Source organism: Plantibacter sp. PA-3-X8 (assembly GCF_003856975.1).
GTDB classification, from domain to species: domain Bacteria; phylum Actinomycetota; class Actinomycetes; order Actinomycetales; family Microbacteriaceae; genus Plantibacter; species Plantibacter auratus.
The window spans coordinates 389,807-845,143 of the sequence record NZ_CP033107.1 but is presented as its reverse complement, the minus strand read 5'-3'; the positions used below and the strand labels follow the sequence as shown (position 1 = coordinate 845,143).

General features: G+C 68.9%; 421 protein-coding genes, 3 tRNA genes, 3 rRNA genes and 2 pseudogenes (2 of these 429 only partly in view). 213 read left to right on the top strand and 216 right to left on the bottom strand.

Annotated features, from left to right (window positions below; translation table 11 throughout):
• A protein-coding gene (locus EAO79_RS04030; RefSeq protein WP_124767875.1) for an FAD-dependent oxidoreductase crosses the window boundary here: on the bottom strand, positions 1–1,736 show its 5' portion. It extends 613 nt beyond the left edge of the window; only the first 1,736 of its 2,349 coding nucleotides appear in the window; the start codon lies at positions 1,734–1,736; its stop codon lies off the left edge, out of view.
• Positions 1,737–1,898: 162 nt separating this feature from the next.
• On the opposite strand from EAO79_RS04030, the gene EAO79_RS04025 reads away from it, so the two are divergent.
• The gene (locus EAO79_RS04025; protein ID WP_124767874.1) at positions 1,899–3,248 is read left to right on the top strand and encodes an MFS transporter; all 1,350 of its coding nucleotides are present in this window, start codon (positions 1,899–1,901) and stop codon (positions 3,246–3,248) included.
• 66 nt (positions 3,249–3,314) lie between these two features.
• Here the strand turns inward: EAO79_RS04025 and EAO79_RS19300 are convergent, their stop codons facing one another.
• The 4 genes from EAO79_RS19300 to EAO79_RS04005 all read right to left on the bottom strand — a co-directional run bounded on the left by EAO79_RS19300 (position 3,315) and on the right by EAO79_RS04005 (position 5,729).
• A complete protein-coding gene (locus EAO79_RS19300) occupies positions 3,315–3,689 on the bottom strand; it encodes a hypothetical protein (protein ID WP_241160979.1) in 375 nt (124 codons plus the stop codon).
• A gap of 86 nt (positions 3,690–3,775) precedes the next feature.
• Positions 3,776–4,195, bottom strand: coding sequence for a hypothetical protein (locus EAO79_RS04015; RefSeq protein ID WP_124767873.1), 420 nt, complete (start codon positions 4,193–4,195; stop codon positions 3,776–3,778).
• Position 4,196: 1 nt separating this feature from the next.
• On the bottom strand, positions 4,197–4,718 hold the full coding sequence (locus EAO79_RS04010; protein WP_124767872.1) for a GNAT family N-acetyltransferase: 522 nt from the start codon (positions 4,716–4,718) through the stop codon (positions 4,197–4,199).
• 12 nt (positions 4,719–4,730) lie between these two features.
• Positions 4,731–5,729: an acetylxylan esterase gene (locus tag EAO79_RS04005; protein ID WP_124767871.1), complete on the bottom strand. Its 999-nt coding sequence runs from the start codon at positions 5,727–5,729 to the stop codon at positions 4,731–4,733.
• A 95-nt stretch (positions 5,730–5,824) separates the two neighbouring features.
• Here EAO79_RS04005 and EAO79_RS04000 point away from each other — a divergent pair, with 95 nt between their 5' ends.
• The gene (locus EAO79_RS04000; RefSeq protein ID WP_124767870.1) at positions 5,825–6,646 is read left to right on the top strand and encodes a DeoR/GlpR family DNA-binding transcription regulator; all 822 of its coding nucleotides are present in this window, start codon (positions 5,825–5,827) and stop codon (positions 6,644–6,646) included.
• 61 nt (positions 6,647–6,707) lie between these two features.
• On the opposite strand, the gene EAO79_RS03995 is transcribed toward EAO79_RS04000, so the two are convergent.
• From EAO79_RS03995 to EAO79_RS03975, 5 genes are all read right to left on the bottom strand, one after another.
• On the bottom strand, positions 6,708–7,601 hold the full coding sequence (locus EAO79_RS03995; protein WP_124767869.1) for a LacI family DNA-binding transcriptional regulator: 894 nt from the start codon (positions 7,599–7,601) through the stop codon (positions 6,708–6,710).
• A 73-nt stretch (positions 7,602–7,674) separates the two neighbouring features.
• Positions 7,675–9,579, bottom strand: a complete 1,905-nt coding sequence (locus EAO79_RS03990) for a BNR-4 repeat-containing protein (protein WP_124767868.1) — start codon at positions 9,577–9,579, stop codon at positions 7,675–7,677.
• Between the two features lie 46 nt (positions 9,580–9,625).
• Positions 9,626–10,960 (bottom strand): ABC transporter substrate-binding protein, encoded by a 1,335-nt coding sequence (locus EAO79_RS03985; protein ID WP_124767867.1) that lies wholly within the window; start codon positions 10,958–10,960, stop codon positions 9,626–9,628.
• 95 nt (positions 10,961–11,055) lie between these two features.
• A complete protein-coding gene (locus EAO79_RS03980) occupies positions 11,056–11,994 on the bottom strand; it encodes a carbohydrate ABC transporter permease (protein ID WP_241160978.1) in 939 nt (312 codons plus the stop codon).
• Positions 11,991–12,839 carry a carbohydrate ABC transporter permease gene (locus EAO79_RS03975; protein WP_124767866.1) on the bottom strand — a complete coding sequence of 283 codons (849 nt, stop codon included), beginning with the start codon at positions 12,837–12,839 and terminating at the stop codon, positions 11,991–11,993. The genes EAO79_RS03980 and EAO79_RS03975 overlap by 4 nt, the downstream gene beginning before the upstream one ends.
• Before the next feature lie 272 nt (positions 12,840–13,111).
• On the opposite strand from EAO79_RS03975, the gene EAO79_RS03970 reads away from it, so the two are divergent.
• Positions 13,112–13,651, top strand: coding sequence for a hypothetical protein (locus tag EAO79_RS03970; protein WP_079704357.1), 540 nt, complete (start codon positions 13,112–13,114; stop codon positions 13,649–13,651).
• A gap of 180 nt (positions 13,652–13,831) precedes the next feature.
• On the top strand, positions 13,832–14,233 hold the full coding sequence (locus EAO79_RS03965; protein WP_124767865.1) for a peptidoglycan-binding protein: 402 nt from the start codon (positions 13,832–13,834) through the stop codon (positions 14,231–14,233).
• A gap of 85 nt (positions 14,234–14,318) precedes the next feature.
• Here EAO79_RS03965 and EAO79_RS03960 read toward each other — a convergent pair whose 3' ends face one another.
• The 5 genes from EAO79_RS03960 to EAO79_RS03940 form a co-directional block, all read right to left on the bottom strand.
• A complete protein-coding gene (locus EAO79_RS03960) occupies positions 14,319–16,421 on the bottom strand; it encodes an alpha-galactosidase (RefSeq protein WP_371413669.1) in 2,103 nt (700 codons plus the stop codon).
• 7 nt (positions 16,422–16,428) lie between these two features.
• A complete protein-coding gene (locus tag EAO79_RS03955; protein WP_124767864.1) occupies positions 16,429–17,751 on the bottom strand; it encodes an ABC transporter substrate-binding protein in 1,323 nt (440 codons plus the stop codon).
• Positions 17,752–17,829: 78 nt separating this feature from the next.
• A complete protein-coding gene (locus EAO79_RS03950; RefSeq protein ID WP_079704354.1) occupies positions 17,830–18,699 on the bottom strand; it encodes a carbohydrate ABC transporter permease in 870 nt (289 codons plus the stop codon).
• Positions 18,696–19,640: a carbohydrate ABC transporter permease gene (locus EAO79_RS03945; RefSeq protein WP_079704353.1), complete on the bottom strand. Its 945-nt coding sequence runs from the start codon at positions 19,638–19,640 to the stop codon at positions 18,696–18,698. Before EAO79_RS03945 ends, EAO79_RS03950 begins: the two co-directional genes overlap by 4 nt.
• On the bottom strand, positions 19,637–21,646 hold the full coding sequence (locus tag EAO79_RS03940) for a beta-galactosidase (RefSeq protein ID WP_124767863.1): 2,010 nt from the start codon (positions 21,644–21,646) through the stop codon (positions 19,637–19,639). The genes EAO79_RS03945 and EAO79_RS03940 overlap by 4 nt, the downstream gene beginning before the upstream one ends.
• Positions 21,647–21,797: 151 nt before the next feature.
• Here EAO79_RS03940 and EAO79_RS03935 point away from each other — a divergent pair, with 151 nt between their 5' ends.
• Positions 21,798–22,820 carry a LacI family DNA-binding transcriptional regulator gene (locus EAO79_RS03935; RefSeq protein WP_124767862.1) on the top strand — a complete coding sequence of 341 codons (1,023 nt, stop codon included), beginning with the start codon at positions 21,798–21,800 and terminating at the stop codon, positions 22,818–22,820.
• 78 nt (positions 22,821–22,898) lie between these two features.
• Here EAO79_RS03935 and EAO79_RS03930 read toward each other — a convergent pair whose 3' ends face one another.
• The 8 genes from EAO79_RS03930 to EAO79_RS03895 all read right to left on the bottom strand — a co-directional run bounded on the left by EAO79_RS03930 (position 22,899) and on the right by EAO79_RS03895 (position 31,271).
• On the bottom strand, positions 22,899–23,198 hold the full coding sequence (locus EAO79_RS03930) for a hypothetical protein (RefSeq protein WP_124767861.1): 300 nt from the start codon (positions 23,196–23,198) through the stop codon (positions 22,899–22,901).
• 86 nt (positions 23,199–23,284) lie between these two features.
• Positions 23,285–24,190: an EamA family transporter RarD gene (gene rarD, locus EAO79_RS03925; protein WP_124767860.1), complete on the bottom strand. Its 906-nt coding sequence runs from the start codon at positions 24,188–24,190 to the stop codon at positions 23,285–23,287.
• Positions 24,191–24,220: 30 nt separating this feature from the next.
• Positions 24,221–24,733: a hypothetical protein gene (locus tag EAO79_RS03920; RefSeq protein WP_124767859.1), complete on the bottom strand. Its 513-nt coding sequence runs from the start codon at positions 24,731–24,733 to the stop codon at positions 24,221–24,223.
• Positions 24,734–24,773: 40 nt separating this feature from the next.
• On the bottom strand, positions 24,774–25,862 hold the full coding sequence (locus EAO79_RS03915) for a hypothetical protein (RefSeq protein ID WP_124767858.1): 1,089 nt from the start codon (positions 25,860–25,862) through the stop codon (positions 24,774–24,776).
• Between the two features lie 163 nt (positions 25,863–26,025).
• Positions 26,026–27,267 carry a D-mannonate dehydratase ManD gene (gene manD, locus EAO79_RS03910; protein ID WP_124767857.1) on the bottom strand — a complete coding sequence of 414 codons (1,242 nt, stop codon included), beginning with the start codon at positions 27,265–27,267 and terminating at the stop codon, positions 26,026–26,028.
• Positions 27,268–27,297: 30 nt separating this feature from the next.
• Complete coding sequence (locus EAO79_RS03905; RefSeq protein ID WP_086472499.1) at positions 27,298–28,689, bottom strand: MFS transporter; 1,392 nt, start codon at positions 28,687–28,689, stop codon at positions 27,298–27,300.
• A gap of 63 nt (positions 28,690–28,752) precedes the next feature.
• Complete coding sequence (locus EAO79_RS03900) at positions 28,753–29,757, bottom strand: L-idonate 5-dehydrogenase (protein WP_124767856.1); 1,005 nt, start codon at positions 29,755–29,757, stop codon at positions 28,753–28,755.
• Complete coding sequence (locus EAO79_RS03895; protein ID WP_124767855.1) at positions 29,754–31,271, bottom strand: mannitol dehydrogenase family protein; 1,518 nt, start codon at positions 31,269–31,271, stop codon at positions 29,754–29,756. The genes EAO79_RS03900 and EAO79_RS03895 overlap by 4 nt, the downstream gene beginning before the upstream one ends.
• Before the next feature lie 154 nt (positions 31,272–31,425).
• On the opposite strand from EAO79_RS03895, the gene EAO79_RS03890 reads away from it, so the two are divergent.
• Entirely contained in the window at positions 31,426–32,391 is a 966-nt protein-coding gene (locus EAO79_RS03890; RefSeq protein WP_124767854.1) for a LacI family DNA-binding transcriptional regulator, read from the top strand.
• A 24-nt stretch (positions 32,392–32,415) separates the two neighbouring features.
• Here EAO79_RS03890 and EAO79_RS03885 read toward each other — a convergent pair whose 3' ends face one another.
• From EAO79_RS03885 to EAO79_RS03865, 5 genes are read right to left on the bottom strand one after another with little or no spacing between them, the layout of a single operon-like run.
• Positions 32,416–33,189 carry an ABC transporter permease gene (locus EAO79_RS03885; RefSeq protein ID WP_124767853.1) on the bottom strand — a complete coding sequence of 258 codons (774 nt, stop codon included), beginning with the start codon at positions 33,187–33,189 and terminating at the stop codon, positions 32,416–32,418.
• A complete protein-coding gene (locus EAO79_RS03880; protein WP_124767852.1) occupies positions 33,186–34,145 on the bottom strand; it encodes an ABC transporter ATP-binding protein in 960 nt (319 codons plus the stop codon). The genes EAO79_RS03885 and EAO79_RS03880 overlap by 4 nt, the downstream gene beginning before the upstream one ends.
• A complete protein-coding gene (locus tag EAO79_RS03875; RefSeq protein WP_079704339.1) occupies positions 34,142–34,366 on the bottom strand; it encodes a helix-turn-helix transcriptional regulator in 225 nt (74 codons plus the stop codon). The genes EAO79_RS03880 and EAO79_RS03875 overlap by 4 nt, the downstream gene beginning before the upstream one ends.
• Positions 34,363–34,725, bottom strand: a complete 363-nt coding sequence (locus tag EAO79_RS03870) for a hypothetical protein (protein ID WP_124767851.1) — start codon at positions 34,723–34,725, stop codon at positions 34,363–34,365. The genes EAO79_RS03875 and EAO79_RS03870 overlap by 4 nt, the downstream gene beginning before the upstream one ends.
• 56 nt (positions 34,726–34,781) lie before the next feature.
• The gene (locus tag EAO79_RS03865) at positions 34,782–35,855 is read right to left on the bottom strand and encodes an ABC transporter permease (RefSeq protein ID WP_124767850.1); all 1,074 of its coding nucleotides are present in this window, start codon (positions 35,853–35,855) and stop codon (positions 34,782–34,784) included.
• Between the two features lie 122 nt (positions 35,856–35,977).
• Here EAO79_RS03865 and EAO79_RS03860 point away from each other — a divergent pair, with 122 nt between their 5' ends.
• Positions 35,978–37,147 (top strand): low temperature requirement protein A, encoded by a 1,170-nt coding sequence (locus EAO79_RS03860; RefSeq protein ID WP_241160977.1) that lies wholly within the window; start codon positions 35,978–35,980, stop codon positions 37,145–37,147.
• A 520-nt stretch (positions 37,148–37,667) separates the two neighbouring features.
• On the opposite strand, the gene EAO79_RS03855 is transcribed toward EAO79_RS03860, so the two are convergent.
• The 4 genes from EAO79_RS03855 to lanKC all read right to left on the bottom strand — a co-directional run bounded on the left by EAO79_RS03855 (position 37,668) and on the right by lanKC (position 44,794).
• Positions 37,668–39,335: an ABC transporter ATP-binding protein gene (locus EAO79_RS03855; protein WP_164486889.1), complete on the bottom strand. Its 1,668-nt coding sequence runs from the start codon at positions 39,333–39,335 to the stop codon at positions 37,668–37,670.
• A gap of 59 nt (positions 39,336–39,394) precedes the next feature.
• Positions 39,395–41,209 (bottom strand): ABC transporter permease, encoded by a 1,815-nt coding sequence (locus EAO79_RS03850; RefSeq protein WP_164486888.1) that lies wholly within the window; start codon positions 41,207–41,209, stop codon positions 39,395–39,397.
• A gap of 110 nt (positions 41,210–41,319) precedes the next feature.
• Positions 41,320–42,042, bottom strand: coding sequence for an ABC transporter ATP-binding protein (locus EAO79_RS03845; RefSeq protein WP_124767847.1), 723 nt, complete (start codon positions 42,040–42,042; stop codon positions 41,320–41,322).
• Between the two features lie 145 nt (positions 42,043–42,187).
• Complete coding sequence (gene lanKC / locus EAO79_RS03840; RefSeq protein ID WP_164486887.1) at positions 42,188–44,794, bottom strand: class III lanthionine synthetase LanKC; 2,607 nt, start codon at positions 44,792–44,794, stop codon at positions 42,188–42,190.
• A gap of 292 nt (positions 44,795–45,086) precedes the next feature.
• On the opposite strand from lanKC, the gene EAO79_RS03835 reads away from it, so the two are divergent.
• Together EAO79_RS03835 and EAO79_RS03830 are read left to right on the top strand one after the other, a co-directional pair.
• On the top strand, positions 45,087–46,373 hold the full coding sequence (locus EAO79_RS03835) for a sensor histidine kinase (protein WP_124767845.1): 1,287 nt from the start codon (positions 45,087–45,089) through the stop codon (positions 46,371–46,373).
• Positions 46,354–47,010 (top strand): response regulator transcription factor, encoded by a 657-nt coding sequence (locus EAO79_RS03830; protein ID WP_124767844.1) that lies wholly within the window; start codon positions 46,354–46,356, stop codon positions 47,008–47,010. The genes EAO79_RS03835 and EAO79_RS03830 overlap by 20 nt, the downstream gene beginning before the upstream one ends.
• 433 nt (positions 47,011–47,443) lie before the next feature.
• On the opposite strand, the gene EAO79_RS03825 is transcribed toward EAO79_RS03830, so the two are convergent.
• Positions 47,444–47,530 (bottom strand) — tRNA-Leu (locus EAO79_RS03825).
• A gap of 238 nt (positions 47,531–47,768) precedes the next feature.
• On the opposite strand from EAO79_RS03825, the gene EAO79_RS03820 reads away from it, so the two are divergent.
• The 7 genes from EAO79_RS03820 to pknB all read left to right on the top strand — a co-directional run bounded on the left by EAO79_RS03820 (position 47,769) and on the right by pknB (position 56,696).
• Entirely contained in the window at positions 47,769–48,515 is a 747-nt protein-coding gene (locus EAO79_RS03820) for a DUF3662 and FHA domain-containing protein (RefSeq protein ID WP_124767843.1), read from the top strand.
• Positions 48,512–49,048, top strand: coding sequence for an FHA domain-containing protein (locus tag EAO79_RS03815; protein WP_079706131.1), 537 nt, complete (start codon positions 48,512–48,514; stop codon positions 49,046–49,048). The genes EAO79_RS03820 and EAO79_RS03815 overlap by 4 nt, the downstream gene beginning before the upstream one ends.
• Positions 49,049–49,052: 4 nt before the next feature.
• Positions 49,053–50,297 carry a Stp1/IreP family PP2C-type Ser/Thr phosphatase gene (locus tag EAO79_RS03810; protein WP_079704334.1) on the top strand — a complete coding sequence of 415 codons (1,245 nt, stop codon included), beginning with the start codon at positions 49,053–49,055 and terminating at the stop codon, positions 50,295–50,297.
• Entirely contained in the window at positions 50,287–51,684 is a 1,398-nt protein-coding gene (locus tag EAO79_RS03805) for an FtsW/RodA/SpoVE family cell cycle protein (protein WP_079704333.1), read from the top strand. Before EAO79_RS03810 ends, EAO79_RS03805 begins: the two co-directional genes overlap by 11 nt.
• Entirely contained in the window at positions 51,681–53,156 is a 1,476-nt protein-coding gene (locus EAO79_RS03800; RefSeq protein ID WP_124767842.1) for a penicillin-binding protein 2, read from the top strand. Before EAO79_RS03805 ends, EAO79_RS03800 begins: the two co-directional genes overlap by 4 nt.
• A complete protein-coding gene (locus EAO79_RS03795; RefSeq protein ID WP_124767841.1) occupies positions 53,153–54,904 on the top strand; it encodes a protein kinase in 1,752 nt (583 codons plus the stop codon). The genes EAO79_RS03800 and EAO79_RS03795 overlap by 4 nt, the downstream gene beginning before the upstream one ends.
• 100 nt (positions 54,905–55,004) lie before the next feature.
• Complete coding sequence (pknB, locus tag EAO79_RS03790) at positions 55,005–56,696, top strand: Stk1 family PASTA domain-containing Ser/Thr kinase (RefSeq protein WP_079704330.1); 1,692 nt, start codon at positions 55,005–55,007, stop codon at positions 56,694–56,696.
• A 94-nt stretch (positions 56,697–56,790) separates the two neighbouring features.
• On the opposite strand, the gene EAO79_RS03785 is transcribed toward pknB, so the two are convergent.
• Genes EAO79_RS03785 through EAO79_RS03780 form a run of 3 tightly spaced genes read right to left on the bottom strand, consistent with a single transcriptional unit; the run spans position 56,791 to position 58,393 of the window.
• Positions 56,791–57,426, bottom strand: a complete 636-nt coding sequence (locus tag EAO79_RS03785; RefSeq protein ID WP_124767840.1) for an aminodeoxychorismate/anthranilate synthase component II — start codon at positions 57,424–57,426, stop codon at positions 56,791–56,793.
• On the bottom strand, positions 57,423–57,584 hold the full coding sequence (locus tag EAO79_RS19010; RefSeq protein ID WP_164486886.1) for a hypothetical protein: 162 nt from the start codon (positions 57,582–57,584) through the stop codon (positions 57,423–57,425). Before EAO79_RS19010 ends, EAO79_RS03785 begins: the two co-directional genes overlap by 4 nt.
• Positions 57,585–57,586: 2 nt before the next feature.
• Positions 57,587–58,393 (bottom strand): class E sortase, encoded by an 807-nt coding sequence (locus EAO79_RS03780; RefSeq protein ID WP_139382341.1) that lies wholly within the window; start codon positions 58,391–58,393, stop codon positions 57,587–57,589.
• Between the two features lie 78 nt (positions 58,394–58,471).
• Between EAO79_RS03780 and EAO79_RS03775 the strand changes: the two genes are divergently transcribed.
• Complete coding sequence (locus EAO79_RS03775) at positions 58,472–58,717, top strand: cell division protein CrgA (protein WP_064294026.1); 246 nt, start codon at positions 58,472–58,474, stop codon at positions 58,715–58,717.
• Positions 58,718–59,133: 416 nt separating this feature from the next.
• On the opposite strand, the gene EAO79_RS03770 is transcribed toward EAO79_RS03775, so the two are convergent.
• Together EAO79_RS03770 and EAO79_RS03765 are read right to left on the bottom strand one after the other, a co-directional pair.
• Positions 59,134–59,826, bottom strand: coding sequence for a rhomboid family intramembrane serine protease (locus EAO79_RS03770; RefSeq protein WP_241160976.1), 693 nt, complete (start codon positions 59,824–59,826; stop codon positions 59,134–59,136).
• Positions 59,827–59,991: 165 nt separating this feature from the next.
• Positions 59,992–60,549, bottom strand: coding sequence for a peptidylprolyl isomerase (locus EAO79_RS03765; protein ID WP_064294028.1), 558 nt, complete (start codon positions 60,547–60,549; stop codon positions 59,992–59,994).
• A gap of 104 nt (positions 60,550–60,653) precedes the next feature.
• Between EAO79_RS03765 and EAO79_RS03760 the strand changes: the two genes are divergently transcribed.
• A complete protein-coding gene (locus EAO79_RS03760) occupies positions 60,654–61,178 on the top strand; it encodes a DNA helicase (protein ID WP_124767838.1) in 525 nt (174 codons plus the stop codon).
• A 70-nt stretch (positions 61,179–61,248) separates the two neighbouring features.
• On the opposite strand, the gene EAO79_RS03755 is transcribed toward EAO79_RS03760, so the two are convergent.
• The 11 genes from EAO79_RS03755 to dnaA all read right to left on the bottom strand — a co-directional run bounded on the left by EAO79_RS03755 (position 61,249) and on the right by dnaA (position 73,245).
• On the bottom strand, positions 61,249–61,671 hold the full coding sequence (locus EAO79_RS03755) for an NUDIX hydrolase (RefSeq protein ID WP_079704326.1): 423 nt from the start codon (positions 61,669–61,671) through the stop codon (positions 61,249–61,251).
• A 74-nt stretch (positions 61,672–61,745) separates the two neighbouring features.
• Positions 61,746–61,818, bottom strand: a tRNA-Ala gene (locus EAO79_RS03750).
• 55 nt (positions 61,819–61,873) lie between these two features.
• Positions 61,874–61,947 (bottom strand) — tRNA-Ile (locus EAO79_RS03745).
• A gap of 87 nt (positions 61,948–62,034) precedes the next feature.
• A complete protein-coding gene (locus EAO79_RS03740) occupies positions 62,035–62,442 on the bottom strand; it encodes a DUF3566 domain-containing protein (RefSeq protein WP_056010202.1) in 408 nt (135 codons plus the stop codon).
• Complete coding sequence (gene gyrA / locus EAO79_RS03735) at positions 62,432–65,056, bottom strand: DNA gyrase subunit A (RefSeq protein ID WP_124767837.1); 2,625 nt, start codon at positions 65,054–65,056, stop codon at positions 62,432–62,434. Before gyrA ends, EAO79_RS03740 begins: the two co-directional genes overlap by 11 nt.
• Positions 65,057–65,163: 107 nt before the next feature.
• Positions 65,164–67,173 (bottom strand): DNA topoisomerase (ATP-hydrolyzing) subunit B, encoded by a 2,010-nt coding sequence (gyrB, locus tag EAO79_RS03730; RefSeq protein WP_124767836.1) that lies wholly within the window; start codon positions 67,171–67,173, stop codon positions 65,164–65,166.
• 123 nt (positions 67,174–67,296) lie between these two features.
• Positions 67,297–67,821, bottom strand: coding sequence for a DUF721 domain-containing protein (locus tag EAO79_RS03725; protein ID WP_079704322.1), 525 nt, complete (start codon positions 67,819–67,821; stop codon positions 67,297–67,299).
• On the bottom strand, positions 67,814–69,043 hold the full coding sequence (recF, locus tag EAO79_RS03720; RefSeq protein WP_124767835.1) for a DNA replication/repair protein RecF: 1,230 nt from the start codon (positions 69,041–69,043) through the stop codon (positions 67,814–67,816). The genes EAO79_RS03725 and recF overlap by 8 nt, the downstream gene beginning before the upstream one ends.
• A gap of 160 nt (positions 69,044–69,203) precedes the next feature.
• Positions 69,204–70,094, bottom strand: coding sequence for a phosphogluconate dehydrogenase (NAD(+)-dependent, decarboxylating) (gene gnd / locus EAO79_RS03715; RefSeq protein WP_064294036.1), 891 nt, complete (start codon positions 70,092–70,094; stop codon positions 69,204–69,206).
• A gap of 17 nt (positions 70,095–70,111) precedes the next feature.
• The gene (gene dnaN / locus EAO79_RS03710) at positions 70,112–71,263 is read right to left on the bottom strand and encodes a DNA polymerase III subunit beta (RefSeq protein WP_064294037.1); all 1,152 of its coding nucleotides are present in this window, start codon (positions 71,261–71,263) and stop codon (positions 70,112–70,114) included.
• Positions 71,264–71,823: 560 nt separating this feature from the next.
• A complete protein-coding gene (dnaA, locus tag EAO79_RS03705; protein ID WP_064294038.1) occupies positions 71,824–73,245 on the bottom strand; it encodes a chromosomal replication initiator protein DnaA in 1,422 nt (473 codons plus the stop codon).
• Positions 73,246–73,572: 327 nt separating this feature from the next.
• Between dnaA and rpmH the strand changes: the two genes are divergently transcribed.
• From rpmH to EAO79_RS03665, 8 genes are all read left to right on the top strand, one after another.
• Positions 73,573–73,710: a 50S ribosomal protein L34 gene (gene rpmH / locus EAO79_RS03700; RefSeq protein ID WP_056010217.1), complete on the top strand. Its 138-nt coding sequence runs from the start codon at positions 73,573–73,575 to the stop codon at positions 73,708–73,710.
• A gap of 7 nt (positions 73,711–73,717) precedes the next feature.
• Complete coding sequence (gene rnpA, locus EAO79_RS03695) at positions 73,718–74,080, top strand: ribonuclease P protein component (RefSeq protein ID WP_124767834.1); 363 nt, start codon at positions 73,718–73,720, stop codon at positions 74,078–74,080.
• Positions 74,077–74,388 (top strand): membrane protein insertion efficiency factor YidD, encoded by a 312-nt coding sequence (gene yidD, locus EAO79_RS03690; RefSeq protein WP_124767833.1) that lies wholly within the window; start codon positions 74,077–74,079, stop codon positions 74,386–74,388. Before rnpA ends, yidD begins: the two co-directional genes overlap by 4 nt.
• A 9-nt stretch (positions 74,389–74,397) precedes the next feature.
• Complete coding sequence (yidC, locus tag EAO79_RS03685) at positions 74,398–75,381, top strand: membrane protein insertase YidC (protein ID WP_124767832.1); 984 nt, start codon at positions 74,398–74,400, stop codon at positions 75,379–75,381.
• 8 nt (positions 75,382–75,389) lie between these two features.
• Positions 75,390–75,893 (top strand): R3H domain-containing nucleic acid-binding protein, encoded by a 504-nt coding sequence (locus tag EAO79_RS03680; RefSeq protein ID WP_064294041.1) that lies wholly within the window; start codon positions 75,390–75,392, stop codon positions 75,891–75,893.
• Positions 75,894–75,923: 30 nt separating this feature from the next.
• A complete protein-coding gene (rsmG, locus tag EAO79_RS03675; RefSeq protein ID WP_124767831.1) occupies positions 75,924–76,565 on the top strand; it encodes a 16S rRNA (guanine(527)-N(7))-methyltransferase RsmG in 642 nt (213 codons plus the stop codon).
• Positions 76,566–78,764: 2,199 nt separating this feature from the next.
• Positions 78,765–79,667, top strand: coding sequence for a ParA family protein (locus EAO79_RS03670; RefSeq protein ID WP_274500041.1), 903 nt, complete (start codon positions 78,765–78,767; stop codon positions 79,665–79,667).
• Positions 79,667–80,725 (top strand): ParB/RepB/Spo0J family partition protein, encoded by a 1,059-nt coding sequence (locus EAO79_RS03665; protein WP_124767830.1) that lies wholly within the window; start codon positions 79,667–79,669, stop codon positions 80,723–80,725. The genes EAO79_RS03670 and EAO79_RS03665 overlap by 1 nt, the downstream gene beginning before the upstream one ends.
• A gap of 268 nt (positions 80,726–80,993) precedes the next feature.
• Here the strand turns inward: EAO79_RS03665 and trxA are convergent, their stop codons facing one another.
• The 7 genes from trxA to EAO79_RS03630 form a co-directional block, all read right to left on the bottom strand.
• Positions 80,994–81,314 carry a thioredoxin gene (trxA, locus tag EAO79_RS03660; protein WP_064294045.1) on the bottom strand — a complete coding sequence of 107 codons (321 nt, stop codon included), beginning with the start codon at positions 81,312–81,314 and terminating at the stop codon, positions 80,994–80,996.
• Positions 81,315–81,359: 45 nt separating this feature from the next.
• Positions 81,360–82,370 (bottom strand): thioredoxin-disulfide reductase, encoded by a 1,011-nt coding sequence (gene trxB / locus EAO79_RS03655; protein ID WP_086472471.1) that lies wholly within the window; start codon positions 82,368–82,370, stop codon positions 81,360–81,362.
• 151 nt (positions 82,371–82,521) lie between these two features.
• Entirely contained in the window at positions 82,522–84,138 is a 1,617-nt protein-coding gene (murJ, locus tag EAO79_RS03650) for a murein biosynthesis integral membrane protein MurJ (protein WP_124767829.1), read from the bottom strand.
• Positions 84,131–86,470 carry a DUF6049 family protein gene (locus tag EAO79_RS03645; protein ID WP_124767828.1) on the bottom strand — a complete coding sequence of 780 codons (2,340 nt, stop codon included), beginning with the start codon at positions 86,468–86,470 and terminating at the stop codon, positions 84,131–84,133. Before EAO79_RS03645 ends, murJ begins: the two co-directional genes overlap by 8 nt.
• Positions 86,471–86,604: 134 nt before the next feature.
• Positions 86,605–88,284, bottom strand: coding sequence for a DHA2 family efflux MFS transporter permease subunit (locus EAO79_RS03640; protein ID WP_124767827.1), 1,680 nt, complete (start codon positions 88,282–88,284; stop codon positions 86,605–86,607).
• 76 nt (positions 88,285–88,360) lie between these two features.
• Positions 88,361–89,086, bottom strand: a complete 726-nt coding sequence (locus EAO79_RS03635) for an IclR family transcriptional regulator (RefSeq protein WP_124767826.1) — start codon at positions 89,084–89,086, stop codon at positions 88,361–88,363.
• On the bottom strand, positions 89,083–90,573 hold the full coding sequence (locus tag EAO79_RS03630) for an APC family permease (RefSeq protein WP_124767825.1): 1,491 nt from the start codon (positions 90,571–90,573) through the stop codon (positions 89,083–89,085). The genes EAO79_RS03635 and EAO79_RS03630 overlap by 4 nt, the downstream gene beginning before the upstream one ends.
• Positions 90,574–90,785: 212 nt before the next feature.
• Between EAO79_RS03630 and EAO79_RS03625 the strand changes: the two genes are divergently transcribed.
• The 3 genes from EAO79_RS03625 to EAO79_RS03615 all read left to right on the top strand — a co-directional run bounded on the left by EAO79_RS03625 (position 90,786) and on the right by EAO79_RS03615 (position 94,950).
• On the top strand, positions 90,786–92,264 hold the full coding sequence (locus EAO79_RS03625; protein WP_124767824.1) for an APC family permease: 1,479 nt from the start codon (positions 90,786–90,788) through the stop codon (positions 92,262–92,264).
• Positions 92,265–92,325: 61 nt separating this feature from the next.
• The gene (locus EAO79_RS03620; protein ID WP_124767823.1) at positions 92,326–94,368 is read left to right on the top strand and encodes a primary-amine oxidase; all 2,043 of its coding nucleotides are present in this window, start codon (positions 92,326–92,328) and stop codon (positions 94,366–94,368) included.
• Positions 94,369–94,377: 9 nt separating this feature from the next.
• Positions 94,378–94,950, top strand: coding sequence for a hypothetical protein (locus EAO79_RS03615; RefSeq protein WP_124767822.1), 573 nt, complete (start codon positions 94,378–94,380; stop codon positions 94,948–94,950).
• Between the two features lie 19 nt (positions 94,951–94,969).
• Here EAO79_RS03615 and EAO79_RS03610 read toward each other — a convergent pair whose 3' ends face one another.
• Positions 94,970–95,350: a hypothetical protein gene (locus EAO79_RS03610; protein ID WP_064294055.1), complete on the bottom strand. Its 381-nt coding sequence runs from the start codon at positions 95,348–95,350 to the stop codon at positions 94,970–94,972.
• Between the two features lie 256 nt (positions 95,351–95,606).
• On the opposite strand from EAO79_RS03610, the gene EAO79_RS19295 reads away from it, so the two are divergent.
• Positions 95,607–99,203 (top strand): efflux RND transporter permease subunit, encoded by a 3,597-nt coding sequence (locus EAO79_RS19295; RefSeq protein WP_241160975.1) that lies wholly within the window; start codon positions 95,607–95,609, stop codon positions 99,201–99,203.
• Complete coding sequence (locus EAO79_RS03600; RefSeq protein ID WP_124767821.1) at positions 99,166–100,791, top strand: methyltransferase; 1,626 nt, start codon at positions 99,166–99,168, stop codon at positions 100,789–100,791. The genes EAO79_RS19295 and EAO79_RS03600 overlap by 38 nt, the downstream gene beginning before the upstream one ends.
• A gap of 20 nt (positions 100,792–100,811) precedes the next feature.
• Here EAO79_RS03600 and EAO79_RS03595 read toward each other — a convergent pair whose 3' ends face one another.
• Both EAO79_RS03595 and EAO79_RS03590 read right to left on the bottom strand, forming a co-directional pair.
• Entirely contained in the window at positions 100,812–101,069 is a 258-nt protein-coding gene (locus EAO79_RS03595; RefSeq protein ID WP_064294057.1) for a Txe/YoeB family addiction module toxin, read from the bottom strand.
• Between the two features lie 5 nt (positions 101,070–101,074).
• The gene (locus tag EAO79_RS03590; protein WP_064294058.1) at positions 101,075–101,326 is read right to left on the bottom strand and encodes a type II toxin-antitoxin system Phd/YefM family antitoxin; all 252 of its coding nucleotides are present in this window, start codon (positions 101,324–101,326) and stop codon (positions 101,075–101,077) included.
• Between the two features lie 150 nt (positions 101,327–101,476).
• Here EAO79_RS03590 and EAO79_RS03585 point away from each other — a divergent pair, with 150 nt between their 5' ends.
• The 3 genes from EAO79_RS03585 (at position 101,477) to EAO79_RS03575 (ending at position 104,118) form a co-directional block, all read left to right on the top strand.
• Positions 101,477–102,421, top strand: a complete 945-nt coding sequence (locus EAO79_RS03585) for a DnaJ domain-containing protein (RefSeq protein ID WP_124767820.1) — start codon at positions 101,477–101,479, stop codon at positions 102,419–102,421.
• A gap of 88 nt (positions 102,422–102,509) precedes the next feature.
• Positions 102,510–103,457, top strand: a complete 948-nt coding sequence (locus tag EAO79_RS03580) for a G5 domain-containing protein (protein WP_124767819.1) — start codon at positions 102,510–102,512, stop codon at positions 103,455–103,457.
• A 109-nt stretch (positions 103,458–103,566) separates the two neighbouring features.
• Complete coding sequence (locus EAO79_RS03575) at positions 103,567–104,118, top strand: type 1 glutamine amidotransferase domain-containing protein (RefSeq protein WP_124767818.1); 552 nt, start codon at positions 103,567–103,569, stop codon at positions 104,116–104,118.
• Positions 104,119–104,414: 296 nt separating this feature from the next.
• Here EAO79_RS03575 and EAO79_RS03570 read toward each other — a convergent pair whose 3' ends face one another.
• Complete coding sequence (locus EAO79_RS03570) at positions 104,415–104,678, bottom strand: GlsB/YeaQ/YmgE family stress response membrane protein (protein WP_064294061.1); 264 nt, start codon at positions 104,676–104,678, stop codon at positions 104,415–104,417.
• 96 nt (positions 104,679–104,774) lie between these two features.
• Positions 104,775–104,948 carry a CsbD family protein gene (locus tag EAO79_RS03565; RefSeq protein ID WP_064294062.1) on the bottom strand — a complete coding sequence of 58 codons (174 nt, stop codon included), beginning with the start codon at positions 104,946–104,948 and terminating at the stop codon, positions 104,775–104,777.
• 194 nt (positions 104,949–105,142) lie between these two features.
• Here EAO79_RS03565 and EAO79_RS03560 point away from each other — a divergent pair, with 194 nt between their 5' ends.
• Entirely contained in the window at positions 105,143–106,225 is a 1,083-nt protein-coding gene (locus EAO79_RS03560; protein WP_161578587.1) for an alpha/beta hydrolase, read from the top strand.
• Positions 106,226–106,235: 10 nt separating this feature from the next.
• Here EAO79_RS03560 and EAO79_RS03555 read toward each other — a convergent pair whose 3' ends face one another.
• A complete protein-coding gene (locus EAO79_RS03555; RefSeq protein WP_124767816.1) occupies positions 106,236–107,156 on the bottom strand; it encodes a hypothetical protein in 921 nt (306 codons plus the stop codon).
• 111 nt (positions 107,157–107,267) lie between these two features.
• A complete protein-coding gene (locus EAO79_RS03550; protein WP_124767815.1) occupies positions 107,268–108,041 on the bottom strand; it encodes a 1-acyl-sn-glycerol-3-phosphate acyltransferase in 774 nt (257 codons plus the stop codon).
• Between the two features lie 119 nt (positions 108,042–108,160).
• Here EAO79_RS03550 and EAO79_RS03545 point away from each other — a divergent pair, with 119 nt between their 5' ends.
• The 3 genes from EAO79_RS03545 (at position 108,161) to EAO79_RS03535 (ending at position 110,948) form a co-directional block, all read left to right on the top strand.
• Entirely contained in the window at positions 108,161–108,772 is a 612-nt protein-coding gene (locus tag EAO79_RS03545) for a TetR/AcrR family transcriptional regulator (protein ID WP_124767814.1), read from the top strand.
• Positions 108,773–108,928: 156 nt separating this feature from the next.
• Complete coding sequence (locus tag EAO79_RS03540) at positions 108,929–109,375, top strand: Fur family transcriptional regulator (RefSeq protein ID WP_124767813.1); 447 nt, start codon at positions 108,929–108,931, stop codon at positions 109,373–109,375.
• Between the two features lie 115 nt (positions 109,376–109,490).
• Positions 109,491–110,948, top strand: a complete 1,458-nt coding sequence (locus tag EAO79_RS03535; RefSeq protein ID WP_079704299.1) for a catalase — start codon at positions 109,491–109,493, stop codon at positions 110,946–110,948.
• 72 nt (positions 110,949–111,020) lie between these two features.
• Here EAO79_RS03535 and EAO79_RS03530 read toward each other — a convergent pair whose 3' ends face one another.
• Together EAO79_RS03530 and EAO79_RS03525 are read right to left on the bottom strand one after the other, a co-directional pair.
• Positions 111,021–111,233 carry a hypothetical protein gene (locus EAO79_RS03530; RefSeq protein WP_079704298.1) on the bottom strand — a complete coding sequence of 71 codons (213 nt, stop codon included), beginning with the start codon at positions 111,231–111,233 and terminating at the stop codon, positions 111,021–111,023.
• Between the two features lie 98 nt (positions 111,234–111,331).
• Positions 111,332–111,967, bottom strand: coding sequence for a uracil-DNA glycosylase (locus EAO79_RS03525; protein ID WP_158596626.1), 636 nt, complete (start codon positions 111,965–111,967; stop codon positions 111,332–111,334).
• A 136-nt stretch (positions 111,968–112,103) separates the two neighbouring features.
• Between EAO79_RS03525 and EAO79_RS03520 the strand changes: the two genes are divergently transcribed.
• The 3 genes from EAO79_RS03520 to EAO79_RS03510 all read left to right on the top strand — a co-directional run bounded on the left by EAO79_RS03520 (position 112,104) and on the right by EAO79_RS03510 (position 115,464).
• Positions 112,104–113,582 (top strand): MFS transporter, encoded by a 1,479-nt coding sequence (locus EAO79_RS03520; RefSeq protein ID WP_124767811.1) that lies wholly within the window; start codon positions 112,104–112,106, stop codon positions 113,580–113,582.
• A 63-nt stretch (positions 113,583–113,645) separates the two neighbouring features.
• Positions 113,646–114,479, top strand: coding sequence for a siderophore-interacting protein (locus tag EAO79_RS03515; protein ID WP_124767810.1), 834 nt, complete (start codon positions 113,646–113,648; stop codon positions 114,477–114,479).
• 109 nt (positions 114,480–114,588) lie between these two features.
• Positions 114,589–115,464: a hypothetical protein gene (locus EAO79_RS03510; RefSeq protein ID WP_124767809.1), complete on the top strand. Its 876-nt coding sequence runs from the start codon at positions 114,589–114,591 to the stop codon at positions 115,462–115,464.
• An 18-nt stretch (positions 115,465–115,482) separates the two neighbouring features.
• Here the strand turns inward: EAO79_RS03510 and EAO79_RS03505 are convergent, their stop codons facing one another.
• Positions 115,483–115,875, bottom strand: coding sequence for a (deoxy)nucleoside triphosphate pyrophosphohydrolase (locus tag EAO79_RS03505; protein ID WP_124767808.1), 393 nt, complete (start codon positions 115,873–115,875; stop codon positions 115,483–115,485).
• 214 nt (positions 115,876–116,089) lie between these two features.
• Here EAO79_RS03505 and EAO79_RS03500 point away from each other — a divergent pair, with 214 nt between their 5' ends.
• Entirely contained in the window at positions 116,090–119,623 is a 3,534-nt protein-coding gene (locus EAO79_RS03500) for a bifunctional RecB family nuclease/DEAD/DEAH box helicase (protein WP_124767807.1), read from the top strand.
• Here EAO79_RS03500 and EAO79_RS03495 read toward each other — a convergent pair.
• The gene (locus tag EAO79_RS03495; protein WP_124767806.1) at positions 119,598–120,221 is read right to left on the bottom strand and encodes an NAD(P)H-dependent oxidoreductase; all 624 of its coding nucleotides are present in this window, start codon (positions 120,219–120,221) and stop codon (positions 119,598–119,600) included. The genes EAO79_RS03500 and EAO79_RS03495 overlap by 26 nt on opposite strands.
• Before the next feature lie 93 nt (positions 120,222–120,314).
• On the opposite strand from EAO79_RS03495, the gene EAO79_RS03490 reads away from it, so the two are divergent.
• The 3 genes from EAO79_RS03490 to EAO79_RS03480 all read left to right on the top strand — a co-directional run bounded on the left by EAO79_RS03490 (position 120,315) and on the right by EAO79_RS03480 (position 123,933).
• Positions 120,315–120,896, top strand: coding sequence for a TetR/AcrR family transcriptional regulator (locus EAO79_RS03490; RefSeq protein WP_229939165.1), 582 nt, complete (start codon positions 120,315–120,317; stop codon positions 120,894–120,896).
• 143 nt (positions 120,897–121,039) lie between these two features.
• Positions 121,040–122,590 (top strand): S1C family serine protease, encoded by a 1,551-nt coding sequence (locus EAO79_RS19290; protein ID WP_241160973.1) that lies wholly within the window; start codon positions 121,040–121,042, stop codon positions 122,588–122,590.
• 125 nt (positions 122,591–122,715) lie between these two features.
• Complete coding sequence (locus tag EAO79_RS03480) at positions 122,716–123,933, top strand: DUF429 domain-containing protein (RefSeq protein ID WP_124767803.1); 1,218 nt, start codon at positions 122,716–122,718, stop codon at positions 123,931–123,933.
• A gap of 8 nt (positions 123,934–123,941) precedes the next feature.
• Here EAO79_RS03480 and EAO79_RS03475 read toward each other — a convergent pair whose 3' ends face one another.
• Together EAO79_RS03475 and EAO79_RS03470 are read right to left on the bottom strand one after the other, a co-directional pair.
• Positions 123,942–124,439, bottom strand: coding sequence for a DUF2809 domain-containing protein (locus EAO79_RS03475; RefSeq protein WP_124767802.1), 498 nt, complete (start codon positions 124,437–124,439; stop codon positions 123,942–123,944).
• Positions 124,436–125,800: an LssY C-terminal domain-containing protein gene (locus EAO79_RS03470; protein WP_240043998.1), complete on the bottom strand. Its 1,365-nt coding sequence runs from the start codon at positions 125,798–125,800 to the stop codon at positions 124,436–124,438. Before EAO79_RS03470 ends, EAO79_RS03475 begins: the two co-directional genes overlap by 4 nt.
• A 63-nt stretch (positions 125,801–125,863) precedes the next feature.
• Between EAO79_RS03470 and EAO79_RS03465 the strand changes: the two genes are divergently transcribed.
• Positions 125,864–127,147 (top strand): M18 family aminopeptidase, encoded by a 1,284-nt coding sequence (locus EAO79_RS03465; protein WP_124767801.1) that lies wholly within the window; start codon positions 125,864–125,866, stop codon positions 127,145–127,147.
• 91 nt (positions 127,148–127,238) lie between these two features.
• On the opposite strand, the gene EAO79_RS03460 is transcribed toward EAO79_RS03465, so the two are convergent.
• Positions 127,239–128,324 (bottom strand): NYN domain-containing protein, encoded by a 1,086-nt coding sequence (locus tag EAO79_RS03460; RefSeq protein ID WP_124767800.1) that lies wholly within the window; start codon positions 128,322–128,324, stop codon positions 127,239–127,241.
• A gap of 129 nt (positions 128,325–128,453) precedes the next feature.
• On the opposite strand from EAO79_RS03460, the gene EAO79_RS03455 reads away from it, so the two are divergent.
• Together EAO79_RS03455 and EAO79_RS03450 are read left to right on the top strand one after the other, a co-directional pair.
• Positions 128,454–128,783 (top strand): CopG family ribbon-helix-helix protein, encoded by a 330-nt coding sequence (locus EAO79_RS03455; protein ID WP_206428278.1) that lies wholly within the window; start codon positions 128,454–128,456, stop codon positions 128,781–128,783.
• The gene (locus EAO79_RS03450) at positions 128,780–129,124 is read left to right on the top strand and encodes a type II toxin-antitoxin system PemK/MazF family toxin (RefSeq protein WP_305790872.1); all 345 of its coding nucleotides are present in this window, start codon (positions 128,780–128,782) and stop codon (positions 129,122–129,124) included. The genes EAO79_RS03455 and EAO79_RS03450 overlap by 4 nt, the downstream gene beginning before the upstream one ends.
• 21 nt (positions 129,125–129,145) lie before the next feature.
• Here EAO79_RS03450 and EAO79_RS03445 read toward each other — a convergent pair whose 3' ends face one another.
• Both EAO79_RS03445 and EAO79_RS03440 read right to left on the bottom strand, forming a co-directional pair.
• Entirely contained in the window at positions 129,146–130,624 is a 1,479-nt protein-coding gene (locus EAO79_RS03445; protein WP_124770051.1) for a SulP family inorganic anion transporter, read from the bottom strand.
• 130 nt (positions 130,625–130,754) lie between these two features.
• Positions 130,755–132,167 (bottom strand): aminopeptidase P family protein, encoded by a 1,413-nt coding sequence (locus EAO79_RS03440; RefSeq protein WP_124767798.1) that lies wholly within the window; start codon positions 132,165–132,167, stop codon positions 130,755–130,757.
• 181 nt (positions 132,168–132,348) lie between these two features.
• Between EAO79_RS03440 and EAO79_RS03435 the strand changes: the two genes are divergently transcribed.
• The gene (locus EAO79_RS03435) at positions 132,349–132,732 is read left to right on the top strand and encodes a hypothetical protein (protein WP_198425018.1); all 384 of its coding nucleotides are present in this window, start codon (positions 132,349–132,351) and stop codon (positions 132,730–132,732) included.
• A 23-nt stretch (positions 132,733–132,755) separates the two neighbouring features.
• Here the strand turns inward: EAO79_RS03435 and EAO79_RS03430 are convergent, their stop codons facing one another.
• On the bottom strand, positions 132,756–133,316 hold the full coding sequence (locus EAO79_RS03430; protein ID WP_079003723.1) for an Lrp/AsnC family transcriptional regulator: 561 nt from the start codon (positions 133,314–133,316) through the stop codon (positions 132,756–132,758).
• A 174-nt stretch (positions 133,317–133,490) separates the two neighbouring features.
• Here EAO79_RS03430 and EAO79_RS03425 point away from each other — a divergent pair, with 174 nt between their 5' ends.
• From EAO79_RS03425 to EAO79_RS03405, 5 genes are read left to right on the top strand one after another with little or no spacing between them, the layout of a single operon-like run.
• A complete protein-coding gene (locus EAO79_RS03425) occupies positions 133,491–135,074 on the top strand; it encodes an ABC transporter substrate-binding protein (RefSeq protein WP_197977346.1) in 1,584 nt (527 codons plus the stop codon).
• Positions 135,058–136,131, top strand: a complete 1,074-nt coding sequence (locus EAO79_RS03420) for an ABC transporter permease (protein WP_228501403.1) — start codon at positions 135,058–135,060, stop codon at positions 136,129–136,131. The genes EAO79_RS03425 and EAO79_RS03420 overlap by 17 nt, the downstream gene beginning before the upstream one ends.
• Entirely contained in the window at positions 136,128–137,009 is an 882-nt protein-coding gene (locus tag EAO79_RS03415; RefSeq protein WP_124767797.1) for an ABC transporter permease, read from the top strand. The genes EAO79_RS03420 and EAO79_RS03415 overlap by 4 nt, the downstream gene beginning before the upstream one ends.
• 38 nt (positions 137,010–137,047) lie before the next feature.
• Positions 137,048–137,869 (top strand): ABC transporter ATP-binding protein, encoded by an 822-nt coding sequence (locus tag EAO79_RS03410; protein WP_124767796.1) that lies wholly within the window; start codon positions 137,048–137,050, stop codon positions 137,867–137,869.
• Entirely contained in the window at positions 137,866–138,645 is a 780-nt protein-coding gene (locus tag EAO79_RS03405; protein WP_086472435.1) for an ABC transporter ATP-binding protein, read from the top strand. The genes EAO79_RS03410 and EAO79_RS03405 overlap by 4 nt, the downstream gene beginning before the upstream one ends.
• A gap of 94 nt (positions 138,646–138,739) precedes the next feature.
• Here EAO79_RS03405 and EAO79_RS03400 read toward each other — a convergent pair whose 3' ends face one another.
• The gene (locus EAO79_RS03400) at positions 138,740–139,507 is read right to left on the bottom strand and encodes a DUF1353 domain-containing protein (RefSeq protein ID WP_124767795.1); all 768 of its coding nucleotides are present in this window, start codon (positions 139,505–139,507) and stop codon (positions 138,740–138,742) included.
• A 179-nt stretch (positions 139,508–139,686) separates the two neighbouring features.
• Here EAO79_RS03400 and EAO79_RS03395 point away from each other — a divergent pair, with 179 nt between their 5' ends.
• Together EAO79_RS03395 and EAO79_RS03390 are read left to right on the top strand one after the other, a co-directional pair.
• Positions 139,687–140,625, top strand: coding sequence for a phosphodiesterase (locus tag EAO79_RS03395; RefSeq protein WP_234994036.1), 939 nt, complete (start codon positions 139,687–139,689; stop codon positions 140,623–140,625).
• Positions 140,626–140,761: 136 nt separating this feature from the next.
• Positions 140,762–141,841, top strand: a complete 1,080-nt coding sequence (locus EAO79_RS03390; protein ID WP_124767794.1) for an SDR family oxidoreductase — start codon at positions 140,762–140,764, stop codon at positions 141,839–141,841.
• A 90-nt stretch (positions 141,842–141,931) separates the two neighbouring features.
• On the opposite strand, the gene EAO79_RS03385 is transcribed toward EAO79_RS03390, so the two are convergent.
• Complete coding sequence (locus EAO79_RS03385) at positions 141,932–143,677, bottom strand: stealth family protein (RefSeq protein ID WP_124767793.1); 1,746 nt, start codon at positions 143,675–143,677, stop codon at positions 141,932–141,934.
• 83 nt (positions 143,678–143,760) lie between these two features.
• Between EAO79_RS03385 and EAO79_RS03380 the strand changes: the two genes are divergently transcribed.
• The 7 genes from EAO79_RS03380 (at position 143,761) to EAO79_RS03350 (ending at position 153,630) form a co-directional block, all read left to right on the top strand.
• Positions 143,761–145,212, top strand: a complete 1,452-nt coding sequence (locus tag EAO79_RS03380) for a CCA tRNA nucleotidyltransferase (protein ID WP_124767792.1) — start codon at positions 143,761–143,763, stop codon at positions 145,210–145,212.
• Between the two features lie 129 nt (positions 145,213–145,341).
• Entirely contained in the window at positions 145,342–146,658 is a 1,317-nt protein-coding gene (locus EAO79_RS03375; protein ID WP_124767791.1) for a sugar ABC transporter substrate-binding protein, read from the top strand.
• 38 nt (positions 146,659–146,696) lie between these two features.
• On the top strand, positions 146,697–147,716 hold the full coding sequence (locus EAO79_RS03370) for a D-2-hydroxyacid dehydrogenase (RefSeq protein ID WP_124767790.1): 1,020 nt from the start codon (positions 146,697–146,699) through the stop codon (positions 147,714–147,716).
• Between the two features lie 242 nt (positions 147,717–147,958).
• Positions 147,959–149,587: an ABC transporter substrate-binding protein gene (locus tag EAO79_RS03365; RefSeq protein ID WP_124767789.1), complete on the top strand. Its 1,629-nt coding sequence runs from the start codon at positions 147,959–147,961 to the stop codon at positions 149,585–149,587.
• Between the two features lie 124 nt (positions 149,588–149,711).
• Positions 149,712–150,785 carry an ABC transporter permease gene (locus EAO79_RS03360; RefSeq protein ID WP_124767788.1) on the top strand — a complete coding sequence of 358 codons (1,074 nt, stop codon included), beginning with the start codon at positions 149,712–149,714 and terminating at the stop codon, positions 150,783–150,785.
• Positions 150,786–150,787: 2 nt separating this feature from the next.
• Positions 150,788–151,912 carry an ABC transporter permease gene (locus EAO79_RS03355; protein ID WP_124767787.1) on the top strand — a complete coding sequence of 375 codons (1,125 nt, stop codon included), beginning with the start codon at positions 150,788–150,790 and terminating at the stop codon, positions 151,910–151,912.
• Positions 151,909–153,630 (top strand): ABC transporter ATP-binding protein, encoded by a 1,722-nt coding sequence (locus tag EAO79_RS03350; protein WP_079704269.1) that lies wholly within the window; start codon positions 151,909–151,911, stop codon positions 153,628–153,630. The genes EAO79_RS03355 and EAO79_RS03350 overlap by 4 nt, the downstream gene beginning before the upstream one ends.
• A gap of 92 nt (positions 153,631–153,722) precedes the next feature.
• Here EAO79_RS03350 and EAO79_RS03345 read toward each other — a convergent pair whose 3' ends face one another.
• Positions 153,723–154,037: a YbjQ family protein gene (locus EAO79_RS03345; protein WP_064294105.1), complete on the bottom strand. Its 315-nt coding sequence runs from the start codon at positions 154,035–154,037 to the stop codon at positions 153,723–153,725.
• A 298-nt stretch (positions 154,038–154,335) separates the two neighbouring features.
• Between EAO79_RS03345 and EAO79_RS03340 the strand changes: the two genes are divergently transcribed.
• A complete protein-coding gene (locus tag EAO79_RS03340; protein WP_124767786.1) occupies positions 154,336–156,054 on the top strand; it encodes a bifunctional 3'-5' exonuclease/DNA polymerase in 1,719 nt (572 codons plus the stop codon).
• A 70-nt stretch (positions 156,055–156,124) separates the two neighbouring features.
• On the opposite strand, the gene EAO79_RS03335 is transcribed toward EAO79_RS03340, so the two are convergent.
• The 10 genes from EAO79_RS03335 to EAO79_RS03290 all read right to left on the bottom strand — a co-directional run bounded on the left by EAO79_RS03335 (position 156,125) and on the right by EAO79_RS03290 (position 170,961).
• Positions 156,125–157,267 (bottom strand): M20/M25/M40 family metallo-hydrolase, encoded by a 1,143-nt coding sequence (locus EAO79_RS03335; protein WP_206428277.1) that lies wholly within the window; start codon positions 157,265–157,267, stop codon positions 156,125–156,127.
• A gap of 2 nt (positions 157,268–157,269) precedes the next feature.
• On the bottom strand, positions 157,270–158,403 hold the full coding sequence (locus tag EAO79_RS03330) for a dipeptidase (protein ID WP_124767785.1): 1,134 nt from the start codon (positions 158,401–158,403) through the stop codon (positions 157,270–157,272).
• Complete coding sequence (gene menC / locus EAO79_RS03325) at positions 158,400–159,530, bottom strand: o-succinylbenzoate synthase (RefSeq protein WP_124767784.1); 1,131 nt, start codon at positions 159,528–159,530, stop codon at positions 158,400–158,402. The genes EAO79_RS03330 and menC overlap by 4 nt, the downstream gene beginning before the upstream one ends.
• On the bottom strand, positions 159,517–160,398 hold the full coding sequence (locus EAO79_RS03320) for a GNAT family N-acetyltransferase (RefSeq protein ID WP_124767783.1): 882 nt from the start codon (positions 160,396–160,398) through the stop codon (positions 159,517–159,519). Before EAO79_RS03320 ends, menC begins: the two co-directional genes overlap by 14 nt.
• Positions 160,395–163,877, bottom strand: a complete 3,483-nt coding sequence (locus EAO79_RS03315; protein WP_124767782.1) for a serine hydrolase — start codon at positions 163,875–163,877, stop codon at positions 160,395–160,397. Before EAO79_RS03315 ends, EAO79_RS03320 begins: the two co-directional genes overlap by 4 nt.
• Positions 163,874–164,701, bottom strand: coding sequence for an ABC transporter ATP-binding protein (locus EAO79_RS03310; protein ID WP_124767781.1), 828 nt, complete (start codon positions 164,699–164,701; stop codon positions 163,874–163,876). The genes EAO79_RS03315 and EAO79_RS03310 overlap by 4 nt, the downstream gene beginning before the upstream one ends.
• A complete protein-coding gene (locus EAO79_RS03305) occupies positions 164,698–166,539 on the bottom strand; it encodes a dipeptide/oligopeptide/nickel ABC transporter permease/ATP-binding protein (protein ID WP_124767780.1) in 1,842 nt (613 codons plus the stop codon). The genes EAO79_RS03310 and EAO79_RS03305 overlap by 4 nt, the downstream gene beginning before the upstream one ends.
• 1 nt (position 166,540) lies before the next feature.
• Positions 166,541–167,566 (bottom strand): ABC transporter permease, encoded by a 1,026-nt coding sequence (locus tag EAO79_RS03300; protein WP_124767779.1) that lies wholly within the window; start codon positions 167,564–167,566, stop codon positions 166,541–166,543.
• A gap of 14 nt (positions 167,567–167,580) precedes the next feature.
• Positions 167,581–169,185: an ABC transporter substrate-binding protein gene (locus EAO79_RS03295; RefSeq protein WP_124767778.1), complete on the bottom strand. Its 1,605-nt coding sequence runs from the start codon at positions 169,183–169,185 to the stop codon at positions 167,581–167,583.
• Between the two features lie 147 nt (positions 169,186–169,332).
• The gene (locus EAO79_RS03290; RefSeq protein ID WP_124767777.1) at positions 169,333–170,961 is read right to left on the bottom strand and encodes a CdaR family transcriptional regulator; all 1,629 of its coding nucleotides are present in this window, start codon (positions 170,959–170,961) and stop codon (positions 169,333–169,335) included.
• A gap of 93 nt (positions 170,962–171,054) precedes the next feature.
• Here EAO79_RS03290 and EAO79_RS03285 point away from each other — a divergent pair, with 93 nt between their 5' ends.
• Positions 171,055–171,996 (top strand): serine hydrolase, encoded by a 942-nt coding sequence (locus EAO79_RS03285; RefSeq protein ID WP_124767776.1) that lies wholly within the window; start codon positions 171,055–171,057, stop codon positions 171,994–171,996.
• On the top strand, positions 171,993–172,847 hold the full coding sequence (locus EAO79_RS03280; RefSeq protein ID WP_206428276.1) for a M55 family metallopeptidase: 855 nt from the start codon (positions 171,993–171,995) through the stop codon (positions 172,845–172,847). The genes EAO79_RS03285 and EAO79_RS03280 overlap by 4 nt, the downstream gene beginning before the upstream one ends.
• A 77-nt stretch (positions 172,848–172,924) precedes the next feature.
• On the opposite strand, the gene EAO79_RS03275 is transcribed toward EAO79_RS03280, so the two are convergent.
• Both EAO79_RS03275 and EAO79_RS03270 read right to left on the bottom strand, forming a co-directional pair.
• Positions 172,925–174,028, bottom strand: a complete 1,104-nt coding sequence (locus tag EAO79_RS03275; RefSeq protein WP_124767775.1) for a hypothetical protein — start codon at positions 174,026–174,028, stop codon at positions 172,925–172,927.
• Complete coding sequence (locus EAO79_RS03270; protein WP_164486885.1) at positions 174,025–175,332, bottom strand: heparan-alpha-glucosaminide N-acetyltransferase domain-containing protein; 1,308 nt, start codon at positions 175,330–175,332, stop codon at positions 174,025–174,027. Before EAO79_RS03270 ends, EAO79_RS03275 begins: the two co-directional genes overlap by 4 nt.
• A gap of 204 nt (positions 175,333–175,536) precedes the next feature.
• Between EAO79_RS03270 and rpsF the strand changes: the two genes are divergently transcribed.
• From rpsF to dnaB, 5 genes are all read left to right on the top strand, one after another.
• The gene (gene rpsF / locus EAO79_RS03265; RefSeq protein ID WP_194718777.1) at positions 175,537–175,944 is read left to right on the top strand and encodes a 30S ribosomal protein S6; all 408 of its coding nucleotides are present in this window, start codon (positions 175,537–175,539) and stop codon (positions 175,942–175,944) included.
• A 5-nt stretch (positions 175,945–175,949) separates the two neighbouring features.
• Entirely contained in the window at positions 175,950–176,471 is a 522-nt protein-coding gene (locus tag EAO79_RS03260; RefSeq protein WP_064295656.1) for a single-stranded DNA-binding protein, read from the top strand.
• Between the two features lie 65 nt (positions 176,472–176,536).
• The gene (gene rpsR, locus EAO79_RS03255; protein WP_056010351.1) at positions 176,537–176,800 is read left to right on the top strand and encodes a 30S ribosomal protein S18; all 264 of its coding nucleotides are present in this window, start codon (positions 176,537–176,539) and stop codon (positions 176,798–176,800) included.
• Positions 176,801–176,812: 12 nt separating this feature from the next.
• Positions 176,813–177,265 carry a 50S ribosomal protein L9 gene (gene rplI / locus EAO79_RS03250; protein ID WP_056010352.1) on the top strand — a complete coding sequence of 151 codons (453 nt, stop codon included), beginning with the start codon at positions 176,813–176,815 and terminating at the stop codon, positions 177,263–177,265.
• Positions 177,266–177,840: 575 nt separating this feature from the next.
• On the top strand, positions 177,841–179,214 hold the full coding sequence (dnaB, locus tag EAO79_RS03245; protein WP_369808454.1) for a replicative DNA helicase: 1,374 nt from the start codon (positions 177,841–177,843) through the stop codon (positions 179,212–179,214).
• A 155-nt stretch (positions 179,215–179,369) separates the two neighbouring features.
• On the opposite strand, the gene EAO79_RS03240 is transcribed toward dnaB, so the two are convergent.
• The gene (locus EAO79_RS03240) at positions 179,370–182,018 is read right to left on the bottom strand and encodes an alpha-L-rhamnosidase (protein WP_124767773.1); all 2,649 of its coding nucleotides are present in this window, start codon (positions 182,016–182,018) and stop codon (positions 179,370–179,372) included.
• 21 nt (positions 182,019–182,039) lie between these two features.
• Positions 182,040–183,398, bottom strand: coding sequence for an MFS transporter (locus EAO79_RS03235; protein WP_256386823.1), 1,359 nt, complete (start codon positions 183,396–183,398; stop codon positions 182,040–182,042).
• Between the two features lie 108 nt (positions 183,399–183,506).
• Here EAO79_RS03235 and EAO79_RS03230 point away from each other — a divergent pair, with 108 nt between their 5' ends.
• The gene (locus tag EAO79_RS03230; protein ID WP_124767772.1) at positions 183,507–184,091 is read left to right on the top strand and encodes a MarR family winged helix-turn-helix transcriptional regulator; all 585 of its coding nucleotides are present in this window, start codon (positions 183,507–183,509) and stop codon (positions 184,089–184,091) included.
• A gap of 877 nt (positions 184,092–184,968) precedes the next feature.
• Here EAO79_RS03230 and EAO79_RS03225 read toward each other — a convergent pair.
• A complete protein-coding gene (locus EAO79_RS03225) occupies positions 184,969–185,562 on the bottom strand; it encodes a TetR/AcrR family transcriptional regulator (protein ID WP_079704262.1) in 594 nt (197 codons plus the stop codon).
• 98 nt (positions 185,563–185,660) lie between these two features.
• On the opposite strand from EAO79_RS03225, the gene EAO79_RS03220 reads away from it, so the two are divergent.
• Positions 185,661–187,832 carry a glycoside hydrolase family 3 C-terminal domain-containing protein gene (locus EAO79_RS03220; protein WP_079704261.1) on the top strand — a complete coding sequence of 724 codons (2,172 nt, stop codon included), beginning with the start codon at positions 185,661–185,663 and terminating at the stop codon, positions 187,830–187,832.
• 154 nt (positions 187,833–187,986) lie between these two features.
• Here the strand turns inward: EAO79_RS03220 and EAO79_RS03215 are convergent, their stop codons facing one another.
• Positions 187,987–188,937 carry a LacI family DNA-binding transcriptional regulator gene (locus EAO79_RS03215; RefSeq protein ID WP_124767771.1) on the bottom strand — a complete coding sequence of 317 codons (951 nt, stop codon included), beginning with the start codon at positions 188,935–188,937 and terminating at the stop codon, positions 187,987–187,989.
• A gap of 116 nt (positions 188,938–189,053) precedes the next feature.
• On the opposite strand from EAO79_RS03215, the gene EAO79_RS03210 reads away from it, so the two are divergent.
• Positions 189,054–190,376, top strand: a complete 1,323-nt coding sequence (locus tag EAO79_RS03210; protein WP_164486884.1) for an MFS transporter — start codon at positions 189,054–189,056, stop codon at positions 190,374–190,376.
• A gap of 52 nt (positions 190,377–190,428) precedes the next feature.
• Positions 190,429–192,852: a glycoside hydrolase family 2 TIM barrel-domain containing protein gene (locus EAO79_RS03205; RefSeq protein ID WP_124767769.1), complete on the top strand. Its 2,424-nt coding sequence runs from the start codon at positions 190,429–190,431 to the stop codon at positions 192,850–192,852.
• Positions 192,853–193,267: 415 nt separating this feature from the next.
• Here EAO79_RS03205 and EAO79_RS03200 read toward each other — a convergent pair whose 3' ends face one another.
• Together EAO79_RS03200 and EAO79_RS03195 are read right to left on the bottom strand one after the other, a co-directional pair.
• Positions 193,268–194,938 (bottom strand): CTP synthase, encoded by a 1,671-nt coding sequence (locus EAO79_RS03200; RefSeq protein ID WP_124767768.1) that lies wholly within the window; start codon positions 194,936–194,938, stop codon positions 193,268–193,270.
• 145 nt (positions 194,939–195,083) lie between these two features.
• Positions 195,084–195,467, bottom strand: a complete 384-nt coding sequence (locus EAO79_RS03195) for a MerR family transcriptional regulator (RefSeq protein ID WP_056781292.1) — start codon at positions 195,465–195,467, stop codon at positions 195,084–195,086.
• 114 nt (positions 195,468–195,581) lie between these two features.
• Here EAO79_RS03195 and EAO79_RS03190 point away from each other — a divergent pair, with 114 nt between their 5' ends.
• Positions 195,582–196,523: an aromatic alcohol reductase gene (locus tag EAO79_RS03190; protein WP_124767767.1), complete on the top strand. Its 942-nt coding sequence runs from the start codon at positions 195,582–195,584 to the stop codon at positions 196,521–196,523.
• Positions 196,524–196,740: 217 nt separating this feature from the next.
• A complete protein-coding gene (locus EAO79_RS03185) occupies positions 196,741–196,953 on the top strand; it encodes a hypothetical protein (RefSeq protein WP_079706120.1) in 213 nt (70 codons plus the stop codon).
• A gap of 574 nt (positions 196,954–197,527) precedes the next feature.
• On the opposite strand, the gene EAO79_RS03180 is transcribed toward EAO79_RS03185, so the two are convergent.
• Positions 197,528–198,538: a LacI family DNA-binding transcriptional regulator gene (locus EAO79_RS03180; RefSeq protein WP_124767766.1), complete on the bottom strand. Its 1,011-nt coding sequence runs from the start codon at positions 198,536–198,538 to the stop codon at positions 197,528–197,530.
• A 102-nt stretch (positions 198,539–198,640) separates the two neighbouring features.
• On the opposite strand from EAO79_RS03180, the gene EAO79_RS03175 reads away from it, so the two are divergent.
• The 5 genes from EAO79_RS03175 to EAO79_RS03155 all read left to right on the top strand — a co-directional run bounded on the left by EAO79_RS03175 (position 198,641) and on the right by EAO79_RS03155 (position 206,208).
• A complete protein-coding gene (locus tag EAO79_RS03175) occupies positions 198,641–199,993 on the top strand; it encodes an MFS transporter (protein WP_124767765.1) in 1,353 nt (450 codons plus the stop codon).
• 27 nt (positions 199,994–200,020) lie between these two features.
• A complete protein-coding gene (locus EAO79_RS03170) occupies positions 200,021–202,516 on the top strand; it encodes an alpha-L-rhamnosidase (RefSeq protein WP_124767764.1) in 2,496 nt (831 codons plus the stop codon).
• Positions 202,513–204,765, top strand: a complete 2,253-nt coding sequence (locus EAO79_RS03165) for a glycoside hydrolase family 3 C-terminal domain-containing protein (RefSeq protein ID WP_124767763.1) — start codon at positions 202,513–202,515, stop codon at positions 204,763–204,765. Before EAO79_RS03170 ends, EAO79_RS03165 begins: the two co-directional genes overlap by 4 nt.
• A gap of 86 nt (positions 204,766–204,851) precedes the next feature.
• A complete protein-coding gene (locus EAO79_RS03160) occupies positions 204,852–205,637 on the top strand; it encodes an SDR family NAD(P)-dependent oxidoreductase (protein WP_124767762.1) in 786 nt (261 codons plus the stop codon).
• A 61-nt stretch (positions 205,638–205,698) separates the two neighbouring features.
• Positions 205,699–206,208 (top strand): RES family NAD+ phosphorylase, encoded by a 510-nt coding sequence (locus EAO79_RS03155; RefSeq protein WP_241160971.1) that lies wholly within the window; start codon positions 205,699–205,701, stop codon positions 206,206–206,208.
• A gap of 46 nt (positions 206,209–206,254) precedes the next feature.
• Here EAO79_RS03155 and EAO79_RS03150 read toward each other — a convergent pair whose 3' ends face one another.
• Positions 206,255–206,752, bottom strand: coding sequence for a CGNR zinc finger domain-containing protein (locus tag EAO79_RS03150; protein WP_124767761.1), 498 nt, complete (start codon positions 206,750–206,752; stop codon positions 206,255–206,257).
• Positions 206,753–206,837: 85 nt separating this feature from the next.
• Between EAO79_RS03150 and EAO79_RS03145 the strand changes: the two genes are divergently transcribed.
• The gene (locus tag EAO79_RS03145; protein WP_124767760.1) at positions 206,838–207,710 is read left to right on the top strand and encodes an alpha/beta fold hydrolase; all 873 of its coding nucleotides are present in this window, start codon (positions 206,838–206,840) and stop codon (positions 207,708–207,710) included.
• Positions 207,711–207,772: 62 nt separating this feature from the next.
• Here EAO79_RS03145 and EAO79_RS03140 read toward each other — a convergent pair whose 3' ends face one another.
• From EAO79_RS03140 to EAO79_RS03130, 3 genes are all read right to left on the bottom strand, one after another.
• Complete coding sequence (locus tag EAO79_RS03140) at positions 207,773–208,570, bottom strand: hypothetical protein (protein WP_124767759.1); 798 nt, start codon at positions 208,568–208,570, stop codon at positions 207,773–207,775.
• Between the two features lie 171 nt (positions 208,571–208,741).
• Entirely contained in the window at positions 208,742–209,671 is a 930-nt protein-coding gene (locus EAO79_RS03135; RefSeq protein ID WP_124767758.1) for a hypothetical protein, read from the bottom strand.
• 221 nt (positions 209,672–209,892) lie between these two features.
• The gene (locus EAO79_RS03130) at positions 209,893–210,834 is read right to left on the bottom strand and encodes an SDR family NAD(P)-dependent oxidoreductase (protein WP_124767757.1); all 942 of its coding nucleotides are present in this window, start codon (positions 210,832–210,834) and stop codon (positions 209,893–209,895) included.
• 49 nt (positions 210,835–210,883) lie between these two features.
• Between EAO79_RS03130 and EAO79_RS03125 the strand changes: the two genes are divergently transcribed.
• The 3 genes from EAO79_RS03125 to EAO79_RS19005 all read left to right on the top strand — a co-directional run bounded on the left by EAO79_RS03125 (position 210,884) and on the right by EAO79_RS19005 (position 212,518).
• Positions 210,884–211,312 (top strand): MarR family winged helix-turn-helix transcriptional regulator, encoded by a 429-nt coding sequence (locus EAO79_RS03125; protein WP_124767756.1) that lies wholly within the window; start codon positions 210,884–210,886, stop codon positions 211,310–211,312.
• Between the two features lie 95 nt (positions 211,313–211,407).
• Positions 211,408–212,307 (top strand): MerR family transcriptional regulator, encoded by a 900-nt coding sequence (locus EAO79_RS03120; protein WP_124767755.1) that lies wholly within the window; start codon positions 211,408–211,410, stop codon positions 212,305–212,307.
• Positions 212,308–212,368: 61 nt separating this feature from the next.
• Positions 212,369–212,518, top strand: a complete 150-nt coding sequence (locus tag EAO79_RS19005) for a hypothetical protein (RefSeq protein ID WP_164486883.1) — start codon at positions 212,369–212,371, stop codon at positions 212,516–212,518.
• 67 nt (positions 212,519–212,585) lie between these two features.
• Here EAO79_RS19005 and EAO79_RS03115 read toward each other — a convergent pair whose 3' ends face one another.
• Positions 212,586–213,269 (bottom strand): response regulator transcription factor, encoded by a 684-nt coding sequence (locus EAO79_RS03115; protein ID WP_206428274.1) that lies wholly within the window; start codon positions 213,267–213,269, stop codon positions 212,586–212,588.
• Positions 213,270–213,385: 116 nt separating this feature from the next.
• Here EAO79_RS03115 and EAO79_RS03110 point away from each other — a divergent pair, with 116 nt between their 5' ends.
• From EAO79_RS03110 to EAO79_RS03090, 5 genes are read left to right on the top strand one after another with little or no spacing between them, the layout of a single operon-like run.
• Positions 213,386–214,000, top strand: a complete 615-nt coding sequence (locus EAO79_RS03110; protein WP_124767754.1) for a hypothetical protein — start codon at positions 213,386–213,388, stop codon at positions 213,998–214,000.
• Positions 213,997–215,040, top strand: coding sequence for a hypothetical protein (locus EAO79_RS03105; protein ID WP_124767753.1), 1,044 nt, complete (start codon positions 213,997–213,999; stop codon positions 215,038–215,040). The genes EAO79_RS03110 and EAO79_RS03105 overlap by 4 nt, the downstream gene beginning before the upstream one ends.
• Complete coding sequence (locus EAO79_RS03100) at positions 215,037–215,738, top strand: ABC transporter ATP-binding protein (RefSeq protein WP_124767752.1); 702 nt, start codon at positions 215,037–215,039, stop codon at positions 215,736–215,738. Before EAO79_RS03105 ends, EAO79_RS03100 begins: the two co-directional genes overlap by 4 nt.
• Positions 215,731–216,918, top strand: a complete 1,188-nt coding sequence (locus EAO79_RS03095) for an ABC transporter permease (RefSeq protein WP_124767751.1) — start codon at positions 215,731–215,733, stop codon at positions 216,916–216,918. Before EAO79_RS03100 ends, EAO79_RS03095 begins: the two co-directional genes overlap by 8 nt.
• 58 nt (positions 216,919–216,976) lie before the next feature.
• Positions 216,977–218,782 carry a cell wall metabolism sensor histidine kinase WalK gene (locus tag EAO79_RS03090; RefSeq protein WP_164486882.1) on the top strand — a complete coding sequence of 602 codons (1,806 nt, stop codon included), beginning with the start codon at positions 216,977–216,979 and terminating at the stop codon, positions 218,780–218,782.
• Positions 218,783–218,824: 42 nt separating this feature from the next.
• On the opposite strand, the gene EAO79_RS03085 is transcribed toward EAO79_RS03090, so the two are convergent.
• Positions 218,825–219,169: a cupin domain-containing protein gene (locus tag EAO79_RS03085; RefSeq protein ID WP_124767749.1), complete on the bottom strand. Its 345-nt coding sequence runs from the start codon at positions 219,167–219,169 to the stop codon at positions 218,825–218,827.
• A gap of 51 nt (positions 219,170–219,220) precedes the next feature.
• Positions 219,221–220,057 carry a hypothetical protein gene (locus EAO79_RS03080; RefSeq protein ID WP_124767748.1) on the bottom strand — a complete coding sequence of 279 codons (837 nt, stop codon included), beginning with the start codon at positions 220,055–220,057 and terminating at the stop codon, positions 219,221–219,223.
• 133 nt (positions 220,058–220,190) lie between these two features.
• On the opposite strand from EAO79_RS03080, the gene EAO79_RS03075 reads away from it, so the two are divergent.
• Both EAO79_RS03075 and EAO79_RS03070 read left to right on the top strand, forming a co-directional pair.
• Entirely contained in the window at positions 220,191–220,946 is a 756-nt protein-coding gene (locus EAO79_RS03075; protein ID WP_124767747.1) for a hypothetical protein, read from the top strand.
• Positions 220,947–221,096: 150 nt separating this feature from the next.
• Positions 221,097–221,918, top strand: coding sequence for an ornithine carbamoyltransferase (locus EAO79_RS03070; protein ID WP_124767746.1), 822 nt, complete (start codon positions 221,097–221,099; stop codon positions 221,916–221,918).
• A 24-nt stretch (positions 221,919–221,942) separates the two neighbouring features.
• Here the strand turns inward: EAO79_RS03070 and EAO79_RS03065 are convergent, their stop codons facing one another.
• Both EAO79_RS03065 and EAO79_RS03060 read right to left on the bottom strand, forming a co-directional pair.
• Positions 221,943–222,689, bottom strand: coding sequence for a hypothetical protein (locus tag EAO79_RS03065; RefSeq protein ID WP_124767745.1), 747 nt, complete (start codon positions 222,687–222,689; stop codon positions 221,943–221,945).
• Entirely contained in the window at positions 222,686–223,045 is a 360-nt protein-coding gene (locus EAO79_RS03060; protein ID WP_124767744.1) for a PadR family transcriptional regulator, read from the bottom strand. Before EAO79_RS03060 ends, EAO79_RS03065 begins: the two co-directional genes overlap by 4 nt.
• A gap of 40 nt (positions 223,046–223,085) precedes the next feature.
• Here EAO79_RS03060 and EAO79_RS03055 point away from each other — a divergent pair, with 40 nt between their 5' ends.
• The gene (locus EAO79_RS03055; RefSeq protein ID WP_206428272.1) at positions 223,086–223,901 is read left to right on the top strand and encodes a hypothetical protein; all 816 of its coding nucleotides are present in this window, start codon (positions 223,086–223,088) and stop codon (positions 223,899–223,901) included.
• Positions 223,902–223,951: 50 nt separating this feature from the next.
• On the top strand, positions 223,952–224,503 hold the full coding sequence (locus EAO79_RS03050; protein WP_124767742.1) for a hypothetical protein: 552 nt from the start codon (positions 223,952–223,954) through the stop codon (positions 224,501–224,503).
• A gap of 249 nt (positions 224,504–224,752) precedes the next feature.
• On the opposite strand, the gene EAO79_RS03045 is transcribed toward EAO79_RS03050, so the two are convergent.
• The 6 genes from EAO79_RS03045 to EAO79_RS03020 all read right to left on the bottom strand — a co-directional run bounded on the left by EAO79_RS03045 (position 224,753) and on the right by EAO79_RS03020 (position 233,293).
• Positions 224,753–225,946 (bottom strand): Fic family protein, encoded by a 1,194-nt coding sequence (locus EAO79_RS03045; RefSeq protein WP_124767741.1) that lies wholly within the window; start codon positions 225,944–225,946, stop codon positions 224,753–224,755.
• Between the two features lie 104 nt (positions 225,947–226,050).
• Complete coding sequence (locus EAO79_RS03040) at positions 226,051–228,870, bottom strand: FAD-binding and (Fe-S)-binding domain-containing protein (protein ID WP_124767740.1); 2,820 nt, start codon at positions 228,868–228,870, stop codon at positions 226,051–226,053.
• Positions 228,871–229,018: 148 nt separating this feature from the next.
• Positions 229,019–229,804 (bottom strand): glucosamine-6-phosphate deaminase, encoded by a 786-nt coding sequence (gene nagB, locus EAO79_RS03035; RefSeq protein ID WP_124767739.1) that lies wholly within the window; start codon positions 229,802–229,804, stop codon positions 229,019–229,021.
• 19 nt (positions 229,805–229,823) lie between these two features.
• Entirely contained in the window at positions 229,824–230,720 is an 897-nt protein-coding gene (gene murQ / locus EAO79_RS03030; protein WP_164486880.1) for an N-acetylmuramic acid 6-phosphate etherase, read from the bottom strand.
• A gap of 87 nt (positions 230,721–230,807) precedes the next feature.
• A complete protein-coding gene (locus tag EAO79_RS03025; protein ID WP_241160970.1) occupies positions 230,808–231,971 on the bottom strand; it encodes an anhydro-N-acetylmuramic acid kinase in 1,164 nt (387 codons plus the stop codon).
• Positions 231,968–233,293 carry an MFS transporter gene (locus tag EAO79_RS03020; RefSeq protein WP_206428271.1) on the bottom strand — a complete coding sequence of 442 codons (1,326 nt, stop codon included), beginning with the start codon at positions 233,291–233,293 and terminating at the stop codon, positions 231,968–231,970. The genes EAO79_RS03025 and EAO79_RS03020 overlap by 4 nt, the downstream gene beginning before the upstream one ends.
• 202 nt (positions 233,294–233,495) lie before the next feature.
• Here EAO79_RS03020 and EAO79_RS03015 point away from each other — a divergent pair, with 202 nt between their 5' ends.
• Positions 233,496–234,386 carry a MurR/RpiR family transcriptional regulator gene (locus EAO79_RS03015; protein WP_124767735.1) on the top strand — a complete coding sequence of 297 codons (891 nt, stop codon included), beginning with the start codon at positions 233,496–233,498 and terminating at the stop codon, positions 234,384–234,386.
• 229 nt (positions 234,387–234,615) lie between these two features.
• On the top strand, positions 234,616–235,932 hold the full coding sequence (locus EAO79_RS03010; protein ID WP_124767734.1) for a hypothetical protein: 1,317 nt from the start codon (positions 234,616–234,618) through the stop codon (positions 235,930–235,932).
• Between the two features lie 58 nt (positions 235,933–235,990).
• Here the strand turns inward: EAO79_RS03010 and EAO79_RS03005 are convergent, their stop codons facing one another.
• Entirely contained in the window at positions 235,991–236,782 is a 792-nt protein-coding gene (locus EAO79_RS03005; protein WP_124767733.1) for an SDR family NAD(P)-dependent oxidoreductase, read from the bottom strand.
• A gap of 96 nt (positions 236,783–236,878) precedes the next feature.
• On the opposite strand from EAO79_RS03005, the gene EAO79_RS03000 reads away from it, so the two are divergent.
• Both EAO79_RS03000 and EAO79_RS02995 read left to right on the top strand, forming a co-directional pair.
• Complete coding sequence (locus tag EAO79_RS03000) at positions 236,879–237,367, top strand: MarR family winged helix-turn-helix transcriptional regulator (RefSeq protein WP_124767732.1); 489 nt, start codon at positions 236,879–236,881, stop codon at positions 237,365–237,367.
• A 53-nt stretch (positions 237,368–237,420) separates the two neighbouring features.
• Complete coding sequence (locus EAO79_RS02995; RefSeq protein ID WP_124767731.1) at positions 237,421–237,825, top strand: VOC family protein; 405 nt, start codon at positions 237,421–237,423, stop codon at positions 237,823–237,825.
• Here EAO79_RS02995 and EAO79_RS02990 read toward each other — a convergent pair.
• The 4 genes from EAO79_RS02990 to EAO79_RS02975 all read right to left on the bottom strand — a co-directional run bounded on the left by EAO79_RS02990 (position 237,780) and on the right by EAO79_RS02975 (position 240,426).
• The gene (locus EAO79_RS02990) at positions 237,780–238,289 is read right to left on the bottom strand and encodes a hypothetical protein (RefSeq protein WP_124767730.1); all 510 of its coding nucleotides are present in this window, start codon (positions 238,287–238,289) and stop codon (positions 237,780–237,782) included. The genes EAO79_RS02995 and EAO79_RS02990 overlap by 46 nt on opposite strands.
• Before the next feature lie 142 nt (positions 238,290–238,431).
• A complete protein-coding gene (locus EAO79_RS02985; protein ID WP_124767729.1) occupies positions 238,432–238,905 on the bottom strand; it encodes a GNAT family N-acetyltransferase in 474 nt (157 codons plus the stop codon).
• Between the two features lie 101 nt (positions 238,906–239,006).
• A complete protein-coding gene (locus tag EAO79_RS02980; protein ID WP_164486879.1) occupies positions 239,007–239,789 on the bottom strand; it encodes a phosphotransferase in 783 nt (260 codons plus the stop codon).
• 43 nt (positions 239,790–239,832) lie between these two features.
• Positions 239,833–240,426: a phosphatase PAP2 family protein gene (locus EAO79_RS02975; protein ID WP_164486877.1), complete on the bottom strand. Its 594-nt coding sequence runs from the start codon at positions 240,424–240,426 to the stop codon at positions 239,833–239,835.
• A gap of 250 nt (positions 240,427–240,676) precedes the next feature.
• On the opposite strand from EAO79_RS02975, the gene EAO79_RS02970 reads away from it, so the two are divergent.
• The 3 genes from EAO79_RS02970 (at position 240,677) to EAO79_RS02960 (ending at position 242,215) form a co-directional block, all read left to right on the top strand.
• Positions 240,677–241,060 (top strand): cupin domain-containing protein, encoded by a 384-nt coding sequence (locus tag EAO79_RS02970; RefSeq protein ID WP_079704208.1) that lies wholly within the window; start codon positions 240,677–240,679, stop codon positions 241,058–241,060.
• Between the two features lie 104 nt (positions 241,061–241,164).
• Entirely contained in the window at positions 241,165–241,677 is a 513-nt protein-coding gene (locus EAO79_RS02965; RefSeq protein WP_241160969.1) for an NUDIX hydrolase, read from the top strand.
• A 79-nt stretch (positions 241,678–241,756) separates the two neighbouring features.
• Positions 241,757–242,215 carry an NUDIX hydrolase gene (locus EAO79_RS02960; RefSeq protein WP_124767725.1) on the top strand — a complete coding sequence of 153 codons (459 nt, stop codon included), beginning with the start codon at positions 241,757–241,759 and terminating at the stop codon, positions 242,213–242,215.
• Between the two features lie 9 nt (positions 242,216–242,224).
• Here EAO79_RS02960 and EAO79_RS02955 read toward each other — a convergent pair whose 3' ends face one another.
• Positions 242,225–242,668 (bottom strand): GyrI-like domain-containing protein, encoded by a 444-nt coding sequence (locus EAO79_RS02955; RefSeq protein WP_124767724.1) that lies wholly within the window; start codon positions 242,666–242,668, stop codon positions 242,225–242,227.
• A 41-nt stretch (positions 242,669–242,709) separates the two neighbouring features.
• On the opposite strand from EAO79_RS02955, the gene EAO79_RS02950 reads away from it, so the two are divergent.
• The gene (locus tag EAO79_RS02950; RefSeq protein WP_124767723.1) at positions 242,710–243,177 is read left to right on the top strand and encodes a lipoprotein; all 468 of its coding nucleotides are present in this window, start codon (positions 242,710–242,712) and stop codon (positions 243,175–243,177) included.
• A 141-nt stretch (positions 243,178–243,318) separates the two neighbouring features.
• On the opposite strand, the gene EAO79_RS02945 is transcribed toward EAO79_RS02950, so the two are convergent.
• Positions 243,319–244,155 (bottom strand): alpha/beta fold hydrolase, encoded by an 837-nt coding sequence (locus EAO79_RS02945; RefSeq protein WP_079704203.1) that lies wholly within the window; start codon positions 244,153–244,155, stop codon positions 243,319–243,321.
• Positions 244,156–244,404: 249 nt separating this feature from the next.
• On the bottom strand, positions 244,405–245,475 hold the full coding sequence (locus tag EAO79_RS02940; protein WP_124767722.1) for a S41 family peptidase: 1,071 nt from the start codon (positions 245,473–245,475) through the stop codon (positions 244,405–244,407).
• Between the two features lie 123 nt (positions 245,476–245,598).
• Between EAO79_RS02940 and EAO79_RS02935 the strand changes: the two genes are divergently transcribed.
• Together EAO79_RS02935 and bla are read left to right on the top strand one after the other, a co-directional pair.
• Complete coding sequence (locus EAO79_RS02935) at positions 245,599–246,006, top strand: SRPBCC family protein (protein ID WP_206428270.1); 408 nt, start codon at positions 245,599–245,601, stop codon at positions 246,004–246,006.
• Positions 246,003–246,941 carry a class A beta-lactamase gene (gene bla / locus EAO79_RS02930; protein ID WP_124767721.1) on the top strand — a complete coding sequence of 313 codons (939 nt, stop codon included), beginning with the start codon at positions 246,003–246,005 and terminating at the stop codon, positions 246,939–246,941. Before EAO79_RS02935 ends, bla begins: the two co-directional genes overlap by 4 nt.
• Before the next feature lie 14 nt (positions 246,942–246,955).
• Here bla and EAO79_RS02925 read toward each other — a convergent pair whose 3' ends face one another.
• Positions 246,956–248,005: an SDR family oxidoreductase gene (locus EAO79_RS02925; RefSeq protein WP_124767720.1), complete on the bottom strand. Its 1,050-nt coding sequence runs from the start codon at positions 248,003–248,005 to the stop codon at positions 246,956–246,958.
• An 85-nt stretch (positions 248,006–248,090) separates the two neighbouring features.
• On the opposite strand from EAO79_RS02925, the gene EAO79_RS02920 reads away from it, so the two are divergent.
• The 5 genes from EAO79_RS02920 to EAO79_RS02900 all read left to right on the top strand — a co-directional run bounded on the left by EAO79_RS02920 (position 248,091) and on the right by EAO79_RS02900 (position 250,833).
• Positions 248,091–248,405 carry a helix-turn-helix transcriptional regulator gene (locus EAO79_RS02920; RefSeq protein ID WP_124767719.1) on the top strand — a complete coding sequence of 105 codons (315 nt, stop codon included), beginning with the start codon at positions 248,091–248,093 and terminating at the stop codon, positions 248,403–248,405.
• Between the two features lie 92 nt (positions 248,406–248,497).
• Positions 248,498–248,941, top strand: coding sequence for a hypothetical protein (locus tag EAO79_RS02915; protein WP_124767718.1), 444 nt, complete (start codon positions 248,498–248,500; stop codon positions 248,939–248,941).
• Positions 248,934–249,260: a transcriptional regulator gene (locus tag EAO79_RS02910; RefSeq protein WP_124767717.1), complete on the top strand. Its 327-nt coding sequence runs from the start codon at positions 248,934–248,936 to the stop codon at positions 249,258–249,260. Before EAO79_RS02915 ends, EAO79_RS02910 begins: the two co-directional genes overlap by 8 nt.
• Positions 249,261–249,385: 125 nt before the next feature.
• A complete protein-coding gene (locus EAO79_RS02905; RefSeq protein ID WP_124767716.1) occupies positions 249,386–249,739 on the top strand; it encodes a UBP-type zinc finger domain-containing protein in 354 nt (117 codons plus the stop codon).
• The gene (locus EAO79_RS02900; protein WP_206428269.1) at positions 249,736–250,833 is read left to right on the top strand and encodes an FAD-dependent oxidoreductase; all 1,098 of its coding nucleotides are present in this window, start codon (positions 249,736–249,738) and stop codon (positions 250,831–250,833) included. Before EAO79_RS02905 ends, EAO79_RS02900 begins: the two co-directional genes overlap by 4 nt.
• Before the next feature lie 203 nt (positions 250,834–251,036).
• On the opposite strand, the gene EAO79_RS02895 is transcribed toward EAO79_RS02900, so the two are convergent.
• Both EAO79_RS02895 and EAO79_RS02890 read right to left on the bottom strand, forming a co-directional pair.
• Complete coding sequence (locus tag EAO79_RS02895; RefSeq protein WP_124767715.1) at positions 251,037–252,257, bottom strand: MFS transporter; 1,221 nt, start codon at positions 252,255–252,257, stop codon at positions 251,037–251,039.
• A gap of 31 nt (positions 252,258–252,288) precedes the next feature.
• Positions 252,289–253,080, bottom strand: a complete 792-nt coding sequence (locus EAO79_RS02890) for an SDR family NAD(P)-dependent oxidoreductase (protein WP_124767714.1) — start codon at positions 253,078–253,080, stop codon at positions 252,289–252,291.
• A 198-nt stretch (positions 253,081–253,278) separates the two neighbouring features.
• On the opposite strand from EAO79_RS02890, the gene EAO79_RS02885 reads away from it, so the two are divergent.
• Positions 253,279–254,358 carry a GlxA family transcriptional regulator gene (locus EAO79_RS02885; protein ID WP_124767713.1) on the top strand — a complete coding sequence of 360 codons (1,080 nt, stop codon included), beginning with the start codon at positions 253,279–253,281 and terminating at the stop codon, positions 254,356–254,358.
• Here EAO79_RS02885 and EAO79_RS02880 read toward each other — a convergent pair.
• The 5 genes from EAO79_RS02880 to EAO79_RS02860 form a co-directional block, all read right to left on the bottom strand.
• The gene (locus EAO79_RS02880) at positions 254,355–255,158 is read right to left on the bottom strand and encodes a family 1 encapsulin nanocompartment shell protein (protein WP_124767712.1); all 804 of its coding nucleotides are present in this window, start codon (positions 255,156–255,158) and stop codon (positions 254,355–254,357) included. The two genes, EAO79_RS02885 and EAO79_RS02880, sit on opposite strands and share 4 nt — an antisense overlap.
• A 2-nt stretch (positions 255,159–255,160) precedes the next feature.
• Positions 255,161–256,228 (bottom strand): Dyp-type peroxidase, encoded by a 1,068-nt coding sequence (locus tag EAO79_RS02875; RefSeq protein WP_124767711.1) that lies wholly within the window; start codon positions 256,226–256,228, stop codon positions 255,161–255,163.
• Between the two features lie 8 nt (positions 256,229–256,236).
• On the bottom strand, positions 256,237–257,130 hold the full coding sequence (locus EAO79_RS02870; protein ID WP_124767710.1) for a helix-turn-helix domain-containing protein: 894 nt from the start codon (positions 257,128–257,130) through the stop codon (positions 256,237–256,239).
• Positions 257,131–257,225: 95 nt separating this feature from the next.
• Positions 257,226–258,443, bottom strand: a complete 1,218-nt coding sequence (locus tag EAO79_RS02865) for a cupin domain-containing protein (protein ID WP_124767709.1) — start codon at positions 258,441–258,443, stop codon at positions 257,226–257,228.
• Positions 258,444–258,569: 126 nt separating this feature from the next.
• Positions 258,570–259,115, bottom strand: a complete 546-nt coding sequence (locus EAO79_RS02860) for a hypothetical protein (RefSeq protein WP_124767708.1) — start codon at positions 259,113–259,115, stop codon at positions 258,570–258,572.
• 184 nt (positions 259,116–259,299) lie between these two features.
• On the opposite strand from EAO79_RS02860, the pseudogene EAO79_RS02855 reads away from it, so the two are divergent.
• Positions 259,300–260,121 (top strand): annotated as a pseudogene (locus EAO79_RS02855) (helix-turn-helix transcriptional regulator); the annotation flags it as partial.
• A 38-nt stretch (positions 260,122–260,159) separates the two neighbouring features.
• On the opposite strand, the gene EAO79_RS19285 reads toward EAO79_RS02855, so the two are convergent.
• The 7 genes from EAO79_RS19285 to EAO79_RS02825 all read right to left on the bottom strand — a co-directional run bounded on the left by EAO79_RS19285 (position 260,160) and on the right by EAO79_RS02825 (position 267,584).
• Positions 260,160–260,729, bottom strand: coding sequence for a hypothetical protein (locus EAO79_RS19285; RefSeq protein WP_159876324.1), 570 nt, complete (start codon positions 260,727–260,729; stop codon positions 260,160–260,162).
• 97 nt (positions 260,730–260,826) lie between these two features.
• Entirely contained in the window at positions 260,827–261,687 is an 861-nt protein-coding gene (locus EAO79_RS02850; protein ID WP_124767706.1) for a helix-turn-helix transcriptional regulator, read from the bottom strand.
• Between the two features lie 7 nt (positions 261,688–261,694).
• Entirely contained in the window at positions 261,695–263,335 is a 1,641-nt protein-coding gene (locus EAO79_RS02845; RefSeq protein WP_124767705.1) for a chromosome partitioning protein ParA, read from the bottom strand.
• Between the two features lie 124 nt (positions 263,336–263,459).
• A complete protein-coding gene (locus EAO79_RS02840) occupies positions 263,460–264,404 on the bottom strand; it encodes a hypothetical protein (protein ID WP_124767704.1) in 945 nt (314 codons plus the stop codon).
• Between the two features lie 90 nt (positions 264,405–264,494).
• Positions 264,495–265,235, bottom strand: coding sequence for a FadR/GntR family transcriptional regulator (locus EAO79_RS02835; RefSeq protein ID WP_124767703.1), 741 nt, complete (start codon positions 265,233–265,235; stop codon positions 264,495–264,497).
• Positions 265,236–265,276: 41 nt separating this feature from the next.
• Entirely contained in the window at positions 265,277–266,743 is a 1,467-nt protein-coding gene (locus tag EAO79_RS02830) for an APC family permease (RefSeq protein WP_124767702.1), read from the bottom strand.
• 61 nt (positions 266,744–266,804) lie between these two features.
• Positions 266,805–267,584, bottom strand: a complete 780-nt coding sequence (locus EAO79_RS02825; protein ID WP_206428268.1) for a carbon-nitrogen hydrolase family protein — start codon at positions 267,582–267,584, stop codon at positions 266,805–266,807.
• A 124-nt stretch (positions 267,585–267,708) separates the two neighbouring features.
• On the opposite strand from EAO79_RS02825, the gene EAO79_RS02820 reads away from it, so the two are divergent.
• The 3 genes from EAO79_RS02820 (at position 267,709) to EAO79_RS02810 (ending at position 269,757) form a co-directional block, all read left to right on the top strand.
• The gene (locus tag EAO79_RS02820; protein ID WP_124767701.1) at positions 267,709–268,764 is read left to right on the top strand and encodes a nitronate monooxygenase family protein; all 1,056 of its coding nucleotides are present in this window, start codon (positions 267,709–267,711) and stop codon (positions 268,762–268,764) included.
• Positions 268,765–268,834: 70 nt separating this feature from the next.
• The gene (locus EAO79_RS02815) at positions 268,835–269,494 is read left to right on the top strand and encodes a hypothetical protein (RefSeq protein ID WP_192003894.1); all 660 of its coding nucleotides are present in this window, start codon (positions 268,835–268,837) and stop codon (positions 269,492–269,494) included.
• Positions 269,491–269,757: a hypothetical protein gene (locus EAO79_RS02810; protein WP_124767700.1), complete on the top strand. Its 267-nt coding sequence runs from the start codon at positions 269,491–269,493 to the stop codon at positions 269,755–269,757. Before EAO79_RS02815 ends, EAO79_RS02810 begins: the two co-directional genes overlap by 4 nt.
• 252 nt (positions 269,758–270,009) lie before the next feature.
• Here EAO79_RS02810 and purB read toward each other — a convergent pair whose 3' ends face one another.
• Both purB and EAO79_RS02800 read right to left on the bottom strand, forming a co-directional pair.
• Positions 270,010–271,392, bottom strand: a complete 1,383-nt coding sequence (purB, locus tag EAO79_RS02805; RefSeq protein ID WP_064296029.1) for an adenylosuccinate lyase — start codon at positions 271,390–271,392, stop codon at positions 270,010–270,012.
• Positions 271,389–271,916 (bottom strand): low molecular weight protein-tyrosine-phosphatase, encoded by a 528-nt coding sequence (locus EAO79_RS02800; RefSeq protein ID WP_079704175.1) that lies wholly within the window; start codon positions 271,914–271,916, stop codon positions 271,389–271,391. The genes purB and EAO79_RS02800 overlap by 4 nt, the downstream gene beginning before the upstream one ends.
• 176 nt (positions 271,917–272,092) lie before the next feature.
• On the opposite strand from EAO79_RS02800, the gene EAO79_RS02795 reads away from it, so the two are divergent.
• Positions 272,093–272,398 carry a hypothetical protein gene (locus EAO79_RS02795; RefSeq protein ID WP_124767699.1) on the top strand — a complete coding sequence of 102 codons (306 nt, stop codon included), beginning with the start codon at positions 272,093–272,095 and terminating at the stop codon, positions 272,396–272,398.
• Positions 272,395–273,837, top strand: coding sequence for a hypothetical protein (locus EAO79_RS02790; protein WP_124767698.1), 1,443 nt, complete (start codon positions 272,395–272,397; stop codon positions 273,835–273,837). Before EAO79_RS02795 ends, EAO79_RS02790 begins: the two co-directional genes overlap by 4 nt.
• A gap of 20 nt (positions 273,838–273,857) precedes the next feature.
• On the opposite strand, the gene EAO79_RS02785 is transcribed toward EAO79_RS02790, so the two are convergent.
• Positions 273,858–274,250 carry a phage holin family protein gene (locus tag EAO79_RS02785; protein ID WP_124767697.1) on the bottom strand — a complete coding sequence of 131 codons (393 nt, stop codon included), beginning with the start codon at positions 274,248–274,250 and terminating at the stop codon, positions 273,858–273,860.
• 100 nt (positions 274,251–274,350) lie between these two features.
• Here EAO79_RS02785 and EAO79_RS02780 point away from each other — a divergent pair, with 100 nt between their 5' ends.
• From EAO79_RS02780 to EAO79_RS02675, 22 genes are all read left to right on the top strand, one after another.
• A complete protein-coding gene (locus EAO79_RS02780) occupies positions 274,351–275,502 on the top strand; it encodes a histidinol-phosphate transaminase (RefSeq protein WP_241160968.1) in 1,152 nt (383 codons plus the stop codon).
• Positions 275,499–276,638 (top strand): thiamine pyrophosphate-dependent enzyme, encoded by a 1,140-nt coding sequence (locus EAO79_RS02775; protein ID WP_124767696.1) that lies wholly within the window; start codon positions 275,499–275,501, stop codon positions 276,636–276,638. Before EAO79_RS02780 ends, EAO79_RS02775 begins: the two co-directional genes overlap by 4 nt.
• A complete protein-coding gene (locus tag EAO79_RS02770; RefSeq protein ID WP_079704170.1) occupies positions 276,635–277,615 on the top strand; it encodes an alpha-ketoacid dehydrogenase subunit beta in 981 nt (326 codons plus the stop codon). Before EAO79_RS02775 ends, EAO79_RS02770 begins: the two co-directional genes overlap by 4 nt.
• Positions 277,616–277,641: 26 nt before the next feature.
• Positions 277,642–279,015, top strand: coding sequence for a dihydrolipoamide acetyltransferase family protein (locus tag EAO79_RS02765; protein ID WP_124767695.1), 1,374 nt, complete (start codon positions 277,642–277,644; stop codon positions 279,013–279,015).
• A gap of 97 nt (positions 279,016–279,112) precedes the next feature.
• Positions 279,113–280,087, top strand: coding sequence for a metal ABC transporter solute-binding protein, Zn/Mn family (locus EAO79_RS02760; RefSeq protein WP_079704168.1), 975 nt, complete (start codon positions 279,113–279,115; stop codon positions 280,085–280,087).
• Positions 280,084–280,938 (top strand): metal ABC transporter ATP-binding protein, encoded by an 855-nt coding sequence (locus EAO79_RS02755; protein ID WP_124767694.1) that lies wholly within the window; start codon positions 280,084–280,086, stop codon positions 280,936–280,938. Before EAO79_RS02760 ends, EAO79_RS02755 begins: the two co-directional genes overlap by 4 nt.
• Positions 280,935–281,834 (top strand): metal ABC transporter permease, encoded by a 900-nt coding sequence (locus EAO79_RS02750; protein ID WP_124767693.1) that lies wholly within the window; start codon positions 280,935–280,937, stop codon positions 281,832–281,834. Before EAO79_RS02755 ends, EAO79_RS02750 begins: the two co-directional genes overlap by 4 nt.
• A 92-nt stretch (positions 281,835–281,926) precedes the next feature.
• Positions 281,927–282,328, top strand: coding sequence for a Fur family transcriptional regulator (locus tag EAO79_RS02745; protein ID WP_079704165.1), 402 nt, complete (start codon positions 281,927–281,929; stop codon positions 282,326–282,328).
• Between the two features lie 7 nt (positions 282,329–282,335).
• Positions 282,336–283,421, top strand: coding sequence for a permease (locus EAO79_RS02740; RefSeq protein WP_371413667.1), 1,086 nt, complete (start codon positions 282,336–282,338; stop codon positions 283,419–283,421).
• Complete coding sequence (locus EAO79_RS02735; RefSeq protein ID WP_241160967.1) at positions 283,414–284,226, top strand: TIGR03943 family protein; 813 nt, start codon at positions 283,414–283,416, stop codon at positions 284,224–284,226. The genes EAO79_RS02740 and EAO79_RS02735 overlap by 8 nt, the downstream gene beginning before the upstream one ends.
• Positions 284,216–285,682 carry a hypothetical protein gene (locus tag EAO79_RS02730; protein ID WP_124767692.1) on the top strand — a complete coding sequence of 489 codons (1,467 nt, stop codon included), beginning with the start codon at positions 284,216–284,218 and terminating at the stop codon, positions 285,680–285,682. The genes EAO79_RS02735 and EAO79_RS02730 overlap by 11 nt, the downstream gene beginning before the upstream one ends.
• Before the next feature lie 602 nt (positions 285,683–286,284).
• Positions 286,285–287,805, top strand: a 16S ribosomal RNA gene (locus tag EAO79_RS02725).
• A 452-nt stretch (positions 287,806–288,257) separates the two neighbouring features.
• Positions 288,258–291,374: ribosomal RNA gene (locus tag EAO79_RS02720) — 23S ribosomal RNA — on the top strand.
• Positions 291,375–291,510: 136 nt separating this feature from the next.
• Positions 291,511–291,627, top strand: a 5S ribosomal RNA gene (gene rrf / locus EAO79_RS02715).
• The 16S, 23S and 5S rRNA genes sit together here, the layout of an rRNA operon.
• A gap of 265 nt (positions 291,628–291,892) precedes the next feature.
• On the top strand, positions 291,893–292,129 hold the full coding sequence (gene rpmB / locus EAO79_RS02710) for a 50S ribosomal protein L28 (protein ID WP_056010522.1): 237 nt from the start codon (positions 291,893–291,895) through the stop codon (positions 292,127–292,129).
• Entirely contained in the window at positions 292,129–292,296 is a 168-nt protein-coding gene (rpmG, locus tag EAO79_RS02705) for a 50S ribosomal protein L33 (RefSeq protein ID WP_056010525.1), read from the top strand. Before rpmB ends, rpmG begins: the two co-directional genes overlap by 1 nt.
• Before the next feature lie 2 nt (positions 292,297–292,298).
• Positions 292,299–292,604, top strand: a complete 306-nt coding sequence (gene rpsN, locus EAO79_RS02700) for a 30S ribosomal protein S14 (RefSeq protein ID WP_064294760.1) — start codon at positions 292,299–292,301, stop codon at positions 292,602–292,604.
• A 114-nt stretch (positions 292,605–292,718) separates the two neighbouring features.
• Positions 292,719–294,137 (top strand): DHA2 family efflux MFS transporter permease subunit, encoded by a 1,419-nt coding sequence (locus EAO79_RS02695; RefSeq protein ID WP_371413690.1) that lies wholly within the window; start codon positions 292,719–292,721, stop codon positions 294,135–294,137.
• A gap of 203 nt (positions 294,138–294,340) precedes the next feature.
• On the top strand, positions 294,341–294,622 hold the full coding sequence (locus EAO79_RS02690) for an HU family DNA-binding protein (protein ID WP_064294762.1): 282 nt from the start codon (positions 294,341–294,343) through the stop codon (positions 294,620–294,622).
• 160 nt (positions 294,623–294,782) lie between these two features.
• The gene (locus EAO79_RS02685; RefSeq protein WP_124767690.1) at positions 294,783–295,952 is read left to right on the top strand and encodes an exonuclease SbcCD subunit D; all 1,170 of its coding nucleotides are present in this window, start codon (positions 294,783–294,785) and stop codon (positions 295,950–295,952) included.
• Complete coding sequence (locus EAO79_RS02680) at positions 295,952–299,161, top strand: AAA family ATPase (protein WP_124767689.1); 3,210 nt, start codon at positions 295,952–295,954, stop codon at positions 299,159–299,161. The genes EAO79_RS02685 and EAO79_RS02680 overlap by 1 nt, the downstream gene beginning before the upstream one ends.
• Before the next feature lie 87 nt (positions 299,162–299,248).
• Positions 299,249–301,243, top strand: a complete 1,995-nt coding sequence (locus tag EAO79_RS02675) for a cytochrome c oxidase assembly protein (protein WP_124767688.1) — start codon at positions 299,249–299,251, stop codon at positions 301,241–301,243.
• Between the two features lie 68 nt (positions 301,244–301,311).
• Here EAO79_RS02675 and EAO79_RS02670 read toward each other — a convergent pair whose 3' ends face one another.
• Positions 301,312–302,379 (bottom strand): hypothetical protein, encoded by a 1,068-nt coding sequence (locus EAO79_RS02670; RefSeq protein WP_124767687.1) that lies wholly within the window; start codon positions 302,377–302,379, stop codon positions 301,312–301,314.
• A gap of 66 nt (positions 302,380–302,445) precedes the next feature.
• On the opposite strand from EAO79_RS02670, the gene EAO79_RS02665 reads away from it, so the two are divergent.
• Together EAO79_RS02665 and EAO79_RS02660 are read left to right on the top strand one after the other, a co-directional pair.
• Positions 302,446–303,705, top strand: a complete 1,260-nt coding sequence (locus tag EAO79_RS02665; protein ID WP_079003639.1) for an ATP-dependent RecD-like DNA helicase — start codon at positions 302,446–302,448, stop codon at positions 303,703–303,705.
• 89 nt (positions 303,706–303,794) lie between these two features.
• A complete protein-coding gene (locus EAO79_RS02660) occupies positions 303,795–304,232 on the top strand; it encodes a hypothetical protein (protein ID WP_124767686.1) in 438 nt (145 codons plus the stop codon).
• Between the two features lie 51 nt (positions 304,233–304,283).
• Here the strand turns inward: EAO79_RS02660 and EAO79_RS02655 are convergent, their stop codons facing one another.
• The 5 genes and pseudogenes from EAO79_RS02655 to EAO79_RS19280 all read right to left on the bottom strand — a co-directional run.
• Entirely contained in the window at positions 304,284–304,988 is a 705-nt protein-coding gene (locus EAO79_RS02655) for an alpha/beta fold hydrolase (RefSeq protein ID WP_124767685.1), read from the bottom strand.
• A gap of 87 nt (positions 304,989–305,075) precedes the next feature.
• Positions 305,076–305,735, bottom strand: a complete 660-nt coding sequence (locus EAO79_RS02650) for a heme oxygenase (biliverdin-producing) (protein ID WP_124767684.1) — start codon at positions 305,733–305,735, stop codon at positions 305,076–305,078.
• 94 nt (positions 305,736–305,829) lie between these two features.
• Entirely contained in the window at positions 305,830–306,444 is a 615-nt protein-coding gene (locus tag EAO79_RS02645; RefSeq protein ID WP_124767683.1) for a hypothetical protein, read from the bottom strand.
• A gap of 1 nt (position 306,445) precedes the next feature.
• Complete coding sequence (locus EAO79_RS02640) at positions 306,446–306,856, bottom strand: DUF4383 domain-containing protein (protein ID WP_124767682.1); 411 nt, start codon at positions 306,854–306,856, stop codon at positions 306,446–306,448.
• Positions 306,857–307,094: 238 nt separating this feature from the next.
• A pseudogene (locus tag EAO79_RS19280) lies at positions 307,095–307,241 on the bottom strand (DUF2470 domain-containing protein); the annotation flags it as partial.
• Positions 307,242–307,438: 197 nt separating this feature from the next.
• Here EAO79_RS19280 and EAO79_RS02630 point away from each other — a divergent pair.
• Together EAO79_RS02630 and EAO79_RS02625 are read left to right on the top strand one after the other, a co-directional pair.
• A complete protein-coding gene (locus EAO79_RS02630; protein ID WP_164486876.1) occupies positions 307,439–308,737 on the top strand; it encodes a serine hydrolase in 1,299 nt (432 codons plus the stop codon).
• A 106-nt stretch (positions 308,738–308,843) separates the two neighbouring features.
• Positions 308,844–309,395, top strand: coding sequence for a DinB family protein (locus EAO79_RS02625; RefSeq protein WP_124767680.1), 552 nt, complete (start codon positions 308,844–308,846; stop codon positions 309,393–309,395).
• 26 nt (positions 309,396–309,421) lie between these two features.
• On the opposite strand, the gene EAO79_RS02620 is transcribed toward EAO79_RS02625, so the two are convergent.
• Entirely contained in the window at positions 309,422–309,985 is a 564-nt protein-coding gene (locus tag EAO79_RS02620) for an ABATE domain-containing protein (RefSeq protein ID WP_124767679.1), read from the bottom strand.
• A 90-nt stretch (positions 309,986–310,075) separates the two neighbouring features.
• Between EAO79_RS02620 and EAO79_RS02615 the strand changes: the two genes are divergently transcribed.
• Positions 310,076–311,011 (top strand): DMT family transporter, encoded by a 936-nt coding sequence (locus EAO79_RS02615; RefSeq protein ID WP_079707429.1) that lies wholly within the window; start codon positions 310,076–310,078, stop codon positions 311,009–311,011.
• A gap of 5 nt (positions 311,012–311,016) precedes the next feature.
• Here EAO79_RS02615 and EAO79_RS02610 read toward each other — a convergent pair whose 3' ends face one another.
• Together EAO79_RS02610 and EAO79_RS02605 are read right to left on the bottom strand one after the other, a co-directional pair.
• Positions 311,017–312,180, bottom strand: coding sequence for an FAD-dependent oxidoreductase (locus tag EAO79_RS02610; RefSeq protein WP_124767678.1), 1,164 nt, complete (start codon positions 312,178–312,180; stop codon positions 311,017–311,019).
• Between the two features lie 63 nt (positions 312,181–312,243).
• Positions 312,244–312,816, bottom strand: coding sequence for a hypothetical protein (locus tag EAO79_RS02605; protein ID WP_124767677.1), 573 nt, complete (start codon positions 312,814–312,816; stop codon positions 312,244–312,246).
• Between the two features lie 41 nt (positions 312,817–312,857).
• On the opposite strand from EAO79_RS02605, the gene EAO79_RS02600 reads away from it, so the two are divergent.
• Entirely contained in the window at positions 312,858–313,523 is a 666-nt protein-coding gene (locus EAO79_RS02600) for an SIMPL domain-containing protein (protein WP_124767676.1), read from the top strand.
• Between the two features lie 8 nt (positions 313,524–313,531).
• On the opposite strand, the gene EAO79_RS02595 is transcribed toward EAO79_RS02600, so the two are convergent.
• Complete coding sequence (locus tag EAO79_RS02595) at positions 313,532–314,440, bottom strand: DMT family transporter (RefSeq protein ID WP_241160966.1); 909 nt, start codon at positions 314,438–314,440, stop codon at positions 313,532–313,534.
• An 82-nt stretch (positions 314,441–314,522) separates the two neighbouring features.
• Here EAO79_RS02595 and EAO79_RS02590 point away from each other — a divergent pair, with 82 nt between their 5' ends.
• Positions 314,523–315,404, top strand: coding sequence for a LysR family transcriptional regulator (locus EAO79_RS02590; protein WP_079707425.1), 882 nt, complete (start codon positions 314,523–314,525; stop codon positions 315,402–315,404).
• 66 nt (positions 315,405–315,470) lie between these two features.
• On the opposite strand, the gene EAO79_RS02585 is transcribed toward EAO79_RS02590, so the two are convergent.
• Positions 315,471–316,556: a GTP-binding protein gene (locus EAO79_RS02585; protein WP_124767675.1), complete on the bottom strand. Its 1,086-nt coding sequence runs from the start codon at positions 316,554–316,556 to the stop codon at positions 315,471–315,473.
• Positions 316,557–316,649: 93 nt separating this feature from the next.
• On the opposite strand from EAO79_RS02585, the gene ykgO reads away from it, so the two are divergent.
• On the top strand, positions 316,650–316,772 hold the full coding sequence (gene ykgO / locus EAO79_RS02580) for a type B 50S ribosomal protein L36 (protein ID WP_079707423.1): 123 nt from the start codon (positions 316,650–316,652) through the stop codon (positions 316,770–316,772).
• Between the two features lie 3 nt (positions 316,773–316,775).
• Here the strand turns inward: ykgO and EAO79_RS02575 are convergent, their stop codons facing one another.
• A complete protein-coding gene (locus EAO79_RS02575) occupies positions 316,776–317,195 on the bottom strand; it encodes a hypothetical protein (protein ID WP_064294781.1) in 420 nt (139 codons plus the stop codon).
• A gap of 242 nt (positions 317,196–317,437) precedes the next feature.
• Here EAO79_RS02575 and EAO79_RS02570 point away from each other — a divergent pair, with 242 nt between their 5' ends.
• Positions 317,438–318,505, top strand: coding sequence for a LacI family DNA-binding transcriptional regulator (locus tag EAO79_RS02570; protein ID WP_124767674.1), 1,068 nt, complete (start codon positions 317,438–317,440; stop codon positions 318,503–318,505).
• A gap of 855 nt (positions 318,506–319,360) precedes the next feature.
• Here the strand turns inward: EAO79_RS02570 and EAO79_RS19495 are convergent.
• On the bottom strand, positions 319,361–320,851 hold the full coding sequence (locus tag EAO79_RS19495; protein WP_124767673.1) for an HNH endonuclease signature motif containing protein: 1,491 nt from the start codon (positions 320,849–320,851) through the stop codon (positions 319,361–319,363).
• Between the two features lie 288 nt (positions 320,852–321,139).
• On the opposite strand from EAO79_RS19495, the gene EAO79_RS02560 reads away from it, so the two are divergent.
• From EAO79_RS02560 to EAO79_RS02550, 3 genes are all read left to right on the top strand, one after another.
• Positions 321,140–321,475, top strand: coding sequence for a nuclear transport factor 2 family protein (locus EAO79_RS02560; RefSeq protein WP_124767672.1), 336 nt, complete (start codon positions 321,140–321,142; stop codon positions 321,473–321,475).
• A gap of 134 nt (positions 321,476–321,609) precedes the next feature.
• Complete coding sequence (locus tag EAO79_RS02555; protein WP_124767671.1) at positions 321,610–322,212, top strand: hypothetical protein; 603 nt, start codon at positions 321,610–321,612, stop codon at positions 322,210–322,212.
• 142 nt (positions 322,213–322,354) lie between these two features.
• The gene (locus tag EAO79_RS02550; protein WP_124767670.1) at positions 322,355–323,005 is read left to right on the top strand and encodes a GntR family transcriptional regulator; all 651 of its coding nucleotides are present in this window, start codon (positions 322,355–322,357) and stop codon (positions 323,003–323,005) included.
• A 59-nt stretch (positions 323,006–323,064) separates the two neighbouring features.
• On the opposite strand, the gene EAO79_RS02545 is transcribed toward EAO79_RS02550, so the two are convergent.
• The 5 genes from EAO79_RS02545 to EAO79_RS02525 all read right to left on the bottom strand — a co-directional run bounded on the left by EAO79_RS02545 (position 323,065) and on the right by EAO79_RS02525 (position 329,800).
• Positions 323,065–324,315: an APC family permease gene (locus EAO79_RS02545; RefSeq protein WP_124767669.1), complete on the bottom strand. Its 1,251-nt coding sequence runs from the start codon at positions 324,313–324,315 to the stop codon at positions 323,065–323,067.
• A 43-nt stretch (positions 324,316–324,358) separates the two neighbouring features.
• Positions 324,359–326,359 carry an AarF/ABC1/UbiB kinase family protein gene (locus EAO79_RS02540; protein WP_124767668.1) on the bottom strand — a complete coding sequence of 667 codons (2,001 nt, stop codon included), beginning with the start codon at positions 326,357–326,359 and terminating at the stop codon, positions 324,359–324,361.
• A 160-nt stretch (positions 326,360–326,519) separates the two neighbouring features.
• The gene (locus EAO79_RS02535) at positions 326,520–327,506 is read right to left on the bottom strand and encodes a hypothetical protein (RefSeq protein WP_124767667.1); all 987 of its coding nucleotides are present in this window, start codon (positions 327,504–327,506) and stop codon (positions 326,520–326,522) included.
• Positions 327,507–327,551: 45 nt separating this feature from the next.
• Positions 327,552–328,694 (bottom strand): MFS transporter, encoded by a 1,143-nt coding sequence (locus EAO79_RS02530; protein ID WP_124767666.1) that lies wholly within the window; start codon positions 328,692–328,694, stop codon positions 327,552–327,554.
• An 80-nt stretch (positions 328,695–328,774) separates the two neighbouring features.
• Positions 328,775–329,800, bottom strand: a complete 1,026-nt coding sequence (locus tag EAO79_RS02525) for a zinc-dependent alcohol dehydrogenase family protein (protein ID WP_206428267.1) — start codon at positions 329,798–329,800, stop codon at positions 328,775–328,777.
• Between the two features lie 128 nt (positions 329,801–329,928).
• Here EAO79_RS02525 and EAO79_RS02520 point away from each other — a divergent pair, with 128 nt between their 5' ends.
• Together EAO79_RS02520 and EAO79_RS02515 are read left to right on the top strand one after the other, a co-directional pair.
• Positions 329,929–330,861, top strand: a complete 933-nt coding sequence (locus EAO79_RS02520) for a helix-turn-helix domain-containing protein (protein WP_124767665.1) — start codon at positions 329,929–329,931, stop codon at positions 330,859–330,861.
• Positions 330,861–331,583 carry an SDR family NAD(P)-dependent oxidoreductase gene (locus tag EAO79_RS02515; protein WP_124767664.1) on the top strand — a complete coding sequence of 241 codons (723 nt, stop codon included), beginning with the start codon at positions 330,861–330,863 and terminating at the stop codon, positions 331,581–331,583. Before EAO79_RS02520 ends, EAO79_RS02515 begins: the two co-directional genes overlap by 1 nt.
• A 9-nt stretch (positions 331,584–331,592) precedes the next feature.
• Here the strand turns inward: EAO79_RS02515 and EAO79_RS02510 are convergent, their stop codons facing one another.
• From EAO79_RS02510 to EAO79_RS02470, 9 genes are all read right to left on the bottom strand, one after another.
• Positions 331,593–332,462, bottom strand: a complete 870-nt coding sequence (locus EAO79_RS02510) for a MurR/RpiR family transcriptional regulator (RefSeq protein WP_085514317.1) — start codon at positions 332,460–332,462, stop codon at positions 331,593–331,595.
• Positions 332,452–333,489, bottom strand: coding sequence for an N-acetylmuramic acid 6-phosphate etherase (gene murQ / locus EAO79_RS02505; RefSeq protein WP_124767663.1), 1,038 nt, complete (start codon positions 333,487–333,489; stop codon positions 332,452–332,454). Before murQ (EAO79_RS02505) ends, EAO79_RS02510 begins: the two co-directional genes overlap by 11 nt.
• On the bottom strand, positions 333,473–334,414 hold the full coding sequence (locus tag EAO79_RS02500; protein ID WP_124767662.1) for an N-acetylglucosamine kinase: 942 nt from the start codon (positions 334,412–334,414) through the stop codon (positions 333,473–333,475). Before EAO79_RS02500 ends, murQ (EAO79_RS02505) begins: the two co-directional genes overlap by 17 nt.
• Positions 334,411–335,982 (bottom strand): glycoside hydrolase family 3 protein, encoded by a 1,572-nt coding sequence (locus EAO79_RS19155; protein WP_206428266.1) that lies wholly within the window; start codon positions 335,980–335,982, stop codon positions 334,411–334,413. Before EAO79_RS19155 ends, EAO79_RS02500 begins: the two co-directional genes overlap by 4 nt.
• On the bottom strand, positions 335,979–336,821 hold the full coding sequence (locus tag EAO79_RS02490; protein ID WP_079706980.1) for a carbohydrate ABC transporter permease: 843 nt from the start codon (positions 336,819–336,821) through the stop codon (positions 335,979–335,981). The genes EAO79_RS19155 and EAO79_RS02490 overlap by 4 nt, the downstream gene beginning before the upstream one ends.
• Positions 336,822–336,904: 83 nt before the next feature.
• Positions 336,905–337,876, bottom strand: a complete 972-nt coding sequence (locus EAO79_RS02485; RefSeq protein ID WP_370282131.1) for a carbohydrate ABC transporter permease — start codon at positions 337,874–337,876, stop codon at positions 336,905–336,907.
• Between the two features lie 6 nt (positions 337,877–337,882).
• Positions 337,883–339,169 carry a sugar ABC transporter substrate-binding protein gene (locus EAO79_RS02480; RefSeq protein WP_064294926.1) on the bottom strand — a complete coding sequence of 429 codons (1,287 nt, stop codon included), beginning with the start codon at positions 339,167–339,169 and terminating at the stop codon, positions 337,883–337,885.
• 240 nt (positions 339,170–339,409) lie between these two features.
• Complete coding sequence (locus EAO79_RS02475; RefSeq protein ID WP_124767661.1) at positions 339,410–340,087, bottom strand: FadR/GntR family transcriptional regulator; 678 nt, start codon at positions 340,085–340,087, stop codon at positions 339,410–339,412.
• A complete protein-coding gene (locus EAO79_RS02470) occupies positions 340,084–340,812 on the bottom strand; it encodes an SDR family oxidoreductase (RefSeq protein WP_124767660.1) in 729 nt (242 codons plus the stop codon). Before EAO79_RS02470 ends, EAO79_RS02475 begins: the two co-directional genes overlap by 4 nt.
• A gap of 116 nt (positions 340,813–340,928) precedes the next feature.
• On the opposite strand from EAO79_RS02470, the gene EAO79_RS02465 reads away from it, so the two are divergent.
• Entirely contained in the window at positions 340,929–341,699 is a 771-nt protein-coding gene (locus tag EAO79_RS02465) for an SDR family NAD(P)-dependent oxidoreductase (protein WP_124767659.1), read from the top strand.
• 269 nt (positions 341,700–341,968) lie between these two features.
• The gene (locus EAO79_RS02460; RefSeq protein WP_064294922.1) at positions 341,969–342,874 is read left to right on the top strand and encodes a serine hydrolase; all 906 of its coding nucleotides are present in this window, start codon (positions 341,969–341,971) and stop codon (positions 342,872–342,874) included.
• A 131-nt stretch (positions 342,875–343,005) separates the two neighbouring features.
• Here EAO79_RS02460 and EAO79_RS02455 read toward each other — a convergent pair whose 3' ends face one another.
• Both EAO79_RS02455 and EAO79_RS02450 read right to left on the bottom strand, forming a co-directional pair.
• Complete coding sequence (locus EAO79_RS02455; protein ID WP_241160965.1) at positions 343,006–343,437, bottom strand: NUDIX domain-containing protein; 432 nt, start codon at positions 343,435–343,437, stop codon at positions 343,006–343,008.
• On the bottom strand, positions 343,434–344,252 hold the full coding sequence (locus EAO79_RS02450) for a triacylglycerol lipase (protein WP_124767658.1): 819 nt from the start codon (positions 344,250–344,252) through the stop codon (positions 343,434–343,436). Before EAO79_RS02450 ends, EAO79_RS02455 begins: the two co-directional genes overlap by 4 nt.
• 136 nt (positions 344,253–344,388) lie before the next feature.
• Here EAO79_RS02450 and EAO79_RS02445 point away from each other — a divergent pair, with 136 nt between their 5' ends.
• Positions 344,389–344,988, top strand: a complete 600-nt coding sequence (locus EAO79_RS02445) for a DUF4190 domain-containing protein (protein WP_124767657.1) — start codon at positions 344,389–344,391, stop codon at positions 344,986–344,988.
• A gap of 400 nt (positions 344,989–345,388) precedes the next feature.
• Here EAO79_RS02445 and EAO79_RS02440 read toward each other — a convergent pair whose 3' ends face one another.
• Complete coding sequence (locus tag EAO79_RS02440) at positions 345,389–346,849, bottom strand: glutamyl-tRNA reductase (protein WP_124767656.1); 1,461 nt, start codon at positions 346,847–346,849, stop codon at positions 345,389–345,391.
• Between the two features lie 114 nt (positions 346,850–346,963).
• Between EAO79_RS02440 and hemE the strand changes: the two genes are divergently transcribed.
• The 5 genes from hemE (at position 346,964) to EAO79_RS02415 (ending at position 350,856) form a co-directional block, all read left to right on the top strand.
• Positions 346,964–348,055: a uroporphyrinogen decarboxylase gene (gene hemE, locus EAO79_RS02435; RefSeq protein ID WP_241160964.1), complete on the top strand. Its 1,092-nt coding sequence runs from the start codon at positions 346,964–346,966 to the stop codon at positions 348,053–348,055.
• Complete coding sequence (locus tag EAO79_RS02430; RefSeq protein WP_124767654.1) at positions 348,052–349,596, top strand: NAD(P)/FAD-dependent oxidoreductase; 1,545 nt, start codon at positions 348,052–348,054, stop codon at positions 349,594–349,596. Before hemE ends, EAO79_RS02430 begins: the two co-directional genes overlap by 4 nt.
• A gap of 93 nt (positions 349,597–349,689) precedes the next feature.
• Complete coding sequence (locus EAO79_RS02425) at positions 349,690–350,175, top strand: hypothetical protein (RefSeq protein ID WP_241160963.1); 486 nt, start codon at positions 349,690–349,692, stop codon at positions 350,173–350,175.
• Positions 350,176–350,192: 17 nt separating this feature from the next.
• A complete protein-coding gene (locus EAO79_RS02420) occupies positions 350,193–350,615 on the top strand; it encodes a phage holin family protein (protein ID WP_064294953.1) in 423 nt (140 codons plus the stop codon).
• Positions 350,605–350,856: a DUF3618 domain-containing protein gene (locus EAO79_RS02415; RefSeq protein ID WP_079003603.1), complete on the top strand. Its 252-nt coding sequence runs from the start codon at positions 350,605–350,607 to the stop codon at positions 350,854–350,856. Before EAO79_RS02420 ends, EAO79_RS02415 begins: the two co-directional genes overlap by 11 nt.
• A gap of 16 nt (positions 350,857–350,872) precedes the next feature.
• Here the strand turns inward: EAO79_RS02415 and EAO79_RS02410 are convergent, their stop codons facing one another.
• Entirely contained in the window at positions 350,873–351,334 is a 462-nt protein-coding gene (locus tag EAO79_RS02410; protein ID WP_124767653.1) for a GNAT family N-acetyltransferase, read from the bottom strand.
• Positions 351,335–351,425: 91 nt separating this feature from the next.
• Between EAO79_RS02410 and hemQ the strand changes: the two genes are divergently transcribed.
• The 9 genes from hemQ to EAO79_RS02365 all read left to right on the top strand — a co-directional run bounded on the left by hemQ (position 351,426) and on the right by EAO79_RS02365 (position 359,106).
• Positions 351,426–352,148 carry a hydrogen peroxide-dependent heme synthase gene (hemQ, locus tag EAO79_RS02405; protein WP_124767652.1) on the top strand — a complete coding sequence of 241 codons (723 nt, stop codon included), beginning with the start codon at positions 351,426–351,428 and terminating at the stop codon, positions 352,146–352,148.
• Positions 352,148–353,398 carry a ferrochelatase gene (locus EAO79_RS02400; RefSeq protein WP_124767651.1) on the top strand — a complete coding sequence of 417 codons (1,251 nt, stop codon included), beginning with the start codon at positions 352,148–352,150 and terminating at the stop codon, positions 353,396–353,398. Before hemQ ends, EAO79_RS02400 begins: the two co-directional genes overlap by 1 nt.
• A complete protein-coding gene (hemC, locus tag EAO79_RS02395; RefSeq protein ID WP_124767650.1) occupies positions 353,395–354,342 on the top strand; it encodes a hydroxymethylbilane synthase in 948 nt (315 codons plus the stop codon). The genes EAO79_RS02400 and hemC overlap by 4 nt, the downstream gene beginning before the upstream one ends.
• Positions 354,339–355,163, top strand: coding sequence for a uroporphyrinogen-III synthase (locus EAO79_RS02390; protein ID WP_124767649.1), 825 nt, complete (start codon positions 354,339–354,341; stop codon positions 355,161–355,163). The genes hemC and EAO79_RS02390 overlap by 4 nt, the downstream gene beginning before the upstream one ends.
• A 61-nt stretch (positions 355,164–355,224) precedes the next feature.
• Positions 355,225–356,232 (top strand): porphobilinogen synthase, encoded by a 1,008-nt coding sequence (gene hemB, locus EAO79_RS02385; RefSeq protein ID WP_124767648.1) that lies wholly within the window; start codon positions 355,225–355,227, stop codon positions 356,230–356,232.
• Entirely contained in the window at positions 356,229–357,644 is a 1,416-nt protein-coding gene (locus EAO79_RS02380) for a glutamate-1-semialdehyde 2,1-aminomutase (protein ID WP_124767647.1), read from the top strand. Before hemB ends, EAO79_RS02380 begins: the two co-directional genes overlap by 4 nt.
• 108 nt (positions 357,645–357,752) lie before the next feature.
• Positions 357,753–358,100: a hypothetical protein gene (locus EAO79_RS02375; protein WP_064294907.1), complete on the top strand. Its 348-nt coding sequence runs from the start codon at positions 357,753–357,755 to the stop codon at positions 358,098–358,100.
• Between the two features lie 193 nt (positions 358,101–358,293).
• A complete protein-coding gene (locus EAO79_RS02370) occupies positions 358,294–358,704 on the top strand; it encodes a DUF4190 domain-containing protein (protein WP_124767646.1) in 411 nt (136 codons plus the stop codon).
• Positions 358,705–358,815: 111 nt separating this feature from the next.
• Positions 358,816–359,106 carry a hypothetical protein gene (locus tag EAO79_RS02365; RefSeq protein ID WP_064294905.1) on the top strand — a complete coding sequence of 97 codons (291 nt, stop codon included), beginning with the start codon at positions 358,816–358,818 and terminating at the stop codon, positions 359,104–359,106.
• 264 nt (positions 359,107–359,370) lie between these two features.
• Here EAO79_RS02365 and EAO79_RS02360 read toward each other — a convergent pair whose 3' ends face one another.
• The 6 genes from EAO79_RS02360 to EAO79_RS02335 form a co-directional block, all read right to left on the bottom strand.
• Entirely contained in the window at positions 359,371–360,387 is a 1,017-nt protein-coding gene (locus EAO79_RS02360; RefSeq protein WP_124767645.1) for an MDR family oxidoreductase, read from the bottom strand.
• Positions 360,388–360,489: 102 nt separating this feature from the next.
• A complete protein-coding gene (locus tag EAO79_RS02355) occupies positions 360,490–361,314 on the bottom strand; it encodes an ABC transporter permease subunit (RefSeq protein WP_124767644.1) in 825 nt (274 codons plus the stop codon).
• A complete protein-coding gene (locus EAO79_RS02350; protein ID WP_086475196.1) occupies positions 361,311–362,216 on the bottom strand; it encodes an ATP-binding cassette domain-containing protein in 906 nt (301 codons plus the stop codon). The genes EAO79_RS02355 and EAO79_RS02350 overlap by 4 nt, the downstream gene beginning before the upstream one ends.
• A gap of 213 nt (positions 362,217–362,429) precedes the next feature.
• Positions 362,430–363,383 carry an L-lactate dehydrogenase gene (locus tag EAO79_RS02345; RefSeq protein WP_079706368.1) on the bottom strand — a complete coding sequence of 318 codons (954 nt, stop codon included), beginning with the start codon at positions 363,381–363,383 and terminating at the stop codon, positions 362,430–362,432.
• A gap of 183 nt (positions 363,384–363,566) precedes the next feature.
• The gene (locus EAO79_RS02340; protein WP_079706369.1) at positions 363,567–364,040 is read right to left on the bottom strand and encodes an SRPBCC family protein; all 474 of its coding nucleotides are present in this window, start codon (positions 364,038–364,040) and stop codon (positions 363,567–363,569) included.
• 12 nt (positions 364,041–364,052) lie between these two features.
• On the bottom strand, positions 364,053–365,036 hold the full coding sequence (locus EAO79_RS02335; RefSeq protein WP_124767643.1) for a rhodanese-related sulfurtransferase: 984 nt from the start codon (positions 365,034–365,036) through the stop codon (positions 364,053–364,055).
• A 150-nt stretch (positions 365,037–365,186) separates the two neighbouring features.
• Here EAO79_RS02335 and EAO79_RS02330 point away from each other — a divergent pair, with 150 nt between their 5' ends.
• The 5 genes from EAO79_RS02330 (at position 365,187) to EAO79_RS02310 (ending at position 369,336) form a co-directional block, all read left to right on the top strand.
• The gene (locus EAO79_RS02330; RefSeq protein WP_124767642.1) at positions 365,187–366,368 is read left to right on the top strand and encodes a thiolase family protein; all 1,182 of its coding nucleotides are present in this window, start codon (positions 365,187–365,189) and stop codon (positions 366,366–366,368) included.
• Between the two features lie 33 nt (positions 366,369–366,401).
• Entirely contained in the window at positions 366,402–367,181 is a 780-nt protein-coding gene (locus EAO79_RS02325) for an SDR family NAD(P)-dependent oxidoreductase (RefSeq protein WP_124767641.1), read from the top strand.
• A gap of 49 nt (positions 367,182–367,230) precedes the next feature.
• Positions 367,231–368,064 carry an enoyl-CoA hydratase/isomerase family protein gene (locus tag EAO79_RS02320; protein ID WP_124767640.1) on the top strand — a complete coding sequence of 278 codons (834 nt, stop codon included), beginning with the start codon at positions 367,231–367,233 and terminating at the stop codon, positions 368,062–368,064.
• The gene (locus EAO79_RS02315) at positions 368,061–368,885 is read left to right on the top strand and encodes an NAD(P)-dependent oxidoreductase (protein ID WP_064294896.1); all 825 of its coding nucleotides are present in this window, start codon (positions 368,061–368,063) and stop codon (positions 368,883–368,885) included. Before EAO79_RS02320 ends, EAO79_RS02315 begins: the two co-directional genes overlap by 4 nt.
• Before the next feature lie 118 nt (positions 368,886–369,003).
• Entirely contained in the window at positions 369,004–369,336 is a 333-nt protein-coding gene (locus EAO79_RS02310; protein ID WP_079706375.1) for a helix-turn-helix domain-containing protein, read from the top strand.
• A gap of 149 nt (positions 369,337–369,485) precedes the next feature.
• Here the strand turns inward: EAO79_RS02310 and EAO79_RS02305 are convergent, their stop codons facing one another.
• Positions 369,486–369,947: a hypothetical protein gene (locus tag EAO79_RS02305; RefSeq protein ID WP_124767639.1), complete on the bottom strand. Its 462-nt coding sequence runs from the start codon at positions 369,945–369,947 to the stop codon at positions 369,486–369,488.
• Positions 369,948–370,217: 270 nt separating this feature from the next.
• Here EAO79_RS02305 and EAO79_RS02300 point away from each other — a divergent pair, with 270 nt between their 5' ends.
• From EAO79_RS02300 to EAO79_RS02265, 8 genes are all read left to right on the top strand, one after another.
• A complete protein-coding gene (locus EAO79_RS02300) occupies positions 370,218–371,756 on the top strand; it encodes an MmgE/PrpD family protein (protein ID WP_241160962.1) in 1,539 nt (512 codons plus the stop codon).
• Between the two features lie 31 nt (positions 371,757–371,787).
• Positions 371,788–372,687 (top strand): methylisocitrate lyase, encoded by a 900-nt coding sequence (prpB, locus tag EAO79_RS02295; RefSeq protein WP_124767637.1) that lies wholly within the window; start codon positions 371,788–371,790, stop codon positions 372,685–372,687.
• 124 nt (positions 372,688–372,811) lie between these two features.
• Positions 372,812–373,936, top strand: coding sequence for a bifunctional 2-methylcitrate synthase/citrate synthase (locus EAO79_RS02290; RefSeq protein ID WP_124767636.1), 1,125 nt, complete (start codon positions 372,812–372,814; stop codon positions 373,934–373,936).
• Positions 373,937–374,004: 68 nt separating this feature from the next.
• Entirely contained in the window at positions 374,005–375,831 is a 1,827-nt protein-coding gene (locus EAO79_RS02285; protein WP_124767635.1) for a hypothetical protein, read from the top strand.
• Positions 375,832–375,916: 85 nt separating this feature from the next.
• On the top strand, positions 375,917–376,351 hold the full coding sequence (locus EAO79_RS02280) for a hypothetical protein (protein WP_124767634.1): 435 nt from the start codon (positions 375,917–375,919) through the stop codon (positions 376,349–376,351).
• Positions 376,352–376,475: 124 nt separating this feature from the next.
• Positions 376,476–377,027 carry a thioesterase family protein gene (locus EAO79_RS02275; RefSeq protein ID WP_241160961.1) on the top strand — a complete coding sequence of 184 codons (552 nt, stop codon included), beginning with the start codon at positions 376,476–376,478 and terminating at the stop codon, positions 377,025–377,027.
• A gap of 148 nt (positions 377,028–377,175) precedes the next feature.
• A complete protein-coding gene (locus EAO79_RS02270; protein ID WP_124767632.1) occupies positions 377,176–379,125 on the top strand; it encodes a hypothetical protein in 1,950 nt (649 codons plus the stop codon).
• 88 nt (positions 379,126–379,213) lie between these two features.
• Positions 379,214–380,209 (top strand): DNA-3-methyladenine glycosylase 2 family protein, encoded by a 996-nt coding sequence (locus EAO79_RS02265; RefSeq protein WP_240044105.1) that lies wholly within the window; start codon positions 379,214–379,216, stop codon positions 380,207–380,209.
• A gap of 29 nt (positions 380,210–380,238) precedes the next feature.
• Here the strand turns inward: EAO79_RS02265 and EAO79_RS02260 are convergent, their stop codons facing one another.
• Entirely contained in the window at positions 380,239–382,026 is a 1,788-nt protein-coding gene (locus EAO79_RS02260; protein WP_124767631.1) for an NAD(P)/FAD-dependent oxidoreductase, read from the bottom strand.
• Positions 382,027–382,267: 241 nt separating this feature from the next.
• Between EAO79_RS02260 and EAO79_RS02255 the strand changes: the two genes are divergently transcribed.
• Positions 382,268–386,029: a bifunctional proline dehydrogenase/L-glutamate gamma-semialdehyde dehydrogenase gene (locus EAO79_RS02255; protein WP_124767630.1), complete on the top strand. Its 3,762-nt coding sequence runs from the start codon at positions 382,268–382,270 to the stop codon at positions 386,027–386,029.
• Between the two features lie 10 nt (positions 386,030–386,039).
• On the opposite strand, the gene EAO79_RS02250 is transcribed toward EAO79_RS02255, so the two are convergent.
• Together EAO79_RS02250 and EAO79_RS02245 are read right to left on the bottom strand one after the other, a co-directional pair.
• Positions 386,040–386,390, bottom strand: a complete 351-nt coding sequence (locus EAO79_RS02250) for a GntR family transcriptional regulator (RefSeq protein ID WP_079003587.1) — start codon at positions 386,388–386,390, stop codon at positions 386,040–386,042.
• Positions 386,391–386,478: 88 nt separating this feature from the next.
• Complete coding sequence (locus EAO79_RS02245) at positions 386,479–386,916, bottom strand: Lrp/AsnC family transcriptional regulator (protein WP_079706386.1); 438 nt, start codon at positions 386,914–386,916, stop codon at positions 386,479–386,481.
• Between the two features lie 162 nt (positions 386,917–387,078).
• Here EAO79_RS02245 and ddaH point away from each other — a divergent pair, with 162 nt between their 5' ends.
• The 3 genes from ddaH to EAO79_RS02230 all read left to right on the top strand — a co-directional run bounded on the left by ddaH (position 387,079) and on the right by EAO79_RS02230 (position 389,230).
• Positions 387,079–387,960 carry a dimethylargininase gene (ddaH, locus tag EAO79_RS02240; protein ID WP_371413666.1) on the top strand — a complete coding sequence of 294 codons (882 nt, stop codon included), beginning with the start codon at positions 387,079–387,081 and terminating at the stop codon, positions 387,958–387,960.
• A 163-nt stretch (positions 387,961–388,123) separates the two neighbouring features.
• Positions 388,124–388,357, top strand: a complete 234-nt coding sequence (locus tag EAO79_RS02235; protein WP_079706387.1) for a hypothetical protein — start codon at positions 388,124–388,126, stop codon at positions 388,355–388,357.
• 114 nt (positions 388,358–388,471) lie between these two features.
• Positions 388,472–389,230, top strand: a complete 759-nt coding sequence (locus EAO79_RS02230) for a polyprenol monophosphomannose synthase (protein WP_079706388.1) — start codon at positions 388,472–388,474, stop codon at positions 389,228–389,230.
• A gap of 31 nt (positions 389,231–389,261) precedes the next feature.
• Here the strand turns inward: EAO79_RS02230 and EAO79_RS02225 are convergent, their stop codons facing one another.
• The 8 genes from EAO79_RS02225 to EAO79_RS02190 form a co-directional block, all read right to left on the bottom strand.
• A complete protein-coding gene (locus EAO79_RS02225) occupies positions 389,262–389,954 on the bottom strand; it encodes an NAD(P)-dependent oxidoreductase (RefSeq protein ID WP_124767629.1) in 693 nt (230 codons plus the stop codon).
• A 117-nt stretch (positions 389,955–390,071) separates the two neighbouring features.
• Positions 390,072–391,412 (bottom strand): alpha-hydroxy acid oxidase, encoded by a 1,341-nt coding sequence (locus tag EAO79_RS02220; RefSeq protein WP_124767628.1) that lies wholly within the window; start codon positions 391,410–391,412, stop codon positions 390,072–390,074.
• Positions 391,405–392,241 carry a FadR/GntR family transcriptional regulator gene (locus EAO79_RS02215; protein WP_124767627.1) on the bottom strand — a complete coding sequence of 279 codons (837 nt, stop codon included), beginning with the start codon at positions 392,239–392,241 and terminating at the stop codon, positions 391,405–391,407. The genes EAO79_RS02220 and EAO79_RS02215 overlap by 8 nt, the downstream gene beginning before the upstream one ends.
• 121 nt (positions 392,242–392,362) lie before the next feature.
• Entirely contained in the window at positions 392,363–393,295 is a 933-nt protein-coding gene (locus EAO79_RS02210; protein WP_124767626.1) for a 2-hydroxyacid dehydrogenase, read from the bottom strand.
• A 9-nt stretch (positions 393,296–393,304) separates the two neighbouring features.
• Complete coding sequence (locus EAO79_RS02205) at positions 393,305–394,768, bottom strand: rhamnulokinase family protein (RefSeq protein WP_124767625.1); 1,464 nt, start codon at positions 394,766–394,768, stop codon at positions 393,305–393,307.
• Entirely contained in the window at positions 394,765–396,804 is a 2,040-nt protein-coding gene (locus EAO79_RS02200) for a bifunctional aldolase/short-chain dehydrogenase (protein WP_124767624.1), read from the bottom strand. Before EAO79_RS02200 ends, EAO79_RS02205 begins: the two co-directional genes overlap by 4 nt.
• 178 nt (positions 396,805–396,982) lie before the next feature.
• Positions 396,983–397,741: a DeoR/GlpR family DNA-binding transcription regulator gene (locus tag EAO79_RS02195; RefSeq protein WP_124767623.1), complete on the bottom strand. Its 759-nt coding sequence runs from the start codon at positions 397,739–397,741 to the stop codon at positions 396,983–396,985.
• A 198-nt stretch (positions 397,742–397,939) separates the two neighbouring features.
• Positions 397,940–398,530 carry a TetR/AcrR family transcriptional regulator gene (locus EAO79_RS02190; RefSeq protein ID WP_124770034.1) on the bottom strand — a complete coding sequence of 197 codons (591 nt, stop codon included), beginning with the start codon at positions 398,528–398,530 and terminating at the stop codon, positions 397,940–397,942.
• A 148-nt stretch (positions 398,531–398,678) separates the two neighbouring features.
• Between EAO79_RS02190 and EAO79_RS02185 the strand changes: the two genes are divergently transcribed.
• Positions 398,679–399,512 (top strand): alpha/beta fold hydrolase, encoded by an 834-nt coding sequence (locus EAO79_RS02185; RefSeq protein WP_124767622.1) that lies wholly within the window; start codon positions 398,679–398,681, stop codon positions 399,510–399,512.
• A gap of 153 nt (positions 399,513–399,665) precedes the next feature.
• On the opposite strand, the gene rhaI is transcribed toward EAO79_RS02185, so the two are convergent.
• Positions 399,666–400,832: an L-rhamnose isomerase gene (rhaI, locus tag EAO79_RS02180; RefSeq protein WP_201299329.1), complete on the bottom strand. Its 1,167-nt coding sequence runs from the start codon at positions 400,830–400,832 to the stop codon at positions 399,666–399,668.
• A gap of 82 nt (positions 400,833–400,914) precedes the next feature.
• The gene (locus tag EAO79_RS02175) at positions 400,915–401,274 is read right to left on the bottom strand and encodes an L-rhamnose mutarotase (RefSeq protein WP_164486874.1); all 360 of its coding nucleotides are present in this window, start codon (positions 401,272–401,274) and stop codon (positions 400,915–400,917) included.
• 217 nt (positions 401,275–401,491) lie between these two features.
• Between EAO79_RS02175 and EAO79_RS02170 the strand changes: the two genes are divergently transcribed.
• Positions 401,492–402,784 (top strand): MFS transporter, encoded by a 1,293-nt coding sequence (locus tag EAO79_RS02170; RefSeq protein WP_124767620.1) that lies wholly within the window; start codon positions 401,492–401,494, stop codon positions 402,782–402,784.
• An 18-nt stretch (positions 402,785–402,802) separates the two neighbouring features.
• Here the strand turns inward: EAO79_RS02170 and EAO79_RS02165 are convergent, their stop codons facing one another.
• Positions 402,803–403,672 carry an NAD-dependent epimerase/dehydratase family protein gene (locus EAO79_RS02165; RefSeq protein WP_124767619.1) on the bottom strand — a complete coding sequence of 290 codons (870 nt, stop codon included), beginning with the start codon at positions 403,670–403,672 and terminating at the stop codon, positions 402,803–402,805.
• Positions 403,673–403,711: 39 nt separating this feature from the next.
• Between EAO79_RS02165 and EAO79_RS02160 the strand changes: the two genes are divergently transcribed.
• A complete protein-coding gene (locus EAO79_RS02160) occupies positions 403,712–404,320 on the top strand; it encodes a DNA alkylation repair protein (protein WP_124767618.1) in 609 nt (202 codons plus the stop codon).
• Positions 404,321–404,405: 85 nt separating this feature from the next.
• Here the strand turns inward: EAO79_RS02160 and EAO79_RS02155 are convergent, their stop codons facing one another.
• From EAO79_RS02155 to EAO79_RS02145, 3 genes are all read right to left on the bottom strand, one after another.
• Entirely contained in the window at positions 404,406–405,848 is a 1,443-nt protein-coding gene (locus EAO79_RS02155) for an L-fucose/L-arabinose isomerase family protein (protein ID WP_124767617.1), read from the bottom strand.
• 100 nt (positions 405,849–405,948) lie between these two features.
• On the bottom strand, positions 405,949–406,983 hold the full coding sequence (locus tag EAO79_RS02150) for a LacI family DNA-binding transcriptional regulator (RefSeq protein ID WP_124767616.1): 1,035 nt from the start codon (positions 406,981–406,983) through the stop codon (positions 405,949–405,951).
• Between the two features lie 130 nt (positions 406,984–407,113).
• Positions 407,114–408,043: an aldo/keto reductase family oxidoreductase gene (locus EAO79_RS02145; RefSeq protein ID WP_124767615.1), complete on the bottom strand. Its 930-nt coding sequence runs from the start codon at positions 408,041–408,043 to the stop codon at positions 407,114–407,116.
• 48 nt (positions 408,044–408,091) lie between these two features.
• On the opposite strand from EAO79_RS02145, the gene EAO79_RS02140 reads away from it, so the two are divergent.
• A complete protein-coding gene (locus EAO79_RS02140; RefSeq protein ID WP_124767614.1) occupies positions 408,092–408,520 on the top strand; it encodes a PLD nuclease N-terminal domain-containing protein in 429 nt (142 codons plus the stop codon).
• A gap of 90 nt (positions 408,521–408,610) precedes the next feature.
• Here EAO79_RS02140 and rhaS read toward each other — a convergent pair whose 3' ends face one another.
• The 4 genes from rhaS to EAO79_RS02120 all read right to left on the bottom strand — a co-directional run bounded on the left by rhaS (position 408,611) and on the right by EAO79_RS02120 (position 413,441).
• Positions 408,611–409,672, bottom strand: coding sequence for a rhamnose ABC transporter substrate-binding protein (gene rhaS, locus EAO79_RS02135; protein ID WP_085514253.1), 1,062 nt, complete (start codon positions 409,670–409,672; stop codon positions 408,611–408,613).
• 70 nt (positions 409,673–409,742) lie between these two features.
• On the bottom strand, positions 409,743–410,843 hold the full coding sequence (locus tag EAO79_RS02130; protein ID WP_124767613.1) for an ABC transporter permease: 1,101 nt from the start codon (positions 410,841–410,843) through the stop codon (positions 409,743–409,745).
• Positions 410,836–411,891, bottom strand: a complete 1,056-nt coding sequence (locus EAO79_RS02125; RefSeq protein WP_124767612.1) for an ABC transporter permease — start codon at positions 411,889–411,891, stop codon at positions 410,836–410,838. Before EAO79_RS02125 ends, EAO79_RS02130 begins: the two co-directional genes overlap by 8 nt.
• Positions 411,888–413,441, bottom strand: a complete 1,554-nt coding sequence (locus EAO79_RS02120) for a sugar ABC transporter ATP-binding protein (RefSeq protein WP_079706410.1) — start codon at positions 413,439–413,441, stop codon at positions 411,888–411,890. The genes EAO79_RS02125 and EAO79_RS02120 overlap by 4 nt, the downstream gene beginning before the upstream one ends.
• A gap of 197 nt (positions 413,442–413,638) precedes the next feature.
• Here EAO79_RS02120 and EAO79_RS02115 point away from each other — a divergent pair, with 197 nt between their 5' ends.
• The 3 genes from EAO79_RS02115 (at position 413,639) to EAO79_RS02105 (ending at position 417,090) form a co-directional block, all read left to right on the top strand.
• Positions 413,639–414,343 (top strand): response regulator transcription factor, encoded by a 705-nt coding sequence (locus EAO79_RS02115; RefSeq protein ID WP_079706411.1) that lies wholly within the window; start codon positions 413,639–413,641, stop codon positions 414,341–414,343.
• A 4-nt stretch (positions 414,344–414,347) separates the two neighbouring features.
• Positions 414,348–415,781 carry a HAMP domain-containing sensor histidine kinase gene (locus EAO79_RS02110; protein WP_124767611.1) on the top strand — a complete coding sequence of 478 codons (1,434 nt, stop codon included), beginning with the start codon at positions 414,348–414,350 and terminating at the stop codon, positions 415,779–415,781.
• 277 nt (positions 415,782–416,058) lie between these two features.
• The gene (locus tag EAO79_RS02105; RefSeq protein ID WP_124767610.1) at positions 416,059–417,090 is read left to right on the top strand and encodes a LacI family DNA-binding transcriptional regulator; all 1,032 of its coding nucleotides are present in this window, start codon (positions 416,059–416,061) and stop codon (positions 417,088–417,090) included.
• An 18-nt stretch (positions 417,091–417,108) separates the two neighbouring features.
• Here EAO79_RS02105 and EAO79_RS02100 read toward each other — a convergent pair whose 3' ends face one another.
• Positions 417,109–417,540 (bottom strand): type II toxin-antitoxin system VapC family toxin, encoded by a 432-nt coding sequence (locus tag EAO79_RS02100; RefSeq protein WP_124767609.1) that lies wholly within the window; start codon positions 417,538–417,540, stop codon positions 417,109–417,111.
• Entirely contained in the window at positions 417,537–417,863 is a 327-nt protein-coding gene (locus tag EAO79_RS02095; protein WP_201299325.1) for a hypothetical protein, read from the bottom strand. The genes EAO79_RS02100 and EAO79_RS02095 overlap by 4 nt, the downstream gene beginning before the upstream one ends.
• Positions 417,864–418,182: 319 nt before the next feature.
• On the opposite strand from EAO79_RS02095, the gene EAO79_RS02090 reads away from it, so the two are divergent.
• Together EAO79_RS02090 and EAO79_RS02085 are read left to right on the top strand one after the other, a co-directional pair.
• A complete protein-coding gene (locus tag EAO79_RS02090) occupies positions 418,183–419,046 on the top strand; it encodes a C40 family peptidase (RefSeq protein ID WP_164486873.1) in 864 nt (287 codons plus the stop codon).
• Between the two features lie 134 nt (positions 419,047–419,180).
• A complete protein-coding gene (locus EAO79_RS02085) occupies positions 419,181–420,593 on the top strand; it encodes a carboxylesterase family protein (RefSeq protein WP_124767607.1) in 1,413 nt (470 codons plus the stop codon).
• Here EAO79_RS02085 and EAO79_RS02080 read toward each other — a convergent pair.
• Positions 420,577–421,173: a TetR/AcrR family transcriptional regulator gene (locus EAO79_RS02080; RefSeq protein ID WP_124767606.1), complete on the bottom strand. Its 597-nt coding sequence runs from the start codon at positions 421,171–421,173 to the stop codon at positions 420,577–420,579. The genes EAO79_RS02085 and EAO79_RS02080 overlap by 17 nt on opposite strands.
• Positions 421,174–421,217: 44 nt before the next feature.
• Here EAO79_RS02080 and EAO79_RS02075 point away from each other — a divergent pair, with 44 nt between their 5' ends.
• Positions 421,218–421,583 (top strand): DUF952 domain-containing protein, encoded by a 366-nt coding sequence (locus EAO79_RS02075; RefSeq protein ID WP_124767605.1) that lies wholly within the window; start codon positions 421,218–421,220, stop codon positions 421,581–421,583.
• A 110-nt stretch (positions 421,584–421,693) separates the two neighbouring features.
• On the opposite strand, the gene EAO79_RS02070 is transcribed toward EAO79_RS02075, so the two are convergent.
• Both EAO79_RS02070 and EAO79_RS02065 read right to left on the bottom strand, forming a co-directional pair.
• Entirely contained in the window at positions 421,694–422,707 is a 1,014-nt protein-coding gene (locus tag EAO79_RS02070) for an LLM class flavin-dependent oxidoreductase (RefSeq protein ID WP_159876141.1), read from the bottom strand.
• A 52-nt stretch (positions 422,708–422,759) separates the two neighbouring features.
• Positions 422,760–423,458, bottom strand: coding sequence for a YafY family protein (locus EAO79_RS02065; protein ID WP_124767603.1), 699 nt, complete (start codon positions 423,456–423,458; stop codon positions 422,760–422,762).
• Between the two features lie 73 nt (positions 423,459–423,531).
• On the opposite strand from EAO79_RS02065, the gene EAO79_RS02060 reads away from it, so the two are divergent.
• Positions 423,532–424,317, top strand: coding sequence for an alpha/beta fold hydrolase (locus tag EAO79_RS02060; RefSeq protein ID WP_124767602.1), 786 nt, complete (start codon positions 423,532–423,534; stop codon positions 424,315–424,317).
• Here EAO79_RS02060 and EAO79_RS02055 read toward each other — a convergent pair.
• A complete protein-coding gene (locus tag EAO79_RS02055) occupies positions 424,314–425,021 on the bottom strand; it encodes an NADPH-dependent F420 reductase (RefSeq protein ID WP_124767601.1) in 708 nt (235 codons plus the stop codon). The genes EAO79_RS02060 and EAO79_RS02055 overlap by 4 nt on opposite strands.
• A gap of 136 nt (positions 425,022–425,157) precedes the next feature.
• Between EAO79_RS02055 and EAO79_RS02050 the strand changes: the two genes are divergently transcribed.
• Together EAO79_RS02050 and EAO79_RS02045 are read left to right on the top strand one after the other, a co-directional pair.
• On the top strand, positions 425,158–425,463 hold the full coding sequence (locus EAO79_RS02050; protein WP_079706423.1) for a DUF3072 domain-containing protein: 306 nt from the start codon (positions 425,158–425,160) through the stop codon (positions 425,461–425,463).
• A 14-nt stretch (positions 425,464–425,477) separates the two neighbouring features.
• The gene (locus EAO79_RS02045) at positions 425,478–426,734 is read left to right on the top strand and encodes an NAD(P)/FAD-dependent oxidoreductase (RefSeq protein ID WP_124767600.1); all 1,257 of its coding nucleotides are present in this window, start codon (positions 425,478–425,480) and stop codon (positions 426,732–426,734) included.
• Between the two features lie 44 nt (positions 426,735–426,778).
• On the opposite strand, the gene EAO79_RS02040 is transcribed toward EAO79_RS02045, so the two are convergent.
• From EAO79_RS02040 to EAO79_RS02030, 3 genes are all read right to left on the bottom strand, one after another.
• Entirely contained in the window at positions 426,779–427,702 is a 924-nt protein-coding gene (locus EAO79_RS02040; protein ID WP_241160960.1) for an SMP-30/gluconolactonase/LRE family protein, read from the bottom strand.
• A gap of 29 nt (positions 427,703–427,731) precedes the next feature.
• Positions 427,732–428,163, bottom strand: coding sequence for a hypothetical protein (locus EAO79_RS02035; RefSeq protein WP_124767599.1), 432 nt, complete (start codon positions 428,161–428,163; stop codon positions 427,732–427,734).
• A gap of 91 nt (positions 428,164–428,254) precedes the next feature.
• On the bottom strand, positions 428,255–428,695 hold the full coding sequence (locus EAO79_RS02030) for a GNAT family N-acetyltransferase (protein ID WP_124767598.1): 441 nt from the start codon (positions 428,693–428,695) through the stop codon (positions 428,255–428,257).
• 155 nt (positions 428,696–428,850) lie between these two features.
• Between EAO79_RS02030 and EAO79_RS02025 the strand changes: the two genes are divergently transcribed.
• The 5 genes from EAO79_RS02025 to EAO79_RS02005 all read left to right on the top strand — a co-directional run bounded on the left by EAO79_RS02025 (position 428,851) and on the right by EAO79_RS02005 (position 434,582).
• A complete protein-coding gene (locus tag EAO79_RS02025) occupies positions 428,851–429,792 on the top strand; it encodes an aldo/keto reductase (RefSeq protein ID WP_124767597.1) in 942 nt (313 codons plus the stop codon).
• Between the two features lie 282 nt (positions 429,793–430,074).
• Positions 430,075–431,784 (top strand): circularly permuted type 2 ATP-grasp protein, encoded by a 1,710-nt coding sequence (locus EAO79_RS02020; protein ID WP_124767596.1) that lies wholly within the window; start codon positions 430,075–430,077, stop codon positions 431,782–431,784.
• Complete coding sequence (locus EAO79_RS02015; protein WP_064295753.1) at positions 431,778–432,707, top strand: alpha-E domain-containing protein; 930 nt, start codon at positions 431,778–431,780, stop codon at positions 432,705–432,707. Before EAO79_RS02020 ends, EAO79_RS02015 begins: the two co-directional genes overlap by 7 nt.
• A complete protein-coding gene (locus tag EAO79_RS02010; RefSeq protein WP_079706431.1) occupies positions 432,704–433,549 on the top strand; it encodes a transglutaminase family protein in 846 nt (281 codons plus the stop codon). The genes EAO79_RS02015 and EAO79_RS02010 overlap by 4 nt, the downstream gene beginning before the upstream one ends.
• Positions 433,550–433,769: 220 nt before the next feature.
• Positions 433,770–434,582 carry a CPBP family intramembrane glutamic endopeptidase gene (locus tag EAO79_RS02005; protein WP_164486872.1) on the top strand — a complete coding sequence of 271 codons (813 nt, stop codon included), beginning with the start codon at positions 433,770–433,772 and terminating at the stop codon, positions 434,580–434,582.
• Between the two features lie 199 nt (positions 434,583–434,781).
• On the opposite strand, the gene EAO79_RS02000 is transcribed toward EAO79_RS02005, so the two are convergent.
• On the bottom strand, positions 434,782–435,075 hold the full coding sequence (locus EAO79_RS02000) for a DUF4287 domain-containing protein (protein WP_124767595.1): 294 nt from the start codon (positions 435,073–435,075) through the stop codon (positions 434,782–434,784).
• 127 nt (positions 435,076–435,202) lie between these two features.
• Here EAO79_RS02000 and EAO79_RS01995 point away from each other — a divergent pair, with 127 nt between their 5' ends.
• Positions 435,203–435,583 carry a DUF3054 domain-containing protein gene (locus EAO79_RS01995; RefSeq protein WP_124767594.1) on the top strand — a complete coding sequence of 127 codons (381 nt, stop codon included), beginning with the start codon at positions 435,203–435,205 and terminating at the stop codon, positions 435,581–435,583.
• Between the two features lie 28 nt (positions 435,584–435,611).
• Positions 435,612–436,541, top strand: a complete 930-nt coding sequence (locus EAO79_RS01990) for an isoprenylcysteine carboxylmethyltransferase family protein (RefSeq protein WP_124767593.1) — start codon at positions 435,612–435,614, stop codon at positions 436,539–436,541.
• Between the two features lie 115 nt (positions 436,542–436,656).
• Here EAO79_RS01990 and EAO79_RS01985 read toward each other — a convergent pair whose 3' ends face one another.
• The 3 genes from EAO79_RS01985 to EAO79_RS01975 form a co-directional block, all read right to left on the bottom strand.
• Entirely contained in the window at positions 436,657–438,072 is a 1,416-nt protein-coding gene (locus EAO79_RS01985; protein WP_124767592.1) for an MFS transporter, read from the bottom strand.
• Positions 438,073–438,077: 5 nt separating this feature from the next.
• Positions 438,078–438,530 (bottom strand): MarR family winged helix-turn-helix transcriptional regulator, encoded by a 453-nt coding sequence (locus EAO79_RS01980; protein ID WP_229939713.1) that lies wholly within the window; start codon positions 438,528–438,530, stop codon positions 438,078–438,080.
• 114 nt (positions 438,531–438,644) lie between these two features.
• Positions 438,645–439,703: a magnesium and cobalt transport protein CorA gene (locus EAO79_RS01975; RefSeq protein WP_124770030.1), complete on the bottom strand. Its 1,059-nt coding sequence runs from the start codon at positions 439,701–439,703 to the stop codon at positions 438,645–438,647.
• Positions 439,704–440,012: 309 nt separating this feature from the next.
• Here EAO79_RS01975 and EAO79_RS01970 point away from each other — a divergent pair, with 309 nt between their 5' ends.
• The 4 genes from EAO79_RS01970 to EAO79_RS01955 all read left to right on the top strand — a co-directional run bounded on the left by EAO79_RS01970 (position 440,013) and on the right by EAO79_RS01955 (position 444,211).
• A complete protein-coding gene (locus tag EAO79_RS01970) occupies positions 440,013–440,897 on the top strand; it encodes an alpha/beta hydrolase (protein ID WP_124767591.1) in 885 nt (294 codons plus the stop codon).
• A 152-nt stretch (positions 440,898–441,049) separates the two neighbouring features.
• Positions 441,050–442,468, top strand: a complete 1,419-nt coding sequence (locus EAO79_RS01965) for an FAD-binding oxidoreductase (RefSeq protein ID WP_241160959.1) — start codon at positions 441,050–441,052, stop codon at positions 442,466–442,468.
• 56 nt (positions 442,469–442,524) lie between these two features.
• Positions 442,525–443,574: a biotin/lipoate A/B protein ligase family protein gene (locus EAO79_RS01960; RefSeq protein WP_079706437.1), complete on the top strand. Its 1,050-nt coding sequence runs from the start codon at positions 442,525–442,527 to the stop codon at positions 443,572–443,574.
• A 91-nt stretch (positions 443,575–443,665) separates the two neighbouring features.
• Positions 443,666–444,211 carry a HEAT repeat domain-containing protein gene (locus EAO79_RS01955; RefSeq protein ID WP_124767590.1) on the top strand — a complete coding sequence of 182 codons (546 nt, stop codon included), beginning with the start codon at positions 443,666–443,668 and terminating at the stop codon, positions 444,209–444,211.
• A 72-nt stretch (positions 444,212–444,283) separates the two neighbouring features.
• Here the strand turns inward: EAO79_RS01955 and EAO79_RS01950 are convergent, their stop codons facing one another.
• The 3 genes from EAO79_RS01950 to EAO79_RS01940 are packed head-to-tail and all read right to left on the bottom strand — an operon-like array spanning position 444,284 to position 446,100.
• Positions 444,284–444,784, bottom strand: coding sequence for a hypothetical protein (locus tag EAO79_RS01950; protein ID WP_079706439.1), 501 nt, complete (start codon positions 444,782–444,784; stop codon positions 444,284–444,286).
• A gap of 41 nt (positions 444,785–444,825) precedes the next feature.
• Positions 444,826–445,746, bottom strand: a complete 921-nt coding sequence (gene ppk2, locus EAO79_RS01945) for a polyphosphate kinase 2 (RefSeq protein ID WP_124767589.1) — start codon at positions 445,744–445,746, stop codon at positions 444,826–444,828.
• Positions 445,747–445,806: 60 nt separating this feature from the next.
• Positions 445,807–446,100, bottom strand: coding sequence for a GNAT family N-acetyltransferase (locus EAO79_RS01940; RefSeq protein ID WP_071260637.1), 294 nt, complete (start codon positions 446,098–446,100; stop codon positions 445,807–445,809).
• 70 nt (positions 446,101–446,170) lie between these two features.
• Between EAO79_RS01940 and EAO79_RS01935 the strand changes: the two genes are divergently transcribed.
• Complete coding sequence (locus EAO79_RS01935; RefSeq protein WP_079706442.1) at positions 446,171–447,037, top strand: site-specific DNA-methyltransferase; 867 nt, start codon at positions 446,171–446,173, stop codon at positions 447,035–447,037.
• Positions 447,038–447,115: 78 nt separating this feature from the next.
• On the opposite strand, the gene EAO79_RS01930 is transcribed toward EAO79_RS01935, so the two are convergent.
• From EAO79_RS01930 to EAO79_RS01915, 4 genes are all read right to left on the bottom strand, one after another.
• Positions 447,116–448,129, bottom strand: coding sequence for a LacI family DNA-binding transcriptional regulator (locus tag EAO79_RS01930; protein ID WP_124767588.1), 1,014 nt, complete (start codon positions 448,127–448,129; stop codon positions 447,116–447,118).
• A 135-nt stretch (positions 448,130–448,264) separates the two neighbouring features.
• Complete coding sequence (locus tag EAO79_RS01925) at positions 448,265–449,713, bottom strand: GH1 family beta-glucosidase (RefSeq protein ID WP_124767587.1); 1,449 nt, start codon at positions 449,711–449,713, stop codon at positions 448,265–448,267.
• A gap of 303 nt (positions 449,714–450,016) precedes the next feature.
• On the bottom strand, positions 450,017–451,813 hold the full coding sequence (locus tag EAO79_RS01920; RefSeq protein ID WP_124767586.1) for an MDR family MFS transporter: 1,797 nt from the start codon (positions 451,811–451,813) through the stop codon (positions 450,017–450,019).
• Positions 451,814–451,922: 109 nt separating this feature from the next.
• On the bottom strand, positions 451,923–453,017 hold the full coding sequence (locus tag EAO79_RS01915) for an alpha/beta hydrolase (RefSeq protein ID WP_124767585.1): 1,095 nt from the start codon (positions 453,015–453,017) through the stop codon (positions 451,923–451,925).
• An 81-nt stretch (positions 453,018–453,098) separates the two neighbouring features.
• Between EAO79_RS01915 and EAO79_RS01910 the strand changes: the two genes are divergently transcribed.
• On the top strand, positions 453,099–453,950 hold the full coding sequence (locus EAO79_RS01910; RefSeq protein WP_229939707.1) for a M15 family metallopeptidase: 852 nt from the start codon (positions 453,099–453,101) through the stop codon (positions 453,948–453,950).
• 156 nt (positions 453,951–454,106) lie between these two features.
• On the opposite strand, the gene pgm is transcribed toward EAO79_RS01910, so the two are convergent.
• Positions 454,107–455,337, bottom strand: partial view of a phosphoglucomutase (alpha-D-glucose-1,6-bisphosphate-dependent) gene (gene pgm / locus EAO79_RS01905; RefSeq protein WP_079706448.1) — the 3' portion only. 389 nt of this gene lie beyond the right edge of the window; 1,231 of the gene's 1,620 nt are visible here — the last part of the coding sequence; its start codon lies beyond the right edge, outside the window — the gene reads right to left on this strand; the stop codon is at positions 454,107–454,109.

Here is a 455,337-nt window from a genome sequence, read left to right as displayed (position 1 = left end):
TTGGCCGTCAGGATGAGGAGCCCGTAAGGGTGGCCCTCGGTGAGGAGCAGGCTGACGTCCGGGTTGGCGCGGACGACGAGCACGGCGTTCTGCTCGATCTCGGGCGTCCATCCGAAGCGGACGGTGGCGGGCACGCCCACCCCGGCGGTGACGTCGGCCGTGCCGTCGAGGAGGTGCTCGACGGGGACGGCGTTCTGCCGCTTGCCCGCGCTCCACAGTTCGACCCGGAGGGTGGTGTCGCTCGCGGCGTCGACGAGCAGGGTTATCCGGTCGAGTGTCGGGGCGACGGGCACGAGGATCGCGACGTCGCGGTCGAGGGCGAACCGCTCGCCGGAGCCGAGGTGCTCCAGCGTGGAGATGGTGTCGAGCGCGCTCGAAGCGGAGACCGTCGCCCGCCCGGCCAGATCGTCGGGGTCGTCCGTGGTGATGCCGATGACCGGGGCGTCCTCGCGCAGGAGCGTGCGCTGCAGGAGCGGGAGCGCCTGCCCGGCGAGCTCCCGCGGCGTCAGTCCATGGCGGGCGATGAGCGCCGCGGCCGTCCCCACCGCCTGACCCTGCGTCGCGCAGGTCGCCATGACGCGGGTGGACCCGAACGCGACGTGGGAGGCGGAGATGTTGCGTCCGGCGAACAGCAGGTTGTCGACGTCGTGCGAGTACAGGCTGCGGAAGGGGATCCCGTAGGTGCCGTTGCTGAACCGCTGCTGCGCGCCGGCGGTCTCGGCGTAGACGCCCTCAACCGGGTGCAGGTCGATCGACCAGCCACCGAAGGCGACCGTGTCCTCGAAGTCGACCTGGTCGAGCAGGTCGTTCTGCGTGAGGGTGTGGTCACCCAGCAGCCGCCGGTACTCGCGCTTCCCCGGGATCGATCCGACCCACTCGAGCGTCAGGGTGTCGGCGTCGAACTCGCCGGAGTTCTTGATGTAGTCCCAGATCCCGAAGACGACGCTCCACAGCTCGTCGCGGATCTGCTCGTTCTCGGCGACGGTGTCGAGCTCGCCGCCCCACTCGATCCACCAGTAGTTGCAGCCGTTGTCGCCGGTCCGGATGATCCGGTTGGTGAGGATCGGGGTGTCGCGGATGTCGCGCGCGATGTCGGGGGCGACGAACCGCTCGGGGCGTCCCGTGTCCTTCGTGTAGAAGAAGATCGAACTGCCGAGGAGCTCGTCGTCCGCGACCTCGGGCGCCCACGGCTCGCCGAGCTCAGCGCGGCCCTCGCGCCCGATGCGGGAAGTCGCGCCCGCGAGATGCCCCACCAGCCCGTCTCCGGTGCAGTCGATGAAGACGGGTGCGACGAACTCCGTCTCGATCTCGCTGCCCATCGTCCATCCGGTGACGGACGCGATCCTCGGTGTCGGCGACACCACGCCCTCAGCGCCCTCCGCCATCGTGACGATGCGGACGTCGGTGTTGAGGTGCAGCTGCAGGTTCGGCTCGGCCCGTACGAGGTCGAGGACCGTCTGGTCCCAGTAGAACGGGTTGCCCTCCGGGTTGCGGTACTGGTTCTCGAGGAAGAGCTCCCCCATGATGCCGGTCTCCCGCGCGAACCGCTGGTGCCCGTGCGCGGTCGCTCCGACGACCCACACCCGCACCTCGCTCGACGAGTTGCCACCGAGCACCGGCCGGTTCGTGACGAGCGAGACCCGGGAGCCGAGACGGGCGGCCGCGACGGCGGCCGAGACCCCCGCGAGACCACCGCCGATGACGACGACGTCGGCGGACTGGGTGCGGTGCTGCATGGGAGACACTCCTTCGTGATGCGTGATCCTGGAAGCCTTCGGACACGTGTCGACCACCGGACGGTTGCCACGCTACCATTCAGCGGTACGACTTTCCCATTCAGTGGGTAAGATTCTTCGGCAGGTGAACCTCGAAGCACCCCGACAACGATGTGAGGACCGATGGACGAGAGCAGGACCCAGGCCACAGCCCTGGCCGAAGCCGCCGCGCACAGTGCGCAGACCCCCTACGACGACGCTGAGCGATCACGCCGGATGCGGAAGGTCATCTGGGCCGCGGGGGCCGGACACTTCGTCGAATGGTTCGACTTCGGTCTGTACGGCACGCTCGCGACGGTCATCAGCCTCAACTTCTTCCAGCAGGGCAACACGCAGGCGGCCCTCCTGTCCGCGTTCGCGGTGTTCGGCGCCGGCTTCGTGATGCGCCCCCTCGGTGGCCTCTTCTGGGGCTCGCTCGGCGACCGCATCGGGCGCAAGACGGTCCTCGCGACGGTGATCCTCGTGACCTCCGGGGCGACGGTCGTGATGGGTCTGCTACCGACGTTCGACCTCATCGGCCTCTGGGCGCCGATCCTGCTCGTCATCGTGCGGCTCGTGCAGGGCTTCGCCGCCGGCGGCGAGAGCTCCGGCGCCACGACGCTCCTCGCCGAGTACGCCCCGTCCAACCGACGCGGCTTCGTGACGAGCTTCATCGACGTGTTCGGCTTCGCGGCCTTCGTGGTCGGGGCAGGTCTCGTCCTCCTCTTCACCTCCACACTCGGCACGGACGCCCTCAACGAGTGGGGTTGGCGCGCCCTCTTCTTCCTCGCCCTGCCACTCGGCCTCGCCGGCCTCTACCTGCGGAACAAGCTCGAGGACACCCCGGAGTTCCAGGCGATCCAAGCGAAGGGGGCCGTCTCGAAGTCACCGCTGCGCACGTCGTTGCGGACCTCGTGGAAGGCGCTGCTCTTCTGCGTCGGCTTCGTCGTGATCAAGGCGGTCGGCCACTGGATCCTGCAGACCTTCATGCCGTCGTACCTGCAGACCGACCTCGGCTACTCGCAGCCGCTCAGCTACGGGGTCACGGTGCTCGGGCTGCTCGCGATCGCGATCCTCGTACCCTTCATGGGCCTGCTGAGCGACCGCATCGGACGGAAGCCCGTGATGATCGCCGGTTGCGTCGGGTTCCTGGTGTTGACGTATCCGACGCTCATGCTCATGAGTGCGGGCAACTTCGCCGCCGCTGCTGTCGCGATGGTGATCCTCGGCGTCTTCATGGCGGCGTACGACGGTGCGTCGAGTGCTGCGATGGCCGAGCTGTTCCCGACCAGTATCCGTTACGGCTCGATGGCGATCGCGTACAACCTGTCGGTCGCCGTGTTCGGTGGGATCACACCCTACTTCGCGACGTTCCTGATCGCCTCGACGGGCAACCGGTTCGCGCCCGCGTTCTACGTGATGGCGGCGGCGCTCATCACGTTGATCGTCGTGCTGCGGGCCCGCGAGACGGCCAAGCTGCCGCTCCCGCGCTGAGCGGACCCGAACGAACGCCGGCGTCGACCCGAGGGGTCGACGCCGGCGTCGTCGTTCAGGGACGACTCAGCGGGTGAAGTCGCGCAGGTCGAGGTCAGGGTCTTCGAGCACGTCCGTGGTCTCGATGGAGTCGCGCGGCTCGTAGGCCGTCGTTGACGGGCGGATGTCGTCGAGGTAGCCCTGCAGGCGGTCTCGTCCCTCACTGAAGTCGGGGACCTCGTCGGTCCAGCTGTGGGGCACCGAGAGGACGTCGTTGCCGAGGCCGATGACGAGCTGCGCGGACGCCGGCCCGTCCTCATCGCCGTCGGACTCGACCACGATCGGGATGGTGACGGCCTCGGCACGGCCGCGCTTGGCCAGTTCCGCCGTCAGTTCGACCAGGAGCTGCGCGACCTCGTCGGTCGTCACGACGTTCTCGCCGGCATAGGTAATGCATCGCATGGATCAACCCTGCCGGACGGATGCTGCGAACCAGGGCCCCTTGACAGGCACCCGGGCGAGATGACTAGGCGTCCTAGCGATCGCGCTCAGCGCGTCGTGTTCCGGCGGCGCCGCGACCGCCACGCGCGCCAGGCACCGGTGGACCACAGGGCCCAGAGGACGAGGACGGGCTGGAAGACCAGGCGGACGGCACGGGCGATGTCGCTGTCCAACCCGAAGGCGTCGGTTCCGCGGACGAACTGCTCGAGGTTGCCGGGGAAGACGGCGACGAAGAAGGCGGCGACGATCCAGCCGACGGCGACGCGGTACCGGGCGAGCAGGATCAGCGAGAGGCCGAGCAGGATCTCGACGACTCCCGACGCAACGACGACCACGTCGACCGGCAGGGGCAACCACTGCGGCGCCTGGGCGACGAACGACTGCCGCGCGAAGGTGAGGTGGCCGACGCCGGCGAAGGTGAGGACGGCTCCGAGGAGCCAGCGGGCGAGTGTGCGGACGAACTCCATGTCAGCTCACGGCCGTCACGGCGTACTTGAAGCCGCGGTGCGAGCCGACGAAGCCGAGGCGTTCGTAGAAGCGGTGGGCGTCGACCCGGGCCTCGTCGGAGGTCAACTGCACGATCGACGAACCGGTCGTCGGAGCGGCGATGTCCGTCACCCAGCGCATCATGGCCGTTCCGACGCCGCCGGATCGCAGGCTCGAGGACACACGCACCGCTTCGACCAGCAGCCGTGTCGAGCCGCGACGGGCCATCCCGGGGATGCGGGTCAGCTGCATCGTCGCGATGACGGCGTCCGCCGCGTCGACGACCAGCAGGATCTCGTTCGCCGGATCGTCGATGAGGTCCGCGAGCGCACGCTCGTAGGCGGGGAGGTCGCTCTCCTGGGCCTGGTCACCACGGGACGCGCTGATCGGGTCGTCTGCGAGGAGCGCCATCAGCGCATCGAGGTCGGCGAGGGTGGCCCGGCGCAGCAGTAGCTCCTGTCCTGGCGTGGTGAGGGTGGCGGGGAGCGTGAGCGCAGCGATCATCCGTCCACCCTCTCACCTCTCGATCGTCGATCCGTCCACCGCCCGCGCGACCGACCGGAGTGCGTGCGCCCTCGTCGCCGCGTACGACTCCTCCAGCACGGCTTCGAGCCCCGGGTACTCGGTGTGCCCGGCGGGGAGGACACTCAGCTCGAGGTCCTCGAGCGCGTTGGCTACGGCGAACTGCCCGGGTGGTGGCACGTGTCCGTCCCAGAGCGCGGCCTCCACCCGCACCGGCACGTGGACGAACCCCGCGGCCGTCGACGCGTCGAAGAACCGCAGAACCTCGCGCGCCTCGGGGTGCTCGGCGACGTGGTGTCGCACCCGCTCCCCGCTCCCCTCGCACGGCAGGCGCAGGCGCACGTCGTACTGACCGAAGCTCGGCACCACGAGCGTCGCTCCGACGAAGCGGTCGTCCCACGGCAGGGCGAGCGCGCCGATCCCACCGCCGAAGCTCTCACCGACGAAGTAGAGCGGGAGCGGTCCGACGACGTCGAGCAGCGCCGACGCCGCGTGCCAGAGGTCGACGGCACAGCGGCCGAGCGCGTACCGCTCGACGCTGTCGATGCCGAACAGGACGTGTCCGTCCTCCGGCGTCGGTGCCCCGAGTCCGGTGTTGAAGACGCCCTGACCGCGGGCGATCGGGAAGATGACGGCGGCGTCGTCCGGGACGCGGGACCAATCTGGTGCGTCCCGTCCGCCGTAGCCGTGCCCGTGCACCATCCCGAAGCGCGCCTGCCCGTCCGCCGGCGTCGCGAGCCATCCACGCAGGCGGAGGCCGTCGGCGACCGTGTGCTCGACGACGAAGACCTCGTGCGCACCCTGCCGGCCGATCGGGGTCAGGACCGGATCCGGGGACACCTCGCGTGCCGCCGCGTACCACCCGCGCCACAGCTCCTCGAATCCAGCCGGCGGCACGACCGGTTCGACCGCCAGGAGCCCCTCGAGGTCGTAGCCGTAGGTGCCGTCGCGCACCTCGTCGCCGAACCAGTCCCGATGTCGTCCCTCACGCATGCGTTGTCCGCCTCCGTCTCGTCGTCGTGGATCGCCGGTGCCGAGGTTCGCCGTGCGCGCGTGCCAGACTGGCAACCGGGTCGAAGGAGGACGCTGTGCTCGGTGCGGAACGCAGATCGCAGATCATGTCGGAGGTGCGCCGCAACGGTGCGGCGAGCGTCGTCGACCTCGCGACCGCACTCGGCGTCAGCGAGATGACCGTGCGACGTGACATCGAGCAACTCGCGACGGAGGGCCTCGTCGACCGCGTCCGTGGTGGCGCCACCACGCCCAGACTGCCCGACCGTGCCGAGCTGGGCTTTCCCAACCAGGCACGCCGACTGCTCGCCGAGAAGCGCGCCATCGCCCGACGCGCGGCCATCCTCGTCGAGCCCGGCATGTCGGTCGGCCTGTCCGGCGGGACCACCACCTGGGCCCTCGCGCAGGAGCTGCGAGCCATCCCGGAGCTCACCATCGTCACGAACTCCCTCCCGGTGGCCGACGTGTTCGCGCGGCCCGACCGCGCCGACGAGCCGTACACCCAGACGGTCGTGCTGACCGGCGGCGTCCGTACCCCCTCGGACGCCCTGGTCGGCCCGGTCGCCGTGCGCGCGATCGAGTCCCTGCACTGCGACGTCGTCTTCCTCGGCGTCCGCGGGATCGACCTGCAGGCGGGGCTGACGACCTCGAACCTCCTCGAGGCCGAGACCAACCGGGCGTTCGTCGGCGCCGGGCGTCGCTCCGTGGTCCTCGCCGACCACTCGAAGTGGGGCGCCGTCGGACTGACGACGATCGTCGACCTCCGCGAGGTGGACCACCTCGTGATGGACGACGACGTGGCCGAGGACGTCGAGACCACGCTCCGCGCGCAGTTCGGCGAGGTCTGGCTCGCGCCGGTCGCTTCCGCTTCCGCCGACGACGACCGCATGGACGCCTGACCGCGACACCTCCAGCACCCCGCGCCAGCGGAACGCCGGCCTGTCCTCCCGTTCACGGACCTCAGCGCGCCGTGCTGTCCCGCACGACGATCCGTGCGTCGACGACCACGTGCCGGACCGGCGTGTCGGCTCCGGGCGGGGCGGCGATCTGGCGTTCGAGCTCGGTGAAGGCCGCGCGCACGATCGCGTCGTAGTCGGGAGCGACCGTCGTGAGCGACGGGGTCGAGAACTGGGCGGCGTGGACGTCGTCGATGCCGATCACCGCGACCTCCTCGGGCACCCGTCGGCCGGCTTCGTGGAGGGCCGCGAGCACGCCGAAGGCGATCGAGTCGTTGGAGCAGACGACGCCGTCGAGCTCGACGCCCTCGGCGGTCATCCGACGCATCACGCGACGTCCCTCTTCGGGGGTGAACGCGTCGACGTGCCCGATCAGCGACGGCTCCTGCGCGAGCTCGAGCCGCGCGACCACATCCCGATACCCGGCGTACCGCTGATCCGCCGCGTCGGACGGACGTTCGTCCCTGGGCCCGATGAACGCGATACGGGAGCAGCCGGCCTCGGCGAGGTGCGTCGTCGCGGCGTCGGCGGCCGCCCGGTTGTCGATCGAGATGTGCGTGAACGGGCTGACCTGGATGTGCTCGCCGAGGAGCACCAGGGGCCCCGGGGAGGTCCGCCGCGTGAGGTCGCCGACCGTCAGCGAGCGGGGGATGTGGATGAGTCCGTCCGTGAGCGGCAGGCCCACCCCGTTGGCGATGTCGACCTCGCGGTCGTGGTCGCCCTCCGTGTGCTGGATGAGGATCGACAGTCCACGCTCGTCGGCGCCGCGGACGAGGAGCGTCGTGAGCTCCGCGAAGTACGGTTCGTCGAGGTTCGGGACGGCGAGCGCCACCATGCCCGTGCGCGAACGGCGCGGTACCGGTGCCGACCGCTGAGAGCCGAAGGCGGCGTCCGACATGGTGCTGCTCCTCACTGCTGACCGGGTGGATCCCGGCCGCTCAGGACCGTTGCGGTCCCGACTGAGCACAACGCTATCCCGGGACATCGTCGTTCCTCGCGGATTCGGTGGCCGGTGCCGCGATCGCCTCGATCTCGAAGACCCGCGCGACGTCGGTCGCCGAGGCGGACGGGTCGGTGATGAGGAGGCGCACCGCGTCGGCCACGAGTCCGTCCACGGACGCGGTGACGGTGCCTGCGGTGTTGTCGTCGAACCGTCCGACCTCGACCCAGGCACCGCCCGTCCGGACCTCGATCGTGAAGTCACGGAGCACCGAATCGGTCGAGGCTCCCCCGGCGTAGCCGCTCTTGACCCTGACCTCGGCGAGCGCCGTCGGGGTCTGCCAGGTGGCCGTGATCGTGGGTGCAGTGTCGCCGACCGCGGAGATCCAGCGACTCGCGTCCGTGCACACGCCGTCGACGGCGAGCGCCCCGCCGGTGTCGGCGCGGAGCGCGGAGGAGGCCGTCACGGTGGCTCCGAGCGCCACGTTCGTCCCGCCGAGCTCGCCTCTGAGCCCGGACACGATGTCCGCGAGCGTCGTGCCACCGGTCTCCGCGGACGTGCCGCGGGGGATCGAGGCCCAGCGCAGGGTTCCGCGGGTGGTCTCGCTGACCGGTGCCGTCAGATACAGGACGTCCGTCCCGCTCGCGGTCTCCGCTCGCAGCCGCTGCGGGCCAGCCGCCGGATCACCCACCGCACGAGCCGCCCAGCCCGAGCCGGCTCCCCCGCGCTCGAGTCGGACCACCTGGCTGCGGTTCTCGCCGCACACCTGCACGGCGAGGACCGCGTACACGCGGTCGACACCACCGGCGCTCGTCGCATCGATGCCGGCGACCGTCGAGACGCCCGAACCGAGCGCGGAGACGTCGATGAGTGACTCGTCGCTCCAGGCGCCGCCGTCCCACGAGGTGTATCGCACGTCGTACGCGGTCTGATCGGCTTCGACGAACCGGTAGACGATCCCCGCGAGCTCCGTGCCGTCGAGGGCGAGCTTCGCGGTCTGCAGCGCCGGCGTGTAGCTGCCGATGGCCTCACCGGCACCGAAGGGGCGCCAGACGACGGATCCCGGGGTGGTCGGGGTGATCGGTCCGGTGAGCGCGGTCCCCGCGACGTCGGCGAAGGAACCGTCGGACGGGTCGTACGTCGCGTACGAGCCGAGGTGCCGCGCCGGGTCCGCCGGGAATGGGCCCCATTCCCACAGCACGTGGACGCGGCCGTCGGCGTCGACCTCGAGGTCGTCGGGGTAGAAGGAGTAGCCGGTCGCCGCGGCGACCACCGCCTCACGTTCCCAGACACCGCTGTCGAGGTCGTACCGGTAGAGCCGACCCTCCCGCCGCCCCTGCGTGTCCGTCCCGACGCGCACGAGCACCCAGGCGTCGCCGTCCGGCCCGCGCGCCGTCACCGGATAGGTGATCGCCGCGTCGAGGTCCGGCATGGACGACGTCGCCTCGACGAGCGAGGTGACGTCGCCGGGTGCACTGGATCGGAACACGTTCCACTGCTCGTTGTGCATCGACACGAAGGCGTGGATGATGCCGTCGCCGTCGACCACGATCGACGGCTGGTTGTGGCCGTTGTCGTCGGTGAAGGTCACGCAGGCACCGCCGGCCGTCGAGCGCAGGCACCCTTCGGTCCACGTCCCGTCCGCGCCCCGCGAGGCCAGGTGGACCTCGTGCTTGGACGCGGTGGACGCCGGCGCGTTGAAGGCGAAGTAGGAGACACCGTCGACGACGTCGAGCGGTCGCCACCAGCCGGCCTGGTTCGACGTGTCGACGGTGACGGGCACGGTCTCGACCGTGTCGGTCACCGCACTCCCGCCCTCGTCGCTCCGCACCGGTCCTCCGGGGGCGGCGACCGCCGGCGCCGTCACCCCCAGCGCGAGGACCGTGAGCGCGGCCGCGGCGAGCGCGCGGACGGTGTTCGATGGGCTGCGTCGCATGGTTCCCCCGGTGCCGGTCACAGTCGTCCGATCGTCGATCCGCGGCTCAGCCGACGAGCTTCTGCGCGGCCGCCCCGGCGGCCTTCATGGCTTCGGCCGGTTGCTCCTGGCCGACGAGGACCGCCTGCACCTTCTCCGCGATCTTCGTCTCGATCTGCGAGTACTGGACGAACTTCCAGAACGGGTTGGTCGAGCTCGTCTTGGTGATGCGGTCGCTGAAGTTCGTGGCGAACGAGTCGTTCTTCACGGCGTCGGAGTTGAGCGCGTCCTCGGTCGCCGGCGGCAGACCACGGGCGGCGAAGTCCTCGAGCACGGTCTCCGGGTCGGACGTCACCCACTGGGCGAAGTCCGCTGCGGTGCCGGCGGCCGGACCGTCGACGACGGCGAGCGCCCCGCCCCACACGAGCGCACGCGGCGTGTCACCCTGCTTGAGGACCGGCCGGGAGACCGGCTGCAGCTTGCTCGCGAAGTCGGGGTCGGGCGATTCGCCGGTCACGGCGCTCCGTCCGACGATCGCGTCGTCGTAGATCGCGGTGCGTCCCTGCGCGAACAGCGAGCGGGCGTCGAAGCGGTCGACGTCTGCTGCGATGAGGCCCTGGTCGTACAGGCTCTTGTACCAGGTGACCGCCTCGATGCTCGCGTCGTCGCCGATCGTGACGGTGTCCCCGTCGACCAGCGGGCTGCCGAAGGTCTGCATCCAGATGAGGATGTCCTTCAGCTGCGCGGCCTTCGTCGACGCCGCGTAGGGGATCATGCCGTTGCCGAGGCCCTTGAGCTGCTTGAGCGAGCCCTCGAACTCGTCGATCGTCGTGGGGAACTCGCCGATGCCGGCCTGGTCGAGGATCGCCTGGTTGGTGACGAGGCCGATCGCGCCGATCGTCCACGGGAGTCCGTACTGCACGCCGTCGAACGACGCGGCCGTGAGTCCCGCCTTCGTGTAGCCACGTCCTTCGGTCAACCCGGACACGTCCTGCAGCTTGCCGAGGCTCGCGAGCGAACCGAGCCAGGCGACGTCGACGTGGGCGACGCCGGAGAACTGCCCGCCGCGCACCTGCAGCATGAGCTGGTTGATGTACTCGTTGTAGGGGAAGGACACCTCGCCGACGTCGATCTTGGCCTTGCCCTCGTACTTCTGCAGGAGGCTCTGGATGGCCGGTGCCGAGGCCTTCTCGGTGAGCGACCAGCTCGCGAAGTCGAAGTCGGTCGCGGTTCCGCCGGCGGTCGCCTTCGGGATGGAGCCGGCTCCTGGGGCGCCTCCGGTCGGGGCGCACCCTGCGAGGGTGGCCGCGGCGACGCCGATGCCGAGGAACTGCAGGGCGCGGCGGCGGGTGATGACGGTCTGCTGTGCGGCGGTGGCGAAGGACGGGGTGATGTGGGACATGGCTCCTCCTCGAGCGTGATCCTGGTGGGACGTGTCTGGGTTGGTGGAACGGATTGTGGGGAGGCCCGGCGGCGGGCCGGTTCGGGGTGCTGCGCTCAGCCCTTCACGGCACCGGCGGTCAGTCCGCCGACGAGGTGACGCTGCAGGGCCATGAACGCGATCGCCACGGGTAGGGAGACGACGAGCGATGCGGCCATGAGCTCGGGCCAGGCCGTGGCGGCCTCGCCGACGAAGGTGTTCACGAGGCCGGGCGGGAGCGTCTGCTTGTCGGGACCCGCCAGGGTGAGCGCGAAGATGAAGTCGTTCCACCCGCGGACGAAGGCGAACAGGCCCGCGGCGACCAGGCCGGGTGCGGACAGCGGCAGCACGATGGAGTGGATGATCCGCAGTCGAGACGCCCCGTCGACGCGAGCCGCCTCGATGAGTTCGTCCGGGATCGTGTCGAAGAAGCCCTTCAGCATCCAGACGCACAGCGGCAGGGTGAACGTCGTGAACGAGAGCACCAGCGCCGCATAGGTGTTCAGGAGTCCGTAGGCGCTGAACACCGAGTACAGGGTGATCAGCAGCAACGCCTGCGGGAACATCTGCGAGGCGAGCACGAAGTACATGAGGGATCGACGGCCGCGGTAGCGGAACTTCGAGAACGAGTACCCCATGTAGGCCGAGACGATCACGGACAGCAGGGCGGTGATGACGGACACGATGATGCTGTTCCGCAGGTAGCCGAACAGGTCCGGGTTCGATGCGAGGGCGGTGTAGGCCTCGAAGCTGATCTCCGTGGGGAAGAGCTTCGGTGGGTACGAGAAGACCTGGGCCCGTGGGGTCAGCGAGGTCGCCAGCAACCAGTAGACCGGCAGCAGCCCGAAGCCGCCGCAGACGATCACCGCGACCCAGGCGCTGATCCGCACCGCCCGGCTCTCGGATCGGAAGAGCGACGGACGACGCCGGAGCGTGCCGAGCTCAGTGGCGGCGAACGGGGGCTGCGGGTCCGGCGTGGTGTCCTGCGGCGCAGGGGGTGCGGTGGAGACGCTCATTTCTGCTCGCCTTTCTCCGAGAATCGGACGTAGACGACGACGAGCGCCATCAGGAGGATGAGCCAGAGCAGCCCGAGGGCGCCCGCGTGGCCGAGGTCGAACCCGCGGAAGGCGGTCTCGTACACGGCGGTGGCGAAGGTCTGGGTGCTCCCAGCCGGACCGCCGCCCGTCAGAACGTAGATGATGTCGAAGTGCTGGAAGTTCCAGATGAACTCGAGCAGCAGGACGAGGCCGATGATGCCCTTCAGCTGCGGGACCGTGATCGAGAAGAAGCGTCGGATGGTCCCTGCGCCGTCCATCTCGGCCGCCTCATGGAGTTCCTGTGGCACGGTCTGCAGGCCGGCGAGGAGCATCACCATGATCCACGGGAAGGACTGCCAGGTCTTGGCGACGATCACGGCGAACATCGCCGTCTGCGGTTGGGCGAGCCAGGCCTGCGCGTCGACCCCGAACAGGCCGAGGACGGCGTTCGCCACCCCGTAGTTCGCGTTGAAGATCCACATCCAGAGGAACGACACCACGACGCCCGGCACGAGCCACGGGATCAGCATGAGTCCGCGCAGCATCTTGGCACCGCGGATGCGCGTGTTGAGTGCGAGGGCGAGCGCGAAGCCGATGATGAAGGGGGCGATGGTCGTCCCGAGGGTGAAGACCATGGTCTGCCCGAGCAGCTTGAGGAAGTCACCCTGGAGCACGTCGATGATGTTCTGGAGTCCGACGAACTCGCGTCCGGGGACGACCAGGCTCTGCTTGAAGAACGCCGTGACGAGCGCGGTCAGCAGCGGATAGGCGACGACCGCCACCAGGAGCGCGAGCCCCGGGAGGACGAGGACGAACGCGAACATCCCGTCCGGCATCCGTCTTGGTTTGTCCGAAACTGTATCTAACTGTGAAGTCGTCATACTCACATCCTTGTGAGGAGCATTCCGCTGCACGCGGGGCTTCCTGGGGCGGCGGCGCTCTTATCAGCGGCCAAGTGTTGTTCAGCATGCCCGGTGTCCGCGTGACAGGTCAACGCGCGGTGGTCACGGTTCCGTAACGGACTGTTCATACTTGATTGAAACTGTCTCTTCACAGCGTCCGTCCGCTGCCGGAGTGGACATGGGAGAGTTGATGGGTGAACTACGACCTCAGCGCTCCTGCCCGTCGCGACATCAAAGGCCTCACGGCTGCCATCGAGTCGGCCGAGGATGCTGCTTCACTGCAAGCGCGTCTGAGCGTGCCCCGCTACGGCGTGTTCGACCTCGCAGGCCGGGCCCGCCGCTCGCCGATCATCGGCGGACTCCTCCTGGCCGGCACGGCACTCGATCAGAACGGCAAGCCGACGAAGCCGCTGCAGGTGCTCGAGTCGATCCCTGAGCTCGACCCCGTCGACCCTGATCCCGGCGCCGTCGTCGCGCAGCTCGCCGAGCTCTCACACGGCGACCTCGTCACGGTGCGGTTCTCCGATGGCGCTTACGGCGACTTCGGAGTGACCGGCATCGCCGTCTGGTCAGTCCCCGGCACCACCTTCCTCGTGGGCGGCTGGCTCATCGGTTCCGCGGGGGCGCCCGCGCCCAGGGTCACCGAGCTCGTCCGTCTCGCACCCGTCGGCGACCACCCCTGGCCCGTCCCGGCCCAGATCACCGTCGTCGGCGAGGACATCGGCATCGACTGACCGCGCTTCGTTCGCCCATCTTTGGGCGAACGAACAAACATTCGCCCGAAGATGGGCGAACGAACAGCACGCCGATCTCCTCGCGGACTGAACCTCGGCATGGGCACCACTCCCCATTCACCGCTCGAGACGCTCGACCTACGCTCGTGATGTCCGAGCAGTCGAACGAGAGGAAGTCTCATGACCAGACGAACGATGCGCAGCAGGATCGCCCTCGCGGGGGCCGCCCTCGGCCTTGCCATCGCCGGCTCCGTCGGCGGCGTGGCGACCGCCGCACCGGCCCAAGCCGCCGGCCAGTGCGTCGACTACCAGTACTCCGCCGGTGGCGACGGGAGTTGCGTCGCCAACATCCAGACGCTCCTCAACGCCTTCAAGGTCGGCGGCCCGCAGCTGGAGGTCGACGGTCAGTTCGGCGAGCAGACCCGGGCGGCCGTCGTCGCCTTCCAGACGTACTGGGGCATGCAGGTCGACGGCGTCGTGGGCGCCGAGACCTGGAACATCCTCTGCGGGCCGCAGATGGGCCCCGGCCCGATCTCGTGGTACCCGTACGACGCGGCTCGCGCCTCCGGCTGCAACATCTGACCGGACCCGCACGACGACACTCCCTCGCCCGTGTTCGGGCGAGGGAGTTCTCGTTCGCTCGGGAACGGGCGGACGAACGCGGCGGTCACTCCATGTCGAGGGTGAAGAGCTGCGCCTGCTCGGGAGCGAGGAGCGGCATCGCGATCCCGACCTCGGCCAGCGCGCGGCCGGTGAGCACGACCGAGCCCTCGGTCAGCCACACCGGCGGCACGTCCTGGATCGACCGGGCGGGCGCGCCGAGGTCGAGCGGGCGGACCCGATAGCGACGCTCGGGATCGAGGCCGGGCACGCGAAGTGGCGCGGGGATCGCCGTCAGCGGTGCGGCGAGCGCCACCTGCGCGACGATCGCGGACGAGCGGTCCTGGGCGATCACCCCGTGCGCATGCAGTGCCAGGTCGGCGCTGTCCATGCGGACGACCTCGCCCGCGTGCAGCAGCGAGCGGAGGCGTTTGTAGTGCGCGATCCATGCCGCGATCAGCTCGAGTTCCGACTCGCTCGCCTCGTTGAGGTTCCACTCGATGCCAGCGCTCCCGAAGAGGGCTGTGGCCAGGCGGAACGCGAGGTCCGAGGTGCGCCAGGTGGTGTGCGAGCGCGCCGCACCGAGGTGACCGCCGAGATACTCCGGTGGGATCACGAGCCCCGTATAGCGCTGGATCGACTGCCGCTCGAGCGGGTCGTTCGTGTCGCTCGTCCACACCCGCTCGACCCGTTCGAGGATGCCGAGGTCGATCCTCGCGCCACCTGACGCGCACGACTCGATGTCGACACCGGGATGCAGGGCACGCACCTCGTCGAGCAGTCGGTAGAGCGCCGTCGTCTGCCGGTGCGCCGAGCCGCCGAGGAGGTCGCGGTTGTGGTCCCACTTGAGGAACGCGATGTCGTACTCGGTCAGCAACGCGTCGAGTCGGCCGAGGAGGTAGGCGAAGGCGTCCGGGTTGTCCAGGTCGAGCACCCGTTGGAAGCGCCAGCTCGGAGCGTCCGGATGCCCGAGGACCCAATCGGGATGCGTGCGCGCGAGCTCCGAGTCGGGGTTGACCATCTCCGGCTCGACCCACAGTCCGAAGTCCATGCCGGCACCGGTCACCGCGTCGATGAGTGGCGACAGCCCGCCCGCCCAGCGTTCCGGGTCGACGAACCAGTCGCCCAGCGCACGGCGGTCGTCCGTGCGACCGGTGAACCAGCCGTCGTCGAGGACGAACCGTTCGACACCGACGCGCTTCGCCTGCTCGACGAGGGTGAGCAGTGTCGGCAGGTCGTGGTCGAAGTACACGGCCTCCCAGGTGTTCAGCACCACCGGGCGGGGCTTCGTGATCGTGCTCCACGAGCGGATCCAGGGGTGCAGTCGCGCGGAGACGCCGTCGAGACCCGCGTCGGAGTAGACGGCGACCGTCCACGGCGACTCGTAGGTCTCCCCCGGCGCTAGCGTGACTTCGCCGGGCGCGAGGAGTTCACCGGAGCCGGTGACCACGGGGCCGAGTGGCGAGCGCTCGCTCCAGATCACCTTGTCGCCGCTCCACGCGAGGTGCGTCGCCCACACCTCGCCGCTGCGGAAGTCGAAGCCTGGTGCGCCCGTGACGGACAGGAACGCGTCGTCGTGACCGGGTCGTCCGTGACGGTGCTCGCGCGTCCAGGCACCCTGCCCGAGGCGGTGGCGCTGCGGCGTGCGCTCGTGCGTCCAGAGACCGGTGAAGTCGAGGAGTTCGGTGGCGCGGTCGGGAACCGGGAGCACAACGGCGAGGGCGTCGACGGCGAGTGGTCGGTCGACCTCGGCGTCGTTCCGCACGGTGTGCCGGACGCGAAGCACGCCCTGGGGGGTCAACTCGATCGTCGAGACGATCGTCACCGCGGCACGCTCGTCGGACGTCGTCAGGACCAGCGAGGTGTCGGTGGCCTGCTGGTCGATCAGCCGCAGCGCGAGCAGGTTCGACGCATCGGTTCCGCCCGGCCGGTGCACGCCGACACCCGGGCGGCCGCTCCAACCGTCGAACACGGTGGGCAGGAGGCTGAGGCGCGGCGGGGCGTCGATGGAGGAGGGCGGGATCGCCGGCGTCAGCCCGTCGGCGAGGGCGATGAGGGAGTCGGCGGCGAGTTCGCCGACATCGGCTCCCCAGTGGAGGATGGTGGGCACCTTCGTGCCGCGGGCGTCGACGATCAGGCTGACGCCCGCGGCACGAAGGTGGTGGATCACTGTTCTGTTACTCCTTGACGGGGATGGACTGCGCCTTCAGGGCGTCGATCGTCGCGGACTGGCCCTTGGTGAGGGCGTCGAGCAGGGTTCCGTCACCGGAGACCGCAGCCTTGAAACCGTCGGACACTTCGTTGTACGTCTGCGTCATCGTCGGACCCCAGGCGAAGTCCTCAGACACCTCGGAGGAAGCCTCCGCGAAGACATCGTAGATCGGCTGGCCGCCGTAGAAGTCGACGCCCTCCTTGAGGACGGGCAGGTTCAGGCCCTCCTTCGTCGCCGGGTAGATGTTGGCGCTCTTGTTGAGCATGGTGAGCGCCTCATCGGAGGTGTTCAGCCACAGCGCGAACTTCGACGCCTCATAGGGGTGCTTGGAACCGGTGAAGACGGCGGTCGAGGAACCGCCCCAGTTGCCGGCCGCGGAGTCGCCGGCCTCCCACTGCGGAGCCTTCGCGACGGCCCACTTGCCGGCGGTGTCGGGAGCACCCGACGCGATGGAGTTCGCGCCCCAGACGGCGGAGTTCCAGGTCCAGGCGGCGCTGGAGTTGTAGGCGTTGTCCCACTCGGTCGTCCAGGTGGGGACGGTCGAGACGAGGTCCTCGTCGATCAGGTCCTGCCAGTAGTCGGCGACCTTCTTGGAGGCGGGGTCGGTCAGGTCGACGGTCCAGTCGGAGCCGTCGTTGTTGAACCAGCTGCCGCCGGCCTGCCAGACGAAGCCGGCGAACTGGTTGATGTCGCCCTGCGAGAAGTTCGTGATGTACGCACCGGTGGCGCGGACCTTCTTGGCGGCCTCCTTGTACTCGGCCCACGTCGTCGGGATGGCGATCCCGTTCTGCTCGAACAGGTCGGCGCGGTAGAACATGGCCATCGGGCCGGAGTCCTGCGGGACGGCGTAGACCGAGTCGGACTCACCGAGCGAGACCTGACCCCAGGTCCAGTCGACGAAGTCGTCCTTGGCGGCCATGACGTCGTCGCACACACCGAGGTCCATGAGGCCGTTCTGCACGCGGAAGTTCGGCAGGGCGTCGTACTCGATCTGGCCGAGGTCGGGGGCGTTGCCGGCCTTCAGCTGGTTGAAGAAGTTCTGGTAGGTACCGCTGTTGCCGTTCGGGCCGGTCTGGACCTTGACCTGGATGTCGGGGTTCTCCTTGTTCCAGACGTCGACGACCTCTTCGATGCCGGGGATCCAGGAGGTGAAGCTGAGGTCGACCTTGCCCTCGGCCGGGGCGCAGGAGGCAGCAGCACTGCCGCCCTCCGACCCGGTGGAGGAGCAGCCGCTCAGGACGACGGCCGACAGCACCGCTGCGGCGACCGCTGTTCTCTTGAGGTTCATAGCGAATCCGTTCTTCTGTGAATGGTGCGGGATGGGTGTTGGTGCGGGATGGAGAGGAGTGTCAGCTCGTCGGTCCGACTACTTCACGGCGCCGGCACCGAGGCCGGAGCGCCAGAACCGCTGGAGCAGGAGGAAGGTGATGACGAGCGGGATGATCGACAGGAATGCGCCGACGAGGACGTAGAGGCGCAGTTCGGGGATCTGGTTGACCTGCGAGTTCCAGGAGTAGAGCCCGAGGGTGACCGGGAACAGGGCTTCGTCGCGCAGCATGATGAGCGGCAGGAAGAAGTTGTTCCAGATGGCGACGAACTGGAAGAGGAACACGGTGACGAGCGCCGGGAACATGAGTCGCACGGAGATGGTGAAGAAGGTCCGGATCTCACCGGCGCCGTCGAGACGCGAGGCCTCGAGGAGTTCCTCGGGCACGCTCGACGCCGCGAAGATCCGCGTCAGGTAGACACCGAAGGGGCTCACCAACGAGGGCAGGAAGACCGCCCAGAACGTGTTCGTGAGGCCCACCTGGCTGAAGATGAGGAACAGCGGGAGCGCGAGCGCGGTCGCGGGGACGAGCACACCGCCGAGGACGACGTTGAAGATCAGGTCGCGTCCCGGGAACCGGTACTTCGCGAGGGCGTAGCCGCACATGGCCGCGAAGAGCGTGCCGAGCAGTGCGCCGAGGCCGGCGTACAGGACCGAGTTCAGCATCCACTTGAGGTAGACGCCGTCGCGGTAGGCGACGAGCTGGCCGATGTTCTCGAACAGGTTGAAGTCCGCGAACCAGAGCGGAGCCGAGTTGCCGAACTGCGCTGACGACTTCGTCGAGGCGATGAACAGCCACCAGATGGGGATGAGGAAGTAGAGCGTGAAGACGAGCATCACGATGAGCGCGCCGGCGCGCGACAGGCGGCTCTCCTGCGGGCCGCGGCCGGTGGACAGGATGGCGGTCATTTGCCTTCCTTTCGCTGCGTGAACTTCAGGAACCCGAAGGAGAGGACGAAGGTCGCCAACGCGAGCACGACCGAGAAGGCGGCTGCGAGGTTCACGTTCGGGATGGACGAGGTGGTGTAGACGGTGAGGTTCGGGGTGAAGGTGCTGCTGACGGCCGAGCTGAAGGTGCGGAACACCTGCGGCTCGGCGAGGAGCTGCAGCGTGCCGATGATCGAGAAGATCGCCGTGAGTACGATCGCCGGCATCACGAGCGGGATCTTGATCGACCAGGCGATGCGCGCCTGACCGGCGCCGTCGAGCCGGGCGGCCTCGTAGATCTCGGTGGGGATGGAGAGCAACGAGGAGTAGATGATGAGCATGTTGTAGCCGACGAACACCCAGGTGACGACGTTCGCGATGGCCCAGAGCACGAGATCGGCCGAGAGGAAGTCCACGCTCTGCGTGACCGCGGTGAACGGCGACAGGTTCGGCGAGTAGAGGAAGCCCCACATGATGGCGGCGATCACGCCGGGCACCGCGTACGGGACGAAGAACGCGAGGCGGAAGAACCGTTTGCCCCGCAGGAGCGGCGAGTCGAGCAGCAGTGCGAAGAGGAGCGCGAGCCCGAGCATCACCGGCACCTGGACGACGCCGAACAGGAGCACCCGTCCGACGGACTGCCAGAACGGGCCGTTCTGGAAGACCTGCACGTACTGCGCCAGTCCGCCGAACACCTCCCGGGCCTGACCGAAGGTGCCGTCACGCTCGATCACGAGCAGCGACTGGTAGACCGCGTACCCGATCGGCACGAGGTAGAACAGCGCGAACAGCACGGCGAACGGGACGATGAAGATGGCGATCGCCCGCTTGTGCTGCACCACCGCCTTCGGCAGCTTGGCCGCCCTCGGCGGGCGGACGGGCCGTGGCGACGTCGCCTCGGCCGTCTCGATGTTGACGCTCATCGCGTGCGGTCCTCTCTGATGACGCGCACGGCGCCGGCTGGCACGCGTGCGATGGAGTCGACGGGTTCGCCGGTGACGAGCTCGCGCCCGCGGGCCGGCAGCTCGACGTCGTTCGTCGAGTGGTTGATGAGGAAGAGGTAGCTCCGTCCCTCATCGGCGCGGCGGACGACCTCGAGGCCCGGCTGGTCCGGATCACCCTGTGGCAGCGCCCCGGCCCCCGCGGCTGCGTCGCGGAGCACCTCGTCGAGTGCGCCGGCGTCCAGGTTCGTCGCGAGGTACCAGGCGTCGCCGCCGCCCGCGATGCGGTTGCGCGTGATGGCCGGGCGACCGGTCGACGGGCCGTCGGCGAAGGAGTCGACGACCTCGGCTCCTCGGGCGCGAGTCCGCTCGGACCATGCTGTCGCGCTCCGGCCCGACGCGAGCGTCAGCACCTGGCCGGGGAGGACGGGGGCGAACTCCTCGACGTTGACGCCGAGCAGCTCGCGGAACGCACCGGGGTAGCCGCCGGGGCGGACCCGGTCCTCCTCGTCGGCGATCCCGCTGAAGAAGGTGACGACGGCGTGCCCACCGGCTGCGACGAAGTCCGAGACGACCGCGGCCTCGCTGTCGCGCACCAGGTACAGGTTCGGGACGACGACGAGCCGGTAGGCGGAGAGGTCGGCGCCCGGACGCACGACGTCGACGGTGTGACCCAGACGACGCAGCGACGCGTGGACCGCGTGGACCTGCGAGAGGTGGTCGATCGCGTGGGTCGGGCGGCTCTCGCCGTCGGCGGCCCACCAGTTCTCCCAGGAGAAGAGGAGGGCGACATCGGCCTGGACGCGCGTGCCGGTGATCTCGTCGAGTCGGTCGAGCGTGCCACCCAGCTCGACGACCTCGCGCCACACGTCGGAGTCGGTGCCCGCGTGCGGCAGCAGGGCCGAGTGGAACTTCTCCGAGCCCTGCAGCGACGCACGCCACTGGAAGAAGCAGATCGCCTCCGCGCCCTTCGCGACGTGCGTGAGGGAGTTCCGGGTCATCTCGCCCGGTGCTTTCGCGAGGTTCTGCGGCTGCCAGTTGACCGCACCGGTGGACTGCTCCATGAGCAACCACGCACCGCCACTCGCGAGACCGCGCGTGAGGTCGCTTGCGAACGCGAGTTCGGCCGTGGGGTCCGCGAGGCGGTTGTCGAGGTAGTGGTCGTTGGCGACGACGTCCATCTCGGGCGCCCACTGCCAGTAGTCGAGGTTCCGGATGTGCGCGGTGACCATGAAGTTGGTCGTGACGGGTACGGAGCTGTGGCGGCGCAGGACCTCGAGCTCGGCCCGGTAGTAGCCGAGGAGCTCGTCGGAGGAGAAGCGGTGGAAGTCGATGACCTGGCTCGGGTTCCGGCTCGACAGGGTCAGGCGCGGCGGCAGGATCTCGGCGAAGTCGCTGTACTGCTGACTCCAGAACGACGTGCCCCACGCGGTGTTCAGACGCTCGATCGTCTCGTAGCGGGCGCGGAGCCAGCCCCGGAAGGCCTCGGCACTCTCGTCGTCGTAGCAGAGCGCGTTGTGGCAGCCGAGTTCGTTCGACACGTGCCAGAGCTCGACGGCGGGGTGCGCGCCGTAACGGACGGCGACGCGCTCGACGAGTTCGAGGGCGTAGCGACGGAAGACCGCGGACGACGGACACCAGGCCTGGCGACCGCCGGGGAAGCGCGTCGTCCCGTCCTCGGTCTCGGGGAGGATCTCCGGGTGCCGGAACGTCAGCCACGGTGGGGCCGATGCGGTGCCGGTCCCGAGGTTGACCCGGATACCGGCCTCGTGGAGCAGGTCGAGGATCTCGTCGAGCCCGGCGAAGTCGAACTCCCCCGGCCGTGGCTCGAGGTGCGACCAGCCGAAGATGTTGAGGGCGACGAGGTCGACGCCCGCCTCCTGCATGAGCGCGACATCTTCGCGCCAGACGGACCGATCCCACTGCTCGGGGTTGTAGTCGCAGCCGTAGGCGATGCCGTCGTGGCTGAACGTGGGGGTCGTGCTCATGGTGCCTTCCGCGATCTGTGAACGTGCACAGATCGAAGAGCGACAACTCCACGTTGAGAGTCTGTGAACGTACACAGAGTAGGCGTGCGTTTCTGAATCTGTCAACACGGAGCCCGCCGAAGGCCGCCCGGACCGGCGCTAGGGTGGAGCCGTGACCCCTCCGCCGACCCGACGCAAACGAGCGACGGTGCACGATGTCGCCGTCGAGGCCGGCGTCTCCCGGGGCACGGTCAGCCGGGTCGTCAACGGCGAGCGCTACGTGTCCGCTGAAGCGCGCGAGGCGATCGAGGCCGCCATCGAGAAGGTCGGCTACGTGCCGAACACGGCCGCCCGGAACCTCGTCATGCAGCGCACCCAGGCCGTCGGGTTCGTCGTCCACGAGCCGCACAGCCTGTTCGTCGACGACCCCAACATCGGCAACATCCTGCTCGGGGCGAACGAGGCCCTGTCACAGGCCGACCACCAGCTCGTCTGCCTGGTCGTCGACTCCGAGCGCGACACCGACCGCATCACCCGGTACCTCTCGGGCGGCTTCGTCGACGGGGTGATCATGGTCTCCGCTCGCCAGAACGACCCGATCACGCGCGTCATCGAGCGCCTCGGTCTCCCCGCGACCTTCGTCGGCCACCCGCCCGACCTCCGTGAGCTCCCCTTCGTCGGGATCGACAACCGGTCGGCGTCGGTCGACATCACCGGTGAGTTGATCGGCGCCGGCCGACGGCACATCGGCATGATCGCGGCAGCCCTCGACCGGGACTCCGGCTCAGACCGACTCGCCGGATTCCGCGATGCGCTCGGCGACCGCTTCGACGAACGACTCGTCGTGGAGGTCCCGCTGTACTCGCACCAGGACGGCTTCGCCGGCATGTCGGAGCTGCTCCGCCGGGAGCCGGCCGTCGACGGCGTGTTCGCGGCTTCGGACGCCGTCGCGGCCGGAGCACTCGAAGCCCTCCGTGCGGCGGGGCGGAATGTGCCGGAGGACGTGTCGGTCGTCGGCTTCGACGACTCGGCGTGGGCGCTCCGTTGCCACCCGCCCCTCACCACCGTCCACCAGCCGGCGGCGGCCGTCGGTCAGCGCGCGGCGGAGGTGCTCCTCGCGCAGCTCCGGGGTGAGACGATCTCGCCTGTCGGCTCGTTCGTCCCCACGTCGATCGTGCGTCGCGGGAGCGTCTGACCCTCTTCGTTCGCCCATTCTTGGGCGAACCAGCACTCCGTCGCCCAAGAATGGGCGAATGAATGCCGGTGGAGCGACTCAGAGCTGCGGCGACGGCCGTCGGATCGCGGCGCGCTTGGCCTCGTCGAAGGTGTCCACATGCAGCCATTCAGGCGGGCTGGGCGCCACGATGAGGACGTCGTAACCGGCGCCCTGTGCCTCGACGTATGCGAGACAACATTCGGGTGAGGAGGGATCGGCGTCGTTCGAGATCCGCCATTGCCGGGCACCGATCGGGACGACGTGGTGCCGTTCGGACGAGTCTCGCGCTGGAGACACATCGTGCTGCGAGGGAAAGGACGGCTCGAGCGACACTGCTGGAGCATGCTTCGTGACCATGACCTCAGGCTACGTCGGCGCACGGACCGGTCCACGAGGCTTGACTTCACAGGTTCACGGCGACGCGCCGTGCGGTGGGAGGACGGTCAGCGCGGTGACCGGCGCGAGGTCTCGAGCCCCAGCAGGATGAGCGCGACGACGATCGGGCCGTAGACGAACCCGTCGGCGAGCGTCAGTGATTCGCCGAGGAGGAGGACCGCCACGAGGACCAGTAGCACCGGTTCCAGGTAGCTGAGCAGTCCGAAGACGCCGAACGACAGCAGGCGACTCGCGACGAGGTACAGCACGAGGGCGACGCCACCGATCACCCCGAGGAGCACGATCCCCCAGCCCAGCTGCGGGTGCGCGGCCAGGACGGCGAGTGAGGCCGGTTGCAGCGCCAGCACGATCGCGACGGGGACGAGGACCGCCAGCTCGAAGCAGAACGCACCGATGGAGTCGAGCCCGGCTCGGCGCCGGATCGCGAAGTACACCGGGTAGCCGACCGCGACCGCGATGGTCGCCCAGGACAGCCCACCGGCCACGACGATCGCGGCGGTGACGCCGATGGCGGCTGCAGCGACCGCAGCGATCCGGAGCGGTGCGAGTCGCTCCCGATGCAGGACGACGCCGACCACGACCATCGCCAGTGGCATCAGCAGGTAGCCGAGCGCGAGTTCCAGCCCGTGCCCCGTCTGCGGTGCCCAACCGAAGAGCCACAGCTGCAGGGACAACAGGAGCCCGTCGAGGACGACCACGAGGACGAGGAGCGGACGACGCACGAGACGGACCGCGATGTCGCGGACGTCCCGCCACCACCCGAACACGACGATGAGCGTCGCCAGCACCGGCACCGTCGCGATCACGCGCCAGGCGAAGATCTCGTTCGCCCCGAACGGCTCCAGCAGCGGTGGCAGGAAGAACAGCGCCGCGAACAGGAACGAGGCGACGACGGAGACGAGGACCCCGCGGGGCGTCGTCTCGCGATGCTCAGGGGGAAGGGCGGCCGTCACGGGTCCTCACCCTATCGTCGCGCGGGCAGCTCAGCTCGCGGCCGACTGGGCGGCCAGGACGAGGGCCTCGGCTTCGCGACGTTCGTCCTCCGTCAGCTCCGAGTAGCCCGATTCCATGAACTGATCGGTCTTCGGCTTCAGCATGGAGTATCGGAACTCGATCGACGGGTGTCCGGTCGTCAGGTCCTCCGCGAACGCGGCGTAGCCGTTGCGGCAGTGGCCCCTGATGCTCGGACCATCCCTCAGAGCGATGCGGAAGCTCTGAGGTCTCCAGTTCGGTCCGATCGAGCTGACGTCGTCGATACGGACGACGCGAGAGCGGAAGGCCGTGTACACCACCAGGTGCTCATCGAGCACGACGATCCGGTGTGCCGTCACGACGAGTGTGGTCCATGCCGCCGCTGCAAGCACGACGAAGGCCACGGCCAGGACCGGTCCGGCGGACGCGAGTTTGTCCTTCGGAGTCACCAGGAAGAGGAAGAGCGGCGCCACACAGAGCATGAACACCTGCGCCTTCAGGCCGAACGCTGGAACGTACTTCACGCGTCCCCACCCCTCATCTGGTGCATGACATCGCCCACGCTCACCAGGTGTACGGGTCGAAGGTCCACGTGCCGTCGGTCGACAACACGACGGCACCGTCCACCCACACCTCGCAGTCCTCCGCGGTCACGATGCCGTATTCGCCCGACGCCGAGGCGAACGCGGCGAGGAAGTCGGCACTACCCCGACGGGTGGTGGTCACGAGGAACCCCGCCGTCGCGGAGTACTCCGAGAACTCGAACTCGGGACCACGGGTCAACAGCCAGGTGACGCCCGACATCTCGTCGCCCTCCGAATTGTCGATCGCGATGGAGCAGCCCTCGGGTTCATAGGACGTCGATGCGATGCAGGCGTCCACGTACGCGTGGACCGCAGCGGTCGCCCCCTCCTGCCCGAGCGCCGTCAGCGTCGGGTACAGATACGCCGTCGGCCTGCCGTCCCACTCGGCCTCCACGCTGGGCACCTCGAAGTCGAAGAAGCCGGTGGTCGAGTCGGCCGCGATGTCGTACTTCCCCGGTCCGACGACGTAGACCGTCGTCTCATCCACCGTGCCCACGTGCTCGCCTCCGACGGAGAGGTCCAGCGCACCGAACCTGACCGTGGGCACCGTGATGGTCGGCAGGCTCGCCGGTTCGATGCGCCACGCGCTGAACCACAGGAAGCCGGACGGCTGTGAGCGCAGCGTGAACGCCGTGGTCTGTCGTTCACCGCCGCGCTCGAACGCGACGTCGACCGTGGCGACCCCGTTCTCGGTCCGGGTCGCTCCGACGCGATAAGCCGTCGGGCGGTCGGTCGCGAGCGCGTACCGCTCATCGGTCAGGAGGTCGGCGCTGTAGCCGAGTTCGGCGGCGGCGGCAGCGGTGCCGTCCATCGCGACCGCCCGTTCGAGGTGCCCGTCCTCCAGTGCGTCGAGGTACGGCTGCAGCATCACCGACGGTGCCGTGGCCGCCGTCAGCGACACCGACGCGCCGACCACCCAGGCCGCGGCGACGACGACCGTGGCGGCGATGACACCGCCGAACGCGACCGGACGCAGTCGGTGCGACGGCGAAGCGACGGGGGCGACGCTGCCGCCTCGGGTGACTGGTTCAGCGGTGTCGGCCGCGCCGACGGTCGGGTCCTCGTGCACCGGGCATCCTTCGATTCCGGGTCGCAGGGAGGAGCTGCCGTCCCGGAACCCGCAGCGCCTCGCGCATCGGGACGGACGTGGCGGAGGACCGCACGCGTTCGAGGCAGCACCGCATCATCTCACCTCACAGCCGCGGAGCACCAGATGCCACCGCCGCCGCCGCTCACCAGTCGTGGACGGTGCCGTCCGTCAGCCGGTTCACCGGCAGGTACGCCTTCGTGTACTCGAACGCGGCGGCCGCGTCCTCGTCGAGTTCGACGCCGAGGCCGGGCTGCTCGCCGGGGTGCAGGAAGCCGTCGTCGAAGGTGAAGGAGGTCTGGAACACCTCGAGGGTCTGCTCGTTGTGCGGCATGTACTCCTGGATCCCGAAGTTGTGGATCGCGAGGTCGAGGTGCAGCGCTGCGGCCATCCCGATGGGCGAGATGTCGGTGGGGCCGTGGATGCCGGAACGGATCCCGTAGATCGCCGCGAAGTCGAGCAGTTTCTTCATCGCCGTGATGCCACCGGTGTGCGTCACCGCCGAGCGGACGTAGTCGATGAGGCGCTCGGTGATGAGGGTCTGGTAGTCGTACACCGAGTTGAAGACCTCGCCGATGGCCAGCGGCGTGGTCGAGTGCTGGCGGACGAGTCGCAGGGCGGTCTGGTCCTCCCCCGGTGTGCAGTCCTCGAGCCAGAAGAGCTTGTACGGCTCGATGTCCTTCGCGAACCGGGCAGCCTCGATCGGCGACATGCGGTGGTGTCCGTCATGCAGGATCCGGAGGCCCGTCCCGAAGTCCTCGCGGATCCGTTCGAAGACGCCCGGCATGTGCGCGAGGTAGCCGGCAGTGTCCCAGGACTCCTCGGTCGGTGCCGTGGCTGCCGAGCCGTCCGCCGCGCGCTTCGCCGGCTCGTAGTCGTAGCGGACGCCGGGCCCCGAGGCGGACACCCCGTAGACCTGCCCGAGCCCCGGCACACCGGTCTGGACGCGCACCGCGGTGAACCCGAGCTCCTGGTACCCGGTGATCGCGTTGGCGAGCGCCTGGTAGTCCGTCCCCGAGGCGTGGGCGTACGCCCGGATCCCCGATCGACTCGCGCCGCCGAGCAGCTGGTACAACGGCACCCCGGCCTTCTTGGCCTTGATGTCCCAGAGCGCCATGTCCACCGCGGCGATGGCCGCCATCGTGACGGGGCCGCGCCGCCAGTACGGTCCGCGGTACAGGTACTGCCAGGTGTCCTCGATGCGGTCCTCGTCGCGACCGATCAGTATCGACGCGACGTGGTCGCCGAGGTACGAAGCGACGGCGAGTTCGCGCCCGTTGAGGGTCGCGTCGCCCCAGCCCACGACGCCGTCGCTGGTGGTGATCTTCAGGGTGACGAAGTTCCGGCCGGGACTCGTCACGATGACGTCCGCGCGTTCGATGCTCATGAGGTTCCTTTCGAGGAGGTCGGATGCCGGTCAGATGGCGTCGCGCGGGTCGGTGAGGTCCCGACCGGCGACCTCGGGCATCCAGATGGACGCGACCAGGGCGCAGAGGGTGAAGACGCCGAGCATGATGATGATCGGGATGAACGAACCGGTGGCGGCGGACACCCAGGCGGCGGCGATGACGGGGCCAGCGCCGGTCGCGACGATCGCAGCGATCTCCCGGGCCATCGCGGTGTAGGTGTAGCGGTTCCGCGCGCCGAACAGCTCCGGCAGGGTCAGGTTCTCGAGCGACGCGAAGCTCATCACGGCCAGGTTGTGCAGGACGACGTAGCCGACGAACACCTGGACGGTGTCCTTGCTGTGGATCATGAGCATGGTCGGGACGATGATGATGAGCGCGATGATCGCCCACACCATGTACATGCGCTTCCGTCCGTACCGGTCACCGAGCCAACCGGAGAGCGGCACGGTGATGAAGGCGACGAGCGAGGAGACGATGACGGCGTTCACACCGATCGACCGGTCCAGCAGCAGGACGACGGTGATGTAGCTGATGAGGTACGTCTGGACGAGTCCCGAGTTGCCGGCCTGACCGAACCGCAGCAGGAGCGCGATGCTGAACGCCTTGATCGGCTTGCGGTTCATGGCCTCGAGCGTGCGGAGGTTGCCGGTCTCGGTCGCGAGGGCGATCGTCTCCTGCTTGGTGAGCGCCTTGCCGTCGACGACGTCGTCGCGCTCCTCGAAGACCGGGCTCTCCTTGAGGTTGAAGCGGACCCAGACCGCGAAGAGCATGATCACGACGCTGCCGATGAACGGGATGCGCCAGGCCCAGGCGATGACCTCGTCCTCGCTGAACGCCAGGAGCAGACCGGCCCACAGCGCGGAGGCGAGCAGGGTGCCGCAGTTGGTCCCGAGCGCCACGAGCGACGCGATGATGCCGCGTCGCTTGGCCGGGGCGTACTCAGCGAGCATGACGCCGGCGCCCGAGATCTCGGCACCGGCTCCGAAGCCCTGCGCGATCCGCAGGAGGACCAGCAGGATCGGCGCGAGGATGCCGACCTGCGAGTAGGTCGGCAGGAATCCGATGAGCGTCGTCGACAGGCCCATGAGCAGGATCGTGTAGAAGAGGACCTTGGTCCGGCCGGTCTTGTCGCCGAGCCGGGCGAAGAAGAACGCGCCGACCGGACGGGCGACGTAGCCGACCCCGTACGTCGCCATCGCGGCGACGACGGCCATGGCCGGGTCCTCGTTGGAGAAGAAGAGGTCGGCGAACACGAGCGCGGCGGCCAGCGAGTAGAGCTGGTAGTCCATGAACTCGAGCGCGGTGCCGAGCCACCCGGAGATGGCGGCCCGGACGAGGTCGCGGACGGATCGGTTCGCGGTGGGGTCGCCGGTGGCGACGGACGACTTGGGTTCTGACATGAGGTACTCCTTCGGACCTACGGGATGCAGCGGAAGTGGGGGTGGGAGTGTGCGGTGGGTGGCTCAGAAGGCGAGGAGCACCTTCGCCGAGCGGGATGAGTCCCGAGCGACGGCGAAGGCGTCGACCGCCTGCTCGGCTGGGATGACCTGGGTCACGACGGCGTCGAGGAGATCGCCCTCGGCGAGGAACGCGATCGCGTCGTCGATCTCGGTGGAGAAGCGGAACGCACCGCGGATGGTGAGCTCCTTGGCGAGCATGGGGGCGAGGTTGATCGGGCTGTCGGCGTCGGGGAGCATGCCGACCTGGACGATCGACCCGCCTCGTTTCGCGGCACGAACCGCCTGGGTCAGGGCGACCGGTGCGCCGGAGCATTCGAAGACGACGTCGTAGGACTCGTCGGCGACAGCGTCGCGACCCACGAGGAGGAGCTCACCGGCTCCGACGGTCGCGGCGCGTTCCAGTGCCTGTTCGCGCATGTCGCTCGCCGCGATCCTCGCTGCACCGGCCCGGGCGGCCGCGGCGATCACGAGCAGACCGATGGGCCCTGCACCGATGACGAGGACCCGCGCACCGCGCACGTCGCCGGCCAGCCCGACCGCGTGCATGGCGACCGCGAGGGGTTCGGCGAGCGCCGCCCGCTCGAGCGGGAGCCCGTCGGGCAGGACGCGCACCATCGAGTGTTCGACGATCAGGTACTCCGAGGCCCCACCCTGTCGGTGCGGGTCCGCCGCCGCGCTCCCGAGGTAGTCGCCGCCGGGTCGCAGGTGTGGGCGGTCCTCGAGCCCCTGCAGGCTCGGGCCGTATCGCGCCGGGTGCACGGTGACCCGGGTGCCGGGGGCGAGCCGCCCGGAGGGGTCCACGTCGACGACGGCCGAGAGCTCGTGGCCGGGGGTGAGCGATTCGCGGATGACGTACTCGCCGTTCGCCCCGTTGAAGTAGTAGTGCAGGTCGGAGCCGCAGATACCGACGTACCGCACCCGGAGGCGGACCTCGCCGTCGCGTGGTTCCGGGGTGGGGGCATCCTCCCAGCGGATGTCCTCCGCGCCGTGGATCGCGAGCGTCTTCATCGGTTGGCTCCTGTCCTGGTCATGGGTGCCTGCGAGGCGGCGATGCTGTCGCGGATGGCCGCGTCGACGCCGTGTCGACGGATGGTGTCGATCAGTTCACCGACCCGCGAGATGAAGGTCGGCTGCTCGGCGAGGTCCTGCCCGAAGAGGTGCAGCTCCGCGATCACCCGATGCGCGAGGTGCCGACCGTCCGTCGACGTGTCCGCCAGCCGGGCGAGCTCCTCGCGGGCCGGATCGACCATGGCGCGCGCGTGCGGACCGGGGTCGAACCCCGGCATCGGGGCGATGCAGGACAGGTAGGCCGCGACCGTGAGGGCGATGAGGTGTGGAACGGACCCGGCCTCGAGCAGACGGAGGGCGGGCTCCGGGATGCGCTGGCGGAGCTTCACCGATCCGTCGGTGCCCACCTGCGCCGTGCGGTGCCCGAGGGCGTGGTTGGCCCAGCGTTCGAAGAGCTGCCGCTCATACGTGCGGACGTCGACGCCGGACGGGAACCGCACCGACGGTTCGTACTCGTCGCGGAGGATCGCCAGTGCGGCGGATTCGACGGCGGTGTCGGCGATCGACTCCGAGATCGTGGCCACCCCGCGGAGCGCACCGAGGTAGGCGATGAGCGAGTGCGTCCCGTTGAGGAGCCGCACCTTCATCTGCTCGTACGCCCCCACCTCGTCGGTGAACACGGCGCCTCCGGCCTCCCAGGCGGGACGCGCAGCGGCGAAGCGGTCCTCGATCGCCCACATCGTGAACGGTTCGGCGGAGACCGGCGCGTCGTCCCGGACGCCGAGCCGGGCTGCCACGAGCTCGCGCAGTCGCGGGGTCGTCGCCGGGACGATGCGGTCGACCATGCTGGACGGGAAGGCGACCGCGCTGTCGAGGTAGGCGAGCGCTTCCACGCCCTCGGTGCCGCGCAGTTCGGAGAGGAAGGCTCGGACGAGCGCCTCCGTGCGAGCGCCGTTCTCGCTCAGGTTGTCGCAGCTCAGGATCGTGATCGGGGCGCCGCTGCCGGAGGCCCGCCGCTGGAGGCCGCGGGCGAGTTGGCCGATGGTCGTCTGTGGGGCACCTCCCCGGAGGTCGGCTGCGATCAGCGGGTCGTTCAGATCGAGGAGGCCGGTCGACGGCGAGGCGCTGTAGCCGTGCTCCGTCACGGTCAGCGTGACGACCCGGATGCGGTCGTCCGCGAGGGTACCGACCACACGCTCCGGATCCTCCGCCGCGACGAACACGTCGGTGTGCACGGCAGGCACGGAGAACGAGGCCCCGGTGGGTGAGATCTCGGCGACCGTGTAGCGGAGATCCTGCGCCCGCATCGCGTCGACGACCGCTCGGGACCGGGATGCGACACCGACGATGCCCCATTCATCGCCGCCCGCGCTGAGCGCAGCCGCCGTGTAGACGGCCTGGTGTGCTCGGTGGAAGTTGCCGAGACCGAGGTGCAGGATGCCGGCGGCGGACGGTGCCGGGTGCTCCGGACGCGGGCCCGAGCCGGCGCCCAGTCGCGGCGGCAGGGCCGTCATCGCCGAGCCTCGGGGCACCGCGTCGTCGGCTGGAGGAGATCCACGTCGATCATCATGAAAGCGATTCTGAATGGTTTGTACAAAGTTTGTCAAGTAGTTTCATGGCAGCACGATGCCGCATCATGAGTACACCCGACCCCGCGAAGGATCAACCGTGACCGCCACCCTCACCGATGTCGCCCGTCACGCGGGCGTCTCCATCGCCACCGCGTCGCGGGCGTTCGGCGAGCCGGATCGCCTTGCGAACGCGACGCTCGAGCGGGTCCTCACGGCCGCGGCGGACCTCGGGTACTCGAACCCGAACGGTTCGACGGCGGAGAAGACGTTCGGCGTCATCGTCCCCGACATCGCCAGCCCGGTCTACGCGACCCTCCTGAAGGGCGTCCACGCCCAGGCCTGGCAGGGACGCCACCGCCCGGTGTTGTTCGACACCGATGAGGACCTGCATCGCGAGCACGAGCAGCTCGAACTGGCGCGGAAGCTCAACGGGATGCTCCTCTGCTCGCCACGCCTCCCCGACGACGAGATCCGCGCGCTCGTGGGCGACACCCCGGTCGTGGTGGTCAACCGCATCATCGACGGCCTCCCCTACGTCGTGATGGACACCGAGAGCGGGCCACGGCAGGCGGTCGAACACCTCGCCGCACTGGGTCACCGACACATCGCCTATGCGGCCGGTCCGAAGCACTCCTGGGCGGACCTCCGCCGTGGCGACGCGGTCGCGGCTGCATGCGAGCAGCTCGACATCGAGTTCACCCGCCTGGGCCACCAGGCGGCCTCGATCCAGGGCGGCCTCGCCGCAGCGGCCACGATCGTGGCGAGCGGTGCGACGGCGGTCATCGCCTACAACGACCTGGTCGCCCTCGGCATCGACGCCGGGATCACGTCGATGGGCAAGCGCTGCCCCGACGACCTCAGCATCATCGGCACCGACGACATCGAGATGGCGTCCATCCGCCAGCCCGGTCTCACCACCGTGCGGCTCGCGATCAACCGGTGCGGGTCGTTGGCGGTCGAGGTGCTGCTCCAGGCCATGGCCGGAGGGTCACCCCGTTCGGTCGCGAGTCTCGACTCGCAGCTCATCGTGCGCGATTCGACCGCAGCCCCGCGTCGGGACTGACGCGGCGGACGGCAGCTCCGCCGATCAGCCGACGTCCCATCGGTGGAGCCGGGCGGCCGCGAGACCCGACACGAGCGCGCACGCCGCCATCAGGCTCCAGACCACTGCGAGCGGCACGGGCTGAGGGCCTCGGGAGATGGTCGCCTCGAGCGCGCCGACGATCCAGGTCGTGGGCAGGACCCGGAAGAGACCGGCGACCCACTCCGGAAGGATCGCGAGCGGGAAGAGGGCCCCGGACGTGGCGAGAGCGAGCATCGGCAGCAGGTACGCGAGTTGCATGGCGATGTCCGGGTTCGACAACCGCGCCGCGAGGAGGTAGCCGAAGCCGAGCAGCATCGCGCCACCGAGCAGGATCGTGCCGGCGATCGCGACGAGGTCGGAGAGTGGACGGGTGGGCACCGTCCAGGCGGCCAGGGCGATGATCACCGCGGCCTCGACGACGACCAACCCCACGCGGATCGGCAGGTGTCCGAGCAGATACGCGTCGCGACGGGCCGGCGAGGTCGACAGCGCCCGCAGCAGGCCGGTGCTGCGATGCCGGACCAGCGGCACCGTGGTGAGCATGAAGGCGATCGCCATCGTCCCCGTGCTCGAAACGAGCGGGAGGGCGCGCTCCAGCACACCGGCAGGCGTGTCGGACGCCGTCGCCACGAGGGCGTCCACACCCCCGAGCAGTCCGATCAAGGCGAGGAAACTCGCCACGAGTGCGATGATCGAGCGCGGGTCCCGGACGAGGTCGCGCGCGTGGGCCGCGGCGAAGCTCCGGACCTGAGCTGGGAACGCAGGCGTCGTGCTCATGGGCTGTGGGCCCGGTCGCCGTCGGCTGCGGACGTCGGCCGATTCGCGAGATCGATGAAGAGATCCTCGAGCGACCCGTGCGCCACTCGGAACCCCCGCGGTCTGAGACCGGTGGAGAAGGTGAGTCGGCGCAGCACGGCGTCAGGGTCGTCGGTCACGATCCCGACCAGGCTGACGGCGCCCTTCGCCGTCACGGTGATCTCGCCGGGGATGTCGTGCGAACGCAACTCGTCCGCGGTGGTCCGGCCGGGGACCTCGAAGGTCACCGTGGCCGTCGCGGCGTGTTCCCGGACCAGGGTCTCCGGCTCCCCCGAGGCGGCGATCGAGCCGTCCACGAGGACGGCGATCCGGTCGCAGACCTGGGTGGCCTCGTCCATGTGATGCGTCGAGAGCAGGATCGTGGTCCCGCGTTCCTGCTGGCGCCGGATGATGCCCCAGAGGTTCCGTCGGGCCTGCGGGTCGAGTCCGGCCGACGGCTCGTCGAGGACGACGATCTCCGGATTGCCGATCAACGCGATGGCGATCAGCAGGCGACGCTCCTGGCCGCCTGAGAGGTGCTTCACGCGCACGCGCCGTGCCTCCCCCAGATCGAGCTCGTCCAAGACCTCCTCGGGACGCCGCACATCCCGGTAGAACGACGCGAAGAGGTCGAGCGTCTCCGTGACCGTGAGCGTCGGGAACAGGGTGGCGGCCTGCGGCTGCACCGCCATCCGCTCGGTCACGTATCGGCGGTCGATCGACGGGTCTCGTCCAAGCACCCGGACGGTTCCGTCGGTGGGACGGCGGAGTCCGACGATGGTCTCGAGCGTGGTGGTCTTCCCGGCGCCGTTCGGTCCCAGCAGCCCGAACACCTCCCCCGCGTGGACTCGGAGGGAGACGTCGCGCAGGACGCTCCGGTCGCCGTAGCGCTTGCTGAGCCGGTCGACGGTGACGACCACTCGGTCCGATTCGTTCATCGTCGTCCTCCCGACGGCGGGGCATCGTGTTCACCCGGGAAGAAGATCTCCTCGATCGGGCGGGAGAGCAGTGCGGAGACCCGGAACGCCAACGGCAGGGACGGGTCGTAGCGCCCGGTCTCGAGCGCGTTCACCGTCTGCCTGGAGACGCCGAGTGCTTCAGCGAACTGGACCTGGGTCCACCCGCGTTCGGTGCGCAGGGCGCGGACGTCGTTCTTCATCGGGTGGCCCGGAAGGAGACGACACCGATGGTCACGCCCCACACCGCCATCCCGCCGATGAACACCCACCATTCCGGCTGGGCGACGACGACACCGGCGGTCGACAGGAACACGACCGCGAGGCTGATCAGCATCGCCGCACCGAACCCGATGGCGAGACTCAGCACGATCACTCCGCGCTGCAGTTCGTCGACGCGGCGCACGTGTCGGACGAGTGCGATCACGATCCACACCACCGGCACGAGCGGGACGAGTGCGACCGCGACGGCTGCGGGCGATCCCGGCTCGGTGGGGAACAGCTCCGGCAGGAAGAGGAACGTCACGAGGAACCCGACGGCACCGGCCGCGATCTCCCACATGTATCTACGGGACGCACGACGCTCCTGCGGTGTCGATCCCCGTGTCGTGTGCTCGTTCATGCAGCCACCTCTCGTTGCGTGTCGGACATCGTGGTCGCCCGCCCATCGCGCTCGGACTGATCCCACTCGAACCACCGCACGGCGAGCACGCCTGCTGCGACGGTGACGAGCGACATGAGCCCCCAGAGCGCGGGGACGGGGAGGAACGGTTCGGCCCCGGTCAGTGAGGCACTCGCGGCGGCGACGAACCAGGTGGTCGGCAGGCAGTTCATGGCGACCTGCACGGCGGCAGGAAGGATGGACTGCGGCAGGAGCCCACCCGACGCGAACACGAGCCCGATCGTCACCATCACCATCGTCTGTTGTGTCGCCTCGGCGTTCCGCGATCGCGCGGCGAACACGAGCGCCAGAGCGAACAGCATCGCCGCTCCGAGGAGGAACGAGACCCCCAGGGCCGGGAGGTCCACACCGTCGACGTACCTGCGCCAGACCGCGATCCCGGTCGTCAGCACCAGGATCCCCGCCGCCACCAGCGCGCGCAAGGGGAGCTGCGCGAGGAGGAAGGTCGACCGGCGGAGCGGCGTCACGCCGAGCAGCCGGAGCAGCCCGCGCTCCCGCATCGCCACGAGTGGGACGGTCGTGCCGATGAACGCCAGGCTCGCGACCCCGACCAGGACCACGATGCCGAGGTTCTCCTGGAGCGGGTCGATCTTCACGTCACCCTCGTCGTCCATCACCGTCACCCCGTGGGCCGGGACGCCTGCGTCGCGCAGCCCTCGCCAGATCGGGTCCCATGCAGCCTGGTCCGCAGCGTCGAGCACCACCAGGGCGCGCCCCTCGTGCACGGTCACCCGCGTGTTCCGATCGGGGTCGTCGGGGGCGACCACCTGCACACCGGCCCGCTCGAGCGCCGACGAGACTCCCGGTTCGTCCGTGTCCAGCGCTGCGACCGGAGCAGGGCCCAGGACGACGAACGCGAGCCACATGGAGACGTAGATCACGAGGATGATGCCGGTCATGAACCACATCGAGATCCCGGTGAGCGGGTTCCTGAGCACGTCGCGAGCGCTCATCGACGCCAGCCGCCGGAACGCGGTGCCGCCGCAGCGGGCCGACCTGTCGTTCGTCATCGTCGGCGCATCTGGACGATCGAGTCCGAAATGACAAGGAAACCTGACATACGTCAAGCATGCTTGTCATCCGGCGACGTGTCAAGCTTCCTTGGCAACGACAGGCACGGCAGGATGGGATCGTGCTGAACCGACTGGGTCTCCTCCGTATGACCGGCCGCGACCCCGGCGAGGGGCACCGGGTGGCGAGCCCGTTGGAGCTGCTCTTCGACCTCGTGTTCGTCGTCGCCGTCTCCCAGGCCTCGCAGAACCTCCACCACGGGATCGTCGAGGGTCACGCGGCGGAGACGACCGTCTCCTACGCGATGATCTTCTTCGCCATCTGGTGGGCGTGGATGAACTTCACCTGGTTCGCGTCCGCGTTCGACACCGATGACTGGCTCTACCGCACGACCACCATCGTGCAGATGGGCGGGGTCCTCGTGCTCGCCGCCGGCGTGCACGACGCTATGGTCGACGGCGAGTGGGCGATCATCACCATCGGCTACGTCATCATGCGACTGGCGATGGTGGCGCAGTGGCTCCGACTCGCGTTGTCCGATCCGGAGCAACGCGCGGTGGCCCTCCGGTTCGCGATCGGGATCAGCCTCGTGCAGGTCCTCTGGGTCGCGCGACTGGCCCTTCCGGTGGAGGGGCAGTTCTGGACCTTCTGGCCCGCGATGCTGCTCGAGGTGCTCGTGCCCGTCTGGGCGGAACGGGTCCACCGCACGCCCTGGCACCCGCATCACGTCGCCGAGCGGTACGGCCTGTTCACGCTGATCCTGCTCGGCGAGAGCCTTCTCGGTTCGGCGAACGCCATCATCGACGCGGCGAACAGCGACGAGCGGATCGACGGGCTCGTCGGCTTGGCCGTGGCAGGCATCGTCCTCGCCGCCGGGATGTGGTGGATCTACTTCAGCCGGGAGCAGGGGGGTCGCCTGGCCTCGTCCCGCCAGGGGTTCGCCTTCGGGTATGCCCACTACGTCGTCTTCGCCGCCGCCGGTGCCGTCTCCGCGGGGATCGAGGTGGAACTCGACCTGCTGACCGAGGCCGGCGAGCATCTCCCAGCTGCCGACGCCTCGTTCTCACTCACAGTGCCGGTCGCCGTGTTCATGGTCGCGGTGTGGTTCGTCCTTCTCCGCGGGCGGATCTCCACCGGTGCCTCCGCGCTATTCCTCGGGGCGGCGGCGGTCGTCCTCGCCTCGGCGGCACTCCCGATCGTGACCGTGCTCGGGACGGCCACGGCGGTCGGTGTCGCGGTCGTCGTCCTCGAGGTGCAGCGCGTCCGTGAACGACGGGAACCGGCTCGCTGAACGACCCCGGAAACGACGAACGCCCCCGGTTCCTCGGGGGCCTTCGTGTCACATTCACTGGTGGGAGGGTTCATGAAAGCCGCGATCCCGGTCGGGAGCGGGGCTCGCAGAAGGGGGTTTTTGGTGTTTTCCACGCTAAGCCCCCCGATTTTTCCGCGATGCCCCGGAAGCCCTTGAGATTCCGCGGATCTGAACTTGCCTGCACGCGCCGCCGAGAGCCCGGGCTCGCCACTGCGACAGAGCAACTTCACTACTGCCGGCACCCATCGAGCTACTTGCTCCGCAGGAATTACCCGGGAATCCCTCATCGACCAGGCTCGCGCGCCTCGAGGTTTGTTCGATATCGCCGCGGCACGCACCCCGCACGGGAGCGAGTACACGCCCACGGACGGGGAGCGGCCGCCGACCGTTATTCCGCTGCTGACGGGTACGCGATCCTAGGCCCATGGGAGCAACGCGGCTTCTCGGTCATGACGCTCATACCCTGGGTCGTGTGTTCATGCTGCCATGAGGGTTGCCTTCACGCAGGAACGTGTTGCTGCGCGCACAGTGTCCGGTAGAGCTCGCATCTGTCGAGGAGATCGTCGTGCGCACCGACGTCCACGATGCGTCCGTGCTCCATCACGATGATCTTGTCGAAGTCGCGTACCTCCGCCAGACGGTGGGAGGCCATAACGATGGTCTTCGCCTGCGCACGCTCCCGCAGCAGCGACGACAGTCCCTCGGCGGAGATGGCGTCAAGGCTCGATGTCGGTTCGTCAAGGAGCAGCATCTCTCGGTCAGAGAGCAACGCTCGGGCAACACCCAGCCGCTGCCGCTCACCCCCTGAGAGGTTGCTACCTGACACTGCGACAGGTCGGTCGAGGACGTCCCCGCCTATGCTGGCGAACAGGCCCACGTCAGCCAACGTCTGCAAGAGCGCACTGTCCGGAAGGCCGCGGTGCTCGATGTCGAGATTGTCTCGAAGGGTTCCTCCCACCGGCGGCGAGTTCTGCGGCACCCACGCCATACGAGCTCGGTAATCGCCGAGCGGACCGTCGTGAGCCGGCACTCCACGCATCCGTATGGTGCCACTGCTGGGTTCGTAGAACCTCTCGAGAAGAGCGAACACGGTGGACTTCCCAGACCCGGACGGGCCCACGAGAGCGACGTGCTCACCGTCACGGATCGTGACATCGAGCGGCCCGATGCGAGTCGCCGACCCGGCCGACGCTTGCGGATACTCGAAAGTGACGCTCTCGAGTTCGACGAGCACCTCACCCGCGCACCCCAAGTCGGCGTGAGTGCCATCCGACAGGAGATCGCTCTCTTGCGGCGCGGAGACAATTTCATCGACGCGGTCTATCGCCGCAAGTCCCGTCTGAATGCTCACGAACGTCGAACCGACCTGAGAGACCGGTCCGACCATCATCATGAGGTACATCATGAACGCGATGAGCCCTCCGAGTGACAGGCTGCCCTCAGCGACTCGGACGCCACCGAGAGCAAGTGTGACGATGAGGAGTGCTTGGGTGGCGAGGGTCATGACTGGTTGCATGTATGCACCCAACCGCGCCACCTTGATTGCGTTCGCCCTGACGTCACTGGCGTCGGCGGCGATGAGGGCAAGCTGCTGTCCGCCCACTCCGTAGGCTCGGATCAGCGGCAGCGCAGTCAGCGTGCGTTCGAAGCTGCCTGCGAGCGTCGCAGTCGCCGCCTGAGTTCTCCCGGACGCTGAGCGCACCAGTCGCCCCATGACGGTGGACAGCACCGTAGCAACAACGGTGATCACCAACGACAGAGCGAACAGAATCGGGTCGATGGTGGCCATGAGGACGGCCGCGACCGCGAAGGTGACGACCGCAGCGAGGAGTTTGAATACACCCGTCGTCAGAACGGATGATGAGGCGGCGGTGTCGGAGATCATTCGAGAGAGGAACTCACCCTGTGGCACCCGTTGCACGCGACTCATTGGCAACGACACGATGCGTGCCGACACGCGTGTCCGCAGTTCGAGGATGAGGTCGTGTGCGGTGCGAGCAAGAGCATACGACTCCACCCCGGCGAGTAGCGCCTGAGCGACAACCACCGTGGTCAGGATCAGCACCGCAGGAAGCGGCGCTGACCCGGAAGTCACGGCATCGAACATCTGTTGCAGCAGCAACGGTTGGGCAAGCCCCAGCCCCGCCCCCACGAGGGACAGCGCCACCAGTCCTCCGAGTCGCCAACGATGGCGTCGGATGAAGTCTCGGAGGGTGTTGCTTCGGATCATCGCTGGGTGTTCCTGGTCGCGACCACTGCGGCGATGAAAACTGTGGCGGTGAAAAGTAGACCCATACCCACAAACGTGAGAGCGATGTCGCCCCATGGAATGGCGCCGACAGCGGTGGCCATCTTCGTCGGGTCTTGCGCGAGATATCGCCATGCAATGAAGGCGAACGCGCCGGCAAGCAGCACACCACTGGACACGATGAGAACGAGGGCTTCTGAGAGCAGTGTGCCTATCGTCCGAGCGCGGGATATCCCGAGAAGGCTCAGGAGTCGGAACTCGCCCCGGCGATTCATGACGGACGCGGTGAGACCTTGGATCATGGCGACGATGGCGAGACCATAGATGGTGCCGAACAAGGCGATGTTTCCGGTGGCGGCGTTGCTCTGGCGAAGCTCGACACGCGTCTGGATGAACTCGTCTTTCGTCATCGTCGGCGCGAGGTCGTCGACCCGCGCGGTGATGTCGGAGACGGCGGCGGAGTCCGCACTCACGAACACACGGATGTCCCACACCTCCGGGTCCAGGGTCTGCAGCATCTGCCAGTCGACGAGGAGTCCGGTGTAGATCCGGGAGGTGATGACGGCGGCGACGGTGAGGGTGGCCGTGGTTCCGCTCGGTGCCTCGACCGTGACGGTGTCTCCGACCTTGTCGCTCTCCCGTGTGGAGACGACGGCCGCGCCACCGGCGCTGTCGAAGTCGCCTGTTGTCACGTCCGTCTCGAAGACGTCCTGGTAAGCGTCGAGGTCTACGAAGTTGAAAACGGTGAGGAAGGTGCCGTCCGCGCGCCCCTGTTCGATGAGCCGGGTAGTTGCTGCGGAACGTACCACCGCGTTCACGCCCTGCATATTCCCGATGTCGCCGGTGACGGTGTCGGCATCCTTGACGGATGACGGCTCGACGATGAGGTCAGCATCCAGCTTGGAGTGATAGTCATCCTGCATGGTCGCCTGATCAGGCCCTGCACCGATGGCGAACCCGCCCATGACGCCCATCAGGATGAGCAGCGGGAGGACGTTGGATGCGAACCGTTGCGAGTCTCGGGAGGCGCGCTGCGCGACGAGGACACCCGAGCCGCCGATCAGGGGCCTGAGGAGCCAGCCCAACGCTCGCGCGACCACCGGAACGAGGACTGGTGCAAGTGCGCCGAGGGGGAAGATGATCAGCAGCGGGACGATGATTGAGGCGACAGGGTTCTCGCTCCCGGTGTCCGGCATGAAAATGAGGAATGCGGCGAGCCCGACGACGGACGCGGCTGCGATGACGATACGAGTCGCGCTCATCTTCTCGCCCTGTGTGCCCGTCGCAGACGCCTCGAGAGCGGCGAGAACATCGTTGGTCTGCTTGGAGCGAAGGCTCAACCACGCGGCGACCATAGAGCAGAGGATCATCCCTCCCGCGACCAGGGCCAGAGTGAGGACCGGGAAACCGAAATCCACCCGCAGAGTCTTCCCGAACACGCCCACGGCCTGGAGCAGGAGATAGAAGGGGTGGGCGAGCAGCCCACCGATGAGGACACTCGGGATCACGACCAACGTGGCGAAGACGAACGCCTCACCGGTAACCATCACGCGAACGCGCAACACACTCGCTCCTGCGAGACGAAGCTGGCCGAGTTCTCTGCGCCGCAAGGCGAGCATGTTCCGGAAGCCCAAGTAGACCAGCACGAGTGCGATCACCACCGTGGTGAAGCACATGACCTGCAGGATGCCCTGCGATGCGCTGACAGCAGCCCGAACGACGCGGGCATCGAACTCCGACATCGAATCGATCCGGACCGCCTGCCCGCTTGCAAGGCCGGTGAACAACACCATCTCCGCAGTCGCGACGACCGTGGCGATACTGAGAAGGATGGCGACCCCGACATACGCCGCTCGATGGCGACGCACGAACCCCAGAGAGACGGGCAGCTGCTGAGCCCCAGTCATCGCGCGGCGCTCTCCAGCCCCGTCATGCGAGAGCTGACGGCCTCCGCAGTCGGGGCGTCCATCGTGTCCACGAGTCGCCCGTCGACAAGGAACAGGACCCGGTCGGCGTATGCAGCGATCTGGGGATCATGAGTGACCATGACAACAGAAGTGCCGACGTCCCGGAACCGACGAAGCTGGTCCATCACCAGGAAACCGCTCTTGCGGTCCAGCGCTCCAGTCGGTTCATCGGCGAAGATCACGCGCCTGGTCTGAGCGAGGGCGCGTGCGATGGCCACGCGTTGCTGCTGCCCACCGGAAAGCTCTGCCGGGTACGACTTGACCTTCTCAGAGAGCCCAACGTTGGCCAGGGCGTTCACGGCCTGCTCACGCGGTATCGCCGCTCCCCCAAAGAGGGAGGGCAGTGTGACGTTCTGCAACGCTGTCAGAGCATCGATGAGGTTGAAGCTCTGAAAAATGAAACCGAATTCGTCACGTCGGAGAAGATCGAGCTGACGTTGCTTCGCGGTGGTCAGTTCCGTGGCGTCGAAGGTGACGGCTCCCGCTGACGCGCGGATGAGACCGGCGAGGCAGTAGAGGAGGGTGGACTTCCCGGAGCCAGACGGGCCCATGATGGCGGTGAAGGAACCAGGCTCGAATGTGCAGCTGACACCGTCAAGCGCGAGCGTCTCCACCCGCCCGTTCGAGAACGTGTGCCCGAGTCCGGTTGCTGTGAGCATGTGCTGCCCTTTCGTAGAAGAAGCGTGGGACGCGCGTCGCCGCGCGCCCCACACGTCCGTGTATCAGTTCGGTCCGCAGGAGATGCTGATACCGCTGTTGTCGCCGTCACACCACATGCTGATGCCGGATCCGAAGACACCGACCTCAGGCCCGGACTCGTTCGACAGGCCCTGCAAAGAAAGCAATGCGCTCATTGTGTTCACCTCCTTCCATGTCATCGTCAAGTGGTCTGGGAAGAGTCACCGGGAACCAGTCGTCCGGGTTCTCTTCGAATAAGGCGAGGAGCGCGCCGACGTAGCCGGCAGCTCCCGTGGAGTAGTCCGCGGAGAGGTGGTATCCGTTGTCTCCGAGCATCACCAGCGCGTCAGGGTCGCTCCCATGGAAGAGGAAGTTCTCGGCGGTGAAAGACATCAACCGGACCCGTTCGCTGCCCCCATAAGAGAGCGGAGCGGACAGGAGTGCGCAGGCGATGCCAGCAGTCCCCCGAAACAGGCCGCCGTTCATGCTGATGATGCCGTCGACCGTCTGAGCGAGTCGTGCGATCTCGTCCCGGTAGTGGGTCGGCGCGCACTGTGCGAGAGTGAACGCGATCCCCGCGGCACCCTCCGACAGGTAGCCGTAGGAGACACGCGAGTAGTCCACACGAAGGGTCCCGTTGTCCGCTTCGGTGAGCTGCTGCAGCTCGCGCTGGAAGCAGAGGTGCATCAGGTGATCCCAGGAGGCGTCCCCGGTGACTTCCGCGAGCCGGCGGCAGACCATTCCGACACCCGACCACCCGTCGAACAACCCGATGGTGTTACCGGTTTCCGAGTGAGGGCTACGGAGGTCCCCTCCGCCTGTGACACGGGCGGCGAGCAACGAGGCGTATCGGTCGCGCATGTCGCGAGCGGAGTCTGTGTCCGCGAAGGCAGCATCGCACAGAGCGAGGATCGTGCCTGCCAAGCCACTCCGCACGGATAGGTCATGTCCGGGGTCGGCGCTTACCTCTCCAGCCGCGAGGATCACTTCGGCACTTGCGGTGTCGCCGAGCTGGGCGAGTGCGGCCGCGATGCCCACGGTTCCGCGGAGGAGACCGTGAAACGGAATGTCGTCCACTTCTCGAAGGCGCGCGCTCAACCACCTGTGGTCCTGCGTGACGTCGCGGCCGGCTCTTGCGAGCATGAGGATCACGCCTGCGGCTCCCGTCTCGATGTTCAGCAAGGCGCTGGCTCCGTCTGCGAACTGTGTCGCGTCCCCGGGGAATCGGCGGGGTCCGTCACGTCGGGTTCCTTCGATGCCGTTGCACACCTGCTCCAAGACTTGTCTACCTGGAGTCAGAGCAAGGCCTGTGGCGTGGCGGTACGGGTGCGACGTTGCCATCGCGTCCGGGGGCACAGCGTCGACCAAGGTGTTGACGACGTTCGCGACGTCTTCCGGGAATTGCTCCGCAACCTTCTGTGCCCGGTAGGTCAGCACGGACGGGTCGAACGCCCCGGCCAGCGACGGCCAGAACAAGTGCAGGACAACGGCAGCGAGCGCGTACCTGTCGCGGTCACGGTTCGAAGTCTGCGCGTGGGGTATGAAGCCCGGGGTGCCGATACTGCCGACCGCGGAGGCATCCATCTCACGGGCGGCTTCGAGGTCGATGAGTCGGACACGGTCGCCGTCGACCAGGATGTTCTTCGGCTGCAGGTCGAGAATGCTCCAGCCTGCATCATGAATCTGATCGACCGCGGTGATCACCTGCCGGGCGAGTGGCAGAGCTCGTGCAGCGTAGTCGGCGAGGACAGTCTCCTCCGTGCTGAACGGATAGTTGCTGGCTGCCCAGGACTGGAGCGTGAGCCCGGGAATGTACTCCTCGACGAGAAACTCATGCTCGCCGATAACCCGGTACTCGATGGCATTGACGACGGCGCCCACGCTGGCGAGCTGCTTCAGAGCCCGGTGTTCACTCCGCAGCCGCGAGGTCGCGTCGGCGGAGTCCGAGCTGTACGCCGACCATCGCCGCGCCTCCTTCAAGACCACCTGACTCGATCCGGCGTCAGCAAGGTACACACCGCCGGCATTGCTGAAATGCAAGCTGGAGCGCACGACGTACGGATGCAGAAGTTCTTGCAACACCCCCGGCGTCGGACTGAGTCGCTCCTCGACAAGTTCACGAATCAGGGCCGGGGGATCAACGAAGCTCGGCAGCGTGAAGACGGCGGCGCGACTGTCGTGGACTTTCTCTCCGTCTGGGCTCTGAATGGCGTAGCCCGCCGAACCGTCCGCATGCTCGAAGCGGTCCAGGAAGAAGGCGCCGTAACGGAAGTAGACGGGACTCTCGCCGAACTTCACATCCGACAGAATGTATGGGCCGTCGAATCCGCGAAGAGCCTCATCGAACAGTGGCAGGAGTTCGCAAAATTCTTCATCGGTGCGGGGGAAGACAGTGATGAACTTGCCTGCCGACCCACGGTTGGCGTACTTCATGCTGGTTCGGCGCAGTTCGGTCTCGTCAGAGAGGTACTTGAAGGGGACACCACGCTCGACGCAGATGTCGCCGACGATGCGGAGCGCGTCTCGCGCCTGCTCCGGGCGAGTGCTGACGTGTACCTTCCACCCCTGGCGCGGGAGAACGCCACCATCGTCCGGGTGAAGCGTCGCCCATGGGCCGAACTTCGAGAGCGACCAGGTGGGGGGCGCGGGGTGTGAGAAGTGGCGACCCGATGCAGCGGTGGTCGACTGTTCGTAGTACGCCTCGCCGGGCGTGCAGTGCTGCAACCGCAGCATGGAGTGATTGCGGTACATCAGGCCTCACGTGGCTGACTGGTCCGGGCGACCCGCACCGGCTTTGTCGCTGCGGCCCCGAGCGTTGACGATGCCTGACATCGGCTGTCTGTCATGGCATCTCCTTCCGCTGCGTTCCTGGCTGACTCCTCCTGGCGGGTGGCGCCTGACGTCCATCGAATCTCAGCCCTGGGCACCCGCACGATGGGTCCTGCCCTACTCTTCGAGGTAGGGCTGGCTATACCTTTCGGTGCCGCTGGCGATGCCCGGCGTGGGGGATCCCTAGGCTGGACCCATGACGACGGCGAGTCACGTGTGGAAGGCGATGAGGTTGCCCCCGTGGCGCTTCGTTCTCAGCCGCTGGCCGTGGCGGGCACTCATCTACCTGATGCTGAGTGTGCTCGTTGGAGCAGCTCTCGTCCCGCTTGTGATCTTCACATTCCTACTGTTGCCGTTCTGGGGTCTCGTCCTCGGATCCATGGAGCGCCGACGCACACGCCTTCTCGGGTTCCCCGTGCAGATGAGCGACCACGCCACGGTCGATGCCAGCGAGCGTCACCACTGGATCAACATCCGCCTCACAGAACGTGCGACGTGGCGCGAGGCACTGGCGCTCATCTGGGACCTTGTCTGCGCTCTCCTCGCACTCATCGTGCTGTTTTTCGAGACCATCACACTTCTGGCGCTCGGCATGGTCGCTGCCGCCGGTATCACCGGACCCACACCGACCCAGTTCTTCGGAGACGCCGAAGGGGTCATGACCCCCACAAACTGGTGGCCAGTCGCGCTCATCACCCTCGTCGTGCTGATCCTGTTCGGCTACATCAACGCGTGTCTCGCAACTGGTCAAGCATGTGTGTTGCGACTCCTGTGCGGGCCGAAAGCACGCGGCGTCGACGCGAACATCCAGCGTCTCATCAACTCGCGCCGTGCTCTCGCCGAGTCGTCAGACGCGGAGCGCCGTCGCATCGAACGGGACCTGCACGACGGCGTACAGCAAGAACTCATCGCACTCGGCGCACGACTGGGAATGATCGGCCTCGAAGTGGACGAGCTCGCCGCGAGAGGCACTGACACCACTCAGCTATTGCGAGCGGTCGACGAAGCCCAGGTTCAGGCGGAGCATGCGATGACGACCCTCCGTGACACGGTCCGCGGGATCCACCCTTCAGTACTCACCGATTACGGACTCCGCGCGGCCCTCGAGGAGCTCGCTGAGCGCAGCGACATTCGAGTGACCGTCGAAGGGAACCCCAGAGTTCACCTCCCCGCCGCACACGAGACCACCGTCTACTATCTGGTCGCAGAGGCCCTCACGAACATCGCCAAGCACGCATCCGCCTCCTCCGCCGTGGTCGCCACCGGCACCGATGGCAAGACGTTCATCGTCACCGTGACCGACAACGGAACAGGCGGTGCCGACAAACGGAACGGAACCGGACTACGAGGACTCACCGAACGTGCAGAGGCTCTCAACGGTCATCTGAAAGTCACAAGCCCCGCCGGCGGACCCACCGTCCTGCGAATGGACCTCCCCCTACCCGAAGAAGGGAACGCCTTGCATGCGAATACTGATCGCTGAGGACTCAGCGCTACTGCGTGAAGCACTCATCGCTCTGCTCGAGCGGCTGGGCCACACGGTGGTGGGCGCCGCCGAGACGGCACCCCAGCTGGAGGAAGCGTACGCGCGACTGGACAGTGCTCCCGACATCATCATCACCGACGTCCGCATGCCACCCGGGAACAAGGACGACGGCCTGCGGGCCGCCCTTCGCATCCGGGAGCAGCACCCGCACCAGCCGATCCTCGTCCTTTCGCAGTACCTCGCGGACATGAACGCCCGCCGTCTCCTCACACTGCCCGAAGGGGCCGTCGGGTATCTGCTCAAGGACCGCATCAACCGGGTGCGTGACTTCGCCGGCGCACTGCAGAACATCGCCAGCGGGGGGACGACTATCGACCCTCATGTGGTCCAGCACCTCCTCAGCAGCGCACACCCCGGCCCGTTGGATACGCTCACGCCACGGGAGACCGAAGTCCTCATTCTCATGGCGGACGGCCAATCAAACGCCGCCATCGCCGAGAAGCTCGTGCTCAGCGACCCCGCGGTCGGCAAGCACGTCGGACGCATCTTCCAGAAGCTCGGCCTGAGCCCCGTAGATGAGAACCGGCGTGTGAAAGCAGTGCTCACGTACCTGCAAGCATCACGTACCCCCTGATCTCCCCGACAGCGCCGCAGAAAGAGGCGCGATGTTCCTGGAAAGACTCACGCCGTCATCTTCAGCGATACTCGTGGGGAACCGCTGAGTGGAAGAAGGCCTACGGTCAGCGCAACCAGGTCGAGTCTGTGAACAAGGGCATCAAGCACAGGAAGAAGTTCTCCGCCACGAACCTGGCTAATGTTCGGCCGGCAACAGTCGGCGCGCTCGCACCTCCCGCGTAGTCCGAACGACTCGCTTGAAATCGAAAAGCAAGACCGAACAGCCCCTCAAGAGGCTATTCGTCGTGGACACAGAACGCGGCGAGCGCGGATCCGCGCTCACGAACCACGCTGAGGCCCGAAAATGAAGCGGCGGTTGCCTCGATTTTCACCGAGGCAACCGCCGAACTCGCATTTCATGAACTGATTCGCGTTTCTACGTGAACCCGCCCTGGTGCGCGAGGCGGGACTTGAACCCGCACGCCCTTTCGAGCACTGGCACCTGAAGCCAGCGCGTCTGCCAATTCCGCCACTCGCGCGAGACACCAGACGTCACCGCTCTCGCGGCAACTTATCGAGGATAGCACGCGGAACCCGCGCGGTAGAACACCGGAGATCCGCGCCAAGGCAGGAGGAAACGGGTCGGACGGCCATGCGCCGATGCTGATCTCCTGCTGCCGAGCGGGTGAACACCTGGCGTCGGCGCCCGCGTCGATTGGCCTCGTGTGCAGGCAAACCGTCTAACATTGCCTGGACACCGACACGAATCGAGAGACCGTGGGCATTCTGGACAACTTCGAGAAGGGACTCGAGCGCGCCGTCAACGGCGCCTTCGCGAAGACCTTCAAGTCCGGACTCCAGCCGGTCGAGATCACGAGCGCGCTCCGACGCGAGCTCGATACCAAGGCCGCCGTCGTCTCCCGCGACCGCATCCTCGTGCCGAACAAGTTCACCGTCCGCATGTCGCCCACCGACTTCGAGCGCATGGACGCCATCGGCCCCTCCCTCATCGACGAGCTCGGTTCGCTCGTCCAGAAGCACGCCAAGAGCCAGGGGTACTCCTTTCCGGGTGCCGTGACCATCAAGCTCTCCGGCGACCGCTCCCTCCCCGACGGCCTCGTGCAGATCGACAGCGTCAACCTCAAGGGCTCCGTCACCTGGGCACCCGTGCTCGATATCGGCGGTAAGCGCTACCCGATCACGCAGGCCCGCACGGTCATCGGCCGCGGTACCGAGGCTGACATCACGATCCCCGACACCGGCACCTCACGGAAGCACGTCGAGATCCTCTGGGACGGCAACGCCGGTCAGGCGCGCGACCTCGGCTCGACGAACGGCTCGAAGCTCAACGGCCAGTCCTTCCGCCAGGCGGCCCTCTCCCCCGACTCCGTCATCGAGATCGGCCGCACCAGGATCGTGTTCCGGGTGGTCGCCAAGGCCGGCGGATCCGATCGCCAGATGAGCGATGCGACCCGACGTCACGATGTGTCGTCTTTCGGCGACTCGTGGGGGGACGGCGCGTGAGCGAACTGACCCTGCTGGTCCTCCGCATCGGCTTCCTGCTCCTGCTCTGGACGTTCGTCTTCGGCATCGTCTACGCCCTCCGCACCGACCTCTTCGGACCACGTGTCCGGAAGCCGCAGCAGCAGTCGTCGAACGGAGCCCCGGCCACACCGCCGCAGCCGATGCGCGCCGCGACCGCCCCGGCCCCCAGTCGGCCCGCCACCGGCGGATCGAGCGGCACCCCTCCGCGCGCCACGGTCGACAACACCTCGCGCCTCGTCATCGTGTCCGGGCCCAAGCAGGGCACCGAGCTCCCCCTCGGCCGCGAGCCGATCACCATCGGCCGCTCAGCGGACTCCGGCCTCATCATCCGCGACGACTACACGTCCACGCATCACGCGCGCCTCATGCTCTGGAACGACGAGTGGATGGTCCAGGACCTCGACTCCACCAACGGCACCTTCCTCGCCGGCAAGCGCGTGAGCGTCCCGACGCAGATCCCACTCGACACCCCCGTCAAGGTCGGCCAGACCAGTTTCGAGTTGCGGCGGTAACCCGGTGACGACCAGCGGCGCCGGCGCAGCGCTCTCCCACGTGGGTAAAGTGCGCTCAAACAACCAGGATTCCGGCTACTCCGGGCACCACCTGTTCGTCGTCGCCGACGGCATGGGCGGCCACGCCGGCGGTGACGTCGCCTCGGCGATGGCACTCAACCGCATCATCGAAGCCGACGAACCGTACCCGTCCTCCGAAGCCGCTGAGGCGACGCTCCAGTCGGCGATCCTCGCGGCGAACTCCATCCTGGGCGACACGGTCTCGAAGCACCGCGAGCTGACCGGCATGGGCACCACGGTCTCCGCGCTCGCGGTCATCGGCAACGAGGTCGCCATCGCCCACATCGGCGACTCCCGGATCTACCTCTTCCGTGAGGGCGAGCTCAGCCAGATCACGGTCGACCACACGTTCGTCCAGCGTCTCGTGGACTCCGGCCGGATCACGGCGGAGGAGGCGATGGTCCATCCCCGCCGATCCGTGCTGATGCGCGTCCTCGGCGACGTCGACGCCTCCCCCGAGATCGACACGATGACGCTCGGAACGCAGCCGGGTGACCGCTGGATCCTCTGCTCGGACGGTCTCTCGGGCGTGGTCGACGAGACGCACATCACGGCGACCCTCACCGAGAAGCTGTCGGCGCAGCGCACTGCCGAGAAGCTCGTCCGGCAGAGCCTGGACCGCGGTGCACCGGACAACGTCACCGTCGTGGTCGTCGACATCGTCGACGAGCCGGTGAGTGACGGCGAGCCCGTCGTCGTCGGTTCGGCCTCGAAGCCCGTGGCCTTCGCACTCACCCCGTCGGTGAAGAAGCCCTCACTCATCCCCAACAGCTGGCTGCACCCCGGTCGGGTCACCTCGCTCGGCAACTCCCACTTCGAGCCCGCCTCCGAGGACTACCTCGACGAGCTCATCGAAGAGGACGAGCGTCGCGCGAGACGTCGGCGCATCACCTGGCTCGTCGGTCTCATCGTGGTCATCGTCGCGATCGTCGGTGGTGTCGTGCTCGGGTACGCGTGGACCCAGACCCGGTACTTCGTCGGCGGCGACGACGACACGGTGGTCATCTACCAGGGCATCCAGCAGGACGTCGGCCCCATCAAACTCTCGAACGTCAAGGAGGACACCGGCATCCCGCTCGGCTCGCTCTCCGACTTCGACCGCCAGGCCGTCGACCAGACCATCAGCGCGTCCTCGTTCACCGAGGCCCTCGACATCGTGAAGCGACTGCGGGTGACCGATGACCAGTGACGTCGCAGCCCCCATCCAAGCCGACACCGGCGTCATCAAGACGATGCGCCGGCTCCGGCTGCCGAAGAAGCTCCGCAACCTCGAGCTCGCGCTCCTCATCTTCGCGTTCGCCATCAACGCGGTCGCGGTCATGCTCGTGCAGCTCGGGGCCCTCGGACACCTCGACTTCGCCCTGATCACCTTCGGCTCGGGCCTGTCACTGCTGGTCCTCGCCTTCCACATCGTGCTGCGCTACACCGCGGCGGAGGCCGACCCCTTCCTGCTGCCGATCGCCACCGTGCTCGGCGGCGTCGGGATCGCCGAGATCTACCGGATCGACATCGCGCTCGGCGACTCCGGTTGGGCGAGCGCCGCGGTCCGACAGATGGTGTGGAGTGCGATCGCGATCGCCGGCGCCATCGCCGTGGTGCTGATCATCCGCAACCACCGCGTCCTCTTCAAGTACACCTACATCGCCGGCCTCTTCGCCTTCGTCCTCCTCCTGCTGCCCCTGCTGCCGGGCATCGGTCGCGAGGTCAACGGCGCCCGCGTCTGGATCGGCATCGGCGACGCGGTCACCTTCCAGCCCGGCGAGATCGCGAAGATCGCTCTGGCGGTCTTCTTCGCCGGTTATCTCGTGCGAACGCGCGACAGCCTCTCGATGGTCGGCAAGAAGTTCCTCGGGATCCAGTTCCCCCGTCTGCGCGACCTCGGCCCGATCCTCGTGGTCTGGGCGATGGCGATGGGCGTGATCGTCTTCCAGCGCGACCTCGGAACCGGTCTGCTCTACTTCGGCATGTTCCTCGTCATGCTGTACGTCGCGACGAGCCGCGCCAGCTGGATCATCATCGGCCTGACGATGTTCTTCGCCGGTGCGTTCATCGCCGGCCAGACCCTCTCCTACGTCGCCGGCCGTTTCCACAACTGGTGGGACGCCTTCAACCCGGAGGTCTTCGACCGCGACGGCGGCAGCTACCAGCTCGTGCAGGGCATCTTCGGCCTCGCCCACGGCGGACTGCTCGGCACCGGGCTCGGCCAGGGCATGCCCGAGATCACGCCCGTCCCGCAGAGCGACTACATCATCGCCAGCCTCGGTGAAGAGCTCGGCCTCGCCGGTCTCTTCGCGATCTTCGCGCTCTACCTGCTGCTCGTCTCGCGGGGCTTCCGAGTCGGCTACGCCGGCACCGACGACTTCGGCAAGCTCCTCTCGATCGGCCTGGCGTTCACCGTCGCGCTGCAGGTCTTCGTCGTCGTCGGCGGCGTGACCCGCATCATCCCGCTCACTGGGCTCACCACACCCTTCCTGGCGGCCGGCGGGTCGTCGCTCGTCGCGAACTGGATCATCATCGCCGTCCTGCTCCGCATCTCCGACACGGTCCGAACCCAACCCAAGGCGGTGGTCTCATGAATCGCGAACTCAAGCGGGTGAGCATCGTCGTCCTGGCGATGTTCCTGGCGCTCTTCGGGTCGACCACCATCATCCAGATGTTCCAGGCCGACACCCTCAACGCCGACGGTCGCAACACACGGACGCTCTACGACAGCTACCGGACGGAGCGAGGTCCCATCCTGCTCACGGACGGGACCGCCATCGCCTCGTCCGTCGCCAGTGACGACGAATACAAGTACCAGCGCGTCTACGCGAACGGCCCGTTGTACGCGCCCGTCACCGGCTACTTCTCGCCCACCCAGGGCTCGTCCGGTCTCGAACTCGCGACGAACGAGTACCTGAGCGGTACGTCGAACTCCCAGTTCCTCGACTCCATCAACCGGCTCATCTCCGGCCAGGCTCCGAAGGGTGCGGCGGTCGAGGTCAGCCTGGACCCCGTCGTGCAGCAGGCCGCCTTCGACGCACTCGGCGACCAGGAGGGCGCGATCGTCGCCATCGAGCCGAAGACGGGCAAGATCCTCGCCTCGGTGTCGAGCCCAGGCTACGACCCGAACGTCCTGGCCAGCCACGACAACGCGGCCGTGCTCGACGCCTACCGGACCCTCGACGACGACGACCGCCAGCCGCTCCTCAACAAGGGTGTCGACGGCGACCTCGATCCGCCCGGCTCCACGTTCAAGCTCGTCACCGCGGCCGCCGCGTTCGCGTCGGGCGACTACACGCCGGAGTCGGAGTTCCCGAACCCGTCCACATACACGCTCCCCGGGACGAGCACCGTCATCCGCAACTCCGAGGGCGGAAGCTGCGGCGGAGGCGCGACGGTGTCCATCGCGACAGCCGTCGAGCTCAGCTGCAACATCCCGCTCGCGGAACTCGGTGTCGAACTCGGCTACGAGAAGATCCGCGACATGGCGCAGAGCTTCGGCTTCAACATGGACGTCAACATCACCGGAACGGGACTCAACCCCATGCCGATGCAGCCGAGCACCTTCCCGAACGCGCTGAGCGACGACCAGACCGCCATGGCTGCCTTCGGGCAGTACACCGTGCGGGCCTCGGCACTCCAGATGGCCATGGTCTCGGCCGGCATCGCGAACGGTGGCATCGTCTGCAACCCGCAGCTGGTGAACCGCGTCGTGAACCCCGATCTGAGTGTCCTCAAGGAGTTCGAACCGGCGCAGCTGTCGCAGCCGATCTCGAGTTCGGTGGCCAAGGAGATCACGGACATCATGGTCCAGGGCGTCCAGAGCGGTGCTGCGACTAATGCAAGAATAGATGGGGTCGATGTGGCTGGAAAGACAGGCACGGCACAGAACGGATCCGACGATCCGTACACGCTGTGGTTCACCGGTTTCGCACCCGCGGACGACCCGAAGGTCGCCGTGGCGGTCGTTGTTGAAGATGGCGGTGGACTCGGACAGGACGGTTACGGCAACCTCGTGGCCGCGCCGATCGCGAAGAAAGTACTAGAGGCGGTGCTGAACAAATGAGACCGACAGCCGGGCTGACCTTCGGAGGTCGCTACGAACTGCAATCTCGCATTGCGATCGGTGGCATGGGCGAGGTGTGGCAGGCCACTGACCTGGTCATCGGCCGGACCATCGCCATCAAGATCCTCAAGGACGAGTACATGGGGGACCCCGGGTTCCTCGAGCGCTTCCGTGCCGAGGCACGGCACGCCGCACTCGTGAACCACGAGGGCATCGCCAACGTCTTCGACTACGGCGAGGAGGACGGCAGCGCGTTCCTCGTCATGGAACTCGTGCCCGGTGAGGCCTTGTCCACCGTGCTCGAGCGCGAACGTGTCCTGCCCACCGACAAGGTGCTGGACATCGTCGCGCAGACCTCGTCTGCGCTCCAGGCCGCGCACGCCGCAGGCCTCGTCCACCGCGACATCAAGCCGGGCAACCTGCTCATCACGCCGGACGGTCGCGTCAAGATCACCGACTTCGGCATCGCCCGGATCGCCGACCAGGTGCCGCTCACGGCCACCGGTCAGGTCATGGGCACCGTGCAGTACCTCTCGCCCGAGCAGGCGAGCGGACACCCCGCCTCGCCGTCGACGGACATCTATTCGCTCGGCATCGTCGCGTACGAGTGCCTCGCCGGACGCCGCCCGTTCACGGGCGAGTCGCAGGTCGCCATCGCCATGGCGCAGATCAACGAGCAGCCACCGGAGCTCCCCGTCACGATCGCCGAGCCGGTCCGCCGGTTCGTCATGTCGATGATCGCGAAGAACCCGGTCGACCGTCCGGCATCGTCCGCCCACGTCGCGCGCGCCGCTCAGGCGCTCCGTCGGGGCGACCTCAACGCCGCCGCCGCAGCCGTGCCGATGATCCTCGGTGGAGCCGGCGACGACGCGACCACCGTGATGGACCAGACCCGCCGGATGCCCGCAGCCGACGACGCGACCACGCAGTTGCTGTCCGCCGCCGAGGCGGACCAGCTCGAGGACGACGTCGAGGGCGAGGGCGAGAAGAAGAAGCGCAGCAAGTGGACCTGGCCGCTCATCGGTCTCGTCGCCCTGCTCGTCATCGTGCTGGTCGGCTCGTTGATCGCGGTCTTCGCCAACCAGGGCAACGATGCCGGGGGTGGTACGCCGTCCGAGACCACCACTTCAGCCACTCCGAAGCCGACGAAGTCCCCGACGCCGACGCCCACGCCCACGCCCACGGTGTTCCCGATCAACCTGAGCGACCTCCAGGGCCGGTCCTTCGACGAGCTCAACACGATCTTCAGCGCTGCACCGTACAACTTCAGCGTCTCCAAGAACGTCGGCAACCCCGCCACGACACCGGAGCAGGTCGACACGGTGTACGACGTCAACCCGACGGGCAACGTCAAGACCGGTTCGGCCATCACGCTGACCGTCTACGACGAGGTGCCGGTCATCAACGCCCCGACGGAAGCTCCGAAGATCGACGGAGATTACAACGACGCGAACCAGATCGAACTGCCGAAGGGCGGCGGAACGGTCGACTTGACCGTGAACTGGCTGGCGGCGAGTTGCCCCTCGGGCACCACGGTGACGGGATACCAGCTGTCTGCTTCAGGGGCGGGCGTCACATTCCCGAACGCGCCCGAGAAAAACGTCTTCCCAGCGAGCGCGACATCGGCATCGATTCGTGTCTCGTCGCCAGGCCAGCTGAGCATCTCATACGCTGTCGTCTGCTCAAGCGGCACGTCGGCTTCTTCTCCTGCAGGGACCGCGGACATCGTCGAGTCGACGAAGCCGTAGTCCGTGTCACGAGTGCTCTCAGGGTCATCCCTGAGAGCACTCGAAGGGTGCCCGAGTAAGCTGTTAGTGTTTGTCCTCCAAGCGAATTCAGGGGTGGTACGTGGCTGACGATCAACGCCTGCTCGCAGGCCGATACGTCGTCGGCGACCTCATCGGTCGCGGGGGCATGTCCAACGTCTTCCGCGGCGTTGACACCAAGCTCGGTCGTACCGTCGCCATCAAGGTCCTGAAGTCGACGCTCGCCACCGACCCCGCGTTCCGCTCCCGCTTCCGTCAGGAGGCCCAGGCCGCGTCACGGATGGCCCACCCCACGATCGTCCGTGTCTACGACGCCGGCGAGGAGCGGGTCAAGGACGGCTCGGGGCACGACCTCATCGAGCCGTTCATCGTCATGGAGTACGTCGAAGGGCGCATGCTCAAGGACCTCATCGCCGAGGGCCCTGTCGATTCCGAGGAGGCGGTGCGCATCGCGCACAGCATCCTCACCGCGCTGGAGTACTCCCACCGCGCCGGCGTCGTGCATCGCGACATCAAGCCGGGCAACGTCATGATCACCACGGCCGGCGACGTCAAGGTGACCGACTTCGGCATCGCGCGCGCCGTCTCCGATTCGTCCACGACGGTCGCCCAGACGACAGCCATCCTCGGTACGGCCGCGTACTTCTCGCCCGAGCAGGCCAAGGGCGAGACGGTCGACGCGCGGACCGACCTCTACTCCACCGGCGTCGTCCTCTTCGAGATGCTGACGGGTAAAGCGCCCTTCCGCGGCGACACCGCCGTCGCCGTCGCGTACCAGCACGTGAGCGAGCGCCCGGTGAAGCCGAGCTCGATCAACCCGAAGGTGTCGCCGGCGCTCGACCAGGTCGTCCTCCGCGCCCTCGCGAAGGATCGCTTCGAGCGCTATCAGAGCGCCGTCGAGTTCCGTGAGGATCTCGACGAAGCCGGGGCCGGCCATGTGCCGGTCCGACGCGACGACCACGACTCACTGTTCGGCCCATCACCGACGGCTGCGTCCAGCACCGAGCAGGCGATCCGTCAGCTCACCTCGGACGACACCGTGACGCGTACCCAGCGCCGCCCGCCGGTCGTGTGGATCTGGGCTGCTATCGCCGGTATCGCCGTCATCCTCTTCTCCCTCGTGTTCTGGGTGGTGCAGCTGCCGCCCGCGACGAGCATCTCCACGGACTCCCGAGAGGTGCCGGATCTCGTCGACGCCACGTGGGAGAGTGCGAACAGCACGATCGAGCAGCTCGAACTGGTCCCCACCAAGTTCGATGAAGCGAGCAGCGACTACGACGCCGGGCACGTGATCCGTACGGACCCACCAGGCGGCACCACCGTCACCAAGAACACGCAGATCAAGGTCTACGTGTCGACCGGCCGTGCGCAGGTCCAGGTCCCCGACGTCGTCAACCAATCCTCCGAGGCCGCGTGGGCTGCGGTCGCCGCCGCCGGCCTCACGCAAGGCTCCGTGACCCGGGAGAACTCGCCGACCGTGCCGGCGGGTGTCGTGCTGCGAATGGATCCCGGAGCGGGTACCTCCGTCGACCAGGGGTCCACGGTGAACCTCGTCGTCTCCAGCGGAAACGTGACGCTGACGGACGTCGTCGGGCAGCCGCTTCTCGACGCGACGAACTACCTGCAGGACGCGACGAGGCAGTTCACCGTTCAGCCGCAGGCCGACGCGACGTGTAAGGCGGTCGCCGGCGACCCGGTCACGGCCATGTCTCCCGCACCAGGCGACATCCCCCAGAAGTCCGTCATCACGCTCACCTACTGCACCGGTCCGTAGGCTGCGCTGGTTCCTGGGCCTGTCGAAGGACGGTTCCTGAACAAGCTCACCGGTCCCTGCGCAATCTCTCCGGTCCCTGAGCCTGTCGAAGGGCCTACCGGGTCATGAGTGGGCTGAGGCCTCGTGCCCGCTGATGCGCTCCGGTGAGCCCGGTCGTCTCGAGCCAGTTCGCCAGGAGCTGGTAGCCGCCCTCGGAGAGCACGGACTCCGGATGGAACTGCACCCCATGGACCGGGGCGTCGCGGTGGCGGAGCCCCATGATCACGCCGCCGGTCGTGCGGCTCGTCACGACGAGCTCCTCGGGCACGGTGCCGTCGACGACCGCGAGCGAGTGATACCGGGTGGCGTTGAACTGCTGCGGGATTCCGCGGTAGAGGGCACTGCCGTCGTGTTCCACGAGCGAACTCTGTCCGTGCATCAGTTCGTCGGCGGTGTGCACGGTCGCTCCGAACGCCTCGGCGATCGCCTGGTGGCCGAGGCACACTCCGAGGAGTGGCGTCCCGGTTCGGTACGCCGCGCGCACGGAGGCCAGCGAGATCCCGGCGTCAGCGGGCCGACCGGGTCCGGGTGAGACGAGTACGCCGTCGAACCCGAGGATCCGCTGCTCGAGGTCGTCGAGCGCGATGCCGTCGTTCTGCACGACGACGGTCTCTGCACCCAGTTGTTCGACGTACCCGTTCAGCGTGTAGACGAAGCTGTCGTAGTTGTCGATGACCAGGACGCGGGTCATTCGTTTCCGACGGTCACATTCTGATCGACGATGAACGAGTCCACGTAGGGGAACACCCAGGTGAAGAGTGCGGCAACGACCGCGACGAACAGGACGACGAGGATGATGATCCTCAGCCACACGGGTCCGGGCAGGACCCTCCAGAGTGCGCCGTACATCGTCAGCCTCCAGCGGCCGCGACGGACGCGGCGATCTCGGCGGGCGGCCCGGCGGACAGCGGCTGCCAGGACTCGTACACCGCGTAAGCGATACTGCGTTCCGCCGTCGAATAGAGCGGGTTGCAGGTGGTCAGGGTGAGGATGCGCTGCGTCGGTGCGACACCGTCGACCTGGGGGACGGGGTTGAGGACGTCCACCTGGGTGGGCAACACGTAGGTGATGTTCCGGAACACGTAGGTGTAGTAGCCGTCGGCCGTCTGGACGTAGACCTTGTCGCCGATCTGCAGGTCGCTGATCAGGGTCATCGCACCGCCGTAGGCCTTGCGGTGACCGGCGACGACGAAGTTGCCGACCTCTCCGGGCATCTGGGTGCTCGGGTAATGACCGACCCCGAGGTCGAAGCTGTTGAGGACGGTCGCGGTGTCGACACCCTCGGCGACGACGCGGCGGTAGTCGGCGCCGTACCGCGGAACGTAGAGCACCGCGAACGGGTCGCCCGGCGCGGGACGGGCGGTGACGGGCGGCTCACCGTAGTTCGGCGCGCCGGTCGCATCCACCGTCGGTTCGGGTGCGGGAGCGGTCTCGGCGTTCTTGATCCACTCCTGCGACTGGCTCGACGCGGCGTTCGCCTGGCTGCCGGCCATGATCATGTCGTTCCACCAGAGCTGCCAGGCGAGGAACAGCAGGACCACCATGCCTGCGGTGATGAGCAGCTCGCCGGCCACCCCGAAGACGCTGATGCGGTGCTTCGACGGCGCTCTGCGCTCAGCGGCGCGTGCGCTCGCTCGCGAAGGTAGGTCGTCGGTCACGCATGGATTCTACCGAGAAGAACTCGGGATCGGCTGATCCCCAAGGCACCGATTGGGGTGAACAGGTAGAATGTCGGCATGGCACGCACGAAGTCACGAAGCAAACCGTCCCGCGAACCCGAGCAGACGAGCGGCGAACCCGCACCGAACGCGGTCTGGTTCAAGCCGGTCATGTTCGGCTTCATGCTCCTCGGCCTCGCCTGGATCGTCGTCTACTACCTGAGCGGCACGCTGCTCCCGATCCAGTCACTCGGGCCGTGGAACATCCTCGTCGGCTTCGGCATCGCCTTCATCGGGTTCCTCATGACCACCAGATGGCGCTAGCCTCACTCACTTCACGTCGTGCACAGCGGGTCGTCCTCTCGGACGGCCCGCTGTTTCGTGTATGGGGCATCCGTTGTAGCGAGTTCTCCACAGGAATGTGGAGAACTTCCGAGTTATCCACATGCCGGTGTGGAGAACCGCCGGGAGTCCCGGAAACACGGGGAACCACACTGGTGTAATTATCCCCAGTGTTCATAACTCTGTGGATAACTCGGTCAACCTTCAACGTCTGCTGCATGGTTGCGGCGCACGACCGACCGCACCAGTGATCGACGCGGGTCACCGGGCGGTACCCGGTCACGGATCCGAGCCCGGTCACCGAGCCGAACTCGGTCACCGAGCCACACCCGGTCACCGAGCCACACCCGGTCACCGAGCCACACCCGGTCACTGAGCCTGTCGAAGTGCGGTCCCGCTCAGAGCAGGGCGGGCAGGAGGCTGGCGCCCACGAGGACGACGCTCAAGGCGCCGATCAGGACTGCCTGGAGCGGCTGCTGGGTGCGCTTGCGGGTGTTGACGAGGATGAGGCCGATGAGGGCGCCGACGACGAGCCCGCCCAGGTGGGCCTGCCAGGCGATGTTCACGCCGGGGATGAAGCCGATGACGAGGTTGATGCCCAGGAGCACCAGCAGCCCGCGGGTGTCGGCACCCATGCGTCGCTGGATGACGAGGAACGCCCCGAGGAGACCGAAGATCGCGCCCGAGGCGCCGACGACGGCCGTCCTCGGGTCGGCGAGGAACAGGACACCGACTGAACCGGCGAACCCGGCGATCAGGTAGAGCACGAGGAACCGCCAGTGCCCGAGCATGGTCTCGAGGATCCGGCCGAAGATCCAGAGCGTGTACATGTTCAGCAGGATGTGGAAGATGAACCCCTGCGAGTGCACGAACACGGCGGTCAGCATCCGCCAGGGCTGGAGGGCGCCGTACGACGGATCGGAGTACACGCCGGCGTAGAGGAGCGCGTTCGTGACGCCGAGCCCGGGGATCCACTGCAGCAGGAACACGAACGCCGTCACGGCGATGATCGCGTACGTGACGATGGGGGAGGAGTTGCTGATCCTCGCGCCGAGACGGTTGCGAGGGGCGCTCTGTCGTTGCGCCTTCATGTCCTCCGGACAGATGAAACCGACTGCCCCGGGCGTCTGGCACTCTCCACAGATCGTCCGACCGCAACGCTGGCAGAGTACGAAGCTCTGTCGGTCGGGGTGGCGATAGCAGAAGTTGGCCGACGGATCCCGGGGCAGGGTCACGGTCTGTCCTCCGAGCGGTGTCTAGGCCTCGGAGATGGTGACGCTCTCGAGGACGACGGGCTCGATCGGCTTGTCGCCGGCACCGGTCGGGACGGCCTGGATGGCGTCGACGACCGCGCGGGACTCGGCGTCGGCGACCTCACCGAAGATGGTGTGCTTGCCCTGGAGCCACTGCGTGGGAACGGTCGTGATGAAGAACTGCGAACCGTTCGTGCCCTCGACGGCGCCCGTGATGGCGTTGCGGCGCTTGCCGGCGTTCGCCATGGCGAGGATGTAGGGCTCGTCGAAGTTGAGCTCCGGGTGGATCTCGTCGTCGAAGTTGTAGCCCGGGCCACCGGTGCCGGTTCCGAGCGGGTCGCCGCCCTGGATCATGAACGCGGGGATGATGCGGTGGAAGATGAGGTCGCTGTACAGCGCGTCGTTCCGGGTCTGGCCCGTCTTCGAATCCGTCCACTCGCGCCCACCGGTCGCCAGGTCGGTGAAGTTCTTGACCGTCTTGGGAGCGTGGTCCCCGAAGAGGTTGACCTTGATCTCACCGTGGTTGGTGTGCAACGTGGCGACTGCGGTGTGCTTTGACATACTCCCAATTCTTGCACAAGGGTTCGGGACTCTCGGATGGTATCCAGGGGTCTAAGTGGCAAGATGGAGGTTACGTTGTTGCCGCGATCATTGGAGATGACCACATGAGCCTGTCACGCAAGCGCCGGAAAGAGCTCAAGAAGCTCAAGGGTTCCGCTGCCGACCTCTGGGACTCCCAGCAGGATGTCCTGAACCACGCCAACGAAGTCGCTCGTGAGGTGAGCCGTCAGCTCGGGAACTTCTCGAAGGAGCAGGTGGTCCCCGTCGTGCGCGACACCTACGAGCACCGCGTCGTCCCGACGGTCGACCGGGGGATCAAGGTCTCCCGCAACGCCGTCGACGGCGTGCGCAAGGGCTTCTCGGACGGCGTCGTCCCCGCTGTCGGTGGCGTCGTCGGTACGGTGCTGAGCATCGGCGACATCGCCAAGGACACCCGCGTGCAGGCGGCTCTCCGTCGCCTCCACGTGCCCGAGCAAGTGCTGCCCGCCAAGAAGGGCGCGAGCGCCGGTACCGTCATCGCGATCGGCCTCGGCGTCCTCGCCGCTGCCGGTGTCGCCTACGCCGTCTGGCAGACGTTCCGCGCAGACGACGAGCTGTGGGTCTCCGACGAGGAGCCTGCCGCTTCCTGATCACGCTTCGCACGACGCAGCCCCTCGCCGGTTCCGACCGGGGAGGGGCTTCGTGTTGTGACGGCTGTGCTCAGATGAGGCCGGCGAAGCGTCGTCCGACGTCGACGAGGCTGACGCGGTCGAGTGAGCCGACCTCCTCGAGCGGGTACCACGCGGCGTAGTCGGTGCTGCCGTCGGCCTCGTAGGTCAGCGTGCCACCGGTGAGGTGCGCCCGGTAGACGATGCGCAACGTGTGGAGCGGCCCGGTGGCCGTGGTGCTGAGGCGACGCTCCGCCGGAACGACCTGCGAGTCGACGCCGATCAAGTCGTCGAGCTCGGCGTGGTAGCCGGTCTCCTCGAACACCTCGCGGACGGCCGCGTCGGCCGGGTCCTCACCGGGGTCGATCCCGCCGCCGGGGAGCGTCCATCCGCTGTGTCCGCTCTCGTTCCAGTGGGAGAGGAGCATGCCCCGTTCGTCGACGATGACGGCATATGCAGCGACGCGGATATCCATGCCGTCAGCCTAACCGCCGGGCCCCGTGACAACGGAGAACGCCCCCGGCGTCTGCCGAGGGCGTTTCTGGACTGTGGAGCCTGGGAGAATCGAACTCCCGACATCCTGCTTGCAAAGCAGGCGCTCTACCAACTGAGCTAAGGCCCCGGATGGAACAGATCCGGAGATCCGATCCAATCGGTGTGTTGCTGGTCGTGCAGGGTGGGGCTACCAGGACTTGAACCTGGGACCTCTTCGTTATCAGCGAAGCGCTCTAACCGCCTGAGCTATAGCCCCGTTTTGAACCTTGTTGAGACTACCCGATTCCCGCCGCAACTCATAATCGAGCGGCGCCGCACGGGGCGGCGCCGACCCGACGGAGCGTCAGTTGTTGGTGAACCCGACGAGGAGGCCACCCGTGATCTTCACGCTGAGGTTGTAGAGCCCCGCGAGGAGCGCTCCCATCAGCGTGATGACGATGAGGTTGAGCAGCGCCACGATGCCGGCGAAGGCCATGACCTGCGGCAGGTTGACGTACTGCAGGATGTTGTTCCCCGGTCCGGCGATGTCGGTGAACAGGCCACCGACCTTCGTGAAGACACCGGTGGTGTTGAGCACCGTGTAGACGAGGAAGAAGAACACCACGATGACCACGGCGACCGCGATCGCCGCCAGGAACGACAGCTTCACCGCCGACCAGAAGTCGATGTACACCAGCTTCAGGCGCACCTGCTTGGTGCTGGTGCGTTTGGTCGACTTCTTGGCCAACTTCTCTGCGACGCTACTGCTCATCTACTTCTTCCTTCATCGCCGGAGTCTCGTCCGGCACGGATGCCTCGGGTTCTGCACCCTCCGGGGCGGCTGCGTCTGCAACCGTCTCCGGAACATCCTGGGTCTCAAGGTTTCGGTCACTGTTCTTGGCCAGCGCGATGATTCGGTCGCTCTCCGCGAAACGTGCGAAGACGACGCCCATCGTGTCGCGCCCCTTCGCTGGAACTTCGGCCACGGCAGACCTTACCACCTTGCCACTGGCAAGAACCACAAGGACCTCGTCGCTCTCGTCGACGATCAGGGCGCCCGCGAGGGTGCCTCGATCGTCGTTCAGCTTGGCCACCTTGATGCCCAGACCACCGCGGTTCTGGCCGCGGTACTGGTCGATGTTGGTGCGCTTCGCGTAGCCGCCCTCCGTCACGACGAAGACGAACGCCTCGCGTTCCTCACCCTCGACGGACGGCAGCACCGACGCCGAGAGCAGCTTGTCGTCGTCGCGGAAATGCATGCCGATGACGCCGCTCGTCGCGCGTCCCATCGGCCGCAGGGTCTCGTCGCTGGCCGTGAAGCGGATCGACATGCCCTTACGGGACACCAGCAGGACGTCGCTGTCGTTCTCCACGAGCAGCGCGGAGGTGAGCTCGTCGCCCTCGCGCAGGTTGATCGCGATGATGCCGCCCGAGCGGTTCGTGTCGTACTCCGAGAGCGCCGTCTTCTTGACGAGGCCGTCGTGCGTCGCGAGGACCAGGTACGTCGCGGCCTCGTAGTCGCGGATGTCGAGGATCTCGGCGATCTCCTCGTCGGGCTGCATGGCGAGCAGGTTGGCCACGTGCTGGCCCTTGGCGTCGCGGCCGGCCTCCTGCAGCTCGTAGGCCTTCGCGCGGTACACGCGACCCTTCGTCGTGAAGAAGAGGAGCCAGTGGTGCGTCGTCGTCACGAAGAAGTGGTCGACCACGTCGTCCGCGCGCAGCTGGGCGCCCTTGACACCCTTGCCACCGCGGTGCTGCTGACGGTAGTTGTCGCTGCGCGTGCGCTTGATGTACCCGCCGCGGGTGACGGTGATGACCATCTCCTCTTCGGGGATCAGGTCTTCCATGTTCATGTCGCCGTCGAAACCGAACATGATCTCGGTGCGGCGGTCGTCGCCGTACTTGTCGACGATCGCGGTCAGTTCCTCGCTGACGATCTCGCGCTGGCGGACCGGCTTCGCGAGGATGTCCTTGAGGTCGGCGATCTGCGCTTCGATCTCGGCTGCCTCGTCGATGATCTTCTGACGCTCGAGGGCGGCCAGACGACGCAGCTGCATGTCGAGGATCGCGCTGGCCTGGAGCTCGTCGATCTCGAGGAGGTCCATGAGACCCGTGCGCGCCTCGTCGGCGGACGGCGAGCGACGGATGAGCGCGATGACCTCGTCCAGTGCGTCGAGCGCCTTCAGGTAGCCGCGGAGGATGTGTGCGCGCTCCTCCTTCTTGCGGAGTCGGAACACGGTGCGGCGGACGATGACCTCGACCTGGTGCGTCACCCAGTTGGTGATGAACCCGTCGAGCGGCAACGTCCGCGGGATGCCGTCGACGATCGCGAGCATGTTCGCGCCGAAGTTGTCCTGCAGCTGCGTGTGCTTGTAGAGGTTGTTGAGGACGACCTTCGCGACCGCATCGCGTTTCAGCACGATGACGAGCCGCTGGCCGGTGCGACCGGAGGTCTCGTCGCGGATGTCGGCGACGCCGCCGAGACGACCCTCCTTGACGAGGTCGGCGATCTTCAGCGCGAGGTTGTCGGGGTTCACCTGGTACGGGAGCTCGGTGACGACGAGGCAGGTCCGGCCCTGGATCTCCTCGACGTTCACGACGGCCCGCATCGTGATGGACCCGCGACCCGTGCGGTAGGCGTCCTGGATGCCCTTGATACCGAGGATCTGCGCGCCGGTCGGGAAGTCCGGCCCCTTGATGCGCTGCATGAGTGCCTCGAGGAGCTCGTCCCGGCTGGCCTCGGGGTTCGCCAGGTGCCAGAGGGCACCGTCGGCGACCTCGCGGAGGTTGTGTGGCGGGATGTTCGTGGCCATGCCGACCGCGATGCCGACGGACCCGTTGACGAGCAGGTTCGGGAAGCGCGCCGGCAGGACGACCGGCTCCTGGGACTCGCCGTCGTAGTTGGGCTGGAAGTCGACGGTCTCCTCGTCGATGTCGCGCACCATCTCCATGGCGAGCGGGGCCATCTTCGTCTCGGTGTACCGAGGGGCGGCCGCGCCGTCGTTGCCCGGTGAGCCGAAGTTGCCCTGGCCGAGCGCCAACGGGTACCGCAGGCTCCACGGCTGCACGAGGCGGACGAGCGCGTCGTAGATGGCCGTGTCGCCGTGGGGGTGGAACTGACCCATGACGTCGCCGACGACGCGCGCGCACTTGGAGAACGAGCGGTCGGGGCGGTAGCCGCCGTCGTACATCGCGTAGATCACGCGGCGGTGGACGGGCTTCAGGCCGTCGCGGACGTCGGGCAGGGCACGACCGACGATGACGCTCATCGCGTAGTCGAGGTAGCTGCGCTGCATCTCGAGTTGCAGGTCGACCTGGTCGATCCGTCCGTGCACGCCGTGGTCCTCGTCCGGGACCGTGATCTCGTCGTTGGTTTCGTCTGCCATGTTCTCTTACTTCTCCTGGTCCCTGAGCTTGTCGAAGGGCCTGTTTGATGCGAGGTGGATCACTTCGACAAGCTCAGTGACCGATGGATGAGGGTGGTTCGTGCCACTCAGATGTCGAGGAAGCGGACGTCTTTCGCGTTCTTCTGGATGAAGGTCCGACGGGACTCCACGTCCTCGCCCATGAGCGTGGAGAAGATCTCATCGGCAGCCGCGGCGTCGTCGAGGGTGACCTGGAGGAGCGTCCGCGTCTGCGGGTCCATCGTGGTCTCCCACAGCTCCTTGTAGTTCATCTCGCCGAGACCCTTGTAGCGCTGGATCCCGTTCTCCTTCGGGATGCGCTTGCCCGAGGCGACACCGTCGGTGACGAGGGCGTCGCGTTCGCGGTCGCTGTACACGTACTGGTGGTCGGCGTTCGACCACTTCAGGCGGTAGAGCGGCGGCTGCGCGAGGTACACGTATCCGAGGTCGACGAGCGGGCGCATGTAGCGGAACAGGAGCGTCAGCAGCAGCGTCGTGATGTGCTGGCCGTCGACGTCGGCATCGGCCATGAGCACGATCTTGTGGTACCGCACCTTGTCGGGGTTGAAGTCCTCACCGATGCCGGCACCGAAGGCCGTGATCATGGCCTGGACCTCGTTGTTCGCGAGCGCGCGGTCGAGGCGTGCCTTCTCGACGTTGAGGATCTTGCCGCGGAGCGGGAGGATCGCCTGGGTCTCCGGGTTGCGACCCTGCACGGCGGAGCCGCCTGCGGAGTCACCCTCGACGATGAAGATCTCGGACAGCGACGGGTCCTTCGACTGGCAGTCCTTGAGCTTGCCGGGCATGCCGCCACCCTCGAGGAGACCCTTGCGACGGGCCGTCTCACGGGCCTTGCGGGCGGCGAGACGAGCGGTCGCGGCCTGCAGCGCCTTCCGGATGATCTCCTTGGCCTGGTTGGGGTTGCGGTCGAACCAGTCGTTGAGCTGCTCGCTGACGACCTTCTGCACGAACGCCTTCGCCTCGGTGTTGCCGAGCTTGGTCTTCGTCTGGCCCTCGAACTGCGGCTCGGAGAGCTTGACGGAGATGACGGCAGTGAGGCCCTCGCGGACGTCGTCGCCCGAGAGGTTGTCGTCCTTCTCCTTGAGGATGCCCTTCTCACGTGCGTACCGGTTCACGAGCGTGGTGAGCGCCGCACGGAACCCTTCCTCGTGGGTGCCGCCCTCGTGCGTGTTGATCGTGTTCGCGTAGGTGTGGACGCTCTCGTTGTACGCCGTCGTCCACTGCATCGCGACCTCGAGCGCGATCTTGCGCTCGGTGTTCTCCGACTCGAAAGAGATGATCTCGTCGTGCACGAGCTCGGCACGCTTGGCCTTGTTCAGGTACTCGACGTAGTCCTCGAGACCGCGCTCGTAGAAGAAGACGTCCTTGCGCTGCGAGTGAGCCGCCGAGTTGTCGTCGACGTCCTCGGCCTCGATGGCGTCGCGCAACGGCCGCTCGTCGGCGAGCTCGATGCGGAGGCCCTTGTTGAGGAACGCCATCTGCTGGAAGCGGGTCCGGAGCGTCTCGTAGTCGAACTCCGTCGTCTCGAACGTCTCGGCGCTCGGCCAGAAGGTGATCGTGGTGCCCGTCTCGGACGACGGCTCGTCCTCGTGGAGCGGGGCGTCGGGGACACCGTGCTGGAAGCTCTGGCGCCAGACCGAACCCTGACGACGGACCTCGACCGAGAGGCGCGTGGACAGTGCGTTGACGACGGACGAACCGACGCCGTGGAGACCACCGGAGACCGCGTACCCGCCGCCACCGAACTTGCCGCCGGCGTGCAGGATGGTCAGGACGACCTCGACGGTCGACTTCTTCTCGACCGGGTGGATGTCGACCGGGATGCCTCGACCGTTGTCGATGACGCGGACGCCGCCGTCCTCCAGGATGGTCACGAGGATCGTGTCGCAGTAGCCGGCGAGGGCCTCGTCCACGGAGTTGTCGACGATCTCGTAGACCAGGTGGTGCAGACCACGTGGACCGGTGGACCCGATGTACATACCGGGCCGCTTCCGGACGGCTTCGAGACCTTCGAGAACCTGGATGGCACTTGCGCCGTAATCAGAGTCTTGGGCGTGCGTGTTGGGTTCTGATGTCATAGGAAAAGAGGGCTCCAAACCGTCGAGATTCGACCGTTCCATCCTACCAAACAGACCCCGTGAAGCCGCGAGAAAACGCCCGTTTGAGGCACTTTTCCATGCCCGGAGGCTGTATTTGCCTCCCTAGCCGTAAGTATCGCGTGGACCACGCCCTGGGATCGACCTGGGGCCTCTTTTCCAGGAGGGTGCTCCGGGGCCCTGGAAACGGATCGTGTCGACACCGGCGTCGGGATAGCGTTCGGCGATGCGGACGAGGATCTCGTGGCGCATGTGTCGCAGCTGTGTCGCCCAGGCCGTCGACTGGCATTGGACGAGCAGGACGCCGTCCGCGATCGACACCGGTTCGGAGTACCTGGCGGTGTCCTCGCCGCACAACTCCGCCCAGTTCCCGAGGACCTCGTGCTGGGCGAGTGGCGAGTTCCACCCGAGTCCGGCGGTCAGCGAATCGATGACCGTCCCGAGGCCCTTGGGGTCGCGACCGACACCGTACGGCACCGAGTCCTGAGGCCCCTCGGCCGAGCGTTCGCGGCGTTTGCGATCACGGGAGATCCGTTCGCCACCGAAGATCTCCTTGAACCGGAGGTACACCGTGGCGGAGAGTTCCCCCGCCGGGTCGGCGTCCCGTCCGAGTCGCCGCGGCTCAGTCATGCGTCGACTCCGTGGGGAACGGCTCGTTCACTGGGCCGGCCGCATCTTCCGGACCGTCGACGATCCGTCCGGCCTCGATGCGCACGACGTGCGCGGTGAACCGTTCGGGGACGTCGTCGAACACGGCCGCGGTGATGATGACCTGGTCGTACTCCGCGACCGCGGCCGCGAGGCGTTCCCGGCGACGCGAATCCAGCTCGGCGAAGACGTCGTCGAGGATGAGCACCGGGTCGCCGAGGGACGAGTCGGCCCGGAGGAGCTCGGCCGAGGCGAGTTTGGCGGCGAGCGCGAACGACCACGATTCACCGTGGCTCGCGTAGCCCTTGACCGGCAGCCCGTTGAGACCGAAGAACACATCGTCGCGGTGTGGTCCGACGAGCGTCAGGCCCCGCTCGAGTTCGGCCGACCGAAGCTGTGCGAGCGCAGCACGGAACCGTTCCGCGATGCGCGCCAGATCGACGGGCGCGCCCGGCTCCACGCCCTCCGTGGGATCGGCGGCTGCCGACTCGTCCTCGGCATCGGTGCCGGCGATACTGAGCACGGGCAGGAGGACCGGTCGGTGATCGTCGCCGGCCACGGCCTCGTACGCGGCACGCAGTGGCCCACCGAGCATGGCCAGGAGCTGCAGACGTTCGGCGATGATCTCCGTGCCGTACTGCACGAGTCGGTCGTCCCAGAGGTCGAGCGTCGCCAGGGGCCCGGACTTCAGCCCACGCGCCCTCGCCGACTTGAGGAGCGAGTTCCGCTGCTTCAGGGAGCGGTCGTAGTCGGCCATCACCCCGGCCAGGCGGGGGATCCGCTGCACGAGGAGCTGGTCGATGAACCGCCGGCGCGCCGACGGGTCGCCTCGGACGATCAAGAGGTCCTCCGGGGCGAACAGCACGGTGGACACGTACCGCGGCAGTTCGCGCGGCTTGATCTGCGACCGGTTCACCTGCGCGCGGTTGGCCGAACCCCGGTTGAGCTGCACCTCGGCGAGCAGCTCACGACCGTCGTGCACGATGCGCGCCCTGATGATCGCCGCGTCGGCACCGTGTCGGATGAGTGCCTGTTCGGAGGAGACCCGATGGGACCCGAGGCTGCTGAGGTATCCGATCGCCTCGACGAGGTTGGTCTTGCCTTGGCCATTGCGACCCACGAACAGATTGGGTCCGGGTTCGAGCGCGACATCGACCACCGCGTAGTTGCGATAGTCGGTGAGATTCAAGTGCCGCACGATCACCACGTCACCCTACCGCCTCGCCCTGACGCCGAACGGGTCGGGGCGCCGTCGGACGTCCGAGCGCGCCAGTCACGACGGCGCAGGGTGAACGAAATCGACCCTCCCGGAGCCTTCCGCTCCGCTGGAGGGTCGATTTCGTTCGTCAGGAGACGTCGTGTCGTCAGTCGTCGGCCTTCTTGACCGCGTGTCCGCCGAACTGGTTGCGGAGTGCGGCGACCGCCTTCATGGCCGGCGAGTCCTCCTGGCGCGACACGAAGCGGGCGAAGATCGATGCCGAGATGGTCGGGACGGGCACCGCGTTCGCGATGGCCTCCTCGATCGTCCAGCGGCCCTCACCCGAGTCCTCGACGTAGCCCTCGATCTGCTCGAAGTCCGGGTCCTCCTCGAGGGCGCGGACGAGGAGCTCCAGCAGCCAGGACCGCACGACGGTGCCGCGCTGCCAGGCCTTGAAGGTGCCGGGCACGTCCTTGATGATGTCCTCGCGCTTGTCGAGGAGCTCGAAGCCCTCGGCGTACGCCTGCATGAGCGCGTACTCGATGCCGTTGTGCACCATCTTCGCGTAGTGGCCGGCGCCGACCTCTCCGACGTGGACGAAGCCCTCATCGCGCGGGCCTTCAGGACGCAGGGCGTCGAAGACGGGCATGACCCGCTCCACCTGCTCCTTGGAACCGCCGACCATGAGGCCGTAGCCGTTGTCGACACCCCAGACACCGCCGGAGACGCCGGCATCGATGTAGTCGATGCCCTTCGCCGACAGCAGTTCAGCGTGCTTGAAGTCGTCCGTGAAGCGGCTGTTGCCGCCGTCGATGATCAGGTCGCCGGCCTCGAGCAGGCCGTTCAGCTCCTCGACGACGGAGTCGGTGATGGCCCCGGCGGGGACCATGACCCAGACCGTGCGAGGTGCCGGGAGCGCAGCGACGAGGTCGCTGATCGTCGCGACGTCGGTGACATCGGGGTTCCGGTCGAAACCGGTGACCTCGATGCCGTTCGCACGCAGACGCGTGCGCATGTTGTTGCCCATCTTGCCGAGACCGACGAGACCGATGTGCATGGTGGATCCTTTGCGTGTCAGCGCAGCAGCAGGTTCGGCTGCAGCAGGTACTTGTAGCTGTCGGCACCCGGCTGATCCTTGGAGGATTGGCTCGTGATGAGCATGGGTCCCGGCTTGTTCGTGTTCTCCGTCTTCGTGAAAGAGAACCGCACGTACTCGCTCCGGACCGCGGTCAGACCGTCGATCAGGAACTGCGGCTTGAGGGAGAGCACGATGTCGTCGCCGGTGAGGAGGGCGTCGATGCCCTCGGATGCCTGCGCCTGCTCGGATCCGACGGCTTCGAGCGTGAGGCCGTCGATGGTGAAGGTGAAGCGGAGAGCCGCTTCGCGCTCGAGGACGAGCGACATGCGCCTGGTCGCCTCGATGAGTTCCGCGGTGTTGATGATCGCGTAGTTGTCGGTCGTCTCGGGGAAGAGCCGCTTGACCGGCGGGAAGTTGCCCTTGATCAGCAGCGAGGTGACCGTCTTGCGGTCGGCCCGGAACGCGATGAGCTCGCGGTCGTCGCGATTCGTGATCGCGACGTTGATGTTGCCGCTGTGGCCGAAGGTCTTGCCGACCTCCTGGAGCGTGCGGGCCGGCACGAGGGCTGTGATCGTCTCGCTGGAACCGTCGCCCTGGCCCGAGTCCCAGTCGATCTCGCGGACCGCGACGCGGTAGCGGTCGGTCGCGACGAGGCTGAGGCTCGTCTTGGATACCTCGAGCTGTACGCCGGTGATGACCGGGGTCACGTCGTCGCGGCTTGCGGCGACAGCGACCTGGCTCACTGCGGTGGCGAACTCGTCGGCGGGCACGAGGCCGAAGTCGGCGTCGACCTGCGGGATCGTCGGGTACTCCTCGACGGGCATCGATCCGAGCGTGAACCGGGCAGAACCACAGGTGACCTCGATGCGGTTCTCGACCTTGCTGAACCGGACGGGCGCGTTCGGAAGGCGGCTGGCGATCTCCGAGAGCAGCCGGCCGTTGACGAGTGCCGTGCCGGCCTCCTCGACCTCGGCCGCGATGCCGGTCTGGCTGGAGACCTCGTAGTCGAAGGAGGACAGGATGAGACCGTCGTCACCGGCTTCGATGAGGATGCCGTTCAGGATCGGCAGCGTCGGGCGCTGCGGGAGCAGCTTCACTGCGAACGAGACGGCTTCGCTGAATACATCCCGGTTGACGCTGAATCGCACGACAAGTCCCCTGTCTCTGGCTCTCGATGACGTCACCAATGCTAGTGGGTCTGCTTCCGGGGTCGAGTGGGACGAGGTGCTGTGGAGAAGCGAGCCTGGGGAAAGGTTGTTTGGCGGAGAGATCATTGAATTAACGGTTAACAGTCTTAACCGGTGTGGAAACTGTGGATAAGTCCGCCGAACCCGCTCGAACACAGGGAACTACATGTGTGTAACTTGGTGGTGGCCTGTGGAGAGAACGACGCTAGGGTGTGGGACGCGCAGGCCGGTGAACGATGTTCACTCACAAGCCTGCCCGGAGCTTCCACATCTCTCCACAGGTTATCCACAGGGCTGCGAGGTCCGAATGTGGACAGATCGGGCTCGGATCATGTCGTCGAATGAGCGCTCGTCGTCGCCTGATGAACGAAATCGGCCCCTCGAGCGCACCGAGTGCGTCGAGGGGCCGGAAACGTTCACCAGGACGCGTCAGGCGCCGTAGCGGTTCCCCGGTCCCCGAGCCTGTCGAGGGCCCTTCGACAAGCTCAGGGACCGAGTGAGGTTCAGTGACCGAACAGGGGTCAGGCGCCGTAGCGGAGGTTCTGCTTGATGCGGCTCGTGAGCTCGGTCACCTGGTTGTAGATCGAGCGCTTCTCCTGCATGAGGTCGGTGATCTTCCGGTTGGCGTACATGACCGTCGTGTGGTCCCGGTTGCCGAACAGCTGACCGATCTTCGGGAGTGAGAGGTTCGTGAGCTCGCGACAGAGGTACATCGCGATCTGACGCGCCGTCGCGACCGCCTGCGATCGGCTCGAGCCGTACAGGTCGTCGACCGAGAGCTTGAAGTAGTCGGCCGTCGTGTTGATGATGTCGATCGGCGAGATGACGTTGTCGTCGTCGAGGCTGATGACGTCCTTCAGCACCGTCTGGGCCAACGTCATGTCGACGGCGGTCCGGTTCAGGCTCGCGAACGCGACGACCCGGATGAGCGTGCCTTCCAGCTCACGGATGTTGCTCGACACCTTGGTGGCGATGAACTCGAGGACCTCGTCCGGGATGTGCAGCTTCTCGTTCTGCGCCTTCTTGCGCAGGATCGCGATGCGCGTCTCGAGGTCGGGAGCCTGGACGTCGGTGATGAGTCCCCACTCGAAGCGCGAACGCATCCGCTCTTCGAAGCCGGTGAGCGCCTTCGGCGGCAGGTCGCTGGTGATGACCACCTGCTTGTTGTGATCGTGCAGGGTGTTGAAGGTGTGGAAGAACGCCTCCTGCGTCTCCGCCTTGCCCTGGAGGAACTGGATGTCGTCGATCAGCAGGATGTCGATGTCGCGGTACCGCGACTGGAAGAACGAGCCGCGGTTGTTGGCGATCGAGTTGATGAAGTCGTTCGTGAACTCCTCGCTGGACACGTACCGGACGCGGATCCCCGCGTAGAGGTTCATCGCGTAGTGGCCGATGGCGTGGAGGAGGTGGGTCTTGCCGAGCCCGGAGTCGCCGTACACGAACAGCGGGTTGTAGGCCTTGGCCGGCGCTTCGGCCACGGCGACCGCGGCCGCGTGCGCGAACCGGTTGGACTGACCGATGACGAAGTTGTCGAAGCTGTACTTCGGGTTGAGTCGGGTGTCGTTCTCGCGAGCCGGCAGCGTGGGGGTCGGGGTCAGCTGCGGTTGCGGTGACTCGAGCGGTGCCGGGTCGATGTGCTGGAAGCCGGTCTGCTCGTACCGTTCCTCGACGATGTCGGGGTTGACGACGATCGCGTAGTTGCCGACGGGACCGCCGTCGACGATGGACGCGAGTGCGGCGAGGATCGGTGCCCGCATGCGCTGGTTGAGCATGCCCATCGTGAACTCGTTGGGCACCTCCAGGTAGAAGGTGCCGCCCATGATGCCCTTGGGGACGATGAGGTTGAGGAACCCGCGGAGCGGCGGGGTGATGCGGTCGTCGACGGAGAGGATCTCGAGCACCGATTGCCAGGTCTCAGCGATCGCATCGTCGGCGTCCGACATAGTTCTCCCCACACATACTCACAGGTTCATCCACAGGCTCTCCCCTGAGTATTCGGGGCTGAGCGCGGTGCTATCCACACGCTGTGCATAACCCGAGGGCTTACGCTAACAACACGTCGCCCCAGTCCCAAATCACTGTACGGCCGCCCTGCGTGTCACTGCTACAATTTCTGTGAATCCTGTGGATAATCATTCGTTTGGGCGCCGCTGGTTTGACCTTCGCGCGAGTAGACCGTAGGTTTAATCAGTTGACTTCTGCCCACGGGCACCCTTCCGTACCCTGCTGCCACCTGTGCAGTGGTGGGTCATGATCCGGAGATCGTAATTATGAGCAAGAGAACCTTCCAGCCGAACAACCGTCGTCGCGCCAAGAAGCACGGCTTCCGTCTGCGCATGCGCACGCGTGCCGGCCGCGGCATCCTGTCGGCTCGTCGCGCCAAGGGCCGCACCGAACTCTCCGCGTAGAGCCGTCGTGCTCGAGCGTGCGAGCCGGATCACGTCCGGCGACGACTACCGAGGGGTGGTTCGTCGCGGGTCCCGGTTCGTCGGCGAGCACACGGTCACGTACGTACGCATGAACCCGAAGGGCGGACAGCCGCGCTTCGGGTTCATCGTTGCGAAAACGGTCGGTAACGCAGTGACCCGCAATCTCGTCAGACGTCGTTTGAAGGCCATCTGCCACGACAGCGTCGTTCAGGCTGCCCACGGCACTGACGTGGTCATCCGGGCGCTGCCGTCTGCAGCGACGGCGCCGTTCGCCTCGCTCCATGCCGAGGTCGATCGCGCCTTCGCCAAACGCGGCGTCATCGTCGAGAGTTCGGACGCGCACCGATGAACGGCGTCCTCGCTGCCACCTGCCTCGCGCCCCGCAATGTTGCGGTGCTGGCGCTTCGCGGGTATCGCGCCGCGATCTCTCCGCTGTACGGCGACGTCTGCCGGTATTACCCCAGCTGTTCCGCGTACGCTCTGGGAGCGGTGCAGCAACACGGTGTCGTCGTCGGTTCGGCGATGGCAGCGGCCCGCATCGCGAGATGCCACCCCTGGGCAGCACCTCGCTTCGACGAGGTGCCACCCAAGAAGAACTTCCGGTACAGCGTCACTTCTCACGGATTTGTCGTGCAACCGAGCCACGGAAAGGGCTGACCCGCACCTATGGACATCATCGGCACAATTCTCTGGCCGCTCAAATGGGCGGTCGAGCTGCTCCTCGTGGGCTGGCACCTGCTGTGGACGGCCATCGGACTCGACCCCGCGGCCGGTATCACCTGGGTCCTCTCGATCGTCGGGCTCGTCCTCGTCGTCCGTGCCGCCCTGATCCCCCTGTTCATCAAGCAGATCAAGAGCCAGCGCAAGATGCTCGAGATCGCGCCGCAGATGAAGAAGGTGCAGGAGAAGTACAAGGGCAAGCGCGACCAGGCCAGCCGTGAGGCGATGTCCCGCGAGACGATGGAGCTGTACAAGAAGCACGGCACCTCCCCCGTCAGCGGATGTCTGCCGCTGCTCGTCCAGATGCCGATCTTCTTCGCCCTGTTCTCCGTGCTCAACGACGCCCAGAAGAGCAAGGCCGGCGTCGGTCCCCTGAACGAGACCCTCGCCGTGCAGTTCGGCGACGCGAACCTCTTCGGGATCGCTCCGCTGCACACGAGCATGCAGGCGGCACTCGCCGGCAACCCGGTCAATTGGGCGGTCGTCATCATCGCCGCCGTCATGGTCATCCTCATGTGCGCGTCGCAGTTCATCACGCAGCTGCAGATCGTGTCGAAGAACATGTCGGCCGAGACGAAGGCCAGCCCGCAGTTCAAGCAGCAGCGGATCCTCCTCTACATCCTGCCCTTCGTGTTCCTCTTCTCCGGCTTCGCCTTCCCGCTCGGCGTCATGTTCTACTGGCTGACGTCCAACGCGTGGACGATGGTGCAGCAGTTCCTCGTCATCCGGAACATGCCGACGCCTGGTTCCGACGCTGCGAAGGCTCGTGAGGAGCGTCTCGCGCGGAAGGGCAAGCTCATGACGCCGAACGGCGACGTCATCTCGATCTCCGAGGCGCCGGTACCCGAGAAGAAGACCCCGACGCAGCGCCAGCAGCCCATGGGCAAGGCGCGTGCGAAGAAGCAGCAGACCGACGGACGAGACAAGTAGGAGTATCGGTGACTGACCAGGAACTGGCCCCGGCCCAGGACGAAGCACCCACCATCACGCAGCTCGAAGAAGAGGGCGACGTCGCAGCGGACTACATCGAGGAGTTCCTCGACATCTGCGACATCGATGGCGACATCGACATCGATGCCCGCAATGGTCGTGCGTACGTGTCGATCGACTCCCCCACCGAGAGCAACCTGCGTCTCCTGTCGCGTCCCGACACGGTGAACGCACTGCAGGAGCTGACCCGCCTGGCTGTTCAGAACCGTACCGGTGGCTTCTCCCGGCTCATCCTCGACATCGGCGGATCCCGCGAAGCACGTCAGCAGGAGCTCGGCGCGCTTGTGGAGCGAGCGGTCGAGCGCATCGAGGCCGGTTCCACCGAGGCGGCACTCCCCCCGATGTCGAGCTACGAGCGCAAGCTCGTCCACGACATCGTGTCGGCTCGGGGCTTCGTGTCCGAGTCGCACGGCGAAGGCCGCGACCGTCACACCGTCATCACCCGCGGCTGACGCGGCCTGATCGTTTCACGTGAAACTGCGATGACTGACGTGCCTGCAGGACTCGAACCTGAACCGGCGGAAGCAGCTGAGTTGTTCGGCGACCGGATCGATGTCGGTCGTGCCTTCGCCGCGAATCTGGCGGAGTTCGGTGAGCCACTCGGACTGATCGGGCCACTGGAGCTTCCGCGTCTCTGGACGCGCCACATCCTCAACAGCGTGATCGTTGCCCCGCTCCTTCGTGCTGGACGAGTCGGGGACGTCGGCACTGGCGCGGGACTGCCTGGACTGGTCCTCGCGATCGCCCGGCCGGACGTCGAGTTCGTGCTCATCGAGCCGATGGAACGTCGAGTCGCTTGGCTCAACGATCAGGTCGGAGTCCTCGGGCTCGAGAACGTCACCGTCGTGCGAGCGCGCGCTGAGGAGGTTCGCCTCGATGAGCCCCTCGACCAGGTGACCGCGCGCGCGGTCAGTGCCCTCCGCAAGTTGCTCCCCCTCACCGCTCCCCTGCTTCGGGACGGCGGAGAGCTGGTCCTCATGAAGGGCGCCGGCGCTCAGGCGGAGGTCGACGCGTCGACCAAGGAGCTTCGCAAGTACCGGGTCTCCGGCGTCGAGGTTCGAACGCTTGGCGAGGGCGTTCTCGCGGAGCCGACCCGAGTCATCGTGGGAACCGTCCGCGGCTGAAGTCGGGCGAGAGCTCTTGGGGCCTCCGCGAGGGGCCTCACAGACGATGTTCGGCGGTTTGCGAGCTCTCGGGAGAATGGCTCCTGACGAACCCCGCTGGAGAGCGAGGCTATTTCAGGGGTCCTGAGTTCGTCAGGAACGATTCTCCGGTCCATTCCTACGCGGATCAGGCCCGCTTAGTGGGCTGGATTCGAGTGTTTTCTGGCCTTTGTCAGCAGTGTTGCTGCTGATATTTCATATATGTTCTTCGATCGGCCTGTAGCGCGAGTCTCGTGACGCGGAGCCGGCCCCGCCATTGACGGGCGGCGATGCTCCGTGCTCCGGTGATCGGCACACCCAGACGTCGATGCTCGACGCGGTGGCCGGCCAGCTAGCTGTCACTTCGGAGATGGCTGACGAGTGTGGGTGGCAACGGTGGAGCTCTCAGGTTGGTGATCCGGTCGGGCTTGTCAGGGATCTGTGGCCTTCCTTCGAAGTCCGGGTAGGTCCGAGTCGGTACTTGGTTTCAGGGTAGGTGCGTCGCCCCGTCCCCGTCCCACACGTTCAACTGACTCGCGGTGGTGCATCACGTGGCGGACCTGTCGTTGGAGACCTGCTGCGAGATGCACATTCCGCCAGTTCCTCAGGTTCCTGTGGGCCGACTGGCGCCCGAGCGTCGGCAGGCTCATGTCCGCCGGCGGGTCGGTGTTGGCGGAGGTGCTGGGTCAGTTTTGCCGGCCGGAGAAGGAGAGGATGGTCTGCCTGCCGCTATCGCGTGCGTCGAAGTCGTCCCGTTCTACGAGGTTCTGGCGCGGTGCGGTGCGTTCACATTGGAGCATCCCGTGCTGCTACTCCGCGCTCTCCCCGGCGGCGAGGTACCGTGCACGGCGCCCATTCTGCGTAACGATGTGTCGAAGTGCGCCGGCACCGCGGATGTCGTACTCGTGACTCCTGTGAGCTTGGAAGGAGCAGGCGTATTCCCGATCGACGATGCATGATTCTGCGCCCAGGTGGCCTCGGCAGAGGGCGCTTGCCACCGGAAGGGTGAGATTGCGCGACGTTTCACGTGGAACGTGGGAGCGATGCCACTCGCTGGAGTCCTTCGTTCTCAGGAGTGGTTCCTGTCGGCCTGGAGTCGTGTGATCCAGTTCACTCAGTGCATGCGCGCCCAGGGAGGCCGTCGTGCTGGGACCGCCGCGGTGTTCGATGTTTCACGTGGAACATGGGTGGCGGTCTGCTCCTGCGTGCCTGTTGCGCGGTGGTGCAGACGAGTTGAGTTCGACGAGCACAGTGCGCGGTAGCAAGCTGGCTTGCGCTCGAGATCACACCCATCCGTTGCGTTGGTCCTCTCCAGAGTGTTTCACGTGAAACAGCGGGCGGGTGCGACGGATCGAGTGCGGGATCGGACCGATTTGTGATGCTTGGTCGCTACCACTCCCCCATCGTCGGATCACACCAATGAGGCGGACAGTGGGCTGTGGCGAGAGGCTGAAGAGGCGCCTATCGATGTGGGCCGCGGGACGGCTCGGCGTCCACGGAGTCCTGGTTTCACATGAAACGCTGGCGCGGACTCGTGCCAGTCGTGCAGTGCTCCACCATATGAGCGCTTGGAGACGGCGCCTGTGGATAACTCTGTGGACAGTTCTCCCACGTAGGCGGAGGAACTGGCGATCCTCCGTGAAGAAGCGGGCCCCAACCGGCGTACCACCGCACTGTGGTCAACCCGCACCGGGGGAAGAGCCTGGACGTACTGGACCCGGAGTGGGGCTATCGGGTGCGAACTTCCGCGGAAAGACGCGGATCTCTGCCTGACTACATAGGAACTTCCCCCATGGTTGTCAACTCACGTCCGCCGGGCTCGTCTCGTGTTGATCCGACCAGCTTCGACGTGCACGCCCGAGGCGCACGTGGTTACGCGGCATCGTGCATCTCGGCGCCCTGTGGATAACCCTGTGTACGAAGGAGGGTGAGGCGTCCGTTCTGGGCACCATTCGGGTCGTTCAACGATATGTGGGTGTCGCAAAACGGCGCTCTGGGGTCGCCACGCGTACGCACTCCCCCGATCACTGTCGGAGATCACTCCCCTGGCGTCAGCCCACGCTGGTACGGTTGAAGGACACGTTTCGAGCAAGAAGGTTTCACGTGAAACAACCCGAACCAACGCATTCCGCGGCTCCCGAGCGCGACTCCGTTGGTAGCGCCTTCGACGCGTCCACGCCGTTGGCTCGCGAGCTCCACCATCTGACTGAGAGGCGTAAAGCCTTGGCTCACGCAACCTTGCCGACGCCCGACCACACTCGGGTCTTCACGGTCTCCAACCAGAAGGGTGGAGTCGGCAAGACGACGACCACCGTCAACATCGGCGCCGCCCTCGCTCGTTCGGGCGCTCGTGTCCTCGTGATCGACCTGGATCCCCAGGGGAACGCGTCAACCGCACTCGGTGTCGAGCATCACTCGGACGTCCCGAGTGTCTACGACGTCCTGATCGACGACTTCCCCCTGGCCGATGTCGTCCAGCAGAGCCCCGAGTTCCCCACGCTGTTCTGCGCTCCCTCGACGATCCATCTCGCCGGCGCGGAGATCGAACTCGTGTCACAGGTCGCGCGTGAGCACCGACTCCGCACGGCGCTCGAACAGTTCATCCAGGACGCCGAAGAGCCGTTCCACTACGTCCTGATCGACTGCCCGCCGTCCCTCGGCCTCCTGACGATCAATGCCTTCGTCGCGGCCAAAGAGGTACTCATCCCGATCCAGTGCGAGTACTACGCGCTCGAGGGCTTGAGTCAGCTCCTCAGTAGCATCCAGCTGATCCAGCGGCACCTGAACCCAGGGCTCGCCGTCAGCACCATTCTCCTAACGATGTACGACGGGCGCACCAACCTCGCGCAGCAGGTGGCCCAGGACGTCCGAGACCACTTCACCGGGCAGGTCCTCGAGTCGGTCATCCCACGAGCGGTGCGCATCTCCGAAGCCCCCAGCTTCGGGCAGAGCGTCATCAGCTACGACCCCACGTCACTCGGCGCGGTGTCCTATCTCGAAGCAGCGGCGGAGATCGCCAACCGATGGGCCGCAGGCTCCTCCGATACACCCGATACGAACCACCCTGAGGGAGTCAGTCACTGATGGCAACGAAACGAACTGGACTCGGTCGCGGGATCGGTGCACTCATTCCGACGACGAGTTCAGACTCGCAGGCGAACCGTCCCGTCGACGTCTTCTTCCCCGACAACCAGGGCACTGCCCGCAAGGCGGCGAAGGACGCGGCTACTGCCGCCGCGGACGCCGCCGCAGCAGAGGCGGCGGCAGCCGACGCGCCCACTGCACCGGACGCCGCTGCGCCCACGACAGATGGGCCGCAGCTCGTGGCCGTCCCCGGTGCCCGGCTGGCGTACCTCTCCCCCGAACTGATCGTGCCGAACGCCAACCAGCCGCGCACGGTCTTCGATGAGGACCACCTCGCCGAACTCGTCACGAGCATCCGTGAGGTGGGCGTGCTGCAGCCGATCGTGGTCCGACCGATCCCTGGCGACGACGAACGATACGAACTCATCATGGGTGAGCGCCGTCTACGCGCCTCCAAGGAGGTGGGTCTCGACCGCATCCCCGCGATCATCAAGGACACCGCCGACGAAGACATGTTGCGCGATGCGCTGCTCGAGAACCTGCACCGCTCGGAGCTGAATCCGCTCGAGGAGGCTTCTGCATACCAGCAGCTCCTGGCCGACTTCGGAATCACCCAGGACGAGCTTGCAAACCGCATCGGTCGTTCCCGCCCTCAGATCAGCAACACCATCCGCCTGCTCAAGCTGCCGGCGGCCGTGCAGCAGCGCGTCGCGGCCGGTGTGCTGAGCGCCGGACATGCTCGCGCCATCCTGTCGCTGACCGATCCTGAGGCACAGCAGCGCTTGGCCGACAAGATCGTGAACGAGGACCTGTCGGTTCGCGCGGCCGAGGCTGCTGCGGCTCAGGGCGTTCAGGCCAAGAAGCCGCGTCCGGTGGCCGGGTCGCGACGCGGACAACTCGATGAGATCGCAGACCGCCTCGGCGACCGCCTGAACACCCGCGTGAAGGTGACGCTCGGTGCGAAGAAGGGACAGATGGTCGTGGAGTTCGCGACCATCGCCGACCTCAACCGCATTCTGAGCGAGCTTGGCGAGTCGGGATTCGGCCAGTCCTCCTGACGCTGTTTCACGTGAAACATGGGCCGTTCGGCCACGGGGTCCCGTATGCGCTTCGCCAAGCTCAGGGACCAAAGCGGTGGAATCCGTGGATTGGCGGACAGCCACCCCATCTCGGCTACGGAGCTCTTCGAAGCGCGGCGCGGTTGCACTGTGATTGATAACCCCTGATCAAAGCGACAATTCGGGGTGTTTCACGTGAAACTCCTCGACAGCGAAAAACCGCCCGGCTCAGATGAGCCGGGCGGTTCCGTGGTTCAGAAAAACCTGATCAGGCGAGGAAAGCCGCGAGATCCTTCTCGAGTGCGGCCTTCGGCTTGGCGCCGATGACGGTCTGCACGACCTCGCCACCCTTGAAGACCTTCATCGCGGGGATGGAGGTGATCTGGTACTTCATGGCCAGGTTCGGGTTCTCGTCGACGTTCAGCTTGAGAACGGTGATCTTGTCGCTGTTCTCGGAGCCGATCGTGTCGAGGATCGGGCCGACCGCGCGACACGGACCGCACCAGGCGGCCCAGAAGTCGACGAGGACGGGCTTGTCGCTGTTGATGACCAGTTCGTCGAACGTGGCCTCGGTGACTGCATCTGACATGAGTGTTCTCCTTCATGGTGGCCAGGCCGACAGCCTGGCCGTCGATCAAACGGTGGTGGTGAGCACGGGGTCGGCCGGCTGCGGACGACCGGCCGTCTGTGCTTCGCCGATGGCCGACGCTTCCCCGGCAGCCTGCTCGAGGTCTGCGAGGTAGTGCTCCGCGTCGAGGGCGGCGATGGTGCCGCTGCCGGCCGCGGTGATGGCCTGTCGGTACGTGGGGTCGATGACGTCGCCCGCGGCGAAGACGCCGGGGAGGTTGGTCTTCGACGAGCGGCCCTTGACGGCGATCGTGCCCTCGGGGGCGAGCTCCAGCTGGCCGTGGATGAGGTGCGTGCGCGGGTCGTTGCCGATCGCGATGAAGAGGCCACCGAGCGGCAGGTGTGTCTCGGTGCCGTCGGTGGTCGAGCGCAGCGTCACGCCGTCGACCGCGTCGGCGCCGGTGATGCCGGCGACTTCGCTGTTCCAGATGAACTCGATCTTCTCGTTCGCGAACGCACGGTCCTGCATGATCTTCGACGCGCGCAGGGTGTCCTTGCGGTGGATGACGTACACCTTCGACGCGAACCGCGTGAGGAAGGTGGCCTCCTCCATGGCGCTGTCGCCGCCGCCGATGACCGCGATCGTCTTCTCCTTGAAGAAGAAGCCGTCGCAGGTGGCGCACCAGGACACACCGTGGCCGGAGAGTCGCTCTTCGTCGTGGAGGCCGAGCTTGCGGTAGGCGGAGCCGGTGGCGAAGATCACGGTGTGTGCCTCGTGCACCTGTCCGTTGCCGAGGGTGACCGTCTTGACGTCGCCGTCGAGCTTCAGCTCGGTGACGTCGTCGTAGAGGACCTCGGTGCCGAACCGCTCCGCCTGCTCCTGGAGCTTCATCATGAGCTCGGGGCCCTGGATGCCCTCGGGGAAGCCGGGGAAGTTCTCGATCTCGGTGGTGTTCATGAGCTCGCCGCCGGCCTCGACCGATGACGCCACGAGCAGCGGCTGCAGCGAGGCGCGGGCAGCGTAGATCGCCGCCGTGTAGCCGGCGGGTCCTGATCCGATGATGATGACCTGACGCACGATGCTCCTCAGTGGTTCGTGGGCTCCCGGACCAGGTGGGTTCCGGGGTTCCGAGTGGTGTAACACATCCTAACCGGCCGCTATTCCGCTCCCCCCGGCGCCTCGGGCAGCTCTCAGCCGGTGTGCGTGAGGTGGCGTCGACCCGTGGGTGTCAGCGCCCGAACCGGGCGAGGACGGGCGCCAAGGCCGCCTTGAGCTCCGGCGTGCGGAGGAGGGCGAGCACCGCGAGGTACACGGCGGCCATCGCCGCCCCGATGACGCCCATGGTGACGATGGCGCCGGGGATCGTGGCGGTCGGGAACCCCTCCTCGCTGACACCGCCGAGCAGCAGCAGCACGACGACGCCGACCACAGCCGCAGGCACGGCGGCGGCGATGAACCGGACCAGGCTCAGGACGATACGTCGGCCGTCGAGACCCCCCAGCCGGCGCCGGAGCAGCAGTGCGGCGACAACGGTCTGTGCAATGCACGCGATCGTGATGGCGAGCGCGACGCCGGCACCCACCAGATGCGGTGGGAGGACCAGGAGCACGATCAGCGCCAGAAGGACGAACAGGAGGGTCTGGAACAGGGTGAAGAAGAAGGGCGTCTTCGTGTCCCCGAGGGCGTAGAAGGCGCGCTGGAGGACGAAGAGGATGCAGAAGGGCACGAGTCCGATCACGAACGCGATGATGATGCCGCCCATCGCCTGCGCCTGTTCGAACGTCTCGGCGAAGACACTGCCGAACGGCACGGCGACCACCATGATGACGGCCGCTGCGAGCACGATGAGGACGCTCACGACGCGGATGGCGCCGGAGATGTCGGCCTGCAGCCGCTGGATGTCCCGTCCGCGATCGCGTGTGCCCTGCGCGTGCTCGCTCATCCGCGTGAAATAGGCCGTCGCGATCGAGACGGTGATGATCGAGTGCGGGAGCATGAAGATCAGCCAGGCGTAGTTGAGGATCGCGACCGAGGGCCCCTGATCGCTCACGGAGGCGACGATCTGGGTCTCGACGATCCCGGCACCGGTCGTCAGGAGCAGCATGCCGAAGGTCCAGCTGGCGATCCGCCCGGTGGCGCGGAGGCCGACGCCTCGCCACTGGAAGTCCGGTCGGAAACGCAGTCCGGCCCGACGCCAGAACAGCATGAGGAAGGCGGCCTGGACGACGACGCCGAGGGTGGCGGAGCCTGCGAGGAGCACCGTTCGACCGTCGGTCCACTCGCTGACCGCGAGGTCGCCGCTGCCGTACAGCGTGATGAAGGCGATCAGCCCGGCGATCGCGATGACGTTGTTGAGCACCGGTGCCCAGGTGAACGGTCCGAACATCTTGCGTGCGTTCAGGACCTCCCCGAGGACGGTGTAGAGCGCGTAGAACAGGATCTGCGGGAGACACCAGTAGGCGAATGCCGTCGCGAGCGCGAATTGATCAGGCGACAGCGTCGCGGCGACGATGAACACGAACACGGGTGCGAGCAGGGTGATGAGCGCGGTGGCCCCGCCGATGAAGACGAGGGTGATGGTGACGAGCTTGTTGATGTACGCGTTGCCACCGTCGGCATGGATCCCCGCACGGACGATCTGTGGCACGAGCACGGCGCTGAGCACGCCGCCACCGATGATGACGTAGATCGTGTTCGGGAGCTGGTTGGCGATCGCGAAGGTGTCGCCGATGACCAGGACGCCGATGGCCTGAGCCACGAGGATCGCCTTGACGAAGCCGAGCAGTCGGGAAACGAGGGTTCCCGAGGCGAGGAGCGCGCTCGCCCTGCCGATGCCGTCAGCCATTCGTCTCCTGTCGTCCGGGTGACGACTCTACCGGGGGCTCACCGCCGGGGGGCTGACCGCTGTCCGGAGCATCTGTGGGGGCGGCGGACGTGGCACCCGAGTCGCGTCGCTTGGCTCGTCGGCTCACCACCATGCGGACCACACCGCTGACGAACAGTAGGGCGACGAGCAGGGCGAGGACGACGGCACCGATGCCCTCCCAGTCGGCGCGGACGTTCACGCCCACGAAGGACTGTTCGCCGATCGCCTGCCCGCTGGTGCTGAAGAGTTGCAGACGGAGGGTGACGTCGCCGTTGCCGATCTGCGACTGCACGGGGACGAGCACGGTGGCGCGCGAGTCCGCGGCGATCTCCTGCGTCACGGAACCGGAGATGCTCAGTCGACCGTTGCTCGGCGAGGCCTCCATGACCACGGTGACGGGATAGGGCAGGTCATTGCGCACGGCGAACGGCAGGGAGACCTCGCCGCCGACCATGTTGATGCGACTGCTGTCGGTGACGCGCACCGACGCGAGGACCGTGTCCGTCCGTTCCTGCTGCGCGGTCACCGCCGATCCCCAGTCGCCCTCCGTACGCAGCCAGCCGGCCGCGAGGCTGGAGAGCAGGGTGGCGCGCTCCCGTCCGGTCAGCAGCTCGGGTTCGTCGAGCACCGAGGAGAAGGCGGTGACGTCCTGTTCCTCGTCGAGGAGGACCTGCACGTCGGACACGCGTTCGCTGTCGGGTGCCATCGCCCCGAGCGTCGCCGCGGCAGGGGGCTCGGCGAGCGTCGCCGCCAGGGAGGTCTGCGTCGTGGCCGGCAGGGAGCGGAGCGCGTTCACGGTGTCGGCGAGGGCGGGCAGGGTCGCGTCCACTCCCCGAGGCAGCACGGCGACGACCGTTCCGCCGGACGAACCCTCGGTGCCGATGGCGGCCGCCCGCGCGTTCACGTCGGCGATGGCGCTCTCGAACGCGGCGTCTGTCGTGGCGGCGGCGGCGTCGCCCAGCGACTCGGCGAGGCCGTGGTCGGCCAGCAGCGTCTGCGCCGTGCCGACCGCCGTCGAGGCGCGCACGGACTGTCCGGTGTCGGTCGTGTTCGCGGAGTCGAGCAACGTGACCGTTCCGCCCGATGCGGCGAAGACGGCGAGATCCGCATCGGTCACCGCGCCTCCCGCCCACACGATGCTGGGGAGCGAGTAACTCCACCTGAGGAGCTCGTCCATCGTCGGAACGGTCGGCACCGCCTGGCCGGGCGTCTCGGAGGGGCTCGGCGTGGGTGCCGGTTCCTCCGACGGAGTGGCTGCCGCCGATGGTTCGGAGGACGTGGCCGGTGAGGAGCCGGCCTGCGGAGTCGGCTGGACGTCGTCGGGCCCGGTGGTCGGCGACGCGGTCGGGGTGGGCGTCTCGGTCGGCTGCACGACGGGGAAGTCGGCGACGTTCAGGGCGAAGGAGAACGAGCTCGGGGTCAGCAGTCGGTCGAGGCCGGCTTCGGCCTGCACGGCGGGTTCGGCGTCGCCGTACTGGAGCGCGAAGGTCTCGTTCGGAGCGGCCTCGAGGCGGGCGAGCCAGGCGACGGCGCTCTCCGGTGCGCGCGTGCCGAGCGCCCGGATGGACGCGATGATCCGTGGGTCGATCCCGAGCGCGATCTGCTCGCCGAAGAGTGCGTCGAGCTGCGTCGTGAGCGCGCCGTCGTCGGCCGTGAGCTCGGTGAGTTCGTCCGCATCGAGGAGTCCGCCGTAACTGAGCGGCACGGTGAGCGGGGCGACGAGCGCGACGGTGGCTGACGTGGGCTGTCCTTGCGCCCGCCAGACGAGCGCCGTCCGACCTCCGGCCGCCGTGTCGCCCGCGACGTAGCCGGCTGAGACGCCGTAGGAGCCCCACGCGTCGGTGTCGTCGAACCCCAGCGCCGGAGGAGTGAAGTCGAGCCCGCTGACGACGTACTGCTGCCCGGCGATGAGCTCGGGGATGTCGATCGTCCGCACCACGGTGGTGCCGGCGGGGGTCGCGGCCGCGTCCGCACCGGTCGTGTCGAGCCAGGCGTCGAGCGCCGCCGTGCCGGTGATCCGCGCCGTGGTGATCGCCACGGACACGGAGCCGGCGGGGAGATCGGCGTCGGTGCCGTTCGTGAGCGTGATGCCGAACGAGGTGAGGGACGAGGGTTCGACCGCTCCCCCGTCGCTCGGACTCACCTCGACGGACACGAGGCCGTCGGGAGTCGATGCCGTGTTCGCGCTCAGCTCGGGCGAGGCGATCGCGCTGGAACCCGTGGACCATCCGCCGGCGGACACCACGGCGAACGACAGCGCGGCTGCTGCGAGGGCGCTGAGGAGGCGTGGGCGGTGGCGGTGGCGTGTCATGGGCGGTGGGGACGGTCCGCTCGGGCGGAGCCGTCCGGTGACGATTGTACGGGGGCCTCCCAGTCGAACCTGGATGCTTGTGCGCTGTACGACGCCGATGCGACGTCGGCGGAGGTGTGAGGCGGCCTCGCGTCCTACGCCCGCGGGGCCGGGTCGGACGTCTCGGAGGAGTCCGTCCCGTCCACTCGTGCTCCGGCTTCGTCCTCTCGGTCCTCCCGGCGCCCGGCGCCGAGCGACAGGGTGGCGAGGAAGCCGACGGCCAGGAATCCTGCGGCCGCGAACGCCGCGGAGCGGGTGCCGTCCGACAGGGCGATCCTGGCGTCCTCGGCGACCGTCGCGGTCGCCGGGTTCGCGTCGAGCCCGGCGATGGCGGCGCCCGAGCTGTCGACGACACTCGTCACGAGGGCGTCGCGCTGCGCGCTCGGTACACCGGCGTCCTCGAGTCGTCCGTCGAGGACCGACGCCGTGCTCACGAAGAGGATGGTCCCGAGGACGGCGATACCGAGTGCCGAGCCGATCTGCCTCGCCGTGCTCTGCGTCCCGGAGCCCTGGCCGCTCTGCTCGACGGGTACATCCTTCAGGACGACGCCCGTCAGCTGTGCGGTGGCGAGACCGACGCCGAAGCCGTAGACGAACAGGAACGGCACGATCGCGAACCATTCGGTCGCCGGCCCGACGACCAGCCCGATACCCGCGACACCGATGATCTCCGCGACGATGCCGACGCGGACGATCAGGACGGGCGCGACCCGGTTGCCGAACGCGCCGGCGAACCCGCTCGCGACGAAGGAACCGATCGCGAGGGCCAGGAGGATCAGACCGGTCTGCAGTGCGCTGTAGCCGAGGACGAACTGGAGCCAGATCGGCAGCGAGAGGATGATGCCGAACTCCCCCAGCGAGACGATGAGGGCGGCGATGTTGCCGTTCCGGAACGACGGCAGTGAGAACAGGGAGAACGCGATGATCGTGCTGCGCCCCTGGCGCATCCGGTGGCGTCCCCAGAGGACGAACGCGACACCTGCGACGACCGTGACCATGAGGGCCACAGGTACCGGGGAGAGGGTGAACGGCCAGGTCCAGTCCCCGATGACGAGCGGGGTGTCCGTGAGCCACCACCCGAGACTCCGGCCCTCGATGAGTCCGTAGACGAGGGACGCGCTCGTCAGGATCGACAGGACGGCGCCGACGGCGTCGATGCGGTCGGTCGCGGGTTCCCGCGACTCCGATACGAACAGGAGCAGTCCGACGATGATGAGGACACCGAGCGGCACGTTGATCCCGAACGCCCAGCGCCAGGAGAAGTCGGTGGTGAGCCAGCCGCCGAGGAGCGGACCGACCGCCACCATGCCCCCGATCGTGGAGCCCCAGACCGCGAAGGCGATCGCACGGTCGCGGCCTCGGAAGGTCGCGTTGATGATGGAGAGGGTCGTCGGCAGGATCATCGCGCCGCCGACGCCCTGGATGACCCGGGACAGGATCAGGAGGTCGCCCGTCGGCGCGATGGCGGCGAAGACGGAGGCTCCGGCGAAGACCACGATGCCGACGAGCAGCATGCGACGACGGCCGAACCGGTCGGCGAGCGTGCCGAACACGATGAGCAGTGCGGCGAAGACGAGCGTGTAGGACTCCTGGACCCACTGCACCTGGGTCGAGGAGATCCCGAGGTCGTCGACGATCGACGGGATCGCCACGTTCACGATCGTCGAGTCGACGATGATGAGGGCGACGGCGATGCTGATGACGACGAGACCGAACCATTTGCGACGGTCCGACGGCGAGCGCTCAGGCTTCGCGGAAGGCGTGGACTCCGTCATGCGCGGAAACGATCAGCTAGCTGCATATTCTGATTATGCGCCTTCTCGAGGCTGATGTCACACGGACATCCGGTGGTCAGACGAGGAGCGGCTGCAGCTGGTGCGAGCCGTCGAGCAAGAGGTCCAGGAGTGCGGCGGGGCGCTCGATCCGCTCACTGGGTGCCGAGAGCGACAGCCCCGCGACGAGACCGCCGCGGTCGTCCCGGATCGGGACCACGAGGCAACCGTGACCGGGCGTCACCTCACCCACCTGTCGTGCATACCCGAGTCGTTCGACGTCGCGGATCAACGGCTCGGCGTCCCGGAACGGCCGCTGGACGAGTCCTGACCAGTCGTATCCGCCATGAGCGAGCTCGTGCAGAAGGAGGCGCCCGATCGCGGAGGTGTCGAGGCGCCTGACGATCCGCTGCTCGTCACTCAACGGGAAGTCGGGATCCGCATCCGCGATCCTGATCCGATCGCCCTCGTACCGTACGAGGTGGACGCCTCCTCGTACGCTCGACCGCAATCGTCCGATCACCTCGCGCGCAGCGAGCGGGGGTGGGGCCGGAGCGACGAGATGGGCGAGCTCGACGACCTTCCGCCCGAGTGCGAATCCGCGCAGGTCGGGCATGCGGACGAGGTATTCGTCCTGGACGAGGAGGTTGAGGAGTCGGTAGGTGGTCGCCCTCGGCATGTCGAGTCCGGCTGAGACCTCCTGCGCCGTCACACCGGCACCGCATCGCGCGACCTCTTCGAGCACGGTGAGCGCGCTGTGCACGGCCTTCGGCTGTCGGGCGCGGAGCTCGCCCGCGCCGCTCACCGGTGCTCCGCGGACGGTCCGCCGAGCACGTCGGCGCTCACCGTCTCGTCGTAGACCCCCACGGTCGAACTCAGCCACGGTCGGCGTCGATGCCGGATCGCCCAGATCGTGATACCGAGCGCCATCGTGACGAGGAACACCCAGACGCCGACGCCCCGTTCGCCGGTGCTCTCGACGACCAGGTAGACGACGAGCGCGACGGACAGCAGCACCCCGGCCACCACCGCGCGCAGGAGCGGCCAGAGCGTCAGTTCTCCGATCCGCCAGAGGAAGACGGGGGCTGCGATGCAGACGAGGACGTAGGCGGTGATGTACCCGGCCGCGGCCACGACGATGAGGACCTGCATGGCCGCCCAGGCTCCTCCGGTCAGCAGGAGCGCGAGCACCGAGACGGGCGTGACGATCGCCAGAGCCGTGATGATCGCCACATGGGGCGTTCGGAACCGGCCGTGCGTGGTCCCGAGGCGCGACGGGAGGACCCCTTCTCGACCCATCGAAAAGACGACCCGCGAGAACGCCGTGATGGAGGCGATCGCACAGGCGAGGAACGAGGCCGCGACGGACAGGTCGAGCAGCAGTCCCATCCATTCGACCCCGGAGGCCAGCGCCAGGTCGTTGATGGGCGTCCGCGTCGCGGTGATGTCCTCCCCCAACGCCGCGAAGCCCGCCAGCTGACTGTACGAGGTGACGAGGAAGAGGAGACCCGCGCCGACGACGGTCCAGACCAGGGACCGTGGGATGCTCGCGAAGGGCCGGCGGGCTTCGACGCCCAGCGTCGAGGAGCTCTCGAATCCGACGAAGGCGGTCACGGCGAGGACCGATCCGACCGCGAGGTGTTCCGGGGAGGCGTCCAGCCCGAGCACCGCCCAGTCGGGCGTCGGTCCCAGCTGCGACAGGAGCACGCCCACGAGGATCAGGATGATCGCGACCGAGGCGCTCTCCACGATCAGGGTCACCCGGGTGGACAGGTGGATCCCGCGGACGAGCACGACGAGGCAGACCATGGCCATGCAGACGAGCAGTGCGGACACGACACCCGTCGAACTCGGCATGCCGGGCCAGAACCGGTGCAGCAGGATCGACAGGTAGTACCCGGCTCCGGCCAGGGCGAACATGGCGATGAAGCCGTACCCGATGAGCAGCGCGACGCCCGTGACGAAGGCCGCACCCGTTCCGAGCCCCTTGGAGACGAAGGTGTACAGCGAGCCGGTCGCGGCGATGCGCTTCGCGAACACGTTCACGGTGGTGGCGACGAGCAACGACAGCAGCATCGCGATGGCGAGCGACCACATGGTCGCCCCGCCCGCGGTCACGGTGACGATCAACGGGATCGTCGTCGCAGCGGCGGACGGCGCCACCGCCGAGACGGACTGGGCGAACACGTCGATGAACCCGACACTGCGCCGCTGGAGGCCGTCGACCGGTGACCGGGACTCGAGACCACGGACGCTCGGAGGATTGCTGATCGCGCGTTCCAGAGCCGTCACGTCCCTCACCTCCTCCTCGTCGTTCAGGCTAGGCGCCTCCCGTTGCACCGGCGTGGCGGGCGTGTTTCGGCTTCATGACCGCCAAATGAGACAGCGGTGTCGACCGGTCTCATTCGGCGCCGAGCAGGTGTTACGGCGACGAGACGAGGCGGCAACAGGAGACCGGGATGCTGGCCTCGTCCCGATACCGCCGCATTGCTCGAGGAGTGTCCATGACCGTCACGAAAGGTCCGGCCACCGATGCCGGACAGCCCACCCGGTCCCTGAAGGGATCGCTCGGCGTCACCGCCATCGTCTTCATGGTCGTCGCCGCGGCGTCGCCGTTGACGGTCGTCGGTGGAGCCGCACCGCTCGGCATCCTGCTCGGCAACGGGGTCGGCTTCCCGAGCATGTACGTCGTGTCCGCGGTGATCCTCCTGCTGTTCGCCGTCGGACTCTCGGCCATGACCCGGCATGTGCCCAAGCCGGGTGCCTTCTTCACCTTCGTCGGATACGGGCTCGGCAAACCGGCCGGTCTCGCGTCGGCGTTCCTCGCCCTCCTGACCTACACGACCATCCAGGTGTCGGTGTACGGCTACATCGGCTACCTGTTGAGCGTGACCTTCGCCGGTCTCGGCGCTCCGGAGATCCCCTGGTACGTCTACTCGCTCGCGTCGATCGCCGTGGTCGGTCTGCTCGGCTACCGCCACATCGACCTCAGCTCGAAGGTCCTCGGCGTCCTGCTCGTGGCGGAGGTCGGGATCGTCCTCGTCCTCGCCGGCGCGGTCATCGTGACCGGCGGTGCCGACGGGCTGTCGGCCGAGCCGTTCGTGCCCGAGCAGGTGTTCTCCGGGTCGCCCGGTGTCGGACTGATGTTCGCGATCGCGGCGTTCATCGGGTTCGAGGCGACCGCGATCTTCCGCGACGAGGCGAAGGACCCGTCCCGCACGATCCCGCGGGCGACCTACATCGCGGTGATCGGGATCGGCCTGTTCTACACCCTCGCCTCCTGGGCGCTCGTCATGGCCTGGGGGCCGGACGACGTCCTCGCCGTGGCCGGTGAGGACCCGGGTGCGATGATCCTCCGCACCACCCTGCTCTACCTCGGCCCGGTCGGAGAGCTCGTCATCAACGTCCTCCTCATCACGAGCATGTTCGCCTGCGTCCTCTCCTTCCACAACGTCATCACCCGGTACCAGCACACGATGTCGAACGCCGGCGTCCTGCCGGGCCGGCTTGGCGGCGTCCACCCCAAGCACCTCTCGCCGCACACCTCGTCGCTCGTCCAGAGCGCCACCGCGGCGATCCTGATCGTCGTCTTCGCCGTGCTCGGTCTCGACCCCGTCCTGCAGGTGTTCACGTGGTTCGCCGGCGTCGCGACCCTCGCGATCGCGATCCTGATGGCGGTCACGAGCCTCGCGGTGATCGTGTACTTCGCTCGCACGAAGCAGGATCGGCGGGTGTGGAACACGGTCGTCGCACCCGGCCTCGGGTTCATCGGACTCGTCGGTTCGGCCGTCGTGATCGTCGTCTACTTCCCGATGCTGGTGGGAGACGTGGATGCGGGCGGCAACCCCGTGTTCGGAACCGTGAGCGCCGTCCTCCTCGCCCTCATCGCGGTCTGCCCCGTCGTCGGCCTCGTGCAGGCCGCGTACCTGCGTCGTCGTCGCCCGGCCGCCTACGCCGACGTCATGGACGCCATCGGCGGTTGACCATCCGACCCTTCCCCTCACCTTCCGAGACCAGCCGCATCACCGAACCAGGAGCCTCACGATGACCATCACCGACCCCACAAACCTGCGCAGCGCCGACGACGACGCCCCCGTCCAGCACCCGCTCGCCAGCCTGTCCGCACCCGAGTTCGACCGCATCCGCGACATCGTCACCGGCTTCGACGACTTCACCGAGACGACCCGGTTCGCCTACGTCGGCCTCGAGGAGCCCCACAAGCGGGCGGTGCTCGCCTGGCAGGCCGGCGACGGTCCACTGCCGGAACGCCTCGCCCGCGTGATGTTGCTCGACATGGCCACGGGTCGATCGACGGACAACGTGGTGTCCATCGACAGCGGGTCCCTGCTCAGCACGGTCGTGCTGGACGGCTCCCGCGGCCAACTGCCGATCCTCATCGAGGAGTTCGACGCCATCGCGGAGATCGTGGCGGAGGACGAGGGGTGGGTCGCCGCCCTCGCCGCCCGTGGCTGCACGGTCGACGAGGTGAAGGTCGTCCCGCTGTCGGCCGGCTTCTACGACTATCCCGAGGAGGTCGGGCGCCGGATCGTCCGGGTCCTCGCCTTCCGTCAGGACTACCCGGCCGACCACCCGTGGGCCCACCCCGTCGACGGACTGAGCGCCTATGTCGACACCGCGGCGCGGCGGATCACCCGGCTGATCGACGCGACTGCGCTGGCCATTCCGGCGGAGCCGGGGAACTTCGACGACCCGGCGGTCCAGGGTGCTCCGCTCTCCTCGCTCAAGCCGATCGTCATCACCCAGCCGGAGGGTCCGAGCTTCCAGGTCGACGGCGAGTTCGTCGAGTGGGGCAATTGGCGGTTCCAGGTCGGGTTCGACGTCCGCGAGGGCCTCGTCCTCCGTCAGCTGTCGTTCGACGACGCCGGCGAGGAACGACCGATCATCTACCGGGCGTCGATCAACGAGATGCTGGTCCCCTACGGCGACCCCTCCCCCGTGCGCTTCTGGCAGAACTACTTCGACACCGGCGAGTACCTGTTCGGCCGGTTCACGAACTCCTTGGCGCTCGGGTGCGACTGCGTGGGCGAGATCAAGTACTTCGACGCGGTCCTCGCCGATGAGCTCGGCAACCCGTTCACGATCGAGAACGGGATCTGCATGCACGAGGAGGACTTCGGCACCCTCTGGAAGCACTCCGACCTGTACACCGGCTCGAACGAGGTCCGGCGGTCGCGTCGGCTGGTCATCTCCTTCTTCACGACCGTCGGCAACTACGACTACGGGTTCTACTGGTACCTGTACCTCGACGGCACCATCGAGTGCGAGTCGAAGCTGACGGGCATCCTCTTCACCTCCGCGTACCCCGGGCTCGACGCGGAGGGCGCCGACTACCCGTACGCCTCGGAGGTCGCGCCCGGGCTCGGTGGGCCCTACCACCAGCACCTCTTCTCGGCCCGTCTGGACATGATGGTCGACGGTCTGTCGAACGCGGTCGAGGAGGTGGACGCGGTCCGGGTGCCGATCGGGCCGGGGAACGAGCACGGCAACGCCTTCACGAAGCGGGTCACGCGGCTCAGCACGGAAGCGGGGTCCGGGCGCGTGGCGGACGGTTCGGCCGCTCGAGCCTGGCACATCGTCAACACGGAGAAGACGAACCGGATGGGACGCCCGACGGGGTACGTGCTGTACCCGCAGGAGTCGCCGACGCTCATGGCCGACGCGTCGTCGTCGATCGCCAAGCGGGCGGAGTTCGCGACGAAGCACCTCTTCGTGACGAAGTACGACCCGGCTGAACGATACGCGGCGGGCGACTTCGTCCACCAGAACCCGGGTGGCGACGGGATCACGCGCTTCATCGAGGGCGACGAGTCGATCGACGGCGAGGACATCGTGCTCTGGCACACCTTCGGACCGACGCACTTCCCCCGTCCGGAGGACTGGCCGGTCATGCCGGTGGACTACGCCCGGTTCACGCTCAAGCCCTACGGCTTCTTCGGCAAGAACCCGACCCTGAACGTCCCGCCGAACGAAGCGGTCGGGCACTGTTCGCACGACACCGGCGCCGCGCACGTGGGACACGGCGGTCACGACCAGGGCGCCGAAGAGCACTGTGGCCACGGGCACTAGGTCGCGGCGATGAGCGAGGTCCTCCATCTCGGGGCGCTCGTCCCGGCGGCCGTCGGTGCCTGTTGCACCGTCGGAGGCCGACGCGGACCCCTCGACCTCGTGGCCGCGATCGTCATGCTCGCGGCGATGCTCGACCTGGCGACCGGTGTCGGGATGCTGCATCCGTTGCTCTGGGCCGTCGTCCTGATCGTCCTCGCCGTCGCCTCGGCGGTCCGGCTTCGGTCCATCGCCGGGCTGCCGGCTCCGGTCGACGACGCTGTGGCGCTCGCCGTCACGCGCCACCGTGCGGCGATGACCGTGCACACCTCAGGCGGTCTCGTCATCATGGCGGCGCTCGTATGCACCATGGCGGGTCATGCCGCCGGGAGTATATATGCCGGATCGGGTATACACCCGGCAGGCCATCAGTTCGGAACCAGTGCCCTCCCCGCCGTGCTCCTGGCGGGCGGCATGGCGGGGTTCGTCGCCCTGTCCACGCGGCTGGCGGTCGAGGCGGCTCGACGGCGTGAGCGGGTCGTGGTCGTCGAGGTGGTGAGCATGACGGTCTCCGTCCTCACCATGGGGCTCGCCGCGGCGCTGTGACCTGGGCGGCGGCGTCGATCTACTCGGCGTCGTCGCCCTCCCACGGCGGCCGGGCTACCTTGCCGGACATCCGCCATACCGCTCGGGTCAACTCGGGGTGCACGCGGGCGATCTCACGGAGTACCTCGTACTCCAAGTGGTCCGCGTTGTCGCGGTGGTCCTGGGCGTCGTCGAGCGACGAGTACCCGGCGAGCCGCGCCATCGCGTGCTGGGCGGCCAGACCCCGGGCGTGCAGCGCGTCGTCCCGGAGGACGGCGACGACGAGCTCGTCGACCGTCGGCATCGAGGGCAGGAAGTCCCAGGGGTCCTCACCGTCGCGGGCGCGGTGCTCGATGATCACCTCGCGCTCAAGCTGTGCGTCGCGGCGCAACCTGGGGAGGTCGACGGCCTGCAGATCCACGTACCCTCCTCGCTCCGGCGCACCCCGCGGCGCGCACTCGGGTATCAAGGGTACGCCCGGTATCGGTGGACCATGCCGTCAAGGCGCAGCTCCCTCGCGGCCGAGGCTGGTACCGCAGGACCACCGATGTCGTCCGATCGGCGGATGCCGGGGTCGCATCAGGTCCATCCTCGTGCGGATGTGACCGGCGGCGGCGCTCCATAGCGTGGAGTGGGGCGGATCGCGCCCACTCCGCGACCGAGAGGCCCGTCCTTCCATGTCATTCCTCACGAGGCTCAGCCTCGCCAATCGACTGATCGTCGGCCTCATCACCGCGGCGATCGTGGTCTTCGGACTCTTCGCGGTCGGCTCCCTGAAGCAGGAACTGCTGCCGTCCGTGCAGCAGCCGGGCGCCGTCGTGGCCGCGACCTACCCCGGTGCCTCGCCGTCGTCGGTGGAGCGCGAGGTCACGAAGCCCGTCGAGCAGGCGGTGCAAGGGGTCAAGGGTGTCACCGGCGTCACTTCGACGTCGGTCAGCGGTTCCACGTCCGTGCAGGTGAGCTGGGACTTCGGCCAGGACGACGAGAAGATCGTCGGTGACATCCGCAGCGCCCTCGCCGGCTTGAAGAGCACGCTTCCGAACGACACGACCACCGAGGTCTACGCCGGCGGGAGCGACGACATCCCCGTGCTGCAGCTCGCGGTCGCGTCCGAAGACGAGTCCGGCGAGTTCGCGGGCAGGGTCGAGACCACCGTGCTCCCCGCGCTCCGTGGGATCGCCGGCGTGCGTCAGGTCGATCTCGCGGGTGAGAACGCCACGCAGCTCGTCATCACGATGCGTCCGGCCGACCTCGCTGCCAAGAAGGTGACCGCGGAGGAGGTCATGGCGGCTGTCCAAGCGAGTGGTGTCGTCACGGCTGCCGGAACGAGTGTCGACGCCGGCAAGGAGCTCTCGATCGAGGTCGGCTCGGCCGTAGGCTCGCTGGCCGAGGTGCAGGCGCTCCCCATCCAGCACGAGGACGGGCCCTTCGCGCTCTCCGCCGTCGCGGACGTGGAGCTCGTGCCCGCCGCCGAAACCTCCATCGCCCGGGCGGACGGTCTCCCGTCGCTGTCGCTCACGATCCTCAAGGACCCGTCGGCCAACGCCGTCCAACTCGCCCACACCATCCGTGACGCCCTCCCCGGGCTGGAGCAGGAGCTCGGCTCGGGTGCGGCCTTCACCGTCGTCTTCGACCAGTCGCCGATGGTCGAGCAGTCCATCCACGACCTCTCCGTCGAGGGCGGGCTCGGGCTGTTGTTCGCGATCATCGTGATCCTGGTCTTCCTGTTGTCGATCCGGTCCACGATCATCACGGCCGTGTCGATCCCGCTCTCGCTCCTCATCGCGATGATCGGGTTGTGGATCGGCGACTACTCGCTCAACATCTTCACGCTCGCGGCACTGACCGTCGCGGTCGGGCGGGTGGTCGACGACTCCATCGTGGTGATCGAGAACATCAAACGGCGGCACACCGGGCGGGCGATGACGACCTCGAGTGTCGTCGAGGCGGTCCGCGAGGTCGCCGGGGCGGTGACCGCGTCGACGATCACGACGGTGGCCGTGTTCCTCCCGGTCGCCTTCGTCGGCGGGACGGTCGGCGAGCTCTTCCGACCGTTCGCCGTCACCGTGTCGGTCGCGCTCATCGCGTCCCTCGTGGTGTCGCTCACGATCGTGCCGGTGCTCGCGTACTGGTTCATGCGAGGCTCCTCCGCCCCGGCTGTGGGCAAGGCCAGCGACGACGCGGCCACCGAAGAGGCGTCCGTCGTCGAGGACGAGTCCGAGGCGTACTCGAAGCTCCAGCGCGCCTACCTGCCGGTCCTGCGCACCGCCTTGAAGCGTCCGGTCGTGACCCTGCTCGTGGCCGCGGTCGTGTTCGCCGGGACGATCGTCTCGGCCGGGTTCCTGAAGACCGACTACCTCGGCGACATCGGGGGCGAGAACACCGTCACGGTCACGCAGGAGCTCCCCGAGGGGACGAGCCTCGACGTGACCAGCGACGCGGCCGCGGCCGTCGAAGCGGTCCTCGCGAAGACCGCCGGCGTCTCCGGATACCTGACAACCGTCGGTGGGAACGGCTCGAGCAACACGGCACAGATCAGCGTGACCGTCGGTGAGGAGAGCTCACGTGAGGGCGTCGCCGACACCATCCGGGACGCCGTGGCGAAGCTCGACGACGTGGGCGAGGTCACCGTCGGTGACGCCGGAGGCGGCTTCACCGGTGGCGGAGGCGGCATGGAGGTCACACTGCAGGGTGAGGACCCCGCGGCGCTCGCCACAGCGGCGGCAGCGGTACAAGACATGCTCAGCGGTACGGACGGCCTCCGCGATGCGACGAGCGACCTCGCCGACGAGCAGGGTCTGCTCAAGGTGAACGTCGACCGCGCCGCCGCCGCCCGGTACGGCTTCACGCAGGAACAGATCGGCCAGGCCATCGCCAGTGCGCTCCGAGGCACGCCGATGGGTTCGGTCATCCTCGAGGGCTCGTCTCGCGACATCATCGTGCGCTCGCAGCGGGTCGGCACGACACCGGCCGAGATCGCCGCGCTCCCCCTTCCGGTCAGTGCCTTGCAGCAGGCCGCGGCTCAGAAGGCCGCGACCGACGCCCTCACGGCCGAGCAGGACGAGGCCACCCAGCGTGCGAAGGACGAGGCGGCATCCCAGGCCGCGACCCAGCGCTCGGAACTCCAGGAGGCCCGCTCGACCGCGGCGTCGCAGCTCGACGCCCTGCGGGCTCAGCTGAGCGCGTTGCAAGCGGCTCCCGTCGAGGTGCCACCGGTCACGCCCACGACACCGGAGGAGGAGGCGGCACGGCAGGCCTATGAGGCCCGCGCCGCCCAACTCGTCGGGCTGAGCGACGCCATCTCCCAGCTCCAGGGTTCGATCACGACCATCGACGAGCAGCTGACCGCGATGCGGGACGCCGAGAGCGAGGCGGCCGAGCAGCAGGCGGAGGCGGACCGCCTCACCCAGGCGCAGAAGGACCTCGCCAACGTCAGCGCCGTCCCGATCCCGGTCAGCGCCGTCGCGCAGGTGGGCGAGGAACGCGCCGCAGCGGCGATCACGCGCATCGACGGCGTCCGGACCGTGACCGTGTCGGCGACGCCGACGGGTGACGACCTCAGCGCGACGACGCTCGCCGTCCGGGAGGGCCTCGACGGCCTGGACCTGCCGAGCGGGGTCACCGCCTCGGTCGGTGGTGTCGCCCAGGACCAGGAGGAGTCGTTCGCGCAGCTCGGCCTCGCGATGCTCATCGCGATCGTGCTCGTCTTCATCGTCATGGTGGCGACGTTCCGGAGCCTCCTGCAGCCGCTCATCCTGCTGGTCTCCGTGCCCTTCGCGGCGACCGGCGCGATCGCGGCCCTGCTCATCACGGGGACCCCGCTCGGCATCCCGTCGATGATCGGCCTCCTCATGCTCATCGGCATCGTCGTCACGAACGCGATCGTCCTCATCGACCTGGTCAACTCGTACCGGGCTCGGGGCGACGGCATCGACGACGCGGTCCTGCACGGAGCCCGACTCCGTCTGCGGCCGATCATCATGACCGCCTGCGCGACGATCTTCGCGCTCGTGCCGATGTCGCTCGGCCTCACCGGCGGTGGGGTGTTCATCTCGCAGTCGCTCGCGATCGTCGTGATCGGCGGCCTGGTGTCGTCGACGCTCCTGACGCTCATCCTCGTGCCCGTGCTGTACCTGCTGCTGGAGCGCCGGACCGAGCGCCGTCTGGCGAAGCGCGAGCGGAAGCGCACGGCGAAGGCCGCGCAGCGCGAGGTCGAAGAGCACGACGAGCAGACCGATGAGGACCTCGGCGCGATCCTCACCACGGATCGCTGACGGCGGCTGCAGGGTGGGCGGCTCGGCCCACCCCGCAGCTGGCACACTGGTGAGCGTGGACCAGCGACTGATCGACCTCCTCCGTTCCGACCTCGATGCGGCCGGGTACACGGTGGAACGGGTGCGTGGTCTCTGGGGTGAGACGGCCGAGGCCGCCCTGCACCGCTCCAACCGGGTCGTGGCGATCCGCTCGCTCGACGAACGCCGCCGGACGGCGGGAGCGGAACCGCTCGCGACACTGGCGACACTCTTCGTGCTCGGTGTCGCCGTGGGGGCCGATGACGCGACGCGTGCTCTGCCGTCGCTCGGTCTCGACGGCGCGGTGGCGCTCGGTCTCGTCGGTTTGAGCGACGACGGATCGGTCGCCCCGGCCATCGACCTGCGTCCGTACGCCTGGGTCGACGCCAACGGGAGCGGTGCCTGGTGGATCGCCTCCGACCTGGGCGAGCTCGCTCTGGGTCATGAGCTCGGCGAGGAGCACGTCCTCGGGGTCGGCGGCGCATCGATGACCCTGAGCGGCATCATCCTCCCCGAGCGGATCGGAACGGCACTGGACCTCGGTACCGGGTGCGGCATCCAGGCGCTCCACCTGTCGCGGATCGCCGATCACGTGGTCGCTACGGACATCTCCGAACGGGCCCTCGAGCTCGCCGCACTCAACGCGCACCTGAACGGCATCGACTCGATCGAATTCCGCCACGGCAGCATGTTCGAACCCGTCGTCGGTGAACGGTTCGACCGCATCGTCTCCAACCCCCCGTTCGTCATCACCCCGCGTGCCGAGGGCGTGCCGAGCTACGAGTACCGCGACGGCGGTCTCGTCGGCGATGCGCTCGTCGAGTCCGTGTTCCTCGAGGCCGCCCGGCACTTGACGCCCGGCGGCGTGGCGCAGTTCCTCGGGAACTGGGAGTACCGCGACGGCGCCGACGGGCTCGAGCGCGTCGCCGAGTGGGTGGATCGCAGTCCGGAACCGGTCGACGCCTGGGTCATCGAGCGCGAGGTGCAGGATCCGGCCGAATACGCGGAGACCTGGATCCGGGACGGTGGCACCCGCCTCGGGACGCCGGAGTTCGAGCGCCTCGCGGGAGCCTGGCTCGACGACTTCGCGGCTCGGGCCGTGACCGGCGTCGGCTTCGGGTATGTCCTGCTCCGTCGATCGGACCCGTCCACTCCGCTGCGCCGTTTCGAGCGGCTGCACGGGCAGGCGGGTTCGAACGCCGCCGGGCCCGGTGCGCACCTCGCCGTGTGTCTCCTCGCACACGACTGGCAGGTCGCGCTCGACGACGAGCAGCTGCTCGGCGAACGCGTCATCCTCGCGGGCGACGTCACCGAGGAGCGCCACTACTGGCCCGGGGACGAGGACCCGACGGCGATGACCCTGCGGCAGGGTGGCGGCTTGGCCCGCTCGGTGGGCATCGACACAGGCCTGGCGGGGCTCGTCGGGGCCTGCGACGGCGAGTTGACCCTGGGAGCCATCATCGACGCGATCGCCCAGCTCGTCGAGGTCGATGCGGCGGAACTCCGCGCCGAACTCCTCCCCCGGGTCCGCGCATTGCTGGACGACGGCATCCTCCTGCCGAGCTCCTGAGGTGTTCCGGCACGCTGGCCCTACTCGTAGTGGAAGCGTGCCTGGGCGATGAGGACGCCGTCGTCCGTGAGGCGGTAGACCAGTCGATGTTCGTCGGTGATCCGTCGTGACCAGAATCCCTGGAAGCCGTGCTTGAGCGCCTCAGGTTTGCCGATGCCCTCGTTGCCGTTCCGGATGATGTCCTTCAGGAGGAGATTGATCCGTTTGACGATGCGCCGATCCTGTTGCTGCCAGTGGCAGTAGTCCTCCCAGGCGGCGTCGGACCAGATGAGCCGCACGCCGACTACTCGACCAGGTCGTGCTCGGTGCCCGCGCCGGCCTCGAGGTCGTCGATGGCCTGGAGGAGCCGACGTGCGTTCGACGGCGTGCGGAGCAGATACGCCGATTCCTTCAAGGACTCGTAGTCGTCGAGCGCGACGATCACGACCGGGTCGCGCCCCGCTCTGGTGATGATCACCTCCTCGCGGTCGTCGAGGACCGAATCGAGGGTGGCCGCGTAGTTCGCGCGGGATTCCGAATAACTGAGGGTACGCATCGACATCCTCCAAGTACAACAAACTGTACGTCGGCTCGCTGGAGTTGTCCACAGCCCCGACAGGGTGCCGGTTCGGGCGGTCTTCCAGGTGATGGCGATAGTCTGCCGTGTCGGACCGACCGACGCCGCCGACGAAAGCGACCACCCTCCATGCCGGAGAGCCCACTCTCAGCCAGCCCGTACGAGGTGCTCGGCGTGAGCACGACGGCGACGCAGGACGAGCTCCGGAGGGCCTACCGACGGCTCATGCGCGAGACCCACCCCGACCTCGGCGGAAGCGCGCGGCAGTTCAACGCCGTCCAGCTCGCCTGGGAGCGCGTCGGAACCGAGCAGGACCGGGCCGCCTACGACCGCGGTCGCAACGTGCCGTCCTCCGACGCGGGCGACGACGACGCTCCGACCTGGTCGGCGTCGACCACTGGTCGGTCGGGTACGCAGCGCGCCGACTCACGACCCCGCGCTCGAGCCTACGGACACCCCGGCGGAGACTCGCGCGAGGCCTACCTCGGGCTCATCCGCGAATGGGTCGGCCGTGGTGTCCCGCTCGACGACCCCTACGACCCGAAGCTCGTGCGCTCGGCTCCGCGCGAGATCCGGCACCAGTTGGCCAACGCGCTCGCCGAGGAGCAGACGGCGCGCACCGTGGCGACGCTCGGCATCGGATACACGGTCTGGCACGACGTCCTGGCGCCGGGCGAGGCGAAGCTCGACCATGTCGTCCTCGGCCCGACCGGCCTCTTCGCGGTCAAGTCGGAGGACTGGGGTGGGTCGGTCCGGGTGCACCGTGGAGAGGTCGTCGGGGAGACGCTCGATCCTCGCGAGGAGCCCGTCCGGTCGATCGTGCGCTCGGCGCGGACCGTCGCGAAGGCGGCCCGCGTGAAGTTCACGGCCTCCGTCATCGTCGTGCCGGACGGCGCCACCCCGGAGTCGGTGGAGTTCATCGGTCGCAAGCATCCGGTGACGGTCCTCGTCGAGCGCTCCCGCCTGGCCGACCTCCTCCGCACCGGTCTCCCGGGCCTCGACCGCATGGGCGGCAACCAGCTGTTCGACATCCGCACGCGCCTGCAGCAGACCATCCGCTTCGTCGGCCTCTGACACGCGCCGCGACACGGCACGGGAGGAATCCCCTCCAGCCCCACTCGGGGACCTTGTGTCGTCGTGCTCCAGGCCCCAGCATCAGGGCATGACGTCTCCCGCGGGCTGGTATCCCGATCCTGAGCAGCCCGGCCAGCAACGATGGTGGACCGGAGTCGGCTGGGGTGGGCAACGCGTGCCGACGGCCGTGCCCGCTCCCCCGGCCACCGTCCCTGCTGCAGCTGCAGCTGCCGGGGCCACGCGTACGCGCCGCCTCGGTCCGCTCCACATCGTCCTGCTCAGCCTCGTCGGAGCGCTGTTGCTCGTCAGCGCCGTCGGTGGCGCGTTCTGGGCGATGGTCGCACTCGTCGCCCTGGTGGCCGTGGTGATCGGCGTGGTCGCGCTCGTCCGTGGTCGCGTCTCCTCCCTCGGGATCCGCAACCGCGGGATCGCGGCCGCGGTGATCGGAGCGGCCCTGTGCGTGTTCGTCGTGGGCGGGAGCGCCAATGCGGCCATCCACCCGGTCGGGAGCCGGCCCGCGGCACTGCTGTCGGCTCCGGAGGGGACGTCCGTCGCCAAGCCGAGTGCCACGCCGTCCCCCACCCCGACCGACGTCGTCACCGAGGTGACGGAGGTCGTGGAGATCCCGTTCGCTGTGACCGAGGTTCAAGACCCGAACGTCGACGTCGGCCAAGTCGTCGTGACGACCACGGGCGTCCCCGGACAGCAGACGAACACCTACCGCGTCACCACGCGAGCCGGGGTCGAGATCACTCGAGAGCTCGTCGCGCAGCTCGTGTCGGTCCAACCGGTCGCGCAGGTGACGTCCGTCGGGACGCGGCAACCCGCTCCGCCGCCTCCCGCTCCCGTCGCCGATCCGGCCGGCGGAGGGTGCGACCCGAACTACGAGGGGCAGTGCGTTCCGGTCGCGAGCGACGTCGACTGCGCCGGCGGAAGCGGCAACGGGCCGGCGTACACGCCCGGCCCGGTGTACGTCGTCGGGAGCGACGTCTACGACCTCGACCGGGACGGCGACGGCATCGCCTGCGACGCCTGAGCAACCCCGTTCGCGTTCGGCGGAAGCTCGGGTCCGAGAGGTGGAGCCGAGCGTATCGTCGCTGGCGAGGCGCCGGACGGTGCCTCGACGCTGACGGATTGGAGCGACGATGAGCGCAGCACTCAACGGCAAGCAGGTGGCCTTCCTGCTCACGGACGGCTACGAGGACAGTGAACTGACGAGCCCCTGGGAGGCGGTCACCGGAGCCGGAGCGACCGCCCGACTGGTGTCGCCCGCCACCCAGGACGTGACCGGGAAGAATGGACACGTCCAGCCCGTCGACGTCGCGGTCGCCGAGGCCTCCTCCGACGACTACCACGCACTCGTGCTGCCAGGCGGCGTCGTCAATGCGGACGACCTCCGCGTGGACGAGACCTCGGTCGCCTTCGCGAAGGCGTTCTTCGAGCAAGGCAAGCCGGTCGGGGTGATCTGCCACGGCGCGTGGATCCTCATCGAGGCGGACGTCGTCCGCGGCCGCGAACTCACGAGCTACCCGAGCCTCAAGACGGATCTGCGCAACGCGGGTGCATCCTGGGTCGACGAGGAGGTCGTCGTCGACCAGGGACTCGTGTCGAGCCGGACGCCCGACGACCTCCCGGCCTTCAATGCGAAGCTCGTCGAGGAGATCGGCGAAGGCGAGCACGAGGGCCAGCACGCCTGACTCCGGTCGCAACGCGACGCACGAACGCCCGGTCCTGGTGGACCGGGCGTTCGTCCGTGCGGGTCAGACCCAGCCGCAGATCGCGCGGAGCAGCTCGAGCAGCTTCCGGTAGAAGTCCATGAGACCCCCTCCTCTCATATCAGATGCTGATATCGGACATCAGTCATCCTGGCAGAGCACAGGAGGTCGCACAGTCCCCGGAACGGCGGACACCGTGCTGTCGGCGTTGTCGTCCAGCACGCACGAACGCCCGGCCCCTTGGAGGGGCCGGGCGTCCGAGTGCTGTGTGGAGGCGCTTACGCCTTCTTGTTGCGGGTCAGTGCGCCGTAGATGAGCAGCACGACGATCGATCCGCCGATGGCGAGGAGCCACGTCTGCAGCGAGAAGAACTCCTGCAGGTTCGCGCCGAAGAGGATGCCGCCGAGCCAGCCGCCGAGCAGTGCTCCGACGACGCCGAGCAGCAGCGTGATCAACCAGCCGCCGCCCTGACGGCCCGGAAGGATTGCCTTGGCGAGGGCGCCGGCGATGAGGCCGAGCAGCAGGAAGCCGAGAAAACTCATGATGTCTCCAAATGTGATTACTGGATCGAACGGGGTGCCGGTCGACCGTGTTACCGCCCCCGCCGGTGGGCGGGGGCAGCCACTGTATCGCGAGGACTAGTGCTTGAACGCGTCCTTGACATTCTCGCCGGCCTTCTTGGCGTCGGCCTTCGTCTGGTCGGCCTTGCCCTCTGCGACCTTGCTGTCGTCGCCGGTGACCTTGCCCAGAGCTTCCTTCGCCTTGCCCGCGAGGTCCTCAGCGGCGTTCTGGATCTTGTCCGATGCACTCATGGCGTTCTCCTTCGTCTGCGTTGGAAACCGGTGATGATGTCCGGTCATCGGGTAAGACGCAGCTCGGCGGGCATTCGTCACGGAATCCGTCGAAAAACTTCCCGGGCGCCGGCGGAGTGCGATCGAATGCGAGACTGGAGGTTCGTGTTCCGCCAGGCAGCGCCGCCGTCCAGACCCGCCAGGAGGTGAATCGCTTGAGGACAGCACCCCCTCGCTCGGGCTTCGCGCGCTTCCTGCGTGTCGTCCGCAACACGATGTTCTGGATCATCGGCGTGATCCTCGCCATCGCGCTGGTGATCTTCGTCTGGTTGCAGCTGACCCCGTGGCCGGGCTCGATGGTCATCCGCATGGCCTTCGACGAGCGGGCGAAGGTCGTGCAATCCGACCTCGTGAAGTACGTCCCAGACGGTGTCGACGTCCGACAGGACATCCCGTACCGCTCCGGCGACGCGGACGCGCTGCTCGACGTCTACACGCCCGACGGGGTGCGCGGCAGCGGTGCCGCCCTCCCGACGATCGTGTGGGTGCACGGTGGAGCGTGGATCTCCGGCAGCAAGGAACTCATCTCCAACTACATGCGCGTGCTGGCCGGCGAGGGGTACACGGCGATCGCGGTCGAGTACACGATCGCGCCAGAGGGCCAGTACCCGTTGCCCATCGAGCAAGTCGCCGACTCGCTCGGCTACCTCGACGCCAACGCTCGCGCGCTCAACGTGGATTCGTCCAAGCTCATCCTCGCCGGTGACTCCGCCGGTGCCCAGATCGCCGCCCAGGTCGCGAACGTGGTCACGAGTTCCGAGTACGCCAGCTCCATCAAGGTCGAATCGCCGATCGAACCGGAGCAGCTCGCCGGGGTGGTCCTCGCCTGCGGGGCCTACGACCTCAGCCTGGTCAACGCCGAGGGCAGCTTCGGGTGGTTCCTCGACACGGTGCTCTGGTCGTACTTCGGAGCGCGCGACTACAAGACCCGACCGGAGGTGGCGTCCGCGTCCGTCGTCGACTATCTGACGGCGAAGTATCCACCGACGTACATCACGGTCGGCAACTGGGATCCGCTCTACCCGCAGTCGGTCGAGTTCAAGGCGAAGCTCCAGGGCCTCGGTGTCGACGTGCAATCGATGATCTTCAACCCGGACTTCCGACCGGGGCTCGAGCACGAGTACCAGTTCCTGCTCAACGACCAGGGCCGGTTCAACCTCCAGCGCATGGACGCCTTCATCGACGGCGTCACCGACACGAGTCTGCCGTTCGGCCAGCAGGGTCCGCCCGTCCGCTGAACGATCGGCGTCAGGGCAGGCGGATGCGTTCGCCGTCCTCGACGAGACGACCGTGGAGCACCGCCTGGGCGAGCGTGAGGTCGAGCCAACGTCGAGCGGTCTCGCCGAGGCGACCGTAGCCGAGCACGGACGCCGCCTGCATCGGCAGCTGCTCGCGGTCGACCTCGTGCTCGGGGCTCGCGGTGATCACGAGCTCCATGGCGTTGCAGATCTCCGCGGGACTGATGTCGGTGACCGCGCGGTGATCGCGATGCACGACCCGGCGGACGCCTCGCCACGTGACGACGTCGAGTCCGGTGGGCCAGGCGAAGCCGTTCTGGACGACGAACGCCTCCGTCACCAGCGCTGACAGCTCGGTGCGGGACTCCTCGGACGGTCGGTCGACGCCGAAGCGCCGGGCGACGATGGTCACGAGTCGCGGGACGGCGATCGGGCCCTCGGTCGTGAGGATCGTCGATGCGACGCGGGTCACGGCGGCCTTCGTGAGCTCGAGGTTGTCGAGGACGGACGCGGGGCCGATGACGGAGTCGTCGGCGAGCTCGAAATCGGTGATGGCGACGCTCAGGGGGACGACCGGGGCCGACGCGGTGACGGGGAGGGCGACCGGGTCGACCAGGCCGGTCGTGGACCGGTCATGGGCTGGTGCTACCTCGCCGACGTCCGGGCCGGCGACGGGCGTCCGGGGTGCGTGCGCGTCGCGGTCGTCCAGCGGCGCCGAGTCGTCGGGCTGCTGAGTAGGGGGTGTCGGCGTCGCCCGGGATGTGGGATCCGGCGTGCGCCGTGGCGAGTGGTCCGCTGCGGACTCGGCGTCGTTCGTGTCCGGCGTGGCCGGCGTCGAGGGGTCCTCCGAGAGCGCACGTTCAGCGCGTTCGCGCCAGGCCTTCGGGAGCCATGTCGACTTCGCGACGAAGCCGTTCCACCCGCGACTCACGGTGCCACGCTCCGCTCGGAGCGCGGGCTGGCAGAGCGACGATGCCCTGCGGGGTGGGTCGACGAGGTCAGAGGTGGCACCTCCACAGGATAGACCGCGGCGGACGTGCGCTCAGCTCGCCGTCTGCCGACGCGCCTCACGTCGGCGCTCGCGTTCGAGGTCGGCGGCTGCAGCCTCGGCAGGCGTGGGAGCCGTTCCGCCCAGGGCGCGAGGTTGCCACCACGCCCCGGTCCCATCGACGGGATAGTCGCGTTGCAGCTCGTCGACCATGCCCTGCAGACGGTCGCGGAGCTGCTCGGTACTCGTGCCGACGTCATCACCGGGCGCGACGATGATCGGCTCGCCGAACGAGAAGTGCACGGGGACCCCGAACCGCTCGCGGAAGCCGACCCGGTGGTTCTTCGTCATGAGGCGATGACCGCCCCAGACCGCGACGGGGATGATCGGCACGCCGGCCTCCTGCGCGAGGCGCACCGCGCCCGACTTGAGCTCGCGGACGGTGAACGAGGCGCTGACACCGGCCTCGGGGAAGACCCCGACCAGCTCGCCGCTGCGGAGCGCTGCGACGGCGTCGGCATAGGCGGCCGCACCGGCACGCATGTCGACGGCGATGTGCCGCATGCTCCGGAGGAGACGGCCCACGATGGGCTGGTCGAAGGCACCCTGCTTGGCCATGAAGCGGATACGGCGGCGGTTGTGGAGCACGGTCGCCCACTCGACGAGTGCGAACTCGAGGTACCCGAAGTGGGTCATCGCGACCACCGCGCCCCCCTCGTCGGGGAGGTGCTCGATGCCGGTGGCGTGACGGCGCAGGCGCCAGAAGCCGAAGAGGGAGCGACCGACACCGACGGCGGTGTCGTACACGGGCTCGATGCGGCGTCTCATGGCGACACCGTACGACAGGGACCTGGGGAAGTACCGGGCTGGACACCTGGGGAAGTACCGGGCTAGGGGCGCCTCGGGAACCCTTCGCGGGCGGACCGCACGCCCGATACGATCGCAGGATGACGGTGACGCAGACGGGCCGCTCCCGCGGCAGTTACGCCAAGACGGCGGCGAGACGCCGGGAGATCCTCGAGGCGGGGATGGACGTCTTCGCCGAGCAGGGGTTCCGCAGTGGATCGCTCCGTGAGGTCGCGGAGCGCGTGGGCATGAGCCAGGCCGGCCTCCTCCACCATTTCTCGACCAAGAACGATCTACTCGCCGCGATCCTCGACTTCCGCGACGACCGGGATCGCGAGGAGTCCGGCATCGAGATCGGGAGCGGCATCGGAGGCATCCGCGGGCTCCTCCGCCTCGTCGAGCACAACATGCGCGTCCCCGGTCTCGTCGAGCTCCACTGCGTCCTGTCCGCCGAGGCGACCTCACCGGACCACCCGGCGCACGAGCACTTCGTCCGGCGGTACAGCTGGTTGATCGACGGGATGACCGTCTCCTTCGAGGTGATGGCGCGCGAGGGCCAGCTGGTGGCCGGCGTCGAGCCCGCGAGCGCGGCGCGCATGCTCATCGCGATGATGGACGGTCTCCAGTTGCAGTGGTTGCTCGATCGCGACTCGGTCGACATGGCCGAGGAGACCCGACGTTCGCTGCGGCCCCTGTTGACCGTCGAGCTGTAGACCGACGCTCCCCCGCCGTGACCGGGAGTTCTCCACATACGGCATCACCCGTCGGCCCATCACTCATATCTGATATTAGAGTTGTGGGGCTGCGGGACAACGCGAAGGGGAAGTCCTTATTTTGACTAATTCAAAACAACTCGGTACGGTGACTGCATGAACGGATCGGAGGTGGAGTCGGCGACGAACGATTTCAACACGAGGATCCGCGCAGCCGGGCTGCGGGTGACCACGGGACGCCTCGCCGTCCTCGAGATCCTCGCCCGGACACCGCACGCCGATGTGGAGCAGGTGGTCGCGTCCTTGAAGCCGCGAGCCCCGCAGACCTCCCCACAGGCCGTGTACAGCGTGCTCAACGCCTTCGTCGCAGCCGGTCTCGTGCGCAGGATCGAACCGGACGGCCATCCCGGCCGGTACGAGCTGCGCGTCGACGACAACCACCATCACCTGGTGTGCAGCTCGTGCGGCGCCGTGGTCGACGTCGACTGCACGCAGGGTGCGGCGCCATGTATGCACCCCGACGACACGGCGGGGTACGTCATCGACACGGCCGAGATCACGTTCTGGGGCGTATGCCCCGCGTGCCAGGCGGATGCTGCCTGACGCCGTTCCACAGACCACTCGACGGCACCTCCATGCCGATCGTCAGCTGTCACCGCCAAGGTGGCAGTGCTGAATCCATCCGACCGTCCGACCAGCCCCACCCTCGAGGAGAGACATGTCCGAGACCAGCTACACCACCACCAACAGCGGAGCACCCGTCGCGAGCGACGAGCATTCGCAGAGCGTCGGCGCCGACGGAGCGATCGCGCTCCACGACCACTACCTGGTCGAGAAGCTCGCGCAGTTCAACCGCGAACGGGTGCCGGAGCGCGTCGTGCACGCCAAGGGCGGCGGTGCGTTCGGACGGTTCGTCACGACCGGCGACGTCTCCCAGTTCACGCGCGCCGCGCTGTTCCAGCCGGGCGTCGAGACCGAGATGCTCGCACGTTTCTCCACCGTCGCCGGTGAGCAGGGCAGCCCCGACACCTGGCGCGACCCCCGTGGCTTCGCGCTGAAGTTCTACACGAGCGAGGGCAACTACGACCTCGTCGGCAACAACACGCCGGTGTTCTTCATCCGCGACGGCATCAAGTTCCCCGACTTCATCCGCTCGCAGAAGCGTCTCCCGGGCTCGCACCTGCGCGACCACGACATGCAGTGGGACTTCTGGACGCTCTCCCCCGAGAGCGCGCACCAGGTCACCTGGCTCATGGGCGACCGCGGTCTGCCGGGCTCCTGGCGCCACATGGACGGCTTCGGGTCGCACACCTACCAGTGGGTCAACGCCGCAGGCGAGCGGTTCTGGGTGAAGTACCACTTCAAGACCGACCAGGGCATCGAGATCCTCACGCAGGACCAGGCCGACCAGATCGCCGGCGAGGACGCCGACTTCCACATTCGCGACCTCTCCGAGGCCATCACGCGAGGGGAGCACCCGAGCTGGACGCTCTCCGTGCAGGTCATGCCCTACGCCGACGCCGCGGGCTACCGCTTCAACCCGTTCGACCTCACCAAGGTCTGGCCGCACAGCGACTACCCGCTCATCGAGGTCGGCAAGATGACCCTCGACCGCAACCCGGAGAACTACTTCGCGCAGATCGAGCAGGCGACCTTCGCGCCGTCGAACTTCGTCCCCGGAATCGCTGCGAGCCCCGACAAGATGCTCCTGGCCCGCATCTTCAGCTACGCGGACGCACACCGCTACCGCGTGGGCACCAACCACGCACAGCTGCCGGTCAACGCGCCGCACGCGCCGGTGCACACGTACTCGAAGGAAGGCGCCATGCGCTACACCTTCAACGACGCGGACGCGCCGGTCTACGCACCCAACTCGGTCGGTGGCGCCCACGCCGACCCTGCGCGTGCCGCTGAATCCAACGGCTGGCAGTCCGACGGCGAGCTCGTGCGGGCAGCCGCGACGCTGCACGCCGAGGACGACGACTTCGGCCAGGCCGGGACCCTCGTGCGCGAGGTGCTCGACGACGCCGCCCGCGACCGTCTCGTCGGCAACATCATCGGCCACGTCTCGAAGGTGACGCGCCCCGAGCTCCGTGCGCGGGTCATCGCCTACTGGACCGCCGTCGACGGCACGCTGGGCGCGCGCGTCGCAGCCGGCCTCCCGCCGCTCGTCTAGAGCTCACCGCCGAACACGCGGAAACGGTCGCCATCCTTTGCGGATGGCGACCGTTTCTGCGATCTCGTGGGTTCAGACGCCCATCGGGCCGCCACCACGGCGCGGAACGCCGCCGGTGCCTTCGGCCAGGCCTCTCGCGCGTTCGCGCTCGACCTCCGCGTCGTTGTCGTGCGAATGGTGTTCGTCGGCCGAGCGCGCGGCGCGGTCTCGCCGTGACACGTACCAGACGGCCGCGATCGCCAGGAGGACGAGCGCGGCGAGGATGACGATGGTGCCGATGTCCATGTGATGCTCCTCTCCTCGTCCATCGACCCTAACGAGGCCTCAGATGCACGCAACCCCCTCGCCCGACGGGCGAGGGGGTTGCGGAACGGGGTGTGTGATCAGCCGGCGACCTGTTTGGCGCGGGCGAAGACCTTCTCGATCTCCTCACGACGACCCGGCTGCTTCAGGGACAACGGCGAGGGGTGCGGAGCGTTGAAGGCGCTGTAGGTGTTGCCGAGCAGGGGCTCGACGTGCTTCCACCAACCGTCCTGGGCGTGGGGTCCGCAGAGGACGACGACGCGCAGGTTCTTGAGGAGGGGCAGGAGGGCACGCAGTTCCATCGCTCCCTGAGCGACCTCGGGCGCGTTCGGCTTCTTCCGCCCGGCGCTCAGGTACCACGGGACGATGTTCCACACCATGACGTCGTCGAAGCCGATGTCGTTCCGCAGATTCCAGAGGCTCTCGGCGATCGGGTCGTCGTTGTCGACCGAGGCGAAGCCGGATCCCGGGGCGTCGAGGCTGTCGGGGGCCAGGGTCCCCGGGGCGTCGAGGAGGATCAGTGTCTTCGCGTTGACGGCCGCATCGGCCGGGTCGACGAGCGGGAGGACGAGGTCCGCCTGCCGCCGTCCTCGGCGGGTCATCATCGCGTCCGACCAGTCGCGCAGCGGCGCGAGTGCCGGCGACTCGGCCAGCATGCGGTGTCGTTCGGCCAGTTCGTCGGGGTCTTGCAGCCCGCGAGGGGCATCCATATGCATCTTCCGAGCGTAGCCCGTGACGGCTGCCCCGTCATCGTCTGAGCCGGTTCTGAGGGTGAAGATGCTGCACAGGACGGCGGATCCGTGCCCGTCAAGCCGGCGTGGCCCGGGTTGACGCGGGCCTAGGCTGGCCAGGATGACTGACGAGCGAACCGCCCCCGACGACCGGACGAAGTGGCGCGCGTTCGCCATCTGCGTGTCGGTCGCCGCCCTCACGATCCTCGACCTCTCGAAGGTCAATGTCGGACTGCCGTCGATCGAGCAGGCGCTCGACGCCGGCCCGACCGCCCTGCAGCTGATCGTCGCCGGGTACGCCCTGGCCTTCGGTCTCATCCTCGTGCCCGCCGGGCGTTACGGCGACCTGCACTCGCGGCGTCGCATGTTCATGATCGGCCTGAGCGTGTTCGGGGCGGCCAGTCTCGCGTGCGCCGTCGCACCGAGCGTCGGCATCCTCATCGGCGGGCGGATCCTCCAGGGCATCGCCGCGGGTCTGCTGATGCCGCAGGTCATCGGGCTCATCCAGCAGTTGTTCGTGGGGAAGGAGCGCGGCCGCGCCTTCGGGCTCTTCGGAGCCATCATCGGCCTCTCGACGGCGTTCGGACCGACGCTCGGCGGTCTGCTCATCGCCATCGGCGGCCCGGAGGACGGCTGGCGCCTGCTCTTCTGGATGAACGTCCCGCTCGCGATCATTCTGTTGCCGATCGCCGCCCGATTGCTGCCCAAGCAGCAGCCGCACGAGGCGGGTGCCGGATCGCTCGACCCGGTGGGCATCGTGTTCCTCGGTCTCGCCGTGCTGTCGCTCATGCTGCCGTTCGTCCTGACGACCGGTTCCCCGGGCGACGACCCGGCGCGTTGGTGGTTGCTGGTCGCGTTCGCCGTCTTCGCCGGCCTCTTCGCCTGGTGGGAGGGTCGCTACCAACGCGCCGGGAAGACACCCGTCGTCGACTTCTCCCTGTTCAAGCTCGGCAGCTACCGCAACGGCGTCCTGATCTCCACGACGTACTTCGCGGCGATGCCGGCCACCTTCCTCACGCTCACGCTGTTCGTGCAGCAGGGGCTCGGGCTCGAGCCGGTCTTCGCGGGCATGATCACGATCCCCTTCGCCCTCGCCTCGGCCGTCAGCTCGTGGTTGAGCGGGCGGGTCGTCGACCGCCTCGGACGCCCCCTGGTCGTCGGTGGGCTCGTACTGGTCGTGGTGGGGTTCAGTCTCAACTCGCTCCTCGCGTTCATCACGCCCCCGGAGATCACGCCGTACGCGATGGGTGCCGCGATGCTCCTGGCCGGCATCGGCGGCGGCGCGGTGATCTCTCCCAACCAGACGCTGATGCTCGCGGACATCCCCGTGGCCTCCGGTGGTGTCGCCGGATCGATCGGTCAGCTCGGCCAGCGCATCGGCACCGCGGTCGGGCTCGCCGCCGCGACGGCCACCTTCTACGCGACCGTGTACTCGGAGAACGGCGGCGATGCGTCGGGCGCCTCGCTCGACGTCTATCACGACGCGTACCGCAACAGCACCCTCGTGACGATCGGCTTCGTCGTCGTGGCGCTCGTCTTCGCGCTGCTCGACACCCGTTCGCGGAAGGTCAACGCCGTCGCACCCGAATCCTCCAAGTAAGGGTGACCTGAGTTAGGGTAGCCTCAGTCGCGGCCGCCGGAGCCGCCGGAGGAAGGGGCTCGAGTGGCTCGCACGAATGCCGAGACGGCGCGCATCAAACCCGAGGCGGCGACACTCCTCACGCTGCGGGTCGTCCGCCGCTCGCGTATCTCGCCGAACATCGCCAGGGTCACCCTCGGTGGCGGTGACATCGCCGACTTCACGTTCCTCGGTTACGACCAGTGGTTCCGGTTCTTCATCCCGGTCTCCGAGGGCGGGCTCGAGCGGCTGCCGACCAAGCTCGACATGCTGGCCTACGCCAAGTACCTCGCGATCTCCAAGTCCGTGCGACCGGTGCTCCGGAACTACACGGTGCGGGATTTCCGGCGCGACGGGCCCGACGGGCCGGAGCTGGACGTCGACTTCGTCATCCACGGGTCGGCCGCCGAGGGGACTGCGGGGCCTGCGGCGAGCTGGGCCCAGTCATGCGAGGTGGGCGATGCGGTGGCACTGCTGGACGAGGGGCGCATGTTCAACCTCCCGGCCGACGTCGACCGGGTGCTGCTGGTCGCGGACGAGACCGGACTCCCCGCCGTCGCAGGCATCCTGACCTCGCTTCCGGCGTCGACCGTCGGGACGGCGATCGTCGAGATCCCCTCCGCCGCCGACGCGCAGGACGTGCGAGTCCCGGACGGGGTCGAGCTGCGATGGGTGGTCCGAGAGGATCCGCACGACATCCCTGGACGAGCGGCGCTGGCGGCCGCGACGGCCCTCGGCGTGCCGCCCAGCCCGTGCTACGGATGGGTCGTCGGAGAGCAGTCCCTGGCCGCGAACGTGCGTCGGCTCTGGGTCCGTGGTGGCATGCCGAAGGACCGTGTCATGTTCTGTGGCTACTGGAAGGCCGGCAAGGCGCACTGATCGGCCGCTGGTGTCGGCGTTCTGGTCGACCTCGCCGCTAATTGGGTCGATCGCCCGAATTCGGGGTGTCCCCGACGCGCTGGGCTGACGGCTCCACTAACCTCACGACATGCCTTCTCCCGCCGGTGCGACCGGAAACACGATCGGCGCGCTGCCGACCGGCGTCGCGACGGGTCTGATCCGGACGGTGACCGGTGGATCCGCCGACCGGGCGTTCGAGGTCGATGTCCCCGAAACAGCCTCGAGCGCTGCGGACACGTCGTCGCACTCGCACGACGCCCTCCGCAGCTGGGACGTCGTCCGCTCCACCTTCCGACCAGGTGAGGCCCTGACCTTCGACGAGCGCTACCGGTACGCCCAGCTCCCCCTGATCGACGCCGACCACCCGCTCGCGCTCGCGGCGAGTCCTGACGGCGTCTACCGTGGCGGGCGGTACGCCGAGGCGCGCCTGGCGGTCGTCGTCCCCGTCCCGATCGAACGACTGTTCGTCGATCCGATCTTCCTGAGCTACGAGGCCGATCTCGCCTCGGCACCCTTCGCCCCCAAACTCGCACGAGGCATCGAGCTCCGACGCGCCCACCGCTTGCACGCGACGCTCTCCTCCATCGATGCGGACTCCGGGTTCCTCGACGGGCTGCGGACGAGCGTCGGCGCGTTCACGCCCTTCCGGGTCAGGCTGGCGGGCCCCGTCATCGGCGGCTTCAACCGCGGACGCTGTTACCTCCCCGCCATCGCGGACGCCTTCGGCCCCATCCAGCGGGCCGTCGGTGGGCGTCCATCACCGCTCGTCGGGGTGGGCCTGCACCACTTCCGCGATGAGCTCGACGCTGCCGAGACCGCGGCGCTCGCCGCATTCCTCGAGCGTTGGCGCGACGTCACCCTGTTCGAGTGGACGGTCACCGAGCTGGCGATCACCTCGACCAACGACGATCTCGTGCTCAGTGGACGCACGCTCGCGCGCATTCCGCTCCACGCGGCCGACTGACACGCCGCGTCTCCGGGGTCAGCTCGCGGTGAGTCGCCTGACCATCGGGAGGTCGGGGGTCGCCCAGTCCAGTCCGAGGAGCTGTTCGCGGGTGACCCAGCGCAGTTCGTCATGGTCCGTGCTGTGGACCGGGGGTGCCCCTCGGAAGACGACCTCGTAGCAGGCGAGGTCGATGACGAGCTCGCCCACGGTGACGGTGGAGCGGTCCAGCAGCGCCCCCACAGCGACGTCGGCGTCGAGCTCCTCGCGCAGCTCACGAGCCAGCGCGTCCTGCGGTTGCTCGCCGGGCTCGACCTTGCCGCCGGGGAACTCCCACAGTCCACCGGACGCCCGCCCGGGTGCCCGCCGACATGCGAGCACGGTGTCGTCCTGTGAGGCGACACCCGCGACGACCTGGATCGTGGTGGTCATCATGCGCTCCTGTCCCGTGGCGTCGTGGTCGCTGTCCAGGCTAGGGGACGCGGGATCGAGGACGCCCGACGCCGCTCCACAGACGGCTCCCCCTCGGCTGACGACAGCCTGCGTCCCGCGGCGGCGCCGTGGTCGGTGGTGCGTGCCAGACTGACAGCGATCGGAGGCGGACCAGCCCCCGCAGTAGTCGTCTCGAAAGGCACCCACCGCACCGATGTTCCTCCTCGACGGTTCCGCCATCACGAGCGCCAGCGACCTCTCCAACGCCTCCTACTGCGAGTTCGCCTTCCTGCGCACGGTCGACGCGAAGCTCGGTCGGATCGAACCGATCGTCGAGCCCGAGGACGAGATGCTGATGCGCACCTCCAAGCTCGGCGACCAGCACGAGCTGCGCGTCCTCGAGTCGTACCGCGCCGAGTTCGGCACCGGCGTCGTCGAGCTCGACCGCCCCGACGTCCGAGACGCGGTGGCGCTCGCCGCAGCCGTCGAGTCGACGATCACGGCGTTCCGCGACGGAGCCCCGGTCGTCTTCCAGGCCGCGTTCTTCGACGGATCGTTCATCGGCTTCGCCGACTTCATCGTGCGCCGGCCCGACGGCCGGTATCGCGTGCAGGACACCAAACTCGCGCGCTCACCGAAGGTGACCGCCCTCCTCCAGCTCGCCGCCTACGTGGAGCAGCTGGAGACGGCCGGGATCCCGGTCGACGACGACGTCGACCTCATCCTGGGAGACGGCACCGTCAGCACCCACGCGGTGGCCGACATCCTGCCGGTGTACCGTCGCCGCCGTGCGCGCCTGCTGCGGATCGTCGCCGAACGGCTCGAAGCCGACGCCCCGGTGGCCTGGGGCGATCAGCGCTACAGCGTCTGCGGACGATGCGCGTGGTGCGACGCCGAGATCACAGCCTCACGCGACGTCCTGCTGGTGGCCGGGCTCCGGTTGACGCAGCGCGACCGCCTGCTGGCGGCCGGCATCGCCACGATCGACGATCTGGCGTCGCTCACGCTCACCGGGTCGACCGAGCGACCAGGGCCGCACGGGCCGTCGGGTGGCGCCGGCGGGACGGTCGACGGCATCGCCGAGAGCACGCTCGCTGCGCTGCGCGAGCAGGCGCACCTGCAGCTCGAGCCGTCACCCGCCGCCGGCGTGCCGGCGTTCCGCGTGCACGACGCCGCGGCGCTCGGGCTCCTGCCGCAACCCGATCCGGGCGACGTCTTCTTCGATTTCGAGGGCGACCCGCTGTACACCGAGGGCGAGCCGGGCGACGCCCGACGGGGCGACCGCACGAGGTGGGGCATCGACTACCTGTTCGGCCTGGTCGACACCGACGGCCGGTTCCGATCCTGGTGGGCGCACGACTTCCATGAGGAGCGCACGGCCCTGATCGACTTCCTCGCCTACCTCACCGCCCGCCGTGCCGAGTTCCCGGGCATGCACGTGTACCACTACGCCGCCTACGAGCGGACGCACCTGCTCTCGCTGGCCGCCCGGCACGGGGTCGGGGAGGACACGATCGACGACCTCCTCCGCGAGGCCGTGCTGTTCGACCTCTACCCGTTCGTCCGCAAGACGGTGCGTGTCGGATCGCGGTCGTACTCGATCAAGAAGCTCGAGCCGCTCTACATGGGTGAGGACCACCGCGACAGCGACGTCACCGACGCCGCGGCATCCATCACCGCCTACGCGGAGGCGCGCGAGCTGAGTCGGAGCGGCGACCCGGAGCTCGTCGCCGAAGGCGAACGGAAGCTCGCCGAGATCGCCGAGTACAACGCGTACGACTGCGAGTCGACCCGTCGGCTGCGGAACTGGTTGCTCGACCTCGGTGCGGAACGGGGCGTGCTGCCGGGCACCTTCGTCACCGACGCACCTGAGCCCCTGGTGGACGAACCGACGCCGCTCCACGACGCGCTGACGGCGTTGGCCGGAGACCCCCTCGACCCCGAACGCTCCGACGACGCCACCGCGTATGCGCTCGCGGCGGCCGCCATCGACTACCACCGGCGTGAGCACAAATCGTTCTGGCAGGAGCACTTCTCCCGACTCATCGCCGCGCGCGACGAATGGGAGGACACCCGGAACGTCTTCACCGTCACCTCGGGAATCGTCGAGCGCGACTGGTTCCGCGAGGGACGGCAGCGCAGCGACCGCCGTCACGTCCGACTCCGCGGCCGATGGGCTCCCGGCAGCAGTGTGAAGGTCGGCGCCGACCCGTTCGCGGTCTACGACCACCCGGGACCGTACACGCTCCCCCGCGCCGAGCCCGGCTCGCGACCGGCGGGGCAGATCACGGTCCTCGAGGTCGACGACGACTCCCTGCTCATCCAGGAGACGCTCAAGACGGATCGTGAGCCCTACACGGAGCTGCCGGTCGCGCTCACGCCGTCTCCTCCCCCGCGACCCGGAACACAGGTCGACGCGATCGCCGAGTGGGGGCAAGCGGTCCTCGACGCCTCTCCAGGGTGGCCGGACGACGGCGTCGTCGACATCCTGCGGCGACGGCCGCCCCGCACGAGCTCGGGTGAGCCGCTCCCCCACCGCGGAGACGGGCGGACGATCGAGGACGTGACCGCCGCGTTGCTCGACCTCGACGACTCGGCGCTCGCCGTCCAGGGGCCGCCCGGAACCGGCAAGACCTACGTCGCCTCGCACGTCATCACGGCCCTCGTGCAGCAGCACGGCTGGCGGATCGGGGTCGTGGCGCAGTCGCACGACGTCGTCGAGAACCTCCTCGAGCGTGTGGTGAAGGCGGGGCTCTCCCCCGCGCTCGTGGCGAAGACCCTACGATCCGGTGCCGACCCGGATGCTGAGCGCGGCTACACGGTCCTCCCGGCCAATGGTCATGGCGCGTTCATGGCCGAGCAGACCGGCGGCTTCGTCATCGGCGGGACGGCCTGGGACTTCAGCAATCCCAACCGGTTCGACCGGAGGTCGCTCGACCTGCTCGTCGTCGACGAAGCCGGTCAGTTCTCGCTCGCCTACACGATCGCGGCGAGCGTCGCCGCGCGGAACCTCCTGCTCCTGGGCGACCCGCAGCAGCTGCCGCAGGTGAGCCAGGGGACGCATCCCGAACCGATCGACACCTCGGCCCTCGGATTCGTGGCCGACGGTCGCGACGTCCTCCCTCCGGAACTCGGCTACTTTCTCCACGAGACCTGGCGGATGGATGCCGCGGTCACCGAGCCGGTCTCGCGGTTGTCGTACGGCGGCGAGCTGCGCTCAGCAGCGGCCACGACGAAGCGGCGTCTGGAGGGTCGTGCGCCGGGACTGCACGTCGTCCCGGTCCACCACGTCGGAAACGCGACGAGTTCGCAGGAGGAGGCCGACCGCGTCGCCGAGCTCGTCCGGTCGAGCATCGGGCTCCGCTGGACCGATCCGGATGCCGGCCGCATCGACGACCCGGTGGGCGAGGCCGACATCATCGTCGTCTGTCCCTACAACGCCCACGTCGCCGTCGTCCGAGCGACGCTCGACGCGGCCGGGTTCGACGGGGTGCGCGTCGGGACCGTCGACAAGTTCCAGGGTCAGGAGGCCGTCATCGCGATCGTGTCGCTGGCCGCGTCCTCCCCTGCCGACGTCCCGCGGGGCATGTCGTTCCTCTTGATGAAGAACCGACTGAACGTCGGGATCTCCCGCGCCCAGTGGGCGGCGTACCTCGTGCACTCCCCCGCGCTCACCGAGTACCTGCCGGTCACGCCGGAGGGCGTGGCCGAGCTCAGTGCCTTCATCCGGTTGGTCGACGGCCACTGACCAGCTCCGCCGGGGCTGCGGAGGGGCGAGGATTCCGTCGCGCCGCGTCGGTGCGACCGTTCTGCGCCGCCTTCGCGAGCCACCGCTGACGCTGCTCCACGGTCGAATCCTTCACCCGACCGAACCGGTTCACGGCGACCGGCTTGATCCCGCAGAACCGGAGGGTGGTGGTACGGAGTTGCTTCACCGTCGTGTCGCCGACGAGCGGCAGGTACCACGAGGGCGAGTCCGACGTGACGATCACCCGACCGGTACGGCCCGCCAGCAGCCCCTCAGGGAGGCCGTTGGACTTCATCCGGTAGGCGCGACGGGGCAGCAGCAGGCGATCGAAGAACCCCTTGAGCAGTGCGGGCACCGATCCCCACCAGACCGGAGCCACGATCACGATGTGGTCCGCGGCGAGGATCTGCTCCCACGCCCGTTCGAGGTCGGGTTCCAGGTCTTGACGGCGGGTGTAACCGAGGCGGAGGTTCGGGTCGAACGCGAGGTCGCGGACGGCGAGGACGGTGGCGTCGCCGTGCGCCTCCGCGTAGCTGGTGGCGAGGGCGGCGCAGAGGGACCCGGGGTTCGGGTGTCCGTCGATGACGAGGGCGGGCATGAGTTCTCCAACAGTTGTAGGTCTGGACAGTGCCAAGAATCTGGACACTGTCCACTTCCGGCTGGAACCGACTCTACGGGTACGATGTTGCTTGTGTCAAGATCGACGACGACGTACCACCACGGCAACCTCGGGCCGGCGCTCGAGGACGCTGCACTCGAACTCATGCGGACGCAGGGCCATGCTTCGTTGAGCCTGCGGGAGGTCGCACGCCGTGCCGGGGTCAGTCACAACGCGCCGTACCACCACTTCGGCGACCGGACCGCGCTCCTGAAGCGGCTGAGTGAACGCGGCATGGCCGAGCTCTTGGACGCCATGCGCGAAGAGCGGGAGGCGACGGCGGGTCGAGACCCACGGGAGGCGGCCGTCCGGATCGGTTCGACGTATGTGCACTACGCGGCGCAGCACCCGGAGCGGTTCCGCCTGATTTACGACCCCGAAGTCTGTGTCCCCGGCTCACCGAGTGAGGCTATGGCGCCACTCATCGGAGGCGTCGAGGCGCTGCTCGCCGAGACGACGGCGTCGCTGGCCCCCGGCGCCGAGCCGCAGGTCATCGCCGCCCTGACCACGGCGGTCTGGGCGGCGGTCCACGGGCTCGCGGAACTCGTCGTCGCCGGACACATCTCCGAGGCAGCGGCCCGCCCTGCGCTGGAGGCGTTGCTCACGCGACCCTGAGGTGGCGTCTCGCATGGAGCCTGTACACGATCGTCATCCGGGAAACGGTCGGGAAGCTCAAAGGTCGTTCATGGTCGAACCAGACGATTCACTCGGATTGCGGGAGTCAGATGATCTCAGCACCCCCGCCGAGAGGAATCCCCGTGAACACCACCCCAGACCCAGAACGCCCTGAGCCGCGTCCAACGGACGGCACTCGAGCGGCGGAGACGCCGCAGTCGTCCCCCGCTCTCGATCCGTACCAGCCGCCCACCGGCTCGTACCAGCCCCAGCCCGGTGTGGACGTCACTCCCCCGGCCGGCTACCCCGGGAACACGGCCGCGGGTGGTCAACGACGCGAGCCCACGACGCCCTTCGGTTACGCGACGGCTCCCCACGCGACGAGCGGTCAAGTGTGGCCCGGTCATCACCAGGGCCCGCAGGGTCAGTACGGACCGTACGCCGCCGGCCAGGGCCAGTACGCGCCCTCCGGCACCTGGCAGCCCCAACCGTACGGACAGCAGACGATCCCTCAGCCGCTGTCGACCACGGGTACTCCCGCGAAGAAGCAGCCCATCGGCTGGATCATCGCCGCCGCGACGGCCGCCACGGTCGTGTCCCTCGTGACCGGTGGCCTCGGCCTCGCTTCGCTGGCGGCCGGCGCGTTCCAGAGCGTCGCCGCCTCCTCACAGGTGACGGAGACGGTGCCGGACGACGGCGGTCAGAGCTTCCGCGCTCCCGGTGGGCAGCCTGGGCCGCAGCAGGCGACGCCGGATGCCGCGACGGCGAACACCCGGAGTGCCACCGCCGCTGAATCCGTGGGAGTCGTCGACATCGACACCGAGCTGGCCTACCAGGGGGCCGCCGCCGCGGGAACCGGGATGATCCTCACCGCCGATGGCCAGATCCTGACCAACAACCACGTCGTCGCGGGAGCGACGAGCATCGTCGTCACCGTCGTGGCGACCGGAGAGAAGTACGACGCACGCGTCGTCGGGACGGATGCCACGAACGACGTCGCGCTCCTGCAGCTCGACGGCGCCTCAGGGCTGGACACCGTCACGATCGACGACGACGGCGGCGCAGCCGTCGGTGACGCCGTCACCGGGGTCGGGAACGCCGGCGGCACGGGTGGGACGCCCAGCGCGGCGGACGGGTCCGTGACCGCCCTCGAGCAGGACATCACGGTCCAGGATGAGGCGACCGGGGCGGGCAAGCAGCTGACCGGATTGATCCAGACGGACGCGGACATCCAATCGGGCGACTCCGGCGGGCCGCTCTACGACTCGGAGGGCGAGGTCGTCGGCGTCGACACCGCTGCCTCCTCCGGTGGGACCGACATCGACGGATTCGCCATCCCGATCGACGACGCGTTGTCCATCGTCGACCAGATCCGCACCGGCGTCGAGACCGACACCGTCACGATCGGCTACCCGGCCTTCATCGGGATCGGTCTGGCAGCGTCCGGCGCAGCCCAGACCGTGCCGGGTGCCGTGGTCGGTTCGGTGATCGAGAACACGCCGGCGGCGTCGATCGGCCTCGCAGCCGGCGATGTCATCACCGGCCTCAACGGTGTCGCCATCGACTCCGCTCAGACCCTGACGGCGACGATGGCGACGCTCGAGCCCGGGCAGACGGTCTCCGTCACCTGGACCACGGCGAGTGGAACCTCTCAGACCGCTGACGTGACGCTGATCGAGGGCCCGGTCGGCTGATCGCGTGGTCGGGACGCTCGACGACTCCTCACCTCCGGCCCGCCGCCGGATCCGAGGAGTCGTCGACGTCTGCCCAGTAGGCTCGGGAGGCGGTGCCTCGCCGCGTCCACCGGAAGGAACCGCTCGTGACCCGCTTCCTCGGAGTCGACCTCGCCTGGGGCGAGGGGACCGGCTCCCGCGCGGCGAACGAGTCGGGACTGGTGTGCATCGACGAGACCGGGACCGTCATCGAGGCCGGGTGGGCCGTGGGGATCGACGCCGTCGTCGCCTGGATCGTCGCCACCGCCTCACCGGGCTCCGTGATCGCGGTCGACGCCCCTCTGCTCGTCCAGAACGAGACCGGCATGCGTCTCTGTGAACGTGAGGTCGGGCAGCGGTACGGGCGCTGGCAGGTCTCGGCCTACCCGTCGAACCTCGGCCTGCCCGCGCTCGGTGGTGTCGCGCTCTTCACGGCGCTGGAGGCGGCGGGGTTCCAATACTTCGACGGACTGAGCACGCCGGCGGCGGATGCCGTCGTGTTCTTCGAGGCCTATCCCCACACCACGTTGGTGGGTGCCGAGGAGTTCGGGTATCCGGATGCGCGGCCCCGCTACAAACGCCTCGACCCCGGTCTCCCCGTCGCCGAGCGACGGCGACGCCGCGCGGAGGTCTGTGACGACCTCATCTCGCGCCTGCAGGCGCTGACCTCGGCGACTCCGCCACTCGACCTCGACACCCACCCGGTGACGGCGCTCCTCGTCGCGGAACCGTCGCCGCTGAAGGAATCGGCGCACAAGCACCGCGAGGACCTCATCGACGCGGCCATCTGCGCGTGGACGGCATCCGCTTGGTCCCGTTGGGGGCTCGAACGGTTCCAGGTCCTCGGTGCCTCGGATGCTCCGGACGTCCGTGGGCGTGTTCCGACGCTCCTCGCGATGGCGCGACCCGAACAGCGCTCCAAACCGGACATTCCAATCGGGGCATATTCCACTTCGGCTCCACAGCAGGCATCTTCGCCGCCGCTGGAGCCAATCTCCCGGCAACCCATGACAGACCACGAGCTCAACGAAGGACATATGAAGAAGAAGGCATACGCTCAGGACGACGCTCCGGCGGAATCGAACACGATCGAGTTCGTCCCCGGCGGAGCGGCGAACGCCGACGCGTCACCCGCAGCCTCGACGCGAGCGCCCTCCCCCGCTCCGACGACCGTCGAACTCCTGCGCAGTGCCACCTGGCACCTCGAGCACGCACGGGTGGTGGGTCACCCCGACGACGTCGAGTTCGAAGCGGCGAGGTCGGCGTTGGCGGAGGCCGTCTTCGACCTCGAGCACGTCCAGTACGGGGAGACGACTCGCGGCTAGGGCACCCGTCAGGCGGGTCCGGAGTCCGATCGGCGCCGCGCCGCCCGGTCCGCCCGTGCGCGTCGTTCGAGGATGTCGTTGCGAACCCAACGGATCACCAGCGACATGGCGAGCGACAGGAACAGGAACGCCGCCGCGCCCAGGGCGTAGGAGATGAAGTCCGTCGGGATGAACGTCGTGCCGAGCACGAGCGCCGAGGGCGGCCACTGGTCCGCGAGTGCGGCCGGCACGCCCGTGGCCTGGAAGCACTCGATCGCCGCCGAGAAGCCGAACGCGCCGAGGGCGATCTGCCACAGCGGACGCCGTGGGGCGGCGAAGGCCAGGAGGAGCGCGACGAGCACCGTGTAGAGCGCGTTGGTCACGGGGTTCGCCCAGGCCGCTGCCACCGACCAGTGCACCGTCAGCCCGGCGACGATCGTGATGATGGCTGCGCCGAGGAGCAGCGCGCGCTTGAGCGAGGTGGCGGGGCGTGGCCCCTCGTCCGTCTGGTCGGGTGCGTCGGTCATGCTTTCGTCCTCCGGGTGCGTCGTTGTCGCCCACGGGCCCAGTCACGGGCCTCGGTTCCGGAGAGGGCGAGGATGATGGAACAGTCGACCGCGAAGCCGATCAGGTTGGTCTGCAGCGTCAATCCGCCGGCGCCGGCGACATAGCTCGCGGCGAGGGTGGCGATGGACGTCGAGCTGAAGGTCATGGCGAGCAGGCGCGCGAGGTTACCTCCCCGATGGACCCGCCAGGCGAGGACGAGGTAGCAGAGCGTCACCACGGCCGACAGGGCCAGCACGGCTCCGACGACCCACGGGATGAGGACGACGTCGTCGGCCGTCGCGGCCGTCGCGCGGGCCTCCGAGATGACCTGCTTCCAATCGGAGACCAGGAGGACACCGGAGAGCACGGTGGACAGTGCCGCGACGACCATGAGGACCACACCGACGGTGGTGTCCAGGGGCCGCGGGTCGCCGGCCCGGATGAGGGAGCGCGTCGGGGGAGCGTCGGCGGCCGGCAGGGTCGCCGCCGGCGGCACGACCACGGCGCTGAGATCGATGATCGGCAGGTCGCCGTCGGTGACGATCGCGTCGCCTCCGCCGTTCCGCGAGTGGTAGCCGGTGGAGAAGTTGTCGATCACGGACGTCGACGCCCCGAGGTCCGCGGCCGCGATCGACGCGACGATGTGATCGCGTTCGTCGTCGACGTCGTCGGCGATCCGATGGGTCACCTGCAGGGTGAAGACGCTGATGCCGACCGATCTGTCGTACGTCCCGGCGGCCAGCCAATCCGCCTGGTAGCCGCCCGGGAGCAGCCAGCCCTCGGGGGTCGGCCAGAACCGGACGTGGTGCCGCTTCCCCGGACTGCCGTCGACCTCCTGCTGGTAGCAGAACGCCTGGGGACGACCGAACAGGTAGAGCGACGAGACGGGTGCCTCGGAGTAGCTGCGCCTGGTCAGCGTCGAGGTCACGATCCGCAGGTTCGCGCGCAGGCCGAGGTCGTCGGCGAGCGTCCAGCCCGCCGAGAGCATCGCCATGTGGATCTGCTCCTCCCGACCTCGGAGGCCGAGGTTCACGGGATCACCGAGGATGCCCTCGCGCGTGCGGGTGCGTCCGATGAAGTAGTCGGGCAGGTAGACGCGCGACAGCACGGTGTGCAGGCGGGGGAGGATCAGGTAGGCGATGACGAGGTAGATGACGAGGATGAACCAGGCTTGGGCCCAACCGCGGGCGAACGCCTCGGTGAGCAGCACGTACGCCAGGAAGACGGCCGCCGCCGTGCCGAAGGCGAAGAACCAACCGTCGACGATGCGTGCGATCCGTCCGCGACGATCCTCGGACAGGCCGCTTGCGGGCCCGATGAGGTCGCTCCGGGTCTTCGTCACCCGTCCAGGGTAGGGCCTGGTGCATCCACGTGCCGGGTGCGTGGGTGGTGGGAGGATGGTGGGATGGACTCCGTCGCCCACATCACCGACCTTGCCGACTTCATCGTCGCCTCACCCACCTCGTATCACGCGGTCGCGGAGAGTGCTCGGCGCCTCACGGCGGCCGGCTTCACCCGGCGGCTCGAGACCGAGTCCTGGGACGGCGGCGCCGGCCGGTTCTTCGTCGAACGCGAGGGCGCGGTGATCGCCTGGGTGCAACCTGAGCAGGCCCACGCCACGACGCCGTTCCGCATTCTCGGCTCGCACACGGACTCGCCGAGCTTCAAGCTCAAGCCGAAGCCGACGACCGGCGCCCACGGGTGGCTGCAGGCCGGGGTGGAGGTCTACGGCGGACCGCTCCTCAACTCCTGGCTCGACCGCGAGCTCGAACTCGCCGGACGCCTGGTGACGCTCGACGGGACCGTGCACCTCGTCCGGACCGGCCCGTTCCTCCGCATCCCGCAGCTCGCCGTGCACCTCGATCGAGGTGTCAACGACGGCCTCGTCCTTGATCGCCAGCGCCACCTGCAGCCGGTGTACGGGGTCGGTGACCTCGCCCACGCCGACGTGCTCGCGCACCTGGCGGCGATCGCAGGCATCGATCCCACCGCGATCGCCGGGTACGACGTGCTCGTGGCCGACACCCAGGAGCCCCGGCTATTCGGTCTCGACGGTCAGCTGTTCGCCGCCGGACGCATGGACAACCTGACCTCGGTCCACGCCGGACTCGCGGCGCTGCTGGCCGCGAGTGACGGGAGAGCGACCGACGACGCCGCACACATCACGGTCTTCGCCGCCTTCGACCACGAGGAGCTCGGTTCGGCCTCGACGTCCGGTGCCAGCGGTCCGTTCCTCGACGACGTCCTCACCCGCATCGGCGCATCGCTGGGCGGGACGACGTCCGAACGGCTCCAGGCCTATGCGGCCTCCTGGTGCCTGTCAGCAGACGCCGGCCACGCGATCCACCCGAACTACCCGGAGCGCCACGACCCGGCCAATCGGCCGATCGCCGGTGGCGGGCCACTGCTCAAGATCAACGCGAACCAACGCTACGCGACCGACGCCCTCGGGGCCGCGCTGTGGGCCCGGAGCTGCGCCGCCGCAGGTGTGCCCTCGCAGGACTTCGTGTCGAACAACACGGTGCCGTGCGGCTCGACCATCGGTCCACTCACCGCGACACGGCTCGGCATCCGGACGGTCGACGTCGGGACGCCGCTGCTGTCGATGCATTCCGCCCGCGAGCTGTGCCACATCGACGATCCGACCGCCCTGAGTGCAGCGGTCCAGGCGTTCTTCCGAGGCGCCTGAGCAGCGCCGCAGCAGGACATCCGCGCGGGAACAGGACGCCCGAAGGCGGACGGTCCTGCTGCGGCGCTGATCTCCGGCTGCGGGGCCGGCCTCAGCCCAGTTCGCGCAGTCGCAGACGACGTCCGTCGGGGCTCGCGTCCGGGTTCACCTCGACGAGGTCGGAGCGGGAGTTGATGAAGTCGCTGAACGAGCGGTAGCCGAGCGGCTTCTCCTTGAACGCCGGATCCATGCGGATCATCTGGTTCTTCACCTCGGCGTTCAGGAGCCAGTCCTCGTCGTCGTTCTTGGCGTGCACGAGGCGGAGCGCACGAACGAGGAGCTCGGTCGCCGCGCGCTGTGCGTCGGGGCCGGAGGGGTCCGCGGTCTCGTCGTCGGTGTCGTCCAGGTCGTCGGCGTCACGGTGGCTGAAGACCGGCTCGGTGAAGAGGCCCCCGATCCGCGGAGGTGTCTGGGCGACCGGCGCTTCGGCCGTCGGCGTGGACCCGGACGAGGCGCGACGACGCCCGCCGGACTTGGGCGCGGACTTCGGCGCCTCCCCCAAGGAGACCTCCGCCGTGCTCTCGACGGCGGCAGGAGTCCGGGGCGTGCGCGTGACGACCGGCCGGACGATCCCGGGGATGTCGTCGTAGTCGGAGAACTCGTCGCACGCCGCCATGAGCGCACGACTCGTCGCACCGGCGACACCGATCCCGATGACGTGGCGACCGAGGCGTCGGCAGCGCTGCGCGAGGGAGATGTAGTCCGAGTCACCGGCGACGATCACGATGTGGGTGAGGTCGGGGAGGCGGAAGAGGTCCTCGACGACGTCGACGGCGAGGCGGATGTCGGCACCGTTCTTCATCGCCTTCGTCGTGGGGAACATCTGCGTCAGGTCGACCGCGCGGTCCACGAGGTCCTTCTGGTACGCGGAGTTGACCGGCTCGGACCAGTCGGCGTAGGAACGGCTGATGACGATGTTGCCGAACGACGAGGTGTAGTCGAGGATGGCGCCCACGTCGACGCGAGCGGCCTGCAGGCGCTCGGAGATCTCGTCGCCTTCGGGTGCGGCGGAGGGCACGTGGGACCGCGCGCGATCCCGGCTGAACGCCGCCTTCCCGTAGAGCTGGTTGTAGCGCGAGATGACGATGTTGTCGAAGTCGATGTAGACCGCGACTCTGGGCGTTCCGGTTTCTGCCATGACTCCATCATCCTCTGGTGGCCTGCGAATCGGCGACTTCAGTCCTCCACAGCCCGGCTTGCGGGGCTCCTCTCCACCGCGGCTGCGCCGGCCAGGCCGTGACCGACCTGGGCTGCGTACCGTGGTCGCATGCCCAGTCACGCCGTCGACATCTTCAGCCCAGGGTCGCAACCCAAGTTATACCCGGTTATACTCTCACCTGTGAAGACCGCCATCTCGTTGCCCGATGAACTGTTCACCCGCGTCGAGGCTCGCGCCGCCGAGCTCGGTGTCAACCGGTCCGAGTTCTTCGCGGCGGCGGCGAGTCGGTATCTCGACGAGACCGATGCCGCCGGTCTCACTGACGCAGTGGACACCGCGCTGCGGCATGCGGGAGTCGCTTCGGCGGAGGAAGCACGGGGCGTCGCCGCGGCCGGACGCGACCGCCTTGCCGAACTCACTGCCGGAGACGATTGGTGATCCGCCGCGGTGACATCCGGTGGGTCGATATCGGCCCTCGCGAACGGGGGGGTGCGCCCGCCGGTCGGCGCCCGGTCGTCGTCGTCCAACATGACGCCTACACGCGGAGCGCACTCCGGACCGTGATCGTCGCGGTCGTCACATCGAACACGGCGCTCGCCGAGCTCCCGGGCAACGTGTTCCTCCCTGCGACGGCTTCCGGCCTGCCGAAGGACTCGGTCGTGAACACCACGCAGCTGCTCACCCTCGATGAGGACGACCTCGGTCCGGCCGCCGGAAGGGTGCCCGTCACCCTGTCACTGGATCTGGACGCGGGGCTCCGGCGAGTGCTGCACCTCTGAGGTGGTGCCGGAGCGATCGGCTCAGAGGTGGCCGGTGAGCTTCCCGTGGAAGGCCGAGCTGCGTTCGTCGAGTCCGGTGAACACGACCTCCTTGCCGTGCGCGGCGTACTTCTCCTGCACAGCATCGAGGACGGCGACGCTCGAGGCGTCCCAGATCTGCGAGGCGGTGAAGTCGACGACGACGTCCGCGGGATCGGCCGCGTAGTCGAACTGTTCGACCAGGTCGTTGCTGCTGCCGAAGAACAGGGGGCCGATGACGCTGTAGCGGACGGAGGCGGCGTCGTCCGCGAGGACCCGGCGGACGCGGATCACGTGGGCCACGCGCCGCGCGAAGAGCACCATCGCGAGGACGGCTCCTGCAGCGACGCCGATCGCGAGATTGTGGGTGATGACGACCACCGCGACGGTCACCACCATCACGACCGTCTCGGGGATCGGCATCCGTCGCAGGGTCGACGGGCGCACGCTGTGCCAGTCGACGGTCTTGATGGCGACGATCATCATCACGGCGGCCAGCGCGACCATCGGGATCTGCGCCATCACCGGGCTGAGCGCGGTCACGAGCAGCAGGAGGAAGACGCCGGCGATGAAGGTGGAGATCCTCGTCCGAGCGCGGCCCAGTTTGACGTTCACGACCGTCTGACCGATCATCGCGCAGCCGGCGATCCCGCCGTACCAACCGGCCAGGATGTTGGCGACGCCGAGTGCCCACGACTCGCGCCCCTTCGACGACGTCGTGTCGGTGATGTCGTCGACGAGTTTCGCCGTGAGGAGGGTCTCCATGAGCCCCACGAACGCGACGCTCAGCGCGGTCGGCCAGATGATGCCGAGCGTCTCGAGGTTCAGCGGCACGAGCAGCGCGGTCAGCCCGGGGAGGCCGCCGGAGACGTCGCCCTGGTCGCCGACGGTCGGCACGGCGGCGTGCGCGATCATCGTGATCGCGGTGACGACGACGATGGCGACGAGCGGCGCCGGCACCGCGGTGGTGAGCTTGGGGAGCAGCAGGACGATCAGCACCGTGATGACGAACAGCGGGTAGACGAGCCACGGGACGCCGAGCAGGTGGGGGACCTGGGCGACGAAGATGAGGATGCCGAGCGCGTTGACGAAGCCGATCATCACCGAGCGGGGGATGAACCGCATGAGTCGGGAGAGACCGGTCACGCCGAACACGATCTGGATGAGGCCCGCGAGGATCACCGCGGGGAGCAGGTACTCCACGCCGTGATCCTTGACGAGCGGCGCGACGACCAGGGCGACGGCTCCCGCGGCGGCCGTGATCATCGCCGGGCGCCCGCCGAGGATCGACATCGAGATCGCGAGGACGACGGAGGCGATAAGGCTGACCTTCGGGTCGACGCCGGCGATGATCGAGAAGGAGATGACCTCGGGGATGAGCGCCAGCGTCGTCACGATCCCGGCGAGGATCTCGACACTGAAAGCCCTGGGGTTCCGCAGGGTCGCGATGACGCCGGGGCTCGGGCGGACGGCGGTGCGCATGGGCGCGTCGGGCTGACTCACCGTGCAAGCCTAGGCGCGTTCACAACGCAGGACGCCCCGGCGAGTCGCTGCTCGCGCCGAACGGAAGGGCCGCGACACGCGGCGACCGTCCTGAGTCGTGAACCGTCGGTCAGCTCCGCAACCAGGCCTCGAGACCGTCCGCGCTGATCGGGAGCGCTGCGGAGAGGACCTCGTGGCCGGTGGCGGTCACGAGCAGGTCGTCCTCGATGCGGACGCCGATGCCGCGCAGCTCCGGCGGCACGGTGAGGTCGTTCGCGTGGAAGTAGAGGCCGGGTTCGACCGTCAGGACGGCGCCCGGTTGCAACGGCCCGTCGAGGTACCGCTCGTCACCGATGCGGGCGCAGTCGTGCACGTCGAGTCCGAGATGGTGGCCGGTGCCGCTCGGCAGGTAGCGGCGGTGCTGCTGGCCGTTCGGCGACATCGCCTCGTCGACCGACACCTGCAGGATGCCGAGGTCGCGGAGGCTCGTGGCGATCTGCTCGTAGGCCGTGTTCCGCATGTCGATGAACGACCGGCCGGGGCCGACCTGTGACATCGCGGCGCGGTGGGCCCGCTCGACGTGGTCGTGGACCTCGCGCTGGGCCGCGGTGTAGGACCCGCTCGCCGGGAAGGTCCTCGTGACGTCGGCTGTGTACAGCGAGCGCGCTTCGACACCGGCGTCCATGAGGATGAGGTGCTCGGGGAGGACCGGACCGTCGCAGCGCGTCCAGTGCAGCGTGGGAGCGTGTGGTCCGCTGCCGATGATGGTCGAGTACCCGACACCGTTGCCGAAGGTGCGGGCGTGGCGCTCGAAGGTCGACTGCAACCAGCGTTCGCCGCCGAACTCGATGGCGGCGGACAGTTCGCGTGCCACGGAGCGGAACCCGCCGACCGTGGCGTCCACGGCGGCGCGGAGCTGCGCGATCTCCCAGTCGTCCTTGACGAGCTTCGCGGCGGACAGGGCGATGAGGAGCGCTCGCGACGCCGCGAATCGACCGTCGACCCGGGGTTCCGGGGCGCCTGCGCGGAGCGCGTCGGCGGGCACGAGCGCGAGGGACTCCTCCAGCACCTCGAGTGAGCGGACCTCGATGCCGAGCGCCTCCGCCCACTGGGGGAGTCCGGCGGACGGGCCGATCCAGAGCTCGCCGCGCATGGCGTCGGCGTAGAACGCCTCCTCACCGGGACCGACGGGCTCGGCGAGGTACAGCGTCGCGTCGTGCCCACCGGCGGTCGGCTGCATGACGAGGACCGAGCCCTCCGCCTGACAGGAGGTGAGCCACACGAAATCGCTGTCGGGCCGGAACGGGAACTCGGTGTCGTTCGCGCGCGTCACGGCGCGTCCCGCGGTGACCACGAGCCACTGGCCGGGGAACTGCGCGCTGACGACGTCGCGGTGACGCCCGGCGGCTGCGCCGGCACCCTCGGCGAGGTCGACGGAGCGGTCCACTGCGCCCCAGCCCGTCGCGAGGTACTCGCGGAACGCGTCGTCCCGGGGGAGTGGCTGGGTGCGGGGGTCGCGGAACTGCAGGCTGTCTGGACACATGGAGATCAGTAAGCCACCCGAGGTGGACGCCGTCAAGCTGCGGGTCCCGGAGCCACCGGAACATCTCGTCCGTACCGTCTGATCCGGCGTTTCGTCCTGTCCGACCGGCTCAGGCGACCGGCGGGATGGACGGATCGTCGGCAGGTTGACACCTGTTCGGACGCCTCCGCAGAATGACGGCATGACAGGAACCGCCGACACCGGCACCAGCGCCACGCTCGATTTCAACCTCGACGCGAAGGTGTTCGACATGGTGTCGTCGTCCGCGAGCGTCGTCGACGCCGACGCGCCCACGCGATTCGTCTACCACGAGACGCACGGCGTGCTCTGGGGCGAATACGTCGGCGACACCGTCTCCGTCGGACGGTTCTGCGGGGTGCGCACCGGCGAACGCATCGACATCTCGTTCGTGCACCGCAATCGTGCCGGCGACCTGACGACGCGCGGCGAAGCGAGCTCGATCATCTCCCGCGCCGAGGACGGCTCGTTCGTCCTCACCGAGGACTTCATCGGCCCGGACGGGCAGGCCCACGTCAGCGTCTGTCGGGAGATCGCCGCCGCCTGAACCGGCCAGCCACCCTCGCTGGGTCAGCGTCCGCGTCGCTCCGGCACCCGCTGGGCGCGCTCGTCGCTCGTGCGGACGAACCGCGTCATGCCGAAGCGCTCGCCGGAGTCCTCGACGCTCGTGCGCTCGGACCTCGTCATGCGGAGCGACACGTTCGACCGCTCCTCGTCCATGAGGAAGACGGTCGTCGTCGCCTTGATGGACGGCCACTGCGCGAGCCGGGTGGCGACCAGTTCGTGGATCGCCGCCACGTCGGGGGCCCGGATCAGCATCATCGCGTCGTGCTCGCCGGTCGTGACGGCGAAGTACTCCAGCTCCGGGACCGAGGACAGCCGCGCGCGGAAGTCCGCCCATTGGCTCTGGCGCAGCGTGATGAAGACCATGGCCGCGACACCGAGCCCGACCGTGGCCGGCTCGATCTCCGCGTGGACCCCCTTCAGGACGCCGGCGCGGAGCATCGCCTCGTAGCGCGAGTAGGCGTTCGAGCGGGAGATCCCGAGTTCCTCCGCGAGTGCGGCGACCGAAGCCCGCCCGTCCTCCCGGAGCAGCTCCAACATGCGGATGTGGGTGTCGTCGAGTTGCATCGATTGCTCCAAACGTCCAGATTCAGCGGTGGTCCTGGCGGTCGATTGAGAGGATATGGCAGATTCGCCGCGAAATCGAGACAATTCTTCTTTGGTAACGGCTTGTGGATTGACGAATGATCGCGTATCGCACTACTTTCAGCTCATCCCTCCAACCAGATAAGGAGCTCCACCTTGTCACGATCCTTCAGCCGCACGAGCCGGCGCGGCATGGCGGCCCTCGGCCTCGCCCTCGCCGCCGGCCTCGCGCTCAGCGCCTGCTCCCCCTCAGGTGGCTCCGATGACAGCGCGGGCAAGTCGCTCGTCGTCGACGCGTCCTTCGACCTCAAGACCGCCGACCCGAACCGCGAGTACGAGACGACCGGCTCGATCGTCGCGAAGGCGCTCTACGAGACCCTCCTCACCTTCAAGGGCGACGACGTCACCGCCCCCGTCGACGGCCTCGCGAGCTACGAGATGAACGCCGACAACACGGTGATGACCCTCACGATGAAGGACGGCAAGAAGTTCTCCGACGGCTCCGACGTGACCGTCGACGACGCGGTGTTCTCGCTGCAGCGCGTCCAGGGCGTGAAGGGCAACCCGTCCTTCCTGCTCGACGGCGTCACGATCGAGAAGACCTCGGACACGACCCTCACGCTCACCTCGGCGACGCCGAACCCCGCCCTCCCGTTCATCCTGCCGAACCCAGCCCTCGGCGTCGTGAACAAGAAGGTCGTCGAAGAGAACGGTGGCAGCGCGACCGCCGACGACGCGGCCGAGTCGTTCCTCAACACCACTTCCGCGGGCTCCGGCCCGTACAAGCTCGAATCCTTCGACGCCGCCTCGCAGGTCGTCTTCACGGCGAACCCCGAGTACACGGGGACCAAGCCCGCGTACGAGCGCGTCGTCCTCCGCAACGTGCAGGGCCCGACCCAGAAGCTCAACGTCGAGGCCGGTGACTCGCAGGTCGCCCTCGACCTGAACCCCGACCAGGTCTCCGAGCTCGACGACTCGAAGGTGAAGATCATCGCGAACCCCTCGCGCTACATGATCTTCCTCATGCTCAACCAGGACCCCGCGATCAGCGACATCACGAGCAACCCGAAGTTCCTCGAGGCCGTCAAGCTCGGCATCGACTACGACAAGATCGTCGACCTCGCCGGCGACGGTTCCGTCCGTCCCGGTGGCTTCATCCCCTCGATCTTCAACGGGGCGCTCGACGCGGCCGACGGCAACCAGTTCGACGCCGATGCGGCGAAGGCGGCCCTCAAGGAGTCCGGCTACGCCGGTGAAGCCGTCACGCTGAACTTCCCGAACGACATCACGGTGCAGGGGCTGTCGCTCCAGAGCATCGCCGAGTCGGTCCAGGCGCAGCTGAAGTCGGTCGGCATCACCATCACGCTGGCCCCGGCTCCGGTCGCCACCGAGCTGGACGCCTACCGCGACGGCAAGGAGACCGTGGGTCTCTGGTACTGGGGCCCGGACTTCCCGGACCCGTCGAACTACCTCGCGTTCACGCCGGGTGAGCTCGTCGGCCTCCGCGCGGGCTGGCCGGCCGGCGCCGACCCGACCGTGACCGACCTCGCGAACGCGGCGCTCGCCGCGACCGACACGGACGCCCGTGCCGCCGCGTACCAGGACCTCCAGAAGGCGCAGAACGCGAGCGGACCGTTCATCCCGCTCCTGCAGCCGGCGCAGAACGTGGTCACCGCGACCACGATCACCGAGGTTCCGCTGAACCCGACGTGGACCGTCGATCTTGCCGGAATCAAGTAGCGTCGCACCGACGACGTCCAGCGCGCGAGCGGGTCTCCACCCGCTCGCGCGCTACCTCGGCATCCGGCTCGGACTCACGGTCCTCCTGATGTTCGGGGTGACGCTCGTCACCTTCACGCTGACCAACCTCGTCCCCGCGGACCCCGTGCAGGCGGCGCTCGGTGAGCAGGCCGCGGCTGATCCGACGATCGTCGCGCAGTTCCGCGAGAGCGCCGGCCTCGACAAGCCACTGCCCGTCCAGTACGTCACGTACGTCGCGAACCTGTTCCAGGGTGACCTCGGGACTTCGCAGCAGACCCGCGGCGCCGTCGCGGACGAACTCGGTCGTGCCTTCCCGGCCACGGCCGAGCTGGCGCTCACCGCCATCGTCATCTCGATCATCATCGGCGTCGGTCTCGGCATGTGGGCCGCGCTGCGCCGCAAGACGATCACCGACCAGGTCATCCGGGTCGTGAGCCTCATCGGCATCTCGGTGCCGTCGTTCTGGCTCGCACTCGTCGTCTACTTCGTGTTCTTCTCCCAGCTGCACTGGTTCCCGGGCTCCGGGCGGCTCTCGCCCGCGGCGATCCCGCCGCCGAAGGTCACCGGGATGTACACGATCGACGCGTTGCTCGCCGGCCAGTGGTCGACCTTCGGCGACGCCATCGCCCACCTGATCCTGCCCGCCTCGGTCCTGGCGCTCTACACGATCGGTCTGCTCACCCGGTTCGCACGGTCGGCGATCCTCGAGGTGCTCGACCTCGATTACGTGCGTGCAGCGCGGGCGAAGGGCCTTCCCGGCCACGTCGTCGTGACCCGGTACGTCCTCCGCGGGGCACTCGTGCCCATCATCACCGTGCTCGGCGTCGCGTTCGGGTCGCTGCTGTCCGGGACGGTCCTCGTCGAGAAGGTGTACTCGTGGCACGGCCTCGGCGAGTACGCGTACTCCGCGGCGACCAAACTCGACCTGCCCGCGATCATGGGCGTCGGGCTCATCGTCGGCTTCGTGTACATCGGCCTGAACTTCCTGGTCGACGTGCTGTACGGCTTCATCGACCCGAGAGTGAGGGTGGCATGACCGACGTCCTCGCCGTCCAGACCAAGCGCAAGGGCCGCCTCCGCATCTCGAAGCAGCTGCGCACCCCGCTCGCCGTCGCGGGTGGTGTCATCGTGCTCTTCTGGTTGCTCGTCGCGGTGCTCGCGCCGTGGATCCGGCCGTTCGACCCGCTCGCCCAGGACTTCGACCGGCTGCAGGCCCCGAGTGCCGCGCACTGGTTCGGCACCGACCAGGTGGGCCGCGACGTCCTGTCCCGGGTCATCAGTGGCGCGCAGGTCTCGATCCCGCTCGCCCTCATGCTCGTGATCTTCGCGATGCTCATCGGTTCGCTCCTCGGGGCGATCGCCGGCTACTTCGGCAAGGCCCTCGACGAGACCATCATGCGGATCGCCGACCTCGTGTTCGCGTTCCCGACGATCATCCTCGCGATGGTCATCGCCGCTGCGCTCGGCCCGAGCCTCACGAACGCCGTCATCGCGATGCTCATCGTGTCGTGGCCGGCGTACGCCCGCGTGACGCGTTCGCTCGTCATCGGGGCACGAGGCGCTGAGTACGTCATCGCCGGTCGTCTGCTCGGCAACGGGCCGTTCACCTCGCTCGGCAAGGACATCCTGCCGAACGTCGTGTCGCCGGTCGTCGTGCTCGCCACACTCGACGTCGGTACGGCCATCCTGCTGCTGTCGGGTCTCTCGTTCCTCGGCCTCGGTGCCGTCCCGCCGACGCCGGACTGGGGCGCGATGGTGTCCGACGGGGTGCAGAACTTCTCCTCCTGGTGGATCGCGGTCTTCCCGGGACTCGCCATCCTCACGGTGGTGCTCGCCTTCAACTTCCTCGGCGACGCCCTCCGCGACGCCCTCGACCCCCGGTCGCAGGAAGCCGTACAGGGGCGCGCGCTGTGAGCGGCGAGCACGGAGTGACCGATCCGAAAGGACGCGACATGACGCAGGCAGCAGGCGGCAGCGGTGGCGGGATCGTCATCGAGGGGCTCACGCTCGGCTTCGGTCGCGGCGCCGCCGCCAAGCAGATCCTCCGCGGCATCGACCTCGAGGTGCCCGCCGGTCGCATCACCGGGCTGGCCGGTGAGTCGGGGTCCGGCAAGACCATGACCGGGCTCGCGATCTGCGGGCTCCTGCCGGCCGGCGCGGACCTCGGCGGCAGCATCCGCTTCGACGGCACCGAACTCGTGGGGCTCAAGCAGCGCTCCATGAACCGGTACCGCGGCACGGAGATCGCGATGATCTTCCAGGACCCGACCGCGAGCCTGCACCCCATGCTCACGGTCGAGGCCCAGCTCGTCGACCACTACCGGCACCACACGGGGGCTTCGAAGGCGGCCGCCCACGCGCGGGCGCTCGAGATGCTCGGCCTCGTCGCCGTCCCGAACCCGGAGGCGGCGCTGCGCAAGTACCCGCACCAGTTCTCGGGCGGACAGCTGCAGCGCATCGCGATCGCCTCGGCGCTCATGTGCGAGCCCTCCGTGCTCATCGCCGACGAACCGACCACCGCCCTCGACGTCACGGTCCAGGCCGGCATCCTCCGCCTGCTGCGGAAGCTGTGCGACGAGCTCGGGATCGCGATCATCCTCGTCACCCACGACCTCGGGGTGATGTCGGCGCTCGCCGACACGATCGCGGTCATGCGGCTCGGCGAGATCGTCGAGCACGGCAGCCGGTACCAGGTCATCACCGATCCGCAGCACGAGTACACCAAGGCGCTCATCGACGCGCTGCCCGACACGGGAACGGAGGCGGCGTCATGACGCTGCTGCACCTCGACGACGTCCACGTGACGTACAAGCTGCCCGGTCGCGGCACGCTGAACGCGGTCGACGGCGTGAGCTTCGACCTCGAACCCCGACAGGTGCTCGGGCTGGTGGGGGAGTCGGGCTGCGGCAAGTCGACCCTGGCGCGAGCGGTCTGCGGCCTGGAACCGACCTCGGGTGGCGCGATCACGTTCAACGGGACGCCCATCGGCAAGCTGGGTCTCCGGAAGCGCGCACCCGAACTGCTGCGGATCCAGATGGTCTTCCAGAACCCGTACGCCTCGCTGAACCCGCGACGCACGATCGGGAGCCAGATCGAGGACGGCCTCCGGGTCAACCCGGTGCGCGACGCCTGGGACGTCGGTCAGCTGCTCGAGCACGTCGAGCTCGACGCCGCCAGCCGCACCCGCTACCCGCACCAGTTCTCGGGCGGCCAGCGGCAGCGCATCGCGATCGCCCGGGCCATCGCAGCGGGCCCCGAGCTGCTCATCGGCGATGAGCCGATCGCGTCGCTCGACGCCTCCCTGCAGGCACGGGTGGCGAAGCTCATGCGGAAGCTGGCGGTCGAGACGGGCGCGGCGCTCCTCTTCATCAGCCACGACCTGTCCGTCGTGCGGGTCATCGCGGACGACGTGGCGGTCATGAGCGCCGGTCGCATCGTCGAGCACGGTCCGGTCGACCGCGTCTGGTCCGACCCGCAGGACGCCTACACGCAGCGGCTCCTCGCGGCGATCCCGGTCGTCGACGGACTCGGCACCCTCCCCGGCGCCTAGCCGGACCCCTGCTCCGTCCCTGTCTCAGGAGCGTCTCGGCGTGTCGGGTCCCCCGCGCTCGACACGCCGAGGCGTTCCTGAGTCAGGGAACGGGTCAGCGGAGGGTCGGCGGGCCGACGGGGCCGGGGGAGTCGTCGATGAACGGGCGGTCGATGGTCTCCCGCACGAGGAGTTCGAGGAGGCGGAACGCGCCGACCGCTGCGAGCTGGACGAGGAGGAGCGGCCCGAGGAGTGCACCGGCGTACGGCAACCAGACGAGGAGTCTCCGTTCCTCCCGCCAGCACACGGCGAGGACGGCGGGTGCCATCGCGAGGCCGAGCCACCCGGGCGTCGGAGCGCCGAGCACGGGCGTGACGAGTCCGATCGTCGCGACCCAGACGGCCAGGACGCCGAGGACCGACTGCCCGATCAGCACGGCGGCGACGCCAGGAGCGTGTCGGACGTACCGCTCGACCGACACGACGGCCCACATGAGCCAGGCCCGGAGGAGCGGCACCCGCTGGTGGCGGAGGCCGACGCGGAACTGTCGGTCGTCCTCGAACCGCTGCTCGAGTGCCTGGTCCGGCGGGAGCCCGAGCGCGAGGAGTGCCCGGTGGTCGTGCACGACGGCCGGCGCGGATTGCCGGCCGTAGCTGCCGATGAAGCTCCACAGGACGCCCGGGACGGACGCGAGGTCGGTCCATCCCTCCGCCCGGTCGCCGTCGTGCCCGTCGTCGGACGCCGGTGCCCACACGACGGGACCGTCAGGAGCGTGCTCCTGGAACCCGATCCGCCGCTCGAGCCGGAACCGGCGTCCGGTCGGGGGGATCTGCGCCAGATCGATCCGCTGCAGCGGCTGCTCATCGTCGTCGAGGTAGGGCATGCGGACATCCTCCCGCAGCCCACCGTCAGGTGTGAGTCCCCTGGATGTCGGCTCCTGACCTTGCTCACGAGTTTCCCGCGTCGTAGCGTGGCGTTCCGTTGCCGTTCAACCGAGTCTGGTCAGATGGTCAAACAGCTGCGATGCGGTTCGGAGAGCATCGCTCGAACGAGAGTTGTCACGTGAGTCTTCGCACGGCCGAGTACCCGAGGCCCGATCACTTCCTGCTCCATGTGAGCGACACGCACCTCCTCGCCGGCGGGGGGAGCCTCTACGACAGTGTCGACAGCGAGACGCACCTGCGTCGCCTGTTCGCCGAGTTCGAGGCGTCCGGCGGTCGGCCCGAAGCGATCGTCTTCACGGGTGACCTCGCCGACAAGGGCGAACCCGACGCGTACGACCGCATCCGCTCGATCGTCGAGCCGGTCGCCGAGCGCCTCGGATCGCAGATCATCTGGGTGATGGGCAACCACGACGACCGCCAGGCGTTCCGGGCCGGGCTGTTCGGTGAAGTGCCGACCACCCGTCCGGTCGACCGCGTCTACGACGTCAACGGCCTCCGCGTCATCACCCTCGACTCGAGCGTCCCCGGGCACCACCACGGTGAGGTGTCGGACGAGCAGCTCGACTGGCTCGCCGAGGAACTCTCGACGAAGGCGCCCCACGGCACGATCCTCGCGATGCACCACCCGCCCGTCCCGAGCGTGCTCGACCTCGCCGTGAGCGTCGAGCTGCGCGATCAGGCGAAGCTCGCCGAAGTGCTCGAGGGATCCGACGTCCGGAGCATCATCGCCGGGCACCTGCACTACTCCTCGACCGCGACCTTCGCGGGCATCCCGGTGTCGGTCGCCTCGGCCACGTGCTACACGCAGGACCTCAACGTGCCCGTCGGCGGGACGCGTGGTCGCGACGGCGCGCGGGCGTTCAACCTCGTCCACGTCTACGGCAAGACGGTCCTGCACTCGGTGGTGCCGCTGGGTGAGACCCCGCCGTTGCACTACATCGACGCCGAGGAGAGTGCGCGCCTGCTCGCTCGCGACGGCATCGAGCTGCCCGTGTCCGACACGGTGCCCGTGCAGCCGGAGCCGCCGCTGACGATGCCGATCGGCGTCCTCGTCTAGGGCGGCACCTCCCCGGTCCCTGAACTTCCCTCCGGTCCCCGAACTTGTCGAAGGGCCGCAGCCGGGCAGGGTACCGCAGCCCGGCGGGTCCGCCGTTCCGGGAGCCTCCCCAGACCGACGCGCCTATCGTGGACGGATGACCTCCCCAGAAGCACCACGCACCGCACTCGTCGTCGGCGCCAGCGGCATCACCGGTTCCGCGATCGTGTCGCAGCTCCTCGAGGACGGTGGCTGGCGGATCCTCGCCCTCGCTCGCCGAGCGCCGGCGGCCCACCCGCAGGTCGAGCACGTCGCGGCCGACCTCCGGGACGCGGACGACCTCGCGCGCGCCCTCGGCGGCACCGGCGTCACCCACGTGTTCTTCACCGCCTGGTCACGTCAGGACACCGAGGCCGAGAACATCCGGGTCAACGGCGGCATGGTCCGCGACCTGCTGGCAGCCCTCTCCGCCGAGCCCGTTCAGCACGTCGCCCTGGTCACCGGCCTGAAGCACTACCTCGGCCCGTTCGAGGCCTATGCGGCGGGCGAGATGCCCGACACCCCGTTCCACGAGGACGAGGACCGACTCGACACGCCCAACTTCTACTACGAGCAGGAGGACGAGCTCTTCGCCGCGGCTGCGCGAGCGGGGTTCACCTGGTCGGTACACCGCTCCCACACCGTGATCGGACATGCGGTCGGCAACGCGATGAACATGGCGTCCACGCTCGCGGTGCAGGCGGCGCTCTGCAAGCGGCTCGACCGACCGTTCGTGTTCCCCGGTTCCGAGACCCAGTGGAACGGCCTCACCGACATGACCGACGCCGGACTCCTCGCCGAGCAGATGCTCTGGGCTGCGACCTCACCGGCCGGTGCGGACGAGGCGTTCAACATCGTCAACGGCGACGTCTTCCGCTGGCGCTGGATGTGGCCGCGACTGGCTGCGCACCTCGGCGTCGAGCCGGAGGGTTTCGACACCGAGCCGCGTCCGCTCGAGCAGCAGATGGCGGGCGTCGAGGGCACCTGGGCCGAGCTGGTGGCCGAACACGGTCTCGTCGAGGCCGATCTCTCCCGCGTGGCGTCGTGGTGGCACACCGACGGCGATCTCGGCCGGGACATCGAGGTGGTCACCGACATGAGCAAGAGCCGACTCGCCGGCTTCACCGGCTACCGGCGGACGCTGGACGCCTTCACCGCGATCTTCGACCGCCTCCGCGCAGAGCGCATCGTCCCCTGACCGGCCCCGGTCCCCGGGCGCCCTTCCGGCCCCTGGGCACCCGTCCGGTCCCTGGGCGCCCGTCCGGTCCCTGAGCCTGTCGAAGGGCGGTCAGCTGAGCTTGGCGGGCTCGACCTCGAGCGCGTTCGGCACGGCGGCCTCGCGCTCCCACGGGGCCGGGAACGGGAAGTACCGCTCGAGGAAGTCGATCACCGCGGTGGTGCGCTGTTCCACCGAGATCTCCGGCCTGCTGCCGTCGTTCAAGCAGAACATGTCCTGGTCGCGTCGCTTGAGGAGTCGCTCCATCTGCCCGAGCGACTGCTTGAGGGTCGTCTCGATGTAGCGGACCTTCGCCTGGGTCTGCTGCACCGCGCGACCCGTCATGAGGCCGTAGTAGTGGTAGAACGAGTTCGTCACCGAGATGTTGTCCGCCGCACGGAACGCGCTGTGGGAGGTCGCGCGGAACTCCTCGGCGAACTCCTGCTCCATCTCCGCCATGATGCTCCGGCGGAGGGGCGCGGCGCAGTGCTCGAGGTGACGGGTGGTGACGCGGCCGAAGCGCTCGTGCAGGAGCCGGCGGTTCACGCGGGCCGCGTTCTCGAAGCCGCTGCGCGAGGGGTCGTTCGCCCCGAGGCCGATGCGGGTGGTCGCCTCCACGAACTTGCTGATGCCGCCCGGTGAGAAGAACAGTTCGGGACTGATCGGTCGGCCGAGGAACATGTCGTCGTTGGAGTAGAGGAAGTGCTCCGACAGCCCCTCGATGCGATGCAGCTGGCTCTCGACGGCCATGGAGTTGTGCGTCGGGAGAGCGTCGAGGTCGCCGAAGAACTCCTCGCTGCGAACGATGGTGACCTTCGGGTGCTCCGCCAGCCATTCGGGCGCGGGGGAGTCGGTCGCGATGAAGATGCGCCGGATCCAGGGGGCGAAGGTGTGCACGCTCCGGAGGGCGTACTTGAGCTCGTTGATCTGGCGGAAGCGGGCGTCGGAGTCGTCGCCGTCGCCGACGACGTAGCTCTGCATCCGCTTGGCGCGGGCGCGCTGGAACTCCTCGGAGGAGCCGTCCACCCACGAGAAGACGAGGTCGATGTCGAAGGTGACGTCGCTCGCGAGCGCGCCGAACATGTGCTCGAGCGTCCGCCAGCTGCGGCCGTATCGTTCCACGGTCGTCTCGACGGCCTCCGTCCGCGGCATGTACGTCCGCATGAGGACGTTCTCCACGGGAGCGGTGATCTCCTCGTCGCCGAAGCGCCAGAGTTCGAGCTGCAGGGCGGTCTCCATGCCGTAGCGGAGGCGGCCGAGCGGTTCGATGCGCGGCCGGTACAGCCGGAACACCTCGGCCTTGCGGGCGCCGGTGAGCAGGCCGTCGGAGAGGAGGTGAGGATCGCCGGCCGGCTTCACCGTCGACATGCGCGCTTTGAGCGGCACGCTGTAGAAGGGCTCGTCGGCGAACGCCTCCGCGAGTGCGGTCTGCAAGCGCTTGCGCAGGGAGCGGTCGACGACGATGACGGGGCGGTCGTGCTCGCCCCGGATGAGGAGGTATTCGATCTCGGCCGCGTCGAGCACGTCGGCGACGGCGAGCAGGTCCTCCACCATCGACTGCTGTGGGGTCAGGTGACCGTTGATGAGGGTGTACACGCCCTTGCGCTGCACGACGTCGGGGCGGTCGAAGCGCTGCGATCGGGAGCCACCGGTCACGAGGACGAGCTCAGGGGCGGTGGTGAACGGGAGTTCCGGCGGAATCGGGTCCTTCACGGTACTGGTGAAGGCCGTCGGTGCCTGAGTGCCGACGGTTGGCCGCTGGTCGTCGAGTTCGTTCGTGATCGTGTCCGCCTCTGGTCTGCTGGGGAGTGGGTTCATCGTTATTGTACGGCCGTCGCCCGGGACCGCTCGCGGCTTGACGGCGACGGGGTCGCAGGCGGCGTCCGGGTACGATTGACCCCATGGTGAGCGTGGCGGAATCCTTGGTGCGCCTGCAGGACCTGGCCTCGTCGCCCGTGGTCGCTCGGGTGGCGTCGGCGTTCGCCGAAGCCGGGTACGAACTGGCCCTCGTCGGCGGACCGGTTCGCGATGCGATGCTCGGTCGCACCGTGAGCGACCTCGACTTCACGTCGAACGCCTCGCCCGACCAGATCCTCGCGGTCCTCAAGCCGATGGCGAGCGCCTGGTGGGACGTCGGCCGCGACTTCGGGACGATCGGCGCGAAGGTCACCGTCACCGACGACGACGGCGTCGAGCACGCCGACACGGTCGAGATCACGACCTATCGGGCCGACGCCTACGACGGCGTGACCCGCAAGCCGGTCGTCGCGTTCGGCGACACCCTCGAAGACGATCTGCGTCGGCGCGACTTCACCGTCAACTCGATGGCGCTCCGCATCCCCGAGATCACCCTCGTCGACCCGTCCGGCGGCGTCGAGGACCTCGTCGCCCACCTGCTGCGGACGCCGAGCTCGCCCGAGGTCTCCTTCGGCGACGACCCGTTGCGTATGCTCCGAGCCGCGCGGTTCGCTTCGCAGCTCGGCTTCCGGCCCACCGACGACGTGATCGAGGCGATGGAGGAGCGTCGCGAGACCATCTCCATCGTGAGTCCGGAACGGATCCAGGCGGAGCTCGGCAAGCTGCTCGCGACCGACCACCCGCGCGCGGGCCTCGAGCTCCTCGTCGACACCGGCATCGCCGATATCGTGCTGCCCGAGCTGCCGGCGCTGCGACTCGAGCCCGACGAGCACCACCACCACAAGGACGTCTACCAGCACTCGCTCACGGTGCTCGAGCAGGCGATCGGCTACGAGCACTCGCGGCACCCCGGCGAGGCGCCCGACCTCGTTCTGCGTTGGGCCGCGCTGCTCCATGACATCGGCAAGCCGGCGACGAAGAAGACCGGCCCCGGCGCAGCCGTCACCTTCTACCACCACGACCTCGTGGGTGCGAAGCTGGCGAAGAAACGCCTCACCGCGCTCCGCTACGACGGCGACACGATCAAGAGCGTCGCGCGGCTCGTCGAGCTGCACATGCGGTTCTTCGGGTACTCCGAGGGCGTGTGGGCCGATTCAGCGGTGCGGCGCTACGTCCGCGACGCCGGTCCGCTGCTCGAGCGGCTGCACATGCTCGTCCGCGCCGATGTCACGACCCGCAACCGGCGCAAGGCCGACCGCCTCGGCTTCGCCTACGACGACCTCGAGCAGCGCATCGTCGAGCTCCAGGAGCAGGAGGAGCTCGAGTCCGTCCGGCCCGACCTCGACGGCAACCGCATCCAGGAGGTGTTGGGCATCGCACCCGGTCGCGAGGTCGGCGAGGCGTACCGCTGGCTGCTGGAGCTGCGCCTCGACGAGGGCCCGCTCGGCGAGGAGGAGGCCACCCGCCGCCTCCTCGACTGGTGGTCCTCCCGGTGACAGCCCCACCTGCCCGCGAACTGTCACAAACGCACAGTCAGACGGCGTCACACTGGCCGTTTCTGACAGCTCGCGGGCGTTCAGACTGAACTGCTAGCCTCCCTGAGGTTCACGGAACGAAGGATTCTCATGCTCAAGCGCCACGCCGCCCTCGCGATCGCGGCCGCCTCCGCCCTGATGCTGAGCGGTTGCGCCGCCGGATCCACGGAGCGCACGACGGTCACGGTGCGCGTCTGGGATGCCGCCGTCGCCGACGCCTATGAGACCTCATTCGCCGCCTTCGAGCGCGAGAACCCCGACATCCGCGTCCGCGTCGACGTCGTCGAGTGGGCCGACTACTGGACGAAGCTCCGCACCGACGTCGCGGCGGACACCGCTCCCGACGTCTTCTGGTTGAACAACTCCTACCTCGCCGGGTACGCGGACAGCGGGAGCGTCCTCGACGTCGGGCAGACGCTCGGCAAGGACGCCTCGAAGGACTGGGCACCGAGCGTGGTCAGCCAGTTCACCCGGAACGACAAGCTCTGGGCCGTCCCGCAGCTGTCCGACGCCGGCATCGCGGTCTACTACAACGCCGACCTCCTCGACGCGGCCGGCGTGAAGCCCGCCGAGCTCGAGGACGCGACCTGGTCGCCCGACGCGACGAAGGACACGTTCCTGCCCCTGGCGAAGAAGCTGACGAAGGACGCGGCCGGGGTCTCGGCCGACCAGCCCGGCTTCAACCCGGCGGCGCCCGCGACCTACGGCACCGGCCTCGGGTACGACCTGCAGGCCGTGCTCCTCCCGTTCATCGGCTCGAACGGCGGGAAGTACCAGGACGGCGACGACTTCGCGTTCAACGACCCGAAGACGAGCGAGTCCGTGAGCTACCTCGTCAACGCGATCAACGGCGCCAAGGTCGCCCCACCGGCCGCCTCCACGAACGCCGACGGTGACTTCTCCCGCGACGCCTTCCTCCAGGGCAAGGTCGCGATGTTCCAGTCGGGGCTCTACAGCCTGAAGGCCGTGCACGACGGTGCCGACTTCCGCTGGGGTGTCGCCGAGCTCCCTGCCGGCCCTGCGGGCAAGGTCAGCGTCACGAACGGGATCGCCGCAGCGGGCAACGCGGCCACGAAGCACCCCGACCAGGTGAAGAAGGTGCTCGCCTGGTTGGGCAGCACCGAGGGCAACGCTCCCGTCGGTTCGTCCGGCTCGGCGGTCCCCGCCGTCACCGCGGCCCAGAAGCAGTACTTCGATTACTGGAAGGGCCAGGACGTCGACGTGCAGCCCTTCTTCGACGTGATCGCCGACGACGCGAAGACCATCGCGCCGCCGACGGGTGCCGGGTACGCGAAGGGACTCGCCGCCTACGACCCGATCTTCAAGGAGATCTTCGCCGGCACGACGCCCGTCGCCGACGGCCTCAAGAAGGCGCAGGAGGCGGCCAACGCCGCCATCAACGACTGACCCCGGGCGCAGGGCATCGCAGGGCATGATGGACCATCATGCGGATCCTCATCGCGAGCCACCTCGAGCCTGAGCACGTCGAGGCGATCAGCGCCTCCCTCCCCGATGTCGAGGTGCTGTACGACCCGACGCTCGTCGCGGTCCCGCAGTACGTCGCCGATCACCGCGGGCCGTCACCCGAGCTGTCCGCAGCGGACCAGCAGCGGTGGGAGGACATGCTCGCCCGGGCGGACGTCGCGTTCGACTTCGACTGGCAGGACCCGGCCGCGCTCCCGCAGCGCGCCCCGAACCTGAGATGGATCCAGGCGACGAGCGCCGGCATCGGTGCGTTCATGCGTCGCACCGGACTCGACCGCAGCGGCATCACCGTCACGACGGCAGGTGGCGTGCATGCCGTCCCACTCGCCGAGTTCGCCCTCACCGGTGCGCTCTTCGTCGTGAAGGGTGTTCCGTTCCTCCAGCGCCGGCAGCGGGAGCGCCGGTTCGAGCGATACACGACCAGACAGTTGGCCGGGATGCGCGTCACCGTCGTCGGCGTCGGCGGCATGGGGTCGAACGTGGTGCGGACCTTCGACACCATCGGCGCACGGGTGACCGCGGTGGGTCGGGTCGGCGGCACCTATGAGCTCCCCGACGGCGTCGAGCTGAGCGATGTGGACCGGCTCGACGAGGTGCTGCCGGGCACCGACGTGCTCGTGCTCTGCACGGCGCTCACGCCCGAGACCGAGAACCTCATCGGCGCCGACCGGATCGCGCTCCTGCGCGACGGCGCCGCCATCGTCAACATCTCCCGTGGGCAGGTCGTCGACGAGGACGCGCTGATCGAGGCGCTCCGCTCGGGCAAGCTGGGTGGCGCGGCGCTCGACGTCTTCCGCGAGGAGCCGCTGCCCTCGGACTCACCGCTCTGGGACCTCGACAACGTGCTCATCTCGCCCCACTCGGCGTCCACGGTCGAGAGCGAGAACGCGACACTCACGGCACTGTTCATCGAGAACCTCGCCCGTTACCGCGCAGGCGAACCACTGCTGAACCGGTTCGACGCCGAGCGCGGGTACTGACCGACCCCGGCTGTGCGTCTGTCGGGCGCGGGATCTCGGTAGCGTCCGAACCGGACGAAACGCGCGGTCATTGCGCTACAGATGTCGCTCGCGCACGTTTCGTGCTCGTAACGAATCTGCACCGGAAGCCTTCTCGGTTTGAGTGATTTGTTCGGAGCGTGCTGTAATCCTCTACAAGCACGTGCGAAGAACCTGCACACAGCCGTGCCGTCTCTCACACACAGAAAATGAGGTCGACATCAATGTCATCCCCACGTAGTGGATTCCGGAAGAGCGCCGTCGCGCTCGCGGGTCTGTCCATCACCGCCCTCGCCCTCGCCGGCTGCGCCGCCGGTGGCAGCGGCTCCAGCAGCGGTGCCAGCGGCACGATCGTCATCGGCACGACCGACAAGGTCACGACGCTCGACCCGGCCGGATCCTACGACAACGGCTCCTTCGCCGTCATGAACCAGGTCTACCCCTTCCTCCTGAACACGCCGTACAACAGCCCGGACGTCGAGCCCGACATCGCCGAGTCGGCCGAGTTCACCTCGCCGACCGAGTACACGGTGAAGCTCAAGAAGGGCCTCAAGTGGGCCAACGGCAACGACCTCACCTCGTCCGACGTGAAGTTCAGCTTCGACCGTCAGCTCGCCATCGCCGACGACAACGGCCCGTCGTCGCTCCTCGGCAACCTCGAGAAGACCGATGCGCCCGACGACCTCACCGTCGTCTTCACGCTGAAGACCGAGAACGACCAGACCTTCCCGCAGGTGCTCTCGAGCCCCGTCGGTCCGATCGTCGACGAGGACGTCTTCTCCGCCACCGAGCTCACGCCTGACAACGACATCGTCAAGGGCAAGGCGTTCGCCGGTCAGTACACGATCGACAGCTACAAGTTCAACGAGCTCATCTCGTACAAGAAGTACGCCGACTACCAGGGCCTCCTCGGCGAGGCGAAGAACGACACCGTCAACGTGAAGTACTACACCGACGAGTCCAACCTGAAGCTCGACGTCAAGCAGGGCAACATCGACGTCGCGTCGCGCAGCCTCTCCGCGACCGACATCGAAGACCTGAAGAAGGACAAGAACGTCAAGGTCGTCGACGGCCCCGGTGGCGAGATCCGCTACTTCGTCTTCAACTTCGACACGATGCCCTACGGAGCGACCACCGCTGACGCCGACGCCGCGAAGGCGCTCGCCGTCCGCCAGGCCGCTGCCGACTTGATCGACCGCGCTGCGATCGCCAAGGACGTCTACAAAGACACCTACACGCCGCTCTACTCCTACGTGCCCGCCGGCCTGACCGGTGCCACCGAGTCCCTCAAGGGCCTCTACGGCGACGGCGACGGCGGCCCGGACGCCGCGAAGGCCAAGGAGACGCTCGAGGCAGCCGGTGTGACCGTTCCGGTCGCGCTCAACCTCCAGTACAACGGTGACCACTACGGTTCCGGCTCCGGCGACGAGTACGCGCTCATCAAGGACCAGCTCGAGGCCGACGGCCTGTTCACCGTCAACCTGCAGCAGACCGAGTGGGTGCAGTACTCGAAGGACCGCACGACGGACGTCTACCCGGCCTACCAGCTGGGTTGGTTCCCGGACTACTCCGACGCCGACAACTACCTGTCGCCGTTCTTCGCCACGGACAACTTCCTCGCGAACCACTACGACAACCCGGCCGTCAACGATCTGATCAACGAGCAGCGCTCGACGACGGACGCCGATGCGCGGACGAAGCTCATCGAGCAGATCCAGGACACGGAGGCGGCCGACCTGTCGACCATCCCGCTGCTCCAGGGCGCTCAGGTGGCGGTCGTCGGCAAGGACATCGAGGGCACCGTCCTCGACGCGTCGTTCAAGTTCCGCTACGCACCCATCACCAAGGGCTGAGTAGCCTGACCAACTGATATCCGACTATGGTGAGTCGGACGTCGCGATCGGGGTGGCTCCACAGAGCCGCCCCGATCGTCTGTCCGGGCTCTACCGAGTCGGTGATCGAGGAGGATCCACTGCAATGACGGCAGCTGTCGCAACCCCACCCCCCAAGGCGGCCAGACGTTCCGGAGGTGGCGGACTCTGGCGGTACCTCGTCATCCGCTTCCTGCTGATCATCCCGACGGTGTTCATCCTCGTCACCATGGTCTTCTTCCTGATGCGCCTGACCGGTGACCCGATCACCGCGGCGCTCGGAGGCCGCCTCCCGGCCGATCAGCTCGCGGAACGCATCAGCGCCGCCGGCTACGACCGGCCGCTCTTCGTCCAGTACTTCGAGTTCCTCGGGCAGATCGCCGTCGGCAACTTCGGCACGACGATCTCCGACAACCGGCCGGTCATCGAGGTCCTCCTCACGTACGGCTCCGCGACCCTCGAACTCGCGATCTACGCCCTCATCGTCGCGTTCATCGTCGGCATCCCGCTCGGCATGCTCGCCGCGGCCCGCCGCGACCGCTGGCAGGACGCGGGCCTCCGCGTCTTCGCCATCCTCAGCTACGCCACCCCGGTGTTCTTCGCCGGCCTGCTGCTCAAGCTCGTCTTCTCCGTCTGGCTCGGGATCCTCCCGGTCGCCGGTCGAGCCAGCACCGGCACCGAGCTGACCCTCCAGACCATCTCCAACCCGTCCGGCATCTACCTGATCGACGCGATCCGCCTCGGCGACCCGACGGCGATCAGCGACGTCCTCGCCCACGCGGTGCTCCCGGCGATCGCCCTCGGCCTGCTGACGGCGGGCGTGTTCCTGCGGCTGGTCCGCACCAACGTCATCGGCACGCTCGGTTCCGGCTACGTCGACGCGGCCCGGTCGCGCGGCGTCAGCGAGTTCCGGCTCGTGACGAAGCACGCCTATCGTCCGGCGCTCATCCCGATCATCACGGTCATCGGCCTGCAGATCGCGCTCCTCCTCGCGGGCGCGGTCCTCACCGAGACGACGTTCGAATGGAAGGGCCTCGGCTTCATGCTGAGCGAGTACCTGAAGGCGCGTGACTTCGTCGCCGTCCAGGGGATCGTCGCGCTGCTGGCCGTCATCGTCGCCCTGACCAACTTCATCGTCGACATCATCGCGGCGATCATCGACCCGAGGGTGAGGTACTGAGCATGAGTGCTCCGACAGCCACCACCGCCGTGCAGACCGCGCCGGCGAAGCGTCCGCTGCGCGACCGCCTGCCCGTCGTCAAGCAGTTCCGCCAGTCGGTCGGGCTGCAGCGGGCGATGCTCGTCATCGGTCTCGTCGTCACGGGCGTGTTTGTGCTCATCGCGATCCTCGCGCCGCTCGTCGCGCCGTACCGCTACAACCAGCTGCGCGGCGACGACGGTTCGTTCGGTACGCAGCAGGCGCCGAACGCGACGAACCTCCTCGGCACGACCGTCGGTGGGTACGACGTCCTGTCCCGGGTGCTCTGGGGCGCCCAGACCGCGCTCTTCGTCATCGTGTCCGCGATCATCCTGTCGATCTTCATCGGCGTCCTGCTCGGGCTCGTCGCCGGGTACTTCGGTGGCTGGCTCGACCGCGTGCTCGTGGTCGTGTGCGACGCGGTCTATGCCTTCCCGTCGCTGCTGCTCGCGATCGTCATGTCGATCGTCATCAGCCGGGGCCAGTCGAGTCTCTGGGGTGGCATCCTCGCCGCCGCGATCTCGATCACCGTGGTCTTCATCCCGCAGTACTTCCGGGTGATCCGCTCCGAGGTCGTGCGCATCAAGAGCGAGGCGTTCGTCGAGTCGGCGAAGGTCATCGGTGCGTCGAGCTCCCGCATCATGTTCCGTCACGTGCTGCGGAACGCGACGCGGACCCTGCCGCTCATCATCACCCTCAACGCCTCCGAGGCCATCCTCACGCTCGCGGGGCTCGGCTTCCTCGGGTTCGGCATCGAGCCGACTGCGGCCGCCGAGTGGGGCTACGACCTCAACCGGTCCGTCTCCGACGTCACGAGCGGGATCTGGTGGACCGCGCTGTTCCCCGGCCTCGCGATCGTCCTCGTCGTGCTCGGCATCACGCTCGTCGGTGAGAGCCTCAACGACCTGTCCGACCCGCGTCTGCGCAGCCGTCGTCGTGTCGGCGCGTCGAGCGGATCGGTCGCTGCGACGTCGAGCATCACGACCACCGGTGGCACGCCCGACAGCCCCGGTGGCGCCGGGATGATGGACGCCGAGTCGCTGGGAGCCGTGAGCGACGCCGCGGCGGACAGCGATCTGGAGAACCGACGAGAGGACGAGCGCTCATGAGCCAGTCGACGCCGACCACCGGTCCACGCGACCTCGGCACCAAGGACATCGTCAGCATCCGCGACCTCGGGGTCTCGTTCTCGACCGACGCCGGCGCCGTGAAGGCGATCAACGACATCTCGCTGTCGGTCGCACCGCGCGAGATCGTCGCGATCGTCGGTGAGTCCGGCTCGGGCAAGACGGTCACGGCCAAGACCATCCTCGGTCTGCTCCCGGAGACGGCCACGGCCTCCGGCGCGGTCGTCCTGCGCTCGCGCGACGGTTCGACCGAGCAGGACGTCGTCACGGCGTCGGCGGAGCAGCTGCGGTCCATCCGCGGCAGCGACGCGGCGATGGTGTTCCAGGAGCCGTCCACGGCCCTCAACCCCGTCTACAAGGTGGGGTGGCAGATCGCCGAAGGTCTCCGCGCGCACGGGTCGTACACGAAGGCCGAGGCACGGGCCAAGGCCATCGACATCCTGCGTCGCGTCGGCATCCCGGAGCCGGAGGAGCGGGTCGACTACTTCCCGCACCAGTTCTCCGGCGGACAGAAGCAGCGCATCGTGATCGCGATGGCGCTCGTGCTCGACCCCGGACTGATCGTGGCCGACGAGCCGACGACCGCGCTCGACGTCACGGTGCAGGCGGAGATCCTCGACCTCCTGCGTCGGTGCCGCGACGAGTTCGGGACGGCCATCGTCCTCATCACGCACAACATGGGCGTCGTCGCCGACCTCGCCGACCGCGTCGTGGTCATGTACCAGGGCGACATCGTCGAGGAGGCTCCCGTCCAGGAGCTGTTCTCCTCACCGAAGGCCGAGTACACCAAGAAGCTCCTGTCGTCGGTGCCGCACGTCGGCCGTGGCAAGAGCTCCGCGCCCGCCGAGGTCGAGCGCGGGAAGCAGCTGCAGCTCGGTGAGCCGGTGGTGGTCGCGAAGGGGCTCGAGATCGAGTACCCCGGCCGCTTCGGTCGTGCCGGGTTCCGGGCGGTCAAGGGCGTCGACTTCACGATCCACGCGGGCGAGGTCCTCGGCCTGGTGGGGGAGTCGGGGTCGGGCAAGACCACGATCGGCCGCGCGATCGCCGGGCTCACCAAGGTGACCGGCGGCTCGCTGTCGGTGCTCGGTGTGGAGATGAACCGGGTGAAGGAGCGGGAGTTCGCTCCGAAGCGCCGCGAGATCGGGTTCGTGTTCCAGGACCCGGCGACGAGCTTCAACCCACTGCTCACGATCGCCGAGTGCGTGGCGGAGCCGCTCATCGTGCACGGCCGCTTCGGCGACGCACGGGCGGCCCGGCGTCGGGTGGACGAGCTGCTCGAAGCGGTCCAGCTGCCGAAGGCGTTCGGCGACCGGTTCCCGCACGAGCTGTCCGGTGGGCAGCGGCAGCGCGCTTCGCTTGCGCGGGCGTTGGCGCTCGAACCGGCACTGCTGGTCGCCGACGAACCGACCTCGGCGCTCGACGTGTCCGTGCAGGCCCGCGTGCTGGAGCTCTTCGCCGAGCTGCAGCGTGAGTTCGGGTTCGCGTCGCTGTTCATCAGCCACGACCTCGCCGTCGTCGACATCCTCGCCGACCGTATCGTCGTGCTGTATCGCGGCGACATCGTGGAGGAGGGGCCCGGCTCAGCGGTGCTCGGTGCGCCGAGCGACGTCTACACGCGTCGTCTCCTCGCGTCTCTCCCCGTGCCAGATCCGGCCGAGCAGGCCGTCCGTCGCGAGGAGCTCAAGCGCCTCCGCGCCTGACAGCAGGAGATCTGGACGAGGGCAGGATCGAACGTCGCGTTCGGGTCCTGCCCTCAGTCGCTTCTCCTGTTGCCAAGCGGTGGTCTGTGACCTCAGCCGAGCTTGACGGCGGTGCCGTAGGCCACGACCTCCTGGTAGTTCTGGCCGACCTCGGCCGCGTCGAACCGCATCGCGAGTACCGCGTCGGCACCGAGCGCGGTGGCCGCCTCGATGAGTCGCTGCTTCGCCTCCTCGCGGCTCTCAGCGAGCTGCTTGGTGAGCCCGGAGAGCTCACCGCCCAGCAGTGCCTTGAAGTTGGCGCCGAGTTGCACGCCCGCGTTGCGTGCACGGACCGTGAGGCCGGTCACTTCGCCCAGCACCTCGGTGACCTGGCGGCCGGGGACATCGTTCATCGTCGAGATCAGCATGCTCGCAGTCTGGCACCGCTGCGCCCACCCCCATAGGGGGGATGTCCCGTCTCCAGGGCCTTACCGCGGTCACCGACCTTTCCCCGGTCACTGAGCTTGTCGAAGTGCAAGCGATGAGACTGATGGCCCTTCGACAGGCTCAGGGACCGATCCCATCGCGGTCGGCGCTCTGCAGACGCTGGCCCGTACCTCGCGGAGTGCACGAGACCCGGATGGAACGCGCGATTCCGTCCGGGTCTCGTGTCTCCAGCGAGTGCGCGCGTCGGGCGAGGTCGGCGGGTGACGGCAGACTGGGGTGGTGCACATCGTCCTCCAGCAGCTCGACGGCGCCCGTGTGCGCGTCGTGCACCTCGAGGACCGTCCCACTTCATCCGGCGAGCCACCTCCGGTCTCCGAGACCACCATCCCGCGGGCCGACCTCGCGGCCTTCGTCCGGCGTCTCGAAGCCGAGCCGAACCCGCCGCGCTGGGTGTGGGACGACACCACACTCTGGTACCCGGCGCTCCTCGCCGCGGGTGTCCGGGTCGCCCGCTGCGTCGACCTCCGGCTCTCCCACAACCTCCTCCGCAACGCCGCCTTCACCGCCGACTCTTCCCTCGCGACGGCTCCGGCCGGCCCGTGGGACGAGGTCCTCGATCCGCGCGTCGCCCAGCGTGCGGAGGCGGTCGGGACCCTCTTCGACCTCGACCTCCCGGGCGGCGAACGCGATCCCGTCGCCGAGTTCACGCTCCAGCGTGACGCCGTCGACGGCGCGACACCGCAGGGACGCTCGCAGCTCGGACTCCTCCTCGCCGCCGAGTCCGCCGGTGCCCTCATCGCCACGGAGATGACCTTCGCCGGTCTCCCGTGGGACGCCGAGGCCCACGACCGCATCCTCGCGGAAGCCCTCGGCCCCAAGGTGCCGCCCGGTGTCCGTCCGGCGAAGCTGGCCGCGGTCCTCGAGGAGGTCAAGGCCGCCCTCGGGGTGCAGGAGCTCAGCCCCGAGTCACCGGGCGAACTCCTCAAGGCGCTCCAGCGTGCCGGCATCAACGCGACCTCCACCCGGCAGTGGGAGCTGCAGGAGATCGAGCACCCCGTCATCGAGCCACTGCTCCGGTACAAGAAGTTGTCGCGTCTCCTCACCGCGAACGGTTGGACGTGGGTCGAGACCTGGGTGAAGGACGGACGCTTCCGTCCCACCTACGTTCCCGGCGGGGTCGTCACCGGGCGCTGGGCGTCCGACGGTGGCGGTGCCCTCCAGCTGCCGCACCAGGTCCGCGGTGCCGTCCTCGCGGACGAGGGCTGGTGCTTCGTCGTCGCCGACGCCGCCCAGCTCGAGCCACGCATCCTCACCGCGATGTCCGGCGACCGCGCGATGGCCGATGCCGGACGCGGCGTCGACCTCTACCAGGGCATGGTCGACGTCGGCGCGGTCGACACCAGGCCGCACGCGAAGATCGCGATGCTCGGCGCGATGTACGGCGCGACGACGGGGGAGAGCGGGCGCCTCCTGCCCCGGCTCACGCGGGCGTTCCCTCGGGCGATCGAGTTCGTCGAGACGGCCGCCAGGGCCGGTGAACGCGGCGAGCGGGTCAGCACCAGGCTCGGTCGTACGTCACCGCTGCCCGGCGAGACCTGGCGTGAGATCCAGTCGGCCGCATCGATGGAGGGCGCGAACGCCGCCGCGACCCAGCGCGCCCGCATGGAGGCGCGCAGCTGGGGTCGCTTCACCCGCAACTTCGTCGTGCAGGGCACTGCCGCCGAATGGGCGCTGTGCTGGATGGCCGGCCTCCGGACGCGGTTGCAGGCGCTCGCCGCAGAGACGGTCGGTCCGGCGGCCGCGCTCACCGAGTCGGCCCACCTCGTCTTCTTCCTCCACGACGAGATCGTCGTCCACTGCCCCGAGCAGCAGACGGAGCGGGTCGTGGCCCTCGTGCGCGAGGCGGCGGCCGAGGCCGGTCGCCTGATCTTCGGCACCGCGCCGGTCGAGTTCCCGGTCACCACCGCTGTCGTCACCTCCTACGCCGACGCCAAGTAGCCCGCGAACTGTCAGTTGATGCGGGTGTGCGCGGCCCGCACTGTGCCGAAGTGACAGTTCGCGAGCCTGCTCAGGGGAGGAGGTCCGCGACGAGATGAACCAGGAGCGCCGTCCGCGGGGCGATCGAGTCCACGAGCGCGTGCTCGTCGGCCGCGTGAGCGCCGCCACCGACCGCGCCGAGACCGTCCAGCGTGGGTACCCCGATCCCCGCGGTGAAGTTGCCGTCGGAACCGCCGCCGACATCGATCCCCGTCAGCGGGCCGAGGTCGTGCTCTCCTGCGAGTCGGAGCGCTCGGGCGAACACCGGTCCGGTGTGCTCGTGGTCCATGGGCGGTCGGTTCGGTGCACCGTCCACCGTGACCAGCGCCCCGGCCAGGACCGGTGTGAGTGCGTGCATCTCGGCATCGACACGCGACTGTTCGTCGAGACTCGTCGCACGCGAGTCCACGAGCAGGTGCGCGGCTGCCGGAACGGTGTTCGACGTGGTGCCGACACCGGCGGCGGTGGGGGTGACGGTGGTCCCGAGGGCCGACCGGCCGAACCCGCTGATCCGGAGGATCTGGTGCGCCAACTCGACACCGGCGTTGACGCCCAGCTCCGGCTCGAGCCCGGCATGGGCGGCCCGCCCGGTGATGTCCAGGCGGTACACCGCGACGCCCTTGCGTCCGATCTTCAGCGCACCGCCGTCACCGGAGGCCTCCAGGACGAGCGCGGCCGAACAGCCGGCTGCGTCCGCCTCGATGAGTTCGCGCGAATCGGGGGAGCCGAGCTCCTCATCGCCGGTCACCAGCAGCTCGATCCCGTCGAGTGCCTCGTCGCCGCCGCGGTCGCGGAGCGTCGCCATGGCGTGGATGGCCTGCACGAGCCCGACCTTCATGTCGAAGCACCCGGGACCCCGGATGACCCCGTCCACGATGGAGAACGGCTGGGCGGCGAGGGAGCCGAGCGGCCACACCGTGTCGTGATGGGCGAGCAGGAGCACCCGAGGCGCGCCGAACCGCAGTCGGACATGGGTGCAGCCGTTCTCCACGAGCATCTCGGGCGTGCGGCCCAGTCGCTGCTCGACCAGCTCCGCGACGACGGCGGCGCTCGCTGCGACCGCTGCGTGATCCCCCGACGGAGACTCGGTCTCGACGAGGCGTTGCAGGTCGGAGAGCATCTCGGGCAGTCGCAGGGTCGTGTCGTCGAGGACCGTCGTCTCGTTCGCTGGCATGGTCAGGGTCCTTCCGGAGATGGTGTGCGCCCGCTCCCGGGTGCCGGTCGGTCGAGGTCGTCGGTGACACCCGGCACTGAGCGCTCCGTGTCGCCGATGACGCGGAGGGCGTTCAGGCCCGCGAGCCGGTCCAGGTCGTCGTCGCTCCACCGTCGCTCGCGGAGCGCATCACGCACGCGGGCGTAGGAGGTCACGTCGTCCATACCGACCGGGAAGTCGTCGAAGCCGTCGTAGTCGCCGCCGAGTCCGATGTGCTCGATGCCGGCGACATCACGAGCATGCTCGATGTGGCGGACGACGTCGTCGATGATCACCGTCGGCTTCGGCCCGTGCCGACCGCCGCGCCACCAGTCGGCGTACTCGTCGCTCAGGAAGGGCGGGACGAACGCCACCATGACGACGCCGCCGTTGCCGGGGAGCCGTTCGAGGACCGCGTCGGGGACGTTGCGCTCGTGCGAGCAGAGCGCTCGGCAGGACGAGTGGCTGAAGATCACGGGGGCGGTCGTCGCGTCGAGCGCATCCTCCATCGTGCTCGTGGCGACATGCGAGAGGTCGACGATCATCCCGATGCGGTTCATCTCGGCGACGATCTCCCTCCCGCGTTCGGTGAGTCCACCGTGCACCGGCTCATCCGTCGCCGAGTCCGCCCAGGGGGTGTTGTCGTTGTGGGTCAGCGTGAGGTACCGGACACCGAGCCGTGCGAGCATACGCAGGGTCGGGAGCGAGTCGCCGATGCTGTGTCCACCCTCCGCGCCGAGGAGTGAGGCGATGCGTCCGGTCGCCCAGGCGTGCCTGACGTCATCGGCGGTGCGGGCGAGGGACAGGCGCTCGGGGTACTGGGCGATCAGCCGGTGTACGAAGTCGATCTGCTCGAGGGTGGCCTGGACCGCATCGCCGGGAGCGAGTTCGACCGGGACGTAGACGGACCAGAACTGCCCTCGGACGCCGCCGCGTTCGAGCCGCGCGAGGTCGGTCTGGAAAGCGGATGCGCCGCCGTCGCCGTCCAAGCCGGCGACGGCGTACCCGGAACCCTCCCTGGCCGCCCAGGGCAGGTCGTTGTGTCCGTCGATCACGGGGAAGCTCCCGGGGGCGACGCCCGTCGGCCGCCCCGGGGAGACCTTCGACGCGTTCGTCACGAGGCGCGCAGGGTGACCGTGTGCACCGTCACGTCGGCGAGGACCTCGGGGATCGGCTCGACCCCGAGACCTGGACCGGTCGGGATCGCGATGTCGCCGCCGTCGAGGACGAACGGCGCCGTGATGTCCTCGCGGTAGAAGCGGTCGGACGCGGAGATGTCGCCGGGTAGCGTGAAGCCCGGCATGCCGGCCAGCGCCGCATTGGCCGCTCTCCCGATGCCGGTCTCGAGCATGCCGCCGCACCAGACCGCGACCCCGTTCGCGCTCGCGATGTCGTGGATGCGTTTCGCCTCCAGGTACCCGCCCACCCGGCCGGGTTTGATGTTGATAATGGCGGCCGCGCCCCACGCGATGGCGTCGGCGGCGCGTGCCGCGGAGACGATTGACTCGTCGAGGCACATGGGGGTGGTCATCAGCGTCGCCAACTGCGCGTGCTGCCGGAGGTCGTCCTCGGCGAGCGGCTGCTCGATCAGGAGGAGGTCGAAGGCGTCGAGGCGCCGGAGCAGCGGCGCGTCGAGCAGCGTGTAGGCGGCGTTCGCGTCGACCTGCAGGGGGATGTCGCCGAACCGCTCGCGCACGGCGCGCACGGGTTCGATGTCCCAGCCGGGCTTGATCTTCAGCTTGATGCGCACGTAGCCCTCGTCGAGGTAGCCTCCGACCGCGTCGAGCAGTTGCGCGGTGGACTCGTGGATACCGACGGACACCCCGGAGGGCACCCGGTCGACTGTTGCGCCGAAGAAGTCCGCGAAGGAGCGGCCCGCTGCGCGCAGCTGTGCGTCCAGCACGGCCATCTCGAGGGCGGATTTCGCCATGCGGTGTCCGACGATGTGCCGGAGGACGTGGCCGACCCGCTCCGCGGTGATGTCCGTCCCGGCCGCCTGCGCCGCGAACAGGATCGGGATCAGATAGCCCTCGAGCATCGACCGCGCGCCGTCGAGGTACTCCTCGGAGTACACCGGGTCGTTCAGGGCGACGCACTCGCCCCACCCGACGGTGCGGACGCCGTCCTCGAGCGCCGTGACCTTGACGAGGAGCGGGGTCCGCTCGGTCTGGGTGCTGAAGGAGGTGGTGAACGGGCTGACCAGGGGGAGCCGGACGGTGATGAGCTCGACGTCAAGGATGTGCATGGGTGGTCCTCTCCGCGCGGTAAAACCCGCGGCGGTCGAAATCGGTGAGCTGCCAGCCGTCGGCGAGCAGTCCTGTCGTGACCGAGCGCAACGCGTCGCGCCAGGCACGAGCGGTCGTCGCGTCCCGCGCCCGGAGGGCTTCGACGTCCTCCGGGAGGTCGATGCGGATGGCGTCGACGCCGTCTGCGGGTGCTGAGCCGATGATCGGCCCCTCGGGACCGCGGAGCAGCAACGCGACCGCCGGTTGCTCGAGCGGAGCGGCTCGCACGACCGGCGACGCCAGGTCCCATTCGAGCAGCATGCGGTCGCTCGGTTGGCCCAGGTTCAGCTCGTCGAGCATCGGCCCGTAGAAGTCGGGCAGGTATGCCACCGCCCGCCCGCCGAGTTTGCGGAGGTTGAAATACGCGTTGCGGGCGACGAGCGGGTCGAACGTCCACGTCATGGTGGTGACCGATCGCTGAAGGCACCAGGCGCGCTGGTGGAACTTCAGCGCCGCGCCGATCCCGTGTCCCGAGTACGCACGCAGCACACCCGTGATGTGGGAGTGCATCGCGTGGGCGAGCGGCGGGTGGAAGAACCCGACCGACGCGGCGACGAGCGCGTCGTCGACGAACGCTCCTGCGACGTAGTTGCCGGAGTGCACCATGGCGACGAGCATGCTGGGATCGAGCCTCGAGTGCTTCGCCTCCATGCCCCAGACGTCGGCCAAGAGGGCGGCAGCCGCCGCCATCTCGGCGGGCGACGCGAGCAGGCGGACGACGACCCCGCTCTGCTCGGCGTATCGACCCGCCGTCGTCTGCGCCTCGTCGAGGACGGACGCGGGTGATGGTGACGACCGCGGTACCTCCGCGGTCGTCCGGCTGCTCATACCTCGACCTCGTCACGGACCTCACGCGGCAGGAATCGCAGGCCGACGTAGGTACCGCCGCGGTGCGGTCGCACCTGCGCCCACCCGGCGCTGCCCGGTGCCCGCATCACCCAGACGCCGGGAAGGGAGGACGGCATCAGCTTGACGACGTTCGCCGGCGTCGGTGTCGGGTCGGCGGTCTGGGTGTCGTCCGTCGAATCGTCGGTCGCATCCACCGCGCTCTGGTCCGCTGGTTCGGTGACGGCGCTCGCCGCCTCGGCCGCCGCGGTGGCGACCTCCGGTTCGCTCTCCGAAGGCACCACCTGGACCCGCTCGGTGACGACCATCTCGAGGTGCTCCTCGGCCTCGCGGATCTCGATGCCGAGGCCGCTGGTCCCGTAGGTGCCGAGCGCCACCTCCGCGGGGACCTCGGCGCGGTCGATCGGACTGGCTCCCGCCGGTGCGTGCAGCCCGGCGATGGTCGACGCGGCGCTCTCGAAGAGGTCATGGTAGAGCCCGTCCGGGCGGCCACCCGTCGTGAGGAGACCGATCGCGAGCTGCTGCTCGGGGAACACCCGGAGGTAGGCACGCTGACCGATCGTGCCACCGTCGTGGCCGTACACGCGTGCACCGGACCATTCCTCGAGGAACCAGCCGAGTCCCCAGCCGGTGAGCGACGGGTAGATGTCGGTCAGGTCGATCTGCTCCTGCTGCATCAGCACGGCGGACTCGCGGGAGAGGATCCGCGTCCCGTCGGCGGTCTCGCCCAGGCGGAGCCCCAACTCGGCGAAGGTGAGCAGGTCGCCGATGCTCGCCACGATGTTGCCGGCCGCCCCCATCGAACGGGTGATCGGCCAGACCGACGCGGGAACGCCGTCTGGGCGGTGTCCGGCGGCCGCAGCGAACCGGGGGACGTCCTCCAGGAGCGTCACGGTGTGCTCGAGACCGAGCGGCTGGATGAGCCGCTCGCGCAGGATCGCGTCGTACTGCCCGTCGCGGAGCACCTCGACGATCCGACCGAGGATGACGAAGCCGGAGTTGCAGTAGGAGAAGCCGTCGTCGAGGGCGTGGACCTGGCGGGCGGTCTGCAGCGTCGCGACGTACAGCTCGATGCAGTCGTCGCCGCGCCCCGTGTTCGTGAACAGGTCGCCGTCGATGCCGCTCCGGTGGGAGAGCAGCGACCTGATGGTGACGTTCGCCGCGGTCTCCTCGTCGTCGAGCGCGAAGTCGGGCAGCACGGATCGGACGGTGTCCTCCAGCGACAGCAGCCCCTCGTCCACGAGCTGCATGATGAGCGTGGTGGTCCAGACCTTGGTGATGGAACCGATCTGGAAGATGGCGTCCACACCGGCCGGTGCGCCCGTCGCGGCGTTCAGGACTCCGGAGGCGACCGTGGTGCGGGAGAGCGGTCGACCCTCCGCGGTCAGTTCGACGATGCCGAACTGCGCGCCGGTGACGCCGTATCGCTCACGCAGCACGTCGAGCTCGGACTGCCAGGCGGCGGTGTCGAGGGCGGCGCGGGCGGGACCGACGGAGCGGGCGGGCACGGGCGGCGTGTAGCGCTCGACCCAGTCGATGACGCGACGGTTGTAATCCATCCGCTGGCTGAGCGATCCCGTGACGACGAACGCGTGGGTGGCGCCGGGGTACGAGACCAGACGCACGGGCACCTCCTGCGATCGCAGGCCCGAGAACCACTGCTCGGCCTGGTTGAGCGGGCAGCGCTGGTCTTCGGCGCCGTGCAGGATGAGCGTCGGCGTCGTCACATTCCCGACCGCGCTGATCGGCGATGCGGCGAGGAACTTCTCGGCGTCGTCGACGACCGTGCCGCCGACGGAGATCTTCGCGAGGTAGCCTCCGGCGTCGGACGCCCCGGCCACCGCCGTGAAGTCGCAGACCAGACCGCCCGCGACGGCCGCCGCGAACCGGTCACTGTGAGCGGTGAGGTACGCGGTGCTGAAACCGCCGTAGCTGTAGCCGGTCACCGCGAGGCGGTCGGCGTCGACGAGACCCTCCGCGATCAGCGCGTCGATCGGTTCGTGGAAGTCGGGGCCGTCGGCACTGCCCCAGCCGCCGATGACGGCGCGCATGAACTCCTCGCCGTAGCCGTCGGAACCGCGCGGGTTCAGCGTGAGGATCCGCCAGCCCGCGGCCGCGAGCACCTGGTGGTACAGGTGGGCGCTGTCCGCGACGCCGGTCCACGAGTTGTGGGGTCCGCCGTGGATGTCGAGCAGGAGTGGAGCGGCGCCGTCGGTCTCGGGAGCGGAGAGCAGCCACCCGTGCACCGTGCCGCCGTCGGAGATCGGGAACTCGCGCTGCTCGGCGGCGAGGACCGTGACGTCGGGCAGGGCGTCCGCGGTGAGCGTCGTGAGGACCGACACCTCGCCGGTGTCCAGATCGACGACGGCCACCTCGCCGAAGCTCGACTGCGTCGTCAGGATCACCGAAGCGCGGCGGGCGTCGCGGGCGACGGACAGGGCGGAGACCACCTCGTCCTCGTTCGCGATCACCGTGCGGATGCCGTTGCCGTCGGTGCCGATGGCGTACAGGTGGGTCCATCCGCGATCGCGGACGCAGAAGACGATCTCCGCGGCTCCGCCGGCGTGATGGCTGAGTCCGGGACGGCCGCCGGGGTAGCCGGGGCCGCCGAGCATCACGTTCCGGTCCAGGTCCGCCGTGAGGGCGACGTCCGGCTCGTCGGCGCCACCGCCGAGCAGGATGAGATCCGCGTTCCCGACACGGAGGTCGGCGCCTCCGACCGCGACCAGTCCGTCGTCGTCGAGGCGCAGCAGCGGCCCGCCGATGAAGGCGGCCGAGCCGACTGGCGCCGGGGCGACGATCGGGTCGTCGACGACGATCCGGTAGGCACGCGAGACGTTGTCGAGATCGCCGTCCGGTTCGAGGTCGGCGGTGAATGCGAGGCCGGTGCCGTCGGTCGACCAGGCGGGCTCTCCCGCGTTCCAGTCACCGTCGGTCAGGCGTCGTGCGGGCGCCTCCCCGGTCGTGTCGACGACGAACAGGTGCATGCGCTTGTCGCCCAACCAGCCGACACCGTCCGCCTTGTAGCCGAGACGGTCGGTGACGATCGGTGCTTCGGGATCGGCGCCCGCCGTGCGGGTGACCGGCGCGGTGAAGGCGATCCGAGTGCCGTCCGGGCTCCAGGCGGCTGCTCCGGCGCCCATCGGAAGCGTCGACGCCGAGGTCAGGCGGACGGGCTCGCCGCCGTCGAGGTCGAGGCGGTGCAGCTGCGGTGCCCCCTCGACGACTCGGAGGAACGCGAGGGATCCGCCGTCGGGGGAGAAGCGCGGGCTGCTGTCGCCGGGGCCCGCCGTCATCCGCCGGGCTGCGCTGCCGGACCGGACGCTCCAGAGCGACGTCGTGGTCTTGCCGGCGACCACCTCGGAGCGGGTGAACACCACGAGTCCACCGTCCGGCGAGATGGCGGTGTCGGTCGGGGTGACGAGTCGTGCGAGGTCGTCGATGGTGAGTGAGCGGGTCATGCGTTGGTTCCTTCCGAGGTGAACAGCGGGACGCCGAGGCGAGGTACGGCGCCGATGAGTTCGCGGGTGTAGTCGTGTGCGGGGCGTTCGAGGACGTCGAGGACGGGGCCGTGTTCGACGATGCGACCGTCGCGCATCACGGCGACCTCGTCGCAGAGCTGGCGTACGACGGCGAGGTTGTGGCTGATGAAGAGGACGGTCAGGGAGAGCCGCTCGCGGATCTCCGACAGGAGGTTGAGCACGGACCCCTGCACCGACACGTCGAGCGCGGAGGTGATCTCGTCCGCGAGGAGCACGTCGGGTTCCGCAGCGAGTGCCCTGGCGATCGCGACGCGCTGGCGTTGGCCACCGGAGAGACCGCCCGGCAGCGACGACGCCCGGTCGGGATCGAGGTGGACCAACTGCAGGAGTTCGGCGGTCCGTTGCCGGCGTCGTGCCGCCGTGCTGCGGCCCGTCGACGATCCCTCGCGGCGCGAACGACGGTCGGTGACCTCGATGGCCTCCTCGATCGAGGCGCCGATCGTCATCCGTGGGTCGAGACAGGAGTACGGGTCTTGGAACACCATCTGGATGCGCTGGCGACGGATGGCGTTCTTGCCGCGGGCATGGGCGACATCGACCCCGTCGAGGAGGATCCGACCATCGCTCGGCTCGTGCAGCCCGACGGCCGCCCGCGCGATGGTCGACTTGCCGGAACCGGACTCGCCGACGAGACCGACCATCGCCCCTGACGCGATGAACAGGTCGACCTCGGACACGGCGTGGACGGCCGACCGGCCTGCTCCGAAACGGACGTCGAGGCCCTGGAACTCGAGACTGCTCATGCGTTCACTCCCCGTGTCTCCGTCGTCCGGGTCCGCGCCGCCTCGGTCTGGAAGTCGGTCCCCTCGGCGATCGTCGCGAACGGTGTGCCCGGCTCGGCGTCGAAGTCCGGCACGGCGTCGAGCAGCGCCCGCGTGTAGGGGTGCTGCGCTTCGCCGGACAGGAGCGCGTCCACGCTCAGGTCCTCGACCATGCGGCCGCGGTACATCACCATCACGCGGGTGCAGAGGCCCGTGACCACGGCGATGTCGTGCGACACGAGCAGCACGGCGGCCCCCGTCTCGCGGTTCACGGCGTGCAGCAGGCTGAGCACCTCGCGCTGCACCGTGACGTCGAGCGCGGTCGTGGGCTCGTCCGCGATGATGAGCGCCGGTTCGCCCATGAGTCCCATGGCGATCATCGCCCGTTGCCGCATGCCGCCGGAGAACTCGTGCGGATACTGCTTCGCGCGTCGCTCCGGGTCGGAGATCCGGACGTCGGCGAGGCGCCCGACGGCCCGTTCGGCTGCTGCACGGCGATCGAGGCCCTCGTGCAGGAGGCCGATCTCCGCGACCTGTGGGCCGATGCGCAGGGCCGGGTTGAGGGAGGTCGAGGGGTCCTGGAACACCATCGCCAGGCGGGTGCCGAGCTGCTTCGCGAGTGCACGGGTGGAGGCTCGACCGGGGACGACGCCGTGGCGGGTGAGTTCGCTGCCGTCGAAGCGCACGCGCCCCGCGGTGACGACGAGCGGATCCTCGAGCAGCGCCGCGACGGCCAGGCACGTGAGCGATTTCCCGGAGCCCGATTCACCGACGAGCCCGACGATCTCCCCGGGGGCGATGTCGAAGTCGACGCCCGTGACGGGATGGGTCCAGCCGGCTCCCGACGGAGCCGCCACATGCAGGTCGCGGACGCTGAGCACGGCGTCGGACGCCGTGTCGAGCGCTGCGGGGTCGGCCTCGACGCGGGCCGAACGCGGGGCGCGCGTGGCCTGGCGTCTGCTGCCCAGGGAATCGATCCCGAACGCACGCGACAGGGTCTCGCCGAGGAGGGTGAAGACGACACCGGCGAAGACGACCGCCGCACCGGGGGCCAGCGCCGTCGCCGGGTTCACATAAATCTTCGCGAGCCCTTCGTTGAGCATGCGGCCCCAGTCCGTCTCCGGCGCCTGTACCCCGAGACCGAGGAAGGACAGTCCGGCGAACGCGATGAGCGACCCGCCGGCGCCGATGCTGGCGTTGACGATGAGCGGTTCCCGGACGTTCGGCAGGATGTGCCGGACCAGGATGCGCCACCGCGGGACGCCGAGGATCCGCGCGGCCGACACGAAGTCGCGACCGGCGATACTCGCGGACATCGTCTGCGCGAGCCGTGCGAAGAACGGGATCATGGCGAACCCGATCGCGAGGACGGCGCCGAGTGACGACGCCCCCACCGAGATCGAGAGCACGATGGCGAGCAGCAGCGACGGGAAGGCGAGGGCGATGCCCGTGCCGCTCACGATGAAGGCGGCTGCCGGTCGCGGGAGGATCGACGGCAGGAACCCGACGACGATACCGAGGGTGACGCCGATCGCGGTGGCGGCGAGTGCCATGACCACCGACAGCCGGGTCGCGGTCATCACTCTCGCGAACACGTCGCGTCCGGCCGCATCGGTGCCGAACGGGTGCGCGGCACTCGGCTTCGCAGACAGCTGGGTGACGTCCGTCACCATCGACTGCGCGCCCCAGATGATGGGGCCGAGGATGGTCGCGGTGATGAGGATGGCGAGCCCGACGATGGTGGCGATGCCGAGCGGGGATCGAAGCACGCGTGAGAGCCGGCTCGGGCCACGTCGGTCGGTGGACTGCACGTTCGCCATGTCAGTTCTCCTTCAGCGCGCTGCGGGGGTCGAGCAGGACGAGGACCACGTCGACGAGTAGCGTGACGAGCAGGACGATGAGTCCGTAGAGGATGATGACGCCCTGGGCGACCGGGTAGTCCTTGTCCCTGATGGAGTTGACGATCGTGAGCCCGAGTCCCGGCCAGGAGAAGATCGTCTCCACGAGGACCGTTCCGGCGATGAGCCCGCCGAGGACGAGTCCGCCGATGGTGAGCGCCGAGGTGAGCAGGTTGGGCAGCGCGTGTCGCAGGTAGACGCGCCAGGCCGGCATGCGTTTCGCCCGAGCCGTCCGGATGTAGTCCTGGTCGAGCACGGTGAGGGCCTCGGCCCGCACGATGCGGGACATGGCCGCGATGCTGCCGATCGAGAGCGCTGCCACCGGGAGCAGGTACGACGCAGGTCCTGTCCGGCCGGCGACCGGCAGCAGGTGGAGCTGGACGGCGAACACGTAGATGAGGCCGACGCCGATGAGGAACTCCGGCACGACGGCGAAGAATCCGCTCACCGAGGTGTAGCCGAGCTCGAGACCTCGTCGGCGCCCGCCGCGGGTGAGTGCGGCGGCGGCGAGACCGATCGGGATCGCGAACACGAGCATCGTCACGAGGGCGAGGAGTGCGAGTTCGAGGGTGGCGGGGAGACGCTGGGCGATGATCTGCGAGACGGGGATCTGGAGCGAGAACGACTCGCCCAGATCGCCCGTGAACAGCCCCTGCCAGAAACGCAGGTACTGCTCCCAGAGCGGCAGGTTCAGCCCGAGGGCCTCCCTGCGGGCCTCCACGACAGCGGGCGTGGCGTTGATGCCGAGCGCGTTCCGGATGGGGTCACCGGGGACCAGGCGGATCATGAAGAAGGACACGGTCACCAGCGCCACGATCGAGATCGCGAGGCGACCGAGCCTCCGGAGGAGGAACGCGCTCCAGGTGCCGCGGGCGCGGCCCTGGCGGGGTCGACGCGTCGCCGTGAGGGCGCCGCTCCCGGTCGTCGATGCGATCTGCTGCTGCGTCATGATGCCGGCGACCGCTACTTCAGGACCCGGATGCCGGCACCGGGGATGAGCCCACCGGAGGGGTCGATCACGGTCGTGGCGCCGTTGAAGTACATGTTGCTCTTCGTGATCGAGATCGGGATGATGTCGGCCGACTCGAACAGCGCGCGCTCCGCCTGCTCCCAGGTCGCGCAGGACTCGTCGCCGGCGAGCGATGCGGCCGTGGTGGCCAGCTCGGTGTACTCCGGGTTGTCGACCGAGGCGAAGTTGATGCCGTCCGGCGGGGTCGCTCCGGACAGGTACGGCGGGAGGATCGACGGGGTGTTGGTCTGGATGGTGAGACCGAGCACGACGCTCCAGGAGCTCGGGTCGGGCGCCGAGAAGGTGTTCGACAGGAGGGCGTTGCGGTCACCACCGACGAGCTTGACGGTGACGCCGAGCTCCTCCCAGAGTCCGGCGAGGTATTCCGCACCGGCGCTCTGCGCATCGATCGAGTTGATGTACACGACGCTGATGGCGAGTGGACTGCCGTCGCGCTCCAGCTTGCCGCCGGCGCCCTTCGTCCAGCCGACGTCGGCGAGCGTCTTGGCGGCCGCCTTCGCGTCGAAGCCCGGGACCGCGCCGTCGACGCTGTCGTAGGTGCACATGAGTGGTTCGGGAGCGAGGAGCGAGGTCGCCCGCACACCCTTCTCCGCGGTGTTGATCGTCGTGTACGTGTCGAGGTCGGCGGCTTGGATGAGCGCCTGGCGTACCGCGACATCGGCTGTCGGCAGCCCCTCGTACTGGTTGAACATGATCTCGCCGGACATCGCGGAGTAGGAGCGGGAGTCGAGCGACGCGCCGATCACGCGTTCCTCATCGGCGCCGGTGACGGGAGCGGCGTTCAGCTCGCCGGCGAGGAGCAGGTTCGCGGCGGTGCTCGGGTCGGTGACGATCTTGACGGTCACCGTCTTCGGCACCCCGGCTGCGGCGGTCGTGAGACCGTCAGGGCCCCAGGTGTAGTCGTCGCGACGTTCGAGCGTGATGTGGTCGTTCGGCACGACCTCGGTGATGGTGAACGGACCGGTGCCGACGCTGGCTGCGCTGGCCGCCTTCGGGTCCTCGAGCGCGGCGGGACATGCGAGGGCGGCGGAGCCGATGATCTTCAGGAGGAAGGGCGACGGGCCGGGCGTCGTGACGGTCAGGACGTCACCCTCGGCGGTCGCGACGGTACCGGCCGGGACGGTCGTGCCCATGAGCGGGGAGCCGTTGGCGGGGTCGGCGACCCAGGAGAAGTTGTCGGCGGCGACCTGGGCGGTGAACGGTGTGCCGTCCGAGCAGGTGATGTCGTCCCGCAGCGTGAAGGAGACGCGGTCCGCGCCGTCCTCCCAGCTCGTGGCGAGATACGGCTTGGGGTCGCCCGTCGACGGCTCGACGAAGAGCAGGGAGTCGTAGGCGTAGGCGTTGACGAACTGGGCGGAGACGAGGTTGGTGACGAGCGGGTTCAGGTCGCCGGGGTCCTGCGAGATCATCGTCGTGAACGTGCCGTCCTCGGCGAAGTCCTCGGAGGACGACCCTCCCGGTGCGGCGGCGCTGCAGGAGACGAGGGCGAGCATGCCGACTGCGGCGAGGGCCGCGGTGGCGAGGGCGCGTACGGTCATTCGATCGGCCTTCTGTTCGATGTGCGGGCGGCGGATGACGGTTACGTCACCGGTTGTTCAACCTTGCGCCCTGCCCTCGAACCGATCATCGTGTGATCGGACGAGTATCGACGTCCCGATCGTCGGATCGAACAGTCCGCGATCGCATCAGCCGAGCAGACGGAGCTGCAGCATCAGACCGAATCGGCTGGCGGCATCGTCGAGGTCGATGCCGGCGATCTCGGACAGTCGACTCAGTCGGTAGCGGAACGTGTTCGTGTGCACATGCATCGCCTGGGATGCCGAACGGACGTCCCCGAAATGGTCCAACCAGGAGCGGAGTGTCGCGACGAACTCGGTCCCGTGCTGCGCGTCGTAGGTGCGGAGGGTCGCGAGCGGGCCGGTCGCGACGATCCCGTCGACCGCCAGCGAATCGGAGATCCGCAGCATCAGCCAATCCACCTGCACCTCGTCGGCGGTCGCCACCTGCTCGCCGACGACCGCACGGCTCCGGAGCACACGGAGGGCTCCGTCGGCCTCGGCCTTCGACTCGGTGAGCTCCGACACACTCGGGACCACGCTCCCCACGCCGGCGAAGAACCGGCTCGGCGCGTCCATCCGCGACACGAACTCGCGCGCGAGCTGCACCATCTCGGACTGCATCCGCTCCTCGGCCGCGCGCAGCGGGACGACCGCATAGATGACTCCGCCGAGGAGCGCGGCGATGGCTCTCGGGTAGATCGGCTGCAGGTACATGTTCAAGGTGCTCGTCACCCGCTGCAGCTCCGCCTCCGATCTCGCTTCGTCGCCTGCTCCGCGCTCGCCGGGTCCGAGGGCGATGACGCACGCGGCGTCGGCGGCGATGTCGAGCTGTGTCGCCGCCTCCCGCGCGCGGATGCCGCCGTCGAGCAGCATGCTGACGAGCCCGAGCCGCAGTCGAGCGGAAGCGTCGAACGCCACGCGCGCTCGCAGCATGGTGAGCGCGACGACACGCGCGGCTTCCACCATGCCCTGGGCCCGCTGGGCCGTGAGCGGCTCCTCGACGACCGCCCAGATCGACCCGAGGACCTCCTCGCCGGCCTTCACCCGCATCGCGACCCGCGGGAGGCTCCCGCTGACGACGGACTTCACGAAGACCGGTGTCGGCGAGGTGTAGATCTGGCGGAACACCCCCTGGGCGCGGTGCATGTCGCCGTAGACGTCGGGCACCTGCAGGCCGAGGATGGTCTGCCGCCGCGGTTCATCCGTGCCGGCCTGGTCGGCGGAGAACGCCAGCACACGTGAGGACAGGTTCTCGATCGTGACGGGTGCCTGCAGGAGAGCGGCGACCGCGTCGGCGAGTTCGAAGAGCTCGGCCGCCGCATCCGTCCCCGAGCCGACGATGCCGCTCTCCGACCCCTCGGGGCTCAGTGTCGAGTTCAGCATGGTCGCCACCTGGATCCAGGACGCACCGCGGATCAGCCCGAGGAGCACCATGTCGCTCTCGGCGATGGCCTCGGCGACCTCGCGACTCGTCGGCACCGGTTCACGCACCACGAGCGCGACCGCCCCGTCCGCCGCGAGAGAGCGGATCTGGGCCGCCATCTGCTCCGGGCCGGTGAGACCGACGCCGAGCACGATCGTGCCACTCGTGATCGTCGGCGGGTCGAGCGGGTCGTAGAGGACGACCGCTGACACCTGCGTGCTCGCATCCAGGTGCCCTGCCTCCAGCGAGAGCAGCGTGGAGCCGAGTCGATCGAACAGCCGCCCCAGCGTCGCTGCAGTGGTGACTCGATCCGGTGAGCGCTGCTCGTTCATCTGACCCGTTTCTGCTCGATCGAACAGCTCGAACCCCCAAGAGTTGGACTCTTGGACGAATCGGCTCCATTGGTGCACGAAGATACTGGGTGGATGACGATCACTCAAGACTCCGATCCGGTCATCGCAGCTCGGATCGAATCGGTCCTCGAGCCGCTCGGTGTCCGCGGATACGTGCACGCCGTCGACATCGACTCGGGCGTCGAGGTCGGGCTGGACGCCGACACCGACGTCGTCACCGCGAGCGTCTTCAAGCTGCCTGTACTCGTCGAGCTCGCTCGGCAGTACGAGGCCGGGGCCCTCGACCCACGACGGCGGATCCGCGTCGGAGCCGACGAACGCCGCACCGACGGGCCGACCGGTCTCTCGATCCTCCTCGACGACGTCGAGCTGTCGCTCCGCGACCTCTCCGTCCTGATGATGTCGGTCAGCGACAACCGGGCCACCGACCTCATCACCGACCTCGTCGGCCTCGACTCGGTGAACGCCACGATGCGGAGCTTCGGGCTCGAGCGGACGGTCGTCCCGGTGGATTGCGACGCACTGTTCCGCATGATGGCCGAGGACCTCGGCGAGTCACTGGGCGAACTGGAGGTTCGCCTCCGGGCCGGGACCCTGACCGCCGCCGATCTCGCTCAGCTGCAGTCCTCACGGGTCTCGAACCCCGAGTCGAATGACCGGACGACGCCCCGCGAGATCACGACGCTGCTGGCGGCCGTCTGGCGCGACGAGGTCATCGGGGCGGCCGCTGCGGCCGAGGTGCGCCGGGTGCTCGGGCTGCAGGCCTGGTCACATCGACTCGTCGCAGGATTCCCCGATTCCCGCGTGAAGGTCAGCGGCAAGACGGGCACGCTCTTCTTCATCCGCAACGAGGCGGGCGTCGTGGAGTACCCGGACGGCGGACGGTACGCGGTGGGGGTGTTCCTCCGGGAGTCGAGCCTCGAACTGCGCCACCCTGATGCCGACCGCGCGATCGGCACGGTGGCCCGCGTCGCCGTCGACGCCCTGCGTTCGAGCCAGGGACTTCCGGTATGAGTGCGGTGAAGGTGTACCTGTCGGTCGACATGGAGGGCATCGCGGGGATCGCGACGTTCGATCAGGTGGTCCGCGGCGGGCATGGATACCCGCGTTCCCAGGAGCTCATGACGCTGGAGACGAACGCGGCGATCTCCGGTGCGTTCGACGGGGGTGCTACGGAGGTCGTCGTCAACGACTCGCACGGCACGATGGACAACTTCCTGCACGAACTGCTCGATCCCAGGGCCCGTCTCGTCTTCGGGAGCCCGAAGCTGCAGTGCATGGCCGAGGGGCTCACGGCCGACTGCGACCTCGCGCTCTTCATCGGCTACCACGCGCCCGCCGGCGGGCCGGGAGTCCTCGCGCACACCTTCTCCAGTCACTTCACGGGCGTCCGGATCAACGGTCAGGCGGTGTCCGAGGCGGAGGTCAACGCCCTGTACGCGGCATCGCTCGGTGTTCCGGTCGGTCTCGTGACGGGCGACGATGTCATCTGCGAGGTCGTGCGGGATCGGATCCCCGGTGCTGCGGTCGCCGAGGTGAAGATCGCTCACGGGTACGCCGCGACGAATTCGCTCGCGCCGTCGGTGGCCAGAGAGGTCGTGCGTTCAGCCGCAGAGCGTGCCGTCCGGGGTCACGCCGAGCTGCCGCGACCGGTGCTGCCGGAGGAACTGGTCCTCGAGGTCGATCTGCCACTCACCGTCGCGGCCGAGATGGCCGTCGGGATCCCGGGTGTCGAGCGCGTCGGGGACCGCACCGTGCGCCGGACCCTGGCCACGACGGATGAGGTCATCGGCATCATCACGGTCTACTACCAGCTCGCCGCAGCAGCCGTCGCCGCGCGCCAAGCACTCATCACTCGCGTTTGAGCCCGCGAACTGTCACTTGATGCGAGTGTGCGCGGCCCGCACTGTGCCGAAGTGACAGTTCGCGAGCTGGGACGGGCTCAGCCGCCGGTGATCGCCCGGACCGCGTCGCCGATGATGAGATACCACCCGTAGACGGCGAGGGCGAGCCCGATCACCCACCACCATCCCGTCCGCCGGGACAGACGTCGGCCCTGCCCGGCCACCCCTCGGGGCGGACGGATCAGCGGGAACGAACCCGGCATCATCGCCGCGTCGACCGGTTCCAGACGGCGATCCCGCCAGCGCTCCCACTGCGCGATGCGCTCGGTCAGGATGTCGACGACCGACATCAGCCACGTCCACACCTCGGGGTCGAGGGTCGAGAGGTCCTTCGGCGAGTAGAGGAACAGATGGTCGTCGACGATCTCGACATCGAGCTCGGCGACGGTGTCGATGAACCTCGCCATGATGTCGGGCGTGAAGAGGTAGAGGGCATCGGTCTCATAGCCGCGCGGGCAGTACAGCTGGAAGTGGCGGTCGAAGTCGCCTTCAAGTGAGAGTCGCTGATCCTTGGCGTAGGTGACGGGCAGGCGGGGGTGCAGGAGCGAGTTGTTGCCGACGGCGTCCAGGACGATGTGGGGGAGCGCCACGGGGAGCCGGAGGGCCACGTAGCCCCAGCGGTGCTCCTTGCGGTTCCGTCCCGAGCCGATGGTCGTGCGCAGGTTCCCGACGGACAGCGGTGACCTGCCGTCGCGCCACAGCAGGTCCCTGACGACGCTCGTCCCACCCATCGTGAAGATGAGCCCGGGCAGCGCCACCGGTATGGCGAACGGCCGGTAGCTCAGGCCGTTCGCCCGCGCGAACCGGTCCAGCCGGTATTGGCGGACGCCGCTGCGTCGTCGGACCGTGCGCACCAGCAGGACGAGCATGCCGACGGGCAGCGCGAGGTAGGGCAGGAGGATCAGGGCCGACCAGTCCCATGGCTCATCCGGCATCGAGCCGTCTTCGAGCACGAACCACCAGGCGGAGAGGAAGAGGATCGGCAGCACCACCAGCACGACGGCGGGCCAGATCGCCGCCATGAGTGGCGGACGGACCTCGCCCGGGAGGCCCGTGCGGTACTCGCGGAGTGCGCGTCGGTCGATCCGTTCCGTGAGTGGTCGCGTGTCCAGCGTCGAGGTTCGTGTCGTCGGACCGGTCATCGTACGTGCGGTGTTCCGTGCGGTTCAGGCACGGGCGTCATCGTCGCGGGCGTCCGACCAGGGCGGTTCGCGGCGACGGTGAGTGCCCGGCCGGCCGCGTGGACCAGTGTCTCGAGCGGTCCGCGACGCTTGGTGAGGGCGATGATCCAGCCGAGGAGGAGCGCACCGGCGACGTGGATGAGCCAGAGCTGCGGGCTCGAGATGAGCCACGCCGTGTCCGCATACGTCCCGGCGATCGCGGCGATCAAGGCACCCACCGACGCCATGAAGACGTGCGCCGAGTAGACGGTGAGCGGAGCGGCCCCGGCGCCGGTCGCCGGCAGGAGTGCGAGCGACCAGCCGCGGTTCAGGACCGTGCCGAGTGCCAGGCACAGGCCGATGACGACCGCCGCGATCCCGATCGTGAAGACGAGGTCGAGCGTGGTGCCCGAGTGCGGGGCGCGGGCGACGAGCCACCAGAAGGACTCCGTGGGGCTCGTGCCGTACATCCCTTCGGCGAGGGCGTCCTCGACGGCGGTGATCGTCGTCGGATCGGGCTCGAGGCCGCCGGTCCAGGCGCGCGCGATGCCCTGGACACCGCCGACGGGACCGAGGAGGAGGGCGGCGAGGCGATCCGCGGTGATGGCGACGACGAGTCCGATCGCCGCGAGCCGGAGTGCGAAGCGCCGCAGTGTCCCGTTCGCCCGCGCATCCATGAGCAGCCGGCCGACGGCCATCCCGACGAGGACGTAGACGATCCAGGTGAGCGCCGGGTACACGCCGGTGAGGAGCAGCCCGCGGGCGAACCCGCCGCCCGAGACGTCGAACCAGGACGCACTGCCGATCTCGGGGGAGTCGACGCCACTGAGCGGCACCCGGAGCGCCTGCGAGCAGATCGGCCAGACCACCGCCCAGACGGCCGCGACGATCAGCAACGTGCGCGGACGCCACGTGACGGCCGGGATCGCGAGCCAGAAGGTCACGCCGTAGTAGGCGATGATCACGTAGATGCCGCCGGGCAGGACGCCGAGGGTGAGGCCGAGGACGAGCAGGGCGAAGCCGCGCCCGAAGAGGTTGAGGCGCGCTGCCGCGGGGGAACCGGCGGCGAGGTCGCGGCGGCTCGTGAGCACGATCCCGATCCCGGCCAGCACGGCGAACAGGGCCGCGGCCTTGCCCGAGAGGACCGCCGTGATCGGCGTGTGTCCACCGGTCGCGATGTCGAAGGCCCAGACGTGCGTGGCCATCATGCCGATGAGCGCGAGGAAGCGCGCGAGGTCGAGACCGATCAGTCGGTCGGCGCGCTGTCGGCTGGCTGGGCTGCTCATCGGGTCCAGCATCCCACGCGCGGCGGCTCCGCGACAGGCCAGCGGTGGCGGTACGGGCTCCCGTCCGGTACGCTGTGAAGGTTGCCCGGGTGCGTCCGCTCTGTTCTCGCCCGATCGCAACGATGCTTACACCCTCCTGCCACAGAAAGTCTGTGGCCGTTCGAGTCCGAAGGAGGTGGGTTAGTGACGCATCAGTACGAACTCATGGTCATCCTCGACCCCGAGATTGACGAGCGCACGGTTGCACCGAGCCTCGACAAGTTCCTCAACGTCATCCGCAACGATGGTGGAACCATCGACAAGGTCGACATCTGGGGCCGTCGTCGTCTCGCTTACGAGATCAACAAGAAGACCGAAGGCATCTACGCCGTCGTGGACTTCACTGCATCGAGCGCTGCCACGCAGGAGCTCGACCGCCAGCTGAAGCTCTCCGAGGCCGTCATGCGCACCAAGGTGCTGCGTGCCGAAGAGGCCATCGCTCAGGTCGCCACCGAGACGAAGCGAAGCGAAGAGAAGGCCGCCCGCAAGGCTGCCGCCAAGCCCGCTGCTGCTGTCGCCGCGGCTCCCAAGGCAGACGCGGCTCCGGCTGCGGCTGAGACCAAGGAAGCCTAGGGCTCATGGCCGGCGAGACCGTCATCACCGTGGTGGGCAACCTGACCAGCGATCCGGAACTGCGTTTCACGCAGAACGGCCTGGCTGTCGCCAACTTCACCATCGCTTCCACGCCGCGCAACTTCGATCGCGCGACGAACGAATGGAAGGACGGCGAAGCGCTGTTCCTGCGCGCGAGCGTCTGGCGTGAATTCGCCGAGCACGTGGCCGGATCGCTCACCAAGGGAAGCCGCGTCATCGCGACCGGGCGTCTCAAGCAGCGTTCCTACGAGACGAAGGAAGGCGAGAAGCGGACTTCGATGGAACTCGAAGTCGACGAGATCGGCCCTTCGCTCCGGTACGCGACCGCGACCATCAGCCGTGCACCCTCGGGTGGCGGCGGCGGTGGTCAGCAGCGCGGCGGCGGAGCTCCGCAGGTGCAGCAGAACGAGCCCTGGGCTCAGAGCGCACCCGCAGCTTCTGGCGGCAACGGCGGTGCAGATGCCTGGAACACTCCGGGCAGCTACAGCGACGAGACCCCCTTCTAAACAGATTCGATCGGTCCGGTTCTGCCGGCTAGCCGATCACTCCATTCACACGCAAAGGAACAACCATGGCTGGAAAGTCGAGCGGCGACCGCCGCAAGCCTGCCCGCGGTGCTAAGGGCGGCAAGAACGTCGCTCCCGCGAAGGCGATCCGCGTTGGCGTCATCGATTACAAGGATGTCGCCACGCTTCGCAAGTTCATCTCCGAGCGGGGAAAGATCCGCGCTCGTCGTATCACCGGTGTCAACGTCCAGGAGCAGCGACTCATCGCACGTGCGGTCAAGAACGCACGCGAGATGGCGCTCCTGCCCTACGCCGGCTCTGGCCGCTAGGAGGCGCCGCACATGTCGAAAGTGATTCTGACGCACGAGGTCTCCGGCCTCGGCTCCGCTGGTGACGTCGTCGACGTCAAGAACGGCTACGCTCGCAACTTCCTCGTTCCCCAGGGTTTCGCGACCCCGTGGACCCGCGGTGGCGAGAAGCAGGTCGAACAGATCAAGTCGGCCCGCGCTGCGCGCGAGCACGCCACGATCGAAGAGGCCCAGGACCTGAAGGCTCGCCTCCAGGCCACCAAGGTCAAGCTCACGGTCAAGACGGGTGGCGAAGGCCGTCTGTTCGGTTCCGTGAAGCCTGCCGACATCGCGAAGGCCGTGGCGGAAGCCGGGCTGGGCGAGGTCGACAAGCGCAAGATCGAGATCCACACCCCGATCAAGTACGTCGGCGAGCACGAGGCGACCATCAGCCTCCGCGACGAGATCGTCGCCACGATCACCCTTCAGGTGGTCGCGGCCAAGTAGTACCCGCCGTGCGGTGTCGGACCTTCGGGTCCGACGCCTCATGCACGTCGTGATGAGCGCGATGGCGGTGGACCGACAGGTCTGCTGCCATCGCGTTTTTCTGTGCCCAGAAGAGGGGCGACGGGCCGCCCCGACACCTGTGTGCTACACCCGTTTCGCCCTCTGCGTCAAGCAAGTTGTACACAGGTGACCTCCGTTCTCCCCAACGTTCGACACAGGATCGAAAGAACTTTCCACACACAGCCTGTGGAATCAGAATCCCCTGGTCGGCGAGGTATTGGATCGTAGAAAAACTTGTCTCTCCACAGGGTTTCCCACAGCTTGTGCACACGACACGCGGCGTTTCCCCCGATCTCTCCACAGAGTTATCCACAGGCAGAGTTGGTTGTGGAGACGAGTGGCCCTATCGTGAGTCATCGGCGTCTCGGAACAGCCGGACGAGCAGGCTGAGCAGCCCTCGTCCGTAGCCCTCGAGCGCCCCGCAGGGCCCGTGCGTGTCGCATGCTCCTGCTACACCTGAGTCGTCACCACCCGCACCACCCGAGTCCACATCGAGAAGGGATGTCCACTTGTCGATCGCTCACCTCAACCGCTCCGAAGGCGGCGGATCGTACGACGAGCCGCGCGGCAACGAGCGGGTCCCTCCGCACGACCTCCTCGCGGAGCAGAGTGCACTCGGCGGCATGCTGCTGTCGAAGGACGCGGTCGCCGACGTGGTCGAGACGCTCCGTGGCGTGGACTTCTACATCCCGAAGCATGAGGTCATCTACGACGCCCTGCTGACGCTGTACTCGCACGGTGAGCCCACCGACGTCATCACCGTCACCGACGAGCTCGTCAAGACGGGCGAGCTGTCCCGCGCCGGTGGAGCTGACTACCTCCACACGCTGACGAGCCTCGTGCCGACCGCGGCGAACGCCGGCTACTACGCCCGCATCGTCGCGGAGCGCGCGCTGCTGCGTCGTCTCGTCGAGGCTGGCACCCGCATCGTGCAGATGGGCTATGCGGCCGAGGGTGAGGCCGTGGAGCTCGTCAACTCCGCCCAGGCCGAGATCTACGCCGTCTCCGGTAACCAGGAGGTCGAGGACTACGTCCCGCTGACCGACGCGGTGAGTGCCGCGATCGACGAGATCGAGGCCGCCAAGCACACCGATGGTTCCATGACCGGCGTGCCGACGGGCTTCCGCGAGCTCGACGAACTGACGAACGGTCTGCACCCGGGTCAGCTCATCATCGTCGCCGCCCGACCCGCTATCGGTAAATCCACGCTCGCGCTCGACTTCGCCCGTGCAGCCTCGGTTCACTACAACCAGCCGTCGATCTTCTTCTCGCTCGAGATGGGGCGTAGCGAGATCGCGATGCGTCTCATGAGCGCTGAGGCGTCCGTGCCGCTGCAGCTCATGCGTAAGGGAACCGTCGACTCGCAGGACTGGACGAAGATCGCGCAGGTGCGCGGCCGCATCAACGACGCACCGCTCTACATCGACGACAGCCCGAACATGACGCTCGTCGAGATCCGCGCGAAGTGCCGTCGGCTCAAGCAGCGCGTGGGGCTGAAGATGGTCGTCATCGACTACCTGCAGCTGCTGACGTCCGGTAAGCGTGTCGAGAGCCGTCAGCAGGAGGTCTCGGAGTTCTCCCGTGCGCTGAAGCTCATGGCGAAGGAGCTCCAGGTCCCCGTCATCGCGCTGTCGCAGCTGAACCGTGGTGCTGAGCAGCGTGCCGACAAGATGCCGGCGCTGTCCGACCTCCGTGAGTCGGGCTCGATCGAGCAGGATGCCGACATGGTGGTGCTCCTGCACCGTGAGTCCGCCTACGAGAAGGACAGCCCGCGAGCCGGCGAGGCCGACCTCATCATCGCCAAGCACCGTAACGGACCGACCCGGACGATCACCGTGGGCTTCCACGGGCACTTCTCGCGCTTCGCCGACATGGCGCCGGGGATGTAGTGTGAACGCTCAACGCAAAGTGTCGCTTCGCAACCTAAAGCGTCGCTTTCTGTTCGGAGCGACACTTTAGGCTGCGAGAACGCTCCGGTGGCGGCTTGGTGGCGGTGAGACCCTCCGAGGTGCAGTGCAGCCATCTGAGCGTTGCTGAAGGGTGGCTACTGGCTGCTGCGGGCCGTCTCCGATGCGTTCGAGGTGAACCGGTGAGTCCCAGATCCTACTTCTGTCGAGATTTCTCCGAACACGATGTCCGCCCGGACGCCGGGGGGTACTTCGACGGTGAGGGAGACCGCTCCGGTGTCGTCACGAGCCCAGGCCGACGACGCACGGCCGAACGGGGTGTCGATCGTGACCGCGGCGGAGGTCAGGCCCCCGCCGATGATGGGGGCGATGCGGAGGCGGGCGTATCCAGGAGCTGCGGGCGCGAGGCCGGCTATGCGCTCCTGCAGGAATGCGGCGACGGCACCGAATGCGTAGTGGTTGTGTGATGCTTCGGGTTCGCCCTCCTTGTAGCCGGTCCAGGTCTCCCAGGTGGTCGTTGCTCCGCGTTCGACGGCCTGCAGCCAGGATGGGGCGCTGGTCTGGAGCAGGATGCTCAGAGCGACGTCGGGGTGGCCGGTGTTGACGAGTGTGTCGAGGAGCATCGGTGTGCTCAGGAATCCGGTGGCCAGGTGGTTCCCTGCCTGCTGGACGAGTCCGACGAGGCGGGTAGCCGCTCGGTCGCGGTGCTGTGGTTCCAGGAGGTCGAACGCGAGGGCGCGGACGTAGTCGTCCTGCCGGTCGTCACCGATGCGCCCTCCGCCGTCGGCCACGAAGGCGGCCCGCCAGGCGGAGCTGGCGTTCTCGGCCAGGGTGGCGTAGCGATGGGAATCCGCGTCTTCGCCCAGGACGTCGGCGATCCGGGACAGGAGTCGTGCGGAGTGGGCGAGGTAGGCCGTTGCGACGCTGGTGCGTCGTCCGAGGAAGTTCCCGGGCATCTCCGACGCGAGAGATTCTCCGGGTCGGAGCCACTCTCCCCAGTGATAGCCGGTGTCGACGACGTACCGCTCGAGTTGTCCGACGCCGCGCCGCAACCTGCGCCTGATGCCTCGTTTGCGCGCGGCGCGCGTCGCCAGCTGGTCCACCCACGCCTTCGAGCTGGCGTACTGGTCGCGAAGTGCCGCGGTGTCGCCGTAGTACTGGTACAGCGTCCACGGGAGCATGACAGCGACATCGCCCCATCCTGCCGAGGTGCGGGTGAAGCCCAAGGGGTTGCGGCTGATCCCTGGTGCTGCCTCCGAGGGGATGAACGGAGGGATCGTTCCGTCTGAGTGCTGCTCTGCCGCGAGGTTGCGGAGGTAGCGGCGAAGATAGGCGCCGGCGTCGACGAGTTGCACGGCGGTGGTCCCGAACACTTGGATGTCTCCCGTCCAGCCGCTGCGTTCTCGGGTCGGGCAGTCGGTCGGGGTGTCGGTGAAGTTCGAGCGCAGTGACCACACGACGTTTTTCCACAGCTGGTTCAGCCGGTCATCCGAACTGTGGAACTCGCTGACCGCAGGGAGTGGCGTCGAGAGGACGATGGCCTCGACGTCGTCCGCGGAGATCGGGTCGGCGGGCCCCTCGATGCTCAGGTAGCGGAAGCCTTTGATCGTGGCGCCGGGGGTGTAGACGACGGGTTCGGCTGCCAGGATCGCCTCATCGCGCTGGAACCAATCCTTCTTGGACGGGCCGCCCCCGAGGTAGCCGGTCGCGATCTCCCCGCTCGAGGCCAGCACCTCGCTGTACAGCAGCCGCACCGTGGCGCCCTCGGGGCCTGACAGGCGGACGCGTGCGACGCCGGAGAGGTTCTGGCCGAAGTCGATCAGCTGCTTGCCCGATGGGGTCCGTGACACTGTCCCGGGGCGTTGGTCGATCTGCTCGACCCGTGCGACGGATTCCGCGATCATCCGGCGCCGCTCAGGGACGACCACCGCTGAGACGGAGCCTTCCGCGGGACCCTGCAGCCACGGCAATTCCGGGAGGCGAAGGTCGACCCGCTCACCGTCCTTCGGGTCCGCGACCCGCACCCGCCCGTGGCTGGCAGTCCAACCTGCGTCACTCGTCGCCTGGACCGTAGTGCCGTCGGCGAGTTCCAGTTCCAGCTGCAGGAGCGCGGCGAGTTGGTCGCCGTAGCGGTTGGGGAGGGAGAAGGCGCCGAGGCGTCCGCGGAATCGTCCTTCGGAGACGATGATGCCGATGGTGTTGGTGCCGGCCCGCAGCGCGTGGACGGTGTCGTACACCTGGTACTCCGTGTACTCGTGGAACGGTGTCCACCGCGGCACCAGGGCGGTACCGGTGATGTCGTGCTCGTTGATGAAGAGCCGGTACCAACCAAGCGCGCTCGCGTACGCACGCGCTCGGACGACGTCCCCTGGAAGCTCGATCGTCGTCGAGAGGTAGATGCTGCGGGGGTCGTTCTTTTTGGTGAGCGGGTGGCTGATCCAGTCGGCCTGCCAGTCGCTCGGACTCAGAAGCCCGGTCTCGAACGACGCGGCAGCCCACTCACTGACGGCGCCTTCGGCTCCGTGCACCCGCACCCGCCAGTGGTACTCGGTGCGGGACCGGAGCGCGACGCCGGCATAGAAGACGCCGTAGGGGGTCGTGCTCCTCACCCGGCCGCTCGTCCAGAGGACGTCGTGAAGGGCGAACGACGAGTCGGTGGAGACGTCGATCTCGTATCCAAGCTGTGAAGGTGCGTCGTTCGGGAGCTTCCAGGCGAATTCCGGGGTGGCTGAGTCGATGCCGAACGGCGCGGGGCGTCGATCGACGGTGAGCGAGTGCGGGGTCATGGTGGAGTCCTCTTGACAGGGTTAGTGGAAGGCGATCGGCGCGGAGCGTTCTGCTGGTTCAGTCGCACCGGCCTCTGACTCGAACTCGTCGTGTCGGTCGCGGGTGCGGAACACGATCCAGGCCCAGCCGACTCCGATGGCGGAGCCGACGGTCAGGATGCCGAACAGGAGTGACGGCCCGCCGATGAGGAGGGTCGGGGTGACGCTCGCGAGGGCGGCTGCCGTGAAGCGCTGGATGGCGATGATGCTGCCCTGCGCCGTCGTGCGCAGGAGCGTGGGGAACTGTTCCTGTGCCCACACTCGTTGGATGCCTTCGAATGCGAAGGCCGAACCGACGCCCATGAGCAGCAGGCTGACGAGGTAGACGGGGACGCTTGCGCCGAAGAGTGCGACGACCAGCGAAGAGAGCACGAATGCGATGCCTCCCGCCTGGAAGTAGCGGAACCGGACGGGCTTGTCGGCGATCTTCATGAACCAGAGGTACCCGATGATGCTCACCGGTAGCAGCGGAAGGGTGACCAGTGATGCCTGGCTGATCGAGACGTCCCCGAAGTTCACGAGGATGTAGGTGCCGTAACTGCCGATCGTGCTCGCGATGAGGTTGGTCAGCGAGGCGAACATGATCAGAGCGAGGAAGACCGTGCCGTAAGGGCCACGGAACAGGATGCGAATGCCGGCGCGCTCCGCGCGGACCGTCTTCACGCCGGCCCGTCGTTCGGCCCGGGCTGCGAGCCACGTTGCCGACTCGGGGATCGTCAGCCGTCCGAGGAGGATCAGGGCGCCGACCACGGCGATGTGCCCGAACAGGATCATCGGTGCCACTGCGCCCAGATCGCCGACGAGGGTGCTGATGACGATGTTCGCGATGATGCCTGCCATCCACAGGAGGTTGGTGAACCCGATGAGGCGGCCCCGGTTGTGCTCGGTCGCCGCCTCGGAGATGGTCGACAGTGAGACCGGTAGGTCGGCACCGCTTGCGAATCCGAGCATGATCGCCCCGATGAGGATGACGGGGAACGAGGATGCGAACACCAGCACGACAGCGCCGATGATGAGCGCGATCATCGTCGCGGTGAACACTGGACGACGACCGAAGCGATCGCCGAGCCGGCCGCCGACGAGCGCGCCGATGGCCATGGAAGCGGTGAGTGCTCCGCCGGCCATGCCGATCTGGATCTCGTTCAGCCCGAGGATCTGCTGGAAGACGACGATCGCGGTGGCGAAGCCGGTGATGGCGGCAGCGTCGACGTACGAGGCCATGCCGGAAACAACGGCGACCCACCACGGGCGGGGGGCTGGTTTTGATGTGAGTGACACGGGACTTCTCCTTTGAAGTGCACGAGCGCGGGAATCGTCGGGGGACGAAATGAAACGAATCAACGCGCCAACAGTGCCACCAAGTATGTTCCTGAGTCAAATAGTTTTACAGGATTCTCTCGCGGAGCGCTCTATGCTGGGGAGCCCGAGTCGTAGAAAGAGTCCCGTCCGATGCCGAGAAGCAAGAACACGCTCCCGCTGGACGCCCTCGCGGCCGAGGACGTTGCTCCACTCGTTGGAGGCGATGCGCCGAGCTTCCAATCGGCGTTCCAGGCCATCGTTGCGTGGGGGACGTCGCGGTCGTACCGCGAGCAAGTCATGCGCGACAGCGGGTTCCCATTTCCGAAGGACCTGCCAGCGTTCCTGGTGATCAACCAGCTCATCTATCGCGGATTGGCGACGCCCACCGCACTTGCCGACGCGGTCGACACGACGCGGTCGAACATGAGCCGGGTCATCGCTCGTCTGGAGAGCGCTGGCCTGGTGTTCCGCGCGCACGACCCGCGAGACGCGCGCGGTGCTGTCATCGGGCTGACTGCCTCGGGCCGAGCGCTCGGCTCCCGCGTGTTGGACGCCATGCAGGATGTCAGTGTGCTGACCGGGTGGAGCGCAGAGGAGATCGAGACGCTCGAGCGGTTGACGATCAAGCTCGCGAGCACGCTTGATGCGTTTCCGAATCATCCGCTCACGGTTACCGCGGGCGTTCCGTTTGCCTCTGTGCAGCGATGGCCGGCTGTGGTTGAACAGGGCCGCTGACATCGCTCCCGTTGGCGAGGGCACAGCCGGAGGCTGATGAATGCCACGAGTGAGGCACGATCCGGACCCAAATGCCCCATGAGCAGATCCGTTCCCGGGATTCACCGTGGAGATCCCTTCGGCTCTCCGATCGCGCCAACACGAGCGCTGTCACGCGTCCGTGCAGGGGCAAGTATTCGGTTTCTACGGCGCCGATAACGCAGCCGGTGTCGTCGAGCTGGTCGGTGCTTGCCGGGAGCACAAGGCAGCGGGAGAGTTCGAGGACGCCCGCCCCTAGTTCGACGAAAGTTTGGGGCTGATGGCATCGAGCCGACGTGCTTTACGGACGAGAGGCAGCGCCACCAGATGACCCCAAGTCGGCCTCAAACCCCGGAATCACGCAGGCGTGTTCGGGGCGACACTTTGTGCTGGAAACGCCGGCGACACTTTACGTTGGAAACCCGCTGATTCAGCGGGGCCACGGCGACACTTTGCGCGCGCGTTCACATGTAGTGTGAACGCACGTCGTAAAGTGTCGCTTTGCAGTCTAAATTGTCGCTTTCTGTTCGGAGCGACGTTTTAGATTGCAAAACCTCCTCGCGGCGATGTCTTGTGGCAGTCGCGGCTGCATCCGAGCGGCTTGAGCGGTCCAGCCGCCGAAGCTAGCAAGTGAGCGCCCCGGCGGCGAGGCCGGTGCCTCGGATTGCCGGAGTGTGTGGGTGGCGTTCAGGCCGCGGTGTCAGTAGGTCTCGTTGGTCCAGAAGACATACTGGCGGCCGCCGGTGAATCTGTAGTCGACACCGATCAAAACTGCAATCGCGACCCGGGAGCCGCCCAGCGCTGCCCGGAATCGCTGACCCGCTGACGGGTCGTCTCGATGGCGAGACCAGAACTGTTTTCACGCCGTCTTGCGAGCCAGCGCGCCTCCGGCGCCCTTCCATAGGGCGACCAGGTCTTCGTCGGGGAAGCGCAGCCATTGGAGCTGCAGCCCGTCGAGGACCGCGAGCACTGCGAGCGCGAAGGCCCGTGGTTGCGGGTGCCATGAACCGGACAGGTCCGCGAGCAGGTCGCGTGCAGTTCGAGTGCGCTCAGCAAAGTAGTCATGTGCCGGGTGCTGCGGATCAAGCGCCTCGGCGCCGAGGATCGTGTAGAGCCGCAGGAGCTCAGGTTGCCCCGCATTTCGTATCACCAGGTTGTCGAGCACTTTCCACGCGCTGTCCTCATCGAAGGTCCGGGGGTCTCGTCCCTCGACGGGTGTGGTGATCGCGAAGGCGTCGAGGTCGTCCCGATGGAGGAGGACGGCGATCAGTAGCTCCTCGCGCGACGAGAAGTGATGCTCGATACCTGCTCGAGTCATCCCGCAGTCCTCGGCCAGCTTGGAAAGAGTGAACGTGTTGTATCCGCCCTCTGCGATCTGACGGGTTGCCGCGTCGATGATCAGCGCTCGTCGCTCACTGGGCGCAAGGCGCGTTCTCCGCTGCTGCTCGGTCATGGACTCAAGCGTCGCATATCCGTCCTTGTGAAATTTGTTGCGGCTCCCTACAATTCCCTTACCTGCATCGGTGCAGGTAAGGGATGAAAGGTTTTGTGATGTCGACGAAGACGACGGAGTTCTCGCGCAGTCTCGAACGCGTCAAGAGCGGTGCCGAGCTTGCTACCGAAGTGGACGCGCTGCTCGCGTTGCTGACGGACGAGGAGAAGCTGTGGCTGCTTGACGGGGATGATGAGTTCTGGCCCGGCATGGGCGAGATGAGCGCTGGTTACAACATGCGGCCGATCATCATGGGACGCGTGGATCGACTCGGGATCCCTGGGTTGCGGTTCAGCGACGGGCCGCGGGGCGTCGTCATGGGCAACTCCACAGCATTCCCGGTCGCGATGGCGCGCGGCGCCACCTGGGATGTCGACCTGGAGGAACGCATCGGAACGGCGATCGGCGCCGAGATGCGGGCACAGGGAGCGAACTTCTTCGGAGGCGTCTGCATCAACCTCCCTCGGCACCCTGCCTGGGGGCGGGCCCAGGAGACGTACGGCGAGGACAGTCTGCTGCTCGGGGAGTTCGGGGTGGCGCTGACCCGCGGTGTCCGTCGGCACGCCATGGCTGTTGCGAAGCACTACGCGCTGAACTCGATGGAGAACGCCCGGTTCACGATCGACGTCACGGCCGATGATGCCACCTTGCACGAGGTGTATCTGCCGCACTTCCGCCGGGTCGTCGAGGCAGGTGTCGACGGCATCATGACCGCATACAACAGCGTTAACGGCGAGTGGGCAGGCGAGAACGAACGACTCATGGAGGGCATTCTCCGCGAAGAGTGGGGATTCGCCGGCGTCACCGTCTCCGACTTCATCTTCGGCCTGCGCGACGCGGCCAAGTCCCTCCGAGCCGGTCTCGACGTTGAAGAGCCGTTCCGACAGCAGCGGGCCGGGCAACTGCCTGCCGACCTCGAAGCGGGTCGAGTGGTGTGGTCCGACGTCGATCGGGCGGCACGTCGGATCCTCGCGACGCAGCTCGCATTCTTCGCTCGGCCGCTCGATGCGGAGCCAGGCCTCGAGGTCGTCTTTTCGCCCGAGCACCGTGCACTGTCGCGGGAGGCCGCCGCGACGGCGATCGTGCTCCTCAAGAACGACGACGTCAACGGTGCACCGCTCCTCCCGCTGAACCGTGAGGGGCTGGATCGGGTTGCGGTCATCGGGCGTCTCGCCGACCTGCCGAACACGGGCGACGGCGGTTCCTCGAATGTCCGCTCACCCGAGGTCATCACGCCGTTGCGCGGTCTGCAGGCCGCGCTGCCGGACGCTACGGTGACGTTCGCCGGCGAAGACGACCCACAAGCAGCCGCTATCGCGGCAGCAGGAGCCGATGTGGCGATCGTTGTCGTTGGATACACCGCGGCCGACGAAGGTGAATACATGGGCGATCTCACATCACAGCCCGAGCTGTTGAACCTGTTTCCACCAGCTCCCGAGGGCGTGGACCTCGCCGCACTCATGGCCGGCGCCGGCGACTCGCAGCACACCATGGGAACAGCGCTCGGCGGTGACCGGCGCTCCCTCCGCGTCCGCCCAGTCGATGCCGAGATCATCCGAGCGACCGCGGCCGCGAATCCGCGGACCGTCGTCGTCATCGTCACCGCCGGTGCGGTGATCACGGAAGAATGGCGCGACGCTGTCCCCGCCGTGCTCGTCGGCTGGTACAGCGGCAGCGAAGGCGGCACGGCACTGGCGGACGTCATCCTCGGCGAACGCGATGCAACCGGACGACTCCCGTATTCGATTCCCACCAGTGAAGACCACCTCCCCCCGTTCGACATCGACGCCGCCGCCATCACCTACGACCGTTGGCACGGTCAGCGACTGCTCGACCGGGACGGCCACCAGGCCGCCTTCCCTCTCGGCTTCGGTATGTCGTACACCTCGTTCGACATCGAGACGATTGAGCTCGGCGACGTCGACGGCGAGGAATTCTCCGCCTTCGTCACCGTCCGGAACACCGGTAAACGTCCCGGACGACACGTGGTGCAGCTCTACGCTGCGGTCGAGGCTCCGGACTTTCCACAGCGGGTCCTCGTCGGATTCGCTCCGCTGACGCTTGAGGCAGGAAAGACCCGGACGGTCCGCCTCGCGGGTTCCACCCGTCCACTTCAGCGATGGACAGACGCCGGGTTCGCGCCTGCCGCAGACAGTGTTCGCATCGAGGCAGCAGCGTACTCGGGCGACCACGACGCCGTATCGGCAGGGCTGCATCTAGCGCGCTCCTGACGAGTATCGCCACCGCGGCGCACGGCTTCCGTCCTGGCTGGCCGGCGCCGCGGCTAGCAGGACGAGTTTCGGTCGCTGCGCCACCCTGGCCGAGAAAGCGAGATCCGACTGGGCAAGCAACCTGGTGACCAATGGGGCATCTCAGTGCCCGCCGTCAGGCGGAGCCGCCGTGTACGACGTTGAGCACAAGTCGATCCGCGAGGGAGTCGACGGGAACAGAACCGGACAGCTGGCTCACGATGTTGTCGACCATTGCGTGCAAAGCGGTCGTCGTGTCGACCGCGATGGTGGTCAGCCGGGGCGACATGAGGGCACCGATCCGAGTCGCGTCCACTCCAAGCAGAGCGACATCCTCCGGAACGCGACGTCCGAGTTCTCGTGCTGCGGCGAGGAGCGCGATAGCCACGTCGTCGTTGTAGCAGGCGATGGCCACTCCGGTAGGAAGGTCGCGCAAGACGGACACTGCGTCCACCAGGTCGACAGACAGCCGAATCGATTTCGGCGCTGCAATCGCGTGCTCGCGGCAGGAATCGGCGAGTCCTCGTTCCCGCATGTCGCCGTACACGTCGATGCGGGCGTCGTGCAGGTGCGCGTAGACGAGCGCCTGGTGCCCCTTCGATACCAGATACTCGCCTTGCATTTGACCGATGCGATAGTTCACATCCTCTCCCGCGGCCAGATCGATCAGGGTAACCCCGCTGCCTTCTATGAACTTCCGCTCCGCAGCCGTGGCAGCGACGAAGGGCGCGATCACTGCGCGCGGTCGAACGGTCGTGACGAAGTGCTCGAGCAGTTCCACGGGAGAACTCGCGAAACGCAGAACGAGCGTCAGGCCGACTTGAGCGAGCTCTGCGGTGAGCACGTCGATGACGTCTTGCAGATTGGTGCCGAACGTGGTGTTGGGCACGAGAGCGACCACGACGTCGCTCGTTCCGGTGGCAAGCGTCCGAGCGGCCGCTGACGGGCGGTAGTTCATGGCCGCAGCCATCTCTTCCACTCGTCGGATGGTCTCCGGAGCGAACCGTCCTCGCCCGTTCAGGATCTGACTGACTGCCGGCCGAGATACCCCCGCAGCGCGTGCAACGTCATCGCTCGTGACTGCCATCCCGCGTTCCCCCTCGTGTCTGTCCGACCAGTGTAGTTGACGCGCGTAATCAGATGATGTTAGATGAGGCGATAACGCGCGTAAGCGTTTCCCTCACAGAGCCGTGGAGATCCTCAATGTCGACCAACAGCGTTCAACCCGAAACCGGCCCTCATCAAGCCGCTGTACCCGGTTCAGCAGTTACACCGGATGCCCTTCTCGAGCCATCGACGGGTCCCCAGCACATGAGCCGATGGCTCTGGGTCATCTATCCGCTGGCGATGATCAGTGTCAACGTCGTCTGGGGTGGCGTGCTTCAGGTGATGCTCGGCAGACAGGTCGCCGAGCTGCTCGGAGAGACGACCGGGGCAGCCGGCATGCTGGGCCTCGTGATCAGTGCTGGTGCGATCTCGAGCTTGGTGGCGCAGCCACTGCTCGGACTCCTCTCAGACAAGACGAGCAGCCGTTTCCTTGGCCGGCGCAACATCTGGATCTTGGGATCCGCGGTCGCCGCGGCCCTCGCCCTGCTCGTCACCGCCAGCAGCCCGAGCCCGCTCGTCCTCGCCATCACGTGGGCGATCGCGATGTGGCCTCTGAGCGGTTTGCAGGCGGCCCTGACCGCCGTTCTCCCCGAACGCGTCCCGATCCGGAACCGGGGGACCATGTCCGGATTGGTCGGAGCGTCGTCGATCCTTGGTGCATTCGGAGGGATCACGATCGCCGGCCTGACGACGAACCTCTTCGTAGGGTACGTGGGCATCGCTGCGGTTGTGCTCGTCCTTGGGACGATCTTCGCGTTGACGACGAAGGACTACGTGCCGGTCCGTGCCGCGGTTCACGCCTCCAAGGCCGAGCGTCGGGCGGCGGCTCGCTTTCCGAGCTTCCGGAGCGCGCCTGACTTCTGGTGGACGTTCGCCGGCCGGTTCCTGATCATCTTCGGCTACAACTTCATGTCCGGCATGCAGCTGTACATCCTCGCTGACTACATCGGTGTCGGTACGGTCACGGAAGCCGCCGCCGTCCTCGTCGCTGTGCAGGGAGTGAGCACGCTCGGACTCCTCGTCTTCTCGATCATCGGCGGATGGCTGTCGGACAGGTTCGGACGAATCCGTGTGTTCGTGGGCCTGTCGAGTCTCCTCTTCGCCCCGGGCGCCCTCGTCTACCTCCTGGTGCCCACGCTCACCGGCGCTTTCATCGCCAGCGGCATCTTCGGCGTCGCCTTCGGCGTCTACCTCGCCGTCGACCAATCGCTGATCACTCGAGTCCTCCCGAATATGGACAACGCCGCACGGGATCTTGGCGTGATGAACGTCGCCAATGCCGGACCGCAGGTGATCGCCCCCGTTCTGGCCGGCGCCGTCGTCGCGGCGACCGGGCTCTACCAGCCGCTCTTCATCGTGACCATCGTCGCCGTCATCCTCGGTGCCATCAGCGTCCGATTCATCAAGGGCGTTCGGTGACCACCCATCCCGCATCCGACCACCTATCGCACATCGCCAGAAAGGCACTCGCATGATCCGTACACCCTTCAACAGCGACTGGACCGTCGGTCACAAGGGTTCACCCTTCGACGCCTTCAGCGGCGGATCAGCCAAGACGGCCGTCACGCTCCCGCACGATGGCCTCCGAGACCTGCCGCGGTCCGCAGACAGCCCCAATGGCAGTCACACCGGTTACTACCCGAGCGCGCACCTCGAGTACACCAAGACCATCGATGTGCCGGCCCAATGGCGTGATCAGAGCGTCGTCCTCGACATCGAGGGTGCCTACCGTGATGCTGTCGTGTACGTCAACGGCGACTTCGCCGCTCAGCGCCCGAACGGGTACGTCGGGTTCTCCGTTGCGCTGGACCCGTTTCTCCGGTTCGGTGAGGCGAACACCATCAGCGTCGAGGTCCGTACCCACGAAGACAGCCGGTGGTACGCCGGCGCCGGTCTCTATCGCAACGTGTGGCTCGTCACCGCCGAGCCGGTGCACATCCCGCTCGATGGTGTGCGCATCACCACCCCCGTCATCGAGCCCGACCTGGCATCCGTGATCACCACCGTCGAGGTCGCCAACGAGACCCGTCACACGCGCACCGTCCGGGTCGAAACAGAGATCCGCGACGATGCCGATGTGGTGCTCAGCCTGCAGACCGCGCCGATCACCCTGCTCCCCGGGACGACTGGACGAGTGCACCTCCGTCACTACCTCTCCGAGCCAGCACTCTGGAATGTCGACGACCCGCGACTGCACACCGCGCACACTCGGGTGCGAGAGGGCGACACCCTGCTCGATGAGGACGAATCCGTCTTCGGTGTACGATCCGTCACCGTCGATCCGGTGCATGGTCTGCGGATCAACGGGCGCTCGGTGAAGCTTCGGGGTGGCTGCATCCACCACGACAACGGCCCGCTCGGCAGTGCAGCCCACCCGCGCGCGGAGGAGCGTCGCGTGCAACTGCTCAAGGCGGCGGGCTACAACGCCGTCCGTAGTTCCCACAACAACATCAGCCGCGCGTTTCTGGAAGCCTGTGACCGCCACGGACTCCTCGTCTGGGACGAAGTGTCCGACGTATGGACGAAGAGCAAGACCGCTTTCGACTACTCGCTCGACTTCCCCGAATGGTGGGAACGAGACGTCGAGTCGATGGTCGCCAAGGACTTCAACCATCCCAGCGTCATCATGTACTCGACCGGCAACGAGATCTTCGAGACCGGCAGCGCTATCGGATCTACTTGGGGTCGGGCGCTTGCAGAGAAAGTGCGCTCGCTCGACGACTCGCGACTCATCACCAATGCCATCAACGGCATGGTCGCCACCATGGACGTCTTCGCCGCACAGATGGCCTCGGGCGACACCCCGATGAACATCAACGCGCTCATGGGGTCGATGGAAGACATGATGAACACGCTCGGCTCCACGGCGTTGGTCTCCGATCGAATCGAAGAATCCCAGTCGCAGCTCGACGTCAGTGGGATCAACTACGCCGAAGCCCGCTACGCGATCGACGCCGAGCATCACCCGAACCGCATCCTCGTAGGATCCGAGACCTTCCCGCGCGCGCTCGACCGGATCTGGCCGCTGGTCGAGCAGCACCCGACGGTGATCGGTGACTTCGCCTGGACCGCTTGGGACTACATCGGGGAAGCGAGCATCGGTCGACCGGTCTACCCGGACGACGCTGATGTGCCGACAGGCACGAGCTCCCCCTATCCCTGGATGCTCGCCCAATCCGGCACGATCGACATCCTCGGGAATCGTCGCCCCGTCTCGTTCTGGCAAGAGACGATCTGGGGACTGCGAGACGAACCATACATCGCTGTCCAGCGCCCCGAACATCATGGACGCGAAGTCTTCGTGGGCGGCTGGTCCTGGGATGACGCCATCAGCAGCTGGAGCTGGGCCGTCCCGCCAGGATCACCGATCAAGGTCGACGTCTACAGCGATGCCGACGAAGTCGAACTCCGCCTCAACGGCACGATCATCGGTCGTGCTCAGGTCGGCGTCCACAAGGCGTGCATCGCGAAATTCGACACCGAATACCAGCCGGGTGAGCTCACGGCGATCGCCATACGAGACGGGATCGAGATCGGCAGCAGCACGCTCCGCACTCGCAGCGACATCATCCAGTTGGCCCTCACGCCAGATCGCACCGAACTGACAGCTGACGGCGGAGATCTCGCGTATCTCAGCGTCGAACTCTCCGACGAGACGGGGACGATCGCGACTGACGTCGCCACCGCCGTCTCGGTGGAGATCGAGGGCCCCGGAATCCTCGCCGGCTTCGGCAGCGCCCAGCCGGACAGCATCGAAGAGTTCGCGGCGGCGACAAGGACCACCTACGACGGACGGGCACTGGCCATCATCCGTCCAACCGGCCCCGGGACGATCACCGTGCGCGCTGCGGCGGCGGGCCTTCCGCCGCAGTACGTGAATCTCACGGCCCGGTGAGCACGACGGGTGGTCAGTGCACCCATGAAGCACTGACCACCCCGGCGCCCGGCTAGCAACGACCGTCGGACTTGATGCGGCCTGCGGTGGCCATCCGTATGGGCTGTCTGGTTGGGATCGAGGGGATCACCGGGCGCTCTTCACCGCGACGCCAGATGCCCTCGAATAGGGTGCTCATTCTGAGCGGCTGTCCCGACTGCTGGCCTGAGCGACGACGGCGAGGTTCGCCGCGGTGAGGTGGGGAATGGGAGCGGTCACTCGAACCTAGAGCGTTCTTCGCGTGGGCGATGTGGGCCTCGCGGGACGAGCGAGCCACGTACGGACTCGGCCATCCGGCTGGTGCGGATCCGAGCGGAGGGAAAGGTGCCGCTCGTGTCGAGCACGACAGTCGGGTGGGTGTCCTTGCAGAGGATCATCACGCTTGGATCTGTTCTGACTCGACTTCTCGAGTGAAGAGTCTGGATGAGTCACGCCTCGTCATGGCCGCGCCGACCAGTCCTGCGAACAAGGGGTGTGGGTTGGTCGGGCGAGAGCGGAGTTCAGGATGTGCCTGGGTGCCGATGTAGAACGGGTGCACGCCGCGGTCGAGCTCGACGTACTCGACGAGGGTGCCGTCAGGTGATGTGCCGGAGAAGGCCAGTCCGGCCGCCGCGATCTGATCGCGGTAGGTGTTGTTGACCTCGTAGCGGTGACGGTGCCGCTCGGATGCTGTCACAGCGCCGTACAGGTCGGCGGCTAGAGAGCCCGTCGTGAACGAAGCCGGATAGAGCCCAAGGCGCATCGTGCCACCCAGCTCGCCCGTCGCGATGATGTCGACCTGCGCGGCCATGGTCGCTATGACCGGGGTCGATGTCTCCGGGTCGAATTCGGTGCTCGAGGCCTCCGGCAGGGCGGCTTCGTGGCGGGCGTATTCAATGACCATGCACTGCATCCCGAGGCACAGGCCAAGCGTCGGGATGCCCTGTTCGCGAGCGAATTTCAGCGCTCCGACTTTGCCCTCGATGCCGCGCACACCGAACCCGCCGGGCACGCAGATGCCGTCCACGTCGCCGAGCTGCTCCGCGGCGCCCTCCGCTGTGATGCAGTCGTCCGAAGCGATCCACTTCAGATTCACCGTGGTGCGGTGTGCGAAGCCGCCCGCCCGGAGGGCTGCGGTGACGGACAGGTACGCATCTGGCAAGTCGATGTACTTGCCGACCAGGGCGATGGTGACATCCCCCTCCGGCTCGTGCACGGCATCAAGAACCGGCTTCCAAGCCGACCAGTCCATGTCATGCGCGTCGAGCTGCAGTGCGTCGATGATGACCTGGTCGAGGCTCTGGTCATGGAGCAGCGTCGGTAGGTCATAGATCGACGGCACGTCTATGGCGTTCACCACGGCGTTTTCGTCGACGTCGCACATCAGGGCGATCTTCGTCTTGTTCGACCCGCTGACTGGACGGTCGCTGCGCAGGACGAGCGCGTCAGGTTGGATTCCAAGGGAGCGGAGCTGTGCCACCGAATGCTGTGTTGGCTTGGTCTTCTGCTCACCAGAAGTGCCCATGTACGGCACGAGGGAGATGTGTACGAAGAAGACGTTGTCACGGCCGAGCTCGTGACGCACCTGTCGGGCCGCCTCGATGAACGGCTGGGACTCGATGTCGCCGATCGTGCCGCCGACCTCGGTGATGATGACGTCGGGCTGGGGGGAATCGGAAGCTTGCAACCGCATGCGGCGCTTGATCTCGTCGGTGATGTGCGGGATGACCTGGACGGTGTCCCCGAGGTACTCGCCGCGGCGCTCCTTCGCGATGACCGTCGAGTAGACCTGGCCGGTCGTGACATTCGCGCCCTGGTTGAGGTTGATGCCAAGGAAGCGTTCGTAGTGCCCGATGTCGAGATCCGTCTCGGCTCCATCGTCGGTCACGAAGACCTCACCGTGCTGGAACGGATTCATCGTTCCCGGGTCGACGTTGAGGTACGGGTCGAGCTTCTGCATCACGACGTTGATACCCCGGGCCGTGAGCAGGTTGCCGAGGCTGGCCGCCGTCAGGCCTTTGCCGAGCGAGGAGACGACCCCGCCCGTGACGAAGATCTGTTTCGTCACTCTGGGAGCTGAGATCGAGGGCGGGGTGCTGGTTCCGTTGCTTCGAGTATTCGCCACGGGACTCCATACTAACTTCACGCCGCGGTTAGTTCAGCGCTCGATCAGTGTCTGCACCGTGCGCCGGGATTCCTCTGGCAGCGACGGTTCAGGGCCGCGCGGGCGACAGCAGATCGGCGTGGTCGGTGTGCTGGAGGTAGTGGATGACCGCGTCACGGCTTTTCTCAAGACACACGATCCTGTCTTCCACGACGCGCAATTCTCGTGCCAGATCCTCCGCCAATGCGCGACTGCACGAGGCAGACTGCTGTCCCGGCTGTGGTGCTTCGATGTCCAAAACGATTTTGATCATGCGTGTGGACAAGCCGGCTTGGACCAGGGCGCGGACATGGCGGGCGTGTTCGACCTGCTCGTCGGAGTACTCGCGGTAGCCGTTCGCCGATCGCGTCGACTGGATCAGTCCTTGTTGTTCGTAGTAGCGCAGCATGCGCGTCGGAGCGCCGACCACAGCAGCCGCTTCACCGATCTTCATCCTTCAGCCATCCCTTCACCGCACCCGGAGTTGACATTGACACTGGTGTCAAACTTTACGCTGGCTGACATGATGGGCGCCCAACCGTTGGGCGACCAAAGGAAGGACACACCTATGTCGGCGACCGCCTCCAGCGCCCCCTCGCGGAACATTCTCGTCATCGGAGCAGGAGAACTCGGCATGCCTGTCCTCCGCAACGTCGTGAGGCGCGCCTCACCAGCTCTGGAAGCGTCCGTCGATGTGCTCCTGCGGTCGAACACGATCGACTCCACCACTCCCGCGAAGCAGCGCAACGTCGCTGAGATCCGCGCTTTGGGAGTCGGCATCGTTCAAGGGGATCTCGTTGGGCAGTCAATCGATGAACTCGCGGCCATCTTCGCGGAATATGACACCGTGATCGGCTGCACCGGGATCACAGCCGGCGTTGAAACTCCGATGAAAGTCGCACAGGCCGCTTTGCAGGCGAAGATTCCGCGGTACTTCCCGTGGCAGTTCGGCGTCGACTTCGATGTGATCGGGCGTGGCAGTCCACAGGACATTTTCGACTCGCAACTCGACGTGCGAGATCTGCTCAGGGCGCAGCACGACACCGAGTGGGTGATCATCTCCACCGGCATGTTCATGAACTACCTCTTCGAGCCAGGCTCAGGAATGGTCGACCTGACGAACCACACCGTCAACGCGCTCGGCAGCCCCGACACCGCGGTCACGGTGACCACGCCGGAAGACATCGGTGCACTCACGGCGGAGATTCTGTTCGAGGAGCCCCGGATCCGCAACGAGATCGTCTACGTAGCAGGCGACACGATCACGTATCGCCAGGTCGCTGAAACCCTGGAAGCAGTCCTTGGTCGTCCGTTCGAACTTGCAGTTTGGACAGAGTCGTCGCTTATGAACGAGCTGGCGAACGACCCAGACAACATGACCCGGAAGTACCGCGCCGTGTTCGCGCAGGGGCGAGGCGTAGCCTGGGACAAGAGCGACACGTTTAACGAGCGCCGGTCGATCCCGACTACAACGCTCCGGGAGTGGGCCCAGCAGAACCTCGTCGCCTGAGTACCGGATCCAAGCGGCGTAGAGCTCGAGAGGAGGCGCCCATGAGCACCCCACGCGGGGCGCACTGCTTGACACTTTGCGTGCGCGTTCACAAGTAGCTGTCTTATGTCTTCCAGGTGAAGATGTCATATTCCACGCCCGGTTGACCTTCACCGAAGGCGACGTGCGATAGAGCACGCTCGCCACGGGGCTGTTCCTGACCGAAGGAGGCGGGGCGATGTCCAATGTCCCATCGCAAATCCTCGTCCCGGTCATGCACGGTGTGACATTCGAGGAGCTCGATCAAGTCACCCCCACCCTTGCGTCGCGCGGTGGATTCAGCACGGCCGAAGAGCCAATGGAGGACATTGCCGTGAAGATAGCCGAGCTCGTCGGAATCGTCACGGAAGAAGAAGCCGACGAACTCAACATGGTGCCTGCCACCAGCTAGCCCCGGGGAAACGAATCGTGCTTCACTCCAGTCGCGGCCCTGCAGGCGCCTGGATGCGACTGCTCTCGGTTCCATCAAATAGCGGTTAGTCGCCTTCGTTGTCCGGCGCAACCGTTAGCGGAACGGAGGAGGAGGAGCGTTCGCGGCCTCCTAGAGGATGACCCGCGAGACGCCCCATGAACAACGAGTTGCAGGACGGTTGCCGGTGAACCACTACGTGGCTCGGCGGGTTGGGGTCAACGGTCTAGGTGTTTCAGGGCCGTCGAGTTCGAGCGAAGATCTGCGATGTCGCGGCACACATCCTGACGGTGAGTGTGGGGCCGCGCTACTGTCGAGCGCGACAACTATGCAGACCGGTCACTCCAGGCCGGGCCTCGGCGGAGGGCGCCACCAAATGCCCCCAGCCCGTCCTCAGATCCGCGGAATCACGCGGGCATGTTCGGAGCGACACTTTGTGTTGGAAACGCCGGGGACACTTTACGTTGGAAACCCGCTGATTCAGCGGGACCGTGGCGACACTTTGCGTGCGCGTTCACATGTAGGTAGGACCGCGTTTCGCGAGGTCGCCCGCCGTTCAGCGAACGAGCTGGTCCGAGGCGGGTATCGCGGCGCAGGAGTCACGGACGATGACCTGTTCCAGGACCGCTTCGGAGAGATCCGGCAGGTCGGTCCCGCTGGCTTGGGCGATCGCGACGGCTGCGAAGTTCGCGCCGTCGGCTTCTTCGTTGCGGCGCACGGTCGTCAGGGAGGGGACGAAGAGGGCTGCGATCGGTGCGTCGTCGTGGCCGATCACGGAGAGATCGTTCGGCACGCTGAGGCCGAGTCGCAGAGCCGCTCCCACGATGAGGGCCGCGACGTCGTCGTTGTAGGCGGCTACGGCGGTGACTCCGGCGGCGCGCCAGTCACGGACCGCTTCGATCGCATCGTCCTGCCCGGCCAGTGTCCGCACGTCGAGTGGAACCCGGTCGTGTCGTTGCTCGTGCTGCTGAGCTGCCTGGACGCGCACGCTGGCGAGATCAGTCAGCCGGGGATCAGCCGTCGAGGCATAAGCGATGCGGCGGTGTCCGAGGCCGTGCAGGAACCTGAGTTGCTCGGCAGGTCCCGTTTCGGGTGAGGCGCTGCCGCCGATGTCGTCGGGGAAGATGTGATTGATGCCCTGAGCGCGCATGCTCACGAGTTGCTCCGGCGTGAACGGGGCGAACCCCATCACGACCTCCGGCTCGAGCAGCTCCCACAGTGGCCGAACGGCGCTTTCGCGGCGAGGCGTATACGTCACCAGGGTGTACCCCGCATCGTCGAGCACGCTGCTGGCTGCCTCGATCAACCGCTGCATGCTCGCGCCGACAGGCCAGTCGGGGAGGACGAGGAGGACGATGCGGCTCGCCCCTCGAGCGAGTGCCTGCGCTCCGGCGTGCGGCCGGTAGCCGATCCGCTCGGCCGCCTCCAACACGCGTGCGCGGGTACTCGACGAGATCGTCTGTCCGGCGGTCTGGTTGAAGACGAACCCGACGGTCGCGCGCGACACTCCGGCTTCGCGTCCGACGTCGGCGGCCGTTGGGCGTTTCTTCACGAGGGGATCGCTCACCGGACCACTCTGCCGTACTTGTGCTTGCGCGTGCTAGTTCGATCGGACTAGAGTGCAGAACTAGCGCGCGCTACCCGGCGCCATTTCGACAACGGAGTCCCCATGACACACGAGCCCCCACGCAACGAGACGCCGCGAGCGTCCGCTGCCCCCGCCCAGCCGTTCCCTGCAGCGCCGGCAGCCGTCGAGGAGGTCATCGACAGCGCACCCAGCCGGGTCGAACCGCAGGCGAGCCCGTCCTACATCTGGTTCCAGGTACTGGGGCAGTTCGGCGTCTTCGTCGCCTTCATCACTCCGCTGGCGATCTCCCTGGCGATCCGGCTCTCGGAACTCGCTCCCGGCCGCGACGAGTACCTCGGCTACATCACCGGGTCGGGGGCCCTCGTCGTGATGCTCACCGCTCCGCTGTTCGGGGTGCTCAGCGACCGCACGCGTACGCGGATCGGGCGTCGTCGTCCGTTCATGATCGCGGGCACGGTGTTGGGTGTGGTCTCCCTCGTGGTGATGGCGCTCGCTCCATCCGTGTTGGTGCTCGGTTTCGGCTGGGTTCTCGCGCAGATCGGCTGGGGTCAGGTGCTGCAGAACCTGCAGACGTCGATGGCGGACAAGCTGTCCGAAACACAGCGTGGCAAGGTCGCCGGACTCGCGGGGTTCGCGACCCAGGTGGCACCGGTGTTCGGTGTCGTGATCGCCGGGTCGTTCTCCGGGAACGCTCTGCTCCTCTTCCTGCTCCCGGGGCTCGTCGGAGTGATCTTCGTCGCCATGTTCGTGCTCTTCACGCGGGAACCGGACACGCGGGGGGCCCGCTTCGATGAGCGGCTCTCGCCGAAGACCTTGTTCAGTAAGTATCTGTACAACCCGCGGCGGTTCCCGGACTTCTCGCTGGTCTGGCTGGGGCGGTTCCTCTTCTACTTCGGTCTCACCCTGAACACGACCTTCACCGCGTTCTTCTTCGCCTCACGGCTCGGCGTCGAGGTGACCGAGGTCGCACCGATCATCGCCACCCTCGGCCTGTTCGGGATCGGAGCGACGACCCTGGGGGCGATCGGGGGCGGGTTCCTCTCGGACAAGGTCCGCCGCCGACGCGTCTTCGTCCTCCTCGGCGCCGTGCTGTTCGCCGTCGGCGCGATCGTGATGGCCCTGGCTTCCGACGTCCCGGTGCTGTACACCGGGTCGCTGATCACGTCGGTCGGCATCGGGATGTTCGCCGCGGTCGATCAGGCGCTGATCCTGGACGTCCTGCCGGAGAAGGCCACCAACGCCGGGCGGTACATGGGGATCATCGGCTTCGCCGTGTCGATCCCGCAAGCTGTCGCGCCGTTCATCGCGCCCGTCTTCCTCGCGATCGGCGTGACCGCCGGCGGCGGTAAGAACTACACACTGCTCTACATCATCGCCGCAGCGTTCACCCTGCTCGGAGGGCTCGTGGTCCTGAGAATCCGATCCGTCCGATAGCCCGTCACCACCGCTCGAGGAGCCACCATGTCGACCTGGACCGCGTCCTTCATCACTTCAGCCACCCCCAGTCCAGCGCCCGAGGGCCCTGCCGCGTACCTTCGCAAGGAATTCACGCTCACGAGACAGCCTGCTGCCGCGACACTGCGAGTCACCGCCGTGGGGTTGATCGAACCTCACCTCAACGGATCAGTGGTCGGTGATGAGGTCCTCACTCCGGGCTGGACGTCCTATCGTCACCGCCTCGTGGTGAGCAGCCACGAGGTGACCGATCGCATCCGCATAGGCGGCAACGTGATCGGTGCCGTCTTGGGCGAGGGGTGGGCGCTGGGGCGACTCGGGTGGGAGGGCAAGCGCCACCACTACTCGGAGCGACCCGCCGGCTGGTTGCAGCTCGAGCTCGAATACGCCGACGGCAGCACCGAGGTGATCGTGAGCGACGACACCTTCCGATCCAGCACCGGTGGGGGGCTGACCGACAGCATCTACGACGGTGAAGAGTTCGACGCGCGCCTGGAGCCATCAGGGTGGGACGCGCCGGGCTTCGACGACAGTGCTTGGGATGGTGTGTCCCTGATGGACTGGCCGCAGGAGTCCCTCGTCGAACCCATCGCCCCGCCGATCCGGCGCATCGAGGAGCTCGCGCCGGTGGACATCCTCACCACACCCACTGGTCTCACCGTGCTGGACTTCGGCCAGATCATCTCCGGATGGGTGCGACTGCAGGTCACGGGCCCCGCCGGCACGACCATCGCGCTCCGCCACGCAGAGGTCATGACCGACGGCGAGCCTGACTACGAGACGATCCGCACAGCGCGGGCGACGGACCGGTACACCTTGAGCGGTGGTCGCCCCGAGGTGTGGGAACCGCGCTTCACGTTCCACGGCTTCCGGTATGTGCAGGTCGACGGGTGGCCCGGGGAACTCACCGCCGATGCGGTCCGAGCGATCGTCGTGCACTCCGACATGCGGCGCACCGGGTGGCTCGAGACGTCCGATCCGCTGCTGAACCAACTCCACGCGAACGCCGTCTGGTCGATGCGCGACAACTTCGTCGGCGTACCCACCGACTGCCCGCAGCGGGACGAACGGCTGGGCTGGACCGGCGACATCAACGCCTTCGCGCCCTCCGCCGCATTCCTCTACGACGTCCGCGGCGTGCTCGGGTCCTGGCTGCGCGACCTCGCCGCCGAGCAAGCGGCGCGGGGCTTCGTGCCCTGGGTCGTCCCCGACGTCCTGTCGACCCCGTCATCGCCGACCGCCCTGTGGAGCGACGTGGCCGTCAGTCTGCCCTGGACGCTGTATCGGGAGTACGGCGACCCGCGGATCCTCGCGGAGGCCTACCCCTCGATGACCGCATTCATCCGCCAGGTCGCCGATCTGCTCGACGAGAACGGGCTGTGGAGCAGTGGATTCCAGTACGGGGACTGGCTCGACCCCGATGCGCCGGCGGACAACCCGGCCGGCGGGAAGACCGATCGGCACCTGGTCGCCGCGGCCTATCTCTGCCGAACCACTCGGGAGATGGCCGACACCGCCGGCGTCCTCGAGCGGCCCGACGATGCAGCGGAGTTCCGAGCGCTGGCCGAGCGCGTGCGGACCGCCTTCCTGAACGAATACGTCAGCGCGAACGGGCGAGTGGTCGACGAGACCGCGACCGCCTACGCGCTGGCGATCGCGTTCGACATCCTCGACGAGTCCCAGTGGGCACACGCGGGGGACCGGCTCGCAGCGATCGTCGCGAAGGCCGGCTACCGCATCTCGACCGGATTCGCCGGCACTCCGTTGGTCACCGACGCCCTGTCCTCGACCGGCCACCTCGATGCGGCCTACCTGCTCCTCCTGGAGACGGGCTGCCCGTCGTTCCTGTACCCCGTGACCATGGGGGCCACGACCGTCTGGGAGCGATGGGACTCGATCCGTCCCGACGGCTCGATCAACCCGTCCGGCATGACCTCCCTGAACCACTACGCGCTCGGCGCCGTCGTCGACTGGATGCACCGCACGATCGGCGGCCTCACCCCGGTCGAGCCCGGCTACTCCAGAATGCGCATCGCGCCCCGGCCTGGCCGCGGTGTCACTTCCGCAGTGCTCAGACACACCACCACGCACGGCGACGTGCTCGTCGACTGGCGGATCGTCGACGGTGAGGGCCGCGTGCTCGTCACGATCCCGGACGGCACGACCGCCGTGGTCGAGCTCCCGCTGCACCCGGATGCGGCGGCGTTCGAGATCGCTGCCGGGTCGCACGAGTGGAACTACCCCGTGGAGGACGCGGGCCAGGGCGGTTCGTACAACTTGGACTCGACCCTGGGCGAGATCGCAGCCGATCCGAACGCCTGGCGCCTGTTCACCGACGCGTTCGGCCGACACGTCCCTGGCGTGCCGCTGGACGGCGACGACCCCGGCGCCGCGGCCCTGTCCATCAGAACCCTCCTGGACTACATCCCGGGCGCATCCGAGGAACTGAAGACCGACATCGAAGCGTCCCTCGACGCCGCAACCACTGGAGCATCAGCATGACGTTCGATCCATCAGCACTGACCCTCGCGCAGAAGGCAGCCCTCCTCTCCGGCGCCGACTTCTGGTCCACGAAGAGCCTGTCCGACGCGGGCATCCCGTCGATCGTCCTCACCGACGGACCCCACGGCGTGCGACGCCAGGCCGGTGACGCCGACCACCTCGGCATCAACGACAGCCTGCCATCGACGTGCTTCCCCCTCGCCGTGGCGGTGGGCAGCAGCTGGGACCCGCAGCTCGCCGCACAGGTGGGTGCCGCCGTCGGCCGGGAAGCACGGGCGTTCGGAGTCTCCGTCGTCCTCGGACCAGGGGTGAACATCAAACGCAGCCCGCTGTGCGGCCGGAACTTCGAGTACTACTCCGAGGACCCTCACCTCTCCGGAGTGCTCGGCGCCGCTCACGTCACCGCGATGCAGGAGACGGGGGTGGGGGCTTCGGTCAAGCACTTCGCCGCGAACAACCAGGAACACGAACGGATGCGCATCAGCGCAAACGTGGACGAGCGCACCCTCCGGGAGATCTACTTCCCGGCCTTCGAACGAGTCGTCCGGGAGGCCAGGCCCGCCACCGTGATGTGTTCGTACAACAAGATCAACGGGGTCTACGCCTCCCACAACCGATGGCTGCTCACGGACATCCTGCGCACCGATTGGGGCTTCGAGGGCGCGGTGGTCTCCGATTGGGGCGCCGTCAGTGACCGCGTCGCAGGTGTGGCAGCCGGGATGGACCTGGAGATGCCCGGCAGTGGAGGAGCCACCGACCAGCAGATCGTCGACGCCGTGCTGGCCGGGCGACTCGACGAAGAGCTCGTGGACGAATCCGTCCGCAGGGTCGTGGCGCTCACCGAGCTGGCAAGCGATGCCACCGGTGATCTCGACGTGGACGGCCACCACACGCTGGCCCGACAGGTCGCGGCGGATTCGATCGTGCTGCTCAAGAACGATGAGTCCACCCTCCCCATCCGGCCGGACACCCGCATCGCCGTGCTCGGCGCCTTCGCGACCACGCCCCGGTATCAGGGAGGCGGCAGCTCCCACATCAACGCCACCCGCGTCGACACCGCCCTCGACGCCATCCGCGACCAGTCGTGGGCGGAGGGGGTGACCATCGAGCACGCGACCGGGTTCACCGAGGACGGCTCCGGTGACACCGCCGCGCTCCTCGACGAAGCGGTCGCCGTCGCCGCCCGTGCGGACGTCGCCGTGCTGTTCGTCGGGCTGGGAGACCGCGACGAGTCCGAAGGGTTCGACCGCGACACCCTCGCCCTCCCGGCCGCGCAGGTCGATCTCATCCACGCCGTCGCAGCGACAGCGGCGAAGACCGTCGTTCTGCTCTCGAATGGAGGCGTCGTCTCGCTCGAAGGCTGGCACGACGAGGTCGATGCGATCCTGGAAGGGTGGCTGCTCGGTCAGGCGAGCGGCTCAGCCATGTCGGATGTGCTGTTCGGCCGGGTCAACCCGTCCGGCCACCTGGCGGAATCGATCCCGCTCCGTTTGGAAGACACCCCCAGCTGGGTGAACTTCCCCGGCGAGCAGGGCCACGTGCGGTACGGCGAAGGCGTCTTCGTCGGGTACCGGTACTACACCTCGGCGGAGGTGCCGGTGCGGTACCCGTTCGGTCACGGACTCAGTTACACCACGTTCTCCACCGAGAGCGTCGTCGCCCGGGTCGTCGGTGACGCCGAGGTCGAGGTCGACGTCACCGTGACCAACACCGGTGAGCGCACTGGCAAGCACGTCGTCCAGCTCTACGTCGCCCCGGCACCGGCGCCGGTGCGCCGCCCGGTTCGAGAGCTGCGCGGTTTCGCGAAGGTCGACCTCGGTGCCGGCGAGAGCACCACGGTCACGCTGCGGCTCGATCGGCGCGCCTTCGCCTACTGGGACATCGAGCTCGACCGGTGGGTCGTCACCGCCGGCGACCACCTGATCCAGGTCGGCTCGGACGCCGCCACCATCACCCGCGAGACGGCCGTGACGCTGAGCGGAGACACGATCGTCCGCGAACTCACCCTGGCGTCCACGGTCGGCGACTGGTTCGGTCACCCCGAGGTCGGACCCTTGCTCATGCAGGGCATGTCCGCGGGGATGACCGCGGAGCAGGCCCAGCAGGCCGCGGAGAACCCCGACCAGCTCAAGATGGTCGAATCCATGCCCATGCAGCAGTTCCTCGCATTCGTCCAGGGCGCCATCCCCGAGGAGTCCCTCGAGCAGATGATGCAGTTGTCGCGATCCGCTGCGGGTGCCGCACGATGACGAGGGTGCCGCCGCCTGGCGGTCAGGGCTCGCCGGTCAGCCGGCCACAGAACATCCGGAGAACGACGACGCCGATGGAGGCACACATGAACAGATACGACGACAGGCGAGTCCTCATCACCGGGGCAGGCTCCGGTATCGGACAGGCGACGACCCTGCGGATCCTCGCGGAAGGCGGGACGGTCGTCGCCGCGGACATCAGCGACACAGGCCTGGCGGACACCGCGTCGAAGGCAGGCTTTGACCTCGAACGCTTCCATCCGGTGATCATCGACATCGGTGACGAAGGATCGGTCCGTGGCGGCGTGGAGGAGGCCGTCGGAATCCTCGGCGGGCTCGACGTCCTCGTCAACGCGGCCGGCATCCTGCGTTCCTCCCACACGGCGACGACCAGCCTGGAGAGCTTCCAACAGATCATCCGCGTCAACCTCACCGGGACGTTCCTCATGATCCGCGAGGCCCTTCCAGCCCTGCAGCGGGGTACTGGAGCTGCCGTCGTGAACTTCAGCTCCACATCCGCCGGCTTCGCCCATCCCTACATGGCCGCGTACGCCGCGAGCAAGGGAGGCGTGCAGTCGATGACGCACGCGCTCGCCGCCGAGTACGCCAAGGATGGCATCCGGTTCACCTCCGTCCAGCCGGGCTCCATCTCATCCGGGATGACCAGCGGGACGGGCATGAGCGGTCAAAGCGTGGGTCCGGGCCTGCCGGACGACGTCGACTACAGCCTCATGATGAAGCTCCAACCCATGCTCGGTGAAGGCTTCGCCTCACCCGATGCCGTCGCGGGCGTCGTCGCGATGCTCGCGAGCGCCGACGGCGCGTTCATCACAGGCACGGAGGTCCGGATCGACGGCGGAACCCACGCCTGACCCCTCGATCACCTGCTGACATCGGGTCGCGCGCGACATTCCGCGGTGAGAAGCTTGCGTTGTGACCGGTATCGACCTGACCTTCGCGCCACCGCTGAGGGGCACGTTCTATCGCGCCGTCGACCCGAGCTTCCGCGAGTTCGCGATCGCCGGATCGCGTGCCGCCGGGCGCTACTCGCGGGCGAACGAGCCGACGCTCTACCTGAGCTCGTCCATCGATGGCGTCGAGGCCGCGATGATCGCACACCAGGATGCTCGGGCGGCGGCGCGCGAGATCGTGGAGGTCGATGTCGAGGCGTCCGGCATCGTCGACCTGCGCGACCTGGGAGCGCTGGAGTCGGCAGGCATCGACCTCGCCGACGCAGCGGCCCCATGGCAGGACGTCGTCGCCGGCGGAGGCACGCCGACATCGTGGAGTGTCCGCGACCGCCTGCTGGCAGGCGGCGCGAACGGCGTGATCGACCCCTCGCGAAAACGCCCGGGGCTCTGGCATCTGGTGCTCTTCCGCTGGAACGAGCCTGGTGCGCCTACCGTCAGCTTGAGAGGGACTCATGTTGCCGCCGCGAAGTGACGCCGCGAGACGACGTTCGTCCTGATCCGAGCGTGTGCCGGGCCGCTCAGCTCTGAGCGCGGCGCGCATGCGTGCGCGCCTTCATCCGGTTGCCGCAGACCGCCATCGAGCACCACTTCGCGGTGCCAGGCCGGCTGTGGTCGACGAGGAACTGCGTGCACTCGTGGTTCGCGCAGGCACGGAGGCGCCCGGGGAACTCCGTGATCACGCTCGACCACGCCAGCACGACCCCCGCCACCAAGCGATCGTCGTCAGGGACCTGAAGCTCCCAGACCACGCCATCCGGGGTGATACGCGGCGTGCGCACGGCATCGTCGAGGATGCCCGCGAGGTCTCTGATCGCTCCTCCGTCATCTCCACGGACCATGGTCTGCAGCGCCTGTCTCGCACGTCGGAGGCGCGCCACCTCGTCCACGGATCCCGTGCCGCCCCAGCTGCGCGCCAGGTCTCGTCCGGTCGCCCCCTCGAGACGGTCGGTCGGGGTGCCCTCGACGACCGGCGCACTGTTCAACAGGCCCAGCAGCAGCTCCTCGTCGCGAAGCATCGTTCTCCGTTCTCGTGCGCCGTCCGACGCCCTGGATCCATGCTACCGTCTGACTAACCAGTAAAATAATCTAAAGGGGTTAGCAATGGTCACCGTCCACCACCGCACCGTCTCGATCGACGGGCTCGACGTCTTCTACCGCGAGGCCGGCCCGGCAGACGCTCCCGTGCTCCTGCTCCTCCACGGGTACCCGAGCAGCTCCCACATGTTCCGGCACCTCATCCCGGCGCTTGCCGGCCAGTACCGCGTCATCGCTCCGGACCACATCGGCTTCGGTCGCTCCTCCACCCCATCGGTCGACGAGTTCGAGTACACCTTCGCGGCCCTCGCAGGGGTCACCGGCCGGTTCCTCTCGACCATCGGCGTGACGCAGTACACGATCTACGTCCAGGACTACGGCGCCCCGGTCGGCTGGCGCCTGGCCCTCAACGACCCCACTGCCGTCGTCGGGGTCATCTCCCAGAACGGCAACGCATACGAAGAAGGCTTCGTGCCGAGCTTCTGGGACCCGATCTGGGCCGACGCCGCCGAACGGACCACCGAGACGCGCGACGCGCTTCGTCCTGCCCTCGGACGGGAAGCCGTCGAGTGGCAGTACACCCACGGCGTGCCGGACGTGACGACCGTCGACCCCGACGCCTGGGAGCACGACCTCGCGCTCCTCGCCCGTCCGGGTCAGGACGACGTGCAGCTGGCGCTCTTCCGCGACTACGCCACCAACCGGGACCTCTACCCCGCGGTGCACGAATGGCTCCGCACCTCACAGGTACCGGTGCTCGCGATCTGGGGGCGTCACGACGAGATCTTCGCCGCCGCCGGTGCCACAGCGTTCATCCGCGACGCCCCCGATGCTCGCGTCGAGCTCGTCGACGGCGGACACTTCCTCCTCGAATCCGACCTCGACCACGTCGCTGACACCATCACGGACTGGCTCCGGATGAGTGACCGAAGCGCTTAGCCCGGCGGGTTGGTCCCTACGCCTGGACCGAGGTCAGCGGCGGCGCGTTCGGCTCGGACGGCTCAGGCTGCTGGCGGGTTGATCGTCAGTACGCCGGGTAGTCCGGAGGCTGCGAACGCCGCTTGGATGGCGGCGGTGACCTGGTCATCCGGTTTGCTGAGGTTGGCGTGGAGCGTGGTTTCGCCGTCGGCGACGGTGTAGATGATGCTGTCCAGGCCCGATGATCCCTGGAACGGGATGGTGAGCGCTTCGAGGAAGTCGGCGAGTGCAGCGGGTGGTGTCTCGTCAGTGGTGATGCGTACGCCCTTGTAGGCGCCGGTGCCGCTGTCCCAGGTCAGGGTCCATCGGACGGGACCGACGGTGTCCTCGAGGCGGTCGCCGGTCGTGTGCTGGCGGAGCAGGTCGACGAAGTCGGTGTACCGTCCCCGCTCGGAAGCGTCCAGATGGGCGGGGGCGTCGGTGGCGAAGTACAGCGTGATCGGCCCCGGTCCGGCCAGGTGTTCGGCGACCGACACCCAGCCGTCGTCCGAGATGGTGTTCCAGTTCTCGGCGAACACTGTCGAACGGGCGGCCGTTTCGACGGTGCTGATGTCGCAGGGTGCGAAGCGGTCGGTGGGTGCGAGTGACTGCAGGACCGTCGCCGTCTGATCGACCGTGATGTCCTCGTCGAGGTCCACCGACAGGGTGCAGCTCGAGCCGGAGCTGTAGGTGAATTCCTTCGCGTACGCCGAGACGGTGCCGTGTTCGCCGACGACCTCCTGGAGGGCCGGTGTCACCCGCCAGGAGGCGATCCTCATCGTCGAGCAGGAGTACAGGATCATCGCTGCGATGCAGGCCATGGCGATGAGGAGGACGAGCACGACGATCCGGCCGGCCCTACTGCGGCGGGTGCGTGGCGATCTCGGCCGGGGTTCGCGAAGGGTCGGCTGGACGAACACGTCACACCACTTCCTGTGTGGCCGAGCTGCGTCGGCGGAGGCGACCGGTGCCGACGGCGGCCGCGCGCGGTCCGATCGTCGCCGTCGCGGACATCATCGTCGGGAGAAGAGCCGCTCGAACAGCGAGGGCTTCGGAGCGGGCCGGCTGCCGGCGATCCGGCGCATCCGTGCCTGGATCTCCGGATCGCTCTGCATCGCCAACATCGCCAACCGTGCCGACCCGAGACCCCACTGCGACCAGTGCTTCGCGTGAGCCGTTACCGCCGTGATCTGGCTGAGCTGGTTCAGATCGCTGAGTTCCCGCCATCGCGTGAGGTCGAGCATCGCGATCTCCTCGGCATAGGTCTCGTTCACCCGGGTGATCCCGGCGTTGCCCGCTCGACGGCGCGCAGGGGTCTCGGCCGAGGCGTCGCCCGTCGCGAGGTGGATGGTGGCGAGCTCGTCGAGCAACTCCTCGAACACTGCGTGCAGCTCGGAACGGACCTTGGGGGCCGTCGCGATGACCTGGTCCTCCTCGGTCCTCCACGCGATGAGCACGCCGCCGGAGCAGAGGCGGCACAGTTGCCTGGGCACGATGCGGCTCGTGGCGTAGCCGCACTGGCAATACCCCGCGATGTTGGCAAGGGTGTCGTCGAGTGAGACGAAGGTGCTGTTCTCCTCCGACTCGGCCTCTTCCACGGACTCCATCAGCAGCAGGGCTCCGGGCACGCCGACGGCCGCCGCCCGTCCGACGTAGGTGCCGGGCACCCGCGTGATCTTCGCGGTCCACAGGTCGACGTCCTCGGCACTGAACAGCCCACTGGTCTGACGGACGTACTCACTGACGCTCCGCTCGACGATCGCCTCGAGCTCGGTGTCGAGTCGCTTCATCGCCGTATCGTCCGACGGGTCGGCGAATCGTTCGTTCAGCGCGATCACGGCTTCGCGGCCGCGAGCCACGATCGCCTGGTGCACGGCTGCGGCGCGCGGGTTCCGCTGCAGCAGCAGCTCCTCAGTGCCGAGTATCTCGATGCTCGTGATCATGGGGTTCCTCGCAGCGTTGTGGTCGCGCCTTCCGCGTGCTCTGGCGGTGCGCCCCGGAGACTCACTGGTTCAATCCGACGACTGTGATGCGATTCCCCATGGCCAAACAGTACTGGTCCCGTGTCGCCGAGCAGATGGGGACCGCTCCCCATCATCACGGCGGCAGGCCGCCCACTGGCCGGCAGGGAGCACCCGACGAACCTCCGGGCAGTGCCGCCGGGTCAGTCCCGCGCCGTGAGGATGGGCCTGCCGAGGAGACGCTCGGTCTCGTCCCAGATGAATGCACCCAGTTCCGGATCGAGGCTGATGGGCGGTGCGGGCACGATCCGCGGGATTCCGACCTCACGCCGTTCTGGACCGATGTACGCCATGGACGGGAGGGCGGGAGCGGTCACGGCGAGCACCGCCGACTGCGCTGCGTGCTGTTTGCCGGCGACGATTCGCGAGAAGAGTGGTCCGAGGACGGCGCCTGCGGCACGCTGGAGTGCGCTGCGCTGATGGATTCCGGGCCGGTCGACGGTCAGGGCGTCGATGGCGGCTCCAGGGTGCACCACGATCGACCGGGTCGAGTGCCCGCGGTCCTCGAGTCGCCTGGCCAGCTCGAACCCGAACAGCTGCACGGCATGTTTGGAGTTGGTGTACGCGATGCGGGGTCGGTAGTCGCGAACGGAGAGCCAGTCCGTCGGGTCGAACGGATACTTCTCGGTGACGAAGCTGCCCAGGTGGATGACCCGCGCGGCGGGCGTCCGCTCGAGCGCCGGGAGAGCAAGGCGAAGGAGTTCGGCGTGAGCGAGGTGGTTCACGCCCATGGTGTGATCGACGCCGAACGGCCCGGATCGGCGCGTTCGATCAGGGCTGACCACACCGGCGTTCAGTACAAGCCCGTCGAGGCGATCGAGCTCCGCCAACCGCCCGCCTGCGGAGCGGACGGTGTCGACGTCGTCGAGGTCCGCCACCAGCACGCGATGGCGATGAGGATGGGGCAGCAGCTCGACCGCGGCGAGTGCGCGATTCGCGGAGCGTCCGATGACGATGACCGCCGCCCCGAGCTCGGCGAGCTGCTCGGCGATGAAGTACCCGACGCCCGAGGTGGCTCCGGTGACCGCGATGACGCGGGAGTCGAGCCGATCGGCGGACGTCTGAAGCTTCGAGTATTGAATCATATCCAGACCATAACACTTCAAGAGTCGAAGGAACTGGTACGGTTACCCCATGGATCCGAGAACCGCCGACATGGCTGCTGCCGTCCTGGCGGCGTTCGACGTCACGGCCCGCACGACGGAGGCGGTGACGCCTGCGCTCGACGAGCTCGACCTCACCATGAACACCGCGTATGCGTTGTGGATGGTCGACCCGGACGCGGAGAGCCTGGCGATGAAGGAGCTGGCGGCTCGCATGCACTGCACCCCTCCCAACGCGACCTTCCTCTACGGACAACTCGAGCAGCGAGGGCTCGTGGAGCGACTGCCCCACCCGTCGGATCGCCGTCAGCGGATGGTCTCCCTGTCTGAGCGTGGACGGGCCGTCAGGGCGTCGATGATCGACGTCGTCCTCCTGCACGGCCCACTCAACGGCCTCACGCGGCGGGAACTCGCGGTCGTCGGTCGTCTCCTCGAGAAAGCGGCCAGGTCGCGCCCGTAGCAGGCGGCTGAGGCGCTGCGGCTTGCTCCTGCCGCAGCGGCATGTGGTCTGCTTGAAGCACATCCCATCCCGTCCTGATCCGAGAGGTCCGCCCCATGCACCCGTTCCCGACCCCGCCCCGTCAGGTCCTGATCGGCGACGCCGCGGCGTTCGTCGGCATCACGCCCCGGACGATCCGCCACTACCACCAGGTCGGCCTACTGCCCGAGCGCGAACGGGGCAGCGACGGCCGCCGTCGGTACGGCTCCGAGGAGATCATCCGGTTGCTCTGGATCCGCCGTATGGCCGACGCCGGGATCGCCCTCGACGACATCCGCGACGCCTTCGACGGCGCCGCACCGGGTGGCGCCGACGGCGAGGACGAGGTTGCAGGTGTCCTCGCTCGGCTCGAGGACACCCTCGCCGCGCAGGATGCCGAGTTGCAAGCGAAGCGGGCCTCGGTGCAGCGCATGCGGGCCCTCGGCAGTCGACTGGGACTGCTCGACGACCTCGTCTCCGGCCGTCTCGAGGGCGCGCCGGAGGGCTCACTGCGCCAGGACGACCTGGACATCCTGCTGGTCACGGAGCGGGTCTTCGGTCCGCTCGGCGCCGCCGTCCAGGCCGGCCGCTTCGTGGCGCTGGCCGCCGATCCGGCACTGCGAGCGGAAGCCGACCGGGTCGACGCCGCCGAGGAGGCCCTGGACGACACGGTCGCGGTCGACGACCCGCGGGTGGCACAGGTGGCCGCCGAACGACATGCCTTCGAGACCGCGCTCATGCACGTCATGGAGGAGTCCGGACAGGGGGAGGAGGACGACGCCCTCTTCGACGCCTGGGACGAGCTGCACCCGCTCGAGGACGCCGACGCGGCGCCCGCCCCCGAGCCCGCAGCGGGTTCCCGCCTGAGGAGCGCGGCGGAGACCATCCGGAGCATGCCCTACGACTTCTCCCCGGCCCGTGTGCGTTCCATGGAGCTGGCGGTGCAACTCGGCGCGGCGGCGGTGCCGGCGCCCTGAGCGGGGCCTGCTGCTCGGCGAAGGTGCCCGGATCCTGTCGAAGCCGTATCCAGTCCCGGTGGTGACCGTGCGATCCATCGCCTCAGCCGATGGGCGACAGCAGGGCCCCCTCATCGTCAGCGAACCCGTGACCGGGCCCCTCGCCGAGCGGTACGCGGCGAACGTCCTGCGCAGCCGCGACATCCACGACCTCGTCCTCAACAACACCTGATCTCGAGGGCATCCTCGCGAGGTCCAGGCCACACCGCGCCGATCCTCGCGAGGCGTCCGGGCCTCGCTCAGCCCGCGTGGAGGGCGTACCCGACCCCGTAGACGGTGACGAGGCGGGTGGGCTGCTGTGGGTCGGACTCGATCTTGGCCCGGAGGTTCTTCACGTGGGTGTCGATGGTGCGGCCTCCGATCCAGCGGTCGGTCCCGTGGAGACGATCGAGCAGGCGGGCACGGCTGAGGACGATGCCGGGATGCAGGGCGAACTCCTCGAGGAGGTCGAACTCGGCACGCGTGAGGTCGAGCAGCCGATCCGCGAGGGTGGCTCGATGCCGGTCCGGGTCGATCTCGAGGTCTCCGACGGTGATGACCGTCGAGGCCGGCACCGTGCGGCGGGCTCGTCGCAACAGCGCTCGGACCCGGGCGACGAGTTCGCGGGGGCTGTAGGGCTTCGCGAGGTAGTCGTCGGCACCGAGTTCGAGCCCGAGTAGCAGGTCGTTCTCGGTGGAGCGTGCGGTGAGGAGCAGGATCGGGAGGTCGAACTGCTCCTCGCGAAGCGTGCGGCAGACCGTGAGGCCGTCGGCCCCGGGGAGCATGACGTCGAGGACGAGCAGGTCGGGCGCGGAGCGACGCACCTCGGAGAGCGCTTCGGCACCGTCGGCCAGGACGGTCACGTCGTGCCCCTCCCGTTCGAGGTAGCGGCGGACGAGCTCCGACTGCAGGGCATCGTCCTCGACGATCAAGACTCTGGTCACGATCCGATCCTAGGCACGGGCTCGGCGCGCGGTCGGGCTCCGGACCGATCGCTCACAAGTCCTTCACATCCCTCGGCGAGCGTGGGTCACAGCCGCTCACGACACGAGGAGGAACCGTGACACCCATCATCCACCGATCCCTGACCGCCGCCGCGGGTGCCCTGGCGCTCCTGGCGGCACTCACCGCTTGCGCCGCACCCTCCGCCGATCAGGCAGGAGACGGAGGCATCGCGACGTTGGAGACCGCCGCTCCGACGCCCACCGAGGCCGCCGACCCGCTCGTCGCGAAGTACGGCGAGCCCGTGCGTCTGCGTCTCGACATGTCGGATGAGGAGGAGGCCGACGCGTGGAAGCCACGGGACCGCTGTCTCGCAGACCACAGCCCGGCGACGCCGGACGCTCCGACGGGCGGTGATGGAGACGCGGTTACCGGCGGCGTCGCAGAGGATCTCGCGGGGTTCGCCGAGGCCGAGGCGCTCTGCCAGCGCGTGGCACCCTTGCCGCCGTGGGAGCTCGACGCTCAGAACCCGGACGCCCTACGGTTCGCGCAGCGCGTGGTGGACTGCCTGCACGAACGCGGTGTCCGCGAGGTCGAGATCACCGAGCCGGATGCGTTCGGCCGGATCAACCTCGCCTTCGGTGGCGAGGCCAACGACGCCACCTCGATCTCACTGGGGATGCAGTACGTGGACGCCTGCATGGTGTCCGCATCGGATGGGAGCACCGAATGACCCGGTCGCGTCGCCGCACCGCGCTCGTCGGATCGCTCGTGCTCTGTGCCGTCCTCGCGGCGGGGGCCGGAGGGGCCGCCCTGCTCCTCCGGCCCGTGGCCGACGCAGCCCCGGTCGAGCAGACCGCCGCGCCGGCCACCGCTGTCGTCGAGTGGGGTGAGCTCGTGCAGACCGCTCGCCTCGACGGCACCGTCGGCTTCGGTACCGCGGTCCCCGTGACGACGAAGGCCGACGGCATCATCACCGGGTTGCCCGACGTCGGCGCGACACTCGATCGGGGATCCGTGGCACTGCGCGCGAACGAGCGACCGGTACCGGTGCTGATCGGAGCGCTTCCGCTCTATCGCGCGATCGACGGCTCGGGGATGGAGGGGGCGGATGTGAGCATGGTCGCTTCGAACCTGATGGACCTCGGACATCTCAGCCGTAGTGATCCGGAGACCTTCGAGACCGGGTGGGAGTTCACCGAGGCCGTCCGGGACTGGCAGGAATCGCTCGGCCTGGAGTGCACCGGCACGCTGGCCCCCGCCGACGTGGTCGTCTTGAGTGCGCCGAGTCGCATCGCCGCAGTGACGGCACGCCTCGGTGACGCGGCGGGCGGTCAGCCGTTCTCGGTCACCCCCACGACACGCGTCGTCGATGCGTCGGTCCCGGCGCAGGACGCGGGAGTGATCGGGGCCGGCGCGAAAGCGACGATCGAACTGCCCGACGGGCGCGCCGTCGGCGGGTCCATCGTCACGGTGACCACGACCGGGGAAGGAACCGACGCGAAGGTCCGCGCGCTCGTCGCGATCGACGATCAGGCTGCACTCGCGGGCGTCGACGCCGCCGCCGTGACCGTTCGGGTCGTCACGAGATCCGTGCCGGACGTGCTGATCGTGCCCGTCGCCGCACTCGTGGCGCTCGCCGAAGGGGGCTACGCGCTGCAGGACGACCGCGGCCGACTCCACGGTGTCGAGATCGGCCTCATCGCAGACGACCGGGTCGAGGTCAGCGGTGCAGGGATCGAGGCCGGCATGACGGTGGTGTCGGCACGATGACGACGCCGGCACTCGAGCTCGAGCACGTCAGCCGCGTCCACCCCGGCGGGGTCGCTGCACTCGACGACGTCTCGTTGCAGATCGACCCGGGTGAACTCACCGCGATCGTCGGACGCTCCGGCGCCGGCAAGTCGACCTTGCTCAACGTCCTCGGCACGCTCGACCGTCCCACGACCGGCGTGGTCCGCATCGGCGGCACCGACACCCGTGACCTCACGGATCGCGCGCTGTCCACCTTGCGCGGGAGCTCGATCGGGTTCGTCTTCCAGGGCTTCCATCTGACCGACGGCGTGACCGCAGAACAGAACGTCGCAATGGCGCTGCTCTACAGCGGCGTTCCCAGGCGGGAGCGCCGTGACCTCGCCCGCGCGGCACTCGAGCGCGTGGGACTCGAGCACCGCATCGGGCACGCGGCGCAGGACCTCTCCGGCGGTGAACGACAGCGGGTCGCCATCGCCCGGGCGATCGTGACCGACCCGCTCGTCGTCCTCGCCGACGAACCCACCGGCGCCCTCGACACGGCGAACGGCGAACGCGTGCTCAGCCTCCTCGAGCGACTGCACGACGAGGGCACCACCGTCGTCGTCATCACCCATGACGTCGAGCTCGCCGCACGACTGCCACGACGCATCGAGCTGCGGGACGGCCGCATCATCACCGACACCCGGACCGACACCAGGGCGGTGCCGCATGCGTGAGCGTCGCAGACGTCTCGACCCCCGGGATCTGCTCGCCGTCGGCACGGTCGGGCTTCGCACCCGACCGCTTCGCGCCGTGCTGTCGACCATCGGGATCGCCATCGGCATCGCGACACTGGTGACCGTCACCGCCGTGCCCGCGTCCTCCCAGGCCGCGCTCGATCAACAGCTCACGGCGCTCGGAGCGGACCTGCTGCGAGCCGACCCTCGCGCAGGCGCAGACGGAACCCCCGTACCGCTTCCGGCCGAGGCACTCGGCATGCTGCAGCGCATCGGAACCGTGAAGGATGCCGCCACGGTCGGCAACGCCCACGCGCCCGTCCGCAGCAACGAGCTCCGCGGGTACCCGGAGACCGGGCTGACCACACTCGCGGTCCGCGGTGATCTTCGCGAGGTGCTGCGAACGGACGTGACCTCCGGCCGCTGGCTCGACGGGAGCGACCTGCCGACGGCCGTGCTCGGCATCGACGCCGCTGATCGGCTCGGCCTGTCGCAGCTCCCCGACCGGCCCGTCACGATCGACGTCGACGGCGTCGCGTTCACCGTGATCGGCGTGCTCGCAGCGACGCCGCTCTCCGCCGACGTGCAATCGGCGGTCCTCGTCGACGATGCTGCCGCGCGGCGCTGGCTGAGCTTCGACGGCGCACCGACGGTCGCCTACGTCACAGGTGTCGAGGCGTCGATCGACGCCTTGCGGCCGGTCGTCGCCGCAACCCTCTCCCCGGGGGCGAGCGGACTCGTGCAGGTGAGCCAGCCGTCGGCCGTGCTCGCCGCGAAGGCTGCTGCCCGATCCAGCTTCGATGGACTCTTCCTCGCGCTCGCCGCAGTCGCACTCGTGATCGGAGGCATCGGCATCGCGAACACGATGTTCGTCTCCGTGCTCGAGCGTCGCCGGGAGATCGGATTGCGACGAGCGCTCGGCGCCCACCGCGGTCAGATCCAGGCACAGTTCCTCGTGGAGGCCATCCTGCTCTGCGCGGTGGGTGGCGTATCCGGAGTCGTGCTCGGTCTCCTCGGGACCGCGGCTTGGAGCGGTCTGCAGGGCTGGCCGCTGGTCGTTCCGGTGGAGACGATCCTGTCCGGCATGAGTGCCGCGCTGGTGACGGGCGCCGTCGCCGGACTCGCCCCGTCCATCCGCGCCGCCCGCCAATCGCCGACCGCGGCGCTCGCCGCGACCTGAGCGGGTCCGACGGTGCGCGGGTGCGCGGATGCGGTCCGGGATGGAAAGTGATGAGAGCATGGCCGACGACATGAGCAACAGCAGAAGAGCGGGTACCGCTGGGCCCCGGCGCGTGCCCCGGCTGCTCGCGCGCTACCTCGCGGCTGGCCTGCTGCTCGTGCTCGCCTCGGCCGGCGGTACGGTCTGGCTGGCTCAGACCTCGGAGTACCGGTACGACGAGCAGGCGTCCGGTGCCGATCTCGTGCGAGACGAGCAGGTGTTGGATGCGCTCAGGACGTGGGCCGGACGCCACGACGGCTGGAGCGATGTCGGGTCCACGCTGCTGCTGCTCAGCCAGGAGACCGGGCGTCGCATCGCCGTGGTCGACGGTGCCGGAACGGTGATCGCCGACACGGCGCCCGAGCTGCCCCGTCCGGCGGCCTCCACCCGATTGCTCGACCCGCTCGAACCCCTCGGGGACCCGGTGACATCCGAACTGCGTCTGCCCGACGGCATCAGCGGGCCGTTCTCGCTCGACGATGCGCAACGTGACCAGCTCACCGGGCAGGCCGCCGCCGTGGTGGCGTGCCTGGGCGATGCGGTCGTCGACACCGACGTGTGGGGGAGCGGCCGCCCCGTGGTCAACGGGTACGACGATGCACCGGACTGTGGCCGTGCCGCCTTGAACACCCCGCTGCCGAGCGAGCGGGTCGCCCTCGACGAGCTCCGTGATCGCACGAACGCCTGCCTGCTCGCCGCGAACGCGCCGCTGGTCACCGACGTCGAACTCGATCTGTCTCCGTCGAGCGCCCCTGCGCAGCTCGCGTTGCGCACCGTCCCGACCGGCGACGACCCGGCTGACGGGTGCCTGCTGCAGGCGCGCATCGACCAGGCTCGGGCGACGACGGCGCCTGCCGTGAACGTGGTGCTCACCGACCAGCGAGGTGACGCGCAGGGCCCGCTCGACGCGAGTCCTGGATCGATCGCCCGCGTGGGCGTGTTCGTCGTGGTGCTGCTCACACTCCTGGCGGTGGCCGCGGCGCTCATCGTCGTGCCGACCCTCCGTAGTGCCCGCCGACTCGAGACCGCGGTCGATCGGTTCAGCGCGGGCGATCGTGAGGCCCGCGCGGCGTTGCCCGCTCGCGATGACCTCGCCGGCGTCGGCGCCGCGTTCGACCGCATGTCCGGTGAGATCGCTGGACACGAAGCGTCACGGCGACGGCTACTCGGCGACATCGCCCACGAACTGCGCAGCCCGCTCACGAACATCCGCGGATGGGTCGAGGCGGCTGACGACGGTCTCGGTCTCGACGATGCGGCACTCCGCCGGCTCGTGCTCGACGAGGCCGGGCGGATGGAGCGGATCACCGGGGACCTGCAGCTCCTCGCGCTCGCGGAGGCCGGCGACCTCGTGCTGGAGCGCAGGGCGTGCGACGCGGCGGTGATCCTGCGAGAGCTCGGCGAAGCGTACCGAGCGCAGGCGGCGAGCACGGACATCGCGCTGCACGTCGAGCTCTCGGGGCCGTTGCCGCTCGAGACCGATCCTGCGCGGCTGCGGCAGATCCTCGACAATCTGCTCTCGAACGCTCTGCGCCACACGCCGCCGGGCGGTCGTGTCGACCTCGAAGCGGTGACCGCTGACGACCTGGTGCGGATCGCGGTCGTCGACACCGGCGAGGGCATCGCCCCGGCAGACCTGCCGCGGGTCTTCGACCGGCTCTGGCGCGGCGAGCCGTCTCGGGTCCGCGCCGGGCAGAGCACCGGCCTCGGTCTCTCGATCGCCCGCGGCCTCGCTGAGGCGTTGGGCGGCACGCTCGTCGCGCAGAGCGCCCTCGGCGAGGGCAGCCGCTTCGAGCTGTCGCTGCCTGCGCGCGTGCCGGAGTGACGGAATCCGCTTCGCGTCAGAGCCTCTGGTTGCAGGTCGGTCTCAGTTCGGCGCTTCACCCATCGTCAGTTCCGGCTCGACGCCGACCGGCATCGGGAACCAGGCGAGGAAGGTGACGCCCTCGTCGGTCGCGTCGAAGACGATCGTCTCGTTCGCCGGCTCATGGAATGTGTCGCCGGCGCGCAGGACGGTCTGAGGCCCGGTCCCCACTTGGAAGTTCACGGAGCCGGTTTCGATGGTGCCGAAGACCGGGCCGTTGTGCCAGTGCGCCCCGACGTGGAAGTCGGGGGCGATCGTGATGCGTCGCACTTCGACGGAGGCGAAGCTCGGAGCCCCATCGAGCGTCACCGTGCTCAGGGTCGTTCGTTCGATCGGGGATTCACTCATGGGTCGATGATGCCAGTGACTGGTGACCAACAGCCCCGGGCCGATCAGCGATCAGGACGGATGGCCGATCGTGACGCTCTCCCGCTCGGCGCGAGAGAGTTTGACCCGGGCGAGTCGGATCCGCTGGCCGGCTTTCACTGGTCGTGGCAGGGCGACGGTGAGCAATCCCTCGTCCTGGGCGCAGAACAGGCAACCGTCGGTCTGCGGGAACACCATCGGTGCTGGGATGGCGCGCAACACGCCGATCTCCTGTCTGAGCACCGCCAGGCGGTGGATGCTGAGGGAGCGTGCCACCGTGCTCGCCCGCACCGAGCGCAGCGCTCCGGCGAACACCCACACCGGCATGCGTGGTCCCGAGACGAGCATGAACGGGTTGCGGAGGTCCCGCTCGACGGTGTCGCGGCTGCCGCCGACCAGCCGATGATCGTAGGCGATCAGGGTCGGGGCCTCGCCGCCCCACTGGACAAGGCCCGTCGGGGCCTGGAGGGCGAGCCAGCCGCCCCGGCGGTAGATCCGGAACTCCCCCAGCGCTCGCATCGGGACCGACACCAGCGAGAAGCAGAACAAGAGGGCGCTCACGATCAGCCAGCCCGCGACCGCCGGCCTCGAGATCCACTCGCCGAACGCGTCGATGCTCGGCTCGGGCGCGGCGGTGAGCGCTTCGACCAGCCCGAAGGCCTGGGGGATCAGGAACGGGATGCCGATGGCCAGCCCGGGTACGAGATACTCACCCTCGGTCTTCAGTCGGCGTCGGAACCCGCTGAGGGTGCTGAGCTCCTGCTCGACCTTCCAGCGCAACTCATCCAGTCGACGGGCGTCGACGGTCGCTTCCCAGTCCGGGCCGATCCAGCCGCGCACCGGCCCACTGTCGTTCCGAGGAATGCTCACACGGCCCAGGGTAGAGGCACCGCCGCATCGCTCGACGAGTGGCCGGGAGACGTGTTCCGGCTCAGGGACCGGTTGCGCCATCCACTTGAGGAAGCTATCTTCCTATAAACACGTTCCATGAACATTGGGGGAGATGATGATTCACAAGAAGATCCTGGTACTGCTCACGTCCGGACTGGTGGTCGCCGGCGGACTCGGCGGTGTGGCAGCGCAGGCCGTGGCGAGCTCCGCGAAGGCGCCGGCGGAGGCGACCGCGACGCCGACCGCGAGCGCGACGCCGACCGAGACGCCGACCGAGACGCCGACCGAGACGCCGGCCGCGACCACGCCGCCCACCGAGTCCACGCACATCAACGAGTTCTACCTGCAGGGCCTCTGGCAGCGATTCTTCGAGGTCGGTAAAGCCGCGATGGCGTCCTGCATGACCGAAGCGGGGTTCGGGTTCGACGACACCAGCTTCGACGGGATGCCGCCAGGTCTGAGCGAGGCCGACCAGGACGCCTGGCAGGCGGCCGCGGTCCCCTGTCGTGAGGAGCGTGACGCGGCGACCGCTGCTGCCGAGGCGGCCTACGTGCCGACCGAGGAGGAGCGTGCCACGGCACTGGCGTTCGCGACGCAGTATCAGGGCTGGATCGATGCGATGCGCTCATGCATGGCCGACCGCGGCCACGAGTTCGTGGGCGCCGTCGACATGACACTCCAGGCCTACCCGTATCCCGAAGGTCAGCAGGCGACCGGGATGCCCGACGGCCTGTCTCCGGAGGAGAGCCACCAGTGGAAGTTGGATGCGACCGGCTACGACTCCAGCTACCCCGAGTCGGAGCAGAGCACCTGGGACGCGTCCTGCGGATTCGTCGCCGACGCCGCCTACGGTGGGCCGGGTCACTGATCGGTCTGTCGAGACGCCCGCGTTCTCGTTCCGACACGTCGGAGCGAGAACGCGGGCCATGCTCCGGCCCAAGCAATGGGTGAGTGCGTCCGGCGGGTGGCGGCATCGACGCTCTCTGAGCAACCCTCGAATCGTCCGTAGGCTCGCGTGATGCGCAACTTGGTTCGATTGGACGATTGGTCACCCGCGGACGTCGACGAGGTGTTCCGTCTCGCCGAGGCCTACCGCGACGGATTCGGGCCGAGCTTCGACGGATCCGCCGTCATGTTCTTCCCGCCGACCAGCCTGCGCACGCGGGTCTCCTTCGAGCGCGGGGCCGCCCTGATGGGGCTGCAGCCGATCGTGTTCCCCAGCGAGACCCTGGACAAGTCGGAGGCGCTCGCCGACGTCGCCCGGTACCTCGAATCGTGGGCCGACATCATGATCGTGCGGCACGGCGACATCGGCGTCCTCGAACAGCTGGCCGAGGCCGCGGCGCTCCCCGTCGTGAATGCGATGACCGACGTCAATCACCCCTGCGAAGTGCTGTCCGACTTCTTTGCGATCCGTGAGCGGCGCGGGCTCGACGGGCGGCGGTTCCTCTTCGTCGGCGCCGACGGCAACATCGCCCAGGCATGGCAGGAAGCCGCCAGAGTGCTGGGTCTCGATCTGGCGCAGTGCTGCCCCGCGGAGCTCGCGATCCCCGGTGCGGTGTGGACCGACGATCTGGAAACCGCCGTCCGCACGGCCGACGTCATCCTCACCGACGGGTTCGGCGAGCACGTGGCGCAGCTGGAGCCGTTCCAGATCACCGCAGCCCTGCTCGACAGCGCACCGGCCGGCGTCCTGCTCAACCCCTGCCCGCCGTTCACCCGCGGCGAGGAGGTCAGCGCCGACGCCATCGAGCACCCCGCCTTCGTTGGTCACCGGTTCAAGGCGTCGCTGCTCCCCGTGCAGCAGGCGATCATGGCGTTCGCCATCGGGATGTCCTGAGCTGCAGCGCCACCACTTCCGTGGTCAGCTCTCCGCGCCCGCCTCGGTCGCCGGCATCGACGTGGTGGGCGGCCACCACCAGATCGCGGCAGCGACGAGGCCGAGGAGGGAACTGATCCCGACACCGGCGGCGAGGAGCCCGAGGCTTCCGGCGGTCGCCGTCAGGTGGTCGGCCCAGAAGGCGATCTGCACACCGGTGGCGCTGATCAGGCTGAGCGATTCGACGGCGACGTACCCGAGCAGGAGCGTGGGCGGCGCGAGCGCGACCGCACCGACGATGCGAGTGCGGCGTCGGGCTGTCAGTGCGGTCCCGACCAATGACAGGACGGCGAGCACACCGACGAGCATCGCCATCAGCGGCGGGACCCGGAGGTCGTCGATGATGATGGCGCGGATGATCCGCGCGTAGGTGTACCCGCCGAGGACGGTCAGGGTGACGCCGAGCGCGAGCATCCAGGACGTGATGCGCTGAGCGGTCCGCACGGTCTTGCCGTGGCGTGGGTCGGCCAGTGCGCTGCGACCGAGCTGGTGGGCGCGCCAGGTCACGTCGTGGATGCTCCCGGTGACGAGTCGCCGGACGATGTCCCGGCGAAGGCGCCCGGCCGACCATCCGGCCTCGTCCGCCCAGAGCGCGTGCTCATGCAGGTCTGAGGCGAGCTCATCGCGCCGCGCGGCGGCGACCTCCTCGGGCAGGTCGCGGGTGTACTGAGCGCACCAAGCGAGGACCCAGTGCGCCGTGGTGTTGAACGTCCTCGTGTGGAGCAGGCTCATGCGATCCCCTGGTCGGCGACGCGAGCCGCGACGCGGTGCTCGTCGACGAGTCGTGCGTGCTCGCGGTTCCGTGCGGCGGCACCGACCGCCGTGATGCGGTACATCCGTCTTCGGGGTCGACCCTCGGCGGCCGCGATCTCGTGGTCCTCCCAGTCCTCCTCGATCAGGCCGGCTTCGGACATCCGCGAGAGCGCCTTGTACAGGGTGCCGTGCGCGGCGAGTTTCCCCTCGGGGCCGGCCAGGCGTTTCGCGAGCGCGAATCCGTAGAAGGACCCCTCCGACGCCTGCAGCACTGTGCCCACGTCGAGGATGTCGAGCTCGAGGGGGAACAGGGTGCCGGGGCGACGCTTGACCATGCGGACAGTATACGGAAGCTATCGGCCCATAAATCCACTCGTGTTCTCTGTGGGCAACGTACATCACGGGGAATTTGCGGCCCGCCTGTTCGCAGGCTATCTTCCTATAAACGTGATGTTCGAAGTTGGAGAGATGATGGCTCGCAAGAAGTTCTTGATCCTGGTCGCGGCCGGGCTGGTGGCCGCCGGCGGGTTCGGTGGCGTGGCGGCGCAGGCGCTCAGCATGAGGCCCGCGACGGACTCCTCGGATGCTCCGGAGACCTCGGCGAGTTCCCCGGAGACGCCGACGCCGACGTCGCCACCGACCGATGCCGCTCACATCGACGAGTTCTTCCTGCAGGACAAGTGGCAGGAGTTCCGCCAGGTGGGCCTCCTGACGATGGAGTCGTGCATGGTGGAGGCCGGGTTCCCGTTCGACGGAACCACTTTCGACGGGATGCCGTCGGGGCTGAGCGAGGTCGACCAGGAGGCATGGTACGCCGCGGCGGAACCGTGCTGGGTCCAGCGGGACGCGGCGTCCGCGGCGGCCGAGGCAGCGTACGTCCCGACCGCGGAGGAACGAGCTACCGCGCTGGCGTTCGCGGCGCAGTACCAGCGCCACATCGACGCGATGCGCTCCTGCATGGCCGACCGCGGCCACGAGTTCGTCGGTGAAGTCGACATGACCCTGCAGACCGCGCCCTTCGCTGACGCCGAGCGGCCGGCCGGTATGCCCGACGGTCTGTCGCCGGAAGAGACCCACCAGTGGATCATCGACGCATACGCGTACGACTCCAGCTACCCGGAGTCGGAGCAGGGGACCTGGGAGCGCGCCTGCGTCACCGCCGCCGACGCTGCTGCAGGGTTCGAACACTGATGGGGACGCCAGGAGCTGCGCGTCTGGTCCCGCGGAGCCGAGCGCGAACCATGACAGCGCTCCTAGTGGCCGCCCTCGGTGTCGGCGTGTTCGCTGGCACCGGGGCGGCGGCGGTCGCCCAGGCCGCGTATGCAGCCGAACAGCGCACCGTCGGCACGTTCGAATTCGTCCCGCTCGAGGACCGTGGCGTCGATGTCTCCGCGTACCTGAATCCGGATCCCACGATCACGACTGCGGACGGCCGCCGGCGCAACACCTTCGGAACGCCGGTCTACGATGCGGACACCGACCCGAAGCTCGTGACCTACCCGAGCACGCTCACGCCCCAGCAACGTGCGGTGCAGGAACTGCTCGTCACCCGGAACTTCATCGCGGCGCAATGCATGGCGGAACTCGGCCTGGACTTCACCTTCTCCCTCCCGTGGGAGCGGACGGAGGATCAACGCCGCAGCAACTCCATCGATCTCCCCGCAGTCGGCACGCCGGAGTGGAAGGCGTACGTCGGCACGCGGCTCGCGGGCGAAAGCTACAACTGGGAGGACGCCGGCTGTGGCGGGTACGCGGAGCATGTCCTCGCATCAACCGGCGACGGCACCGAATGAGCGTCCCTTGAGGCGCGCTATGCGGCCGAAGCCGCTCCTCTCCCATGACTGCCGTCTCGGGAGACACGCCATGCGCGAACGATCCGCCTGGGACCAGCTCCTCGACGAGCCGGCGCGATGTCGCTGCAGATGCGACGGAGCGCCGCTCGGCTAGAGACGGTGCGGTGGCTCGAAGCAGTCATCGTTCGCCGGCCTTGAAACGGGGCTCGGGCGGATGGAGTTCGCGGCGAGGACCGGCAGTGCACTCGTTCAGGTGGCTGTGCGGAGTCGGGTGATCCGCGACCGGATCCGGTCGTCGAGGTCTTCGAACTCGTCGAGCACGTCGGTGACGGCGTACACGCGGTCACGCTTGCGATTCGTGACCTCTGCGATGATCCGGGACGCTTCGAGTTGTTCGATGGCCCGGTACACGGCCCGATCCGCGAGGCCCGAGCGCTCCGCGAGCTGCTCGGCACTGAAGACCGGCAGGGCCACCAGCACGTCGAGGAGGAGATCGGCGGTGCTCCCGGTGCGCACTCCGGCCTCCTGTCGCCACGACTTGGCGTAGCGGGCAAACGACCTCGCGGTTCCACGGGCCTCGCGGGCTGCGACCTCCACGCTGAGAGCGACGTCGGTGATGATCGCCTCGGCGTCCCCCGCCCGGTAAGCGGTGAGGAGTCGGAAGTAGTGGGCGGTGTCGGCGGCGAGGGCTGACGCGATCGGCAGCACTGTTCCCGGTGTCACCCCACGCCTGCGAAGCACTGAACCGATGAGAGCCCGGCCGATTCGACCGTTACCGTCCGTGAACGGGTGGATGCTCTCGAATTGCGCGTGCACGATAGCCGCCTGAGCGATCGGATCGACATCGTCTCGGTTCGCGAAATCGAGAAGGTCGGTGAGATAGTCCGGCACGAGTTCCGGCGGCGGAGGCACGTAGAGCGCATTGCGCGGTGAGAAATGGGACCCACCGATCCAATTCTGAACGTCGCGCACTCGGCCTGCGTAGCGATGTTCTTCAGGGTCGTCCCGCATCAGCAACTCGTGTGCATGCAAGATCTCGTCGAGGTCGATAGTCGTTTCTGATGCCCCGATCAGGGCCGTGATGGCACGGCCGGCGGAAACCATCGACACAGCAGAGGAATTCTCCTTCAGGCCGCCGAGGGCACGCGCGAAAGCGGTGGTGCTGGCTTCAACCTGTTCGATGCGCGAGGAAGCAACGGATTCCATGCGGATCAAGAAGCCGGCCAGTGGCTGCAGCACACCTCCGGCGACGCGCTCGAGTTCCTCGGTCTCGTAGCGGGCACGGAGAAGCTCGCGCGGTGGTGTCGGTGGAACCGAGAGTGTTGCGATGTGTGGCGGCAGCGCAACCGAGATCTCCGCAAGCATGCGGTCTTCACGGTTTCCCCGCCTGCCGGTTGCTTGCCAGGCGACCGTATGGTGTTCATGCCTCGGCCAGGCGTCCATCTACCGCTCCTGTCTCTAGCGCGCCGTTAAGTGTCACTTAACTTGCATAAGTGACACTATCAGGTGAGCTCCTGACAGGTGCCTAGGGTCACCGACTCAGCTCGTCATCGCAGGCTTGCCCCACGCTCCGCGCGAGACGACGCGGCGTCCAGCAGTTCGAGCACGTGGCGGTAGTCCTCGCCCGTGGCGCGGGTCATCCCGAGTTCGCAGGTGCGGTTGCACGACGCGTGCGCGTCGGCACCGAGGGCGGCGACCTCGGCGGCCTCGGCTTTCGTCGCGGACGCCGTCAGCTCGGGGTGCAGCATGCCGCGGTCGCCGGCGAAGGCGCAGCAGCCCCAGTCGTCCGGGACGTGCACGCGCTCGGCCACGGCTTCGCCGATCAGCACGAGATCCGGGTCGAGGCCCATCTGTCGTGAGGAACAGGTCGGGTGCAGGACGAGCTGCTCGATCTGCGCTGAGACGTCGACCCGAGGCAGGATCTCCCGGGCGGCGAAGGCCACCGCGTCCTCGACGACCACGCCGCTCTCGCTGAGGAGCTTCGCGAAGCCCTCGGTGCAGCTCGACGCGTCGCTGACGACCACGAGGCCGCTGTCGGCCACGGCCGCTCGGATGCGTTCGACCGTGCGTTGCTCGTTCACCGCAGCACCGGACGCGAACCCCTTCGACGACCACGGGGTGCCGCAACAGATCGACTCGACGCCGTCGGGGACCATCATGCTCAGGCCCGCCCGCTCGAGCAGTCGGGTGAAAGCACCCATGACGCCGTCCCCACCGTCCGCCGCGCCGAACATGCTGTTCACGCACGCCGGGACGTAGATGCCGACGGTCGGACCGTCACCGGCACCCACCGTCCGGCCGAGGGCCTTCCGCGACCGTCCGCCGCCCGGCAGATCGCCCGAGTACCTCGGCACGGTGTCCGCGCCGAGCACGGCACGCGCGACGTCCGTCACCGCACCGACCACCGGGGCCGGCAGGAGCTTCGCGCCGGAGAGCGCGACCGAACCGATCCTCGTGACCGGCCCCCAACCGGTGGCAGCAGCCTTCCAGCCCGCGGCGGCGACCGGAGCCGCCTCGGTGCGCCGGATGCGCTTGACCAGCGCGCCCGTGTTGATCTGGACCGGGCACGCCGTCTGACACATCCCGTCGACGGCACAGGTCTGCACGCCGGCGTAGTCGTAGTCGTCCGCGAGCTCCTCCGCGAGGGCGATGTCCCCGCGAGCGCGAGCGGACTCCTCGGCACGGCGGACGACGATGCGCTGCCGCGGCGTCAGCGTCAGGTCGCGACTCGGGCAGACGGGTTCGCAGTACCCGCACTCGACGCAGCGGTCGACCTCCTCCTCGACGGTCGGCTGGAGCTTGATCCCCTGGAGGTGCGCCTGGGGATCCTCGTCGATCAGCACGCCGGGGTTCATCACCCCGGCCGGGTCGGCCAACCGCTTCAGCTCGAGCATCACCCCGTACAGTTCATCGCCGTACTGCCGGCGGACGTACGGTGCCATGGCGCGACCCGTGCCGTGCTCGGCCTTCAGGTTGCCGCCCGCCGCGAGGACGAGGTCGACCATCTGTTCGGTGAAGCCGTTGAACCGGCCGAGTGCGGCGTCGCCCTCGAACCGGTCGGTCAGCATGAAGTGGATGTTGCCGTCCTTCGCGTGACCGAAGATGACGGAGTCGCGATAGGCGTGCTGCACGAACAGCTCCTGCAGGCTCGCGCAGGTGTCTGCCAGGGCGGCGGTCGGCACGACGATGTCTTCGAGGAGGGCCGTGGTGCCGGAGGGCCGCGCTCCCGCGACCGAGGCGTAGAGGCCCTTCCGGAGAGCCCAGGCGCGCGACCGCTGGGACGCATCGCTCGAGAACAGCACCGGCGCGTGCACGTCCAGACCGTTCAGGAGCACACCGCCCGCCGTCGCGCGGTCCCTGAGTTCGACGGCGTCCTCGGAGCGGTACTCGACGAGGAGTGCCGCGTGACCGTCCGGCGTGAACCCCTGGATCTCCGCCGGGCTGCCGGGAAGTCGCTGCCCGACCGTCAGGGACGTGGCGTCCATGAGCTCGAGCGTGGCGGCTCCGGACGCGACCAGCTCGGGCAGCGCGCGCGTCGCCGCGTCGAGGGAGGGGAACACGGCCAGCGCCGTCGACACCAGCGGGAGGACGGGGACGGTGCGGAAGGTCGCCTCGGCGACGAATGCCAGCGTGCCCTCCGAGCCGATGATGAGGTGCTGCAGGACGTCCACGGGCGACTCGAAGTCGAGGAACGCGTTGATCCCGTACCCCATGGTGTTCTTCAGGGAGAACTGGCGCTCGATGGACGCGACCGACGCCGGGTCCGATCGCACGCGGCGCTGCAGGCGCTCGATGCCCTCGGCGAGTTCCGGTTCCGCTTCGTGGAGCTGTCGGTCAGCCGTCGGGTCGGCCGTGTCGATCGTGGTGCCGGACGGGAGGACGAACACCATCGATTCCAGCGTCCGGTAGGTGTTCTCGTCGATCCCGCAGGCCATGCCGCTGGAGTTGTTCGCGATGACGCCGCCGATCGTGCACGCCACCTCGCTCGCCGGGTCCGGGCCGAGGCGGTAGCCGAGTCGCGTGAGTCGCGCGTTGACCTGCGCCACCGTCGCCCCCGGCTGCACCCGGACGCGCTTGCCGTCGTCGAGCACCTCGATGGACTTGAACCGCTGCCTGGTGTCGACGATGATGCCGGAACCGGACGCCTGACCGGACAGGCTGGTGCCGCCCGACCGGAACGTGACGGGCGCGGCGGACCGCGTCGCCGCCCGGAGGATCGATGCGACCTCGGCGGCGCTCTCCGCGATGACGACCGCCTCGGGCGTCAGCAGGTAGTGCGATGCATCCCCGGCGTACGCGGCCAGGTCGATTGCCCGGGTGCGGATCCGGGAGGGGTCACCCACGGCTTCGCCGATGGCTTCGGTCATGAGGGATGGGACGGTGGTCGGGTGTGCCACGAGGCTTCCTTCTCGAATGCGGGCGTCAGCGGGGTGCAGGGGAGCGGGGTGCTGGGTTGCGGCTGCGGTGGCCGGACGCCTCAGAGGATGGGGCGTCGTCGGCCATCGCCCGGCCGATTCATTCGAAGCGTTGCCAGTCCGGCCGGTTGTCGTAGGTGTAGCGATAGTAGTCCGACAACTGCAGCCCTGATGCCGCTGCCTCGTCGACGATGACGGTGGCGTGCTCGTGCAGCTGGAGCGCCGACCCGGGGACGAACGCGCTGAGCGGTCCTTCGACGGCGGCCGCGACGGCGTCGGCCTTCCCCGCCCCCTGGGCGACCAACACGAGCTCGCGCGCCTCGAGGATGGTCCCGAGTCCCTGCGTCATGCAGTGGGTCGGCACCTGGTCGGGCGAGTCGAAGAAGCGGGCGTTGTCCTGGCGGGTCTTCGGCGCCAGGGTCTTGATGCGCGTGCGTGACGCGAACGACGACGTCGGCTCGTTGAACCCGATGTGTCCGTTCGACCCGATGCCGAGGATCTGCACGTCGATGCCGCCGGCCTCGGCGATGGCCCGGTCGTACTCCTTCGCGGCGGCCGCGAGGTCCGCAGCGCGACCGTCCGGGACGCGGACGCGCGAGGGGTCGAAGCCGAGCGGGGCGACGACCTCACGCGCGATCACGCTGGCGTACGACTCGGGGTGGTCGGCGGGGATGCCCACGTACTCGTCCAGCGCGAAGCCGCGCGCTTCGGCGAACGACAGCGAGCCCGCCTGCACGCGACGGGCCAGTTCCGCGTAGATGCCCTGCGGGCTGGACCCGGTCGCGAGCCCGATGACGGCCTGGGGCCGCCCGGCGACGATCGACGCGATCTTCGCGCCGGCGACGCGACCGACCTCGGCGGCGTCGGGAAGGATGATGATCTCCACGGTGTCCTCTCGTTCCTGCTCAGGCGCTCGCCGCGGCCACGGCCGAGCGGACGTCGCCGTCGTGTGATTCGAGCAGCCGGGCGGCCGTCGCTGCGTCCACGTCGGCGAGGAGCATGACGACGGCGGTCTTGGCGTGGGCGCCGGCCTGCTCCAGGGCGTCGTCGGCGATCGACCGTTCGACACCGGTGGCGTCGGCGACGATCCGCTGCGCGCGGTCGACGAGCTTCTCGTTGGTCGGCTTCACGTCGACCATGAGATTGGAGAAGACCTTGCCCGAGCGCACCATGGACGCGGTGGACAGCATGTTGCACACGAGCTTCTGTGCGGTGCCGGCCTTCAGACGGGTCGAACCGGTGAGCGCCTCGGGGCCGGTCATCACCTCGATGGCGATGTCCGCCTCGGCGCTGATCCTGGCGTTCCGGTTGCAGGACACGGCGATCGTCCCCGCGCCCAGGTGGCGTGCGTAGCGCAGGCCGCCGATGACGTACGGGGTGCGACCGCTGGCCGCGAGACCGACGACGACGTCCGTGGGGCGGAGGTCGGCCGCGATGAGTTCCGAGGCGCCGAGCTCGATGTCGTCCTCGGCACCCTCGACGGCGACGACGAAGGCGTGCTCGCCGCCGGCGATGAGCCCCAGGACTTCGGAGGGATCGGTACCGAAGGTCGGTGGGCACTCGACCGCGTCGAGCAGTCCGATCCGACCGCTCGTCCCCGCGCCGAGGTAGATCAGTCGTCCACCCTGCCGACGAGCCTCCGTGATGCGCTCCACGGCGCGCGCGATGCTCGGCAGTTCCGCTCGGACCGCGTCGGCGACGAGTCGGTCCTCGTCGTTGATCACCTCGAGCAGCCGGAGCGTGTCCAGCGTGTCGAGGTCGACCGTGCGCGGGTTGCGTCCCTCGGTGGAGAGCGCTGCCAAGGTACTCGATGCTTCAGGCACGATCGGCCCTCCGTTCTGGGTCGGACGGGCTGGCGCCGTCGTGGTGGTCCGTGGGGCTGTCGACGGTCATGCTTCGAACCGCAGCGAGCGAGGCGGCCCGTCGAGCGTCCGCGCGGGGAGCGAGTGCCCCGGGACGATCGCGCCGAGGACGCTGCCGTGCGAGGCGCCGGTGGCCGAGGGGAGGGATCCCGCCTGGCCGTTCACCGTCAGGAAGCCGAGCACGGCGAAGGCGAGCGCCTCCTTCGCGTCGGAGGGGAGGCCCGCGTCGTCGCTGCTGACGACGTCGGCCTCGGGGAGTGCAGCCCGGATGCGCGCGACGAGCTGGGGATTGCGCACCCCTCCGCCGGCGAGGATGACGCGCTCCACCCCACGGACGGCGTCGGCGACGGTCCGTGCGGTCAATTCGGTCAGGGTCGCGACGAGGTCCTCGATCGGAAGCGTCGGACGGCCGGCGAGCTGCTTGCGGAGGTAGTCGAGGTGGAACAGTTCCTTGCCCGTCGACTTCGGGGCGGGGCGCTGGTAGTACGGCTCGCGCAGGAGGAGGTCGAGCGTCTCCTCGTCGACGGTGCCACGCGCGGCGAGCTCGCCGTCGGCGTCGAACTGCCGGGCGCCGTCGGTGTGCTCGGCGACGACGGCGTCGATGAGGGCGTTCGCCGGTCCGCTGTCGAACGCGATCGGGTCCTGGCCGGGCCGCACGATGGTGGCGTTGGCGATTCCACCGAGGTTGACGGCCGCTGCGGTCTCGCCGCCCAGCCAGAGCGCGTCGATCATGCTGACGAGCGGAGCACCCTGCCCGCCGGCCGCGACGTCACGTGAACGCAGGTCCGCGACGACGGTGCAACCGGTGCGTTCGGCGATCCAGGCCGGCTGGCCGAGCTGGAGCGTGCCCTCGACCCGGCCGTCCTCGACCCAGTGGTACATCGTCTGGCCGTGGGAGACGATCAGGTCGGCGTCACCGTCGCAGAGCTCCGCGACCGCTCGCACCGCGAGATCGGCGAAGGCCTGCCCGATCCGCGTGTCCAACCGGCAGACGTCGTCGACACTGGTGGTCGCCGGTGGCAGGGCTGCGGTGATCGCGGCTCGCAGTTCCGGGTCGTACCCGTCGGTGAGCATCCCGAGCGGGCGGACGACGAGGGTGTCGCCGTCCACGCTGATCTCGGCTGCGGCGGCGTCGATCGCATCGTGCGAGGTGCCGGACATGAGGCCGATGACGCGCATCGGGCGGCTCACTTGCGCAGCTCCGCCCGGTGGGCGCTCCCGCGGAGCGTACCGATGGCGATCGCGCTCACGAGGCAGGTCGCCATCACGTAGTACGCCGGGACGTCGACGTTGCCGGTCGAGGCGATCAGCGACGTGATGATGAGGCCGGCGCTGCCCGAGAAGACGGCGTTCGAGATCGAGTAGGACAGCCCGAGGCCGGTGTACCGCACGGAGGTGGGGAACATCTCGGCGAGCATGGCGGGGCCCGGGCCTGCGATCAGGCCGACGACCGCTCCGGCGACGAACACGGCGAGGCCGTGAACTCCGACGCCGAGGTCCGGGTTCTGCAGCACGTTGAGCAGGGGCAGCGCCAGGATCACGATGAGCCCGGTGCCGGTGAGCATCACCCAACGCCGACCGATCTTGTCCGACAGCCAGCCGGCCGGGAGGATCGTCGCGGCGAAGCCGGCGTTCGCGAGGACCGTGGAGATCAGTGCTTCCTGGAACGAGGCGTTGAGGCTGCTCTGGAGGTAGGAGGGCATGACGACGAGGAAGGTGTACCCGGCGGCGGACCAGCCCATCAGGCGACCGATCCCCAGGAGGATCGCCTTGGCGGTCTCGGCGGCGCCCGCCCGCACGACCACCGGCTTGGCGACGTCGGTGGTGTCGGCGGCGGCGACCTTCTGGAACTCCGGGGTCTCCTCGAGCTTCAGGCGGAGGAACAGGGCGACCGCGCCGAGGGGGATGGCGAGCAGGAAGGCGATCCGCCAGCCCCACGCCGCCAGATCGGCTTCGGACAGCAGGGATGCCAGCAGCGCGACGGTACCGGCGCCGCCGAGGAGTCCGAGTGCGACCGTGAACGACTGCCACGATCCGTAGAAGCCGCGCTTCCCGGCAGGTGCGAACTCGGTCATGACCGAGACGGCGCCACCGAACTCACCGCCGGCGGACAGGCCCTGCAGGATGCGCACGATCGTGAGCAGGATGGGCGCCGCGATGCCGATGGAGGCGTACGTCGGGAGGATGCCGATGAGTGCGGTCGCCCCGGACATCATGACGAGGACGAGGATGAGCGTCGGCTTGCGGCCGATCCGATCGCCGATCCGGCCGAAGAGCGCCGCCCCGACCGGGCGGAAGAAGAAGGCGATCGCGAAGGACGCGTAGGTCGCGATGAGCGACTCGATGCCGGTCTGCTGGCCGTCGCTGAAGAACTGCGCGGCGAGGATCGTGGCGAGGAACCCGTAGATCCCGAACTCGTACCACTCGATGAAGTTGCCGACGCTGCCGGCGACGATGGCCCGGCGTCGGGCGGTGCTGCTGATCACGTCGCTGCGTGGTGTGGAGCTGGTCACGGGACCTCCCTTGGTTCCTGGATCGTGCATGCCGGCAGCACCCGCGGTACTCCGCTACACGTGTCGGCCAGTCCGCACCTGAGGAGGGCACTGGTCGCGAGTCGGTGCAACAAACATACACAATTCAACGACGGATGGTAATTTCCATACATCCTGCCGGTGGGTGCCGACGGTACAGTGTTGACGGTCGAGAGGAGCACCGATGGGAGCCGACGTCCACCGGACATCACGGGCGGTGTCCACCGAGGTGCGCGCTCGTATCGACGAACTCCGTCCCTCCGAGCGGCGGATCGCCGAATCGCTGCTCGCCGACCCGGGCGCCTTCGCGACGCGGTCGGTCGCCGAGATCGCCGAAGAGGCGTCGACGTCGACGACGACGGTCGTCCGTTTCACGCGCAAGATCGGCTACGACCGCTTCAAGGACTTCCGCCACGACCTGACCGAGGAGAACCTCCGCGAGCGGCTCGCGCTCGCCGGGACGAACGTGCAGTCGCCCGACATCGTCGCCGGAGACAGCCTCGACGACATCGTCGCGAAGGTCGCCGCGAACGAATCCCTCTCGATCGCCGACACCGCACAGGCGCTCGACACGGCAGCCCTCACGCGTGCGGTCGCCGCGGTCGCCGGCGCTCGCCGGGTCGACATCTTCGGTGTCGGAGCGAGCTCCATCGTCGCCGTCGACCTGCAGCGGAAGCTCTCGCGGATCGGGCGCGTGGCGCTCGAATGGCCCGACCCGCATGCCGCCTGGACCGCCGCTGCGATCCTCGACGAGCAGGCGGTCGCCGTCGCGATCTCGCACTCCGGCGCGACCGCTGACACCGTCGACTACCTCCGGCTCGCGGCCCGCTCCGGGGCGACGACCATCGCGATCACCAACCACGCGGAGTCGACCCTGGCGACCAGCGCGGACATCGTCCTCCAGACGTCCGCGCGGGAGACGGCGTTCCGCTCGGGAGCGCTCGGCAGCCGGATCGCACAGCTGATGGTCGTCGACTGCCTCTTCATCGGAGTCGCCCAGGTCGACGCCGAAGCGTCCATCGGTGCGCTGCAGCGGACCTTCGACGCGGTCCGGGAGCGTCGCTCGACCGAGTGACGTCGACCGTGTGGTTGCACTCCGCAACGACGGTTGAGTATTTCGCATTCGTCATATAACGTCTTACATATCAGTTACTCAAACGAGTCGATATGTGGCGAGACCTGACGTCCTCCCCGAGGCGTCGTCATGACGTTCCGCCGCACCGCCCCTTCACCGGATGTCGATGACCCGCGTTCGCGACAGCTTCGGTGAGGCCCACCCATGCACCGCGCCCCCTAGGAGAACCATGTCCACGAAACGGACGACGAACCTCATCACTCTGGCGGTCCTCGCCACCGTCGGCTCGACGCTGATGGCCGCGCCGGCTCACGCGGCGTCTGCACCGATGACGCCGGACCACCCGATCGGAACCACCGTCCCGCCTCTGACCAGCGATGGCGTGACCGGCCTGACCGGAATGGACCAGACCACGCTGGCTGATGGCCAGACCTACCCACTGCGATTCCGCGAGCCGGACCCGTCGACCGGCAAGGTGCTCCCGCCGGCAGCGATCGGCGAGGTCCAGATGGCCGTGTCGACCAGTGGTCGGACAGATGCCGGTACCTTCCTGCCGACGATCGGACCCAAGTTCAACAACGCCGAACAGACGCCCGTCGGGCAGGTGTACGCGGATTCCTGGACGGTCTTCAACAACGAGGGGAGCGCCACCTACACCTTCGACTTCTCCGGTCTGCAAGGTGGTGCCCTTCCCGCCGGCGCGGTCCTGGCCTTCAACGACGTCGATGTGTGCCGCGACGGGGCGTCGGAGAGCGCACGGCTGTCCTCCGATGTCGCCGGGTCCTGGCTGGACTACCGGGCGGACACCGGATCCGGAACCCCCGGCGCGGTCACGGTGGATGCGGAGACGGGTCAGGTCGACATTAGTTCGGTGTGCCCGGCCGGCGCGAACGGCGTCACGCAGACCTTCACCACCAACACCGAGATCTCCGACCTCACGATCACGCTGAACGGCTCCTCGCCGAACACCACTCCCATGTCCGGGTTGTGGTGGGCGTTCGAACTCCCGCTCGAGGCGGTCGCGCCAGCAATCTCGATGGAGAAGTTCACCAACGATCAGGATGTCACCGAGGCACCCGGCCCGGAGATCGTGATCGACAGCGCCGTCGCCTGGACCTACCGGGTCGGCAACGCCGGCAACACCCACCTCGCCGAGGTCGTCGTCACGGACGACCAGGTCGACGGCGCCGACATCGTCTGTGGTGATGGCGGCAACGTGATCGCGCTGCTCGCCCCCGGCGAGTCGGTGACCTGCGTCGCGAACGGAACGGCCATCGACGGGCCCTACATGAACACCGCGACGGCCGTCGGTGTCCCTGCCGACTCGACCGGCGCCGCACGACCCGACCTGGAGACCGTGTCGGTGTCGGATGCCTCGTGGTACACGGGCGTCCCGGCGGCAGTGACTCCTGTCGTGCCCACCGATGGGCGTCCCGGAGGAGAGCTGGCACGAACGGGTGCGGAGCTGTGGGCGTCGGTGGGTGGCGCACTGGCGCTGCTGGCCGGAGGCGCGGCGTTCCTGCTCGTCCGCCGCCGGAACGCCTGAGCCGAGTTCCTCAGCGAGACGACGTGATCTCGACGAGCGGCGGAGTGCTTGGCTGGGTTCAGAGCATCCCGGTCAGCACTCCGCCGTCCGCACGCAGGGCCGCGCCGTTCGTCGCCGACGCCAGGGGGCTCGCGAGGTAGGCCGCCAGCGAGGCGATCTCCTCGGGCTCCATGAAGCGTTCGAGCAGAGTGGTTGTGTTGCGACCGATGATCGAGGCCTTCACCGCGTCGACCGGCGCGGCCTGGCCGGCGGCGATCGACTCGATCGTCGTGGCGACGCCGGCCGAGTAGGTCGGGCCGCCGAGGATCGTGTTGACCGTCACGGCGCTGCCGCGGGTCAGCTTCGCGAGTCCATTGCCGAGGGCGATCATCGCCGCCTTCGAGACGCCGTAGTGGATCATGTCGGCGGGGATGTTCACGCCGGACTCGCTGCTGATGAAGAGGATGCGCCCCCAGCCACGATCCAACATGCCTGGCAGGGCGTGCCGGGACAGCCGGACGCCGCTCATCAGGTTGACCTCGAGGACGTGGGACCAGTCGTCGTCCGAGATGGCCTCGAATTCCGCGAGACCGAACTGGCCCACGTTGTTCACGAGGATGTCCACGGCGCGGAGGTCACCGAGCAGTCGCTCGACGGAGGCGGGATCGGCGAAATCCGCGACGATCCCGTCGTGGCCGGCATCGGGGTGCGTGCGCCGAAGCGCGGCGACCGCGTCCTGCACCGCCTGCTCGGAGCGTCCGTTCACGATGACGCGTGCGCCTTCGGCAGCGAGCCTCCGCGCGACGGCGGCACCGATGCCGCCGGTCGATCCGCTGATGAACGCCGTCTTGCCGCGGAGTTGTAGGTCCATGTCGTCTCCCTCTGTCGGCGATACGCCGCCTCACTTGCTCAGGCAAGTCACTCTAGGTCGGTTCACTTGCTCAAGCAAGTCGAATAGGCTTGCCCCATGACCGAATCCGCCGAACATCCTGGCCTCAGCGGCGAGCGGCTCGCGGCCTGGGCCTCAGTCGCCACCTTGGTGGAGCGGCTTCCCGCGGCACTCGACGCCCAGCTGCAGCGAGACAGCGGGCTGACCCACTACGAGCACGGGCTGCTCTTCGCGCTCGACACCGCCCCGGACCGCACACTCCGGATGAGCACGCTCGCCGGGTACGCGAGCAGCACGCTCTCGCGGCTCTCCCGCGCGGTCTCGCGACTCGAGAAGCAGAGCTGGGTGCGACGCGAGGTCGACCCCACCGATGGTCGGTTCACCCTCGCCGTCCTCACGGACGACGGCCACGCGCACGTCGCCCGGTCCACACCCGCGCACCATGCCCTCGTCGAGGAGCTCGTCTTCGGTTCCCTCACGGCGGCGCAGGTGCGGCAACTGGCCGAGATCAGCGCGAGGATCGCGACGACGATCGATCCGACCGTGCCGTGGGCGCCGTCCGAGTGAACCTCGGAAAGACGTCCTTGTGGGCGCGCTCACGCCGGGCGTAGCTTGACCGCATGAGCCTCTTCATCACGTGTCCGGTCGAGAGCGTCGAACGCGCGACCGCCTTCTACGACGCCCTCGGCTGGACCCGCAACGCGGCGATGTCCTCTGACCAGGTCTCCTGTTTCGAGATCGCTCCCGGGCAATACGTCATGCTCGGGAGCCGAGAGATGTACGCGAGCGTCGGCGGCACCGAGGAGCTGATCGGCGGACCGGACACGCCCTCGAAGGTGACGGTCTCCTTCGACCTCGGCAGTCGCGAGGCGGTCGACGAGCTCGTCGAGCGCGCCGGTGCCGCGGGTGGACGGATCGGCGACACCGACGACTACCCGTTCATGTACCAGCGCCAGTTCGACGACCCCGACGGGTACCACTACTCGCCGTTCTGGATGAAGCCCGACGCCGAGCCGACCGCCTGAGTGACCTCCCCGCGACACGGCACAGCGAGCAGGTCTCCAGGCGTGAGGTCGCGGGGGAGCAGCACGCGCTGCTCGGTTCCTGCCGCGCTGTCGAGGTGGAACGACACCGTGTGCGTCGTCGACGCTCGCCCGATCAGCCGGAGTTCCGACCAGCACGGCTCGACGTCTGCGAGACAGGCGTCGAGGGTGAGGTGATGGCCGTCCTCGCCGAACGCCGCAGCGACGACGCGCATGACGACCACGGAGGTTTGCTTGACGGGCGAGGGGCATCCGCCTGTGCCGGGGATCACCGCTGCCGCCGAATGGACGCACGGGGTTCCGCACTGCTCGACCAGGCGCAGCATCGGAACGTCGTCGACGATCACGTCCGTGGTGCTGAGGTGGGTGTGTGCCGGCCAGCGGTCGGGGAGGAACGGGTCCGGGATGCTGCGGCGGAGTGAAGGCAGGATCGTCGTGAGGGTCATGACCTCCGGTCTACGCCTCGCATTCTGCCCGAGTACCAGTCCTCACGGGATCCATACATCGTTCCCCGGAACCCAGACGGTCTCCTCACGTCGCGCGCGGGCGGAGGGGGCGTCGGGCCCCGACCATGGCTGGCATCTCCTGTCAGAGTTCGCGCGCGAACGACACCGTCGTGGCCGTGCGTCCGGTCTCGGCGAGTCCCGCCTTCAGGAGGACCCGCTGGGATGCGAGGTTGGTGACGTCGGTCTCCGCGGCCGCCCGTTCTGCGCCATGCGCTGCGGCGAACGACAGTGCGCCGGCGACCGCTTCCGTCGCGAGTCCGACCCCGCGAGCGGCGGGAACGAGACCGTAGCCGAACTCGACGCGACCAGTGCTGTCGGGCGGACCGAAGAAGCCGAAGCCACCGACGGCCGACTCGTCGGCATCACGGATGAGGTACATCGTGAAGATCGGGTCGCCGTCGGTCGATTCCGCGAGGCCACGGAGCGGGCCGAGCTCGTCGGCGAAGGGGTACTCCGGGTGCCAGGCGTCACCGTCGCGCTCATCGCGTTCGACGATGCGTCGCGCGAGCGCCGGTGAGATCGGTGCGAGGGTGGTTCGTTCGGTGCGGATGATCATCGATGCCAGTCTGGCAGGGGCCAGACACGCATGATCGCCATGCGGTACCGGCCGGTCTGACGCCGCCGCCCAGAGCGCCCGTTCTGCTCTTGACCGGAGCGTCAGGGGACGGATTGCGCACTCTCGGTGGCCTCCTCGAGGACCTCCAGCTCGTGACGCACGTGGTCGAGTGCATCCCCGGGGTGGCGGTGCTGCAGATCGTGCAGCATGAACCGGCAGGCCCAGATGCGCGCAGCCGTCGACGCGTCGTCGAGGCTCGCGCCCTCGGTCCAGCCTGCGAGGAACGCCCGCCACACCGGCTGGTCGAGCAGCGGTATCGCGTGTGGGTCCAGCCGGAAGATGGCGGAGGTCCTGGCCTGGTCGTAGTCCGGCGACCCGGCTGCGGCGTTGGTCCAGTCGATGACGGCGGTCACGCGGTCGTCCGGCCCCAGCAGGATGTTCAACGGGTGGAGATCGAGATGCAGGAGCGAGCGCTCGCCGTCGATGGAGGCGAACGCCGGCGGAGCGGTGACCGTCCACAGCGCCGCCTGCGCACGACCACAGGCCAGACCCCGGGTGAAGGCCCGCTCCGCGGTCACCCCGCTGAGATCGGCGGCGACGGTGCCGTCGACCCGCTCGATGAGCGAGGCCGCCCATGGTCCGCCGTCGGTCGGGACGAAGGTACCGAGGGTCGCTGGAACCGGCACCGCCACGGAGGCTGCGTTCGCAGCGGCGAGTTCGTGCGCGATCGTCTCCGGGGAACCGAGGCGCAGCACGGCGTCGTCGATCCCGAACACCCGCCCGGTCATCCCGCCGAGCGGCTCGAGGCGTTCATGATCGAGCCCGAAATAGGCGCTCGCTTCGATGAGGGCGCGACGGAATCCGCGCTCGTTGTCGTCGACCATCACGTCATCGTAGGTGAGGTGCGCCGTCGGGTCACGGCTGTCGTCACCGTCTCCCCGATGACGAGCGGGTCGCGGCTGAGCGGCGCTGCCATGCCACTGTCGCAACGATGAGGACGGTCGTGATCGCCAGGCCCAGGACCGCTCCCATCGCGACATCATGGACGTAGTGCACGCCTTGCACGACCCGGCCGGCGGCGACGAGCGCCGCCAGCGCGAGCGCCGAGCATGTGACCCACCAACGGCCGACGGCGATCGCTATGACGACGGTCGCTCCGAACGCGAGCGTCGCGTGATTCGACGGCAGTGACCAGTCGCCGGCCGGCGGGCATTCGGTCGCGATCGACCACCGGGTGCATGGTCGAGGTTGGGCGAAGAGGAGTTTCAGTCCCTCGCTCGCGGCGTAGGCGAGGCCGCCCCCGGCGGCGCCGGCGAGCAGCCGCGCCCGCCGTTCCGGGTGGCGGACCCAGGCGAACGCAGCCGTCGACATCGTCGTCGCCGCCAGGAGTGCGAGGCCGATCTCCGAGGCGAGTTCGACGTTCGGGATGGCCGAGCCGAGGGCGGCGAGCCAGCGCGTGCCGACGACGCTGACGCTGCCCGGCGCTGGGGCGACGAGGAGGGTGAGAGCGAAGAGGGTCACCGCAGCGAACGGTAGGAGGGCGCGGCGATGCGGGATAGAGAGCGGCATGCCTCGACCGTATGGACTTGCCACCGGCATCGCATCGGACTCCGGATGGCCCTGATGTCGGCACCGAGTCGGATGTGGAGAGCGCTGAGATCGTGCAACCGGCGCGCTCAGTGCTGCAGTTGTGTGGTCGGAAGCCGGCGCGCACCGAGACTGAGGGGCGATACCGTGCCACGAGGTACGTCAGTCGCGAGACGATGGATGCATGACTGCTCTCCACGGAATCGATATCGCCGCCGAACTCCGACAGGTCGAGGCCCACTGGACTCCTCGAGTGGTCGGGCGGGTCAACGATCAATACGTGAAGGTGGCGAAGCTCCTCGGCCAGTTGGTCTGGCACGACCACGCGAACGAAGACGAGATGTTCCTCGTCGTCTCGGGCACGCTCCGTATCCAGCTCCCCGACGATGAGGAGGTCGTGCTCACGCCGGGCCAGTTCTTCGTGGTGCCGCGGGGCGTGCAGCACAATCCCATCGCCGACGAGGAGGTTGAGATCGTCTTGATCGAGACCGTCACGACCGCGCACACCGGTGACGTGATCGTCGAGGGCACGGTGCCCGTCGAGCGTCAGCTGGGCGATTTCCGCTGACGACATGATCGCCGGACGGTAGTCGACCGTAGGGTGGGCGGATGCCTGTTCCGGATGAATCACGTTGGACCACGCTCGAGAAGAGGACGGTCCAGCGAGGTCGAGTGACCTTGGTCGATCACGAGGTCCGATTGCCGGACGGGTCGCGGTCGAGCTATCTCGTCGACGAGAGCGTTCCCTTCTCCGTCGCCTCGCTGATCATCGACGGCGACGACGTGCTCCTCGCACGTCAGTACCGATACCCGCTCGACCGCTGGATCCATGACCTGCCGGGCGGTGCCGGTCGAACAGACGAAGCCCCGCTCGATGCCGCCCGGCGTGAGCTCGAAGAAGAGCTCGGTATCGTTCCGGACGACCTCCGACCGCTGCACACCTTCTTCATGAACCCGGGGCGAGCGTCCTGGCCGACACACCTGTTCATCTCGACTCGAGGCATCCGCCCCGGCCTGGCAGACCTGTCGGATCCCGCGGAGCAGGTGCGGCTCGTGCGCATCCCGCTGTCGGAGCTCGACGCGCTGATCGCCACCGGAGCGATCGTCGACCCGCCGCTCATCGTCGCCCGAGCCGTGGCGGCGGCCCAGGGCATCCTCCCGCCGCTGGGAGTGGCAAACGAGTAACGATCTCGCTGAACGCATCTGACCGAGAGCTCGAGCAGGCGCACCGGTCATGCTCCCTGGGTTCCGGTACGCTCGCGGCGTGAACGAAGACGAGACGCTCGTCCACGTGAGGCACGACGCGCCGTGGCTGCCTCCCGGAGGCAGGGCCGATGTGATCCGCCGGACGACGCCACCCCGGCCGATGTCGGTCGTACGTTTGCTCCTCCGCGACTCCGACCAGGTCTTCTGCGTGCCGAGGCAGGGCACAGGGCGGCTCGATCTGCCAATGCTCGAGGCTGTATCCGATGACGTGGACGGGACGGCGGCCGTTCGTGAGCTGGCGCAACGCATCACCGGCGAGGCCATTGGCCTTCGGTTCATCGGCGCCGTGCGCAACGTCGTGGAGGCGCTGGCCGACGGATACGACTGGCCGGTCCCTGCCGCCCACTTCGGCGTGTGGGCTTCGGACGCGACTCCGATGGTTGACGGAACCTGGGTGCGTCTCGACGATGACGAGCATCAGCTGCGCGACCGACACTGGTACCCGTTGGTGGGCTGAGCCGACAGCTCAGCTGGGCGACCTGACTGGAACGAGGCAGTCGACCTCGCCCTCGCGCCGGTAGTGCTCGATGTGGGGACGGCTCTCGTCGTGATCGGCGAGGTCGAAGAGCACCTCGAAGGCGTCGCCGATCCGGGCGTAGACGCCGGGCACCTCGCCGCGAAGACGCAGCCTGAGGTAGTCGCCGCCGGGGACCACGGTCTCTTCCAGGCCGAGCGGGTTGTCGGCATCCCGGTCCAGCCGCGCGGACGCCATGCGGTACCTGTCACTTCCTCCGTAGACCAGGCCCATCATCCTGCGGCCGCGCAACGAGTCGAACGAGTTCTCGAACGCCGGCCAGGCCGCCTGCACCTGCTCGATGTCGAGTGCGACGTCCTGACTGAGGGCGGCGATGTCGTCGAGCGTCACGACGTCGATCCGGCCGAGCTCATGCGTCATCGGGAAGTGCCTCATGCCTCGTGTCTAACACGTGCCGCCGTGGTAGGAAGGTCCCCATGCGCCGCGCCGTCAGCACTCTCCTCGCCCTGTGTCTCGTCGGCGCACTGGCGGGGTGTGGTGTGTTCGACCGTGGGCCGAGCTACGAGTCTGCCAAGGAACAAGCGCTCTCCCTGCGTCAGGAGTTCGAAGCGACCTTGCCGGACGGAGCGTCGACGGTGAGCCAGAACGACGTGGAACTCGCCTGCAGCGGCGGTGCCGTCCAGTACGACGGCAGCATCACCGTGAGCGTCGCGGAGGACTTCGATCGCAACGCCTGGTTGGACGAGGCTGCAGCGATGTATGCCGACAGGGCGGCCTGGAAGGTCGAGAAGGTGGTCGCAGCCGACGACTCCTCAGACCTCACGAGCGGCGTCTCCTTCATCTCCGATGACGGTTACTACGTGCGTCTCGACGAATTCGCTGACACGTCCGAGTGGGGGCCGGTCCTCGTCCTGGGCGCGTCGGGTCCATGTGTGCGTCGTTGAGTCGACCGTTCGCCCGAACACCAGCGGAGACATCCGCCGAGGGATCGACGTCGGGTCATTGCGACGGCCGGACTCGGCCATCACACGAACGGCGCACCCGAGATGACCCGGGTGCGCCGTCCGTCTCCGGTGGTGGTTCCCTTACTGCTCGATGAAGGCGAGGAGGTCGGGGTTGATGATGTCGGCGTGGGTGGTCAGCATGCCGTGCGGGAAGCCCTCGTAGACCTTGAGGGTCGCGTTGCTGAGGAGCTCGGCCTGCTTGATGACCGCGTCCTTGTACGGCACGACCTGGTCGTCATCGCCCTGCATGCAGAGGACCGGCACGGAAATCGCCTTGAGGTCCTCGGTCTGGTCGGTCTCGGAGAACGCCTTGATGCCCTCGTAGTGCGCCACGGCACTGCCGGTCATGCCTTGACGCCACCAGTTGTCGATTACGGGCTGGGACACGGTGACACCGTCACGGTTGAAGCCGTAGAACGGGCCCGAAGCCACGGCCTGGAAGAATTCCGCCCGGTTCGCGGCGAGCGCGCTCCGGAAGCCGTCGAAGACCGAGATGGGTGTCCCTTCGGGGTTGGCGTCGGTCTGCACCATCAGCGGAGGCACGGACGAGACCAGGACCGCCTTCGCCACACGACCCTGCGGCTCGCCGTACTTGGCGACGTACCGCGCGACCTGACCACCACCCGTCGAGTGGCCGATGTGGACGACGTTGCGCAGGTCGAGGTGCTCGACGACCGCCGACACGTCGCTGGCGTAGTGATCCATGTCGTGGCCTGAGCCGATCTCCGAGGACCGCCCGTGTCCGCGCCGATCGCTGGCCACCACGCGGTACCCCTTGGACAGGAAGAAGAGGACCTGCGCGTCCCAGTCGTCCGACGACAGCGGCCAACCGTGGTGGAACATGATGGGCTGCGCCGTCGGGTCGCCCAGATCCTTGTAGTAGATTTCCGTGCCGTCGTCCGTTGTCACGAATGGCATGACTGACCTCCAAGCTCATGTCGAGCCAAGCCGTGCTCGGAACGACTCTCGCGAATTCCACTTCCACGGAATGTGGGAGCGCGACCACGGTAACGCGGCGAAGCGGCGGTTTCGACGGCCAGTCGAAAGTCCCGACACCTGTCCAAACCGGTTGCCGCAGACGTCCAGTTCCGAGCGGCCGATAGTGCTCGTTCTGCTCGCTGGGCGTGCTCGGACGAGCAGAACCGGCACTCTCGGTGGGCGGATCGTTCAGCCGCGGTCGGCGACCCACGCGCCGATCACCGCGGGCAGCTGCGTGAAGTCCTCGACGACGGTGTCGGGCTGGATCGGGACACCGTAGCGTTTGCCGGTGCGATCGGCGTCGACGGCGACCGTCAGGTTGACGACCGCGCCGTCGTAGAGGCGGACCGGCTGGTTCGCCGTGCTGAAGCCGTAGCTCGGCTGACCGAACACGCGCACGTCCGACTGCCCGATGAAGGCGATCGCGACCGCCTCCGCGGAGCTGCCGGTCATCCCGTCGATGACCACGGCGATCGGCCCGTCCACCTTCGGCTGCGGCTTCGTCGCCGCGCTCTGTCGATTGCCGTCGGACGAGACGCCGCCGCCCGACACCGAGACGACCGTCGACCTGTCGACGGACTCGAAGGTCTCGACGGTCCCATCATCGAGCAGTGGTGCCACGGCAGCCAGCATGGGCCACACGTTGCCGCCGTGGTTGTCCCGCAGATCGACCACCCATGCCGACGTGTGGGGCCTGGCGGCGGTGATCGCATCGACGGCCGTGTCGATGTACCGCTGGCCGAAGGAGTCCTTTCCGGAGCCGCCACCGATGAGTGTCGGGAGGCGGATGGTCGTCACGCCGTCAGCGCTCGTGACGGTGGGCAGTTCGTTCTCCGCTTTCGATCCCGACGACGGCCCGAACAGTTCGGCCGCGGTCGCAGGATCGTTGAAGGTGGTGTGGGGGCCGCCGAGCTCGGCCGCCGCCTTCGTGAGCGGCCCGTAGGTGTCGGCATAGTCGGAGGCGTCCGCGACTGAGGCCAGAGCCCGCTCCCGCACCTGCGTGTAGCGGTCCGGCGTCGCGTCCACGCCCCGCTGCATCGCATCCAGCGCGACCTCCGCATACGTCTGCGGCGATGGTGGGACGAGGTAGATCCCGTACGACCGCAGGAGCGGCGCGGCGACGACCGCGCCGCCGACCACCAGTGCGAGGAATGATGCCGTGACGACGGCAGCGATGAGGCCACGCCGACGCCGACGACGTCGCTGTTCCATGGGGGCCGGTGATGGCAAGGGCGGTCGACTGCGGGTGATGCCGGGCATGCCTCCAGGCTACAAATCGTCGATGGTCGAATCGTCAGCCCGCAGGACGATCCCGCTCGCGGAGCATCATCCGCAGGCGGGACGTGGCGGATGGATCCCACACCGAGGTGGCAGGATGCGGTCATGAGAAGTCACCATGTGAGCCGGGTCATCGGCGCTTCGCCGGAAGCCGTTTACGAATACGCGTCCGACATCGACAATCTCCCACGGTGGGCGGCCGGTCTCGCGCAGGCCGAGGTGGTGCGCGAAGGTGACTCGCTGTTCGTCGAGTCGCCGATGGGTCGGGTGGAGGTCCGGTTCGTCGAGCGCAACCGCTTCGGCGTGCTCGACCACGACGTCACCCTGCCGTCGGGGACCGTCGTGACCAACCCGGTCCGCGTGCTGGCCCATCCAGAGGGTGCCGAGGTGGTGTTCACCGTCCGACAGATCGAGCTGGACGACGACGCGTTCGCGCGGGATGTCGCGATGGTCGAGGCGGACCTCGAGCGCCTCGATCAGCAGGTCGCCGGGCAGGCCGGCGTTCGTCGATGACGCGGAGCACCGGTGGCGTCGTCGCCGTCGCCCTGGCCGGTGGGCTGGTGTTCGGGCTCGTGGGGTGCGCCTCCGCTACTCCGTCCCCGTCGGCGTCGCCGAGCTCCCCAACCTCGGCGCCAACGTCGGCGCCGCCCACGTCGATGCCCGACCTGTCCGGCGAGTTCCAAGCCCTGGAGGCCGAGTTCGGCGCGCGCGTCGGCATCAGCGCCGTCGACACCGGGACCGGCGCGCGCCTGTCCTACCGGGCTGACGAGCGCTTCGGGTACGCCTCGACGATCAAGGCGCTCGCCGCAGCGGTCTTCCTCCACGAGGTGCGCGGTTCGGCGCGTGACGAGGTCATCACGTGGTCGGCTGAGGATGTCGAGGCGGCCGGCTATTCGCCGGTGACGAGTGAACACGTCGAGACCGGCCTGACCCTGTCGCAGCTCGCCGAGGCCGCCGTCCGGCAGAGCGACAACACGGCCCTCAACCTCGTCCTCGCGCGGATCGGTGGGCCCGCCGCGTTGGACGCCGCCCTCGTCACGCTCGGCGATGAGGTGACCGAGGTCGTCAACGCGGAGCCGCTGTTGAACGTGATCGAACCGGGCAGCACCGATGACACCACCACCCCTGCCGCATTCACCGACAACCTGACGCGCCTCGTCGACGGCTCCTACCTGGAGTCCGCCGACCGGGCGACGCTCCTCGCCTGGATGAGCGGCAACGCGACCGGCGACACCCTGATCCGGGCCGGTGCTCCGGCGGGATGGCAGGTGGCCGACAAGTCCGGGGGTGCGGGTGGGATCCGGAACGACATCGCGATCATCGACCGGCCGGGCGGCGACCCGATCGTCCTGACCATCCTCACGAACACACTCGACCCGGACGCCGAGTACGACGACGCGTTGGTCGCGGAGGCGGCGAGCGTCGCGCTCGCCGCCTTCGAGCAGTAGCCGGGCTCCTGCGCCTACGGGATGAGTCGCTGATCGCGGAGGTCCTGGAAGATCCGGAGGAACATCGCCTCCGTGTCGACGTACTCGTGGAAGCCGGCTCGGCGGGACTTCGAGGTGTCGGCGATGACGTCGTAGTCCCACGTGAAGACGAAGTCACCGAACGCCCACGACGACACCTCGGCGTAGCTGGTGGGCGCGAGGCCGTGCCGCTCGACCATCGCGTTCCACAGGGCCTCCTTGTCGGCCATCACCTCGGCGAGGCTCATCTCGAGTGGCGGCGCGACGTCGAGGTCGAAGAAGGCGGCGATCTTCGGCCACATCGACGACCACCGGAACAGGTCGCCGTTCGTGATGTTGAACGCCTCGTTGCGTCCGGCCTCGTGCGTCGCGGCCCACACGGTGGCCTTCGCGAGGAGGTCGGCGTCGGTCATCTCGATCAGGCTCGTGTAGGCGCCGGGCTTGCCGGGGAAGCGCAACGGGATGCCCAGTTCCTTGCTCATGGAGGCGTAGACGGCGATGACCATCGCCAGGTTCATCGGGTTGCCCAGGCCGATCCCGGCGACGACCGACGGCCGCAACGCCGACCATGACCAGGCCGCCCCGACCTGGCGGCGCTCGAGGTACTGCTGCTGGTCGACGTTGAACTCCGGCGGCATGTGCGGCGGGTCGGACTCCTTCGCGGGTGTCGCGAAGGGTCCCAGGTGCGCGCCGTAGACCTTGTAGCCCTGCATCAGACTGATGTGCTCGAGGCCCGGCGCGACGGGTTCGACCGCGTCGACGACGTTGGTGAGCATCGCGAGGTTCGGCGCGACGAGCTCGGCCCAGCTGGGGCGGTCCTGGTACGCGGCGTAGAACAGGTGCGTCACCTCCGACAGGCCCCGCAACTGGTGGATGGTCGCGTCGCGGTCGAGCAGGTCCACCGCGAGGTGCCTGACGGATCCCCGGTCGGTGCCGCCGCGTCGGGACACCCCGATCACGTCCCAGCCGAGCCCCTCGAGACGGGTGATCAGGTTCCCGCCGATCACTCCACGGGCTCCGACCACCAGTGCTGTGTGCTGTGTCATGACATCTCCATCGTTAGATCGCGATTTACCGATCCACAGTGTTGCACAACATCGTGGAATCGCGATATTGCGATATGTTTGACGTATGACGAATGCTGACGAGTTGGACCTGGTGGCCGTCTTCAAGGCGCTCGGTCACCCGACGCGCCTGGCCATCCTGGGGTGGTTGAAGGATCCCGAGTCGTTCCCGCCGCAGGATCAGCCGGCGGCCGAGGTCGGCGTGTGTCTCAAGCACATCCAGGCGAGGGCTGAGGTGTCGCAGTCGACCGCCTCGCAGTTCATGGCCACGCTCCAGCGCGCCGGCCTCGTGACGTGCACTCGGATCGGCCAGTGGTCGCACTATCAGCGCGACGAGGCCGCGATCGAAGCGCTCGGTCGGCACGTGACGCTCGCCGTCTAGGGGGGCGCGATGGCAAGCGTCGCGCCCGATGGTTGTTTCCTTTGGGGAAACACTATGATAGTTTCTTCAGACGCAACGACTGGAGGTCGATCATGGATCATGAAGACGCACAGGACCGCTTGAACCAGGCACGAGACGCCTCGCGCCGCTCCGCACGCCAGGGAGCGCTCACCACCGCCATCCTCACCGCGGTACTCATCACCGCGCTCGGGGTCGTCGTCGACCTCGACATGGTCTGGCTGCTCGGACTCGTCGCCATCGGGTTCGTCGCCGTGTCCCTCGCGCGCCCGGTGAAGCTCCGCCTCGACTGGTCGGACCGGACCGGCGTACTGCTGCTCACCGCGAGCGGCGTGGCGGTCGCCGTGGTCTACGTCGTGACCCAGTGGATCGCCCGTTCCGCAGGTGTCTCCGTACCGAACACGGTGTCCGCGGTCGTCGCAGCCGTCGTCGTGTTCGCCGTCTGTCTGCCCGCACTGGTGCGCCTCGCGAACGGCTCCACGCCGCTCGGCGGACGGTCGGGGTCGCGCGATGCCTGACGACGATGCAGCCGAAGACGCCGCGGTCAGCCGCCAGGCGCTGAACCCGCTCTTCCACGAGCCTGCCCGTCTCGCCCTGCTGTCCGCACTGGCGCCCGCCGAGTACACCGACTTCGCCTCGCTCCTGCGCATCACCGGCGTCAGCAAGTCGGCCCTCTCGAAGCACCTCTCGGCGCTCGCCGACGCCGGGGTGATCGAGGTCGGGAAGAGCGACACGGACCGCCGCGGCCGCCGCATCGCACTCACCGCGGAGGGCCGGGTCGCCTTCGACTCCTATCTCGACGCCCTGACCGCGATCGTGCAGAACGCTCGGGGCTGACGGGATGCTGCGCGAACGAACGGTTGACGAGCCTTCGATTTCCGACTGAGGTCGAAGCGGGCCGCGCACGGAGGGCCGTACGGTGAGTCCACGTCACCGCAGCACGAGCCGAGATGAGGTCCACCATGGACGACGTCGAGCAGTACATCAAGCCGGACGTCCCGCCGTCCGGGCCCGGTTGCGCCGAGTGCGAGGCGACCGACAGTTGGTGGCTGCATCTCCGCCGCTGCACGTTCTGCGGGCACATCGGATGCTGCGACGACTCCCTGAACAAGCACGCGACGAAGCACGCGACCACCACCGGTCATCGCGTGATCCGGAGCTACGAGCCGGGTGAGGACTGGTTCTACGACTACGGCACGGAGGAGTCCTTCGTCGGTCCGACCCTCGCGCCTCCGCTCAGTCACCCACGCTCGCAGACGGTCCCCGGGCCGCACGACCGTGTCCCCGCCCAGTGGGAACGACTCCTCGGTTCATGACCGTCGTCGGGGAGGTGGCGATCGCACCACTGCTCGTGTTCGAGCGGTCCTTCGGTCGCGAGGCCTTCGCGATCCGTGACTACCTCACCCGCAGCGGTGTCCCGTTCCAGACGGTGATCGTCGAGACGGACGAGGACTGTCGGACGCAGCTCGGTGCGGGTCTGGCGGAGGCCCGGCTTCCCGTCGTCGCCTTCCCCGACGGCACCCGGCTCGCCGATCCGACGCCCGCGCAGATCGCCGAACACTTCGGCTGGATCAAGCGACCGCGACGCAGCGAGTACGACGTCCTCGTCTACGGCGCCGGACCGGCCGGCCTCTCCGCCGCGGTCTATGCGGCGTCCGAGGGACTCGATGTCGCCGTGGTCGAACGGGACGCCGTCGGTGGTCAGGCAGGATCCAGCAGCCTCATCGAGAACTACCTCGGCTTCGCGCACGGCATCTCCGGTGCGGCCCTCGCGGAACAGGCTCGTCGACAGGCGATCGCGTTCGGCGCGGAACTGCTCGTCATGCGGCACAGCCTGAGCCGGAGCTTCGGCGATCATCACATGCAGGCCGAGCTCGCGGACGGCTCGCGACTCTCCGCGCGGGCGGTCGTCTGTGCGACGGGGGTGCAGTGGCGTCGCCTCGGCTTGCCGAAGGAGGAGGAGCTGGAGGGCTCCGGCGTCTACTACGGCGCCGGCACGAGCGAGGCGTCCTCGTGCGTCGGCGAGCACGTCTACATCGTGGGCGGTGCGAACTCGGCGGGCCAGGGGGCGATGAACCTTGCCGCGCACGCTGAGCGGGTCACCGTCCTCGTCCGCGGTCACTCCCTCTCGTCGACGATGTCGACCTACCTCCTGCGGCGACTGCTCGCGGCTCCCAATGTCGAGATCCTCGTGGACACGACGGTCACCGCGCTCCACGGCGAGGACCGCCTCCGCGGCCTGACCATCGACTCCGCGGGGACGACGACCGACGTGCCTGCGTCGCGCCTGTTCATCTGCATCGGCGGGAGCCCCAACACAGCCTGGGCCCGCGACTCCGCGGTCGCGCTGGACCCTCGCGGCTTCCTGCTCACCGGAGGCGACCTGCTGCCGGAGCACCTGTCGGCGTGACCGCTCCGCCGTCAGCCCCTGCACCTCGAGACGAACCAGCCCGGCGTGTTCGCGGCCGGTGACGTCCGCGCCAACTCCATCAAGCGGGTCGCGTCGGCCGTCGGCGAGGGGGCGATGGCGGTCTCCCTCGTCCATCGCTACCTCGCCGAGACGTTCGGGTAGGCCGAAGCCGACACCGCCCGTTCAGTGGCAGCCGGGCCCGGTCAGGGGCGTCCGGCCGCTCGCCGGGTCATCGCGACACCGGCGAGCACCGTCGTCACCAGTACGAGCGAGACGAAGATCAGCAGCACGTCGATCTCCGGTGCGAAGGTCAACGCGAAGCCGATGGCCAGCACTGGGAGGGCGAGGCCGCAGTAGGCGATCAGGAACACGAGCGACAGCGTCTCGCCCCGCCGGGCGGGATCGGCGAGTGATCCGGCGGTCGCGATCGCCGACTTGAACAGAACGCCGACACCGAGTCCGGCGATGACACCGCCGACGAGGAAGACACCCAGCTGCGGCAGGACCGCGCCCGCGGCGACCGCAGCGAGTCCGACACCGCAGCTGACCGTCGCGATCAGGAGCTGGCGCTGCAACGGGAGTCGAGCGAGCAGCACCTGACCGAGCGCGGCGGCTCCGAACACGGAGAACGTCGTCACACCGGCGAGCAGGTGGTCGGGTGCGTCGAAGGTGCCGATGAGGATGGTGGGTGCGAGTGAGGTGAACAGGCCGAGGAGCGCGAAGCCGGCGAAGGCACCGAACCCGGCAGCGATGAACGCCCCGCGGGACGACGCCGGGACCGCGAGGCGCTGTGGTCGGTAGCGCCTCCGCGGCTCGCTCTGCTCGACGGTCTCGGGCACGGAGACCATGACGATCGCGGCGATGACGAGCGCCACGAGGAACACCGCGTGCGGGAGCACGAGCGGGTTCGGGAGGAACTCGGCGAAGAGTCCACCGATGAGCGGTCCGAGGGCGAGACCGCCCAGGTTGCTGGCTCCGGCGACCGATGCCGCGACGATCGAGTTCTCGTCGGGCCGGGCGACCGCGCGCAGTTCGCCGAGGTGCGCGGTCGCCGTCGCGGTGAGTACGCCGATGCTGACGCCGTTGACGACCCGCGCGACGATCAACCCCTCCACGCTACTCCAGAGGAGGAACAGCACTGCCGACAGCGCCGAGATCAGGATCGCGATGAGCAGCATCCGCCGCCGCCCGACCCAGTCGCTGATGTGGCCGACGAAGAAGAGGCTGAACACGACGCCGACGGCGTAGGCGGCGAAGATGACGGTGATCGTCGAGACGGGGAACCCGTCCCTCGCCTGGTACAGCGCGTACAGCGGCGTCGGGACGGTCGAGTAGGCCATCACCAGCAGGAACGTGGTCGCGACGATCCAGAACCCGGCACCGTGGGAGACGCGGGATCGGGTCGAAACGGGGGAGGTCGTCATCGGGTCGCTCGGCTCTCGGTCGGTGTCGACGTCAGGGCAGGATCGAGTCGACGTAGCCGCCGTCGACCCGGAGCGCGCCGCCGGTAGTAGCGGACGCGAGCGGCGAGGCGAGGTACACCACGAGGTTCGCGATCTCGATGGGCTCGATGAGGCGGCCGATCAGCGACTGCGGGCGGTGCAGACGCATGAACTCCCGCTGGGCGTCGTCCCACTCGAGCTCGTCGCCGACGAGCTGCCGGACGAAGGTCTCCACGCCCGGCGTGTGGGTGGGGCCGGCGATCACCGAGTTCACCGTCACGCCCGTCCCTGCGGCGGCCTTCGCGAAGCCGCGGCTCACCGCGAGGAGCGCGGTCTTCGACATGCCGTAGTGGATCATCTCCTCGGGGATGACCACGGCGGAGTCGCTGGCGATGTCGACGACACGACCCCAGCCGCGACCGGACATGCCGGGGAGCAGTAGCCGGGTGAGGCGAGCGGCCGACAGCACGTTGACCTCGAACATCGACCGCCACTGCTCGTCGGTGATGTCCAGCGGCGGTACGGCCTCGAAGACACCGAGGTTGTTGACGAGGATGTCGACCTGGCCGGCCTCAGCGACGAGCCGTTCAGCTCCCTCCAGGGTGGTCGCGTCTGCGGTGATCCCCCGAACAGACTCGACCGATTCGGTGTCGAGCGAGAGGACGGCGGCCTCGAGGCGATCGGCGTCGCGGCCGTTGACGATGACGTCCGCCCCCGCCTCGACGAGCCGCGCGGCGATGGCGTAGCCGATCCCGCTCGTCGAGCCGGTCACCAGCGCGGTGCGATGGGTGAGGTCGAGGGGGATGGTCCCCGCGCGTTCGAGTCACATGAGCGGATCTCCTTGGGCGTCGTGGAGTGGATGGCCCGGATTCCAGGCGGCGGGCCCGTCCGACCGAGGCTACGCCGGCGCCGGGCCGGAGTCTTCGGACGTTCGTCGGCGGCAGGTGCGACAGAAGTCGAATCCGACGTTGGCCGGGGCGCTCTCGTCGGGCAGGATGTGGGGATGAGCCCGCCCCAGCAGGAGCCAGGACCACAGCCCATCCTCGGAGGACCCACGCGACGACGCCGCGTCGGGATCTTCCTGTTCGACCAGGTGAAGACGCTCGACTTCGTCGGCCCGGCCGAGGTGTTCACCGAGGCGAACCAGCGGGTCGACGGCTACGACGTCCGGTTCTTCTCCCACGACGGCGAGGACGTCGTCACGTCGATGGGACTCCGGGTCGGCGTGGACGCCGCCGCGGCCGACAGCGGCCCGCTCGACCTCGTGATCGTCCCGGGGAGCGAGTCCGCACCACAGGTGTACCGCCCGGAGGAGGTGCAGACCGCGGTCCGGCTCCTCGCGGCCCGAGCCGAGCGGGTGGCATCGATCTGCAGCGGAGCGTTCGCCCTCGCGGTCACCGGGCTCCTCGACGGCAAGTCGGCGACGACCCACTGGAAGTTCACCGGCGCGCTCGCCACCGCCTACCCCTCCATCGACGTCCGCCCCGACTCGATCTTCGTCCGCGACGGCGACACCTACTCCTCGGCCGGGGTCGCCGCCGGGATCGACCTCGCGCTCGCGATCGTGGAGGAGGACCACGGTGCGGACGTCGCACGCTCCATCGCGCAGCTGCTGCTCGTCTACATGCGCAGGTCCGGCGGCCAGTCGCAGTTCTCCGCCTCCGTCCGCGCGAAGCCGGCGCGGACCTCGATCGCGAAGGCCGTCGCGGACTACATCCACGGCGATCCGACCCGTGCGGGATCGTTGGCCGACATCGCCGCACACGCGAACGTCGGCGTCCGCCACCTCAACCGGGTCATCCGGGACGAGCTGGGCATGACGCCCATCCAGTACGTCGGCTCGCTCCGACTCGACGTCGCGCTCGGCATGCTGGAGGCCGGGGACACGGTGGGGCAGGTCGCCGCTGCCGCCGGGTACGCCAGCCCGATCGCCTTCCGCCGTGCGTTCGCGGCACGGTACAACACGACGCCCTCCGAGTACCAGCGACGGTTCCGCACGACGGGCGTCGGCGTGGCCGAGGCGTCCCTGCAGACCCGATCGCGCCTGGCGGGCCCGATCGACGGAGCCGTGTCGCCGCGCTAACGGATCGCGACGGCAGCCTCTGGCGTCACGACGCGGAAGCTGAAACTCTCCTCGAGGTACAGGCTCACCGACTCGGCCGAGTGCGCCGCATAGCCGAGGGCGATGTCCTGACCGGATTCGAACAGGAAGTCGCCGCCACGTCGGCTGAGGACGACGGCTCCCTCGATACCGGGCGTCCAGACGACCTCCCCGCCGAGGATCGCCTCGATGTGCGAGGACAGCCGCGCACCACCGCTGTCGTTGCCGCCCGTGACCGACACCCAGCCCGGTGCGTCGATGGCCAGGGCGTAGGGGCCGCCGACCTCGGCCCGCGCGAGCGTCTCGACCGCCGTGGCGACCACCTGTGCGAACCGCGTCGGGTCGTCGTCCCGTGTCAGCGGTGGGTGCGGCGAGGCAGCCGTCGCACCCGTGTACCCGGCCGCGGACCAGCCGGACAGGATCGCCGCGTTCTCCACCGTGGACAAGCGGGTGACCGCGTCGTCGAGCGGGGAGAGGTCCACGTCGAGTGCGCCTCTCGCCGCGCTGTCCAGCTCGCTGCGCATGAGCGCGAAGTCGGCACGCACCTCCGTCAGGGGCAGCGACGCACGCTGTCGGGCGATCACCCCGTCCATCGGGGCGTCGACGACCGCGCCGACACGGCCGATGTGGGTGGAGGAGTGATCCCAACCCAGCGGGCCGGCGAAATCGACCACCCGTCGGCCGCCGAGCACCGGGGTGAGGCGTGCACGGGCCTCGTCGTCGAGCATCTGCCAGGTCTCATCGGTGATCGGCGCGAGGTGTCGGAAGAGATGGTTGTTCACGGTCACGTCCTTTCGGGAGCGGTTTGGAGCGAGCCGAGACCGAGGGAACCGTCAGCGGGCTCGGGCGGCGAGGCAGGGATGACGGCGCTCGCCGGATCAGCGGGGCCGGACGGGGCCGGATCGTCGTCCATCGCCTCGAGGAACGCGGCACTCGGCGCGAAGAACACGGAGCCGGTCCGGGCCGTCGAGAAGTCGAGGAGCCGGTCGTGAAGTCCGGGTGGGTCACCGATGAACATGCGCTGGAGCATCCGCTCGATGACCCAGAGCCGTCGGGCGTACCCGATGAAGTAGGTGCCGAACTCGCCGCCGGCCGGGCTCCCGAACGGCATGTTGTCGCGGAGGATGTCGTGCTCGGCACCGTCGACGACGATCGTGGACAGGGTCTTGTGCGACTTCTGGCCGGTCTCCGCATCGTCGAGTTCGACGTTGTCGGCCTTGGCGCGGCCGATGATCGCCTCCTGCTGTTCCGTCGTGAGCGCGCGCCAGCGGTCGAGCGGATGCGTGTACTTCTGCACCACGACGTAGCTGCCACCGGCGAAGGCCGGGTCCTCGTCACCGACGAGCGTGGCGTCGGGAAGGTCCTGCCCGACCGGGTTCGCCGTGCCGTCGACGAAGCCGAGCAGGTCACGGACGTCGAAGTACCGGAAGCCGACCGTCTCGTCCACGACCTCGACGGCGTCGCCGAGCAGGTCCAGGAGCTGCCGCTCGAACTCGAAGCACAGATCGCGTCTCGCAGCGCGGATGTGGAGCAGGACGTCGCCGGGCGTGGAGGGCGCGGTGTGCCGGTCGCCGACGACCGCGGGGAAGACATGCAGCTCCCTCGGTGCGGGACCGCGCGTGAGCTCACCCCAGACGCGCGCGCCGATCCCGACGGTGCAGGACAGGGCGGCGTCGAGGTCGCGGAAGGCGACGTTCTTCAGGACATCGGCGACACCCGCCAGGGTGCTGCGGACGGTGTCGATCGCGCCGACCGCGTCGCGCACGGTGAGCACGAGGAAGACGGCGGTCCCGCTGAGCGGCGCGTCCACGGCCTGAGGCTCGATCGGGACGCGTCGTGCTGAACTGGTCACGTCGACCTCTACTCGGTGCCAGCGGTCTGCGGGTGCAGCTGCCGCACCGGGGCGACGGTCTCCGAAACGCGTCGGCGTCGGCTGGACGCGGACGACCGCTCCGACGCGGTGGGGACGTCGTTCCAGAGGCGGAGCAGCTTCAGCGACAGGTGCAGCGTGCTCCGCTTCAAGCCGTCGGCCAGCGCGTCGCGCACGACCTCCGGCATGGTGTCGAGCCGGTAGTAGAGCGTCGTGCGGTGGATGTGGAGCCGCTCGCACGCGACGACGACGTTGCACCCGGCGTCGAGGTAGGTCTCCACCGTCTCCCGACGCACGGGATCCGCGTGCCAGAGCTCGTCGGCCGCCGGTGACGCCGAGGTCACGAGCTGCGGCCCGCCGCCGATCGCGTGCAGGAGTCGCCACCCGCCGAGATCCTCCGCGCGGGTCGACCCGAGCGCGTCCCCGACCTGACCGACGATCTCGGCAGCGGTGCGGGCCTCGTCGACGACGCCGAGCAGGTCGTCCTCGTCCGCGTGCAGCACGGCCGAACCGATCGCGGCGATGCGGACACCGGCCGGCGCGACGGAGCGGACCCACTCGTCGACGGGCGAGGCGGCGCGTCGTTCGGAGGTCACGAGGACGAAGCCGCCGACGTGATCGAGGACGAGCGTGTGGTCGCGGCCGTCGTGACGGAGGGCCCGCGCGTACTCGTCCCGCTCCATCGTGCTCGTGGTCCCGAGCAGCACCGAACGCACGACCACCTCACCGTAGGAGTCGAGCCAGCGCCTCGAGCGCGCGGTCCTGAGCGCGTGGCGCCGCCGGTCCCGGTGGTCGCTGAGCATGTCGATGAGGACGAACGCCCGGTCGTCCGAGATGGACCAGGAGCCCTCGGCCGGTTCGATCGTGCTGCGTTCGCTGTTCATCGGTGCCTCCGCGCGGTTGAACGAGTGGTGTCCCGCTCAAGCTAGGACGGATGGCCCTGGGCGAGCGTGGCCCGCCGAGAGCCACCCTGCCCGGATCACGGACGCAGCGGCGTGATCCCCTGCGCTTCCCGGGGGAAGGTCGCCAGGGTCGCCTCGTCGATGTTCAGGTGTGCGGCGACGAGCGACGGCGGCACGTGCGCCAGCCAGTTCGCGAGCGACACCTCCTCGTACCGGTCCGTGCGGAACACCTCGAGGAACTGCAGCACGTCGTCGCCGGTGTTCTCCACGTAGTGTCCGAGGTTCTTCTTCACGACACCGATGTCGCCCGGGCGGAAGTCGGTCGTGTTCGCGTGGGGTCCGGTGTTGAAGACGGTCATCCTGGCGGATCCGCGGAGGTAGTACTGCCACTCGTCGGCGTTGGGATGCCAGTGCAGCTCGCGCATCGACCCGGGTTCCACCGTCACGAGCGCTGCGGCGACCGACTGCGACAGCGGGAAGTTGGTGCTGTCCGCGATCTGGATGCTCCCGCCGCTGTTCCGGTGGAGTGGCGTGGACCGCGACAGCCGGAAGATGATCGGTTCCGACGCTCCCCACTCGACACCGGCGTCCTCCTGGTCCTTGGCGAGCGGGCCGGGCTCGTCGCCGGGGAAGATCCAGAGGTTGTGGAGCGGGATGTCCGCAAAGGTCTCCTGGGCCACCCCGAAGTTCTTCGCCAGCACGTCCGGCGGTGTGTGGGCGAACCAGTCCGTGAGCAGCAGGGTGTTGGACTCCGACTGGTCGCCGTCGTCGAACGCGAGCACGAACTCGGCGCCGTCGGGACCCAGCCCCTGCAGGGAGTGCGGCGTCCCGGCGGGGAAGAACCACAGATCGCCTTCCTCCACGTCCTCGACGCTGGGCATCCCGGATCGGCTGAGGGTGGTGACCCGGCACCTGCCACGGGTCATGACGGCCCACTCGGCCGTCTGGTGCCAGTGGAGCTCGCGGATGCCGCCTGACTCGAGGTACATGTTCACGCCGGCGATCTCGTCGGAGATCGCGAAGTCCTGCTTCGTCACCTCGCGCGCCCACCCGCCATCCTGCACACGGCGGGGCGAGATGTTGAAGGACGACCAGAAGAACGCCTGCGTACTGATGTCGGTTCCTGGAGCGTCGATCTGGTTCGGGAACTGGCTTGCGATTGCCGAGTTCTGTGGGCCGGTCATCTGCGTGCTCTGCGAGTGGCGGAGCGTGTTCACCTCGCCCTCCGCCGGAAGATCCGGATTACCCAGACTCGGGGTCTCGTGGTGCGGGACGGTGTCATCCGTCGAATCCATGGTGTCCTCCTCGCTCCGCCGCCCTGCGGCCTGGATCGTCTCCAGCCCAGCAGGGACGGCACGACAACCCTTCCGACGGATGACGAGATCGTGCCCGTCGGCGGTCGGATCGTGGCGGCCCGCTCGTCAGGTCCGGTCGGGGGACTGCCCGGCGAGGACCGCGAGCAGCCGTGCCGAAGCCTCGTCGCACGCTCGCCAGACCACGAGACTCATGCCGAAGTGTTCGGGGACCTCCAACTGGAGGTAGCGCAGCTCGAGACGCCCGAGATCCGGACGGTCGAAGGTGAACGACTCGGCCGCATCGGGTCGGAGGTCCGGCTCCAGCCCGGCCCAGGCCTCGGCGAAGCGGCTGTTCCCGGAGCGGAGTTCGTCCACGAGGCCCTCGAAGACCGCGTCCCACTCGTGGGTGCCGAGCGACTTCCGGAGTTCGCCCACCACATGCTCGGTGACGAGGCCGGGATCGGGACTCGCCCGGAGGACCTCCGGGCGGAGGAAGGTCGAGCGCAGCAGGTTGGCTCCTGGACGGAAGGCCCGCGACAACGCCTGGGCGAGGTGGTTGGCGTGCAGCACCGTGAAGTGGCGGTCGTGGACGAACGCGGGGACGGTCGACCAGGAGTCGATGAGATCGACCAGGTCCTGAGGGAGCCGATCGGCGGGTCCGCGCTCAACCATGCGACCACGATAGTGACGTCGGGCGGCGACCGGGTGGGACGCGCAGGGTCAGGCTCAGCGAACGACCGATCGTCGGTCGACATGTCCAGAAACGACCCATGATCGGCCGCGGAAGGATGCATACAGACGAGCTTGCTGGGGGAGGATTGGCGTCGATCCCACTCGCTCTCCGGAGGACGCGGCGATGTCACCAACTCGACTTTCGAATGCTCTCGGCGAGTTCCTCCGCGCGCGCCGGGAGTTCGTGCGGCCAGAGCAGGTCGGCATCGGCGCCGACACGTCCCGACGGGTGCCGGGCCTGCGCCGCGAGGAGGTCGCGCACCTTGCGAGCATCAGCCCCGAGTACTACCTGCGGATCGAGCAGGGTCGTGTGCGGCGGCCGTCGGAGCAGGTCCTCCTCGGGCTCGCCCGTGCCCTGCTGCTGGACGACAGTGGACGCCGATACCTGCTCCGGTTGGCGAGCCCGAGGCCGTTCATGCGCGCGGTCGACGACCGGTCGACGCGACTCGACGACCGGGTCGCCCGGCTCCTCGCGCACTGGTCCGGCACGCCCGCGTACGTGAGCGACGACAATCAGTACGTCGTCGCCGCGAACGCGCTCGCGCGGGCATGGGTACCGCCGGGCATGCTCGACCCCGGGGTCAACCTGCTCGTCTCGGCCTTCGAGCAGTACGCCGACTTCCGGGGCACCACGTCGCCCGACGCACCGGAGTACGAGCGCATGCACCGGGAGTGGGAAGGGACCCTCCGCGACCTCACCGCCCCGCTCCGCTACTACGGCCGACCGGACGATCCGCGCCTCCAGGAGATCGTCGGGATGCTTTCGGCACGGCACCCGGTGTTCCGGACGATCTGGGCGGAACACCTCGTCAAACCGCAGATGTCCCGGCGGACGCGCACGTTCATCGAGCCGCTCGGCTGGGTCGACTTCCGGGCGCAGACCTTCGAGGTCCCGCACACGGACCAGTTCCTCACGGTGTTCTTCGACGAGCCAGGCTCAGCTGCGGCGGCGGCGATCGCCTACCTCGCAGCTCGGGACGAGCTTCAGCGGGAGGGCACCGGATCGCTCGAGGTGGAGGGCTCGTCCGGCGAGACCGCCTCGGACAGCCGCTTCAGCCGCGCCCGGGACGATGCTCCCGACGGGACGAAGACCAGCAGCAGGTCGCCCTCGGGCCCGGGCGCGTTCAAGACGTTGTAGACCATCCGGACCTCCCCGGCCGGCGTGGGGAAGACGATTGGGCCCGACGTCCCGGAGTGGCCGTCGCCCGAGGCCCAGGTCTGGGCGAAGTCGCGCGACTTCGCGGAGAGTTCGCCGATGATCCGAGCCGCCGGGCGATCCGTATCGTGCTCCTCGACCGACCTCTTGAGGAGCTCCGCGGTGGTCTCGGACATCCGGGTCCACAGCGGATCGCCGACGACCCGGTCGGGGGAGAGGAACGCGAAGCGCGCCAGGTTGACGCCGGTGTGGAACGCCGGCGTCAAGCGTGCCGCCGCCGGATTCGCCTCGAGCACGTCCAGCGTGCGGTCGCAGAGGACCACGGGTACCTCTCGCCACGAGTCGATGAAGTCCCTGATCCGGTCCCGGCGCTCACGCACGCCCTCGTTCGCGATCATGCGTCCACGGTAGGCGCTGCGACCGCCGTCGGCTACCCCTCTGGTGCCCGCCGGCCCACCTCGGTCAGCGTGCGCCGGTCATCGCTCCGGATGGCGGTCAGTCGGCCCGGGCGGCGAGGTAGGCGAGCACCGCGGCCCCTGGGGAGCCGCGCTCTGCGAAGACCGTCGTCAACTGATGACCGGGCCAGTCGGGGACGAGGAGGTGCTGATACTGCAGCTCGACGGTCCCGAACTCGTCGATCGAGGCCCGAAGTGGACCGCCGGCGAGGGGACGGGCGTCATGGCGAGCCCAGAGGCGGGCGAACAACGGACTGCGAGCGGTGAGCTCCTCGACGATCGTCTGCAATCGAGGGCTGCTCGGATCGCTGCTGTAGCGGAGTGCTGCGACCACGGCAGGGGCGCTCACCTCCCACTCAGGGGCGATGGAACGCACCCGATCGTCGAAGTACCCGAGCACGTCGTTCTGCCCGACGTCGAGGAGGCCGCCGCCGATGCGTCGCGCGAGCGCGTTCGATGCGACGACGTCCCGGTTGCCGTCGGTGATGTACGCCCCGGTGTCGGACCAGTGGTCGAGGAGTGTCGTGTCCGGGACGGATCGTCCGGCCGGTGCGGGCGTGCCGGCGTCCAACGGTCGGCGCTCGGCCGGGAAGAGGTCCACGTCGTAGGCGAGCCGGAAGAGGTAGTCCACGGCGTGCTCGTCGAGTCGAAGGGCCCGACCGATGCCCGCCAGCACCTCCTCGGACGGGCGCTGATCCCGCCCCTGCTCGAGGCGGAGGTAGTAGTCGGCGCTGACGTCCGCGAGGGCTGCCACCTCGGTGCGTCGGAGTCCGGCGACCCGCCGCCCGTCCTCCGGGACGAACCCCGCGTCCTCCGGTCGGACCAGTCCTCGACGAGCCCTGAGGTAGTCGCCGAGCGCGGCCGCCCGCGTGATGCCGGTCTCCGATGCTCCCTGCGTCATGGCCCGGTCAGAGTCCGCGCGACACCGCGGCTGCCGCTGCGAGCCACGCCCGCTGCGTGCTCGACCGCAGGGCGTCGTGACGGATGACGCCGTTCTTCAACGCGGGATCGAAGGGGACGACGACCACATCGCGCACGTAGGGGCGGAAGTCCTCGGCGTACGCGTTGGCGATCGACGTGTCCTTGGCCTCGGCCTCGGAGACGATGACGACGGCGTTCCGCGCGAGTTCAGCACCGCGCTCGCTCACGCGGCTGACGGCGGTGAGGGTGAGCCGCGCGCCCTCCTTCTTGTCCTCGACGGTCGTGGTCGGGATGACGAGCTGGTCGGTCAGCTCCACCATGCGCCGCCAGTTGGGGGCACCGGCAGAGTTGCCCGAGTCCATGACGATCAGGCGGTAGTACTTCGCGAGGACGCGATGGACGAGGTCGACCTCGTCGGCGGTCACCACATGCTCGCCATCGGCCGCGGATCGCAGCACCTCGTACTTGTCGCCGGGCTGGTGGTGGACGAACCGCGACAGGTCGGCTCGCTCGGCGCCGGGGGAGAGGAGGTCACTCGCCGCGGCGAGGAGGTCGAGGACGGTCGAATCATGGCCGCCCTGCTCGGTCCGCCAGCCGAGCGTGCCCATGGTCTCGTTGTTGTCCCAGGCCGCGACGCCGCCACCGCCGTACCGGGCGAAGACGGACGACAGGTTGACGACGGTCGGCGTCTTGTTGGCGCCGCCCTTCTGGTTCGCGACGGAGATGGTGCGACGCCTCGGGAAGTGGCGTGACACGGCGTGGACGTCGTCACGCTCGGCGCGCTCGCTCGCGGACGGCGGCACCGAGAAGCCGAGCTTGTTGAGCAGGCCGGCGAGCCCGTGCTGCGCCGGGCCGATCGTGGGCGGCGCGAGGAACGAGGGTGCATCGCGCAGGTCTCGTCGAGCCGTGGCGGCCGGCTGGCCCGGAGCCTGCTGCTGCTGCTGCTGTGGGACCGGGGGCTGCTGCTGCTGCGCGGGCGCGACCGGCGGTGCCTGCACCGACTGCTGGACCGGGACCGCCCGCTGCGCCGGCACCGGCTGCTGCGCGTTCGGCTGGTTCGAGACCGGCTGGAACGGCGGTGTGCCGAACGCGGGCTGCTGCACGGTCGGGCGCTGCGGCGGGACGGGCTGCGGCGTCGTGGTCGCCTGTGGGTTGGCGGAGACCGGCGGCGTAGGCTGCGCCGGAACCGGCGCAGGTGTCGACGGCTGGACGGGCGAGGCACGGGGCGGTGTCGGCGGCTGAGCCGGGGCCGGGCGCGCGGGTGCCGGCTGCGCGGGCGTGGGCGGCGGCGCCTGGATGAGCGGCACACGTTGTGCCGTTGCGGGCGGTGGCGTGGACCGTTGCACGGTGCGCGCGGGCGCTGTGGACTGCGGTTCCTCCTGCAGTTCGCCGTCGACACCGATGAGGAGCACGGTGACGCTCGTCGGGTCGGTCACCGTCACGCGGATCGGTCGACCCGCCTTCCGGGCCTCCGCCTGCATCAGTTCGACGAGCTGGCGGCGGGCCGTTCCCTCGTCGGTGGCGGTCAGGTACTGCTCGGCGGTGCCGACGCGGAACACGCCGGAATTGTCCGCCAGCAGCGATGCCGTCATCGGCGGGAAGTCCTGTATCGAGGCCTTGTCGATCATGCTCTCACTCCTTCGCGGCGGGGGTGAACCCGTCCCCACTATGCCTTAGTACGGCGCATGTCGGATTTCCGGCCCCAGCCGTGACGCCTCGCCGAGAGTGCTCGTTCTGCGCTCTCGGGCGGCATCAGCGAGCGGAATGAGCACTTTCGACGAGCCTCCGAAGTCGCCGGACCCGAGCGATGAATGATGCGCGGTCGACGAAGAGGTCGTGCGCAGTGACGCGGACGACCCGCCACCCTGCTGCCTCGAACCGCTCCCTGCGAACGATGTCGGTGCGAAATCGCTGCTGGTCGGTGCGGTGCAGGTCGCCTTCGTATTCATACGCGATGCGGAGGCGAGGTTCGGCGAGATCCGGATGGAGCACCGCGGTGCCCCCGTCCACCTGCACGGGTGGATTGACGCTCGGCTCGGGGATGCCCGCGTCGATGAGCGCGAGTCGTAAGTGTGTCTCGGGACGGGAGTCGACGCCGATACGGACGAGTGGCAGGGCAGCGCGGAGAAGCCGAGCCGACCGACGAGAGCCGTAAGCGGTTACAGCAGCAGTGAGTTCGTCGATCGTCGTGTGTATGTCGACGCGCGAGCCGCCTCGAGATCGCGACCCCGATACGAGGAAGTCGCCGACAGCGACGAGGTCGGGCAGCTCGAGCATCGTCGCCAGGAGCGCGAACGTGTCCGCCGGGGCGGTGAGGGTGAAGCCTCGGACCTGTGTCGTGCGGGTCGCCTCGGCAAGCCGGTGACCGACGACGCCTCGGCCACGCGCGGGTTGCACTCCGTGAAGCGCGCCGATGTGGAGGTCCGTGGCCTGCTTGCAGGAGTTCGGAAGCGGGGCGCCGAGGAGCGCCGCCGCAGTGAGATGGCTGAAGACCCACCCCGGTCGGAGCCGAGGGGAGAACGCCGCGCAGCGCCCGAAGACGTCACCCAGGTCGACGTCGACCGAGCGCACACCCCAGAACGGTGCCTCGAGATCACTGCCGCGCAGTCTCCCGTTCGTCTCGCCGTGCAGCGCGCGGTCCCCGACCGCGAACGCCGTGCCGCGGAGCCGTGGCGGGAGCGAGCGATGGCGGGACATCGACCCATCGTGCCGATCGCGAGCTGACGCTCGCTGTCGCTCTCCACAGAGTGCTCACCGAGAGTGCGCGTTCGGTCGTTGCCGAGTCGTTCAGGGAGCGGATTGCGCACTCTCGGTGGATCCGGGGCCCGCGAGGCCGACGTACATCGAGCGGTGGAGCTCCGCGACGTGGTCGAACGCCAGGCGACTCGCTGCTGCCGCATCGCCGATGCGGAGGGCGTCGACGAGCAGAGCATGCTCCTCGTTCGACGCGCGCAGGTACTCGATCCGGTAGGGGATGAAGTAGGAGTACAGCTCGCGGGACACGCGGTCATGGAGGTCGGCCGCGCCCGGCACGCCCGCCGACACCGCCAGCTCGGCGTGGAACGCCGCGTCGGCCTCGCGGAACCGGCTCCAGTCCGGCTCGGTCCGCATGGTCGCCACGAGGTCGTCGAGTCGATGCAGGGAGGCCGCCTCCGGTGCAGCGGCGGCCCGCGCCGCCAGCCCGGCTTCGAGCGTCGCGCGCTGGTCGATGAGCGCGTGCACGTGGACGGCGTCCTCGCGGTAAGCGGCGATCTCGGGCACGGTGCCCACCGCGGGCGCATCCGCGATGAACGTGCCACCCGTGTTGCCCTGCCGCCGGACCACGACGCCCTCGTCGCTCAACGCCCGATACGCGCGACGCACCGACATCTCGCTGACCCCGAACGCTCGAGCCGCTTCCTCGGGTGCCGGGAGCCGTTGGCCGGGCACCAGCATCCCGAGCTCCAGCGCCAGCGAGATCCGCGCGCGGACGGTGTCGACGGCGGTCGTGCGTCGGATCGCTCCGAGTGAGGGCGAACCCAGATCCATGGCACCCTCGTCTCGTCGCTGATCGACTCCGCGACCCTGGTTCAGCCGGCGGTCGGTTGGTCGGCGGTCGCCTCGCTCACCGCGCCGTCCGGCTCGGCGTCCAGGGGGAACCGCTTCCCCAACACGATACCGATCAGCATGGCGACCACGGGGATGAGGGCGAGCACGACACTCACGGTGACGCTTCCGCCGGTGACGAGCGTGAAGTTCGACAGCACGAGCCACAGCGCGAACGCGAGTCCGACCACCGCGAGGATCGGGAACACCCGCGCACCCCAGGTGCGGCCGGCGACCAGCTCGGGTCGCCGCGCGAAGAACACGAGGACGGCGATCGAGGTCGTCAGCATGAGCAGCACCATCCCGACGGTCGCCACCCCGGCCATGGATCCGAAGACCCCGACGAGCGGGTCGAGGCCGGCGAGTGCGAGTGCTGCGAGGACGATGGCCGCCGTCACCGTCTGCACGATCGAGGAGGTCGACGGGGAGTGGTGTGCGGGGTGGCGCCGGCCGAGGCGGGCGGGCAGCACCGACTTCTGCGCCAGTGTGAACTGGTAGCGCGCGATGACGTTGTGGAAGGACAGCACGCACGCGAACAGGCTCGTGATGAGCAGCACCTGGACGACATCGCGCATGATCGGGCCGAGGTAGGTCGTCGTCGTGTCGAGCAGGAGGTTGCCCTCGCCGGCGAGCGTCTGCTGGGCGACCGCGACGGCGTTCCCCGCGCCGACGCCCGTCACGAGCGCCCAGCAGGAGATGGCGTAGAACACACCGATGATGACGACGGCCAGGTACGTTGCTCGCGGGATGGTGCGTTCCGGGTTGCGCGCCTCGTCTCGGAAGACCGCGGTCGCCTCGAATCCGATGAAACCGGTGAGGGCGAAGAGCACGGCGACGCCGATTCCACCGGTGAAGATGTTGGCGGGGTCGAAGGTCTCGACCGCGATGCCGTCCGCGCCGCCCGTCGCGAAGACGACGACGTCGAGCACGACGACCACGAGGATCTCGAGCGTCAGGGCGATGCCGAGCACCTTCGCGCTCAGGTCGATGTGCCGGTAGCCGAGCACCGCCACGATCGCCATCGTCGCGAAGGAGTACAGCCACCAGGGCAGGCTCGGGCCGCCGAAGTACGTGACGAGGTCGTCGAGCGCCCACCCCATGTAGCCGTACACGCCCACTTGGATCGCCGTGTAGGCGACGAGTGCGGTGAACGCGGAACCCAGACCGAGGCGAGAGCCGAGTCCGGCCGTCACATAGGAGAAGAACGCGCCGGCTTCGCGGACGAACGGCGTCATGGTGACGAAGCCGACGGAGAAGACGAGGAGGATCACGGCGGCGAGGGCGAAGCCGATCGGGGCTCCGGCGCCGTTGCCGGTGCCGATCGCGATGGGGACGTTGCCGCCGATCACGGTGAGTGGTGCGGCGGCGGCGATCACCATGAAGACGATGGAGCCGGTACCGAGCTGGCCGTCGAGGCGCTGACGCGGCTCGGCGATGGGGTTCACGGTCATGAGGTCACTTTCCAGGGGGGTCGGGGGACTCGGAGGGGGAGGGGAGGAGGGACGGGGTCCTTCAATACAGCTCGGCGCGGCGGTCGGCGAGGTAGGGGTTCTCCTGCCTGGCGCGCTTGGTGGCCTCGGGATCGATCGTGGCGATCATGAGACCGACGGCGTCCGCGTCGAGCGCGTCGAGGACCACGCCGTCCGGGCCGACGATGCTGCTGTGGCCGACGTAGGTGAGGTCCCCTTCGGAGCCGACGCGGTTGACGTAGACGAGGTGGACCTGGTTCTCCCAGGCGCGCACCGGGATGAGCCGCTCGGCGATGTGCGCGTACGGCTCCATCTGCGCGGTGGGGACGATCACGACGTCAGCACCGTCGAGGGCCGCCGCGCGGACGGTCTCGGGGAACTCGACGTCGTAACAGATGAGGACGGCGACGCGGACGCCACCCAGGTCCACGGTCGGTGCGAGGGTGTCACCGGCTACGAAGAGCTGTCGGTCGAGCTCGCCGAACAGGTGCGTCTTGCGGTAGCGGAGTAGCTCCGTCCCGTCAGGACCGACGAGGACGACGGCGTTCGCGACGGCTCCACCGGGGAGCGGTTCGGGGAGGCCGGCGAGGATCGCGATCCCGGTCTCGCCGGCGATGGCGGCGACCCGGTCGACCAGCTCCGGCGTGGCGAGCGGGGCGAGGCGGTCTCCGAGGTTGTAGCCGGTGACGAACATCTCGGGGGTGACGAGCAGATCCGCGCCGCGATCCGATGCCTGTCGGGCGGCGTCGGCGACGAGCGCGAGGTTCGCCTCGACGTCTCCGGGGACGCCGTGGTGCTGCAGTCCGGCGATGGTCAGGGTCATGGCGGTGGAGCTCCTCTGTGGGCGTGCGTCGATGCACTCAGTAAACAGCTCAAAGTGAGTTGTTTGATGTCCATCATGTTTCGATCCGGTTTCGCCCGCAAGAGGGGCGGGACATACTGGTGGCGTGCGTGCCCTTCCTGTCGACGTCCCGATCGTGCTCGGCCCCTTCGGAGGCCTGTCCTCCGTCGAACTCACCGCGACGGTGAGTGAGCTGGGCGGCCTCGGTTCCTTCGGTCTGTACGGCTACGACGCCGAGCGCATCGAGCGGACGGTCACGGCGCTCCGCGAGCGGACCGCGGCGCCCTTCGCGCTGAACCTGTGGCTGCCGCGTGGAGACGAGCTGTCGCCCGACGACTCCGAGGCGTCCTTCGCAGCCGCGGTCGAGGCGCTCCGACCCGTGTTCGACGAGTTGTCGCTCGAGCTGCCCGATCGCCCGGCCCGGTACGTGCCGCCGTTCGACGAGCAGATCGAGGCCGTCCTGGACGCGCGGCCCGCCGTGGTCAGCTTCGTCTTCGGGGTTCCGCCGCGGCCGGTGGTCGACGCGGCGCACGAGCGGGGCATCGTCGTGGTCGGGACGGCGACCACGGTTGCCGAGGGGCTCGCCCTGCAGGAGGGCGGCGTGGACGTCGTCGTCGGCACGGGCATGGAGGCCGGCGGCCACCGCGTCTCGTTCCTGCGAGCGGCCGAGGACTCCCTCGTCGGTCTGGTCGCCTTGATCCCGCAACTCGTCGACGCCTTGGACGTCCCGGTGATCGCCGCCGGCGGTATCGCCGACCGACGTGGTGTCGCCGCTGCCCGGGTGCTCGGCGCGGCCGGCGTGCAGGTCGGGACCGCCTTCCTCCGCACGAGCGTCTCCGCTGCGACGGCCGAGCATCGGGCGGCCATCGTCTCGACGCCCGCCGACGGCACCGTCCTCACGCGCGCGATGAGCGGCAGGCTCGGCCGGGGTGTCCCGAACCGGGTGCTGCGCCAGATCGAGGCGTCGGGGGTCGTCGCCCCGTTCCCGGTCCAGAACTGGCTGACCGGGCGGTTCCGCACCGTCGCCTCCGAACGGGGCGTCGCAGACCTCCAGGGCTTCTGGGCAGGGCAGGCGTCACCGCTGACTCGGAATCGGGCCGATGCCGAGGCCGTCTTCGCGGAACTCGCCGCGGGCCTGTCGGTCCCACCCAGGGCACCCTGACCCCGGTCCGCGTCGCCCGCAGGACCGCGTAAGCTGGAGGGGACTTCCTGCAAGAGATGAGACGTTCACCGTGCCCAGCATTCCGTTCGACGGCGCCAAGCACGATCGGTACTGGATGGTCCCGATCCTGCGTGCGGTGATCGCGCTCGCCACGGCGGGGGTCGTCACCTTCACGCAGGGCCACTCCTCGCAGTTCGGCCTCGTGGTCTTCGGGGTCTTCACGCTGCTGTCCGGAGCGATCGTCGGCGCCTTCGCCTTCCCGAACTTCTCCGACACCGTGACGCGCGCGTTCTTCCTCGGCCAGGGCGTCATCGGCGTCGTGACCGGCGTCTTCTCGCTGCTCGTGAGCGGCGGCGGGCTGAGCATCTTCCTCTACGTCGTCACCCTGTGGGCGGCCCTCACTGGATTCCTCGAGCTGTACAGCGGGATCCGCTGGCGCGGACGCCTCGCCGCGGCGAAGGACTGGACCGCGGTCGGTGCCTTCACGGTGCTGCTCGCCATCGCGACGCTCCTCGTCCCGCCCGGACTCGAGCAGCGATTCGCCGCCCCGGGAGGTGTCGAGGGTGTCCTCCGTGCGGACATCGTCGTCGTCGGCCTCGTCGGGGCATACGCCGCGATCATCGGCGTCTACCTCGTCATCGGCGGACTGTCGCTGCGGTGGGCGGGCAAGCGCCCGGTCACCGGCGCAGCCACCGACGACACCACCGGCACGGCTGGAGCCGCATCATGAGCAAGCCCAACCGCGACGACGTCCTGCAGCCGATCGAGCTCCTCGTGCTCTCGGGCGTCATGGGGGTCTTCACCGGCGTCGTCGTCCTGATGTCGACCCGCGAGATCGTCCTGTCGCTCATCGGCCTGGGCATCGCGTTCATCGCCTCGCTCGTCGTCCTCGCGATGCTGGCGCTCGCCGTGAAGCCCGACTTCCAGGAGAAGCTCGACCTCGACGAGCAGGACGGCGACGACAAGCGTCCGCCGTGCCCCTCCGGCCACTGACCGTCTCGTCCCTCTGGCCCTGAGCGATCCCTCCGGTCCTTCGGCGTCTTGCCGGGTCCCGCGCGTTCCCTCCGGTCCTTCGGCGTCTTGCCGGGTCCCGCGCGTTCCCTCCGGTCCCTGAGCGTCCCTTCCGGTCCTTGAGCGTTCCTTCCGCTCCCTGAGCGTTCCCTCCGGTCCCTGAGCCTGTCGAAGGGCGCACGCCGACAGGCTCGGTGACCGGTCTCCCGCTCCCCGAGCCTGTCGATGGGCGACCTACGGCAGGTAGTCCACCAGGTCGTCGGAGAGTCCGAGGTACGTCGCCGGGGTGAGCTCGAGCAGGCGCTGCTTCGCGGCGTCGCCGATGTCGAGCTTGGAGACGAACTCGACGAGCTCCGCCTGCCCGAGACGCTTGCCGCGCGTGAGCTCCTTGAGGAGCGCGTAGGGGTCCTCGATGCTCGAGCGACCGGCGGTCACCTCGGCGCGGATGACCGTCTGGATGGCCTCCGCGAGCACCTCCCAGTTGTGGTCGAGGTCCGCGGCGAGCACGTCCTCCGCGAGGTCGATCTGTCCGAGGCCGCCGAGGATGTTGTCGAGGGCGAGCAGCGAGTGGCCGAACCCGACACCGATGTTGCGCTGGGCGCTCGAGTCGGTGAGGTCGCGCTGGAGTCGCGAGGTGACGAGGGTGGCGGCGAGGGAGTCGAGGATCGCGCTCGACAGCTCCAGGTTGGCCTCGGCGTTCTCGAAACGGATCGGGTTGACCTTGTGCGGCATGGTCGACGAGCCGGTGGCGCCCGCGACCGGGATCTGCCGGAAGTAGCCGATGGAGATGTACGTCCACATGTCCGTGGCGAGGTTGTGCAGCACGCGGTTGGCGTGGGAGATCTTGCCGTAGAGCTCCGCCTGCCAGTCGTGCGACTCGATCTGCGTCGTCAGCGGGTTCCAGTCGAGGCCGAGTCCTTCGACGAACTCGCGCGAGATGGCGGGCCAGTCCGCATCGGGATCGGCGACGACATGGGCGGCGAAGGTGCCGGTCGCGCCGGAGAACTTGCCGAGGTACTCGTTCGCCTCGATCTGCAGGGCGATGCGCTCGAGTCGGTAGACGGTGACGGCGAGCTCGCGGCCCATCGTGGTGGGCGTCGCCGGCTGGCCGTGCGTGCGGGCGAGCATCGGGACGGCCCGGAAGTCGACGGCCTTGGTGCGCAGGGAGTCGAGGACGAGTCGCAGCTTCGGCAGCCAGATGGCGCGGACGGCCTGCGACACGGTGAGCGCGTAGGAGAGGTTGTTGATGTCCTCGCTCGTGCAGGCGATGTGGGTGAGTTCGGCGATGCGGTCGAGACCGAGCTCGGACAGGCGGTGGCGCACGAGGTATTCGACGGCCTTCACATCGTGACGCGTGACGGCCTCCTTCTCGGCGAGCCAGTCGATGTCGGCCTGGCCGAAGTCGAGGTAGAGCGCGCGGAGCTGCTCGATCTCCGCCGGGGTGAGCGGGGAGGAGCCGAACATGGAGTGCTCGGTGAGGTAGACGAGCCACTCGACCTCGACCTGCACGCGGGCGCGGTTCAGGCCGGCCTCCGAGAGGTACTCTCCGAGCGCCGTCACGGCGGGGCGGTAGCGACCGTCGAGCGGGCTGAGCGGCTGGGCGGGGAATTCGGTCATGGGGTGGCTCCCTGGGTCAGTGCTGGTTCGAGCTGGTGGAAGAGGGATCTGCAGGCATGGTCGATCATGCCGAGGACGGTCTCGAACATCTGGGCGTCCGAGTAATAGGGGTCGGGTACGTCGCGGGTCCCGGAGGTGCTGTCGAAGCTCAGGAGCAGGTGCACCTTGGAGCGGTCGGCGTCGTTGCCCGCCCAGGCCCGCAGGATGCGTTCGTGACTGCGGTCGAGGGCGACGACGAGGTCGTAGCTGTCGAAGCGGTCGGGGTCGAACTGCTTGGCCCGGTGGGCGGTGGCGTCGTGGCCGTGCGCTCGCAGCGCGGTGACCGTGCGGTGGTCGGCGTGCTCGCCGACGTGCCAGTCGCCGGTGCCGGCGGAGGAGACCTCCACGACCCGCTCCAGCCCGGCGGCCGCGACGAGGTCGGTGAAGACGCTCTCGGCCATCGGGGATCGACAGATGTTGCCCGCGCAGACGAAGCACACGCGGAACGGGGTCGTGCCGGGGTCGGCCTCCCCGAGGGTGTTCATGCGTCTATTCTGGCCGACCGCGCCCGAGCCGTCGAACCGTTCTCAGCTGACTCCGCTCCACAGTCCCACTCCGGTCGGCTTCCTCCACATCAGCACGGTGTGCCGGCGTGACCGCTCCGCCGGTTGGGCAGAGTCGAGCGTGATGCCGGCGGTGGGCGGGCGGAGGGCGAGGGGACATGGCGTTGGAGTACGACCCGTTGGCGATGGGCTTCCCGTCGCAGTCGACGGCAGAGGAGGTTGCCTCGATACTCGAGGGGCGCGCTCGATGTCTCGAGGACGTCCTGCTCGAACTGGAGCCGGAGATCCTCAGGTTCGCGCAAGCGCGCAGCGGTCTCGAGTGGGTCGGTCCAGCAGCCGTGCAGTTCTCCTGGTCCGCGGACGAACTGACCGCAGTGCTTCGTCAATCGGCCTCTGCACTCGATGAGGGACTCCGAAGCGCTCGTGGGGCGGCATCGTCGATCGCCGACGGGAGTGGAAGATGAGCGACGACCTCACCATCCGAGGAGGAGGCGTCGTAGCCGTCGCCACTGAGGATCACCTGCTCCTCGGCGCGTTGCTCCTCGAACTCGGCGAGGCCTGCGCGAGCTGGGCCGACCGCGTGGAATCGGTGTCGACCGACGACGTGTCCCTGGTGCCCGTCGGCCCGACGATCGTTCCCCAAGCCGATGCGGGGGCGGGAAGCGGGGCGGCTGCGAAGGCCGCCACCAGCTTGCGGCGTGCGAGCGACGACGCGAGCCGGTTGGGCGGGCATCTCATCGTCGGGGCGGAGCAATACGGAGAGCTCGAGCGGATGGTCCAATCGTTGTTCACGTTCACCGGAGGCGCCGCGGGATGGGTCCTGGGAGCCTCCCCATTGATCCCGCTCGGTGTCCTCGCCGCCGTTGGAGAGGTGACGCTCATCAGGACCGTGTTCCGCGGAATGTTGGGGCTGCTGTCCTCGGACCTGCAGGACGGCTTCGATGAGGTCTCGGCGAAGACTGCGCGTGAGCTGATGTCGTCACCCGCGTTCGTCGCCCTCGTGCGCGGAGTCGTATCGGGTTCCGACGAGTTCATGATCAGCGCGTTCGGTCTGCCGGCGATGCTCGACGCGAACCGTCTGAGCGAGGAGGGCATCACCGGGGTGGCGTTCGCGGCCGCGGTCGCACTGCGCGGAGTCGACCGTGCCGGCCTCCTCACTCCCGCGGCGCCGGTCCGCACGGTCGAGGTGAAGGCCCAGGGCGCTCCGGCGCCCCTGAAACCTCCGACCCGGTACGAGGACCTCGTCGAGCGGATGCCGCACGGGGGAGCGGGCTCCCCGCAGATCAGGATCGAGCGGTACGAGGACGCCTCCGGCGCCGACCAGTGGATCGTCTGGTCGGGTGGAACCATCGAGACCGGGTTCCCTGAGACGTCGACCGAGCCCTTCGACAACCGCAGCAATGTCAACGCGGTCGCAGGTCTGGAGGCGGAGAGCGCCGAAGCGACCCTCCAAGCCATGCGACTCGCGGGTATCCCGGACGGCGCCTCCGTGCTCCACGTCGGGTACTCCCAGGGCGGCATCATCGCGTCCCGCATCGCTGCCAGCGGTACCTACGACTCCTCGGTCGTCACCTTCGGATCGCCGGTCGAATCGGTCGACTTCGCGGACGACCTCCCGCGCACCCATGTCGAACACACCGAGGACGTCATCCCCGCGCTCTCCGGTGAACGACGCGACTCACTCAACGGGGGTACTGTCGTCCAGCGTTCGTTGTACGACGGAGGACCACCGCCGGCCGGTGACGATCCCCTTCCGGCTCACAATCTCGACCGTTACCGGGAGACGGCGCGCCTCATCGACCAGTCCTCGGAGGAGCGGCTCACGCCAGCGATCGACCCCCTCGCCGGGCTCACCGGCACCGGGGAGGTCTGGCAGTACCGGGCCGACAAGGTCCTCCCGTGACCGGGTGGTGGAGCTGAGTGTCAGTCCTCCGTCTTCGGGCGGATGACGATGCCGAGCAGCCAGTTCACGATCGAGATGACGATCGCCCCGAGGACGCCCCACCAGAAGCCGTCGACGGTCAGGCCGAAGCCGAACCAGCCGCTGATGCCTGCGGTGATGAGGAGGAGGAGCCCGTTGATGAGGAGCCCGATCAGGCCGAGTGTGAGGATGTAGAGGGGGAACGCGAGCACCTTGATGACCGAGCCGATGATGGTGTTCACGACCGCGAAGATGAGGGCGACGAGCGCGAAGGTCAGGATCGTCTCGAGCGTGCCGCCGGGCGCGTACGGTGTCACGTTCACACCGGCGACGATGAGGGTGGTGACCCAGATGGCGAAGCCGTTGACGATCAGGTTCAGCAGAAAACGTCCCATGACGGCAATCCTCCCACCCTTGCCACGGCGGGCAAAGGGCCGATTCGGACCGGCGCACTGCATTCCGACGCAGGTATCCTTCGCGGCCTAGACTCGTCGAGTGAGTGACAACCTGCCAACCACCGCCCAGCCGGCCGCTCAGCCGGGCCGGAGCCCGGTCCGTCTCCGTCCGGAGATCGCAGATCTGCCGCCCTACCGTCAGGGCAAGCCGGCCGCACCCGACGCCTTCAAGCTCTCCAGCAACGAGGTCCCGTTCCCGCCGCTCGACGCCGTCCTCTCGGCCATCACCGACACGGCTGCGAACTCCCACCGCTACCCCGACGGCGCCGCACTCGCGTTGCGCACGGCGCTCGCCGAAGCCAACGGCGTCACGCCGGAACGCATCCACATCGGGGCGGGCTCGGTCGCACTCCTCAGCCAGTTCATCACCGCCACCGCCGGTCCGGGAGACGAGGTCGTCTTCGCCTGGCGATCCTTCGAGGCCTACCCGGGTCTCGTGACCGTCGCCGGCGCGACGTCCGTGCGCGTCCCGAACCGGCCCGACGGCTCCCACGACCTCGAGGCGATGGCCGCAGCCGTCACCGACCGCACCCGCGTCGTCATCGTCTGCACGCCGAACAACCCCACGGGCCCGGTCGTCGAGCGCGCCGCCTTCCTCGCCTTCCTCCGCTCCGTGCCGTCGGACGTGCTCGTCCTCCTCGATGAGGCCTACCGCGAGTTCGTCACCGACGACGACGCCGTCAACGGCATCCCGCTCCTCGACGAGCACCCGAACCTCGTCGTGCTCCGCACCTTCTCGAAGGCTTACGGACTCGCCGGCCTCCGCGTCGGCTGGGCCATCGGCCACGAGCTCGTCCTCGACGGCGCCCGCAACGCGGCCATCCCGCTCTCCAGCACCGCGCCGGCGCAGCAGGCGGCCATCGCCGGACTCGCGAACGCCGAGGACATCCGAGCCCGCGTCGCGGTCATCACCGCCCGACGCGACGACCTCGCCGCCGCACTCCGCGAGCAGGGCTGGTTCATCCCCGCGGCACAGGGCAACTTCGTCTGGTTCGGCCTCGGCGAGCAGACGGCCGCGGCGAACGAGACCTTCCTCGCGCACGGCATCGTCGGCCGCGCCTTCCCCGGCGACGGCGTCCGCATCTCGATCGGTGAAGCCGAGTCGATCGAACCGCTCCTCGCCGCCGCTGCAGAGATCCTCGCCGGACTGCCGGCCGACCACCCGACACGAGAGGGAGTGCGCTCACGATGAGCCGTTCCGGAGACGACCCCACCGTGCCCAGCGTCCAGTTCATCGACGCGGCCGGCACCTTCGCGCCGAACGAACACGCGGAGCGCTATCAGCCGTTCCTCGATCGCCTGACCGAGACCGACCTGCAGCAGTTCTACCGCGACATGGCGAACGTCCGCGCCTTCGACATCGAGGCGACGAACCTGCAGCGCCAGGGCCAGATGGCGCTGTGGCCGCCGAGTCACGGGCAGGAGGCGGCACAGGTCGGTTCGGCGCGTGCGGCGCGAGCCCAGGACCACATCTTCCCCTCCTACCGCGAACACGTCGTCGCGATGATCCGCGGTGTCGACCCCATCGACATCGTCCGCCTCATGCGCGGCAACACGCACGGCGGCTGGGACCCGGCAGATCCGTCCAACGGCAACATGCACCTGTACACCCTCGTGCTCGCCGCTCAGACCCTGCACGCGACCGGCTACGCGATGGGCCTGAACTTCGACAAGGCCGTCGGCACCGGCGACCCCGACCGCGACACGGCCGTGCTCGTCTACTTCGGCGACGGCTCGAGCTCCGAGGGTGACGCGAACGAGGCGTACATCTACGCCGCCAGCTACCAGACGCCGCAGGTGTTCTTCCTGCAGAACAACCAGTGGGCCATCTCCGTCCCCGTCTCCCGCCAGGCCCGCGAGCCGCTCTACCAGCGCGCAGCCGGGTTCGGCCTCGACAGCGTCCGCATCGACGGCAACGACGTGCTCGCGAGCTACGCGACGGCGGCGAAGCACCTCGACGACGCCCGCGCCGGCCACGGCCCGAGCCTCATCGAGGCGATGACCTACCGCGTCGGCGCCCACACCACGAGCGACGACCCGACCAAGTACCGCACCGACGACGAACTCCAGTCCTGGATCGCCCGCGACCCGATCGTCCGGTTCAAGACGTACCTCCAGGGTCTCGGCGCTTCCGACGCGTTCTTCGCCGAGGTCGACGAGGAGGCTGCTGCACTCGCGGAGGACACCCGCATCCGCACGCTCGCCCTCGAAGCGCCCGGCCGAGAGGTCATCTTCGACGGCGTCTACTCCGAACCGCACCCGCTCATGGTCGAGCAACAGGCCTGGCTCGAACGCTACGAGGCCTCGCTCGAAGGAGGCAACGCATGACGACGACCACCATGCCGATGGCCAAGGCGCTGAACGCAGGCCTCCGGAAGGCGATGACCGAGGACGACAAGGTCCTGCTGATGGGCGAGGATATCGGCCCGCTCGGCGGCGTCTTCCGCGTCACCGAGGGCTTGCACGCCGAGTTCGGCGGCGACCGCGTCCTCGACACCCCGCTGGCGGAGTCCGGCATCGTCGGCACCGCGATCGGTCTCGCCATGCGCGGCTACCGTCCGGTGTGCGAGATCCAGTTCGACGGCTTCGTGTTCCCGGCCTTCAACCAGATCACGACGCAGCTCGCGAAGCTCACCAACCGGCACGAGGGCAAGCTGCAGATGCCCGTCGTCATCCGGATCCCCTACGGCGGACACATCGGCGCGGTCGAGCACCACCAGGAGAGCCCCGAGGCGTACTTCGCCCACACGGCCGGCCTCCGCGTCGTCAGCCCGTCGACCCCGAACGACGCCTACTGGATGATCCAGGAGGCCATCGCTTCGAACGACCCGGTCGTCTTCCTCGAGCCGAAGAGCCGCTACTGGCCGAAGGGCGAGGTCGACCTCGACGGCTCGGCCGCGCCACTGCACGGCAGCCGCATCGTCCGCACCGGCACGGAGGTCACCCTCGCCGGACACGGCGCGATCGTGAGCGTCATGCTGCAGGCGGCTGAACTGGCCGCCACCGAGGGCACGAGCGTCGAGGTCGTCGACATGCGCTCGCTGTCGCCCATCGACTACGACCCGCTCGTCGAATCCGTCCGCCGAACCGGCCGCCTCGTCTACGTGCAGGAGGCGCCCGGCTTCACGAGCGTCGGCTCGGAGATCGCGGCGACCGTCACCGAGCGTGCCTTCTACTCGCTCGAGGCACCCGTTCTTCGGGTGTCCGGGTTCGACACCCCGTTCCCGCCGGCGAAGCTCGAAGGCGTCTACCTCCCGGATGCCGACCGCATCCTCGAGGCCGTCGATCGCTCGCTGGCGTACTGAACACCGAAGGAAGACGAGGAACCACGATGAGTGATCTCCAGTTCGAACTGCCGGACGTCGGCGAAGGCCTGACCGAGGCCGAGATCGTCGCATGGAAGGTCGCGCCGGGCGACGCCGTCTCGGTCAACCAGGTGCTGGTCGAGATCGAGACCGCGAAGTCGCTCGTCGAACTCCCGTCGCCGTTCGCCGGCACTGTCGGCGCCCTGCTCGTCGAGGAGGGCCAGACCGTCGACGTCGGGACGCCCATCATCAGCGTGAGCACCGGTGGTGGGGCAGCGACCGCCGAGCCGACCGTGCCTGCACCGGCGGTCGTCGAGTCGGAGGAGGCCACGCTGGCCGCCGACACCGCGGCGAGCGTCTCTCCTGCCGAAGAGCCGCGCCCTGGTGCCGTGCTCGTCGGGTACGGCAGCGCCGGCAGCACCTCGAGCCGTCGCCGGGGCCGTGGCGCGACGCCGGTCGTCGAGCCGGCGAGCCCGGCCGTCACCCCGCAGCCGCCCGTGCGCCGCCAGCCTCCGTCGAGCATCCCCGCCGCGTCCGCGCTGCCGGTCATCGCCAAGCCGCCGATCCGGAAGCTCGCGAAGGACCTCGAGGTCGACCTCACGGCCATCGAAGGCACCGGGCTCGCGGGTGAGATCACCCGCGACGACGTCATCCGTGAGGCCAGCCAGGCGAGCGTGTTCCGCAACATCGAGACGCCGGAGTGGGCCGACGAGCGCGAGGAGCGCATCCCGGTCAAGGGCGTCCGCAAGGCCATCGCGACGGCCATGACCCGCAGCGCCTTCACCGCGCCGCACGTCTCCCTCTTCGTCGACGTCGACGCGACGCGCACGATGGAGTTCGTCAAGCGCCTGAAGAACTCGACGGACTTCGCCGGCGTCAAGGTCTCGCCGCTGCTCATCATGGCCAAGGCGATGATCTGGGCGGTCCGCCGCAACCCCACGGTCAACAGCGAGTGGACCGACCAGGAGATCATCGTCCGCCACTACGTGAACCTCGGCGTCGCCGCCGCGACTCCGCGCGGACTGATCGTCCCGAACGTCAAGGAGGCGCAGGCGATGAGCCTGCTCGAGCTGGCGCGCGCCCTCGAGACCCTCACGCTCACGGCCCGCGACGGCAAGACGCCGCCGGCCGACCAGCAGAACGGCACGATCACGGTGACGAACATCGGTGTCTTCGGCATGGACACCGGCACCCCGATCCTCAACCCGGGCGAGGTCGGCATCGTCGCGCTCGGCACGATCAAGCAGAAGCCGTGGGTCGTCGACGGCGAGGTGCGCAGTCGGTTCGTGACGACGCTCGGCGCCTCCTTCGACCACCGCGTGGTGGACGGCGACGTCGCGAGCCGCTTCCTGGCGGACGTCGCGTCGATCATCGAGGAGCCGGCGCTGCTGCTCGACTGAGTACACCTGCTCAGGAACCTTCCAGCCGGACGATTTTGAGAATCAGTATCAATAGGCGTACCGTTGGCCTTCTCACCCCGATCGAGAAGGTTCATCAATGCGCGCTCGCACCCTGCTCCCAGCCTTGGCCATCTTCCCGGCAGCCGCCCTCGTCCTCGCGGGCTGCTCCGGCAGCGGCGCGTCGAGCGCGACCGACGACGGCAAGATCAACATCGTCGCCTCCACGAACGTGTACGGCGACATCGCTTCGAAGATCGGCGGTAAGGACGTCGAGGTGACCTCGCTCATCTCCTCGGCCGCTCAGGACCCGCACTCCTACGAGGCGAGCACGCAGGACCAGCTCTCCATCAAGAACGCCGACCTCGTCATCGAGAACGGCGGCGGCTACGACCCATTCGTCGACACGCTCCTCGACGCAGCCAAGAACGAGTCCGTCGAGGTCGTCAACGTCGTCGACCTGTCGGGCCTCGCCCCGGACGACGACCACGCAGACGAGCAGCACACGGATGAGGCGCACGCCGAGGACGACGGCCACGACCACATCGAGGGCTTCAACGAGCACGTCTGGTACAGCTTCCCGACGATGGCGAAGCTCGCCGACGAGCTGGCCAAGGAGCTCGGCGAACTCGACAGCGCGAACGCCGCCACGTACACCGCGAACGCGAAGGCTTTCACCGAGTCCCTCGGCACGATCGAGACGGCCCAGGCCGCGATCAAGACCGCACACGACGGCGAGGGCGTCGCCATCACCGAGCCCGTCCCGCTCTACCTGCTTGAGGGCGCCGGACTCGTGAACCGGACCCCCGAGGCGTTCAGCGAGGCGATCGAGGAGGGCACCGACGTGTCGCCGACCGTCCTCAAGGAGACGCTCGACCTCTTCGGCGGCGGATCGGTCGCGCTGCTTGCCTACAATGAGCAGACGAGTGGCGGTGAGACCGAACAGGTCAAGACCGCCGCGGAGAACGCAGGCGTGCCGGTGCTGTCATTCACCGAGACCCTCCCGGACGGCAAGGACTACCTCTCGTGGATGACCGAGAACGTCGACGCCGTGGCGGACGCTCTGAATCGATGACCAGCGGTCCGACCGACGACTCAGGCCCCGTCGACGTCCTGGCGCTCGCCGGGGCCGAGCTCGGTTTCGGCGGACGCACGCTCTGGGACGGCCTCGACCTCTCGGTGCGCCCGGGGGAGTTCCTCGCCGTGCTCGGCCCGAACGGCTCCGGCAAGACGAGTCTGCTGCGCACTATCCTCGGGCAGCAGCAGCTCGACCGCGGGACCATCAGGGTCGCCGGAGGCCCGGTGCACCGCGGCGACCGCCGCATCGGCTACATCCCGCAGCAGAAGCTCATCCCCGCCGGCACGCCGATGCGCGGTCGCGATCTCGTCGCCCTCGGCGTCGACGGTCACCGCTTCGGTCTCCCCATCCGCACCGCGGCGACGAAGCGTCGGGTCGACGAGCTGATCGCCTCCGTCGGCGCGACCGCCTATGCCGACGGCGCGGTGGGCACCCTGTCCGGCGGTGAGCAGCAGCGGCTCCGCGTCGCCCAGGCGCTCGCAGACGACCCGATCCTCCTCCTCTGCGACGAACCGCTGCTCAGCCTCGACCTCCAGCATCAGCGCGGGGTCAGCGAACTTATCGACCGTCGTCGGCGCGAGCACGACACCGCGGTGGTCTTCGTCACCCACGACGTGAACCCGGTGCTCCCCATGGTCGACCGCATCCTGTACCTCGCGGGCGGCCGGTTCCGGGAGGGCACGCCCGACGAGGTGCTCCGCAGCGAGGTGCTGTCGGAGCTCTACGGCACGCCCGTCGACGTGCTCCGCAGCCACGGCCGGGTCGTCGTGGTCGGCATCCCCGACAGCGAGACCCACCACCATCACCACGACGATTCGCACACCGGTGCGGTGGGGGTCGGCGCATGAACACCGACGACCTCTGGGGACGCTTGTTCAACTTCCAGGACTACGGCGCACTCCTCGAACTCGTGCAGAACTCGATCATCGCCGGCGCGGTCCTGGGCATCGTCGGCGGCCTCATCGGCGTGTTCGTGATGCAGCGGGACATGGCGTTCGCGGTGCACGGGATCAGCGAGCTGTCCTTCGCCGGCGCCGCAGGTGCGCTGCTGTTTGGGGCCAACGTCGTCGTCGGGTCCCTCGCGGGCTCACTCGTCGCCGCGATCCTCATCGGCCTGCTCGGCTCCAAAGCGCGCGACCGCAACTCGATCATCGGGGTGCTCATGCCGTTCGGCCTCGGCCTCGGCATCCTGTTCCTCGCGCTCTATCCGGGCCGGAGTGCCAACAAGTTCGGGCTCCTCACCGGGCAGATCGTCTCGGTCGACGACCCGCAGCTCGGCCTACTCATCGTCATCAGCATCGTCGTGCTGGTCGCGCTCCTCCTCCTCTGGCGGCCCCTCAGCTTCGACAGCCTCGACCCGGACGTCGCCGCAGCGCGTGGGGTGCCGAGCCGGTTCGTCTCCCTCGCCTTCATGGTGCTGCTCGGGCTCACCGTCGCGGTGTCGGTGCAGATCATCGGTGCGCTGCTCGTCCTCGCGCTGCTCGTGACACCTGCGGCCGCGGCGCTCCGGGTGTCGTCGTCGCCCGTCCTCGTCCCGGTGCTGAGCATGCTCTTCGGCTTCGTCTCGGCGGTCGGCGGCATCCTGCTCGCCATCGGTGGATCGCTTCCGATCAGCCCCTACATCACGACGATCTCCTTCCTCATCTACCTCGTCTGCCGCATCGTCGGGCCGCGCACCGCGTCCAGGCGACGTGGTCGTCGGGCACCCGTCGGCGAGACGCGGCATGCCCAGGTCGCACGATGATCGTGGACCGTGCACCGCGTCCGCGTGGAGCTGCTTCGGAGCGTCCTCCGAGCGGTTCCCGGGTACCCTTGAAGCGACAGGCAGGAGCACCCGTGGCGAAGCGCAACACCTGGCAGCGAGAAGCTGTCCGCGAGGCCCTCGGCGGCAACGACGGATTCATCAGCGCCCAGGGTCTGCACGCCGAACTCCGCGACACCGGTTCGCCGATCGGGCTCGCGACCGTGTACCGCGCCCTCTCCGACCTCGCGGTCGAGGGCGAAGCGGACTCCCTGCAGTCGCCGGAGGGCGAGAACCTCTACCGCGCCTGCACGCCGGGCACCCACCACCACCACCTCATCTGCCGCAACTGTGGTCTCACCATCGAGATCGAGGCCGACGAGGTCGAGGCCTGGGCGCGCTCGGTCGCGTCGCAGCACGGGTTCACCGAGGCGAAGCACGTCGTCGACGTCTTCGGGCTCTGCGAGAACTGCTCGGCGGCGGCCCAGCGCGCGTGAGGCCGGAGTGAGCAGGACGACCGGCACCCTCGGGGTCGACGACGACTGGACCGCGCCCGACGACGGCGCGGAGCACTGGGGTCGCACCGAGGGGCGTGATCCACGGAACCTGCGGACACCGCTCCTGATCGGCGTCGCACTGCTCGTGGTGGTCGGGCTCTTCGTGCTCCGGGCGCTCATGCCGCTCGGTGAGGCGCTCACCCCGCCCACCGCGGTGCGCGACTTCGTGACCCTGACGCTCAGCGTGGTGGTGGAGTCGCTGCCGTTCGTGGTGCTCGGCATCGTGCTGTCGATCCTCGTGCAGATCTGGCTTCCCGACGGCTGGCTCGAGCGGTGGTTGCCGACGCAGCCGATCCTCCGCCGAGCCTGCATCTCGCTGCTCGGCATGTTCCTGCCGGTCTGCGAGTGCGGGAACGTCCCGCTCGCCCGCGGCCTCATCGTGCGCGGGTTCACGGTGCCGGAGTCGATCACCTTCCTGCTCGCGGCGCCGATCCTCAACCCCATCGTCATCGTCACGACGCATCAGGCCTTCGGCTGGGACGGCGGGATCCTCGTCGCCCGGCTCGTCGGCGGGTTCCTGCTCGCGAACCTCATCGGGTGGCTCTTCAGCAAGCACCCCGACCCCAGCTCGCTGCTCACGCCGACCTTCCAAGCCAGCTGCGAGGTGACCGAGCAGCACGGGCACGAGCACACGAAGGTGGAGCGCAGCCTGCAGCAGTTCGTCGCCGAGGCGCGCGCGATCATGCCGGCGCTGCTCATCGGGTCGGCCGTGGCCGGCGCCGTGCAGGTGCTCGTGCCGCGCGAGGTGCTCGTCACCCTCGGCGCGAACCCGGTCTGGTCGGTGCTCGCGATGATGACGCTCGCCGTGATCGTCTCGATCTGCTCGAACGTCGACGCCTTCTTCGTGCTGTCCTTCGGATCGACGTTCATGCCCGGCTCGATCGTCGCCTTCCTCGTCCTCGGCCCCGTCGTCGACGTCAAGATGCTCGCACTCATGCGCACCACCTACACGACCAGGACCCTCGTGATCATCACCGCCGTCGCCGTGCTGTTCTCGGCGGCCCTCGGATTCGGAGTGAACGCCCTTGCCTGATCAGAACGCCACCCACGGACACGCGCACGCCGAGACGTCGACGGCCGGCGATCGTCGCGTCCCACTGCTCGAACGCCTCCGGCAGCGATGGTGGGGCGTGCTGCTGCTCGTCACCGCCGCCGTGTGCATCCTCTGGCTCGCGCTGACCGACCGCCTCGGGCTCTACATCCACCCGCGCTACTTCGTGTTCACCGTCATCATGGCGCTCATCGCGGTCGCGCTCGGCATCGTCAGCGTCCTCGTCCACGTGGACGTCGAGGAGGTGCCGAAGCGTCGCGGACGAACGGCGCTGCAGCTCGCCTCCGTCGTGGGCAGTCTCGCGGTGGTCGGTGCGATGGTGGTGCTCCCGCCGTCGACGCTGTCGGTCGCGACGGCCGACCAGCGCGCGGTGAACTCCGGCACGCTCGCGGGGGAGGTCCAGGGGCAGGACGCCCAGACGGTGCTGACCTCGAACCCGGACTTCAGCACCTTCGGCATCAAGGACTGGGCGACGCTGTTGCGCCAGACGACGCGTCCCGCCGACCTCGAAGGGCGCGCCTTCACCGGGGTCGGCTTCGTGATCGCCGATCCGGACGCGGCCGACGTCTTCTACGTCTCGCGGTTCGTCGTGAACTGCTGCGCCGTGGACGCCCAGCCGGTCGGTGTGCCCGTGCAGCTCGACGGCTGGGACAAACAGCTCAAGCCCGGTGACTGGGTCGAGGTCTCGGGGGCGCTCACCGCGAGCGACGCCTCGCATCTGCCATTGGTGGTCGGGACGGCGAAGGTCGACAAGGTCGAGGAGCCGGCGGACCCGTATGACTACTGATCGCCGGGGTGGCGCACGAGGCCGGTCGACGCAGGCCGTCGGCGACCGGAGCGGTTTCGGCCGGCTGGTCGCGATCGTGCTGATCGCGCTCGTCGTCATCGGTGGCGGCGCGGCCGTCGTGGGCTTGACCCAGGGGCCGAAGCTCGTCCGCACGGTGGTCGACCCGACCGGACTCGTGGAGTCCTGGGGCCAGCGGGTCGTCCTGGCGGTGAACCAACCGATCGCGGATCTCGGGTCGGACCGGGTGCGGATCGAGCCGGCAGCAGACTTCGACCTCAGTACCGGGGCCGGCGGCATCACGCTGGTGTTCCCCGAGCCGCTCGCCTATGCGACGGACTACCGGATCACGGTCGACGGAGTCACCGCGCCGGGTGGCGGACCGGCGGCCACGCTCACGACGTCGTTCTCGACGCCGCCCGTCGAGGGGTTCTCGCTCGTGAGGAGTCCGGTCAAGGACGGCGGCTCGGCGGCGACGAAGGCGGACGACCGGATCGTGCGCCTCTCGATCGGCGGTGGTGAACCCGAGACCGCGTACGAAGCGGCGAAGATCCAGGAGTTCGCGACGATCGGCGACTCCCTGATCGTCGTGGAGCAGGAGACGAGCGGGCTCGGTCGCATCGTGGTGGTGGACACGACCGACGGCAGTACCCAGGAGGTGGCCCTCCCGATGGGCGGGATGATCACCTCCTTGCAGACCGCCCCGGCGCAGAGTCGGGTGGGGTTCCTGTTCACGGAACAGTCGTTCGGCCGCGATGGTGGCGACAACCTCACGCTGTACTCGTTCGAGCTGCGGCAGGGGAAACCCACGGAGGCCGCTCGGGTCGGCGGGATCGACGGGGCTGCGGTCCAGGCGGCGGAGTGGTCGTTCGTGCCCCGGACCGCCTCGATGCTCGTCCGCACGGTCGACAACTCGCTCGAGCTGCTCGATCCTGCTGCGACGACCGATCCGGTGCTGCTCGGCCGGGCCTCACTCATCTCGAGCTACATCCCGGGGACCACCAAGGTCGTCATCGAGCAGGTCGACGGTGTGGTCGTGCTCGACCTCGCGACGGGGAAGAGCGAACCGTTCGTCCTGCCCTCGGTGGCACGCACCGAGATCCCCGGGCAACTCGTCGCGCTGTCGGAGTCCCTGTCGGCCAGGATCTACGCGGACTACGACCGCGCCGCCGGAACCACGGAGCAGCGGGTACTGGCGATCAAGGACGGCGCGACCGCCGAGCTCTATCGACCTGACGCGGGTGCCGTCATCTGGTCACTGTGCGCGAGCCCGAACGCGGAGTACGTCGCAGTCGTCGTCGTCCCCGACTTCGCGAAGGCCGGCTTCGACGGGTACGCCAACGCGCCGATGCCCAACGGTCCCGAGATCGAGGTCGTCGACGCCCGCACCGGCAAGGTGGTCGGGACGCAGGCCGGCTTCGACCTGTCCTGGTGCGCAGGCACGGGTGTCGCGCAGTGACCCTGCGCCGACCGGTTCACGGCCCCCTCGGCGAAAACCGCGTGATTCCGGGCGACACGCCCGGGATGCAAGCGGAATTTGCCACGATCCCGAGACACACGTAGAGTAATCACTCGTCACCCCAAAGGTGCGGGAAGCGGAAGAGCTTCTCGGCCTCAAGCGGGGACAATCCCCAGCCAAAAGCGAGAACATTTCGATGTTACCGTTTCAAGTCTCGGTTGGATGACTTCCTCCTGGTGTCACTCGTGCTCAGCATGACTCTGTTCGCAGAGCGGCTGAAACGCCGAGTTGACAACAAGCCGGGAAGATGTAAGATAGAGAAGTTGCCCTGCAGGGCGGTCGTGATGGCCAAAGGCAGGAGCATCCGATCCTTGAGAACTCAACAGCGTGCACAATGTCAAATGCCAAAAACCTCGTGCAATTGATGCCTTCCTTTTCGGTTGGTTGATGTTGTAAGAGATTCCTTTGGAAAACATTTAAACAAAACAAAGCAAGTCAGTAATGATTTGTTCTGTCAGTTTCAAACTTGCATCGTGTTCACCTATTCCGGTGGCATGGTGCGCGAAATGTGCCGGTCACTTCGGTGGTCGTGCAATTCAACATTTACGGAGAGTTTGATCCTGGCTCAGGACGAACGCTGGCGGCGTGCTTAACACATGCAAGTCGAACGATGAAGCCCAGCTTGCTGGGTGGATTAGTGGCGAACGGGTGAGTAACACGTGAGTAACCTGCCCTTGACTCTGGGATAAGCGTTGGAAACGACGTCTAATACCGGATACGAGCTTCCACCGCATGGTGAGTTGCTGGAAAGAATTTTGGTCAAGGATGGACTCGCGGCCTATCAGCTTGTTGGTGAGGTAATGGCTCACCAAGGCGACGACGGGTAGCCGGCCTGAGAGGGTGACCGGCCACACTGGGACTGAGACACGGCCCAGACTCCTACGGGAGGCAGCAGTGGGGAATATTGCACAATGGGCGAAAGCCTGATGCAGCAACGCCGCGTGAGGGACGACGGCCTTCGGGTTGTAAACCTCTTTTAGCAGGGAAGAAGCGAAAGTGACGGTACCTGCAGAAAAAGCACCGGCTAACTACGTGCCAGCAGCCGCGGTAATACGTAGGGTGCAAGCGTTGTCCGGAATTATTGGGCGTAAAGAGCTCGTAGGCGGTTTGTCGCGTCTGCTGTGAAATCCCGAGGCTCAACCTCGGGTCTGCAGTGGGTACGGGCAGACTAGAGTGCGGTAGGGGAGATTGGAATTCCTGGTGTAGCGGTGGAATGCGCAGATATCAGGAGGAACACCGATGGCGAAGGCAGATCTCTGGGCCGCTACTGACGCTGAGGAGCGAAAGGGTGGGGAGCAAACAGGCTTAGATACCCTGGTAGTCCACCCCGTAAACGTTGGGCGCTAGATGTGGGGACCATTCCACGGTTTCCGTGTCGTAGCTAACGCATTAAGCGCCCCGCCTGGGGAGTACGGCCGCAAGGCTAAAACTCAAAGGAATTGACGGGGGCCCGCACAAGCGGCGGAGCATGCGGATTAATTCGATGCAACGCGAAGAACCTTACCAAGGCTTGACATATACGAGAACGGGCCAGAAATGGTCAACTCTTTGGACACTCGTAAACAGGTGGTGCATGGTTGTCGTCAGCTCGTGTCGTGAGATGTTGGGTTAAGTCCCGCAACGAGCGCAACCCTCGTTCTATGTTGCCAGCACGTAATGGTGGGAACTCATGGGATACTGCCGGGGTCAACTCGGAGGAAGGTGGGGACGACGTCAAATCATCATGCCCCTTATGTCTTGGGCTTCACGCATGCTACAATGGCCAGTACAAAGGGCTGCAATACCGTAAGGTGGAGCGAATCCCAAAAAGCTGGTCCCAGTTCGGATTGAGGTCTGCAACTCGACCTCATGAAGTCGGAGTCGCTAGTAATCGCAGATCAGCAACGCTGCGGTGAATACGTTCCCGGGCCTTGTACACACCGCCCGTCAAGTCATGAAAGTCGGTAACACCCGAAGCCAGTGGCCTAACCGCAAGGATGGAGCTGTCTAAGGTGGGATCGGTAATTAGGACTAAGTCGTAACAAGGTAGCCGTACCGGAAGGTGCGGCTGGATCACCTCCTTTCTAAGGAGCATGTGCAACGCTCGTCTGTATACAGCGAGGTTTACGTTGCCAAGTCACACTGAGACGAATGTTCTCGGGTGGCGCTCATGGGTGGAACATTGACATTGATGCAGACGTGAGAGTCTGCCAGCAAGTACGTCTTCTTCGGGGGATTGGAACGGTGGTCGGCTGGAGGGTTTGCATATGCACGCTGTTGGGTCCTGAGGGACCGGATCTTCTCCGCTTCGGTGGAGGAAGGACGAACCTCAGGGCCTCTTTTGCTTGACATGAATGGTCAAGGAGAGAGGTACCGCCCGTACTTTGAGAACTACACAGTGGACGCGAGCATCTTAGATTCATGACCCTTCGGGGTTGTGGATCACAAAGATCAAAACATGCTTCTTCGGAAGTGATGTTGATCATTGGTCAATCTGCATCAGGTAACTGGTGCCGATCGATTCAAACTCATGTGATTTCAAATTTCTAAGAGCAAACGGTGGATGCCTTGGCATCTGGAGCCGAAGAAGGACGTAGTAATCTGCGATAAGCCTCGGGGAGCTGATAAACGAGCTGTGATCCGAGGATTTCCGAATGGGGAAACCCCGCCAGGCCCCTTGTGGTGATCTGGTGACTCCCGCCTGAATATATAGGGCGGGTAGAGGGAACGGGGGAAGTGAAACATCTCAGTACCCCCAGGAAGAGAAAACAACAGTGATTCCGTCAGTAGTGGCGAGCGAAATCGGAAGAGGCTAAACCGGGCATGTGTGATAGCTATCAGGCGTTGCATGTCCGGGGTTGTGGGACTTCTCACTCCGAACTGATATTCGGGGAGCATTAGAACGTGGTATAGACGAATGGGATTGAAAGCCCAGCCAGAGACGGTGCCAGCCCGGTAGTCGAAATGCTGCAATCGTGCGAGGAGTATCCCAAGTAGCACGGGGCCCGAGAAATCCCGTGTGAATCTGTCAGGACCACCTGATAAGCCTAAATACTCCCAGATGACCGATAGCGGACAAGTACCGTGAGGGAAAGGTGAAAAGTACCCCGGGAGGGGAGTGAAATAGTACCTGAAACCGTTTGCTTACAAACCGTTGGAGCACCCTTGTTGGTGTGACAGCGTGCCTTTTGAAGAATGAGCCTGCGAGTTAGCGATATGTGGCGAGGTTAACCCGTGTGGGGTAGCCGTAGCGAAAGCGAGTCTGAATAGGGCGATTCAGTCGCATGTCCTAGACCCGAAGCGAAGTGATCTATCCATGGCCAGGTTGAAGCGACGGTAAGACGTCGTGGAGGACCGAACCCACTTAGGTTGAAAACTGAGGGGATGAGCTGTGGATAGGGGTGAAAGGCCAATCAAACTTCGTGATAGCTGGTTCTCTCCGAAATGCATTTAGGTGCAGCGTTGCGTGTTTCTTGCCGGAGGTAGAGCTACTGGATGGCCGATGGGGCCCAAAAGCTTACTGACGTCAGCCAAACTCCGAATGCCGGTAAGTGAGAGCGCAGCAGTGAGACGGTGGGGGATAAGCTTCATCGTCGAGAGGGAAACAACCCAGACCACCAACTAAGGTCCCAAAGCGCGTGCTAAGTGGGAAAGGATGTGGAGTTGCACAGACAACCAGGAGGTTGGCTTAGAAGCAGCCACCCTTGAAAGAGTGCGTAATAGCTCACTGGTCAAGTGATTCCGCGCCGACAATGTAACGGGGCTCAAGCACGCCACCGAAGTTGTGGCATTGATATTTTTGGTAGGCCTTCGTGGTCCAGCCGTATTGATGGGTAGGAGAGCGTCGTGTGGCGAGTGAAGCGGCGGTGTAAACCAGCCGTGGACGCTACACGAGTGAGAATGCAGGCATGAGTAGCGAAAGACATGTGAGAAACATGTCCTCCGAAAGACCAAGGGTTCCAGGGTCAAGCTAATCTTCCCTGGGTAAGTCGGGACCTAAGGCGAGGCCGACAGGCGTAGTCGATGGACAACGGGTTGATATTCCCGTACCCGCGAAGAACCGCCCAAGACAATCCAGTGGTGCTAAGAGTCCTAACCCGGACGACTGATTCCCTTCGGGGATGATGGGTCCGGTCTAACGCTCGACCCCATGCTGGTGCGTTTAGCGTATTAACAGGTGTGACGCAGGAAGGTAGCCTATGCCGGGCGATGGTTGTCCCGGTGTAAGTGCGTAGGCTGAGAGATAGGCAAATCCGTCTCTCGTGAAGGCTGAGACACGATACGGACCCGTAAGGGATAGTAGGTGATCCTATGCTGCCAAGAAAAGCATCGACGCGAGGTTCTAGTGGCCCGTACCCCAAACCGACTCAGGTGGTCAGGTAGAGAATACTAAGGAGATCGAGAGAATCGTGGTTAAGGAACTCGGCAAAATGCCCCCGTAACTTCGGGAGAAGGGGGGCCTGAGGCGTATTAGGACTTGCTCCGAAAGCGTTTGAAGGCCGCAGAGACCAGTGGGAAGCGACTGTTTACTAAAAACACAGGTCCGTGCCAAGTCGCAAGACGATGTATACGGACTGACGCCTGCCCGGTGCTGGAAGGTTAAGAGGAACGGTTAGCCGCAAGGCGAAGCTGAGAATTTAAGCCCCAGTAAACGGCGGTGGTAACTATAACCATCCTAAGGTAGCGAAATTCCTTGTCGGGTAAGTTCCGACCTGCACGAATGGCGTAACGACTTCCCAGCTGTCTCAACCGCGAACTCGGCGAAATTGCATTACGAGTAAAGATGCTCGTTACGCGCAGCAGGACGGAAAGACCCCGTGACCTTTACTACAGCTTGGTATTGGTGTTCGGTGTGGCTTGTGTAGGATAGGTGGGAGACTTTGAAGCTTGGACGCTAGTTCAGGTGGAGTCATTGTTGAAATACCACTCTGGTCACTCTGGATATCTAACTTCGAACCGTAATCCGGTTCAGGGACAGTGCCTGGTGGGTAGTTTAACTGGGGCGGTTGCCTCCCAAAAAGTAACGGAGGCGCCCAAAGGTTCCCTCAACCTGGTTGGCAATCAGGTGTCGAGTGTAAGTGCACAAGGGAGCTTGACTGTGAGACTGACAAGTCGAGCAGGGACGAAAGTCGGGACTAGTGATCCGGCAGTGGCTTGTGGAAGCGCTGTCGCTCAACGGATAAAAGGTACCTCGGGGATAACAGGCTGATCTTGCCCAAGAGTCCATATCGACGGCATGGTTTGGCACCTCGATGTCGGCTCGTCGCATCCTGGGGCTGGAGTAGGTCCCAAGGGTTGGGCTGTTCGCCCATTAAAGCGGTACGCGAGCTGGGTTTAGAACGTCGTGAGACAGTTCGGTCCCTATCCGCTGCGCGCGCAGGAAATTTGAAAGGATCTGACCCTAGTACGAGAGGACCGGGTTGGACGAACCTCTGGTGTGTCAGTTGTTCCGCCAGGAGCACCGCTGATTAGCTACGTTCGGGATGGATAACCGCTGAAAGCATCTAAGCGGGAAGCCGGCCTTAAGATGAGATTTCCATGCCTTCGGGCGAGAGGCTCCCAGCCAGACTACTGGGTTGATAGGCCGGATGTGGAAGAGAGGACGAAAGACTCTCGGAGCTGACCGGTACTAATAAGCCGATAATTTGATAACACTTTCTTTGTTTGAATACGAAGATGCTACGCGTCCACTGAGTGGTTCTCGATGTACGGTCGAGAACCCGCAAACAACACCACTGTGTTCGCACAGCGTGTTGGTTTGCTTGTTCACTTTGATACATCAATAGTGTTTCGGCGGCCATAGCGAGAGGGAAACGCCCGGTCACATTCCGAACCCGGAAGCTAAGACTCTTTGCGCCGATGGTACTGCAGGGGGGACCCTGTGGGAGAGTAGGACACCGCCGGACTTCTTCGTTGAAATGGCCACCCAAGGTTCTTGGGTGGCCATTTTGCGTTAACATGCGCAGCGCGTTAACACGCACAGCGCGTTGAGTTGTAGAAACACGAATTTGCAAAACGCCTGGTCACAGCGTACGCTTGACCCTTGGTGTGGACGCTCCATGTCCACATCGTGTTCACGATCCCCCACCGCTCACGCAGATCGGGATCGCGCACGCCGACAAGAGATCTTGGGCAGGGCAGTCGCCCTGCGGTAATGAAGGAGAAACTACTATGGCAGCAGTGTGCCAGGTGACAGGAGCCGTTCCCGGCTTCGGTCACAACATCTCGCACTCGCACCGTCGCACGAAGCGCCGCTTCGACCCGAACGTGCAGAAGAAGACCTACTACGTGCCCTCGCTGCGTCGTAACGTCACCCTCAAGGTGTCCGCCAAGGGCATCAAGGTGATCGACGCCCGTGGCATCGAATCCGTCGTCAAGGACATTCTCGCTCGTGGGGTGAAGATCTAATGGCTAAGCAGCAGGACGTCCGTCCAATCATCAAGCTCCGTTCGACGGCTGGTACCGGTTACACGTACGTGACCAAGAAGAACCGTCGCAACAACCCAGACCGTCTCGTGCTCAAGAAGTACGACCCCGTAGTGCGCAAGCACGTTGAATTCCGAGAGGAGCGCTAAACATGGCTAAGAAGAGCAAGATCGCCCGTAACGAGCAGCGCAAGGTTATCGTCGACCGCTACGCCACGAAGCGCGCCGAGCTGAAGAAGGCTCTCGTCGACCCCGCCGGGACCGACGAGTCGCGTGAAGCAGCTCGCCTCGGCCTGCAGAAGCTTCCTCGCAACGCTTCGCCGGTTCGCCTCCGCAACCGCGACGCGATCGACGGTCGCCCGCGAGGCAACCTCTCGAAGTTCGGCATCAGCCGCGTTCGCTTCCGCGACATGGCGCACAAGGGCGAACTGCCCGGCGTCCGCAAGTCGAGCTGGTAACACCCGCTCAGTCGGAGCTCACATTCCGCTGACACAGCATCGCAACACCGAAAGGGCCGTCCGCATCGCGGGCGGCCTTTTCGCGTTGTCGGCGACAGCTGCAAGGATCGAACGATTCCCACATCCATCGAGGAGGCGCTGCTGGACGTCCGCACGCAACGAGCCATCGCCCTCCTGGTCGCCGGCTGCTTCTTCATGGAGAACCTCGACGGGACCATCCTCACCACAGCTGCCCCGAGCATCGCGCGCGACCTCGGGACCTCGTCGACGGCCGTGGGGCTCGCGGTCACCGCGTTGCTGCTCACGGTCGCTGTCCTCATCCCCGTCAGCGGCTGGCTGACGGACCGGTTCGGTGCCAAGCGCATCTTCGCACTTGCGATCGCGGTGTTCACGATCGCCTCCGTGCTGTGCGCGTTGAGCTCGAGCCTGCCGATGCTCGTCGGCTTCCGGGTGCTCCAGGGTGTCGGCGGGGCGTTGATGGTGCCGGTCGGCCGCTTGGCCGTGCTCCGGGTGACGCCCAAGGAGCGGTTGATCCAGGCCATCGCCCTCCTGACGTGGCCCGCCCTCGCCGCCCCGATCATCGCGCCGTTCCTCGGTGGGGTGATCACCCAGTACGCCTCCTGGCACTGGATCTTCCTCATCAACGTGCCGATCGGTGTGGTCGCCTTCATCGTGGCGCTCCGCATCGTCCCCGACTTCGCCGCCGACGAGGTGCCTCCGCTCGACTGGCTCGGCCTGTCGCTCGCCTGCGTCGGGCTCGCGTCGCTCCTCGTGGCGGCGTCCCTGGTGTCCGGCGCCGGGTTCGACGCCCGGTGGTTCATCGGGTCGCTCGTGGCAGGTGTCGTCCTGCTCGCCCTCGCGATCCGGCACCTGTTCCGTGCCCCCCACCCATTCGTCGACCTCCGCTCGCTGCGCATCGAGACCTTCCGTCTGGCCAACGCCGGGGGCAGCGTCTACCGGCTCACCATCAGCGCCGTCCCCTTCCTCCTGCCGCTGCTCTTCCAGGACGCATTCGGCTGGACGCCCGTCCAGGCCGGTTCGATGGTGCTCTTCCTCTTCGCCGGCAACCTCGCGATCAAGCCGGCGACGACCTGGATGCTGCGGCGGTTCGGATTCCGTCTGGTGCTCGTGTCGTCGAACCTGATCGGAGTCCTGTGCATGGCCGGGATGGCGTTCCTCACCGCTGACACGTCGATCGTGCTCATGGCACTGCTGCTCTTCCTCAGCGGGGTCGCCCGGTCGATCGGCTTCACGGCGTACAACACCATCACCTTCGCCGACGTCGAACCCGCTGCGATGTCTCGCGCCAACACCCTCAACTCGACCCTGCAACAGGTCGCGAGCGGCTTCGGTGTCGCCGTCGGAGCGATCCTGCTGACGACCGGATTCTCCCTCGAGGACGGGGTCGGTGGCGGCCAGCTGCTGCCGTATCAGTTCGCGTTCCTCGCGATCGCCGTCCTGACCCTCTTCCCGACGATCGAGGCGTGGTTGCTGTCGCGAGCTGCCGGGCACAGCGTCATCGGGGTCCGCTGAGCGGCCACACCGACGGCTCCCAGCTGGGAAACGACCGACACGCAGGCCCGATTGTCCGCGTAGAGCGGAGAAATCCGCGAAATCTCGCGGATTGCTGCTACATTCGAGGCGGTCACACCGACCAGTTGGTGCCGTATCAGCGACACCTTCGCTACCAACACATCAGCTGTACGTTGCAGCAACGTCCGAGGAGGACCCTCACAATGGCAAATTTGAACAAGACCGAACTCGTCGCCGCCATCGCCGCATCGACCGGCCAGAGCCAGGCGACCGTCGGCAGCGTTGTCGACGCGCTGTTCACCACCGTCGCTGAGACCGTCGCCACGGGCGGCAAGGTCTCGATCCCGGGTTGGATCGCCTTCGAGCAGACCGACACCGCCGCTCGCACGGGCCGCAACCCGCAGACCGGCGCCGAGATCCAGATCCCGGCCGGCAAGCGCGTCAAGGTGACCGCCGGCTCGAAGCTCAAGGCTTCCGTCAAGTAAGTCGTCGCGGGCGCGAGCCCGCACGGACTCGGACCGCGGAGACACTCCGCCGGTTCAGACCACACAGCAGGGCGTCGCGAGAGCGACGCCCTGCTGTCGTTCGTCCGGGTGCCGTCCGGGGCGCGGCGAGGTGTCGGCGGCTCGGCCTAGCATTGCTGTCATGCGGATCCTCCACACCTCGGACTGGCACCTCGGCCGTTCGCTGCACGGGGTCGACCTGCTCCCCTTCCAACGCGACTTCCTGGCGCACCTCGAGCAGACGGTCGTGGACCACGAGGTCGACGTCCTCCTCGTCGCCGGCGACATCTACGACCGCGCCATCCCGCCGGTCGAGGCGGTGACGCTGCTGTCGGAGTCGCTCGGGCGGCTTGCTGGCCGCACCCGCGTCATCCTCGCCCCGGGCAACCATGATTCGGCCATCCGGCTCGGTTTCGGCGCCGCCATGCTGCGCGACGGGATCGACATCCGAGCCGACCTCGCGCGGGTCGGCGAACCGGTCCTGGTGGACGACGAACACGGGCCCGTCGCCTTCTACCCGCTGCCCTACCTCGACCCCGACACCGCGCGAGGGGTGCTCGCCCCGGACGACCAGCCGCTCGCGCGGTCGCACGCCGCCGTCATGGGTGCAGCCCTCGAACGCGTCCGAGCCGATCTCGCGCAGCGTCGCGAGCACGGAACGGTCCGATCGGTCGTGGCTGCGCATGCCTTCGTCATCGGTGGTCTCGCGAGCGACAGCGAACGCGACATCCGGATCGGCGGGGTCGATGCGGTGCCCGCCCAGCTGTTCGACGACTTCGACTACGTCGCGCTCGGCCACCTCCACGGTGCGCAGCGCGTCGGGGCCGCGACGGGCGTCGAACGCATGCGGTACTCCGGGTCGCCGCTCGCCTACTCCTTCTCCGAACGCAACCAGGTGAAGTCGAGCGTGCTGGTCGACCTCGCCGCCGACGGCTCCGTGCACCTGGAGCTGCTGCCGGCGCCGGTGCCCCGTCGGCTCGTCGACGTCACCGGAACCCTCGCGGAGCTGCAGGGCCCCACGGGAGACGACGCCGTCGACGCCTGGGTGCGCGCCACGGTCACCGACGATGTCCGGCCACCGGAGCTGTACGCGACGCTGACCCGGCGCTTCCCGCACCTGCTCGTCTGGTCGCACGCGCCGGCGAACCGTTCCGAGGAGACTCGCGCCGCAGCCGTCACGGCGGTCTCCGACCCGGTCGAAGTCACCGCCGAGTTCATCGAGTACGCGACGGGTGCACCGGCGACCACTCGCGAGCGGGAGCTCATCGCGGCGGCGAACGAGGCAGCACTCGCCGCGGAGGTGAGTGCCTGATGCGCCTGCACCGACTGACGCTGCAGGCCATCGGACCGTACGCCGGTGAGCACACCATCGACTTCGTCGAACTCGGGCGGGCTGGTCTGTTCCTCCTGGAGGGCCCGACCGGAGCCGGCAAGTCCACGATCATCGACGCCATCGTGTTCGGGCTGTACGGCGAACTCGCCGGTACGGGGGCCAGCAAGGACCGCCTCCACTCGCACCACGCGCAGCCCGGGACGGAACCGTTCGTGGAACTCGTCTTCGAGACCGGATCCGGCGTGTACCGGGTGCGGCGGACGCCGGCCTACCAGCGGCCGAAGCAGCGCGGTGCCGGCTTCACACCGCAGCAGGCGAGCGCCACCCTCGTCCGCCTGACCGATCCCGACGCACTGGCCGGAGAGACCCTGTCGACCCGCGCGCAGGAGATCGGTCCTGAGATCAGCCGGATCGTCGGTCTCACCCGGGAACAGTTCGTCCAGACCATCGTCCTCCCGCAGGGCGAGTTCGCGAAGTTCCTCGCCGCCGGCGGTGAGGAGCGCAGCGAGCTCCTCCGGTCCCTGTTCGGGACGGAGCACTACGAGCGGGTCGCCAAGCACCTCGTCGAGCAGCGTCGGCAGGCCCAACGCGACATCGAAGGCGCACGAGAGGCGCTGGGCCGCGCGATCGCCCGGTTCGCTGGAGCGGCCGAACTCGACGACGCACGGGAACTCGTCGCGGGCAAGGGAGCGGACACCCCGGCCGGGATGGACGTCCCAGCGGCGGTCGATGCCGACTCAGGTGCTCCCGCGACTGCCGGTGATCCGTCGGCTGCGGAGCCCGACCCACATCCCGACGTCGCGACCCTCGCGGTCCCGCTCGAAGCCGATTCCGAAGACCTCGTCGGTGACGCCACGCGTATCGTCGCCGTCCTCGAGCGCCACGCCGCCGCCGACGCCTCGACCGCCGGCGAGGCGCGGGTCGCCCTGGAGGGCGCTCGCACCGAACACGCCGCGGCCCAGACGCTGCTCGCGTCCATCGAACGTCGCGCGGAGCTGCTGACCGAGCGCGAGCTGCTCTCGGTGGACGACGAACCGGTCGCGCGGCTCTCCGAACGGATCGCGGCAGCGGCTCGGGCGGACACCGTCGCGTCCGCGCTCGCCGGAGCGGCCACGGCATCGGCGGCGCTCCAGGATGCCATCGCGTCGCTCACCGCGATGGAGGAGCAGGCCGACGAGGCGATCGTCGCACTCGACGACGCGTCCGTCGCCGGGCGCCGCGAATCCCTCACCGTCGAGCGGGCGTCGATGGCGGCAGTGCTCGTCCTCGAAGCCGCCGACGCCGACCGCGAACGCGCGCTCACAGCACTCACCGAGGAGCTCGCGACCGTCGACGAACGGCTCGTCGAGCTCGCTGCGGAACAGACCCGGCGGGACGCCCGCCGGGCAGCGCTCAGCTCGGCACCGGAGCGCGCCTCGCGTGCGGCCACCGAGTCGGCCAGGGCCGCCCGGTCCGTCGAGCGCGTGGCTGAACGCCGTGCGGTGCTGGATCGGGTGGACGCGGCCGACGACCGCCTCGAGGGGCTCGCCGACGAGGTCACCGAGGCCGCCACGGCCGCGAAGGCGGCGATCGACGTCGAGACGTCGCTGCGCCTCCGGAGGATCGAGGGCATGGCGGGTGAACTCGCCACCGGTTTGCGGGACGGCGAGCCGTGCAGCGTCTGCGGTTCGCTGAGTCATCCGGCGCCCGCGGTGCTCGACGGAGACCACCCCGACGCGGACGCGGTCGAAGCGGCATCCGTCGCGCGGGCCGATGCCGAGGCGACGATGCAGTCGGCGCAGAATGCCCGGGACATCGCCCGGGCGGAGCGTCGTCGCCTCGTCGAGCAGTTCCTCGCGCTGGCCGACGACCCGGGCGACGTGGCTGCAACCGGCTCGTCCGACGCTTCGACGGCGACGACCGGCTTCGACCCGGTCGCTGCGCGGGCGGCCGTCGATGCGGCCGCTGCGGAGGCCGACCGGCAGTACGCGGAGGCCGTGGTCACTGCCGAGCAGGCGGACGCCGAGGTCGCGGAGGCCGGGCGCCTCGCGGACGAGCACCTGGCCGGCGTGGTCGCGGTGTCGGAACGCACCGCCACTCGGGCGACACTGACCGAGCGGCTCGCCGCCGCGCAGCGCGCCCACGAGCAGGCCCGCGCCGAGGTGGCCGGTGTCCTCGCCGGTCGAGCGGCTTCACTTGCCGAGCTCGACGCGATGCTCGAGGCCGAGCTCTCCTCGCTGTCCCTGCTCGCGGCGGCACGAGCGACCGTCGCTGACCGGCGCCTGCGTGACGCCGAGCGCGCGGTCGAGCTGGAGGCGGGACTCGAGCGGGCCGGGTTCGCCGACCGCGCGGCCGCGGAAGCCGCAGCCATGAACGGGGTCGAACGGGCGAGCGCCGAGGCGCGGGTGGCCGACCACCTGCGTCACACGACCGCGAACGCGGAAGCACTCGCGAGCCCGGCCATCGCCGGAGTCGCCGGTACCGCCGCACCCGACGTCGAAGCGACGGCCCGACGACTGGCCGACGCCGAAGCAGCGGCAGGAACCGCGACCGCAGCGGCCGCCGTCTCCGCACGACGAGCGACCAACGCGGCGGCGGCCTGCACGGCGCTCGCCGAGGCGGCCGACGAGAACGCCGACGCGGTCCGCGAGGCCGCGGCCGTCGTCCGCCTCGCCGACGTGGTGTCGGCCACGGGCAGCGAGAACAGCACGAAGGTCACCCTCGGCACCTACGTGCTCCTGCGCCGCTTCGAGGATGTCGTGGCGGCGGCGAACGCGCGCCTGGAGTCGATGTCAGGCGGGCGCTACGAGCTCGTCCGCAGCGACGTCAAGGAAGGACCCTCCCGCAGCCAGCGCGTCGGATTGTCGCTCACGGTGCACGATCACCGGACCGACCGGCGTCGCGATCCGAAGTCGCTGTCCGGTGGCGAGACGTTCTACGCCTCGCTCTGCCTCGCACTCGGGCTCGCGGACGTCGTGACGGGCGAGGCCGGCGGTGTCGAGCTCGGCACGCTCTTCGTCGACGAAGGGTTCGGCAGCCTCGACCCCGAGACGCTCGACACCGTGATGGCCGAGCTCGGTCGGCTCTCGGCCGGCGGCCGCGTCGTCGGCGTCGTCAGCCACGTCGAGGAGATGAAGCAGCGCATCGGCGAACGCATCGAGGTGCGGCGGCTGGAGGACGGCTCCTCGACCCTGCTCGTCCGGGCGTGAGCGGCGCCCTCCGACAGGCTCAGGGACCGAGCGCCGGCTGAGCCCGCTGCGGTCGGGGTTCCCAGCAGCGCCGCGTAGGCTTGCAGCGTGAATCGTGTCGTCCGCCTCGCGGGTCCTGCCCTCCTGCTCCTCGTGGCTGTGGCGACCCTCCTCGCGGGTCTGGCCTTCGGCGGCGGAGCGGATGCGCAACTCCTGGGTGATCCCGGCGCCGTCGTGCGGTGGGGACTCCCGATCGCACAACTGCTCGTCAACCTGAGCGCCGCCGTCACCATCGGCGCGTTGCTCATGGCCTGCTGGGCGCTCAGCCCGGACCGGCGCGAGTACGGCGCGGCGCTCGACGTCGCCGCAGCCGGCGCCGCGGTCTTCACCGTCGCATCCGGCGTGACGGGCTTCTTCACCTTCCTGAACGTCACGCAGGTGCCGCTCACCTTCGACGACGCGTTCGGCGCGAAGCTCAGCCTCTTCTTCACCGGGATCGAGTCGGGTCAGGCCTGGCTGCAGACGACCCTCATCGCCGCGGTCGTCACGGTGCTCTGCTTCGCCGTCCGCAACCACACGGTGCTCGTGTTCGTCTTCGGGCTGTCCCTCGTGTCGCTGCTGCCGATGGCCCAGCAGGGTCACTCCGCCGAGGCGAGCGGGCACAACGCCGCAGTCACCGCGCTCGGCCTGCACCTCGTGTTCGCCGCCATCTGGCTCGGCGGTCTGCTCACGCTGGTCTTCATCCGCAAGACCCTCGAAGACGGCCGGCTCGCCCCCGTGCTCATGCGGTACTCGACCGTGGCACTCGTGTCCTTCGTCGTCGTGGCGGTCTCCGGATACGTGAGCGCGGAGCTGCGCATCGGCTCGCTCGACCGCCTGGGCACCCCGTACGGCATCCTCGTCCTCGTCAAGGTCTTCGCACTGCTGGCGCTCGGCCTGTTCGGTGCGCTGCAGCGTCGGGTGCTAATCGGCCGCATCGAGCGGTCCGCCGCTGCGCGAGCTGACACCCCGGCGGGCCGCACGGGCACCTTCTGGTGGCTGGTCGCCCTCGAGCTCGGGTTCATGGGTATCGCCTCCGGTGCCGCCGCAGCCCTCGCGAAGACGGCCCCGCCGGTCGACCAGACCGTGCCGACCGCGCCGACACCCGCGGTGCTGCTCACCGGGGAGGAACTGCCGCCGGAACTGACCTTCGCGCGGTACTTCACCGAGTGGAACATCGACCTCCTGTGGCTGCTGGCCTGTGCGTTCGGCATCTTCTTCTACATCGCGGGCGTCGTCCGCCTGCACCGCCGCGGCGACTCCTGGCCGATCCTGCGCACCGTCAGCTGGGTGCTCGGGCTACTCGTGCTCTTCTACCTCACGTGCGGCGGCATCAACGTCTACCAGCCGTACCTCTTCAGCGTGCACATGCTCGGACACATGGGGCTCACCATGCTCGTCCCCGTGCTCCTCGTCCCCGGAGCACCGGTCACGCTGCTCGCGCGCGCGGTGCGGAAGCGCTCCGACGACTCCCGAGGGGGTCGGGAGTGGGTGCTCCTCGCCGTGCACTCGAAGTTCGCGGGGATCATCTCGAACCCGATCGTCACCGCGGTGCTCTTCGCCGGATCGCTCTGGGTGTTCTACTACACGCCGCTGTTCCGCTGGTCGATGGAGGACCACATCGGCCACGAGTGGATGGTGGTGCACTTCCTCATCACCGGCTACCTCTTCGTGCAGTCACTCATCGGCATCGACCCGGTCCCGTACCGCCTGCCGTACCCGATGCGGCTCCTGCTGCTCTTCGCGACGATGGCGTTCCACGCGTTCTTCGGGCTGGCGATCATCTCCTCGACCGGGCTGTTCCTCGCCGACTGGTTCGGGGCGATGGGACGCACGTGGGGGCAGGCACCGCTCCTCGACCAGCAGACGGGCGGCGGGATCGCCTGGAGCGTCGGCGAGATCCCGACGCTGGCGCTCGCCGTCGCGGTCGCGATCTCGTGGAGCAAGAGCGACGCGAAGGACCAGAAGCGACTCGATCGCAACGCGGACCGCACGAACGACGCGGAGCTCAACGAGTACAACGAGCGTCTCGCGCGCATGGCGGCCAACGACACCCGCTCCTAGCCCGCGAACTGTCACTCCGGAACAGTGTGAGGGGTGTCGGACTGTGTCGAAGTGACAGTTCGCGGGCTTCAGCGGAGGTCGATGTAGAGGGAGCCGTCGTCGCGGATCGTCACGAACGCCGACAGCGTGAACGGGACGTCCTCGTCGAGGGTCGAGACCGTGCCGTCGAACAACGACTTCACGTCGACGACGAGGTGCGCGGCTCCGGCCGTCGCCGGCATCTGCCAACCGGTGTCGCCCGGCTGGACCGCCACCACGGGGTAGGCCGCGATGGACCACACCGGTAGGTCGTCCACGCGATCGCGGATCACCATGCCGAACGGGCACCCGGTGGGCTGGAGGACCTGTTGCGTGGCGCAGTTGTCGAGGTAGCCGTCGATCTGCGTCTGGACCTCCCCGACGAAGTCCGAGGTGGCACTCGCGGTCACCTCGGCGTCGACGACGCTCGCGACCTCGGTCGTCGTCGCCGTCTCCACCGACGCCGCCAGGTAGGTGGTGTCGACGTCGAAGTCGACGCTGCCCGGCGTGAAGGTGAGGAGCGGGATGGTGGAGGTGAAGGCCCCCTCGGTCCCTTCCGCGACGCGGCGGGTGTCGAGCTCGAAACCGTTCGCCCGGAACCCGGTCGTGTGCGCGACCGTCAGCTGGACGACGCTCAACGGGCTCGTCTCGAAGCGCCACGACGGGAACAACCCGAAGGTGCGCTCGCCGCTCGTGATCGAGAACACCGTGCTGTGCGGCTGCCCCGCGAGTCGGTACGAGAAGGTCACCTGGTGGACGCCCGACGCGGTCGTGACGTCGGAGACGAGGCGCACGTCCTCGATCGTGCCGAGCGCCTCGCTCCGGAGCAGGGCGTCCGAGCTCTCGGCGGGCAGGCCCGCGTCGGCGAGTTCGGCGGAGCTCAGGGCGACTCCGGGCAACGCGAGCGCGGTCGCGGCGTCGTCGTCTGCGAGGGCGTCCAGGTAGCCGCGCGCGAAGGAACCGGCGCCGTAGACGTCGCGGGCGACGGCCGACCAGGCGGAGACGATGGCCGCGACGAGCAGCGCCGCGATGCAGAGCCACAGCACGACGGCGCGGACGAGCGCACCGCGCACCGTTCCCGGGCGTCGCAGCTCCCCACGTGTCGCGACATGGCTCATCCTGACATCCTAGGCGGGCACCTCGCGTAGGATTGGAGGGCGAAAACGGGAGGGAACCGAAGCATCATGAGCGTAGCCCTCTCCGCCGAGCAGCAAGCCGTCTTCGACCGCATCGAGAGCACCCGCGAGCACCTGTTCGTGACGGGTCGAGCGGGCACCGGGAAGTCGACGCTCCTCAACCACCTCGCCTGGAACACCTCGAAGCAGCTGGCCATCTGCGCCCCGACGGGTGTCGCCGCGCTGAACGTCGGCGGCCAGACGATCCACTCGTTGTTCCGCCTGCCGATCGGGCTCATCGCCGACCACACGATCGACCAGAACGATCAGACCCGCAAGCTGCTCAACTCCATCGACACCCTCGTCGTCGATGAGGTCTCCATGGTGAGCGCCGACCTCATGGACGCCATGGACCGGAGTCTCCGGCAGGCCCGGCAGCGGCCGCGCGAGCCGTTCGGCGGCGTGCAGATCGTGCTCTTCGGCGACCCGTACCAGCTCGCTCCGGTGCCCGGCAGCCTCGAGGAACGGGCGTACATCGCCGACACCTACCGCTCGTTCTGGTTCTTCGACGCCAAGGTATGGTCCGAGACTCCGCTGCAGCTCGTCGAGCTCACGGAGATCCACCGCCAGCACGAGGCCGAGTTCAAGTACCTGCTCAACGGCGTCCGGCATGGCCAGGTCACCGCCGAGATGGCCGGCCGGCTGAACGGCATGGGCGCCAGGACTCCTCCCGAAGACGGCGTCATCACCCTCGCGAGCCGCAACGACACCGTCGACCGCATCAACAAGGCGGCGCTCGCCAAGCTCGACGGCAAGCCACTCACCGCCAACGCGGAGGTCTCGGGCGACTTCGGCGGGCGGGCGTTCCCCGCCGACGAGGCGCTCGACCTCAAGGTCGGTGCGCAGGTCATGTTCCTCCGCAACGACAGCGAGCGTCGCTGGGTGAACGGCACGCTCGGGACCGTGGTGAAGATCGACTCCACCGTCTGGGTCGAGGTCGACGGCGAGCAGTTCGAGGTCGAGCCGGCGACGTGGGAGAAGTACAAGTACTCCTACTCCTCGGTGACGAAGCAACTGAAGCGCGATATCGTGGCGGAGTTCACGCAGTTCCCGCTGCGGCTCGCGTGGGCGGTCACCATCCACAAGTCGCAGGGCAAGACCTACGACCGCGCGATCGTCGACCTGGGCAGCCGCGCGTTCAGCCCGGGGCAGAGCTACGTGGCGCTCAGCCGCATCTCGACGCTCGACGGTCTCTACCTCTCCCGGCCGCTGCGCCCGAGCGACATCATCGTCGACACCGACGTGAAGCGGTTCATGTCGGGGCAGTAGCGTCCGTTCGCCGATTGTTGGGCGAATCGGTGCTCCGTCGCCCGAAAAGGGGCGAACGAACGCGGTCGATGACCCTACGATTGTCGGTTATGACGCATCCCATGCAGCAGGGCTGGCCGCAGCCCGGTCCGATCACCGCCTGGCGCACGCTCGAGCTGAACGCCAGTAAGCCGCCGTTCGCCGGATACTGGGGGTTCATCCCACTCGTCGTGCGCATCGACGGCTTCGAGCACCGCCCGACCTGGGGACCGTCGCAGTTCACGGTTCCGGCCGACCGGCCCGTGCAGGTCTCGTGCTCGATGGCCTGGCTGTGGGAGTTCGGCCGTGCCGACTACCTGCTGCAGCCCGGCGAGGCGCCGATGCTCGACTACATCGCCCCGGCGCAGCAGTGGGTCTCAGGCTCGCTCGCTCCGAGGGGTCAGGCGATCATCAAGGGACGCGGCGCGCAGATCGCGGTGTACGCCGTGCTGGCAGTGGTCTTCATCGCGATACTCGGCATCCTGCCGCTCGCGTACCTCATGACCTGAGCGCCCGTCGACGCTTCGCGCTGACCAGCCTGGTCGTGGGTTGAGCAGACGTCAGGTGCGGTCGACGGCCCGGAGCAGGATCGCGCCGAGCTCGGCCGGCTTCGTGAACTGCGGCCAGTGGCCCGTCGGCAGGTCGACGAACTCGACGTCGCGCAGCCGTGCCAGTTCCGCGACGTACGGGTGGCCCCGTTCCATCAGGCCGCGGAGCATCTCAGACGAGAACTCGCACGCGACCACCGTCGCCGGGACGGACAGGCGGCGGTCGTCGTCGGAGAGCTGCTGTCGGTCGACGGCGACGCCCTTCGGTTGCGGGACGGCCCTGGCCCGGAATTGCTCGCGGAGCCCCTCGTCCAGGTCGACGAGGTCCTCCGCGTCGAACACCGTCCAGTCGGGCAGTGGGATATCGGAACCCGACGAGGGGAGTTCCTCGTTGATGCACGCGCCGTCGGCGAGCGGACCCGAGTCGACGTACACGGCGCGGACGACGCGGTCAGGGCGGGCGTCGATCGCGGCGGAGATGATGGCGCCGCCGCCGGAATGCCCGACGAGCACGACTGGCTCGGTGCCGGAGTCGATCTCGGCGACCACGGCGTCGACGTGGTCGCGCAGGCCGATGCCGGCGCGGTCGGCACTGACGCTCTCGAGACCGGGGAGGGTGAGCGGTCGGACCCGGTGGCCGGCTGCCTCGAGCGGGGGTGTGACCGCACTCCACGACGATGCGTCGAGCCAGAAGCCGGGTACGAGGATGACGTCCATGCCCGAGATGCTACGCCGCGCGAGCGACACGCGGGAGGGGCGTTTCGCCGACCGCGCGGCACCCGGCCGAAAGCTGAGACGGACGGATCAGGCGACGTCGGTCGCTGCGGCCTTCGCGGTCGCGAGGTCGCGGAAGAGGTCGGTGTTGAAGCGGTACGCCACCATGACCTCGTCGATCACGCGGGCCTGCTCCTCGTCGTCCCACGGGACGGCGTCGAGCTGCTCGCGGTAGGTGTCCTTGAACTCGCGCGGCTTCGCGATGTCGCCGAAGAGGTAGAAGCCGACGCCGTTGGTGTCGAAGCCGAACTGACGCTGCATGAGCGTGCGGATGATCTGCCCGCCCGAGAGGTCGCCGAGGTACCGGGTGTAGTGGTGCGCGACGAAGCCGCCGGGCCAGACGGCGCCGACCTCGTTGATCCGTGCCACGTACCGGGCAGTGGTGGGGAGTGGGGTGATCTGTTCGCGCCAGTCCGGACCGATGAGGAACTCGAGGTCCTGCACGATGGCGGGGAGCCGCGTCAGCTTGTCGCTGATGAACGGAGCGGCGACGGCATCGGCGCGCATGCGGTCGGCTGCGGCCTCGAGGGCCTCGTAGATGAAGAAGTGCTGCGCGACGAGGGCGACGTAGTCCTCCTTCGAACCCTTCCCGGTCATGAGGTCGCTCATGAAGTCCGCCCCCTCGCTGGAGGAGTGGCCGGAGGATGTGCGCTCGCGCAGGGCCTGGGAGAAGGGGATCACAGTGCTCATGTCGGACTCCGCGTCGGCTGGTTCGGTAAGGGTTGCCTAAGTGTAACGGGCAGGGCTCGTGAACGGGAGGGTGGATCTGTCGCTGTGGAGGGAATCAGTGGCTGCTGTGCAGGGAACCGTGCGGAACCGCGAACGCACCGGCGTTGGTCTGGGCCAGTGCCGGTGTGGTGATCGCCGCCACGACCGCTGCCCCGGCGAGCAGGGTGAGCACGTACCGTCCGGTGCTCGGCTCGCGACGTCGCCGACGGCTCGCTCGCGTCAGCAGGGCGTCGAGCTCGAGTTCGTCCGGCGCCGTCGAGGCGAGGGTGACCCGCCGGAGCCGCCGTGCGAGCACCCCGGCGACGATGAGCAGCAGGACCGTGGACGAGAGGGTCGGCAGGAACGGCGGCACGGTCGTGACACCGAGGGAGGCGAGTCCGTACAGCGCCACCCAGACGACGACCGTGCCCACCGTGCCGGCGAAGGACGCTCGGAGGCCCGGCACCCGGTCGCGGACGAGGACCACGACGGACCACAGCAGTGCGGCGACGCCCAGGGTGACGAGCGGGATCGCGCCCACGGGGGAGGACCCGGCGCCGGTCGCGATCAGCACGAGACCGGCGCCGAGCGCGCACATCGCGAGCAGGCTGTTCGAGATCGACGTCGTACCGGTGCGGACCGCGGTGTCGCCTCCCGCTCGGACGTCCTGACGCTCGACGGAGAGCGACATGTCAGGCCGTCGCCACCCGGTGCGTGCGCTTGTCCGCAGCCAGTCCGGCACCGAGCAGCACCACGGCGCTCGCGAGGTGGAGGAAGTGGTCGGCCGTGTTGAGCGCGAGGATGTTGAGCGCGGAGCCCACGATGAAGAATCCGACGACACCGAGCAGGAGGTAGAACCCGCCGATCACCGTGTTGACGGTCTTGGCTGCGACGACGTTCGAGAGCCCGGCGATGAGCAGTGCCGCGCCGATGAGGACGTGCGCGATGTTGTGCAGCGGGTTGACCTCGAAGACCCCGAGGAGGAGACCGCCCTCGGTGGTGAGGAACGGCAGGCCGCCCGCGACGATCCCGCCGAGGAGTCCGACGACCACGTAGACCGCGCCGAAGACGGTCGCGAGCAGACGGTTGGGTGAATGACGCATGGGAATGCCTCCTGATCCTTCGTGCCGCGAATCGTCTCGGGGCGTTGAGGAGTTCGGAGGTGCGGGCGTCGACGGTTTGGTCACCTGAGGTGGTCATCGGCGGTCGACGGCCGAGGGCGGCCGTCGCCCAGTCGTGCGGGCGTGGCTCCACGCCCAGACGGGCGCACGCGGCGTCGTAGAGTGCGACGACCTCGCGTCGGATCTCGCCGCGCTCGGTGATGGTGCCGGCGGGCCAGGGCACCCGCCCACCCGCGGCGGTGCCGTCGACCGTCCAGGTCCACTCGCCACCCGTCCCGTCCAGCGCGATCATGGTGGCGGCTTCGGCTGCCGGTTCCAGGAAGGCGCGCACGATGAGCACGTTGTCGTCGGGGTGGTCGCCGTTCATGTGTGCCAGGACGGCGTCGACGGTGGTCTGGGGGAAGGCGTTCGAGGTCACCTCTCCAGGGAACACCATCGACGGGCCCCGCACCAGGTCCGCCGCCCGAGTGACCGGCACGCGGCGTGCGACCGCAGCTCTCAGCCGCGCCCGGTTACAATCGGGAACAGTCTGCAGCTCCGCAGGCCGCTCATCAGGGGGATGACTTGACTGCAACAGCTCCGAGGCGCCGGCGTCTCGCCGCACTCCTTACCGCGGCGACCCTCGCGACGGTGCTCGTCGGCTGCTCGGGCCCCTCGGTGTCCGACACCGACTTCCCCGACCAGGTCAGCGGCACGCTCGCGAGCGACACGACCGACGCCATCACGGCGGCGGTCGAGGCCGCTGTCGCCCAGTCCGGATCCTCCGGCGCCATCGTCGGCGTCTGGGCGCCGTGGGCCGGGAGCTTCACGGCCGGCGTCGGCACGACCGAGCCGGGTGGCAAGACCAAGATGGACCCGTCCATGGTCTACCGCATCGGCGACACCACGCGCCCGATGACCTGCACCGTGCTCCTCGAGCTCGTCGACGAGGGCAAGATCAAGCTCACCGACCAGGTCCACAAGACGCTCCCGCAGGTTCAGGGCATCGAGGGCATCACCTACCAGCAGCTGTGCCAGGGCACGTCGGGGCTCGGTACCTACACGCCCGCGCTCAACACCCAGTTCACCACCAACCCGACCCGCAACTGGTCGATGGCCGAGATCCTCGCGAACGGCCTCGCGAGCGGGACCCGGACGGCTCCGGGGGCACTCTTCGGTTCGAGCGACACCGGGTACATCCTGCTCGGCATGGCGCTCGAGGAGCTGACCGGTCAGTCCTGGCAGTCCCTGTACGACCACTACGTCTTCTCGCCGCTCGGCATGTCGAAGTCCAGCTTCCCCGACGCCTCCACCGTCGAGCTTCCGGGGTCGCATCCCAAGGGGTACCTGACGCCGCGCATCGCGGACGGCACCTACCAGTGCGACGCACCGACGGACGAGACCGAGCTGTCGCCCTCGATGGTGTGGACCGCCGGTGGCGTCGTCTCCTCGGTCGACGATCTGCGGAAGTTCACCCAATCATTCGCGTCCGGCTCGCTGCTGAACGACAGCACCTTCAAGAAGCAGTGGAAGGACCCCGTCTCGCTCGGCGAGGCTGAGCCGACCTGGAAGAGCTTCGGTGTGGGCGGGTTGCAGGTCGGTCCCCTCCGGGGGCAGGCCGGCGCGATCCCCGGCTCGCTCTCGGCGGCCTTCTCCGACCCGACCTCCGGACTGACGGTCGTCGTCATGCTCAACAACTCGACGCTCGGTGCGGGCTTCGCGCAGACGCTCGCGATGCAGCTCGCCTCGATCGGTGCGAAGGCGGCACCGGCGAGCGGCCAGAAGGCCCCCGAGATCGCACTCCCGTGGTCCGGGCAGCAGATGGCGGAGCAGCTCGCCGCCTCGGCGATGGTGTGCGCCCCGCCGGTCGCCCCCGCCGGGTAGCGGAGGCATCGGCACGGTGCCGCCAGCGGGTGAGCGTGGCGGCGGATCGCGGCACGATGACGCTTTCGCGAGGGCGCTGGGCCGTGCCGCTTCCTAGAGTGAACCCATGACGACGAACACCCCCGAGGACGACACCATCGTCCCGGACACGAAGAACTGGACCTGGGTCCTCGAGCGCGCCTGTCCCGAGTGCGGGATGGACACGTCGCGGTTCGGGTTCCGGGACCTCCCCGGGTTGATCCTGGAGAACGCCGCCGCGTGGCCGGCGGTGCTGGAGCGTGCCGACGTCCGGGAGCGGCCCGACCCGCAGACCTGGTCGCCGCTCGAGTACGCGGCCCACGTGCGGGACGTGTTCCGCATCTTCGACGTCCGGCTGCGGCTCGTCCTCGACGAAGACGATCCCGCGTTCGAGAACTGGGACCAGGACGCGACGGCTCTCGAGGAGCGCTACGGCGAGCAGGACCCGAACCGGGTGTCGGCGGAGCTGGTCGAGGCCGCGACGGTGCTCGCGGCAGCGTTCGAGCGGGTACCGGACGAGGCGCTCACGCGGACGGGTCGACGGAGCGACGGCGCGCGCTTCACGACCGAGACCCTCGGCCGCTACTTCATCCACGACCCGGTGCACCATCTCTGGGATGTGACGAGCGCGCGGTCGTGAGCGTCGTCCGGGCCTGCTGACGACCGCTACTGCGCCCGCGCGCGGAACGCGATCGTGTTGACGCGGTTGCTGCAGCGGACGGAGCAGTAGCGTTTCGAACCGTTGCGGGACAGGTCGACGAGCAGGCCGTCGCAATCCTCGGCGGCGCAGAGCCGCAGGCGGTCCCAGGCGTCGGACCGGACGACGTCGACGAGTGCCATGGCGATCTCGGTCTGGACGCGGTCGACGAGCGGTGCGTCGAACTCGGTGGCGTGGAGGTGCCAGTCGAAGCCGTCGTGGCGGCGCAGCTGGGGGAGCGCGGCGGACTCCCGGAGCATCGCGTTGATCTCGGTGACGGCGCGGTCGCGGGTGTCCGGGGCGTCCGCGTCGGAGGCCCAGAGTGCGTGGATCCGTTCCCGGAGCCTGGCCACCGCGGTCCGCTCGGGCTCATCGCCGTCGACCCGACCCGAGTACCGAATGACCCGCAGGAGCTCGACGAGTTGTGGCGGTGTCGCGAGCTCGTCGAGTCCGCTCCGGGACGCCGATGCGCGGGTGTTCACGAGCAGCGCGGCGAAGAGCAGCGCATCCTCGGTGTCAGGGGCAAAATGCAAGTTGACTCCTTACTCTCTCCGAGAGTAGCTTCATCTCAGCCGGGCGTCCACCTCTTCTGCCGGCCCCACTCGCGGCAGCTGGAGACACCCATGAAGCACACGTCCTCGACCACGGTCGGTCTGCTCGTCGCGGTACTCGCCGCGGTCGCGTTCGGCACCTCCGGAGCATTCATCAAACCGGTGCTCGCATCGGGGTGGAGTCCCGCTGCCGCGGTCACCGTCCGTGCCCTGATCGGTGGCCTGGTGCTCGCCCCGTTCGCCCTCATCGCGCTCCGCGGTCGCTGGGACGCGGTCTGGCGTGGACGCTGGCGACTGCTCGGCATGGGCCTCATCGGGGTGGCGGCGACGCAGCTCGTCTACTTCGCGGCGCTGCAGACCATCGCCGTCGGGACCGCGATCCTCGTCGAGTACATGGCACCGCTGCTGCTCGTCGCCGTCGCATGGGTGCTGACCCGACGTCGTCCTGCGACGGTCGTGCTCGTCGGCTCCGTCGTGTCGCTCGTCGGGCTCGTGCTCGTCGTCGCTCCGAGCGGTGGCTCGACGCTCGACCCGGTCGGCCTGCTGTTCGCCATCCTCGCGATGGTGGGCTGCGCCGCGTACTACGTCATCTCAGCGCGGCCGGCGAAGGGGTTGCCTCCGGTGGCGTTCGCCGCCATCGGTCTGCTCATCGGGGCGCTCAGTCTGTGGCTCGCGGGGCTCGTCGGCGTGCCGTTCACGACCTCCGACGCCGACGTCACGGTGCTCGGCACCGACGTCGTGTGGTGGGTGCCGCTCCTGTTCGTCGGGGTGGTGTCGACGGCCGTCGCCTATGCGGCGAGCATCACCGCGAGTCAGATGCTCGGCTCCCGACTGGCCTCCTTCGCGGGCCTCCTCGAGGTGGTCGCGGCGACCGGGTTCGCCTGGATCCTCCTGGGGGAGCAGCTGTCGCTCGCGCAGCTCCTCGGTGGAGTCTGCATCCTGCTCGGGATCGGCTTCGTGCGCTCCGAGCGGGCTCCCGCCGTGCCGATCCCCGTCGCGGTGCAGTGACGGGGTCAGCGGTGTGAGACAGGGACGGCGGCGTCGAGGTCGGCGAGGATCGCCATGACCGCCGCCCGCCCGGCCCGGTTCGCGCCGACCGTCGACGCTGAGGGGCCGTACCCGATGAGGTGCACCCGCGGCTCGTCGGCCGCCCTGGTGCCGTCGATCCGGATACCGCCCCCGGGCAGTCGGATGCCGAGCGGTGCGAGGTGGTCGAGCGCCGCTCGGAACCCGGTGGCCCAGAGGATGGCGTCGACCGGGAGGAACGAGCCGTCGGCGAGGACGACCCCGTGCTCCTCGATGCGGCGGAACATCGGCTGACGCACCAGGACACCGCGCGCCTCGGCCGCTCGCGCCCACGGCGTCCAGTGCATCCCCGTCACGGAGATCACGCTGCCCGGTGGGAGGCCTTGGCGCACGCGTTCCTCGACACCCTTGATCGCCTCCACCCGGGCGGCGGTGTCGAAGTCGTCCTCCACCCACTCCGGTTCGCGTCGTGTCATCCACACCGTCTCCGCCACCCGCGAGATCTCCTCGAGCAGCTGGATGGCCGAGATGCCGGCACCGACGACGACGACGCGTTGGCCGCGGAACTCGTCAGCGGAGACGTAGTCGGCCACGTGCAGCTGGCGTCCGGCGAAGTGTTCCCGTCCCGGGTACGCGGGCCAGAACGGTTTCGTCCAGGTGCCCGTCGCGTTCACGACCGCCCGCGCCCGGAACACGGCGGCGGGGGAGTCGGTGCCAGAAGAGTCAGCGCCCGAGGAGTCGGCGCTCGCCGCGGTCTCGACGAGGAGTCGACCGTGCGGGTCGTCGTCCTCGCGGCGGACGGCGCGGACCTGCACCGGGCGGCGGACTGCGAGGGCGAAACGCTCCTCGAACGCCGCGAAGTACGGCGGGATGACGTCGACACTCGGCGAGGCGGGATCGAGCTCGGGCTTCGGCATGCCGGGCAGGTCGTAGATCCCGTTGACGGTCGACATGGTGAGCGACCGCCATCGGTGCTGCCAGGCGCCGCCCGGGGCGTCGTTCGCGTCGAGGACGACGAAGGTGCGTGCTGCGGTCGCGGCCTCGGTGGTGCCCAGCGGGACGAATCCGCGGCGATGCAGGTGGTACGCGGCCGACAGCCCGGCTTGACCCGCGCCGATCACGACGACGTCGACGGTCTCCGGAGTGCTCACGTGCTCTGCAACGCCGTCGACCGCTCCGGCATTTCCGACGGCGTCCGAGCTCGCGTCCGCGATTCAGCCGTGAGCCAGGACCTGCACGCCGATGACGACGACACCCAGGAGCACGAGGGCCGCGAGCGCGATGAGCTGTTGCCAGACGGACAGCCGGGCGCGCCGGACGGCGACCCACCCGCTGAGCCCGAGAGTGACGAGGTAGACGATCGCGGACACGCGGAGGGACGTCTCGAGTTCCATGACGTCGAACACGGCGAGCACGAGCAGGATGGTGGGGGTCGCGACGGTGAGGAGCGAGCCCCACGCGATCCGGAGCATGGAGTGCCACCCGCGCTCGTCGGGGAACGCGCCGTGGGCGGCGAGGTGCGCGATCATCTCGGCGACCAGGCCGGCGAGGGTGATGCCGACCACGCCGATGACGAGCGAGAAGAGCGCATCCGGCGCGTCGTGGTGCTCCACGTTCGCCGCCAGCACGAGGACGATCGCGAGGCCGGTGAAGGTCGCGTGGACGCGCTCCTTGAGGTACTTCGCGACCGTCTCGACGTCGCCGGGCGGCAGCCCACGTCCCGCCGGACCGTGTGCGTCCCGCTGCCGTCCACGTCGTCGATCCGCCCAGGTTCCGCCGTCCGTCATGGTCCAGAGCGTAGCCGCCGTCGCGGGATAGAGTGCCGGGTATGAGCGAAACGATCATCACCGTCGAGGGCCGCTTCGACTACCACCACCCGGCTGAGCGTGGGACCGTCCTCATCTCGGCGGGGTTCCAGGGGCCGGAACGTGAGCCCGTCGTCTCCCGGACCACCGCGCTGCACCGGGCGCTCAGCCAGACGGCGGAGCAGTTCCGCGCGCAGTCGGCCGTGACCTGGTGGTCGGCCGACCGGCTGCGGGTGTGGAGTGAGCGGCCGTGGAACAAGGACGGGAAGCAGTTGCCGCTCGTGCACCATGCGTCGGTCGCGCTCGAGGTGAAGTTCGCCGACCTCCAGGCGCTGGCCCGCTGGGCCGAGGAGATCGCGGTCCAGGACGGCGTCACGGTGACGGGTGTCACGTGGGCGCTCACCGAGGCGACGAAGCACCGCATCACGGCCGAGGCCCAGCACAACGCCGTCCGCGACGCCGTGGACCGCGCGACCGCCTACGCGCGGAGCCTCGGGCTGGGCACCGTGCGGCCTGTTGCGCTGGCCGATCCCGGCATGCTGGGTGACGAGACCCGCACCTCGGGGACCCAGACCGCGGCGCCGATGATGCGCGGGGCCGCCGCACCCGCCGGCGATACCGGCCTCGACCTGAAGCCGGAGGACATCACCGTGTCCTCCCGGGTGCACGCCCGCTTCGCCGCTTCCTGACCTGACGATCAGCTCGGCGCGATGCTCGGCTGCACCTCGGGTGCGCGACCGCGCCGAGCTGAGAGCACGGCGCCGATTCCGGCACCGACCACGCAGGCGATGCCGAGCCACTGCGGTGTCGTGAGCTCCTGCCCGAGCACGAGGAGTCCGGCGATCGCGGCGATGGCCGGCGCGGACGCGAGCAGGATCGAGAAGGTCGCGGCGCTGAGTCGTCGGAGGGCGACGAACTCCAGCGCGTACGGCACGGCCGACGAGAGTGCGGCGACACCCAGCCCGAGCAGGAGGATGACGGGATCGAACAAAGCGGTGCCGGCGGTCGTCGCGGCGAGCGGGATGGTCACGAGGGCGCCGATAGCGGCGGCGATCGCCAGACCGTTCAAGCCGGGGAACTCCGTCCCCGTCCGCGCCGACAGCAGGATGTAGCCGATCCAGAGGGCGCCGGCGGCGAGCGCGAGGATGACGCCGAGCGGGTCGAGTGCGGCCGTCGGTCCGCTGTGGAGGAGCCCCCCGCCGAGGAGGAGGACGCCGACGAGGGCGACGCCCGCCCAGAGCGCGCTCGTCCATCGACGACCCGCGATGACGCTGAGCGCCAGCGGGCCGAGGATCTCGAGGGTCACCGCCGGGCCGAGCGGGATGCGGTCCAGTGCCAGGTAGAAGCAGACGTTCATCGCGGCGAGGACGAGCCCGAAGCCGACCGCCGATCCCCAGGCGCTCCTCGGGTGTCCGCCCAGGGCCGGGCGGGCGACGGCCAGCAGGATGAGCGCGGCGAACACGAGCCGCAGCGTCACCATGCCGATCGGACCGACCTGCGGGAACAGCGTGACCGCGATCGACGCGCCGAGCTCCTGGCAGACGAGTCCGGCCAGGACGAGGAGGGCGCCGGTCGCCGCCTGGCTCGGTCGCGGTCTGCGGATCACTGCACCACGCTAGGGCGCCCCGGTCACCGAGCTTGTCGAGGTGCCGCCCCAGCCGGGCTCGCCCGTGCGGCATCATGAGGGCATGAGGATCGACGAACTCGCGTACCTTCGGGCGCTCGCCGAAGACGGTCACGTCCCGTACGCCGCTGAGGCGCTCGGTATCTCCCAGTCGACGCTCACGCGGGCGATCGGTCGGCTCGAGGCGGACGCCGGGGTCGAGTTGTTCGATCGCCACCGCAGCCGGCTCGAACTCAACCGCTACGGCGAGATCCTCCTCGTGCACGCGCTGCGGGCGCAGACCGAGCTCGACAATGCGCAGTCGCGGATCGACGAGCTCCGCGACCCCTCGGCCGGACTCGTGTCCATCGCCTACGTCTCGTCCCTCGGTGGCTGGCTCATTCCGCGCATCGTGAGCGAGTACCGCCAGCTGCTGCCGGACATCCGGTTCGTCCTCGACGGCGGGAAGGCCGACAGCGTGCTGGACGCGCTCCGCTCCGGCTCGGCCGACGTCGCCTTCCTCAGCCCGGAACCGCGGGATCCGGACATCGAGTGGCGTCCGCTCACCTCCGAGCGGCTCGCGCTCGGCGTGCCGGTCGGGCATGCGCTCGCCGATCGGACGTCGTTGGCTGCGTCCGACCTCGAGCAGACGGAGTTCCTCGCGATGACGACGGACTCGGGGCTCCGGCAGATCGCGGACGCGTACTTCGCGAGGCATGGCGTCGTGCCCCGCGTGACGATGGAGGTGTCCGAGCTGTCGACGCTCCGTGGTCTCGTACGCGCCGGGGTCGGGATCGCGGTCCTCCCCGATTCCACGAGCATGGAGGGCGTCGTGCTCGTCCCGCTCGACGACGAGGCGGTCCGGGTGATCGGTGTCGCCACCAGCCGTGCCCGGGCGGTGTCGCCGGCCGTCGAGCAGTTCGTGCGGTTCGTCCGCGAGGAGTGGGTGAGCGCGCGGATCCACTGAGCCGCCCAAACCTGCACGACATCGACCGGGATCCGAACCGTTTCGGGCAGTTGACGGGCCGGCCGCTCAGTGTTCGTGGGTGGTGCTCCATGGCGTGAAGGCGTCCGGGTAGTGCGCCCACGCCGCCGGCCCGGCGAGGAGTTCCTCATCCGTCAGGGTGCAGGCGTGCAGGGCAGCGGAGATGGCGACCTCGTCGAGGTCGATCCCGGTGACGACGAGCTCCTGACCGAGCGGTGCGCCGGGGTCGTTCGTCTCGAACGACGTGGGTTCCAGATCGATCATCGTGCCGACGTGTTGGAGGACGCCGACGCGGGAGGCGCGCGTCGCGAGGACGAGGAACCCCGCCGTACGGATGACCTGGCCGAACCGCCCCGCCTCGATCGGTCCGTCGAAGCACGCGAGGAGTCGTTCCGGGTGCATCGGTCGGGGGCTGTCGAACCGCAGGGTGGTCACGCGCTCGTGATCCACCCACGGCCGGTGCTCGCCGTTCAGCGTCGCGATCCACCCGGGGGACGTGCTGAAGCGGTCCAGTTCGAACGGGGAGTCGCGGTAGCGGGCGAGCGGCTCACGGTTGCTCGCGGTCGCCGGAGTGCCGGGTGTGGCGCGCGGTCGGGCCGCGACCGGCTCGACCATCCGCGTCAGTGCCGTCGGGTTGAGGTGGCTGAGGAGCGCGAGGAGCACCGCGAGCCGCTCGTGAGTGACGCCACGTCGGCCGGCGACGGCGATGGTGTCCGCGTACTCGAGCTGCTCCACGGTGATCATCGACCGCGCGGTGTACGCCGTATCGCCGTCCTCGTCGTGGGTGACGTACTCGTCGTCCTGGAGGTCGTGCAGGAGATGGGCTGCGTCGACGACGGTCACGACGGCGTCCAGGACGGCCGTGTCGCGGTGCCCGAGGACGGCGGAGACCGCGTCGACCGGGCGGACCGTGCTCCCGCAATCGAGGACGAGGTGCCGGGGAGCGAGCGGGTGTCGCGCGACGGCGTCGATCGCGTCGTCGATGTCAGGGTGGGCACTCTCGGCGTCGTCTTGCCGCTCGATCGTGACGAGCGCCGCGGACCTTCCGGCGACCTGTCGGGCGACGGTGCGACGCTCCGGCGGACAGGTGCCGAGGACGAGCGTCACGGTCAGCGGGATGCGAGGCGTGGTCACGGCGGGTTCTCCTGGTCGATGGGTGCTACAGTGCGTTCTGTTGAGAATCGTTCTCAACAAGGTAGCACGCATCGTGATCACCAGGAGGTCGCCATGAAGGTCCGCGCATCACTCAAGTCGCTCAAGGACAAGCCGGGGTCGCAGATCGTCCGCCGCCGTGGCCGGGTGTTCGTCATCAACAAGCAGAACCCGCGGTGGAAGGGTCGCCAGGGCTGAGCGTCAGCCGCGCACCACGTTCACGACGATCGTGACGACACCCAGTGCGGCGATCACGTACGCCCAGAAGCGGACGGGGATGAAGAAGAGTGTGGAGCTCGGGCGACTGTAGAGCTGCTCGCCGGTCTGCGGGTGGCGCACGGGGACGGCCTCCTGCTTCACGGTGATGCCGTGCTCGTTGACGTACGGCTGCGCGAGCTGCTGCCACACGACGACCGGCCGCGGTGCATCAAGCTTCGCCAGCGCGAACTTCCCGAAGGCCCAGCACGCGACGGCGCCGAGCAGGAATCCGATGCCGACGAACACCCCGGACTGCGCCGATCCGCCGTCGGGCGAGACGATCGCCTTGATGAGGAAGCCGGCGCCGACGGAGAGCCCGAAGATCAGGAAGACGACGATGCCCCAACGGGTCCAGATGATCATGTGTGCTCCTCTTCGGGTGTCGGTCGCGACGCGCAGCTGATCACGCGGCACCCGCGCGACCGTCGGCTCGTCCATCACGGTACCGAGGTCGGCTGTCCACCCGCGATGGGGAGCGGTGCCCATCGCGGCGGACCTGACGAACCGCTGGAGGTGCGCTGAGAGCGCGAACACGCCGCGCATCGACGGATACGCTGCTCTCAGCGAGACGTGCGGACGTCGCCAGGTGGGAGCCGGTGGGGCTGGTGGGTAACGACGACGAGAAGACACGGGTCGCGACGATCTTCGATGTGGCGCGTCTGGCCGGAGTCTCACACCAGACCGTCTCGCGGGTGCTCAACGATCTGCCGAACGTGCGCCCCGCGACGCGGCAACGGGTCGAGCAGGCGATCGCCCAACTGCGGTACACGCCCTCGCAGGCCGCACGGTCGCTCGTCACCCGCCGTTCACGCACGATCGGTCTGATCACGACCGGTGGGCCGGACTACGGGCCGTCGAGCACGGCGCTCGGCTTCAACGAGGCTGCACGGGATGCCCGGTATGCCGTGAGCATGGCGAGCATGCTGGAGTCGGATCCGGCGTCGCTGCGGCAGGCCGTCGAGTTGCTGCTGCGGCAGAACGTCGAGGCGATCGTGCTCATCGCGGCGCATCGTGGGGCGCTCGACGCGGTGCGCGGGATCGAGCTCGGGGTGCCGCTCGTCGCGGTCGAGTCGAGTCGTCGGGACGGGTTCCACCGTGTCTCCATCGACCAGTACCAGGGGGCGCGGATCCTCGTCGACCACCTCGTCGGGTTGGGGCATCGCCGTATCGTCCATCTCGCGGGTCCGGCGGATTCGGTGGACGCGTTGGAGCGGGTGCGGGGGTGGCGTGACGCGCTGTCCGAGCACGGGCTCGTCGCCCGGGAGCCGTTGGTGGGCGACTGGACGCCGGCGAGCGGGTTCCGGCTCGGGCGGGAGCTCGTGGCGGACCTCGGTGTCGGAGACGATGACGACGGGCGGTCTGGCGAGCGGCTCGGTGAGGTGTTCACGGCCGTGTTCGCGGCGAACGACCAGATGGCGCTCGGGGTGATCCACGCGCTGTCGGAGCGGGGCCTGCGGGTGCCGGGTGATGTGAGCGTCGTCGGGTTCGATGACATCCCGGAGGCTGAGCACTTCGCGCCGCCGCTGACGACGATGCGGCAGGACTTCCCGGCGCTCGGGCGGACGATCATGTCGACGCTGCTCGAGGTGCTGAGCGATGCGGACTCCGTCGGCGTGGCGCATTCGGTGCCGCAGCTCATCGTGCGGGAGTCGACGGCGGCGCCGAGCGCCTGAGCTGGGCTCGATCCCGTTCCTCGGCCCGGCGCCCCGCACCCGAGGCAGCAGCCACGGTCCTCGAGGCGGTGTCCCAGGTCCCTGAGCTTGTCGAAGGGCAGGTGGGTTGGTTCCTCGTGGGTCCGTCGACAGGCTCAGGGACCGGGGTGGCTGGGTTGTCGAGGACGGCGTCGGTCGCTGAGCGTGTACGAGGCATGGTGGTTCCCGTCTCGGTCCCTGAGCTTGTCGAAGGGCAGGTTCAACGGTTGTTCGTGGGCCCTTCGACAGGCTCAGGGGGCGGGATGGCTGGGCTGTCGAGGACGGCGTCGGTCGCTGGGCGCGTCCGAGGCAGGGCGGTTCGCGACTCGGTCCCTGAGCTTGTCGAAGGGTGGTTCCCGTTTCGGTCGCTGAGCGTGTCCGAGGCAGGGTGGTTCGCGTCTTGGTCCCTGAGCTTGTCGAAGGGCAGGTTCAACGGTTGTTCGTGGGCCCTTCGACAGGCTCAGGGGGCGGGATGGCTGGGCTGTCGAGGACGGCGTCGGTCGCTGGGCGCGTCCGAGGCAGGGCGGTTCGCGACTCGGTCCCTGAGCTTGTCGAAGGGTGGTTCCCGTTTCGGTCGCTGAGCGTGTCCGAGGCAGGGTGGTTCGCGTCTTGGTCCCTGAGCTTGTCGAAGGGCAGGTTCAACGGTTGTTCGTGGGCCCTTCGACAGGCTCAGGGACCGGGGTGGCTGGGTTGTCGAGGACGGCGTCGGTCGCTGAGTGTGTCCGAGGCAGGGCGGTTCGCGTCTCGGTCCCTGAGCTTGTCGAAGGGTGGTTCTCGTGTCGGTCCCTGAGCTTGTCGGAGGGCAGGCCGGTGTGCAGGCAGAGGGGTGCCCCGGGTTCAGGCGGCGAGGTGGAGGCGTCCGCCTCGGATGGGTGTTTGGTGGCGGTCGATGTGGCTGGGTGGGATGAACCAGGGGATGCCGTTTTGGATGGTGATGGTCCAGTGGTCGTCGTGGATGCGGTGGTGGTGGAAGGGGCAGAGGAGTATGCCGTTGTCGAGGTTGGTGGGTCCGCCTTGGGACCACCATCGGATGTGGTGGGCTTCGGTGAAGGAGGGTGGGTGGGTGCAGCCGGTCCAGGCGCAGCCGCCGTCGCGTTCGGCGAGGGCGAGTTTCTGTCCGCGGGAGAACAGGCGGGTGCTGGTGCCGAGGTCGAGGACCTGGGAGGGGCCGCTCAACACCATGGGGATGAGGTTGGCGTCGGCGGCGAGGCGGCGGAGGGCGCCGGGGCCGATGGGTTCGTCGACGCCGTCGATGGTGGCAGCACCGAGGCCGGTTTCGAGGGTGTCATGGTCGGTGCGGATGATGACGGTGACGGGGGTGAGTTCGGTGGCGGCGCGACCGCAGCCGGCCAGGTGTCGGAAGGTCTCGGTGAGGGCGATGGCGCGTCGCCGGTCGGTGGGGATGAGCGTGGGTCCGTCGGGCATGGGGTGACCGGATCCGTCGGGTTGGTGGGCGGGGTCGGCCGTGTCGGGGTGGGTGAAGTGGGGTTTGTGGTGGGTGGCGCCGATGAGGGCGTCGAGGCCGGCGCGGATGAAGGCGGCGCTTTCTGGGGCGAGTTCGGCGCGGAGGAGGGTCATGCCGGTGGGGAGTTCGTGGATGGTGCAGCGTTCTGCTCGGCGGAGGAGTTCGTCGCGGGGTTCGCGGCCGTCTTGGTCGAGGCGGGTGCGGACGAGTTTGGCGATGCGGGTGACGTCGTGCAGGGGCGCGTGGGCGGCGTGCTCGACCGCGATGACCGATGCCGCCTGGAGTTCGGGTTTGGTGCAGATGCGGCCGGCGTTGCGGAGCTCGCGGACGATGACCGCGGCACCGTCGACGCTCAGGGGTGCTCTGGGTGTGCCGCCATCGCTTGACGGGCGGGTGTCATCCGGGACTGCGTCGGTGTTCGATGACTCGGGACTGGCGGCCGGTTCGAGGGCGGCAGCGACCGCCGGGAACGGGCACTCCTCCAACTCGCCGAGCAGCCCGCGCGGCTGGGTGATCGCAGCACCGACCTCCGCGATCGCCGCGCCGCGGGCGCGTGCCACCCGCCACCGCTCGGACACCATGACACCCGGGTTCGCGTAACCAGCGGCGCGCACGAGCGTGCCGTCGCGGCGGGAAGGCGACGGGCGCAACGCGATTGCACCGGTGACGCGGGCGGCGAGGACCTCGACCGCATGCTGCACGGCACCGAGCTCGTCGAGGACGCGGAGGATCGCCTCGTCGTTCATGTTCTCGAGCTGCTCCGCGACACCCGAGCCCGGACGGATCGCGTCGAGCGCGCCCTGCCAGACCGCATCGAACCCGGCCGCGGCGGCGGCGAGCGGGTTCGGTGCGGTGCTGGTCATGGATCCATCCAAACACGGACCACTGACATTCGAACGCGCACCGAATCGGACCCTGATCTGGGTATTTATCCGACAGTTGATGCTTGCTCGGGGTGCCCTTCGACAAGCTCAGGGACCGGCCGTGACGCGGTCGCCGAGCCGGTCGAGGTGCGGAGGGGGAGGTTGCTCGTGGGCCCTTCGACAGGCTCAGGGAACGAGTCTCCGCAGTCGTCGAGGTGCGGTCCGGGAAGGGCCCCACGCGGACACCTTCCCCGACCGCAGCGCCAGGCCCGCGCGTAGGATCACCGCATGCGTTCATCGGCGATCGACACGGTTCTGGCGTTCATGCGTGCGTTCCGCGAGCAGGATCGCGCTGCTGCCGAGGCGCTCATGCACGCGGACTTCGTCTTCACGAGCCCGCAGGACGACCACATCGACCGAATGATCTGGCTGGAACGCTGCTTCCCGAGCGCCGACCATTTCGACACCCCCGGCGCGACGCTCCAGATCGTCGAGACCGACGGCATCGTCCTCCACCGCTACGAGTACGTCGTGCACGGGAAGACGTACCGCAATATGGAGGCGACTCGTGTCGTCGACGGCACCGTCCGAGAGGTCGAGGTCTACTTCGGTGGCGCCGTCTGAGGAGCTGGAGCGAACGTGCGCATCGCCGGCCCCGCGGTACCAAGACGCCGCATAGCCGCTCCGTGCGACCGCGTCACCCGCGACCGGCCATCCGGCGACGAATCGCACCAGGGCGCGTCTGGCAGAATTGAGTCATGCGCATCAGTTCTCGTCGAACGACCCTGGCAGCGGCTCTCACGGTCGCTGCCATCGCCCTCACCGGTTGCTCCGCCGGCTCCTCGTCGGACGCGGATCGATCCTCCGCCTCGCCGACGCCGTCGGTGTCGCAGCCGCCGAGCACGCCCCTCCAGGAGCACACGCTCACCGACGACGTCGACGGCACGAAGGTGACCGCCCTCGCGATCGTCGAGGACTTCCCGGCGCCCGCAGGCACCACCGACGGCCTGCGTCCGATGCTCGTCCAGGTTCGACTCGAAGCCGGCGACGAGTACGGCGGCAGCGTCTTCCCCTACCGGGTCTCGGTCACCACCCGCGCCGTCAACCTCGACTACGTGACGCTCGGCCTCGGAACGCCCGAAGAGCTGAAGGCCCCGATGGCGTCCGCCGGCTACTCGCTCCTCCAGGCGACACCGGCCGGCGAGACGGCGACCGGCTGGATCGGCGCCTGGGTCCGCACCGATGAGACCGAGTTCGACCTCGTCTACGACCGCCCCGAGGGCAAGGTCATCGGGGGCAGCAAGAGCGGCGAGGTCGTGCCGCCGAGTCGCGACATCGTCCCGCTGATCCCTCAGGACTAGCCGCCTGCGGGAGGGCGTCCCGGCGATGTCCGCGCGGAGACCCCGCCCGTCAGGTGTCGTCGAATCTCCCGTCAACTCCGGGTGGATCCGCTGATATTCGGTACGCTGATGGCATAGCATTCGCCGACGAAGGAGATCCCGCATGCCCGTGCCCTCAGCCAACCCGCCCGTCGAGCGTCGTTCACTCCGCGAGGTCGCCGTCGAGCGCATCCGCACGGCCATCTTCGACGGCACCCTCGAGCCCGGCGAGCACCTCAACGACGGCGAACTGCAGTCCTGGCTCGGGATATCCCGCACGCCGATCCGCGAGGCCCTCAACGACCTCGCCCGCGTCGGCCTCATCGAGATGGCCGCGCAGCGGTACACCCGCGTCGCCCTGCCCGACCCGGCGCAGCGCACCGAGGTCATGCAGACGCTGGGCGCGATGCTCGGCGGTGTCGTCCGCGTCACCGTCCCCGGCCTCGGCGCGACGCAGAAGAAGGCGCTCGTCCGCTCGATCAACCAGGTGATCGTGGTCGTCGAGCAGCGCGACATCGCCGAGCACGGGCGACTCAGCTGGGAGCTCTTCGACGCGTTCATCGCCGCCTGCCCGAACGCCACGCTCGTCGCGGCGACCAAGGACATCATCGACGGCCTCACCTACCGGTCCTCCGCGACGCGCACCGAGGAGAACACCGACTGGGCTGCCAAGGAGCAGGGCTACCCGGCGCTCCGCGAGGCGGTCGAGGCCGGCGACGCGATCGCCGCCGAGCTGGCCGTCGAGAACATCTTCCGCCTCTCCGCGCAGCTGTAGCCGGTCGGCACTTCGACACGCGGATCCTGAGCGTGTCGAAGGGCAGTGGCCGGGTTCGGTCACCGAGCCTGTCGAGGTGCCAGCATCGCCCGCCCGGCGAACCCGAGGAGCACGACCACCGTGCCCACGATGACCGACGTCGGCGGCAGCGTGAACATGAGGACCACGCAACCGACGGCTCCGAACACGCTCACCGCCCGCGGGTACCGTCGGTGCTCGCGCGTCTGGCGGTACGCCGCGACGTTGGCGACCACGTAGTAGAGCAGGACGCCGAACGAGGAGAACCCGATCGCGCTCCGGAGGTCGACGAGCAGGACGAGGACGATGACGACCGCCCCGACGAGCAGTTCCGCGCGGTAGGGGGTCGCGAAGCGCGGGTGCACCGCGTCGAGGGCGCGCGGCAGGTCGCCGGTCCTCGCCATCGCGAAGGCGGTCCGGCCGATGCCCGCGAACACCGCGAGGAGCGCCCCCAGACAGGCCGCCGCCGCACCGAGTCGCACCAGCGTCGCAGCCCACGGCCACCCGTTCGTCTCCACCACCGCGGCCAACGGTCGCGCACTGGACGCGAGGCCGTCCGCGCCGAGCGTGAGCAACGACACGACGGCGACGGCCACGTAGACGACCACGGCGACGACGAAGGCGATCCCGATGGCGCGGGGGATCGTCTTGGCCGGGTCGCGGACCTCCTCGCCCAGGGTCGCGATCCGCGCGTACCCGGCGAAGGCGAAGAACAGCAGCCCCGCCGACTGCAGCACGGCGAGCGGGCTGGCGTCGAACCCGAGCGACGCGACCCCCGTCGAACCGGCCTCCGGCCCGACGATGCCTGAACCGACGACCACGGCGAGCACCAGGAGGACGGCCACCACGATCACCCGGGTCGCGGTCGCGGTGCGGGTGACCCCGAGGCAGTTGGTCACGACCACCGCGGCGACCGCGACCGCGGCGACCGGACGACTCCACTCGGCCGGTGCCGCATACGCCGCGAAGGCGACCGCCATGGCTGCGGCGCTCGCGGTCTTGCCCACCACGAAGCTCCATCCGGCGGCGAAGCCCCACCACGGCCCGATGAGTTCGCGGCCGTAGAGGTAGGTGCCGCCAGCCGAGGGGAGTTGCGCGGCGAGTTGCGCGGAGGACATCGCGTTGCAGCAGGCGACGACCGCGGCGATCACGAGCCCGATGAGGAGTCCCGCGCCGGCGACCTGCGCCGCCGGCTGGAACACCGCGAAGACCCCGGCGCCCATCATCGAGCCCAGGCCGATGAACACCGCGGCGCTCGTGCCCAGGCGTCGCTGCAGTCGGGGGTCGCTCACCCGATCACGGTAGCGCCGTCAGGTGAACAGTGGGGTGCTCCGGTCACCGACCCCTGCGGACGACGGTCTGCCGCAGGACGCGCAGCAGCCCCAGGAAGCCGAGGAACCCGATGAACGCCGCGATGAGATCGAACACCCGTAGGCCGCCGGGGAGGACCGGGCCGGCACCGGTGACGACGAGGACCACGGCGATCACCAGGGCGGCGATCGAGATCAGGGTTCCGACGATCTCAGCGGTCACGCCTTCCACGAGCCCCTTCGCCGGTTCGTCGGCGAAGCCCTTCAGCGTCACGCCGACGGTCCCGTCCTCGAGTCCGGACAGCAGCGAGTCCAGTCGACGTGGGAGGTTGCGGGCCAACGCGGCGGTGACGGCGGCCTGCGCCTGCAGGGTGACCGCCGTCTGCCGGATGGACTGCGAGCGGCGGAGGAGCCGCGGGACCATCGGGAGGGCCTGTTCGAACATGTCGAAGTCGGGGTCGAGCGCTTTGAGGCACCCTTCGAGGGTCGCGAAACTGCGGAACGCGGCGGCGAGGTCGCCGGGGAGCGCGATGTGGTGCTGCCGGATGACGTCGAGGAGTCGGCTGAAGATCGAGCCGTCGCCACCGGGGCGGTGGCGCTCGGTCGTGATGACGATGCCCACGTCGTGGCGGAGGGCGTCGAGGTCGGCGTCCTCAGGCAGGTCGACGATGAGCAGGAGGGCGTCGGTCGCCGCGATGTCGTCCTCGCTGACGGTCGCGAGCATCACCGCGGTGAGCCGCTGCCGCTGGCTGCGCTCGATGACGCCGACGGCCCCGAAGTCGATCAGCCCGAGCGACCCGTCCTCGCGGAGGATGACGTTGCCCGGGTGGAGGTCGGCGTGGAAGACCCCGTGCACGAGGATCTGTTCGAGCACGACCTCCATGAGGCCGGTCGCGAGGGTCTCGCGTTCCTCCTTGGGGATGGTCGCGATCCGGTCCCGCGCTCGACTGAGCGGCAACCCGTCGACGAGGTCCATGGTGAGCAGGCGGGCGCCGGAGGCCGCCGGATAGACGCGCGGCACCGTGATCCGGACGCCCTCGTCGCGCTCCTCGCGACGCTTCAAGGTGCTGCGGATCATCTCCACGTTGCGGGCTTCGATCCGGTAGTCGAGCTCTTCGAGCAGCGTCGAGGTGAAGGCGCGCGCGACGGACGCGAGGCGGAGGTCCTGCCCGAACTTGGTGTGCGTCTCAGCGCGCTCGGCGAGGCGGACGACGATGTCGGCGTCGGCCTCGACCTGCACCCGAGCGGCCGGTCGCTGGACCTTCACGACCACGGGGGTACCGTCGAGCAGCTCGGCGGTGTGCACCTGCGCGACGGACGCGGCCGCGAGCGGTTCGGAGTCGATCGACGCGAACACGGTGTCGATGGGAGCACCGAGTTCCGTCTCGATGACGACCTGGACCTCGTGCCAGGGCAGCGTGGTCGCTTCGGACTGCAGCGACGCGAGGGCACTGAGGTACGGCTCGGGCACCAGGTCGCGTCTCGTCGAGAGCACCTGTCCGAGCTTCACGAAGGTGACGCCCGAGTCGTTGATCGTTGCGATGATCGCGTTGGCGCGCTGCTCACTCGTGGTGAGTTCGAGTTGGACGCGGGATCGGCCGTGCACGAGCCAGCCCGCGCCGTGCCGTGACGCGATGGTGAGGATCTGCAGGTATCGCCTCGTCCGTCGCCGTCGTTTGATCGCCGAGCGGACGACGTCGATCGGGTTCATCAGCGGCCGGGTCGGGATGATGACCTCGATGGCGACGAGGACACCGAGGCCGAGCGCGAAGATCCAACCGATCGCGAGGAGCGCCACGGCGATCGCTGCGAAGGCCGCTCGAGCATCTCCGGCCTCACCAGGCTGGACCAGGCCGGTCTGTTGCAGCAGCCAGTTCACGAACGGTGGGCCGGTGACGAACACGACGAGCCCGACGAGGATGCTGCGCGGCCATCCGACCGGGGCGTCGAGCACCCGCCGCGCGGCGAATCCGAGGAGCAGTGCCGACACGACCGCCAGGACGATGGTGAGTGCGTCAGTCAGCATCCGGCATCCCCTCGTGGGTCGAGCGGTCGTCTCGCCCCGCCCGCCAGCGTATCCGGCCCGGCTGAGCGAGCGCGAGCGCTGATGCGCTCACCGAGAGTGCGCAAGACGCTCTCAAACGAGGCCTGAGCGGACATCTTCTGCACTCTCGGTGGGTGGGCCGTCACCCGAGGGCGTGGCGTTGTCGGATGAGTTCCTGCAGTCGCTCGTCACGGCGGTCGGCGTCCGCCCTGACCATCGCGCGGAGCGATGCGTCGTAGACCGATGCCGCCTGCTCCGTCGTGGTCCCGAGCACTGCCGCGATGCGCTCCAACGCCTCGTCGTCCGACACCGCGCTCCGGACCACCTCGGCGATCTCGGGCCAGGACCGGCGGGCGCCGACTCGCAACTGCTCTGCTTCGATCTGTCGATCGAAGGCTCGGCGCTCGCCCGCGGGGTCGGCCCGGTGGCGGTTCTGCTTGGCTACCTGACGCGCGACCAGCTCAGCGGTCAGCTCGACCAGGAGCGGCTCGGCGAGACGAAGCCCGAGTTCGACGACCACGACGTGGAGGTCGTAGGGGCCGGGCTCCAGTGAGGTGGGGTCGGACTGCAGCTGGAGTTGCACCGGGACTCGGGCGTACTCCCCGGGGTCGAGCGGGACGGCACGATCCGCTGCGGAACTGACCCAGCCGAAGGAGAACTCGGTTCCGCCTGGCGCGGTAAGCGCCCCGACGGCACGGAATCCCTCGTTCTCGGGCGTCCATCTGGTGGTGCCCGCGTTGACGATGTCGATCGCCAGCTCGCTCGGATCGTGCTGCTCCTCCACGAACGACGGCCAGCGGAGCACCAAGCCCTGTCGGCGCTCGGCCCGGCTCGGGCGCACGACCAACGTGTCCGGGTGCACGCGCACCACCGGAGGCTGCTCTCCCGGATGCAGCTGTGCCACGCGCCAGGTCCGGTGGTCCGCGTCGACCGGCGAACCGAGGTACACCGCACCGCTTTCCAGCCGGCGGAGCACCCGCCAACCAGCCGACGGTGACCCGGCGGTGGTCTCGTCGACGCCACAGGCCAGTTCGTCCGCCAGCTCCGAGAGTGTCGTGCCGTCGCCGGTGAGTGCGTCCCGGTCGACCTCGAGGTCCCCGATCCGCGGTGCGTCGTCCATGGAAGCCATGCCCGATGGTCTCACGCGACCGCCGCCATCGGCTCGGCCTCCGCGTCACCCCGCGGTGAAGGCCGAGCGGCGTCCCACGGCCGTGAGCAGCAGCGCAGCGAGTCCGAGGGCGATCATGACGACCGGGAGGATCAGCCCGTCGAAGGTGCCGAGGAGGAGAGCCCCGAGGACACCGCCGGCGAAGATCGCGAGATTGAACGCGACGGGCAGGAAGGAGTTCGCGACGTCCGAGTGCTCGCGTCCCGATCGGGTGAGTGCCGACTGCAGCTGGGCGGAGGAGCCACCGAACGCCAGCCCCCACAGGACAGTCGCAATGAGGACGGCGACGATCGACGCGTGGCCGAGCAGGAGTAGCGCGCCCGCCACGACGAACGTCGCGACGCTCACGTGGAGCAGCGCGCGCGGAGCCCGGTCGATGAGCGCCGCCGTGAGACCGATGCCCGCGATGGACGCGACGCCGTAGACGAGCAGCACGAGATCGGCCCCGAGCCCCGTGCCCGAAGCCCGAAGGAACGGCGAGATGTAGGTGTAGACGGTGTTGTGAGCCAGCATCCAGACGACGATCACCGCCAGGACGACCGCGACACCGGGCAGGACGAGCACCCGCCGAAGCGGGAGCCGTGCCGAGCGAGGCTGCCCTGCCGCGTCGGGTACGAACACAGCGATGGACACGAGCACGACGAGCGCGAGCACCGTGAGTCCTCCGAACGCCCAGCGCCAGTCGAACGCGGTGCCCAGCCAGGCGCCGAGCGGTGTCCCGAGCGCCAACCCGGCGGGCGCTCCGACGGACACGATCGACAGTGCGAGGCCTCCACGGTCGGGCGGGCTGATGCGACGCCCGTAGGCGGCGAGCATGCCCCAGATCACCCCGCAGAACGCACCGGCGACGAACCGCGACACCAGCGCGACGACGACGTCCCCCGCGACCGCGGTCGCGGTGTTCGCGAGGATCAGCCCGACGATCGCGCCGAGGAGGAGTGGCTTGCGACGCATGCCACGGGTGAGGGCGAGCGCCGGGACCGTCACGATCACGGTCCCGAGCGCCCACACACTGATGAACTGACCGATCAGGCCCTCGCTCGTGTCGAGATCCCGGGCGATGACCGGGAGGAGCCCGGCCGGCATCGTCTCCGCGGCCACGAGGACGAACCCCATCGCGGCGAGGGCCGCCAGTGCGAACCAGGGCATCCGGGTGGGCGTCCCGGCTACGGGGAGGGTCGACGCCCCGACCGGCGCGTCCGGCGTCGAAGTGATCGGTGCCGCGGGGCTCACAGCGTCAACAGCACCTTGATCGCACGGCGCTCGTCCATGGCCAGGTAGCCCTCGGCCGCGTCCTCGAGCGGCAGCGTGAGGTCGAAGACCTTCCCCGGGTCGATCCTCCGATCCCAGATCATTCGGATGAGCTCGGGGAGGAACCGTCGCACCGGCGCCGGCCCACCGTGCAGGTGCACCTCGGCGAAGAAGAGCTCGTCGAGCGGCAGCGAGACACCCTCGTGGGCGACGCCGACGAAGCCGACGTGGCCGCCACCGCGAGTGGAGCGGATCGCCTGCAGCATGGACTCCTCGGTGCCGACCGCCTCGATGACGCTGTGCGCGCCGAGACCGCCGGTCAGCTCCTTGATCCGTGCGACACCCTCGGCGCCGCGCTCCTCGACGATGTCGGTCGCACCGAACTCACGGGCGAGCGCCTGCCGGTCGGCGTGACGCGACATCGCGATGATGCGTTCCGCCCCGAGCTCCCGGGCCGCGAGGACGCCCATGAGCCCGACGGCCCCGTCACCGACGACCACGACCGTCTTCCCCGGCCCCACCTCGGCGGCGACCGCGGCGAACCAGCCCGTCCCGAGCACGTCGGACGCGGCGAGCAGCGAGGGGATGAGCTCCGCGTCCGGCTGCCCGGGGGTCGCCACGAGTGTGCCGTCGGCGTGGGGGATGCGTGCGAGCTGAGCCTGCGTGCCCGCGGCGACCGACACGAACTCGGCGTGCACGCACTTCGACTGGTACCCCGCGTGACAGATCTCACAGGTGTTGTCGGAGGTCACGAAGGAGCCCACGACGAAGTCGCCGACGGCGACCGTCCGCACGTCCTCGCCGACCTGCTCGACGACGCCGACGTACTCGTGCCCCATGTTCGTGTGGTCGACGGGCTCGACGCCGCGGTACGGCCACAGGTCGGACCCGCAGATGCAGGTCGCCGTGAGCCGGACGACGGCGTCGGTCGGGTCGACGATGGTGGGGTTCGGACGGTCCTCGACCCGGACGTCGCCGGGCGAGTGCATGACGACTGCGCGCATGTGTGCTCCTTCTGTCGGGTGGTGCAGGCGACCAGTCAACGCCTCGGGCAACGCGGGAGGGAGTCCCGCCTGAGAGGTGTACTGAGAGGGCACCTGTCGGCTCGCCTCGACGACGTATCGTCGGAGGCATGGACGATCGAGCAGACGTACGCGAGTTCCTCATGACGCGTCGGGCACGGCTGACCCCGGAACTCGCCGGCCTCACCGCGGGCCCCAACCGACGGGTGGCCGGGCTGCGGCGATCCGAGGTGGCGGCGCTCGCCGGGGTCAGTGTCGAGTACTACGCGAAGCTGGAGCGCGGGGCGATCGCCGGAGCATCGTCGACCGTCCTCGACGCCATCGCCCGTGCGCTGCAGCTCGACGAGGCGGAACGCACCCACCTGTTCGACCTCGCCCGCGCGGCCGACGGTGTCCCGCTCTCCGGTCGGCCGCGTCGCCGGGCGGCCAAGAACCCCGCGACCCGGCCGAGCCTGCACTGGATGCTCGACGCGATCACCGACGGCATCGCCTTCGTCCGCAACACCCACCAGGACCTGCTCGCGACCAACGAGCTCGGGCGCGCGTTCTACTCGCCCGTCATCGGCGACGGCGGGCGCACGCCGAACCTCGCGCGGTTCCAGTTCCTCGACCCGGCCTCCCGGGACTTCTACCCCGACTGGGACGTCTTCGCCGAGATGTGCGTCTCGGTCATGCGTGCCGAGGCGGGCCGGGACCCGCACGACAAGGGACTGCACGACCTCGTCGGTGAGCTGTCGACCCGGAGTGACGCCTTCCGCACGCTCTGGGGAGCGCACAACGTGCGCACCCACGGCACGGGAACGAAGCGGTTCAACCACCCGATCGTCGGCGAGATGACCTTCGCCTACGAGGAGCTCGCGATCACGGCCGACCCCGGTCACGTCGTGCTCGTCTACACGGCGCAGCCCGGCTCGCCGTCCGCCGAGCGACTGCAGTTGCTCGCGAACTGGGCGGCGTCCCAGCGGGAGGCTGAGCAGGGTGACGCTGCGGCGGTCACGAACCAGCCCGACACCAGCGAGGCCGGACGGGCAGGGGGTCGCTGATGCCGCGCATCCTGGTGACCGGTGCCGCCGTCGGCCTGGGGCTCGGCGCCGCGACCGAGCTGGTCGAGCACGGGCACGAGGTGCTCGTCCACGTACGGAGCATCGCCCGCGCCGACGGCGTCCGGCTGCTCGACGAGCCCTCCGCGCACCTCGTCACCGGTGACCTCGCCACCCTCGACGGCGTCCATGAGCTCGCGGAGCAGGTCGCCGCAGCCGGTCCCGTGGACGCGATCATCCACAACGCCGGCGTCCTGGACGGAGCGGCCGTCCTGCCGGTCAACGTGGTCGCGCCCTACCTGCTGAGCGCCCTGGTCCCCGCGCGGCGACTCGTGTTCCTCAGCAGCAGCATGCACCGCGGCGGCACCGCGACGCTCGACGGTCTCGACTGGTCGGGTTCGACGAGGACGGCGAGCTACTCCGACAGCAAACTCCTCGTGACCGTCCTCGCGGCGGCCATCGCGCGAGTGCGTCCCGGGGTGTTCAGCAACGCGGTCGACCCGGGGTGGGTCCCGACACGGATGGGCGGCCCGAACGCGCCCGACGACCTGGAACTCGGGCACCGGACCCAGGTGGCGCTCGCCGAAGGGCGCGGCGCAGACACCTCCGGCTACTGGCACCACCAGCGACGCGAGGAGCCGCACCGCGCGGTCCGCGACGAGGCGTTCCAGGACGAGCTGCTGCTCGCCCTCGCCGAGCACGCGGGCGTCTCGCTGCTGCCGTGATCTCCGAACTCAGGTGTCGATGCGGTGGTCCTGGATCGACTCGTAGGTGACGCGGAGCGACTCCGCCGCGGCGTCGTAGCGACGCTGGGCGACGCGGATGAAGAGCAGGTCGACGAGCGCGAGCTGGGCGATGCGCGAGGACATCGCACCCGAGCGGTATCGGCTCTCCCTCGCCTGCGTCGCGAGGACGAGGTCGCACCGGCTGGCGATGGGGGAGTCGGGGAAGTTCGTGATGCACACGGTCGTCGCGCCGGCGGCCCGCGCGAGCTGCATCGCCTGCTCGGTCTCGACCGTGAGCCCGGAGTGCGAGATGCCGATGGCGACCCCACCGGGCCCGAGGAGGGCGGCCGAGGGCAGTGCGAGGTGGGCGTCGACGAAGGTGTTGGCCGGCATGCCGATCCGGTAGAGCTTCTGGTGGAGGTCCTGCGCCGTGAGGTTCGAGGACCCGAAGCCGATGATGTCGATCCGTGGGGCGACGAGGAGGGCGTCGACGACCGCGTCCAGGGCGTCGCGGTCGAGCGAGCGGGCGGTGAGCTCGATCGCCTGCACCTCCTGGTACGCGACCTTCGCGACGACCGTCTCCACCGAGTCGTCCGGGTCGATGTCGGCGTCGTCGACCTCGAACCGGTCACGCTCCGCCTGCTCGCGACTCGTGGAGGTCGCGACGGCCACCCGGAACTCCCGGTAGCCGGTGTATCCGATGGTCTGGCAGAACCGCGCGACGGTCGCCTGCGAGGTGCCGCACGCCTTCGCGAGTTCGGTGATGGTCAACTCGACGACGAGCGAGGGGGTGCCGATGATGGTCTCGGCGACGCGCGTCTCGGCGGCGCTCAGACGAGGGATCGCCTGGCGGAGCACGAGCAGCGCGTCAGTGGACATCCGGTGCGGCCCCCGTCGGGTCTTCGACGGAGTGCGCTGCGATGGCCGCACTGAGGGAGCCGTCGCCACCACGGAGGCGGGCGACTGCTTCATCTGCGGCGATGCCGGTCACGAGGACGAGGATAGCGGCCTTCACCCAGCCGTCCACGGATGCGAGCGTCTTCGCGGCCGTGGCGGCGTCGACGTCGGTCGCCAGCATGACCGTGCGTTCCGCCCGCGCCCGCAGCTTCTCGTTCGTGGTGAGGAGGTCGACCATGAGGTTCCGGTATGTCTTCCCGAGCCGCACCATCGTGATCGTCGACAGCATGTTGAGCACGAGCTTCTGCGCCGTCCCCGCCTTCAGCCGGGTCGATCCGGTGAGGAGCTCCGGACCGACGACCGCCTCGATGCCGATGTCCGCGTCCCGGGCGAGCGGGGAGCCGGCGTTGCACGACAGGCCGATGGTGATCGCACCGATCGAGCGCGCGTATTCGAGGGCGCCCAGGACGTAGGGCGTGCGACCGGATGCGGAGACCCCCACGACGGCGTCGTCCGCGGTGATCGACAGCGACTCCAGATCCGCCCGACCGAGGTCGTCGCGGTCCTCGGCGTTCTCCACCGCCTGCTGGATGGCGCCCGGACCACCCGCGATGAGTCCGACGATGAGGCCGGGGTCGGTCCCGAACGTGGGTGGCGCCTCACTCGCGTCGAGGATGCCCATCCGTCCGGCGGTCCCGGCGCCCAGGTAGACGAGTCGTCCGCCCCGGCGGAGGCGCTCGACGATCGCTTCGACGGCCTCGGCGATCTCGGGTTCCACGGCCGCAATGGCGTCGGGGACGGAACGGTTGTCCTCGTTCATCGCGGCGACGAGTTCCCGCGTGGAGAGGGCGTCGAGGTCGGGGTGTCGCTCGTTCACCTGCTCCGTCGAGAGGGTGGCGAGCTCCGCGCGGATGGTGTCGCGGTCGGAGGTCAGCCCTGCGGTGATCGGCCCAGGCCCGTCGACAGGCTCAGGGACCGGTGGTGAGGCGCTCTCAGGCTGCGTGGACATCGTCGCGCACGACCCTTCCGTCGTAGGAGATCGCGGTGTCGAGAGCGACGAGTCTGGCTCCGTCGAGCGCGTCACCGCGGGGTGCGACGAGGTCGACGCCGACCTCGTGCATGGCCGTCGCGAGATGTGCGGCGACGTAGGGGTGGGAGGCGATCCCGCCGACGACGCACACGGCGCCCGTGCCGGCGGCGGCGGCGCTCATGGCGAGGTGGGCGCAGGCGGCGTCGACGATGTCCGCGGCGACGGCGTCGCCCTCCTCGGCTCGGATGATGACCGTGGGCGCGAAGGTGCCGAGTTGGCGGGCCGGTGCTCCGGTGCTGGAGACCCAGCGGGGGAGCGCGGGGATCGATCCGATGAGCGCCTCGGCGTCGGCGAGCAACGTGGTCGCGGGGCCGCGCCCGTCGAAGGCACGCATGCACGCCTCGAGGCCCTGCTGCCCGATCCATCGACCGCTGCCCTCGTCTCCGAGCCAGGGACCCCACCCGTCGATCTGCTTCACGGAGCCGTCGGCGTCGACGTCGAACACGACGGATCCGGTGCCGGCGATGAGTACCGTGCCGGGACCACCGGCGAAGGCGCCGGCGTGGGCTGCCAGGGCGTCGTTCACGACGGCGATCGTCGCTCCGAGCGCCAGACGCAGTTCGGCGGTGAACGCGGCGACCTCGTGCGGTGCCGCCTCCACCCCGGCGGCGCCGATCCCGACGTGCTGCACCTCGGCGAGGAGGTCCGCCGGAAGGTGCGCGACCGTCTCGAGGACTGCGCGGGCGGACAGCTCCGCACCCTCGTGGTCGGCGAGGCCCGGTGCACCGTGGCCGCGGGCCTCCGCGAGGACGGTCAGGTCGTCGCCGGATCCGCTCGTGATACGGGCGCGGCAGGAGGTCTTCCCGAGATCGATGGCGAGGACGGGTGCTGCGAGGTGGTTCATGATCCGTTCCGGTGGTGCTGGTCGTGCAGATGGTGCGTCGGCGCCGCGATGGAGGCCGCGGCGAGGAGTTCGGTGACCCGGTCGGCGGAGGCCCGGGAGGCCGCGAGCGTGTCGATCACCGGCAGGGGGAGGACAGTGTCATCGGCGAGCGGCAGTCCGACGCTCACGACGACGGCGTCCGGGCGGACCAGCGCGACGCGGTCCACCGCGAGCCGCTGCGGGGTGTCGTCGCCGAGACGGTCCGCGAGGAGGACGACCCCGTCGTCGGCGGGGATCGTCGCGAGCAGCAGGGTCAGCTCGTCGGAGGCGGGAGCCTCGGCGTCTGGATCCGGTGTCCGGAGGCTCGGGCCGGCAGTGAGCCGGGTGACGTCGAACCGTTCGGCGAGTGACTCGGCGAACGGATCGTGGGCCGAGGCGACGGCGAACGTCGGTCGGTCGCGGAGGTCGACGAGGGTGATCGCCGACGCGTCGATCGCGACCTCGCCCCGGACGCGCACGACCCGCCGGATGGCGTCGGAGAAGCGCCCTTCGACAAGCTCAGGGACCGGGGAAGGGCTGACGGACCGCGCGAGCCACGCCACACGGGCGGCCGCGCGCTCGACGATCGCTCGATCGAGCTCGCCGTCGGCGACGGCGGCGCAGACCGCCTCGAACACCTCGAGGTAGTCGTCCTCGTCGGTCGTCGCGCCCTGCTTCGGCCCGAGGTTGGACGGGTTGCCGATGCAGAGCAGGTCGACCCCGGCCTCGAGGGCGAGGACAGCGCCGCGTCCTGAGCCGGTGGTGGACCGGATGGCGGCCATGTCGAGCGCGTCGGAGATGATCACGCCGTCGAAGCCGCTTTCGCGCAGCCGACGGAGGGGGATCGGGTTGAGCGTCGCCGGGGCGTCACCGAACGCCGGGACGACGATGTGGGCGGTCATGACACTCGCGACGCCGGCGGCGATCGCCGCGTCGAACGGTGGCAGGTGCTCGGCTTCGAGCTCCGCCAGGTCCAGGTCGATGCGGGGCAGATCCAGGTGCGAGTCGCTCGCCGTGTCGCCGTGTCCGGGGTAGTGCTTGACGCAGGCGGCGACCCCGCCGGTCTGCAGACCGACGACCATCGCGGAGACGTGGCGGGAGACGAGGTCGGCGGTGGGGCCGAACGAGCGCACCCCGATCACCGGGTTCGCTGGGTTGGTGTTCACATCGGCGACGGGCGCGAGGGCGACGTTCGCTCCGGCTGCACGCAGTCGCTCGGCGAGTGCCGCCCCCACCGCGCGCGTCGTCTCGACGTCGTCGAGTGCACCGAGCTGCGCATGCCCGGGCAGGGTGGAGCCCGTCTGCGCCTCGAGGCGGGAGACGTTGCCGCCCTCCTCGTCGACGCCGATGAGGACCTCGGGCCGATGCTCGCGGAGTTCGGCCGACAGCGCCGCGACCTCCGCGGGGTCCGAGGAGAGGTTCTGCCCGAAGTACACGACGCCCGCGAGGCCGCCGTCCAGCTCGCGCAGCAGCCAGTCCGGGGCGGTCCGGCCGAGGAAGCCCGGCCAGAGGACGCCCCGGACGAGCCGCGCGACGTCGGGGTCGATCATCCCTTCACCGCTCCGGACACCAGTCCGCCGGAGAGGCGGCGCTGCACGAGGATGAAGAAGATCATGACCGGGATCGTGATGATGGTCGACGCCGCCATGACCGAACCCCAGTCGTTGGAGTTCAGGCCGAAGAACTGCTTGAGGCCGATGGCCACCGTGTAGTTCTCCGTCGAGCCGCCGAGCAGGGTCATCGCGAAGATGAACTCGTTCCAGGCCGTGATGAAGCTGAACACGCTCGTCGCGACGAGGCCGGGGGCCACGAGCGGGAGCATGATCGAGCGGAACATGCGCCACCAGCTGGCGCCGTCGAGGAACGCCGCCTCTTCGAGCTCCACGGGCACCGCCGCGACGAAGCCGCGCAGCATCCAGATGCCGAACGGCAGTGCGAGCGCGACGTACACGATGATGAGCCCGAGCAGCGTGTTGAGCAGCTGCAGGTCGCGGATCTGCACGAACAGCGGGATCACGAGCGCCTCGAGCGGCACCATCTGCACGACGAGGATCATGAGCAGCACCGCGGTGCGGAACTTGAACCGGAAGCGGGCGACCGCGACCGACGCCAGGAGCGCGACGGCGGCGGAGATGAGCACCGTCGCACCGGCGACGATCGCGGAGTTGCGGAGGAAGACCGCGAACCCGCCGTCGGTCAGCACCGACTCGAAGTTCGTGAACGACAACTCCTTCGGGAAGAAGGACTGGCCGCCGCTCGACGCCTGCGCGTCGAACGCGCTCGACAGCATCCAGTACGCCGGGAACAGCGTGAACACGAGCAGGAGGGTGACGAGGATCGCCTTGACGGTGTTCGAGCGGATCTTCCGACCGCTCGCCTTCCGGTGCATCGGGACCTGCGGCTTGGTGGACCGGTCGGTGCCCGGCCCTTGAGCCTGTCGACGGGCGGCGGTGGGGGCGGGAGCGTGGGTGGTCACAGTTCGTCCTCCTTCATGAGGGCGCGGATGTAGACGATCGTGATGCCGAGCAGGACGAGCGTCAACAGCACCGCGATCGCGGAGCCGAAGCCGTAGCGGTTCTGCCCGAAGGACTCCACGTACGACCACACGCCGAGGTTCAACACCTCGCGGTTCGAGCCGGAACCACCCGGCATGAGGTAGATCTGCGCGAACACCTTGAAGTCCCAGATGGTCGACAGGATGATCACGACCGAGAACACCTGGCGCAGCGACGGGAAGGTGATCTGGAAGAAGCGACGGAACGCGCCCGCCCCGTCCATCTCGGCGGCTTCCAGCATCTCCTTGGACACGCCGAGCAGGCCGGCGAGGACGGTGATGGCCACGAACGGGAAGCCGTGGTGGATCACGTTCAGCAGCGCGATGCCGTAGAACGTGAACTGGTTCGTGAACCAGTTGAAGGGCTCGTCCATGAGCCCGAGCCCCATGAGCGTCTGGTTGACGATGCCGCGGTCGGCGTCGAAGATCCAGACCCAGACGTAGGTGCCGGTGACGGCGGGCATCGCCCAGGCGACCATGATGGCGCTGCCGACGATGGTGCGCCAGAAGGAGCCGAGGTTCGCCATGAGCAGGGCGACGAGGGTGCCGAGGACGACCGTACCGATGACGGCGGCCGCGGCGAAGAAGACGGTGTTCGGGAGGACGACGGTCCAGAGGGTCGGGTCGGCGAAGACCTCGGCGTAGTTGGCGCCGCCGTTGAAGTTGGTGTCGCCGCTGACGATCTCGCGCAGGCCGTAGTCCTGCAGGGAGAACAGGACGACGCGGATGAGCGGCCAGAGGAGGAGCACGGCGAGGATGAGGAGCGCCGGCGCGAGCAGCAGCCAGGGGCGGGTGCGCATCAGGAGGCGCAGCCGCTTGGGGGAGGGGCCCCCGGCCACCCGCGAAGCGGGGGCTTCGCGGGTGACCGTGGGCGGGGTGAGGGTCGACACGATCGGCTACTTGCCGTTCATGATGTCGTCCATCTCCTTGGCGGCATCGGTCGTCGCCTGGTCGACCGACTTGCTTCCGGAGAGGATGGCCTGGATCATCGCGTTGGTGGTCTTCTTCGCCTGCACCGCACCGAACTTCGGGGTCACGGGGAGGGAAGCGCCGCCGTCGACGAACTGCTCGGCGAAGGGCTTCACCAGCGGGTCGTCGCTCTCGGTCGAGTCACTGAGGAGCGAGGTCTGGCCGGGGAAGTAGCCGGTCTGCTCGGCCCACTCGGAGGCGAACTTGCCGGTGGTCATCATCTCGATGAACTGGAACGCGAGGTCCTTGTTCTTCGAGGTGTTGAACATGCTGAGGTGCGAACCGCCGAGCACGGAGGGCGACATGCCGCCGTCTTCACCCGGGATCGGGATGGCGGCGAACTTGCCCTCGAGCTCCGGGTTCTTCTGGACGATCGTCGCCGGGGTCCAGGAGCCCATGATCGCCATGGCGACCTTGTCCTGCACGAAGTTGTCGAGGACGTCCGTCTCCTTCCAGGTGGTGGCACCTGAGGAGGAGAGGTCGTACTTGGTGGCCAGGTCGGTCCAGAACTGGATGCCCTTGCGTGAGTCGTCGCTCGCGAGCCCCGACTTCCAGGTGTCGCCGTCGAGCTCGGAGACCTCGCCGCCGGCGCCCCAGACCCAGGGGTACGCCGTGAACTCGGCGTCACCGGGGACGGGGAACGGGATCATGTCGGGCTTGGCGGCCTTGATCGCGGTGCCGGCGTCGATGATCTCCTGCCAGGTGGTCGGCGCCTTGAGGCCGAGCTCCTCGAAGACGTCGGTGCGGTAGACGATCGAGCGGACGCCGGCGTACCACGGCATGCCGTAGAGCTCGCCGTCGTACGTACCGGAGTCGGCGAGGCCCTTGACGAGGTCGTCCTTCAGGCCGGCCTTGTCGACGTAGTCGCCGATGGGGGCGAGGGCGCCGGCATCGGCGAACTCGGCCGTCCAGGTGGTGCCCGTCTCGGCGACGTCGGGGGTGGTGTTCCCGGCGATCGACGTCACGAAGCGGTCGTGGGCGTCGGCCCACTGCACGTACTCGACCTTGAGGGTGGCGCCGGTCTCCTTCTTGAAGGCCGAGCCGACCTCCTTGAAGAAGGCCTCGGAGTCGGGGTTGGTGCCCTGCATGATCCAGACGGTGAGCGTCTGGCCGTCTGCCGAGACGTCGCCTGAGCCGGAACCGCCACCGGCACAGGCGGTGAGGCCGAGTGCCGCGGTGGCGAGGACGGCCAGCGGAAGGGTGCGCTTGCGCATGGTGCTGCTCCTCGATTCTGGGATCGGGAGTCCGGGCCGTCGTTGGCCCGGGATCCGGAGTGACCGGGAAACCGCGGTCGATCCCTGCTGTTTTCAGTGGGTGTGGAAACAGTATTCAATAAGTACAGGAAGCTTGCAAATATTTTCCAGCACTGCAACACGGTCGTTACCTGCGTGACGGACGTGTTTCACGAAGCTGCGAGAACCGTGAGTGCGAGGGGCGGTCGGGCATCGCCGCCGTCAGGCCGTGCGGAGGATGATCACGCGCATCGTCGCGGCGGCCCGCTCGCCGTCCTGCGCCTCGATCGCCGACGCGAGGTCCGTGTGCAACGCCGCGTCGTGGTGGTCGATGCCGTCGCCGGGCAGCTGGTCCACACGATCCCGGAGGGCCTCGTCGACGGCGTCGCCGACCCGGTCGAGGATCGGGTTCGCCGCCGCGCGCCGGATGAGGCGATGCAGCAGGAGGTCGGCCTCGAGGAACGCGATCGGATCCTGGCGAACCGCGGCCGCGCCGAGCGCCTCACTCGTCAAGCGGAGCTCGCGGGCGTCGTCGTCGCTGCGTCGCTCGGCCGCGAGCCGTGCCGACTCCGGCTCGGTCGCGGTGCGGAGTTCGCGGATCGCGAGGAGGGTGGACTCCCGTCGTCCGCTCGCCAACGCCCAGCGGAGCACCCGAGGCTGCAACCAGTCCCAGCTCGACGACGGCTGCACGGTGTGGCCGACGTGCGCCTTGCTGGCGAGGAGTCCCATGCCGGAGAGCACGCGGGTCGCCTCCCGGACCACGGACCGCGAGTGCCCAGAGCGGTCGACCAGCTCGTCCACCGTGCACACCGTGCCGGCGGGCAGTCCGCCGTCGACGATGTCGGTACCGATCCGGTCGAGCGTCCGTTCGAAGGCCGACGTCCCCGGTGCGCGGCTCACGCCCGTGCTGACGGACGGGTGGGGGAGATCACGAGCTCATCGATCCGCACGTGTGGCGGGCCGTCGAGGATGAACCGCACGGCGCGGCCGATGTCCTCGGGTGTCAGCATCGTCTCGCGCGCCGCAGCGTCCGGCACCTGCGGCCGCATGGAGAGGAACGGGGTGTCGACGTCGCCCGGGCAGAGGTGGGTGGCGCCGACGCCGCGGAGTCCCTCCTCCTCGTTGAGGGTCGCGCAGAGCGAGGCGAGCGCGGTCTTGCTCGCGCTGTAGGCGACGCCACCTTTCGTCGAGAAGCGCCAACCGGCGAAGGAGGAGATGACGATGATCCGTCCCTGTGCGTCACGGATGGTGGGCAGTGCGAGATCGATCGTCCGGGCGACCGAGGTGAGGTTGGTGTCGACGATCGCGGCGAACTCCGTCATCGACTGGTCGTCCCACCGGCGCCGAGGCGCGTTCAGGCCCGCCGCGGTGACGAGGTCGTCGACCGGGCCGAGCTCGGCGACGACGCGTTCGTGGGCTCGGGCGAGCGAAGCGGGGTCCGTCGCATCGGCCTCCGCGGCGACGGCCACACCGCCGGCGGAGGTGACGGCCTCGACGGTCTCGAAGAGCGCCTCGCGGCGTCGCCCCGTCACGGCGACGCGCCAGCCCGCCTCAGCAGCAGACACCGCCACGGCCTGCCCCATGCCGCTGCCGCCACCCGTCACCCAGAGCACTCGATCCGTCATGACGCCAGTGTATCGAGCTGATCGATCATAAGTATGTTTTACTCGCCTGGTGCGCACGCTGCCGTCGACATCGGGTCGACGCGTCGACGGACGCGCTCAAACGACGGGAGACACCGATGCTGCTGGACCTGACGGATCGACGGGTGATCGTGACCGGAGGTGCTCGCGGAATCGGGCTCGCCCTCGTGGAGTCCTTCCTCGCCGAGGGGTCCCGCGTCGCGGTGCTCGACCTCGACGTCTCCTCCCTGGACGCGCTCGTGGCGTCCCACCACGGCGACCTCGTCGCCATCGCGTGCGACGTGCGGTCCGAGGAATCGGTGTCGAGCGCGGTCGAGGCGGCTGCCGCCGGGCTCGGAGGGATCGACGTCCTCGTGAACAACGCCGGGGTCAACGTGCAGTCGCTGCTCGAGGAGACGAGCGACACCGCGTGGACGAGGTGCTTCGACGTCAACGTCGGCGGCGTCTTCCGGGTGTCGAAGGCGGTCATCCCGTATCTGAAGGAACAGCGTTCCGGGCGCATCATCAACGCCGCGAGCTTCGCGGCGGTCATCCCGAGCGTCGGCAGCGCGGCCTACGCGGCGTCCAAGTCCGCGGTGGTCCAGTTGACCAGGGTCCTCGCGAGCGAGCTGGGGCCGTGGGGCATCACGGTGAACGCCTACGCCCCCGGCATGGTGCCGACGGCGATGAACGGCTTCGCCGATCTCCCGACGGCGCAGCAGGACGAACTCCTCGACACGCTCTCGGTGCGCCGATGGGAGGAACCGGAGGACGTCGCGAACATCGTGCGGTTCCTCGCGAGCGACCAGGCTGGCTACGTCACCGGTGCGCTGATCGACGTCAGTGGCGGCAAGTTCGCGACCCAGTTCCCAGCCCGCGCTCGCCTCTGATCAGGCTCTGGGCCCGACGGGATCCGGGCGGTGGACCGACCGGATTCGCGGGCGATGGAAGCGACGGATGTCGGACCGACGCGCCCGGGAACGACCTTCCCAGGCCCAGATTCGCAGCCAGCGCGAAGGGCGCTTACGATACCGTGGACGGCACATCCGGAGGCCCGCTGTGCGGGTCGTCGGACGGCCGTCGAGTGGGCTGACCGGGGCAGGTCCACACCCGCAGGATCGTCGGGATCACCATCTGGAGCAGAGGAGTTCGGTCAGCCGTGGCTTCACGAGTGCACGAGTCGGAACGTCGCCGTTCGCGCGATGCGCGTCGAGGGCGCCACCGTGCCTCCGCCCAGATCGAACCCTTCACCCGCGGGTTCAGCGCCCTCGGTGAGCTGGCCGCGTCGGGTGCGCAGGTCAGCCTCCGGATCAACGACATCACCACCGGCGAGATGCTCATGTCGGCCGACGACCACGTCGTCGTGCCCACTGCCTCGATCGGCAAGGTCCTCCTCCTCATCGAGGTCGCGGCCCGTCTGGGCGACGCCGACTTCAGCGGGCTCACCATCCTCGACCGCGAGCCACTCGACGCCGTCGCCGACTCCGGGATCTGGCAGCACCTGCAAGCGCCGTCCCTCCCGGTCGCCGACCTCGCAGCCCTCGTCGGCGCGACGAGCGACAACCTCGCCACGAACGTCCTGCTCCGCCACATCGGTCTCGACGCCGTCCGCCACCGTGCCGAGGAGATCGGGCTGAAGCGCACGGCCCTCCTCGACATCGTCCGCGACCACCGCGGCCCCGACAACGCACCGCAGCTCTCCGTCGGTTCCGCCCGCGAACTCGCCTGGCTGTTCCAGGCACTCGCGACGGGCGAGATCGTCGACGCGACCACCAGCCGCCGGGTCCTGGCCTGGTTGTCGCTCAACACCGACCTCTCGCTCGTCGCCTCGGGCTTCGGGCTCGACCCACTGGCCCACCGTGAGCCCGACCACGGCATCCAGCTCTTCAACAAGACCGGTTCCGGGGTCGGTGTGCGAGCCGAGGCGGGCATCCTTCGCGGCCCGAACGGCGCAGTGAGCTACGCCGTGTGCACGAGCTACGACGACACGGAGCTCGGCACACGTCTCGGGGTGGTCGACGCCGTTCGGATCCTCGGCCAGGACCTCCTCGAGTACGTGCACTGAGCCGTTCTCACTCCTCCGGTCCCAGGTTGACCGGTCCCTGAGCGTCAACCGGTCCCTGAGCTTGTCGAAGGGCTCACCCCCGCCGGTCCCTGAGCCTGTCGAAGGGCAGTATCCGCCTGTTGAAGGGCTCCTCAGTCGATGAGCCCCGCCGCCGCCAGGCGCTCGAGCACGTCGCGTCCCGCAGGCGGGCAGCGGTCGAGTGACTCCGTGCCCACCCAGTGGACCGCGCTCACCTCGGCGGAGGGCGTCGGTGTCTCGTGCGTCTCGGCCGCGAAGACGTGCATTCGCACGAGCCGGCCGTCGGGCTCGCCGTGCGCCTGCGTGACCACCGTGAACAACGGCGTCACCCGCGCCGGATCGATCTCGACCGCGACCTCCTCGCGTGCCTCCCGGATAGCGGCCTCGGCGGGCGTCTCGCCCGCATCGATCTTCCCGCCGGGCATGTAGAGGACGTCGCGGCCGCGAGCCGTCACCATGAGGACTCGCCGTCCGCGGACGATCGCGACCGCGGACACGAGGATGTCGGGGAGCGGGCGGCCCGAGCCCTCGGGTGCGAGGCTCACCGGTCGGCCGGGCGCTCGGTGTCGGGTACGGGCCGCACCCGATCGGCGAACCCGTCGACGGCGAGTTCCACGGCGTCCTTGAGCTCGTCCGTGCTGAGGATCACGAAGTGACCCGGCACCGGGAGGAGCACGTTCGTCGCTCCGGGCAGCACGCTGCTGGACGGCACGTGCGGGTCGAAGGTGCTGTAGATCGAGACGATGTCGGCGTTGACGTCGTGCGGGGCGCCGAGCGCGACGATGGTCTCGTCTGTCGGGAGGAAGGCGCGGAGGCTCGGGTCGACGACGTACTTCGCGAGCACCGACCCGGAGAACGGCGAGCAGATCGCGACGACCCCGAGCAGGCCCAGCCGCTCGCGTTCGGTGAGGAGCAGCTCCTTTCCGACGAGGCCTCCCTTGCTGTGCGCGACGATGACGCACCCGGCGGCGGGCTTCGGCAACCGCCCGAGCGCGCGGGCGAAGCGGGCCGCCGTGTCGCGGATGGGTTTGCGGTTGTATCCGAGGCCACGGGCGATGCGGATCCGGTAGCCGTCGGCGTTCAGGCGGTCGGCGACCGGCTTCAGGAACGCCCAGGTCTCGTACACGCCGGGGATGAGGACGACGACGGGGCGACTCGCGTCGCCTCGGGCGTACTCCCTCGGGATTCGGCCGCTGAAGAAGGCCCGCGTGTGCCAGACGACGGAGTGGACCCAGTCGACGGCGACGATCCCGGCGATGGTCAGCGCGCCAGGCCGCTCGGCGACCGGCGGGGCATCGGCGAGCGTGACGTCCTCGGCTTCCGCCACCGACTCCTCGTCCATCCGCACCCCCTCGTCCATCTTGCCACCGCCTCCGGTGCCCGCCGCGCGAGCCCAGTGAACATCAGGGATCGCGGGTTACCCTGTGTTGACAAGGCGACGGCGCGCTGCAAGCATGAGTCCGTTCGTCGAACCCCTATGCGCGAGGTGCACCTTCATGACTGATCCGAACTCCGGCCAGCCGAACGACCCATACGGTCAGAGCCAGAACCCCCAGCAGCCGGCCTACGGCGAATCTCAGGTTCCGCCGGCTCCGCAGTACGGCGAACAGGCTCCGCAGTACGGCCAGCCCTCGCCCTACGGTGAGCAGTCGGGCCAGCAGGCTCCGCAGTACGGCGAGCAGCCGAAGTACGGTCAGCCGCAGGCGCCCTACGGCGAGCAGCAGAACCCCTACGGCCAGCCGCAGGCACCCTACGGGCAGCAGCAGAACCCCTACGGCCAGCCCGCCGCTCCGTACGGACAGCCCCAGGCGCCGTACGGCTACGCGCAGCCGACCGGCCCGAAGACGAACGTCATGGCGATCATCTCGATCATCGCCCCGTTCGTCGGGTTCGGCGTCGTCGGCCTCGTGCTCGGCATCATCGCGCTCGGTCAGATCAAGCGCACCGGTGAGCAGGGCCGCGGCCTGGCCCTCGCCGGCACCATCGTGAGCGGCGTGTCGGTCCTCGCCGGCATCATCGTGATCATCTTCTACTTCCTGATCATCGCCGGCGCGATCGCCGGCGCGAGCTCGTACGACTACAACTACGACTACTGATCCACGGCCTGCTCCGCAGGCGGATCACGACGGGCATCGGCATCGCGCCGGTGCCCGTTCGTCGTTCCAGCGCCCTTCCCGTACCGGTCCCTGGGCGGCAACCCTCCTCCCGTACCTGAGTAGCACCCCTCTCCGGTCCCTGAGCGGCACCCCCGGTCCCTGATCGGCAACCCTCTCCGGTCCCTGAGCTTGTCGAAGGGCGGTGCGTGAACCGTTCCCTGAGCGGTTAACCCTCTCCGGTCCCTGAGCTGCGCCGCACTGAGCCTGTCGAAGTGTCGAAGGGCACACGAGGAACGTCCATGGTCGGGTCGCGTGTTCGCGCACCTCGACAGGCTCGGTGACCGGGGTCGGCTCGGTCACCGGAATCGCCCGACGCGAGAGCCCCGGTGCCGTCGGAAGCCTAGGAGGCGGAGGCGGCCGAGTCGGTGTCGGCGACCGGCACGACGACCGCCGGTGTCTGCGGGACGTCGATGCCGAAGAGCGTCTGCAGCGCCGTCGTGTACGCGGCCTGCTCGCCGTTGCGGGCGAGGTTCCGTGCGCGCACCGTCGGTTCGTGCAGCAGCACTCCGGCGAGGTGACGCAGTGCACGGGCGGTCGAACCGTCGTCGTCGCCGCGAGCGGTCGCACGGGCGACCTCGGCCTCGACGAGTGCGTGCACGTGGCTGCGGAGTGCGACGACGGCGGGCTCGAGGCTGCGCTCCTCGCCGACCGCGGCGAACTTCTGTGCGGCGCGGCTGACGATGGAGCGCGCGACCTCGGTGGCCTGCAGCTCCTCGAGCGGCGCGTGGATGCGGATGGTCTCGAGGTCGAGCAGAACGACACCGGAGACGGTGGAGACGTCGGGGTCGACGTTGCGCGGCAGGCCGAGGTCGATGACGAGCTGTGCCGACGCGTGCGGCACCGGGCACTCGGCGGCGGCTTCGGTGATGACGTCGTGGACGAGCGCGGAGACCCCGGTGGGCTCGGGTGCGGCCGGTGCGTCGGACGCGGTGACCAGCGAGAGCGTCGGTGCGTCCGTGGCAGCCGCGGCTCGCGCACGGTGGTCGGCGGCGACGGCCGTGCGACCCGCGCGGAGCAGTTCGGCGTCGACCACGTGGCCCTCGGCGGTGGTGCAGGTGACGATGATGTCGACCTCGCCGGTGGTGCGGGCGAGGTCGTCGTGTCCGATCCAGCCGATCTCGTGCGAGCGCGCGAACTTCTCGGCGCGGCCGGACGGCGAGTACACGAGGACGTCGGTGACGCCGCGGTCGCGGAGGGCGGCGAGGCTCGCGCCGGCGTACGCACCGGTGCCGACGAGCAACACGCGCTGCGTGGCCCAGTCGTCGATACGGCTCTCCGCGAGGTCGAGGGCGAGGCGCACGATGGAGCGACCGGCGCGCCCGAGCGGCGTGCGGTTCTTGATGCCACGGGAGGTCTGGGACGCGCGCTGGAACAGGCGCTCCAGTTCGGAACTGGTGGTGCCAGCGGCGCGAGCGGCCTCGAGGGAGCGCCGCACCTGGCCGGCGATCTCGCCCTCACCGACGACGACGGACTCGAGTCCGGCCGACACGGCGAAGAGGTGCTCGGCTGCCGCGGTGCCGACGCTGAGGTCGAACACCTCCCGCAGCTGCTCGGCGGGGATGCCGGTGGTCTCGCTGACGGCCTCCGCAGCGGCCTCGAAGGCGACGGATGCAGCGGCGGTGACGGGCTCGTCGAGGTCGATGTACGCCTCGAACCGGTTGCAGGTGGCCACGACGACGGCACCCGAGACGCACTCGTGGTGCTCGACCAGGCGCGCGGCAACGCCCTCGGCACCGACTGAGAGTCGTTCGAGGAGGTCGAAGGTGGCGTTCTTATGGCTCGCCGTCACACACATGAGCACCCGATGAGTCTACCCGAGCGTGCACGTCGGCCTCTCCGGGAAGCCACCCAGGTGACCCTCACCCGGCCGCACGCGTCCCCCTCCCTCTCAGGGCGGAGATGGGAGGATGGAGGGGTGAGTCTCCCACCCGAACACCCGCTCGTCACCGGCGTGACCCAGTCGTCGCCGCTCATCACCGCGTACCGCGGCACCCGTCCCGAGCGGACGCCCGTCTGGTTCATGCGTCAGGCCGGCCGGTCGTTGCCCGAGTACCGCGAGTTGCGGATCGGGACGGCCATGCTCGACGCCTGCCTCGACCCGGCGATGGCGAGCGAGATCACCCTCCAGCCCATCCGACGGCACCGGACGGACGCGGCCATCTTCTTCAGCGACATCGTGGTGCCGCTGAAGCAGGCCGGGGTCGCGGTCGAGATCGTGCCGGGCCGTGGTCCCGTCATGGGGTCGGCGGTTCGGACGGCCGCCGAGGTCGACGCGCTCGTCGCGCTCGACCCGGCCGTCCTCGACGACACGCTTGCACCGATCCGCGAGGGCGTCGCGCTCACCATCGCCGGGCTCGCGGGGATCGGCGACGGCCGCACGCCGCTCATCGGCTTCGCGGGTGCACCGTTCACGCTCGCCGCCTATCTCGTCGAGGGCGGACCGTCGAAGGACCACCTCGCCGCCCGCACCCTCATGCACGCCGACCCGGAGTCGTGGGCGAAGCTCATGGCCTGGTGCGCGGACGTCACCGGTCGCTTCCTCCGCGCCCAGGTGCTCGCCGGTGCATCGGCCGCGCAGCTCTTCGACTCGTGGGCGGGGGCGCTCTCCCTCGAGGACTACGAGCGTCATGTCGCCCCGGCCTCCCGGGCCGCGCTCGCGCACGTCGCCGACCTCCCCGTCCCGAAGGTGCACTTCGGCGTCGGGACGGGCGAGCTGCTCGGTGCGATGCACCGGGTCGGCGCCGACGTCGTCGGGATCGACTACCGGCTGGCGCTCGACGAGGGCATCCGACGTCTCGGTGGCGCCGTCCCCGTGCAGGGCAACATCGACCCGGCACTGCTCGCCGCCCCATGGCCGGTCCTCGAGGCGCACGTCCTCGACATCCTCCAGCGCGGGACGGCGGCGCCGTCGCACGTCCTCAACCTCGGCCACGGGGTCCCGCCCGAGACCGACCCGGACGTCCTGACCCGCATCGTCGCCCTCGCCCACGATTGGCAGCCCGCATGAGTCTCGAGCCCAAGCGTCTCGTCGTCATCGGCGGTGGTGTGGCCGGACTCGTCGGCGCAGTCGACTGCGCCAAGGTCGGCATCTCGGTGACGGTCGTCGACGCGCAGGAGTCGTTCGGTGGCGCGCTCGCGGCCGCCGAGGTCGCGGGTCTCCGCGTCGACGTCGGTGCCGAGAGCTTCGCGACGCGCGGTGGCTCGGTCGCCGAGCTCATCGAGCAACTGGGCCTGACCGACCGCGTCGTGCGTCCCAACCGGGCCGGGGCCTGGTTGCACGTCGCCAAGCCCGGACAGCCGCAGCGGAGTGTCCCGCTCCCCAAGGCGGGACTGCTGGGCATCCCGACGAACCCCCTCGCCGACGACGTCCGTCGGGTCATCGGCTGGAAGGGTGCCCTGCGCGCCTACCTCGACCGCATCCGCCCGCCGCTCACGATCGGCACCGAGCACAACCTCGGTGCGCTCGTCCGGAAGCGCATGGGCGCGGCCGTCCACGATCTCCTCGTCGCTCCGGTCACCTCGGGCGTCTACTCGGCCGCTCCAGACGACCTCGACGTCGACCGCGCGGCTCCCGGGCTGAACGCCGCGCTGACGCGCACCGGGGCGCTGTCCCTCGCCGTGGCGGCTCTCCGGGAGAACGCGCCCGCCGGTGCCGCGGTCGGTGGCCTCGACGGCGGCATGACCGTCCTCGTCGACGGCTTGACCGCGGAACTCGAGCGGTGGGGGTCGACGCTCATCACCGGCGTCGCCGTCACGGCGATCTCCCGGAACCCGTTCGACATCGACGTGGACGGACCGGGTGTCGGCCTCGGCGACGCCGGCCTCCCACGGATGAGCGAGCGTCCCGCGGCTGCAGGCGGGTCGAAAGCCCCCTGGTACGTCGCCCTGACCGACGGCCGGGTGCTCGAGGCCGACCTCGTCCTCATCGCGACGCCCGAGCAGCCGGCCCGCAACCTGCTGGCCGACGTCGGGCCGGCGCTTCGCGACCTCCCCGCCGCCGGCGACGACGTGGGCGACCCGGTCCTGCCGGCGCCGATCGAGCTCGTGACGATCGTGCTCGACGAACCGGCACTCGACGCTGCACCGCGTGGCTCCGGGCTGCTCGTCGCACCCGGCTCGACGCTCCACGCCAAGGCGCTCACCCATGCGACGGCGAAGTGGGCCTGGCTCGCCGACCGCGCGAAGGCGCAGGGCGAGCACCGCCACGTCGTCCGCCTGTCCTTCGGTCGTCAGGGCGAAGCCGACGCGACGAGCGCGTTGACCGACGAGGAGCTGCTCTCGACGGCGTTGCACGACGCGTCCGCGATGCTCGGCGTCCAGCTCGACCCGGGCAGCGTCCGCGGCTTCCACCGCATCTCCTGGACGGGGACGCAGCCGACCGCCGCCCGCGGCCAGCGCGAACGCTCGACGGCCATCCGGGAAGCAGTGGCCGAGGTGCCCGACCTCGCGGTCACGGGTGCCTGGTTGTCGGGCACGGGGCTCGCCTCGGTGGTGCCCGACGCCCACGAGGCGGCGGCACGACTCCGCCATCAGGCGCTGCAGCGGTAGACACGCCCATATGCCCGACCCGGCATCTTTTCCTGTCAACCCCCGACTGGATGGTGGCGTCGGAGTGACACCCGACTACGCTGGTCCCGTTGGATGCAGCATCACAGCACCACTCGAACAGACGGAGGCGCCATGAAGGGCAAGGTCATGTTCGTCGTCGGTGGGCTCACGGGCTACGTGCTCGGTACCCGCGCCGGACGCGAACGCTACGAGCAGATCAAGACGCAGTGGGTCAAGCTGTGGAACGCGAAGCCGGTGCGCGCGCAGCGCGGCAGGGTCGAGGACTTCGCCAAGGCACGCATCAGCGAGGTCCCCGCGGCTCTGTGGAGCGGCGTCAGCGCCGTCGCGAAGGTCGTCAGCCAGCAGGGCTCGACGCCCGGCCAGAAGCTCGACACTTCGACAGGCTCAGTGCACCGCAAGGCTGAGTCGAAGACCGAAGACACCGTCCAGGACGTGTCCGAGACGGTCAAGGACGCACGCACGGCCTCCGGCACCTCGACGTCGTCGGCCTCGAAGCCCGCAGTGCGCAAGCCTGCCGCGCCCAAGACGACGGCACCGAAGCCCAAGAGCGGCGAGTAGCACCGACGATGCCGTTCATGAGTGACCGCAACCGCTCGGAGCCGCGCTACGACAAGCGCGACGAATCCCTCCTGACCCTCGTCGGCCAGCTGCCCGGGGTCGTCTCGAACCTGGTCAAGGCCGAGATCGCCAACCTCAAGACGCAGCTGGCCCACAAGGGCAAGTACGCGGGCATCGGAGCGGCGTTCGTCGCCGGCGCCGCGGTGTTCCTGTTCTTCGCGGTCGGCGTGCTCGTCGCCGTGCTGATCCTCGCGCTCGCGCTCGTCATGCCCTCGTGGCTGGCGGCGCTCTGCGTCTTCGTGCTCTTCGTCCTCGTCGCGGCGGTCCTCGTGCTCATCGCGCTGCGTTACTTCAAGAAGATCAACGAGGACCCGAGCCCGATGGACAACGTGAAGGAAGACATCAAGGCAGTGAAGGGACTCGGCGAGTATGACCGTTGACCAGTTCCCGGGGGCGACGCCCTCGCCCGAGCAGGCTCGCGCCGAGCTCGTCGCCACGCTGAACGCGATCGAGGACAAGCTCAACGTCCCGAAGCAGGTGCACCGCGCCAAGCGTCGTGCCATCGTGCAGATCGCGACCGTCAAGGTCGAACGCCCGGCGGTCTTCTACGCCGGTGTCGCGGGCCTCGCCGGTGCGGCCGGGCTGGCCGTGTGGGGCATCGTCCGCGCCATCGCGCGCTGACGCGTCCCGCCGCCGGTCAGTCCCTCGGGGTGGCCACGCGCGTCATCGGAACGTGCACGATGTCGTCCTCGACGTAGTCGGGGCCGCTGATCTCGAATCCGAACCGGCCGTACCAGTCGGCGAGGCGTTTCTGGGCGCCCATGCGGAGTTCCCGATGCCCGTGGTCGGCCACGGCGCGACGGATCAGTTCCGCGGCGAGACCCCGCCCGCGGGCGGTGAACGCGGTGGCCACGCGTCCGATCTCGGAGTGCTCGGCCTCGGTCAGGATCCGGATCGTCGCGAGCACCTCGTCGCCCTCCTGCGCCCAGGCGATGAGGGTGCCGTCCTCGATGTCGCGTCCGTCGAGATCGGCGAAGAGCGCCGTCTGCTCGACGACGAAGACGTCGACGCGGATCTTCAGCACGCGGTAGAGCGTCACCGGATCCATCTCGGCCGCTCTGGCGACGTGGTACTCGACGGGAGGCTGCTCGCTGATCATCACCCGACTGTATCGGCGGTGAGGCTGGGCTCGGTGTCAATCGTGACCTGCCCCTTTTGCCCAATCGACCGAACTGGGTGAGGATAGGACTATGACTCACCCGGCCTCTGCCGAGGCATCGCACCACCCGACCGACTCAGCCACCCCGACTGGCCCCTCAGGATTCACCCTCTGGGCTGTCCTGCGCCGCGAGCCGGCGAGTGGGCTGCCGCTCGGCGAAGAGCATGTCTCCGAACTCGAAGCATCCATCGCGCTCGTCGAAGCCCAGGGCGTGACCCTGCGCGGCATCTACGACGTCTCCGGCCTCCGCGCCGACGCCGACCTCATGCTGTGGCTCCACGGCGACACCGCCGAGGGCCTGCAGGCCGGCCTCCGCGAGCTGCGCCGCACCGCCATCCTCGGTTCGCTGGCGCCCACCTGGAACGCCATGGGCGTCCACCGCGACGCCGAGTTCAACCGGCAGCACGTCCCCGGGTTCCTCCGCGGCATCGAGCCGAAGGGCTGGCTCTGCCTGTACCCCTTCGTGCGCAGCTACGAGTGGTACCTCCTGCCGGAGGAGGAGCGTCGCAAGATGCTCGCCGAGCACGGCCGTCAGGGCGCGGCGTTCACGGGTGTGCTCGCCAACACCGTCGCCTCCTTCGCCCTCGGCGACTACGAGTGGCTCCTGCCGCTCGAGGCCGACGACGTCGTCGAACTCGTCGACCTCATGCGCGACCTGCGCAACACCGAAGCGCGCCGCCACGTGCGCGAAGAGGTGCCGTTCTTCACGGGCCGCCGTATCACGCCCGCCGAGGCATTGGAGGTGGTGCGCTGATGGCCGCCATGAACCTGGGGAGCACCGGAGCCGAGGCCCCCGAGCGCATCGTCCGCGGCGCGACCGACGCTGCAGCGGCCGGTCCTGAGCACGTCTCCGAGCCGACGGACTACGATGCCATCCTTCTCGCCGGCTTCGGCGGGCCTGAGGGCCAGGACGACGTCATCCCGTTCCTCCGCAACGTCACGCGCGGACGCGGGATCCCCGAGGAGCGTCTCGAAGAGGTCGCGCACCACTACCGCCACTTCGGCGGCGTCAGCCCGATCAACGACCAGAACCGTGCGCTCAAGGCGGCCCTGGAGCTCGAACTCGCCTCACGTGGCATCGACCTCCCGGTCCTCTGGGGCAACCGCAACTGGGACCCGTACCTGCGCGACGCGCTGACCGAGGCGCACGAGCGCGGCTTCACGAAGCTCATCGCGATCGCCACGAGCGCCTACTCCTCGTACTCGAGCTGTCGGCAGTACCGCGAGGACTTCGCGATCGCCGTCGACGAGACGAACCTCCAGGGCGAGATCCAGATCGACAAGGTGCGTCAGTTCTTCGACCACCCCGGCTTCGTGACCCCGTTCATCGACGGTGTCCGTGACGCGATCGCCGAGTACCTGCGCGAACAGCCCGAGCTCTCCGCCGAGACGGAGATCGAGGTGCTCTTCGCGACGCACTCGATCCCCACCGGTGACGCCGCGCGCTCCGGCCCCGACTTCCGCGGCTTCGGCGACCACGGCGCGTACGAAGCCCAGCACCTCGCGGTGGCCGAGGTCGTCATGGCGAACGCCATCGACCAGCTCCGTGAGGCCGGTGTCCTCGGTGGCGCGGTCGGCAGCGGCGTCTCGGTGCCGTGGCAGCTCGTCTACCAGTCGCGCTCCGGCCCGCCGAGCATGCCGTGGCTCGAGCCCGACATCAACGACGCGATCGCCGAGCTGCCCGCCGCCGGCCGCAAGGCGATCGTCATCGTGCCGCTCGGCTTCGTGAGCGACCACATGGAGGTCATGTGGGACCTCGACAACGAGGCCATCGAGACGGCCGGCGAGCACGGCCTCGCCGCCGTCCGCGTCCCGACGCCTGGCACCGCCGCCGCCTACGTCAAGGGACTCGTCGACCTCGTCCTCGAGCGCCGCGACGGCACGCCCGTCGAGGAACGACCGCACATGACCGACCTCGGCCCCTGGTACGACGTCTGCCGCCCCGGGTGCTGCGAGAACGCCCGGCTGGGCTTCAAACCGGCGTTCTCGGGGATCGCCCCATGACCCTTCGCATCGGAACCCGCGGCAGCGCCCTGGCGCTGGCGCAGACCGGTCATGTGGCCGACGCCCTCACGGCGGCCACCGGTGAGGACGTCGAGATCGTTACCGTCACGACGCAGGGCGACACGAGTCGCGAGTCGCTCTCGACCATCGGCGGGACGGGTGTGTTCGTCAACGCACTCCGCGACGCGCTGCTCGACGGCGCCTGCGACCTCGTCGTGCACTCCTTGAAGGACCTGCCGACGGCTCCGGCCGAGGGCTTCACGATCGCCGCCATGCCGATGCGCGAGGATCCCCGCGACGCCCTGTGCGCCTCGGGCGACCGCTCGCTCGACGACCTGCCGCAGGGCGCACGGATCGGCACCGGTTCACCGCGTCGGATCGCGCAGCTGAAGCGTATCCGGCCCGACCTCGAGGTCGTCGACATCCGCGGCAACATCGACACCCGCCTGCGCCGCATCGACGACGACCTCGACGCCGTCGTCCTCGCGGCCGCCGGTCTCACCCGCCTCGGACGCCTCGACGCCGTGACCGGGCTCTTCGACCTCGACACCTGGCCGACCGCGCCGGGGCAGGGGGCGCTCGCGATCGAGTGCCTCGACGACGACGAATCGTCCATCGCCGGTTCCATCGCGTTGCTCGACCACGCGCCGAGCCGCTGGCAGGCCACGGCGGAACGGGCCGTGCTCCGTCGGCTCGAGGCCGGTTGTTCTGCCCCCGTCGGCGCGGCAGCCTGGCTCGACGACGAGGACCTCGTCCTGCAGGCCGCCGTCTACTCGCTCGACGGCACCGAGATGATCCACCGGGAGAGCCGCGCGGAGGGCTTCTCCGGCGACGGACACGGACGCGAGCTGCTCCAGGCGGCCGACGCGCTCGGTGTCTCGCTCGCAGACGAGCTCATCGAGGCCGGCGCAGCCGACCTCGCCCCGCTGGGAGGCGCTGCGTGAAGGACTGGACGAAGTCGAACACCGTTCCCACCGCCACCAAGCCGCTCGGCGGGTGGCGCGTCCTCGTGCCGCGCGGCGGTCCGTGGGGCGACTCGGTCGCCGGGACGGTCCGTGGCAAAGGCGGGTCGCCCGTCGTCGCCCCGATGATCAACTTCGCCAGCACCGACGACCCGGAGACCCTCGGGGCCGCACTCGCGGCGCTCGAGGCTGGAGAGTTCGACTGGCTGACCGTGACGAGCGCGACCACGGTCGACGTGCTGTCCTCGCAGCGGATCCGGATCCCCGAGACGACGAGGGTCGCCGCCGTCGGAGAGACGACCGCTGCCGCGCTCACGGCCGTCGGCTACAGCGTCGACCTCGTGCCGGCGAAGGACAACTCCGCCAAGGGCATGGTGCAGGAGCTCACGGCGCTCGAACCGCACCCGAAGCGCATCCTCACGCTCCGCTCGGCCATCGCCAAGCCGCTCCTCACGGAGGGCCTGATCGCTGCCGGACACGACGTCCAGTCCGTCGTGGCTTACCGCACGGTCGGTGTCCCGGTGGCAGAGAAGATCGTCGCCGACGTCGCCAGCAGCCGGGTGCGCGCCATCCTCGTCACCTCGGGCAGCGTGGCGGAGCAGGTCCGTTCGCAGTTCCCCGAGATCCCCGAGAGCACCGTCATCGCCGCGATCGGACCCCGCACGGCTCGTGACGCCCGAGGCTACGGGCTCAGGGTCGACGTCGTGGCGGAGCAGCAGACGGTCGACTCGCTGATCGAGGCGATCGTGTCCGTGGCGCTCAGCCGGAACCTCGACGAGGACGCCGGCGGCGGGATCCGCTGACCGGCTTCACGCCCTGCGCGAACCGGGAGGGCTCGTCGGCAGCGGCGCGTAGGCTGGACGGGTGAGCATTCCCGAGACCCGTCCCCGTCGTCTCCGGCAGCAGCCGGCCATCCGTCGCCTCGTCAGCGAGACGCGACTCGACCCGGCGGAGCTGGTGCTCCCGATGTTCGTGCGGGAGGGCGTCTCCGAGCCGGTCGAGATCTCCTCGATGCCGGGTGTCCGACAGCACACCGTCGACAGCGCCAAGCGTGCCGCGGCTGAGGCGGCTGCGGCCGGCATCGGTGGGGTCATGCTCTTCGGCGTCCCGGCCGAGCGCGACGCCGTGGGTTCCGGCGCGACCGACCCCGACGGCATCCTCAACGTCGCGACCCGCGCACTCGTCGCCGAGGTGGGCGACGCCCTGGTCGTGCAGACCGACCTCTGCCTCGACGAGTTCACCGATCACGGGCACTGCGGTGTCCTCGACGACCGCGGGCGCGTCGACAACGACCGCACGCTCGACCGGTACCGCGACATGGCGCTGGCCCAGGCGGAGTCCGGCTCGGCCCTCCTCGGCCTCTCGGGCATGATGGACGGCCAGGTCGCCGCCGTCCGCGAGACGCTCGACGCCGCCGGGTTCGACGACACGATCATCCTCGCCTACTCGGCGAAGTTCGCATCCGCGCTCTATGGCCCCTTCCGCGAGGCCGTCGACTCGCAGCTGCAGGGCGATCGCCGCACCTACCAGCTCGACCCCGCCAACCGTCGTGAGGGTCTGCGCGAGGCGCTCATCGACGAGGCAGAGGGCGCCGACATCGTCATGGTGAAGCCCGCAGGGAGCTTCCTCGACGTCCTGGCCGACGTGGCGGACACGGTGTCGATCCCGGTCTGGGCGTACCAGGTGTCCGGCGAGTACGCGATGATCGAGGCCGCCGCCCGGCAGGGCTGGATCGACCGCCGACGCGCGATCGAGGAGTCGGTGCTGTCCATCAAGCGCGCCGGAGCCGAGGCCGTCCTGAGCTACTGGGCCGTCGAACTCGCCGGTTGGTTGGATGAGGCGCGCGGTCTGCGTGCAGGAGGAACCCGATGAACGACGCAGCATTCGCCAGAGCCCAGCGGTCGATCCCCGGTGGGGTGAACTCGCCCGTCCGTGCCTTCCGCTCCGTCGGCGGCACGCCGCGGTTCATGGTGTCCGCGACCGGCCCCTACATCACCGACTCCGAGGGCGTGCAGTACGTCGACCTCGTGAGCGCGTGGGGCCCCGCGCTCCTCGGACACGCGCACCCGCAGGTCGTCGAGGCCGTGCAGGCCGCTGCGGCCCGTGGCCTCTCCTTCGGCGCGTCCACCCCGGCCGAGACCGAGCTCGCGGAGCTCGTCAAGGAGCGCGTCCAGGCGTCCGGCGTTGCGCCGATCGAGAAGCTGCGCATGGTCTCCACCGGCACCGAGGCGACCATGACGGCCATCCGCCTCGCGCGCGGTGCCACCGGTCGCAGCCTCATCGTGAAGTTCGCCGGGCACTACCACGGCCACTCCGACGGCCTGCTCGCCGAAGCGGGGTCAGGCGTCGCGACCCTCGCCCTGCCGGGGTCCGCCGGGGTCACTCCCGAGACGGCCGCCCAGACGATCGTCGTCCCGTACAACGACCGGTCGGCACTCCGCGAGGTCTTCGCCGAGCGTGGCCAGGACATCGCCGCGATCATCATGGAGGCGGCCTCCGCCAACATGGGCGTCGTCCCGCCGGCTCCCGGGTTCAACGCGAGCGTCGTGAAGCTCGCGCACGAGTACGGCTCGCTGGTCATCATCGACGAGGTGCTCACCGGGTTCCGCGTCTCCTCCGCCGGTTGGTGGGGGCTCGACAACCGCGGACTCGCCGCCGTCGCGCCCGGCACGGAGCCCGTCCCGGGTGCCGAGGCCTGGGAGGCCGGCAACCACGCCGTCGCGAACTCGACCGGTGCCATCAGCATCCCCGTCGGCGTGTACCAGCCCGACCTCTTCACCTTCGGCAAGGTCATCGGTGGCGGCATGCCCCTCGCCGCGCTGGGTGGGCGCGCCGAGCTCATGGACCTGCTCGCACCGACCGGCCCGGTCTACCAGGCCGGGACGCTCTCGGGGAACCCGGTGGCCCTCGCCGCCGGCATCGAGACGCTGCGCCTCGCCGACCAGGACGTCTACCGTCGGGTCGACGCGGCGGCCGCGATCGTGTCCGAGGCGACCTCGAACGCGCTCACGGAGGCCGGGGTCGCGCACACCGTGCAACGCGCAGGGAACCTGTTCTCCTTCGCCTTCAGCGAGACGGCACCGACCGATTACGCCGCGGTCCTGCGGCAGGACGCCTTCCGCTACCCGGCCTTCTTCCACCGCATGCTCGACGCGGGGGTGTCGCTCCCGCCGAGCGTGTACGAGGCCTGGTTCGTCTCCGCGGCGCACGACGACGAGGCGATCGGGCGTATCGTCGACGCCCTGCCCGCGGCGGCCCGTGCGGCTGCGGCGGCCATCCGCTGAGTCGGACGGTCGCTCCGCAGCCGGCGTCGGACGCTACACAGACCATGCGTTACCGCTTTGTGAACTTCCGGCAACGCGAACGTCGGTGGGGGTTGGCAGACTAGAGGCATGGCCTCCTTGCGTCTGCACCCCGACCGACTGGAGATCGAGCTGTCCGCGTACGACAAGGCGCTCTCGCTGCGTCGGAGCAACGTCGTCGTGCCACGGTCGAGCATCCGTTCCGCCACCATCACCGACGACCCGTGGATCTGGGTCCGGGGCATCCGTGCGCCGGGCACCGCGATCCCGTTGACGCTCGCCATCGGCCAGTGGAAGTTCCACGGTGGCATGGACTTCCTGGTCATCAAGGGCACCAAACCGTCGGTCGTCATCGATCTCGAAGACGCGGAGTACTCGCGGCTCATCATCACGACCCGTCGCAGCGCTGAGCTCATCGCCGCCCTCGACCTGCACTAGGACGAGCTGCCGGACGCACGGCGGTCCCGGCCGGATCCGGATCGTCGGCGAGGACGCGGTGCGCCGGGGATCCTGGCGCTGATCAGGGCCGTACGCAATCATTTGCCTCGAACAGGGCACAAAACGACGTCTGACCGGTATTCTAGGCCCGCTCGAACCTCCGTAGATCCGCCTGTTCGAAAGGACCACAGCCATGTCGACTCCTCCTCCCGGTGAATACCCCGGCCAGCCGCCGCAGGCTCCCCAGGCGCCGCAGCCCCCGAAGGACCAGTACGGCGCGGCTCCCGCGTACTCCGGCGCCGCAGCTCCCTCCGGCGACGCGACCGCCGGCAAGACGCTCGGCATCGTCGGCCTGATCCTCGCGTTCCTCGCCCCGCCGATCGGCCTCATCCTCAGCATCGTCGCCCTGGTGCAGTCGAAGAACGCGGGTGTCAAGAACACGCTGGCGAAGGTCGGGCTCATCCTGTCGATCGTCTTCATCGTCATCGCGATCATCGCGACCATCGCGGGTATCGCGATCGGTGCCTCGGCCATCTCCGAGGTGTGCGGCGAGCTCGGCTCAGGGACACACACGAGCGGCGGCACCACCATCACCTGCCCGTAACCCGGTGACATCCGGGCGATTGGGGAGTTGTCCCCATCGCCTGTCGGGTATCTAACCCACTACTGTTGGCTCGCGCCCGTGGCGCATCTACCATCCTCGAGAGGAACCATCATGACCAACGCACCCCAGTACAACGCCCCGCAGCAGCCGGGCGGCGCCCTGCCCGCCGACTACCCGGGCAAGACGCTCGGCCTCGTCGGCCTCATCCTCGCGATCGTCGTGCCGCTCGTCGGCCTGATCATCAGCCTCGTCGCGCAGAAGCAGTCGAAGGATGCCGGCTACCCGAACCAGCTCGCCAAGATCGGTGTCATCATCGGCATCATCCTCGTCGTGCTCGGCATCATCGGCGGCATCTTCTACGCCGTCGCGCTCGGCTCGGTCATGTCGACCGCCGGCTACTGAGTCTCAGCAGTCCCGTCGGCAGCGGCCGGTCGCCTTCGGGCACCGGCCGCTGTCGCGTTCCTGGAGCGCTGGGCGGTGTCCCTGTCTCAGGAGTCGGCCGCTGTGTCGCCCGGGTGGGCGTGCGCCGCAACTCTCCTGAGTTCGGTAGTGCCGGTTCGGTAGTGTCCCTGTCTCAGGAGACGGCCGGTGTGTCGCGGGGGTGGGCGTGCGCCGCGCCGCGGTCCTCCTGAGTTGGGGACGGCCGGGCCTGTTCCTTGGGTCCGATCAGGCGCGGACGTCGACGACGATCCGGCCGTGGACGGAGCCCGCGAGGACCCGCTCCGCCGCATCCGTCGCCTCGGTGAGGGAGACCGTCTCGGTCAGGGAGTCGAGCACGTCGAGGTCGAGCGCGGTGGTCGCGCGCTCCCAGGCGGCCTGCCGCAGGGGGAGCGGTGCCTCGACGGAGTTCACGCCCGCGAGCGTGACCCCGCGGAGGATGAACGGCATGACCGACGTCGGGAGGTCGGACCCGCCGGCGAGCCCACAGGCGGCGACCGTCCCGCCGTACTCGACCTGCGACAGGACCGTCGCGAGCGTCTGACCGCCGACGGAGTCGACGGCTCCCGCCCAGCGCTGGCTGCCGAGTGGGCGGCCGGCCTCGGCGAACTCGGCGCGGTCGACGATCGACGTCGCTCCGAGCCGCCGCAGGGCGTCACTCAGTTCGTCGACCCGCCCGGTCGAGGCGGTGACCTCGAAACCGGCGGCGGCCAGCAGTGCGATCGCGACGCTTCCGACCCCGCCGCCGGCTCCGGTGACGAGCACTGGGAGCCCGCCAACACGGACTGCACCGGAGGTCGCGCTGCCGTGCTCGAGCACGAGCACGGCGAGGGCCGCGGTGTACCCGGCGGTGCCGATCGCGGCGGCCTGTGCGCTCGAGACGTGGTCGGGGACGCGGACGAGCGCGTCGGACCGCACCTTCGCACGCTCGGACAGCCCGCCGTACCGGGTCTCGCTCAGGCCGTCGCCGAACAGGGCCACGCGGTCGCCGGCGCTCCAAGCGGGATCACTCGACGCCGCGACGACGCCCACGAGGTCGATGCCCGCGACCATCGGGAACGACCGCACCACGCCCGGCTTCCCGGTGAGGACGAGGGCGTCCTTGTAGTTGATGCTCGAGTACTCGACGTCGACGGTGACGGCGGCGTCGGGCAGCGAGGCGTCGGGGAGGTCGCGGAGGTCGACCGTCCGGGTGGGTTTGCCACCCTCGTGCTCGACCTGCTCGACGAGGTATGCGCGGCCCATGGTGCTCCTGTCTCCGGTGCGGTGACCGGTCGGTGGCTGTCCGTCGAGCCTACGCCTCGCCGGCGAGAGGCTGGCTGGCTTGAGCCATCGCGCCCGCCGTGCCTAGGTGACGTCGCGGTGCCAGGTCGTGGCGTAGCCGATGAGCGCGACGACGACCCCGATGCCGAGGAGGACGAGTCCGCCCTGCCACCAGGTCAGCGCGTCCTGCTGAGCGGACATCATCGAGTAGAAGCTCGGTCCGACGAGCGCGTCCGTCGCAGCACCCGGCAGGAACCGGCCGATGGACGCGGTGACCTCGGAGAATGAGGAGGCCAGGCGCAGCAGCGGCTCGACGAACTGCGTGAAGGCCAGCACGACGATGATCGCGCCCACCTGGCTCGGCAGCACCGCCCCGAGACCGACGCCGATCGCACCCCACAGGGCCATCGCGAGTACCGCACGGCCGATGAGCGCCCAGGTGTCGGGGTCGGTCAGCATCGGGTCGATGCCGCTGATGGCCAGGGCGCCGCCGCCGAGACCGACGGACGCGACCAGCGCGATCACGCCGTACAGCGCGCCGACCCCGGTCAGTGCCAGGACCTTGCCGACGAGGACGTGGCCGCGGTTCGGGTTGGCGAGGAACGTCGGCGTCAGGCTCTGATGCCGGAACTCGCCGGTCGTGGCGAGCGCACCGAGCAGGACGGGGAAGACGTACCCGATGCTCGTCGCGAAGCCGTAGATGAGACCGGGTTGGGTGAGCATCTCGCTCGTCGCCTGCGCCCCGGCCCCGCTGGACTCGGCCGCGCCCGGGATGTTGGCGAAGAGGAGCGCCGCCCCGGCCGCGGCGAACCCGACGTACACGAACAGGATGAGCGCGAGGCCCCACCACACGCGGGTGGTGAACACCTTGAGGAACTCGGAGCGGATGGCTGCCAGTAGTGAGGTCATGCGTGGTCCTCCCCACCGCTGACGAGCGCGAGGAACGAATCCTCGAGCCCTGATCGATGCCGCGACAACGCACTGAGCGGAATGCCGGCGGCGAGCGCGACCCGGCCGATGTCGATCGCCTCCACATCGTGCACGACGAGCCCCGCGCGGGCCTGGTCGAAGGTGTACCCCGCGGCGGTCAGCGCCGTCGCGAGCCGCTCGTGCTCCGGGGAGTTCACGACGACGCGCAGGGTGTCGGCGGCGTCGAGGCTCGCGAGCGTGCCCACGTGCGCAAGCCGTCCCTTCGCGATGATCACGACCTCGTCGACGGACTGCTGCACCTCGCTGAGCAGGTGCGAGCTGATGAGGACGGTCCGACCTTCGGCCGCGAGTGCGGTGAGGAAGCCGCGGATCCACTTGATCCCCTCGGGGTCGAGCCCGTTGATCGGTTCGTCGAGGACGAGCACACCGGGGTCGCCGAGGAGCGCGGTCGCGAGGCCGAGCCGTTGTCGCATGCCGAGTGAGTACCCGGCGACGCGTCGGTCGGCGACCTCGAGCAGCCCGACCTGCGCGAGCACGACGTCCACCCGGCTCGCCGGCAGACGCGCTGCCGAGGCGTGCACGCGCAGATGGTTGCGGGCGGTGCGGCCGGGGACGAAGCTCGCCGCCTCGAGAGCCGCTCCGACGGTCGCTGCTGGGACCGGCAGCTTGGCGTAGGGGACACCGCCGAAGGTCGCCCTCCCCGACGTCGGTTGCACGAGGCCGAGTAGCATGCGCAGGGTCGTCGTCTTCCCGGCGCCGTTCGGGCCGAGGAAGCCGGTGACCTTGCCCGGTTCCACGTGGAACGTCAAGTCGTCGACCGCCTGCACCGCCCCGAAGGATTTCGAGAGTCCATCGAACTCGATCGTCACGCCAGCGGTCATCCGGTGCCTCCCCAGGGGCGCGGCCGGATCCGCGCCTCGTCCTGCAACGCTATCGGGGCCGACACCGGTTGCGCATCGGCCGCTCGGGGGAGATCCCGGTGAAGGCGCCGTGGCCCCGTCTCAGGAGATGCCCGGCGTGGCGTGGGCGCATCGGGGCGGCGCGCCGCACCTCTCCTGAGACAGGGACGGCGGAGCCGAGGAGGAGGTCGGCTGCTACAGCCCGAGCGAGTCGAGCGACGCGCGGACTGCAGCGGCCGAGTCGGCGAACTGCTGTTCCTCGCGGGGCGACATCGCGACCTCGACCACCGAGCGCACGCCCGAACGGTCGACGATGCTCGGCACCGACAGGGCGACCCCGCTGACGCCGTGGTACCCGTCGAGCACGGTGCTCACCGGCAGGATGGCGTGCTCGTCGCCGAGGATGGCCTCGACGATGCGAGCACCCGACAGCCCGATGGCGTAGTTCGTCGCGCCCTTGCCCTCGATGACGCGATAGGCGGCCGTCCGGACGTCGGTCGCGATCTCGTCGAGCTGCTGCTCCGTGAAGCGCGAGCCGTCGGGCAGCTCCCAGTCGAGGATCGGGACGGGACCGATGGTCGCCTGCGACCACAGCGGCAGTTCGCTGTCGCCGTGCTCACCGACGATGAGTGCGTGCACCGCCGAGGTCGCGACACCCGCGCGCTCAGCGAGCAACCAGCGCAGCCGGGAGGTGTCGAGGACGGTGCCGGAGGAGAAGACGCGTTCGCGCGGCAGCCCCGTGATCTGCTGGGCGGCGACGGTGAGGACGTCGCACGGGTTCGTGACGAGCATGTAGACGGCGTCTGGTGCGTGCTCGACGAGTTTCGGGAGCAGCTGCTCGAGGATACGGATGTTCGTGCCAGCGAGGTCGAGTCGGGTCTGGCCGGGTTCCTGCTTCGCGCCGGCCGTGATCACGACGACGTCCGCATCGGCGACGACCGAGATGTCGTCACCGCCCGTGATGCTGCTCGACCCGGTGAACTGCGTCCCATGGGCGAGGTCGAGGACCTCGGCCGAGGCCCGCTTGCCGTCGATGTCGTAGAGCGCCACCCGCCGGGCGCTGCCGCGGATGAGCGAGGCGTAGGCGAGGGACGAACCGACGCTCCCCGCCCCGATGATGGCCAGTTTCGACTTCGTGCGAGCACCCATGGCTCCATTTTGGCAGGGGCGGATGTGCGCGGTCAGGGCGCGGCACGACGGGTGTCGGGTTGTCTCGATGTCGAGGTAGTCGCCCTTCGACAGGCTCAGGGACCGGACCGCCGCCCTTCGACACTTCGACAAGCTCAGTGGCCGGACCGCCGCACCCTCCGGTCACTGAGCCGCACCTATCGGTCACTGAGCTTGTCGAAGTGCCTCAGCCAACCACCGGTTCCGCGACTCGATGAGCCGTCGCAGGTGCCGGGTGAGCGCGACGTGTTCGGCCACCACCCCGAGCGGACCGAACGGCGCCGAGAACGTGACGTCGTCGAGCATGATGGTCCGCGCCGTCCCCATCGGGCGCTCGAGCGGTTCGAAGAGGTGGACGTGGCGGAACGTCCGGAACGGACCGGACACCTGTTCATCGGTGAACCGGTGGGGTTCCTGGAACGCGGTGATCCGACTCGTCATCGTCCACGGCACGCCGAAGTGCTTCGCCCGCCAGGTGACGGTCTCACCGAGGCCGATCAGCCCGGAGGTCACGCCGCCGACCGCCCGTTCACCGGTGTCCGCCATCGAGCCGAGGTGGGCGTCGATCGACCGCGAGAGGTCGAAGGCCTGCTGCATCGTCCCGGCGAGCTCGGTGCGGAGGCGGAAGTGGGCGGTCATGACGGTGACGGCTCAGGCCGGCCGGCCGGTGCGAGCATCGGTGGAGACGTCGGCCCCGGTGTGCACGGCGCATCGCGGGCCGCCGTCCGGCCCGTCCGCGTGCGCCTCGCACACGACCAACTGCGTCTTGCAGGAGGGGTCCGCGCAGTTCTGCAGGTGCTTCGTCGACGCGTCGCAGACGACGCAGTGTCCGATGACGGCCGCATGATCACTGAACTCGAGCGAGCCCCGCTTGTCGAACACGTACAGGGATCCCTCCCACAGGCCGTCGTCGCCGAACTGCTCGCCGTACCGGACGATGCCGCCGTCGAGCTGGTACACCTCGCCGAAGCCGCGAGAGCGCATGAGTCCCGAGAGCACCTCGCAGCGGATGCCGCCCGTGCAGTAGGTGACGACCGGCTTGTCCTTCAGGTGGTCGTACTTGCCGCTGTCGAGTTCGGCGACGAAGTCCCGGGTGGTCGCGACGTCGGGCACGACCGCACCGGCGAACCGCCCGATCTCGGCCTCGAAGGCGTTCCGGCCGTCGAAGAACACGACGTCGTCGCCGCGCTCCGCGACGAGCTCGTGCAGTTCCGTCGGCTGCAGGTGCACCCCGCCGCCGGTGACGCCGTGCTCGTCCACCACGAGCTCACCGGGGGCGCCGAAGGACACGATCTCCTCGCGCACCTTCACGCTGAGCTTCGGGAAGTCGCTGCTCCGACGCCAGGGCGCGGGTCGGTGCCTGGCCGTGCGCACGGGGTCGTCCTCGTCGAAGCCGGAGCCGTCGCTCCACTTCACGTCGAGGTCGCGGAACGCGGGGTGCTCCTTCGTCTTCCGGACGTAGAGCTTGCAGGCGTCGAGCTCGCCGCCGACGGTGCCGTTGATGCCGTCCTTCGAGATGAGGATGCGACCACGGAGACCGAGTGACTCGCAGAGGTCGCGCTGCCACAGCCGGATCGCCTCCGGGTCCGCCAGGGGAGCGAACGCGTAGTACAGGAGGATCTTCGGGTCGGCCACCGCTCAATCGTACGTGGCGCCGACCGCGGATCGTCGGGCCGGTCCAGCGGACACGGACGTTCCGGCCCCTCGCTTGTCGAAGGGCGACAACCGCCGCCGCACGCGCAGGCGCCAGGCCTAGGGTGGACGCAGACCTCGAAGGAGATGGCTATGCGCACTGCAGTGATCGTCGACGCGATCCGGACGCCGTCCGGCCGGGGCAAACCGGGCGGTGCGCTGAACGCCGTGCACCCGACGGACCTCCTCGCCGGCACGATCCGTGCGCTCGTGGAGCGGACCGGGATCGATCCCGCGGTCGTCGAGGACGTCTACGCCGGCTGCGTCACCCAGTCCGGCGAGCAGGGGCAGAACATCGCGCGGAACGCGGCGCTCGCCGCAGGCCTCCCGCAGGAGACGCCCGGCACCACCATCGACCGGCAGTGCGGCTCCAGCCAGCAGGCCACCACCTTCGCCGCGCAGAGCGTCATGTCGGCCGGCAACGACGTCGTCATCGCCTGCGGTGTCGAATCGATGAGTCGGGCGCCGATGGGCTCCAACGTGCAGCGGGCAGACCCCTTCGGCTCCGCCCTCCGAGCCCGCTTCCCCGATGGCCTCGTCGGCCAGGGTGTCTCCGCCGAACTCATCGCCGCCCGCTGGAACCTCAGCCGCGAGGAGCTCGACTCCTTCGCCGCCCGCTCCCACGAGCGCGCCGCCGCGACCTGGGCGTCCGGCGGGTTCGACGGCGAGGTCGTCGCCGTCACCCTCCCCGACGGTTCCGTCGTCACGACCGACGAGACGGTCCGTGCCGGGACGACCCCCGAGGCGCTCGCCGGACTCCCCGCCGTCTTCCGCGACGAGCGGCTCGCGGCGCGCTTCCCCGAGATCGCCTGGCGGATCACCCCGGGGAACGCCTCACCGCTCACCGACGGCGCCTCCGCCGCGCTCATCATGAGCGAGGTCCGGGCGCTCGAGCTGGGGCTGACGCCGCGTGCGCGCTTCGTCTCCTTCGCCGCGGTCGGGAGCGACCCGATCGAGATGCTCACCGGCATCCTCCCCGCCACCCGCCGCATCCTGGAGCGCAGCGGGCTCGGTATCGACGACATCGACGCGTTCGAGGTCAACGAGGCGTTCGCGTCCGTCCCGCTCGCGTGGCAACGCGAGTTCGGGGTGGACGACGACCGGCTCAATCCGCGGGGTGGGGCGATCGCCCTCGGGCACCCGCTCGGCGCCTCCGGGACGAAGCTCCTCGCCACCCTCCTCGGCCAGCTCGAGGCGACCGGCGGCCGCTACGGGCTGCAGACGATGTGCGAGGGCGGCGGTATGGCCAACGCGACGATCATCGAGCGCCTCTGATGGGCGCGCCCACCACGTGAAGGGAACCAGCACATGGATGTGACCGGCAGTTCGGCGATCGTCACCGGCGGCGCCTCGGGACTCGGATTCGCGACGGCGACACGGCTGGCCGGTGCCGGTGCGCGCGTCGTGCTCGTCGACCTCCCCGGTTCACCCGGGGCGGAGCGGGCCGAGGAGCTCGGCGGGTTCGCGACCTTCGTGCCAGCCGACGTCACCGACGGCGAGCAGGTGCAGGCGGCGGTCGAAGCGGCGGTGGCGCGTGGACCGCTGCGGGTCGTCGTGAACTGCGCCGGCATCGCACCACCGGCGAAGGTGCTCGGCCGCGACGGCCCGGCGGACCTCGGTGCCTTCGAACGCGTCCTGCGCGTCAACGTCCTCGGCACCTTCAACGTCATCCGGCTGACCGCCGACGCGATGCAGCACAACGATCCGGACGGTGATCCCGTCGACGGCGCAGGAGACCGCGGCGTCATCATCAACACCGCGTCCGTCGCCGCCTTCGACGGACAGATCGGCCAGCCCGCCTACGCCGCGTCCAAGGGCGCGGTGCACTCGATGACGCTGCCGATCGCCCGCGAGCTGGCGCGTTTCGGGATCCGGGTCGTGACGATCGCGCCCGGCATCATGGAGACACCCATGCTCGCCGGACTGCCCGAGGCGGCGCAGGAGTCGCTCGGGCACCAGGTGCCGTACCCGGCCCGCCTCGGCCGCCCCGACGAGTACGCCTCGCTCGCGCTGCACATCGTCGAGAACGGCTACCTCAACGGTGAGACGATCCGCCTCGACGGCGCGATCCGGATGGCGCCGAAATGACCGGCTCTCCGATGCCGACGAACCCATCCACCGACCAGGGAGCCACTCCGTGACCAGCGACGACACCATCCTCTTCGAGGTGAGCGACGGCCTCGCGCACCTCACGCTCAACCGGCCCGCGAGCCTCAACGCGATCGACGACCGTGCGGCCAGACGGTGGCGCGACCTCGCCCTCGAGATCGCGGAGCGCGACGACGTCCGGGCGGTCCTGTTCGACGCCAACGGTCCGGCGTTCTGCGCGGGTGGCGACGTCCTCGCGATGTCGCGGATGGGTGACGGCAGCGAGGGATCGACGGGCGCCTTCGTCACCGAGCTCGCCGACATCATCCACGAGGGCCACCGGACGCTGCAGTCGGTCGCGAAGCCGATCGTCGCCGCCGTCCAGGGGGCTGTCGCGGGCGGTGGGCTGGGGTTCATGCTCGTCGCCGACGTGATCATCGCGTCCGACCGGGCGAAGTTCGTCAGCAAGTACGCCGACATCGGCCTGACTCCGGACTGCGGCGTGAGCACCCTGCTGCCCGAGGCGGTCGGGATGCGTCGGGCGCTCGAGCTCACCCTCGGCCCGCGGATGCTGAGCGCCGAGGAGGCACTCGACTGGGGGCTCGTGACCGAGGTGGTCCCCGCCGAGCAGCTCGACGCCCGCGCCCGCGAGGTGGCCGCGTTCTGGTTGGCCGGAGCCACGGCGGCGTTCGGTCAGGCGCGGCGGCTGCTGCGCGAGAGTGTCGGCCGTGGCTACCAGGACGCCCTCGACGACGAAGCCCGCACGATCGGCGCGGCGATCGAGACGCCCGAGTCGGTCGCGCGCGTCGCAGCGTTCGCCGCCGCGTCGGCGAAGCGCGCCGCCGCGTCGACCACCACCACCCCGAAGGAGCCCACCGCATGACCACCCTCGCCGGCAAGACCATCCTCATGTCGGGCGGCAGCCGCGGCATCGGCCTCGCGATCGCCCTGCGTGCGGCCCGCGACGGCGCGAACGTCGCGATCCTCGCCAAGACCGACACCCCCGATCCCCGCCTCGAGGGGACGATCCACACCGCAGCGGACGCGATCCGCGAGGCCGGTGGGCAGGCGCTCCCGATCCTCGGCGACGTCCGCAACGACGACGACATCACGCGGGCCGTGTTCGAGACGGCCGGTGAGTTCGGCGGCATCGACATCGTCGTCAACAACGCGAGCGTCATCAGCCTCGCTCGGACCCTCGACCTCGACGCGAAGCGGTACGACCTCATGCAGGACGTGAACGTGCGTGGGACGTTCATGCTGTCGCGGGCGGCCATCCCGATGCTGAAGGACGCGGAGAACCCGCACATCCTGTCGCTGTCACCGCCGCTCAACCTCGACCCGAAGTGGCTCGGCGCGCACACCGGCTACACGCTCGCGAAGTACGGGATGTCGATGGTGACGCTCGGTCTCGCTGCCGAGTTCGGACGCGACGGCATCGCCGCGAACACGCTCTGGCCGAAGACGACGATCAAGACGGCGGCGGTCGGCAACATCCTCGGCGGCGAGGCCCTCCTGGCGAAGAGTCGCACCCCGGAGATCTACGCCGACGCGGCCTACGAGGTCCTGACGGCGTCGGCGCGTGAGCTCACGGGTCGGTCGCTCATCGTGGAGGACGTCCTCGCGGAGGCCGGGGTCACCGACCTCGCGAAGTACTCGCCGGGCGTCGACGAGTCGGAGCTCTACCCCGACATCTTCCTGTAGCGGCGGGCCCGCCCTGTCCGCTGACGGCAGAACGCGGGCTCCCCGAGCCTGGCCGAGCCGCGCCTACAGTGAGAGCACGCGGTCACGGAGCCCGCGCCCGCAGCCGGAAGGAGTCGCCATGTTGTACCGCGAGGCCCTCGGCGCGGCCCTGCGCACGCGTCGACTCGAACAGGGGCGCACCCTGCAGGACGTCGCGACCGCCGCAGCCGTCTCGACGCCCTACCTGTCGGAGATCGAACGCGGCCGGAAGGACGCCTCCTCCGAGGTGGTGGTGACCATCGCCGACGCGCTCCGCACCCGCCTCGACGCGCTGATGTTCGACATCGCCGACCGCTTCGAGACCGCGGCGGCTCCGATCGTCGTCGAGCTGCCCCTCGCCGAGGACGCGCTCGCCGACGCGACGATCACCCCGCTGCGCCCCGCGGCCGACCCGCAGCTGCTCGCCGCCTGACCCCGACCGTCGGCGATCGTCCGGACACGCTGGTTCGTCCCGTCCGCTGACGGCCAGCCGCTCGCTCGGCCCACCGCTCGCTCCGTCCACCGCTCGCTCGGCCCACCGCTCGCTCGGCCCACCGCTCGCTCGCCCCACCGCTCGCTCCGTCAGCCGCCGGCGAGTGCCTCGAAGGTCTCGTGAAGGAGCGGCTCGGCCGTCTCCCACGTCGTGTCCGCGTCCCAGGCACCGAGGTCGGTGACCTCGGTATGGCGGCCGGCCTGGTGCCTCGGCTCGGGATCGCCCGGGAGCCGCAGTCGCTGGGTGAACCCTCCGGTCGTCCGGTCGAAGTCGAGCACGTGGAAGGCGACGTTCCGGTTCCAGTCCTCGGACGGCCACGAGATGAAGTTCACGCGCACCCGCTCCGCGGACAGCGGCCCTTCGGCGACGTAACTGCCGGGGTGGTCCTCGCCCGGCGACAGGATGCGGTACGCACCGTTCGAGCAGTAGAGCAGCAGGGCCGGCACGAACGGCTTCTCCGCGAACAGTTCGGTGTAGTGGAGCGCCTCGGCTCGGATCACGTCGCCGAACAGGTGCGGGGTCTGCGGTGCCCCAGGGGTGTGCATCGGCACGGTCGTCTCCTTCGGTTCGTCAGCGGTCGGTATGCGTGTCACTCTGTCCGTGGCCGCCGTATGCGCGGTGTACGCGGGCTGGGTGGATGCGGAGAACGAAGCTGGTATTCCACGGTGCCAGGAGAACAGCGCGACAGCAGGACCATTCCACGTGAAATGTCCTGTTCCCGGGCGGTTCTCCTGCTGCGGCGCCACGGACCCGCGGGCGTAGGCTGGAGGACGCGACGCCCCGCAGCACACTCGGACGGGCCGCACCCGAAAGGAACACCCGTGATCCAGCACCACTTGCGCGTCCACCGCAGTGACGAGAACCTCGCCCGCGAAGGACAGCTCGCCTGGCAGCTCGCCCGCGTCGCGACCGATCCGGTGGAGGTGACGCCCGAGGTCGTCGACATGATCATCAACCGCGTGATCGACAACGCCGCCGTCGCAGCCGCCTCGCTCACGCGCCGGCCCGTCTCCTCGGCTCGCGCCCAGGCGCTCAGCCACCCCGTCAGCACCGGCGGCGACGGTGCCACCGTGTTCGGGCCCGACCTCGCCCGCCGCGTCTCCCCGGAATGGGCGGCCTGGGCCAACGGCGTCGCCGTGCGCGAGCTCGACTTCCACGACACCTTCCTCGCCGCCGAGTACTCGCACCCGGGCGACAACATCCCGCCCATCGTCGCGGTGGCCCAGCACGTCGGCTGCACGGGCGCCGACCTCGTCCGCGGGATCGCGACCGGATACGAGATCCAGATCGACCTCGCGAAGGCGATCAGCCTGCACCGACACAAGATCGACCACGTCGCACACCTCGGCCCGAGCGCCGCGGCCGGCATCGGCACGATGCTCGGCCTCGATCAGGCCACCATCCACCAGGCGATCGGCCAGGCACTCCACACCACGACGGCCACCCGCCAGTCGCGCAAGGGCGAGATCTCCACCTGGAAGGCGCACGCTCCCGCGTTCGCCGGCAAGATGGCGGTCGAGGCCGTCGACCGGGCGATGCGCGGCGAGACCAGCCCGTCGCCGGTCTACGAGGGCGAGGACGGCGTGGTCGCCTGGCTGCTCGACGGCCCCGACGCCTCGTACGACGTCCCGTTGCCCGGCGCCGGTGAGCCGAAGCTCGCGATCCTCGACTCCTTCACGAAGGAGCACTCGGCGGAGTACCAGGCGCAGGCGTGGATCGACCTCGCCCGCAAGCTGCACCACGAGCACCCGGAGCTTTTTGCCCTTCGACAGGCTCAGGGACCGCAGGTGGACCGCATCGTCCTCCACACCTCGCACCACACGCACTACGTCATCGGCTCCGGCGCGAACGACCCGCAGAAGTACGACCCGACGGCGTCGCGCGAGACGCTCGACCACTCCATCCCCTACATCGTCGCGGTGGCGCTGCAGGACGGCGCGTGGCACCACGTCGACTCCTACCGTCCCGAGCGCGCCACCCGCGCCGACACCGTCGAGCTGTGGCACCGGATCTCGACGGCGGAGGACGCTGAGTGGACGCGCCGCTACCACTCGCTGGACCCGGCGGAACAGGCGTTCGGCGGGCGCATCGAGATCACGCTCACGGACGGGTCGACCATCGTCGACGAGATCGCCGTCGCCGACGCCCACCCGCTCGGCGCCCGGCCGTTCGCGCGCGCCGACTACGTCCACAAGTTCCGCACGCTCGCCGCCGACGTCCTCGACCCGGAGGAGATCGAGCGTTTCCTCGCGCTCGCCGAACGTCTCCCGGAACTCGACGCCGACGAGGTCAAGCAGCTGAGCATCCAGGCCGCCTCCGGGGTCCTCGCCTCGGCACCCCACCCGAACGGCCTGTTCTGATGCCGGCCGACCTCCAGAAGGGACTGCGCTGATGCTGTACAGCGAGACCACGCCGGCCGAGAAGCGCCGACTGTTCCGCGAGCGACTCGCCACCGGTGAGCTGCTGCGCTTCCCGGGCGCGTTCAACCCGCTCTCGGCGAGGCTCATCGAACAGAAGGGCTTCGACGGCGTCTACATCTCCGGCGCGGTGCTCTCCGCCGACCTCGGGCTGCCCGACATCGGACTGACGACCCTCACCGAGGTCGCCGGTCGCGCCAAGCAGATCGCCCGGATGACCGAGCTGCCCGCGATCGTCGACGCCGACACCGGCTTCGGGGAGCCGATGAACGTCGCACGCACCGTCCAGGAGATCGAGGACGCCGGGCTCGCCGGGCTCCACATCGAGGACCAGGTCAATCCGAAGCGCTGCGGCCACCTCGACGGCAAGCAGGTCGTCGACACCTCCACTGCGCTCGGCCGGATCCGTGCCGCCGTGGACGCCCGGCGAGACCCGAACCTGCTCATCATGGCGCGCACCGACATCGCCGCCGTCGATGGGCTCGACGCCGCGATCGACCGGGCCAAGCAGCTCGTCGACGCCGGAGCCGACGCGATCTTCCCCGAGGCGATGCGGTCCCTCGAGGAGTTCGCCGCCGTCCGCGACGCGGTCGACGTGCCGATCCTCGCCAACATGACGGAGTTCGGCAAGAGCGAGCTGTTCACGACTCAGCAGCTCGCCGATGTGGGCGTGAACCTCGTCATCTGGCCGGTGTCGCTCCTCCGCATCGCGATGGGCGCCGCCGGTCGCGCGCTCGACACGCTGAACGACGAGGGCTCGCTCACGAGCAAGCTCGGTGAGATGCAGCACCGTGCCGACCTCTACGAACTGATCGACTACGAGGGCTACAACCGCTTCGACACCTCGGTCTTCAACTTCACCATCGACCGGTAGGTGTCCCCGCGCCGGTGAACACCACCTGGGTCTCCGCTCCCCGAGCTTGTCGAGGGGCGAGCCGGGTGCCAAGCTCGACCGACGCGCGCAGGACGCGCGCAGGCAGTACGCAAAGGAGCAACGCATGACCGAAGCGACCAGCGACATCAAGAAGGGTCTCGCCGGCGTCGTCGTCGACGTGACGAGCGTCTCGAAGGTGAACCCGGAGACGAACTCCCTGCTCTACCGCGGGTATCCGGTCCAGGAGCTCGCCGAGCACTGCAGCTTCGAGCAGGTCGCGTACCTGCTCTGGAACGGTGAACTGCCCACGGACGCCGAACTCGCGGAGTTCACTGCGTTGGAGCGGGGCCAGCGCGCGCTCGACGACAACGTCAAGGCGGCCATCGACCTCCTCCCGACCGAGAGCCACCCGATGGACGCCCTCCGCACGGCCGTCAGTGTGATCGGCGCGAACGACCCGACCGCCGAGACCAACACCCCCGAGACCAACGCGGTGAAGGCCGCGAGCCTGTACGCGAAGCTGCCCGCGATCGTCGCCTACGACCAGCGCCGCCGCCACGGCCTCGAGCTCGTCCCGCCGCGCGACGACCTCGGCTACAGCGCGAACTTCCTCTTCATGACCTTCGGAGAAGAGGCCGATCCGGTCGTCGTCGACGCGTTCGACGTCTCGATGATCCTCTACGCGGAGCACTCCTTCAACGCGTCGACGTTCACCGCGAGGGTCATCACCTCGACTCTCAGCGACCTGTACTCGGCGGTCACCGGCGCGATCGGCGCGCTCAAGGGCGCCCTGCACGGTGGGGCGAACGAGGCCGTCATGCACGTCTTCGACGAGATCGGGACGGCTGACCAGGCCAGCGCCTGGCTCGACGCGGCGCTCGCCGAGAAGCGCAAGATCATGGGCTTCGGACACCGGGTCTACAAGAACGGCGACTCGCGCGTGCCGACGATGCTCAAGGCGCTCGAGCGGCTCGCCGAGCACTACGGCAAGCCCGAGATCCTCGAGCTGTACACGACGCTCGAAGCGGACATGGTCGCGCGGAAGAACATCAAGCCGAACCTGGACTACCCCTCGGGCCCGGCGTACAACCTGATCGGGTTCGACACGGCCACGTTCACGCCGCTGTTCGTCGCCGCCCGGATCGTCGGGTGGACGGCGCACATCGCCGAGCAGCTCGCGTCGAACGCGCTCATCCGTCCGCTGTCCGAGTACGTCGGGCCCGACGAGCGGCACGTGCCGACCGACTGAGGGCGAGTTCTCCACAGATTCGGCGGCAGCCCCCACGGCGATATTCCAGATGAGTAGCCTCGGTCCTCGTGACTGCTCTGATTCGTGCTCCGCGCTCCCGGCTCCTGCGATCCACGCTCTCGGCCCTGGCCGCTGCGACCATCCTGCTCACCGCCGTGGGAGTGTCGGTCCCGGCGTCCGCCGCTCCGCCCGTCGGGTCCATCGCCGACCCTCAGGAGCACGACGACGGATCCGGTGACGCGGCCGGAGTCGGAGATGTCCCCAGTGCGCCGGACGCCGTGGCCCCTTCAGCAGGCATCTCGAGGGTGATCGGCAAGCTCGTCCTGCAGAACCGGTCCAGTGGATCCTCGGCGTACGTCGGGCTCTCCGCGCCGGAGTCGGGTCGGAACGTCCAGCGGCTGTACTCGTCCTCGGTGGGCGGAGCGGCGTCGCTCGCGGGAACGTATTCCCTCCCTGTCGTCGGTGCGGCCGGGCCGATCACCGGCACGGGAACCTCCTCGACGCTCTGCCTGACGCCCGCCGGCGACGGCTCCCGGGCGCTCGTCGCAGCCCGGACGTGCACGGGGTCCCCGTCGCAGGACTTCGAGTGGCGGTACGTCTCGAACAAGTGGGTCGCCGGCTACGCGCTGTACCCGGTGTCGAGTCCGTACTCCTTGGGCGGGACGGACAACGACACCTTCGTCGAGCTCACGATGGACGCGCTCACCGACGTCGTCGTGGAGTCGCAGCTGGCCCCGATCGAGCCGTTCGAGCTGCGGACCCCGGCGATCGGTGCCACGGTGGACACGCCGTCCCCCACGTTCAGCGGTATCGGGCAGCCCGGATCGTCCATCTCGATCCGCACCGACGCGCAGGCCCTGCTCGCGAGCGCCAGTGTCCCCTTGGACTCGACGTCCTGGTCGGTTCCGTCGATCCAGCTCGAGCCCGGCCGCTACACGGGAACCGCGACCCAGAGCGGGACCGGTTCGGATGTCCAGGTGCGTTTCGACTTCACGGTCCCGTCGCCGCTCGCGCCCGGCGCCTCGATCCCCAGACCGACGCTCGCCCCCGGTGAGTCCGCGGAGGTGGAGGCGACGTTCAACGCCGATGCCGGTGGTCAGCGTATCGACGTCTACCACCCAGCGAACACGCGGATCACCGCGGTCGACCACCCGGCCTTCACGCTCGACGCGTTGGGCATCGGAGGCACGCTGCCGGTCGGCACGACGTCGCTGAGGTTCACGCTGCGGGCGAACGACGACGCTCCTGTCGGCGAGGCCACGGGCGGCAAGGTCACCTACGGTTCCTCCCGCATCACGATCGCCGACTTCACGGCGAACATCGTCCGGGCACCGGACGAGCCGATCGCCCCTCTGGTGGTCGAGTCGCCGAGGCGCGGCGAGACGATCACTGAGACGACCCCAGTGTTCCGTGGGACCGGCGAGCCGGGGTCGCGCGTCGAGATCCGTGGCGCGTGGGGCGATGTCCTCGGGGTCGTCGATCAGGTCGACGCGAGCGGTGCGTGGTCGATCACGTGGAACAAGAGCCTCCTCCCGAGCAGGTATGCCGGAGGCACCGTGAAGCAGTTCGTGGACGGGGTGCCGACGCACACCTTCGTCTACGACTTCACGATCGTCCAGCCCCGACTCGTCGTCACCTCGCCGAGAGTCGGCGACACCCTCACCGGCACCAGGCCGGTGTTCACCGGTGCGGCGAACCCCGGGGCGCGGGTGCAGATCACGGGCGCGTGGGGCACCGACCTCGGCTCCGCGATCGCCGACCCGCGGACCGGGAAGTGGACCATCATCTGGCCGCGTGACTATCTCCCGGCGCGCTATTCCGGCGGCGCGGTGACCGAGACCGTCGGCGGCAAGGTCATCGCCTCGTCCGCGTACGACTTCACCCTCACCCAGTGAGCTGACCTTCGGGCCGCCTGGCCGGTGTCACTGCACCGGGCCGGCGGCCCCTGCTTCCCCCTACCGAGCCTCCGAAGGAGCACCCATGTCCAAGCAACCCACCCTCCTCGCCGCCGCGGGCCTCGCCGTCATCGCCCTCGCCGGATGCACCGACGCGGATGCGACGTCGACGACGAGCGCGTCACCGACGGCTGCCGCCGAATCCACCACCGGTTCCGAGTACACGATCCCCGACGTCGCCGGTGAGTGCGTCGACGGCACGGCGACCATTGTCGACGACAGCTCGAACGTGACCATCGACGGCGACTGCGAGAACGTCGTCGTGGAGGCCTCCAACAGCATCGTGACCGTGACGGGAGCCGTCGTGAACCTCTCGTTCAACAGCTCGATCACCCTCGTGAACGTCTCGACCGTCGACAACGTCACGTTCGTCGAGGGAGCCAACGGCAACAAGGTCGCGACCTCGTCGGCGCCGGTGGTCACCGACAGCGGGGAGGGCAACACCGTCGCCGCTGACTGACCGTCGGCGATCCGGCCCGGGTGTGTCGAACGCCACACGTCGCCAGGCGTCCCAGGACCCGGGTGTTGTCGAGTCAGGACAACCGTGGTGCATGACGCCGCGCCGGCGGGATACGGTCGCATCCGTGCACCTCATCTTCCGCACCATCGCCATGTTCCTGCAGTCCCGCCGTCGAGCCCGTCGCGGCGAGCGCCTCGACACCTGGGACGTCGGACGGATCCGGTTGCGCGTGCTGCCGACCGACCTCGACGTCCTCGGCCACATGAACAACGGTGTCTACCTGTCGATCTTCGACCTCGGCCGGTTCGACCTCCTGATCCGGAACGGACTCTGGGATCGCTTCAAGCGCCTGGGCTGGTACCCGGTGGTGTCGAGCGAGAGCATCACCTTCCGGAAGTCGCTGCAGCCCTGGCAGCGTTTCGCCGTCGAGACCCGGGTCACGGGCTATGACGACAAGGGTGTGTTCATCGAACACCGGGTGGTCGTGGGCGGAGAGATCTACACCCAGGCCCTCGTGCGAGGTCGGTTCCTCAAGCGCTCGGGCGGCGTGGTGGCGCTCTCGGAGCTCATCGAGCTCACCGGCCCGGCTCCAACCGACCTCCCTGCGTGGCAGGCGCAGTGGGCGAGGGATGTCGCCCTGCCGCCCACGAAGGCGTCGGCACCGAGCGACTGGTGAACCGGAAGATTCGGTCGACATACTGGATTAAGCAACTGGAATACTTGTAGGCTGACCGCGTTCGTTCGCGAACGCTCCGCCGGTGCGTCCGGACGGCCCTCCCTCGGGTCGTCTCGGGCGCACCCTTGCGAAAGGTCGCCCATCGCCCATGAAACTCCCCATCCCCATCGCCTTCGTGAGTCTGCTCGGCATGACGGTGAGTCTGCTCACCGGTCCAGCCGCCCGAGCCGCCGGGCCGGCGCCTGACACGACCCCGGCGGTGTCCTCGGTCGAGGGAAGGTTCGTCGGCCAGGCGTTCCCCTCCGGCTCGGACGCCTTCTTCGCGGTCGGTGGCTCGACGGACGTCCTGAACCCGGCCAGGGTGACGCTGCACGCCACGCTCGACCAGGCGCTCGCCGCATCCGGCCGCTGGACGTTCCCGTCGGTGGACGCGTCCGGTCCGGTCACGACCACGGTCGGAGGCGTCACGAGGTGCCTCCAGCCGGATCCGTCGCAGGCCTACAAGTACGTGTACCCGGCGGTCTGCACCGGCTCGACCGCGCAGCAATGGGGCTGGGAGGAGTTCGCGAACGACCGTGTCAGCGGATACGGCCTCGTCTCGAACGGCGGAGCAGGTGGCTTCCTCCGTCAGTTCGACGGCAGGCTGGCCGTGGGCGGGTTCGGCTCGGTCGTGGATGCCGACCGGGTCACCCCGGAGGGACTCGATCCCGTCCCCGTCGCCATCCCGGTCACCCTCGAAGCGCCGACGCCCGGTTCCGTCGTCCGGGAGCCACGTCCCGTGTTCAGCGGGCGAGGCACTCCCGATGCGGTCGTCGAGGTCCTCGACTCGTCCGGCGGACCACTCTCCACGGCGACCGTCACCGCAGCGGGCACCTGGTCTGCCGTTCCGACCCGTGATCTCGCGCCCGGAGCGCAGTCCGGCACCGTTCGTCAACGCTCTGACGACTCGACCGCGAACTGGTCGCTGACCTACCGCGTCGTCACAGCGGTGACGGTCCGAACGCCCGCACTCGACGCCACGGTGGACGATCCGCGTCCGGTGTTCTCCGGTCTCGGAGAACCGGGCGCGCGGGTGACCGTCCTCGACGACACGACGGGTGTGAAACTGGTCGACGTCGAGGTGGATGACACCGGCGCCTGGAGTCAGCAGTCACTCCGGACGCTCGAGCCGCGCGCGTACACCGCGACCGCTACGCAGGTCTTCGGGCAACAGCGCACCACGGCACCGCTCCGGTTCACCTATCGGGAGCCCGCGCCCGAGCCGGGCCCGGTCGAGGACGTCACCCTGCTCTCGCCCGCCATCGGGGAGACCGTCGAGACCGCAGACCCGGTGTTCAGCGGTCGTGGAGAGCCGGGCGCGACCATCCGGGTGATCGGTGCCTGGGGTACGGAGATCGCTGCAGCCGAGGTCGGAGACGACCATCGTTGGGCGGCACCGATCAACAAGAGCCTGACCCCGGGTCGGTACAGCGGCGGCTCCGTGCGCCAGGAGATCGACGGTGTCGAGCAGTCCCGTGCGCCGTACGACTTCACCGTGGCAGCCCGCGCCGTCGTCGCTCCGCTCGTCCTGGAATCGCCCGCGAACGGTGGTGTCATCTCCTCGTCCGTGCCCGAGTTCAGCGGCACGGCACAGCCTGGCGCGAGGCTCGAGATCTGGAGCGCCTGGGGCGATCTCGTCGGCACCACCGAGGCCGTGGCTGCGAGTGGGCGTTGGACGATCACCTGGAACAAGTCGCTGCTCCCCGCCCGGTACGCCGGTGGCACCGTCCGACAGATCGTCGGCGGTGTCGAGACGCACCGCAGCGCGTACGACTTCACGGTCGCAGCGCCGCTCAGGGTGACGTCGCCGAGGATCGGCGACACCCTCACCGGTACGCGGCCCGTGTTCACCGGCACGGCGACACCGCTGGCCGACATCGAGATCATCGGAGCCTGGGGCACCCGACTCGGGACGACGAAGGCCGATTCCTCGGGCTCGTGGACCGTCGAATGGAGTCGGGACTACCTCCCCGGCCGCTACCAGGGCGGACGCGTCGAGCAACGCGTGAACGGAACGTTCATCGATCAGGCCGGGTATGACTTCCGCCTGGTGCGATAGCGGATCGGCGGCGGTCGGGGCGTCTTCGCGATCCTCGACCGTCGTCGGCGTCGCCGGATGTCGGTGGTCACCACGTAGGGTGACCACCATGTCCGCCTCCGCATCGTTCGCCGCTCCATCGCTGTCGTCCGTCGAGGCCGCGCTGCAGCCGACCGGACCGGTGTCGCGCGAGGCGGAACCGATGCGGACGGTGTACCGCCCGAGCGGTCCACTCGACGTCCACAGCACCCTGCGCCTCATCGCCCGGGGAGGCGACGGCCCCTGCTACCGCCGCACGCCTGGCGGGGTCTGGCTGACGGCACGCACCCCACAGGGCGGCGCGACCCTGTACGTCTCGACGGTCCGCGACGGCGAGGTCGAGGCGGCCGCCTGGGGTCCGGGTGCCGAGTGGATGATCGCCGGAGTGCCGGAGCTGCTCGGTCGGGACGACGACTGGTCGGAACTCGACGTGAGCCGGAGCCCGCTCCTCACCGAGGTGTCCCGGCGGAACCCGGGACTGCGGTTGAGCCGCAACCGGCTCGTGTTCGAGATGCTCGTGCCGTCGATCCTCGAGCAGAAGGTGACCGCACTCGAAGCGTGGCGTGCGTGGCGGTTGCTCGTGCGCCGACATGGCGATGCCGCCCCCGGTCCAGCACCGGAGGGCATGGTCGTCGCGCCGTCCGCCGAGACCTGGCGGATGATCCCGAGCTGGGAGTGGCATACGGCGGGTGTCGGGCCGCAGCGCTCGGAGACGGTCGTGCGGTCGTCACGACTCGCCTCCGCGATCGAGCGGACGATCGACGAGCACCCCGACGACGCGTCGCGGCGCCTCCAGAGCCTGCCGGGCATCGGCGTGTGGACGGCCGCCGAGGTGACGCTCCGAGCTCACGGCGATCCCGACGCCGTGAGTGTCGGCGACTACCACCTCGCGGCCTCGGTGGGTCAGGCGCTCACCGGCTCACCCGTGGACGACGACGGCATGCTCGAGCTGCTCGCTCCTTGGGCTGGTCACCGGCAGCGGGTGCTGCGGCTCATCGGCCGGAGTGGCATCCACAAGCCACGTCGTGGCCCGAAGATCACCATTCAGGACCACCGCCACCACTGAGCGCGGCGACGCGTTCTGCGGCGTGCAGGTCAGGCGTCCAGGACGGCCATCGCGGCGTTGTGCCCTCCGAGTCCGCTGACCGCGCCACCGCGTCGGGCCCCGGCGCCGCAGAGCAGGACGCGCGGGTGCACCGTCGCGACGCCCCACCGCTCGGCCGCTGTCGTCCGTGGGGCGTCGTCCTCCAGGAACGGCCACGACAGCGGGCCGTGGAAGATGTTCCCGCCCGGCATCGCCAGCGAGCGCTCGAGGTCGAGCGTCGTCCGCGTCTCGATGCAGGGCCGCCCCTCGGCGTCGAGCAGCAGCAGGTCCTCGATGGGTTCCGCGATCACCGAGTCCAACGATCGCAGTACCGCGGCCTGCAGTGCGTCACGGAAGGCGTCGTGGCCGCCGGGGATCGCGTCCGCAGCGACCGCGAGCCGATGCGGCACATGGAGCCCGAACACGGTGAGCGTCTGCGCCCCCGAGGCCTGCAGCTCCGGCGACAGGATGCTGGGGTCGCTCAGCGTGTGGCAGTAGATCTCGCAGGGTAGCGGGTCGGGGATCCGGCCGGCCTCCGCCTCGAGGTAGGCGTGCTCCAGCTGGGCCCAGCCCTCGTTGATGTGGAAGGTGCCGCCGAACGCCGCCGACGGATCGACGGCCGGGTCGAGGAGCTCGGGGAGCCTCCGCAGCAACAGGTTCACCTTCACCTGGGCGCCCTCGGGATGCGGGACACCGTCCTCCGGCGCTGGCGCCGTGCCGAGGATCGCGTCGGCATCACTCCACTGCACCGGTGTCCCCCGCGCTGCCGACCACGCGGCGTACGCGGCCGCGACCGCCCGTTGCTCCGCCGCCGGGTCGAGGAGGCGCTCCAGCACAGCCGGAGCCGCACCCGACAGGATCCACTCGCCGCGGACGACGACCCCGGGGCGAGGCCGGAACCGGTCCAGCGTCGACATCGGTTCGGTCGCCTCGAGCTCCGCCTCCACGGCGAGGTCCACGTAGGCGACGAGTCCGTGCTCCGGTTGGATGGAGGTCACCTCGGCGAGCGTCCGGATCTCGGCACCGGCCTCCTCGGCCGCGCGGCGCAGCGCGTCCGTGACCGCGCCCATGCCGCCGACCGGGACATCCCAGTCGCCCGTCCCGCCGCCGATCAGGTGGTAGAGGAAGCAGATGTTCTGCTGCAAGGTCGGGTCGTCGGCGCGGGCGAAGGTGCCGATGAGCGCATCCGTGAAGACGACACCGCGGACGAGGTCGGAACGCGCGGCGTCCTCGATGGCGCGGCCGATCGGCTCATCGAACACCGCCGACCAGATCGACGCGACCTCCCCAGCCGGTACCCCGAGGTCCGCGGCGGCGGCGATCGCCGCGTCACGCGCATCGGAACGGCTGCGGAGCGGCTCGAGCACCGTCGGCCAGAGCACCGAGGCCAGGTGACCGATCCGACGGTGCAGTTCGGCGACACCAGCGGCGTCCTCCGGATGCCCGATGGACGCGAACGACGCGACGGTGGCGTCGTCGTCACGGTTGTCGATCAGGAGACCCGTACCGGGGCTCGCGGGGTCGGGCGTGTACGAGGAGAAGCGGCGCCGGACGAGCTGGACGTCGAGCCCGAGCTCGTGGATGATCTGCTGGGGCAGCAGGCTGACGAGGTACGAGTACCGGGACAGGCGTGCGTCCACGCCGGGGAACGGACGTTCCGAGACGGCTGCTCCACCCGTATGGTCGAGGCGCTCGAGGAGGAGGACGCGCTTGCCCGCGCGTGCGAGGTAGGCGGCGGCGGTGAGGCCGTTGTGACCGCCGCCGACGATGACGGCGTCGTACTGCTCGACGGAGTGCATGACCACACCCTATTCGCAGGCGCACTTCGACAGGCTCAGTGACCGGAAAGGGTGGCTCGGCGATGTGGCGCACCGGTCCCTGAGCTTGTCGAAGGGCGGCGGCCGGGGCGGGGTCTCCGCGACGTGGCCCACCGGTCCCTGAGCCTGTCGAAGGGCGGTGACCGACCGGGGTGCTCAGCCGCCGGGCGTGTACTCGCGAGCCTCAGCTGGGATCACCGGATCGGAGCATAGGCTGAGCAGCATGGCGAACGTTGCGAACGAGGGTCCCACCGAACCGGTCGGACTCGCGGATCGTGCGATCGCCCTCGCGTCGAAATGGGTCGACGAAGGGGCGGAAGCTCCGACCGATCCCGCCGCCGAGCGGCTCGCCGGCGTGCTGCGCGATCCCAATGGTCTCGAATTCACCGTCGGGTTCGTCGACGGCGTCATGCGCCCGGAGGACCCGCTCGTCGCCGGGAACGCCCTCGCCGCCCTCGCCGGCCGGACACCGCGGTTCCTGCCCTGGTACGAGCAGGCCGCCGTCCGCACGGGCGGTCTGGTCGGTCCGGTGCTGCCCTGGGTCGTCGTCCCTGCCGCGCGCCGCGTCCTCCGGGGCATGGTCGGCCACCTCATCGTCGACAGCCGTCCTCGTGAGCTCGGCAACGCGATCGCGAAGCTGCGCGCCGACGGTTCACGGCTCAATCTGAACCTCCTCGGGGAGGCCGTCCTCGGCGAGGGCGAGGCGGCGAAACGGCTCGCCGGCACCCGCGAGCTCCTGCAGCGCCCCGACGTCGACTACGTGTCAATCAAGGTCTCGTCGATCGCCAGCCAGCTCTCCATGTGGTCGTTCGAGCAGGTCGTCGACCGCATCGTCCGTCGCCTCGTGCCGCTCTACGAGGAGGGGCTCGCGACCGGCACCTTCATCAACCTCGACATGGAGGAGTACCGCGACCTCGACCTCACCATCGCGGTCTTCACCCGACTCCTCGACCAGCCGCAGCTGCTGCAGTACCAGGCCGGCATCGTCATCCAGGCCTACCTGCCCGACGCCCTCGAGGCGATGATGCAGCTCACCGCCTGGTCGAAGCAGCGCGTGGCCGCCGGTGGCGCGCCCATCAAGGTGCGGCTCGTGAAGGGCGCGAACCTCGCGATGGAGCGGGTCGACGCGGCGATCCACGGCTGGCCGCTCGCGACGACCGGATCGAAGCGCGAGACCGACACCAACTACAAGCGGGTGCTCGACTGGGCGCTCACGCCGGCGCACACGGACGTCGTGCGGGTCGGGGTCGCCGGGCACAACCTCTTCGACATCGCCTACGCGTGGCTCCTCGCGGGCGACCGCGGTGTTCGCGAGCGGGTGGACTTCGAGATGCTGCTGGGGATGGCGACCGGTCAGGTCGAGGCCATCAAGCGGGACGTCGGGACGGTGCTCCTGTACACGCCCGTCGTGAACCCGAAGGAGTTCGACGTCGCGATCTCCTACCTCGTCCGCCGCCTGGAGGAGAACGCCAGCGAGGAGAACTTCATGTCGGCGGTGTTCGAGCTCGCCGAGAAGCCGACCCTGTTCGCGCGCGAGCGACGCCGGTTCCTCGCGTCGGTCGACGCCCTCGGAGAGACCGCCGGGCAGGTGCCGACCCCGAACCGGACTCAGGACCGCGCCGCGGAGGCCCCGGAGGCACCGCTGCCCGACAACGACGGGGACGACCGCTTCCGCGATCCCGCACAGGCGCCCGACGCGGGACTCACCCAGCAGGTCCTCGGGCTGGAACGCGGATCGAGCGGCGGCGAGGACCGCTTCCACGCCGATCCGTCCTCGGCGTACGTCGAGACGGCGGTCTTCTCCCGTTCGGAGCGCGGTGGTGTCGTCGACGGCGCCCCGGGCTTCGAGAACGCCGCCGACACCGACCCCTCGCTCGCGGCGAACCGGGTGTGGGGAGCGTCGATCCTGGCGCGCGTCCCGCAGTCGACCCTCGGTGGCGCAGCGGTCGCGGCCGCGGCCATCGACGACCCACGCGTCCTCGAACGCACGATCACGATGGTCCACGCCGCCGGTGAGCGATGGGGAGCCCGCCCCGCCGCCGAACGGGCCGCCGTCCTGCACGCTGCAGCTCGGGTCCTCGCCTCCCGTCGGGCGGACCTCATCGAGGTCATGGCGAGCGAGACCGGCAAGACGATCGCCGAGGCCGATCCCGAGGTGAGCGAGGCCGTCGACTTCGCGCACTACTACGCGGCCAACGCGCCCCTGCTCGAGAGTGTGCACGGCGCGAGCTTCGTCCCCTCCGCGCTCACGGTCGTGACGCCGCCCTGGAACTTCCCCGTCGCCATTCCGGCCGGAGGCGTCCTCGCGGCGCTCGCCGCCGGCAGCGGCGTGATCATCAAGCCCGCTCCACAGGCGAAGCGGTGCGCAGCCGTGGTCGTCGAGGCACTGTGGGACGCCGGGGTGCCGCGCGATCTCCTCGTGCTCGCCGATGTGGCGGAGGGCGACCTCGGACGTCGGCTCGTGTCCCACCCGGCCGTCGACCGGGTGATCCTGACCGGCTCCTTCGAGACGGCGCAGCTGTTCCGTGGATGGCGTGCCGACCTGCCGCTGCTGGCGGAGACGAGCGGGAAGAACGCGATCATCGTCACGCCGAGCGCCGACCTCGACCTCGCCGTCGCCGACATCGTGAAGAGCGCCTTCGGGCACGCCGGGCAGAAGTGCTCGGCCGCGTCGCTCGTGATCCTCGTCGGCTCGGTGGCACGATCGGACCGCTTCCTGCGACAGCTCGAGGACGCCGTCCGCTCGCTCCGGGTCGGCTGGCCGTCCGATGCGCGGACGCAGATGGGGCCGATCGTCGAGCCGGCGGGGGAGAAGCTCCTCGCCGGGCTGACCGAGTTGCGCCTCGGCGAGAAGTGGCTCGTCGAGCCGAAACTACTCGACGACTCCTCGGTCAACTTCGGCCAGCCGAGCGAGCGCCTCTGGTCGCCGGGGGTGCGCACCGGTGTCCAGCCAGGCTCGCCCTTCCACGTGACCGAGTACTTCGGACCGGTCCTCGGCATTATGCAGGCCGCGAACCTCACCGAGGCGATCGCCCTGCAGAACGCGACCCCCTACGGACTGACCGCGGGCCTGCACACCCTCGACCCGGTCGATCTCGGGGAATGGCTCGACACCGTCGAGGCGGGCAACCTGTACGTCAACCGGGGCATCACCGGTGCGATCGTGCAGCGCCAGCCCTTCGGCGGGTGGAAGCGCTCGTCGGTCGGGACCGGCACGAAGGCCGGCGGCCCCAACTACCTGTTCGGGCTCGGCGAGTGGCGACCGGATCCGGGATCGGCGAGCCGCAGCCTGCACCTCCGCGGGCTCGACACCCGCATCGTGAAGCTCATCGAGGCGGCCCAGCCGTCGCTCACCTACGAGGCCTTCGACGTGCTGCGACGGTCGGCGCTCAGTGACGCGATCGCGTGGGGGAACGAGTTCGGCGAGGTGAAAGACGTCTCGCAGCTCGGCGTGGAACGGAACCTCCTGCGCTACCGGCCGGTTCCGGTCGCGGTACGCGTCGCGTCGGGGGCCGACCTGGGCGATGCGCTGCGGGTCCTCATCGCCGCGGTGCGGTCGCGGTCGCGGTTCACCGTCAGCCTCGGTGGGCGGCTGCCGCGCGAGGTCCGCGACTGGTTGTCCGAGCTGAGTATCCCCGTCTCGCTGGAGACCGACGAGCAGTGGCTGACCCGGATGGCGGCCCGCGGGTCGATCGACACGGGCGAGCTGGGCCAGGAGCCGCCGGTCGCGACCCGGGTACGGATCGTCGGTCCGCGTCCCGAGACGGTCGCGGAAGCGGAACCCGGAACGGAGGCCTCCGAGCCTGAGCCGCTCGCGAAGCGACTCGCAGAGGCGCTCGGCGGCGACCCCGAGATCGCGATCTGGGCTGGACCGGTCACGCAGGCCGGACGGGTGGAGCTGCTGCCCTTCCTCCGCGAACAGGCGATCTCGATCACCGCTCACCGGTTCGGCAACCCCGATCCGTGGTCCCAGAGCGTCATCTGAGCCCGGCGGCTCAGGCGCGGAGCGCGGCCTCCACGAGCGCCACGGCGTCCTCCGGCGAGACACCGAGGTCTCGGATGCGGTCCGCGTAGGCCGCCGCTGCCAGCTGCGCCTGCCGGTCGATCGCGTCGCCGTGCGCTGACACGAACGTCCCCGCGCGCCCTCGGGTCTCGATGACCCCGTCGGTCTCGAGCAGCCGGTACGCCTTGGCGACGGTGTTCGGTGCGATCCCCAGCTCGTCGGCCAGCCCGCGCACCGTCGGGAGCTTCGCCCCGGTCGCGAGTCGTCCGTCGCGGACGGCCTCGATCACCTGCGTCCGCAGCTGCTCGAACACACTGGTCCCCGCCTGAATCGTCCACTCCATCCGCCCATCCTGCCCGCGAACGGTCACGAATGGCGACTTCGGACGCGCCGCACTGTGCGTTGGTGACGGTTCGCGGGCCGGGGAGGGGTCAGTCGATGTGGCGGTGGATGAGGCGGGTGAGGACGATCGCGCTGCGGGTGTGGTCGACGTTGGGGGCGATCCGCACCTTCTCCAGGGCGTCCTCGAGGGCTGGGATGTTCCGGGCACGCATGTGCACGATGGCGTCGGCGCTTCCGGTGACGGTGCCGGCATCGACGACCTCCGGGACGCCCGACAGGATCCGCAGCAGCTCGTTGGGGGACACGGTGCCGCGGCAGAAGAGTTCGACGTAGGCTTCTGTCTGCATGCCGTCGACCGTGGGGTCGACCTGGATCGTGAACGACTGGATGACCCCGTCGGCGACGAGGCGGTCGACGCGTCGCTTCACCGCTGAGGCCGACAAGCCCACGACCGTGCCGATGTCGCCGTAGCCGGCGCGTGAGTTCTGTCGGAGCAGGTCGATGATGCCGCGGTCGAGGTTGTCCATGAGACCCAGTGTAAGCGCAATCATTGCGTGAAAAGCTGCCACTTCGCAGCATTCCTGCGCCATACTCCGTGAAAACGCTGCGAATCGCATGCAATGATGAACGTGGCGTGCCCCCGGGCCCCTGGACCTCGTCCGCCGACCCTCGCTCGTTTGGAGGCCGACGTGTCGTCGACGCTCAACCACCCCACCCCCACCACGCAGGACGCCACGACCGGCACCCGCGTCGCGAACCGTCGCCGGTACCTCATGTGCCGGCCGGACCGCTTCACCGTCAGCTACCGGATCAACCCCTGGATGAACCCGGACGACCCGACCGACACCTCGCTCGCGGTGTCGCAGTGGGAACAGCTGCACCAGGCCTACCTCGATCTCGGCCACCGGATCGACCTCATCGACCCGCTCGACGGCCTGCCGGACATGGTGTTCGCGGCGAACGGCGGCTTCACGCTCGACGGCATCGCCTACGGGGCGAAGTTCACCTACGAGGAGCGCATCCCCGAGGGGCCGGCCTACATGGACTGGTTCGAGGCGAACGGCTTCCGCGTCGAGCGCCCCGAGTTCGTGAACGAGGGCGAGGGCGACATCATGCTCGTCGGCGACGCCATCCTCGCCGGGACCGGCTTCCGCACCGATCCCCGCAGCCACGACGAGGTGCGGCGCATCTTCGACCGCGAGGTCGTGACCCTCAACCTCGTGAACCCGAGCTTCTACCACCTCGACACCGCGATCGCCGTACTCGACCCGGTGGCTCCCGCAGACGGCTCGCCCGCGAACATCGCCTACCTGCCGACCGCGTTCGACGAGGCGAGCAACCGCATCCTCGAGCAGCGCTACCCCGACGCGATCCACGTGAGCACCGAGGACGCAGCCGTCCTGGGTCTCAACTCAATCTCGAACGGTCGTGAGGTCGTCATCGCCGCCCGGGCCGTCGGGTTCGAGCGTCAACTGCGCGAGCGCGGCTACACGCCGATCGGCGTCGACCTGTCCGAGCTGCTCCTCGGCGGCGGCGGCGTGAAGTGCTGCACGCTCGAGCTGCGCGGGTAGCCCTTCGACAAGCTCAGGGACCGGGTGTCCGCTCAGGGGCCGGGGTGGTGCGGTCTCAGGGGTCGGGTGCGGCTCAGGGACCGAGGTCGGTGTCGAGGGGTTGCGGGTGCCAGTGGGGCGGCGTATACCTGCACTGACCGCTTGAACCTGAGGAAGGGCACCCATGGACGCCGGAGAACGACGTGACCACGAACGGGCCAACGCAGGGCGCTCCGGCACCCTGAGCGATGCGACGGGGTTCTGGGTCGTGATCGCCTTCGCCCTGTTCGCCGGCGGCATGTGGGCGTTCGGCGAGGCGTTCCGCACGGACGTCCTGCAGGCCGTCTGGTTCATGGGTGGCATCCTCATGATCGCGCTCGCCATCTTCATCCCGGCGCACTTCGCCAGCAACAACTGACCCCCAGCCGGACGTTCGCCGACCGTTTCCTGGGCGTCCGGCCGTCCGGTCGGAGGCCGCCGATACGGTCCTGTTCAGCGCGCTACGCTGGCTGAGCAGACACGAGGACGGCACATGGATTCCACGGTGGTCATCATTCCCACCTACAACGAACGCGAGAACCTGGAGAGGATCGTCGCGCGCGTCCGTCTCGCTGCACCCTCCGTCCAGGTGCTCGTGGTCGACGACAACTCACCCGACGGCACCGGAGCGATCGCCGACCGGCTCGCCGCCGAGGACGACGCGGTGCACGTGCTGCATCGCACCGGCAAGGAAGGGCTCGGCGCCGCCTACAAGGCCGGCTTCGCCTGGGCGCTCGGGCGCGGATTCGGCAACGTGGTCGAGATGGACGCCGACGGATCCCATGCCCCCGAGCAGTTGCCGGCGCTCCTCGCGGCCACCGCGGAGGCGGACGTCGTCCTCGGGTCGCGCTGGGTCCCGGGCGGCACCGTCGTCAACTGGCCCAAGCATCGCGAGGCCATCTCACGGGTCGGCAGTGCCTACGCCCGGTTCGCGCTCCGGCTCCCCGCCCGCGACGTGACCGGCGGCTACCGTGTGTTCAGCGCTGACGCACTGCGGCGGCTGCAGCTCGACGAGGTCCACAGCCACGGCTACGGCTTCCAGGTCGACATGCTCTGGCACGCGAACCGCGCCGGTCTGCGGATCGTCGAGGTGCCGATCACCTTCACCGAGCGGACGCTCGGGGCCTCCAAGATGACGAGCGGCATCGTCGTCGAAGCGATGCTCCGCGTCACCTGGTGGGGCGTCTGCGAACTGACGGACCGCATCATCGGGCGTCGTCCTGCGGCGTCACGGGCGGCCGCCGGCTCCTGAGTCACGGTGGTGCCCATCGACGGGCGCACCGTCAGCTGCGGCGCGGACCCGAGGAGATGACCGGAGCCGAGCCGATGAGGTCCTCGTCGTCGACGGCGTCGACGAGGAACGCGGCGACGTCGCAGCGAGGGATCCGGAGCGAGCTCGGCCAGCTTCCCGGCGGTGACGACACGACCGGGCGTCGGGCGTCGCTGGCCGAGAGCACGGTCGGGTGCACGATGGTCCAGTCGAGCTCCGAGCGGCGGAGGAACGCGTCCGCCTGCTCGTGATCGGCGTAGACGGTGCCGAGTCGGAGGAAGTGCGTCGCCCACCGCAGGCCGGCGGGGACGCTCCGGACCGACTCGCCGGCACCGAGCGCGGAGAGGAGGACGATTCGACGGAGGCCACGCGAGCGCATCGCGTCCGTCACGACCCGGACGGCGTTCGAGATGAGGTCGGGAGGACTCACCTGGCGCGCCCACGGCCAGTCGGACGAACCGATGTTGCTGAGGGCGATGATCACGGCCTGCGCGCCACGCATGGCCTCCTCGACGTCCTCACTCCGCAGGGGAGACCCCTGGGCGACCGTCAGGCGATCGCCGGGGACGACGGCGGCGGGGTCGCGGACGAGCGCGGTGACCGAGTAGCCGCGGCGGAGAGCCTCGCTGATGGTGAGTCGCCCGGTGCGGCCGCTCCCACCGATCACGAGGAGCTGTGCCACCGTCGCCTCCAGATCGTCGAACACCGGCCCGACGGCGCAAGTGCTGCGACCGTCGGGACGGTTCCATCGTTCCCGAAGGAGCGATAGAGGACATCGGGGACAACCCGTGGAGTGCGGCGGTGACCGCGTTCGGTCGGGAGGTCAGGCCTTCGCGGCCGCCGGCTTCCGGGCCGGAGCCTTCCGAGCGGTCGGTGCCGCGGGCTTCGCGGTGGCCGGCCGGCCGGCGCTCAGCGACGACTGCTCCGGCATCGGCTGCAGCGTCGTGAACCGCGACAGCTGGGTCACGTGGTGCGGCTGCAGCTCCTCGAGCGACGCGACACCCAGCAGCTTCATCGTGCGCACGATCTCGCCCGAGAGGATCTGGATCGCGCGGTCGACGCCCTCGCGCCCGCCGGCCATGAGCCCGTAGAGGTACGCGCGGCCGATGAAGGTGAAGCGCGCACCGAGCGCGACGGACGCCACGATGTCGGCGCCGTTCATGATGCCGGTGTCGAGGTGCACCTCGGCGTCCTTGCCCACCTCGCGCACGACGCTCGGCAGGAGGTGGAACGGGATCGGCGCGCGGTCGAGCTGGCGGCCGCCGTGGTTGGAGAGCTGGACGGCGTCCGCACCGAGGTCGACGGCGAGCTTCGCATCGGCGACCGACTGGACGCCCTTGACGATGAGCTTGCCCTTCCACTGCTCGCGGATGTACTTGACCTCGTCAGGACCGACGGTCGGGTCGAACATCGTGTCGATGAGCGCCGCGACGGTTCCCGACCAGCGGTCGAGGCTCGCGAAGGCCAACGGCTCCGTGGTGAGGAAGTTGATCCACCATGCCGGGCGGGGGAGCGCGTCGACGATGGTCTTCGGGGTGAGCGACGGCGGGATCGTCATGCCGTTGCGGACGTCGCGCAGGCGGGCGCCGCCGACGGGGGTGTCGACCGTCACGACGAGGGTGTCGTAGCCGGCTGCTGACGCGCGGTCGACGAGCGCCATCGACCGCTCGCGCTCGCTCCACATGTAGAGCTGGAACCAGTTGCGGCCACCGGGTGCCGCCGCCTTGACGTCCTCGATCGAGGTCGTGCCCATGGTCGACAGGGTGAAGGGGATGCCCGCGGCCGCTGCGGCGGAGGCTCCCGCGCGCTCGCCCTCGGTCTGCATCATGCGGGTGAAGCCGGTGGGAGCGATGCCGAAGGGGAACGCGACGCGCTCGCCGAGGACGTCCCAGCCGGTGTCGACGTTCGCGACGTTCTTCAGGACGGCCGGGTGGAACTCGATGTCCTGGAACGCCTGGCGTGCCCGGGCCAGCGAGATCTCGCCCTCGGCGGCGCCGTCGGTGTAGTCGAAGGGCGCCGTCGGCGTGACCTTTTTGGCGATCGTGCGCAGGTCGCTGATGGTGGTGGCGGCCGCCAGGCGTCGCTTCCGGGCGTTGAACTCCGGCTTCTTGAACTGCATGAGCGGCAGGAGGTCGTGGGGCTTGGGGATGCGGCGTTCAACCATGGTCTGTCTCTTCTTTCCGCGAACTGTCGCTTGAGGTGGGTGTCGAGGGGTGCGGACTGTCGTCTTCTGACAGTTCGCGAGCCTGGTAGTAGTTGGTGATGTGGGAGCGGACGGACTGGCGGGCCAGCTCGGCGTCGGCGTGGCGGATCGCCTCCACGATGCCCCGGTGCTCGGCGCGCAGGCGGTCGGCGGTGGCCGACCACGACGCCAGTTGTGGGACACCGGCCAGGACGTAGCGCTCGATGGAGTCGCGGAGGCCCGACATCGTGGCGACGAGGACCTGGTTGCCCTCCGCCTCGGCGAGCGACAGGTGGAACTGCGCATCGAGGGCGAGGAACTCGGCCTCCGTGAGGGTGGGCTGGTCCATCGCGTCGAGCAGGGACTCGGGGTGCGTGAGATCGGGGACGGCCGCTTCGGCACGCGATGCGAGACTGTGGACGACCGCGGTCTCGATCACGAGCCTGGTGTCGACCACGTCCTGGACGGCGAAGCCCTGCGCGGCGACCTGGAGCCGCATGAGGGTGGCCATGCCACCGGACGGCGTGGCGACGATGATCGCGCCGGCGGTGGGGCCGGATCCCGTGTGGGTGCGGATGAGCCCCAGGACCTCGAGGACGCGGATCGCCTCGCGGACACTGGACCGACCGACGCCGAGGTCGATCGCGAGCTGTCGTTCGCCGGGCAGGCGGTCACCGGGGGTGAGGACACCGCTGAGGAGGTCCGACTCGATGCGGGCGAGCACGACCTCCCAGGCCCGGGGCTCCGCCGCTGCGGTGGCGGGCTGCGTCGCCGGGGCCGCTGCCGGCGCGGCCGTCGCTGGTGCGTTCATCGATCCTCCTTCGACACTGCGGTGTGGTCAGACCACAAACCCTACCTCTTGAACCGATTCAATGCGAGCCCTCGCCGCAGATTTTTCTGCGAAGCGAAATCGACGGACCTCGTCGCCCGTCTCAGGTGCGGAGGACGATGTTCTCCGGCTCCTCGTCGGCCAACAGGTGTTCGATCTGTCGGCGCAGGAGACGCGCCATCCGCGGCAGCATGGCGCTCGTCGCGCCCCCGATGTGCGGGGAGACGAGCACGTTCGGCAGGGACCAGAGCGGGTGGTCGGCGGGCAGCGGTTCCGGGTCCGTCACGTCGAGCGCCAGTCGGATGCGACCGCTCGTCGCGTGCTCCACGAGCGCATCGGTGTCGGCGACGGGGCCGCGGGCCACGTTCACGACGAGGGCGTCGTCGGGCAGAGCCGCCAGGAAGTCGTCTCCGATCAAGCCGCGGGTGCCGTCGGTGAGCGGCACGACGACGATGACGATCTCAGCGTGCGGCAGGAGTCCGGGCAGTTCGTCGATGCCGTGGATCGGCCCCCGCTCGTCCTCCCGCGCGCTCGACGCCACCCGGGTGACCTCGACCTCGAACGGGAGCAGTCGCTCCTCGATGGCCGCACCGACCCCGCCGTACCCGATGAGGAGCACGCGGCGGTCGGCGAGGCTCGGGCGCTGGCTCTGCAGCCACTCGCCCGTCCGCTCGGCGCGCACGAAGTCCGGGATGCCCCGCTGCGAGGCGAGGATGAGTCCCACCGTGAGCTCCGCGGTCGAGGCCTCGTGCACGGTCGCCGCGTTGGCGAGGGTGATGCCGGCCGGGAGGAGGTCCGCGAGGCCGTCGTAGCCGATCGACTGCACCTGGACGAGCTTCGGCGTCACCGCGGCGACGTTCGCGAGCGGCTTGTTCGAGCCGAGGTAGACGGGCACGACGAGGTCGATGTGCTCGACCGGCGGTTCGGTGCGCAGATCCCATTCGACGAACTCGACGCCCTCGGGGAGGGGGCCTTGCGACAGCACCTCCTCGCGCAGGTCGGCGGGCAGGCTGACGATGAGTGGAGAAGCGGTCATGCTGCGACGCTACCGGCTGACGGACGTGGAGCCGGCAGGCTTGCGCGGCTCGTAGTGGGTCGGCTCGAAGGAACGGGCGACGAGGGCGCGCAGGGTCTCGAGGTCGCCGTCGATGATCCCCACCGCCCTGGCCTGGACGAGGGCGTTCCCCAACGCCGTCGCTTCGACCGGGCCGGCGATGACGGGGATCCCCGCTCGGTCGGCCGTCAGCTGGCACAGGAGCGTGTTCTGCGATCCGCCGCCGACGACGTGGATCGCGCGCACCTGGACCCCGGACAGCTCGGAGGCCGTGTGGACCGCATCCGCGAACGCCTGCGCCAGGCTCTCGATGATGCACCGGACGAACTCGGCACGGGACTGCGGGACCGCCCGCCCGTGCTCGATGAGGAACTCGGCGATGCGCGCCGGCAGGTCGCCGGGGGCGAGGAACCGGGGGTCGTTCGCATCGAACACCGAGACGGGTGCGTCGACCGCGGCGGCCTGGGCGATGAGCCCGGGCAGGTCGATCGTCTCGCCACCGCGCTCCCAGGTGCGCACCGATTCGCTCAGGAGCCAGAGTCCCATCACGTTGTGCAGGAAGCGGGTGCGTCCGTCGACGCCGCCCTCGTTCGTGAAGTTCGCCGCTCGACTCGCCTCGGTGAGGACCGGGCGTTCGAGCTCGACCCCGACGAGTCCCCAGGTGCCGCACGAGATGTAGGCGGCGTCCGGGGTCGTCATCGGGACGGCGACGACCGCCGAGGCCGTGTCGTGTGAACCGATGGCGGTGACGGGTGTGGACGAGGGCAGGCCGACCTCGGCGGCGACCGCTTCGAGGAGCGTCCCGATGCGATCGCCCGGCTGGACGATGGGCGGGAGGACGGCCGCCGGGATGCCGAGTCGGGTGAGGAGTCCGGCGTCCCACCTGGTCGGTTCGCCGGCGCGGACGAGGCCGGTGGTCGACGCGTTGGTGGCCTCGGCGACGCGGGCACCGGTCAGCCAGTGCGCGATGAGGTCGGGCACCAGGAGCGCGGTGTCGGCCACGTCGAGCATGCCGGCGTCGCGCTCGGTCGCGAGCTGGTAGACGGTGTTGAACGGCAGGAACTGCAGGCCGTTCACGCGGTAGAGGTCGGCGAAGGGGACCGTTCCGTGGACCGCCTCGACGCCTGCCGCCGTCCGTTCGTCGCGGTAGTGGAACGGTGCGCCGAGGAGGCGCCCCTGCCGGAGGAGGCCGTAGTCGACCGCCCACGAGTCGATGCCGATGCTCGCGAGGTGTGGCTCCTGCTTCGCTGCGCCCGACAGCCCCGCGATGATCGAGCGGTACAGCTCGAGGATGTTCCAGTGCAGGCCGTCCGGCGTGCGGACGGGCGTGTTCGGGAACCGGGCGACCGGCACGAGGCGCAGCTCGCCGGGGCCGACGTGGCCGAGCATGACCCGCCCGCTCGTGGCCCCGAGGTCGACCGCCGCGACGGTGCCGCTCCGGCCTGCCGCACTCATCGCAGGAAGGCTGCGGCCACGCCCGCGTCGACGGGGATGTGCAGTCCGGTCGTGTGGCTGAAGTCGCTCGTGCAGATCGCGAAGACCGCGTTCGCGACGTTCTCGGGGACGACCTCGCGCTTGAGGATGGTGCGCTGCGCGTAGAACTTGCCGAGGTCCTGCTCGTCGATGCCGTACGTCTTCGCGCGGTTCGCGCCCCAGCCCGAGGCGAAGATGCCGGAGCCGCGGACGACGCCGTCGGGGTTGATGCCGTTCACCTTCACACCGTACTCGCCGAGCTCCGCGGCGAGGAGGCGGACCTGGTGGGCCTGGTCGGCCTTCGTCGCGGAGTAGGCGATGTTGTTCGGGCCCGCGAACACGGAGTTCTTCGACGAGATGTAGACGATGTCGCCGCCCAGCTTCTGGTCGATGAGCACGCGTGCGGCGGCCTTCGAGACGAGGAACGAGCCCTTCGCCATGACGTTGTGCTGGAGGTCCCAGTCGGCCTCGGTGGTCTCGAGGAGCGACTTGGAGAGCGAGAGACCGGCGTTGTTGACGACGAGGTCGAGCCCACCGAAGGCGAGGACGGTCTCGTCGATCGCGGCTTGGACGGCGGCTTCGTTCGAGACGTCGGCGGCGATCCCGATAGCGACGTCCGTCGAGCCGAGCTCGGCCGCTGCGGCCTGTGCCTTCTCGAGCGAGAGGTCGGCGATCGCGACGACCGCGCCCTCCGCGACGAGACGCGTGGCGATGGCCTTGCCGATGCCGGATGCGGCACCGGTGACGAGCGCGATGCGGGTCGCGAGTGGCTTCGGCGCAGGCTGACGCTGCAGCTTCGCCTCCTCGAGGGCCCAGTACTCGATCGCGAACTTCTCGGCCTCGTCGATCGGCGCGTACGTGGAGAGCCCCTCGGCCCCGCGCATGACGTTGATGGCGTTGACGTAGAACTCGCCGGCGACGCGGGCGGTCTGCTTGTCCTTGCCGAAGCTGAACATGCCGACGCCGGGGACGAGGACGATGAGGGGGTCGGCGCCGCGGATCGCCGGGCTGTCGGCCGTGGCGTGGCGGTCGTAGTAGGCCTGGTAGTCCTCGCGGTAGGCCTCGTGCAGGGTGCCGAGGCGCTCGATGACCTCCTCGACGCTCGCCGTGGCGGGCAGGTCGACCGTGAGTGGCTTCACCTTGGTGCGGAGGAAGTGGTCGGGGCAGCTCGTGCCCAGTGCGGTGAGACGCGGGTGCTCCGCCGAGGCCAGGAAGTCGAGGACCTCGGGGCTGTCGGTGAAGTGGCCGACGACGGGGCGGTCGGCGGAGGCGAGCCCGCGGATGGTGGGCGCGAGGGCCGCCGCCTTCGCACGACGCTCGGCCTCGGGCAGGGCTGCGTAGCCGTCGAGCGGCGGACCGAAGGGCTCGGGGCGGGAGTTCGTCTCGATGTAGGCGGCCGCGGTGTCGATGATCCACAGCGAGTTCGCCTCGGCCTCGTCGGAGGTGTCGCCCCAGGCGGTGATGCCGTGCCCGCCGAGGATGGTTCCGATGGCCTGCGGGTTGTCGGCCTTGATGGCAGCGATGTCGAGGCCGAGCTGGAAGCCGGGGCGACGCCACGGGACCCACACGACCTTGTCGCCGAAGATCTTCGCGGTGAGTTCGGGGCCGTCGGCGGCGGTCGCGATGGCGATGCCGGAGTCGGGGTGCAGGTGGTCGACGTGGGCCGCGTCGACGAGGCCGTGCATGGCGGTGTCGATCGACGGGGCCGCGCCACCCTTGCCGTGCAGGGTGTAGTCGAAGGCGGCGACCATCTCGTCCTCGCGGTCGAGGCCGGGGTAGACGTCCTGCAGGGCGCGCATGCGGTCGAGGCGGAGGACCGCGAGACCCTCGGGCTTCAGCGTGCCGAGGTCGCCGCCGGAGCCCTTGACCCAGAGGAGCTCGACCGGCTCGCCCGTGACGGGGTCGATCTCGGTGCCCTTGGCCGAGGTGTTGCCGCCGGCGTAGTTGGTGTTCTTCGGGTCGCTCCCGAGGCGGTTGCTGCGGGCGATGAGCTCGGCAGCGGTTGGGTTCACGGACATTCGCACTCCTTCGTCGGGGCACGTCCGTGCCCGGTGTTCAATCGTGTTAAGTATGACAAGAAGTCACAGATGTCGCAATGGCGGATGTCCCGATCTCAGGAGAGCCTCGGCGCGTTGCGGTCGTCGCGGAGCGACGCGCGCGGTGAGTCCTGAGAACGGGACGTGCGGGGCCTGGTGCTCAGAGGAGTTCGACGGCGTCGCGGTAGGCGTCGAGCGCAGGGTCGGCGGGGTCGAGTTCCGTGACGAGGAGGTCGATGTCCGCCAGGGCGAAGCCGACTGCCATCGCACGCTGTCCCAGCTTCGAGGACGCGGCGACGAGGATCGTCTCGTCGGAGGCGCGGGCGAACGCCTGCTTGACCTGCGCTTCTTCGAGGGTGACCTCCGAGCTGCCGACGGTCGGGTCGATGGCGGCGGCCGACAGGAAGAAGCGCCGGTAGAGCACCGACGACGCCGCCTGGCAGGCGATGGGACCGATGAAGCTGTCGGTGCGCGACTCGGCTTGGCCGCCGACGAGGATCGCGGTGACCTCGCGGTTCGCGCCGGCGAGGATGAAGTTCGGGTAGGAGTTGGTCGCCACCGTGAGGGTCGACTCGCCGAGCAGTCGACTGATGCCGCCGGCCGTGCTGGAGGCGTCGATCGCGATCGCGCCGTCCGTCGGGATGAGCGACCGGAGCTTCTCGACGATGGCGCCCTTCTCGCGGACACCCGTCGCGGACCGTTCGGTGAAGGTCCTCGGTCGCAGGGTCGGGATGGCGCCACCCCGGACGCGCCGCACCAGGCCGAGCTGCTCGAGGTCGGCGAGGTCGCGTCGCACGGTCATCGAGGACACGTCGAGCTCCGCAGCCGCGTCGTCGAGGCGGATGCTGCCGTCACGTTCGAGGATCGCCGTCAGTCGGGTCCGTCGTTCCTCGGCGCCGAGCGTGCCGGTCGTGGCCATGTCGCCCCTGTCCATCGGTGTCGGACGTGTCCGTTCGTGTCCCTCTCAACAGGATGTCACAGCGAGGGGAGGACACCGGTCTGGTTCACAATTCAGGAGGCGTCCGGCGCGTCGGTCGAGCGACGCGGCGTGGCGTGCGCGACGGGCCGCGAGCGTCCTGAGTTACGGACCGCCGTGCATCACGAGCGCACGGGTGATTCAGGAGGCGGCGTCGATGAGCGTCTCGGCGGCGCGACGAGCGTGCAACGCGGCCTCGGGGGAGCCCGTGATGGCGGCGGTGGTCTGGGCGCCCTCGGCGAGGATCGCGAGCTGGGGGGCGAGCGATGCCGGAGCGCCGGCGTCGGCGACGAGGTCGGCGACGTAGTCCTGGAAGGACGCCTTGTGTTCGCGGGTGATGGTGGCGACCGCCGGCGAGACGCCCCCGAGCTCCCCGAAGGCGTTGATGAACCCGCAGCCGCGGAACGAGTCGTCACTGAACCAGCCGGCCAGGTAGTCGTAGATCGCGAGGAGTCGGTCGCGGGGCGTCTCCGCGTCGTCCACGAGCGCGCTGACGCCGGTGGTCCAGAGCTCGTGTCGGCGCTCCATGACCGCGAGGACGATGTCCTCCTTGCTCGGGAACTCCGAGTACAGGCGCTTCAACGACACGCCGGCCGCCGAACGCAGTTCGTCCATGCCGACGGACTGGATGCCCTTCGCGTAGTACAGGCGGTCGGCGGCGTCGACGATGATGTCGCGCACGGAGGCCGGTGTCGCGGGTGCGGCCGCCGGGCTCGGCGACGCGATCGTCATCGTCTGTTCGCTGGTCATTCCATCAGTGTACTTGCATTGAGAACGATCGTTCCCTATGCTGATGGACACCGAAGAGAACGATCGTTCTCAAATCGGGGCGTGGAACCGGGCGACGAGTCCGGACGCCGAAGACGAAAGGAATCGAACCATGTCGTTCATCACCGTCGGAACCGAGAACAGCACGTCCGTGGAGCTCTACGTCGAGGATCACGGCAGCGGCCAGCCCGTCGTCCTCATCCACGGCTACCCCCTCGACGGCTCGTCGTGGGAGAAGCAGACCGCGGTGCTCCTCGACGCCGGCTACCGCGTCATCACCTACGACCGCCGCGGCTTCGGCAAGTCCTCCAAGCCCACCGAGGGCTACGACTACGACACCTTCGCCGCCGACCTCAAGGCCGTCGTCGACGGGCTCGACCTCCACGACGCGGTCCTCGTCGGCTTCTCGATGGGCACCGGCGAGGTCGGTCGCTACCTCGGCACCTACGGCTCGGAGCGCGTCGCGAAGGCCGTCTTCCTCGGATCGCTCGAGCCCTACCTGCTGCAGACCGACGACAACCCGACGGGTGTCCCGCAGGACGTGTTCGACGGGCTCCTCGAGGCCGTCACCGACGACCGCTACGCGTTCTTCACCAGCTTCTTCGAGAACTTCTTCAACACGGACGAGAACCTCGGCTCGCGCCTGAGCGAGGAGGCGCTGCGGGCCAACACGCAGCTCGCCTACAACGCGTCGCCGTACGCCTCGGTCGCTGCGCAGCCGACCTGGCTGACCGACTTCCGGGCCGACGTCGCGAAGATCGACGTCCCGTCGCTCATCGTGCACGGCACCGGCGACCGCGTCCTGCCGATCGACTCCACCGGTCGCGTGTTCGCCAAGGCGCTGCCCTCCGCCGAGTACGTCGAGATCGAGGGCGCGCCGCACGGCATGCTCTGGACCCACTACCGGGAGGTCAACGAGCAGCTGCTCGCCTTCCTCGCGAAGTAGTCGGCTCGGTCGGCTCGCAATTCAGGTCCGTTCCGGCGCGTCGGCGAACTCGGCCGGCGCGCCCGGGGTGACACGCCGCGCGCGTCCTGAGTTGTGAACGTCCGAAGCCCCGCGACCGGGATGGTCGCGGGGCTTCCTCGTGTTCGGGTGTGCCTACGCGCCCCAGCTCGCCTGGGTCCCGCCGACGCGCTCCTCGGCGATCTGCTGCTGGTAGCCCGAGGCCAGGTAGGCGCCGAACGGGTCGGCCGGCAGACCGCGGCTCTCGCGCCAGGCGGCGAGCGGTCCGCGGACGTCGGTGTAGAACGCGTCCATGAGGATGCCGTTCGCGCCGAGGACGTCACCGGCCTCCTGCGCCGCGGTCAGTGCGTCGCGGTCGACGAGCAGTGCGCGCGCGGTCATCTCCTGCACGTTCAGCACCGAGCGGATCTGCCCGGGGATCTTGTCCTCCACGTTGTGGCACTGGTCGAGCATGAACGCGACCGGCGAGTCGTCGTCGAGGCCGCCGCCGCGGACGACCTCATAGAGGATCCGGAACAGCTGGAACGGGTCGGCTGCACCCACGATGAGGTCGTCGTCGGCGTAGAAGCGCGAGTTGAAGTCGAACGAGCCGAGCTTCCCGAGGCGCAGGAGCTGGGCGACGATGAACTCGATGTTCGTGCCAGGCGCGTGGTGGCCGGTGTCGAGGCAGACGAGGGCCTGGTCGCCGAGCTGGGCCACCTGGGCGTAGGACGTTCCCCAGTCGGGGACGTCGGTGTGATAGAACGCCGGCTCGAAGAACTTGTACTCGAGCACGAGTCGCTGCTCCTCGCCGAGGCGGGCGTAGATCTGCTGGAGCGAGTCGGCCAGGCGGTCCTGCCGTCCGCGGATGTCCTGCTGGCCCGGGTAGTTGCTGCCGTCGGCGAGCCAGATCTTGAGGTCCTGCGAGCCGGTCGCGTGCATGACGTCGATGCAGGCGAAGTGGTGGTCGATCGCCTTCTGACGGATCACCGGGTTGCTGTGGGTCAGGCTGCCGAACTTGTAGTCCTCATCCTGGAAGGTGTTCGAGTTGATCGTGCCGAGCGCGACGCCGTGGTCCTCGGCGTAGCGACGGAGTGCGCTGAAGTCGTCCACGAGGTCCCACGGGATGTGGAGTGCGACCTTCGGCGCGAGGGCCGTGAACTCGTGCACCTTGGCGGCGTCGGCGATCTTCTCCTCCGGCGTCCGCGGGGTGCCGGGCGTCGTGAACACCTTGAAGCGGGTGCCGGAGTTGCCGAACGCCCAGGAGGGGAGTTCGATGGCCTGCTTCTCGAGCAGCGGGGTGATGGTGTCGAAACTGGTCATGGTCACTTCTCTGTGCGTGTTCCGGTGGTCTGGGGCGCGCTCACGGCGCTGGTTGCAGCATACGTGAATCGTTTCAATGTCGCTACTCGTGGAGGGTCGCGAGCTGGTCCTCGAGGTGGAACACCTCGGTGAGCTGGAGGAAGCCCTGGTCCGGCGGGAGGTCGAGGTCGACGAAGAACTCACCCATCTCGGCCTGCCAGCGCGCGTTGACCTCGGTCTCGGCCATGCCGGCCTGGGCTGCTTCGAGGGATGCCGTCTCGAAGTACCCGATGAGGAGGCCGTCGTCGCGGACGAAGAGCGAGTAGTTGTGCCAGCCCGTGTCGGCGAGGGCTTGCAGCATGTCCGGCCAGACGGCGGCATGGCGTTCGCGGTACTCCGCAAGGCGTTCGGGTTTGACCTGGAGCTGGAAGCACACGCGGTGCAGGGGTCGGGCACTCGTCATCGAGGCGTACCTTTCGGTTCGGTGTCACGGACACTCTGAATCGATTCAGAGGATCGCAAGCAGCGTATCCGGGCGATCGGCCGCGGGTCAACGGACCGACTGCCCGGATGTCTGAAGGTCTGGACAGGGTGCATCGACCGTTCGACGGTCAGGGCGCGCCCGTCGTCCGCGCCGATCACCCCTGGACACCTCGGAGCGAACTCCCTAGCGTGGACCCATGGCTGCCGATGACGCGCCACCCGATGCACCCACGATCGACGGTTCCGACGGTTCGGAGGAGACGACCGTCGCCTCGGAGAGCCCGCGCTGGCGTCGCGACGTCGCGGTGTTCCTGTCCGGACAGACGGTCTCGCTGTTCGGCTCGATGCTCGTGCAGTACGCGATCATGTGGCACCTCACGCTCGAGACGAAGTCCGGAGTCGTGCTCGCGTTCGCCGCCGTCGCGGGGTTCCTGCCGCAGGCGATCGTGTCGATCTTCGGCGGGGTGTGGGCCGACCGCATGAACCGCAAACTGCTCATCATCGCGGCCGACGGCTCGATCGCCATCACGACCCTCGCGCTCGCGATCTTCCTCATCAACGGCGCCGCCGACCTCTGGCTCATCTTCCTCACGCTCGCGATCCGCTCGGTCGGCGCGGGCATCCAGATGCCGGCGGTCTCCGCGCTCATCCCGCAGATCACGCCGACCGACAAGCTCATGCGGGTCAACGGCATCAACGGATCCATCCAGTCGGCGATGATGCTCGTCGCCCCGGCTGCGGCCGGCGCGCTGTACGCGAGTGCGTCGCTCGTCGCGATCTTCTTCGTCGACGTCGTCACGGCCGCCATCGGGATCGGGCTGCTGCTGCTCGTACCGGTGCGGACGCTCGTGCGGTCGGGCGAGCGCCCCGGCTACTTCGCCGACCTCACCGAGGGCGTGCGCTACGTCTGGCACCACGGCTTCGTGCGCTGGCTGCTCATCCTCTTCGCGATCGTGTTCCTGCTGGTCGTCGCGCCGTCCTACCTCACGCCGCTCATGATCGCCCGCACCTTCGGCGACGAGGTCTGGATGCTCACCGTGAACGAACTCGCCTTCAGCGTCGGCATGGTCGGCGGCGGAGCGATCATCGCGATCTGGGGCGGCACCAAGAACCGCGTGCTCCTCATCGTCGGGTCCTCGGTGGTGTTCGGGGCGCTGTCCATCGGGCTCGGACTCTCGACCAACCTCTGGGTCTTCTTCGGCTTCATGTTCCTGCTCGGGATCGCTGTGCCGTTCTTCTCGACGACGTCGATGACCCTGCTGCAGGAGCGCGTCCAACCGGAGCGGCAGGGTCGCGTGTTCGGCTTCGTCGGCATCGTCATGGCGGTGTCGATGCCCCTCGGGATGATCGTGTTCGGACCGCTCGCCGACGTCGTGTCCGTCGAACTGCTCCTCGTCGTCGCCGGTGTGCTCACCTTCGTGGTGCTCGCCGTCGCCGTGCTCGTACCGTCCGGGCGACGGGCGATGGCCGAGGTGACGAAGCAGCCGTGATCCGCTCCGGTCGTCCGATCAGGGGAGCTGCGCCGAGTAGCCCTCGCGGTAGGTGGGGTAATGGTAGGTGAATCCGGTGTCGCGGAGGGCGGCTGCCATGATGCGCTTGCCGCGGTGCGGTTCTTCCGGGGTGCGACCGGCGTCGTCGAGCGTCGGGGGAGCGACGCCGAGTCGATCGGCGAGGAAGTCGGCCACCGTCGACAGCAGGACCGGCTCCTCGTCGATGCCCGCCACGACCGGCGGGAGTGATGCCGCCGACAGGTCGAGCAGGTGCACGATCACACCCGCGGCGTCGTCGCGGTGGATGCGATTGGTCCAGCCGGAGGGCCGGGTGACACGGCCGTCGCGGACCTGGTCGACGAACATCGTGGACGTCGGACCGTAGAGGCCGCCGAAGCGGATGGCGCTCGCCTCGGGCACGGCGGCGAGGACGGCCTCCTCGGCTGCGAGCAGGGCGCGCGCGGTGCCGGTGGTCGGGACGGCCGGCGTGGTGTCGTCGATCCTCTCCCCGCCGTCCTCGCCCCACACCGCGGTCGACGACACGAACAGGATGCGCGGCGGGGTGCCGGGGAGTGCGGCGACCGCGCTCACGAGATGCCCGACACCGTCGCGGTAGAGGGCGTCATAGGCCTCGACCGAGCGTGCCCGCGGCGCAAGGGCCACCACGATCGCCGTCGTGTCCGCAGGAAGGTCGGGGGCGGAGGTCGTGATGTCGCGGAGCTGGAGGGTGAAGCGCCCCTTGACCGACTCGCGCGCCGGGTTCGGCTCAGGGATCGGGTTCGACTCGGGCGCCGTGCGCTTCACGCCGACGACGTCCTCGCCTCGGGCCAGGAGCCTCCCGGCGACGTCCGAGCCGAGCTGTCCGAGTCCCACGATCACGACGGTCATCGCTCCACCGTACCCGGCGCCAGGGGTGAGAATGGTGGGATGAGTGCTGCGGGGGAGTTCATCGACGCGGCGCTCCAATACGAGGGCGACGGCTACCGCGCAGCGGACGTCGCCGAGCGGCTCGGCGACGGGCTCCGGTCCTACGGTTCATCCGTCGGGGCCGTGCGCGGGACCGTGCGCGACGCCCTCCGGAAGTTCCGCGGACTGGAGCACGACGAGCTGGCAGCCCTCGCCTCGGAGCTGTGGGCCGTGCCGGTCTTCGAGCGTCGGCTCGCCGCGATCGTCCTCCTGCAGTCGAGCGTCGCGGTACTCAGGCACACCGACCTGACGAGGATCGAAGGCTTCGTCCGCGCCGGTCGGGTTCCCCAGCTCGCCGACCCGCTGGCCACCGACGTCATCGGACCGCTCCTGGAACGCCTCGACGGGACGGCCCGAGCCAAGGCCGAGACCGTCCTCGACCGGTGGATGCAGGACGAGCCCTGGTTGCGACGGGCGGCACTACTCGCCCCGATCCGCGAGCTCGGTGCGGGTGGTGGCGATGTCGATCGTGCCACCCGTCGGCTCGCCGTCGCCCTGGCCGGGTTGCAGCGGCCGGCGCCGATCGCCGTCGTCGAGCCCGCTGTGGAGCGTCTTCGCGCCGTGCTCTGATCCGTCCGGTCGCGACTGCCCTTCGACAGGCTCAGGGACCGGGTTGGGCTCAGGGGCCGGGTTGGGTTCAGGGGCCGACGGCGCCTCATACCTGGCGGAAGTCGATCCCCAGCAGGCTCGCCGCAGCCCGGTAGTCCGCCGCCCGGTGTCCGAGCGACAGCGACCAGTGGTGACCGATACCGGTCGCGCTCCACTCGTCCACCCAGACACCCGGGTCACGCCCGAAGTCGACACGGCTCGTCGTGTTGCCGATCGCGAGCAGCGGGCCGGGGACGACCTCGCCCTCCGACGCGACGAAGGCGAGCGAGCCGTCGCGGTCCTGCCCCAACCCGAGCAGCGTGACCGGCCCATGCCGCACGTCGAACTCGACGCTCACACCCCACCCGCGCTTGCCGTGATAGACCCCGAGCCCGCGCAGCAGCGGGTCGCGGGAGCTGACGGCGAGGTGCGCCGGTCCGTCGTGTCCCATCTCGACGACCTCGTCCTCGAAGTCCAGCGCCTGGATCTCGCAGAACGACCCACCGGCGCCGACGACCTGGGTCGCGAGCTGTGCGACCGTCGTCCGCAGCTCGTACTCGCCGGTCGTGGGGATGCCGCGAGCGGTGAGGAGGGACGCGCCGAGGATCATGCCGGCGCCGAGTCGCTCGTGCTGTTCGCCGTCGCGACCGCGGTGGTAGTAGGCGAGACTGTCGAGCGCGAACTCGTCGACGAGCCGGTCGAGCCCGACCGACACCTTCGCTCCCCACGCGAAGTCGTCCTCGACCACCGTGTCGTCGAGGGTGAAGATCTCCCTGGCGAGGGCCATGCGGTCGGCGACCTCGGCGTCGGTCACGTCGTCGACGAGGACGCGGAGGTCGTCGAACTCCACGACCTCGACGTGCGAGCCGAAGGTGGTCGGCAGCAGGGTGAGGTCGGTGGAGACGTCGAGCATGCCGGGGTAGACGTGGCCCATGAGGCCGTGACGGGCGTGACGGAGGGCTGCGCGGACGTGCGCCGCCCGGATCCACTGCGAGATCCGATCCCACGCCGACTCCTGACGCAGCCAGCCCGACACCGAGCGGAACGGGATGCCCGCCCGACGGAAGACGTTGCCGACCTCGGGTACCGGGCACTGCCCGCAGTAGGCGAGCCAGGCGCCGGTGTCGAAGCTCGCGTGGTCCATCCGCTCGGTCGGCTGCAGGTCGATGACGAGGACCGGGGTGTTCGCGCGCCGGGCGATCGGCAGGACCATCGAGGAGGTGAGGTAGGTGGTGAGGAACAGGACGATGAGGTCGCAGTCGCCCTGTCGGAGCTGTTCCGCCGCGGCGTCGCCCTCCTGCGCGTCCGAGATGAAGCCGACGTCGACGACCTCGGCGTCCATCTGCTGGAAGCGTTCCGAGACGTACCGGGCCGACGCCTGGAGCTGGGGGAGCAACTCCGGGAACTGCGGCCAGTAGGTGCCGAGGCCGCCGGCGACGAGGCCGATGCGGGGCTTCCGCCGTGCCTTCGGGGTGAGGAGCGGGTGGACGGCTGCTGCAGTGTGGGTCATCGTCGATCCTTGGTGGGTGCGGGTACGGGGATATTTAATCGATTAAATACTGGTGACGACTGTACCCGGGCGTCACCGCCGCGTCCAGCCTCGCCGCTGCTCAGGCCGGCAGGGGAGCGGACTCGCGGACGACGAGATGCGGCTCGAGCGTCCGGGTGACGTGCTCGTGCGCAGCGCGGTCGGCGCCCAGCTCGGCCAGGAGGATCTCGACGGCCACGCGCCCGAGTTCGTCCTTCGGCTGCTCGACCGTGGTGAGCGGCACCCGCCCGTCGGCCGCGAGCGCGAGATCGCCGTAGCCGACCACCGACACCTCATCAGGCACCGCGAGACCACCGTCGTTCAACCCCCTGATGACGCCGAGCGCGAGCTGGTCGTTCGTGCAGAACACGCCGGTCGGACGCGGTGTCTCGGCCGCGATCCGACGGCCCGCGATGCGCCCTGAGTCGACGGTCATCTCGTCCACGGTGACCTCGCGGAGGTCGTCGGGGTCGAGACCGGCCGCGATGAACGCGTTCCGGGCACCCTCGCGTCGATCGGCGCACTGCGGGATCGCCAGGTCGCCGTTCACGAGCACGATCGACCTATCGGACGCCGGGGCGGGACTGGCGAGCAGGTGGGCGACCGCCAGCTCCCCGCCGTGCACGTCGTCGATCGCGACGGAGCAGCCGGTGCCCTCGGGGGCGGTGCGGTCCATGAGCACGAGGCGGCTGCCGACCCGTCGCAGCTGGGCCAGTCGGGAGGCGTCGGCCGTCAGCGGAGCGACGAGCGCACCGGCCGCCCGATGCTCGGCGAGCATCTCGAAGTGCCGGAGTTCGAGGTCCGGATCGTCATGGCTCACGCAGAGCGCGACCGTGTAGCCGTGTTCGGCCGCGGCCTCGGTGACCCCGCGGGCGATCGCCGAGTAGAACGGGTTCGCGATGTCGGGGATGACGAGACCGATGAGCCGGTTCGTGCCCTGCCGCAGGGTGGCGGCGGCACGGTTGGGGACGAAGTCGAGTTCCTCGATCGCGGCGAGCACGCGCTCGCGGGTGGCGGGGGCGACGATCTCGGGGCGGTTGAGCGTGTTGGAGACGGTCGCGTTCGAGACGCCGGCGAGTCTGGCGACGGCGGCGAACCCGATGTCGTGCTTCGCCATGCTGCCCTCCGATTCCACTCCGAGCGTACCCGGCGCGACCCTCGTCCCGTTCTCAGGACTCCTCCGGTGTGGTGGGGCGATCTCCGCCCGACACGCCGCGGAAGTCCTGAGAACGGGACGGAGGCGACCGCTACGGGAGGGTGTGGCCCGCGGCGGTGAAGAGGCGGTACCACTCCTCGCGCGACAGCGTCACGTCGGAACCTGCGGCCGCTTCCTGGACGCGCGACGGCTTGGTGGTGCCGAGCACGACCTGGATGTTCGCGGGGTGCCGGGTGATCCACGCGGTCGCGATGCCGGACGGCGTCACGCCGTGTGCGGCAGCGAGCTCGTCGAGCACGTCGTTCAGCTCCGCGTAGTGCTCGCGGTCGCCGATGAAGACGCCCGTGAAGAAGCCGGCCTGGAACGGCGACCACGCCTGCAGGGTCATGCCGGTCAGGCGGCTGTAGTCGAGCATTCCGTTGTCGCGGTCGATCGACTGGTCGAGGCCGGCCATGTTCGCGGCGACGCCGGACGCGATGATCGGGGCGTGGGTGATGCTCAGCTGCACCTGGTTGACGATGAGCGGCTGCTCGACGGAGCCCTTCAGCAGCTCGACCTGCGCCGGTGTGTGGTTCGAGACGCCGAAGTTCCGGACCTTGCCAGCGGCCTGCAGGGTGTCGAACGCCGACGCGACCTCTTCCGGCTCGACGAGGCTGTCGGGACGGTGCAGGAGCAGGAGGTCGAGGTAGTCCGTCTTGAGGGCGGCGAGCGACTCGTCGACGGTGCGGAGGATGTGGTCCTCCGAGAAGTCGAAGAAGCCCTTGCGGATGCCGACCTTCGACTGGATGAGCACCTGCTCGCGCTCGGCGGCGGTGAGGGTGACGGCGTCGCCGAAGCGACGCTCGCACCCGTGACGCTCCGAGCCGTAGATGTCGGCGTGGTCGAACACGGTGACGCCGGCGTCTCGTGCGGTGTGGAACAGGGTGCGGATGGCCTCGTCGTCGAGGGCCTCGATCCGCATGAGGCCGAGGACGATGCTGGACGCGGTCAGGTCGGTCTGGGGCAGGGGGATGGTCTTCATCCGACCATCCTGGCCGAACCCACCGGTGGTCTGCCTAGGATTGACGACATGTTCGTGTTGTCGTTGCTGCTCATCGTCCTCACGATCATCGCGCTCATCGACGTGGTGGGGCAGCCCGAGCCCGTCGTGCGCAACCTGCCCAAGATCGTGTGGGTGCTGCTCATCGTCTTCATCCCGCTCATCGGCGTCGCCCTGTGGTTCCTGCTCGGCAAGGACTGGTCGACGAGCCGGATCAAGCTCCCCGAACGCCGGGGCCGGAAGCAGTCGCGGACGTCCGGCTCGTGGGGTTCGGGTCGAGGGTCCTCGTCGACCGCGACGCCCTCGCCGTCGCAGCCCGACCGCGCCGTCAGCAGCACGGAGGAGCAGCTCGCCGCCCTCGAGCGCGAGATCCAGGCCGCCGAGGACGCCGAGCGTATCCGCAAGCTCGAGCTGGAGATGAAGCGCGCCGATCCTGACGCCGACGACAAACTGCCCTGACTCAGGAGTCCGTCGGCGCGTCGACCGGGTGTGGTCGCGGCACGCCGAGGAGTTCCTGAGACAGGGCAGTCGGGTGTGACTGGGTGACTCCTAGAAGTCGTACTTGTCGATGTTCGACGCGTCGAAGGTGGTCGGCGGGCCGACGATGACGGTGCCGTCGGCGCCGACCTCGCGCTCACCGAGGTCGCCGGCCTCGAAGGTGTCGCCCTCCTTGCCGGTGATCGTGCCCTCCGCCAGTGCCTTGCCGGCGAACGCTGCGACGTAGCCGAGCTGAGCCGGGTCCCACAGCGCGAACGCGGTGACGGTGCCGTCCTTCACGAACGGACGCATCTCGTTCGGGAGGCCGAGGCCGGTCAGTGCGACCTTGCCCTTGTACTCCGAGGTGGAGAGGTAGCGGGCGGTCGCGGCGATGCCGACCGTCGTGGGCGAGATGATGCCCTTGAGGTTCGGGTGCGCCTGGAGCAGACCCTGGGCCTCCTGGAACGACTTCGTGTCGTCGTCGTCACCGTAGACCTTGGCGACGAGCTTGATGTCCTTGTAGTCCGGGTTGGAGGCGAGCTCCTCCTCCATGTACTTGATCCACTCGTTCTGGTTCGTCGCGTTGGCCGTGGCCGAGAGGATCGCGATCTCGCCCGAGCCGCCGATCTGCTCCGAGATGAGCTTCGTCTGGATCAGGGCGACGTCCTTGGCGACGACCTGGGAGATGAAGACGTCGCGGCAGTCCTTGCTGGTGTCGGAGTCGAACGCGACGATCTTCGCGCCGCCGTCACGGGCCTCCTTGAGGGCGGGGCAGACGGCGTCGGGGTCGTTCGCCGCGATGACGATGACGTTCGTGCCGGCCTGGGTCTCGGCGTTGATGAACGACACCTGGCTGGACGCGCTCGCCTCGAGCGGGCCGACGACCTCGGTGGCGCTGAAGCCGGCCGCCTTCGCGCCGTCCTTGCCGCCGCCGAGCACGACGTCCGTGTACGGGTTGTTGAGCTGCTTGGGGATGAAGGTGATGCTCTCCGCGGCACCGCCGCCACCACCTGATCCCGCGGAGTCGCCGGTGGCGCACCCCGTCGCGATGAGGGCGAGGGAGGCTGCTGCGGCGATGAGGGCCGCTGCGCGACGGGCCGAACGGCCTGCTGCGCGGTTTCGAATCGACTGCATTGTCTGTTCCTTTCTGGATACGCCTGGTGCTGTGGCGTGGGGTGCCCCGAGGGCTGCGCCGATCGGGAGATCAGTGCTGGGGCAGGCTGCGTCGGATCCGTCGGTGGTGGTTCCACTGCTTGACGGATTCGAAGATACTGGGGCCGACCACCGAGGCGATCAGCAGGGTCCCGGTCACGATGATGAGGACGACGTCGGAGACGCGGCCGAGTCGGAGCGCGTAGTTGATGGTGCCGATGAGCAGCACACCCGCGACGACACCCGGGATGGACCCCTTGCCGCCGAAGATCGAGACGCCGCCGAGGAGCACGGCCGCGATGACGGCGAGTTCGAGCCCGGAGGCGTTGTCGCTGCGGGCGCTCGAGTAGCGGAGCGTCCAGAACACCCCCGCGAGGGCGGAGACACCGCCGGTCGCGACGTAGAGCCAGAACTTCGAGCGGGCGACCTTGATGCCGACGAAGCTCGCGGCCTCCGTGCTGTACCCGAGCGCGTACAGCCCGCGGCCGAAGGGGGTCAGGTGCAGGATGACCCCGAAGGCGAGCACGACGACGAGGACCCCGACCATGACCACGGGGATGCCGGTCGAGCCGATCTTCGACGTGAAGAACGCGGTGAGCTCGGGCGGGAAGTTGGCGACCGCGTTGTCGCCGATGACGACGAGCGCGAGGCCGCGGAACAGCGCGAGCGTGCCGATCGTCACCGCGAGCGACGGGAGTCCGACCACCGCGATGAGGAAGCCGTTGAACGCGCCGGCGACGACTCCGACGAGCAGCCCGATGAGGAGGACGACCCCGATGTCCATCCCGCCGCCGGCCCACAGCACACCGATGACGGCGCTCGTGAGGCCCGCGGTGCTCGCGACGGACAGGTCGATCTCGCCCGTGATGATGACGAGCGTCATCGGCATCGCGATGAGGAGGATCGGTATGACGTCGAGGAGGAGGAAGCCCACGGTGACGGGGGAGGCGAACCGCGGGATGAGCAGGCAGGCGCCGATGACGACGACGAGCAGCGCGTAGATCATGATCGCGTCGCGACCGAGGAGGATGCGCGAGGCACCGGTGCGGCCCTTCGGTTCGGCCACGAGCACGCCGGTGGTGTCGGTGCCGAGCGGGCCGGAGCCCTTGGTGAACGGAGCCTTCGGGGCTGCCGGGGTCTTCAGATCAGACATCGCGTGCCTCGCTCATTCGCAGTTTCTTGGCCGTACGGAGGCTGGCGACGCGGTCGATGATGATCGCGGCCAGGATGAGGATGCCCACGATCGCCTGTTGCCAGAACTTGTCGACGCGCAGGGCGGTGAGGGCGCTCGTGATGGTGGTGAGGAGGATCGCGCCGATAGCGGCCCCGGCGACCGAGCCGCTGCCGCCGAAGATCGCGACACCACCGACCACGGCCGCCGCGACGACGTCGAGCTCCATACCGGACCCGGTGGTCGCGCCGACCGAGTTGAAGCGCGAGGCGTAGAGCACACCGGCGAGTCCGGCGAGCAGGCCGTTCGCCAGGAAGGCGAGGAAGACGCGGCGGCCGACCGGGATGCCGAACAGCTTCGCGGCGTCGGGGTCCGACCCGATCGCGTAGAGGTCGCGGCCGGAACGGGCGCCGGCCATGTAGACGGCGACGACGACCACGACGAGGATCGCGATGAGGGTGATGACCGGGAAGCCGAGGACGGTGTCGACGGACAGGTTCCCGAACGCGTCGGGTCGGTCGTCCGCGAAGTACTGCGTGCCACCGGCCCACGCGTTGTTCAGGCCTCGGTAGATGTAGAGCGTGCCCAGGGTGATGACGAGGGCGGGGACCTTCGCGATCGTGACGAGCGCACCGTTGATCGCGCCGAGCACCGCACCGAGTAGCATCGCGATGGCGAACACCGCGATGATCGGCAGCTGCGGCATCGTCGCGAACATCGTGCCGGTCGCGAAGGCCACGAGCCCCAGGATCGAGCCGACGGACAGGTCGACGTTGCGGGTGATGATGACGAGCGCCTGACCGACGGCGAGGATGATCATGATCGTCGCGTTGAGGAGGAGGTCCTTCACCCCCTGTGCCGACAGGAACAGCGGGTTCGCGAGGTAGGTCACGAGCACGAGCACGACGAGGGCGACGGTGACCGGGAGCTCCCGGAGTCGCACGATCGACGCGATCGGGTTCGTCGTGCGCTCGGTCGCGACGGTGACGGGGCCGCCGCCTCCCGGCTTGGTGGTGGTGGTGTCGGTCATCGTGCGCCTTCCAGGGAACCGGTGGCCGCGTGCATCACGGTCTCCGGGGTCGCTTCTTCGCGGGTGAGCTCGGCGGTGATCCGGCCCTCGTGCATGACGAGGACGCGGTCGGCCATGCCGAGGACCTCGGGCAGTTCGGAGGAGATCATGAGGATCGCGATGCCGCGGCCGGCGAGTTCGGAGATGAGGCGGTGCACCTCGCTCTTCGTGCCGACGTCGATGCCGCGGGTGGGCTCGTCGACGATGAGGAAGGTCGGCTCGGTGGCGAGCCACTTCGCGAGGACGACCTTCTGCTGGTTGCCGCCGGAGAGGGTGGAGACCGCGTACTCCTGCGAGCCGGTCTTCACCTGGAGGCGGGCCGACCACTCCTCGGCCGCCTCGCGTTCGCGGCGGCCGGAGATGATCCCGAACCGCGCGAGCCGGTGGCGGAGGGTGAGGGTCGCGTTGCGGGCGACCGACAGGTCCATCACGAGCCCCTGCTTGCGACGGTCCTCCGGGACGAAGCCCATGCCGGCGTCGATCGCGGCCTGCGGGTCGCCGGCCTTCACCGGCTTGCCGTCGAGCGTGACGCGTCCGGTGTCGTAGGGGTCGATGCCGAAGACGGCGCGGGCTACCTCGGTGCGCCCGGCGCCGACGAGTCCCGCGAGGGCGACGATCTCACCCGAGCGCACCGTGAACGAGATGTCGGAGAAGACGCCGGCGCGCGACAGCCCGTCGACGGTGAGGACCGCGTCGCCGATCTCCGCGTCCTGCTTGGGGAAGAGGGCGGCGATGTCGCGACCGACCATCTGCCGGACGATCGCGTCGACGGAGGTCTCGTTCGTGACGTGCGTGGCGATGTAGCGGCCGTCGCGCATGACCGTGATGCGGTCGCACAGCGCGAAGACCTCCTCGAAGCGGTGGGAGATGAACATGATGCCGGCGCCCGCGTCGCGCAGGGAGCGGGCGACCTGGAAGAGGCGGTCGACCTCGACGCCGGAGAGCGCGGCGGTCGGTTCGTCCATGATGAGGACTTTGGCGTCGAGCGAGATGGCCTTCGCGATCTCGATGATCTGCTGGTCGGCGATCGACAGGCCCTCGGCGACGCGGTCGGGGTCGATCTGGACGCCGAGGCGGTCGAACAGGGCGCGGGCGGCCTTCCGCATGGCGCCAGTGCTGATGAGTCCGAGGCCGTTCTTCGGCTGGCGGCCGATGAAGATGTTCTCGGCGACGGTGAGGTCGGGGAACAGGGTCGGCTCCTGGTAGATCACGGAGATGCCCGCGGCCTTGCTGTCGGCGACGCCGCGGAAGGCGACGGGCTTCCCGGCGAGGGTGAAGTCGCCGGCATCTGGGGTGTAGAGCCCGGCGAGGATCTTCACGAGCGTGGACTTCCCGGCGCCGTTCTCGCCGACGAGCGCGTGGATCTCGCCGGCCTCGATCTGGATGGTGCCGTCGGCCAGGGCGACGACGGGGCCGAAGGTCTTGGCGGCTCCGATGAGGGAGAGCGCCGGCTGGGCGCTGCGCCCGGCAGGTTCGGTGCGCGCCGGTTGCGCTGGATGGTCGATCGTCATTGAGGGTCCGTTCCTCCACGGTGAGGGGCTCGCTCCCGGCGGGATGTGAATCGATTCAGGGTCGGGAGCACCTGCACTGTATGGCCGTCGGATCGCGGGCGGCAAGGCGAAGCGGTCGTTCCTGACAGGACCTTCAGAAACGGCGCCCCGGTCGGCTCGCCTAGGCTGTGGATGCTCGATGGCGAAGGAGGACGACCGTGCGGATCCTCGTCGTCGATGACGAACGCGAGATGGCTGGCCTCCTCTCCCGCGGTCTCGGGTCGGACGGCCACGACGTGACGACGGCGTTCGACGGCCCGACCGCACTGGACCTCGCGCGGCAGGCGATCGCGCCGGTGTCCGGTGGCGACGCGGGCTTCCAGGTCGCGGTGGTCGACGTCATGCTCCCCGGGCTCTCCGGATTCGCCGTCTGCCGCGAGCTCAAAGGCCTCGACCCGACGCTCGCGGTGATCCTGCTCACGGCGCGCGACGCCGTGGACGACCGGGTCCGCGGGCTCGACGCCGGAGCCGACGACTACATGATCAAGCCGTTCGCCTTCGCCGAGCTCGCCGCCCGGATCCGCGCGGTCCGGCGTCGGGACGCGCTCACCGTGCAGCCCCGCTTGGACGTCGGTGGGCTGACGCTCGACCTGCACCGGCACCGGGCACGCGTCGGCGACCACGACGTGCCGCTGAGCGGGACCGAGTTCGACGTCCTCCGGGTGCTCGCGACCGATCCGGGCGTCGTCGTCTCCCGGGCGGCCATGCTGCGGGAGGTCTGGGAGACCTTCGACAACATCGACCCGAACGTCGTCGACCAGTACATCAGCCGCCTCCGTCGCAAACTCGACCTGGCGGAGGCTGGCGTCCGCATCGTGACGAGCCGCGGCGTGGGGTTCTCGCTCGTCGCCGCAGGGAGCTGAGGGCGTGTCGTCGGACCGTCGTCGCTCGACGCGGCACCACGGCATCCGCACGCGGATCGCCGGGGGCAGTCTGCTCATCGCCGTCGTCGTGTCGCTCTTCGCCGGGCTCGCGATCAACGCCCAGCTGGAGCGCATCGTCCGCGACGGCACCGTCCAGGCGCTCCGCAGTGACGGCGCACAATACGTGTTCGCGCTGCAGGCGAGACCCGACGACCCGCTCCAGGGGCCCGGCCTCGGCACCCGCATCGCGGTCATCGCCCCCGACGGCTCCATCCCGGTCTTCAGCCTGCCGACGACGCTCGCCGCGCAACTCCCGGCGCTCGCCGCGACGCGGGAGGTCACCACCGTCGACGCCGGTTCAGCCACCTACATCCTGTTGTCACAGCCCGTGACCGTCGGTGGCGACACCTGGTACGTCATCGCCGGACGCGACGAGGCCGAGGAGACGACCGTCCTCGTCCAGATGCGCCTCCTCCTCGTCGGGTCCTTCGCGCTCCTCGTCCTCGGTGTGGCGGCCGGCGGGTGGATCCTGACGACGGTGTCGCTCCGGCCCGTCACCAGGCTCCGGGTGAGCGCGCAGAGCCTCAGCGAACGGTCGACGGACGAGGTGCTGCCGGTCGGCCGTGCGGACGACGAGATCGCGCAGCTCGCGATCACCCTCAACGACCTCATCGAGCGGCTGCGGGCCTCGGCGGACCGCGAACGACAGCTCGTGTCCGACGCGAGTCACGAGCTCCGCACGCCGCTCGCGATCCTCCGCACCCAGCTCGAACTCGCGCGTCTCGAGGACTCGTCGCGTGAGCAACTGCTCGCCGACATCGAGGGGGCGGAGCGCAGTGCGACGCGGCTGTCGGCGCTCGTCACCTCGCTGCTCGAGCTGTCCCGCATCGAGGCGGCGACGCCGGAGGAGCGGACGAGCGCGGCCAGGTTGGAGGCCGACGTGCTCGAGGCGGTCGAGCGCGCGCGGTTCCGGGTCGCCTCGGACGACGCGCTGGCCGGGATCGAGGTCGAATACGTGAGCGCGATCGCTGAGAGCGGGCCGGGGGAGGGTGCGGCGGTGTACGCCGTGCGCGCCGACGATGTCGGTCGGGTCGTCGACAACCTCGCGGGGAACGCGCTGCAGGCCTTCACCGAGCGCGGGGGTGCTCCGCGCCGGGTGTCGGTCATGCTCGACGACGACGGCGGTCAGCTCACGCTGCGGGTGTCGGACAACGCCGGAGGGCTCGACCCGGCCTTCGAACCGCGAGCGCTCGAGCGGTTCAGCCGGTCGGACGCGACGCGGTCCTCCGGGCACGGTTCCGGGCTCGGGCTCGCGATCGTCGCCGCCATCGCGCGCAACGCGGGTGGGGCGATCGTGCTGCACAACCGACCCGGCCACGGTCTCGAGGTCGTCGTCACCCTGCCCGCCGCGTCGGCTCTGCCGGTCGATCCCGCCTGATCGTCGCCCCGTTCTCAGGAGTCGCCCGGTGTGTCGGGGGCGGGCGGGGCGCCGCGCCCGGGAACTCCTGAGTTGGGGACGGCGGCGGGTGGATGGCCCGTTCTCAGGACTCGCCCGGTGTGTCGGGTTGGGGTGGGTGCGGCGCGCCGGGGAACTCCTGAGTTGGGGACGGCGACGACCGGGGCAGCCGACTGCGCGGGCGCGATGAGTCACTGCGTGCAACAATGAGCCAGCCCGTCCGGCGTCGCCTGACGGGTCCGACAGGCGAAGGGGAGCCGTGAGCGCGAGCGTGAAGGACGTCGCGGCGAGAGCCGGCGTCTCGGTCGGGACCGTCTCCAACGTGCTGAACCGCCCCGAGAAGGTCTCGCCCGTCACCGTCGACCGCGTCCACGCGGCGATCGACGAGCTCGGCTTCGTGCGGAACGACGCGGCCCGTCAGCTCCGGGCCGGCCGCAGCCGCAGTGTCGGCCTCGTCGTGCTCGACGTCGGCAACCCGTTCTTCACCGACGTCGCCCGCGGTGCCGAGGACCGAGCCGATGCGGAGGGGTGGTCGGTCCTGCTCGGAAACAGCGACGAGAGCATCGACCGCGAGCGCGCCTACCTCGACCTCTTCGAGGAGCAGCGGGTCGCCGGCGTCCTGATCACCCCGCTCGGCGACGACCTCACCCGGCTCAGCCGACTGCGCGACCGCGGGACACCGACGGTGCTCGTCGACCGGCAGACCGAGGACACGAGCTTCTCATCGGTCGCCGTCGACGACGTCGCGGGCGGGCGACTCGCCGTCGAGCACCTCATCGGACTCGGTCGGCGTCGTATCGCGGTCGTGGGTGGTCCGTCCTCGCTCCGGCAGGTCGTCGACCGGCTCGCCGGTGCGCGTCAGGCGGTCGATGCAGCCCCGGCCGGTGGTGCCGAGGTCACCCTCGAGGTCGTGGAGACCACCGCGTTGACGGTGCTGCAGGGCCGTTCCGCGGGTGAGGCCATCCGGAACCGTCCTCGTGACGAGTGGCCCGACGGGGTGTTCGCGGCCAACGACCTCCTCGCGATGGGGGTCCTGCAGGCGTTCAGCATGCTCGGTTCGGTGCGCGTGCCGGACGACATCGCCCTGATCGGGTACGACGACATCGACTTCGCGTCGGCGGCGGTCGTCCCGCTGTCGTCGATCCGTCAGCCGAGCGCGCTCATCGGCCACACCGCCGTCGAGCTCCTGCTCCGTGAGGCGGACGCGGGCGCTCGACGCGTGCCCGAGCAGATCGTCTTCCAGCCGGAACTCGTCGTCCGGCAGTCGACGGTCGGCGTCGACCCGTCCTGAGGCGGGTGCCGCCCTGCGTCATGCCAGGTGGTCGGGGACCCACGGGTCGATGAGGTGGAGGCCGACACCGGCGAAGTCGCGCGTGTTCCGCGTCGCGAGAGCGGCGTTGGAGGATCTCGCGATGGCCGCGATGATCGCATCCTGGGGTCCGATGGGGTTGCCGGAGCGGCGTCGCGTCGTCATGAGCTCCGCGTAGTCGAGCGCGGCTTCCGCAGAGAAGGGGAGGACGCGTCCTGCGAAGTCGGCGTCGAGCACGGTCGCTACGGCCCCGACGAGCGCCGATCGGCGAGCGCCTGCAGGGAGGCGCAGGGCTCCTTCGAGGAGCTCGGCAGCGGTCATCGTGGTGAGGTGGAGGTCGGCCTCGTCCTGCCGGTCGAGCCACCGGGCAACCGTGGGGTCGGGCCGTGGCCTGAACAGTTCGGAGACGACGTTCGTGTCGAGGATGATCACCTCGGGGCCGGGTCGTCCGCGTCGGCGCTCGCGGCATCGTCGAACGGATTCGGTCGGGTGGTCGTGGTGCGGTCGGGCAGTTCGATGACGAGTTCACCGTCGAGGTGGAGGTCGACGAAGCGCTGATGGATACGCTCCGCCAGGCCTGGTCGGTCGCTGTCGGCGGCCGAGGTGGCGCGGAGATCCTCAGCCGTCGTCGTCCTGACGGCCGCGGCGAGGATCGCCCGGATCTCCGCCTCCATCGAGCGTCCGTGCAAGGCGCCGAGCTGTTGCAGACCGCGTTTCGTGTCCTCATCGAGATTCCGGACGGTCACCGTGGGCATGTCGTCACCTCTCGCAGGAATGGAGTGCTAGCACGATGCTAGCAAATCGGTGATTCGGGCTTCATCGGTCCTCCACAGGCCGCGCCAAGCGGAGGATCCTCTCAGGGACGTCCACGTAGGGTGGCCGTTTCGCCTCCCTCGGATCGGGCAACCGGTCGACCGCGGTCATCGAGGGGCGGCTCTGCCGAGGCGATGCTGCACCCACCGAGCATGAACCGAGCGCGCCCCCGACGCGACCGAGACCCAGGACGGTACCCCGTACATGACCAGCACCACCCCTGCGCGCGCCCTTGAGCGCCGCGACTCGAACACTCCGGCCGTGACCCCCGCCCGGACCGGCGGCCGCCACGTGGCCCTCAGCCCACGAGCCGCCCGTCGCGCGGCTCGACTCGAGGACGCCAGCTGGACCGCCTCCGCCGAGGAGGAGCGACGCCACGTCGACCTCGTGCCCACCAAGCGGCCCTCGGCCCCACGCGCCAAGAGCTCGTTCGCGAAGCGCGCCAAGCCGTTCGCCACGTTCGGCGTGATGACGCTCGCCACCGGGCTCTTCGTGTCGGTGTCGCTGCCGGCGGCCGCTGCGGGCGTCGACGTCGATGCGGCGACCGGTGGCGCGATCCCGTCTGCAGCGACGATGCAGTCGGTGTCGTACTCCGTGCCGTCGACCGCAGCCGATGTGCCCTTCGTGCGCGACGGCTACGGCGCGACCAGCCAGGAGGAGGTCGACGCCGCCTCGGCCGCCGCTGCAGCTGCCGCAGCCGAGGCGGCCGCGAGTGCATCCGCCGCCTCCTCGTCGTCCGCGTCGGCTTCGGCGGGACGAACCTACGCGGCTCCAGCCGTCGCCCGATCCGGCGAGGCGATCCTCGCCTACGCGGCGCAGTTCGTCGGCGTCGTCCCCTATGGCAACGGCAACGACCCGTCCGACAGCTTCGCCTGCGACGGCTACGTGCAGTACGTCTTCGGGGCGTTCGGTGTGTCACTGCCCCGCGGCGCCGGTGCGCAGGCCGCGTCGGGCGTGCAGATCTCGGCGTCGGAGGCCGTCGCCGGTGACCTGCTCTACTGGCCGGAAGGTCACATCGCGATCTACGACGGCGCGGGCGGCATGTACGACTCTCCCGACTGGGGTCGCTACGTCCAGCACCGTCTGTCGATCTGGGGCGACCCGGTCTACATCCGCATCCCGTAGACGGTTTCCCCGTCCACAACTCCTGCTCGACCGGCCCTCGGTCGGCAGCTCGGCCCGGTTCGGGCTGCCGTGTCTTCGGTGTGAGCCCGTCGGGCAGGAGTTGTGCGCAGGCCGCTCGGGGATAGCGTGGACAGATGACCGAGTTGCACGCGAGCCCGACCTCCGACGCGCCAGGTGCGGAGTCCTCTGCGACCCCACCGCCGACGGACGCACGTGCCTTCGAGACCTCCCTCGGCACGATCCTCGGTCGGGTCGACGGCGCGGTGGTCCGGGCTCGCGGCATCCCGTACGCCCGCGCGGGACGCTTCGAGGTGCCGGTGCCGACCGGTCTTCCCGTCGGCGCCGACGGCGATCCGGTGCCGTTCCGGGCCTTCGAGCGGGCGCCGGCCTCACCGCAGCGTTCCTCCCGGGTGCTCGAGGCCGTCCTCGAGGGTGCTGGTGAGGGGATGGTCGACTCGGAGGACTGTCAGGCGCTCTCGATCACGGTCCCTGCCGACATGCGCCCGGACGAGTCGCTGCCGGTGATGGTGTGGATCCACGGCGGGGCCTACGTCACGGGTGCCGGCGACCTCGACGTCTACGATCCGATCAGCCTGGTCGTCGAGCAGCGGGTCATCGTGGTGTCGGTCACGTACCGGCTCGGGATCCTCGGCTTCCTCGGTGACGGCGAGACGCTGCCGGCGAACCTCGGCCTGCTGGACCTCGTCCTTGCGCTCCGGTGGGTCCACGAGCACATCGCTGCGTTCGGCGGCGACCCGGGGTCGGTCACGCTCTTCGGGCAGTCGGCGGGCGGCGATGCGATCGCGCACCTCATGATCAGCGACGGCACCGCGGGGCTCTTCCAGCGCGCCATCGTCCAGAGCGCGCCGCTCGGCATCAGCAGTGGTCGGGCGAAGATGGCGAGCGCGATGATGCGGGCGGCCGGCAGCCCGACGCGGGACACCCCGGTGGTCGAGTTACTCGCGCTCGAAGAGCAGGTGGAGCGGGCGGCGCGACGGTTCGGACTGCGTGGCGGCATGGCGTTCGGCACCCAGTACGGTCACGCGCCGCTCCCGGCGGAGGCCGACCGCGACGCCGCCTGGCGTGAGGCGGCGTCGCGCATCGACGTGCTCATCGGCTCGACGACGGAGGAGACTCGGCTGTACGTGCCGCTCATCCCGGCCTTCGCCCGCATGACCTCGATGCCGCTCGTCGGTGATCCGATCCGGCGGGCGCTCGTCGGCGCGACGACGCACGTGACCTATACGCGCGACGCCCGGAAGTTCGTCGAACGGCATCGGGCGTCGGGCGGTCGGGCCACGCGGTACGAGCTCAGCTGGGCGCCGCCCGGCAGTCCCTACGGGGCGTCGCACGTGACGGACCTGCCTCTGCTCCTCGGCACCGAACGGTCGTGGAGCCGGACGGCGCTCATCGGCTCGGCGACGTGGGCCGAGGTCGACCGTCGTGGCCGCTTCCTGCGTCAGATGTGGGCCGATTTCGCGCGTGACGGGGTTCTGGCCGCAGACGCGACCGCGGGCCTGAGTGACGTGGTCACGCTCGACCGCTGAGCGTGGCCGGGTGCGTGGACTCTTCGTCGGCGACCAGCGCCAAGCACGCGCGGGCGTGCGCTCGTGCTTCGGCCGGCGTCGGTGCAGCGGACAAGCCGAGCAGCCTGCGTCGATGCGGTTCGCCGAGGAGCAGGGTGTAGAGCTGTTCCGCCCGCTCGCCGACGTGGTCGGCGAGGAACGCGATCGAGCGGGCCGGGCCGGCGGCGTAGAAGCCGGCGGCGACCTCGGGGAAGCGCGGAGACTCCGCGATCACGAGCCGGTGCAGCGCGATCGAGACGTCCGAATGCAGCGCGATGACGAGTCGGGTGGCCGCGTCCTCGAGGGGTTCGGCTTCGGAGCCTGGCTCGTCTGCCGCGAGGAGATACCCGTGCTGCCGTTCGACCGCCGCCGTCAGCATGCCGGCGAGATCGCCGAACCAGGTGTAGATCGTCCGCTTCGTCACGCCCGCGTCGGCGGCGATCGCCTCGATCGTCGTCCCGCCGTACCCGTGCCCGGTGAACCGGCGGATGGCGGCGTCGAGGATCGCGTCGCGCCGTCGGTCACGTTCGGCTGCCGTCGGGCGACCACGTCTCGATTCCATGCTCTAATGATACGGTAGCGTCTCATTAAATGGAGAGGGTGGAGATGACGAAGATCCTGCATGTCGCGATCGTCGACGATTGGGAGGCCAGTCGGCCGTTCGGCGAGTACGAGGTGTCGACGCGAGCCGTGCCGTTCGTCGACGCCGGTTTCGTCCATGCGACGACTGCTGACCGACTGCCCGAGGTGCTCGAGCGGGTGTACGGGTCGCTCCAACTGCCGCTCGTGCTCATCGTGCTCGACGTGGAGGAGCTCCATGCAGCGGGGCTCCAGGTCACCTGGGCTCCGACGCCGCGCGTCATCGCCCCGCTCCCGACCGCCGGCCCGGCGATCACCGCCGAGCTCCCGCTTGAGCGCGATGCGGCCGGCGCGTGGCAGGTGCCCGCGGCGCTCGCCGAGCTGTTGGGCTGAGTCTGGCGACCACAACTCCTGCGGACGGTTCGCCGCCGACCGTGAGGGCAGCGCCTGGAGCGCATGTCAACCTGCAGACGGGCGATCAGCGGGAGTTGTGATCCCTGCGGCTACCCCAGCGCCGGTTTGATGTCCTTGACGATCGACTCCAGGATGCGTGCGTTGAACTCGACGCCGAGCTGGTTCGGGACGGTGACGAGGACGGTGTCGGCCGCCTGCACGGCTGCGTCCTTCGCGAGCTCTGCGGCGATGACGTCGGGCTCGCCGATGAAGCTGCGGCCGAAGCGCGCGAGCCCGCCGTCGAGGTGTCCGACCTGGTCCTTCGAGTCGGCCTGGGCGCGCAACCCGAAGTAGCGGCGCGTCTCATCGTCGATGAGCGGCAGGATACTGCGGCTCACGGAGACCCGGGGCTGCCACTCGTGACCGGCTTCGGTCCAGGCGTCGCGGAACATCTGGATCTGCTCCGCCTGCAGTTCGTCGAACGGCACCCCGGTGTCCTCGGTGAGGAGCGTCGACGACATGAGGTTCATGCCCTGCTCCGCCGTCCACACCGCGGTGGACCGCGAACCGGCACCCCACCAGATGCGCTCACCGAGCTCCGGGGACTGCGGCTGGATCGCGAGCAGACCGTTGGTCCCCGTCATCTGCGGGTTGGCGCGAGCCACACCCGCGCCCGCGATGGCCGCACGGAACACCTCGGTGTGCGAGCGGGCGATGTCCGCGTCGGTCTCGTCGTCGCCCGGCACGTAACCGAACGATTCTGACCCGCGGAGGGCTGTTTCGGGTGATCCCCGGCTCACGCCGAGCTGCAGTCGCCCGTCGCTGATGAGGTCGGTGGCCGCCGCCTCCTCGGCCATGTAGAGCGGGTTCTCGTACCGCATGTCGATGACACCGGTGCCGAGTTCGATCGTCGAGGTCTTCGCCGCCATCGCCGCCAGGAGCGGGAACGGCGACGCGAGCTGTCGGGCGAAGTGGTGCACGCGCACGTACGCGCCGTCGACACCGACCTCCTCCGCCGCGACCGCGAGGTCGATGCTCTGCAGCAGTGCGTCACGCCCGGTGCGCACGCTCGAGCCCGGAACGTCTTGCCAGTGTCCGAAGGACAGGAACCCGATCTTCTTCACGCTGACTACAGCGTCGCGCGAGGTGGTTCTATTCCTCTGAATGGATCGCAGGTCACCGTCCCCGGCCGTGGACCGGCGTCGCATTCACCGGTGGCTCGCCGACCTCGGCGACCGTGTGGCCACTGCACGCCGTCTTCGTCACGCTGGCCCGCTCGATGCGCGCGACCGTGAACCACCGCATCGCATCGCGCATCCGGCACCATCCGACGAGGTACCACTGACCGTTCGTCGACGCGAACAGCACGGGCTCGACGTCGCGCGTGGTCGTGCTCCCGGCCCGCGAGGTGTACCGGATGCGGACGACCCGCTGCTCGGCCATCGCCTCCTCGAGTGCCGATCGGACGACGCGCGAAGCGGTCGGGGGTACATCGACCCAGATGCGACCGGCCAGTGCGTCGGCTCGTGCGCGGGTCCTGGGGTCGAGGACGTCCAGGATCTTCTGCACTCCGGCGGCTGCCAGATCCGCGTACGGGGCGTCGGGTGCCGCGGACACCGCCGACATGAGCGCCACCGCCTGCACCGGGGACAGGCTGACCGGTGGCAGTGTCGCCCCGACGGCCAACCCGTATCCGCCGCCTGGTCCCGGGCGTGACCAGATGGGCGCGCCGCTGCGCTCGAGTGCCTGGAGATCCCGCTTCACGGTGCGCACGGAGACGCCGAAGTCCCTCGCCAGCCGCTCCGCCGAGATCCCTCGCGATCCACCCCGACGCAGCGTCTCGGACAGAGCGTGCAGTCGTTCGGCTCGTTTCATCGGTCGAGGGTTTCGAGATTCATGACAGAAATAGTGACACACACCTGCCTGGAGCGCGCTTCAGGCTGGAGTCATGAACACACAGAACGACACCCCGACCATCATCCTCATCGCCGGCCACTGGCTGGGCGCCTGGGCCTGGGACGACGTCATCGACCATCTCGACCCCGACCGCTCGCGCGCCGTCGCGATCACGCTGCCCGGCCTCGACGAAGCCGATCCCGACCGGTCCAGCAGGACCCTCGACGACCAGGTCGCCGCGATCACGGAGGTCCTCGCCCGGCGGGACGTCTCCGCGGACCACCCGGCCGTCATCGTCGCGCACAGCGGCGCCAACGCTCCCGTCGCCCTGCTCCTCGACCTGCATCCGGAGCTCGTCCGCCGGGTGGTGTGGGTCGACTCAGGTCCGGTGGCGCCAGGAACCGTCTTCGCGCCGGACCTGCCGGACGACGTCGACGAGCTTCCGCTCCCGGCGTTCGACGTCCTCGCGCAGCAGGCGAGCCTCGACGGCTTGAGCGCCGAGGTCCTCGACCGGTTCCGCGCCCGGGCGGTCCCCGAGCCGGCGCCCGTCCTCCGACAGGCTGTCGAGCTGACCAACGACGCCCGCGCCGCCGTCCCGACCACCCTGGTGTGCTGCTCGATCCCCAGCGCGCAGGTGCTGGACCTGGCCCGAGGCGGACACCCCATGTTCGCCGAGGTCGCGGGGCTCGAGACCGTCGAGGTCGTCGACCTCCCGACGGGTCACTGGCCGATGTGGAGCCGTGCCGGCGAGCTCGCAGAGGTGATCCGCTCAGCGGCGCTCACCCCGCGACCGAACGGTCGAGACCGGTCGGACGCAGGCACCCGCCAGGTCGGCTAGCGGACGTCCGCTGCCAACGCCCGCACCTCGGCGACCTCGCGGATCTGGTCGGCACCGATGTTCGCCCCGAAGAGCTCGTGTCCGGGTTCGAGGACGACGCCCGCGCGCAGCGGTCCGATCTCGACGGGGTCGAACCCGAGGGCGTCCACCACGGCCGAGACGGCTGCCCGGTCCGCGGGGGCGTCGCCGGCGATCGCGATGCCCTTGCGGCCCGGGGTGCCGGCCGGACGCGGCTCCCCGTCGAGGTCGTGGTACCCCATGTGGTTGAACGCCTTGACGACGCGCGACTCCGGCAGGAAGGCGGCGACCAGCTCGCTCGTCGAGGTCTCTGGCGCGCTGAGGTCGTCGCGATGTCCGTCGACCTCCCACCAGTAGTTCATGGCGTCGATGACGAGCTTGCCGCGCAGCTCGTCGACGGGCACCGAGCGGTGCTTGCCGAGGGGCAGCGCGAGGATCACGATGTCGGCCTGGGCCGCTGCGTCGGCGGCGGTCGTGGCGACGGCACCCGGTGCGAGGACGTCGATCGTCAGGGCGATCCGGGCGGCGTCGCGCGATCCGCTGATGAGCACCCGGTATCCGGCGGCGACCGCGAGTCGTGCCAGGACCGTGCCGACCTTGCCGGCGCCGAGGATGCCGATGGTGATGCCCTGCGACGGAGTCGGCTCGTCGGCGGATCGGTCGGTTCCGGAAGCGGTGTCGGACATGGGTCTCCTTCGTGGACGGTGCGGCCGCACGCGGTCGCCTGGGTCAACCGGGGGTCGTCCGTCGCTATTCCGACACCGATCGCGCGGGCCGCGCAACCCCTCCTGCCCGACCGCCCGCTCGACGTACCGTTGCCGCATGACTGACGCAGAACAGACCGATGCAACGACCCCTGACGCCACGACCTCCGGTGCACCCGAGACGATCGGCGCCACCGAGGAGACCCTCGGAGCACGAGGCGACGACAGCTCGACGAGCGCGAGCAAGGACCCCGAGGACTGGGTCACCGGCGACGAGCCGATGACCGGCCCGCAGCGCAGTTACCTCGACACCCTGGCGCGCGAGGCCGGCGAAGAGCTTCCCGCCGACCTGACGAAGGCGCAGGCCTCCGAACACATCGACCGGCTGCAGAACGCCACCGGTCGCGGTCAGTCCGGATCCTGAGCGCCGCCGCCACCGTGACCGATCCCAGGACGGCACCGCTCCATCACGAGGTGGTCGTCATCGGTGGCGGCAACGCCGGTCTCTCCGTCGCCGGGAGGCTCCGGCGATACGGCGTCGACGACGTCGCGGTCATCGAACCGCGGGAGCACCACCGGTACCAGCCGATGTTCTCGCACGTCGCTGGCGGGACCGCGTCCGCGTCGGTCGCCACGAGGCCACAGCACGCCGTGACGCCGAAGGGCGTGACCTGGATCCAGGACCGGGTCCGGTCCATCGACCCGGTCGCGAAGACGGTGACGCTGGAATCCGGCACCGCCGTCGAGTACGACCAGCTCATCGTCGCTCCGGGCATCCAACAGGACTGGGACGCCGTGCCCGGTCTGACGGAGGCGATGGCGTCGCCGGTCGGGATCTCCAACTACACCTTCGAGTACGCGCAGAAGGCCTCGCGCGTGCTCCGGTCGGTCCGCTCCGGCACCGTCGTGTTCACGCAGCCCGCCGGCCCCGCGAGCTGCTCGGGTGCCGCGCAGAAGCCGATGTACCTCGCGTGCGACTACTGGCGGCAGACGGGCGTCCTCGACGACATCCGTGTGGTGCTGGTCGTGCCCACACCCACGATGTTCGGCATGCCGATGATCGACGCCGAACTCGATCGCAAGGTCGCCGAGTACGGCATCGACGTGCGGTTCTCGCGCGAGCTCGTCGCGGTGGATCCGGAGCGGAGCGTGGTGACCATCGCGCAGACCGACCCGCAGGACGGCCCGGATCGCGGGCAGGACGGCGTGACGGGCGGACTCCGGGAGGAGATCCCCTACGACGTCCTCCACGCCGTGCCGCCGCAGTCCGCACCGGACTGGCTCGCGGCCACGGCGCTCGCCGACCCCGGCAACCCGGGTGGGTTCGTCGAGGTCGACTCACTGACCCTGCGGCATCCGCGGTTCCCCGACGTCTGGGCGCTCGGAGACGCCGCCGCGGTGATGAGTTCGAAGTCCGGCGGAGCTCTCCGGCAACAGACGAAGACCCTCGCGAAGAACCTCGTCGCCGTGCGGTCCGGCCAGGAGCCGAGCACGGTCTACAACGGCTACTCGGTGTGCCCGTTCACGGTCTCCCGCGGGACGGTGGTGTTCGCCGAGTTCGACGACCGCTACCGCCCGAAGTCCTCGATCCCGTTCTGGAACGGACTCGCGAAGGAGCGTCGGTTCACGTTCATCGCCGACCGCTACGTCCTGCCCTGGGTGTACTGGAACCTCATCCTGCAGGGGCGGGCGTGAGCTCCAGCTCGCGAACTGTCACCAACCGCTAGTCCAGCGCCCCGTCACTGTGCTCGAGTGACAGTTCGCGGGCTTTGGCGGGTGGCGGTTCGGATCTGGTAGAGGGACGTGCTGGCCGTGATGTAGAGGGTGCGGCCGTCGGGGTCGCCGAAGCAGACGTTCGCGGTGCGCTCCGGGACCGGGATGCGCAGGATGGTCGCGCCGGACGGGTCGAACACCTCGACGCCGTCACCCGCCGACGACCACACGTTGCCGTCGACATCGATCCGGAAGCCGTCGGACGCGGGAACCGCGGTGCTCGCGAAGGTGCGACCGGGGGTGTCGCCGGCGACGACCGAGACGCCGTCTGCTGCGACGTCGTAGGCCGCGATCCGGCGGGCGGCGGTGGCGGTGTCGGACACGTACAGGATCGACTCGTCGGGTGAGAACGCGAGCCCGTTCGGGTGCACCATCGCCGTGATGACCGGCTCGATCGCCCCGGTGTCCGGTTCGAGTCGGAAGACGTAGCACCCGCCGTACTCCTGCTCGCCGGGGTGGCCTTCCTCTCCGCTGGCGTCGATGCCGTAGGGCGGGTCGGTGAACCAGATCGAGCCGTCGGAGTGCACGACGACGTCGTTCGGGGAGTTGAAGCGGCCGCCGGCCCAGCGGTCGACGAGCGTGACCGGGCCGTCGGGCCCCTCGATCTCGACCGCGCGGCGCCCGTGACTGCACTGCACGACCCGGCCATCGCGGTCGATCGTGCGGCCGTTCGTGTACTCGGCGCCGTCGCGGAACACGGCCGTCTCGCCGGTCGCGGTGTCGAACTCGAGGATGCGGTCGTTCGGGATGTCGCTCCAGCGCACGCGTCCGGTCTCCGCGATCCACGCGGGCCCCTCGCTCCAGATCGCACCCGTGTACAGGTGCTCGAGTTCGGCTCCCTCGGCGAGCAGCGGTGAAGGATCGGTCATGGTGACGTCGGCGTCGGTCATGACGCCCAGCCTATTCGGCAGGTGCCGGTCTACGCCTGGTCGATGGGGGAGGAGCCGAGGTTGCGGGCGCTCGGTCGGGTGACGGGCGGCTCGACGATCGACTCCAGGAAGGCCCACGCGTCCATTCGCCAGCGGTCACCGGCGACGTCGATCGCCTCGATCCGGAACGGTGGCGTGAGGATCGCGTCCCAGTCGATCGAGTCGAGGACGCGTCGCGGGATCATCTCGTCGACGTACGGTGCCTCGCGCTCCGGGTCCGGCGCGACCTCCGGTGCCTCGTCGTCGACGAGGTTCTCGAGCCGGTCGATCATCGCGTCGTCGAACGCCTGCATGCGCGTGATGAGCGCCTGGAGCTCGTCAGGCTCGAGGGCGGCGACGAGTTCGAGCAGGTAGGCGCGGCCCGGATAGGCCTCCGCGGGCACGTCGACGATGTTGTACCGGCCGTCGTCGGAGATCCACATACGTCAACGCTAGCCCGTCGCGGCTGGAGGCCTGCGGTGAGGTGCGTCGATTCGTCGTTCGAGTCGCCGTGGGACGACGATTCGCCGCACCTCAGGCGGTCGGGACCTGGCTCGGGTGGACGGGGAGCTGCGCGGCTGGACGGACGAGCGCCGTCGGGCCGGGATCGGTGAACCCGAACTGCTCGTAGAGGCCGTGCGCGTCGCTCGTGAAGAGTGTCCACCGGAAGTGCGCGCCGGGACCGTCGTCGATCATCGCCTGCACGATCCGCTTGCCCAGTCCGTGGCCGCGGTGGGCCTCGAGGACCACCACGTCGGCGAGGTAGGCGAAGCCGACGCCGTCGGACACCGCCCGAGCGAAGCCGACCTGTGCGCCGGTCTCCTCCTCGTACACGCCGATCACGCGCCAGGCGTCGTCGATCTGTGCCTCGACGTCGGTTCGGCTGCGCCACTTGGCCCAGTAGACCTCACGGAGCAGGGCCCACACGGCGTCCCGGTCGATGCGGTCCTTCGAGTCGTCGATGCGGTAGCCCATCGGCCCACTGTAGGACGGCGTGGAGCGGGGTTCCGAGTGCCGATCCGGGGTCGGTGGACCGACCGTCATCGGGCGACACGAGGAATAGCCGCGCGCCGCTCAGCCTTACCGTGGGAGAGGCACACGCCTGAACCGAACCTCTGGAGGATCATCAGATGACTCACGCCCGCACCACCCTCGGAACGTCCGACCTGTCCGTCTTCCCGCTGAACCTCGGCGGCAACGTGTTCGGTTGGACCGCCGACCGGCAGACCTCGTTCGACATCCTCGACGCCTACGTCGCGGGTGGCGGTAACTTCATCGACACCGCCGACGGTTACTCCGCGTGGGTGCCCGGCAACACCGGTGGCGACTCCGAGCGACTCATCGGCGAGTGGCAGGAACTCCGCGGCAACCGCGACGAGCTCGTCATCGCGACGAAGGTCAGCCAGCACCCCGACTTCAAGGGCCTCGCGGCCGACAACATCCTGAAGGCCGCCGACGCCTCGCTCGAGCGCCTCCGCACCGACCACATCGACCTCTACTACGCGCACTTCGACGACGAGTCCGTGCCGCTCGAGGAGACGGTGACGGCACTGTCGTCGCTCGTCGACGCCGGCAAGGTCCGCTACCTCGGGATCTCCAACTACTCCGCCGCGCGCATCGCCGAATGGTTCGAGATCGTCGAGGCCAAGGGTCTCCACCGCCCGATCGCCCTCCAGCCGCACTACAACCTCGTCGAACGCGACTTCGAGGGGGAGCTGCGCACGATCGCCGAGCGCGAGCAGCTCGCCGTGCTGCCGTACTTCTCGCTCGCGAAGGGCTTCCTGACGGGCAAGTACCGCGAGGGGGCACAGGTCGACAGCGTCCGCGCCGAGGGTGCCCAGGCCTACCTGGCCGACCACGCCGCGCTCCTGCCGGTCCTCGACGAGGTCGCCGCCGCCCACGGCGTCTCGGCCGCGACCGTGTCGCTCGCGTGGCTCCGCTCGCAGCCGACGGTCGCCGCGCCCATCGCGAGTGCCCGCACGGTCGAGCAGCTGCCCGACCTCCTCGCCTCCGCGACGCTCGAGCTCTCCGCCGACGAGCTGGCCGCGCTCACCGCCGCCTCGGTCGCGTAGGGCTCTCTTCACCCCGCCGGTCCCCGAGCGACCTCCTTCGGTCCCCGAGTGACCTCCTTCGGTCCCTGAGTGACCTCCTTCGGTCCCTGAGCGACGTCCTTCGGTCCCTGAGCTTGTCGAAGGGCGCACCTCGACAAGCTCGGTGGCCGGTGGGGTGGCTCGGTGGCCGGTGGGGTGGCCCGGTGGCCGGTGGGGTGGCCCGGTGGCCGGTGGGGTGGCCGTGGGGCGTCCTCTCCGCGCTCCGAAACACCCCGGCAACATGTGTCCCGGTAGAGTCGGCCCATGGGTGACCTGTTCAACGGCTATGGCGGCACGCTCGCCCCGCGCAAGACTCCGGGCGGTGTTCCCGCGTTCGACGAGATGTTCGGCGAGGCGGCGGAACACGCGGGTGGTGCGACCGCCAGGCGGGCGTATCAGGAGATCTACAGCTCCCTCGCACGGATGACCCAGGAGGAGCTCCGAGGCCGCACCGACGCCCTCGCCAGCTCCTACCTCGCGCAGGGCGTGACCTTCGACTTCGCCGGCGAGGAGCGTCCGTTCCCGCTCGACGCGGTCCCGCGGGTGATCGAGCAGCAGGAGTGGACGCAGGTCGAGGCCGGCATCAAGCAGCGTGTCAAGGCGCTCGAGGCCTTCCTCGCCGACGTCTACGGCCCGCAGCTCGCCGTACGCGACGGCGTCATCCCCGCGAAGCTCATCTCCTCGTCGTCGCACTTCCACCGGCAGGCCTACGGGATCCAGGCGGCGAACGGCGTCCGCATCCAGGTCTCCGGTATCGACCTCATCCGCGACGAGCATGGTCAGATGCGTGTCCTCGAGGACAACGTCCGGGTCCCGTCCGGCGTCAGCTACGTCATCTCCAACCGTCGCGTGATGGCGCAGACGCTCCCCGAGCTGTTCGTGTCGATGCGCGTCCGTCCGGTCGGCGACTACCCCAACAAGCTTCTGCAGGCGCTGCGTGCGTCGGCCCCGCCCGGCGTCGAGGACCCGAACGTCGTCGTCCTCACCCCCGGCGTGTACAACTCCGCGTACTTCGAGCACACGCTGCTCGCGCGGCTCATGGGCGTCGAGCTCGTCGAGGGTCGCGACCTCTTCTGCTCCGGCGGCAAGGTCTTCATGCGCACGACCGCCGGGCCCACGCGCGTCGACGTCATCTACCGCCGTGTCGACGACGAGTTCCTCGACCCGCTGTCGTTCCGCGCCGACTCCATGCTCGGTTCGCCCGGGCTCATGCTCGCCGCGCGCCTCGGCAACGTGACCATCGCGAACGCGGTCGGGAACGGTGTCGCCGACGACAAGCTCGTCTACACGTACCTGCCCGACCTCATCAAGTACTACCTCGCCGAGGACGCGATCCTCCCGAACGTCGACACCTGGCGTCTCGAGGACCCGCTCGCCCTCGAGGAAGTGCTCGACCGCCTGGACGAGCTCGTCATCAAGCCCGTTGACGGCTCCGGCGGCAAGGGCCTCGTCGTGGGTCCGGACGCGTCGAAGGAGGAGCTCGCGACCCTCAAGACGAAGCTGCAGGAGGACCCGCGCGGCTGGATCGCGCAGCCGGTCGTCATGCTCTCCACCATCCCGACGCTCGTCGAGGACGGCATGCGTCCCCGTCACGCCGACCTGCGTCCGTTCGCGGTGAACGACGGCAACGACGTCTGGGTGCTGCCCGGCGGCCTGACGCGCGTCGCCCTCCCGGAGGGGCAGTTGGTCGTGAACTCCAGCCAGGGCGGCGGCTCGAAGGACACCTGGGTCGTCGGACGTCCGTTCGACCCCAACGCGGCGCCCGAGGCGTCCTCGCACGACATCCAGGGTCTCGTCGCCGAGCAGGCCACGACCGAGACGACGTCGATCCCGATCATCTACGACCACGGCACGACCCCCGAGCACTCGCCCCAGGACCGTCCGGCCGGCAACCAGGACCAGCAGGAGCAGCAGCAGCAGACGCTCTCCGAGCCCGCTGCCGACGGGTCGACGCAGGAGGACGCATCATGCTGAGCCGCATCGCCGAGAGCCTCTTCTGGATCGGCCGCTACATCGAACGCAGTGACGGCACCGCGCGTATCCTCGACGTCCACCTGCAGCTGCTGCTCGAGGATCCGTGGATCGACGAGGACACCGCCTGCCGGTCGCTGCTGTCCGTGATGGGCAGCGACGCGCCCGCCGACCAGGAGCTCACCCGCCAGGACGTCCTCGCGCAGCTCGCCGTCGACCGCACGCACCCGGCGTCGATCGCCTACTCGCTCGGCGCCGCCCGCGAGAACGCCCGGCGCGCCCGCGAGATCGTGTCGACCGAGCTCTGGGAGTGCCTCAACACGACCCGTGCCCGGATGCCGCGTCGCGTCGCGAGCGACAAGGTGCACGAGTTCTTCGGGTGGGTGCGCGAGCGTTCGGCCCTCGCTGTCGGCATCGTCGACTCCGCCACGAGTCGTGACGACGCCTGGCGCTTCTTCACCCTCGGTCGCAGCCTCGAACGCGCCGACATGACGGCCCGACTCCTGGCGACGCGGTCGCTCACCGAGGCGAGCGGTCCTTCCTGGACGACGATCCTCCGCTCCTGCGGCGCCTACGAGGCCTACCTCCGCACGTACCGCGGCATGCCGAGCGCGAAGAACGCGGCCGAGTTCCTCCTGCTCGACCAGCTCTTCCCCCGGTCGGTCATGTTCTCCATCAGTCGGGCCGAGGAGTGCATGCGCGACCTCGAGCCGCGCCGAGGCCGCGTCGGGACGGTTGATTCCGCCCAGCGCCTGCTCGGTCAGATCCGCAGCGACCTCGAGTACCGGCCCATCCAGGACACGCTCGTCGACCTCCCCGGTCGGATGGACGCCGTGCAGAACGTCACCAGCCAGGTGTCGGAGGCGATCCGCGAACGCTACTTCCCCACTCATGCGGTGCCCGCATGGATCGGAGAGAACTCATGACCCGGCTCCACATCAAGCACAGCACGGGCTTCTCCTACGGCGGCAAGGTCAACGCCTCGTACAACGAGGCGCGCATGCTGCCGGTGACGACCGAGGACCAGTACGTCCTGTACTCGCACATCGACATCCAGCCGGGGGCGTCGCAGTCGACGTACACCGACTACTGGGGCATGAAGGTCTCGGCGTTCGAGGTGCTGACGCCGCACGAGGAGCTCTCGCTCACGGCGACGAGCCTCGTCGAGGTCCGGCCGCGCAAGCATGAGCCGCACCCGACCGGCTGGGAGCAGCTCGACATCGCGACCCAGGCCGCCGTGACCCGGGTGGAGCACCTGGAACAGACACGACGGACGACCCCGCCGGACGACCTCGTCGAGCTCGCCCGGACCATCGCCGACCGCTACGAGAGCCCGTGCGAGGCCGCGATGGCCATCAGCCGGGAGATCGGCGAGCAGATGGACTACGTGCAGGGCGTCACGAGTGTGTACTCGACCGCCGCCGAGGCGTGGGCGAACCGCAAGGGCGTCTGTCAGGACATCACGCACATCGTCCTCGGAGCGCTGCGCTCGGTGGGGATCCCGGCCCGCTACGTGTCGGGGTACCTGCACCCGAAGCCGCACGCGGCGATCGGCGAGACGGTGACGGGGGAGTCACACGCGTGGGTCGAGTGGTTCTGCGGTGACTGGCGTGGATTCGACCCGACCAACATGGTCGACGTGGGCGAGCGTCACGTCCTCATCGGGCGGGGTCGTGACTACGGTGACGTCTCCCCACTCCGTGGTGTGTACGCGGGCCCCTACCGCTCGAAGCTCTTCGTGAAGGTCGAGATCACCCGAGAGGCCTGACCCGGGTGGTGCTGCTGCCAGCGCGGTGCGCTGACGCGAGCGCGGGTCGTGCGCGTGAGCGCGGGTCTCCGGAGGGTCGCGCCCGCGCGTGCGGCCCGCGGTCACGCCCGATCAGGCGTTCTCACGTCAGCGCACCGCGCTGGGGCAGATTCGAGCGGGTTCACGTCAGCGCACCGCGTTGGCACGAGTCCGTAGAGGCGACACCCGTAGGATCATCGGCATGCAGACCGAGATGATCGTCCCGGCCCGCCGCCCGATGAAGCTGATCCCCGCGGTGTTGCTGGTGGCGTCGGCGTTCTGTCTGTTCGGCCTGATGCAGCCGCTCGCCGGTTACCCGCTCCTCGTCGCCGCCCTCGTCACCGCGATCCTCATCGACCGCGACCTCGCGAAGGACCTGTTCCTCATCGCCATCGGGATCGGCATCGTGTCGACCACGTCGGTGGAGGCCGACGTCTCCTGGCCCAGCTTCTTCCGGATCGGCACCGTGCTGCTGCTGGCGGTCGGTGCCCCGTTCCTCATCGACCGCTTCGTGTACCGGCGGAAGGCGATCACGTTCCCCTGGCGGAGTCGCGAGAAGAAGACGAAGGGCGAGATCGCCTACCTCTTCGCCGTCCCCCTCCTCGGTTGGGCGATCCTGCCGTTCTACTTCATCCGCTCGGGCGCATACGAGAACTGGCCGGTGATCAGCGACGCCGGGGATCTCGGCCGGTTCTTCGTCGGCGTCAACGCGGTCGGCACGTGGGATGAACTGTTCTTCATCTGCACCTGCTTCGCACTCCTGCGCCGGCACTTCCCGGTCTGGCAGGCGAACCTGCTGCAGGCCGTCATCTTCGTGTCGTTCCTCTGGGAACTCGGTTACCGGTCATGGGGTCCGCTGCTGACGTTCCCGTTCGCGCTGCTGCAGGGCTACCTGTTCTCGAAGACGCGGTCGCTCGGGTACATCCTCGCGGTCCACCTGCTGTTCGACGCGATCGTGTTCCTCGCCATCGTGCACGCGCACCATCGCGACTGGATCCCGATCTTCTGGTACTGAGCGGTGTGTCCGCCCGCCCGCGCGGTGCGCTGACGCGAATGTCGGTGTCCCGGGCCCAGCGCGGAGCGCTGACGCGAGCGGCGGTGTTCAGGCTTCAGCGCGGGTCTGGCGGGTGACCGCGGGTCTCTAGAGGGGCGCGCTCACGCCACAGACCCGCGCTCACGCGAGCGCACCGCGCTGGCAGCAACCCGGACGGGAGTCAGGGGGCGGCGGGCTTCGTCGCCGCTCCGTCGAGCCAGAGTTCGGTCGACTCGTCGCGGTGCACCCCGTCGGTGCCGACGTGCTTCTCGCTGATCATCGGACCGTTCTTGATGACGTGGACGAGCGCCATCCCATGACCCCGGCCGAGCTCGTAGTCCGTCTTCAGCCACTCGAGGATCTCGCCGGCCTTGGTCGACGCGTCGAAGCCGCGGGCGTGCGCCTCGTCGACGAGCTCGCGCGGGGTCTTACCGGTCTTCGCCTCGGCGGCATCGAGATAGGCCTGGAACGACATGACGGCTCCTTCGTCGATCGGGTGTCAGCGCCATCGTAGCCAGCGAGGGCAACGAGCGACAGGCCCCGCAGCGCGCCATGCGGCCTCCCTCCAGGGTGGGCGGCGGCGACGCCAATAGGGTGAGGGGATGGATCGCCCCAGCAGGACCCCCGCCGGATTCGCCGCGACCGTCGGCATCGACCTCCTCGCCGTCATCGTGTTCGTCCTCATCGGCCGCGCCAGCCACGGCGAAGGCATCCTCGGACTCCTCGTGACCCTGTGGCCGTTCGCCGTCGGACTCCTCGTCGGACACGTCCTCGCGCTCGTCCTCGGTCAGCGCGAGACCCGCTCCGTCCGCTGGGCCGGCGTCGTCGTCTGGGTGTCGACCGTCGTCGTCGGGATGGTGCTGCGCGCGGTCTCCGGCCAGGGAGTCCAACTCAGCTTCGTCATCGTGACCGTCCTGGTCCTCGCCGCACTCCTCCTGGGTTGGCGCCTCGTCGCGTGGCTCATCGCCCGCCGACGTCGATGACGCCGCCGACACCGCCACCGACGATCGCATGAGCGCCGAGCGCTGGGGGCGCTGGTACTTCGCCGTGCAGGCCCTCGCCGGCGCAGCATGGTGGGTGTCGGTGTTCCTCGTCCCGCCCGTCCGTGCGGCGACGCTCGGCAGCCTCGACCCCGTCGTCACGGCCGTGCTCGACGTCCCACTCTTCGTCGTCGCCTCGGCGCTCGCCGCATGCGCCATCCGATGGGCGGCGATCCTCGCGACCGGATGGACGCTGCTGGTCACCGTGTCACTGGGGATCTTCGCGGCCGCGACCCAGGAGGCGGGGATCGGCGCCCTGCTGATGGTCGGCGCCGCGGTCGGCTCGGTCACGGCACTCGCGCTCGTCCTCACCGGCGGGATCCCGAGAGCATGGATCGCCATCGGGCCGTTCGCGTTCCGCCCAGCCGATGCGTCGGCGTCGACCGGTTCGCAACTCGTGAGGACCGCCGTCGAGATCGTCGCGTTCTGGGGCGTCTTCCTCGCGGTGATCCCCGCCGCCCTGCGGTTCTTCGAGCTGCGGTGGCGGGTCGCGATCGCCCTGCCGCCGGGTGCGGAGCAGTTCGCCGTCATCGCCGGCATCGTCGTCGTGGTGCTCGGGAGCATCGTCGGGCTCTGGTCCGCAGCCGCGATGGCGACGACCGGGGGTGGGACGCCACTGCCCGCCGCGATGCCGAACCGGCTCGTCATCGCCGGACCGTATCGCTTCGTCCGCAATCCGATGGCCGTCGGCAGTATCGTCCAAGGCGTCGGCGTCGGACTCCTGCTGTCGTCCTGGATCGTCGTCGTCTACGCGGTCTTCGGCGCCGTCGTCTGGAACGTCCTGGTCCGGCCGGTCGAAGAGGCCGACCTCGAGGCGCGCTTCGGCGAGCCGTACCGCCGCTACCGCGAGGACCTGCGGTGCTGGGTCCCGAGCGTCCGTCCGGTGGCGGCTCGTTCGTAACTCCTGCCGCCTGCGACGACCGGCCGCGTCACCCGCCGCCCCGCCCGCCCGGGAGCCCCGGCGGTCGCAGGATGCAGGAGTTGTGAACGCCGAGCGGGTCGGAGCGGAGGACCGTCTAGCGGCGGGAGCCGGTGAGGGTCGTCGACTCGTCGACCGGCGACGATTCGGGACGCGACTCCGAACGCGGCTCGGGCGCCTTCGCGCGCGGCTTCGGCTTCGGCAGCGGGATCGGCGAGGTGAGCGCGATCTGCTCCGAGAAGTCCTCCGGCGTGACCGGTGAGACGACGCCGTCGTGGGTGAACTGCAGGCGCCAGCGGGAGTCGGGCGCCACGCGCAGGCGGAGGTGATGACGGAACACCCCGTAGGCGAGGCCGGTGGCGCAGGCGGCGAACCCGGCGAGTGCGCCCAGGCCGAGCGCCCAGCGCGGCCCGAAGGTGTTCGCCACCCACCCGACGATGGGCGCGCCGATCGGGGTGCCACCCATGAGGATCGCCATGTACAGCGCCATCACCCGGCCACGGACGGCGGCCTCGGTGCTCGTCTGCACGAGTCCGTTCGCGGTGGTCAGGAGCGTCACCGTCGAGAAGCCGACGAGGATCAGCACGGCGGCGAACGACCAGTAGCTCGGCATGAACGCGGCCGTGAGCGCAGCGACCCCGAAGAGCCCGGCCGCGCCGACGATCATCCGCATCTGGGCCTGCGCCCGCCGCGCCGCGAGGAGTGCGCCGGTCAGGGAACCGATCGCGAGCACCGAGGAGAGGATGCCGTATTCGCCCGCGCCCTTGCCGAACTCGACGGCCATGGTCGAGGCGAAGATCGGGAAGTTCATGCCGAACGCGCCCATGATGAACACGATCACGAAGACGACCATGAGGTCCGGCCGCCCGCGGACGTAGCGGAAGCCCTCGACGAACTGTCCTCGAGCCCGCGGTGGGCGCGGCGCTCGACGGAGCTTGCCGGTGCGGAGTGCGAGGAGCGCGCCGATGACGCCGAGGAAGGTGAAGGCGTTCACGACGAACACCCACCCGGAGCCGATCGCGACGATGAGGAGACCGGCGATGGCGGGGCCGACCATGCGCGCCGCGTTGAAGGACGCCGAGTTGAGCGCGACGGCGTTCGACATGTTGTGCTCGTCGACGAGCTCGGAGACAAAGGTCTGGCGGGCCGGGCCGTCGACGGCGTTGATGATGCCGAGGGCCAGCGCGAAGAGGTACATGTGCCACAGCTCGGCGTGACCGAAGATGAGCAGGGCGCCGAGGGCGAACGCCAGGAGCATGAGGCTCGACTGGGTGAGGATGAGGATCTTCCGCTTGTCGAAGCGGTCGGCGATGAGACCGGTGATCGGCACGAGGACGAGCTGCGGCCCGAACTGCAGGGCCATGGTGGCGCCGACGGCCACGGCGTCGTTGTCGGTGAGGTCGGTCAGCACGACCCAGTTCTGGGTGGTGGCCTGCATCCAGGCGCCGACGTTCGACACAAGGGCGCCGATGAACCAGATGCGGTAGTTGACGCTGGACAGGGAACGGAACATTGCACTCACTGGGTGGCGAGTCTCCTCATGATCTCGGCTGCGCGGGCGAGGGTGTCGCGTTCGTCCGGGGTGAGCGCGCGCAGCTGCTGGGTGATCCACGCGTCGCGTTTCCGGACGGTCTCGGTGACGGTGGTGTGGCCCGCTTCGGTGAGGGCGATGGTGACCTTCCGGCGGTCGGCCGCGTCGGTTTCTCGGGTGACGTACCCGGCCTCTTCGAGGCAGTTGACGGTGCGATTCATGGATGGCGCGGACACGCGGTCGCGTTCGGCCAGTGCCCGCAGGGTTGCGGAGCCCTCTTTGTAGAGCCCTCCGAGGACGGAGAACTGCGGATCACTGAGGTCGTCGACCGACTTCTCCCCGCGCAGTCGTCTCGCGAGCCGGAAGGTGCCCATCCGGAGTTCGGACGCCTGCTCGGCGATCGTCAGGGCCCTGGTCTTCGTCGCTGCTCCGCTTGCCACGATTCATTAGCCTAGCAAATTAGCCACCCTAAGTAAACCCGCGAACCGTCACCAACCGACAGTGCACGGGGTGCAGGACTGACCGTTGGTGACAGTTCGCGGGCTGGGGTGCGGTCAGAGCCAGCGGCGGGCTCGGAAGATGGCGTACAGGGTCCCGGAGAGGACGAGCATCGCTCCGATCGCGACCGGGTAGCCGAACTGCCAGTGGAGCTCCGGCATGTCGTCGAAGTTCATGCCGTAGACGGTGCCGATGAGTGTCGGGGCGAAGAGGATCGCCGCCCAGGAGGAGATCCGTTTGATCTCCTCGTTCTGCGCCAGTGCCGTCTCGCTCATCCGACGCGACTCCTCGTTCTGCGCGAGGCTCGCCTCCGAGAGGCGTCGCATCTCCTCGTTCTGCTGTTGCGTCATGAGCGTCGCGTGCACCGTGAGCGCGTTCCGGAGCAGGTGGCGGAATGAGTCGACGCGCTCCGCGATCCGGAGGGTGTGGTCGAGCACGTCGCGGAAGCCGTTGCGCAGCTCCTCGTCGAGACCGTACTTGTCGGCGCCCTGCAGCAGCCCGTGGAGCATGGCCCGCAGGGGCGTGGTCGCGCGCTGGAACGCGATGACCTGGCGCAGCAGCTCGTAGATGCGACGCGAGACGTCCGCAGCGTCGCCGAAGAGCTCGTCCTCGATCTCGTCGATGTCGTTCTCGAGCCCCGCGACGACGGGACCGTAGCCGTCGACGACCTGGTCGAGCACGGCGTGCAGGACGGCGTCGGGGCCGAGCGCGAGGATGTCGGGCCGGGCTTCGAGTCGCCGCCGGACCTGGCCGAGGTCGGGCTTCTCCGCGTGACGGACCGTGACGACGAACCCGGGTCCGACGAACAGGTGCACCTCGCCGAACTCGACCCGCTCCTCCTCGTCCAGGTAGCGGGCGGGACGCAGGACGACGAACAGCGTGTCGCCGTAACGTTCGAGCTTCGCCCGCTGATGGCCCTTCAGAGCGTCCTCGACGGCGAGCGGATGCAGGTCGAACTCCTGAGCGACGGAGCGGATCTCCGACGGTTCCGTGCGGTACAGACCGATCCAGGCCATGCCCCGCTGTTCGTTGAGGAGCTCGTACGTCGCGTCGAGCGATCGCGGGCTCGCCGAGCGCCGTCCGGTCACGTAGATGCCGTTGTCGATGAGTGCCATGAGGTCTCCGTCCATCGATCGACGGGAACGTGCGGCGGCCGCGCGGGTGCAGGCGATCGCGGTGGATCGCACCCGGGGAGGTGTGAGTGAGGGCGCCTCGGCACCGGCGGTGGCTGCGCCTACCGGGTGAGGGAGGCGAGGCGGTTCGTCGATGCGATGGCGCGGGTACTGTCACCAGCCATGGCCGCTCACCTCGCTTCCGTCGAAACCTGCCGGCCCGCCGTTCGGGCCTCGTTCACCGTACGCCTGCCCTCCGGGAACTGCAAACGGACTCGCCACGCCGCCGGGCCGAGGGCCTACGCTGGCGGGATGAGCGAGCAGACCCCGCCACCCGTCGACGACGCGAACCGCCCCGTCGAGCCGCGACCGTATGCGACCGAGACGATCGTCGACGACGACGGCGTCACGGTCTACGTCTACCTGTGGGAGGTGCCGAACCCTCGGGCCGTCGTGCACATCGCGCATGGGGCGGGGGAACACGCCCTCCGCTACGGGCGCCTCGCCGCACGGCTCAACGACGCGGGGTACGCGGTCGCGGCCGACGACCACCGCGGCCATGGTCGCACGGGGCTCGAGCACCTCGGCCTCGGCAAGCTCGGCCCGCGGACGACCCGGGGTGCGATCGACTCCGTCGCCGCCGTCGGCCGGTACCTGCGGACCCGCTTCCCCGAGTCGCGGCTCGCGTTGCTCGGGCACAGCTGGGGCTCGCTCATGGCGCAGAAGGTCGTCGCCGAACACGATCTGTACGAGCTCCTCATCCTCTCGGGCACCTCGCTCGCGATGCCCGGAGTCATCAACGCCGGTGACCTCAACAAGCGCTGGCGGAAGACCGGGAAGACCGGTCTCGAGTGGCTCAACCGCGACCCGGCCGCCTGGGCCGCATTCGCCGCCGACGAGCGCAACTTCGACATCGGCGTCACCCCGGTGTGGAACCCGATCCAGGCGTTCGCCTTCCTCGGTCGCCCGCCCCGCCGCATGCCGCGCAAGCTGCCCGTGCTCATCCTCGGCGGGTCCGACGACTCCCTCGGTGGTGTGCGCGGACTCACCCTCCTCCGGGACGCCTACGTCAAGCGCTCCAAGCTCACCGACGTGACGCTCATCATCTACCCCGAGGCGCGACACGAGATCTTCAACGAGCTGAACCGCGAGGACGTCGAGCGCGACGTCGTGGAGTGGCTCGACAAGCGAACCTGAGCCGCCCCGGCCCGGCAGCGCCCGCCCCGGTCCGTGAGCGCCCGCTCCGGTCCCTGAGCCTGTCGACGGGCAGCGAACGCCACCACCCGGTGACAAGCTCAGAGGCCGCGGGGTACAGTCGCGGCACCCACACTCGACGCAGAGGAGACCCGGTGACCTCGGACGGACCCACCTACAGCCACCGCAGACGGAACTCGGCGGAGCGCATCGCGCGGTCGCTCGCGGGAGCGAGCACGGTCCCGTACTGGCTCGACAGCCCTGATCGGCCGTCGCCGGAGCCTCGACTCGTCGGCCAGGTCACGGCGGATCTCCTGGTCGTCGGTGGCGGCTATTCCGGACTCTGGACGGCGCTCATCGCCAAGGAGGCCGACCCCTCGCGTGACGTCGTGCTCATCGAGGGCAAGGAGGTCGGCTGGGCGGCGAGTGGCCGGAACGGCGGCTTCTTCGAGGAGAGCCTCACCCACGGCGTCGACAACGGCGAGCGCCACTTCGCCGACGAACTGCCGGAGCTCGATCGCCTGGCGGACGAGAACTTCGACGAGTTCGTCGCCACGCTCGACCGCCTCGGGATCGACGCCGAGTTCGAGCACACGGGTGTGCTCACCGTCGCGACCGAGCCGCACCAGGTGGACGCGCTGCGCGAGGTGTCGGGGGACGGTGTGTTCCTCGATCGCGAGGCCGTCCAGGCGCTCGTGCATTCGCCCGTGTACCTGGCTGGTCAGCGCGAGTGGAAGAGCACCGCGCTCGTCCACCCGGCGAAGCTCGCCTGGGGGTTGAAGCGCGCGTGCATCGAGCTCGGTGTGCGGGTCTTCGAGCACACCCCGGCGACCCGGCTGCGGCGCTCGGGCGACGGCGTCGCGGTGACCACGAAGCAGGGCGGGGTACAGGCTCGGCAGGTCGCGCTCGCCACCAACGGCTTCCCGTCGCTCCTCAAACGCACGGAGCTGCTGACGATCCCCGTGTACGACTACGTGCTCATGACCGAGCCGCTCTCCCCGGAACAGCTCGAGAGCATCGGTTGGACCGACCGCTTCGGCATCGCCGATTCGAGTCGTGAGTTCCACTACTCCCGCCGGTCAGCCGACGACCGCATCCTCTACGGCGGCTTCGACGCGGTCTACCACCGGGGTGGCAGGATCCGGCCGGAGCACGATCAGCGCCGCGAGACGTTCGAGACCCTCGCCGACCACTTCTTCACGACCTACCCGCAACTCGACATCCGGTTCACCCACGCGTGGGGCGGCATGATCGACATGTGTTCGCGGCTCTCGGCGTTCCAGGGCACGGCCCTCCGCGGACGCGTCGCCTACAGCGCCGGGTTCACCGGACTCGGGGTCGGCGCCACGCGCTTCGGGGCGAAGGTCATGCTCGATCTGCTGAGTGGCGAGTCGACCGAGCTGACCCGCCTGAAGATGGTGCGGTCCAAACCGATCCCCATCCCGCCGGAGCCCATCGCGAACCCCGCGATCCAGACCGTCCGCCGCGCGGTCGCCCGTTCCGACGCGAACGAGGGCCGCGACGGCCTGCTCCTGAAGGTCATGGACCGCTTCGGCATCGGCTTCGACTCCTGAGGGGTTCGGCTCCCCTTCCGGGGAATCCGGACGCCGTCCAGGAATAGGCTGGGGGCATGCATGGTGAGTACAAGGTCCCGGGTGGCAAGCTCGTCGTCGTCGATCTCGAGGTGGTCGACGACCGCATCGCGGACTTCCGCCTCGCCGGTGACTTCTTCCTCGAACCCGACGATGCGCTCGCGCTGATCGACCGCGCCGTCACCGGGCTCCCCGCCACCACGGACGCCGCAGGTCTCGCCGCCGCCATCCGCGGCGCCCTGCCGGAAGATGCCGTGCTCCTCGGGTTCACGCCCGAGGCGGTCGCGACGGCCATTCGCCGCTCCCTCGCGAAGGCGACGGGCTGGGGCGACTACGACTGGCAGCTCATCCACGAGGGCTCGGTGTCGCCGCAACTCCACCTCGCGCTCGACGAGGTCCTGACGAACGAGGTCGGCGAGGGCCGCCGCGGTCCGACGCTCCGCATCTGGGAGTGGGACCAGTCGGCGGTCGTCATCGGCAGCTTCCAGTCGCTCAAGAACGAGGTCGACCTCGACAACGCGAAGGCGAACGGCTTCGAGGTCGTCCGCCGCGTCTCCGGCGGTGGCGCGATGATGATGCAGCGCGGTGGCATCATCACCTACTCGCTCTACGTCCCCGCCGAGCTCGTGAACGGCATGACCTTCGCCGACTCCTACGCCTACCTCGACGACTGGGTGCTCGTCGCCCTGCGTTCGCTCGGCATCGAGGCGACGTACCAGCCGCTCAACGACATCACGAGCCCGTCGGGAAAGATCGGCGGTGCCGCGCAGAAGCGGCTCGGGAACGGCGCCGTGCTGCACCACGTCACGATGAGCTACGACATGGACGGCGAGCTCATGACGCAGGTGCTCCGCATCGGGCGTGAGAAGCTCAGCGACAAGGGCACCACCTCGGCCGCCAAACGCGTCGACCCGCTCCGCAGCCAGACCGGGCTCTCGCGGGCCGAGATCATCGATCGCATGAAGGACACCTTCGTCGAGATCACCGGCGCGACCCCTGGCCATGTCACGGATGCCGAGCGCGCCGCCGCCGAGCAGCTCGTCACCGACAAGTTCGCCACCGACGCCTGGCTCACCCGCGTCCCGTAGCCTGCCGCAGCCCGCGAACTGTCACCAGTGGCGGGGGTGGGCCTGCATCACCCACCGTTGGTGACAGCTCGCGGGCTAGGGGGGGGGGACGATGACAGCGCAGAACGAGACACCCGACCCGTCGACCCCCGCCACGCAGGCGTCCCTCGAGCAGCGGCTCGCCGACGCGGTGGCCGCCGAGAGCGAGATCCGGGTCGTCGAACGCTGCGTGTCCCTCCTCGCCGGTCGCTACGAGGGTGAGGACTTCCTCCGCGTCGTCGGCGGACACCACGCCGAGGGCATCCTCGGCGGAGCGCCCGCGCTGTACTGGCCCGAGCTCTGGGGCACCCGCGCCCTGCTGCACGTGTGGGACGACTCGGCGACCGCGCCCGTCATCGGAGCACTCGGCAACCAGGCCTGGCGCGTCCGCGAGATGGCCGCACGCGTCTGCGCCGAACGCCGCGTCGGCGACGTCGCCGCGATCGCACCACTGCTGAGCGACGACCACGCCCGTGTGCGCGCTGCCGGAGCCCGGGCGCTCGCCGTCGTCGGTGGTGAGGACGCCAAGCCGCTCCTCGAGGCGCTCCTCCGCGACCCCGACCGCGAGGTCCGTCGCGCCGCGCAGCAGTCCGCGAAAGCGCTCGCCGCCCGCCGCTGAGCTCGCGAAGGGGCCCGAACGGCGGGTCCCGGACGCCCGACATCGGCCATTCGGGACCCGTCGCGGGCCGAACTAGTGGGTGCCGGCCTCGAGCAGGATGATCACGATCCCGAACAGGGCCGTCGCGACGCCGCCGAGGAGACACCACCACCAGCGTGACCCGCGCACGACGAACGCCGCGCACCCGAGTACGAAGAGCATCAGCGTCGACACCTGCAACGCCAGGATCACGGCGTGCTCATGGCTGAGCACGCCGGCGACGCCGAACACGAGCGGGATCGTCGGGAGGACCGCGGACAGGAGCATCCCGGACGACTCCTGGAACCCGTGCCTGATCGACGCGCCGAGCGTCACCAACGCCTCGTGTCGGTCGTCACCGTGGTGCGCGAGGGCGGCCGAGTAGACGTGCGCGAGCCAGAACACGATGAGGGTCAGCGCACTCGTGATGAGCACCTGCTCGACGTCGTCCTCCTCGTACACGCTCGACGCGCCGACGAGGCCGGCGTAGACGACGGTGCCGTAGATCGCGCTCGACGAGGTGAGGCGTCGCAACGGTGACGGTTTCGGCTGCATGATCCAGAGGATAGCGGGCGCTGCGGCCCGGCGTCCCCGGTTCAGTCGCCGAGGTTGCGCTCGCCGCGTTCGTAGACCGAGGCCGCTGGCCCGACGATGTTGGTGTCGGGCGTGCCGACGACCTCGTGGTCCTTGTTGTCGTAGTCGAAGCGGTGCAGCACATGCCGCATCGCCTCGACCCTGGCGCGCTTCTTGTCGTTGCTCTTGACGATCGTCCACGGGGCGTCGGCCGTGTCCGTCGCCTCGAGCATCGCCTCCTTCGCGCGGGTGTAGTCGCCCCACTTGTCGAGTGAGGCCAGGTCCATCGGGGAGAGCTTCCACTGTCGCACCGGGTCGACCTGGCGGATCGCGAAGCGCGTGCGCTGCTCGTCGGCGGAGACGGAGAACCAGAACTTCACGAGGTCGACGCCGTCACCGACGAGCATCTGCTCGAACAGCGGGGCCTGGCGCATGAACTCGTCGTACTGCGCCGGGGTGCAGAACCCCATCACGCGTTCGACGCCCGCGCGGTTGTACCAGGACCGGTCGAACAGCACGATCTCGCCGGCGGCCGGCAGGTGCTGGACATAGCGCTGGAAGTACCACTGCGTGGACTCGCGGGTGGTGGGCTTCTCCAGCGCGACGACGCGGGCGCCGCGCGGGTTGAGGTGCTCCGTGAAGCGCTTGATCGTGCCGCCCTTGCCGGCCGCGTCGCGTCCCTCGAACACGACGACCAGCCGACGGTCGTTCGCCTTGATCCAGTTCTGCAGCTTCAGCAGCTCGATCTGGAGCAGTCGCTTGTCGCTCTCGTACTGCTCTCGCGACATGCGCTCGGCGTACGGGTAGCCCTCGCGCCACGTGTCGATGTGGCTGCCGGAGGCGTCGAGCAGGATGGGGTCGTCGTCGTCGACGTCGACCACCTGGTAGCCGTCGACCTGGTCGAGTGCGGGCGGCGGGGCGTAGTGCGAGACGAGCTGCTGCATGGTCGGGACGCTAGTCCCCGCGCGTAACCGTCAGGTGGCCGGTGGGTGACGCGCTGGTGGCTAGCCGGCTGAGCGGGTGAGGAGGTCCTGACGCTCGGGGTGCGCGTCGAACCACTCGCCCACGTACCAGCACATCGGGACGATCCGACGGTCGCTGTGCTGCTCGACGTCGTCGACCGCGTAGGCGACGAGTTCGCCCGCGTACCCCTTGCCGCGGAAGGGCGGCGTGGTGAAGGTGCGGGGGAACGAGATCGAGTCGCCCGAGATCCGGTAGTCGACGACGCTCACCAGCTGGCCGTCGACGTGCATGGTGTAGCGCTGGGCATCGGTCTCGTTGGCGAACTCCGTGGTCATACGCGGTACAACGCGCGGGGCCGATCGTTCCTTCCCGGGTGTGCGGGCTGCTGGCTGCCAGAATAGGCACATGTCCCTCGCCGCAGCAGCCGATGAAGTGCCGCTGCGATGGACCCCGGACGGCCCCGACCTCGTCCTCGAGGGCGACAATCTCGACGTCGTGGCGCAGCTGCCCGATGAGTCGTTCACGCTCATCTACCTCGACCCGCCGTTCAACACCGGGCGGGTGCAGCGTCGCCACTCCTCGACCTCGGTGCGCACCGCTGAGACCGGTGTGAACCGTTTCGCCGGCTTCAAAGGGCAGGCGTACGAGCGCATCCGCGGCGACCTCCGACGCTTCGACGACGCCTTCGACGACTACTGGGGCTTCCTCGAGCCGCGACTCGTCGAGGCCTGGCGCGTCCTGGCCGCCGACGGCACCCTCTACCTCCACCTCGACTACCGCGAGGCGCACTACGCGAAGGTGCTCCTCGACGCCCTCTTCGGCCGGGAGTGCTTCCTCAACGAGATCATCTGGGCCTACGACTACGGCGCGAAGGCTCAGAGCCGCTGGCCGACGAAGCACGACACGATCCTCGTCTACGTGAAGGACCCGAAGGGGTACCACTTCGACAACGCGACCGTCGATCGCGAGCCCTACATGGCGCCCGGGCTCGTCACTGCGGAGAAGGCGGCGCGCGGCAAGCTGCCCACCGACGTCTGGTGGCACACGATCGTGTCGCCGACCGGTCGCGAGAAGACCGGGTACCCGACCCAGAAGCCGGAGGGAATCCTACGTCGTATCGTGCAGGCGTCCTCCCGCGAGGGCGACTGGGTGCTCGACTTCTTCGCCGGCAGCGGCACGACGGGGGCGGTCGCGAAGGCGCTCGGTCGTCGGTACGTCCTCGTCGACGAGAACCCGCAGGCGCTCGAGATCATCCGCGCCCGCCTCTCCTAGCCCGCGAACTGTCAGTTCAGCACAGTCGCTGCGCCCGGGACTGTCGTCTGGTGACAGTTCGCGGGCTGGCGGGGAGGGTCAGACGGAGGCGCGCGGAACGAGGCGGGTCGGCATCATCGTGACGCGCTCGACCGGCTCGCCCGCGAGGCGACGGACCAGCACCCTCGCCATCTCGGCGCCGAGGTCGACGGGCGACTGCGCGATCGTCGTGAGCGGCGGTGCGGCGGTCTCACCGTAGCGGTCGTCGTCGTAGCCCACGACGGCGATGTCGCCGGGGATCGTCAGGCCGGCCTCGCGGATGACGGAGTAGGCGCCGGCGGCCATCTGGTCGTTCGCGGCGAAGAGCCCGTCGATGGGCACGCCCCGGGCGAGGAGACGCCGCATCGCGGCAGCGCCGTCGGCCGGGGAGAAGTCGCCCACCTCGACGAGGTCGTGTGGAAGACCCGCGAGCTCGAGCTCCGCACGCCACCCGGCGAGTCGGTCGACCCCACCCGGCATGTCCTGCCGGCCCGCGATCATCGCGATCCGCGTCCTGCCGGCCTCGATGAGGTGACGGGCAGCGGTCCTCGCGCCCTCGACGTTGTCGACGTCGACGTAGGTGCTGTCGACGACGTCGGCACCCATCGGGCGACCGCCGAACACGATCGGGAGCTCCTGGCCGAGTCGGGTGTACGAGTGGTCACCGCTGTGGTGTGACACGACGAGCGCGCCGTCGACGTTGCCGCCGAGCAGGTAGCGGCGGGTCTTCTCGGAGTTCGCCTCACTCGCGATGAGGAGGTTGAGCGTGTAGTCGGTCTCCGCCAGTTCGAGCGCGACGCCCTGCACGACCGACGCGAAGAAGGGGTCCGAGAACACCCGGGCGGTCGACTCCGGGACGACGAGCGCGATGACCTGGGTCCGGCGGGAGGCCAGCGACCGAGCGGCGCGGTTCGGGACGTAGTCGAGCGCGGCGATCGCCTCGTTCACGACCGCGACGACCTCGGCCGTGACCTTCGGCGAGCCGTTGACGACGCGCGACACGGTCGCGCGGGAGACGCCTGCGCGTGCCGCCACCATCTCGAGCGTGGGGGCTCCTTGACCGGACTGCATCATCGTCCCCTTCCGAGCGGGTGAGCGTGCCGAGTGCAGTGTATCGCCGGGCGTCTGGACGTCCGTGGCCGGTGCCGCTCCTCAGGAGGTGACCGGCGTGTCGCGGCCCCTCGATCGACACGCCGGAGTGTTCCTGCGTCAGGGAAGCTCCGCCACGGCGGGCACCACACGCGAGGCGGCGATGCGGCGCGCGTACGCGAGTCCGCTGTCCTTGATCGTGCGCTCCTGCGTGTCGTAGTCGACCCGCACGATCCCGAACCGCTTGTCGTAGCCGTATGCCCACTCGAAGTTGTCGAGCAGTGACCAGACGAAGTAGCCGCGCACGTCGGCGCCGTCGGCGATCGCGAGTTCCACCTGGTCGATGTGGTCCTGGATGAAGGCGTCGCGGTCGACGTCGTGGATGCGGCCGTCCTCCGCGACGACGTCGTCGTAGGCCGCGCCGTTCTCGGTGACGTACAGCGGCGGCAGCGTCGGGTACTCGCGGCCGAGCCGGACGAGCAGGGTGCGGAGGCCGGCGGGGTGCACCTCCCAGTCCATCGCGGTGCGTGGGAGTCCACGGCTCGGGAAGGAGATGTCGGGCGAGGCGAGCCACGGCGAACCGGCCTCGCGCTCGGTCGCGCCGGAGTGGCCGCCGTCGGCGCCGGAGTCGTCGGGGTGACCCGACACGAGGTCGTCGTGGTAGTGGTTGACGCCGAGGAAGTCGATCGGGGCGGAGATGGTCTCGAGGTCGCCGTCGTGGACGAGCGTGTCGAGGCCGAGGCCCTCGAGGTCGTGGGCGACGTCGGCCGGGTACGCGCCGAGGACGATCGGTTCGAGGAAGATGCGGTTCATGATCCCGTCGACGCGGCGGGCGGCGTCGACGTCGGCCGGGTCGGTGGGGTCCGCCGGGATCGCATTAGTGAGGTTGAGGGTGATGCCGATCTGCTCGGCACCGAGCTCGCGGAGGCGCGTGGTGGCGAGGCCGTGGGCGAGGTGCTGGTGGTGGATGGCGGCGAGCGCGGCGGCCTCGTCGCGGCGGCCGGGTGCGTGCACGCCGACGGCGTAGCCGAGCAGGGAGGAGCAGAACGGTTCGTTGAAGGTCGTCCAGTGCTGGACGCGGTCGCCGAGCGCCTCGTAGGTGGCCTCGGCGTAGTCGACGAAGCGCAGGGCGGTGTCGCGGTTCGTCCAGCCTCCCTGCTCCTCGAGCGCCTGCGGGAGGTCCCAGTGGTACAGGGTGAGCCAGGGGAGGATGCCGGCGTCGAGGAGCTGGTCGACGAGACGGCTGTAGAAGTCGAGGCCGGCGGGGTTGACGTCGCGGTCGCCCGGCTTGATGCGCGCCCAGCTCGTGGAGAAGCGGTAGGCGTCGAGGCCCAGCTCGGACATGATCGCGACGTCGCCGGCGGTGCGGTGGTAGTGGTCGACGGCGACCTCGAGGTCGTCACCGTTGGCGATCGCGCCGGGCACCCGGGCGAAGGCGTCCCAGATGGAGTCCTCCTTGCCGTCCTTGTGCGCTGCTCCCTCGACCTGGGCGGCCGCGGTGGCGGAACCCCAGAGGAACGGCGGCAGGATCAGGGCCGGACGGGTGGTGGGCTGGGGGGCGTGCGTCATCGAAGCTCCTCGTGGCTGGGTGCACGCCCATGCTATCGCCTGCTGAGAGCGCTCTCATGCCGGTCTGATGTGTGGGTGGGGTGTGGCGCCAGCGCGGTGCGCTGATGCGAGCGCGGGTCTGCGGCGTGGGCGCGCCCCTCCGGAGGGGCGCGCTCACGCGCTGGGGTCGCGGTGACGCCGATTCGACAGCGGTCACGTCAGCGCACCGCGCTGACACCCGGATGACCCGTCAGCGCGGTGCGCCGGCGGCGGTCACCCCGCGCTCACGTCAGCGCGGTGCGCTGGCGAACCGCCGAACGACGGTCAGCGACGGGCGGGCGGATCGACGACGCGGTTGCTCGCCGTGTCGGGTGACAGCTGCGACCCCGCCAGCTCGGCGGCACGCTGGGCGGCGAGCGACAACTCGTCCTCGGCGTCCTCCGCAGCCTGGGCGTCGGTGCGCTCCTGCAGCGCGGACTTCGCCCGCAGCGGCGGCGCCTTGAGGAACCAGCTCAGCACGAACGCGACGGCGACCACCGCGAAGCTCACCCAGAACACGGTCACGGTCGCATCCGCGAACCCCGTGAGGAACGGCGCGGCCAGGTCGTGGTTCGCACCGACGAGGAACGAGGTGTCGCCGTCGAGCGCGGAACCGGCCGAGCCGCTGTTCTCCTGCGCCCGCTGCAGCACCTTGAGGATGCCCTCGTTCGCCGGGTCCGACAGCACGGCCGGGTCCTGCGCCGCAGCCCGGACCCGCTCGCTGAGCGTCGGGTCGGCGAACGCCGCCGCGATGGTCGTCGGGATCCGCGTGTAGAGCACGGAGAAGATCACGGCCGTGCCCAGCGTTCCACCGATCTGACGGAAGAAGGTCGACGAGCTCGTCGCCACCCCGATGTCGCGTGCCTCGACGGCGTTCTGGCTGGCGATCGTCAGCGTCTGCATCAGCTGGCCGAGTCCGAGGCCGACGAGCAGCATGCCGCCCATCATCCACCAGACGGGCTTGTCGGCCGTCGCGAAGCTGAAGTAGAAGAAGCCGCTCAGGAGCAGGAAGGTCCCGACGATCGGGAACGCCTTGTACTTGCCGGTCCGCGCGATGATCTGACCGCTCGCGATCGACGAGATCATGAGGCCGAGGATCATCGGCAGCATCAGCAGACCGGACTCGGTCGGCGTCGCGCCTTCGACGAGCTGCAGGAACAGCGGCACCGTCATCATCGCGCCGAACATGCCGAACCCGACGAGCACGCCGAGGATGGTGGCGACCCGGAAGGTCGAGTTCTTGAAGAGCTTCAACGGGATGAGCGCATCGTCGCCCATGGCCCGTTCGACGAGGATGAACCCGATGATGCCGGCGACCCCGATGGCGTAGCAGGCGATGGACCCGGCCGAGGCCCAGCCCCAGATGCGGCCCTGCTCGGCGACGAGCAGCAACGGCACGACGGCGAGGACGACCGTTGCGGCGCCCCACCAGTCGATGCGGACGCTGTGGCGGGGGTGCGGGATGTGCAGGAAGCGGAGGACGATCGCGAGTGCGATGACGCCGATCGGCAGGTTGATGAGGAACACCCAGCGCCAACCGGTGATGAACAGCAACTCGGGGGCACCGGCGAACAGGCCGCCGATGAGCGGGCCGATGACGCTCGAGACGCCGAACACCGCGAGGAAGTACCCCTGGTACTTGGCGCGCTCGCGCGGAGCCAGCATGTCGCCCATGATCGTCAGCGGCAGGGCCATGAGGCCGCCGGCACCGAGGCCCTGGATGGCGCGGAAGATCGCCAGCTCGTACATCGAACCGGACATGCCGGCGAGGAGCGAGCCGATGAGGAAGATCGAGATCGCGATGATGAACAGCGGGCGGCGGCCGAAGATGTCGGACAGCTTGCCGTAGATCGGCGTCGAGACGGTCGAGGTGATCAGGTACGCGGTGGTGACCCACGCCTGGAGGGCCATGCCGTCGAGGTCGTCGGCGATCGTGCGCATCGAGGTGCCGACGATGGTCTGGTCGAGTGCGGAGAGGAACATCCCGGCCATGAGGCCGAAGATGATGAAGAGGATCTGCCGGTGACTGAGGACGGGGGCGGATCCCGACGGCTCGGTCGAGGCGGGGGAACTGGATGACATGCGGTCTCGTTCGACTCTGGGCGCGCCGGTTTGCAGGCGCACCGACGTTGGGGATTTTGCGTAGTGTGCAAACTTACACCCGGCGCAAGTTCCGCGGCAACCGCTTCGGTCAGGGCGTGGTGGTCGGCGCTGCGTCGAGGTTCGCGTCGAGCGCCGCGAGGTAGTCCAGGGTGGCCGCGAGTGCCACGTGGGCGTCGTCGAGGTCGAGGTGGAACTGGTACTCGTGGGGGAGTGCCGGCTCGTGGTCAGCGGCCCAGAACAGCTTCGTGACGTCGACGCCGGCGTCCTCGAGGGCGCTGCTCATCGGGACCGACTGCAACCAGGTGAGCGCGTCGCCGTTCCCGCCGGTGATGAAGGTCGGCGGGAAGTCGGCGGTGACGAAGTCGATCGTCGACATGAGCGCGCCGGTCGACGTCTCCGACCAGTCCTTCGTACCCGCGTAGGCCCAGAGGGCGGTCTGGAGGCCCCAGGCGCCGATGCCGTCGAGCTCGGCCATCGCCGGCAGGTCGTAGACCCCGCAGTTGAGGATCGTCCCGACGAGCTGGTCGGCGTCGATACCAGGGGTCATGCCCGACAGCGTCGCGTAGTCCGGGTTGGTCGTGAGGACGGCGAGCTGGCTGGCGAGCTGCGATCCCGCTGAGTCGCCCGCGAGCACGAGGCGGTCCGGGTTCCCGTTCCACTCGGCGGCGTGCTCCGAGATGTACGCGAGGGCGTCGTTGAGTTGGTTCACGGCCGTCGGATAGACGGCCTCGGGAGCGATCGTGTAGTTGACCGCGATCGTCGTGTACCCCGCTGCTGCGAGGATGCGGAGGTAGGGCTCGACGTTGCCCTTCTCGCCGGAGATCCAGGCGCCGCCGTGGATCCAGACGATCGTGGTCAGCGGTTCGGTGCCGTCCGCTGGGGTGAAGACGTCGAGGGTGGTGTCCACCTGTGGTCGGCCGCCGCTCGGTGCCGCGTACGCGATGTCGCGGAACTCCGTGAGCTTCGTGTCGGGGACGTACGGTTCCATCTCGGCGACCGTCGCAGCACCGCCGCGTTCGAACACCGAGCGGATGAGGAGCGCGGACGGCCACGGGGTGATGGCCGCGATGACCGCGACGACGAGGCCGAGACCGATCACGACGGCGGCCGCGGTCAGGAGCCGACGGAATCGCGGGCGCTTCCGGTGCGTCGGCGCGTGGTGTGCTGGCGTCCCTGCGGTCATGGTCGGGCCCCTCGTCCGGTGTGCAAGCCTGTCGACAGTGTGGCAGAGGCGCATGCGCCGTGTCGCGGTTAGGCTCGACGTGTGACCGCAGCCCACCAGCCCTCCCACCGACGCCCGGTTTCGCGGCGCGTCCGACGCAACCGCGTGATCGCGTTGAGCGTCCTGGCCGCCGCGCTCGCGATCCTGCTCGTGGTGCTCGTCGTGAACATCGCCGGCGGCGCCACGCCCACCCCGGCCGCCGCCACGAAGACGCCGAGCGCGACCCCGTCCGTCACCCCGACGCCGACCCCCACGCCGACGCCGACGGAGACGGTTCCGGTCGCGCCTCCAGCCCCGCCGGCGTTCGACAAGGCCGCCTACTCGATCGACGACCCGCTGAGCCCGTGGGTGGTCGTCAACAAGACCCGGCCGCTGAACCCGGTCGACTACACACCACCGGACCTCGTGTCCGTCCCCGTCGCCCACACGTGGGACCCGCTGTTGCGTGCCGAGGCCGCCGCCGCGATCGTGCAGCTGTTCGACACAGCCTCCGCCGAGGCCGGCCTGTCGCTCGCCTCGAACAGCGCGTACCGCAGCTACTCGAGCCAGGTGTCGGTGTACAACAGTGAACCCGACGACTCGACGACCGCACGCCCCGGCTACAGCGAGCACCAGACCGGCTGGACGATGGACATCGGTGCCGAGAGCGGCAACTGCTCGCTCAACACCTGCTTCGGCGACACGGCGGAGGGCCAGTGGCTCGCCGCGAACGCCTACCGCTTCGGGTTCCTCCTGCGGTACCCGGCCGACAAGGTCGACGTCACCGGCTTCTCGTTCGAGCCATGGCACTACCGCTACATCGGCGTGCCGCTCGCGACCGAGATGCACAACACGGGCGTGACAACGCTCGAGGAGTTCTTCGGGCTCCCGGCGGCTCCCGGGTACCTGAACTAGCCCTTCGACAGGCTCAGGGACCGGGGCGGAGCGGGCTCAGGGACCGGGGGTCGGCACGTCCCTCGACAGGCCCGGATGCAGGCGACAGGCCCGGATGCAGGCGACGGGCTCGGCGAGCGTGTGTCCGCTCACCGAGCCCGTCGAGGCGTCGGCTGCCTAGGCGCCGAGGGCGGCGTCGACGATCTGCTTCGCCTCCGCCTGGACGAGCTTGAGGTGCTCCGCGCCCTTGAACGACTCGGCGTAGATCTTGTAGACGTCCTCGGTGCCGGACGGACGAGCGGCGAACCACGCGTGCTCGGTCACGACCTTGACGCCGCCGATGGCCGCGTCGTTGCCCGGCGCGTGACTGAGCTTCGCGACGATCGGGTCGCCGGCGAGCTCGGTCGCCGTGATGGCGTCGCCGTCGAGCTTGCCGAGCCGCGCCTTCTGTTCCTTCGAGGCGGCGGCGTCGACGCGCTCATACACGGGGTCGCCGAAGCGCTCGGTCAGCTCCCGGTAGAGCACCGAAGGGGTCTTGCCCGTCACGGCGAGGATCTCGGCGGCGAGCAGGCAGAGGAGGATGCCGTCCTTGTCGGTGGTCCACACCGAGCCGTCGAAGCGGAGGAAGCTCGCGCCGGCGCTCTCCTCGCCACCGAAGCCGACCGAGCCGTCGACGAGACCGGGAACGAACCACTTGAAGCCGACCGGGACCTCCCAGAGGCGGCGTCCGAGGGATTCGGCCACGCGGTCGACGACCGACGACGACACGAGGGTCTTGCCCACGGCTGCGTCCTCGCGCCAACCTGGCCGGTTCGCGTAGAGGTAGTCGATCGCGACGGCGAGGTAATGGTTGGGGTTCATGAGCCCGGCGTCGGGCGTGACGATGCCGTGGCGGTCCGCGTCGGCGTCATTGCCGGTGAGGAGGTCGAACTCGTCGCGTCGTGCGACGAGTGCCGCCATGGCGGAGGGCGACGACGGGTCCATGCGGATCTTGCCGTCCCAGTCGAGCGTCATGAACGCCCAGGCCGGGTCGACGTGCGGGTTCACGACGGTGAGGTCGATCTCGTAGCGGTCGGCGATCGCCTGCCAGTAGTGGACGCTCGCACCGCCGAGGGGGTCGGCACCGATGCGGATCCCGCTGCGCTTGATGGCGTCGAGGTTGATGATGTGCTTCAGGTCGTCGACGTAGTTGCCGCGGAAGTCGTACGTCTCGACGGCAGACGGTTCCGCCATCTTGACATCGTGCAGCCCACCGGCGATGAGCTCGTTGGCGCGGTTCGCGATCCAGGAGGTCGCGTCGGAGTCGGCAGGTCCGCCGTGCGGGGGGTTGTACTTGAAGCCGCCGTCGGCCGGCGGGTTGTGGCTGGGCGTGACGACGATGCCGTCCGCCTGGTCGCCGTTGCCTTCG

Excerpts from the sequence above, each read along its gene's own strand:
- rhaS (WP_085514253.1), bottom strand. The coding sequence starts at position 409,672 with ATGCAGTCGATTCGAAACCGCGCAGCAGGCCGTTCGGCCCGTCGCGCA.
- EAO79_RS02765 (WP_124767695.1), top strand. The coding sequence starts at position 277,642 with ATGAGTGATCTCCAGTTCGAACTGCCGGACGTCGGCGAAGGCCTGACC.
- EAO79_RS02625 (WP_124767680.1), top strand. The coding sequence starts at position 308,844 with ATGACGACGAACACCCCCGAGGACGACACCATCGTCCCGGACACGAAG.
- EAO79_RS02200 (WP_124767624.1), bottom strand. The coding sequence starts at position 396,804 with ATGTCCGTGAACCCAACCGCTGCCGAGCTCATCGCCCGCAGCAACCGC.
- EAO79_RS02480 (WP_064294926.1), bottom strand. The coding sequence starts at position 339,169 with ATGCGCAAGCGCACCCTTCCGCTGGCCGTCCTCGCCACCGCGGCACTC.
- EAO79_RS03370 (WP_124767790.1), top strand. The coding sequence starts at position 146,697 with ATGCGGATCCTCATCGCGAGCCACCTCGAGCCTGAGCACGTCGAGGCG.
- EAO79_RS04005 (WP_124767871.1), bottom strand. The coding sequence starts at position 5,729 with ATGCGTGAGGGACGACATCGGGACTGGTTCGGCGACGAGGTGCGCGAC.
- EAO79_RS03755 (WP_079704326.1), bottom strand. The coding sequence starts at position 61,671 with ATGGATATCCGCGTCGCTGCATATGCCGTCATCGTCGACGAACGGGGC.
- EAO79_RS03785 (WP_124767840.1), bottom strand. The coding sequence starts at position 57,426 with ATGACCCGCGTCCTGGTCATCGACAACTACGACAGCTTCGTCTACACG.
- EAO79_RS02800 (WP_079704175.1), bottom strand. The coding sequence starts at position 271,916 with ATGAACACCCTCGGGGAGGCCGACCCCGGCACGACCCCGTTCCGCGTG.
- EAO79_RS02840 (WP_124767704.1), bottom strand. The coding sequence starts at position 264,404 with ATGTCCCGCCATCGCTCGCTCCCGCCACGGCTCCGCGGCACGGCGTTC.
- EAO79_RS03475 (WP_124767802.1), bottom strand. The coding sequence starts at position 124,439 with ATGACCGACGCACCCGACCAGACGGACGAGGGGCCACGCCCCGCCACC.
- EAO79_RS19155 (WP_206428266.1), bottom strand. The coding sequence starts at position 335,982 with ATGATCGACCCCGACGTCGCGCGGCTCGTCCGGGGCGTCCTCTGGCCG.
- EAO79_RS03535 (WP_079704299.1), top strand. The coding sequence starts at position 109,491 with ATGTCCGAGACCAGCTACACCACCACCAACAGCGGAGCACCCGTCGCG.
- EAO79_RS02520 (WP_124767665.1), top strand. The coding sequence starts at position 329,929 with ATGGACGATCGAGCAGACGTACGCGAGTTCCTCATGACGCGTCGGGCA.
- EAO79_RS02985 (WP_124767729.1), bottom strand. The coding sequence starts at position 238,905 with ATGATCATCCGCACCGAACGAACCACCCTCGCACCGATCTCACCGGCG.
- EAO79_RS03270 (WP_164486885.1), bottom strand. The coding sequence starts at position 175,332 with ATGAGCAGCCCAGCCAGCCGACAGCGCGCCGACCGACTGATCGGTCTC.
- hemC (WP_124767650.1), top strand. The coding sequence starts at position 353,395 with ATGACCCTTCGCATCGGAACCCGCGGCAGCGCCCTGGCGCTGGCGCAG.
- EAO79_RS03870 (WP_124767851.1), bottom strand. The coding sequence starts at position 34,725 with ATGTGGGAGATCGCGGCCGGTGCCGTCGGGTTCCTCGTGACGTTCCTC.
- EAO79_RS03005 (WP_124767733.1), bottom strand. The coding sequence starts at position 236,782 with ATGGACCTACAACTCCGCGGCAAGACGGCGTTCATCAGCGGATCGACC.
- EAO79_RS02370 (WP_124767646.1), top strand. The coding sequence starts at position 358,294 with ATGTCGACTCCTCCTCCCGGTGAATACCCCGGCCAGCCGCCGCAGGCT.
- EAO79_RS03205 (WP_124767769.1), top strand. The coding sequence starts at position 190,429 with ATGATCCGTACACCCTTCAACAGCGACTGGACCGTCGGTCACAAGGGT.
- EAO79_RS03135 (WP_124767758.1), bottom strand. The coding sequence starts at position 209,671 with ATGATCACGAGCATCGAGATACTCGGCACTGAGGAGCTGCTGCTGCAG.
- EAO79_RS02810 (WP_124767700.1), top strand. The coding sequence starts at position 269,491 with ATGAGCAAGCCCAACCGCGACGACGTCCTGCAGCCGATCGAGCTCCTC.
- EAO79_RS03060 (WP_124767744.1), bottom strand. The coding sequence starts at position 223,045 with ATGGTCAAGCGTCGCCCCGGCACCCTGTTCCCCCTCGAGCTCGACATC.
- EAO79_RS02215 (WP_124767627.1), bottom strand. The coding sequence starts at position 392,241 with ATGAACGCACCAGCGACGGCCGCGCCGGCAGCGGCCCCGGCGACGCAG.
- EAO79_RS01955 (WP_124767590.1), top strand. The coding sequence starts at position 443,666 with ATGACAGCGCAGAACGAGACACCCGACCCGTCGACCCCCGCCACGCAG.
- EAO79_RS03760 (WP_124767838.1), top strand. The coding sequence starts at position 60,654 with ATGAGCCTGTCACGCAAGCGCCGGAAAGAGCTCAAGAAGCTCAAGGGT.
- EAO79_RS02790 (WP_124767698.1), top strand. The coding sequence starts at position 272,395 with ATGAGCGACGACCTCACCATCCGAGGAGGAGGCGTCGTAGCCGTCGCC.
- EAO79_RS03225 (WP_079704262.1), bottom strand. The coding sequence starts at position 185,562 with ATGACCGAGCAGCAGCGGAGAACGCGCCTTGCGCCCAGTGAGCGACGA.
- EAO79_RS02500 (WP_124767662.1), bottom strand. The coding sequence starts at position 334,414 with ATGAACCACCTCGCAGCACCCGTCCTCGCCATCGATCTCGGGAAGACC.
- EAO79_RS02080 (WP_124767606.1), bottom strand. The coding sequence starts at position 421,173 with ATGGAATCGAGACGTGGTCGCCCGACGGCAGCCGAACGTGACCGACGG.
- EAO79_RS02655 (WP_124767685.1), bottom strand. The coding sequence starts at position 304,988 with ATGGACGTCATCCTCGTACCCGGCTTCTGGCTCGACGCATCGTCGTGG.
- EAO79_RS19295 (WP_241160975.1), top strand. The coding sequence starts at position 95,607 with ATGTCATTCCTCACGAGGCTCAGCCTCGCCAATCGACTGATCGTCGGC.
- EAO79_RS03365 (WP_124767789.1), top strand. The coding sequence starts at position 147,959 with ATGTCATCCCCACGTAGTGGATTCCGGAAGAGCGCCGTCGCGCTCGCG.
- EAO79_RS01995 (WP_124767594.1), top strand. The coding sequence starts at position 435,203 with ATGGATCGCCCCAGCAGGACCCCCGCCGGATTCGCCGCGACCGTCGGC.
- rplI (WP_056010352.1), top strand. The coding sequence starts at position 176,813 with ATGTCGAAAGTGATTCTGACGCACGAGGTCTCCGGCCTCGGCTCCGCT.
- EAO79_RS03185 (WP_079706120.1), top strand. The coding sequence starts at position 196,741 with ATGTCCAATGTCCCATCGCAAATCCTCGTCCCGGTCATGCACGGTGTG.
- EAO79_RS03105 (WP_124767753.1), top strand. The coding sequence starts at position 213,997 with ATGACCCGGTCGCGTCGCCGCACCGCGCTCGTCGGATCGCTCGTGCTC.
- EAO79_RS01970 (WP_124767591.1), top strand. The coding sequence starts at position 440,013 with ATGAGCGAGCAGACCCCGCCACCCGTCGACGACGCGAACCGCCCCGTC.
- EAO79_RS02120 (WP_079706410.1), bottom strand. The coding sequence starts at position 413,441 with ATGACGATCGACCATCCAGCGCAACCGGCGCGCACCGAACCTGCCGGG.
- EAO79_RS03170 (WP_124767764.1), top strand. The coding sequence starts at position 200,021 with ATGTCGACCTGGACCGCGTCCTTCATCACTTCAGCCACCCCCAGTCCA.
- EAO79_RS01930 (WP_124767588.1), bottom strand. The coding sequence starts at position 448,129 with ATGATGCAGTCCGGTCAAGGAGCCCCCACGCTCGAGATGGTGGCGGCA.
- rpmH (WP_056010217.1), top strand. The coding sequence starts at position 73,573 with ATGAGCAAGAGAACCTTCCAGCCGAACAACCGTCGTCGCGCCAAGAAG.
- EAO79_RS02280 (WP_124767634.1), top strand. The coding sequence starts at position 375,917 with ATGTCCAAGCAACCCACCCTCCTCGCCGCCGCGGGCCTCGCCGTCATC.
- EAO79_RS03460 (WP_124767800.1), bottom strand. The coding sequence starts at position 128,324 with ATGGCAGAAACCGGAACGCCCAGAGTCGCGGTCTACATCGACTTCGAC.
- bla (WP_124767721.1), top strand. The coding sequence starts at position 246,003 with ATGACGCGGAGCACCGGTGGCGTCGTCGCCGTCGCCCTGGCCGGTGGG.
- EAO79_RS03525 (WP_158596626.1), bottom strand. The coding sequence starts at position 111,967 with ATGCATATGGATGCCCCTCGCGGGCTGCAAGACCCCGACGAACTGGCC.
- EAO79_RS02340 (WP_079706369.1), bottom strand. The coding sequence starts at position 364,040 with ATGACCGCCCACTTCCGCCTCCGCACCGAGCTCGCCGGGACGATGCAG.
- EAO79_RS03895 (WP_124767855.1), bottom strand. The coding sequence starts at position 31,271 with ATGACGGCCCTGCCGCCGCGACTGGGCGCCGGCTCGGGCCCGCGTCCG.
- ykgO (WP_079707423.1), top strand. The coding sequence starts at position 316,650 with ATGAAGGTCCGCGCATCACTCAAGTCGCTCAAGGACAAGCCGGGGTCG.
- EAO79_RS03275 (WP_124767775.1), bottom strand. The coding sequence starts at position 174,028 with ATGACCGGTCCGACGACACGAACCTCGACGCTGGACACGCGACCACTC.
- EAO79_RS02525 (WP_206428267.1), bottom strand. The coding sequence starts at position 329,800 with ATGCGCGCAGTCGTCATGCACTCGCCCGGCGACGTCCGGGTCGAGGAC.
- EAO79_RS03725 (WP_079704322.1), bottom strand. The coding sequence starts at position 67,821 with ATGACTGAGCCGCGGCGACTCGGACGGGACGCCGACCCGGCGGGGGAA.
- EAO79_RS03305 (WP_124767780.1), bottom strand. The coding sequence starts at position 166,539 with ATGGCGAACGTGCAGTCCACCGACCGACGTGGCCCGAGCCGGCTCTCA.
- EAO79_RS03160 (WP_124767762.1), top strand. The coding sequence starts at position 204,852 with ATGAACAGATACGACGACAGGCGAGTCCTCATCACCGGGGCAGGCTCC.
- EAO79_RS01935 (WP_079706442.1), top strand. The coding sequence starts at position 446,171 with ATGTCCCTCGCCGCAGCAGCCGATGAAGTGCCGCTGCGATGGACCCCG.
- EAO79_RS03220 (WP_079704261.1), top strand. The coding sequence starts at position 185,661 with ATGTCGACGAAGACGACGGAGTTCTCGCGCAGTCTCGAACGCGTCAAG.
- EAO79_RS02255 (WP_124767630.1), top strand. The coding sequence starts at position 382,268 with ATGGCGAACGTTGCGAACGAGGGTCCCACCGAACCGGTCGGACTCGCG.
- EAO79_RS03565 (WP_064294062.1), bottom strand. The coding sequence starts at position 104,948 with ATGAGTGCATCGGACAAGATCCAGAACGCCGCTGAGGACCTCGCGGGC.
- EAO79_RS03905 (WP_086472499.1), bottom strand. The coding sequence starts at position 28,689 with ATGTCAGAACCCAAGTCGTCCGTCGCCACCGGCGACCCCACCGCGAAC.
- EAO79_RS03615 (WP_124767822.1), top strand. The coding sequence starts at position 94,378 with ATGAGCGAGGTCCTCCATCTCGGGGCGCTCGTCCCGGCGGCCGTCGGT.
- EAO79_RS02430 (WP_124767654.1), top strand. The coding sequence starts at position 348,052 with ATGAGTCTCGAGCCCAAGCGTCTCGTCGTCATCGGCGGTGGTGTGGCC.
- EAO79_RS02165 (WP_124767619.1), bottom strand. The coding sequence starts at position 403,672 with ATGACCGTCGTGATCGTGGGACTCGGACAGCTCGGCTCGGACGTCGCC.
- EAO79_RS03375 (WP_124767791.1), top strand. The coding sequence starts at position 145,342 with ATGCTCAAGCGCCACGCCGCCCTCGCGATCGCGGCCGCCTCCGCCCTG.
- EAO79_RS02205 (WP_124767625.1), bottom strand. The coding sequence starts at position 394,768 with ATGAGTGCGGCAGGCCGGAGCGGCACCGTCGCGGCGGTCGACCTCGGG.
- EAO79_RS02760 (WP_079704168.1), top strand. The coding sequence starts at position 279,113 with ATGCGCGCTCGCACCCTGCTCCCAGCCTTGGCCATCTTCCCGGCAGCC.
- EAO79_RS02035 (WP_124767599.1), bottom strand. The coding sequence starts at position 428,163 with ATGTGGATCTCCGACGACGGCCGGTACAACATCGTCGACGTGCCCGCG.
- EAO79_RS03280 (WP_206428276.1), top strand. The coding sequence starts at position 171,993 with ATGAGTGCGGTGAAGGTGTACCTGTCGGTCGACATGGAGGGCATCGCG.
- EAO79_RS02955 (WP_124767724.1), bottom strand. The coding sequence starts at position 242,668 with ATGAGGCACTTCCCGATGACGCATGAGCTCGGCCGGATCGACGTCGTG.
- EAO79_RS02185 (WP_124767622.1), top strand. The coding sequence starts at position 398,679 with ATGTCGTTCATCACCGTCGGAACCGAGAACAGCACGTCCGTGGAGCTC.
- EAO79_RS02345 (WP_079706368.1), bottom strand. The coding sequence starts at position 363,383 with ATGGGTGCTCGCACGAAGTCGAAACTGGCCATCATCGGGGCGGGGAGC.
- EAO79_RS02845 (WP_124767705.1), bottom strand. The coding sequence starts at position 263,335 with ATGATCGACAAGGCCTCGATACAGGACTTCCCGCCGATGACGGCATCG.
- EAO79_RS02555 (WP_124767671.1), top strand. The coding sequence starts at position 321,610 with ATGCGCATCAGTTCTCGTCGAACGACCCTGGCAGCGGCTCTCACGGTC.
- EAO79_RS03095 (WP_124767751.1), top strand. The coding sequence starts at position 215,731 with ATGCGTGAGCGTCGCAGACGTCTCGACCCCCGGGATCTGCTCGCCGTC.
- EAO79_RS03295 (WP_124767778.1), bottom strand. The coding sequence starts at position 169,185 with ATGACCGTACGCGCCCTCGCCACCGCGGCCCTCGCCGCAGTCGGCATG.
- EAO79_RS02050 (WP_079706423.1), top strand. The coding sequence starts at position 425,158 with ATGACTGACGCAGAACAGACCGATGCAACGACCCCTGACGCCACGACC.
- EAO79_RS03965 (WP_124767865.1), top strand. The coding sequence starts at position 13,832 with ATGACCAGACGAACGATGCGCAGCAGGATCGCCCTCGCGGGGGCCGCC.
- EAO79_RS03010 (WP_124767734.1), top strand. The coding sequence starts at position 234,616 with ATGTCCACGAAACGGACGACGAACCTCATCACTCTGGCGGTCCTCGCC.
- EAO79_RS02330 (WP_124767642.1), top strand. The coding sequence starts at position 365,187 with ATGCGCACTGCAGTGATCGTCGACGCGATCCGGACGCCGTCCGGCCGG.
- EAO79_RS03040 (WP_124767740.1), bottom strand. The coding sequence starts at position 228,870 with ATGACCGAAGCCATCGGCGAAGCCGTGGGTGACCCCTCCCGGATCCGC.
- EAO79_RS02025 (WP_124767597.1), top strand. The coding sequence starts at position 428,851 with ATGACTCACGCCCGCACCACCCTCGGAACGTCCGACCTGTCCGTCTTC.
- EAO79_RS02245 (WP_079706386.1), bottom strand. The coding sequence starts at position 386,916 with ATGGACAACCTCGACCGCGGCATCATCGACCTGCTCCGACAGAACTCA.
- EAO79_RS03995 (WP_124767869.1), bottom strand. The coding sequence starts at position 7,601 with ATGTCGGACGCCGCCTTCGGCTCTCAGCGGTCGGCACCGGTACCGCGC.
- EAO79_RS02560 (WP_124767672.1), top strand. The coding sequence starts at position 321,140 with ATGCGTTCATCGGCGATCGACACGGTTCTGGCGTTCATGCGTGCGTTC.
- prpB (WP_124767637.1), top strand. The coding sequence starts at position 371,788 with ATGCTGTACAGCGAGACCACGCCGGCCGAGAAGCGCCGACTGTTCCGC.
- EAO79_RS03195 (WP_056781292.1), bottom strand. The coding sequence starts at position 195,467 with ATGAAGATCGGTGAAGCGGCTGCTGTGGTCGGCGCTCCGACGCGCATG.
- EAO79_RS02230 (WP_079706388.1), top strand. The coding sequence starts at position 388,472 with ATGGATTCCACGGTGGTCATCATTCCCACCTACAACGAACGCGAGAAC.
- EAO79_RS03520 (WP_124767811.1), top strand. The coding sequence starts at position 112,104 with ATGACTGACGAGCGAACCGCCCCCGACGACCGGACGAAGTGGCGCGCG.
- EAO79_RS03570 (WP_064294061.1), bottom strand. The coding sequence starts at position 104,678 with ATGAGTTTTCTCGGCTTCCTGCTGCTCGGCCTCATCGCCGGCGCCCTC.
- EAO79_RS03865 (WP_124767850.1), bottom strand. The coding sequence starts at position 35,855 with ATGACGAACGACAGGTCGGCCCGCTGCGGCGGCACCGCGTTCCGGCGG.
- EAO79_RS02925 (WP_124767720.1), bottom strand. The coding sequence starts at position 248,005 with ATGACACAGCACACAGCACTGGTGGTCGGAGCCCGTGGAGTGATCGGC.
- EAO79_RS03645 (WP_124767828.1), bottom strand. The coding sequence starts at position 86,470 with ATGACACGCCACCGCCACCGCCCACGCCTCCTCAGCGCCCTCGCAGCA.
- EAO79_RS03350 (WP_079704269.1), top strand. The coding sequence starts at position 151,909 with ATGAGCCAGTCGACGCCGACCACCGGTCCACGCGACCTCGGCACCAAG.
- murJ (WP_124767829.1), bottom strand. The coding sequence starts at position 84,138 with ATGGCTGACGGCATCGGCAGGGCGAGCGCGCTCCTCGCCTCGGGAACC.
- EAO79_RS19285 (WP_159876324.1), bottom strand. The coding sequence starts at position 260,729 with ATGATCGCGAACGAGGGCGTGCGTGAGCGCCGGGACCGGATCAGGGAC.
- EAO79_RS03290 (WP_124767777.1), bottom strand. The coding sequence starts at position 170,961 with ATGAACGAGCAGCGCTCACCGGATCGAGTCACCACTGCAGCGACGCTG.
- EAO79_RS02270 (WP_124767632.1), top strand. The coding sequence starts at position 377,176 with ATGAAACTCCCCATCCCCATCGCCTTCGTGAGTCTGCTCGGCATGACG.
- EAO79_RS02970 (WP_079704208.1), top strand. The coding sequence starts at position 240,677 with ATGACTGCTCTCCACGGAATCGATATCGCCGCCGAACTCCGACAGGTC.
- EAO79_RS02770 (WP_079704170.1), top strand. The coding sequence starts at position 276,635 with ATGACGACGACCACCATGCCGATGGCCAAGGCGCTGAACGCAGGCCTC.
- EAO79_RS02065 (WP_124767603.1), bottom strand. The coding sequence starts at position 423,458 with ATGAAACGAGCCGAACGACTGCACGCTCTGTCCGAGACGCTGCGTCGG.
- rpmG (WP_056010525.1), top strand. The coding sequence starts at position 292,129 with ATGGCTAAGCAGCAGGACGTCCGTCCAATCATCAAGCTCCGTTCGACG.
- EAO79_RS02410 (WP_124767653.1), bottom strand. The coding sequence starts at position 351,334 with ATGATCAGCGAGCAGCCTCCCGTCGAGTACCACGTCGCCAGAGCGGCC.
- EAO79_RS03885 (WP_124767853.1), bottom strand. The coding sequence starts at position 33,189 with ATGAGCACGACGCCTGCGTTCCCAGCTCAGGTCCGGAGCTTCGCCGCG.
- EAO79_RS03440 (WP_124767798.1), bottom strand. The coding sequence starts at position 132,167 with ATGTGTCCAGACAGCCTGCAGTTCCGCGACCCCCGCACCCAGCCACTC.
- EAO79_RS02160 (WP_124767618.1), top strand. The coding sequence starts at position 403,712 with ATGAGTGCTGCGGGGGAGTTCATCGACGCGGCGCTCCAATACGAGGGC.
- EAO79_RS03900 (WP_124767856.1), bottom strand. The coding sequence starts at position 29,757 with ATGAAGACGCTCGCGATCCACGGCGCGGAGGACATCCGCTGGGAGGAT.
- EAO79_RS02380 (WP_124767647.1), top strand. The coding sequence starts at position 356,229 with ATGAACGACGCAGCATTCGCCAGAGCCCAGCGGTCGATCCCCGGTGGG.
- EAO79_RS03500 (WP_124767807.1), top strand. The coding sequence starts at position 116,090 with ATGTTCCTCCTCGACGGTTCCGCCATCACGAGCGCCAGCGACCTCTCC.
- EAO79_RS03100 (WP_124767752.1), top strand. The coding sequence starts at position 215,037 with ATGACGACGCCGGCACTCGAGCTCGAGCACGTCAGCCGCGTCCACCCC.
- EAO79_RS02365 (WP_064294905.1), top strand. The coding sequence starts at position 358,816 with ATGACCAACGCACCCCAGTACAACGCCCCGCAGCAGCCGGGCGGCGCC.
- EAO79_RS02355 (WP_124767644.1), bottom strand. The coding sequence starts at position 361,314 with ATGACCTCACTACTGGCAGCCATCCGCTCCGAGTTCCTCAAGGTGTTC.
- purB (WP_064296029.1), bottom strand. The coding sequence starts at position 271,392 with ATGACCGAATTCCCCGCCCAGCCGCTCAGCCCGCTCGACGGTCGCTAC.
- EAO79_RS03310 (WP_124767781.1), bottom strand. The coding sequence starts at position 164,701 with ATGAGCAGTCTCGAGTTCCAGGGCCTCGACGTCCGTTTCGGAGCAGGC.
- EAO79_RS03345 (WP_064294105.1), bottom strand. The coding sequence starts at position 154,037 with ATGCTGATCTCGACGATGAACGATGTCCCCGGCCGCCAGGTCACCGAG.
- EAO79_RS03085 (WP_124767749.1), bottom strand. The coding sequence starts at position 219,169 with ATGAGTGAATCCCCGATCGAACGAACGACCCTGAGCACGGTGACGCTC.
- EAO79_RS19010 (WP_164486886.1), bottom strand. The coding sequence starts at position 57,584 with ATGTACGGCGCACTCTGGAGGGTCCTGCCCGGACCCGTGTGGCTGAGG.
- EAO79_RS02905 (WP_124767716.1), top strand. The coding sequence starts at position 249,386 with ATGGACGACGTCGAGCAGTACATCAAGCCGGACGTCCCGCCGTCCGGG.
- EAO79_RS03390 (WP_124767794.1), top strand. The coding sequence starts at position 140,762 with ATGACCTCCCCAGAAGCACCACGCACCGCACTCGTCGTCGGCGCCAGC.
- rpsR (WP_056010351.1), top strand. The coding sequence starts at position 176,537 with ATGGCTGGAAAGTCGAGCGGCGACCGCCGCAAGCCTGCCCGCGGTGCT.
- EAO79_RS02515 (WP_124767664.1), top strand. The coding sequence starts at position 330,861 with ATGCCGCGCATCCTGGTGACCGGTGCCGCCGTCGGCCTGGGGCTCGGC.
- EAO79_RS02060 (WP_124767602.1), top strand. The coding sequence starts at position 423,532 with ATGAACACACAGAACGACACCCCGACCATCATCCTCATCGCCGGCCAC.
- EAO79_RS02690 (WP_064294762.1), top strand. The coding sequence starts at position 294,341 with ATGGCAAATTTGAACAAGACCGAACTCGTCGCCGCCATCGCCGCATCG.
- EAO79_RS02915 (WP_124767718.1), top strand. The coding sequence starts at position 248,498 with ATGGATCATGAAGACGCACAGGACCGCTTGAACCAGGCACGAGACGCC.
- EAO79_RS02885 (WP_124767713.1), top strand. The coding sequence starts at position 253,279 with ATGAGCCCGCCCCAGCAGGAGCCAGGACCACAGCCCATCCTCGGAGGA.
- EAO79_RS02020 (WP_124767596.1), top strand. The coding sequence starts at position 430,075 with ATGGGTGACCTGTTCAACGGCTATGGCGGCACGCTCGCCCCGCGCAAG.
- EAO79_RS03625 (WP_124767824.1), top strand. The coding sequence starts at position 90,786 with ATGACCGTCACGAAAGGTCCGGCCACCGATGCCGGACAGCCCACCCGG.
- EAO79_RS01960 (WP_079706437.1), top strand. The coding sequence starts at position 442,525 with ATGCATGGTGAGTACAAGGTCCCGGGTGGCAAGCTCGTCGTCGTCGAT.
- EAO79_RS02860 (WP_124767708.1), bottom strand. The coding sequence starts at position 259,115 with ATGGTTGAGCGCGGACCCGCCGATCGGCTCCCTCAGGACCTGGTCGAT.
- EAO79_RS03050 (WP_124767742.1), top strand. The coding sequence starts at position 223,952 with ATGACAGCGCTCCTAGTGGCCGCCCTCGGTGTCGGCGTGTTCGCTGGC.
- EAO79_RS02310 (WP_079706375.1), top strand. The coding sequence starts at position 369,004 with ATGTTGTACCGCGAGGCCCTCGGCGCGGCCCTGCGCACGCGTCGACTC.
- EAO79_RS03845 (WP_124767847.1), bottom strand. The coding sequence starts at position 42,042 with ATGCTCACAGCAACCGGACTCGGGCACACGTTCTCGAACGGGCGGGTG.
- rpmB (WP_056010522.1), top strand. The coding sequence starts at position 291,893 with ATGGCAGCAGTGTGCCAGGTGACAGGAGCCGTTCCCGGCTTCGGTCAC.
- rhaI (WP_201299329.1), bottom strand. The coding sequence starts at position 400,832 with ATGACCAGTTTCGACACCATCACCCCGCTGCTCGAGAAGCAGGCCATC.
- EAO79_RS02825 (WP_206428268.1), bottom strand. The coding sequence starts at position 267,584 with ATGACCCTGACCATCGCCGGACTGCAGCACCACGGCGTCCCCGGAGAC.
- menC (WP_124767784.1), bottom strand. The coding sequence starts at position 159,530 with ATGCACATCCTTGACGTCGAGCTCATCACCGTCCGGCTCCCCCTGGTC.
- EAO79_RS02755 (WP_124767694.1), top strand. The coding sequence starts at position 280,084 with ATGACCAGCGGTCCGACCGACGACTCAGGCCCCGTCGACGTCCTGGCG.
- EAO79_RS02010 (WP_079706431.1), top strand. The coding sequence starts at position 432,704 with ATGACCCGGCTCCACATCAAGCACAGCACGGGCTTCTCCTACGGCGGC.
- EAO79_RS03215 (WP_124767771.1), bottom strand. The coding sequence starts at position 188,937 with ATGGCAGTCACGAGCGATGACGTTGCACGCGCTGCGGGGGTATCTCGG.
- EAO79_RS02260 (WP_124767631.1), bottom strand. The coding sequence starts at position 382,026 with ATGCACTCCGTCGAGCAGTACGACGCCGTCATCGTCGGCGGCGGTCAC.
- EAO79_RS03765 (WP_064294028.1), bottom strand. The coding sequence starts at position 60,549 with ATGTCAAAGCACACCGCAGTCGCCACGTTGCACACCAACCACGGTGAG.
- EAO79_RS02680 (WP_124767689.1), top strand. The coding sequence starts at position 295,952 with ATGCGCCTGCACCGACTGACGCTGCAGGCCATCGGACCGTACGCCGGT.
- EAO79_RS03145 (WP_124767760.1), top strand. The coding sequence starts at position 206,838 with ATGGTCACCGTCCACCACCGCACCGTCTCGATCGACGGGCTCGACGTC.
- EAO79_RS02015 (WP_064295753.1), top strand. The coding sequence starts at position 431,778 with ATGCTGAGCCGCATCGCCGAGAGCCTCTTCTGGATCGGCCGCTACATC.
- EAO79_RS02190 (WP_124770034.1), bottom strand. The coding sequence starts at position 398,530 with ATGACGATCGCGTCGCCGAGCCCGGCGGCCGCACCCGCGACACCGGCC.
- EAO79_RS02835 (WP_124767703.1), bottom strand. The coding sequence starts at position 265,235 with ATGGATCTGGGTTCGCCCTCACTCGGAGCGATCCGACGCACGACCGCC.
- EAO79_RS02420 (WP_064294953.1), top strand. The coding sequence starts at position 350,193 with ATGAGTGACCGCAACCGCTCGGAGCCGCGCTACGACAAGCGCGACGAA.
- EAO79_RS19300 (WP_241160979.1), bottom strand. The coding sequence starts at position 3,689 with ATGCGATGCATTACCTATGCCGGCGAGAACGTCGTGACGACCGACGAG.
- EAO79_RS02540 (WP_124767668.1), bottom strand. The coding sequence starts at position 326,359 with ATGCTGACTGACGCACTCACCATCGTCCTGGCGGTCGTGTCGGCACTG.
- EAO79_RS03090 (WP_164486882.1), top strand. The coding sequence starts at position 216,977 with ATGGCCGACGACATGAGCAACAGCAGAAGAGCGGGTACCGCTGGGCCC.
- EAO79_RS02425 (WP_241160963.1), top strand. The coding sequence starts at position 349,690 with ATGCAGCATCACAGCACCACTCGAACAGACGGAGGCGCCATGAAGGGC.
- EAO79_RS02040 (WP_241160960.1), bottom strand. The coding sequence starts at position 427,702 with ATGACCGACGCCGACGTCACCATGACCGATCCTTCACCGCTGCTCGCC.
- EAO79_RS03795 (WP_124767841.1), top strand. The coding sequence starts at position 53,153 with ATGAGACCGACAGCCGGGCTGACCTTCGGAGGTCGCTACGAACTGCAA.
- EAO79_RS02325 (WP_124767641.1), top strand. The coding sequence starts at position 366,402 with ATGGATGTGACCGGCAGTTCGGCGATCGTCACCGGCGGCGCCTCGGGA.
- EAO79_RS03580 (WP_124767819.1), top strand. The coding sequence starts at position 102,510 with ATGACGTCTCCCGCGGGCTGGTATCCCGATCCTGAGCAGCCCGGCCAG.
- EAO79_RS01940 (WP_071260637.1), bottom strand. The coding sequence starts at position 446,100 with ATGACCACGGAGTTCGCCAACGAGACCGATGCCCAGCGCTACACCATG.
- EAO79_RS03415 (WP_124767797.1), top strand. The coding sequence starts at position 136,128 with ATGACCGACGTCCTCGCCGTCCAGACCAAGCGCAAGGGCCGCCTCCGC.
- EAO79_RS02400 (WP_124767651.1), top strand. The coding sequence starts at position 352,148 with ATGGCCGCCATGAACCTGGGGAGCACCGGAGCCGAGGCCCCCGAGCGC.
- gnd (WP_064294036.1), bottom strand. The coding sequence starts at position 70,094 with ATGCACATCGGTCTCGTCGGTCTCGGCAAGATGGGCAACAACATGCGC.
- EAO79_RS02945 (WP_079704203.1), bottom strand. The coding sequence starts at position 244,155 with ATGCCATTCGTGACAACGGACGACGGCACGGAAATCTACTACAAGGAT.
- EAO79_RS03355 (WP_124767787.1), top strand. The coding sequence starts at position 150,788 with ATGAGTGCTCCGACAGCCACCACCGCCGTGCAGACCGCGCCGGCGAAG.
- EAO79_RS01925 (WP_124767587.1), bottom strand. The coding sequence starts at position 449,713 with ATGACGCACGCCCCCCAGCCCACCACCCGTCCGGCCCTGATCCTGCCG.
- EAO79_RS03770 (WP_241160976.1), bottom strand. The coding sequence starts at position 59,826 with ATGAAGGCGCAACGACAGAGCGCCCCTCGCAACCGTCTCGGCGCGAGG.
- EAO79_RS04015 (WP_124767873.1), bottom strand. The coding sequence starts at position 4,195 with ATGGAGTTCGTCCGCACACTCGCCCGCTGGCTCCTCGGAGCCGTCCTC.
- lanKC (WP_164486887.1), bottom strand. The coding sequence starts at position 44,794 with ATGCTGCGGTTGCAGCACTGCACGCCCGGCGAGGCGTACTACGAACAG.
- EAO79_RS03950 (WP_079704354.1), bottom strand. The coding sequence starts at position 18,699 with ATGACCGCCATCCTGTCCACCGGCCGCGGCCCGCAGGAGAGCCGCCTG.
- manD (WP_124767857.1), bottom strand. The coding sequence starts at position 27,267 with ATGAGCATCGAACGCGCGGACGTCATCGTGACGAGTCCCGGCCGGAAC.
- EAO79_RS03120 (WP_124767755.1), top strand. The coding sequence starts at position 211,408 with ATGCACCCGTTCCCGACCCCGCCCCGTCAGGTCCTGATCGGCGACGCC.
- EAO79_RS02150 (WP_124767616.1), bottom strand. The coding sequence starts at position 406,983 with ATGGCGAAGCACGACATCGGGTTCGCCGCCGTCGCCAGACTCGCCGGC.
- EAO79_RS03445 (WP_124770051.1), bottom strand. The coding sequence starts at position 130,624 with ATGCGCACCGCCGTCCGCCCGAGCCCCGGCGTCATCGCGACCCTGCGG.
- EAO79_RS03575 (WP_124767818.1), top strand. The coding sequence starts at position 103,567 with ATGAGCGCAGCACTCAACGGCAAGCAGGTGGCCTTCCTGCTCACGGAC.
- EAO79_RS02895 (WP_124767715.1), bottom strand. The coding sequence starts at position 252,257 with ATGACGACCTCCCCCGTTTCGACCCGATCCCGCGTCTCCCACGGTGCC.
- EAO79_RS02055 (WP_124767601.1), bottom strand. The coding sequence starts at position 425,021 with ATGTCCGACACCGCTTCCGGAACCGACCGATCCGCCGACGAGCCGACT.
- EAO79_RS03465 (WP_124767801.1), top strand. The coding sequence starts at position 125,864 with ATGGACTCCGTCGCCCACATCACCGACCTTGCCGACTTCATCGTCGCC.
- EAO79_RS03070 (WP_124767746.1), top strand. The coding sequence starts at position 221,097 with ATGCGCAACTTGGTTCGATTGGACGATTGGTCACCCGCGGACGTCGAC.
- EAO79_RS03015 (WP_124767735.1), top strand. The coding sequence starts at position 233,496 with ATGGGAGCCGACGTCCACCGGACATCACGGGCGGTGTCCACCGAGGTG.
- EAO79_RS03955 (WP_124767864.1), bottom strand. The coding sequence starts at position 17,751 with ATGAACCTCAAGAGAACAGCGGTCGCCGCAGCGGTGCTGTCGGCCGTC.
- EAO79_RS02670 (WP_124767687.1), bottom strand. The coding sequence starts at position 302,379 with ATGAGCCATGTCGCGACACGTGGGGAGCTGCGACGCCCGGGAACGGTG.
- EAO79_RS02375 (WP_064294907.1), top strand. The coding sequence starts at position 357,753 with ATGGCCTCCTTGCGTCTGCACCCCGACCGACTGGAGATCGAGCTGTCC.
- EAO79_RS02775 (WP_124767696.1), top strand. The coding sequence starts at position 275,499 with ATGAGCCGTTCCGGAGACGACCCCACCGTGCCCAGCGTCCAGTTCATC.
- ppk2 (WP_124767589.1), bottom strand. The coding sequence starts at position 445,746 with ATGCAGCAGCTCGTCTCGCACTACGCCCCGCCGCCCGCACTCGACCAG.
- EAO79_RS02685 (WP_124767690.1), top strand. The coding sequence starts at position 294,783 with ATGCGGATCCTCCACACCTCGGACTGGCACCTCGGCCGTTCGCTGCAC.
- EAO79_RS02290 (WP_124767636.1), top strand. The coding sequence starts at position 372,812 with ATGACCGAAGCGACCAGCGACATCAAGAAGGGTCTCGCCGGCGTCGTC.
- EAO79_RS04025 (WP_124767874.1), top strand. The coding sequence starts at position 1,899 with ATGGACGAGAGCAGGACCCAGGCCACAGCCCTGGCCGAAGCCGCCGCG.
- EAO79_RS03875 (WP_079704339.1), bottom strand. The coding sequence starts at position 34,366 with ATGAAGAACGACGTCCGCGCCCTGCGCACCGAACGCGGGTGGACCCAG.
- EAO79_RS03830 (WP_124767844.1), top strand. The coding sequence starts at position 46,354 with ATGCGAATACTGATCGCTGAGGACTCAGCGCTACTGCGTGAAGCACTC.
- EAO79_RS03230 (WP_124767772.1), top strand. The coding sequence starts at position 183,507 with ATGCCGAGAAGCAAGAACACGCTCCCGCTGGACGCCCTCGCGGCCGAG.
- EAO79_RS03880 (WP_124767852.1), bottom strand. The coding sequence starts at position 34,145 with ATGAACGAATCGGACCGAGTGGTCGTCACCGTCGACCGGCTCAGCAAG.
- EAO79_RS03620 (WP_124767823.1), top strand. The coding sequence starts at position 92,326 with ATGACCATCACCGACCCCACAAACCTGCGCAGCGCCGACGACGACGCC.
- EAO79_RS01985 (WP_124767592.1), bottom strand. The coding sequence starts at position 438,072 with ATGTTCCGTTCCCTGTCCAGCGTCAACTACCGCATCTGGTTCATCGGC.
- EAO79_RS03335 (WP_206428277.1), bottom strand. The coding sequence starts at position 157,267 with ATGCCAGCGAACGAGACGACGGTCCTCGACGACACGACCCTGCGACTG.
- EAO79_RS02250 (WP_079003587.1), bottom strand. The coding sequence starts at position 386,390 with ATGGAGTGGACGATTCAGGCGGGGACCAGTGTGTTCGAGCAGCTGCGG.
- EAO79_RS02465 (WP_124767659.1), top strand. The coding sequence starts at position 340,929 with ATGCTGCTGGACCTGACGGATCGACGGGTGATCGTGACCGGAGGTGCT.
- EAO79_RS03300 (WP_124767779.1), bottom strand. The coding sequence starts at position 167,566 with ATGACGCAGCAGCAGATCGCATCGACGACCGGGAGCGGCGCCCTCACG.
- EAO79_RS02590 (WP_079707425.1), top strand. The coding sequence starts at position 314,523 with ATGAGGATCGACGAACTCGCGTACCTTCGGGCGCTCGCCGAAGACGGT.
- EAO79_RS04010 (WP_124767872.1), bottom strand. The coding sequence starts at position 4,718 with ATGATCGCTGCGCTCACGCTCCCCGCCACCCTCACCACGCCAGGACAG.
- EAO79_RS02640 (WP_124767682.1), bottom strand. The coding sequence starts at position 306,856 with ATGCGTCATTCACCCAACCGTCTGCTCGCGACCGTCTTCGGCGCGGTC.
- EAO79_RS03150 (WP_124767761.1), bottom strand. The coding sequence starts at position 206,752 with ATGCTTCGCGACGAGGAGCTGCTGCTGGGCCTGTTGAACAGTGCGCCG.
- EAO79_RS02095 (WP_201299325.1), bottom strand. The coding sequence starts at position 417,863 with ATGCCCACGGTGACCGTCCGGAATCTCGATGAGGACACGAAACGCGGT.
- EAO79_RS03385 (WP_124767793.1), bottom strand. The coding sequence starts at position 143,677 with ATGAACCCACTCCCCAGCAGACCAGAGGCGGACACGATCACGAACGAA.
- EAO79_RS02830 (WP_124767702.1), bottom strand. The coding sequence starts at position 266,743 with ATGACCGTGAACCCCATCGCCGAGCCGCGTCAGCGCCTCGACGGCCAG.
- EAO79_RS03410 (WP_124767796.1), top strand. The coding sequence starts at position 137,048 with ATGACGCAGGCAGCAGGCGGCAGCGGTGGCGGGATCGTCATCGAGGGG.
- EAO79_RS03930 (WP_124767861.1), bottom strand. The coding sequence starts at position 23,198 with ATGGTCACGAAGCATGCTCCAGCAGTGTCGCTCGAGCCGTCCTTTCCC.
- gyrB (WP_124767836.1), bottom strand. The coding sequence starts at position 67,173 with ATGACATCAGAACCCAACACGCACGCCCAAGACTCTGATTACGGCGCA.
- EAO79_RS02660 (WP_124767686.1), top strand. The coding sequence starts at position 303,795 with ATGACGCATCCCATGCAGCAGGGCTGGCCGCAGCCCGGTCCGATCACC.
- EAO79_RS02220 (WP_124767628.1), bottom strand. The coding sequence starts at position 391,412 with ATGGTTGAACGCCGCATCCCCAAGCCCCACGACCTCCTGCCGCTCATG.
- EAO79_RS03835 (WP_124767845.1), top strand. The coding sequence starts at position 45,087 with ATGACGACGGCGAGTCACGTGTGGAAGGCGATGAGGTTGCCCCCGTGG.
- EAO79_RS03405 (WP_086472435.1), top strand. The coding sequence starts at position 137,866 with ATGACGCTGCTGCACCTCGACGACGTCCACGTGACGTACAAGCTGCCC.
- EAO79_RS02665 (WP_079003639.1), top strand. The coding sequence starts at position 302,446 with ATGAGCGTAGCCCTCTCCGCCGAGCAGCAAGCCGTCTTCGACCGCATC.
- EAO79_RS02085 (WP_124767607.1), top strand. The coding sequence starts at position 419,181 with ATGACCGAGTTGCACGCGAGCCCGACCTCCGACGCGCCAGGTGCGGAG.
- EAO79_RS03260 (WP_064295656.1), top strand. The coding sequence starts at position 175,950 with ATGGCCGGCGAGACCGTCATCACCGTGGTGGGCAACCTGACCAGCGAT.
- EAO79_RS03125 (WP_124767756.1), top strand. The coding sequence starts at position 210,884 with ATGGATCCGAGAACCGCCGACATGGCTGCTGCCGTCCTGGCGGCGTTC.
- EAO79_RS02235 (WP_079706387.1), top strand. The coding sequence starts at position 388,124 with ATGGACGCCGGAGAACGACGTGACCACGAACGGGCCAACGCAGGGCGC.
- EAO79_RS03740 (WP_056010202.1), bottom strand. The coding sequence starts at position 62,442 with ATGAGCAGTAGCGTCGCAGAGAAGTTGGCCAAGAAGTCGACCAAACGC.
- EAO79_RS02980 (WP_164486879.1), bottom strand. The coding sequence starts at position 239,789 with ATGGTCGACGACAACGAGCGCGGATTCCGTCGCGCCCTCATCGAAGCG.
- EAO79_RS02795 (WP_124767699.1), top strand. The coding sequence starts at position 272,093 with ATGGCGTTGGAGTACGACCCGTTGGCGATGGGCTTCCCGTCGCAGTCG.
- EAO79_RS02995 (WP_124767731.1), top strand. The coding sequence starts at position 237,421 with ATGAGCCTCTTCATCACGTGTCCGGTCGAGAGCGTCGAACGCGCGACC.
- EAO79_RS03315 (WP_124767782.1), bottom strand. The coding sequence starts at position 163,877 with ATGACCCGCTCACTCACCATCGACGACCTCGCACGACTCGTCACCCCG.
- EAO79_RS02575 (WP_064294781.1), bottom strand. The coding sequence starts at position 317,195 with ATGATCATCTGGACCCGTTGGGGCATCGTCGTCTTCCTGATCTTCGGG.
- EAO79_RS03285 (WP_124767776.1), top strand. The coding sequence starts at position 171,055 with ATGACGATCACTCAAGACTCCGATCCGGTCATCGCAGCTCGGATCGAA.
- rpsF (WP_194718777.1), top strand. The coding sequence starts at position 175,537 with ATGGTCATCCTCGACCCCGAGATTGACGAGCGCACGGTTGCACCGAGC.
- EAO79_RS02490 (WP_079706980.1), bottom strand. The coding sequence starts at position 336,821 with ATGCACCGGAAGGCGAGCGGTCGGAAGATCCGCTCGAACACCGTCAAG.
- EAO79_RS02195 (WP_124767623.1), bottom strand. The coding sequence starts at position 397,741 with ATGGCCACGACCGGCACGCTCGGCGCCGAGGAACGACGGACCCGACTG.
- EAO79_RS02140 (WP_124767614.1), top strand. The coding sequence starts at position 408,092 with ATGTTCGTGTTGTCGTTGCTGCTCATCGTCCTCACGATCATCGCGCTC.
- EAO79_RS01990 (WP_124767593.1), top strand. The coding sequence starts at position 435,612 with ATGAGCGCCGAGCGCTGGGGGCGCTGGTACTTCGCCGTGCAGGCCCTC.
- EAO79_RS03945 (WP_079704353.1), bottom strand. The coding sequence starts at position 19,640 with ATGAGCGTCAACATCGAGACGGCCGAGGCGACGTCGCCACGGCCCGTC.
- EAO79_RS01975 (WP_124770030.1), bottom strand. The coding sequence starts at position 439,703 with ATGGCACTCATCGACAACGGCATCTACGTGACCGGACGGCGCTCGGCG.
- EAO79_RS03320 (WP_124767783.1), bottom strand. The coding sequence starts at position 160,398 with ATGAGCAGCCGGACGACCGCGGAGGTACCGCGGTCGTCACCATCACCC.
- EAO79_RS03000 (WP_124767732.1), top strand. The coding sequence starts at position 236,879 with ATGACCGAATCCGCCGAACATCCTGGCCTCAGCGGCGAGCGGCTCGCG.
- EAO79_RS03640 (WP_124767827.1), bottom strand. The coding sequence starts at position 88,284 with ATGACGGAGTCCACGCCTTCCGCGAAGCCTGAGCGCTCGCCGTCGGAC.
- EAO79_RS02030 (WP_124767598.1), bottom strand. The coding sequence starts at position 428,695 with ATGGGCTACCGCATCGACGACTCGAAGGACCGCATCGACCGGGACGCC.
- EAO79_RS03985 (WP_124767867.1), bottom strand. The coding sequence starts at position 10,960 with ATGTCCCACATCACCCCGTCCTTCGCCACCGCCGCACAGCAGACCGTC.
- EAO79_RS02175 (WP_164486874.1), bottom strand. The coding sequence starts at position 401,274 with ATGACGAGTGCCCGACCCCTGCACCGCGTGTGCTTCCAGCTCCAGGTC.
- EAO79_RS03990 (WP_124767868.1), bottom strand. The coding sequence starts at position 9,579 with ATGCGACGCAGCCCATCGAACACCGTCCGCGCGCTCGCCGCGGCCGCG.
- EAO79_RS02360 (WP_124767645.1), bottom strand. The coding sequence starts at position 360,387 with ATGGGCCGCGCATACCTCGTCGAGCAGGTCGAGCACGAGGGTGGCAAA.
- EAO79_RS03075 (WP_124767747.1), top strand. The coding sequence starts at position 220,191 with ATGATGATTCACAAGAAGATCCTGGTACTGCTCACGTCCGGACTGGTG.
- EAO79_RS03130 (WP_124767757.1), bottom strand. The coding sequence starts at position 210,834 with ATGATTCAATACTCGAAGCTTCAGACGTCCGCCGATCGGCTCGACTCC.
- EAO79_RS02950 (WP_124767723.1), top strand. The coding sequence starts at position 242,710 with ATGCGCCGCGCCGTCAGCACTCTCCTCGCCCTGTGTCTCGTCGGCGCA.
- murQ (WP_124767663.1), bottom strand. The coding sequence starts at position 333,489 with ATGTCCACGCAGCCTGAGAGCGCCTCACCACCGGTCCCTGAGCCTGTC.
- EAO79_RS03045 (WP_124767741.1), bottom strand. The coding sequence starts at position 225,946 with ATGGACGCCTGGCCGAGGCATGAACACCATACGGTCGCCTGGCAAGCA.
- EAO79_RS02075 (WP_124767605.1), top strand. The coding sequence starts at position 421,218 with ATGACGAAGATCCTGCATGTCGCGATCGTCGACGATTGGGAGGCCAGT.
- EAO79_RS02600 (WP_124767676.1), top strand. The coding sequence starts at position 312,858 with ATGAGCGAAACGATCATCACCGTCGAGGGCCGCTTCGACTACCACCAC.
- EAO79_RS02850 (WP_124767706.1), bottom strand. The coding sequence starts at position 261,687 with ATGACGCAGGGAGCATCGGAGACCGGCATCACGCGGGCGGCCGCGCTC.
- gyrA (WP_124767837.1), bottom strand. The coding sequence starts at position 65,056 with ATGGCAGACGAAACCAACGACGAGATCACGGTCCCGGACGAGGACCAC.
- EAO79_RS03980 (WP_241160978.1), bottom strand. The coding sequence starts at position 11,994 with ATGAGCGTCTCCACCGCACCCCCTGCGCCGCAGGACACCACGCCGGAC.
- EAO79_RS01920 (WP_124767586.1), bottom strand. The coding sequence starts at position 451,813 with ATGTCATCCAGTTCCCCCGCCTCGACCGAGCCGTCGGGATCCGCCCCC.
- EAO79_RS02170 (WP_124767620.1), top strand. The coding sequence starts at position 401,492 with ATGGCTGCCGATGACGCGCCACCCGATGCACCCACGATCGACGGTTCC.
- EAO79_RS03545 (WP_124767814.1), top strand. The coding sequence starts at position 108,161 with ATGACGGTGACGCAGACGGGCCGCTCCCGCGGCAGTTACGCCAAGACG.
- EAO79_RS03585 (WP_124767820.1), top strand. The coding sequence starts at position 101,477 with ATGCCGGAGAGCCCACTCTCAGCCAGCCCGTACGAGGTGCTCGGCGTG.
- EAO79_RS03190 (WP_124767767.1), top strand. The coding sequence starts at position 195,582 with ATGTCGGCGACCGCCTCCAGCGCCCCCTCGCGGAACATTCTCGTCATC.
- EAO79_RS03495 (WP_124767806.1), bottom strand. The coding sequence starts at position 120,221 with ATGCCCGCCCTCGTCATCGACGGACACCCGAACCCCGGGTCCCTCTGC.
- EAO79_RS01915 (WP_124767585.1), bottom strand. The coding sequence starts at position 453,017 with ATGACCGCAGGGACGCCAGCACACCACGCGCCGACGCACCGGAAGCGC.
- rpsN (WP_064294760.1), top strand. The coding sequence starts at position 292,299 with ATGGCTAAGAAGAGCAAGATCGCCCGTAACGAGCAGCGCAAGGTTATC.
- EAO79_RS02130 (WP_124767613.1), bottom strand. The coding sequence starts at position 410,843 with ATGTCTGATCTGAAGACCCCGGCAGCCCCGAAGGCTCCGTTCACCAAG.
- EAO79_RS03455 (WP_206428278.1), top strand. The coding sequence starts at position 128,454 with ATGCCCAGTCACGCCGTCGACATCTTCAGCCCAGGGTCGCAACCCAAG.
- EAO79_RS03240 (WP_124767773.1), bottom strand. The coding sequence starts at position 182,018 with ATGACCCCGCACTCGCTCACCGTCGATCGACGCCCCGCGCCGTTCGGC.
- EAO79_RS02145 (WP_124767615.1), bottom strand. The coding sequence starts at position 408,043 with ATGAAGACCATCCCCCTGCCCCAGACCGACCTGACCGCGTCCAGCATC.
- EAO79_RS03590 (WP_064294058.1), bottom strand. The coding sequence starts at position 101,326 with ATGCGTACCCTCAGTTATTCGGAATCCCGCGCGAACTACGCGGCCACC.
- EAO79_RS02865 (WP_124767709.1), bottom strand. The coding sequence starts at position 258,443 with ATGGATTCGACGGATGACACCGTCCCGCACCACGAGACCCCGAGTCTG.
- EAO79_RS02445 (WP_124767657.1), top strand. The coding sequence starts at position 344,389 with ATGACTGATCCGAACTCCGGCCAGCCGAACGACCCATACGGTCAGAGC.
- EAO79_RS02650 (WP_124767684.1), bottom strand. The coding sequence starts at position 305,735 with ATGAGCACTGTGATCCCCTTCTCCCAGGCCCTGCGCGAGCGCACATCC.
- EAO79_RS02210 (WP_124767626.1), bottom strand. The coding sequence starts at position 393,295 with ATGACCGCTTCTCCACTCATCGTCAGCCTGCCCGCCGACCTGCGCGAG.
- EAO79_RS02005 (WP_164486872.1), top strand. The coding sequence starts at position 433,770 with ATGCAGACCGAGATGATCGTCCCGGCCCGCCGCCCGATGAAGCTGATC.
- EAO79_RS03775 (WP_064294026.1), top strand. The coding sequence starts at position 58,472 with ATGGCACGCACGAAGTCACGAAGCAAACCGTCCCGCGAACCCGAGCAG.
- EAO79_RS03530 (WP_079704298.1), bottom strand. The coding sequence starts at position 111,233 with ATGGACATCGGCACCATCGTCATCCTCGCCGCGCTCGTCCTCCTGGCG.
- EAO79_RS02000 (WP_124767595.1), bottom strand. The coding sequence starts at position 435,075 with ATGTCGTTCCAGGCCTATCTCGATGCCGCCGAGGCGAAGACCGGTAAG.
- yidD (WP_124767833.1), top strand. The coding sequence starts at position 74,077 with ATGAACGGCGTCCTCGCTGCCACCTGCCTCGCGCCCCGCAATGTTGCG.
- EAO79_RS03665 (WP_124767830.1), top strand. The coding sequence starts at position 79,667 with ATGGCAACGAAACGAACTGGACTCGGTCGCGGGATCGGTGCACTCATT.
- EAO79_RS03065 (WP_124767745.1), bottom strand. The coding sequence starts at position 222,689 with ATGAGCCTGCTCCACACGAGGACGTTCAACACCACGGCGCACTGGGTC.
- EAO79_RS02940 (WP_124767722.1), bottom strand. The coding sequence starts at position 245,475 with ATGCCCGGCATCACCCGCAGTCGACCGCCCTTGCCATCACCGGCCCCC.
- EAO79_RS02155 (WP_124767617.1), bottom strand. The coding sequence starts at position 405,848 with ATGACCCACACTGCAGCAGCCGTCCACCCGCTCCTCACCCCGAAGGCA.
- EAO79_RS02910 (WP_124767717.1), top strand. The coding sequence starts at position 248,934 with ATGCCTGACGACGATGCAGCCGAAGACGCCGCGGTCAGCCGCCAGGCG.
- EAO79_RS02615 (WP_079707429.1), top strand. The coding sequence starts at position 310,076 with ATGAAGCACACGTCCTCGACCACGGTCGGTCTGCTCGTCGCGGTACTC.
- EAO79_RS03550 (WP_124767815.1), bottom strand. The coding sequence starts at position 108,041 with ATGAGACGCCGCATCGAGCCCGTGTACGACACCGCCGTCGGTGTCGGT.
- EAO79_RS02750 (WP_124767693.1), top strand. The coding sequence starts at position 280,935 with ATGAACACCGACGACCTCTGGGGACGCTTGTTCAACTTCCAGGACTAC.
- EAO79_RS02265 (WP_240044105.1), top strand. The coding sequence starts at position 379,214 with ATGTCCGCCTCCGCATCGTTCGCCGCTCCATCGCTGTCGTCCGTCGAG.
- EAO79_RS02730 (WP_124767692.1), top strand. The coding sequence starts at position 284,216 with ATGACTACTGATCGCCGGGGTGGCGCACGAGGCCGGTCGACGCAGGCC.
- EAO79_RS02605 (WP_124767677.1), bottom strand. The coding sequence starts at position 312,816 with ATGACGGACGGCGGAACCTGGGCGGATCGACGACGTGGACGGCAGCGG.
- EAO79_RS02415 (WP_079003603.1), top strand. The coding sequence starts at position 350,605 with ATGACCGTTGACCAGTTCCCGGGGGCGACGCCCTCGCCCGAGCAGGCT.
- EAO79_RS01950 (WP_079706439.1), bottom strand. The coding sequence starts at position 444,784 with ATGCAGCCGAAACCGTCACCGTTGCGACGCCTCACCTCGTCGAGCGCG.
- EAO79_RS02535 (WP_124767667.1), bottom strand. The coding sequence starts at position 327,506 with ATGGCTTCCATGGACGACGCACCGCGGATCGGGGACCTCGAGGTCGAC.
- EAO79_RS03210 (WP_164486884.1), top strand. The coding sequence starts at position 189,054 with ATGTCGACCAACAGCGTTCAACCCGAAACCGGCCCTCATCAAGCCGCT.
- EAO79_RS02990 (WP_124767730.1), bottom strand. The coding sequence starts at position 238,289 with ATGACCCTCACGACGATCCTGCCTTCACTCCGCCGCAGCATCCCGGAC.
- EAO79_RS03510 (WP_124767809.1), top strand. The coding sequence starts at position 114,589 with ATGCCTTCTCCCGCCGGTGCGACCGGAAACACGATCGGCGCGCTGCCG.
- EAO79_RS03800 (WP_124767842.1), top strand. The coding sequence starts at position 51,681 with ATGAATCGCGAACTCAAGCGGGTGAGCATCGTCGTCCTGGCGATGTTC.
- yidC (WP_124767832.1), top strand. The coding sequence starts at position 74,398 with ATGGACATCATCGGCACAATTCTCTGGCCGCTCAAATGGGCGGTCGAG.
- EAO79_RS03850 (WP_164486888.1), bottom strand. The coding sequence starts at position 41,209 with ATGGTGTTGTTCACCGGCCTTGCAAGCGGGCAGGCGGTCCGGATCGAT.
- hemQ (WP_124767652.1), top strand. The coding sequence starts at position 351,426 with ATGACTCACCCGGCCTCTGCCGAGGCATCGCACCACCCGACCGACTCA.
- EAO79_RS03165 (WP_124767763.1), top strand. The coding sequence starts at position 202,513 with ATGACGTTCGATCCATCAGCACTGACCCTCGCGCAGAAGGCAGCCCTC.
- EAO79_RS02900 (WP_206428269.1), top strand. The coding sequence starts at position 249,736 with ATGACCGTCGTCGGGGAGGTGGCGATCGCACCACTGCTCGTGTTCGAG.
- EAO79_RS02920 (WP_124767719.1), top strand. The coding sequence starts at position 248,091 with ATGACGAATGCTGACGAGTTGGACCTGGTGGCCGTCTTCAAGGCGCTC.
- EAO79_RS02870 (WP_124767710.1), bottom strand. The coding sequence starts at position 257,130 with ATGAACAGCGAACGCAGCACGATCGAACCGGCCGAGGGCTCCTGGTCC.
- EAO79_RS02470 (WP_124767660.1), bottom strand. The coding sequence starts at position 340,812 with ATGACGGATCGAGTGCTCTGGGTGACGGGTGGCGGCAGCGGCATGGGG.
- rsmG (WP_124767831.1), top strand. The coding sequence starts at position 75,924 with ATGACTGACGTGCCTGCAGGACTCGAACCTGAACCGGCGGAAGCAGCT.
- EAO79_RS02530 (WP_124767666.1), bottom strand. The coding sequence starts at position 328,694 with ATGCCCTGGTTCGCACTGGCGGCCCTCGCCGCGATGGGGTTCGTCCTC.
- EAO79_RS02510 (WP_085514317.1), bottom strand. The coding sequence starts at position 332,462 with ATGTCCACTGACGCGCTGCTCGTGCTCCGCCAGGCGATCCCTCGTCTG.
- EAO79_RS03805 (WP_079704333.1), top strand. The coding sequence starts at position 50,287 with ATGACCAGTGACGTCGCAGCCCCCATCCAAGCCGACACCGGCGTCATC.
- EAO79_RS02785 (WP_124767697.1), bottom strand. The coding sequence starts at position 274,250 with ATGGGACGTTTTCTGCTGAACCTGATCGTCAACGGCTTCGCCATCTGG.
- EAO79_RS02350 (WP_086475196.1), bottom strand. The coding sequence starts at position 362,216 with ATGACCGCTGGCGTGACGATCGAGTTCGATGGACTCTCGAAATCCTTC.
- EAO79_RS02315 (WP_064294896.1), top strand. The coding sequence starts at position 368,061 with ATGACCACCCTCGCCGGCAAGACCATCCTCATGTCGGGCGGCAGCCGC.
- EAO79_RS03360 (WP_124767788.1), top strand. The coding sequence starts at position 149,712 with ATGACGGCAGCTGTCGCAACCCCACCCCCCAAGGCGGCCAGACGTTCC.
- EAO79_RS03400 (WP_124767795.1), bottom strand. The coding sequence starts at position 139,507 with ATGCCCTACCTCGACGACGATGAGCAGCCGCTGCAGCGGATCGATCTG.
- EAO79_RS02935 (WP_206428270.1), top strand. The coding sequence starts at position 245,599 with ATGAGAAGTCACCATGTGAGCCGGGTCATCGGCGCTTCGCCGGAAGCC.
- EAO79_RS03435 (WP_198425018.1), top strand. The coding sequence starts at position 132,349 with ATGACAGGAACCGCCGACACCGGCACCAGCGCCACGCTCGATTTCAAC.
- EAO79_RS03600 (WP_124767821.1), top strand. The coding sequence starts at position 99,166 with ATGAGGACCTCGGCGCGATCCTCACCACGGATCGCTGACGGCGGCTGC.
- EAO79_RS02450 (WP_124767658.1), bottom strand. The coding sequence starts at position 344,252 with ATGGACGAGGGGGTGCGGATGGACGAGGAGTCGGTGGCGGAAGCCGAG.
- EAO79_RS02125 (WP_124767612.1), bottom strand. The coding sequence starts at position 411,891 with ATGACCGACACCACCACCACCAAGCCGGGAGGCGGCGGCCCCGTCACC.
- EAO79_RS03175 (WP_124767765.1), top strand. The coding sequence starts at position 198,641 with ATGACACACGAGCCCCCACGCAACGAGACGCCGCGAGCGTCCGCTGCC.
- EAO79_RS02645 (WP_124767683.1), bottom strand. The coding sequence starts at position 306,444 with ATGTCGCTCTCCGTCGAGCGTCAGGACGTCCGAGCGGGAGGCGACACC.
- EAO79_RS03380 (WP_124767792.1), top strand. The coding sequence starts at position 143,761 with ATGGTGAGCGTGGCGGAATCCTTGGTGCGCCTGCAGGACCTGGCCTCG.
- EAO79_RS03940 (WP_124767863.1), bottom strand. The coding sequence starts at position 21,646 with ATGAGCACGACCCCCACGTTCAGCCACGACGGCATCGCCTACGGCTGC.
- EAO79_RS03975 (WP_124767866.1), bottom strand. The coding sequence starts at position 12,839 with ATGTTCGCGTTCGTCCTCGTCCTCCCGGGGCTCGCGCTCCTGGTGGCG.
- EAO79_RS19495 (WP_124767673.1), bottom strand. The coding sequence starts at position 320,851 with ATGACCAGCACCGCACCGAACCCGCTCGCCGCCGCCGCGGCCGGGTTC.
- dnaA (WP_064294038.1), bottom strand. The coding sequence starts at position 73,245 with ATGTCGGACGCCGACGATGCGATCGCTGAGACCTGGCAATCGGTGCTC.
- EAO79_RS03430 (WP_079003723.1), bottom strand. The coding sequence starts at position 133,316 with ATGCAACTCGACGACACCCACATCCGCATGTTGGAGCTGCTCCGGGAG.
- EAO79_RS02550 (WP_124767670.1), top strand. The coding sequence starts at position 322,355 with ATGCCCGTGCCCTCAGCCAACCCGCCCGTCGAGCGTCGTTCACTCCGC.
- EAO79_RS03505 (WP_124767808.1), bottom strand. The coding sequence starts at position 115,875 with ATGACCACCACGATCCAGGTCGTCGCGGGTGTCGCCTCACAGGACGAC.
- trxA (WP_064294045.1), bottom strand. The coding sequence starts at position 81,314 with ATGTCAGATGCAGTCACCGAGGCCACGTTCGACGAACTGGTCATCAAC.
- EAO79_RS03540 (WP_124767813.1), top strand. The coding sequence starts at position 108,929 with ATGAACGGATCGGAGGTGGAGTCGGCGACGAACGATTTCAACACGAGG.